436 protein-coding genes, 8 tRNA genes and 3 pseudogenes (1 of these 447 running past the window's edge) are annotated in these 461373 nt (G+C 68.2%); 187 read left to right on the top strand and 260 right to left on the bottom strand.

Going from position 1 to position 461373, the window contains the following annotated elements; all coding sequences use genetic code 11:
* The 12 genes from coaBC to ACIHA7_RS20715 all read right to left on the bottom strand — a co-directional run.
* Positions 1–652, bottom strand: the 5' portion of a protein-coding gene (gene coaBC / locus ACIHA7_RS20770; protein ID WP_397291792.1) for a bifunctional phosphopantothenoylcysteine decarboxylase/phosphopantothenate--cysteine ligase CoaBC. 572 nt of this gene lie to the left of the window's left edge; 652 of the gene's 1224 nt are visible here — the first part of the coding sequence; its start codon is at positions 650–652; the stop codon falls past the left edge of the window.
* A gap of 118 nt (positions 653–770) precedes the next feature.
* Positions 771–1052: a DNA-directed RNA polymerase subunit omega gene (gene rpoZ, locus ACIHA7_RS20765; protein ID WP_397291789.1), complete on the bottom strand. Its 282-nt coding sequence runs from the start codon at positions 1050–1052 to the stop codon at positions 771–773.
* A gap of 27 nt (positions 1053–1079) precedes the next feature.
* Positions 1080–1664 carry a guanylate kinase gene (gene gmk / locus ACIHA7_RS20760; protein WP_107657940.1) on the bottom strand — a complete coding sequence of 195 codons (585 nt, stop codon included), beginning with the start codon at positions 1662–1664 and terminating at the stop codon, positions 1080–1082.
* A gap of 8 nt (positions 1665–1672) precedes the next feature.
* Positions 1673–1993 (bottom strand): integration host factor, actinobacterial type, encoded by a 321-nt coding sequence (gene mihF, locus ACIHA7_RS20755; RefSeq protein ID WP_014986450.1) that lies wholly within the window; start codon positions 1991–1993, stop codon positions 1673–1675.
* Positions 1994–2596: 603 nt separating this feature from the next.
* Positions 2597–3421, bottom strand: a complete 825-nt coding sequence (gene pyrF, locus ACIHA7_RS20750; RefSeq protein ID WP_397291784.1) for an orotidine-5'-phosphate decarboxylase — start codon at positions 3419–3421, stop codon at positions 2597–2599.
* Between the two features lie 82 nt (positions 3422–3503).
* A complete protein-coding gene (gene carB / locus ACIHA7_RS20745) occupies positions 3504–6830 on the bottom strand; it encodes a carbamoyl-phosphate synthase large subunit (RefSeq protein WP_397291780.1) in 3327 nt (1108 codons plus the stop codon).
* Complete coding sequence (carA, locus tag ACIHA7_RS20740) at positions 6830–7975, bottom strand: glutamine-hydrolyzing carbamoyl-phosphate synthase small subunit (RefSeq protein ID WP_397291776.1); 1146 nt, start codon at positions 7973–7975, stop codon at positions 6830–6832. The genes carB and carA overlap by 1 nt, the downstream gene beginning before the upstream one ends.
* 23 nt (positions 7976–7998) lie before the next feature.
* Positions 7999–8520: a transporter gene (locus tag ACIHA7_RS20735; protein ID WP_397291771.1), complete on the bottom strand. Its 522-nt coding sequence runs from the start codon at positions 8518–8520 to the stop codon at positions 7999–8001.
* Positions 8521–9831 carry a dihydroorotase gene (locus tag ACIHA7_RS20730; RefSeq protein WP_397291767.1) on the bottom strand — a complete coding sequence of 437 codons (1311 nt, stop codon included), beginning with the start codon at positions 9829–9831 and terminating at the stop codon, positions 8521–8523. It abuts the gene before it with no gap.
* Entirely contained in the window at positions 9828–10787 is a 960-nt protein-coding gene (locus ACIHA7_RS20725; RefSeq protein WP_397291763.1) for an aspartate carbamoyltransferase catalytic subunit, read from the bottom strand. The genes ACIHA7_RS20730 and ACIHA7_RS20725 overlap by 4 nt, the downstream gene beginning before the upstream one ends.
* A 46-nt stretch (positions 10788–10833) precedes the next feature.
* The gene (pyrR, locus tag ACIHA7_RS20720; RefSeq protein WP_397291759.1) at positions 10834–11466 is read right to left on the bottom strand and encodes a bifunctional pyr operon transcriptional regulator/uracil phosphoribosyltransferase PyrR; all 633 of its coding nucleotides are present in this window, start codon (positions 11464–11466) and stop codon (positions 10834–10836) included.
* 146 nt (positions 11467–11612) lie between these two features.
* Positions 11613–12452 carry an SAM-dependent methyltransferase gene (locus ACIHA7_RS20715; RefSeq protein ID WP_397291755.1) on the bottom strand — a complete coding sequence of 280 codons (840 nt, stop codon included), beginning with the start codon at positions 12450–12452 and terminating at the stop codon, positions 11613–11615.
* Between the two features lie 133 nt (positions 12453–12585).
* On the opposite strand from ACIHA7_RS20715, the gene ACIHA7_RS20710 reads away from it, so the two are divergent.
* Together ACIHA7_RS20710 and ACIHA7_RS20705 are read left to right on the top strand one after the other, a co-directional pair.
* Positions 12586–13212 carry an alpha-ketoglutarate-dependent dioxygenase AlkB gene (locus tag ACIHA7_RS20710; protein ID WP_397291751.1) on the top strand — a complete coding sequence of 209 codons (627 nt, stop codon included), beginning with the start codon at positions 12586–12588 and terminating at the stop codon, positions 13210–13212.
* A gap of 48 nt (positions 13213–13260) precedes the next feature.
* Positions 13261–13710, top strand: a complete 450-nt coding sequence (locus ACIHA7_RS20705; protein WP_397291747.1) for an SgcJ/EcaC family oxidoreductase — start codon at positions 13261–13263, stop codon at positions 13708–13710.
* A 131-nt stretch (positions 13711–13841) separates the two neighbouring features.
* On the opposite strand, the gene ACIHA7_RS20700 is transcribed toward ACIHA7_RS20705, so the two are convergent.
* On the bottom strand, positions 13842–14510 hold the full coding sequence (locus ACIHA7_RS20700) for a hypothetical protein (protein ID WP_397291743.1): 669 nt from the start codon (positions 14508–14510) through the stop codon (positions 13842–13844).
* A 156-nt stretch (positions 14511–14666) separates the two neighbouring features.
* Here ACIHA7_RS20700 and ACIHA7_RS20695 point away from each other — a divergent pair, with 156 nt between their 5' ends.
* Positions 14667–15380: an HD domain-containing protein gene (locus ACIHA7_RS20695; RefSeq protein WP_397291740.1), complete on the top strand. Its 714-nt coding sequence runs from the start codon at positions 14667–14669 to the stop codon at positions 15378–15380.
* A gap of 83 nt (positions 15381–15463) precedes the next feature.
* On the top strand, positions 15464–16285 hold the full coding sequence (locus ACIHA7_RS20690) for a lysostaphin resistance A-like protein (protein WP_397291736.1): 822 nt from the start codon (positions 15464–15466) through the stop codon (positions 16283–16285).
* Between the two features lie 45 nt (positions 16286–16330).
* Here the strand turns inward: ACIHA7_RS20690 and ACIHA7_RS20685 are convergent, their stop codons facing one another.
* Positions 16331–16906, bottom strand: coding sequence for a TetR/AcrR family transcriptional regulator (locus tag ACIHA7_RS20685; protein ID WP_397291732.1), 576 nt, complete (start codon positions 16904–16906; stop codon positions 16331–16333).
* Between the two features lie 85 nt (positions 16907–16991).
* Between ACIHA7_RS20685 and ACIHA7_RS20680 the strand changes: the two genes are divergently transcribed.
* Entirely contained in the window at positions 16992–17972 is a 981-nt protein-coding gene (locus ACIHA7_RS20680; RefSeq protein ID WP_397291727.1) for a zinc-binding alcohol dehydrogenase family protein, read from the top strand.
* A gap of 633 nt (positions 17973–18605) precedes the next feature.
* Here the strand turns inward: ACIHA7_RS20680 and ACIHA7_RS20675 are convergent.
* Both ACIHA7_RS20675 and ACIHA7_RS20670 read right to left on the bottom strand, forming a co-directional pair.
* Positions 18606–19841, bottom strand: coding sequence for an FAD-dependent oxidoreductase (locus ACIHA7_RS20675; RefSeq protein WP_397291723.1), 1236 nt, complete (start codon positions 19839–19841; stop codon positions 18606–18608).
* A gap of 109 nt (positions 19842–19950) precedes the next feature.
* Positions 19951–20511, bottom strand: a complete 561-nt coding sequence (locus ACIHA7_RS20670) for a DUF4334 domain-containing protein (protein ID WP_397291720.1) — start codon at positions 20509–20511, stop codon at positions 19951–19953.
* A 198-nt stretch (positions 20512–20709) separates the two neighbouring features.
* On the opposite strand from ACIHA7_RS20670, the gene ACIHA7_RS20665 reads away from it, so the two are divergent.
* Complete coding sequence (locus tag ACIHA7_RS20665) at positions 20710–21777, top strand: hypothetical protein (RefSeq protein WP_397291716.1); 1068 nt, start codon at positions 20710–20712, stop codon at positions 21775–21777.
* Between the two features lie 26 nt (positions 21778–21803).
* Here the strand turns inward: ACIHA7_RS20665 and ACIHA7_RS20660 are convergent, their stop codons facing one another.
* A complete protein-coding gene (locus ACIHA7_RS20660; protein ID WP_397291713.1) occupies positions 21804–27557 on the bottom strand; it encodes a TIR domain-containing protein in 5754 nt (1917 codons plus the stop codon).
* Positions 27558–27584: 27 nt separating this feature from the next.
* Here ACIHA7_RS20660 and ACIHA7_RS20655 point away from each other — a divergent pair, with 27 nt between their 5' ends.
* Positions 27585–28853, top strand: coding sequence for an SLC13 family permease (locus ACIHA7_RS20655; protein WP_397291708.1), 1269 nt, complete (start codon positions 27585–27587; stop codon positions 28851–28853).
* Positions 28854–28859: 6 nt separating this feature from the next.
* On the opposite strand, the gene ACIHA7_RS20650 is transcribed toward ACIHA7_RS20655, so the two are convergent.
* The 7 genes from ACIHA7_RS20650 to ACIHA7_RS20620 form a co-directional block, all read right to left on the bottom strand.
* Complete coding sequence (locus ACIHA7_RS20650) at positions 28860–29714, bottom strand: inositol monophosphatase family protein (protein WP_397291705.1); 855 nt, start codon at positions 29712–29714, stop codon at positions 28860–28862.
* Positions 29714–30400 (bottom strand): hypothetical protein, encoded by a 687-nt coding sequence (locus ACIHA7_RS20645; protein ID WP_397291701.1) that lies wholly within the window; start codon positions 30398–30400, stop codon positions 29714–29716. The genes ACIHA7_RS20650 and ACIHA7_RS20645 overlap by 1 nt, the downstream gene beginning before the upstream one ends.
* Complete coding sequence (locus ACIHA7_RS20640) at positions 30400–31290, bottom strand: hypothetical protein (protein WP_397291697.1); 891 nt, start codon at positions 31288–31290, stop codon at positions 30400–30402. The genes ACIHA7_RS20645 and ACIHA7_RS20640 overlap by 1 nt, the downstream gene beginning before the upstream one ends.
* A gap of 453 nt (positions 31291–31743) precedes the next feature.
* Entirely contained in the window at positions 31744–32007 is a 264-nt protein-coding gene (locus tag ACIHA7_RS20635; protein WP_397291694.1) for a YciI family protein, read from the bottom strand.
* Positions 32004–32510, bottom strand: a complete 507-nt coding sequence (gene nusB / locus ACIHA7_RS20630; protein WP_397291690.1) for a transcription antitermination factor NusB — start codon at positions 32508–32510, stop codon at positions 32004–32006. The genes ACIHA7_RS20635 and nusB overlap by 4 nt, the downstream gene beginning before the upstream one ends.
* Positions 32511–32540: 30 nt before the next feature.
* Positions 32541–33104: an elongation factor P gene (gene efp / locus ACIHA7_RS20625; RefSeq protein WP_135232061.1), complete on the bottom strand. Its 564-nt coding sequence runs from the start codon at positions 33102–33104 to the stop codon at positions 32541–32543.
* 47 nt (positions 33105–33151) lie between these two features.
* A complete protein-coding gene (locus ACIHA7_RS20620) occupies positions 33152–34279 on the bottom strand; it encodes a M24 family metallopeptidase (RefSeq protein WP_397291688.1) in 1128 nt (375 codons plus the stop codon).
* A gap of 141 nt (positions 34280–34420) precedes the next feature.
* Between ACIHA7_RS20620 and ACIHA7_RS20615 the strand changes: the two genes are divergently transcribed.
* The 4 genes and pseudogenes from ACIHA7_RS20615 to aroB all read left to right on the top strand — a co-directional run bounded on the left by ACIHA7_RS20615 (position 34421) and on the right by aroB (position 39061).
* Positions 34421–35266 carry a prepilin peptidase gene (locus tag ACIHA7_RS20615; RefSeq protein ID WP_397291686.1) on the top strand — a complete coding sequence of 282 codons (846 nt, stop codon included), beginning with the start codon at positions 34421–34423 and terminating at the stop codon, positions 35264–35266.
* 377 nt (positions 35267–35643) lie between these two features.
* Complete coding sequence (gene aroC / locus ACIHA7_RS20610) at positions 35644–36855, top strand: chorismate synthase (RefSeq protein WP_397293109.1); 1212 nt, start codon at positions 35644–35646, stop codon at positions 36853–36855.
* A pseudogene (locus tag ACIHA7_RS20605) lies at positions 36852–37370 on the top strand (shikimate kinase); the annotation flags it as partial. The gene aroC and the pseudogene ACIHA7_RS20605, both read left to right, overlap by 4 nt.
* A 572-nt stretch (positions 37371–37942) precedes the next feature.
* Positions 37943–39061: a 3-dehydroquinate synthase gene (gene aroB / locus ACIHA7_RS20600; RefSeq protein ID WP_397291683.1), complete on the top strand. Its 1119-nt coding sequence runs from the start codon at positions 37943–37945 to the stop codon at positions 39059–39061.
* A gap of 871 nt (positions 39062–39932) precedes the next feature.
* On the opposite strand, the gene ACIHA7_RS20595 is transcribed toward aroB, so the two are convergent.
* The 6 genes and pseudogenes from ACIHA7_RS20595 to ACIHA7_RS20570 form a co-directional block, all read right to left on the bottom strand.
* Entirely contained in the window at positions 39933–40391 is a 459-nt protein-coding gene (locus tag ACIHA7_RS20595) for a B-4DMT family transporter (RefSeq protein ID WP_397291680.1), read from the bottom strand.
* 533 nt (positions 40392–40924) lie between these two features.
* Entirely contained in the window at positions 40925–41800 is an 876-nt protein-coding gene (locus tag ACIHA7_RS20590) for a shikimate dehydrogenase (RefSeq protein ID WP_397291678.1), read from the bottom strand.
* Positions 41730–43256 (bottom strand): endolytic transglycosylase MltG, encoded by a 1527-nt coding sequence (gene mltG / locus ACIHA7_RS20585; RefSeq protein ID WP_397291676.1) that lies wholly within the window; start codon positions 43254–43256, stop codon positions 41730–41732. The genes ACIHA7_RS20590 and mltG overlap by 71 nt, the downstream gene beginning before the upstream one ends.
* A pseudogene (gene ruvX / locus ACIHA7_RS20580) lies at positions 43253–43777 on the bottom strand (Holliday junction resolvase RuvX); the annotation flags it as partial. The gene mltG and the pseudogene ruvX, both read right to left, overlap by 4 nt.
* Positions 43778–43924: 147 nt before the next feature.
* Positions 43925–46591 carry an alanine--tRNA ligase gene (gene alaS / locus ACIHA7_RS20575; protein ID WP_397291674.1) on the bottom strand — a complete coding sequence of 889 codons (2667 nt, stop codon included), beginning with the start codon at positions 46589–46591 and terminating at the stop codon, positions 43925–43927.
* A 138-nt stretch (positions 46592–46729) separates the two neighbouring features.
* Positions 46730–48076: a replication-associated recombination protein A gene (locus tag ACIHA7_RS20570; protein WP_397291672.1), complete on the bottom strand. Its 1347-nt coding sequence runs from the start codon at positions 48074–48076 to the stop codon at positions 46730–46732.
* A gap of 98 nt (positions 48077–48174) precedes the next feature.
* Here ACIHA7_RS20570 and ACIHA7_RS20565 point away from each other — a divergent pair, with 98 nt between their 5' ends.
* The 3 genes from ACIHA7_RS20565 (at position 48175) to ACIHA7_RS20555 (ending at position 51198) form a co-directional block, all read left to right on the top strand.
* Positions 48175–49824 (top strand): alkaline phosphatase D family protein, encoded by a 1650-nt coding sequence (locus ACIHA7_RS20565; protein ID WP_397291669.1) that lies wholly within the window; start codon positions 48175–48177, stop codon positions 49822–49824.
* Between the two features lie 326 nt (positions 49825–50150).
* Positions 50151–50390 (top strand): hypothetical protein, encoded by a 240-nt coding sequence (locus ACIHA7_RS20560; protein WP_397291666.1) that lies wholly within the window; start codon positions 50151–50153, stop codon positions 50388–50390.
* Positions 50391–50436: 46 nt separating this feature from the next.
* A complete protein-coding gene (locus ACIHA7_RS20555; RefSeq protein ID WP_397291663.1) occupies positions 50437–51198 on the top strand; it encodes an alpha/beta fold hydrolase in 762 nt (253 codons plus the stop codon).
* Between the two features lie 20 nt (positions 51199–51218).
* Here ACIHA7_RS20555 and ACIHA7_RS20550 read toward each other — a convergent pair whose 3' ends face one another.
* Positions 51219–51527 (bottom strand): hypothetical protein, encoded by a 309-nt coding sequence (locus ACIHA7_RS20550; protein WP_397291660.1) that lies wholly within the window; start codon positions 51525–51527, stop codon positions 51219–51221.
* A 305-nt stretch (positions 51528–51832) separates the two neighbouring features.
* Positions 51833–53002, bottom strand: a complete 1170-nt coding sequence (locus ACIHA7_RS20545) for a phosphotransferase family protein (RefSeq protein ID WP_397291657.1) — start codon at positions 53000–53002, stop codon at positions 51833–51835.
* A gap of 572 nt (positions 53003–53574) precedes the next feature.
* Between ACIHA7_RS20545 and ACIHA7_RS20540 the strand changes: the two genes are divergently transcribed.
* On the top strand, positions 53575–54462 hold the full coding sequence (locus ACIHA7_RS20540) for a hypothetical protein (RefSeq protein ID WP_397291655.1): 888 nt from the start codon (positions 53575–53577) through the stop codon (positions 54460–54462).
* Positions 54463–54678: 216 nt separating this feature from the next.
* Here the strand turns inward: ACIHA7_RS20540 and ACIHA7_RS20535 are convergent, their stop codons facing one another.
* Both ACIHA7_RS20535 and aspS read right to left on the bottom strand, forming a co-directional pair.
* On the bottom strand, positions 54679–55647 hold the full coding sequence (locus tag ACIHA7_RS20535; RefSeq protein WP_397291653.1) for a DUF389 domain-containing protein: 969 nt from the start codon (positions 55645–55647) through the stop codon (positions 54679–54681).
* A gap of 73 nt (positions 55648–55720) precedes the next feature.
* On the bottom strand, positions 55721–57526 hold the full coding sequence (aspS, locus tag ACIHA7_RS20530; protein WP_397291651.1) for an aspartate--tRNA ligase: 1806 nt from the start codon (positions 57524–57526) through the stop codon (positions 55721–55723).
* Positions 57527–57910: 384 nt separating this feature from the next.
* Between aspS and ACIHA7_RS20525 the strand changes: the two genes are divergently transcribed.
* Both ACIHA7_RS20525 and ACIHA7_RS20520 read left to right on the top strand, forming a co-directional pair.
* On the top strand, positions 57911–58834 hold the full coding sequence (locus ACIHA7_RS20525; protein ID WP_397291649.1) for a neutral zinc metallopeptidase: 924 nt from the start codon (positions 57911–57913) through the stop codon (positions 58832–58834).
* 114 nt (positions 58835–58948) lie between these two features.
* Entirely contained in the window at positions 58949–59482 is a 534-nt protein-coding gene (locus ACIHA7_RS20520) for a hypothetical protein (RefSeq protein ID WP_397291647.1), read from the top strand.
* Between the two features lie 95 nt (positions 59483–59577).
* On the opposite strand, the gene ACIHA7_RS20515 is transcribed toward ACIHA7_RS20520, so the two are convergent.
* Positions 59578–61227, bottom strand: a complete 1650-nt coding sequence (locus ACIHA7_RS20515; protein ID WP_397291645.1) for a hypothetical protein — start codon at positions 61225–61227, stop codon at positions 59578–59580.
* Positions 61224–61700 (bottom strand): type VII secretion target, encoded by a 477-nt coding sequence (locus ACIHA7_RS20510; protein ID WP_397291643.1) that lies wholly within the window; start codon positions 61698–61700, stop codon positions 61224–61226. The genes ACIHA7_RS20515 and ACIHA7_RS20510 overlap by 4 nt, the downstream gene beginning before the upstream one ends.
* Before the next feature lie 64 nt (positions 61701–61764).
* Here ACIHA7_RS20510 and ACIHA7_RS20505 point away from each other — a divergent pair, with 64 nt between their 5' ends.
* The 3 genes from ACIHA7_RS20505 to ACIHA7_RS20495 all read left to right on the top strand — a co-directional run bounded on the left by ACIHA7_RS20505 (position 61765) and on the right by ACIHA7_RS20495 (position 64190).
* Positions 61765–62766, top strand: a complete 1002-nt coding sequence (locus tag ACIHA7_RS20505) for an NAD-dependent epimerase/dehydratase family protein (RefSeq protein WP_397291641.1) — start codon at positions 61765–61767, stop codon at positions 62764–62766.
* A 107-nt stretch (positions 62767–62873) separates the two neighbouring features.
* Complete coding sequence (locus ACIHA7_RS20500; RefSeq protein WP_397291639.1) at positions 62874–63608, top strand: VOC family protein; 735 nt, start codon at positions 62874–62876, stop codon at positions 63606–63608.
* 9 nt (positions 63609–63617) lie between these two features.
* Positions 63618–64190, top strand: coding sequence for a PadR family transcriptional regulator (locus ACIHA7_RS20495; protein ID WP_397291637.1), 573 nt, complete (start codon positions 63618–63620; stop codon positions 64188–64190).
* Positions 64191–64205: 15 nt separating this feature from the next.
* Here the strand turns inward: ACIHA7_RS20495 and ACIHA7_RS20490 are convergent, their stop codons facing one another.
* Positions 64206–64592 carry a VOC family protein gene (locus ACIHA7_RS20490; protein ID WP_397291635.1) on the bottom strand — a complete coding sequence of 129 codons (387 nt, stop codon included), beginning with the start codon at positions 64590–64592 and terminating at the stop codon, positions 64206–64208.
* A 259-nt stretch (positions 64593–64851) separates the two neighbouring features.
* Here ACIHA7_RS20490 and ACIHA7_RS20485 point away from each other — a divergent pair, with 259 nt between their 5' ends.
* From ACIHA7_RS20485 to ACIHA7_RS20460, 6 genes are all read left to right on the top strand, one after another.
* Entirely contained in the window at positions 64852–66102 is a 1251-nt protein-coding gene (locus ACIHA7_RS20485) for an erythromycin esterase family protein (protein ID WP_397291633.1), read from the top strand.
* Positions 66103–66297: 195 nt separating this feature from the next.
* Entirely contained in the window at positions 66298–67608 is a 1311-nt protein-coding gene (gene secY / locus ACIHA7_RS20480; RefSeq protein WP_397291631.1) for a preprotein translocase subunit SecY, read from the top strand.
* A 42-nt stretch (positions 67609–67650) separates the two neighbouring features.
* A complete protein-coding gene (locus tag ACIHA7_RS20475) occupies positions 67651–68466 on the top strand; it encodes a LuxR C-terminal-related transcriptional regulator (RefSeq protein WP_397291629.1) in 816 nt (271 codons plus the stop codon).
* Positions 68467–68675: 209 nt separating this feature from the next.
* Positions 68676–69692 (top strand): Rv2578c family radical SAM protein, encoded by a 1017-nt coding sequence (locus ACIHA7_RS20470; protein WP_397291627.1) that lies wholly within the window; start codon positions 68676–68678, stop codon positions 69690–69692.
* A 133-nt stretch (positions 69693–69825) separates the two neighbouring features.
* Positions 69826–71778 (top strand): 2-oxoacid:acceptor oxidoreductase subunit alpha, encoded by a 1953-nt coding sequence (locus ACIHA7_RS20465; RefSeq protein WP_397291625.1) that lies wholly within the window; start codon positions 69826–69828, stop codon positions 71776–71778.
* Positions 71775–72854, top strand: a complete 1080-nt coding sequence (locus ACIHA7_RS20460) for a 2-oxoacid:ferredoxin oxidoreductase subunit beta (RefSeq protein WP_397291623.1) — start codon at positions 71775–71777, stop codon at positions 72852–72854. Before ACIHA7_RS20465 ends, ACIHA7_RS20460 begins: the two co-directional genes overlap by 4 nt.
* 79 nt (positions 72855–72933) lie before the next feature.
* Here the strand turns inward: ACIHA7_RS20460 and ACIHA7_RS20455 are convergent, their stop codons facing one another.
* On the bottom strand, positions 72934–73944 hold the full coding sequence (locus ACIHA7_RS20455) for a malate dehydrogenase (protein ID WP_397291621.1): 1011 nt from the start codon (positions 73942–73944) through the stop codon (positions 72934–72936).
* Positions 73945–74042: 98 nt separating this feature from the next.
* On the opposite strand from ACIHA7_RS20455, the gene ACIHA7_RS20450 reads away from it, so the two are divergent.
* Positions 74043–74360: a hypothetical protein gene (locus tag ACIHA7_RS20450; protein ID WP_397291619.1), complete on the top strand. Its 318-nt coding sequence runs from the start codon at positions 74043–74045 to the stop codon at positions 74358–74360.
* A 5-nt stretch (positions 74361–74365) separates the two neighbouring features.
* Here ACIHA7_RS20450 and ACIHA7_RS20445 read toward each other — a convergent pair whose 3' ends face one another.
* The gene (locus ACIHA7_RS20445) at positions 74366–75013 is read right to left on the bottom strand and encodes a hypothetical protein (protein ID WP_397291617.1); all 648 of its coding nucleotides are present in this window, start codon (positions 75011–75013) and stop codon (positions 74366–74368) included.
* 148 nt (positions 75014–75161) lie between these two features.
* Positions 75162–76439 carry a histidine--tRNA ligase gene (hisS, locus tag ACIHA7_RS20440; protein ID WP_397291615.1) on the bottom strand — a complete coding sequence of 426 codons (1278 nt, stop codon included), beginning with the start codon at positions 76437–76439 and terminating at the stop codon, positions 75162–75164.
* 196 nt (positions 76440–76635) lie between these two features.
* Between hisS and ACIHA7_RS20435 the strand changes: the two genes are divergently transcribed.
* Both ACIHA7_RS20435 and ACIHA7_RS20430 read left to right on the top strand, forming a co-directional pair.
* Positions 76636–77514, top strand: a complete 879-nt coding sequence (locus ACIHA7_RS20435) for a peptidylprolyl isomerase (RefSeq protein ID WP_397291613.1) — start codon at positions 76636–76638, stop codon at positions 77512–77514.
* 402 nt (positions 77515–77916) lie between these two features.
* A complete protein-coding gene (locus tag ACIHA7_RS20430; protein WP_397291611.1) occupies positions 77917–78468 on the top strand; it encodes a hypothetical protein in 552 nt (183 codons plus the stop codon).
* Positions 78469–78520: 52 nt separating this feature from the next.
* Here ACIHA7_RS20430 and ACIHA7_RS20425 read toward each other — a convergent pair whose 3' ends face one another.
* The 18 genes from ACIHA7_RS20425 to ACIHA7_RS20340 all read right to left on the bottom strand — a co-directional run bounded on the left by ACIHA7_RS20425 (position 78521) and on the right by ACIHA7_RS20340 (position 99445).
* Positions 78521–78907, bottom strand: coding sequence for a DUF4913 domain-containing protein (locus ACIHA7_RS20425; RefSeq protein WP_397291609.1), 387 nt, complete (start codon positions 78905–78907; stop codon positions 78521–78523).
* Positions 78908–78965: 58 nt separating this feature from the next.
* Positions 78966–80801 carry a type IV secretory system conjugative DNA transfer family protein gene (locus tag ACIHA7_RS20420; protein ID WP_397291607.1) on the bottom strand — a complete coding sequence of 612 codons (1836 nt, stop codon included), beginning with the start codon at positions 80799–80801 and terminating at the stop codon, positions 78966–78968.
* Positions 80802–80839: 38 nt separating this feature from the next.
* Positions 80840–81367 carry a hypothetical protein gene (locus ACIHA7_RS20415; RefSeq protein ID WP_397291605.1) on the bottom strand — a complete coding sequence of 176 codons (528 nt, stop codon included), beginning with the start codon at positions 81365–81367 and terminating at the stop codon, positions 80840–80842.
* A gap of 140 nt (positions 81368–81507) precedes the next feature.
* Positions 81508–83139, bottom strand: a complete 1632-nt coding sequence (locus ACIHA7_RS20410; protein ID WP_397293108.1) for a peptidoglycan DD-metalloendopeptidase family protein — start codon at positions 83137–83139, stop codon at positions 81508–81510.
* Between the two features lie 190 nt (positions 83140–83329).
* Entirely contained in the window at positions 83330–83638 is a 309-nt protein-coding gene (locus tag ACIHA7_RS20405) for a transposase (protein WP_397291603.1), read from the bottom strand.
* A gap of 55 nt (positions 83639–83693) precedes the next feature.
* Positions 83694–86126: a hypothetical protein gene (locus tag ACIHA7_RS20400; RefSeq protein ID WP_397291601.1), complete on the bottom strand. Its 2433-nt coding sequence runs from the start codon at positions 86124–86126 to the stop codon at positions 83694–83696.
* A 7-nt stretch (positions 86127–86133) separates the two neighbouring features.
* Positions 86134–87630, bottom strand: coding sequence for an SCO6880 family protein (locus ACIHA7_RS20395; protein ID WP_397291599.1), 1497 nt, complete (start codon positions 87628–87630; stop codon positions 86134–86136).
* Positions 87627–89099, bottom strand: coding sequence for a hypothetical protein (locus ACIHA7_RS20390; protein WP_135232099.1), 1473 nt, complete (start codon positions 89097–89099; stop codon positions 87627–87629). The genes ACIHA7_RS20395 and ACIHA7_RS20390 overlap by 4 nt, the downstream gene beginning before the upstream one ends.
* Positions 89100–89164: 65 nt before the next feature.
* Positions 89165–89983: a hypothetical protein gene (locus tag ACIHA7_RS20385; protein ID WP_107658005.1), complete on the bottom strand. Its 819-nt coding sequence runs from the start codon at positions 89981–89983 to the stop codon at positions 89165–89167.
* Positions 89980–90591 (bottom strand): hypothetical protein, encoded by a 612-nt coding sequence (locus tag ACIHA7_RS20380; protein ID WP_397291597.1) that lies wholly within the window; start codon positions 90589–90591, stop codon positions 89980–89982. The genes ACIHA7_RS20385 and ACIHA7_RS20380 overlap by 4 nt, the downstream gene beginning before the upstream one ends.
* The gene (locus ACIHA7_RS20375; RefSeq protein ID WP_397291595.1) at positions 90588–90872 is read right to left on the bottom strand and encodes a hypothetical protein; all 285 of its coding nucleotides are present in this window, start codon (positions 90870–90872) and stop codon (positions 90588–90590) included. The genes ACIHA7_RS20380 and ACIHA7_RS20375 overlap by 4 nt, the downstream gene beginning before the upstream one ends.
* The gene (locus tag ACIHA7_RS20370; RefSeq protein ID WP_107658008.1) at positions 90872–91168 is read right to left on the bottom strand and encodes a hypothetical protein; all 297 of its coding nucleotides are present in this window, start codon (positions 91166–91168) and stop codon (positions 90872–90874) included. The genes ACIHA7_RS20375 and ACIHA7_RS20370 overlap by 1 nt, the downstream gene beginning before the upstream one ends.
* 51 nt (positions 91169–91219) lie before the next feature.
* Positions 91220–91885 carry a hypothetical protein gene (locus ACIHA7_RS20365; protein ID WP_135232103.1) on the bottom strand — a complete coding sequence of 222 codons (666 nt, stop codon included), beginning with the start codon at positions 91883–91885 and terminating at the stop codon, positions 91220–91222.
* A complete protein-coding gene (locus ACIHA7_RS20360) occupies positions 91882–92760 on the bottom strand; it encodes a MinD/ParA family protein (protein ID WP_397291592.1) in 879 nt (292 codons plus the stop codon). Before ACIHA7_RS20360 ends, ACIHA7_RS20365 begins: the two co-directional genes overlap by 4 nt.
* Before the next feature lie 16 nt (positions 92761–92776).
* On the bottom strand, positions 92777–93736 hold the full coding sequence (locus tag ACIHA7_RS20355; protein WP_397291590.1) for a hypothetical protein: 960 nt from the start codon (positions 93734–93736) through the stop codon (positions 92777–92779).
* Positions 93737–93793: 57 nt separating this feature from the next.
* Positions 93794–95422, bottom strand: coding sequence for a cutinase family protein (locus ACIHA7_RS20350; protein WP_397291588.1), 1629 nt, complete (start codon positions 95420–95422; stop codon positions 93794–93796).
* 377 nt (positions 95423–95799) lie between these two features.
* The gene (locus tag ACIHA7_RS20345; protein ID WP_397291586.1) at positions 95800–98205 is read right to left on the bottom strand and encodes a RelA/SpoT family protein; all 2406 of its coding nucleotides are present in this window, start codon (positions 98203–98205) and stop codon (positions 95800–95802) included.
* Positions 98206–98551: 346 nt separating this feature from the next.
* Positions 98552–99445 carry an alkaline phosphatase family protein gene (locus tag ACIHA7_RS20340; RefSeq protein WP_397291584.1) on the bottom strand — a complete coding sequence of 298 codons (894 nt, stop codon included), beginning with the start codon at positions 99443–99445 and terminating at the stop codon, positions 98552–98554.
* A gap of 323 nt (positions 99446–99768) precedes the next feature.
* Here ACIHA7_RS20340 and ACIHA7_RS20335 point away from each other — a divergent pair, with 323 nt between their 5' ends.
* The 3 genes from ACIHA7_RS20335 (at position 99769) to ACIHA7_RS20325 (ending at position 101871) form a co-directional block, all read left to right on the top strand.
* Positions 99769–100536 carry a metallophosphoesterase gene (locus ACIHA7_RS20335; protein ID WP_397291582.1) on the top strand — a complete coding sequence of 256 codons (768 nt, stop codon included), beginning with the start codon at positions 99769–99771 and terminating at the stop codon, positions 100534–100536.
* Between the two features lie 32 nt (positions 100537–100568).
* Positions 100569–100901, top strand: a complete 333-nt coding sequence (locus ACIHA7_RS20330) for a YnfA family protein (protein ID WP_397291580.1) — start codon at positions 100569–100571, stop codon at positions 100899–100901.
* Between the two features lie 115 nt (positions 100902–101016).
* Positions 101017–101871 carry an isocitrate lyase/phosphoenolpyruvate mutase family protein gene (locus tag ACIHA7_RS20325; protein WP_397291578.1) on the top strand — a complete coding sequence of 285 codons (855 nt, stop codon included), beginning with the start codon at positions 101017–101019 and terminating at the stop codon, positions 101869–101871.
* Positions 101872–101875: 4 nt separating this feature from the next.
* Here ACIHA7_RS20325 and ACIHA7_RS20320 read toward each other — a convergent pair whose 3' ends face one another.
* From ACIHA7_RS20320 to ACIHA7_RS20310, 3 genes are all read right to left on the bottom strand, one after another.
* A complete protein-coding gene (locus tag ACIHA7_RS20320) occupies positions 101876–102502 on the bottom strand; it encodes an NUDIX hydrolase (RefSeq protein ID WP_397291576.1) in 627 nt (208 codons plus the stop codon).
* Between the two features lie 227 nt (positions 102503–102729).
* Positions 102730–103986 (bottom strand): adenylosuccinate synthetase, encoded by a 1257-nt coding sequence (locus ACIHA7_RS20315; protein WP_397291574.1) that lies wholly within the window; start codon positions 103984–103986, stop codon positions 102730–102732.
* Positions 103987–103994: 8 nt separating this feature from the next.
* Positions 103995–104942: a hypothetical protein gene (locus ACIHA7_RS20310; RefSeq protein ID WP_397291572.1), complete on the bottom strand. Its 948-nt coding sequence runs from the start codon at positions 104940–104942 to the stop codon at positions 103995–103997.
* A 37-nt stretch (positions 104943–104979) separates the two neighbouring features.
* Between ACIHA7_RS20310 and ACIHA7_RS20305 the strand changes: the two genes are divergently transcribed.
* Both ACIHA7_RS20305 and ACIHA7_RS20300 read left to right on the top strand, forming a co-directional pair.
* Positions 104980–105432, top strand: a complete 453-nt coding sequence (locus tag ACIHA7_RS20305) for a RidA family protein (RefSeq protein ID WP_397291570.1) — start codon at positions 104980–104982, stop codon at positions 105430–105432.
* A 249-nt stretch (positions 105433–105681) separates the two neighbouring features.
* Entirely contained in the window at positions 105682–106161 is a 480-nt protein-coding gene (locus ACIHA7_RS20300) for a YbaK/EbsC family protein (RefSeq protein ID WP_397291568.1), read from the top strand.
* Positions 106162–106172: 11 nt separating this feature from the next.
* On the opposite strand, the gene ACIHA7_RS20295 is transcribed toward ACIHA7_RS20300, so the two are convergent.
* Entirely contained in the window at positions 106173–106673 is a 501-nt protein-coding gene (locus tag ACIHA7_RS20295) for a winged helix-turn-helix transcriptional regulator (protein ID WP_397291566.1), read from the bottom strand.
* A 65-nt stretch (positions 106674–106738) separates the two neighbouring features.
* Here ACIHA7_RS20295 and ACIHA7_RS20290 point away from each other — a divergent pair, with 65 nt between their 5' ends.
* Both ACIHA7_RS20290 and ACIHA7_RS20285 read left to right on the top strand, forming a co-directional pair.
* Positions 106739–107176 carry a nuclear transport factor 2 family protein gene (locus tag ACIHA7_RS20290; protein ID WP_397291564.1) on the top strand — a complete coding sequence of 146 codons (438 nt, stop codon included), beginning with the start codon at positions 106739–106741 and terminating at the stop codon, positions 107174–107176.
* Between the two features lie 9 nt (positions 107177–107185).
* On the top strand, positions 107186–107542 hold the full coding sequence (locus tag ACIHA7_RS20285; protein ID WP_397291562.1) for an MmcQ/YjbR family DNA-binding protein: 357 nt from the start codon (positions 107186–107188) through the stop codon (positions 107540–107542).
* 72 nt (positions 107543–107614) lie between these two features.
* Here the strand turns inward: ACIHA7_RS20285 and ACIHA7_RS20280 are convergent, their stop codons facing one another.
* The 3 genes from ACIHA7_RS20280 to ACIHA7_RS20270 all read right to left on the bottom strand — a co-directional run bounded on the left by ACIHA7_RS20280 (position 107615) and on the right by ACIHA7_RS20270 (position 111654).
* A complete protein-coding gene (locus tag ACIHA7_RS20280) occupies positions 107615–109204 on the bottom strand; it encodes an ABC-F family ATP-binding cassette domain-containing protein (protein WP_397291560.1) in 1590 nt (529 codons plus the stop codon).
* Between the two features lie 189 nt (positions 109205–109393).
* A complete protein-coding gene (locus ACIHA7_RS20275; RefSeq protein ID WP_397291558.1) occupies positions 109394–109996 on the bottom strand; it encodes a DUF4291 domain-containing protein in 603 nt (200 codons plus the stop codon).
* Between the two features lie 230 nt (positions 109997–110226).
* Positions 110227–111654, bottom strand: coding sequence for an MFS transporter (locus tag ACIHA7_RS20270; RefSeq protein WP_397291556.1), 1428 nt, complete (start codon positions 111652–111654; stop codon positions 110227–110229).
* Between the two features lie 83 nt (positions 111655–111737).
* On the opposite strand from ACIHA7_RS20270, the gene ACIHA7_RS20265 reads away from it, so the two are divergent.
* The gene (locus ACIHA7_RS20265) at positions 111738–112421 is read left to right on the top strand and encodes a TetR/AcrR family transcriptional regulator (RefSeq protein ID WP_397291554.1); all 684 of its coding nucleotides are present in this window, start codon (positions 111738–111740) and stop codon (positions 112419–112421) included.
* A gap of 5 nt (positions 112422–112426) precedes the next feature.
* Here ACIHA7_RS20265 and ACIHA7_RS20260 read toward each other — a convergent pair whose 3' ends face one another.
* From ACIHA7_RS20260 to yajC, 5 genes are all read right to left on the bottom strand, one after another.
* Entirely contained in the window at positions 112427–112999 is a 573-nt protein-coding gene (locus ACIHA7_RS20260) for an adenine phosphoribosyltransferase (protein ID WP_397291552.1), read from the bottom strand.
* 72 nt (positions 113000–113071) lie between these two features.
* The gene (locus ACIHA7_RS20255) at positions 113072–114790 is read right to left on the bottom strand and encodes an ABC transporter substrate-binding protein (protein WP_397291550.1); all 1719 of its coding nucleotides are present in this window, start codon (positions 114788–114790) and stop codon (positions 113072–113074) included.
* Between the two features lie 17 nt (positions 114791–114807).
* The gene (gene secF, locus ACIHA7_RS20250) at positions 114808–116031 is read right to left on the bottom strand and encodes a protein translocase subunit SecF (RefSeq protein ID WP_397291548.1); all 1224 of its coding nucleotides are present in this window, start codon (positions 116029–116031) and stop codon (positions 114808–114810) included.
* A gap of 7 nt (positions 116032–116038) precedes the next feature.
* Positions 116039–117745 (bottom strand): protein translocase subunit SecD, encoded by a 1707-nt coding sequence (secD, locus tag ACIHA7_RS20245; RefSeq protein WP_397291546.1) that lies wholly within the window; start codon positions 117743–117745, stop codon positions 116039–116041.
* A gap of 132 nt (positions 117746–117877) precedes the next feature.
* On the bottom strand, positions 117878–118243 hold the full coding sequence (yajC, locus tag ACIHA7_RS20240; protein ID WP_397291544.1) for a preprotein translocase subunit YajC: 366 nt from the start codon (positions 118241–118243) through the stop codon (positions 117878–117880).
* 360 nt (positions 118244–118603) lie between these two features.
* Here yajC and ACIHA7_RS20235 point away from each other — a divergent pair, with 360 nt between their 5' ends.
* Complete coding sequence (locus ACIHA7_RS20235) at positions 118604–119947, top strand: hypothetical protein (protein WP_397291542.1); 1344 nt, start codon at positions 118604–118606, stop codon at positions 119945–119947.
* A gap of 57 nt (positions 119948–120004) precedes the next feature.
* Here the strand turns inward: ACIHA7_RS20235 and ACIHA7_RS20230 are convergent, their stop codons facing one another.
* On the bottom strand, positions 120005–121495 hold the full coding sequence (locus ACIHA7_RS20230) for a flavin-containing monooxygenase (RefSeq protein WP_397291540.1): 1491 nt from the start codon (positions 121493–121495) through the stop codon (positions 120005–120007).
* A gap of 36 nt (positions 121496–121531) precedes the next feature.
* On the opposite strand from ACIHA7_RS20230, the gene ACIHA7_RS20225 reads away from it, so the two are divergent.
* Both ACIHA7_RS20225 and ACIHA7_RS20220 read left to right on the top strand, forming a co-directional pair.
* Entirely contained in the window at positions 121532–122197 is a 666-nt protein-coding gene (locus ACIHA7_RS20225; protein WP_397291538.1) for a TetR/AcrR family transcriptional regulator, read from the top strand.
* 149 nt (positions 122198–122346) lie between these two features.
* A complete protein-coding gene (locus ACIHA7_RS20220; protein ID WP_397291536.1) occupies positions 122347–122946 on the top strand; it encodes a DivIVA domain-containing protein in 600 nt (199 codons plus the stop codon).
* Positions 122947–122985: 39 nt separating this feature from the next.
* Here the strand turns inward: ACIHA7_RS20220 and ruvB are convergent, their stop codons facing one another.
* The 5 genes from ruvB to ACIHA7_RS20195 all read right to left on the bottom strand — a co-directional run bounded on the left by ruvB (position 122986) and on the right by ACIHA7_RS20195 (position 126944).
* A complete protein-coding gene (ruvB, locus tag ACIHA7_RS20215) occupies positions 122986–124065 on the bottom strand; it encodes a Holliday junction branch migration DNA helicase RuvB (protein WP_397291534.1) in 1080 nt (359 codons plus the stop codon).
* 6 nt (positions 124066–124071) lie between these two features.
* On the bottom strand, positions 124072–124674 hold the full coding sequence (gene ruvA / locus ACIHA7_RS20210) for a Holliday junction branch migration protein RuvA (protein WP_397291532.1): 603 nt from the start codon (positions 124672–124674) through the stop codon (positions 124072–124074).
* Positions 124671–125240 carry a crossover junction endodeoxyribonuclease RuvC gene (gene ruvC, locus ACIHA7_RS20205; RefSeq protein ID WP_397293107.1) on the bottom strand — a complete coding sequence of 190 codons (570 nt, stop codon included), beginning with the start codon at positions 125238–125240 and terminating at the stop codon, positions 124671–124673. Before ruvC ends, ruvA begins: the two co-directional genes overlap by 4 nt.
* 166 nt (positions 125241–125406) lie before the next feature.
* Positions 125407–125835 carry an acyl-CoA thioesterase gene (locus ACIHA7_RS20200; protein WP_397291530.1) on the bottom strand — a complete coding sequence of 143 codons (429 nt, stop codon included), beginning with the start codon at positions 125833–125835 and terminating at the stop codon, positions 125407–125409.
* Between the two features lie 146 nt (positions 125836–125981).
* Entirely contained in the window at positions 125982–126944 is a 963-nt protein-coding gene (locus ACIHA7_RS20195) for a GlxA family transcriptional regulator (protein WP_397291528.1), read from the bottom strand.
* A gap of 70 nt (positions 126945–127014) precedes the next feature.
* On the opposite strand from ACIHA7_RS20195, the gene ACIHA7_RS20190 reads away from it, so the two are divergent.
* From ACIHA7_RS20190 to ACIHA7_RS20175, 4 genes are all read left to right on the top strand, one after another.
* Positions 127015–127968 (top strand): NADP-dependent oxidoreductase, encoded by a 954-nt coding sequence (locus tag ACIHA7_RS20190; RefSeq protein ID WP_397291526.1) that lies wholly within the window; start codon positions 127015–127017, stop codon positions 127966–127968.
* A gap of 73 nt (positions 127969–128041) precedes the next feature.
* Positions 128042–128248 (top strand): DUF5988 family protein, encoded by a 207-nt coding sequence (locus tag ACIHA7_RS20185; RefSeq protein ID WP_040736649.1) that lies wholly within the window; start codon positions 128042–128044, stop codon positions 128246–128248.
* Positions 128249–128363: 115 nt separating this feature from the next.
* Positions 128364–128726 carry a metalloregulator ArsR/SmtB family transcription factor gene (locus ACIHA7_RS20180; protein ID WP_397291524.1) on the top strand — a complete coding sequence of 121 codons (363 nt, stop codon included), beginning with the start codon at positions 128364–128366 and terminating at the stop codon, positions 128724–128726.
* The gene (locus ACIHA7_RS20175; protein WP_397291522.1) at positions 128723–129217 is read left to right on the top strand and encodes an SRPBCC family protein; all 495 of its coding nucleotides are present in this window, start codon (positions 128723–128725) and stop codon (positions 129215–129217) included. Before ACIHA7_RS20180 ends, ACIHA7_RS20175 begins: the two co-directional genes overlap by 4 nt.
* A 67-nt stretch (positions 129218–129284) precedes the next feature.
* Here ACIHA7_RS20175 and ACIHA7_RS20170 read toward each other — a convergent pair whose 3' ends face one another.
* Together ACIHA7_RS20170 and pdxT are read right to left on the bottom strand one after the other, a co-directional pair.
* On the bottom strand, positions 129285–130037 hold the full coding sequence (locus ACIHA7_RS20170) for a YebC/PmpR family DNA-binding transcriptional regulator (RefSeq protein WP_397291520.1): 753 nt from the start codon (positions 130035–130037) through the stop codon (positions 129285–129287).
* Positions 130038–130153: 116 nt separating this feature from the next.
* A complete protein-coding gene (gene pdxT, locus ACIHA7_RS20165) occupies positions 130154–130801 on the bottom strand; it encodes a pyridoxal 5'-phosphate synthase glutaminase subunit PdxT (protein WP_397291518.1) in 648 nt (215 codons plus the stop codon).
* Positions 130802–131020: 219 nt separating this feature from the next.
* Here pdxT and ACIHA7_RS20160 point away from each other — a divergent pair, with 219 nt between their 5' ends.
* Entirely contained in the window at positions 131021–132712 is a 1692-nt protein-coding gene (locus ACIHA7_RS20160; RefSeq protein ID WP_397293106.1) for an APC family permease, read from the top strand.
* Positions 132713–132890: 178 nt separating this feature from the next.
* Here ACIHA7_RS20160 and ACIHA7_RS20155 read toward each other — a convergent pair whose 3' ends face one another.
* Positions 132891–133709 carry an acyl-CoA thioesterase II gene (locus ACIHA7_RS20155; protein WP_147138440.1) on the bottom strand — a complete coding sequence of 273 codons (819 nt, stop codon included), beginning with the start codon at positions 133707–133709 and terminating at the stop codon, positions 132891–132893.
* Between the two features lie 169 nt (positions 133710–133878).
* Between ACIHA7_RS20155 and ACIHA7_RS20150 the strand changes: the two genes are divergently transcribed.
* Complete coding sequence (locus ACIHA7_RS20150; RefSeq protein ID WP_397291515.1) at positions 133879–134475, top strand: hypothetical protein; 597 nt, start codon at positions 133879–133881, stop codon at positions 134473–134475.
* 192 nt (positions 134476–134667) lie between these two features.
* Here the strand turns inward: ACIHA7_RS20150 and ACIHA7_RS20145 are convergent, their stop codons facing one another.
* The 15 genes from ACIHA7_RS20145 to ACIHA7_RS20075 form a co-directional block, all read right to left on the bottom strand.
* Entirely contained in the window at positions 134668–135159 is a 492-nt protein-coding gene (locus ACIHA7_RS20145; RefSeq protein ID WP_397291514.1) for a hypothetical protein, read from the bottom strand.
* 227 nt (positions 135160–135386) lie between these two features.
* The gene (gene pdxS, locus ACIHA7_RS20140) at positions 135387–136289 is read right to left on the bottom strand and encodes a pyridoxal 5'-phosphate synthase lyase subunit PdxS (RefSeq protein ID WP_199856798.1); all 903 of its coding nucleotides are present in this window, start codon (positions 136287–136289) and stop codon (positions 135387–135389) included.
* Positions 136290–136759: 470 nt separating this feature from the next.
* Positions 136760–137803 (bottom strand): NUDIX domain-containing protein, encoded by a 1044-nt coding sequence (locus tag ACIHA7_RS20135; RefSeq protein WP_397293105.1) that lies wholly within the window; start codon positions 137801–137803, stop codon positions 136760–136762.
* Positions 137803–138927 carry a glycosyltransferase family 4 protein gene (locus tag ACIHA7_RS20130; protein ID WP_397291511.1) on the bottom strand — a complete coding sequence of 375 codons (1125 nt, stop codon included), beginning with the start codon at positions 138925–138927 and terminating at the stop codon, positions 137803–137805. Before ACIHA7_RS20130 ends, ACIHA7_RS20135 begins: the two co-directional genes overlap by 1 nt.
* Positions 138924–139916, bottom strand: coding sequence for a phosphatidylinositol mannoside acyltransferase (locus ACIHA7_RS20125; protein ID WP_397293104.1), 993 nt, complete (start codon positions 139914–139916; stop codon positions 138924–138926). The genes ACIHA7_RS20130 and ACIHA7_RS20125 overlap by 4 nt, the downstream gene beginning before the upstream one ends.
* A 46-nt stretch (positions 139917–139962) precedes the next feature.
* A complete protein-coding gene (gene pgsA, locus ACIHA7_RS20120) occupies positions 139963–140715 on the bottom strand; it encodes a phosphatidylinositol phosphate synthase (RefSeq protein WP_397291509.1) in 753 nt (250 codons plus the stop codon).
* An 83-nt stretch (positions 140716–140798) separates the two neighbouring features.
* Entirely contained in the window at positions 140799–141386 is a 588-nt protein-coding gene (locus ACIHA7_RS20115) for an HIT family protein (protein ID WP_397291507.1), read from the bottom strand.
* Complete coding sequence (gene thrS, locus ACIHA7_RS20110) at positions 141383–143434, bottom strand: threonine--tRNA ligase (protein WP_397291505.1); 2052 nt, start codon at positions 143432–143434, stop codon at positions 141383–141385. Before thrS ends, ACIHA7_RS20115 begins: the two co-directional genes overlap by 4 nt.
* Positions 143435–143699: 265 nt before the next feature.
* On the bottom strand, positions 143700–144314 hold the full coding sequence (locus ACIHA7_RS20105) for a (2Fe-2S)-binding protein (RefSeq protein WP_397291503.1): 615 nt from the start codon (positions 144312–144314) through the stop codon (positions 143700–143702).
* A complete protein-coding gene (locus ACIHA7_RS20100) occupies positions 144311–144736 on the bottom strand; it encodes a TIGR02611 family protein (protein ID WP_397291501.1) in 426 nt (141 codons plus the stop codon). Before ACIHA7_RS20100 ends, ACIHA7_RS20105 begins: the two co-directional genes overlap by 4 nt.
* A gap of 91 nt (positions 144737–144827) precedes the next feature.
* Positions 144828–147083 (bottom strand): SulP family inorganic anion transporter, encoded by a 2256-nt coding sequence (locus ACIHA7_RS20095; protein WP_397291499.1) that lies wholly within the window; start codon positions 147081–147083, stop codon positions 144828–144830.
* 724 nt (positions 147084–147807) lie between these two features.
* Positions 147808–148884 carry an SDR family oxidoreductase gene (locus tag ACIHA7_RS20090; protein WP_397291497.1) on the bottom strand — a complete coding sequence of 359 codons (1077 nt, stop codon included), beginning with the start codon at positions 148882–148884 and terminating at the stop codon, positions 147808–147810.
* Positions 148884–150269, bottom strand: coding sequence for a condensation domain-containing protein (locus ACIHA7_RS20085; RefSeq protein ID WP_397291495.1), 1386 nt, complete (start codon positions 150267–150269; stop codon positions 148884–148886). Before ACIHA7_RS20085 ends, ACIHA7_RS20090 begins: the two co-directional genes overlap by 1 nt.
* A complete protein-coding gene (locus ACIHA7_RS20080; protein WP_397291493.1) occupies positions 150266–151471 on the bottom strand; it encodes a M20 family metallopeptidase in 1206 nt (401 codons plus the stop codon). The genes ACIHA7_RS20085 and ACIHA7_RS20080 overlap by 4 nt, the downstream gene beginning before the upstream one ends.
* A gap of 55 nt (positions 151472–151526) precedes the next feature.
* On the bottom strand, positions 151527–152351 hold the full coding sequence (locus tag ACIHA7_RS20075; RefSeq protein WP_397291491.1) for a class I SAM-dependent methyltransferase: 825 nt from the start codon (positions 152349–152351) through the stop codon (positions 151527–151529).
* Between the two features lie 243 nt (positions 152352–152594).
* On the opposite strand from ACIHA7_RS20075, the gene ACIHA7_RS20070 reads away from it, so the two are divergent.
* The 7 genes from ACIHA7_RS20070 (at position 152595) to ACIHA7_RS20040 (ending at position 160472) form a co-directional block, all read left to right on the top strand.
* Positions 152595–153794: a phosphonoacetaldehyde reductase gene (locus ACIHA7_RS20070; RefSeq protein ID WP_397291489.1), complete on the top strand. Its 1200-nt coding sequence runs from the start codon at positions 152595–152597 to the stop codon at positions 153792–153794.
* Positions 153784–155094 carry a histidine kinase gene (locus ACIHA7_RS20065; protein ID WP_397291487.1) on the top strand — a complete coding sequence of 437 codons (1311 nt, stop codon included), beginning with the start codon at positions 153784–153786 and terminating at the stop codon, positions 155092–155094. The genes ACIHA7_RS20070 and ACIHA7_RS20065 overlap by 11 nt, the downstream gene beginning before the upstream one ends.
* 18 nt (positions 155095–155112) lie before the next feature.
* The gene (locus tag ACIHA7_RS20060; RefSeq protein ID WP_397291485.1) at positions 155113–156123 is read left to right on the top strand and encodes a C-terminal binding protein; all 1011 of its coding nucleotides are present in this window, start codon (positions 155113–155115) and stop codon (positions 156121–156123) included.
* A 71-nt stretch (positions 156124–156194) separates the two neighbouring features.
* A complete protein-coding gene (locus ACIHA7_RS20055) occupies positions 156195–157067 on the top strand; it encodes an isocitrate lyase/phosphoenolpyruvate mutase family protein (protein ID WP_397291483.1) in 873 nt (290 codons plus the stop codon).
* Positions 157064–158236, top strand: coding sequence for a phosphonopyruvate decarboxylase (gene aepY / locus ACIHA7_RS20050; protein ID WP_397291480.1), 1173 nt, complete (start codon positions 157064–157066; stop codon positions 158234–158236). The genes ACIHA7_RS20055 and aepY overlap by 4 nt, the downstream gene beginning before the upstream one ends.
* Positions 158226–159617, top strand: coding sequence for an aldehyde dehydrogenase family protein (locus ACIHA7_RS20045; RefSeq protein ID WP_397291478.1), 1392 nt, complete (start codon positions 158226–158228; stop codon positions 159615–159617). Before aepY ends, ACIHA7_RS20045 begins: the two co-directional genes overlap by 11 nt.
* Positions 159618–159671: 54 nt before the next feature.
* Positions 159672–160472: an SDR family NAD(P)-dependent oxidoreductase gene (locus ACIHA7_RS20040; RefSeq protein WP_397291476.1), complete on the top strand. Its 801-nt coding sequence runs from the start codon at positions 159672–159674 to the stop codon at positions 160470–160472.
* Here ACIHA7_RS20040 and ACIHA7_RS20035 read toward each other — a convergent pair.
* The 9 genes from ACIHA7_RS20035 to ACIHA7_RS19995 form a co-directional block, all read right to left on the bottom strand.
* The gene (locus ACIHA7_RS20035) at positions 160454–160681 is read right to left on the bottom strand and encodes a phosphopantetheine-binding protein (protein ID WP_397291474.1); all 228 of its coding nucleotides are present in this window, start codon (positions 160679–160681) and stop codon (positions 160454–160456) included. The genes ACIHA7_RS20040 and ACIHA7_RS20035 overlap by 19 nt on opposite strands.
* 1 nt (position 160682) lies before the next feature.
* Positions 160683–162101 (bottom strand): class I adenylate-forming enzyme family protein, encoded by a 1419-nt coding sequence (locus ACIHA7_RS20030; RefSeq protein WP_397291472.1) that lies wholly within the window; start codon positions 162099–162101, stop codon positions 160683–160685.
* 9 nt (positions 162102–162110) lie between these two features.
* The gene (locus tag ACIHA7_RS20025) at positions 162111–163439 is read right to left on the bottom strand and encodes an aminotransferase class III-fold pyridoxal phosphate-dependent enzyme (RefSeq protein WP_397291470.1); all 1329 of its coding nucleotides are present in this window, start codon (positions 163437–163439) and stop codon (positions 162111–162113) included.
* 46 nt (positions 163440–163485) lie between these two features.
* Complete coding sequence (locus ACIHA7_RS20020) at positions 163486–164238, bottom strand: ABC transporter permease (protein WP_397291468.1); 753 nt, start codon at positions 164236–164238, stop codon at positions 163486–163488.
* Entirely contained in the window at positions 164235–165185 is a 951-nt protein-coding gene (locus ACIHA7_RS20015) for an ABC transporter ATP-binding protein (protein WP_397291466.1), read from the bottom strand. The genes ACIHA7_RS20020 and ACIHA7_RS20015 overlap by 4 nt, the downstream gene beginning before the upstream one ends.
* Positions 165176–166321 (bottom strand): serine hydrolase domain-containing protein, encoded by a 1146-nt coding sequence (locus ACIHA7_RS20010; protein WP_397291464.1) that lies wholly within the window; start codon positions 166319–166321, stop codon positions 165176–165178. The genes ACIHA7_RS20015 and ACIHA7_RS20010 overlap by 10 nt, the downstream gene beginning before the upstream one ends.
* A gap of 57 nt (positions 166322–166378) precedes the next feature.
* Positions 166379–167218: a pantoate--beta-alanine ligase gene (gene panC, locus ACIHA7_RS20005; protein ID WP_397291462.1), complete on the bottom strand. Its 840-nt coding sequence runs from the start codon at positions 167216–167218 to the stop codon at positions 166379–166381.
* Positions 167219–167480: 262 nt separating this feature from the next.
* Positions 167481–168218 carry a hypothetical protein gene (locus ACIHA7_RS20000; RefSeq protein ID WP_397291460.1) on the bottom strand — a complete coding sequence of 246 codons (738 nt, stop codon included), beginning with the start codon at positions 168216–168218 and terminating at the stop codon, positions 167481–167483.
* Positions 168219–169196: 978 nt separating this feature from the next.
* Positions 169197–169268 (bottom strand) — tRNA-Val (locus ACIHA7_RS19995).
* 358 nt (positions 169269–169626) lie between these two features.
* Here ACIHA7_RS19995 and ACIHA7_RS19990 point away from each other — a divergent pair.
* From ACIHA7_RS19990 to ACIHA7_RS19965, 6 genes are all read left to right on the top strand, one after another.
* Positions 169627–169698: transfer RNA gene (locus ACIHA7_RS19990), tRNA-Gly, on the top strand.
* Positions 169699–169746: 48 nt separating this feature from the next.
* Positions 169747–169817, top strand: a tRNA-Cys gene (locus ACIHA7_RS19985).
* Between the two features lies 1 nt (position 169818).
* Positions 169819–169893 (top strand) — tRNA-Val (locus ACIHA7_RS19980).
* 105 nt (positions 169894–169998) lie between these two features.
* Positions 169999–170499, top strand: coding sequence for an NUDIX hydrolase (locus tag ACIHA7_RS19975; protein ID WP_397291458.1), 501 nt, complete (start codon positions 169999–170001; stop codon positions 170497–170499).
* Between the two features lie 752 nt (positions 170500–171251).
* Complete coding sequence (locus ACIHA7_RS19970; protein ID WP_397291456.1) at positions 171252–171575, top strand: hypothetical protein; 324 nt, start codon at positions 171252–171254, stop codon at positions 171573–171575.
* A 396-nt stretch (positions 171576–171971) separates the two neighbouring features.
* Positions 171972–172232: a hypothetical protein gene (locus tag ACIHA7_RS19965; RefSeq protein WP_397291454.1), complete on the top strand. Its 261-nt coding sequence runs from the start codon at positions 171972–171974 to the stop codon at positions 172230–172232.
* 3 nt (positions 172233–172235) lie between these two features.
* Here the strand turns inward: ACIHA7_RS19965 and gyrB are convergent, their stop codons facing one another.
* Together gyrB and ACIHA7_RS19955 are read right to left on the bottom strand one after the other, a co-directional pair.
* Entirely contained in the window at positions 172236–174266 is a 2031-nt protein-coding gene (gyrB, locus tag ACIHA7_RS19960; protein WP_397291452.1) for a DNA topoisomerase (ATP-hydrolyzing) subunit B, read from the bottom strand.
* 495 nt (positions 174267–174761) lie between these two features.
* Positions 174762–175532, bottom strand: a complete 771-nt coding sequence (locus tag ACIHA7_RS19955) for a glucose 1-dehydrogenase (protein ID WP_397291450.1) — start codon at positions 175530–175532, stop codon at positions 174762–174764.
* 86 nt (positions 175533–175618) lie between these two features.
* Between ACIHA7_RS19955 and ACIHA7_RS19950 the strand changes: the two genes are divergently transcribed.
* Both ACIHA7_RS19950 and ACIHA7_RS19945 read left to right on the top strand, forming a co-directional pair.
* The gene (locus ACIHA7_RS19950) at positions 175619–175951 is read left to right on the top strand and encodes an ArsR/SmtB family transcription factor (RefSeq protein WP_397291448.1); all 333 of its coding nucleotides are present in this window, start codon (positions 175619–175621) and stop codon (positions 175949–175951) included.
* Positions 175952–176217: 266 nt separating this feature from the next.
* The gene (locus ACIHA7_RS19945; RefSeq protein ID WP_397291446.1) at positions 176218–177447 is read left to right on the top strand and encodes a sigma factor-like helix-turn-helix DNA-binding protein; all 1230 of its coding nucleotides are present in this window, start codon (positions 176218–176220) and stop codon (positions 177445–177447) included.
* Here ACIHA7_RS19945 and ACIHA7_RS19940 read toward each other — a convergent pair.
* A complete protein-coding gene (locus ACIHA7_RS19940; protein WP_397291444.1) occupies positions 177413–178360 on the bottom strand; it encodes a hypothetical protein in 948 nt (315 codons plus the stop codon). The genes ACIHA7_RS19945 and ACIHA7_RS19940 overlap by 35 nt on opposite strands.
* A 619-nt stretch (positions 178361–178979) precedes the next feature.
* On the opposite strand from ACIHA7_RS19940, the gene ACIHA7_RS19935 reads away from it, so the two are divergent.
* The gene (locus tag ACIHA7_RS19935) at positions 178980–180116 is read left to right on the top strand and encodes a hypothetical protein (RefSeq protein ID WP_397291442.1); all 1137 of its coding nucleotides are present in this window, start codon (positions 178980–178982) and stop codon (positions 180114–180116) included.
* Here the strand turns inward: ACIHA7_RS19935 and ACIHA7_RS19930 are convergent.
* From ACIHA7_RS19930 to ACIHA7_RS19920, 3 genes are all read right to left on the bottom strand, one after another.
* Positions 180083–181021, bottom strand: coding sequence for a LysR family transcriptional regulator (locus tag ACIHA7_RS19930; protein ID WP_397291440.1), 939 nt, complete (start codon positions 181019–181021; stop codon positions 180083–180085). The two genes, ACIHA7_RS19935 and ACIHA7_RS19930, sit on opposite strands and share 34 nt — an antisense overlap.
* A gap of 829 nt (positions 181022–181850) precedes the next feature.
* Positions 181851–183752, bottom strand: a complete 1902-nt coding sequence (locus ACIHA7_RS19925) for an NAD(P)-binding domain-containing protein (RefSeq protein WP_397291438.1) — start codon at positions 183750–183752, stop codon at positions 181851–181853.
* A 59-nt stretch (positions 183753–183811) separates the two neighbouring features.
* Positions 183812–183976 (bottom strand): hypothetical protein, encoded by a 165-nt coding sequence (locus ACIHA7_RS19920; protein WP_397291436.1) that lies wholly within the window; start codon positions 183974–183976, stop codon positions 183812–183814.
* A gap of 241 nt (positions 183977–184217) precedes the next feature.
* Here ACIHA7_RS19920 and ACIHA7_RS19915 point away from each other — a divergent pair, with 241 nt between their 5' ends.
* Entirely contained in the window at positions 184218–185432 is a 1215-nt protein-coding gene (locus ACIHA7_RS19915) for an MFS transporter (RefSeq protein WP_397291434.1), read from the top strand.
* Complete coding sequence (locus ACIHA7_RS19910; RefSeq protein WP_397291432.1) at positions 185429–185968, top strand: GNAT family N-acetyltransferase; 540 nt, start codon at positions 185429–185431, stop codon at positions 185966–185968. The genes ACIHA7_RS19915 and ACIHA7_RS19910 overlap by 4 nt, the downstream gene beginning before the upstream one ends.
* Here the strand turns inward: ACIHA7_RS19910 and ACIHA7_RS19905 are convergent.
* Complete coding sequence (locus ACIHA7_RS19905; protein WP_397291430.1) at positions 185965–186720, bottom strand: alpha/beta fold hydrolase; 756 nt, start codon at positions 186718–186720, stop codon at positions 185965–185967. The genes ACIHA7_RS19910 and ACIHA7_RS19905 overlap by 4 nt on opposite strands.
* Positions 186721–186818: 98 nt before the next feature.
* Here ACIHA7_RS19905 and ACIHA7_RS19900 point away from each other — a divergent pair, with 98 nt between their 5' ends.
* The 3 genes from ACIHA7_RS19900 (at position 186819) to ACIHA7_RS19890 (ending at position 189066) form a co-directional block, all read left to right on the top strand.
* Positions 186819–187703: an ABC transporter ATP-binding protein gene (locus ACIHA7_RS19900; RefSeq protein ID WP_397291428.1), complete on the top strand. Its 885-nt coding sequence runs from the start codon at positions 186819–186821 to the stop codon at positions 187701–187703.
* 28 nt (positions 187704–187731) lie between these two features.
* Positions 187732–188511: an ABC transporter permease subunit gene (locus ACIHA7_RS19895; RefSeq protein WP_397291426.1), complete on the top strand. Its 780-nt coding sequence runs from the start codon at positions 187732–187734 to the stop codon at positions 188509–188511.
* Between the two features lie 75 nt (positions 188512–188586).
* Complete coding sequence (locus ACIHA7_RS19890; RefSeq protein ID WP_397291424.1) at positions 188587–189066, top strand: GbsR/MarR family transcriptional regulator; 480 nt, start codon at positions 188587–188589, stop codon at positions 189064–189066.
* Position 189067: 1 nt separating this feature from the next.
* Here the strand turns inward: ACIHA7_RS19890 and ACIHA7_RS19885 are convergent, their stop codons facing one another.
* Positions 189068–189856, bottom strand: coding sequence for a tyrosine-protein phosphatase (locus ACIHA7_RS19885; RefSeq protein WP_397291422.1), 789 nt, complete (start codon positions 189854–189856; stop codon positions 189068–189070).
* Positions 189857–189933: 77 nt separating this feature from the next.
* Complete coding sequence (gene zapE, locus ACIHA7_RS19880; RefSeq protein ID WP_397291420.1) at positions 189934–190980, bottom strand: cell division protein ZapE; 1047 nt, start codon at positions 190978–190980, stop codon at positions 189934–189936.
* A gap of 35 nt (positions 190981–191015) precedes the next feature.
* Here zapE and ACIHA7_RS19875 point away from each other — a divergent pair, with 35 nt between their 5' ends.
* From ACIHA7_RS19875 to msrB, 4 genes are all read left to right on the top strand, one after another.
* Entirely contained in the window at positions 191016–191777 is a 762-nt protein-coding gene (locus ACIHA7_RS19875) for a pyrimidine reductase family protein (RefSeq protein ID WP_397293103.1), read from the top strand.
* A 32-nt stretch (positions 191778–191809) separates the two neighbouring features.
* Entirely contained in the window at positions 191810–193366 is a 1557-nt protein-coding gene (locus tag ACIHA7_RS19870) for an alpha/beta hydrolase (RefSeq protein WP_397291418.1), read from the top strand.
* Positions 193367–193449: 83 nt separating this feature from the next.
* A complete protein-coding gene (locus ACIHA7_RS19865) occupies positions 193450–194763 on the top strand; it encodes a glycosyltransferase family 87 protein (protein ID WP_397291416.1) in 1314 nt (437 codons plus the stop codon).
* Complete coding sequence (msrB, locus tag ACIHA7_RS19860) at positions 194763–195206, top strand: peptide-methionine (R)-S-oxide reductase MsrB (RefSeq protein ID WP_107658092.1); 444 nt, start codon at positions 194763–194765, stop codon at positions 195204–195206. Before ACIHA7_RS19865 ends, msrB begins: the two co-directional genes overlap by 1 nt.
* A 95-nt stretch (positions 195207–195301) precedes the next feature.
* On the opposite strand, the gene ACIHA7_RS19855 is transcribed toward msrB, so the two are convergent.
* The 6 genes from ACIHA7_RS19855 to hemE form a co-directional block, all read right to left on the bottom strand.
* The gene (locus ACIHA7_RS19855) at positions 195302–195727 is read right to left on the bottom strand and encodes a type II toxin-antitoxin system VapC family toxin (RefSeq protein WP_397291414.1); all 426 of its coding nucleotides are present in this window, start codon (positions 195725–195727) and stop codon (positions 195302–195304) included.
* Positions 195715–195948, bottom strand: coding sequence for a CopG family transcriptional regulator (locus ACIHA7_RS19850; RefSeq protein ID WP_397291412.1), 234 nt, complete (start codon positions 195946–195948; stop codon positions 195715–195717). Before ACIHA7_RS19850 ends, ACIHA7_RS19855 begins: the two co-directional genes overlap by 13 nt.
* A gap of 41 nt (positions 195949–195989) precedes the next feature.
* On the bottom strand, positions 195990–196685 hold the full coding sequence (gene hemQ, locus ACIHA7_RS19845; protein WP_397291410.1) for a hydrogen peroxide-dependent heme synthase: 696 nt from the start codon (positions 196683–196685) through the stop codon (positions 195990–195992).
* A 542-nt stretch (positions 196686–197227) separates the two neighbouring features.
* Positions 197228–198574 carry a protoporphyrinogen oxidase gene (locus ACIHA7_RS19840; protein WP_397291408.1) on the bottom strand — a complete coding sequence of 449 codons (1347 nt, stop codon included), beginning with the start codon at positions 198572–198574 and terminating at the stop codon, positions 197228–197230.
* A 520-nt stretch (positions 198575–199094) separates the two neighbouring features.
* Positions 199095–199403 (bottom strand): uridine kinase, encoded by a 309-nt coding sequence (locus tag ACIHA7_RS19835; RefSeq protein ID WP_397291406.1) that lies wholly within the window; start codon positions 199401–199403, stop codon positions 199095–199097.
* Complete coding sequence (gene hemE / locus ACIHA7_RS19830) at positions 199403–200458, bottom strand: uroporphyrinogen decarboxylase (protein WP_397291404.1); 1056 nt, start codon at positions 200456–200458, stop codon at positions 199403–199405. Before hemE ends, ACIHA7_RS19835 begins: the two co-directional genes overlap by 1 nt.
* Before the next feature lie 222 nt (positions 200459–200680).
* Between hemE and ACIHA7_RS19825 the strand changes: the two genes are divergently transcribed.
* Both ACIHA7_RS19825 and ACIHA7_RS19820 read left to right on the top strand, forming a co-directional pair.
* The gene (locus ACIHA7_RS19825) at positions 200681–201319 is read left to right on the top strand and encodes a DUF3000 domain-containing protein (protein WP_135232185.1); all 639 of its coding nucleotides are present in this window, start codon (positions 200681–200683) and stop codon (positions 201317–201319) included.
* 114 nt (positions 201320–201433) lie between these two features.
* Positions 201434–202726 (top strand): HRDC domain-containing protein, encoded by a 1293-nt coding sequence (locus ACIHA7_RS19820; RefSeq protein WP_397291401.1) that lies wholly within the window; start codon positions 201434–201436, stop codon positions 202724–202726.
* On the opposite strand, the gene ACIHA7_RS19815 is transcribed toward ACIHA7_RS19820, so the two are convergent.
* On the bottom strand, positions 202698–203105 hold the full coding sequence (locus tag ACIHA7_RS19815) for an SRPBCC family protein (RefSeq protein ID WP_397291399.1): 408 nt from the start codon (positions 203103–203105) through the stop codon (positions 202698–202700). The genes ACIHA7_RS19820 and ACIHA7_RS19815 overlap by 29 nt on opposite strands.
* Positions 203106–203194: 89 nt before the next feature.
* On the opposite strand from ACIHA7_RS19815, the gene ACIHA7_RS19810 reads away from it, so the two are divergent.
* On the top strand, positions 203195–203773 hold the full coding sequence (locus ACIHA7_RS19810; RefSeq protein WP_397291397.1) for a CGNR zinc finger domain-containing protein: 579 nt from the start codon (positions 203195–203197) through the stop codon (positions 203771–203773).
* Positions 203774–203809: 36 nt separating this feature from the next.
* Here ACIHA7_RS19810 and dxs read toward each other — a convergent pair whose 3' ends face one another.
* A complete protein-coding gene (gene dxs, locus ACIHA7_RS19805) occupies positions 203810–205738 on the bottom strand; it encodes a 1-deoxy-D-xylulose-5-phosphate synthase (RefSeq protein WP_397291395.1) in 1929 nt (642 codons plus the stop codon).
* A gap of 167 nt (positions 205739–205905) precedes the next feature.
* Here dxs and glsA point away from each other — a divergent pair, with 167 nt between their 5' ends.
* Both glsA and ACIHA7_RS19795 read left to right on the top strand, forming a co-directional pair.
* Positions 205906–207771 carry a glutaminase A gene (gene glsA, locus ACIHA7_RS19800; RefSeq protein WP_397291393.1) on the top strand — a complete coding sequence of 622 codons (1866 nt, stop codon included), beginning with the start codon at positions 205906–205908 and terminating at the stop codon, positions 207769–207771.
* 122 nt (positions 207772–207893) lie between these two features.
* Entirely contained in the window at positions 207894–208574 is a 681-nt protein-coding gene (locus ACIHA7_RS19795; protein WP_397291391.1) for an SIMPL domain-containing protein, read from the top strand.
* A gap of 7 nt (positions 208575–208581) precedes the next feature.
* Here the strand turns inward: ACIHA7_RS19795 and ACIHA7_RS19790 are convergent, their stop codons facing one another.
* The gene (locus ACIHA7_RS19790; RefSeq protein ID WP_397291389.1) at positions 208582–208878 is read right to left on the bottom strand and encodes a DUF1330 domain-containing protein; all 297 of its coding nucleotides are present in this window, start codon (positions 208876–208878) and stop codon (positions 208582–208584) included.
* 154 nt (positions 208879–209032) lie between these two features.
* Between ACIHA7_RS19790 and ACIHA7_RS19785 the strand changes: the two genes are divergently transcribed.
* Both ACIHA7_RS19785 and ACIHA7_RS19780 read left to right on the top strand, forming a co-directional pair.
* Entirely contained in the window at positions 209033–209782 is a 750-nt protein-coding gene (locus ACIHA7_RS19785; protein WP_397291387.1) for a lysostaphin resistance A-like protein, read from the top strand.
* Positions 209783–209946: 164 nt separating this feature from the next.
* A complete protein-coding gene (locus ACIHA7_RS19780) occupies positions 209947–210750 on the top strand; it encodes an enoyl-CoA hydratase (protein ID WP_397291385.1) in 804 nt (267 codons plus the stop codon).
* A gap of 133 nt (positions 210751–210883) precedes the next feature.
* Here ACIHA7_RS19780 and ACIHA7_RS19775 read toward each other — a convergent pair whose 3' ends face one another.
* Together ACIHA7_RS19775 and ACIHA7_RS19770 are read right to left on the bottom strand one after the other, a co-directional pair.
* Positions 210884–212683, bottom strand: a complete 1800-nt coding sequence (locus ACIHA7_RS19775) for a TRAM domain-containing protein (RefSeq protein ID WP_397291383.1) — start codon at positions 212681–212683, stop codon at positions 210884–210886.
* A 40-nt stretch (positions 212684–212723) separates the two neighbouring features.
* Positions 212724–214712 carry an APC family permease gene (locus tag ACIHA7_RS19770; protein WP_397291381.1) on the bottom strand — a complete coding sequence of 663 codons (1989 nt, stop codon included), beginning with the start codon at positions 214710–214712 and terminating at the stop codon, positions 212724–212726.
* 160 nt (positions 214713–214872) lie between these two features.
* Here ACIHA7_RS19770 and ACIHA7_RS19765 point away from each other — a divergent pair, with 160 nt between their 5' ends.
* Both ACIHA7_RS19765 and ACIHA7_RS19760 read left to right on the top strand, forming a co-directional pair.
* Positions 214873–215538 carry a potassium channel family protein gene (locus ACIHA7_RS19765; RefSeq protein WP_397291379.1) on the top strand — a complete coding sequence of 222 codons (666 nt, stop codon included), beginning with the start codon at positions 214873–214875 and terminating at the stop codon, positions 215536–215538.
* A 2-nt stretch (positions 215539–215540) separates the two neighbouring features.
* Positions 215541–216212 (top strand): potassium channel family protein, encoded by a 672-nt coding sequence (locus ACIHA7_RS19760; RefSeq protein ID WP_397291377.1) that lies wholly within the window; start codon positions 215541–215543, stop codon positions 216210–216212.
* Positions 216213–216248: 36 nt separating this feature from the next.
* On the opposite strand, the gene ACIHA7_RS19755 is transcribed toward ACIHA7_RS19760, so the two are convergent.
* The 3 genes from ACIHA7_RS19755 to ACIHA7_RS19745 form a co-directional block, all read right to left on the bottom strand.
* A complete protein-coding gene (locus ACIHA7_RS19755) occupies positions 216249–216872 on the bottom strand; it encodes a sigma-70 family RNA polymerase sigma factor (RefSeq protein ID WP_397291375.1) in 624 nt (207 codons plus the stop codon).
* Positions 216873–217043: 171 nt separating this feature from the next.
* On the bottom strand, positions 217044–217721 hold the full coding sequence (locus ACIHA7_RS19750; protein WP_397291373.1) for a DUF3159 domain-containing protein: 678 nt from the start codon (positions 217719–217721) through the stop codon (positions 217044–217046).
* A 30-nt stretch (positions 217722–217751) separates the two neighbouring features.
* Positions 217752–218129: an OB-fold nucleic acid binding domain-containing protein gene (locus ACIHA7_RS19745; protein ID WP_107658110.1), complete on the bottom strand. Its 378-nt coding sequence runs from the start codon at positions 218127–218129 to the stop codon at positions 217752–217754.
* A gap of 126 nt (positions 218130–218255) precedes the next feature.
* On the opposite strand from ACIHA7_RS19745, the gene ACIHA7_RS19740 reads away from it, so the two are divergent.
* Positions 218256–218969 (top strand): alpha/beta fold hydrolase, encoded by a 714-nt coding sequence (locus ACIHA7_RS19740; protein WP_397291371.1) that lies wholly within the window; start codon positions 218256–218258, stop codon positions 218967–218969.
* Here ACIHA7_RS19740 and ACIHA7_RS19735 read toward each other — a convergent pair whose 3' ends face one another.
* Both ACIHA7_RS19735 and dut read right to left on the bottom strand, forming a co-directional pair.
* Positions 218970–219803, bottom strand: coding sequence for a DUF3710 domain-containing protein (locus ACIHA7_RS19735; protein ID WP_397293102.1), 834 nt, complete (start codon positions 219801–219803; stop codon positions 218970–218972).
* Positions 219804–219808: 5 nt separating this feature from the next.
* Positions 219809–220273, bottom strand: a complete 465-nt coding sequence (gene dut / locus ACIHA7_RS19730; RefSeq protein ID WP_397293101.1) for a dUTP diphosphatase — start codon at positions 220271–220273, stop codon at positions 219809–219811.
* Between the two features lie 180 nt (positions 220274–220453).
* On the opposite strand from dut, the gene ACIHA7_RS19725 reads away from it, so the two are divergent.
* Positions 220454–220939: a DUF3093 domain-containing protein gene (locus ACIHA7_RS19725; RefSeq protein ID WP_397293100.1), complete on the top strand. Its 486-nt coding sequence runs from the start codon at positions 220454–220456 to the stop codon at positions 220937–220939.
* Positions 220940–220954: 15 nt separating this feature from the next.
* On the opposite strand, the gene ACIHA7_RS19720 is transcribed toward ACIHA7_RS19725, so the two are convergent.
* Entirely contained in the window at positions 220955–221257 is a 303-nt protein-coding gene (locus ACIHA7_RS19720; protein WP_107658115.1) for a DUF4193 domain-containing protein, read from the bottom strand.
* A 375-nt stretch (positions 221258–221632) separates the two neighbouring features.
* Between ACIHA7_RS19720 and cei the strand changes: the two genes are divergently transcribed.
* Positions 221633–222307 (top strand): envelope integrity protein Cei, encoded by a 675-nt coding sequence (cei, locus tag ACIHA7_RS19715; protein ID WP_397291369.1) that lies wholly within the window; start codon positions 221633–221635, stop codon positions 222305–222307.
* 153 nt (positions 222308–222460) lie between these two features.
* Here cei and ACIHA7_RS19710 read toward each other — a convergent pair whose 3' ends face one another.
* Positions 222461–223381 carry an inositol monophosphatase family protein gene (locus tag ACIHA7_RS19710; RefSeq protein WP_397291367.1) on the bottom strand — a complete coding sequence of 307 codons (921 nt, stop codon included), beginning with the start codon at positions 223379–223381 and terminating at the stop codon, positions 222461–222463.
* Between the two features lie 171 nt (positions 223382–223552).
* Between ACIHA7_RS19710 and ppgK the strand changes: the two genes are divergently transcribed.
* Together ppgK and ACIHA7_RS19700 are read left to right on the top strand one after the other, a co-directional pair.
* Complete coding sequence (ppgK, locus tag ACIHA7_RS19705; RefSeq protein ID WP_397291365.1) at positions 223553–224311, top strand: polyphosphate--glucose phosphotransferase; 759 nt, start codon at positions 223553–223555, stop codon at positions 224309–224311.
* Between the two features lie 234 nt (positions 224312–224545).
* Positions 224546–225919, top strand: coding sequence for an RNA polymerase sigma factor (locus tag ACIHA7_RS19700; RefSeq protein WP_397291363.1), 1374 nt, complete (start codon positions 224546–224548; stop codon positions 225917–225919).
* Positions 225920–226022: 103 nt separating this feature from the next.
* Here the strand turns inward: ACIHA7_RS19700 and ACIHA7_RS19695 are convergent, their stop codons facing one another.
* On the bottom strand, positions 226023–226643 hold the full coding sequence (locus tag ACIHA7_RS19695; protein WP_397291361.1) for a TetR/AcrR family transcriptional regulator: 621 nt from the start codon (positions 226641–226643) through the stop codon (positions 226023–226025).
* A gap of 147 nt (positions 226644–226790) precedes the next feature.
* Between ACIHA7_RS19695 and ACIHA7_RS19690 the strand changes: the two genes are divergently transcribed.
* Positions 226791–227735 carry a metal-dependent hydrolase gene (locus ACIHA7_RS19690; RefSeq protein WP_397291358.1) on the top strand — a complete coding sequence of 315 codons (945 nt, stop codon included), beginning with the start codon at positions 226791–226793 and terminating at the stop codon, positions 227733–227735.
* Positions 227735–228895 (top strand): hypothetical protein, encoded by a 1161-nt coding sequence (locus tag ACIHA7_RS19685; RefSeq protein ID WP_397291355.1) that lies wholly within the window; start codon positions 227735–227737, stop codon positions 228893–228895. The genes ACIHA7_RS19690 and ACIHA7_RS19685 overlap by 1 nt, the downstream gene beginning before the upstream one ends.
* Before the next feature lie 197 nt (positions 228896–229092).
* Here ACIHA7_RS19685 and eutC read toward each other — a convergent pair whose 3' ends face one another.
* Genes eutC through eat form a run of 3 tightly spaced genes read right to left on the bottom strand, consistent with a single transcriptional unit; the run spans position 229093 to position 232792 of the window.
* Complete coding sequence (gene eutC / locus ACIHA7_RS19680; RefSeq protein ID WP_397291353.1) at positions 229093–229965, bottom strand: ethanolamine ammonia-lyase subunit EutC; 873 nt, start codon at positions 229963–229965, stop codon at positions 229093–229095.
* Positions 229965–231374 (bottom strand): ethanolamine ammonia-lyase subunit EutB, encoded by a 1410-nt coding sequence (locus ACIHA7_RS19675; protein ID WP_397291351.1) that lies wholly within the window; start codon positions 231372–231374, stop codon positions 229965–229967. Before ACIHA7_RS19675 ends, eutC begins: the two co-directional genes overlap by 1 nt.
* Entirely contained in the window at positions 231371–232792 is a 1422-nt protein-coding gene (gene eat / locus ACIHA7_RS19670) for an ethanolamine permease (protein ID WP_397291349.1), read from the bottom strand. Before eat ends, ACIHA7_RS19675 begins: the two co-directional genes overlap by 4 nt.
* Positions 232793–232965: 173 nt before the next feature.
* Here eat and ACIHA7_RS19665 point away from each other — a divergent pair, with 173 nt between their 5' ends.
* Positions 232966–233733 (top strand): rhomboid-like protein, encoded by a 768-nt coding sequence (locus ACIHA7_RS19665; RefSeq protein WP_397291347.1) that lies wholly within the window; start codon positions 232966–232968, stop codon positions 233731–233733.
* Here ACIHA7_RS19665 and ACIHA7_RS19660 read toward each other — a convergent pair.
* Together ACIHA7_RS19660 and ACIHA7_RS19655 are read right to left on the bottom strand one after the other, a co-directional pair.
* Positions 233723–234907, bottom strand: coding sequence for a cation:proton antiporter (locus tag ACIHA7_RS19660; protein ID WP_397291345.1), 1185 nt, complete (start codon positions 234905–234907; stop codon positions 233723–233725). The genes ACIHA7_RS19665 and ACIHA7_RS19660 overlap by 11 nt on opposite strands.
* Positions 234908–234912: 5 nt before the next feature.
* Positions 234913–235395, bottom strand: coding sequence for a cation:proton antiporter regulatory subunit (locus ACIHA7_RS19655; RefSeq protein WP_397291343.1), 483 nt, complete (start codon positions 235393–235395; stop codon positions 234913–234915).
* A gap of 92 nt (positions 235396–235487) precedes the next feature.
* On the opposite strand from ACIHA7_RS19655, the gene ACIHA7_RS19650 reads away from it, so the two are divergent.
* Both ACIHA7_RS19650 and ACIHA7_RS19645 read left to right on the top strand, forming a co-directional pair.
* Entirely contained in the window at positions 235488–236678 is a 1191-nt protein-coding gene (locus tag ACIHA7_RS19650) for a sensor histidine kinase (protein ID WP_397291341.1), read from the top strand.
* Positions 236675–237322, top strand: a complete 648-nt coding sequence (locus tag ACIHA7_RS19645) for a response regulator (RefSeq protein WP_397291339.1) — start codon at positions 236675–236677, stop codon at positions 237320–237322. The genes ACIHA7_RS19650 and ACIHA7_RS19645 overlap by 4 nt, the downstream gene beginning before the upstream one ends.
* 31 nt (positions 237323–237353) lie before the next feature.
* Here ACIHA7_RS19645 and ACIHA7_RS19640 read toward each other — a convergent pair whose 3' ends face one another.
* On the bottom strand, positions 237354–237713 hold the full coding sequence (locus ACIHA7_RS19640) for a DUF952 domain-containing protein (protein ID WP_397291337.1): 360 nt from the start codon (positions 237711–237713) through the stop codon (positions 237354–237356).
* 272 nt (positions 237714–237985) lie between these two features.
* On the opposite strand from ACIHA7_RS19640, the gene ACIHA7_RS19635 reads away from it, so the two are divergent.
* Positions 237986–238180: a hypothetical protein gene (locus tag ACIHA7_RS19635; RefSeq protein WP_029903635.1), complete on the top strand. Its 195-nt coding sequence runs from the start codon at positions 237986–237988 to the stop codon at positions 238178–238180.
* A gap of 48 nt (positions 238181–238228) precedes the next feature.
* Here the strand turns inward: ACIHA7_RS19635 and ACIHA7_RS19630 are convergent, their stop codons facing one another.
* On the bottom strand, positions 238229–239026 hold the full coding sequence (locus ACIHA7_RS19630; protein ID WP_397291335.1) for a TetR/AcrR family transcriptional regulator C-terminal domain-containing protein: 798 nt from the start codon (positions 239024–239026) through the stop codon (positions 238229–238231).
* 118 nt (positions 239027–239144) lie between these two features.
* On the opposite strand from ACIHA7_RS19630, the gene ACIHA7_RS19625 reads away from it, so the two are divergent.
* Both ACIHA7_RS19625 and ACIHA7_RS19620 read left to right on the top strand, forming a co-directional pair.
* Positions 239145–240938 (top strand): DEAD/DEAH box helicase, encoded by a 1794-nt coding sequence (locus ACIHA7_RS19625; protein ID WP_397293099.1) that lies wholly within the window; start codon positions 239145–239147, stop codon positions 240936–240938.
* A complete protein-coding gene (locus ACIHA7_RS19620; protein ID WP_397291333.1) occupies positions 240938–241495 on the top strand; it encodes a hypothetical protein in 558 nt (185 codons plus the stop codon). Before ACIHA7_RS19625 ends, ACIHA7_RS19620 begins: the two co-directional genes overlap by 1 nt.
* Before the next feature lie 247 nt (positions 241496–241742).
* Here the strand turns inward: ACIHA7_RS19620 and ACIHA7_RS19615 are convergent, their stop codons facing one another.
* Positions 241743–242312 (bottom strand): class I SAM-dependent methyltransferase, encoded by a 570-nt coding sequence (locus tag ACIHA7_RS19615; protein ID WP_397291331.1) that lies wholly within the window; start codon positions 242310–242312, stop codon positions 241743–241745.
* A gap of 55 nt (positions 242313–242367) precedes the next feature.
* Here ACIHA7_RS19615 and ACIHA7_RS19610 point away from each other — a divergent pair, with 55 nt between their 5' ends.
* Complete coding sequence (locus tag ACIHA7_RS19610; RefSeq protein WP_397291329.1) at positions 242368–243135, top strand: AraC family transcriptional regulator; 768 nt, start codon at positions 242368–242370, stop codon at positions 243133–243135.
* A gap of 47 nt (positions 243136–243182) precedes the next feature.
* On the opposite strand, the gene ACIHA7_RS19605 is transcribed toward ACIHA7_RS19610, so the two are convergent.
* Positions 243183–243923, bottom strand: a complete 741-nt coding sequence (locus ACIHA7_RS19605) for an SDR family NAD(P)-dependent oxidoreductase (RefSeq protein ID WP_397291327.1) — start codon at positions 243921–243923, stop codon at positions 243183–243185.
* 105 nt (positions 243924–244028) lie between these two features.
* On the opposite strand from ACIHA7_RS19605, the gene ACIHA7_RS19600 reads away from it, so the two are divergent.
* Positions 244029–244637 carry a TetR/AcrR family transcriptional regulator gene (locus tag ACIHA7_RS19600; protein WP_397291325.1) on the top strand — a complete coding sequence of 203 codons (609 nt, stop codon included), beginning with the start codon at positions 244029–244031 and terminating at the stop codon, positions 244635–244637.
* 33 nt (positions 244638–244670) lie between these two features.
* On the opposite strand, the gene ACIHA7_RS19595 is transcribed toward ACIHA7_RS19600, so the two are convergent.
* Positions 244671–246359, bottom strand: coding sequence for a DEAD/DEAH box helicase (locus ACIHA7_RS19595; RefSeq protein WP_397293098.1), 1689 nt, complete (start codon positions 246357–246359; stop codon positions 244671–244673).
* A gap of 281 nt (positions 246360–246640) precedes the next feature.
* On the opposite strand from ACIHA7_RS19595, the gene ACIHA7_RS19590 reads away from it, so the two are divergent.
* Complete coding sequence (locus ACIHA7_RS19590) at positions 246641–247810, top strand: YihY/virulence factor BrkB family protein (RefSeq protein WP_397291323.1); 1170 nt, start codon at positions 246641–246643, stop codon at positions 247808–247810.
* On the opposite strand, the gene ACIHA7_RS19585 is transcribed toward ACIHA7_RS19590, so the two are convergent.
* On the bottom strand, positions 247783–248028 hold the full coding sequence (locus tag ACIHA7_RS19585; RefSeq protein WP_107660717.1) for a DUF3039 domain-containing protein: 246 nt from the start codon (positions 248026–248028) through the stop codon (positions 247783–247785). The genes ACIHA7_RS19590 and ACIHA7_RS19585 overlap by 28 nt on opposite strands.
* Positions 248029–248190: 162 nt before the next feature.
* Here ACIHA7_RS19585 and ACIHA7_RS19580 point away from each other — a divergent pair, with 162 nt between their 5' ends.
* Positions 248191–248535 (top strand): DUF3099 domain-containing protein, encoded by a 345-nt coding sequence (locus ACIHA7_RS19580; RefSeq protein WP_397293097.1) that lies wholly within the window; start codon positions 248191–248193, stop codon positions 248533–248535.
* Between the two features lie 210 nt (positions 248536–248745).
* On the opposite strand, the gene ACIHA7_RS19575 is transcribed toward ACIHA7_RS19580, so the two are convergent.
* Both ACIHA7_RS19575 and ACIHA7_RS19570 read right to left on the bottom strand, forming a co-directional pair.
* Entirely contained in the window at positions 248746–250383 is a 1638-nt protein-coding gene (locus ACIHA7_RS19575; RefSeq protein WP_397291321.1) for a flavin monoamine oxidase family protein, read from the bottom strand.
* Positions 250384–250722: 339 nt separating this feature from the next.
* A complete protein-coding gene (locus tag ACIHA7_RS19570) occupies positions 250723–252000 on the bottom strand; it encodes an MFS transporter (RefSeq protein WP_397293096.1) in 1278 nt (425 codons plus the stop codon).
* A 159-nt stretch (positions 252001–252159) separates the two neighbouring features.
* Here ACIHA7_RS19570 and ACIHA7_RS19565 point away from each other — a divergent pair, with 159 nt between their 5' ends.
* From ACIHA7_RS19565 to ACIHA7_RS19555, 3 genes are all read left to right on the top strand, one after another.
* Positions 252160–252900: a VOC family protein gene (locus tag ACIHA7_RS19565; RefSeq protein WP_397291319.1), complete on the top strand. Its 741-nt coding sequence runs from the start codon at positions 252160–252162 to the stop codon at positions 252898–252900.
* Between the two features lie 56 nt (positions 252901–252956).
* Entirely contained in the window at positions 252957–254477 is a 1521-nt protein-coding gene (locus tag ACIHA7_RS19560) for a methyltransferase (protein ID WP_397291318.1), read from the top strand.
* Positions 254478–254669: 192 nt separating this feature from the next.
* Positions 254670–255638 carry a sigma-70 family RNA polymerase sigma factor gene (locus ACIHA7_RS19555; protein WP_040736879.1) on the top strand — a complete coding sequence of 323 codons (969 nt, stop codon included), beginning with the start codon at positions 254670–254672 and terminating at the stop codon, positions 255636–255638.
* A gap of 365 nt (positions 255639–256003) precedes the next feature.
* On the opposite strand, the gene ACIHA7_RS19550 is transcribed toward ACIHA7_RS19555, so the two are convergent.
* Positions 256004–258676 (bottom strand): GNAT family N-acetyltransferase, encoded by a 2673-nt coding sequence (locus ACIHA7_RS19550; RefSeq protein WP_397291315.1) that lies wholly within the window; start codon positions 258674–258676, stop codon positions 256004–256006.
* A complete protein-coding gene (locus ACIHA7_RS19545) occupies positions 258669–259937 on the bottom strand; it encodes an acetoin utilization protein AcuC (protein ID WP_397291313.1) in 1269 nt (422 codons plus the stop codon). Before ACIHA7_RS19545 ends, ACIHA7_RS19550 begins: the two co-directional genes overlap by 8 nt.
* A gap of 198 nt (positions 259938–260135) precedes the next feature.
* Here ACIHA7_RS19545 and ACIHA7_RS19540 point away from each other — a divergent pair, with 198 nt between their 5' ends.
* Both ACIHA7_RS19540 and galE read left to right on the top strand, forming a co-directional pair.
* Positions 260136–260822, top strand: a complete 687-nt coding sequence (locus ACIHA7_RS19540) for an iron dependent repressor, metal binding and dimerization domain protein (RefSeq protein WP_397291311.1) — start codon at positions 260136–260138, stop codon at positions 260820–260822.
* 3 nt (positions 260823–260825) lie between these two features.
* Positions 260826–261806 carry a UDP-glucose 4-epimerase GalE gene (gene galE / locus ACIHA7_RS19535; protein ID WP_397291309.1) on the top strand — a complete coding sequence of 327 codons (981 nt, stop codon included), beginning with the start codon at positions 260826–260828 and terminating at the stop codon, positions 261804–261806.
* Between the two features lie 106 nt (positions 261807–261912).
* On the opposite strand, the gene ACIHA7_RS19530 is transcribed toward galE, so the two are convergent.
* Both ACIHA7_RS19530 and ACIHA7_RS19525 read right to left on the bottom strand, forming a co-directional pair.
* Positions 261913–263385, bottom strand: coding sequence for a DUF4192 domain-containing protein (locus tag ACIHA7_RS19530; RefSeq protein ID WP_397291307.1), 1473 nt, complete (start codon positions 263383–263385; stop codon positions 261913–261915).
* A gap of 816 nt (positions 263386–264201) precedes the next feature.
* A complete protein-coding gene (locus ACIHA7_RS19525) occupies positions 264202–264912 on the bottom strand; it encodes a sensor domain-containing protein (protein WP_397291305.1) in 711 nt (236 codons plus the stop codon).
* Between the two features lie 247 nt (positions 264913–265159).
* Between ACIHA7_RS19525 and ACIHA7_RS19520 the strand changes: the two genes are divergently transcribed.
* The 4 genes from ACIHA7_RS19520 (at position 265160) to speD (ending at position 271129) form a co-directional block, all read left to right on the top strand.
* Entirely contained in the window at positions 265160–266113 is a 954-nt protein-coding gene (locus ACIHA7_RS19520; protein WP_397291303.1) for a PAC2 family protein, read from the top strand.
* A gap of 35 nt (positions 266114–266148) precedes the next feature.
* Positions 266149–268647: a DEAD/DEAH box helicase gene (locus tag ACIHA7_RS19515; RefSeq protein ID WP_397291301.1), complete on the top strand. Its 2499-nt coding sequence runs from the start codon at positions 266149–266151 to the stop codon at positions 268645–268647.
* A gap of 171 nt (positions 268648–268818) precedes the next feature.
* On the top strand, positions 268819–269919 hold the full coding sequence (locus ACIHA7_RS19510; RefSeq protein ID WP_397291299.1) for a type III PLP-dependent enzyme: 1101 nt from the start codon (positions 268819–268821) through the stop codon (positions 269917–269919).
* A gap of 7 nt (positions 269920–269926) precedes the next feature.
* A complete protein-coding gene (gene speD, locus ACIHA7_RS19505; RefSeq protein WP_397291297.1) occupies positions 269927–271129 on the top strand; it encodes an adenosylmethionine decarboxylase in 1203 nt (400 codons plus the stop codon).
* Positions 271130–271188: 59 nt separating this feature from the next.
* On the opposite strand, the gene ACIHA7_RS19500 is transcribed toward speD, so the two are convergent.
* The 3 genes from ACIHA7_RS19500 to ACIHA7_RS19490 all read right to left on the bottom strand — a co-directional run bounded on the left by ACIHA7_RS19500 (position 271189) and on the right by ACIHA7_RS19490 (position 272813).
* Entirely contained in the window at positions 271189–271389 is a 201-nt protein-coding gene (locus tag ACIHA7_RS19500; RefSeq protein WP_397291295.1) for a 4-oxalocrotonate tautomerase family protein, read from the bottom strand.
* Positions 271389–272123 (bottom strand): SDR family NAD(P)-dependent oxidoreductase, encoded by a 735-nt coding sequence (locus ACIHA7_RS19495; protein WP_397291293.1) that lies wholly within the window; start codon positions 272121–272123, stop codon positions 271389–271391. The genes ACIHA7_RS19500 and ACIHA7_RS19495 overlap by 1 nt, the downstream gene beginning before the upstream one ends.
* Positions 272124–272222: 99 nt before the next feature.
* Positions 272223–272813, bottom strand: a complete 591-nt coding sequence (locus ACIHA7_RS19490) for a TetR family transcriptional regulator C-terminal domain-containing protein (RefSeq protein ID WP_397291291.1) — start codon at positions 272811–272813, stop codon at positions 272223–272225.
* Between the two features lie 444 nt (positions 272814–273257).
* Between ACIHA7_RS19490 and ACIHA7_RS19485 the strand changes: the two genes are divergently transcribed.
* Positions 273258–273899 (top strand): endonuclease domain-containing protein, encoded by a 642-nt coding sequence (locus tag ACIHA7_RS19485; RefSeq protein ID WP_397291289.1) that lies wholly within the window; start codon positions 273258–273260, stop codon positions 273897–273899.
* Positions 273900–273984: 85 nt separating this feature from the next.
* Here ACIHA7_RS19485 and ACIHA7_RS19480 read toward each other — a convergent pair whose 3' ends face one another.
* Both ACIHA7_RS19480 and ACIHA7_RS19475 read right to left on the bottom strand, forming a co-directional pair.
* The gene (locus ACIHA7_RS19480) at positions 273985–274431 is read right to left on the bottom strand and encodes a gamma-glutamylcyclotransferase family protein (RefSeq protein WP_397291287.1); all 447 of its coding nucleotides are present in this window, start codon (positions 274429–274431) and stop codon (positions 273985–273987) included.
* 116 nt (positions 274432–274547) lie between these two features.
* Entirely contained in the window at positions 274548–275456 is a 909-nt protein-coding gene (locus ACIHA7_RS19475) for a hydrogen peroxide-inducible genes activator (protein ID WP_397291285.1), read from the bottom strand.
* Between the two features lie 123 nt (positions 275457–275579).
* On the opposite strand from ACIHA7_RS19475, the gene ACIHA7_RS19470 reads away from it, so the two are divergent.
* The 3 genes from ACIHA7_RS19470 (at position 275580) to ACIHA7_RS19460 (ending at position 277614) form a co-directional block, all read left to right on the top strand.
* Positions 275580–276167 carry a peroxiredoxin gene (locus ACIHA7_RS19470; RefSeq protein WP_107658151.1) on the top strand — a complete coding sequence of 196 codons (588 nt, stop codon included), beginning with the start codon at positions 275580–275582 and terminating at the stop codon, positions 276165–276167.
* Between the two features lie 85 nt (positions 276168–276252).
* Positions 276253–276792 (top strand): carboxymuconolactone decarboxylase family protein, encoded by a 540-nt coding sequence (locus tag ACIHA7_RS19465; RefSeq protein ID WP_397291283.1) that lies wholly within the window; start codon positions 276253–276255, stop codon positions 276790–276792.
* Between the two features lie 147 nt (positions 276793–276939).
* A complete protein-coding gene (locus tag ACIHA7_RS19460) occupies positions 276940–277614 on the top strand; it encodes a PhzF family phenazine biosynthesis protein (protein ID WP_397291281.1) in 675 nt (224 codons plus the stop codon).
* Between the two features lie 370 nt (positions 277615–277984).
* Here the strand turns inward: ACIHA7_RS19460 and ACIHA7_RS19455 are convergent, their stop codons facing one another.
* From ACIHA7_RS19455 to ACIHA7_RS19440, 4 genes are all read right to left on the bottom strand, one after another.
* Positions 277985–278713, bottom strand: coding sequence for an anti-sigma factor domain-containing protein (locus ACIHA7_RS19455; protein WP_397291279.1), 729 nt, complete (start codon positions 278711–278713; stop codon positions 277985–277987).
* Positions 278706–279299 (bottom strand): ECF RNA polymerase sigma factor SigK, encoded by a 594-nt coding sequence (sigK, locus tag ACIHA7_RS19450; protein ID WP_397291277.1) that lies wholly within the window; start codon positions 279297–279299, stop codon positions 278706–278708. The genes ACIHA7_RS19455 and sigK overlap by 8 nt, the downstream gene beginning before the upstream one ends.
* 235 nt (positions 279300–279534) lie before the next feature.
* A complete protein-coding gene (locus ACIHA7_RS19445; protein WP_397291275.1) occupies positions 279535–280263 on the bottom strand; it encodes a DUF5134 domain-containing protein in 729 nt (242 codons plus the stop codon).
* A 100-nt stretch (positions 280264–280363) separates the two neighbouring features.
* The gene (locus ACIHA7_RS19440) at positions 280364–281401 is read right to left on the bottom strand and encodes an AraC family transcriptional regulator ligand-binding domain-containing protein (RefSeq protein ID WP_397291273.1); all 1038 of its coding nucleotides are present in this window, start codon (positions 281399–281401) and stop codon (positions 280364–280366) included.
* A 293-nt stretch (positions 281402–281694) separates the two neighbouring features.
* Between ACIHA7_RS19440 and ACIHA7_RS19435 the strand changes: the two genes are divergently transcribed.
* Positions 281695–282417 (top strand): SDR family NAD(P)-dependent oxidoreductase, encoded by a 723-nt coding sequence (locus ACIHA7_RS19435; RefSeq protein WP_397291271.1) that lies wholly within the window; start codon positions 281695–281697, stop codon positions 282415–282417.
* 3 nt (positions 282418–282420) lie between these two features.
* Here the strand turns inward: ACIHA7_RS19435 and ACIHA7_RS19430 are convergent, their stop codons facing one another.
* A complete protein-coding gene (locus ACIHA7_RS19430) occupies positions 282421–284052 on the bottom strand; it encodes an acyl-CoA synthetase (protein ID WP_397293095.1) in 1632 nt (543 codons plus the stop codon).
* 118 nt (positions 284053–284170) lie between these two features.
* Between ACIHA7_RS19430 and ACIHA7_RS19425 the strand changes: the two genes are divergently transcribed.
* The gene (locus ACIHA7_RS19425) at positions 284171–284686 is read left to right on the top strand and encodes a GNAT family N-acetyltransferase (RefSeq protein ID WP_397291269.1); all 516 of its coding nucleotides are present in this window, start codon (positions 284171–284173) and stop codon (positions 284684–284686) included.
* 44 nt (positions 284687–284730) lie between these two features.
* On the opposite strand, the gene ACIHA7_RS19420 is transcribed toward ACIHA7_RS19425, so the two are convergent.
* On the bottom strand, positions 284731–285954 hold the full coding sequence (locus ACIHA7_RS19420) for an aspartate aminotransferase family protein (RefSeq protein WP_397291267.1): 1224 nt from the start codon (positions 285952–285954) through the stop codon (positions 284731–284733).
* A gap of 159 nt (positions 285955–286113) precedes the next feature.
* Positions 286114–286740 carry a Pr6Pr family membrane protein gene (locus ACIHA7_RS19415; protein WP_397291265.1) on the bottom strand — a complete coding sequence of 209 codons (627 nt, stop codon included), beginning with the start codon at positions 286738–286740 and terminating at the stop codon, positions 286114–286116.
* Between the two features lie 127 nt (positions 286741–286867).
* Here ACIHA7_RS19415 and hrpA point away from each other — a divergent pair, with 127 nt between their 5' ends.
* Entirely contained in the window at positions 286868–291010 is a 4143-nt protein-coding gene (hrpA, locus tag ACIHA7_RS19410; protein WP_397291263.1) for an ATP-dependent RNA helicase HrpA, read from the top strand.
* Positions 291011–291025: 15 nt separating this feature from the next.
* Here hrpA and nrdR read toward each other — a convergent pair whose 3' ends face one another.
* The 3 genes from nrdR to ACIHA7_RS19395 all read right to left on the bottom strand — a co-directional run bounded on the left by nrdR (position 291026) and on the right by ACIHA7_RS19395 (position 293859).
* The gene (gene nrdR / locus ACIHA7_RS19405) at positions 291026–291496 is read right to left on the bottom strand and encodes a transcriptional regulator NrdR (RefSeq protein WP_040736946.1); all 471 of its coding nucleotides are present in this window, start codon (positions 291494–291496) and stop codon (positions 291026–291028) included.
* A gap of 264 nt (positions 291497–291760) precedes the next feature.
* Positions 291761–293017: a hypothetical protein gene (locus ACIHA7_RS19400; RefSeq protein WP_397291260.1), complete on the bottom strand. Its 1257-nt coding sequence runs from the start codon at positions 293015–293017 to the stop codon at positions 291761–291763.
* 302 nt (positions 293018–293319) lie between these two features.
* A complete protein-coding gene (locus tag ACIHA7_RS19395; protein ID WP_397291258.1) occupies positions 293320–293859 on the bottom strand; it encodes a hypothetical protein in 540 nt (179 codons plus the stop codon).
* Positions 293860–294252: 393 nt separating this feature from the next.
* On the opposite strand from ACIHA7_RS19395, the gene lexA reads away from it, so the two are divergent.
* The 3 genes from lexA to ACIHA7_RS19380 all read left to right on the top strand — a co-directional run bounded on the left by lexA (position 294253) and on the right by ACIHA7_RS19380 (position 297537).
* Positions 294253–294909 carry a transcriptional repressor LexA gene (gene lexA, locus ACIHA7_RS19390; protein WP_397291256.1) on the top strand — a complete coding sequence of 219 codons (657 nt, stop codon included), beginning with the start codon at positions 294253–294255 and terminating at the stop codon, positions 294907–294909.
* 148 nt (positions 294910–295057) lie between these two features.
* Entirely contained in the window at positions 295058–297052 is a 1995-nt protein-coding gene (locus ACIHA7_RS19385) for an ArnT family glycosyltransferase (protein WP_397291254.1), read from the top strand.
* A gap of 74 nt (positions 297053–297126) precedes the next feature.
* Complete coding sequence (locus ACIHA7_RS19380) at positions 297127–297537, top strand: YybH family protein (RefSeq protein ID WP_397291252.1); 411 nt, start codon at positions 297127–297129, stop codon at positions 297535–297537.
* A 62-nt stretch (positions 297538–297599) separates the two neighbouring features.
* Here ACIHA7_RS19380 and ACIHA7_RS19375 read toward each other — a convergent pair whose 3' ends face one another.
* Positions 297600–298247, bottom strand: a complete 648-nt coding sequence (locus ACIHA7_RS19375) for a TetR/AcrR family transcriptional regulator C-terminal domain-containing protein (RefSeq protein WP_397291250.1) — start codon at positions 298245–298247, stop codon at positions 297600–297602.
* 92 nt (positions 298248–298339) lie between these two features.
* Here ACIHA7_RS19375 and ACIHA7_RS19370 point away from each other — a divergent pair, with 92 nt between their 5' ends.
* Both ACIHA7_RS19370 and ACIHA7_RS19365 read left to right on the top strand, forming a co-directional pair.
* Positions 298340–299821, top strand: coding sequence for an FAD-dependent monooxygenase (locus tag ACIHA7_RS19370; protein WP_397291248.1), 1482 nt, complete (start codon positions 298340–298342; stop codon positions 299819–299821).
* 147 nt (positions 299822–299968) lie between these two features.
* Entirely contained in the window at positions 299969–300562 is a 594-nt protein-coding gene (locus ACIHA7_RS19365) for a hypothetical protein (RefSeq protein ID WP_397291246.1), read from the top strand.
* A gap of 1 nt (position 300563) precedes the next feature.
* Here ACIHA7_RS19365 and ACIHA7_RS19360 read toward each other — a convergent pair whose 3' ends face one another.
* Positions 300564–300746 carry a YegP family protein gene (locus ACIHA7_RS19360; protein WP_397291244.1) on the bottom strand — a complete coding sequence of 61 codons (183 nt, stop codon included), beginning with the start codon at positions 300744–300746 and terminating at the stop codon, positions 300564–300566.
* 142 nt (positions 300747–300888) lie between these two features.
* The gene (locus tag ACIHA7_RS19355) at positions 300889–301239 is read right to left on the bottom strand and encodes an ArsR/SmtB family transcription factor (protein ID WP_397293094.1); all 351 of its coding nucleotides are present in this window, start codon (positions 301237–301239) and stop codon (positions 300889–300891) included.
* Between the two features lie 136 nt (positions 301240–301375).
* Between ACIHA7_RS19355 and ACIHA7_RS19350 the strand changes: the two are divergent.
* The 4 genes and pseudogenes from ACIHA7_RS19350 to ACIHA7_RS19335 form a co-directional block, all read left to right on the top strand.
* Positions 301376–302026 (top strand): annotated as a pseudogene (locus ACIHA7_RS19350) (energy-coupling factor ABC transporter permease); the annotation flags it as partial.
* A gap of 45 nt (positions 302027–302071) precedes the next feature.
* Positions 302072–302440, top strand: a complete 369-nt coding sequence (locus tag ACIHA7_RS19345) for a PDGLE domain-containing protein (protein ID WP_397293093.1) — start codon at positions 302072–302074, stop codon at positions 302438–302440.
* A complete protein-coding gene (gene cbiQ / locus ACIHA7_RS19340; protein ID WP_397291242.1) occupies positions 302441–303202 on the top strand; it encodes a cobalt ECF transporter T component CbiQ in 762 nt (253 codons plus the stop codon).
* A 37-nt stretch (positions 303203–303239) separates the two neighbouring features.
* Positions 303240–303959 (top strand): energy-coupling factor ABC transporter ATP-binding protein, encoded by a 720-nt coding sequence (locus ACIHA7_RS19335; protein ID WP_397291240.1) that lies wholly within the window; start codon positions 303240–303242, stop codon positions 303957–303959.
* A gap of 87 nt (positions 303960–304046) precedes the next feature.
* On the opposite strand, the gene ACIHA7_RS19330 is transcribed toward ACIHA7_RS19335, so the two are convergent.
* Both ACIHA7_RS19330 and ACIHA7_RS19325 read right to left on the bottom strand, forming a co-directional pair.
* Positions 304047–304238 (bottom strand): DUF3072 domain-containing protein, encoded by a 192-nt coding sequence (locus tag ACIHA7_RS19330; RefSeq protein ID WP_186818769.1) that lies wholly within the window; start codon positions 304236–304238, stop codon positions 304047–304049.
* Positions 304239–304367: 129 nt separating this feature from the next.
* Positions 304368–305513, bottom strand: coding sequence for an acyl-CoA dehydrogenase family protein (locus ACIHA7_RS19325; RefSeq protein WP_397291238.1), 1146 nt, complete (start codon positions 305511–305513; stop codon positions 304368–304370).
* 257 nt (positions 305514–305770) lie between these two features.
* Here ACIHA7_RS19325 and ACIHA7_RS19320 point away from each other — a divergent pair, with 257 nt between their 5' ends.
* Positions 305771–307771, top strand: coding sequence for an ArnT family glycosyltransferase (locus tag ACIHA7_RS19320; protein ID WP_397291236.1), 2001 nt, complete (start codon positions 305771–305773; stop codon positions 307769–307771).
* A 35-nt stretch (positions 307772–307806) separates the two neighbouring features.
* Here ACIHA7_RS19320 and ACIHA7_RS19315 read toward each other — a convergent pair whose 3' ends face one another.
* From ACIHA7_RS19315 to ACIHA7_RS19290, 6 genes are all read right to left on the bottom strand, one after another.
* Positions 307807–308712 (bottom strand): lysophospholipid acyltransferase family protein, encoded by a 906-nt coding sequence (locus ACIHA7_RS19315; protein WP_397291234.1) that lies wholly within the window; start codon positions 308710–308712, stop codon positions 307807–307809.
* A 491-nt stretch (positions 308713–309203) separates the two neighbouring features.
* Complete coding sequence (gene hflX / locus ACIHA7_RS19310; RefSeq protein WP_397293092.1) at positions 309204–310661, bottom strand: GTPase HflX; 1458 nt, start codon at positions 310659–310661, stop codon at positions 309204–309206.
* 231 nt (positions 310662–310892) lie between these two features.
* Entirely contained in the window at positions 310893–311789 is an 897-nt protein-coding gene (gene dapF, locus ACIHA7_RS19305) for a diaminopimelate epimerase (RefSeq protein ID WP_397293091.1), read from the bottom strand.
* Between the two features lie 33 nt (positions 311790–311822).
* Positions 311823–312659 carry a TrmH family RNA methyltransferase gene (locus ACIHA7_RS19300; RefSeq protein WP_397291232.1) on the bottom strand — a complete coding sequence of 279 codons (837 nt, stop codon included), beginning with the start codon at positions 312657–312659 and terminating at the stop codon, positions 311823–311825.
* The gene (gene miaA / locus ACIHA7_RS19295) at positions 312656–313588 is read right to left on the bottom strand and encodes a tRNA (adenosine(37)-N6)-dimethylallyltransferase MiaA (protein ID WP_397291230.1); all 933 of its coding nucleotides are present in this window, start codon (positions 313586–313588) and stop codon (positions 312656–312658) included. The genes ACIHA7_RS19300 and miaA overlap by 4 nt, the downstream gene beginning before the upstream one ends.
* A gap of 67 nt (positions 313589–313655) precedes the next feature.
* On the bottom strand, positions 313656–314411 hold the full coding sequence (locus tag ACIHA7_RS19290; RefSeq protein ID WP_397291228.1) for a hypothetical protein: 756 nt from the start codon (positions 314409–314411) through the stop codon (positions 313656–313658).
* 253 nt (positions 314412–314664) lie between these two features.
* Between ACIHA7_RS19290 and ACIHA7_RS19285 the strand changes: the two genes are divergently transcribed.
* Positions 314665–316026: a DUF349 domain-containing protein gene (locus ACIHA7_RS19285; protein ID WP_397291226.1), complete on the top strand. Its 1362-nt coding sequence runs from the start codon at positions 314665–314667 to the stop codon at positions 316024–316026.
* Positions 316027–316095: 69 nt separating this feature from the next.
* Here the strand turns inward: ACIHA7_RS19285 and ACIHA7_RS19280 are convergent, their stop codons facing one another.
* The gene (locus ACIHA7_RS19280; RefSeq protein WP_397291223.1) at positions 316096–316671 is read right to left on the bottom strand and encodes a hypothetical protein; all 576 of its coding nucleotides are present in this window, start codon (positions 316669–316671) and stop codon (positions 316096–316098) included.
* Positions 316672–316980: 309 nt separating this feature from the next.
* The gene (gene miaB, locus ACIHA7_RS19275) at positions 316981–318540 is read right to left on the bottom strand and encodes a tRNA (N6-isopentenyl adenosine(37)-C2)-methylthiotransferase MiaB (RefSeq protein ID WP_397291221.1); all 1560 of its coding nucleotides are present in this window, start codon (positions 318538–318540) and stop codon (positions 316981–316983) included.
* 371 nt (positions 318541–318911) lie between these two features.
* Between miaB and ACIHA7_RS19270 the strand changes: the two genes are divergently transcribed.
* From ACIHA7_RS19270 to ACIHA7_RS19250, 5 genes are all read left to right on the top strand, one after another.
* Entirely contained in the window at positions 318912–319640 is a 729-nt protein-coding gene (locus ACIHA7_RS19270; RefSeq protein ID WP_397293090.1) for an amino acid ABC transporter ATP-binding protein, read from the top strand.
* Positions 319641–319732: 92 nt separating this feature from the next.
* Entirely contained in the window at positions 319733–320569 is an 837-nt protein-coding gene (locus tag ACIHA7_RS19265; protein ID WP_135232266.1) for a glutamate ABC transporter substrate-binding protein, read from the top strand.
* A gap of 94 nt (positions 320570–320663) precedes the next feature.
* Positions 320664–321344: an amino acid ABC transporter permease gene (locus ACIHA7_RS19260; protein ID WP_397291218.1), complete on the top strand. Its 681-nt coding sequence runs from the start codon at positions 320664–320666 to the stop codon at positions 321342–321344.
* Positions 321341–322231: an amino acid ABC transporter permease gene (locus ACIHA7_RS19255; protein WP_397291215.1), complete on the top strand. Its 891-nt coding sequence runs from the start codon at positions 321341–321343 to the stop codon at positions 322229–322231. The genes ACIHA7_RS19260 and ACIHA7_RS19255 overlap by 4 nt, the downstream gene beginning before the upstream one ends.
* A gap of 133 nt (positions 322232–322364) precedes the next feature.
* Positions 322365–324620 carry a M20/M25/M40 family metallo-hydrolase gene (locus ACIHA7_RS19250; protein WP_397291213.1) on the top strand — a complete coding sequence of 752 codons (2256 nt, stop codon included), beginning with the start codon at positions 322365–322367 and terminating at the stop codon, positions 324618–324620.
* Here ACIHA7_RS19250 and ACIHA7_RS19245 read toward each other — a convergent pair.
* Positions 324615–325469: a helix-turn-helix domain-containing protein gene (locus ACIHA7_RS19245; protein WP_397291210.1), complete on the bottom strand. Its 855-nt coding sequence runs from the start codon at positions 325467–325469 to the stop codon at positions 324615–324617. The genes ACIHA7_RS19250 and ACIHA7_RS19245 overlap by 6 nt on opposite strands.
* Positions 325450–325968 carry a DUF6879 family protein gene (locus ACIHA7_RS19240; protein WP_397291208.1) on the bottom strand — a complete coding sequence of 173 codons (519 nt, stop codon included), beginning with the start codon at positions 325966–325968 and terminating at the stop codon, positions 325450–325452. Before ACIHA7_RS19240 ends, ACIHA7_RS19245 begins: the two co-directional genes overlap by 20 nt.
* A gap of 550 nt (positions 325969–326518) precedes the next feature.
* Here ACIHA7_RS19240 and ACIHA7_RS19235 point away from each other — a divergent pair.
* Positions 326519–326848 (top strand): hypothetical protein, encoded by a 330-nt coding sequence (locus ACIHA7_RS19235; RefSeq protein ID WP_397291206.1) that lies wholly within the window; start codon positions 326519–326521, stop codon positions 326846–326848.
* Between the two features lie 63 nt (positions 326849–326911).
* Here ACIHA7_RS19235 and recX read toward each other — a convergent pair whose 3' ends face one another.
* The 3 genes from recX to ACIHA7_RS19220 form a co-directional block, all read right to left on the bottom strand.
* On the bottom strand, positions 326912–327466 hold the full coding sequence (gene recX / locus ACIHA7_RS19230; protein ID WP_397291204.1) for a recombination regulator RecX: 555 nt from the start codon (positions 327464–327466) through the stop codon (positions 326912–326914).
* Positions 327467–327809: 343 nt separating this feature from the next.
* Entirely contained in the window at positions 327810–328853 is a 1044-nt protein-coding gene (gene recA, locus ACIHA7_RS19225; protein ID WP_378725856.1) for a recombinase RecA, read from the bottom strand.
* Between the two features lie 286 nt (positions 328854–329139).
* Positions 329140–330189: an Lrp/AsnC family transcriptional regulator gene (locus tag ACIHA7_RS19220; RefSeq protein WP_397291201.1), complete on the bottom strand. Its 1050-nt coding sequence runs from the start codon at positions 330187–330189 to the stop codon at positions 329140–329142.
* Between the two features lie 98 nt (positions 330190–330287).
* On the opposite strand from ACIHA7_RS19220, the gene ACIHA7_RS19215 reads away from it, so the two are divergent.
* A complete protein-coding gene (locus tag ACIHA7_RS19215; protein ID WP_397291199.1) occupies positions 330288–331694 on the top strand; it encodes an MFS transporter in 1407 nt (468 codons plus the stop codon).
* A 109-nt stretch (positions 331695–331803) separates the two neighbouring features.
* Here the strand turns inward: ACIHA7_RS19215 and ACIHA7_RS19210 are convergent, their stop codons facing one another.
* The 3 genes from ACIHA7_RS19210 to ACIHA7_RS19200 all read right to left on the bottom strand — a co-directional run bounded on the left by ACIHA7_RS19210 (position 331804) and on the right by ACIHA7_RS19200 (position 333700).
* Positions 331804–332253, bottom strand: coding sequence for a nuclear transport factor 2 family protein (locus ACIHA7_RS19210; protein WP_397291197.1), 450 nt, complete (start codon positions 332251–332253; stop codon positions 331804–331806).
* A gap of 28 nt (positions 332254–332281) precedes the next feature.
* On the bottom strand, positions 332282–333169 hold the full coding sequence (locus ACIHA7_RS19205) for a pyridoxamine 5'-phosphate oxidase family protein (protein ID WP_397291194.1): 888 nt from the start codon (positions 333167–333169) through the stop codon (positions 332282–332284).
* A gap of 69 nt (positions 333170–333238) precedes the next feature.
* On the bottom strand, positions 333239–333700 hold the full coding sequence (locus ACIHA7_RS19200) for a VOC family protein (protein WP_397291192.1): 462 nt from the start codon (positions 333698–333700) through the stop codon (positions 333239–333241).
* A 153-nt stretch (positions 333701–333853) separates the two neighbouring features.
* Between ACIHA7_RS19200 and ACIHA7_RS19195 the strand changes: the two genes are divergently transcribed.
* A complete protein-coding gene (locus ACIHA7_RS19195) occupies positions 333854–334372 on the top strand; it encodes a CGNR zinc finger domain-containing protein (RefSeq protein ID WP_397291190.1) in 519 nt (172 codons plus the stop codon).
* Positions 334373–334375: 3 nt separating this feature from the next.
* On the opposite strand, the gene ACIHA7_RS19190 is transcribed toward ACIHA7_RS19195, so the two are convergent.
* From ACIHA7_RS19190 to ACIHA7_RS19180, 3 genes are all read right to left on the bottom strand, one after another.
* A complete protein-coding gene (locus ACIHA7_RS19190; protein WP_397291188.1) occupies positions 334376–335620 on the bottom strand; it encodes a phosphotransferase in 1245 nt (414 codons plus the stop codon).
* On the bottom strand, positions 335617–335808 hold the full coding sequence (locus ACIHA7_RS19185; RefSeq protein WP_397291186.1) for a DUF3046 domain-containing protein: 192 nt from the start codon (positions 335806–335808) through the stop codon (positions 335617–335619). The genes ACIHA7_RS19190 and ACIHA7_RS19185 overlap by 4 nt, the downstream gene beginning before the upstream one ends.
* Before the next feature lie 109 nt (positions 335809–335917).
* Complete coding sequence (locus tag ACIHA7_RS19180; RefSeq protein ID WP_397291183.1) at positions 335918–337081, bottom strand: glycosyltransferase; 1164 nt, start codon at positions 337079–337081, stop codon at positions 335918–335920.
* A gap of 131 nt (positions 337082–337212) precedes the next feature.
* Between ACIHA7_RS19180 and ACIHA7_RS19175 the strand changes: the two genes are divergently transcribed.
* Complete coding sequence (locus ACIHA7_RS19175) at positions 337213–337836, top strand: HD domain-containing protein (protein ID WP_397291181.1); 624 nt, start codon at positions 337213–337215, stop codon at positions 337834–337836.
* Here the strand turns inward: ACIHA7_RS19175 and ACIHA7_RS19170 are convergent.
* The 3 genes from ACIHA7_RS19170 to ACIHA7_RS19160 form a co-directional block, all read right to left on the bottom strand.
* Positions 337818–338525: a PIG-L deacetylase family protein gene (locus ACIHA7_RS19170; RefSeq protein ID WP_397291179.1), complete on the bottom strand. Its 708-nt coding sequence runs from the start codon at positions 338523–338525 to the stop codon at positions 337818–337820. The two genes, ACIHA7_RS19175 and ACIHA7_RS19170, sit on opposite strands and share 19 nt — an antisense overlap.
* Positions 338526–338731: 206 nt before the next feature.
* Positions 338732–338905, bottom strand: a complete 174-nt coding sequence (locus ACIHA7_RS19165; protein ID WP_167768782.1) for a hypothetical protein — start codon at positions 338903–338905, stop codon at positions 338732–338734.
* Between the two features lie 161 nt (positions 338906–339066).
* Positions 339067–339984 carry a LysR substrate-binding domain-containing protein gene (locus tag ACIHA7_RS19160; RefSeq protein WP_397291176.1) on the bottom strand — a complete coding sequence of 306 codons (918 nt, stop codon included), beginning with the start codon at positions 339982–339984 and terminating at the stop codon, positions 339067–339069.
* Positions 339985–340078: 94 nt separating this feature from the next.
* On the opposite strand from ACIHA7_RS19160, the gene ACIHA7_RS19155 reads away from it, so the two are divergent.
* Both ACIHA7_RS19155 and ACIHA7_RS19150 read left to right on the top strand, forming a co-directional pair.
* Entirely contained in the window at positions 340079–340582 is a 504-nt protein-coding gene (locus ACIHA7_RS19155) for a cupin domain-containing protein (protein ID WP_397291173.1), read from the top strand.
* The gene (locus ACIHA7_RS19150) at positions 340579–341487 is read left to right on the top strand and encodes a BTAD domain-containing putative transcriptional regulator (RefSeq protein ID WP_397291170.1); all 909 of its coding nucleotides are present in this window, start codon (positions 340579–340581) and stop codon (positions 341485–341487) included. The genes ACIHA7_RS19155 and ACIHA7_RS19150 overlap by 4 nt, the downstream gene beginning before the upstream one ends.
* Before the next feature lie 80 nt (positions 341488–341567).
* Here the strand turns inward: ACIHA7_RS19150 and ACIHA7_RS19145 are convergent, their stop codons facing one another.
* From ACIHA7_RS19145 to ACIHA7_RS19135, 3 genes are read right to left on the bottom strand one after another with little or no spacing between them, the layout of a single operon-like run.
* Positions 341568–342317, bottom strand: coding sequence for a PRC and DUF2382 domain-containing protein (locus tag ACIHA7_RS19145; RefSeq protein ID WP_397291168.1), 750 nt, complete (start codon positions 342315–342317; stop codon positions 341568–341570).
* 37 nt (positions 342318–342354) lie between these two features.
* On the bottom strand, positions 342355–343293 hold the full coding sequence (locus ACIHA7_RS19140) for a response regulator (RefSeq protein WP_397291166.1): 939 nt from the start codon (positions 343291–343293) through the stop codon (positions 342355–342357).
* The gene (locus ACIHA7_RS19135) at positions 343290–343616 is read right to left on the bottom strand and encodes a sensor histidine kinase (RefSeq protein WP_397291163.1); all 327 of its coding nucleotides are present in this window, start codon (positions 343614–343616) and stop codon (positions 343290–343292) included. The genes ACIHA7_RS19140 and ACIHA7_RS19135 overlap by 4 nt, the downstream gene beginning before the upstream one ends.
* Positions 343617–343645: 29 nt before the next feature.
* Here ACIHA7_RS19135 and ACIHA7_RS19130 point away from each other — a divergent pair, with 29 nt between their 5' ends.
* The 5 genes from ACIHA7_RS19130 to ACIHA7_RS19110 all read left to right on the top strand — a co-directional run bounded on the left by ACIHA7_RS19130 (position 343646) and on the right by ACIHA7_RS19110 (position 346578).
* Complete coding sequence (locus tag ACIHA7_RS19130) at positions 343646–344044, top strand: hypothetical protein (protein ID WP_397291161.1); 399 nt, start codon at positions 343646–343648, stop codon at positions 344042–344044.
* Complete coding sequence (locus tag ACIHA7_RS19125) at positions 344041–344682, top strand: DedA family protein (protein WP_397291158.1); 642 nt, start codon at positions 344041–344043, stop codon at positions 344680–344682. Before ACIHA7_RS19130 ends, ACIHA7_RS19125 begins: the two co-directional genes overlap by 4 nt.
* Positions 344672–345358, top strand: coding sequence for an HAD-IA family hydrolase (locus ACIHA7_RS19120; RefSeq protein WP_397291156.1), 687 nt, complete (start codon positions 344672–344674; stop codon positions 345356–345358). The genes ACIHA7_RS19125 and ACIHA7_RS19120 overlap by 11 nt, the downstream gene beginning before the upstream one ends.
* A 112-nt stretch (positions 345359–345470) precedes the next feature.
* Positions 345471–345665 carry a hypothetical protein gene (locus ACIHA7_RS19115; protein ID WP_107658206.1) on the top strand — a complete coding sequence of 65 codons (195 nt, stop codon included), beginning with the start codon at positions 345471–345473 and terminating at the stop codon, positions 345663–345665.
* Positions 345666–345867: 202 nt separating this feature from the next.
* The gene (locus tag ACIHA7_RS19110; protein WP_397291153.1) at positions 345868–346578 is read left to right on the top strand and encodes a hypothetical protein; all 711 of its coding nucleotides are present in this window, start codon (positions 345868–345870) and stop codon (positions 346576–346578) included.
* Between the two features lie 13 nt (positions 346579–346591).
* Here the strand turns inward: ACIHA7_RS19110 and ACIHA7_RS19105 are convergent, their stop codons facing one another.
* From ACIHA7_RS19105 to pgsA (ACIHA7_RS19085), 5 genes are all read right to left on the bottom strand, one after another.
* Positions 346592–347467 carry a hypothetical protein gene (locus tag ACIHA7_RS19105; RefSeq protein ID WP_135232294.1) on the bottom strand — a complete coding sequence of 292 codons (876 nt, stop codon included), beginning with the start codon at positions 347465–347467 and terminating at the stop codon, positions 346592–346594.
* Between the two features lie 136 nt (positions 347468–347603).
* Entirely contained in the window at positions 347604–348434 is an 831-nt protein-coding gene (gene pspA, locus ACIHA7_RS19100; protein ID WP_107658210.1) for a phage shock protein PspA, read from the bottom strand.
* A 200-nt stretch (positions 348435–348634) separates the two neighbouring features.
* Positions 348635–349120, bottom strand: a complete 486-nt coding sequence (locus ACIHA7_RS19095; protein WP_397291149.1) for a helix-turn-helix domain-containing protein — start codon at positions 349118–349120, stop codon at positions 348635–348637.
* 115 nt (positions 349121–349235) lie between these two features.
* Positions 349236–349775, bottom strand: coding sequence for a CinA family protein (locus ACIHA7_RS19090; protein ID WP_397291147.1), 540 nt, complete (start codon positions 349773–349775; stop codon positions 349236–349238).
* Entirely contained in the window at positions 349772–350431 is a 660-nt protein-coding gene (gene pgsA / locus ACIHA7_RS19085) for a CDP-diacylglycerol--glycerol-3-phosphate 3-phosphatidyltransferase (protein WP_397291144.1), read from the bottom strand. Before pgsA (ACIHA7_RS19085) ends, ACIHA7_RS19090 begins: the two co-directional genes overlap by 4 nt.
* 217 nt (positions 350432–350648) lie before the next feature.
* On the opposite strand from pgsA (ACIHA7_RS19085), the gene ACIHA7_RS19080 reads away from it, so the two are divergent.
* The 3 genes from ACIHA7_RS19080 (at position 350649) to ACIHA7_RS19070 (ending at position 352223) form a co-directional block, all read left to right on the top strand.
* A complete protein-coding gene (locus tag ACIHA7_RS19080; protein WP_397291142.1) occupies positions 350649–351215 on the top strand; it encodes an amino-acid N-acetyltransferase in 567 nt (188 codons plus the stop codon).
* Between the two features lie 28 nt (positions 351216–351243).
* Positions 351244–351528, top strand: a complete 285-nt coding sequence (locus ACIHA7_RS19075) for a YciI family protein (protein WP_397291140.1) — start codon at positions 351244–351246, stop codon at positions 351526–351528.
* A gap of 149 nt (positions 351529–351677) precedes the next feature.
* Positions 351678–352223 (top strand): hypothetical protein, encoded by a 546-nt coding sequence (locus tag ACIHA7_RS19070; protein ID WP_397291138.1) that lies wholly within the window; start codon positions 351678–351680, stop codon positions 352221–352223.
* 3 nt (positions 352224–352226) lie between these two features.
* Here ACIHA7_RS19070 and ACIHA7_RS19065 read toward each other — a convergent pair whose 3' ends face one another.
* Positions 352227–353210 carry a TerC family protein gene (locus tag ACIHA7_RS19065; protein WP_397291135.1) on the bottom strand — a complete coding sequence of 328 codons (984 nt, stop codon included), beginning with the start codon at positions 353208–353210 and terminating at the stop codon, positions 352227–352229.
* A 133-nt stretch (positions 353211–353343) separates the two neighbouring features.
* Between ACIHA7_RS19065 and ACIHA7_RS19060 the strand changes: the two genes are divergently transcribed.
* The 13 genes from ACIHA7_RS19060 to ACIHA7_RS19000 all read left to right on the top strand — a co-directional run bounded on the left by ACIHA7_RS19060 (position 353344) and on the right by ACIHA7_RS19000 (position 363323).
* Entirely contained in the window at positions 353344–354168 is an 825-nt protein-coding gene (locus ACIHA7_RS19060) for a class I SAM-dependent methyltransferase (RefSeq protein ID WP_397291132.1), read from the top strand.
* Positions 354169–354267: 99 nt separating this feature from the next.
* Positions 354268–354888, top strand: a complete 621-nt coding sequence (locus tag ACIHA7_RS19055) for a hypothetical protein (RefSeq protein ID WP_397291130.1) — start codon at positions 354268–354270, stop codon at positions 354886–354888.
* 356 nt (positions 354889–355244) lie between these two features.
* Positions 355245–355316, top strand: a tRNA-Arg gene (locus tag ACIHA7_RS19050).
* Between the two features lie 10 nt (positions 355317–355326).
* Positions 355327–355403: transfer RNA gene (locus tag ACIHA7_RS19045), tRNA-Leu, on the top strand.
* 18 nt (positions 355404–355421) lie between these two features.
* Positions 355422–355497 (top strand) — tRNA-Arg (locus tag ACIHA7_RS19040).
* A 284-nt stretch (positions 355498–355781) separates the two neighbouring features.
* Positions 355782–356183 (top strand): hypothetical protein, encoded by a 402-nt coding sequence (locus ACIHA7_RS19035; RefSeq protein ID WP_397291127.1) that lies wholly within the window; start codon positions 355782–355784, stop codon positions 356181–356183.
* Between the two features lie 79 nt (positions 356184–356262).
* A complete protein-coding gene (locus ACIHA7_RS19030) occupies positions 356263–356898 on the top strand; it encodes a 2OG-Fe(II) oxygenase (RefSeq protein WP_397291124.1) in 636 nt (211 codons plus the stop codon).
* Positions 356895–358403 carry a hypothetical protein gene (locus tag ACIHA7_RS19025; RefSeq protein WP_397291122.1) on the top strand — a complete coding sequence of 503 codons (1509 nt, stop codon included), beginning with the start codon at positions 356895–356897 and terminating at the stop codon, positions 358401–358403. The genes ACIHA7_RS19030 and ACIHA7_RS19025 overlap by 4 nt, the downstream gene beginning before the upstream one ends.
* A 697-nt stretch (positions 358404–359100) precedes the next feature.
* A complete protein-coding gene (fabG, locus tag ACIHA7_RS19020) occupies positions 359101–359859 on the top strand; it encodes a 3-oxoacyl-ACP reductase FabG (protein ID WP_397291120.1) in 759 nt (252 codons plus the stop codon).
* 21 nt (positions 359860–359880) lie between these two features.
* The gene (locus ACIHA7_RS19015; RefSeq protein ID WP_397291117.1) at positions 359881–360333 is read left to right on the top strand and encodes a MaoC family dehydratase; all 453 of its coding nucleotides are present in this window, start codon (positions 359881–359883) and stop codon (positions 360331–360333) included.
* A gap of 19 nt (positions 360334–360352) precedes the next feature.
* Entirely contained in the window at positions 360353–361576 is a 1224-nt protein-coding gene (locus ACIHA7_RS19010; RefSeq protein ID WP_397291115.1) for an acyl-CoA dehydrogenase family protein, read from the top strand.
* Positions 361577–361617: 41 nt separating this feature from the next.
* The gene (locus tag ACIHA7_RS19005; protein ID WP_397291112.1) at positions 361618–362619 is read left to right on the top strand and encodes an NADP-dependent oxidoreductase; all 1002 of its coding nucleotides are present in this window, start codon (positions 361618–361620) and stop codon (positions 362617–362619) included.
* A gap of 95 nt (positions 362620–362714) precedes the next feature.
* Positions 362715–363323 (top strand): TetR family transcriptional regulator, encoded by a 609-nt coding sequence (locus tag ACIHA7_RS19000; RefSeq protein ID WP_397291110.1) that lies wholly within the window; start codon positions 362715–362717, stop codon positions 363321–363323.
* 79 nt (positions 363324–363402) lie between these two features.
* Here ACIHA7_RS19000 and ACIHA7_RS18995 read toward each other — a convergent pair whose 3' ends face one another.
* Together ACIHA7_RS18995 and ACIHA7_RS18990 are read right to left on the bottom strand one after the other, a co-directional pair.
* A complete protein-coding gene (locus ACIHA7_RS18995) occupies positions 363403–365979 on the bottom strand; it encodes a DNA translocase FtsK (protein ID WP_397291108.1) in 2577 nt (858 codons plus the stop codon).
* A 269-nt stretch (positions 365980–366248) separates the two neighbouring features.
* The gene (locus ACIHA7_RS18990; RefSeq protein WP_397291105.1) at positions 366249–366872 is read right to left on the bottom strand and encodes a TIGR03085 family metal-binding protein; all 624 of its coding nucleotides are present in this window, start codon (positions 366870–366872) and stop codon (positions 366249–366251) included.
* A gap of 158 nt (positions 366873–367030) precedes the next feature.
* Between ACIHA7_RS18990 and ACIHA7_RS18985 the strand changes: the two genes are divergently transcribed.
* A complete protein-coding gene (locus tag ACIHA7_RS18985) occupies positions 367031–367435 on the top strand; it encodes a DUF4189 domain-containing protein (RefSeq protein WP_387716258.1) in 405 nt (134 codons plus the stop codon).
* Positions 367436–367464: 29 nt separating this feature from the next.
* A complete protein-coding gene (locus ACIHA7_RS18980; protein ID WP_397291103.1) occupies positions 367465–368025 on the top strand; it encodes a hypothetical protein in 561 nt (186 codons plus the stop codon).
* A gap of 75 nt (positions 368026–368100) precedes the next feature.
* Here the strand turns inward: ACIHA7_RS18980 and ACIHA7_RS18975 are convergent, their stop codons facing one another.
* Complete coding sequence (locus ACIHA7_RS18975; protein ID WP_397291101.1) at positions 368101–370224, bottom strand: ribonuclease J; 2124 nt, start codon at positions 370222–370224, stop codon at positions 368101–368103.
* 172 nt (positions 370225–370396) lie between these two features.
* The gene (dapA, locus tag ACIHA7_RS18970) at positions 370397–371311 is read right to left on the bottom strand and encodes a 4-hydroxy-tetrahydrodipicolinate synthase (RefSeq protein ID WP_397291098.1); all 915 of its coding nucleotides are present in this window, start codon (positions 371309–371311) and stop codon (positions 370397–370399) included.
* A 208-nt stretch (positions 371312–371519) separates the two neighbouring features.
* Between dapA and ACIHA7_RS18965 the strand changes: the two genes are divergently transcribed.
* The gene (locus ACIHA7_RS18965; protein ID WP_107658252.1) at positions 371520–371963 is read left to right on the top strand and encodes a hypothetical protein; all 444 of its coding nucleotides are present in this window, start codon (positions 371520–371522) and stop codon (positions 371961–371963) included.
* A gap of 21 nt (positions 371964–371984) precedes the next feature.
* On the opposite strand, the gene ACIHA7_RS18960 is transcribed toward ACIHA7_RS18965, so the two are convergent.
* From ACIHA7_RS18960 to dapB, 7 genes are all read right to left on the bottom strand, one after another.
* Positions 371985–373184 carry a winged helix-turn-helix domain-containing protein gene (locus ACIHA7_RS18960; RefSeq protein WP_397291095.1) on the bottom strand — a complete coding sequence of 400 codons (1200 nt, stop codon included), beginning with the start codon at positions 373182–373184 and terminating at the stop codon, positions 371985–371987.
* An 86-nt stretch (positions 373185–373270) separates the two neighbouring features.
* On the bottom strand, positions 373271–374290 hold the full coding sequence (locus tag ACIHA7_RS18955) for a hypothetical protein (RefSeq protein ID WP_397291093.1): 1020 nt from the start codon (positions 374288–374290) through the stop codon (positions 373271–373273).
* Positions 374283–375479 carry a sensor histidine kinase gene (locus ACIHA7_RS18950; protein ID WP_397291091.1) on the bottom strand — a complete coding sequence of 399 codons (1197 nt, stop codon included), beginning with the start codon at positions 375477–375479 and terminating at the stop codon, positions 374283–374285. Before ACIHA7_RS18950 ends, ACIHA7_RS18955 begins: the two co-directional genes overlap by 8 nt.
* Positions 375480–375588: 109 nt before the next feature.
* Positions 375589–376275, bottom strand: coding sequence for a response regulator (locus ACIHA7_RS18945; protein ID WP_107658256.1), 687 nt, complete (start codon positions 376273–376275; stop codon positions 375589–375591).
* Between the two features lie 165 nt (positions 376276–376440).
* Positions 376441–376896: a flavodoxin family protein gene (locus tag ACIHA7_RS18940; RefSeq protein WP_397291088.1), complete on the bottom strand. Its 456-nt coding sequence runs from the start codon at positions 376894–376896 to the stop codon at positions 376441–376443.
* Between the two features lie 372 nt (positions 376897–377268).
* On the bottom strand, positions 377269–377778 hold the full coding sequence (locus tag ACIHA7_RS18935) for a hypothetical protein (RefSeq protein ID WP_397291086.1): 510 nt from the start codon (positions 377776–377778) through the stop codon (positions 377269–377271).
* Between the two features lie 37 nt (positions 377779–377815).
* The gene (dapB, locus tag ACIHA7_RS18930; protein WP_397291084.1) at positions 377816–378562 is read right to left on the bottom strand and encodes a 4-hydroxy-tetrahydrodipicolinate reductase; all 747 of its coding nucleotides are present in this window, start codon (positions 378560–378562) and stop codon (positions 377816–377818) included.
* Between the two features lie 134 nt (positions 378563–378696).
* Here dapB and ACIHA7_RS18925 point away from each other — a divergent pair, with 134 nt between their 5' ends.
* A complete protein-coding gene (locus ACIHA7_RS18925) occupies positions 378697–379494 on the top strand; it encodes an alpha/beta fold hydrolase (RefSeq protein ID WP_397291082.1) in 798 nt (265 codons plus the stop codon).
* 23 nt (positions 379495–379517) lie between these two features.
* Here ACIHA7_RS18925 and ACIHA7_RS18920 read toward each other — a convergent pair whose 3' ends face one another.
* The 4 genes from ACIHA7_RS18920 to ACIHA7_RS18905 form a co-directional block, all read right to left on the bottom strand.
* The gene (locus ACIHA7_RS18920) at positions 379518–379964 is read right to left on the bottom strand and encodes a type II toxin-antitoxin system VapC family toxin (RefSeq protein WP_397291080.1); all 447 of its coding nucleotides are present in this window, start codon (positions 379962–379964) and stop codon (positions 379518–379520) included.
* On the bottom strand, positions 379961–380242 hold the full coding sequence (locus ACIHA7_RS18915) for a type II toxin-antitoxin system Phd/YefM family antitoxin (RefSeq protein ID WP_397291078.1): 282 nt from the start codon (positions 380240–380242) through the stop codon (positions 379961–379963). The genes ACIHA7_RS18920 and ACIHA7_RS18915 overlap by 4 nt, the downstream gene beginning before the upstream one ends.
* Before the next feature lie 172 nt (positions 380243–380414).
* On the bottom strand, positions 380415–381527 hold the full coding sequence (locus ACIHA7_RS18910; protein ID WP_397291076.1) for an alcohol dehydrogenase catalytic domain-containing protein: 1113 nt from the start codon (positions 381525–381527) through the stop codon (positions 380415–380417).
* 44 nt (positions 381528–381571) lie between these two features.
* Positions 381572–382822: a DUF418 domain-containing protein gene (locus ACIHA7_RS18905; protein ID WP_397291074.1), complete on the bottom strand. Its 1251-nt coding sequence runs from the start codon at positions 382820–382822 to the stop codon at positions 381572–381574.
* 176 nt (positions 382823–382998) lie between these two features.
* Here ACIHA7_RS18905 and ACIHA7_RS18900 point away from each other — a divergent pair, with 176 nt between their 5' ends.
* The 3 genes from ACIHA7_RS18900 to ACIHA7_RS18890 all read left to right on the top strand — a co-directional run bounded on the left by ACIHA7_RS18900 (position 382999) and on the right by ACIHA7_RS18890 (position 385346).
* On the top strand, positions 382999–383667 hold the full coding sequence (locus ACIHA7_RS18900) for a response regulator (RefSeq protein WP_397291072.1): 669 nt from the start codon (positions 382999–383001) through the stop codon (positions 383665–383667).
* Entirely contained in the window at positions 383664–384746 is a 1083-nt protein-coding gene (locus tag ACIHA7_RS18895) for a sensor histidine kinase (protein WP_397291070.1), read from the top strand. Before ACIHA7_RS18900 ends, ACIHA7_RS18895 begins: the two co-directional genes overlap by 4 nt.
* 204 nt (positions 384747–384950) lie before the next feature.
* A complete protein-coding gene (locus tag ACIHA7_RS18890; RefSeq protein ID WP_107660748.1) occupies positions 384951–385346 on the top strand; it encodes a VOC family protein in 396 nt (131 codons plus the stop codon).
* A gap of 52 nt (positions 385347–385398) precedes the next feature.
* Here ACIHA7_RS18890 and ACIHA7_RS18885 read toward each other — a convergent pair whose 3' ends face one another.
* On the bottom strand, positions 385399–386802 hold the full coding sequence (locus ACIHA7_RS18885; protein WP_397291068.1) for a pentapeptide repeat-containing protein: 1404 nt from the start codon (positions 386800–386802) through the stop codon (positions 385399–385401).
* A 229-nt stretch (positions 386803–387031) separates the two neighbouring features.
* Between ACIHA7_RS18885 and ACIHA7_RS18880 the strand changes: the two genes are divergently transcribed.
* Together ACIHA7_RS18880 and ACIHA7_RS18875 are read left to right on the top strand one after the other, a co-directional pair.
* Positions 387032–387439, top strand: coding sequence for a hypothetical protein (locus ACIHA7_RS18880; protein WP_397291066.1), 408 nt, complete (start codon positions 387032–387034; stop codon positions 387437–387439).
* 93 nt (positions 387440–387532) lie between these two features.
* The gene (locus ACIHA7_RS18875) at positions 387533–389005 is read left to right on the top strand and encodes an SDR family oxidoreductase (protein ID WP_397291064.1); all 1473 of its coding nucleotides are present in this window, start codon (positions 387533–387535) and stop codon (positions 389003–389005) included.
* A 14-nt stretch (positions 389006–389019) separates the two neighbouring features.
* On the opposite strand, the gene ACIHA7_RS18870 is transcribed toward ACIHA7_RS18875, so the two are convergent.
* A complete protein-coding gene (locus ACIHA7_RS18870) occupies positions 389020–390024 on the bottom strand; it encodes an alpha/beta hydrolase family protein (protein WP_397293089.1) in 1005 nt (334 codons plus the stop codon).
* Between the two features lie 440 nt (positions 390025–390464).
* Between ACIHA7_RS18870 and ACIHA7_RS18865 the strand changes: the two genes are divergently transcribed.
* Entirely contained in the window at positions 390465–391355 is an 891-nt protein-coding gene (locus ACIHA7_RS18865) for a PaaX family transcriptional regulator C-terminal domain-containing protein (RefSeq protein ID WP_397293088.1), read from the top strand.
* On the opposite strand, the gene ACIHA7_RS18860 is transcribed toward ACIHA7_RS18865, so the two are convergent.
* Positions 391309–391764 carry a hypothetical protein gene (locus ACIHA7_RS18860; RefSeq protein ID WP_397291062.1) on the bottom strand — a complete coding sequence of 152 codons (456 nt, stop codon included), beginning with the start codon at positions 391762–391764 and terminating at the stop codon, positions 391309–391311. The genes ACIHA7_RS18865 and ACIHA7_RS18860 overlap by 47 nt on opposite strands.
* A 56-nt stretch (positions 391765–391820) precedes the next feature.
* Here ACIHA7_RS18860 and ACIHA7_RS18855 point away from each other — a divergent pair, with 56 nt between their 5' ends.
* Together ACIHA7_RS18855 and ACIHA7_RS18850 are read left to right on the top strand one after the other, a co-directional pair.
* The gene (locus ACIHA7_RS18855) at positions 391821–393020 is read left to right on the top strand and encodes a saccharopine dehydrogenase family protein (protein WP_397291059.1); all 1200 of its coding nucleotides are present in this window, start codon (positions 391821–391823) and stop codon (positions 393018–393020) included.
* Between the two features lie 96 nt (positions 393021–393116).
* The gene (locus ACIHA7_RS18850) at positions 393117–394052 is read left to right on the top strand and encodes an FAD-dependent oxidoreductase (protein WP_397291057.1); all 936 of its coding nucleotides are present in this window, start codon (positions 393117–393119) and stop codon (positions 394050–394052) included.
* A gap of 83 nt (positions 394053–394135) precedes the next feature.
* Here ACIHA7_RS18850 and ACIHA7_RS18845 read toward each other — a convergent pair whose 3' ends face one another.
* Positions 394136–395053, bottom strand: coding sequence for a VC0807 family protein (locus ACIHA7_RS18845; protein WP_397291055.1), 918 nt, complete (start codon positions 395051–395053; stop codon positions 394136–394138).
* An 86-nt stretch (positions 395054–395139) separates the two neighbouring features.
* Between ACIHA7_RS18845 and ACIHA7_RS18840 the strand changes: the two genes are divergently transcribed.
* Positions 395140–395634 (top strand): MarR family winged helix-turn-helix transcriptional regulator, encoded by a 495-nt coding sequence (locus ACIHA7_RS18840; RefSeq protein WP_397291052.1) that lies wholly within the window; start codon positions 395140–395142, stop codon positions 395632–395634.
* A gap of 89 nt (positions 395635–395723) precedes the next feature.
* Here ACIHA7_RS18840 and ACIHA7_RS18835 read toward each other — a convergent pair.
* Together ACIHA7_RS18835 and ACIHA7_RS18830 are read right to left on the bottom strand one after the other, a co-directional pair.
* Positions 395724–395795: transfer RNA gene (locus ACIHA7_RS18835), tRNA-Gly, on the bottom strand.
* 73 nt (positions 395796–395868) lie between these two features.
* Positions 395869–397086, bottom strand: coding sequence for an MFS transporter (locus ACIHA7_RS18830; protein ID WP_397291050.1), 1218 nt, complete (start codon positions 397084–397086; stop codon positions 395869–395871).
* Between the two features lie 93 nt (positions 397087–397179).
* Here ACIHA7_RS18830 and ACIHA7_RS18825 point away from each other — a divergent pair, with 93 nt between their 5' ends.
* Together ACIHA7_RS18825 and ACIHA7_RS18820 are read left to right on the top strand one after the other, a co-directional pair.
* On the top strand, positions 397180–397509 hold the full coding sequence (locus ACIHA7_RS18825; RefSeq protein WP_397291047.1) for an ArsR/SmtB family transcription factor: 330 nt from the start codon (positions 397180–397182) through the stop codon (positions 397507–397509).
* A 62-nt stretch (positions 397510–397571) separates the two neighbouring features.
* Positions 397572–399068 (top strand): adenylate/guanylate cyclase domain-containing protein, encoded by a 1497-nt coding sequence (locus ACIHA7_RS18820; protein WP_397291046.1) that lies wholly within the window; start codon positions 397572–397574, stop codon positions 399066–399068.
* Positions 399069–399074: 6 nt separating this feature from the next.
* Here ACIHA7_RS18820 and ACIHA7_RS18815 read toward each other — a convergent pair whose 3' ends face one another.
* From ACIHA7_RS18815 to ACIHA7_RS18800, 4 genes are all read right to left on the bottom strand, one after another.
* Positions 399075–400370 carry a M16 family metallopeptidase gene (locus ACIHA7_RS18815; RefSeq protein WP_397291044.1) on the bottom strand — a complete coding sequence of 432 codons (1296 nt, stop codon included), beginning with the start codon at positions 400368–400370 and terminating at the stop codon, positions 399075–399077.
* A gap of 86 nt (positions 400371–400456) precedes the next feature.
* A complete protein-coding gene (locus ACIHA7_RS18810) occupies positions 400457–402736 on the bottom strand; it encodes a polyribonucleotide nucleotidyltransferase (protein ID WP_397291042.1) in 2280 nt (759 codons plus the stop codon).
* 375 nt (positions 402737–403111) lie between these two features.
* On the bottom strand, positions 403112–403381 hold the full coding sequence (rpsO, locus tag ACIHA7_RS18805) for a 30S ribosomal protein S15 (RefSeq protein WP_014986888.1): 270 nt from the start codon (positions 403379–403381) through the stop codon (positions 403112–403114).
* A 155-nt stretch (positions 403382–403536) separates the two neighbouring features.
* Positions 403537–404508, bottom strand: coding sequence for a bifunctional riboflavin kinase/FAD synthetase (locus tag ACIHA7_RS18800; protein ID WP_135232331.1), 972 nt, complete (start codon positions 404506–404508; stop codon positions 403537–403539).
* A 247-nt stretch (positions 404509–404755) separates the two neighbouring features.
* Between ACIHA7_RS18800 and ACIHA7_RS18795 the strand changes: the two genes are divergently transcribed.
* Positions 404756–405424 carry a metal-dependent transcriptional regulator gene (locus ACIHA7_RS18795; protein ID WP_397293087.1) on the top strand — a complete coding sequence of 223 codons (669 nt, stop codon included), beginning with the start codon at positions 404756–404758 and terminating at the stop codon, positions 405422–405424.
* A 43-nt stretch (positions 405425–405467) separates the two neighbouring features.
* Here ACIHA7_RS18795 and ACIHA7_RS18790 read toward each other — a convergent pair whose 3' ends face one another.
* Positions 405468–406244 (bottom strand): hypothetical protein, encoded by a 777-nt coding sequence (locus ACIHA7_RS18790; RefSeq protein ID WP_397291039.1) that lies wholly within the window; start codon positions 406242–406244, stop codon positions 405468–405470.
* Positions 406245–406549: 305 nt separating this feature from the next.
* Entirely contained in the window at positions 406550–406960 is a 411-nt protein-coding gene (locus ACIHA7_RS18785; protein WP_397291037.1) for a DUF4345 domain-containing protein, read from the bottom strand.
* Positions 406961–407088: 128 nt separating this feature from the next.
* Between ACIHA7_RS18785 and ACIHA7_RS18780 the strand changes: the two genes are divergently transcribed.
* Positions 407089–407682 carry a TetR/AcrR family transcriptional regulator gene (locus tag ACIHA7_RS18780; RefSeq protein ID WP_397291035.1) on the top strand — a complete coding sequence of 198 codons (594 nt, stop codon included), beginning with the start codon at positions 407089–407091 and terminating at the stop codon, positions 407680–407682.
* A 95-nt stretch (positions 407683–407777) separates the two neighbouring features.
* Here ACIHA7_RS18780 and truB read toward each other — a convergent pair whose 3' ends face one another.
* From truB to rimP, 11 genes are all read right to left on the bottom strand, one after another.
* A complete protein-coding gene (gene truB / locus ACIHA7_RS18775; RefSeq protein WP_397291033.1) occupies positions 407778–408683 on the bottom strand; it encodes a tRNA pseudouridine(55) synthase TruB in 906 nt (301 codons plus the stop codon).
* On the bottom strand, positions 408683–409351 hold the full coding sequence (gene npt / locus ACIHA7_RS18770) for a 4'-phosphopantetheinyl transferase Npt (RefSeq protein ID WP_397291030.1): 669 nt from the start codon (positions 409349–409351) through the stop codon (positions 408683–408685). Before npt ends, truB begins: the two co-directional genes overlap by 1 nt.
* 126 nt (positions 409352–409477) lie before the next feature.
* On the bottom strand, positions 409478–410434 hold the full coding sequence (locus ACIHA7_RS18765; protein ID WP_397291028.1) for a metallophosphoesterase family protein: 957 nt from the start codon (positions 410432–410434) through the stop codon (positions 409478–409480).
* A gap of 99 nt (positions 410435–410533) precedes the next feature.
* The gene (locus ACIHA7_RS18760) at positions 410534–411958 is read right to left on the bottom strand and encodes an MATE family efflux transporter (RefSeq protein ID WP_397293086.1); all 1425 of its coding nucleotides are present in this window, start codon (positions 411956–411958) and stop codon (positions 410534–410536) included.
* 87 nt (positions 411959–412045) lie between these two features.
* A complete protein-coding gene (locus ACIHA7_RS18755) occupies positions 412046–413047 on the bottom strand; it encodes a bifunctional oligoribonuclease/PAP phosphatase NrnA (RefSeq protein WP_397291026.1) in 1002 nt (333 codons plus the stop codon).
* Positions 413048–413060: 13 nt separating this feature from the next.
* Positions 413061–413504: a 30S ribosome-binding factor RbfA gene (gene rbfA / locus ACIHA7_RS18750; protein WP_107658279.1), complete on the bottom strand. Its 444-nt coding sequence runs from the start codon at positions 413502–413504 to the stop codon at positions 413061–413063.
* Positions 413505–413558: 54 nt separating this feature from the next.
* Entirely contained in the window at positions 413559–413849 is a 291-nt protein-coding gene (locus ACIHA7_RS18745; protein WP_107660755.1) for a DUF503 domain-containing protein, read from the bottom strand.
* 96 nt (positions 413850–413945) lie between these two features.
* Positions 413946–416984: a translation initiation factor IF-2 gene (gene infB, locus ACIHA7_RS18740; RefSeq protein ID WP_397291023.1), complete on the bottom strand. Its 3039-nt coding sequence runs from the start codon at positions 416982–416984 to the stop codon at positions 413946–413948.
* Positions 416985–417094: 110 nt separating this feature from the next.
* Positions 417095–417454, bottom strand: a complete 360-nt coding sequence (locus ACIHA7_RS18735) for a YlxR family protein (RefSeq protein WP_397293085.1) — start codon at positions 417452–417454, stop codon at positions 417095–417097.
* 68 nt (positions 417455–417522) lie between these two features.
* Complete coding sequence (nusA, locus tag ACIHA7_RS18730) at positions 417523–418554, bottom strand: transcription termination factor NusA (RefSeq protein WP_107658281.1); 1032 nt, start codon at positions 418552–418554, stop codon at positions 417523–417525.
* On the bottom strand, positions 418551–419225 hold the full coding sequence (gene rimP / locus ACIHA7_RS18725; RefSeq protein WP_397291021.1) for a ribosome maturation factor RimP: 675 nt from the start codon (positions 419223–419225) through the stop codon (positions 418551–418553). Before rimP ends, nusA begins: the two co-directional genes overlap by 4 nt.
* 309 nt (positions 419226–419534) lie before the next feature.
* Here rimP and ACIHA7_RS18720 point away from each other — a divergent pair, with 309 nt between their 5' ends.
* Both ACIHA7_RS18720 and ACIHA7_RS18715 read left to right on the top strand, forming a co-directional pair.
* Positions 419535–420059, top strand: coding sequence for a hypothetical protein (locus ACIHA7_RS18720; RefSeq protein WP_397293084.1), 525 nt, complete (start codon positions 419535–419537; stop codon positions 420057–420059).
* Complete coding sequence (locus ACIHA7_RS18715) at positions 420056–420490, top strand: ferritin-like domain-containing protein (protein ID WP_397291019.1); 435 nt, start codon at positions 420056–420058, stop codon at positions 420488–420490. The genes ACIHA7_RS18720 and ACIHA7_RS18715 overlap by 4 nt, the downstream gene beginning before the upstream one ends.
* Positions 420491–420635: 145 nt before the next feature.
* Here the strand turns inward: ACIHA7_RS18715 and ACIHA7_RS18710 are convergent, their stop codons facing one another.
* Entirely contained in the window at positions 420636–422387 is a 1752-nt protein-coding gene (locus ACIHA7_RS18710; RefSeq protein ID WP_397291016.1) for an acyl-CoA dehydrogenase family protein, read from the bottom strand.
* A 187-nt stretch (positions 422388–422574) separates the two neighbouring features.
* Positions 422575–424332 carry a proline--tRNA ligase gene (locus ACIHA7_RS18705; RefSeq protein WP_397291014.1) on the bottom strand — a complete coding sequence of 586 codons (1758 nt, stop codon included), beginning with the start codon at positions 424330–424332 and terminating at the stop codon, positions 422575–422577.
* A 58-nt stretch (positions 424333–424390) separates the two neighbouring features.
* Here ACIHA7_RS18705 and yaaA point away from each other — a divergent pair, with 58 nt between their 5' ends.
* Positions 424391–425134: a peroxide stress protein YaaA gene (yaaA, locus tag ACIHA7_RS18700; protein ID WP_397291012.1), complete on the top strand. Its 744-nt coding sequence runs from the start codon at positions 424391–424393 to the stop codon at positions 425132–425134.
* Positions 425135–425345: 211 nt separating this feature from the next.
* Here the strand turns inward: yaaA and ACIHA7_RS18695 are convergent, their stop codons facing one another.
* Positions 425346–425981 carry a metal-dependent phosphohydrolase gene (locus ACIHA7_RS18695; RefSeq protein WP_397291010.1) on the bottom strand — a complete coding sequence of 212 codons (636 nt, stop codon included), beginning with the start codon at positions 425979–425981 and terminating at the stop codon, positions 425346–425348.
* A gap of 213 nt (positions 425982–426194) precedes the next feature.
* Here ACIHA7_RS18695 and ACIHA7_RS18690 point away from each other — a divergent pair, with 213 nt between their 5' ends.
* Positions 426195–426926, top strand: a complete 732-nt coding sequence (locus ACIHA7_RS18690) for a hypothetical protein (RefSeq protein WP_397291008.1) — start codon at positions 426195–426197, stop codon at positions 426924–426926.
* A gap of 426 nt (positions 426927–427352) precedes the next feature.
* Here ACIHA7_RS18690 and ACIHA7_RS18685 read toward each other — a convergent pair whose 3' ends face one another.
* From ACIHA7_RS18685 to ACIHA7_RS18665, 5 genes are all read right to left on the bottom strand, one after another.
* Positions 427353–428309, bottom strand: coding sequence for an EamA family transporter (locus tag ACIHA7_RS18685; protein WP_397291006.1), 957 nt, complete (start codon positions 428307–428309; stop codon positions 427353–427355).
* Complete coding sequence (locus ACIHA7_RS18680) at positions 428282–429331, bottom strand: iron-containing redox enzyme family protein (RefSeq protein WP_397291004.1); 1050 nt, start codon at positions 429329–429331, stop codon at positions 428282–428284. The genes ACIHA7_RS18685 and ACIHA7_RS18680 overlap by 28 nt, the downstream gene beginning before the upstream one ends.
* On the bottom strand, positions 429318–430367 hold the full coding sequence (locus ACIHA7_RS18675) for a hypothetical protein (protein WP_397291002.1): 1050 nt from the start codon (positions 430365–430367) through the stop codon (positions 429318–429320). The genes ACIHA7_RS18680 and ACIHA7_RS18675 overlap by 14 nt, the downstream gene beginning before the upstream one ends.
* 553 nt (positions 430368–430920) lie before the next feature.
* Complete coding sequence (locus ACIHA7_RS18670; protein WP_397291000.1) at positions 430921–431604, bottom strand: NADPH-dependent F420 reductase; 684 nt, start codon at positions 431602–431604, stop codon at positions 430921–430923.
* Between the two features lie 86 nt (positions 431605–431690).
* Positions 431691–433283, bottom strand: a complete 1593-nt coding sequence (locus tag ACIHA7_RS18665; RefSeq protein ID WP_397290998.1) for a PucR family transcriptional regulator ligand-binding domain-containing protein — start codon at positions 433281–433283, stop codon at positions 431691–431693.
* A 136-nt stretch (positions 433284–433419) separates the two neighbouring features.
* Between ACIHA7_RS18665 and ACIHA7_RS18660 the strand changes: the two genes are divergently transcribed.
* The 3 genes from ACIHA7_RS18660 (at position 433420) to ACIHA7_RS18650 (ending at position 436844) form a co-directional block, all read left to right on the top strand.
* Positions 433420–434910, top strand: coding sequence for a CoA-acylating methylmalonate-semialdehyde dehydrogenase (locus tag ACIHA7_RS18660; RefSeq protein ID WP_397290996.1), 1491 nt, complete (start codon positions 433420–433422; stop codon positions 434908–434910).
* A 68-nt stretch (positions 434911–434978) separates the two neighbouring features.
* Positions 434979–436346, top strand: coding sequence for an aspartate aminotransferase family protein (locus ACIHA7_RS18655; protein WP_397290994.1), 1368 nt, complete (start codon positions 434979–434981; stop codon positions 436344–436346).
* 57 nt (positions 436347–436403) lie between these two features.
* A complete protein-coding gene (locus ACIHA7_RS18650) occupies positions 436404–436844 on the top strand; it encodes a PPOX class F420-dependent oxidoreductase (RefSeq protein ID WP_397290992.1) in 441 nt (146 codons plus the stop codon).
* A 31-nt stretch (positions 436845–436875) separates the two neighbouring features.
* Here ACIHA7_RS18650 and ACIHA7_RS18645 read toward each other — a convergent pair whose 3' ends face one another.
* Both ACIHA7_RS18645 and cobA read right to left on the bottom strand, forming a co-directional pair.
* Complete coding sequence (locus ACIHA7_RS18645) at positions 436876–438324, bottom strand: MFS transporter (RefSeq protein ID WP_397293083.1); 1449 nt, start codon at positions 438322–438324, stop codon at positions 436876–436878.
* 59 nt (positions 438325–438383) lie between these two features.
* Positions 438384–439589, bottom strand: a complete 1206-nt coding sequence (gene cobA / locus ACIHA7_RS18640; protein ID WP_397293082.1) for a uroporphyrinogen-III C-methyltransferase — start codon at positions 439587–439589, stop codon at positions 438384–438386.
* A gap of 224 nt (positions 439590–439813) precedes the next feature.
* Here cobA and ACIHA7_RS18635 point away from each other — a divergent pair, with 224 nt between their 5' ends.
* Both ACIHA7_RS18635 and ACIHA7_RS18630 read left to right on the top strand, forming a co-directional pair.
* Entirely contained in the window at positions 439814–440782 is a 969-nt protein-coding gene (locus ACIHA7_RS18635) for a hypothetical protein (protein ID WP_397290990.1), read from the top strand.
* Between the two features lie 89 nt (positions 440783–440871).
* Positions 440872–442257: a purine-cytosine permease family protein gene (locus tag ACIHA7_RS18630; RefSeq protein WP_397290988.1), complete on the top strand. Its 1386-nt coding sequence runs from the start codon at positions 440872–440874 to the stop codon at positions 442255–442257.
* A 13-nt stretch (positions 442258–442270) separates the two neighbouring features.
* Here the strand turns inward: ACIHA7_RS18630 and ACIHA7_RS18625 are convergent, their stop codons facing one another.
* Positions 442271–443797 (bottom strand): PucR family transcriptional regulator ligand-binding domain-containing protein, encoded by a 1527-nt coding sequence (locus ACIHA7_RS18625; RefSeq protein ID WP_397290986.1) that lies wholly within the window; start codon positions 443795–443797, stop codon positions 442271–442273.
* 111 nt (positions 443798–443908) lie between these two features.
* Here ACIHA7_RS18625 and ACIHA7_RS18620 point away from each other — a divergent pair, with 111 nt between their 5' ends.
* Both ACIHA7_RS18620 and ACIHA7_RS18615 read left to right on the top strand, forming a co-directional pair.
* Positions 443909–444355, top strand: coding sequence for a nucleoside deaminase (locus ACIHA7_RS18620; protein WP_397293081.1), 447 nt, complete (start codon positions 443909–443911; stop codon positions 444353–444355).
* A gap of 46 nt (positions 444356–444401) precedes the next feature.
* A complete protein-coding gene (locus ACIHA7_RS18615; protein WP_397290984.1) occupies positions 444402–445361 on the top strand; it encodes an isopenicillin N synthase family dioxygenase in 960 nt (319 codons plus the stop codon).
* Between the two features lie 8 nt (positions 445362–445369).
* On the opposite strand, the gene ACIHA7_RS18610 is transcribed toward ACIHA7_RS18615, so the two are convergent.
* Complete coding sequence (locus ACIHA7_RS18610) at positions 445370–446665, bottom strand: DoxX family protein (RefSeq protein WP_397290982.1); 1296 nt, start codon at positions 446663–446665, stop codon at positions 445370–445372.
* A 408-nt stretch (positions 446666–447073) separates the two neighbouring features.
* Here ACIHA7_RS18610 and ACIHA7_RS18605 point away from each other — a divergent pair, with 408 nt between their 5' ends.
* Both ACIHA7_RS18605 and ACIHA7_RS18600 read left to right on the top strand, forming a co-directional pair.
* A complete protein-coding gene (locus tag ACIHA7_RS18605) occupies positions 447074–448204 on the top strand; it encodes a phosphotransferase family protein (RefSeq protein ID WP_397290980.1) in 1131 nt (376 codons plus the stop codon).
* A gap of 8 nt (positions 448205–448212) precedes the next feature.
* Positions 448213–449310, top strand: a complete 1098-nt coding sequence (locus ACIHA7_RS18600) for a hypothetical protein (protein ID WP_397290978.1) — start codon at positions 448213–448215, stop codon at positions 449308–449310.
* Between the two features lies 1 nt (position 449311).
* On the opposite strand, the gene ACIHA7_RS18595 is transcribed toward ACIHA7_RS18600, so the two are convergent.
* The 7 genes from ACIHA7_RS18595 to mqo form a co-directional block, all read right to left on the bottom strand.
* A complete protein-coding gene (locus ACIHA7_RS18595) occupies positions 449312–449704 on the bottom strand; it encodes a VOC family protein (RefSeq protein ID WP_397290976.1) in 393 nt (130 codons plus the stop codon).
* Positions 449705–449772: 68 nt separating this feature from the next.
* Positions 449773–450138 carry a cobalamin biosynthesis protein gene (locus ACIHA7_RS18590; RefSeq protein WP_397290974.1) on the bottom strand — a complete coding sequence of 122 codons (366 nt, stop codon included), beginning with the start codon at positions 450136–450138 and terminating at the stop codon, positions 449773–449775.
* A 263-nt stretch (positions 450139–450401) separates the two neighbouring features.
* Positions 450402–451910, bottom strand: coding sequence for a cobyrinate a,c-diamide synthase (locus ACIHA7_RS18585; RefSeq protein ID WP_397293080.1), 1509 nt, complete (start codon positions 451908–451910; stop codon positions 450402–450404).
* A gap of 118 nt (positions 451911–452028) precedes the next feature.
* Positions 452029–452643, bottom strand: coding sequence for a cob(I)yrinic acid a,c-diamide adenosyltransferase (gene cobO, locus ACIHA7_RS18580; RefSeq protein ID WP_397290972.1), 615 nt, complete (start codon positions 452641–452643; stop codon positions 452029–452031).
* Between the two features lie 32 nt (positions 452644–452675).
* Positions 452676–454790, bottom strand: a complete 2115-nt coding sequence (locus ACIHA7_RS18575; RefSeq protein WP_397290970.1) for a VWA domain-containing protein — start codon at positions 454788–454790, stop codon at positions 452676–452678.
* 146 nt (positions 454791–454936) lie between these two features.
* Positions 454937–455386, bottom strand: coding sequence for a GNAT family N-acetyltransferase (locus tag ACIHA7_RS18570; protein WP_397290968.1), 450 nt, complete (start codon positions 455384–455386; stop codon positions 454937–454939).
* A gap of 18 nt (positions 455387–455404) precedes the next feature.
* Positions 455405–456934 (bottom strand): malate dehydrogenase (quinone), encoded by a 1530-nt coding sequence (mqo, locus tag ACIHA7_RS18565; protein ID WP_397290966.1) that lies wholly within the window; start codon positions 456932–456934, stop codon positions 455405–455407.
* Between the two features lie 198 nt (positions 456935–457132).
* On the opposite strand from mqo, the gene ACIHA7_RS18560 reads away from it, so the two are divergent.
* Complete coding sequence (locus tag ACIHA7_RS18560; protein WP_397290964.1) at positions 457133–458203, top strand: alpha/beta hydrolase; 1071 nt, start codon at positions 457133–457135, stop codon at positions 458201–458203.
* Here the strand turns inward: ACIHA7_RS18560 and ACIHA7_RS18555 are convergent.
* The 4 genes from ACIHA7_RS18555 to ACIHA7_RS18540 all read right to left on the bottom strand — a co-directional run bounded on the left by ACIHA7_RS18555 (position 458183) and on the right by ACIHA7_RS18540 (position 461131).
* The gene (locus tag ACIHA7_RS18555) at positions 458183–458746 is read right to left on the bottom strand and encodes an alpha/beta hydrolase (protein ID WP_397290962.1); all 564 of its coding nucleotides are present in this window, start codon (positions 458744–458746) and stop codon (positions 458183–458185) included. The two genes, ACIHA7_RS18560 and ACIHA7_RS18555, sit on opposite strands and share 21 nt — an antisense overlap.
* Positions 458747–458793: 47 nt before the next feature.
* Positions 458794–459186: a PIN domain-containing protein gene (locus ACIHA7_RS18550; protein WP_397290960.1), complete on the bottom strand. Its 393-nt coding sequence runs from the start codon at positions 459184–459186 to the stop codon at positions 458794–458796.
* Positions 459183–459479 (bottom strand): AbrB/MazE/SpoVT family DNA-binding domain-containing protein, encoded by a 297-nt coding sequence (locus tag ACIHA7_RS18545; protein WP_397290958.1) that lies wholly within the window; start codon positions 459477–459479, stop codon positions 459183–459185. Before ACIHA7_RS18545 ends, ACIHA7_RS18550 begins: the two co-directional genes overlap by 4 nt.
* Before the next feature lie 95 nt (positions 459480–459574).
* The gene (locus ACIHA7_RS18540) at positions 459575–461131 is read right to left on the bottom strand and encodes a cobyric acid synthase (protein ID WP_397290956.1); all 1557 of its coding nucleotides are present in this window, start codon (positions 461129–461131) and stop codon (positions 459575–459577) included.
* Positions 461132–461373: the final 242 nt, after the last annotated feature.

Raw genomic sequence — 461373 nt, 5'->3', positions numbered from 1 at the left:
CATAGCCCTGCTTGCCCGAGCTGCGGTTACCGAGGAAACGCACCGGATCCAGCGGTTCCCTGGTGCCGCCCGCGGTGATGACCACCCGGCGTCCTTCCAGGTCGCGCGGGATGGCGTCGGCGCGTTCGAGCAGCAGCGTGGTGAGCCCGAAGATCTCCTCTGGCTCGGGCAGCCTGCCCGGACCGGTGTCGGCGCCGGTGAGCCTGCCCGCCGCGGGTTCCATGACGATCGCACCGTGCGCGCGCAGCGTCGCGACATTGGCGACGGTCGCCGGATGCTCCCACATCTCGGTGTGCATCGCGGGCGCGAACACGATCGGACATCGGGCCGTCAGCAGCGTGGCGGTGAGCAGGTCGTCGGCGCGACCCGCGGCCGCGCGCGCCATCAGGTCGGCGGTCGCCGGGGCGATGACCACGAGGTCCGCCTCCTGGCCCAGCCGAACGTGCGGCACCTCCGGCACATCGGTGAACACATCGGTGTGCACCGGATTACCGGAGAGCGCCTCGAAGGTTGCCTTACCGACGAACTGCAGCGCCGACTCGGTGGGGATCACCCTGACCTTGTGCCCGGTCTCGGTGAACCGCCGGACAAGCGCGCAGGCCTTGTACGCGGCGATCCCTCCGCCGACGCCGACGACGATCCGTGTGGTCACTACGCCTCCGGCCTAATTGAATTCACAGCTCCAGCTCGCTGACGCTCGCCTCCGCCGTGCCTTCGGCGGCTGTGTTGTCGGTTCACTCGCTGCGCTCGTTTCACTGCGAGCAGCTCGGCTACTCGCCTTCGACGTGCTCGAGCAGGTCGGAGTGGATCTCGCGCATCGCGACCGAGAGGGGCTTCTCCTGCAGGCCGGGCTCGACCAGCGGGCCGACGTATTCGAGGATGCCGTCGCCGAGCTGGTTGTAGTAGTCGTTGATCTGACGCGCCCGCTTGGCCGCGTAGATGACCAGGGCGTACTTGGACGACGTGCGCTCCAGCAGCTCATCGATCGGGGGGTTGGTCAGGCCGATCGGGGTGTCGTATGCGGGAACGGTCTTGGTGTCCGTACTGCTCACTAGGGGGGCTCCTGCGCGTTGGAAGGGTTACGAACTCGAATTTGTGCTAACGAACAACGATACCAACTGCTCACAGGCGGTGGTCACCTCGTCGTTCACGATGACGATGTCGAACTCGTCACAGGCCGCCAATTCGGTCCTGGCGGTTTCCAGCCTGCGCTCGATCACCTCGGGTGATTCGGTGCCGCGCGAGGTGAGCCGGGATACCAATTCCTCCCAGCTGGGCGGGGCGAGGAAGGCGAGCGTGGCTTCGGGAATCGCTTTGCGTACCGCGCGTGCGCCTTCGAGGTCGACCTCGACCAGTACGGGCAGACCCTCCGCGAGGGCGGCCCGTACCGGCGCGGCCGGGGTGCCCGAACGTTGCAAACCACCGTGTATATCCGCCCACTCGAGGAGTTCGCCCGCCGCGATCATGGCGTCGAACTCTTCCCTGGACACGAATCGATAGTCGAGACCGTCGACTTCCCCGGGCCTAGGGGCCCGAGTCGTTGCCGACACACTGAAGATCAGGTGCGGCAGTCGCTCGCGGACACAACGGACCACGGTCGACTTTCCGACGGCCGAGGGGCCGACCAGTACAACCAGCCGACCCTTCCGCGTTTGTTCGACCACCCTCGTTGTCAGGCGTCGAAGTCGAACCGGGCGAGCAGCGCCTTGCGCTGCCGATCGCCGAGTCCGCGCAGACGCCGGGTGGGGGCGATCTCCAGTTCGCTCATGATTTCCGCTGCCTTGACCTTGCCCACCTTCGGCAAGGCCTCCAGCAGCGCCGACACCTTCATCTTGCCGAGAATCTCATCGGATTCGGCATCGGTGAGGACCTGCTTCAGGTTGGTGCCGCCTCGCTTCAGGCGCTCCTTGAGCTCCGCCCGAGCGCGGCGAGCGGCAGCCGCCTTCTCCAAAGCAGCGGCGCGCTGCTCGTCAGTCAGCTGGGGAAGGGCCACGGTTCCTCCGTCTCATCGTTCATTGCATCAACTCCTGCCGGTAACCCGGCAGTCTCAGCGACCGTACCCACGACCTCCGCCGATTGCGAACCCACCCCCCAGGTCAGCGCATGATTCCGGATGCCGTAGACGCGAGAGCAGCACGTTCCGCACCGTTCCTCTGTCGCTGCGCAGATCGTACCGCCGAAATCACGAAATGCCTCGTCAGCAGGGGGTTTTCACGATTGACACAGGTTAGCGGAAGGGTTGCTATGACGTGACATGTGGCGCCAGCAAACCTGCGCCCAGCCGACCAGGAACTTTCTCGGAAATGCCCGCGTGTCGCGTTGTCTATCAGCGTGTCGTGGGCCACAGACAGGTCGAATGACCGATTCGGCCCCACCGCAGCGCCGATCGATTGTCGATCCGCTCGACCGGGTTGTCGAGAGGTACGTCGAGAAATCGCCCCGCTGGGGTGATTCAGGCCCGCCAGCTCATCGGGGCACCATCGGGGCGGGAAACGGGCGTAGCGGGGCACGCAGGCCCCGCTACGGGCCATATGCACACGTGCACATGAGCCAGGAAAAGCGGCGAGACCGGCGCGGATGCACCGGTCTCGCTGGGTTATTTCCGCAGAAACGCGAACGCGTCCTGCAGTTCGGTCAATCTGGCGCGTAAGGCCGGAACCGACGGACCGTCGCGCAACACCTCCCGCGAGACGGCGGGCACCGCGGCCGCCAGCATCCCCTCCGAGACCAGGTCGCGAATGGTTTCCGGGCCGCCGCCCTGGGCACCGACACCGGGCATCAGGATCGGCCCGTTCAACGCGGACAGGTCCGGCGCCTCGGTCAACGTCGCACCGATCACGACGCCGACGGACCCGAATTCCGCGCCCTTGTTACGCGCGGCGGCCTCGTCGACCATCGTCTGGGCGATGGTGCGGCCATCCCCCGCGACGATTCGCTGTAGCTGCGCCCCTTCGGGATTCGAGGTGGCGGCCAGCACGAAGACGCCGCGGCCGTTGGCCTCGGCCAGGTCCAAAGCCGGTGCCAGCGACCCGAATCCGAGATACGGCGAGACCGTCACCGCGTCCGACCCGAGCGGACCGTCGGCGAGCCAGGCCCGCGCGTAGGCGTCCATGGTCGAGCCGATGTCGCCGCGCTTGGCGTCGGCGAGCACCAGTGTGCCCGAGGCGCGCAGCACCTCGATCGTGCGCTCCAGCACCGCGATTCCGGCCGAGCCGTAGGTCTCGAAGAACGCGACCTGCGGCTTCACCAGTGCGACGCAGCCGTCGAAGGCTTCGACGCAGATCTCAGCGAACTTCTCCAGTCCGTCCGCGTCGGCGCCGAGGCCCCAGGACTCCAGCAGGCCGGGGTGCGGGTCGATGCCGACGCACACGGGGCCGAATTGCCCCATGGCGTGCTGCAATCGGTCACCGAAGGTCCGCACCGCGCCCACTCCGTCCTGTTCTGCCCGTGTCGAGCCCTGCTCTGTCCGATTCGAGCCGGGCTCTGTCCAATTCGAGCCCTGCTCAGCCACGCAGCACCGAGTGCAGTTCCTGCAGCGAACGCACCCCGATCCCGCCGTTGATGCTCGCCTCGATGCCCTGCACCGCGGCGGCCGCGCCCTGCACCGTGGTGATGCACGGGATGTTCACACCGACCGCGGCGCTACGGATCTCGTAGCCGTCCACGCGCGGCCCCGAGTTGCCGTAGGGCGTGTTGAACACCATGTCGATCTCGCCGTCCCTGATCATCTCGACGATCGTCGGCTGCGGCGCGTCGGTGTCGGCGCCCACGGTCTCCGGGTCCGAGTGCTTGCGCACCCGTTCGCACGGAATACCGTTGCGGCGCAACATCTCCGCCGTGCCCTCGGTGGCCAGGATGCGGAACCCGAGGTCGTTGAGGCGCTTGACCGGGAAGACCATCGCGCGCTTGTCCCGATTGGCGATCGAGACGAACACGGTGCCCTCGGTGGGCAGCGAACCGTAGGCGGCGGTCTGGCTCTTGGCGAAGGCGGTGCCGAAGTCGGCGTCGATGCCCATCACCTCGCCGGTGGACTTCATCTCCGGGGAGAGCAGCGAATCCACGCCGGTGCCGTCGGCCTTGCGGAACCGGTGGAACGGCAGCACGGCCTCCTTCACCGCCACCGGAGCGTCGAGCGGAACGTGCCCGCCGTCGCCCTCGCCGGGCAGCATGCCTTCCTTGCGCAGCTCGGCGATGGTGGCGCCGAGCGCGATCCGCGCGGCCGCCTTGGCCAGCGGCACCGCGGTGGCCTTGGACACGAACGGAACCGTGCGGCTGGCCCGTGGATTCGCCTCGAGCACGTAGAGCACGTCGTCCTTGAGCGCGTACTGCACGTTCAGCAGGCCCTTGACGCCGATGCCCTTGGCCAGCGCGACCGTCGAGCGGCGCACCGCCTCGATGTCGCTGCGACCCAGGGTGATCGGGGGCAGCGCGCAGGCGGAGTCGCCGGAGTGGATGCCCGCCTCTTCGATGTGTTCCATCACACCGCCGAGGTAGACCTCCTCGCCGTCGCACAGTGCGTCGACGTCGATCTCGATGGCGTCTTCGAGGAACCGGTCGACCAGCACCGGATGCTCGGGGCTGAGCTCGGTGGCCCGAGAGATGTAGCCCTCCAAGGAGTTCTCGTCGTAGACGATCTCCATGCCGCGCCCGCCGAGCACGTAGGACGGGCGAACCAGCACCGGGTAGCCGATGCTCGCGGCGATCTTCTTGGCCTGCGCGAAGGTGGTCGCGGTGCCGTACTTCGGCGCGGGCAGTCCGGCCGCGACCAGCACGTCACCGAATTCGCCACGGTCCTCGGCCAGGTCGATGGCGGCGGCGCTGGTGCCGACCACCGGGACGCCCGCGTCGGTGAGCCGCTGCGCGAGGCCGAGCGGTGTCTGCCCGCCCAGCTGCACGATGACGCCCGTGACCTGCCCGGACTCGGATTCCGCGTGGCACACCTCGAGCACGTCCTCGAAGGTGAGCGGCTCGAAGTAGAGCCGGTCGGCGGTGTCGTAGTCGGTCGAGACGGTCTCCGGGTTGCAGTTGACCATCACCGTCTCGTACCCGGCCTGCGACAGCGTCTGCGCCGCGTGCACACAGGAGTAGTCGAACTCGATGCCCTGGCCGATCCGGTTGGGCCCGGAGCCGAGGATGATCACCTTGTCGCGCTCCCGCTGCGGCGCCACCTCGGACTCCGCGGCGGGATCGAGCTCGTAGGTCGAGTAGTGATACGGCGTCTTGGCCTCGAACTCGGCGGCGCAGGTGTCGACCGTCTTGAACACCGGACGGACGCCGAGCCGGTGCCGCAGCGCGCGAACGCCGGTCTCCCCCGCCAACTCCGGGCGCAGCGCGGCGATCTGACCGTCGGACAGGCCGTGGTGCTTGGCCCGGCGCAGCAAGGTCTCGTCGAGCACGGGCGCGTCCATGATCTCCTGGCGCAACTCGACCAGGCCGGCCACCTCGGCGACGAACCACGGGTCGACACCCGAAGCGGCAGCGACGTCTTCGATGCTCGCGCCGAGCCGCAGCGCGCGCTCGACCTGGTAGATACGGCCCTCGACCGGGGTGCGCAGGTCTGCCAGGACGGCGTCGACGTCAGTCCACTTGCCGTCTTCCTGAGTCCAGAAGCCCGCGGCCTTGGTCTCCAGCGAGCGCAGCACCTTGCCGAGCGCCTCGGCGAAGTTGCGGCCCAACGACATTGCCTCGCCGACCGACTTCATGGTGGTGGTCAGCGTCGGGTCGGCACCAGGGAACTTCTCGAACGCGAACCGCGGCGCCTTGACGACCACGTAGTCCAGGGTCGGCTCGAAGCAGGCCGGGGTTTCCTTGGTGATGTCGTTGACGATCTCGTCGAGGGTGTAACCGATGGCAAGCTTGGCGGCGATCTTGGCGATCGGGAATCCCGTTGCCTTGGAGGCCAATGCGGACGAGCGCGAGACGCGCGGGTTCATCTCGATGACGATCAGGCGGCCGTCGGCCGGGTCCACCGCGAACTGGATGTTGCAGCCGCCGGTGTCCACGCCGACCTCGCGCAGGATCGCGATGCCGAGGTCACGCATCTTCTGGTACTCGCGGTCGGTGAGCGTCATGGCCGGGGCCACGGTCATCGAGTCGCCGGTGTGCACGCCCATCGGGTCGACGTTCTCGATGGAGCAGACCACCACGACATTGTCGCGGCTGTCGCGCATCAGCTCGAGCTCGAACTCCTTCCAGCCCAGGATGGATTCCTCGATGAGCACGTTCGCGGTCGGCGAGGCGGCCAGGCCGCCACCGGCGATGCGATCGAGATCCTCGTCGTTGTAGGCCATTCCGGAGCCGAGGCCACCCATGGTGAACGAAGGCCGCACCACCACCGGGAATCCCAGCTCGGCGACCGTCTCGCGCACCTCGTCCATCGTGTAACACACACGGGAGCGGGCACTTTCGCCGCCGACCTTGGCGACGATGTCCTTGAACTTCTGCCGGTCCTCACCGCGCTGGATGGCGTCGAAGTCGGCGCCGATCATCTCGACGTTGTACTTGTCCAGCACACCGTTCTCGTGCAGCGCGACCGCGGTGTTCAGCGCGGTCTGGCCGCCGAGGGTGGCCAGGATGGCGTCGGGACGCTCCTTGGCGATGACCTTCTCGACGAACTCGGCCGTGATCGGCTCCACGTAGGTGGCGTCGGCGAACTCGGGGTCGGTCATGATGGTCGCCGGGTTGGAGTTCACCAGTGAAACCCGCAGGCCCTCGGCCCGCAGCACCCGGCACGCCTGGGTGCCGGAGTAGTCGAACTCGCAGGCCTGGCCGATGACGATCGGCCCGGAGCCGATCACCAGGATGTGCTTCAGATCGGTGCGGCGTGGCATCAGGCCCCTTCCATGAGACCGGCGAAGCGGTCGAAGAGATAAGCAGCGTCGTGGGGTCCGGCGGCGGCCTCCGGGTGGTACTGCACCGAGAACGCGCGGCCGTCGATCAAGCGCACGCCCTCGACGGTGCCGTCGTTGGCGCAGACGTGGCTGACCTCGGCGCGGCCGAACGGGGTGTCGAATTGTTCGCCCTGCTCGCCTTCCAGCGCGAAGCCGTGGTTCTGCGCGGTGATCGCGATGCGACCGGTCCCGTGCTCGATCACCGGGATGTTGACGCCGCGGTGGCCGAACTTCATCTTGTAGGTGTCGCGGCCGAGCGCGCGGCCGAGGATCTGGTTACCGAAGCAGATGCCGAACAGCGGCACGCCGCGCTCCAGCACGCCCCTGGTCAGCGCGACCGCGCCGTCCTGGGTGGCCGGGTCGCCCGGTCCGTTGGAGAGGAAGACCCCGTTCGGCTTCAGGTCGAGGATCTGCTCGATCGAGGCGTTCGACGGCACCACGTGCACCCGCATGCCGCGCTCGGCGAACATCCGCGGGGTGTTGGTCTTGATGCCGAGATCGACGGCGACCACGGTGAATCGGGGCTCGCCGGTCGGCTCGATGGTGTACACCGAGTCGGTGCTCACCTCCTCGGCCAGGTCGGCGCCGAGCATGGACGGCTGGCCGGTGACCCGGCCGAGCAGCTCGTCGGTGTCGGCGAGGGCGGCGCCGGAGAAGATGCCCGCCTTCATCGAGCCGCGGGTGCGCAGGTGCCGCACCAGCGCGCGGGTGTCGATGCCCGCGATGCCGACGATGTCCTGGCGTTGCATCGCCTCGGGCAGCGTGGTGGTGGCGCGCCAGTTGGAGGCGCGGCGCGCGGGGTCGCGCACCACGTAGCCTGCGACCCAGATCTTGCCGGACTCGTCGTCCTCGTCGTTCCAGCCGGTGTTGCCGATCTGCGGTGCCGCGGCGACCACGATCTGGCGGTGGTAGCTGGGGTCGGTGAGGGTCTCCTGGTACCCGGTCATCGCGGTGCAGAACACCGCCTCACCGAGCGTCTCGCCCACGGCGCCGTAGGCCGAGCCGCGGAATACCCGGCCGTCCTCCAGCACCAGAGCAGCGTCTTGTCCTGTCGCCCGACCCGTCACCCGACCTCCACCCCCCATGGAATCGCTGCGCGATACTGCGGTCATATTTCGTCGTCTCCCGTCGTAGTGCTGGTCTGGTCCGCCTGCAGGCCACGCGTCCAAGCCGGGTACACCGACTTGTCGTCACCGCGGAAACCGGTATCTATCTCCGTTCCGGTGGGCAGCTTCCAGCGAACTACCAGCACACCATCTTCTGTCATCACTTTGCCCGCATGCCCGCGCTCGGTGCGCACCGCGGTGATGGATTCCTGCGGTATCCAGATCACCGTCGCGCCGTCCCGCTCGAGCAGAATTCCTCGTTCGAACCGGGTGAGTTCGGCCGTGGCCCGGAAACCCAAGTCGCCAACCGCGATCCGGTCCTGCCAGCTGGGCGCCATGGTGCTGCCCAGATACAGTCCGGTGGTCGGCTCGAGCAGTTGGGCGCCGAGGTCGGCGGGCACGGCGGGCAGTTCGCCGATGCTGCTCACCTGGCGTGCGGCCCGGTTCTGCCAGCCCCGATACATCAACCAGATGCACAGGGCGAACAGCGCGGCAAGCCCGATTACCCACAGTGTTCTCTCCACTTACGGACCTCCTCGGTTACCCACCGCTTTGCCATCGCGGGCGGTTACCCGGCCCCGGAGCAACGTCGTAGTCACTCGAGCCGGGAACGTCATGTCCTCGAACGGCGTGTTGTTCGAGATGCTGGCGAGCTCCTTGGCGCGCACCGTCCAGCTGGCCTCGGGGTCGACCAGCGTCAGGTTCGCGGGCTCACCGACCTCGATCGGCCTGCCGTGCTCGTCGAGCCCGACGATCGCGGCGGGCTGCTCGCTCATCACCCTGGCGACACCGCGCCAGTCCAGCAGGCCGGGCTGCACCATGGTCTGCACGATGATGGACAGCGCGGTCTCCAGGCCGAGCATGCCGGGGCGGGCGGCGGCGAACTCGCAGCACTTGTCCTGCTCGGCGTGCGGGGCGTGGTCGGTGGCGACGCAGTCGATGACGCCGTCGGCCAGCGCCTGGCGCAGCGCGGCGGCGTCGGAGGCCTCGCGCAGCGGCGGGTTGACCTTGTTGACCGCGTCGTAGGTCTCCAGGCGCGAATCGTCGAGCAGCAGGTGGTGCGGGGTGACCTCGGCGGTGATCGAGATGCCTTGCGCCTTGGCCCATTTCACCAGCTCGACGGTGCCGGCGGTGGAGGCGTGGCAGATGTGCACGCGCGCACCGGCATCGCGGGCCAGCAGCGCGTCGCGCGCCACGATCGACTCCTCGGCGGCGCGCGGCCAGCCGGCCAGGCCGAGGCGCGCCGCGGTGGGGCCCTCGTGCGCGATCGCGCCGACAGTGAGTCGCGGCTCCTCCGCGTGCTGAGCGATCAGTACCCCGAGGGTGTTCGCGTATTCCAGCGCACGGCGCATGAGCAGCGGGTCGTAGACGCAGTGGCCGTCGTCGGAGAACATCCGCACCGCGCCGACACCGGCGGCCATGGTGCCCATCTCGGCGAGCTGCTTGCCTTCGAGGCCCACGGTGACCGCGCCCACCGGGTACACGTCGACCAGGCCGACCTCTTGCCCGCGCCGCCACACGTGGTCGGTGACGACCACCGAGTCGGCCACCGGGTTGGTGTTCGCCATCGCGAACACCGCCGTGTAACCGCCCAACGCGGCTGCGGCGGAACCGGATTCGATGGTTTCGGTGTCCTCGCGGCCTGGCTCGCGCAGGTGCGTGTGCAGATCGACGAAGCCGGGCAGCAGGATCTGGCCGCTGGCGTCGATGACCTCCACGTCGTCGTCTGCGGTGAGATCGGTACCGATCTCCCGGATCACGCCGTCGGCCACCAGCACGTCGACCGGCTCACCCTCGCCGTATACCAAGGCGCCCTTGATCAACAGCTCCGTCATGCCACCGCCTCCTGCGTACCGACCAGCAGCCGGAACAGGACGGCCATGCGCATGTGTACTCCGTTCGTCACCTGTTGCAAGATCGCGGCCTGCGCCGAATCGGCCACCGGCGAGGCGATTTCCATGCCGCGCAGCATCGGGCCGGGATGCAGGACCGTCGCGTGCTCGTCCAGCAGCGCGAGCCTGCGTTCGGACAGTCCGTAATTGATCGAGTATTCGCGGGCCGACGGGAAGAAGCCGCCGTTCATCCGCTCGGCCTGCACGCGCAGCATGAGAACCGCGTCGGCGCCGGGCAATTCGGCGTCCAGCGAGTGCGCGATCCTGGCGGGCCAAGCGTCCACGCCCACCGGAAGCAGGGTGCGCGGGGCGACCAGCACCACCTCCGCACCGAGGGTGGCCAGCAGGAAGACGTTCGAGCGGGCCACCCGGCTGTGCAGGATGTCACCGACGATGACGACCCGCTTGCCCGCGATATCGCCGAGCCGCTGGCGCAGGGTCAGCGCGTCGAGCAACGCCTGGGTGGGGTGCTCGTGCGTGCCGTCGCCCGCGTTGATGATGGCCGGGCCGGAGGTGCGGCCGGACTGCACCGCCCAGGCGTCCATCCAGCGCGCGATCTGGTGTGCGGCACCGGAAGCCGGATGCCGCACGATCAGCGCGTCGGCGCCCGCGGCGTGCAGGGTGAGCGCGGTGTCGCGCAACGATTCACCCTTGGAGACCGACGAGCTGCTCGCGCTGACATTGATCACGTCTGCGCTCATCCACTTGCCCGCGACCTCGAACGACACCCGGGTGCGGGTGGAGTTCTCGTAGAACACCGTCATCACGGTGCGGCCGCGCAGGGTCGGCAGCTTGTGTACCTCGCGGCCGAGCAGCGCCTGCTCGAAACGTTCGGCCTCGTCCAGCAACTCCGTCGCGGTGGCGCGATCCAGATCGCTGACAGTCAACAAATGCCTCACGACCGCACCTCGCCGACACTCGGTTCCGTCGTCCAGCAGCATGTGCTCACGCTTCCGCCTCCTGGCGCAGATAAACGCCGTCGCGGCCGTCGTGTTCGGTGAGCAGGACCGAGATGTCTTCCGAGCGCGAGGTCGGCACGTTCTTGCCCACGTAGTCGGCCCGGATCGGGAGTTCGCGGTGGCCGCGGTCGATGAGCACCGCGAGTTGCACGGCGCGCGGGCGGCCGAGGTCGCGCAGCCCGTCCAGGGCGGAGCGCACGGTGCGGCCGGAGAAGAGGACGTCGTCGATCAGCACGACCAGCGCGTCTTCGATGCCGCCCTCCGGGACCGAGGTGCGCTCCAGCGGCCGGTGCGGCCGGGTACGCAGGTCGTCGCGGTAGAGGGTGATGTCGAGCGAGCCGAGGGCCGGGCGGACGCCGGAGAACTCCTCGATCTTGTCGGTGAGCCGCGCGGCCAGCGAGGTGCCCCTGGTGGGGATGCCGATGAGCACGACGCGTGGCGCGCCTTGTTCGCCCGCGTCCAGCGCGGTCTTCTCGATGATCTGATGCGCGATACGCGCGATGGTCCTGCTCACATCGGAAGCCGACAACAGCTCCCGCCCCGCCTCCACCCCCTCGGGGGTGTGTCGCTGCGATGCCTCGGCAGCGCCGGACTTGGCAGCCCGTTCGGGCACGGCCATGCCGACCTCCTTCCCCGCCTCACCGGACGGTCCGTTAAAGGATGTCTTACGGCAAGCAGCGTAACAGCGCCCGAAACCCGGCTTTCACCAGGTGTAGCGCGGTGTGAGCGGTGCCACGACCGCGCTGTGAGCGGGGCCACGCCCGATCACCCGCGCACCGCGATTATCAAACCGACACCAGGGTTGTCGAGTGGACGGCCCAGCGGCGCGACGAGCTCGGCCCAGCTGCGGAAGGTGGTGTGCCAGCCGCGGTCCGCGAGCCATTCCGCGGCGTCGGGTCCCAAGCCCGCGAGCCTGCCCTCTTCCTCCTGCCCGGCACGGACGAGTCGGCGGAGTTCGCTGTACTGGGCGGGGTTTTCGTCGACCGCGAACCGCAGAACGTCGAAACGGCTTGTCGGAGCGGAGAGTTCGGTCAGCTTTTCGGCGAGCCGCAGCGCATCCGCGCGGGACAGGTATCCGAGCACCCCTTCGTCGACCCAGTGCGTCGGGACGTCCGGCTGAAAACCGTTCATGCGCAGCGCTTCAGCCCAGTCACCTCGCAGATCGGCGGCGACCACCCTGCGGTCACAAGTCGGTGCGACACCCGCCAGGACCGGCTCCTTGAACGCGAACAGCTCCGGCAAATCGACCTCGAAGAAGCGAATGCCGGCCGGCAACCCCATTCGGAATGCGCGCGTATCCAATCCGGCGCCGAGCACGACGACCTGCCGGCAACCCTGCGCCACCGCTTCGGTCACCTGGTCGTCGATCAGCCGGACAGTAATCGTCCGGCCATCGAAGAACGTGTCGGCCACCGCTTCCAGCTGAGCCCAGCGCCGCGCGCCGTCCTCGGTCGCGGCGAAACCGTGGCGCGCGGCCGCGACGAAGTCCCGCGCGAGCGGATCGTCGTACAGCCGGTCCGGCCGGTCCGATTCCCGCACCCGGATGACCGCGACTCCTATCGCGGTCATCGCGACCCCCGCCATCGGCGCTTCCGGTCCACTCATCGCCTACTCCCCTTCGTGTTCACGTGCCGCCCGGCTCAGTTAAGCGAACGGTGCGCGGCCGCGCTCGAATATCTCGACCGCCGCGTCCGAATTTCGCTAGCACATATGTTCGATTCGGGGTAGATTCGCTGGCATGTCGACACCGCTGCAGGGATCACTGCTCGACGGGTTCGGTGATACCGAATTCGGGTCGCTTCGCGCCGCGCGGCGCACGGTGCTGGACCGCGGCGCCTGGGTGGACGTGCTGCCCGGGTGGCTGTTGGGCGCCGACGCACTGTTCGACCGGCTGGTCGATGATGTGCCATGGAAGGCCGAACGGCGGCCGATGTACGACCGCGTGGTGGATGTGCCGCGGTTGCTGAAGTTCTACGAGGAGCACGAGCCGCTGCCCGATCCGGCGCTGGCCGACGCGCGACAGGCATTGAGCGAGCACTATCGGCGCGAACTCGGCGAGCCGTTCCGCACGGCCGGGTTGTGCTACTACCGCGACGGGCAGGACAGCGTCGCCTGGCACGGCGACAACTTCGGCCGCGGCGCGACCCAGGACACCATGGTCGCGATCGTGTCGATCGGCGCGCCGCGCGCACTGCTGCTGCGCCCGCGCGGGGGCGGCGAGAGCATTCGTTACCAGGTGGGGCACGGCGATCTGCTGGTGATGGGCGGCTCCTGCCAGCGCACCTGGGAGCACGCCGTGCCGAAGACACGGAAGCCGACCGGCCCGCGGATCAGCATCCAGTTCCGCACCCGCGGTGTGCGCTGAGACGGTGCGCCTTGACATGAACCAATGTTGAGGTTGGAGGCTGACCCCATGAGCACGGAGACCTTTCAACCGCCCACCGTCGGCGACACGACCGTCGACCACACCGCCGATATCGCGGCCATCGAGCAGATCATCGGGAATGTCGAGACCGCGTACAACACCAACGACGCCGACCTGATGACCGCCGACTTCACCGCGAACGCCACTGTTGTCAACGCGGTAGGCGCACTGATGACTGGGCGCGACGCGCTCCTCGAGGCGAATCGTCGCGGGCTGGCAGGTTTCCTGAAGGACCAGTACGTCCGCTACGAGATCACCGACATCACTTTTCTGCGCCCCGACGTGGCACTCGCGCACAAGGTGGCGCGGGCGACCACCGCCGACGGCCAGCTGATCGATATCGACCACGCGATGATCGCGCTCTACGTCCTGGTCAAAGAGGAAGGGCGCTGGTGGACAGCGGCCAGGCAGAACACCCTGATCCCCAAGGCCGACTGACCACCACCCAACGGCGCAGCGCCGCAACAGCACCGAGGGGTGCGGCGCTGCGCCGAATCCGCACCCGCTCACGGGACCCGCACCGGCTACGGACGCCCGCAGCGGGTGCCGATCCCGAGAACAGGTGCAGCCTAGTTCGATGCGGGTTCGGGAAGGCGGGAGCGGCGTAGGGCTGCGGCGTGGGACCAGATGGCGCGTTCGTCGTCCTCGGTGATGGGTCCGCAGTGGTCGGCTCCGAGGACGTCGATGCGGGCGCGACGGGCGGTGGTCACGCGACTGCGATAGTCGCGAAAGATCTGCACCTCACCGTTGTTCTCCGGGTAATCCAGATAGTGATAGTCCATGCCGTAATAGGCATAGGTGCCCAGCGTCGCGAGACATTGCGCCAGTTCACGCAATTGGTCGGGCGCGCCGAAAAGAGTGACCAAGCCGCCGATTCGATCCACCCGCAGCCAGCCCGTGGGCTGCGGCACATGGCGATCGAATCGTTCGCCCACATCCTTCGCCCGCCACGCCCGCATCTCCTCGACGGCCCCGTTCAACCCGAAGGTCTGCCAGCGCACGGTGCCTTCGGAGCGTTCACGGAACGGCAGCCGGCGCCGCAGCGCCACCGCCGCCGCCCTGGTGAAGACGGTCAACTCCGACGGCACGAACACGATCGGATCCGACGGCGCCCCGTCGAACGGATTCGAGTCCAGCTGCGCCGGATCGAGTACGACGAGGGTGCCTGGCCTGCGCTGATACGCCAGCCCCCACACCAACCGCGCGAGCACCCGCGCACCGCGCCAGTCGGTCAGCACGTGCCAGGTGTCGTGAAAACGGTTGGTGGCGAAGCGGAAGTCGCCGTTTACCTCCGGTTCCTGCCTCGCGTTCCATTCAGGACACCACGGCGCTACCGGCGCCGGCAACGGATTTTTACCGCGACGCCGAGCGCGATGCGCCGTTAGATTGGCAGCATGAGCAATCCTGGGGCGGGGGTCTTGGCCGTGATGCCGCTGCACACGATCAGCGAGGTCTACGGCGAGGCCGGGCTGCGCGAACGATTACTGCTGGAGATCGCGGACCTGCCGGACGCCGACCGGCTCGCCGACGCGCTCGAACTGGCCACCGAACTCCACCGCGACGACCGCTACGGGCGCGAACCGTATCTCAATCATCTACTGCGCGTGGCCATTCGGATCATCAGTCACTATCGGGTCCGCGACGGCGACCTGGTCGCGGCGGGCCTGCTGCACGATGCCGTCGAGGATCACCCGGTGGAGCTGGCCGGCGACCGGCCTGGACCGGCCACCGCGGCCGCCCTCGCCGAACTCGCCGACCGCTTCGGCGAGCGGGTGGCCGAGCTGGTCGCGGCGGTCACCAATCCCGAACCGGACCCGTCGATCGACCGGCACCTGCAATACCGCGAACATGTCGCCGCCAATCTCGAGCAGGCCCCCTGGGCCAGGATCATCAAGCTCTCCGACTTCACCGACAACGGGGTGGGCATCCTGTACGCGACCGAGCCGGCCATGCACAAGCTCGCCGCCAAATACCGTCCACTGACCGCCGTCTACCGCGACCTCGTCACCCGAGCGGACACGCCCTTGGCCGACGATGTGAAGCAGCACATCCTCGGCCAACTCGACAGTGCGGACGAACGTTTCGAGGCCATCCTCGCTCCCGAGTGACGTCGACAACGCGTCTCGTTCTTTCGGATGACATCCGGTCCGCTGGGTCGGCACGGTAGTCCGCCGATGGCATCGTGAGGCGTATGCGACTCCGACAGCGCGGCGGCCTCCTCCTGCTAGCGGGACTCTCGGTGTACATCGCCGCGGTGGTGACGCTGATCGCGACGGGGCACACCATGCTGCGTGTCTCGGCCACCGACGACGACACCGTGGCGTTGTGGATGACCGTCCTGACGGCAGCCTGCGGGCTCGCGGTCGCCTGGCTGGTGCCGCCGAAGCGACGCGACGACATCCTGTTACCGACCGCCGATCCCCGTGCGGTCCAACGCCAGGCGTGGTGGCTGCTCGCTCTCGGTCTGACTTTCGCGGTCGGCTTCTACCTCTCCTCCGGCGGCGATCTGTGGTTCGTCGGGTTGAAACTGCTTCTGCTGGTGGCTGTTCCGCTGTTGTTCCGGTTGGCGGCGGGCCGCGAGTGGTATCGGGCCGACACGCAAGGCCGCTGGCTGCGCCCGATGCCCGCGGTACTGGCCTTCCTGGCCTTGTTCACCTTGTTCGGGCGGCCCTACTCCGGTGCGCCACCGGATCTCGTCGCCGTGCTCGCCGTGTTCGTCCTGAACGCGCTGCTGGAGGAGATCTTCTACCGGGTCTGGCTGCAGACCAGGCTGGAGGCCACCGTCGGACGCTGGCCCGCCATCGTGGTCACCTCGCTGATATTCGCCGCCTGGCACGTGAAGATCCACGGCGGCAACGGTTTCGGCATCGACCTCGCCGCCACCTTCGTCCACATCGGCGGCTACGGCCTCTTCCTCGGCTACCTGTGGTCGCGGTACCGGAATCCCTGGTTGCTGTTCCTGGTGCACGGCATCATCAATCTGCCGATCGCGATGATGGCCGCAATGCTTTAGCGCACACCATGTTTCGGGGTCGCCGGGTTTCAGGGTGAGCTTGTTTCAAGGTCGGCGCAGCACCGACTCGACCAGTTCGCGCACGGCGCCGAGCAGCCGGTCGGTCTCACCGGAGCGGACCATGGTCGGCACCAGTTCGCCGCCGATCGCGGCGAGCAGCAACCTGCCGACCACCTGGGCATCGAGGTCGGGGCGAGCTTCCTGCAGTAGCGCGGTGATGTGGTTGTCCCAGAACGCGTGGAACTCCCCGGTGCGCGGGTGCGGTGGCACGGTGCGATAGGCGACCATCAGCTCCGAATTCTCGATCACCAGACGCGTCATCGCGTCGAAGTAGGCGAGCAGTCGTGCGTCGGCGGGCGCGCCGGGGCCCAGGGGCGGCGGCCCGCCGGTGATCGCGTCCATCAACGTGAGCGCGCTCTCGGCGACCATCTCGTGCAGCAGCCCCGCGCGATTGCCGAACCGGTGAAAAATGGTGCCCTTCCCCACCCCGGCCGCGGCGGCGACCCGGTCCATGGTGATCGCCTCGGCGCCGTGTTCGGCCAGCAGCGCGGTCGTCGCGTCGAGAATCGCACGCCGATTGCGCGCGGCGTCGGCCCGTTCCTTCGGACGCCGGTCGGTCATCACACCCGCTTTCATTGACAAACTTGACCGCCGGTCCATATCGTTGCGAAGTAACTGGACCGATAGTCAACTTATGGAGTTCATGATGAAGGCAATCGTAATGACGGGGGCCGGTGGGCCCGAGGTATTGGTCCTCGAGGAGGTTGCGGTGCCGCAGGCCGGTGCGGGTGAGGTCGTCATCCGCGCCGAGGCCATCCCGGTCCTGTTCCCGGAGACCAAGCTGCGCTCCGGGGAGTTCCCGCTCGGCGTCGAGCCGCCGCTGGCGTTCGGATTCCAGGCAGCCGGTGTGGTGACCGAAGTAGGGCCGGACGTAGATTCCGCACTGATCGGCCGCCGCGTGACAGTGGCCACCAAGGGCTTCGGTGCCTACGCCGAATTCGTCAGCGCACCAAGCGATTCCGTGACAACGATCCCCGACGGCCTGTCCTCGGTGGACGCGGCGGCAGTGCTGATGAGCGGGTCGGTGGCGCTGCCACTGCTGGAAACCTCCCGGCTCACTGGCGCCGAGACGGTGCTGATCGAAGCCGCCGCAACAGGTATCGGCAGCTACCTTACCCAGCTCGCCAAGGAGTACGGCGCCGCCCGCGTCATCGCCACGGCGGGCGGGCCCGCGAAGATCGAACAGGCCCGCAAGCTCGGCGCCGACGAGGTGATCGATCACAATGACCCCGCATGGCCGGCCCAACTACGCGAAACCCTCGGCGGCGCAACGCTCGACGTGGTCTTCGACTCGATCGGCGGCGGCACCGCCCGCGACCTCCTCGACCTCATGACGCCGCTACACGGCCGCATGCTCAGCTACGGCTGGCTCTCCGGCGCCCCCGCCCAGCTGAGCGCCGCCGACCTGATCACCCGCGGCCTGACCCTGACCGGTTGCGCGGGCCCCGCCTGGCTGACCCGAGTCGCCGCCGCGCACACCGCAACCCTGAACCGAGCCGCCGCAGGAGGTCTGGACCCGCTGGTCGACACAGTGCTGCCGCTGGACCAAGCCGCACACGCGCATCAGCTGATAGAAAGCCGCACACCACTCGGCAGGGTCATCCTCCGCCCCGACCACACGTCATAGCCAGGACTAAGCCTTGCTGCGCAATACTTTTCGGCGCAGATGAAGTTGCCAACGGCTCGTGCGCACGACGGACAGGGCCATCCCGCTGCCATACGCCAAGCCACAGAAATGGACTGCCGCGCAACCCTTCTCGGAACACACGAAGCTACCAACGGCTCGTGCGCACGACGGGCAAGGTCATCCTGCATCCCGGCCACACGTCAAGCCACAGTTAATGGCCTGCTGCGCGACACTTCTCGGCGCACACGAAGTTGCCAACGGCTCGTGCGCACGACGGACAGGGCCATCCCGCGGCCATACGTCAAGCCACAGATAATGGCCTGCTGCGCGACACTTCTCGGCGCACATGAAGTTGCCGACGGCTCGTGCGCACGACGGGCAGGAACTGCGCGGCGAACCCGCGCTGTTCGGAACCGCAGCGAACCAGAGGTACGAAGCAGCGCCGTCCAGCTCGCGCCGCGCACCATTCGGCGGGCCTGTCGAAGTTTCGCGCACACAGGGATCACCTAGGCGCGGCGAGTCAGTGAAACCTGCGCGCCAAGTCAGCGAAAACCCGCGCGCCAGACCAGTGAAGACCCGCGCGCCAGGCCAGTGAAGACCCGCGCGCCAAGTCAGTGAAGACCCGCACGCCAGTCAGCTGGGGGCGCGGCGGGCGAAGTCGGGGGCGTGCTCGGGGAGAATTCCGCGGGCTACCAGGAACGCTGGAATGCTGCGCACCACGGGGATTCGGCGCAGCACGCGGACCGGCAGCGGGGCCTGCGGGGCGTTGGCGATATTGATGCCGCCTTCGAGCGCGGGACGGAGCACCCGTGCGTGCAGAACCCGTTGCATGCCTTGGGTTACCACGGTCGGCAGGGTGCGGCGGCGCTGCACCTTGGCCAGGTCCCTGGTGCTCACGTTTTTCGAGAGCAGCGGCGCGGCAAGGATTCTCGCGGCCGCGACGGCGTCCTGGACGGCCAGGTTGATGCCGACACCACCGACCGGGGACATGGCGTGCGCGGCATCCCCGATGAACAGCAGTCCCCCGGTGTACCAGGTGGTCAGCCGGTCGAGCCGGACGTCGAGCAGTTTCACCTCGTCCCAGCTGGTGAGCGCGTCGACCCGGTCGCGCAACCAGGGCACCGCGTCGGCCATCGTGCGCATGATCTCCTCGACCGGGCCGCGCCGCGCTACCGCGTCGGTGCCCTTGGCGATGAGGGTGGCGCACTGCCAGTAGTCGCCGCGGTCGAGCAGGACCGCGACGCGGTGCGCGGTGACGATCGGTACCGCACCCGCGGGGTCGGTCTCGTTGCGCGGCAGCCGGAACCACCACACGTCCATCGGCGTCGACCAAACCCGCGACGCCAGCCCCGCGGCGGCGCGCAGCACCGAACCGCGCCCGTCGCAGGCGACGGTGAGGTCGGCTCGGATCTCCCCGGTGCCACCGTCGGTGGTCCGGTAGCCGACGCCGGCGACCTTACCGTCCGACCAGATCAGTTCGGTGGCTTCGGTATTCATCCGCAGCCGGAAGGTCGGCTCCTGCTGGGCGGCGCGGGCCAGCAAGTCGAGCAGGTCCCACTGCGGCACCATGGCGATGTACTTGTGCTTGCCGGGCAGATCGCGCAGCGAGGCGAAGGTCTGCAACCCGGAGGCGGTGGCCAGCTGTATCTGTTCCAGTTTGCGCGAGGGCAGTTTCGCGAACTCCGCGCCGAGCCCGAGCTCGTCGAGCAGGTCGAGGGTGGTGGGGTGCACGGTATCGCCGCGGAAGTCGCGCAGGAAGTCCTTGTGCTTCTCCAGGACGGTCACCTCGACGCCGGCCCGCGCGAGCAGCAGTCCGAGGATCATCCCGGCCGGTCCCCCGCCGACCACCAGGCAGGTCGTGTGTTCCATCGACTGTCCCTCCCCGGTCAGTGCCGCAAGGTATCGCCTGTACCGAAAATGCTACTGGCTGCTGCTGCCAGGCGGGCCGAGATGCGCTGTCGCGGATCGAAACTCATTGTCAGGGCGTGGCTTCCTGCCGCAGGATGAAGAAGTACGGCTCGGCCAACCCGCGCATATCCATCACGCCGAGCAGCGTGTGCGCGTCGACCCGCCGGAAGTGATCAATGATCGGCAGGTGGTCGTAGATCATCGCCGCACTGAGCACACCGCGATACGCCACATTCCGCAGACGCGCTGTCGGCCGGTGCGTTTGGAACGCGAACCGAAGGTAGCCGAGCATCTTCCGGCCTGCCCGCACACCCGCCATCGGCACGCGCCCCGCGAGCCCGAGCGGCACCCGCCGTGGATCCACCGGAAAGACCACGCCGTCGGCGGCGAACAGCAGCGGATGCACGGTATCCGCGTCATCGAACTGCTTGCCGTACCACCCCGAAGCGACAAGCACACCGGCGAACGGATGCCCGGTGTCCAGTTCGTCGCCCCGCCAGCGTCCGGTGGTGATCTCGGTAAACGGCACAGCGGGCAGGCGGTCGAAGAACGCCGAGGCCTGCTCGGGGGTGCAGCGATGAGCGCGCAGTGCCGCCAGCTCGGCCGCCGCCGTTGCGTTCGTGTCGGCCATGTCCGATCTCCTCACTGTTGCGATGATGCAACGCCAACTCTATCTCTCTGTCTGAGCTGCCCCGGTGCGCAGGGCGCAACAGGACTGGTCCGTCGGGTTTATCCGTTGTGCCGCTGCACGAATCACCGGGCACAGCGACTGGCAGACGATTACGCTGAGGTCGTCTGTCGGGGCCCGCGGGGTGGAAAGAGAGCGCAGATGGGGCGTTTTTCAGCGCAGCTGCGAACCGATCTCGAGTGGATCAAATCCAATGCGGAAAGCGTGGTCGCGGTGGCGCTAGCCGTGACCATGAGCGTGTTGGGCCTCGTCGACGTGATCCCCACCGATCTGGTCAGCAAGGTCATTCCGCTCACGCTCGGTGTGGTCGCCTATGCGATGCTGCGGGACCGGTGGCGTCAGGAATCGGTGAACACGGAGATCCGGCAGACGATCACCGAGGTCGCGGGCACGCTGCGCGATCTCCATGATCGGGTCGCCACGCTGACACCCGTCGAAGGCGTGCTGGAACGCACCCAGCGCACGCTCGACGACCTGGCCGCCGTGCGCTTCGCCGTCGGCGCCGAGGTCTCGGAGGCCCTTGCCAAGGCGCGGCAAGGCACCGAACGCTGGACGTTCAAGGGCGGCACCGGCGCGCACACCCGCGTGGTGACGCTGCCGGACTGCCTCAAACAGGCCCATCACGACGGCCGGGATTTCCACGCGCGCATCGAGATTCTCGATCCCACGGATCTCGATGTCTGCCAACGCTATGCGGCGCTGTATCGGACGCTGGCCGAAGGCGAGAACGACGACGCGCTCACCTGGACCGGCAAGGGCACGCAAATCGAGTTGTACGCAACGATTCTCGCGGTCTGCTGGTACAAACAGCGGCTGCGCCAATTCCTCGACATCGAGATCGCGCTCACCTCGAGTGTGTCGATGTTTCGCTGGGACATGTCCTCGCGCTATCTGATCGTCACCCAACGCGGGCCGCGTTTTCCGGCGATGATCGTGCAACGCGGCCAGCCCTATTACGACTCGTGGCGGACCGAGTTGCAGACCAGCTTCCACGAATGCCGCCGCGTGCCCATCGAACGGGCGCCCCGGGTTCCGCTCGATCAGGAGCCGACCGTCGCGGAGGTACGGACGCTGTTCGAGGTCCTCGGTCTGGACATCCCCGACGACTACGACGACGCCGACGTCCAGGTGATCATCGAAAAGGCACTGCGCGACAGCAATCCGTTCCTGCGCGGCGCCGGGGACAACCTGGCGCGCGGCGTCGCCTAGCCGATAACACTCGGAACGGCGAACACTCAGAACGGCGCGTCCAACGGTATCTGCCCGACCTCGGGAAGATACGGATCCAGCTCGCCCGATTCGAACCGCGCCATGCCGATCACATACCAGAACTGACCCGCGGTATTGCCTTCGAACTTGTACCGCCCGTCCGGGGCGAGCGCCGCCCAGCCCTCGGACAGCCCGAGCAGTTCCGCGCGAATGGTCGGCGATGTCTCCGGGTCCGGGTAGTCGCCGCCCGGCACGGTCCACAGAATCGTGTTGCCGTCGTCGCCCCCGCTGGCCAGCAGCCGCCCGGACGGATGAAAGGCCAGCGACCACACCTGCCGCTTGTGCCCCTCCATGGTGTGCAGATGGCGCCCGGTTGCCATGTCCCACAGGCGAACCACCAGATCTTCACCACCGGTGGCCAGGATGCCGCTCTGCGGGTCGACCGCGGCCGCCCACACCCGGCCGGTGTGCCGGGTGAGCTCGTGCAGGCAGGCCCCGGAGTCGGCATCCCAGATGCGCACCGTCTTGTCCCACGAGACGCTGGCCACGCGATCACCGTGCAGGACCACCGCGTAGACCCGATCGCGGTGCCCGTGCAACTCGCGCAGCAGCCTGCCGGATTCGACGTCCCACAGCCGCACCACCGCGTCGTCGCAGCCGGTCGCCATGGTGGCGCCCTCGGCGTCGAAGGCGATGGACCGCACCCGCCCGTGGTGCTGCGAGCACACCATGTGTAGCGCGCCGGTGGTCCGCGACCAGATGATCACCGTGTCGTCGTCGTTCGCGGTGGCCACGTACTGATCGGTGGGGTCGAAGGCGATCGCCCAGACCGGCGCGGCCTCGACATTGATGTGCCGCTGGAACTGGCCGGTGTCGAGATTGAGCAGGCTCAACCGCCCGTCGTTGCCGACCACCCCGAGCTGCTGCGGCTGCACCGGACTGAACAGCGCCGTTTCGAAGGTGATCAGCCGGTCCTCGCTGCCGACCAGGCGCCGGATCTGCTTGGCCGACACCGGATCCCACAACCGCACCACGCCGTCGTTGCCGCCTGCCGCGAGCAGCGTGCCGTCCGCGTTGAACGTCACCGACCTGACCTGCCTGCCGTGCCCGGTCAGCACGTGCCTCGACCCACCGGTCACGGGATCCCAGAGCCGCGTGGTGAATTGGTCGTCGGTGACCGCGAGCTGCCCGCCGTCCGGCCGGAAGGCGAACGGCCAGATCGAGCCGGTGTGCGCGGTGATCCGGTGCCGTAGTTCGGCGGTCGCGCTGTCGCGCAGCGTGAGCAGGCCCGCGCTGTCCCCGGCGGCGAGCAGGTCGCCGGTCGGATCGAAGACCACCCAGTAGATGGCCGCGTTGTGATCAGACGGCGCGTGCCGCACCTCTCCGGTCTCGACGTCCCAGATGCGCAGTCCCCCATCGGTATCCCCGCTGGCCAGCAATGGCAACCGAGGATGAAAGGCCAACGTGTACACCCGTCCGGTGTGGCCGGGCAGCTCACGAATCAAGGTGCAGCGCACCGGGTCCCAGAGCGCGACCAGGCCACGGACATCGCCGACCGCGAGCAGATCGCCCGCCGGATTGAAGGCGACCCGGAATACCGAACCCGGCGCGCCGACGAAGGTGCCGCGCTCCCGTCCGGTCTCGGCATCCCAGAGCCGGACCACCCCGTCGCGGTATGCGGCGGCGACCACCCCGTCGTGAAAAGCCAAGCTGTAGATCAGCTCTCGGCTACCGTCCGCGGGAACGCACTCGTGCCGCAGGTCACCGCCGGGCAGCGACCACAGCCGCAGCATGCCCTCGGCGTCGCCGGTTGCCAGCAGATCACCCGCCCGGCTCAGCATGACCGGCCACGGCCATTGGCTGTGGCCGTGCAGGGTTCGGCGCAGCTCCCCGGTCGTCACGTCCCAGAGCCCGACGGTGCCGTCGCTGGACCCGCTGATCAGTACCGCGTCGGTGTAGGCGACGGCGAACGAGCGATTGCGATGCCCCTGCAACGTGCGCAACGGCAGCCCGGTCTCGGAGTCGCAGATCAGCACGCCGCCGTCATCGCTGCCGATGGCCAGGGTACCGCCGTCCGGGCTGTAGGCGACCGGCTGCGGCAACCGGCCGTGCCTGGCATGGAATCCGTGCCGGACACCGATGGCCGCGGGGGCGAATTCGGTCCTGGCCTCCGAGCCCGGCACCAGGGCGGCGCCGCGCAGCTCGGTGCCCGCCGGGGTGCCGACGACATCGAGCAGCGCCGCGCGGTTCCAGCGACTGCCGTTCGCGCGAGATCCGGTCAGGTCCGTGCGGGCCAGCCGCGCCCTGGTGAGATCGGCGTCGGTGAGGTCGGCGCCGACCAGGCTCGCCTCGTCCAGGCGGGCGCCGACCAGCCGGGCACCGCGCAGGATGGCCCGGTCCAGGTTCACCCCGACCAACCGGGCGCCGGACAGATCCGCGCCGGTCAGGTCGACCTGCTGCATGTCGCGGTAGGACAGGTCCTCGCCGGCCAGCACCGCGCCGCGCAGGTCGGCGGTTGGCGCGGTCCGCAGCCGGGTGGTCAACCGGATCGCGTTGGTGCGGGACACCTCGTCGGCGGCCGGATCGTCGAGCACGCCGTCGGCCCAGGTGCGCGCGAACCGGATATCGGCCAGATCGCACAGGAAGTCGATGGACAGCTGGGACAGCGGCGCGTGCGCGAGCTGCGGCGGGGCGGCTACGCCCGCGGCGAACTGTTCGGCGATGTGGTTGGCGACCAGCCACTCCGGCACCGACGAGTGGATGAAGCCGAACAGATTGTCCTCGGTCCGCACCAGCAGGCTGCCGGACCCGATGGCGTGCGTCGATTGCTGCACCGACATCCGGTTCGCGCCGGTCATCTCCACCAGATGCTGTGCCACCTCGGTCAATTCGGACAACCGCAGATACGGTTCGCCGGTCTCCCAGATGCGCAACGCGAATTCGGTGACGGCGAGCCACAGTTCGTGCAGGCCGAGGCCGGGCAGCGAGCCCGCGGTCGCGGCGGTGCGATCGGCCTCGTAGGACAACCAGGATTCGAGGATCTCCCGATACAGTCCGGCCGCGCCGACCGTCTGCTGTGCGCCCGCCGCGGCCCGCAGTCGCCGTTCGTCCAGATCGGCGATGAAGCTGAGCATGCGCGGGTTCTGGGCCAGGCCGAGCAGGTCCTGGATGCCGGTGATCAGCCGCATCCTGGCGTCGGCGCGCTGCACGTCGCCGCCGTAGCGGTTGGTGAGGAAGGCGTGCACCTGCGCGGGCGCGAACTCCTCGATGTCGAGGATCTGCCGGTCCTGCAGCAGCCCGACCCGCTCCCCCAGCGCGGTCAGCACCTGCGCACGGGACTCGAAGTGCTGCGTGCGGCTCGCCACAATGATCTTCGCCTTGCCCACCGCGGCTTGCAGCAGGGTCTCCAGATGGTCGGCGGCGAACTCGTAGCTGATCCGGGTGACGAGTTCGTCGAAGCCGTCGAACAGCAGCACCACCCGGCCCTCACGGAGCATATAACGCAACGCTTTCAGATCGATCCGGTCCTCGCCGTGATTGGCCAGGTGCGCGGCGACCAGCGCGTCCACCGAATGCGTTTTGTCGAGGGTGCGCAGGTCGATCAGGATCGGGATCAGCGCGGGCATGGTCTCGGTGATGCGACGGGCCACCTCGTGCAGCGCGAAGGTCTTGCCGCGGCCGAAATCGCCGAGCACCAGGACGAATCGGCCATGATCGACGGCGACCAGGCGCAGCAGTTCGGCGACGAGATCATCGTGCACCGGTTGCTCGCCGTGTTCGAGCAGCCGGAACCGTTGCGGCACATAAAGATCCGGCGGGTAGCGGCGGTCGGTGCGCAACCGCTCCACCTGCTTGGCCAGGTACTCGTCCAGGTCCAGCAGGCCCTGGAATTCGGTGAAACTGCGCACCCGGAGGCCATGGCTGGCGGCTTCGTCGCGCAGCGAACGCGGCGGCGGGGCACCGCGATAGACGAGTTCGGAGCCGTATTCCGGGTCGTGGCCGAGGAATTCCTCGACCACCCGCCTGGTCATGTCGCCGACGTGCACGCCGACGCGCCACTGCGCGGTGACCTCGTCGCGCTGATGAGTGAGCAGCAGGTGCGGCGGGTCGGTCTCGACGCGGCGGATCTTGGCCTCCGGATACCGGGTTTCGCAGACCTCGATCACCCGCTCCAGCAGCCGACCGTGCGGATCGACCACGGCAGGGGCGTCCTGGGCGGCGGGCTCGGTGAGCTCATCCGGGCCGGTGAGCTCTGCCGGTGTGTCCGAGGCCAGGGCCGCAACGGCATTCGTCCATGGCTCGGCCAAGCGAGCGGTGGGTTGCGCTGGATCGCTTGCGGTCGCGGAGAAACGGGCCAGGCCGTCGTGCGTCAGCAGGATGATCTCGTCGCGGCCCGCCGCGGCCGAGGGAATGACGGGCAGCGTGCCGCCCAGCCGATCCAGGTGTGGCCCACCAGGACCGGGGCCGTGCAGCAGCAGGTTCAGCCGGCCGCCGAGCAGCCGCGACAAGGTGTCCGCGTCGCGCAGCAGTGCGGGATCGCGCGGCGAGGCGGCCGGGCCGGGCAGCGGGTCGTGCCGGACCACGCCGAGACGCAGCCAGCCGCTCTCCTCGAACTGCCGCAGGCGCTCGGCGAACCAGGCCGCCTGGGGTTCGCCGATGCTCCCGTAGTCGTCGTCGGGCAGGTGGGTCGCGGCCATGGTCGAGTTCAAACCGGCGACCACCACCCGTAATTCGGGAATCGGGAACAGCGTCCACGGCTGGCCGACGTCGAACACCAGATGGTCCAGGCCCTGATACAGCTCGGCGAACAACCGGGCGTACTGCTCGAGTTTCGGAAAGTACGGCGGCTGCGGTTTGCGGTCGCGCGCTTCGCAGTTCAGAAAGTAGGCGTGGCAGGCCACCTTGGAGACATCGTGATTGCCCGGCACCACGATCAGCCGGTCCGGTTCGAGTCCGAGCAGCACCCGCAACCCGGTCAGGAAGGTGAGGGCCTCGTCGACCTCGCGCGGGCGGCCGGATTCGGTCACATCGCCGGTCACCACGATCAGGTCCGGTTTCGGCACACCCTGGCCGACCAGCTGGGTGACGTTCGCGTAGATGCGCGACTGGAGTTCGCGGGCGGTGCTCGGCTCGTCGGAGGCGAACAGGCCGCGGCCGAAGCGGGGACCCGCCACGTGCAGCACGCTTACTCCGGCACGGTGCTCGTCGCGGTGCATGCCGCCCGGAAAGGCCGGGGCCGCAACGGGAGTGCGCCTGCTCATCGGGGACTCGACGGTGCCTGCCGGGTCCTCCTCGCCGTAGCGGTCCGGTAGCGCGCCGACACCGAGCTCGTTCGGGAAGCGGGGCTCGACGTGCGGTTTGCCGCGGCCGGCGAGCAGGTGCCGCACCCGCTCCAGCAGAATGCGACGGGCCTGCTCGTCGGTCGGCACATCCACCAGGTCGATGTAGGTGATGGTGGCGAGCAGCCCCTCCAGCACGCAGTCGGCGACGCGGATCGGCAGCAGCTTGCCGGGGTCGGTGCGGAACGCGGCCTGCCATTCCATTGTCCCGTACCGCGATTGGAGGTAGTTCTCGGAGAGCACCGCGAGCACGACGGTCGAGTCGCGCACGCCGCGGTCCATGAAGTCGATGAAGTTGGTGCCGGGCACGAAGTCCCAGGCCTGGATCAGGGTGCGATATCCGGCGCTCTCCAACTGCCAGGCCAGCCAGGTCGCCCACCGTTCGTCCGCCGGGGAATAGCTGATGAAGAAGTCCCGCGCCCGCCCACCCTGCTGTGTCACGCACCCAGTATGGCCCAGGCCAATAGCATGGCAGTTGTGCCCGAACAGGTCGACTCCTCCGAACGGAACCCTCCGGCGAACGCCACGGCGTCGGCCGAACGCCTGCACTGGGGTCTGAGCATGCTGGACTGGGTCCGGGTCGGGCTGCTGCTCGCCGGGCTGTTGTGCGTGCTCACCGGGCTGCTGCCGCGCGAGGAGGCCGCGGACAACATGCGCAGGATCGGCCCGCTGCTGCTGTTTCTCGGCAGCGTGATCGTGCTGGCCGAACTCACCCGCCAGGCCAAGGTGTTCGACGTGATCGCGCACCGGCTGGCCATTCTCGGGCGGGGCTACTATCCGGCGCTGTTCGTGCTGTGCGTGCTGTTCGCCGCGGCCACCACGACGCTGCTGAACCTCGATACGACGGCCGTGCTGATCACCCCGGTCATGCTCGCGCTGGCCGCGCCGGCGCGCATCCCACCGCTCCCACTGGCCATGACCACCATCTGGCTCGCCAACACGGCCAGCCTGCTGCTGCCGGTCTCCAATCTGACCAATCTGCTCGCCGCCGACCGGGTCGCGCTGACGGCGACCGAGTTCGCCACGAAAATGTGGGCGCCCCAGCTGGTTTCGCTCGCCGCGACGATGCTGTGCCTCTGGGTGTGGTACTGGCGGCGCGGACGCCGCGACAACGACCGCTACCTGCCGCCCGAGCCGGTCCGCCCGGCGAACGCGAAGGAACGGGTGTTGATGTACACCACGGCGGGCGCCTGCCTGCTGTTCATCGTCGCTATCCCGTTCGTCGGCCATCGCATCGGCATCGCCGCGACCATCGCGGCCGCCATCGCGGTGCTCGCCTTCGCCGTCTTCGACCGCTCGTCGCTGCGCTGGGCGCTGTTCCCTTGGCGGCTACTGGTTTTCGTCGTCGGGCTGTTTCTGGTGGTGCCCACCCTCGGGCGCCTCGGCCTGTCCGATCTGATGCACATGTTGATCGGGTCCGACTCGGGCGCGGCCGGGGCCTTCCGGGCGGCGGGCGCGGGCGCGACGCTGTCGAACATCGCCAATAATCTGCCCGCCTACACCGCGGGCGAGGCGGTCGTGCCGCCGGAGAACCACAATCAACTGCTGGCCTTGCTCATCGGCACCAATATCGGCCCGATCGTCACCCCGTGGGCATCCCTGGCGACGCTGCTCTGCCTGGAATTCTGTCGCACGCACAACGTTCGGGTCCCCATGCTGCGCTTCGTGCTGACCGGACTCGGGCTCGCCGTCGTCGGCACCACCGGCGCGGTCGCGGCACTGCTCGTCTTCGGATAGGCGTGGTCAGTCGGGTAGGCCGGTGACGGTGACCTCCGCTGCGGACTTCACCAGCAGCGTCAGTTCGGGGATCATCTCGGCGCTGCCCGCGATGAAATCCACCTCGCCGACGGGCAATTCGAGACGCTCGTCGAGGGTGATGCCGTCGAAGTCCGTGAGGTGCATGCCGGATTCGCGGGCGAGCAGCGCGCCGGCGGGGAGGTCGACGAGGCCCGCGCGGTAGCCGACGAAACCGTCGATGTCACCGTTGCTCAGCATGACCCAGCACAGCAGCGGGGACCAGAGCTGGATCAGGCGGCGCGAAGCCGACTCCAAAGTGAGGCGCAAGGCGCGGGCGGTCGGGTCGGCGCGGGTGACCGGGTAGCCCTGGAGCCACGCGAGCACGGGGGCGGCCGCGGGACGGTGCGCCGGATGCCACAGCGGGCCGTTCGGGCCGAAGGCGCCGCGGCCGCGCACGGCGGTCCAGGTGTGGTCGGCGATCGGCTCGTGCACCACCCCGAGCACCGGTGTTCCGTTGTGGCACAGCGCGATCCCGACCGTGCAGACCGGCAGGCCGATGGTGATGTTGTTGGTGCCGTCCAGCGGGTCGACGACCCAGCACCAGGCGTCGTCGGCGCTGTCAAGAACGCCGGACTCCTCGGCAAGGATGCGATGGTCGGGAAAGGCGCGGCGGAGACGGCCCAGGATGATCTGCTCCGCACGTAGATCCAGGTCGGTGACCACGTCGCCGGTCGCGTCCTTGGTGTGCACGGTGAGCGCGCCGAGCAGCCCGGCCCGGATCGCGTGGCCCGCCTCGACCGCCGCCGCGACGGCCACCTCGGCCGCGACGTCGAGCAGGGTGTCCGGGAGTACCTGGTTCATTACGTCGCCCGCTCGCATCGGTTCTCCAATTGCTTCCGTAGCGGCTGATCCCGCAGGTGGGCCAGCACGGTGTGCGCCGCGCGCCGGGTCTCGGCCGGGGTGCACAGCGTCCGGTGCACCCAGTGGTCGCTGGTAGCGATCGTACCGAGCGACAGGTCCGGCCGGTCGCGATTGTCCTCGCCGAGCACGACCGTCGCCGCCTCGCCGTGCACATCGGACACGTGGAACGCACCGTTCGGAAGGGTGTATACCTCGCCCGTATGGAAGTATTCGCGGGAACGGGTCCGGTAGCTGACCAGCCGCTGGGTCGCCCGCACCAGGTCGCCGTCGGCGGTGCTCTGAATCTGGAACAGGCGATGCGTTGGCCGGGCCGGCGCACCGATGATTTCGATGATCTCATTGCCGACGGTGCCGTACAGCACGGTGCTGAGCAGGTCCCAGCTGTGCGCGTGCACCTTGGAGGTGGTCGAGTCGTCGTGCACCCCTTCGGTCCAGACGTGCACGCAGATGCCGAGACCGCCGCCGCGCCACGCCGGAAAACACAAGAACCCCAACGGATGCCGGACCGCGACCAGATCCGAACTACCGTCGACGACACCCGCGAGCACGTCGCGGGCCCAGCGGCGCACCGCGGCGCCGGTGGCATCGGAACCGATCAACGTGCGGACGCGGGCATATTCGTTCACTAATACGGGTTCCTCGGCTGGAGCGCGCGACGCACGATGTCGGCGACGTCGCGATCGGTGAAAGCGGCCGGAAGTTCCATCGAGAGTAACTGGAACAGATTGCGGACCTGGTCGACAGTCGGCTCGTCGGACAGCGGCAATTCCTCGCTGCGGCTCAGCGGGACCTGCTTGGTCTGCTTGAAGCTGGCGACCAGTTCGCGGTTGAAATCGCGGTAATACGGTTTGTCCCGCTCGAACATCAGCGCGGGCGTGTTCGGATTGTCCTGGGTGACGATCACGCAGCTCGATGACAGATCCCAGCGGAACGTCGTCATCACCGTCGACAGTCCGACGTCGATGGTCAAGAAGGTGAACCGCTGCCGGTACCAGCAGGCGGCCAGCACGGTGGCGAAGGCCTCCTTGCGGGTGCGTTCGGTGGTCCACGACTCGCCGGTGCGATCGGCCTCGGGCGACAACGACGAACGGAACTGGGCGTAGGTCTTGCACAGCGCTTCGTTGGTCGGGTCCAGAATCTCCAATTGCACACGCAGCGGGCGTTGTTCGCGCCGCGCGTTCTCCACGCACTCGCGCAGCGTCACCGCGCGGATGTAGGTTCCGGTGCCGCCCTTGAAGATCCACTGCTCGGTGCCGCGCCTGGCGAGCGTGTGCGCGTGCCCGATCTCCGGGCCGTAGAGCAGCTGCACCGAATTCGCGTCGCGCACAGCCTGAGCCGACAGGTGCCGATCGCGCAGCAGGGTGGTCGCCAGCAACGCGAGCACCAGCAGCACCGCCGCGTTGACGTTGTCCACGCTGATCACGTCGAGAACCGCGAGCAGGCCGACCACCACGGCGAGCACCAACGCGACCACACCGTCGACGTTGTTACGCAACCAGATCAGCAACCGCGCCATGCGGCCCTCCCCTCTATTCCCCCCAGGATAGAGGTAGCCGTCGACCCGCCGCGAAGGAAAGCGGAAGTGGTGCGCGCCGACGGCTCGGCAGGCGCACGCTCACGCGGGCGCGAGTCCGCTCGAAAGCGTTGCGCGCGCGGCGGACTGCGGCCGGCTGCCGACGGAGAGTGCTCCAGCCCACATCCGACCCCCTTGACCTCGAGTGCGGTTGAGGAAACAGGATGGGAACCGGTCGTCGAGCCTCCCCTCGGCGACAGCAGGCCCGGATGCCTCGGCATCCCACTCCCGCCGGTCCCGTACACCCCCGGCGGGAGTGCAAGGGGCTCACCGGAACGTGCACGCCCGTCGGAGCGGCACCCGAAATGCGACAGCCGCACCCTTCTCCGATGGCAACGCATAGCGAATCGCAAGCGACTCGATAGGCGTTCAGCCAGAAGGTGTGCGGCTGGGGCGTCAGTTGGGGGTGGTTGGTTCCCACTCGTGGACGGTCACCGTCGATGAGCCGGTGGTGTGCACCGGGTCGGCGAACGCGAGTTCCTTTGCGGCGTCGAGGCTTTCGGCGGTGACGAAGTACGCCCCGCCGGTGCCGTCGGTGAAGCGGGCGCTCTCCACCAGGTGACCGCGCTCGCTCAGCTGCTTCAGGAAGAGCTTGTGCGGCTCGATCACGGCCGGGTCGAAGCGCGGCGTGCGCATCGCCAGGACCAGGTACTTCTTCACGCCTCGGCCTCGGGGCGCGGAGCACGGGTTGCGGCGGCCGCGGCACGCACCTGCGGCGCGACCAGCACGACCTGGCCGAGCACACCGTTCACGAACGACGGCGAGTCGTCGGTGGACAGCTCCTTGGCCAGCTCGACCGCCTCGTCCACCGCGACGACCGGCGGAACATCGTTGGCGTGGAACAACTCCCACACCGCGATCCGCAGGATGGCGCGGTCGACGGCGGGCAGCCGGGACAGCTCCCAGTCCTTGAGGTAGGACTCGATGGTGCCGTCCACCCGGTCGAGGTCGTCGGCGACGCCCTCGACCAGCGTGTGCGTGTAGGCGTGCACCGGCGCGACCGCCTGGTCGCGGGCGGACAGCTCGACCCGCTCGTCGAGCAGGTCGGCCGGGTCCACGTCGCGTGCCTCTGCCTCGAAGAGCAGATCAACGGCCCGGCGGCGGGCTTTGTGCCGCGTGCCGAGCTTCTTGAACGACTTTTTGTCTAACGGCTGTTCAGCCACAGTCACCATTATCCTGACGCCGGCGGGCGATCAGGCGTTGACTCGGCCGAGGTAGCTGCCATCACGCGAGTCGATGCGCAGCTTGTCGCCGGTGTTGATGAACAGCGGGACCTGCACCTCGGCGCCGGTCTCCAGCGTGGCGGGCTTGGTGCCGCCGGTGGAGCGGTCGCCCTGCAGGCCGATGTCGGTGTGCTGGACCTCGAGCTCGACGGTGACCGGAAGCTCGACATACAGCGGCGCACCCTCGTGCGTGGCGACCTGCACGGTCATGTTCTCCAGCAGGAAGCGCGCACCGGGGCCGATGGTCGCCTCGGCGATGGAGATCTGGTCGAAGGTGTCGCCGTCCATGAAGACGTAGTCCGAACCGTCGTGGTACAGGTAGGTCATGTCGCGGCGGTCTACCGTCGCCGTCTCCACCTTGACGCCCGCGTTGAAGGTCTTGTCGACGACCTTGCCGGACAGCACGTTCTTCAGCTTGGTCCGCACGAAGGCGGGACCCTTGCCCGGCTTGACGTGCTGGAATTCGACGATCTGCTGGAGCTGACCGTCGATCTTCAGCACAAGGCCGTTCTTGAAGTCGCTGGTGTCCGCCACTGTCCTCGGATCTCCTCATTCGTAAACAACATGGTGGTCGACCGACGTCAATCGACGACGGTCAGGTCTTTGCTGGTGTTGGTGAGCAACTCCGGGCCCCCTTCGCGCACCACGAGCGTGTCCTCGATCCGGACCCCGCCGCGGCCGGGAAAGTACACACCGGGTTCGACGGTCACCGCCACGCCAGCAAGAAGTGTACCGGTTCCGTTTTTCGCGATGCCCGGCGCTTCGTGGATCTGCAATCCCACCCCGTGCCCGAGGCCGTGCACGAACAGCTTGCCGTGTCCGGCCGCCTCGATCACCGCGCGCGAGGCCGCGTCCACGTCGGCGACCTTCGCGCCAGGGCGCAGTGCTTCGCGCCCCGCCCGCTGCGCGGCCTCGACCAGCTCGTACACCTCGCGTTGCCAATCGCTGGGAGCGCCGAGCACGAAGGTGCGGGTCATGTCCGAGTGGTAGCCGCCGACCGTCGCGCCGAAGTCGAGTTTGACGAAATCACCGGCGGCCAGCACCGCCTCGGTCGGCCGATGATGCGGGACAGCCGAGTTCACGCCGGTCGCGACGATGGTCTCGAACGACACCGCGTCGGCGCCGTGCTCGTACATGGCCCACTCCAGGTCCCTGGCGACCTGCCGTTCGGTGCGGCCGGGGCGCAGCAGGCCGCGCTCCAGCAGCGTGGCCAGCCCGGCGTCGCCCACCGCGCAGGCCGCGCGGAGTTGGGCCACCTCGTAGGCGTCCTTCACCATGCGCAGCTGCTCGACCAGGCCGGGCGTGGCGACGAAATCCAGGCCGGTGCGTTGCTCGACGAAGCCGCGATGTTGCTCGACGGTGACGATGTGGCTCTCGTAGCCGACCCGGCCGAGCTGCCACTCCCCGGCCAGCTCGATGATCCGCCGGGCGGTCGCCCTGGCGATCTCGGCGCGCAGATCCGGGACCTGCTCGGCGACCTGGGTGCGATAACGGCCGTCGGTGCCGATCACCGTGCGCTCCTCGGCATTGCGCATATCCCAGGAGTGCACGAGCAGCGCCGCGTTGGATCCGGTGAACCCGGTCAGGTATCTGAGGTTCACCAGATCGGTGACCAGCAGAGCGTCGACCCCGTTCTCCACCAGCAGGCTCCGCAGCGCGCCACGCCGCGCGGCGTAGTCGGGCGCCTGGCCCACGTGATCAGCACACATGGTTCAACGCTACCGCCGCAACGCCGTATCGCCCGCATACAACACGTGCTCCGGCTGCCGCGAGTGCGCTGACCTCGTGCGGAAGATCATGCCTGCGATCGCGGATGCCGTTGGTACCCGGCGATTTCCGAACCGGACGGGATGGGGATCGATCGTTGTCCACATGTCGGAAAGCTATCCACATTCGGGTCGAGCGGGGTTGTCACGCGCCACGATCGGACGAGAGTGGACGGCATGCCGAACGTTGCCTTCGCCGCCCTCCTCGCGTGGTGTGTTGTGTTGAGCGTCATCGATTTTCGGCAGCGCAGATTGCCGAATTCGCTGACCGGAGGGGGTGCCGTCGCGGTGTTCGGATATGCCTTGTCCACAACTCAATGCACAGCCGCGGTGCTGGGTGCCGTGCTGCTCGCGGTGCCGTATCTGCTGGTGCATCTGGCGCTCCCCGCGGCATTCGGCGCCGGAGATGTGAAGCTTGCCGTCGGGTTGGGTGCGGCGGCGGCGCTCGGTGGTGGGCAAGCGTGGGTTCAGGCGGCGGTGGCCGCACCGTTGCTCACGGGGTGCGCGGGGATTGCCGCGGTCGGTCTGCGCCGGGTCGGTCACTCCGCAGACCCGCCTCGCCGAACCAGCCCTTCTACCGGCCCCTCCCGCCGAACCAGCCCTGCCACCGGCTCCTCCCGCCGAATCAGCCCTGCCACTGACCCCTCCTGCCGAATTAGCCCCGCCACTGGCCCCTCTCGCCAGATTCGCGAGCCCACTGGCTCCTCCCACCAAATCCGCGAGCCCGCCGGCCCCTCCAGCCGAATCGGTGATTCCGCCGGTCGATCGGTGTCGGGCCGGACCTCGCCGGTCCCCTCGGGTGTGCCGCCGCGCGCAGACCCAATCGCCAAGCGGGGGTTTGAAAGACCCAGCGGAATCGCGGTACCGCACGGGCCCGCCATGTGCATAGCTACGGTGTGTGCGCTGGCCATCGCGAGCGGCGGCGGATGACGATGCGTAGCGCGGCGGGCATGGCTGTCAGTGAGCGTCGGGTGCGGCGACCTGCGGCAGGCAAAGCTTCTCGCCGGCATCGAACGGTGCCGAGGGCGGCGGGGTACCGCATCTCACGACGGCCGATTGAGCTGGATTGCGGCGGGCAACGGCCTCTCGCGAGTCTGGATTGCGGCGGGCAACGGCGTCTCGCGAGTGCCGAATGGCGCACAGGGCGGCAGGCGCGACGTCGGTGGATTGCGGTGTCGGGCCTCGGGGACTCGGGTCCGCTCGACAACGCCTCACCGGGTGCGGGGGTGGTGCGTGCGCCGAACGTGCCCGTCATCACTGCGGGCCGCGTGCCGGAGCAGGCGCGCCGACATGGGAAGATGGAGCACGTGTTGCGCTGGATAACTGCCGGAGAATCCCACGGTCCCGCTCTCGTCGCCATCCTCGAGGGGATGGTGGCCGGTGTCGAGGTCACGTCCGACGAGATCTCCGCGCAGTTGGCGCGCCGCAGGCTCGGGTACGGCCGCGGCGCCAGGATGAAGTTCGAGGCCGACAAGGTGACCGTCGTCGGCGGTGTCCGGCACGGCCGCACGATGGGCGGACCGGTCGCCATCGAGATCGCCAACTCCGAGTGGCCCAAGTGGACGACGGTCATGTCCGCCGACCCGGTCGACCCGGACGAGCTCGCCGAACTGGCCCGCAACGCCCCGCTCACCCGGCCGCGCCCCGGCCACGCCGACTACTCCGGCATGCTCAAGTACGACTTCGACGACGCGCGCAACGTGCTGGAGCGCGCCAGCGCCAGGGAGACCGCGGCGCGCGTCGCGGCGGGCACCGTGGCGCGAAACTTCCTGCGGCAGGCCTTCGGCGTCGAGGTGATCTCGCACGTCGTCTCGATCGGCACCGCCCAGAACACCACCGGTGTCGTCCCGGCCGCCGCCGACCTCGCCGCCATCGACGAGAGCCCGGTGCGCGCGTTCGACAAGGACGCCGAGGCCGCGATGATCGCCGAGATCGAGGCGGCCAAGAAGGACGGCGACACCCTCGGTGGCGTCGTCGAGGTGGTCGTCGAGGGGCTTCCGGTCGGACTCGGCTCGTTCACCAGCGGCGAGAACCGGCTCGATTCGCGGCTCGCCGCCGCGCTCATGGGCATTCAGGCCATCAAGGGCGTCGAGGTCGGCGACGGTTTCGAGACCGCGCGCCGGCGCGGCAGCCAGGCGCACGACGAGATGCGGCCCGGCAGCGACGGCGTGCTGCGCTCGACGAACCGGGCAGGCGGCCTGGAGGGCGGCATGACCAACGGCGAAGCACTGCGCGTGCGCGCCGCGATGAAGCCGATCTCCACCGTGCCGCGCGCCCTGGCCACCGTCGACATGACCACCGGCGCGGAAGCCGTCGCCATCCACCAGCGCTCGGACGTGTGCGCCGTGCCCGCCGCGGGCGTCGTCGCCGAGTCCATGGTCGCGCTGGTCGTCGCGCAGGCCGCGCTGGAGAAGTTCGGCGGCGACTCGCTCGGCGAGACCCTGGAGAACATCACCAGCTACGTCAAGCGGATCAGCGCCCGCCCGCACAACGCGCCCGCTGACACCAGCACGCCATGATCGTGCAGACCGATCCGCGCGCACCGCGCGTGGTGCTGGTCGGACCGCCGGGCGCGGGGAAAACGACGATCGGCCGCAAGCTCGCCAAGGAACTCGGCGTCGAGCTCTACGACACCGACGCGGGCATCGAACGCGAGACCGGGCGCACCATTCCGGAGATCTTCGCCACCGACGGCGAGCCCGAGTTCCGCCGGATCGAGGAGCGGGTGGTGCGCCGCGCCATCCTCGCCGAGCGCGGTGTCGTCTCGCTCGGCGGCGGCGCCGTGCTGTCCAAGGACACCAGGGCGCTGCTGCGCAATCGCACCGTCGTCTATCTGGAAATCAGTGTCGGCGAGGGACTCCGGCGCACCGGCGCGAGCACCAACCGACCGTTGCTCAACGGTGCCGACCCCGCCGCCAAGTACCGCGAACTGATGCGCAAGCGGCGCCCGCTCTACCGCGAGGTGGCCACGGTTCGGGTGCGTACCGACGGCCGCAGCCCGGGGCGCGTCGTCAAAATGGTGCTCGCCAAACTCGGTTTCGAATCGGTCACCCCGGACACCGGAGTGGAGGCCGACTGTCCGGACCTCACCGACACCACGACCGCGCTGCCCCCCGCCTCTGGCGAGGACACCGCAACGCCGCAGGGCAGCAGTCGATCTCGGGCCCGACGCCGCGCACGCGCGCGTGCCGCCGCGCGCCGGGCAGCCGCCACCCGGGAGGCATCCGGCGAGCAGGAGACATCCGCCGCGGCGGAGACATCCACTACGAACGCGGGACGGAGCTGGCGCACGCGGCGAGGTGGTGGCGAGTCCGCCACGACGTCGGGTGCGAACGCCCCGGCGGCCGCCGCAGACTCCGGCTCGGTTGCGAACGGCCCGGTGACAACCGAGGCCCCCGCGGCGAAGTCCACCGGCACGACCGGAAGAGGCTGGCGCGCTCGCCGGTCGGCCGCAGCGGAGGCCGACGCGACAGCACCGGCGAACGGCACGGAAGACGCAGGCCAAAGCAAGTCGTCGAGCGGGCGGGCCAGACGAGCCCGGGCGCGGCGGGCTCGCGTCCGCGCGCGCAAACACCAGGAAGCATCAACAGAATCGGAGCAGCAGACGTGAGTGAGCCGAATCGTCTCGAAGTTCGTACCGCGGACCCGTATCCGGTGATCATCGGCCGTGGGCTGCTCGGGGAGCTCGTCGAGGCGGTCAACGGCGCGACGAAAGGCGTGCGGTCGGTGGCGATCTTCCATCAGCCGCCGCTCGCCGAGACCGCAGAGGCGGTGCGCAAGGCGTTGGCCGACACCGGCATCGACGCCCATCGCGTCGAAATCCCGGACGCCGAGGCAGGCAAGGAACTCGCCGTCGCCGGCTTCTGCTGGGAGGTGCTCGGGCGGATCGGTCTGACCCGCAACGACGTCGTGGTGAGCCTCGGTGGCGGCGCCGCCACCGATCTGGCCGGCTTCGTGGCCGCCACCTGGATGCGCGGCGTGCAGATCGTGCACGTGCCGACCACGCTGCTGGCCATGGTCGACGCGGCCGTCGGCGGCAAGACCGGCATCAACACCGAGGCGGGCAAGAACCTCGTCGGCTGCTTCCACGAACCGGCCGCCGTGCTCGTCGACCTGGCCACCCTGGAAACCGTGCCGCGCAATGAGATCGTGGCGGGCATGGCCGAGATCATCAAGGCCGGCTTCATCGCCGACCCGGTGATTCTCGAACTGGTCGAACGCGACCCCGAGGCCGCGCTCGACCCCACCGGTGACGTGCTGCCCGAGCTGATCCGGCGCGCGATCCAGGTGAAGGCCGACGTGGTCGCCGCCGATCTCAAGGAGGCCAGCCTCCGCGAGATCCTCAACTACGGCCACACCCTCGGCCACGCGATCGAGCGCCGCGAACGCTACCGCTGGCGGCACGGGGCCGCCGTCTCCGTCGGCTTGGTCTTCGCCGCCGAGCTCGGCCGCCTCGCAGGCCGGCTCGACGACGCCACCGCCGATCGCCACCGCGCCGTCCTGGAGAGCGTCGGCCTGCCGACCACCTACGACGCCGACGCCCTCCCCCAACTCCTCGACACCATGCAGACCGACAAGAAAACCCGCTCCGGCGTGCTGCGTTTCGTCGTCCTCGACGGTCTGGCCAAGCCCGGCCGCCTGGAAGGCCCCGACCCCACCCTCCTCGCCGCCGCCTACTCCGCCATCGCTCGCGAAGGCACCCCGAGCAGCGGCGTCCTCCTGTAACCCGCCATCGCACAACAGAAACGGCGCCTCCCACGGAGTGCGCCGTTCTGTTTGCCTCGGAGCCTCTCCTCGAGCACGGTCAGCAAGCTACTGACCCCAGACGGCACAAGCCGGACGTTAGAAAGTCTCGTACCTCGCGTGAGCGGGTCTACTCGCTGAGGGCGAAGTTCGCAGGGGACACTAGGGGCGCGGAATCCACAGGTCGTACCGGTTACTACCGTCGGTGCGCATGGCGCATACCCCATGTGGAGACCAGTTCGGCGCGTCCTTCATGCAAACCACCCTCGAAACGTCCGACGCCGTTTCTACACATACGTAGTTCCACCTCGGCTGGACCGACGCACAGCGGCCGGCCTCCGCGGCCGCCTGTCCGGCAAACACGACTGTGGACGCAGCGAGTGTCATTGCCGCGGCAACCCCAATTCGAACCAACATGCCAATGTCCCCTCCCGTTGAAATTCATTGGACAGCAAGAGAATACCGCCGATCGGGGAACCATCGAGGGCGCGATTCGGCAGGTTGGCAGTGCCACGGTTGAGCGTTGGCAGCCCTGTCACCATTGCAGTGCAATGACCGCAGCGGCGGTCGTTTCATCACAAGATCGCCGCCCCGCCGACTAGGGCTGCAGGTCATGCGGGCTGCGAGTCGGCGCAGGGGTCAAGCCCGAGCGTAGGTCGAGCTGGGCGCAGGCCAGCCCCGGCGCGGCTCGGCGCGCGGGCACAGGTCAGACCAGATGTGGGTCCCAGATCTGGGTCGGGCAGGCTCGGCGCGCGAGCCGAGCACTGGACGGGCGGGCGGAGGTCGCGCCGACGTGGGGGTGGCGTGCCGGTCGGGCGAGAGCGGGCCAGGGCGAGTTTGTTCGCGCCGCGGGTCAGGCGGGGGTGGGTGCGGGGGTGGACTGTTTGTTGTGTGCGCGGTCCGCGAGGATGCGGCCGAGGCCGACGCCGATGAGGGCGGGGATGAAGATGAGCAGGACGATGAACGCGGAGCCTGCGGTGAGTTCGAAGAGGATGCCGTTGTCGCCGAGGTCGAACTTGGGCAGCCAGTCGAGCAGCCAGGCGCCGAGGCCGCTGCCGAGACCACCGGCCACCGCTGCCTTCAACCAGAGCAGGGTCAGGTCGGTGCCGCGTTCGGGATCGGGCTGGGCCGACCGGTCCTTGCGTCCGTCGAGCAATCCCCAGTACAGAACGACCGCGACGAGCAGGAACAGGCCGAACATCCGCATCCACACCCCGTGGGTCGGCCAGTTCACCATCGCGAACCCGAGCGCGGCACGCAGGAAAACCACCAGCGCGCCGAGCACGATGGCCCGCAACACCCAAGCATTCATGCGCACCACCATAACCCTGCCCATCGCCGAACCAAACTAGAACCGGTATCAGTTTTTGCGGAAAGGTGCTCCGACCGACAACAGAGTCGACTGCCCCGACTCCAGCAACAGAACTACGCCGACGTCTCACGTCCGTCGCGCCAAGTCTGTAGCGCACCCGTCGCCGACAGCGACCACCCGAACAACGCGAAATCCAGGGCACCCCGCCTAGCGCAATACCCAATCAGCGCCACCACGTCCTCCACACAATTCCATCCGCGAGCGGGGCGAGACGGCGGCCCCACCCGCAATTCGACGCCACCATGTCGCCCTCGACACGATGGCCATCTCCGGACGAGACACGATGGCAGCGCGGTCCCGATTGGGTGAGGAGGCCAACGGTGCGTCGCACCACCGAGCATTCCGCCAACGCCGACCGGTTCAGGCCTAACTCGGCGACACCCGCCGCACCCCTGCCGACACATCAGCCCCGTACAGCCGAACTCGCCAGCATCGCAGCTACTCGCCACCGACGTGCGCCTACACCAGTCGGCTCAGGCCGAACTCTCCAGCGCCGCAGCCATTTCCGCGCGCGGAGCTTTACGCCCGGTAAACAACTCGACCTGCCCATACGCCTGGTTCAACAGCATCTGCAACCCACTGACCACCGTATGCCCAGCCCGTGTTACCGCCTCAGCCAGCGGCGTCGGCCACGGGTTGTAGATCGCGTCGAGCACTACGGGAGCTTTCGCCACCGCCTCAGCGACCACCGCGGCGGCCTCAGCCGGAATCGTGCTCACCACCACGCTCGCGCGCTCGCACAGTCCGACGAGCGCATCCGGATCGAACGCGGTCACCGCCGCATTCATGCCGAGCCGCTCCGCGAGATCCAACGCGCTGCTTGCCCGCCCGGCATCCCGCGCGATCACCGTCACCGTTTTCGCACCGAGTTCGGACAACGCGAGCAGCGCGGGCCGCGCGGTACCACCGGCACCGAGCACCACCGCCTCATCCAAACCCGCGACTCCACCTCCGCGCAGCGCACCGAGCACACCGTCCACATCGGTGCAGTCGGCCAACCAGCCACCGTCGCGCCGGACGAGCGTGTTGGCCGAACCGACCAGCACCGCCCGCTCGGTGCGCTCGGCGGCGTAGGCCAGCGCGGCCTCCTTGCCCGGCATGGTCACCGAAAGCCCGATCCATTCGGGCCCGAGCCCGTCGACCAGTCCGGGCAACTGCTCGGCGGTGCACTCGATGCGTTCGTAGCTCCAGTCGAGCCCGAGCGCGCGGTACGCGGCCAGATGCAACTGCGGCGAACGGGAGTGCGTGATGGGCTTCCCCAGCACCGCCGCTTTGCGTTCAGCGACCACTGTCGAGGATTCCGCTCGCCTGTGCCTGCCGGATGTAGCGCTGATGCTGGGTGTAGTCATCGGTGAACAGGGTGGTGCCCTGCTTGTCGACCGTCACGAAGTACAACCACGGCCCGGGTTCCGGATTCTCCATGGCGCGCAACGCGTTCAGCGACGGCGCGGCGATCGGTGTCGCGGGCAGGCCGGACATCGCGTAGGTGTTCCACGGCGTTTCCTGGGCGCGGTCCGCGTCGGTGGTCTGCACCTCGGTGCGGTCGAGCGCGTAGTTCACCGTCGAGTCGAACTGCAGCATCTGCGGAACGCGCAGCCGGTTGACGATCACCCGCGCGACCTTGCCCATGTCCTGCGGCTTGGCCTCGCGTTCGACGAGCGACGCGGCGATCAGCGTCTGGTACGGCGTCAGCTTGGTCTCGCCGCCGGACTGCAACAGGCCGGTGGATTCATAGGCCTTGGCGCTGGCGGTGACGACCTGCCGCAGCATCTGCTCCGGCGTGCCGCTCGGGTCGAAATCCAGCGTGCCCGCGGCGATCAGGCCTTCCAGCTGCCTGGTCCGGTCCGGGCAGTTCTGCACGCCCTGCACGGCCCAGGCGGGCACGCCGAGCGCGGCCAGGTCGACGCTCGAACCGGCGGCCTGGAGTTGTTCGTAGGTCGCGCACTTCTGGTTGGTGCCGGTGCCGATGCAGCTGGCCTCCGCCATCATCCGGTAGATGCCGTCGGTGCGCCTGCCCGAACCCACCTCGAACTGGTCGTGCAGCAGTCGCCCCTCGGGGATGACGAGGTTGCCGACCCTGGCCTGCTTACCGGTCAACGCGGACACCGCCTGCACGGCGGGGCTGCGGCTCGGGATCGCGTAGAAGCCAGGCTGCACCGAGTTCATGTTCGTATTGCGCACGGCCGCTTCGATGAACGCGCCGGTGCTGGCGACGATGCCCTTCTCCTTCATGCTGGCCGCGATCTGCTGCGAGGTGTCGCCGTCGTGCACCTGCACCACGACCAACGGCCCGACCGGTCCCGCGAAATCCTCGGGCGGACCGAGCTTCTCGATCAGCTTCATGCCCGCGAACACCGCGGCACCGGCGAACAGCAGCACGAAGACGCCTGCGAACAGCCACATGGTGCGCCTGCGCCGCTTGCGCTCCTGCGCCTTGCGGGAGGCCGCACGCGAGCGTTTGCCGCGCTGCGCGCTCCGCGACCGCCTGCTGCCCTCTTCTGGCTCGTCGTCCTCGTGCCGAGCCGCTTCCCGGCGGCCGACGCGCTTACGCGGCGGGCGTTCCGCGTCGGCCCGCGGGCGTGGCGCGGGCTCGGGCGGGTCCATGTCGTCGGTGTAGCGCGGGATGACGGTGGTGTCGTCCTCGTAGTCGTCCCAGTCGTCCCGCTCTCGGCCGACCACTCGGTCCGTTTTGCCGCGCGAGTCTCTGCTGTTCTGCCCGCCCCAGGCTCGGTCGTCACGCCGGTAACGCCGATCAGCTTCGCGCTGTCGGTACCGTTCCTCGGCCCGTGCCCATCGATCCGTCATGCGTCGTCCTCGGACGACGCGTGTCGCACCGCTTCAACCGACCTCAACACCGCACTCCGTTCGTCCAACCATCCTTGCAGGATCGAGACGGCCGCCGCCTGATCGATCACTTGCCGCTGGCCACGCGCGCGAACTCCACTGTCCCGCAATGCACGTGCAGCTGACACCGTAGTCAAACGTTCGTCGGAAAGTCGTATAGGCACCGGCGACACGGCGGCCCGCAACTGCTCGGCGAATGCGGTGGCAATGGTAGCGGCAGCACCCTTCTCCCCGCGCAATGTTCGAGGGAGACCCACGATGACTTCGACGGCCTCGTATTCCCGCACAATTTCAGCAATTCTCGCGATATCGGGGGCAGGCCCGGCCGAGCGCTTGTTCGGCTTCGCACGCGGCACGGTCTCCACGGGCGTGGCGAGGACACCGTCGGGGTCGCTCGACGCGACGCCGATGCGGACACTGCCGACATCGACGGCAATTCGCCGGCCGCGACCCGGGTCGGTGTCTGGATGGGGTCGGGGGGGGGGGGGGGGGGGCCGGCCCCCCCCCGGGGGGGGGGGGGGGGGGGGGGGGCGGCCCGCCCCCCCCCCCCCCCCCCCGCCCGGGATGGTCGGGGTCGGACACGTCACGTGCCCGACCACCACCTCCCGCGGAATCACTCGGCGAGGCCATCACCCGGCCAGTTCGGCCACCCGAGCGCGGACCGCGGCGAGGCCGGTGGGAATCCCCGACGGGTCGGATCCGGCGCCCTGCGCCATCTCCGGCTTCCCACCACCGCGCCCCGCGATGCTCGGGCCGAAGGCGCCGACCAGGTCACCGGCCTTGAAGCCGAGATCCTGAGCACCCTTGTTGACGGTCACCACGAACGGCACCTTGCCGTCGGCGTTGCCGAGCAACACCACCACGGCGGGTTGCGTGCCGAACCGGCCGCGGATATCGGTGGCCAGCGTGCGCAGATCGCCCGCGGGGACACCCTCGGGCGCCGCGACGGCGACCAGCAGCACGCCACCGATCCGCTCGGCCTCCTCGACGAACTTGCTCGCCGAGGACAGCACAGCGGCCATCTTGGTGCGCTCGAGTTCCTTCTCGGCCACCTTGAGCCGCTCCACCAGCTGCTCGACCCGCGCGGGCACCTCTTCCGAGGGCACCTTCAGCGAGGACGCCACACCGGCCAGCAGCGCGCGCTCCTTGGCCAGGTACTTGTAGGAGTCGAGGCCGACGAAGGCCTCCACGCGGCGGATGCCGGAACCGACCGACGACTCGCCGAGCACGGTGATCGGGCCGATCTGCGAGGAGTGCTGCACATGCGTACCACCGCACAGCTCCATCGAGAACGGGCCGCCGATCTCCACCACGCGCACCTCGTCGCCGTAGTTCTCGCCGAACAGCGCCATCGCGCCCATCTGCTTGGCCTTGGCCAGGTCGGTCACGAAGGTGTTGACCGGGAAGTCCGCACCGACCGCGTCGTTGGACACGGCCTCGATATCGGCCTTCTGGCTCTCCGACAGCTGCCCCTGCCAGTTGAAGTCGAAGCGCAGGTAGCCCGGCTTGTTCAGCGAACCCGCCTGCACCGCGTTCGGGCCGAGGATCTGCCGCAGCGCGGCATGCACCATGTGCGTGCCGGAGTGGCCCTGGGTGGCGCCGCGACGCCACGCCGGATCCGCCTGCGCGAGAACGACATCGCCCTCGGTGATCTGCCCCTGCTCGACGGTGGTCTTGTGCACCCACAGCTTCTTGGCGATCTTCTGCACGTCGTTGACGCGCAGTTTCACACCCGACGCCGTGATGGAGCCGCGGTCGGCGATCTGGCCGCCGGCCTCGGCGTAGAGCGGGCTGCGGTCGAGGATCACCTCGACGTCCTGGCCCGCCGTGGCCACCGGCACCCGCACGCCGTCGGCGATCAGGGCGAGCACGTTCGCCTCGGAGGTCAGCTCGTCGAAGCCGGTGAACTCGGTGGCGCCGCGGTCGACCAGCTCCTTGTAGACGGTCAGGTCGGCGTGGCCGTGCTTGCGTTTGCGCGCGTCTTCCTTGGCGTTGGCCACCTGCTGGGCCATCAGCTCACGGAAACCGTTCTCGTCCACCGTCAGCCCGGCCTCGGCCGCCATCTCCAGCGTCAGCTCGATCGGGAAGCCGTAGGTGTCGTGCAGCTTGAAGGCGTCCGATCCGGGAATCGTGTTGCCGCCCTTGGCCTGCACCGCGCTCGCAGTGTTGTCGAACAGCGCGGAGCCGGTGTTCAACGTCTTGAGGAAGGCCGTCTCCTCGCCGACGGCGACGGTCTCGATGCGCTGGAAATCGGTGGCCAGTTCCGGGTACGACGGCGCCATCAGGTCGCTGACGACCTTCATGAACTCCGCCATCACCGGCTTCTCCGCGCCGAGCAGTCGCGCCGAGCGCACGATCCGGCGCAGCAGCCTGCGCAGGACGTAGCCGCGCCCGTCGTTGCCCGGGTTCACACCGTCGGCGATCAGCATGGCGCTGGAACGGGTGTGGTCGGCGATCACCCGGAAGCGGCGATCGTTCTCGTGCTCGACGCCGTAGGAACGGCCGGTGAGCTCCTCGGCCTTGTCGATGATCGGGCGAAGCAGGTCGGTCTCGTAGACGTTCTCCACGCCCTGCAACAGCATGGCGACACGCTCGACGCCCATGCCGGTGTCGATGTTCTTCTTCGGCAGCGAACCGATCGGCGGGTGGCCCTCCTTCGGGCTCAGTTCACCGCGAACGTCCTGCATGAACACGAGATTCCAGATCTCGAGGTAGCGGTCCTCGTCGGCGACCGGGCCGCCGTCGCGGCCGTACTCGGGGCCGCGATCGAAGTAGATCTCCGAGCACGGGCCGCCGGGACCTGGCACGCCCATGTCCCAGTAGTTGTCCTTGCCGTCGCGGAACTGGATCCGCTCCTCGGGAATGCCCGCGACCCGACGCCAGATCTCGGCCGCCTCCGGATCGGATTCGTACGCGGTCACCCAGATCCGCTCGGGATCGAAGCCGAAACCGCCGTCCTCCTGCGACTTGCTGATCAACTCCCAGGCGAGGCGGATCGCCTCTTCCTTGAAGTAGTCACCGAAGGAGAAGTTGCCCGCCATCTGGAAGAAGGTGTTGTGCCGCGTGGTGACGCCGACCTCTTCGATGTCACCGGTGCGCACACACTTCTGCACGCTCGTCGCGCGCGGGTACGGCGGAGCCTCCTGGCCCAGGAAGTACGGCTTGAACTGGACCATGCCTGCGTTGACGAACAGCAGGTTCGGGTCGGCCAAGATCAACGAGGCACTCGGCACCTCGGTATGGCCGGCACGGACGAAATGGTCCAGGAAGCGCCGTCGAATCTCGTGGGTCTGCACAGATATCCAGCCTACCGGTGCGGTGCACGTGGTTTTTCATCGAGTCGGGTGCTGTGCGCGAGCCCGCAACCTTGCGGCGATTCGGTCGATTGTCCGACCGAGCTGTCGGGGTGTGGTCCTGTCGGCTGGGCGTCGCGCCTACTTTCCGCGGATGATCCGGCGCAGCTTCTCCACCCGCGGGCCGACCTCGCGCTCGTTGCCGTGGTCGGTGGGTTGGTAATAGTCGACGCCGACCAGCTCGTCCGGCGGGTACTGCTGGGCGAGCACGCCGTCGCGGTTGTCGTGCGGGTATTTGTAGCCCTTGGCGTTGCCGAGTTTCGCCGCGCCCGCGTAGTGCCCGTCGCGCAGGTGCGGCGGTACCGCACCCGCTTTGCCAGCAGCCACGTCGGCCATGGCGGCGCCGAGCGCGGCGATCACGGCACCGGATTTGGGCGCGCTGGCCAGGTGAATCGTGGCCTGAGCCAAGGCGAGGCGGGCCTCCGGCAAACCGACCAGCTGGACGACCTGTGCGGCCGCGGTGGCGGTTTGCAAGGCGGTGGGGTCGGCCATGCCGATGTCCTCGCTGGCATGGATCATCAGCCTGCGCGCGATGAAGCGCGGGTCCTCCCCCGCCGTGAGCATTCGCGCGAGGTAGTGCAGTGCCGCGTCGACGTCGGAGCCGCGGATGGACTTGATGAAGGCGCTGATCACGTCGTAGTGCTGGTCGCCTGCCCGGTCGTAGCGGACGGCGGCCTTGTCCACGCTGGCCTCGACGAGCTCGACGCCGACGGTGCCGTCGAGCGAGGACTCGGCCGAGGCTTCCAGCGCGGTGAGCGCGCGGCGGGCGTCGCCACCCGCGATGCGGACGATGTGGTCGAGTGCCTCGTCGGACACCGTGAACTGGTCGTCCAAGCCGCGTTTGTCGTGGATCGCCCGCAGCAGTACCTGACGGATGTCGTCCTCGGTGAGCGACTGCAGCTGCAGAACCAACGAGCGCGACAGCAGCGGCGACACCACCGAGAACGACGGATTCTCCGTGGTCGCGCCGACGAGCAGCACGATCCGGTTCTCCACCGCGGCGAGCAGCGCGTCCTGCTGTGTCTTGGAGAAGCGATGCACCTCATCGATGAACAGGACGGTCTGCTCACCGGCCGACAGCCTGCGCCGCGCCACATCGATGACCGCCCGCACCTCCTTCACTCCCGCCGACAAGGCGGACAGCGCCTCGAACCGGCGACCGGTCGAATGCGAGATGAGCGACGCCAACGTCGTCTTACCCGTGCCAGGCGGACCGTACAACAGCACCGACGCCGCCCCCGACCCCTCGACCAACCGCCGCAGCGGCGACCCTGGCCCGAGCAAATGCTGCTGCCCGACCACCTCGTCCAACGACGCGGGCCGCATCCGCACCGCAAGCGGTGCACCGGCGTCACGGCGCACCACATTGTCGATGCTGTGCTCCGCGGGCACACCGTCGCCGGGCACGTCGAACAAGCCATCGGTCACATCCGGCAACGTTACCGAGGTCCACCGACAAGGAGATCTGGGCGGTGTGCGGCGAGCCGATTTGCGTGTCGCCCGGACATCGGATGTGATCAATACTCGTGGCTGAAAACACGGTCGTTTCAGATTCTCCGTTCGGGCCCTTCACGCGGCGCACCCTGCTGAAAGGTGGCGCGGCGGCCACCGCGACGGCGCTGCTGAGCGCGGCTCCGGCGCGGGCGGCGAGCGCGGTGTTCCGGCACGGTGTCGCCTCCGGCGATCCGTTGCCGAACGGGGTGATCCTGTGGACCCGCGTCACCGTGTCCGACGACGCGGTGCCCGGTTCGGGGGTGGGCGAATCGACAAGTGTGCGTTGGGAAATCGCTGAGGACGAGAGCTTCGGCACCGTCACGGCGTCCGGAAACGTCACGGCCGCAGCGGCTTCCGATCACACCGTGAAGGTCGATGCCGCGGGCCTCGCCCCGGGCCGCGAGTACTTCTACCGCTTCACCGCCCTCGGTGAGACGTCGCCGATCGGCCGCACCCGGACCGCCCCGGCGCTCGACGACGCACCGGAGCGCCTCCGCCTCGGGATCGTCTCCTGTGCGAACTGGGAGGCCGGATACTTCGGCGCCTACCGGCATCTCGCCGCCCGCACCGATCTCGACGCCATCGTGCACCTCGGCGACTACCTCTACGAGTACGGCCGCGGCAAGTACGGCGGACGCAATGGCACTGTGCGGCCACATGATCCGGCGAACGAGATCGTCAGCCTGGCCGACTATCGAATCCGCCACGCGCAGTACAAGACCGATCCCGATCTGCTGGAGTTGCACGCCCGCCAGCCGTTCATCTGCACCTGGGACGACCACGAATCCGCCGACAACTCGTGGTCCGGCGGCGCCAACAACCACAATCCGGCCACCCAGGGCGACTGGCAGGACCGCCGGGCGGCGTCCGCGCAGGCCTATCTGGAGTGGATGCCGGTGCGCGCGCAGGGTTCCGGCGCACAGGTGCAGATCTACCGCAGGCTCCGCTTCGGCACGCTCGCCGAACTGTCCATGCTGGACCTGCGCAGCTATCGCGACCAGGAGGCGAAGCCCGGCGCGGGCTGGCGCGAGGCGGACAACCCCGCGCGCACCATCACCGGCAAGGCCCAAATGGACTGGCTCACCGCGGGTTTGACGTCCGCACCGGTGCGCTGGAAGCTGGTCGGCAACTCGGTGATGATCGCCCCGCTCGTCTTCCCGCCGCTCGAACCGGCCACCACCGCCGCGATCACCAGCACCCTCGGACTCCCGCAGTCCGGCCTCACCGTCAACGGCGACCAGTGGGACGGCTACACCGCCGACCGCCAGCACCTGTTCCGCGCGATCACCGAACAGCAGATCTCCGACGTGGTGTTCCTGACCGGCGACATCCACACCTCCTGGGCCGCCGACCTTCCCGTCGACGCGGCCAACTACCCGGCAGGCGCCACCGCGGGCGTCGAGTTCGTCGTCCCCTCGGTCACCTCGACCAGCATCGGCGACCTGCTGAAACTCAACTCGGCCCCCATCGCGGACTCGATCAGGAGCGTCAACCGCCACCTGCACTACGCCGAACTGGACTCGCACGGCTACGGCGTCCTCGAGGTAATCCCGGAGCAGACTCAAATGGACTGGTTCTACCTCCTCGACGTGACCGACCCGAACTCCGCTGTGCGCCACGGAACTTCGCTGGCCGTCCGATCCGGTGGCCGCCTCGAACCACGCTCCGTGCCGGCCGGCTGAGCGCGACACCCGGTTCACGACAGCCCCGGTCGAATAAAACACCACGGAAACGGCTCGAAGACCGCCCGAAGGACGACGCGGAGTAGGTCTTTGGTAGGACGACATTCGTGTCGACGGCGCCGTACGGTTCGGCCCGAGAGCAGTTCGACCCACACCGGGTCAAGGACGCTCGCCGGAATTCATTCGAACCAGGAGCAACAATGCGAAACCGAAAGTACAGGCTCGCCGTCGGCATCGGTTCCACGCTCGGCCTCGTTGCTATGACGGTGGCCTTGGGCGGCGGCACAGCGAATGCACGGCCGGAGAACTGTCAGATCGATCGAACGTTGACCAGTGCGTCCGCCGTTTGTCACGCCGGCACCGGCGCCCACACCGTCGAAATCGATTGTTTCGGCTTGTTCGTCAAGCCGGCGGGACTTTTCCCGGAGTTCGGCCGCTACACCGCATTCGGCTATCCGTTCACCCAGATCGGCCAGCGGTCCGAGGCCAGTTGTCAGGCAGGCAGCACCATCAATTTCGGCGTTGTCACCGATGCGCGCATCCGCGAGACGTTTCCCGGGTCCTGAGGTCTCGATCGATCCGCTCGTAACAGTCGAGGAAAGAAAACCAACGATGCCGATCGCACGTAGCCACGGATACAAGATCGCCTTCGAGGTCATCGGTGATGGACCACCGCTGGTGCTGCACCCCGGGATGTTTCAGATCGGCGCGCACTGGACCGAGGCCGGATACACCTCCGCTCTGGCGGCAACCCACACGGTGATCACCGTGGATCCACTAGGTCTCGGCAATAGTGACGGGCCGCGAGAGCCGGCCGACTACGCGCTGGAGCGGCGGATCGACTACGTGACCGCGGTGCTGGACGAGGTCGGCGCCGATCGGGCCGCGTACTGGGGTTATTCGCTCGGCGCGTTGACCGGATTCGCCATCGCCGTGCACGCCCCCGAGCGTCTAGCCTGCCCCGTCGCGGGCGCTTTCGACCCGATCGACGGATGTGGTTCTGCCCTCGCTCTGCTGCGCAACCAATTGGGTCTGCCCGAGGACGCGGATGTGTACCCGCTGATCGTGCAGGGATCGATCGCCGATCCCGCGCTGGCCGCGGTGATCGAGGCGGCCGATCCCGCGGCGTTGCGCGCGAACTACGCGGCTTTCGCCACCGAGCCGGGCCTGCACGACCGCTTGGCCGAGTCGCCTGTGCCGATGCTCTTGTACGCGGGCACCGACGACATCTGGCACCAGCCGATGCGAACCTTTGCCGAGCAGACCGGCACGCAGTTCTTCTCGATACCCGACCACGATCACATCACCGCGTGGCGCAACGCGACCGAGGTGCTGCCACGCGTTCGGCCGTTCCTCGTCGGCGATCCGGGCTGACCCGCCCAGCGGTTCCGGGGTTACTCGCCCCCGCCTCCCCCACCACCGCCGCCGCCTCCGCAGCCACCACCGCCGTCGCCGCCACTGCAGCCACCGCCGATGCCGATGCCGGCACCGCCGGCGGCCCAGCCGCGGGAGCCTTTCCTGCCGCGCCGCCGATTTCGGCCGCCGCCGGGGAACTGCCCGCTCAGCTGGGTGCCCGCCTGTTGGGCGCGGGTCAAAGGATTACCGCCGTCGGCACGGTGCGCGTTGCGGCGGCGGATGACCAGGATTGCGAGCACGGCGGCAAGGATGGCCAGCACGGCAATCGCGGAGAGCAGGTAACCCATGTTGGCCCCCTAGATTATCTTCCGACGCTTGAAGTCGGACTCTCACGCATTGTGCCACTTTCTATCGGCCCATCGGTAGCGTCAATTTTCGGGGGCCACCCGCGCAATTCGTTGCAGTACCAATCCGATTCAGTGATGCTGCCACTCATCGGCTCCACCGCCACACCAAAACCCACCACAGGCTCTCACCTCGAACCCCAAGTCGCACTTGACGTAAGTTCTGCGCTCTCGACGCACGCTGCAACCTCAGTCAAGAGCACGGAAACCACGTCACGTCGGCGGCACGGGACGGTGGGTACGTTCTGCTACTCGGACCAGCGTTCTTCGAGCATTGCGGAGACGTCTTCGGCGAAGTCGCCGATGATGTCGTCGCCGGTGCAGCGGGCGTCTTCGGCGAGTGCGGCCCAGCGATTGATCAGGGCTTCCGACCGCGGCACGGACATGCCGTGTTCTCGCGCGGCGGCGATGCGGGCGTGGTCGGCGGGGAGGAACCAGTAGGTGGACAGCCAGACCCAGATGAGCCGGGCTTCGAGGATGCGCTCGGACATCAGCTCGTCGTCGGCGAGCGCAGGCCACACGCCGACCACTTCGGAGCGCCACGCTTCAACCATCTGCCTGGCGCGTTCCCTGGACAGTTCGAAGTCGCAGAGGCAGCCGGGGAACGACACCAGCGCGTAGGCGATATCGAGGGTGGCGTCGCGGAAACCGCCCCACTCGTAGTCGAGGAAGCGTGCGCCTTCCTCGTTGAGAATCACGTTGTCGGGGCACAGATCCGACGGACTGAACGCGCGGAACCGCCCGGCGGAGAACAGTCGGTTGCCGCGCACGATCCGTTCGGCGATCTCGCCGGGCACCTCGATGCCGAGTTCGCGCTGCAGCAGGCCGGGCACCTCGGCGATCGCGGACTCGGCCTGCTGGGCAATGCCGTCCACGCGATGCACCACGTCGACGCGGCGCAGCAGGGCGACGAAATCGGCTTCGCGACCGACGGTGGCGGCGTGCATGCGGCCGAGCGCCTGCGCGAACGCCATCATTCCGTTCCTGGTCGCCGGTTCGGCGCCGGACCGCAACATCTGGGTGAGCAGCGAATTCTCGCCCAGGTCACTGAGGATCAGCAAACGCTCAGGCAAACTGTGCGCGATCAGGTACGCGCCCGGTCGCTGTTCGCGACTCAGGGCGGTGGTGAACTGGTACGACACCGCTTCGCGGAGGAACGCGGAGTCGATGCTCGCGACTCCGGGCGCGAGACCACCCGTGGTGCGGTCCCGCGAGTGTCCGCGAACCTGCTTGACGATGAGGGTTCGCGGCAGCGAGTAGGGGTTTTCCGCTACACGCACACGGAGAACCGTCGTTCTACCACTACCGCTGAGTTCGATCGGATCGCTCAGCTTTACCGGAGCACCCATTCGCTTTGTGAGCAACTGTTGCGCTGCGGACACGACTTCGGCGGCGCGTTCGGCCAATAGTGCGGTCATCGCCCTTCAAGTTACTCGCATCAGGTCACTTCTAGCGAGCGGATACACAACCTTTCCGCGTCGTTCGGCGTGTCTCTCTCGAGGTTACGGGACGAGCGGCCGTTGCTTGACACGATTGCACCCGTCAGGTTTTCTCATCGTCAACTGCTCTGCGCCACACCGCAAACCAGTTGAGTGGAAAGGTCTATGGCATGACCGGCACACCGCCTCCCCCGCCCCACGCATCAGCTGGCGACCCTCCCGAGCACGGAGACGACGAACGCCACGCGACGCCGCAGCGCCAGCACGAGAGTCACCCACCGCAGCCGCCGGGCACGAGCACCGAGCACGGCAAGCACGAGATGGCGGGGGCGGCCGGGTACCCGCAGTTCGAAGGTCCGGGCGCCGCGCAGTACGGCAGCGAACCTGTGGAGCCACCACCGCCGGTAGCACCGCCGCAGCAATCAGCACACCCTGAGCAAACGGCTCAGCCGAGTTACGGTCCGCCGGGGACCGGCCCCGGAGCGACACCCGCGGGTGCCACGCCACCTCCGGGCACCGAGCCGCCGGGATCAATGCCGTCCCAAGGAAACATGCCACCGGGAGCGACGCCGCAGCAGGGGACGATGCCACCCGGTTCGATGCCCCCGCAAGGGAACGTGCCGCCGGGATCGCCGGGCACCATGCCACCCGGATCGATGCCGCAACAGGGCACCATGCCGCCGGGATCGATGCCGCCACAAGGGAACGTGCCGTCCTACGGTGCGCCACCACAAGGCGACATGCAACAGCCGGGCATGATGTCCCCGGCGGGAAACCCACCCATTTACGGCTACCAGCAGGCCGCGGTTTCCACCCCCGGCACCCTCGATGTGGGACAGGCACTCAGTTACGGCTGGGAACGGTTCCGCTCGAATCCAGGGCCGTGGATGGGAGTGATCGCATGCGGCCTGGTCATCTATCTCGGCTTCGTGCTGGTCGTGCAGCTCACCGACCCGACGACGCTCCTGCCGGTCCTGCTGATCTTCCTCGCGGTACTCGCCGCCGTCTGGTTGCTGCAGGCCGCGATGGTGCGCGGGGCGCTCTATGAAACCGACGGCTACAAACCGCATTTCGGTTCGTACTTCCGTTTCGTGAACGCAGGCAATGTGCTGATCACCGCCCTGCTGGCGTTCATCCTGACGGTCATCGGTTCAGCGCTGTGCCTCGTTCCCGGACTCATCGCCGGCATCTTGTGCATGTTCTCCCTGCACTTCGTCGTCGACCAGAACGAGGGGCCGTTCGAGGCGATCAAGTCCAGCGCCACGCTGGTGGTCACCAACATCTGGCCGGTCCTACTGCTCGCCCTTTCTGTCCTGTTCGTCACCTTCGTGGGTGTTCTACTGTGCGGTCTCGGCCTACTCGTCGCGGGCCCTGTGGCGGTCATGGCAGTCACCTACGCCTACCGAACCCTCACCGCAGGCACCGTCTCCCCCCTTTAACCAGCCCACGTCGATGTAAGCCGCACGCTTTTCTGCAAAGCCGCGCACCCTTGAGCCGCACACCCTTTCGGTAGGCCGCACACGACCTGTACTGGGTGTGCCGCTGACAAAAAGGGTGTGCGGCTGACGAAGCACCCGTGCGCCGCAGGCCGGCCGGCGGAAGCACAACCACCGCCACACCGCCAGATCGGCCGGTCCAGTTACGGGCCTGTAGTCCTACTTCTCAACCAACGAGCGCATTCCGACCCAACGCTTGAAACGCCCCACCGGACCGGATTCCTTGCCCGCACGCGGCCGCAGCGCAAGCACGATCACACCGGCCGTGACGACGCCCGCCAGGTTCACCGCGAGCTGGCCCGCGGACATGAACGCCGCATTCCACTCCCCCAAAGTGGCTGCGACGACAGCGAATCCGGCAGCGGGGACGGTGGTCACCGAGATGAACACCCCGATCAGTGCCGCCGATTTCGACGTGACCAGCGACAGCATGCCCGCCGCCCCGGCCAGCAACGCAACGACCAGGGAGAACGGTCCGACCTCATAGATGAAGTCGACGTTGGGCAGGCTCTCCACACCGTTCAGCTTGATCCAGCCGAACTGTTCCCACAGCAACGTGGCGAACAGCGTGATCAGCATCGCCACCGGGAACCCGATCGCCAACGCGATCGCGGATCGCCGCGCCAGCCGAAAGTCCCTGCGCACCATGCCGACCGCGAACGCGGCCAGCGGACCGAACTCCGGCCCGACCACCATCGCCCCGACGATGGTCACCGGGGAATCGGTGGCCACACCTACCGCGGCGAGCAGGCATGCGATGGTAAGGAACGCGAGGAACGTCGAGTTGAGCGTCGACTCCTCTTTCGTCTGCGCAAGCAGTTCTTCCCACACCACCGCATCGGTCGGGTCGCCCGGCGCCGCCTTGACCGCCCGGTCCCCCGCCTCAGACAACACGGTCTCGACCGGCCCGAGGGTGATGCCGCCGGATTCGGGGATGCCGAGGGCGGTCAGCTCGGCCAACACCTCGTTGCCCGCCTCGCGCGCGACGTCGGCCTGTATCAGGTCGCCTGCGGGTTCCACCGCGACGCCGCGAGCCAGGGTCACATGGGTGGCCCCTGGGTTCGCGGCGAGCACGGCCAGCACCTTGTCGGTGGTGTCCGACGGGCTGATCATGCGCAGGTGCAGCAACGGATCCCCTCGTGGTCAGCGTCGCCCGGCGGGTCGACGGATCGAAACTGTCCAGAAGGTACCGTTCCCACCGTTATTCGGCGGGTTGGCCCGCCTTCGCGTCGGCCTTGTCGCCCTTCGCCGCGGGCTTGGCGTCCAGCCCCGCCTCCTTGCGCTGCTGCTCGGTGATCGGCGCGGGCGCGTCGGTCAGCGGGTCGACGCCGCCGCCGGTCTTCGGGAACGCGATCACCTCACGGATCGAGTCGAGCCCGGCGAGCAGCGCGACGATGCGGTCCCAGCCGAACGCGATGCCGCCGTGCGGCGGTGCGCCGAAGGCGAAGGCGTCCAACAGGAATCCGAACTTCTCCTGCGCCTCCTCCTGGCTGATGCCCATCACCTTGAAGACGCGCTCCTGCACATCGCGGCGGTGGATACGGATGCTGCCGCCGCCGATTTCGTTGCCGTTGCAGACGATGTCGTAGGCGTAGGCGAGCGCGGAACCCGGGTCGGTGTCGAAGGTGTCGACCGATTCCGGCTTCGGCGAGGTGAACGCGTGATGCACCGCCGTCCAAGCCGAATGACCGAGCGCCACATCGCCGCTCGCGGTGGCCTCGGCGGCGGGCTCGAACATCGGCGCGTCCACGATCCAGACGAACGCCCACGCGTTCTCGTCGATCAGCCCGACCTTGCGGGCGATCTCGCCGCGTGCGGCGCCGAGCAGCGCGCGCTGCGCCTTGGCCGGGCCCGCCGCGAAGAACACGCAGTCGCCGGGCACCGCGCCGACGTGCTTGGCCAGCCCGTCGCGCTCCGCGTCGCTCAGGTTCTTGGCGACCGGACCGCCGAGCGTGCCGTCCTCGTTGATCAGCACATAGGCCAAGCCTTTGGCGCCGCGCTGCTTCGCCCACTCCTGCCAGGCGTCGAGCTGACGTCGCGGCTGGCTGGCGCCGCCCGGCATGACGACCGCGCCGACGTACGGCGCCTGGAACACCCGGAACGGCGTGTCCTTGAAGTACTCGGCGCATTCGGTGATCTCGATGCCGAAACGCAGGTCGGGCTTGTCGGAACCGAAGCGCCGCATGGCTTCCGCGTAGGTCATGTGCGGAATCGGGGTCGGGATCTCGTAGCCGATCAGCTTCCACAGCCCGGCCAGGATCTGCTCGGCGAGCAGGATCACATCGTCCTGGCGCACGAAGCTCATCTCGATGTCGAGCTGCGTGAACTCGGGCTGACGGTCGGCGCGGAAGTCCTCGTCGCGGTAGCAGCGCGCGATCTGGTAGTAGCGCTCGATGCCGCCGACCATCAGCAGCTGCTTGAACAGCTGCGGGCTCTGCGGCAGCGCGTAGAAGCTGCCCGGCTGCAGGCGCGCGGGCACCAGGAAGTCGCGGGCGCCCTCCGGGGTGGAGCGGGTCAGTGTCGGCGTCTCGACCTCGACGAACTCGTGGTTCGCCAGCACGGCGCGGGCGGCGGCATTCGCCTTGGACCGCAGCCGGATCGCGTGCGCCGGACCTTCGCGGCGCAGGTCCAGGTAGCGGTACTTCAGCCGGGCCTCTTCACCGGGCTGCTCGTCGAGCTGGAACGGCAGCGGCGCGCTCTCGTTGAGTACCTCGAGCTCGGTGACGTTCACCTCGATGGTGCCGGTCGGCAGCTCCGGGTTCTCGTTGCCGTCCGGGCGCAGCTCCACCACGCCGGTGACGCGCACGCAGTATTCGGCACGGAGCCGGTGTGCCTGCTCGGCTGGTTCGCCCTCGCGGAACACCGCCTGCGACACCCCCGACGCGTCGCGCAGATCGATGAAGATCACGCCACCGTGGTCACGCCGCCTGGCCACCCATCCGGTGAGGGTCACGGTCTGACCGGCATGCTCGCTTCGCAGCGAACCAGCCAAGTGGGTGCGCAGCACAAGGTTCCTTTCGACGACTTCGCACCGGCAGGCAATGGCCAGGTGCGCTAGTCATCGTAGCCAGCCAGGACGCTGAGCCGAAAACCGATATCCGCGCTGTTCACCTGACGCGCGGTGGCCACTGCCATTTTCAGGCTGCCAACTATTCCTGACGATTTCCTGCGCCATCCGATACGAGCTATTCCGCCACGCTCGCGGCAGCCCCTCGCCGCCTCTGTTTCCATCGCGACATCCTCGCGCCGCACAGGGTTGAACCGCCCGGAACGTGGCATCCCGGGACCGTGGCGAAACACGTCCGCCGGGTGGAATCAGACCCCGCCCCGCTTGTGTCAAGCTTTAGACCACGCGGCGCCCGTGCAGGCGACAACACAGAGAGCGACGACGATGACCTTCAACGAGGGCATGCAGATCGACCCGGACCGGGTTTCGGTAGGTGGCGGACCGGGCAGGGGCGGCAAAATCGCGCTGGGGGGTGGTGCGGGCGGACTGATCGTGCTGGTGCTGGCACTGCTGCTCGGCGGCGATCCAGGTTCGCTGATCGGCGATCTCACCGGCGCCCAGGACTCTCAGGTGGCACCGGCGCCCGGTGGCTTGCCGGAACGCTGCACCGACGGAGCGAGCGCCAACAAATACGTCGACTGCCGGGTGGCGCTCACCATCCAGAGTCTGGACTCGGTGTGGGCGCCGGAACTGCCGAAGCAGACCGGCCAGCGTTATGTGGAGCCGAAGGTCCGGATGTTCTCCGGTGCCATCAGCACCGGATGCGGCAATGCGACCAGCGCGGTCGGCCCGTTCTATTGCCCGGCCGATCAGAGCGCCTACTTCGACGTCAGCTTCTTCCAGGAGCTTACCGATCGCTTCGGCGCCAGCGGCGGGCCGCTCGCCCAGGAATACGTGGTGGCGCACGAGATCGGCCATCACCTCCAGAATCAGCTCGGCGATATCGACCGCGCCCAACGGGATCCGCAGGGCGCGAACTCCGCCGCCGTGCGCACCGAGCTGCAGGCCGACTGCTACGCCGGTCTCTGGGCGCACTTCGCGGACAAGACCCCGGCGCCGGGCAGCAACCAGCCATTCCTGAAGCCGCTGTCGGACAACGACATCCGCGACGCGCTCTCGGCCGCGTCGGCCGTCGGCGACGACCGGATCCAGCAGGCGTCCCGGGGACGGGTGAATCCGGAGGCGTGGACGCACGGATCGTCGGAGCAGCGGCAGAAGTGGTTCCTCACCGGATACAAGACCGGCCAGGTCAAGGCCTGCGACACCTACTCCGCGCCGAGTGTGGACAATCCGCCGGCACTGCGCTGACCGGTCGGATTGCCCAACACGCCAACCGCATTCGCCACGCGCGGATTTGACGCTCCGCTGACATCCCTGTGCGATGTCAGCGGAGCGTTGTCATCGACACGGAGGTTGCGAACTATGCGCCGAACGAAAGCCGCACTGCTGGTCGCCATGCTGGCGCTCGCGATCAGCACCGGAACCGCGGCAGCCGACCCGCCCGACCAGCCGGCGGCGCACGGTCCCGTCTCCGCTCCGCTCGCGCTGCTCACCCTCACCACCATCCCGAACGGCTGGCAGACCCGCATCGACCTCCGTCCCCAGCTCGAGGTGTCCGGTGACGGGCGAGCCGTGAAAATGCCCGATGCCGTTGCCGCGGAACGACATCCGGACAGCCCGCCGCAGAAGGTCAACGGCCACATCCCGCCCGAGGCCCTCACCGCCGCCCTGGCCGAAACCCGAGCCCTCGCCGCCGTCGACTTCGGCATGCCGACCATCACCGATCAAGGCAGCCAAATCATCGACCTGATGCCGCAGGCACCCGAGGAAGACGCCCACCTCGTCGTCTACGCCCCCGACTCCACCGAAGGCCTTGCCCCAGAACAACAAGCCGCCCGCAAACGCTTCGCCGACCTCTACCGCAAACTCCTCGACGCCTTCGTCCCCAGCCCCTGACCCCACCCTCGGCCGAGCGCCTATTCCCAACAGCAGGAAGCCCGGCCCGAGCAAACGTCTGCTGCTCGAGCCGGGCTACCCCGAACGATGTCTTCCTAGAACTGATCCTGCTCGTAGTCGGAGCTGATGATCTCATCGGAGTGCGTCGCGCCGATGACATCCGGGGTGGATTCACCGAGCGGACCGGTGAGGTCGTCGTTACCGGTGGCACTCTGGTAGGGCTGCACATTGCGCGAGTGCTCGTCGTCGTTGCGCTGCCCACCTGCAGCGCCGGGAGCGCCCATGAAACCGCTGCCCGCACCGGCGGTGGTGGTGCTCGGTGTGCCGGTCGAGGTCGGACCGAAACCGGTGGCGGGGACGCCGCTGATCGGGCGGATCGGCGACATGCTGGTGCCGGGCAAGGCGGTGGCCTTGGGCATCGACGGGGTGCCGGTGCTCGGCCGACTGCTCGGACTGCCGGTGCCGGTACGGCTCGACGGGCTGCCCGGTACGCCGACCGGAGTGCCGTGGTTGGTCGTGCTCGGGCTGTTGGTGCTGGTCACCGATGAGGGCGAGGTGGTGGTCGGGGCGCCGGTGGACGAGTTCAAGCCTGCGGCCTGGGTTGCGGTGTCCGACGCGGTGGACTTGGCCTGCTCCAGGATCGGCTGGCCGACGTTCTGGGCCAGCGCCTGCGCGATCTCCTGTGGGGCCGGTCCGCCGCCGGGGGCGACCAGCTGCTGCACCATGCCGCTCAGCTCGCCCGTCTTCCCGGCGAGGTCGCCGCGGGTGGCGTTGACGATGCCGACGGCTTGACCGAGATGCTCGGTCGCCGACGCCATCAGTGTGGCCTGGGCGGGCGGGGTCAGAATCACCGGCGCCATCGCGGTCGCCTGGGTGGCGAACGACGAAGCGACGGTGAGCAATTGCGCGTTCCCCTGCTGCACCACCGCGGCGGCCCGCTGGGTGAGCTCGGAGATGTCGATGCCGCGCTTGCTGGTTTCCTGGCCTTCGGTGTTGGCCTGCTGGCTGGCGGCCTGCGCGTTGCGGGCGGCCTGGCTCTGCCACAGTTGCTCGACGGTGGTCATGCTGCCCTTGCCGACCTGCATGGCCATATCGATGACCTTGGAGGACTGGCTCAGGATGGCGGTCGGGTCGAGCGCGCCGATGACGCCGGTGCCGAAGCTGCCGAGCAGGTCGAGGATCGGCTTCATCAGCAGGTCGACGCCGGGCAGCGCGGGCACCGCGACGCCCTGCATGAGCGCGGCGACCGGGTCGGCGGGCAGGGCGGGCAGCGAGGTCGGGACCGCGGCGCCGGCCTGGCTCACCGCGGCGGCGGCCGCGCTGGGCGCCGAGCCGAGTGCGCCGTTCAGCACGCCGGTTGCCTGGTCGAGCGCCTGCGTCACCGGAGCGGACACGTGCTGCAACGCGGCTTGGGTGTCACCGAGCAGGGCCGAGACATCGGACGGCACGCCGACGATGCTTTGCGCGTCCGGCGTGGGATTGCCGTTCATGCCCGGCAGGCCTGCCGGGGTGGCGAGCGCGTTGTTCTGCTCGTCGCTGATCCGCTTGGACAGCACGAACTCCGGCGACTCGATCGGCGGCATGTCGTCGGGCACCTGGCCGAGCGGCACGTCGAGCACGGCCTGGGCGGCCGAGTTCTGCGTCGCCTCGAACACGGCCTGCTGGCTGATGGCCACGTTCTGATCGGCGGCGTGCGCTATCGCGTGCTCCTCCGGTGCGATCACCCCCGTGTCGAGTGGCTTCATACCGCGCCGCCGATCTGGTTGCCGATGGCGTTGAGCGCGGCCGAGCTGGACCAGTCGGTCGCGTCGTAGGCCGCGGCGGCGCTGAACGCCGACTCGGAGAGCTTGGAATACTTGGCGGACAGATCGTTGATGTCCTTCGCCTGCAGCACCTGCGCCGCGGCGAACATCGCCAGATAGTCGACCCCGATCAAGCCGAACACCGGCACGAGTGCCGAGACGTTCTTGACCGCGTCGAAATTACCTGCCCCCGCAAGATCACCGGCGATGCCCGCGTTCGTGGCGGCGAACGCCCGGACCGCGTCGGTCTCTACCGAGAGATCACTCATCGAGTTGCCCCCCAAATCGTCGTGCACATCAGTGTCGTGAACTTCTTCGTCGTCACCGTCTGCCCATGCCGAACGGCATCGGCCGCTACGGTTGGGCTCAATATAGCGGACGGTACCGGCAACTTTCGAGCCCATCGCGACGTTCACAAGGGGAATAGGAAGGAAACTGGAACGTGTTGCAAATTAGAACAAGTTCTATATTCTCGATGCCATGAAGGTCGCAGTGACCGGCGCAGCCGGCTACCTTGGCACGAATCTGCTCCGCCTGCTGGTCGCGCGCGGCCATGAGGTCACGGCCATCGATCGGGTGGTGCCACCGACGGCGGGCGAGCCGAACGTCACCTGGGTCAGCGGGAACGTGCTGGATCCGGCGTCGATGCGGGAGACGCTGCACGGCGCCGAGGTCGTCTATCACCTGGTCGCGGTGGTCACCCTGGCCGAGAAGAACGACCTGGCCTGGAAGGTGAACACCGAGGGCGTCCGGGTGGTCGCCGAGGCCGCGCTCGCGGCCGGCGCGCGCCGCATGGTGCACACCAGCTCCATCCACGCGTTCAACCAGTACACCTGCGGCGGACGGATCGACGAGAGCGCGCCACGCTCCACCGATCCCACCCTCCCCGTCTACGACCGCTCCAAGTGGACAGGCGAGGTCGCGCTGCGCAAGGTGATCGACCAGGGCCTGGACGCGGTGCTCTGCAACCCCACGGGCGTGTTCGGCCCCCTCGACTACAGCAAGCCACTGTCGCGCATCAACCGCACGCTGCGCGACGCGGCGCAGGGCCGCATTCCGGCGATGATCGGCGGCGGCTTCGACCTGGTCGACGTGCGCGACGTGGCGCAGGGCTTGGTGCTGGCCGCCGAGCGCGGCCGCACCGGCGAGAACTACCTGCTCGGCGGCGAGATGATCTCGATGCTCGACCTGTGTCGCCTCGCCGCGACCCACGGCGGCAAGCGCGGCCCACGATTCGCCATCTCCCCCAAGCTCGTCGGCGCGGCGATTCCGCTGCTCGCGCCGATCGGCAAGGCCTTCAAATCCGACATCGTCTCGAAAGCCGCACTGGGCGCGCTGATCTCGGCCCCCGTCGTGGACCACGGCAAGGCCGAACGCGAACTCGGCTACCGACCGCGCTCGACCGACGAGACGGTGCGCGACCTCGTCGCCTTCTTCGCCGACCCGACCCCGCTGGCACCGGACACTCGACAGATCGCCTGATCAACGGCACCCGGACCGACTAGTCAAGCTTGCTTAGTCGCTCTCCGGGTGCTACTTTTTCAGCAGCTAGCCAAATTTGGCTAGTTCTCTGAAAGAGGGTATTCTCAATGGCCGGCGAAGTGACGGTGCCGATACTGCCGTGCAATTCGATCGATGACGTCGCCGAGTTCTACCGGATGCTCGGCTTCGAACAGACCTACCGCCAGACCCGCCCGAACCCGAGCCTGGTCATGCGACGGGAAGATATCCACCTGCACTTCGGCGCGATCTCCGGCTTCGAACCGGCCGATTCCTACGGTTCGTGCGTGGTGCTTGTCCCCGATATCGGCGCGCTGTTCGCCGCTTTCGCCGAGGGGATGCGCGCGGTACACGGCAAGCTACTGATCTCGGGAATACCGCGGATGACGCGCCCACGCAAGCGCAAGAACGCCGACAACCTCACCGGATTCCTGGTGGTCGATCCTGGCGGGAACTGGATTCGCTTCCACCCCAAGGCCGCAACGCCGGAACAGCCGGTCGGCGCGAGCAGGGGCAGGCTGCGCAAGACGCTGGACAACGCGGTCGTCATGGCCGATTCGCACGGCGACAATGCCCAGGCCGCAAAGATTCTCGACGGCACCCTCGCGCGTGAGCAGCACACCGCGACACCGGTCGACCTCGTCGACGCACTGACCTACCGAGCCGAATTGGCAGTCCGGATGGGCGATCCCGACTTGGCAGGGCGGCTACTCGACCGCAGCCGGACGATACCGTTGACCGACGCCGACCGCGGCACCCTCGCCGATGCCCTGGCCAACGCCGATGAGCTGCAATGCATTCTGCGCTCCCCCGGCACCGACTGAAAGGAACCCATGTCCGCGGTTCGCCTGCTCGTTCTCGGCGCTGTCCGGCGCCGGGACCGCGCGCACGGGTATCAAGTACGCGCTGACCTGGAATCCTGGGGTGCCCACGAATGGGCCGGCGTGAAGTCCGGCTCCGTTTATCACGCGCTCAAAGCCATGACCGGCGAAGGACTGCTGATCGCGCACGAAATCACGCCGAGCACCACGGGTGGGCCGCCGCGCATCGAATACGAGGTCACCGACGCGGGCGACCAGGCCTACTTCGCGCTGCTGCGCACCGCTCTCTCACAGCGGGATCCGCGAATGGACATGCTCGCCGCCGCCGTCGGTCTCATCGATGATCTCCCCCGCGCCGAAGCCATCGCCCTGCTGCGGCAACGCGCCGAGGCGATGGAGCAGTGGCGGACGAGCGTCACCAGCGAACTGCCGCCCGGCACCGATCTGGACACCTGGGGGCCGGTCGGCGAAGTACTCGGACTGTGGTTGCACACCGCAGACAGCCGCGCCGAGTGGACCCTTCGACTCATCCGCCGCCTCGAAGCGGGCGCGTTCGATATGGCAGACGACAAAACTCGGCAGTGAGCGAGACCGGTGCGCTCAGGGGCAACGGGTGGCGAGAACGCAGAACTCGTTTCCTTCCGGATCGGCCAGGGTCACCCAACTCACGTCACCTTGGCCGACGTCCGCGTACCGAGCACCCAAGTCCAGCAAGCGGCGCACCTCTTCGTCCTGATCCCGGTCGGTCGGGTTGACATCGATGTGCAGCCGGTTCTTGATCGTCTTGCCCTCCGGCACGCGCGCGAACCCCAACGTCGGCGGCACCGGACCGGGACGATCCCTCCCTTCCGGCACCGAAGGGGAACCGATGGTGACGAACCCATCCTCTTCGTCCAGCACCTGGTAACCGAGGACCGCACACCAGAACTGAGCGAGACTCACGGGATCGGCACAGTCGATCGCGAGCTCGGTGAACTTACTGGCCATCTCAGGACCTTTCAGTGGATAACGGCTGCGCCCCACTCAACCCTGCACCGAACAGTTCGGCCACTCGATTTTCGCTCGGCGATGATCCGTGCAGTGCCGACCGATACGTCCAGCGACGTACCCGAGGAGTCGCTTCCTGAAGGACGCGCATCCGACCGCCGACCGCGATCGTGGAGATGCAGCGAAAGGGAAGTCGATGCATCGACACGAACGTAATTGGCGGCGGCGGTTGGGACTTGTCGCCGTGGGGATCGGGACCGTGGTGCTCGCCGGCACGCCGACGGCCACCGGGCATCCGGAGCAGTCCGTGCCCGACTGGATCGGACACCATGCCCTCCCACTCGACCACATCGACCCCGCCGGATCGCTCGAAGACCTTATCCCCTTTCGTCATTCGATCGGCGACGCACAGATCGTGGGGCTCGGCGAGTCGACTCATGGTGCGGCGGAAGAGCTCACGCTCAAGCACCGCACAGTGCGTCTGCTGGTCGAAGAGCTGGGGTTTCGTTCCCTCGCTGTGGAAGATCAGTGGACAACGGGGCTTCAGGTCAACGACTACATCCGCACGGGCACAGGCGATTTGAGCGTGATCGTCGACCAGCTCGGCGGGCAGTGGCAGACGCGGGAGGTGGCCGACGTGCTGCAGTGGCTGCGCGACTTCAACATCGGGCGCGCCGACAAGGTGCAGTTCTTCGGCGTCGAGTACTACCTGACGGGCCCGGCGGCCTATGACGCGGTCGACGCCTACGTCGCCGGGGCCGCACCAGAGCATCTCGCCGAGCTCCGCGATCACCTCGAGGCGATCCGACCCACCACACCGACAGACGACTACGTCCGCTGGTACCAAGGCGTTCCGGACAAACAGCCCTATGTCGACCATGCGCGCCGCGTTCATGACCTGATCGCCGACGTGCCACACGAGCCCGAGTCCAGAACCCATGAACTGGCGCTACAGCATGCGCGCCAGATCGTCTCGTTCTACGAGCATTACCGCCTGCCCTTTGCCGACAGCCTCGGGTACCGGGAGGCCCACGCGGCCCAAAACCTCAGGTGGTGGCGTGAATTCACCGGTGACAAGGTCGCGTATTGGGCGGCGAGCGCGCACACCGCCAACGCTCCTGAACTACGAATCACTGTCCCGCCCGGCCCCGACCTGCGCTTCCCGAGCGCGGGATCGTATCTGCGCCAGTGGTACGGCCACCAGTACTTGTCGATCGGCTTCACCTTCGACCACGGTGCCGTCAGCGTCGGACCCGACGAAACCGCTGTCATGCCACCGCCCGCCGCGGGCTGGTTCGAACAGCCCTTCGGCAAGGTGCAGCTCGACCAGTTCGTCCTGGATCTGCGTCGGCCCGCACCCATTTCGGTGCGACGCTGGCTCGCGGCTCCCGTGCGAACGCGGGGCCTGGCCCATGCTGGCCCCGGCTCGTACATGGACGGCGGCAGCCTGGCTCAGTGGTTCGACATGATCGTCCACCGCCAAGAGATCAGCCCCGCCGAACCGCGCTGACCTCCGCCGAGCGGCTGCGGCCGATGCACCGCAGCACGCACGCTGCCTGACTCCCCCAGTCGGGTGAGCTCGAAATCGGTCTCCCGGCCGACGTTTATGGGCACCGACTTTCCATACCGTCGAGGAGCCCCGCCGAGCCGATCCCGTAACGCGTGGATCCACTCGGCTTCTCAGCGTCGCCCCTCAGGAGCTACTGTGCTTTCCGCCTTCATGTCGGCTGCCCGAACCCCGGAACTCCGGCGGAAGGTGTGCTGGACGCTCGGACTGCTGGCGTTGTTTCGGCTCGGCGCGATAGTGCCTTCTCCCGGCGTAAATTTCGCGGCGGTGCGCAGTTGTATCGAACTGAACTCGGGTGGGGAATCCGCAGGCATTTACCAGCTGATCAACCTGTTCTCCGGCGGCTCGATGCTGCAGCTCTCGGTTTTCGCGGTCGGCGTCATGCCTTACATCACCGCGAGCATCATCACGCAGCTGCTGACCGTCGTGATCCCACGCTTCGAGGAGTTGCGGCAGGAAGGGCAGTCGGGCCAAGCCAAACTCACGCAGTACACCCGCTATTTGGCGATGGCGCTGGCATTACTGCAAGCCACGACGCTGGTTGCGTTGGCCGCGCGGGGGCAACTGCTGCGCGGCTGTGCCGACGACATCTTTGTCGACAGTTCGCTGTTCGCGATGCTCACCGCGGTGCTCGTGATGACGGCGGGGGCGGCGCTGGTCATGTGGTTCGGTGAGTTGATCACCGAGCGCGGTTTCGGCAACGGTATGTCGCTGCTGATCCTCGCTGGCATCGCCTCGCAGATTCCCGCTCAGGGCGGGTCGATCCTGGAGAGCCGGGGCGGAATCGTCTTCGCCGGTGTCTGTCTCGCGGTAGCCGCGCTGATCGTCGGCGTGGTCTTCATCGAGCAGGGGCAACGCCGGATTCCGGTGCAATACGCCAAGCGGGTGGTGGGCCGGAAGATGTACGGCGGTTCCGCGACGTACCTGCCGCTGAAGGTGAACCAGGCCGGTGTCATCCCGGTCATCTTCGCCTCGTCGCTGCTCTTCCTACCGAACTTGGTCGCGCAGTTCATGCAGGGGAACTCCAGCCCCGTAGCGGCGTTCATCCAGAAGTATCTGGCCGACACCGATCATCCCGTCCACGTAACCGGCTATTTCGCGCTGATCGTTTTCTTCTCCTACTTCTACGTCGCGATCACCGTCAACCCGCAGGAGCGTGCGGCGGAGATGAAGAAATTCGGCGGCTTCATCCCCGGCTACCGGCCCGGCAAACCGACCGCCGACCATCTGAGTCATGTCCTCAATCGGATCACCCTGCCCGGATCCCTGTATCTCGGCGCCGTCGCGGTGCTGCCGAACCTGGTGCTCGGTTTCGGTACGTCCGGTTCGGCGTCGATGCTGGCCTTCGGCGGCACCTCCACGCTGATCATGGTCAGCGTCGCCCTGGACACGGTCAAACAGCTCGAAAGCCAGGTGCTGAACAGGAATTACCAAGGGTTTCTGCGATGACATGCTGGGCATCGGCGGCTGATGAGCCTACGGTCTGAAACCATGGCTGCGAACCGCTCGACCCATCCGCTGCTGCGCGTGGTGTCCACGCTCATTCTCGCGATCACCGCGATGACGCTGTCGGTCGCTACCGCGCACGCGGACCCGCGGCCGACCAATTACTCGGTGGACCTGCGGCCGGACCGATCGACGGGTGACGCCGACCCCGCTCGCGGGCCGGCCATCTCGGTGCTACTGGCCGACGGTCAGCTGCTGTTTCGGCTGGGTATGCAGGCCGCGATCGCAGGCCAACCGGATATGGCCTGCGTCGCGGAGGTCAGTGACGGCCGCGCCGCCGTTCGGGAGATCCAACGCCTGCGCCCGGACGTGGCCTTCATCGATCTCGACCTGCCCGGCTTGACCGACGCCGGGCCGATCGACGCCGCTACCACCAGAATCCTCGCCCTCGCCACCGAGCACACCGACGAAAACCTCTATCGCGCATTACAACTCGGTGCGACAGGGTTCCTCGCGCGATCCGCGCCCGTCGACGACCTGCTCGCCGCCGTCCGCACTGCGGTGCACGGCGCCGCCCTGATCGACCCGGTGCTGACCAGGCAGCTGATCACTCGCCTGTCCGCAGGCAGCGAACCGTTCCCGGCCACCCCGGAGGTCGAAACCCTCACGCCGCGGGAACATCAGGTCCTTCGGTTCATCGCGAAGGGGTACACCAACCCCGAGATAGCCCGCGCCCTCGGCATCGGCGGACAAACCGTCAAAACCCATGTCTCGCACGTGCTCACCAAACTCGGCGTCCGTGACCGCATCCACGCCGCGGTCTACGCGCACACCCGCCGGATCGGGCCGATCGAGACATAGCGGCCGATAGGCTGGCGGGGGGTTCGGCTGCTGGAGTCGAATGGCACGAGTTAGGCCGACCCATCCAGCATCATCGATGCGCGAGGCCGGGAAATCACGGCGCACTTCGACGCCGACCGAATGCAGATAGCGCAGGTCGTGCGGCCGCCGTCGTGACCGGCGCGCGGTAGCAGATTGCACTCCAGGCGAACATATGTTCGACTGGAGTGGTGCGGTGGCAAAGCCAGACCTTGGGCGCCGACGACGGCGCGCTGCCCGGGCTCACCCGGGCCGGGTTGACGCGCACCGTGCAGACCCCGGAGTTCGAGGGCATCACCTTCCATGAAGTGCTGTGTAAAAGCGCGCTGAACAAAGTGCCGGAGAGTTCCAACCTGCCGTTCCAGTGGACGATCAACCCCATGCGCGGTTGTTCGCACGCCTGCCGCTACTGCTTCGCCCGTCCGACACACGAGTATCTGGACCTGGACGCCGGCCGGGATTTCGATTCCCAGATCGTGGTGAAGACGAATATCGCCGCGGTGTTGCGCAAGGAGTTGGGCCGCCGCTCCTGGCATCGGCAGCCGGTGGCGCTGGGCACCAACACCGACCCGTACCAGCGGGCCGAGGGCCGATACCGGTTGATGCCCGGCATCATTCGCGCACTCACCGACTCGGGCACGCCGTTCTCCATCCTCACCAAGGGCACCCTGCTGCGCCGGGACCTCCCGCTGCTCACCCTGGCCGCGCGCGAGGTGCGGGTGAGCGTGGCGGTGTCGATCGCGATCTTCGATCTGGACCTGCACCGCAGCCTGGAAACCGGCACCCCGGCGCCGAAGGCCAGGCTGGAGCTCGTGCGCGCGCTCAGCGAGGCGGGCTTCGACGTGAATGTCATGGTGGCGCCGGTGATTCCGTGCCTCACCGACAGCAAGGCGCACCTGGACGAGCTGTTCGGCGCGATCGCCGACGCGGGCGCACGCTCGGCCGTCGCCTTCCCGATGCACCTGCGCGGCAGCACCCGCGGCTGGTTCCTCGACTGGCTCGCCGAGCATCATCCGGCGCTGGTCCGGCGCTACCGTCAGCTCTACGGCCGTGGCGCCTATGTGACGCCCGAGTACTCGACCTGGCTGCGCGAGCGAGTCGACCCACTCCTGAAACGACACGCGCTGAAGCCGGAAAAACGGGCCGAACCGGAGACACAGCCGCAAAGTCCGCACGCCACAGACCCGCAGCTGGCATTGTTCGGCTGAAGCCGCGCGCGATCGACCACCGGTACCCCGCAACGCAATACCCGGGAACCTCACATATCGGGCGGACGTACCGAGCGGTGCGGAGTAGTTTGGCGATGGCACCCTCTCATCGACGAGGAAGTGAAGCAGGCAGATGGTTTCGCACCACAACGATGTCGGCCCAGCCCAAAATGCCGCCGACGCAGCGAAATTGGAAAAGGTGGTCATTCGGTTCGCCGGTGACTCCGGCGACGGCATGCAGCTGACCGGCGATCGTTTCACGCACGAAGCGGCCGCGTTCGGCAACGACCTCGCCACCCAACCCAACTTCCCCGCCGAGATCAGAGCGCCCCAGGGCACGCTACCTGGCGTTTCGTCGTTCCAGATTCAGATCGCCGACTACGACATCCTTACCGCGGGCGATCAACCCGACGTACTCGTCGCGATGAATCCGGCAGCGCTGAAGGCGAATCTGGAGGATCTGCCGCGCGGCGCCACCGTCATCGTGAATACCGACGAGTTCACCAAGCGCAACCTCACCAAGGTCGGCTACCCCGCCGACCCGCTGGACGACGGCACGCTCGCGGACTTCGTGCTGCACCGCGTCCCGATGACCTCGCTCACCCTCGGCGCCACCGAATCCACCGGCGTCGGTAAGAAGGACGGCCAGCGCGCGAAAAACATGTTCGCGCTCGGGCTGCTGTCCTGGATGTACGGGCGGCCGATCGGCGGCACCGAGAAGTTCATGCGGGAGAAGTTCGCGGCCAAGCCCGACATCGCCGAGGCCAACGTGCTGGCGTTCCGGGCAGGCTGGAACTACGGCGAGACCACCGAAAGTTTCGCGACCACCTATCAAATCGCGCCCGCGAAACTGCCGCCCGGCACGTATCGCCAGATCACCGGCAATACCGCGCTCGCGTACGGATTGGTCGCCGCGGGTCAGCTCGCCGGGCTGCCCGTTTTCCTCGGCACCTACCCGATCACCCCCGCCTCGGACATCCTGCACGAGCTGAGCAAGCACAAGAACTTCGGCGTCACCACCTTCCAGGCCGAGGACGAGATCGCGGGAATCGGTGCGGCACTGGGCGCTTCGCTCGGCGGCGCGCTGGGTGTCACCAGCACCTCCGGCCCCGGGCTCGCGCTCAAGAGCGAGACCATCGGCCTCGCGGTGATGACCGAGCTGCCGCTGCTGGTGATCGATGTGCAGCGCGGCGGGCCGTCCACCGGCCTGCCGACCAAGACCGAGCAGGCCGATCTGCTGCAGGCGCTGTACGGGCGCAACGGCGAATCACCGGTCGCCGTGCTCGCGCCGCGCTCCCCCGCCGACTGCTTCGCCACCGCGGTCGAGGCGGCCAGGATCGCGCTCACCTATCGCACACCGGTGCTGCTGCTGTCCGACGGTTCGATCGCGAATGGTTCGGAGCCGTGGTCGATTCCGCAGGTCACCGACCTGGCGCCGATCGAAACCGGGTTCGAGCCGGAAGGCGACGACGCCGACCCGTTCCAGCCCTACGCCCGCGACCCGGAAACCCTGGCCCGGCCGCTCGCCGTCCCGGGCACCAAGGGTCGCGCGCACCGGATCGGCGGGCTGGAGAAGGCCGACGGCAGCGGCAACATCTCCTACGATCCGGCCAATCACGAACTGATGGTTCGGTTGCGGCAGGCCAAGATCGACGGCATCAGCGTGCCCGATCTCGAGGTCGAAGATCCGGATGGGCGGGCCGAACTGCTGCTCATCGGCTGGGGTAGCTCCTACGGGCCGATCGGTGAGGCCTGTCGCCGCGCGCGCCGGCGCGGCGTGCCGGTCGCGCAGGCGCACCTGCGTCATCTGAACCCGTTGCCCGGCAACGTCGGTGCCGTGCTGCGGCGCTACCGCACGGTGGTCGCACCGGAAATGAACGGCGGCCAGCTCGCGTTGCTCCTGCGTGGGAAGTACCTGGTCGATGTGCAGCCGTGGACGAAAATCGCGGGCACCGCGTTCTCCGCGCAGGAACTCGTCGGCGTGATCGACGCCGCGTTGGACGGCTCGATCGAGGAGATGGAACAGGACAAGGCCTTCGCCGCCAGAGCGCGGGCCACGTACGTCAGCACTGGGGGTAACGAATGACCATCGTGGAAACCTCGCTTGTCGGCACAGATCTCGGCTTGACCGGACTGTCCGGGGTACCCGCCGCGGCGGGTCCGCAGAAGGTGAAGGACTTCACCACCGATCAGGAGGTGCGCTGGTGCCCCGGCTGCGGTGACTACGTGATCCTCGCGACCGTGCGCGGATTCCTCGCCGAACTCGGATTGCGCAGGGAGAACCTGATGTTCGTCTCCGGGATCGGCTGCTCGAGCCGCTTCCCGTATTACCTCGAGGCGTACGGCATCCACTCCATCCACGGCCGCGCGCCCGCCATCGCCACCGGGCTCGCCGTGACCCGCCCCGACCTGTCGGTCTGGGTGGTGACCGGCGACGGTGACGCGCTGTCCATCGGCGGTAACCATCTCATCCACGCACTGCGCCGCAACGTCAACATGACGATCCTGTTGTTCAACAACCGGATCTACGGACTCACCAAGGGGCAGTACTCGCCGACCTCGGAACAAGGCAAGGTCACCAAGTCGACCCCCATGGGTTCGGTGGACCACCCCTTCAACACGCTGTCGATCGCGCTCGGCGCCGAAGCCACCTTCGCTGCCCGCGCCCTGGACTCCGATCGCGCGGGACTCACCGAGGTGCTGCGCGCCGCCGCCGAGCACCGCGGCACCTCGTTCGTCGAGATCCTGCAGGACTGCCCCATTTTCAACGACGGGTCGTTCGACGCCCTGCGCCGCGACAATGCCGCCGCACACCTGGTCCCGCTGCACCACGGCGAGCCCATCCGCTTCGGTGCCGACAATGAATTCGCCGTCATCCGAAGCGGTTTCGGGCTAGAGGTAACCCGCACCGACGCTGTCGCCGAATCCGACATCGTCGTACACGACGCCTACACCGACAACCCGGAATACGCCTACGCCCTCTCCCGCCTCTCCGACCAAGCGCTCGACCACGTCGTCACCGGCGTGTTCCGTAGCGTCAGCCGCCCCACGTACGACGACGGAGTGCGCGCACAGACGGCGCTGGCGCGGGAACGCAAACCGGTCGACCAGGACTCGCTGCAGTCGCTGCTCAGCGGTCCCGAAACCTGGACGGTCAGCTAGGGCCTGTCGCAAAGTCCGGCCGGATGCCTCCGGGCTGGATGGGACTTTGCGACAGGCCCTAGGTCAGGCTGTTCCGCTGTCAGGGGCGCTTGGCGAAGCCCAGGTCGATCACGGCGTCGCGCTCCTGGGTGAGTTCGGCGACGCTGGCGTCGATTCGGGTGCGGGCGAAGTCGTCGATGGGTAGGTCGGGGACGATCGTGTAGGTGCCGTCGGTGCAGGTGACGGGGAACGAGCTGATGAGGCCCTCGGGGACGCCGTAGGAACCGTCGGAGGGGACCGCCATGGAGACCCAGTCGCCGTCGGCGGTGCCGCGCACCCAGTCGTGGATGTGGTCGAGGGCGGCGCTGGCCGCGCTGGCGGCCGAGGAGGCGCCGCGGGCCTGGATGATGGCGGTGCCGCGCTGCTGCACGGTGGGGATGAAGTCGTCGGTCAACCAGGCCGGATCGTCGATGCGGTCGAGGGCGGGGCGGCCGTCGATGGTGGCGTGCGCGAGGTCCGGGAATTGGGTCGCGGAGTGGTTGCCCCAGATGGCGACTCGGGCGATGTCGGCGGCGGGCGCGCCGGTCTTCTTGGCCAGCTGTGCGATCGCGCGGTTGTGGTCGAGGCGGGTCATCGCGGTGAAGCGGGCGGCGGGGACGTCGGGTGCGTTGCTCATCGCGATGAACGCGTTGGTGTTCGCGGGATTGCCGACCACGAGCACCTTGACGTCGTCGGCGGCACTCGCGTTGATCGCGGCGCCCTGCTCGGTGAAAATGGTGCCGTTGGCGGCCAGCAGATCCGAGCGTTCCATCCCGGCCGTGCGCGGCCGCGCCCCCACCAGCACCGCGACGTTGGCGCCCGAAAATCCTTCCCACGGATCATCACTGATGTCGATGGACTCCAGCAGCGGAAACGCCCCGTCCTCCAACTCCATCGCCACGCCCTCCAGCGAAGCCACCGCCGCCGGAATCTCCAACAGCCGCAACCGCACCGGCGTATCCGCACCGAGCATCGCCCCGGACGCGATCCGGAACAACAACCCGTACGCGATCTGCCCGGCCCCGCCGGTCACGGCAACGGTCACGGGCGCGGTCCGGCCGCCGGCGCTCACGACCGAGTCTCGCTCACGCTCGGCTCGGTCGTGCGCACCCGCACACCGGACCGTCGGTTCGCTCGTAGACGCTCGCTCACAGCAAACTCCTAGTAGTTGTGCGGACTCTCGATTTTCACCCTAACGACTCCCCCTCCCCGGAAAACCGCACGGTGAGCAACGAGACAGTCGTTCCTGTTCCCGCCATCCCCTTCCCCGCCCGTTGCCGCTGTTTCGAGCACTCCGCAGCACGGGCCGCCGAAGCGCGCGACAAGCGCGAGAATCTCGACTGCCATGACGGCTCCGACCGCAGGCCCGAACCGCGAGGATGGGACCGCCCGCGGATCAGCGGCTGCACACTAATTCGTCTGATGCGCACGGAACTGCCGCCGATCTCGCACTCCGTGAAGAACCTGCGCGATCGGGCGCTCGACTGAAAAGCTCAGGTCAGCGCGGCGACTTCTCGGTCGGTGAGAACTACCGGCGAGACGGCGTCTTTGACCCGCGCCATCTGAACGGCGCGGTACAGGGGTCGCTCGGCTAACCTCGCGTCGCGCGCTTCGGCGCGTAGCTGGTGTACCAGCAGCGCGGAAACGGCCACGGCAGCGGCTAGTTGGCTGGTCGCCAGCGCGTCGGCCAGGCGGCGCAGACCTAGGAGATGCAGTTCGCGGCCGCTGCCTGCGTCGGTATACATGGCCAGGGGGACGATTTGGGAGATCTCCCCTGCGGTCACGCGCAAGACGATACGGCTGAGGCGCGCGGGGAAGATCAGTACCTCGACGCCGGTCGCGGCGGACACCTCGATCCGCCGTTCACCGAATAGTCGGCGAGCGTGGATCATGGTGCCGGACATCCACATTCGACGCCGACGCAGGGCGAAAGCGTAGCCGACGGTCGGTGCGCCGACGACAAGTCCGATGGTCGCCGCGATCGGCCAGCTGACCACGGTCGCGGCCAGTAGTGCGGAGCCGATGCCGATGCCCGCCGCGGCCAGCGCCAGCCTGCGCAGCATCGGCGCGTACATCTCGGGTGCGACGAGGTCCAGCCCGACGGGTGGATCCGGGTGCTGCTCACCAGAATTCGACGACACAGGCCCACCTCTCCGCGACTCCGCGCCACGTCGTGCGCGCAGTCACGTTACCCCCGCACCCCCACTCCGGTGCCCCCTTCCGCGACGTTGCCACCGTTCCATACCCCACCGTGACATGCCGCGGGCACGGCGACGACGCCGAGACGACCTAGCCGGACACGTCCAGCGCTTCGCGAATCGCGACAATCACCTCACCGATCGGAATCTGACGCTGCTCCCCGGTCGCCATATCCTTCAACCCGATCGTCTCCTCGGTGAGGTCGCGATCCCCGAGCACCAGGGTGAACTTCGCACCGGATCGATCGGCCGCTTTCATCGCGCCCTTGACCCCGCGCCCACCGTAGGCGAGGTCCACGCCGATCCCAGCCGCACGCAGCTGCGCGGCCAGCACCACCAACCGCTGTTTGGCGGCCTCGCCGAGCGGCACGCCGAAGACCTCGCAGCGCGCGGGATCGCCTGCGGTCTTGCCTTCGGCTTGCAGAGCAAGCACCGTACGGTCCACCCCGAGCCCGAATCCGATGCCGGACAACGGTTGTCCACCGAGCTGCGCCATCAGTCCGTCGTAGCGCCCGCCGCCACCGATGCCGGATTGCGCGCCGAGTCCGTCGTGCACGAACTCGAAGGTGGTCTTGGTGTAGTAGTCGAGCCCGCGCACCATCCGCGGATTCACCACGTACGGCACGCCGAGTGCGTCCAGGTAGCCGAGCACCTGCTCGAAGTGCGTCTTGGCGGACTCGGAGAGGTGGTCGATCATCAGCGGCGCGTCGGCGGTCATCGCGCGCACCTCCGGCCGCTTGTCGTCGAGCACGCGCAGCGGGTTGAGCTGTGCGCGCCGCTTGGTCTCCTCGTCGAGCGGCAGGCCGAACAGGAACTCCTGCAACAGTTCCCGATACTGCGGACGGCAGGTTTCGTCGCCGAGCGAGGTGAGCTCCAGCCGGAAACCGTCCAGTCCGAGCCCGCGGAAGCCCGCGTCGGCGACTGCGATCACCTCGGCGTCGAGCGCGGGGTCGTCGACGCCGATCGCCTCGATGCCGACCTGCTGTAGCTGGCGGTAACGACCGGCCTGTGGTCGCTCGTAACGGAAGAACGGCCCGTTGTAGACCAACTTCACCGGCAGCTGCCCGCGGTCGAGCCCGTGCTCGATGACGGCCCGCATCACACCCGCGGTCCCCTCGGGGCGCAGCGTGACGCTGCGGTCGCCGCGGTCGGGGAAGGTGTACATCTCTTTACTGACCACATCGGTCGACTCGCCGACGCCGCGGGCGAACAGCCCGGTGTCCTCGAAGACCGGCAGCTCGATATGTCCGTAGCCGGCCAGCCGGGCGGCGCGGATCAGCCCGTCGCGCACCGCGACGAATTCGGCCGAGCCGGGCGGGACGTAGTCCGGTACCCCCTTCGGGGCGGAGAAGCTGCTGGTCTTGGTCACGATGGTCCAGTTTCCACCACCACGCCCCCGCAAGTCCAACCGGTTACGCCGACCTCCCGATCCGCACCCGTTCGTGCCCGTTATGCGCGATTCCGGCCACCTGTGAGGCGCACCGCACTCGGGAAGTGTCGGGCAGTCTCAGGAATAAATGGCAGACTCTCATGCCGTAACAACCGGACACGGGAGGAACGTGGTAGTGCCGAGCAACGAACAGCGGCGAGCAGCGGCGAAACGTAAGTTGGAGCGCCAGCTCGCCAACCGGGCCGAGCGCGCACGCAGGCGCAAGCAACTCACGATCGCCGGGTCGGTGCTCGGTGTTGTCGTCGTGGTCGCCGCGGTAACCGGGGTGTACTTCCTGACCAAGAGCGACGACAGCAGCAACGAGGCCAAGGACGCGACCCAGTCCAGCAGCGCGCCGTCGGCGGCCGCACCGCCACCGGCGGTGGCCAAGCCCGCGCTGGTCAACTGCGTCTACAAGGACAGCCAGAAACCGGCGGACAAGCCGGCCACCAAGCCGGTGAAGGCGGAGGGCATCCCCACCACCGGCAACGACGCGAAGGTCAGCGTCAGCATGGAGACCAACCAGGGTCCCATCGGCCTGACCCTGAACAACGCCGAATCGCCCTGCACGGTGAACAGTTTCGTCAGCCTGGCGTCGCAGAACTTCTTCGACGGCACCAACTGCCACCGGATGACTTCGGGCGAGGGCCTGAAGGTGCTGCAGTGCGGCGACCCGACCGGCAGCGGCATGGGCGGGCCCGGCTACGAATTCGACAACGAGTACCCGACGGATCAGCTCGATGCCAACGATCCGATGGCCGCGCAGAAGCCGATCGCGTACAAGCGTGGCGTGCTCGCCATGGCCAACGCGGGCCCTGGCACCAATGGCAGCCAGTTCTTCATCGTCTACGGCGATTCGCAGCTGCCGCCGAACTACACCATTTTCGGCACGGTGGACGAGAACAGCATGGGCACCCTGGACAAGATCGCCAAGGGCGGCCAGGACGACTCCAACGGTCCCGGCGACGGCAAGCCGAGCCAGCCGGTCACCATCGAGTCGGTCCGCGTCGACTGACATCGGGAAACCCGTTCGGGCCCTGCACTTGCACGAGTGCGGGGCCCGACACGTGTCGCGGCGAGGAAGGCGACCCTGATACTTCGGTAAGGGTTAGCTCAGGCCGGAGATACTCCGGCGAGTTCGCGAGCCTGTCGGAATTGTGCGATATATGCTGTTAAGCGGCACGGCCGTACGGTTGAGTCGCGGCTTTCTCGGGTAACCTCGAAAGAAGGAGTTCCCGTAGCGTAGTAACCCCTTCACCTGGGCGACCCCCGAGCAAGGGCGCGCGACGACACGGAGTTCTCCCGGTGTCCAAGTTTGCAGCCGGGGCATCCTCCACGGACTACAGTTCGCGTGGCGGTGCCCAGACAAAGCACCACAACAACCATAATGTGATCACTGCAGCATCGGGGAGCAGCCATGTCCGAGGAACTGGACGACATCGGCCGCGAGACAGCGGCCATGATGAGGACTATGTTGCAGCTTGCGACACTGGTCGCACTGCGGACCCGCGAGCGTGGTCAAAAAGAAGCCGAAGCGCGCGTCAAGGTGACCGAGGCTCGCATGAAAGAGGCCCGCGAGATGCAGATCCGCGAGGCCCGCGACTCGAAGGCCAAAGACCCGCGCAACACCGAGCTCGCCAGGATGATCGAGAAGCCGATCCCCGAGCGCGGTGTCTCGCTGGAGAAGGATCGCTTCACGGCGCAGGCCGAGGCCACCCGCATGGCGGGCATCGCCGCCGCCGCGCACGCCAAGCCCGCCGTGCAGTACGACTCGCCCGAACGCCGCATGGCGATCGCCGCGCATCTGGCGAAGATGGGCGTCGCGCCCGAACTCGCCGCGGTACGGATGCTGATCGAAGTAGGCCAGGCCCAGCCCCCCATCGAGGCGGTACGCACTCGCCCCGAAGAGGCGCCCGCGGTCACCAGGGCCAGGGAACAGGAATCCCGCGGCCTGGAACGCACCAGGTAGACAACCGAGAAAACGCCCGCTTATCAAGCGGGCGTTTCTTTTTCGCTGCACACTACATCCGGAAATCACCGATCGTCGGATCACCGAACATGCCGTGCTGCGGCGACTTCAGCGGCAACGGGCTGAGCATGTCCTTGTGCCCGTTACGCACACTGCAGTACTTGAACGGCCCCTTCGGGTCGAACAGCTTCGACATGTGCGGATCGGCGTGATCGAGGAACCACACGCTCAACCCCGTTGCCCCGTCGAGCCGGAAGTGCTCCCAGGCCCGCCACATCGCGTCCAGGCGGGCGATCGCCTCGGCGTGCTGCCACCACTCCGGGCACCACACCGTGTCGCTGAGATCGGTGACCTGACGCCGGTACACCAGACTCAGATAGTTCTCCACGAACTCGACAACGCTCGCGTAGATCATCGGCTGCTGCTGCTGTTCGGTCACGGCCGCGCCTCACTGGCGCGCGTGGTAGCCGATGGTGCTGCGTCCGAGGCTCGCTCGCTCACAGTGGCCTGACCTCCTCGACCTTCCCGAATTCCGGCGGCGGCGTGCCCTTGCTGAGCGACGGCGTACCCGGAATCAGATCGGTGATCTCCGTCTTTCGCTGCGGATCATGATGTGAGATGGACTGCTTCACCTCGGCAGCGTACTCGCCCTCCCACCACGGAACCGTACGAACCAGTACCGGCGGCGCGCCGGACGGGAAGACGATCACCCGGCCGCGAGGCAGCTGGGCCAGCGCCTGCACGCTGAACGTCTTCGACGACCCGAGCGAACGCGAATAGCTCTTGCCGCCTTTGGATTCCGACACCGAGGCGGACACCACCTCGTAGTCGCCGATCGCCTCGGAACGCTCGCGCAGGAAGTTCGTATCGTCTACCCCGCTTCCCAGCACCTTGATGTTCGCGGCGGCCCACAGCGCGTTCATGCCCGGCTCACCCCAGCAGCGCACGCCCTGCGCCCACGACTGCAGCACGGTCATCACCACGATGCCGCGCGAGCCGAAGTGGCTGTACTGCTTGGGCAGATCCTTCCAGCGCACCACGTTCGCGGCCTCGTCGAGCACCGCGAGCAGCGGAATGGCCAGCCGGCCACCACCGGACTGCGACGCCTTGCGCATGGCCACGTCGATCACGGCCTCGGTGAGCGCGCTCACCAGCGGCGCCGCCGAGCCACGGCCCTCCAGCGAGAGGCTGTAGAGGGTGCCGTTGCGTTCGATGAACTCGAGCTCGTCGAACTCCCTGCGGTCGCCGCCGCGGGTGATCCACGGGTGCACGTTGGACAGCTTGAGGCAGCGGATCATCTTCTTCGCGGTGCCGAAAATGCCACTGCGCGTGCGGGCGTCGGTGTTGTACTGCGACGACAGACCCGACGCGGTGTAGTGATGGCGGGCCGCGCGCAACAGCTCGATGGGCTCGGTGTCCTGCGGGTTGGTCACCCATTCCCACACCTGCACGATCGGCCTGCTGCCGTTGCGGTCGCCGACGGCCGCGGCCAGGAACAGTCCGGCGAGCAGATCCTCGGCCTCGGGGTCGAAGAACGCGTCGGTCTTGGCGTCGGAGCCGTCGTCACCGTCGGCGAAGTGCCCGGCCAGCCGCGCCGCCCGCATTTCGCAGCCCTCGCGGCGCGCGTCCACCCAGGCCAGCGGATCCCAGAACCAGCTGGGCTCCTCCCCTGCCACACCCTGCGGGTCGAACACGAATGTGGGACTTCCCTTGGCCTCGCGCACATCTCGGGTCGCGTCCACCACGTCGCGCTTGTTGGAGGTGGCCAGCACCGGCCCGATCGCGGTGAGGATCGCCGGGATCACCCGTGAGGTCGACTTGCCCTGCCGCGGGCCCCAGATGTCGAGGTGCAGATCCTCGTAGGAGCCGTACAGCATCTGGCCGTCGGCGATCCCGATGCCGATCGGCACGCCGGGCACGTCCTCGGTGCCGAGGCGCACGCCGAGCTGCTGGGCCTTCTCCCGCACACCCTTCGCGGTGAGGTGGGCGATGGCGCCGCCCTGGCCCATCACACCGGCCTTCTCGTCGACCGGCAGCACACCGATGGACCTGCGCTTCTTGAGCTGCCTGCGGATGAGCACCCAGGCCAGCACCGCCGCGACCACGATCAGCACGATCACCGTCGACGCCCGCGGCCACCGCAGGTCGCCCCTGATCAGGTCCGCGACGATGGCAATCGGATTGATCGGGATCGACTGCGTCGGGAACGACAGCATGTTGCCCAGATGCAGCGACAGCCAGAGCGTTCCGAGGATCGCGAACCCGGCGTATAGCAAAATGAGGGTTGCGTCCGGCCCGATCGCGGCCGGATCTTTGACCGGCTTCTTCGCCATGGCTGCCTCCTCTTTCTGTGCGGGAAATGTCTTGGGGTTCAGCGGAACGCGTCGAGCCGCCAGCCTTCGGGCGTGCGCACCACGGTGGCGATGACCGTCGCGGGCGGCAGCGTCTCCTTGCGGCCGTTCGGGTAGACGACGGTCTGCTCGATGCCGATCTTGAACTGCTGCATGTTCGGGTCGCCGCCGCTGGGCGGTTTCTCGCCGGAGGCGAAGGTGAACGCCCCGACGCGCGCCTTCGCGGCGGCCCAGTCCGCCCACTGCAGCGTGGTCCGCGGCGTCTCCAGGCCGGTTGGTGAGCCGTCCAGCATGCGAACCAGGCTGGGACCCAACCACTTCCGGGCCCGCGTCAGCGACGTGCCCTGGGCTTCGGTGGCGGGTTGCCAGGTGTAGATCTCCTGCAGCGCGGCCACCGCGACGCCGTCGGGCGTGACCGGGTCGGGTGCGGGCACCCCTTCGAGCAACCGGGTCGTTGACGTAGCCGGGGGCGCGCCACCGGATCCGGTGTCCGCGCCGTCTCCGCGACCACAGGCCGCGCCCAGCATCGCGACGCTCACCACCAGCATCACCACCAGTTTCGCGCGTACCTGTGCCGTGTTCGATGTGCGGCGGGGCCCGTCGTTCCCGCCGCTGTTATTCCAGGCTAACCGCATCGACCGACAGTTCGGCAGTCCCGAGGTCGCGTGTTCGGATTCGTTGCCCGCGATCACAACACCCTCCTCGCCCGGCTGTCCCCCGGCACCTGCACCTCGCCGACACCGCCGCCGCCACGCGTGCCGGGCACCGCCTGGATCATCCGCCCGTTTCCGGAGTAGATGCCCACCTGGGCGGGCCCGCGCAGGCCGAACGAGCTGAACACCAGATCCCCCTCCTGAATCTTGCTCATCGGCACCTCGACGCCCGCCTCCCACTGCTGTTCCGCGGTGCGCGGCAACGTCACCGAGCCGGACGAGGCCGCGAACACCGCGGCCGCCGTCAAACCGGGGCCGTCCAGTCCGCCGCCGCTCGGCCCCTGCGGGCCACCGCCACCCCACACGTAGGGCGTGCCGAGCCAGTCGTGCGCGGCCTCGACGATCTGACTGCCGCCGCCGCCCTCCTCGGGTGCGAACCGGCCGAGCGCGCCCGGCGCGCGGTACTGCGCCTCCATCGCGAGAATGTTCGCCACGTACGGCTGGGTCTCGGACAGGTGCGCCGCCACCCGATTCGGCATGCCGCCGGACGCGAGGACCGCGCCTTCGCCGGCGTTGTACGCGGCCAGCGACAGGGCGGTGATGTCGCCCTGCACCTTGCCCTCGGCCTGCCACTGCGTGATCTTGTTGGCAATGGCGCACATATAACGGCCCTGCCCGATGATCGCGTCACCGTCGTCCCACACGCTGGCGCTGCCGTTGCCGTCGGCGTCGATCACATAGGGCTGACCGTCATCGGGGTTCACGCTGACCGCGGTGGTCGGCAGGAACTGCGCCAGGCCCTGCGCGCCCGCGGGCGAGGTGGCGCCGCGACGGAAGCCGGACTCCTGCTTGCCCTGCGCGGCCAGCAGCGACGGGGTGATCTGCGGGCAGATCGAACCCGCACGGCGATACCAGATTTCGAGTTCCGGCGGCACCTTGCCCGCCGCGAGCGCGCCGCCCGCGCTGCCGAACCCACGGGTGCAGCGCGGATCGTTGGAGAAGGCCTGCGCGCCACCGACATCCGGCGTCGGCGCGCCGTCCAGCCAAGGCAGCGGGTCGATCTGGCGGCCGCCGGTGAACCGGCCGCCGGGCACGATCTCGAAATGCAGATGCGGGCCGCTGGATTCGCCTGCGGAGCCGACCTGGGCGATCGGCTGGCCCGCGCGCACCGTGTCACCGACGCGCACGTGCACGCCGGAGTCCCACATGTGGCCGTAGACGGCGGAGTAGGCGCGGCCGTTGGTGTCGATCGAGTCGACGACGATCCAGTTGCCGAAACCCGATGCGGGCCCGGCGGCTACCACCCGGCCGTCGGACACCGAGTAGATGGTGGTGCCGTCGGTGGCGGCCATGTCGATGCCGAGGTGCTTGCCGCCGCGCGCGCCGAAAACGTCGGACACCGTGAAGGTTCCGCTGGCCAGCGGCAGGGTGCGCCGGATCGGCCCGGCACCGGCGGCCAGCGACGGCGCGCCCGAGCTGGTCGGGTTCTGCGTTCCCGACGGCGGCGCCGCGGCGGCCGGATTCGCCGCTGTTCCAGAAGGATTCGCGCGCGGATCACCCGGCGGGTGGCCGCCCAGCGGCGGCAGGTTCGATTGGGTGCCGAGGATCAACGCGCCCTCGCACGGGTCGTCGACCGAGGGCAGCACGATGACCACCACGAGGGTCATCAGCGCGAGCACCGCGCCGAGCGCGCCCCACAGCAGCCCCTTCCCGGTCACCGCGGCCTCGCCGGGCCCGGCCCTCCACGCCGCCCCGTCACCACGCCGGACACAGTGCGGGCCGAGCGCATCGGCCATCTCGGCCGAAGCTGACCTTCGGTCCGGCAGTGGAGGTACAAGCCTGCGGTCGGCTCGAAGTTCACTGCCCGCGCCGGGATTCGTTGAGGGTGTCGGCGAGGGTGCGGTTCATCTCCGCGGCGGCCGCCAATTGTTGTTGCAGCAGCGCCACTTTCCGGCGCAGCGCGGACGCGTCCAAGCGCTCCAGGCTCGGGCCCTCGGCCGCGCGCACCCAGTTGCGCACCGAGTTGGTGTGCACACCGATCTGCTCGGCGACCACGCGGCAGGCTTCCGACTCGCTGCGCATCTGCCCGGTGAGCGCGATGACCTGCTGGACAGCGGCCTGACGCACCTCGGGCGACACCCGGCGATAGGAGCGGTGTGGCATCATCCGACGCACCTCCCGTTCGGCAGGTGCATCGGTAAACCGGATCTCGGCTGATCTGTCATGCGGCGCTCCCGCTCGGCGAATCCGTCCCTCGGGCAGTCGATTCGGTGAATTCGCTGAACCGCTGGTTGGTGTCGTGAATGCCGCTCTCCTTCTCCGAGAGCGTGAACTCCATGTGGAACGGAATGCCGGGGCGCCGATCCTCGCCGATCTTCAGCAGGAACTTGCCGGTGCCCGGCGGCGACGGCCGCTGCTGGCCCGGTTTGAGGGCCTCACCGGTCAACGCCTGCGGCGCCGACCAGCCGGTCACCATCTGTTCCTCGGCGGAGGTGAACGGCACGATGCTGTCCAGCCGCTTGACCTCCTCGCCGGGCAGCGCGCCGAAGATCTTGGCGCGCGCGCGTTCCAGGAAGCCGAGCGCCTTGGCGATGGCGGCTTCCGAACCGAGGGCCTGCAGATCCTTGATGGTGTGACTGATCATGATCAGCGAGGTGGCGATGCCGCGCTGCAGACGGGTGAGCTCGTCGACCCGGTCGACCATGAAGTCGCCGAGGCCGAGCACCTGCCACAGCTCGTCCATCACGACCTGGAAGTAACGCTGCGGCCCGAGGTCGGCGTCGGAGAGCACGTGCGCGGCCTCGACCGAGGCGAAGCCGTCGGCCCAACAGGCCAGCATCACCGCGGCTTTGAGCTTCTTGTCACCGGTCGGGATGTGCGAGACGTCGATGCAGACCGCGACCGCACTGGTGTCGATCGGTACCGAGGTCTGGCCGTTGAAGATCGCGCCGAATGGACCCTGGGTGAGCGCGCGCAACGAGCGACGCAGGTTCTTGATCGCGTTCTGATACTCGGTGGGGTCGTCGGCGCCCGCGTCGAGCATCAACTCCTCGCCGCCCGCGACGATCACCTCGAGCAGGTGCTCCATGATCGGCGGCTGGTCCGGGGTGTAGCCACTGCCCGGCTGGTAGAGGATGCGCAGCGCGGTGGCGATGAGCGTCTCTTCGAAGTCGCGCACCCTGGCGCCGCGGACCAGCTCGACCAGACCCGCGATGAGGGTCACCTGGCGCGCCCGCAGATCCTGCAACACCTGAATCTGTAAGGCGGGGTGGTCGTCCAGGCGCGGCACCACCGCGCCGAGCACGCCGGCGGCCAGCGGATTGAGCTTGCCGTGGCCGTAGCCGAGGTCGATCACCTGGCCGCCGACCAGCTCCACCATCTTGCGGTAGTCCGGCTTGACGTCGGCCAGGATCAGCGGCGTGATGCCCTGGGCGATACCGCCGAGCACGATCCGGCGCACCAGCGACGACTTACCGAAGCCGTTGAGACCGAGCACGAAAAGGCTTGGCGCGGTGATGAAGCTGCCGCGCATGAACCAGTTCATCGGGTCGAAGCAGACCGGTGCGCCGGTGTGCAGGTGCGAGCCGAGCGGCGTGCCGATCAGCGGCGCACCGGCGCCGACCGACCACGGCCACAGGCCGGCGACCTGCGCGGTGGTGGCCCGATACTCGACCGGGCGGCCGACCACGTTCATCCGGCCGCCGCCCTCACCGGCGTAGCCGCGATCGGTGAGTTGGGCGGTGCTGCGGTCGAATCCGTCCTCGAAGACCTGCTCGGCGCGCGCGGCGTAGTTGCGGCGCCGGATGTCGTCGGTGCGAATCCGGAACTGCGCGAAGGCGGCCCGCAGACCGGTCTGCTCGCGGACGATCATCTCCAGCTTGGCGCGGGTCTGCTCGTCGAGCAGCGGCGGGCCGGAGTTCTTGCGCCGGTCGGCCTTGGCCTTGGCGCGCAGCGCCGCCTTGTCCATCACCGGCGTGCCCATGGCACGGTCGGCGGTGTAGTCGGTCTTGCCGGGACGCTGGGGATTACGCGAGGCCCGCGAGCCGTTGCGGTCTCGCACCCCCCGCTCCGGCCTGCCGTTGCGCGCCGGCTTCTGTGCGCGGGGATCCGCCTTCTGGCCGCGCTGCTCCGAACGCGCTGGACGCGCGGCTCGCTCGCCCGCACCATCCCTGCTCCGGGCGGGTCGCTCGACGGCACCGTCGCGGGCGCGGGCACTGCGGGCCGCGTCGCCGCGCGCTCGGTCCGAACTGCGCTCGCCCCTGCCGTTTTCCGAGCGCGCCCGATCGCTGTCCGGCCGCGCCCAGTCACTGTCCGCGCGGGACCGTTCAGCACGCGACCCGTCCGCGTGCGCGCTCTCGGCCCGTGCCCGTCGCTCGGCCGCCGCCCTGGCGCGCTCGCGCTCGGACTGCTCGTCGAGTCCCGACCGGTCGTCGCTCACCCGCGCCGCACCCCTGCCGAATCGGCGCGGCCGGTCCGGCATCTCCTCGATGCCGGAGCGTTCGCGCACGCCGGGGCGGCGCCTGCGCTCGGCCGGTGGACGCTGGGCCGGTAGGCGCTCGCCCCACTCGTCCTGCTCGACCTCGTCGCGCCGCTTACCGCGACGGGACGCGGGCTCGTCGCGGTGCCGTACGGGTGGCTCGTGGTCACGTGCCATGAATCGATCACCCCGCCAGTGCCTTCGGAATAGTCGCGTGCTCCGGCAGGATCACCCCGCAACCGAGCGAGGCCGCGAAGGCCGCCGCCTGGTAGCGGTAGCACCGCCGGATCTTCAACCGCGCCTGCGTCGACAGGTCGCGCGTGATGGCTTCGATACGCGGCAGGTCGCCGCGCAGGGGCTCGGTGATGGTCACCAACGCCCCGAAGCGGGTCACACCGTGACCCCTGGCCTGCTCCTCACGGGCCTGCTGGGTGGCGCCAACCCGCAGGGTCGCGGCCGCGGAGACCACGCCACGTTCGCTCTGCTGGGCCACCAGCGCGTTCTTGAAATCGTCGTCGACGATCTCGGCGGCGTCGGCGGCCGAGTGCGGCCGGTACACGATCGCGATGCGCTTGCGCGGCACTTCGGGATTGGGCGCGAGCAGCCGTTGCAGCACCCGCTCGTCGACCGCGCCCTCCGGCGCCGCGTCCATCTCCCAGGTGACCGAGCGGCCACCGTCGTGCACCAGGTGGTCCCACTTCTCGTCGTGCGAAACCGGGCCGGCGTCCGCCCAATCCAGGCCGTGGCCGTTGGGTTCGCTTGCGGCGACCTCCAAGTCCGCCTGCGAGGCCGGGTCGTAGCTGCGCCGGATGAACGAGATCACCTCGTCGGCCGACATCGGCTGGGCGCGCACGCCGGCCTCGGCGAGGGCCGCGCAGATGCCGGGCAGGCGACGGCCGATCTCGACCGCCTCCTCGGCGGGGTTCTTGCGGCGCTCGGCGGTGGTGGCCTTGAAGGTGATCGCGACCCGGGGCAGCAGCTGCACCCGCTCCTGCGGCAGCTCGGTGGCGAGCTCGTACATCACCTGCTGGGCCAGCTCCGGCGCGTCCGGCCGGGTGATCGTGGAAACCTCGGTGAGCAACCGGTTTCCGGTCTCCGGCACGGTGTCGATGACCGGCACCACCGCGACGATGTCGCTGGTCTGGCCGACCGAGGCGAGGAAGGTCCCCCACGCCGACACCCAGCGGTCGATCACCGGCTGGTCGACCGCCTCATGGCCTTGCGGCCAGGCCCGCAGCACCACCGTGTACTGCGCGAACTGCGGCAGGTGGATCATGCCGAAGCTGTAACCGCCCGCGTCGATGCCCTCGTACAGCTTCGACGGCGCGAGCAGACCCGGCAGTCGGGTGACGCCACCCGGGATCCGGGAGAACCGGCCACCCCGGTACACGTGCTCGCCGCGCTTGCGCGAGCGCATCCAGTTGAACATCATCAATCCCGTCTCGTAGCCCGAGCGGCCCCCCGTCCGCCACACCAGTGGAACCATCACCACGACGCCGGTGACACCGACGATCAGACCCCATTTGAAGCCGCCGACCATCGCGGTGATCAGTGCGGTGATCACCACCACGAAGCCGATCACGGTCTCTTCCCAGCGCAGGCCGAAAAGGCCTGCGCTGCGGGGCTTCTGCCACAGCCCGTACGAGCGACGCTCGTAGGTATCGTTCGTCGTCATCGTCATCGCGGAATGGTGCTCCTCCCGAGGTCGGGCGAGCGATTCGCCCAACGGTCACCGGCCACATCACCCATCGCCTGATCCGCACGGTTCAGGCTGCTCGTCGCGGCGCGGGCCGCGCCGATCCGGCCCGCCGCACGCGTAGCACCGGACGGTACTCCCGCCGCGCCGCCGGGCCCGGAGGCGCGCGGTGCCGCACCGCCGGCAGGACCACCACCACCGCGTGGCGGGGTCGGGCGTGGCGCGCCGCTGCCGCGGCCGCCCGCGCCACCCGGCGGGCGCGGACCCGTGCCGCTGCCGCCGACGTAGCCCGGTGTGCCCGAGGCCGCAGTGCCTTTGACGCCAACGGCTTTGGTGCCCATGGCGCCAAGCGCCCCGGCGGCGAGCAGGGTGCCGCCGGTCGCGGTGAGGCCGGAGCCGCCGCTGCCGACGATCGCGACCGCGGGCGTGACCAGCCGCATCAGCGCGGGCAGCACGAACGCGACGCTGCACAGCAGCACGATGGCGACCAGCATGCGTTGCGCCTGTTCACCATCCGGCAGATTGTTCACCGGGGTCAGCGAATCCACATGTCCCGCAGTGGTGAACGCGATCATGTAGACGATCGCGGCCACCGGTTTCCAGAGCATGAACGCGATGATCCAGCCGATCAGCTTCTGGTAGGACTGTTTTCCGACATTCATCCCGGACGCGGCCGCCGCCAACGGCAGCACACCGGCGGCGATGATCAGCAGCCCCTGCCGGACGATGGCGAGCACGATCTGCGCGAGCGCGCCGAGCAGGCCGACGACCGCGATGATCAGCACCAAGCCCGGCGAGAAGGCCTGCAGTTTACTGGTTTTCACCATCAGCTCGGCCAGGTCCTTGGCGTTGCCGTTGGTCGAGTCGTTGATGATCCACTCGGAGAAGCGATCCGAGGCCTGGGTGCCCGCGACGATCACCGCGCCGAGCATCCAGGAGCTGAACACCACCCTGGCGAACATGCGGAACGACTCGGCGGCCTCGTTCATCGTTGCCCCGCGTCTGGCCTCGGCCAGGCGGGCGCCGGACAGGATCACCGAGGCTATCAAGAGCAATATCTGGGCTTGATAGGTGTAGTCGTTGATCTTGGTGAACAACGAACCCGAGTCGCTGGCCGCCTCGTTGGGCACCTTCATCCAGAAGGTCAACGCCAGGATGATGGCCTCGCCGAGACCCTTCATCAGCGAGTCGACCACCTTGCCGAAGGTCGAGTCCCACGCCTTGTCCTTGACCGCGGTGGCCGCCTGGCCCGGATGCGAGGCGGCGTTGCCCGCCTTGCACGCGGCGGAGGCGGCGTCGCCGAGCGAGATGCCGGGCAGGCCGACGTTGTCGAGGGTGTCGTGGATCTCGTTGCACGTCTCGTCGAAGCCGTACTGCTGTCCATAGGCCACGGTCGGCGTCGCCATCATCACCGTGAAGATGACCGCGAAGATCGTGAGTATCCGCCTCACCATTGTGTGCACCCCTCGCTGCTCCGCAGGACGGCCATCAATTTGTTGTCGAGCCTTTCCGATCGTGCTCACCATTTCGTCCACCCGCCCAGCGATTCGATGTACTCGGTTTGTGCGGAGTTCGACGTCGAGGGCTTGAGTCGCCAGTCACCGGCGTCCCAGACCATGACCAGGCGGATCGCCGCCCATAACTGTTTGCCGTCGACCACCGGCCCGCGCGAGGCGAGCCGGACGATGGCCAGGTCGTCGGCGTAGTCATCGACCTTGAACGCGTCCGAGGCGATGAAGTATTTGGTGACCCGCTCGGGCTGCTGTTCGGGCAGCCGGTCGCTGGCGAGCGCCTTGTCGTACGCGGCGATCTGCTGTGCGGAGACGCGCACCTGGGTGACGTACAGATCGCGGTCGGCCGGACGGGCATTGAGCCGGTAGGTGATCTGCGCCGCGGCCAGCACCGCGCCCTGCGGCGTGTGCGAATAGCCAACGGCCAGACCGTCTTCGATCCGGGTCGGCCCATCCGAGGTGGAGAACGGCACGGAGGCGCCGTACACCCGTTGCCAGCCGCGCGGCCCGGTGGTGCCTTCGGGCGCCTGGGTCAGCCAGTCGCTGTCGGACGGCTTGCGCTGCCGGGTGGGGTCCTGCGGAAGTGGTTGCCCGGCAGGGTTGTTCGGCACATCGACGCGCCTGCCGAGGATGTCGACCTCCGGGGCGGCGAAGCCGGTGCCGCCCGCGGTCTCGGCGGGCGCCGGCGTGCTGCCCGCGGCGCTGCCGCCGTCGTCGCGGCTGATGTAGACGACGATTCCCGCGATCACGATGAGCGCCAGCACGGCGGCGGACGCGACGGCACCGAAGGAGACGCGATCGCGCGCGTAAGACTCCTTCTCTGTCACTGTGGTGCCTCCAATTTCACTGTGCCATCAGGTATTACATCGATCGGATCGATCGGTCTCGCGGTCGAGCCCGGGTCGGGCAGCCGTAACCGCCAGTCCTGGCCGACCCATTCGACGGTGGTGTGGTTCACCGCCTTCGATCGGTCGGAGTACTCGGTGTGCACGTCGACGGTGCTGCGCTGGTCGGTGTATCCGGTGATCCGGTAGCCGAGCACCCGCGGCGCGTAGTCGGGGGTGGCCGGACCGGTGATGGACAGCTGGATCCGGTTGATCGCCCACTCGTCCTTCGCCGGTCCCGGAACCACTTCCTGCGCAGCCACTTTCGCCCACTGGCTGTCGGTGGCCACGGCCAGCCGCACGGCATGGTGGATCGCGGCGACGCCCGCACCGCGCGGCGAATGCTCGAAACCCGTTGCGGCGCCGTCGGCCACCGACTTCGGGCCCTGCTCGGTGTGCGGCAGCGGCACGCCTTGGAACGGCTGCCACCGCACGCCTGTCGGCGCCGCCGACAGGTCGGGCCCGGTCGGCTCGTCGCCGCCGCCGCAACCGACCGCCGCGATCAGCAAGACCGCGCCTGCCGCCCCCACGGTCCCCCTGCACCTGGTCATGTCGGTAGGAACGCCAGCGCGATCCCCGACGCTGTGCTCGCCACTATCGCCCCGAGCAGGCTCATCAGCACCCCGTGCGAGGCGTCGTTCATCGCGAGGTCGCTGCGGAAGGCCAACCACAGCTTGCCCGCGGAGACGATCATCCACGCCAGACACACCAGCAGCACGAACCACAGCAGCCAATTGATCAGCTGCATCAGCGGTTCCAGTACCTCGGAGGGCATCTGTTTGTAGGCCAGCAGCTCGGCTGCCGACGCGCGCACGGTAGATATTCCGGACATCAGGTTCCAATAACGGCGTTCATGATGGTGCCGGCGCTGGTCGCGACGACGCCGCCGATCATGGCGCCCGCCACCATCTTCGGTGATTCGAGCCCGCCGCCGGTCCACTTCTCCCACGCGAACTTGCCGCCCGCGTAGATGATGCCGGTGATCCCGGACAACAGCACGAACCAGGTGAGATAACGCACCAGCTGCAGGATCTTCTCCGATCCGGGGGGCGCCTCGGGCGTCGGGTTACCGACCTGCGCGAGTACGGTGCCGTACGTGTCCTGCACGGCGAGGAGAATCATGCTCATCGGGTGCCTTTCTCGAAAGTAGTGGGGTAGTCGCCGATTCGATGCGTACGTTCACTGATCGGGTGGCTTTCTGGCCCGGTCGCGCGCCGGATCGTCGAGTGCTGCCTCCTCCAGTGCCGTTCGAGCCGCCGCGACGATGTCGGCGCCCAGCTCCCTGACATCGAGCGGTACCTCCTCCAGCGGGTCGATCTTGCGTTTCTTCGGTGGCAGTGGGTCACCGGGTGCCCACACCGGCAGTTTCTCCGGTTCCACCAGCGTCCATTCCTCATACCACGGGACCTGCCACAGCTGGCCGGCCAGCGAGCCGACCACGTCGCGGTAGCGGCGGATCTCGGCGGGCAACCGACCTGGGCGCGCGGCGACGGTGATCAGCCCGAGCACCTCGCAGGACCCGGCGAAACCCGAATGATGTTGGCGCAGTAGATCATGCGCGCGGGTGAGGCCCGCGATGGTCTCTCTGGCCACCAGGACGACGAAGGGCGACTCGCGGTCGAAGACGCCGGGCCAGCGGCGGCCCGAATCCGCCGCTGGCGCAAGCACATGCGCGAGGCTACTGGCTCCGGCACCGCCGTGCACACCAAGCAGCCAGACCAGCGGGGCCCGGCCGACGCCGGGGACCGGACGGTCCCAGATCGGTGCGCGCCGCGACTCCGGCGGGGCGACGACCCCGGCCGGTGCGGATTCGGTGTGACGGCGAAATTTCATGGCGGCGGTCATGATGCCACCCCGGTCAGCAGGCGCCCATAGGCCCGGCGCGTCTCGGTGGCCAACGACGCGTGGCGGACCAGCTCGCCTCTGGCCAGGTGCGGATCGTACGGTATTTCCCTGATGTCGCGGACCCAGCCGGACAGGTGCTCGCGCAAATGCTCGGCAACGCGCGACTCGGTGCCGGGATGCTGGTGTGAGACAACGATTGTGGTGTCGCCGACGATGCCGCCGCCCTGCCCCTCGGTCGAGTCGCCGAACTGGTCGTCGAGCCATTCCAGGGTGACCCGGAGCCGGTTCGCGGCATCGGCGCGAGCCGGAATGGCAAGCACCAGAGCAACATCCGCGTCATCGAGCAGGGGGCGCAGCTGCCGCCCGGCAATCGGGTTGCCGCCGTCGTAGACCGCGGTGAAGCCCGCGTCGTACACCGCCCGCGCCACCGTGAGGTAGGTCGCCCGCCTGCGCAGCGGCGCGGAGTCGCGCCACAGCAGGCCGATGCCCGAGGTCGCCCGGGACAGGCACTCCTTCAACGGGGCCGGCTCGTCGTCGCCGCGCCCGTACAGCCAGGACTGCAGGCTGATCGGGTGCAGGTGCTCGTCCGCGCCGCGCAGCGCGAGGTCGCTGCCCGCCGCGGTCGCGTCCACGGCCACCGTCGGGGTGCCCGCCATGCCGAGCTCGCCCGCGATGCCCAACGCCGTGGTGGTGGTGCCCGCACCACCGCAACCACCGACCACCAGGATGGGGCGTTGCAAAGGTTGTTCCGCACCGGAACCGCCGCCCTTGCCGCGCCGCAACCGCACCACCGGAGCCTTGGAGCGCACGGGCCGACCCGACGGTTCACCCTGGTCGGGTGCTTCGTCGAGCCAGCGGCTCCAGTCCTCTCCCATCGCTTCCTGCTCTCCTCTATCCGGCCGCGATACCCGTGATCAGGGTGCGACCGTCGATCACCGCGGTGGTGACCGTCTGCTTGTTGTACGTGGCGGGCACGCCGCCGGGGCGGTACTCGGTGACCTCCACCGAGTACCGGTTGTCCGAGATGGTCACGATCCGCACGCAGTGCGCGGTGCCCGCCGGGATCGTGTCGATGCCGCGCTGGATGGTCGGCGCGGGCGATACCGCGGCGTCCGGGGCGACGACCTCCCTGACCCGCTCGCCGGAGCGCTCCACGTAGTACGCGTACTGGAACGCCAGGATGGCGTCGGGACCCGAAGTGGTGCCGCCCTTTTCGGCCGCGCGCACGATCGCCGCGGCGCGCTCGGTCGGGCAGGCGCCGGACGGGCGGCGGGTGTTCACCCCGGCCTGCGAACGGCCGCGCAGGCTGTCGGTGCTCACGCCGGCCTGGGCGCTGCCCATGGTGAACTGCACCGAGGCCGACGAGGTGGGCAGTCGCGGCGTCGCGGCGCGGTTGGTGGACGAGTTCAGCAGGAACAGCACGCCGGCGGCGGCCGCGCCGAGCAGCAGCACCGCGATGACCAGCACCACGAACACGCGGCTGCGGCGCGACCGCCGCGCGCGCGCCTCCAGACGCAAGGCGCTGGACGAGCGCGGTCGCGGCTCGTCCAGGTGGTCGTCGTAGTCATCGTCGTCGTCGGGCCAGGGGAACCGCACCAGATCCGCGTCGCGCGGGGTGTAGTCGTCGTCCGGCCCGGGCGCCCGGCCTACCCAGTCCGACCAGCCGCCGGTGAATTCGCTGCGCTGCGCGCGCAGGTCGTCGGGGACCTCGGGCTCGCGGATGTAGTGCGGATATCGGGCGGGGCCGTCCTCGTCCAGGTGCTCCGAGCTCGGTTCGCCGGGCGGCACCGGCGCCGTCTCCGGCTCGAGCGCGGCGTACCACCGGGACAGCTCTTTGTACGACTTCAACATTCCCCCGTTCCCGCTGAGCGAGGCGCATAGTTCCGCATCGTCGGACCCTCTCGGCGATCAGTTCGTAGAGAACGGGTAGATGTGGGCGGTGCCGGGTCGAACGGTGGGCGGAATCGACGTCGCGCCGCCGGATGAGGCGCCGTCGGCTCCTGTCCCGAACGGAAATTGTCCCGTACCGGACGAATTCGGCGTAGTCGACGCGCCGGACGGCTCGCCGAAGAATCCCGGGGGCTGCCTGTCCGCTCCACCCTGTGGCCTGCTGTTCATCCCGAATTCACCGGCGATATCGCGGGCTACGGCGGCGAGCCAGTCGGCCACGAAACCGGTGGGCGTGTCGCCGTTGGCGGCCACCGTCGCGGTGTTGTACGCGCCGTGCCGCTGCACCGTGTCCCAGTACCGCACCCAGGTAGCCGTGTTGAGCAGTTCGCTGTTGTCGGTGATGTTCTGCACGACCGCGTCGAACGCCTGATGGACCAATCGGACGCCGGTGGTCGGCGGGACCAGTTGAGTCACCGCGCCGACCAACTTCGCGCCGAGCGCGAGCAGGGCGGCGGGCGGGTTCGACAGGCCCGCGGTGGCCAGTTCGGCGATGGTCGTCGGGTTGAGCACCGTCTTGACCACCGTGACGACCGCGTTCAGTCCGATCATGCCGACCTTCAGCAGCGCCTGTAGCGCGCCGGGGAGGTCGAGCGGGGTACGCGGGTCGGCGGCGTCGGCCAGCCGCTCGGAGATCGACTTCTTGGGCGAGATGGCCAGCGTGGCGAGCGAGTTGCCCTGCACGTCCTCGTTGACCACCTTGGTGGCGGTCTTGATCGAGGTGTACGCCAGCGCCTGGGCGATGGACACCAGCGAGGCGATCGGATCGCCGCCGCTGAGCTTGGCCTGGCCGACGACGTTGGTGACCGCCTTCAGGATCGGTGCGCCCTGCGGTGCGTCGCAGGCAAGGTCGCCCGCCGCACAGAAACTCGCCACGCGACCGGTGAGCGCGCCGAAGTTGGCCGCCCGGTCCCGATCGGGCCCGATGCCACCGCCCGCGGCGGGCGGCTGCGGCAGCGCGGCGATGGCGGCGAGCTGATCGCCCGCGGTGCCGGGAGCCGGATCCGGTGACGCCTTGCCGGGCGAGCCGGGGAACAGCGCGGCCCCCGGGTTACGGGTCGGGTCGGCGAACAGCGCCACCGCCGCGACCTTCTCGGCCGGGAGTATCCCCTGCCCCCGGCCGATCTCCTGGGCGAACATCGAGGCCACGTGTGCGCCTTGCGAATAGCCGACCACCGCGAACCTCGTGTCCGCGCACCGGTCGGCGACGGCCTTGGCCATGGTGCGCAGCCGGGCCAGCCCGCCGGTCACCGATTCGGCGTAGGGCATCGCGCTACCGCCGGTCACCCCGCCGAAGCCGGATTCGTATGGCACATAGGCCCGGTCGACCAGCCCGGTTCCGTTGGCCTTGGCCAGCATCGGACGGAAGACGGTGGACAGCATGCCCGTATCGGTGGAAGGTGCGGCATCCGGTGACGATTCGCCTGTGCCCTGAATTCCTAAGGCGTACAATGCCGGACACGCGCTGAGCGCGATATCGGTCGAAGGGCCTGCGGGATTCGGTGGACCGGCCACGGCGGTGCCCGCCGTAGCCACGGTCACGGCGAGTGCTGTCAGCACCACCGCGAGTCTTGCCGAATAATTTGTCATAGCGATCCGCAATCAATCCGTGTTGCCGCAGTTACCCTCAACGCCATGAAACGCAATAGACCGTAACAGATTCCGGCTATTGCTGCGGCATCGCCGAAAACTTTCCGCGAACTGCCGAAACGGGTTTCACACATTCCCGCGTGCCGGGCAACCTCCTCCGGCAACTTTCCGACGGTCTGAAAATGAGAGCAACCGACCGGCGATCCACCGGTCACGCGAATTCCCCACCGGGACTCCATGTTCCGTTCGCCCGATGGCTTCAGCATTCGTGCAGGTATCTCCCGCTTCGCTGGCCGTTCGCCGGAAGGTTGCCAGGCGCACGACAATTGACACGTCAAGGGGAGCTGACCGCGTAGGGGTATTCGCTAGGGGGTAATTCAGGCAGCCGAGGTGACGCGGTAGACGTCGTAGACGCCTTCCACATTCCGGACCACATTCAGCAGGTGTCCGAGGTGCTTCGGGTCGCCCATCTCGAAGGTGAACTTGCTGATCGCAACCCGGTCGCCGTGCGTGGCGACCGACGCGGACAGAATGTTCACCTTCTCGTCGGCCAGCACCTTCGTCACGTCGGACAGCAGTCGGGTGCGGTCGAGCGCCTCGATCTGGATGGCGACCAGGAACACCGAGGACGGCGACGGCGCCCAGGACACCTCGATGATGCGCTCGGCTTGATCCCGCAGCGACCCGGCATTGGTGCAGTCGGTGCGGTGCACGCTCACCGCACCGCCGCGGGTCACGAAGCCCATGATCTCGTCACCCGGCACCGGCGTACAGCACTTGGCCAGCTTGGCGACGGTGCCCGACGCGCCGGGGATCAGCACGCCCGCGTCGCCGGTGGTCCGCTGCCTGCTCGGCGTGGTCGACGGCGTGGACCGCTCGGCCAGCTCGTTCTCCACGTCACCGATGCCGCCCAGCTGCGCCATCAGTCGCTGCACCACGTGGTGCGCCGAGACCTGATGCTCACCGACCGCGGTGTAGAGGGTGGAGATATCGGTGTAGTGCAGTTCGTGCGCGACCGCGGTCATCGCGTCGACGCTCATCAGCCGCTGCAACGGCAGACCGACGCGGCGGACCTCCTTGGAGATCTGCTCCTTGCCGTTCTCCAGCGCCTCCTCGCGGCGCTCCTTGGCGAACCACTGCCGGATCTTGGCCTTGGCACGCGGCGACACCACGAAGTTCTGCCAGTCGCGGCTCGGCCCTGCGTTCTGCGCCTTCGAGGTGAACACCTCGACGACCTCGCCGTTCTCCAGCTGCCGTTCCAGCGCGACCAGGCGACCGTTCACCCTGGCTCCGATGCACTTGTGCCCGACCTCGGTGTGCACCGCGTAGGCGAAGTCGACCGGAGTCGACTTCTGCGGCAACGTGATCACGTCACCCTTCGGGGTGAACACGAAGATCTCCGGCGACTTCAGGTCGAAGCGCAGCGACTCCAGGAACTCCGCCGGGTCGGCCGCCTCGCGCTGCCAGTCGAGCAGCTGCCGCATCCACGCCATGTCGTCGACCTCGGTCGAGTCGTTGGAGTGCTTGCCGCGGGTCTCCTTGTAGCGCCAGTGCGCGGCGATGCCGAACTCGGCGGTGCGGTGCATGTCCTGGGTGCGGATCTGCACCTCCAGCGGCTTGCCGTCCGGGCCGACGACCGTGGTGTGCAGCGACTGGTAGACGCCGTAACGCGGCTGGGCGATGTAGTCCTTGAACCGGCCCGCCATCGGCTGCCACAGCGAGTGCACGACGCCGACCGCCGCGTAACAGTCGCGCACCTCGTCACAGAGGATGCGGATGCCGACCAGGTCGTGGATGTCGTCGAAGTCCTTACCCTTGACGATCATCTTCTGATAGATCGACCAGTAGTGCTTGGGCCGACCCTCGACGATCGCGTTGATCCGCGACGCCGCAAGGGTATTCACGATCTCGGCGCGCACCTTCGCCAGATAGGTGTCGCGCGACGGCGCGCGGTCGGCGACCAGCCGCACGATCTCGTCGTACTTCTTCGGGTGCAGGATCGCGAACGCGAGGTCCTCCAGCTCCCACTTGACCGTCGCCATGCCGAGCCGATGGGCAAGGGGCGCAATGACTTCGAGGGTCTCCTTGGCCTTCTTCGCCTGCTTCTCCGGCGGCAGGAAGCGCATGGTGCGCATGTTGTGCAGCCGGTCGGCGACCTTGATCACCAGCACACGCGGGTCGCGCGCCATCGCGATGATCATTTTGCGGATCGTCTCGGCCTCCGCGGCCGCGCCGAGATTGACCTTGTCCAGCTTGGTGACGCCGTCGACCAGGTGCGCGACCTCGGCGCCGAAGTCCAGGGTGAGCTGCTCGAGCGAGTAGCCGGTGTCCTCGACGGTGTCGTGCAGCAGCGCGGCCACCAGCGTGGTGGTGTCCATGCCGAGCTCGGCCAGGATGTTGGCCACCGCGAGCGGGTGGGTGATGTACGGGTCGCCGGACTTGCGGAACTGATGCTTGTGCCGCTCGTCGGCCACGTCGAACGCGCGCTGCAGCAGCGTCAGGTTCGCCTTCGGATACAGCTCGCGGTGCACGCTGGCCAGCGGCTCCAGCACTGGCTTCACCGCCGCGATGCCGCGCTGACCGGTCATCCGGCGGGCGAGCCTGGCCCGCACCCGGCGCGATGCCGAGGTCGGCACGGCGGCCGTGGCGCCCGGCTGGCGTGGCGGGGTCGGCGGCGTGGCGGGTGTACCGGACTTCGGCTGTTCTCCCCCGGTGGCGGCACCGTTCGACTGCGGGGCGCCTGCCGATTGCCCGACATTCGCCTCGCCCACGTGCTGAGTCATGCCACCACCTCTCAGTGCCCAACTCGCAGCGCTGCCGGTCCCTGGCGTGGATACGCAGGCTGCCGCCTCCGGGCCGCGCGTTCGCGCCGCGCGCCTCGATCGGACCACCCTATCCGACCGCTGCAACCGCCCAGACCACCAACTTTAGTCCCGGCGGCGCAGTGGCGTCGGGCACGAGGGTTACGGCGGGCGCTGGGCCGGTTGCCCGGCCGGGGTGACGTTGCGTCAGCCGTGGACTCTGCGGAGTACCGGAAAGCGTGACATATCAGCCATCGATCCGGCGGGAGTTGCGACCGAATCGCCGCCTACGGCCGGTCCGGGCGAACCCGCCGGATGGACTTCGGGCCTAGCGAATGGTCGACGCGTCGGCGGGCTCGCGGCTGATCATCGACCGGCCGTCGAAATCGGGGCTCGGCGCGACGTGTAGCAGGTCGACGACGGTGGGGGTGATGTCGACCAAGGTGTAACGGGAAGTGGTGTCCCCCGCGGCGAAGTCGGGGCCGCGCGCGATGACGAAATTGGTTGTCTCGTCCGGGGATTGGCCGCCGTGCCCGCCCTTGGGCAGGTGGCCGTGGTCGGCGGTGACCAGGATGGTCCAGCGTTCGGCCGGGTTGGCGGCGGCACGGGCGTCCACCGCCGCGGCGATGCGACCGACCTGCTCGTCGACGCGGCGCACCGCGTCGCGGTACGCGCCGGAGGCGGCGCCGTCGCGGTGACCTGCGTGATCAACCTGGTCGAGGTGCGTGAAGAGGAGGTCGGGGGCGAACTTCTGGATCGCGCCGACCACGGCGGTGGTGGTGGCCGCGTCGGTCTCGGACTCGTCGGGGTCGTCCGGGACCGGCGGGGTGGAGACGACCACGTCGGCGCGCGGGCTCCCGCTGCCCGCCATGGTGGCGATCTGGTCCCAGGTGGCGATGGAGTGGGTCTTGCGGGCCGGATCGGCGCGTTCAAGTTGCGTGAACACCGTCGGGTACTTCGTGAAGGGCGCCGCGGTGAAGTTGTTGTCCTTGATGCCGTGTTTGCGGTCCCACACCCCGGTGAGCACGGTGGCCCAGGACGGGCCGGAGATGGTGATGTGCGGGGCGATCGAGGACCGGCTCAGCAGACCTTCGGCGCTGAGCCGCAACAGGTTCGGCGCACGCACCTGCAACGCCTTGTCGTACATCAGGCCGTCGAGACCGATCACGACGACCTTGTCCACCCGGGCGTCGGCGTGCGCGCCACCTGCGGTACCGGTCATGGCGGCGGCGGTAACAGCGAGAGCGACAAGCGCTTTCGACCACCGGGACCGATCGGCGACGCCCTCATCGCGCCGCCATCCGGTGCCACCCGACCGATGATTCGCTCGCTCGTCGCGCTCGCTCATAGTCCGAACCATGCGGGGTTGGCCTGGCCCGCCGATAGGCTCCCGGCGCACTGTTCATGGACGTTTCATCGGTCGCCGCATCGCCCGTTGCCTCGCTGAACGGGCACTGAACTGCCGATAGCGGGCAGCTATTCCGACAGCTCGCCGGCGGATGGCGGGCCGATGAACGCCAGATTGCGGTTGACACCCTGTCGCGGATGTGGCTGTCTGGCGCCATGCCAGCCGAGGTCGCGCAGCCAGGTATCCGGATCGCCGCCGTCGCGGACACGCACCTGCGGCCTGCCGTGGCCGGGCGATTTCGGCCGGACCTACTGCGGATCGCCGAGCACGCCGATGTGCTGCTGCTGGCGGGCGATCTGACCGACAGTGGCAGCCCGGCCGAGGCCGACCTGCTCTGCGCCGAGATCGCCGAGCTGCCGGTGCCCGTCGTCGCGGTTCTCGGCAACCACGACCACGACCACAGGCTCGGCTTCCGAATCGCCGCGCAGCTCACCGACATCGGCGTACACATGCTTGAAGGCACCGCGATCACGCTGGAGCTGAACGGGATTCGGCTCGGCATCGCGGGCGTGATGGGCGGTAGCGGCGGATTCGCCGACTACCCGGGCGATCCCGAGAACGGCACCGAAGAACATCGTGCCCGGATGCTGCGCGGGCCCGTCGACGCGCTGCGGCTGCACCAGGCCCTGGACACCCTCGACACCGACATCCGGGTCGCCCTGATGCATTTCGCGCCGGTGATCGACACCTTGGCCGGCGAACCGACCAAGTTCTACCCCGGCCTCGGCTGTCACGCCCTCGCCGATGCCGTGGACGCGGGCCGGGCCACGCTCGCCCTGCACGGGCACGCCCATCACGGCACAGAACGCGGTCGTACGGCGGGCGGCGTTCCGGTCCGCAACGTCTCGTACCCGGTGATCGGCCGTCCGTACGTGGTGTACGACCTGGCGACGGTACCGGCCTGACCGGCGTTCCGGCGGTCGGTAGGTTCACCCTCATGACCGTCGTCCGTTCCCTGCTGCTGTTCGCCCTGGCCGCCCTCGCCGAGATCGGCGGCGCGTGGCTGGTCTGGCAGGGCTGGCGGGAGCAGCGCGGCATCCTCTGGATCGCAGCGGGCGTCCTCGCGCTCGGCGCCTACGGTTTCGTCGCGACCTTCCAGCCCGACCCCAACTTCGGCCGCATCCTCGCCGCCTACGGTGGCGTCTTCGTCGCGGGCTCGCTCGCCTGGGGCATGCTCGTGGACAAATTTCACCCCGACCGCTGGGACTACCTCGGCGCGACCATCTGCCTCGTCGGCGTCGCCATCATCATGTACGCGCCACGGCGCTGAACGGCGTTCTGCCGCACCGTCTTTCAAAGCCGGACTGATGTCCGGGACTGTCCGCGCGGTCTCCGGCGTTACCTCCAGCGCGACCGGTCCATCGAACAACTCGCGAGGAGCCCCTGTGGCACAGGACATTCAGCCCATCACCGACAGACAGCGCAACGCGACAGCCGTCTTACGCGCGTTGCACGAGCAAGGGATCTTCGTGCTGCCGAACGCCTGGGATGCGGTCAGCGCCGCGGTGATCGCGCGTGCGGGCGCACCGGCGATCGCGACAACCAGTGCGGGCGTGGCCTGGTCGCTCGGCACCGGTGACGGCCAGCAGCTCACCAGGGACGACACGATCGGCGTCATCCGCAGGATCGCCGCCGCCGTCGACGTGCCGGTGACCGCGGATGTCGAGGGCGGGTACGGGCCCGCGCCCGAGGATGTCGCGGCCACCGTCCGCGCCGCGGTGGCCGCCGGGGCGGTCGGGGTGAACCTGGAGGACTCGACGGCACCCGGTGGGCCGCTGTTCGACACCGCCGCGCAGGCCGATCGACTGCGGGCGGCCCGCGAAGCCGCGCGGCAGGCCGGCCTGCCGGAACTGGTGATCAATGCCAGGACCGATGTGTACCTGTTCGGCATCGGTGCTCCGGAAGGCCGGTTCGACGAGGTACGCACCAGGGCCGCCGCCTACGCCGCGGCCGGTGCGGACAGTCTCTTCGTACCCGGCCTGCTCGATCTGCCGACGCTCGCCGAACTGGTCGCCGCGTCGCCGCTGCCGATCAACGTGATGGCCGGGGCAGGCGCGCCTTCCGTCGCCGAACTCGCGGCGGCGGGCGTACGACGGGTCAGCGTCGGTGCCGCGGTGGCGCAGGCGGCCTACACGCTGGCCGAGACGGCAGCCACCGAACTGCTCGAACACGGCACCTACACGGCGCTGGAGAACGCCCTCGACTTCGGCACGGTCCAAGGATTGCTCCCCCAGCGGTAACGAGCTAAGCGTCTGCCTCGAAGGCCCATACCGCGGCGGGGCGGCCGGTGGCTTTCACGCGGCGGCGTTCGGTGGTGCGGGCCAGGCCAGGGAGGGCGGCGAGGGTGCGGTTGAGGTTGGCGGGGTCGGGTCGGGCGCCCGCGAGGTCCGTCGTGGCCGCCACGGCTCGGGTGGCCGGGAATTCGTCGCCGAGCAGTGCCCGGGTGAAGGGCAGGTCTTTCCACAGGAGTCCGGCGAGCAGACCGCGGGACGCGGCGACGATGCCGTTGTGGTCGAAGGCCAGTTCGGGTATCTCGTCGAAGCCGACCCACTGCGCCGGGCCGTCGTGCGGCCCGGCCACCGCCCACATCGCGATCGACAAGGTCGGTCCGCGCGGGTCGCGATTCGGCTCGTCGAAGGTCACCAGCTGCCCCACCGCACCGATCGCTGCTTCCGGCACACCGAGTTTCGTGTGCACGGCCCGCCGCGCCGCCTCCACCAGCCGCTCCCCGCGGCCGAGCAACACACCCGGCAGCGCCAACCGCCCGGCGAACGGCGCGACCGCGCGCGGCGCGATCCCTACCCGTACCCCCGCGTCGTCGTCCCAGAACCGCAACGTCACCACATCCACCGAAACAACGGATTGCTCCACGCCGCACCATCCTGCCGCACCCGACCATCGGGCCCACCCACCGGCATCCGCGCACTCGGTCGCCGAGCGGGATCGCCGCCGGACATCGGCGGCTGCGGCTCGACCGCTGGGCGTCGACCGCCGAACACCCGCCTGGCAACGGCTGCCGCGGCCGGTGGCGGGTCTGCCGGCAACGGCTGCGGTCTGCCGCGACGTCGCGGGCCGTGGAAGACCGGTCGCCGATGGGATCATGCTGCGGTGACGGCTTCCGCGGTCGGTGTCCGATGGGTTCGGGTGGGGCCGTTCGAGGTCAGGACCACTGGTGTGTCAAGGGTCTGCGCCAGCCAGGGGGCTACGTCTTGCGGCATTTCAGCGAGGGTCGGGTGGGCTGTGACCAGGAGGTCGGTGAGGTGTTGCTGGTGGGCGAGGTCCTGCCAGACGCCGGGTGGCAGGCGATCGAGCACACCTTCGGCGGTGCGGTATCCCGTTGCCGCGTAACGGGTTCCCGGTGTGTCCAGGTGGGTGAGGACTAGTCCGTCGATGCCGCCGGACACCGCGATGGCGTAACGCAGCAGGATCGGGTCGAGGTGGCCGAGGCGGAACTCGCCTTGGTAGCGGCCGGTGATGTTGTGCGGCTCCGGGAAGTCGAGGGTGTGGTCCTCGGTGGGCAGCGGGCCTGCGCCGTGCCGGGTCATGTAGGTGCGGGTAACGCCGAGAACCGCACCGGTGGAACCGATTTCGGCCAGCATGACGCGGGCGTTGCGTGGCTCGACCGTGGACCAGGTGGTGTGCGGGTGGAAACCGCGCCACTCGTCGAGCAGGACACCTTGCGCCCCTTCGAAGACCAGTCGGCCGCGCCGGGCGAAGCGGGCCAGCTGCTCGCCGCCGACGATCCGGACGGCCGCGGCGAACTCCCGATACATGTCGACCAGGGTGTCGATCGGCTCGTAACGGTGGTCGCTCGGCGCGATCAGCGCGCCGTACTGAGCCGCGAGTGCTCGGAGCTTGTCCCGAAGAACCCTGGGGCGCAGGCAATCCGACACGGTCGGAGCGTCGTGTGCCAGCGCGTACCAGGCGGTCTCACCGATGCCACGTCCGCACGAACCGTGCCGCGAGGAACCCCTCGCGTCCTCGCGGGCACGGTTGGCGGCGATGTGGATGGGCGTGGTGAGCAGGGCTCGGCCGTCGATGTGCAGCAGCGCCAACGGATCCGGCACGCCGAGCGCCGCGAGCGTGCGCGCCTCCCCGGCGAGCGCGATGGGTTCGACCAGCACATGCTGCGAAAGCAGCGTCGGCACCCCGGAAAAGGTCCCCGACCCGAACTGCGCGAACGTGTGGTGCCGTCCGTCGGCGATCACGTTGTGCGCCGCCTGCGCACCGCCGTTGAACCGCACGACGGCCGACACGTCGAGCCCCGCCGCCGGGGAGCACAACCAGTCCACGGTCGCGCCCTTGCCCGCGTCACCGAAACCGAGGTCGACTACCACGATGTGTGACCGAAACATGGTGCGCCTCAGCCACGCCCGCTCGGCAGCGCCCGCGTCCGCGGCCCGCTGATCCCCAAGGCCTTGCCGACCGACGCGGCCTCGGCCGCCGACCCGACATCCCGCAGGTCAGCGAGCCCGGCGGCCACATCGACGCGCCCCTCTTCCATTCCGATGGTCAGTGCGATGAGTTCGCAGACCGCGGCGGGATCGTCGAGCTTCAGGAAGTTCTGGCCGAGCAGCCCGCGCCAGTGGTCGGCGATCTCCGGATCGTCGTAGTAACTCGACTGATTCGGCAGGATGTAGTAGACGTGCCAGCGCTCGGCGAGCTCGCGATAGATCGATGCCACCGAAACATCGCGCCGCACACCGTCACCGATGACGCTGCGGATGTGCCGTGACGCCAGCCGTGGCTTGTTCAGCTCGTCGCCGATCAGGAACAGGTAGCCCTTCTTGCGCCGCTTCTCCCATGCGTCGGTGACGATGTGGGTGGCCATGAAATACCCGGCCAGTTCGTAACTCTCGGACTTCTGCCCGCCACCGCCGCCCTCCAGCAGGATGGCACGCAACTGCTCGTCCATCCGGTTGTCGGACTCGAACTGCCCCACCTGCAACGGCACTCGGTCGCAGTCGGCGTCGCCGACGGCGCCGAACAGGATCTGCGGGTCGTCCGCGTATCCCTTGCGTTGCAGCAATCCGTGCAGCTTGCCGAGCTTGCGCTGCATAATCCGCGGCACTCGGCCCATCGAGCCGGTGACGTCGAACAACACCGCGATGGGCAGCGAATTCTCGTGGTCGGCCGAGTCCCGGCATTCCCGCGCGGTGATACCCAGCGGGTCGAGCGTGGGGTGCGCCTGCCAGTCCCCGTACGGCACCCCCTGCATCTCGGCGGTGTATCCGAAGTCGTCGAGCCCACGGCTGGCACGGAAGGTCTTGGCCGCGCGGTAGGCGGTGTCGTCCCAGTTTCCGTATCCCATGTGATCACTTCCTCTCGTGAATCCTGTTTTAGTGTAGATGACTAAAACTACGGCGGTCAAGGAATCCCCTCGGCGAAACCTGTTCCCTGGCAAGATCGGACGCGTGGAGCTCCGACAGCACAACCCCACCGAAGGCATCTATCCGGCCACCGACGACTACGTGCACGCGATGGAGGTCCGAGGTGCCGAACGGCTGCTGTTCGTCTCGGGCACAATGGGTCTCGACGCCGAGGGAAAACCGGGCACGACCCTGACCGAACAGCTCGACCTGATCTGGTCGAACCTGCGCACCATCCTCGCCTCGGCCGACATGACCGTGGACAACATCGTCCGGCTCACCAGCTACCTGCGCGACGCCTCCGACGCCGACGCGAACGCCGCCGCCCGGGTCGCCGCGCTGGGCGGCCGGGCCGTTCCGACCACGGCGATCGTGGCGCAGACCCTGGAGAACGACTGGCTCGTCGAGATCGAGATCGTCGCCGCCGGCTGACCCGCGCAGCGGAATCGCACCGGCATCGACCGTCGGCCGGCTCGGCACCTACGACCGAGGCACCGCTGTGCGGCCTCACCGCCACCGGCCTGAGCGCACAGCCGCGCCCCGCGCCTTCAGCGCGCCCGCCGAAATCGATGACCGCACCCGCCGCCGAAACAGCCGTCGCCGAGCGTCTCCGCTTCGGTGCGCTCAGACGCCACCGAAAATCGAAGGCTCGCAGCGTGACCGCCGTTTAGGATCGCCGCCATGGATGCGATCGCACAGAAGCCGACCGTACTCGCCGTCGAGGCCGCCCTGCGTGCCGCCGGTGTCACCCCGCGAGTACGGGTGCTCCCCGAGACCGCGCCGACCGCGGCCGCGGCGGCCGAGCAACTCGGCTGCCCGGTCGCCGCGATCGCCAACAGTCTCATCTTCGACGCGGAAGGCGCGCCGCTGCTGGTGCTCACCAGTGGTGCCCACCGGGTGGACACCGACAAAATCGCCGCGCACCTGGGTATCGGGAAGCTGTCGCGGGCGAGTACGGAGTTCGTCCGGGTGCATACCGGCCAGGCCATCGGCGGTGTGGCGCCGCTCGGTCATCCGGCGCCGATCAGGACATTGATCGACGAGACGCTGGCCGGCCAGCCGGAGATCTGGGCGGCGGCCGGGCACCCGCACGCCGTCTTCCCGACCACCTTCGACGAGTTGCGCGCGGCCACCGGCGCGGAGGCCGTCGCGGTCAACTGAGGGGCCACCGGTCAGGCGGAGGGCTCCATATAGTCGCCGACGAGCATCGTCCCCGGCCCTCGGCATCCGCCGGGCCCCTCGACGAAACGCACGTTGTCCGCGGTCAGCGGCGCTGCGCATTCCCGGCACACCACCACGCCCGCGGTGACCTTCCCGCAGTCGTCGTGCACGATCAGCGCGGGCGGCCCCTCCGGCCCGGCAACCCAGGTGTCGCCCCACGCGACGAGCATGGTGAGCACCGGATAAAGGTCGCGGCCCTTGTCGGTGAGCAGATACTCGTGTCGAACCGGATTCGACTGGTAGGCGCGCATTTCCACGATGCCGTGCGCCTGCAGCGCGGCCAGCCGGGCGGCGAGCACGTTGGACGCGATGCCGAGATCGCGGCGGATGTCCTCGAACCGGGTCACGCCGACGAACAGGTCGCGCAGGATGAGCGGCGTCCATCGTTCGCCGATCGCGTCGATGGTGCGGGCGATCGAGCAGACGATGTCGGACAGAGCAGCCTTGGACACCCCCTCAGCGTAGTCCGTTGCTTTTCGCAAGCGACTGCGGCTAGGTTCGGGTGATGGACTCGGCGATGGATGAAGCAACGACTACAGACGCGGTGGACAGGTTCCGCGCGGCGACGATAGCCCGCGATTTCGACGCGGTGACGGCGACCCTGACCCCCGACGCCACCTTGATCTCGCCACTGTCCGGGCGATTGGTGTTCCGCGGCGCGGATGATCTGCGCATCCTGCTGACCGCCGCCTACGGCGGTGTCTCCGGCCTGCGATGGACCCAGCAGATCGGGGACGGAGCCCACCGCGTACTGCTCGCGGAAGCCGCCCTCGGACCCTTCCGGTTCACCGAGGCGCTGGTGCTCGAACTCGCCGACGACGGCCGGATCCGCACCTTGAAACCCCACCTGCGTCCGTGGCTCACCCTCACCGCGCTCGCGATATGGCTCGCACCGGGGCTACTCAAGCATCCGGGCGTACTGCGGCGGGCCATGCGCGGAGCATCCGCGCCGTAGACTGCGCGCATGGACCCGTTGACGCGGATCCGCGCGATCTGTCTTGCCCTACCGGAGTGCAGCGAACGACTCAGCCACGGCTGCCCCACCTTCTTCGTGCGCCAGAAGACCTCGTTCGTCAAATACATCGACGGGGGGTACGACGAACCGGGCCCGACCATCTGGTGCCCCGCCCCGGAAGGGGTGCAGGCCGAGTTGGTGGACGCCGAACCCGAGCGCTTCTTCGTTCCGCCGTACGTCGGGCACAGTGGGTGGATCGGTGTCCGGCTCGACATCGACCCGGACTGGGGCGAATTCACCGAGATCATCCACGACGCCTATCGCAAGGTCGCCCCGAGAAAGCTGGTAGCCGAGCTCGACCGGTAGCCGACCGCACACCCCTCACCCAGCGCACATCGGATCACCTGCGCGAAAGATCAAGGGGTGTGCGGCTTTCCGCTATCGGACCAGCGTTTCCACCAGCCCGTCAGCGGTGAGCTCCACCCGCCTGGTGAGCCCGATGTCGTCGAGAAAGCGCGGGTCGTGGCTCACCACGATCAGCGCCCCCTCGAAACTGGCCAGCGCCTGGGTGAGGTGCTCGAGGCTGGGCAGGTCGAGGTTGTTGGTCGGCTCGTCGAGCAGCAACAACTTCGGGGCAGGCTCGGCCAGGAGCAGCATTGCCAGTGCGGCCCTGAGGCGTTCACCACCGGACAGCGCCGAGGCGGCGACATCGGCGTCACCGCCGCGGAACAGGAACCGGGCCAACTGGGCCCGGATCTGCTCCGGCGACGCGTGCGGCGCCGTCGATGCCACGTTCTCGAAGACCGACCGTTGCTCGTCGAAGATGTCGAGGCGTTGCGGCAGCATCCGCCACGGCACCTGCGGGTGGGCCGCCGCGATCCGGCGCAGCAGGGTGGTTTTGCCCACGCCGTTGCGTCCGGTCAAGGCGATCCGCTCCGGGCCGCTGATCCGCAGCGAAACCGTTGGGCCGCAAGCCAACTCCACCGCGTCCAGGTCGATCACGTCCTGGCCGGGGTAGAGCCGGGTGTCGGGGAGATCCACCCGGATTTCCCGGTCGTCCCGCAGCAGCTCCTGTGCGTGCTGGAGCTGGTCCTTGGCCGTCTCCAGCTTGTCGATATGGGTGTTGCGCAACTTGCCCGCCGACACCTGGGCCTGCCGTTTGCGTTCGGCCATAATGATTTTCGGTTCACGCTTGGTGTCCCACATCTTCTGCCCGTACCGCTGCCTGCGATCCAGTTTGATCCGCGTCTCGACGAGTTCGCGGGCCTGCTTGCGCACATCGCTGCGCGCGTCGCGGACCGCGGCCCTGGCCGCTTGCTGCTCGGCCTCGATGATCCGCTCGTACTCGCTGAAGTTGCCGCCGAACATCCGGATGTCGCCGTGGCGCAGCTCGGCGATGGTACTCATCCGCTCCAGCAGCTCGCGGTCGTGACTGACCGTGAGCACGGTGCCGGAGAACTGGCCGACCACCTCGTAAAGCCGTTCGCGGGCAAGCCGATCCAGATTGTTCGTCGGCTCGTCCAGCAGCAGGATCTCCGGCTCGGCCAGCAGTTCGGCCACCAGCCCGAGCAGCGTCGTCTCGCCGCCGGAGAGGGTCTCCAGTCGGCGATCCAGCTGTGCGGGTGAGTCGGCGACGTAGTGCAGTCCGAGCCGGCCGAGTAGCGCGATGGCCCGTTCCTCGACATCCCATTGGTTGCCCACGATGTCGAAGTCGGACTCGTCGCCACCGCCGGATTCGATGCGATGCAACGCTTTCCGGAGCTCGGCGATGCCGAGTACCGCGTCGACCCGTTGCCCCGCGGCGAGACCGAGGTCCTGCCGCAGGTAGCCGAGGTGACCGGTGACCGAGATCGAACCGCGGGCGGGCGTGAGCTCACCGGCGATCAACCGCAGCAGCGTGGACTTACCCGCGCCGTTGCTGCCGACCAGGCCGACATGCCCGGGGCCGAGAACGCCGTCGAGCCCGTCGAACACCGGGGTGCCGTCCGGCCAGGCGAAAGTGAGATCGGAAAATGACAGATTTGCCATGATGACTCCAGAGGTCGCTCAGAATACGCGGCGCGCGACTGCGGACCGCCCGAGTGGCTACCTCATGAAATCAATGGCATGGCTCCGATCAACGGCAATAAGACCCATCTAGATTAACCACACCTGCGCGACGTGTGCCAGTGATATTTGGATCACACCTGCGCACCGGCCTTTTTCGCGCGCGAGGACCTAGTCGGCGCCGATCACGCGAGCGATCTCGGCGGGCAGCGGATAGGGTCGCTCGACCGGCAGCGCGCGGGCGGCCGCGGCGAGTTTCCCGTCGGCCACCAGGCCCTTGATCCGCCGCGCCTCCGCGGTGACGTCACGAATCCCGGTGATCCACCGGTCGACATACAAGCCCACGGCCGGGCCGCCGAGGCCGACCTGCAGCGACCGGTGCGCGAGCGGCCGGTGGTGCAGATCGCGCTCCGGATCCCATTGCACCCGAACGGGACTCGTGCGCAGCCGGTCCATCCACGCCCGCTGATCCGAATACATGTCCGGCACATAGTGACTCAGGCAGGACTGCCATAGTGCCCACTCGAACCCGCTGCGCGTGATCGTCACGGCGAGCACCCGCTCCTGGCCCGGCTTGCTGCCCCAGCCGCACCGATACATCATCCACAGAAACGAGGGCTTGATCCACGTCATCCGCTCCCGGCTGAACGGGGCGACGAAAGTTCCTGCGGCAAGGGCGGCTTCGGCGATCGCCGCGGGATACGCCTGATAGACAACCACGGTCGCCGCATCATAGTCAGCTCTGACCTGCCGCATCGGCGGCGAAACACTCACCGGCAGATCCTGACACTCCGACCGCGACACGCCAACGCTGCCGACACTGTCTCCAGCGAAGCAGGCCACGCCGACCTGTGGGCTCCGCGCATCCGTATCCCCTCCCCCGGCCGGGACGGCGTGAGCGGGTGCGGCGCGCCAGCAACCATCGCCGCACCTCCAGCTCGCACGTCCAGCTAGCAAAAGTATGGGCATATCGGGCGCCCGAGACGAGACCTCAGTTCCGGCGGCTACTCCACCCCGGCCGCCACAGCGGTGTCGATCGGAGCCGCGGCCTTGCCGGTCTTGGGCACGATCAACGCGCCGACGACGGCGCCCGCGGCAAGCAAGCCCGCGGCCAGACGCAGAGACGTCGTGTAACCCTCGGCCAATGCCGCTCTCCCGGTGTCGGTTCCGATGACACCGGCCGCGACCGTCACCAGGATCGCCAACCCGAGCGATCCGCCCAGTTGCCGCACGCTGTTGAGCACGCCGGAGGCGAGCCCGGTCTGCTCGGCCGGCACGCCCGCCACCGCGGCGGTGCCCATCGCGACTACCGACGCACCGATGCCGACACTGGCGACCAGGGACGGGCCGAGCAGCCCGGTCAGGAAGGTCGTCGAGGTGTCGGCGCAGCCGAACCACAGCAGGCCCACGGCGCCGACGAGGCCGCCGACCAGCAGCACCGGCCGCGGACCCCACTGCGGTGTCGCCAGCATCGCCAGCCGCAGTCCGATCACGATGCCGACGCAGAACGGCAGAATCGCCACGCCGGTGAGGGTCGGGCTGTAGCCGAGCACCCGCTGCAAGAGCTGTGCGACGAAGTAGAAGCTGGCGATCTGCCCGGAGGTGAGCATGAATCCGAACAGGGTGGCGCCGACGAGCGAGCGACGGCGCAGGAACTCGAGCGGCACCAGGGGATCCGCCGACTTTGCTTCCACCAGAGCGAAGCCGGCCAGCAGCACCGCACCCACGGCGAACCAGCCGAGCACCCGCGCCGAGCCCCACGCGTGCGTTTCGGTGGAGATCACCGCGAGCACCAACGCCGTCACCCCGAAGGTGACCAGGACCGCGCCGGGCACATCGAGGCGGCCGCGTAGTTGTGGCACCCGGTTGTCGGTGCCGCGCAGCACCGCGACCACCGCCGCCGCGACGAACAGCAGGTTGACCCACATCACCGACCGCCAGCCGAGATGGTCGGTGAGCACACCGCTGAGCACCACTCCCACCGCACCGCCCGCAGCACCGGCACCGCCCCACACCGACATCGCTTTCGTGCGCTCGGGGCCCTCCGGGAACTCGGAGGTGGCCAGCGCCAACGTCATCGGCGCCAGCACCGCCGCGCCGACGCCCTGCAACGCGCGCGCCGCCAGCAGTTCCCAGCCATGTTGCGCGGCACCACCCCAGGCACTGGCAAGTGCGAACACGCCCAGGCTCGCGAGCAGCAGCGTGCGACGGCCGGTGAGGTCGGCCAGCCTGCCGCCGAGCAGCATCAGCCCGGCGAAGGTCAGCAGGAACGCGTTGATCACCCAGCTGAGGCCGGACGGACCGAAGTGCAGCGACTCGTCGATCGCGGGCAAGGCCACGTTGACGATCGAAAGATCAACGGAGACAAGGAACATCACGAGGAACACGACGCCGAGCGTCCATCCCTTACCCGCGCCGGTTCGCTCTGTCACGACAACCTCCATAATTTAGTAACGCGTGTGTTTATTATAGTTAGCACAGCCTTACCTGGGTGTCGAGAGGTTTGATCCGGACAATGAGAGGAGTGACAAGCAACGCGCTCCGCCGCCGCGGCCGCCCCGTCCGGGTGCCGCGCGAAGACGTCGTGGCCGCCACCACCCGAATGCTCGACGACGGCGGCGCCGAGGGCTTCAGCATGCGCAAACTCGCCGACGAACTCGGCGTGAGCACGGCCGCCGTCTACCACCACTTCCCCACCAAAGCGGCACTGATGATCGCCGTCCTGAGCGCCCGCGCCGACCAACTCGACCGGCCGCAGCTACCTCGAGCCCCCCGCGACCGGCTCGTCGCGATCATCACCTATCTGATCGACGTCCTGCACGAAATGCCCTGGGTCGCCGACATTCTCGTCAGCGGTGAATCCTTCGGCCGGGCCGCCATGTGGATCCTCGACGAATTCGTAGACACCGCAACGGCACTCGGCGCCACCGACGACTACGCCGGCTACATGTACAACGCCGTCTGGCGCTTCATCCTCGGCGAGCTGATGATGCGCCGCGCCGAAGCCGAACGCACCGAAGCCACCGCCCAGGGCCACCCCCGCCCCCGCTGGACCGACCAGGCCACCCCCGAGGCCCTGGCCGATTTCCCCACCACAGTCCGAATGCTCCCCAAATGGGACACCATCCGCAACGCCTACCGCACCGAAACCGCGGTAGGCCACCTCATCGACGGCCTGATCGCCGGAATCCCCGCCTGAGGCGATCAGACCTCGACGATGGAGGTCAGGGGGTAGGCACCCTGGTGGTCGCGGCCTTTGAGGAAGGTCAGTTCCAGGACTACGGCGGCGGCGATGACTTCGGCGCCTGCTTGGGCGAAGAGGTCGGCGGCGGCGGCGAGGGTGCCGCCGGTGGCGAGGACGTCGTCGAGGAGCAGGATGCGGCGGCCGCGCAGGTCTACGCCGTCGGCGGGGATTTCCAGGGCGGCGGTGCCGTATTCGAGCTGGTATTCGCGGCGCAGGACCGGCGGCGGGAGTTTGCCTGCCTTGCGGACGGCGAGGACGCCGGTGCCGAGGCTGGCGGCCACGCCTGCACCGATCAGGAAGCCGCGGGCGTCGATGCCCGCGACCAGGTCGGCGTCGGGGGCGCTGGCGGCGAGGCAGTCGATGACGGAGCGGAAGCCTTCGGCGTCGGCGAACACGGGGGTGAGATCCGCGAAGCGGATGCCGGGGGCGGGGAAGTCGTCGCGCCACCGGGTCAACTGCTCGACCGCGCGCGCGGCCCGGCCGGTCCGATCGGCGGCTAACTCATCGGACTCGATCGCCGCGTGCTTACTCATCGACACCTCTCCATCATCACACCAAGGAGCGCGGCCACGGGCGAATACCCGAGGCCGCACCCGCAGCACCTGTCACCGCTTCAACACCCAGCGGTCCATGTTCCAACCCGACCCCGCCTGATTGGGCGCGGCGATCCCGTTCTGCAGACCACCGCCGAACGCGATCGTGCGCGGGGTGGCGAACAAGGGAATGCTCGGCAGCTCCGCCCACAACAGGTTCTCGGCATCGGTCAGCAGCCTCAGCTGTGTGGTCGAGTTGTCGTCGGCCGCAAGCTGATCGGTGATCGAATCGTAGCGGCCGTTACCGAATCGCCCGAAATTGAGCCCGCTACCGGTGCGCAACGCACTGGTGGCCGCGACCCCGGTCAGCGATCCGGCCGGCCCTGGCGCGGCGGCGGTACCGGCCAGGATCGCGTCGACTTTGCCCTCGGTGAGCTGGGACGGCGCGAAATCGGCCGCCCCGGCGTCGACGACGGTGATGCCCGCCGGCTTACAGGCTTCCGTGATCATCGCCACGGTCTGCGCGCGCCGCTCATCGGGGCGCAGATAGCCGATGCGGATGGTCGGATTGTTGGTCCGTGACGCGCCGACGGCCTGGGTCGAGGCCGGCACGTCACCGCCGCCGAACTTGCCTGCCGCACCGGTGACCGAGGCGTAGAACAGCGAATCCTGCTGCACGATATGCCCGTTCAGTGGCCCCGAACCGAGCCCGCTCTTGGGCGCGTCCGGCACCTTGCCGAGCTTGTCGAACAGCGCCTGGCGCGGCACGCACAGCGCGAACGCCCTGCGCATGTCGACCGAGCCGAACACCCCGCCGGTGGCGAGCACCAGCTGCTCGGCGCCCCGCCCGGGCAGGTTCTGCACCCGGAACCCTTCCAGGTTCAGGTCTTTGATCGATCCGGTACCGATGTCGACGACCCCGAGGGCGCTGTCGCCCTCCTTGGACTTCAGGTCGACGTTCTTGGGCCACACCAGGATTCGACCGGTCGCGGGCTTGTTACCCCACCACCGCTCGTTGGCGACCAGCACCAAACCGTCCTTCTCGCTGAAGGACTCGATCCGGTACGGCCCCGACGACGGGAATCGGGTCAGGTCGAGGTTGCCGCCGAAGATCCAGCCGGTGTTCCAGAACTCGGCGATCCGCCCGAGCGCGCTCGGATCGGCGGATTGCAAGGCCGACACCACATTCGGCACGTTCGCCACCCGCGCCGCGACGTGCGCGGGCACCAGCTCGCCCGCGGTGAACAGGCTGCGCCATGCCGAGTAGTGCCGGTCCGGCCGGAACACCACGGTGGCGTCGCGGGAGCCGGGTTGGCAGTCCACCCGTTCGATGTCGGCGTAGCCCGCGGTGCTCGCGGCGTCGAACAGCGGAATCGGGCCCCGGTCACCGGGTTTGGTGAATCGCCCGCTGTGCGACGCCCAGGCGAGCACCAGGTCGTCGCAGGAGGTGGGTACGCCGTCGGAGTACACGCCGTCGGGGTTGAGCCGGTACTGGATGGTCTGGACGTCGCCGGGCACCTCCTTGGCGGTGCCGAAGTCGGTGTCGGCGACCTGCTGCCCCTCGGGTCCGGTGTAGAAGAACCCGGTGAGCACCCTGCTGAACACCGCGGCGGCTCCGCTGCTCGCACCGAGGGTGCTGCCACCGTTGTAGCTGGCGACGGTGGCGTCGACGGCGTAACCGATGGACGGCACCTGGTTCTTGCTCGAGCACCCGGCCGCCAGTCCGGCGGCCAGGGTGCCCGCGGCCACCACGGCGATCAGACGTACCGCTCGGCTGCGTGGCTTGCGCATGAAACCCCCTGCCTGTGTCAGTGCCGCCGCTTCTGCCGTTTTCCGCTCGGGCGCGCGCCCGGGCGGGGCGCCTGCCCCGGTTCCCGCGGCCTGCGCGGTTCGTCGCCGTAGCCACGGCCGGTCGCGGCGGTGGCGCGGCGCTCGGCCTCGTAGCCCGCCCGCGCGCTCGCGGCCCCGGCCCGGCGGGACATGACCTTGTCGGTGTGCTTGGCGACCGGACCCCAGCGTTCCTTGATCGACACCAGCAGCGGTGTCGCGAAGAAGATCGAGGAGTACGTGCCGACCAGCAGACCGACCAGCTGCACCAGCGCGAGGTCCTTGAGCGTGCCGACACCGAGCATCCACACCGCGATGACCATCAGGGCGACGATCGGCAGGATGCCGATGAGGGCGGTGTTGATGGACCGCATCAGGGTCTGGTTCACCGCGAGGTTGGCCTGCTCCCCGTAGGTGCGCCTGCTCAAATGCAGGATGCCCCTGGTGTTCTCCTCGACCTTGTCGAACACGACCACCGAGTCGTAGAGCGAGAAGCCGAGAATGGTCAGGATGCCGATCACCGTCGCCGGGCTCACCTCGAAGCCGACCAGCGAGTACACCCCTGCCGTGACCGCGACGTCGAAGATCAACGCGGCCAGCGCGGCGATCGCCATGTGCGTTTCGAACCGGACGGCGATATAGATGACCACCAACACCAGGAACACCGCCAGCGCGATGAGCGCCTTGCGGGTGATCTGGCTACCCCAGGTCTCGCTGACGTCCGAGGCGCTGATCGCGGCCCGGCTGGGGTTGCCGTCCTTGCCCTTGGGCTGGAACTCGCTGAACAACGCGTTGTTCAGCTTGTCCACCTGGTCCTTGTCCAGCGCCTCGGAGCGGATCAGGATGGTGGCGTTGCCGCCGCTACCGACGGTCTGCACCGAGACGGGATCGGTGCCGATCGCGGAGCGGTAGACGTTCTCAACCTCACTGGTGCTGGCGCCCGCGGCGGGGAACTGGATCCGCGAGCCGCCCTCGAAGTCGATTCCGAAGTTGAAGCCACGGAAGATGATGCTGCCCAACGAGATCAGAATGATCGCGGCGGTGATCAGATACCACATCCGGCGCCTGCCGATGACGTCGATGGCGCCGGTGCCGGTGTAGAGCCGGTTGAAGAAGCCGTGCTTGGGCTGCTCGGACACCGCGGCGAACACGTCCGTGGTCTCGGCCGGGTTCGCGGGGCGCGAGGTGCTCGTGTGATTGGTCATCTCGTTTTCACGCCTTCCCGAGTGCGGCCTGGGCGGCCTTCCGCTCGCGCGCGATCTGCTGGACCGCACCGAGACCGTTCACCGACGGTTTGGCCCAGAAGTTCGTCCGCGAGGCGAGCAACACCAGCGGCGAGGTCATCAGGAACACCACGACGACGTCGAGGATGGTGGTGAGGCCGAGGGTGAACGCGAAGCCCTTCACCTGCCCGACCGCGAGGATGTAGAGCACCGCCGCGGCGATGAAGCTGACCGCGTTGCCGGACAGGATGGTCCGGCGGGCCCGCTGCCAGCCGCGTGGCGCGGCGGAGCGGAAGCTGCGGCCCTCGCGCATCTCGTCCTTGATGCGTTCGAAGAACACCACGAACGAGTCGGCGGTCATGCCGATGCCGATGATCAAACCGGCGATACCGGCCAGGTCGAGGGTGAACCCGATCCATCTGCCGAGCAGCACCATGATGCCGTAGACCGCGAGACCCGAAGCCACCAGCGACAATCCGGTAACGAACCCGAGCATTCGGTAGTAGGCCAGGCAGTAGAGCAACACCACGGCCAAGCCGATCGCACCGGCGAGCAAACCCGCCTTCAGCGAGGACAGGCCGAGCGTCGCCGACACCGTCTCGGCCTCGGAGGTCTGGAACGACAGCGGCAGCGAACCGTACTTCAGCGTGTTCGCCAGTTCCTTGGCGGACGCGGCGGTGAAGTTACCGGAGATCTGGGTGCGGCCGCCCTGCTGCGGGCCCTGCTGCACGACCGGCGCGCTGACCACCTTGGTGTCGAGCACGAACGCGACCCGCTTGTTGACGTACTCGCCGGTGAGCTGGGCCCAGGCGTCGCTACCCGCGGACTTGAACTCCAGGTACACCTCGTGCCGCGCCTGCTGGGTGTTCATGCCCGAGGTGGCGCTCTTGATCTCCTGGCCGTCGATGCGGCTCTTGTCGAGCAGCAGGATCTCCTGGCCGTCGGTGGAGCAGGCGACCAGCGGCAGGTTCGGATCGTCGTTGCCCTGCAACGGATCCGGCTTGCTGCAGTCCAGTGCGGCCATCGCGGCCTGCGCAACGTTCGGGTCGGAGCTCTGCCGGACCGCCTTGGCGTCCTGGATCTCCTTGACCGCCAGTTCCTGTGGCGTGAGATTCGGGTCGGCGGGCGGTTGGGTCGGTGCCTGGGCCGGGAACACCCGCTGCTGCGGGGCCGGGTCCGGCGCGGGGACCTCGCCGGAGGCCGGAGCGCCGACGGACGGCGCCGAGTCGGCGGGCGCGGGCGGCGGTACTTCGCCCGCGGGCGGCGGTACCGCACCCGGTGCCGGTGCGGCAGGCGGCGTCTGACCGCGCTGCGCCGCGGGCACGGCGTTGAGCACCGGACGGATGTACAGCTTGGCGGTGGTCGCCAGTGCGCGCGCCTGCGCCCCGTCGTCACCCGGCACCGTGATCACCAGGTTGTCGCCGTCGATGACGACCTCGGAGCCGGCGACACCGAGACCGTTGACCCGGTTCTCGATGATCTCCTGCGCCTTCTTCAGGCTGTCCTGGTTCGGCTTGCCGCCGTCCGGGGTGCGAGCGGTCAGCGTGACCCGGGTACCACCCTGAAGGTCGATGCCGAGCCGTGGCGTCGAGGATTTGTCACCGGTGAAGAACACCAGCGCATAGATCACGGCCAGCAGCGCGGCGTAGACACCGAGCAGCCGGAGCGGATGCGCCGATCCCTGGGAAGGTGGCACAGTACGTCATCTCCTAGGCGGGAAGTCGAGAGTGAAACAGGCAAGCACACCCCAGCGACGCCGGGTGCGGGCAGTAACGGCGTGAGCGACGGCCCACCGGTCGGCGGGCCGTCGCAAGCACCGAACCGGTGATCAGTCCTTGGTCAACCGGGTCTGGGTCTGCTCGGTGGATTCCTCGATCGCGTCGACTGCGGTCGCGCCGGTCGAGTCGGTGTCGGTCGCGTCGGCGACGGCCTCGGTCTCGGTCTCGACGCGCACCTCGCGGATGGCCGCGCGCAGCCACGTCGTCACGACCTCCTCGGCGATCTCGAGATCGACCGTGGTGTCGTCGAGATCGACGACGGTGCCGTACAGCCCCGACGTGGTGATGACCTGGTCGCCGGCCTTGAGGTTGTCCTGCATCTCCGTGACCTTGGCGGCTTCCCGCTTCTGGCGGCGGACACCGAGGAACATCGGCACGAGCAGGGCTACCAGCAGCAGCGGAAACAGAAGTTCCATCGTCGAAGTCAGTCCCTAGTCTTGTGGGTGGGATGGGTATGTATCCAGACAGTCTGCCAGTTCATGTCTCCGCCGCCACACCGGCACACCTGCTGGGGAGCACCGATGCGCGGATCCGCCATATCGCACCCCGGATTCGGGGCGGCCACCGGCGTCCGAGGAGCCCGGTCGGTTTGCCCGTAAATTCTCCGCCCGGAAACGCATCCGCCGCGAATTGCGTTGGCATACAGTAGAAATCGCAGGGAATTCATCAGCGCAGGACGTCCCGACGGCGTGGCCGGGGAGCCTGATCTACGCACGAACTCATCGATCGTCGAGCCGTGTCTCGGGGCATCCTGTGCGTTCACAAAGGGGAAGATGATGGCTCAGGAAGCCAGAATCGACGTCAAAACGCTGGTACAGAAGGCCGCAGGGGACCTGTCCGCGCCCGAACTGTACGACTTGGCGCGGATCGCCGAATCGGGACCGTGGTTCGGCACCCCGACCGGCAGATCGGCCGAGCCGCCGCGCCCGCCGGACTACGAGTGGCCGCTCGTGTCGCAGCATCCGTACCTGGGGAAATACGGTAAGGGCACGGCATCGGTGCATCTGGCGCACGGGCACGACCGACTGGTCAACCCGATGATCTTCGCCGACGGCTTCAGCTACGGCCCCAGCGATCTCGACGCGCTGTGGCAGTGGTTCAACGAGCCCTACTCCGACGCGGGCGAGCGACTGTTCGACCAGCTGCTCGCCTCGGGTATCGACATCGTGCTGCTCGGCTTCGACTCCCGCCACGACTACCTCCAGGTCAACGCGGGTGTCGCGCGGGCATGCATCGGCAAGGTGATCGCCGAGCGGCAGGGCAACAACCCGCTGATCACCGGCGGTGTGAGCATGGGTGGTCAGGTCACCCGCTACGCGCTGGCCGCGATGGAACGCGACAACGAGGATCATCAGACCGAGACCTATCTGTCCTGGGATTCGCCGCACAACGGGGCGTGGATTCCGCTGATCCTGCAGCAGATGGCCTACTTCTTCGAGTTCTTCGAGGCGCTCACCCCGGGCAAGGCCAGCAAGGCGAGCCTGATCCGCAGCCCGGCGGCCCAGCAGTTGCTGTGGGCGTGGGTCGAGGACGCGCGGTATTCGGGTCCGGTCGCCACCGCGTCACCGCTGCGCGCCCAATTCGTCCAGGAGCTGGCCGATTTGGGTGGATTCCCGCAGCGCCCGGTCCGGCTGGGGGTGGCCAACGGCCGCGGCGACGGGCAGGGCCCCGCACTGCCGCCCGGCGAGGTGGTGTTCGACAAGAAGTTCCTCGGCGGCATCGTCGGCAGCGCCACCGCGCGCTATCAACCCGCCTTCGGCGAGCAGCAGCCGGTCGGCGGCATGCACCTCGGCCTGACCGCGCGCACCTCGACGACCACCGCGGTCGCGCCGTTCGACGGTGCGCCCGGCGGCATGCTCGATTCGTTCGGCCAGGTCGCCACGACCCTCGGGGTCGAGCTGGAGGAGATGAAGCGCTGGAGTTGCTTCGTCCCCTCGGTCAGCGCGGTCGCGCTGGACTTCGACCCGATGACCTGGGAGGTGCAGCTCGACCAGGATCTGCGCAAGGTGACGGCCGAGCAGACCATGCTCACCGAGTTCTGCTGCAACGCAATAAATACCGAGCACTCGGCGGTCACTCCGACGCTGGCGGAGTGGGTGCTGCGCAAGATCGCGAAGTAACGCGGTGAGCCCCGCCGGTGTGGGTCCGGCGGGGCTTGCGTCACCGCGTGCGTCGACTCAGGCGGACTTGCCGTACACGTAGTCGTCGAGCGGGAAGCTGACCGCTTCGCGGTGCGCGGCGAGGGTGCTGGTCGGGCGCAGCAGCGCGGCCTCGCCGTGCGGGTTGAAGTAGTAGCTGCGCGCGGTCGAGCAGTCGCCGCCGTAGAAGACGGAGGTGCCGAGCTTGTCGGTGACCCGGTCCAGGAAGTCCGCGTTCGCCGCCTCGGTCACCTCGAAGGTCTGCTCGCCGCGCCGGAACAGCTCGCCGAACAGCCGCCCCATGTGCTTCATCTGCGCCTCGATGGTGGTGAAGTACGACAGGCCGCTGTAGGAGTACGGGCTGTTGAGGCTGAGGAAGTTCGGGAACTTCGGCACGGTGATGCCCTCGTAGGCCTGGAAACGGTTGTCCCGCCAAAACTTTCCGAGGTTGACGCCGTCGCGGCCGACGATCTCGATGGCCGGGAAGTTCACGTCCCACAGGTTGAAACCGGTGGCCAGGATCAGCGTGTCGATCTCGGTCTTGTTGCCGTCGGCGGTGACGATGCCGTCGGGCTCGATGTGATCGATCGAGTTGGTCTCCAGCCGCACGTGCGGCTGATTGAACGTGCGGAAGTAGGTGTTGGAGAAGGTCGGACGCTTGCAGCCGAAGTCGTAGTGCGGCGTGAGCTGCTTGCGCGTCTGCTTGTCCCGCACCGAGGCCCGCAGGTGCGCCTTGGCGAGCACGCCCGCGGCCTTGTTCAACGGCTTGGCCTGGGTGTAGTGCAGCACGCCGACGACCATGAGCGCCTCGAGCAGGCTGGTATTGAACAGCCGCGCGGCCTTCTGGGTCGCGGGCACCCGGTCGAACAGCTTCTGCACCGGCGCCGGGATGGCGGCGTCGATCTTCGGCACCACCCAGATCGGCGTGCGCTGGAAGACGGTGAGCGCCTGCGCCTTCTTGGCCACCTCGGGCACCAGCTGCACCGCGGTGGCACCGGTCCCGATGATCGCCGCCTTACGGCCGGTGAGGTCGAAGTCGTCCTCCCACGCGGTGGTGTGAATGATCTTGCCCGCGAACGAGTCGATGCCGGGGAACGGCGGGGTGTAGGGCTGGGACAGGAAGCCTGTCGCGGTGAGCAGGTAACGGCCCGTGAGGGTTTCGCCGCCCGCGATCGAGACCACCCAGTGCTGGTGCTCTTCGTCCCAGCGCGCACCGTCGACCACCGTGCCGAAGCGCATGCGGCGGCGCAGGCCGTATTTGTCGGCGACGTGTTTCGCATACTTCTTCAGCTCCGCGCCCGGCGCGAACAGCCGGGTCCAGTACGGGTTCGGCTCGAAGGAGTACGAGTAGGTCACCGAGGCGATGTCGACGGCGAGGCCGGGGTAATGGTTGACGTGCCAGGTACCGCCCAGGTCGTCCTCGCGATCGAGGATGACGTAGTTGCTCAGGCCGAGCCGATCGAGCTCGATGCCCGCCCCCATGCCACCGAATCCCGCTCCGACCACGACAGCGTCGTACTGAGGCGCCACTCCGAACCTCCAAGTATGTGAACCGTTTATCACAGAATGACACATCATTCCGTTTGTGACGACTGTATCATCGGGGTCGTGACGAAGCCATTGACGCGTGCCGAGCGACGCAAAGCCGAGCTACGGCAGGAAATCATCGACACCGCGTTCGTCTGCTTCGCGGAGAAGGGCTATCACGGCACCGGAATCGCCGATATCGCCGGTCATCTCGGCATCGGGCACGGCACCTTCTACCGCTACTTCAGCAATAAGCGCGACATCATCGACCACGTGATCGATGACCTGTCCGCCAAGATCATCGACACCCTCGGCACCGAGAACGCCCCCGACGCCGCCACCACACTGGACGAATACCGCGCGCAAACCGACCGGATCGGCCAGGCGCTCACCCACATCCTGATGGACGACCGCCGGGTCGCGCAGTTGCTGCTCGTGCACGCCCCCGGCATCGACGACGAGCTGACCGCGCGCCTCTACGGCCTGCTCGATATGGCCGACGCGCTCACCGCCGGATACCTGGAGCACGGCGTCGAACACGGTTATCTGCGAGCGGATCTGGACACGGTCAACACCGCCCGGGCGGTCACCGGCATGCTGCTCGCCGGCATCATGCACGGCCTGCGCGACACCGGCGAAAGCTCCATCCAAGGCCTCAACGAGGCCATCCGGCGGCTGCTGATCGACGGTGTCCGCAAGGACTGAGCAAATCGATAAGCCCCCTGACGACGTTCGCGGCGTTAAGGTGAGGGAACTGTTCCGACGCTGTCCGCCAGGGGGCGCTCGTGGTCGCAAGAGACCAGGGAGTACGAAAAATCCACATTCCCACGGACCGGCGTTCCGGGCCTGACAGAATGTCGCCCGTGACCCCCGAGGATGTGAGCCGGATCAGTTTCGCGACACCACCATTCGGGCAGCGTGGTTATCACGCGGACGAAGTGGACGCCTTCCTCGACCTCGTCGCCGCGACCATGGCCGGGCGGGGCGCGCTCGCCGCCGACGATCTACGGCACGTCACCTTCGACGCACCGCGGCCGGGCGGGCGCGGATACCGCGCCGACCAAGTCGACGAGTACCTGGATCGGGTGCGCGTCGAGTTGGAGAACCGGCAGCGCGGGGTCCGGCCCGCGCCTGCCGGGAACGGGCAGTCCATGCTCACCCCGGATGACGTGCAGCGCATGCGGTTCACCGCGTCCCCGGTCGGGCGGCGCGGATACCACGAAGAAGAGGTCGACGCGTTCCTCGATCTGGTCGCGGCGACCCTGGCACACGGCGGGCCGGGCAGTTTGACCGTCGCGGATGTGCGCTCGGTGCGGTTCACCGAGGCGCGGCTCGGCACCCGCGGCTACTCACGCGACGAAGTGGACGCGTTCCTTGACCTGGTGGTGACGGCGTTGCAGCATGCCGAGCACCAGCATCACCGGTGGACGTTGCACCGCGACATCGGCGACTAGGCTCACTACCGCCCGCACGAGACGGCTTGCCGCGCACCGCTATTCGAAGAGGTCCAGGGTGGGTTGCGGGTCGCGGCCGCGCACCTCGATGGAGCCGAAGACCAGGTCGGGTGGCGGCACGAGGCCGAGGTGTTCCCACGCGGCGGCGGTGGCGACGCGCCCGCGCGGGGTGCGGGCGACCATTCCGGCCCGCACCAGGAACGGCTCGCACACCTCCTCGACGGTGGCGGCCTCTTCCCCCACGGCTACCGCGAGGGTGGACACCCCGACCGGGCCGCCGCCGAAACTGCGTACCAGCGCGGCGAGGACCGCACGGTCGAGGCGATCGAGGCCGAGGACGTCGACGTCGTACACCTCCAGCGCCGCCCGCGCGTTGGGCAGCGTGATCACCCCGTCCGCGCGCACCTCCGCGTAGTCGCGGACGCGCCGCAGCAGCCGGTTCGCGATGCGTGGCGTGCCACGGGACCGGCCAGCGATCTCCGCGGCGGCCTCGCGGTCGATCTGCACGCCGAGGATCTGCGCCGACCGCAGCAGGATGAGCAGCAGCTCGTCGGGGTCGTAGAAATCCATGTGCCCGGTGAAGCCGAAGCGGTCACGCAGCGGGCCGGTCAGCGCGCCGGACCGGGTGGTGGCCCCGACCAAGGTGAACGGGGCGATGTCGAGCGGGATCGAGGTGGCGCCCGGCCCCTTGCCGACGACCACGTCGACGCGGAAGTCCTCCATCGCCAGGTAGAGCATCTCCTCGGCCGGGCGGGCGATCCGGTGGATCTCGTCGATGAACAGCACGTCGCCGTCGACCAGGTTGCTGAGCATGGCCGCGAGATCGCCTGCCCGTTCCAGCGCGGGACCGGAGGTGATGCGCAGCGCGGTGCCGAGCTCGCCGGCGATGATCATCGCCATGCTGGTCTTGCCGAGCCCGGGCGGGCCGGACAGCAGCACATGATCCGGGGTGCCGCCGCGCTGTTTGGCGCCGCGCAGCACCAGTGCGAGCTGCTCGCGCACGCGCGGCTGGCCGATGAAGTCGTCGAGCGACTTCGGGCGCAGGCTGGCCTCGATCTCGCCGTCGGACTTCAAATAGCTCGGCGTGACCTGGGATTCGTCTGGTTCTTCGTAATCCATGCGGTACTACCGATTCTTGCCGAGCAGATTGAGGGCGGCTCGCAATCCTACCGAGGTGTCGGCGGCGGGCTGTTCGGCGAGGACCGCGTCGATGGCCTGCTCGGCCTGCTTGGCCGGGAAGCCGAGGCCGGTGAGCGCCTCCACCACCTGCTCGCGCACCGGCGTGCTGACCGGGGTCGGCGTGCCGGGCGGACCGGATTGCACCGGAACGAGATTCACCTTGTCGCGCAGCTCGACCACCATGCGTTCGGCACCGCGCTTGCCGATGCCGGGCACCCGGGTGAGGGCGGCGACATTGCTCTCGGCGAGCGCCTTGCGCAGCGCCTCCGGCTCGAGCACCGCGAGGACCGCCATGGCGAGGCGCGGGCCGACGCCGGACACCGTTTGCAGCAGACCGAACAGGTCACGCGCCTCGGTGTCGGCGAAGCCGTACAGCGTCATCGAGTCCTCGCGGACGATCATCGCGGTGTACAGCCGGGTTTCCTCGCCGCGAGTCAGCGTGGACAGCGTCGCGGGGGTCACGTTGAGCCGGTAACCGATGCCCGCCGCCTCGATCACCGTGTGGTCGAGGGCGATCTCTAGCACCTCACCGCGTACCGACGCGATCACCTCTGTACCGCCTTCCGTTGTTCGGCAAGCCGTTCGGCGTACTTGCGCTGCGCCTCGGCCGCCTGGGCCTCGGCCTTGGCCATCCGCTCGAGCAGCGGCGCCCGCCAACAATGGCAGATGGCCAGCGCGAGCGCATCCGCCGCGTCGGCCGGTTTCGGCGCGACCTGCAGACCGAGTATCCGGGTGACCATGGCGGTGACCTGTGCCTTGTCCGCGGTGCCGTTGCCGGTGACCGAGGCCTTCACCTCGCTGGGTGTGTGGAACGCGACCGGGATGCCGCGGCGCGCGGCCGCGAGCGCGATCACCCCACCCGCCTGCGCGGTACCCATCGCGGTACGCACATTGTGCTGGGCGAAGACGCGTTCGATGGCGACGGCGGCCGGTTGGTGGGTGTCCATCCAGAGTTCGGCGGCGTCGGAGACCTGGAGTAGTCGCTGGGCGAGGTCCATGTCGGGCGGGGTGCGCACCACGTCGACGGCGATCGCGGTCACCTTACGACCGATGCCGCCCTCGACCATGCTGAGGCCGCACCGGGTGAGCCCGGGGTCGACGCCCATCACCCGCACGAAAACCCCTCTCGCAGACACGAACAACTGTTCGAGAGTCTAGCGGAGGCAGGGTCTTTCGCGGTCCAGCGACACGGGTGCGGCGGCGGTCGCCGTGGCGGGCGCACGCACCGCGACCGGGCCGGGCGCGCGCACCGCGGTCAGGATTCGCGACGCTGCCGCCTGCTCAGGACGCCGCCGGGAAGCCGAGCAGTTCCGGCTTCGTCGCGCGAGCCGCCCATTCGCGCGCCGGATCGTTGACGAGTCGGCGCGCTCGAAGATCCAGCAGGCCACTGATATTGGTCACCGTGGCGGCCACCTCGCCGTCCGCACGGGTCAGGATCTGTTCGACGCGGTAGGTCTTTCCGGTCCCCCACAGCCACACGCAGGACACGTCGACCGTGTCGCCGCCGCGCAGCTCGCGCTGGAACTTGATGGTTGTCTCCAGATTGACCGGTCCGAATCCGTCCGCGATCAGCTCGTCGACCGAGATCCCCGCCGCCTGCACGCAGGCGAAACGCGAGTGGTCGGCGAACTGGTGGTAGGCCGCGCCGGTGACATGGAGCTGCGGATCGAGATCGGAGACTCGAACCTCGATGCGAGTACTGAACGACACGACGCCGACTATGCCAGCGCCCACCGACAACTTTCCCTACCCGGATATCAGGTGCGGGATCGCGCGGAGGTCCGGCCATTTCATGATCAACGGGACACGGTGGCGGCGCTACTCGCACTGTGCCGCGACCACGTCATCGTCCGGCGTCAGGCGGGGGCGAGAGTCCGGGCGAAGGTGCGGCGGTAGGCCTGCGGAGACACGCCGATCGCCTCGTGCAGATGCTGGCGCAGCGAGGTGCCGGTGGCGAAGCCGACTTCCCCGGCGATCCGGTCGACCGTCATGTCGGTCGATTCGAGCAGGTGTCTGGCGCGGAACAGGCGCTGTTGGATCAGCCAACGGCCGGGGCTCATGCCGACCTCTTCGCTGAAGCGGCGCGCGAAGGTGCGCTTGCTCATGCTGGCGCGCAGCGCGAATTCGTCCACGGTGAGCGGCAAGTGGAGGTTTTCCAGCGCCCACTGGCGAGCGGCGGCGGTGCCCGCGGAAGTGGCGGGCGGAACGGGCTGCTCGATGTACTGGGCTTGTCCGCCGTCACGCCACGGCGGCACGACGCAGCGCCGGGCCACCGAGTTGGCGACCGCACTGCCGTGATCGCGGCGCACGAGATGCAGGCACACGTCGAGGCCGGCCGCCGCGCCCGCGGAGGTGAGCACGTCATCGTCGTCGACGTACAGCACATCGGGATCGAGCCGGACCCGCGGGAAAGTGCGCCGGAACAGCTCGGCCTGCCGCCAATGCGTGGTCGCGGGCCGACCGTCGAGCAGACCGGCCGCCGCCGCGACGAACGATCCCGCGCAGATCGCCACGAGCCTGGCGCCGGGCCGGATTCGGGCGAGCGCGTCCCGGACCGGCTGCGGCAGCGTGCCGTCGAGGGTCATGCCGATGTCGCAGGCGGGCAGGACCACGGTGTCGGCGGTGTCGAGGATGCCGCTGTCGTGCGCGACGGCGATCGAGTAGTCCGCGCTGGTGCGCACCGGTGCACCGTCGACGGTGCAGGTGCGGATCTCGTATCGGCCGCCGGCACTGCCGAATACCCGGTTCGGGATGCCGAGTTCGAACGGATAGACCCCGTCCAACGCCAGCACCGCCACGCGATGGACCGAAGGTGTCATGGCACGATCATATCGAAGAATGGCAATCGTGCCATTTCCTGACTCGTTCCAGCGGACCAGACTCGACGGCATGACCGATACCGAAACCATGCGCGCGATCAGCCAGCACACCCTCGGCGACCCCGAGGTACTCACCGAAGTACGACTCCCCCGCCCGGTGCCCGGCCCCGGCGAAATCCTGGTCCGGGTGCGCGCGGCCGGACTCAACCCCACCGACTGGAAGCACCGCGCCATCGCCGATCTCTTCCTGCCCGAGCCGCCTTTCGTCCTCGGCTGGGACGTGTCCGGCGAGGTCGCCGCGACCGGCATCGGCGTGACGCTGTTCGAGCCGGGGGACGAGGTGTTCGGCATGCTGCCCTACCCGAACGGCCACGGCGCGCTGGCGGAGTACGTCGTCGGCCCGGCCCGCGCCTTCGCCACCAAGCCCGCGAATCTGGATCACGTGCAGGCCGCGGCGATCCCGCTGGCCGCGCTCACCGCGTGGCAGGCCCTGGTGGACAACGCCGCACTCGAAGCCGGGCAGCGCGTGCTGATCCACGCGGCGGCGGGTGGCGTCGGGCATTTCGCCGTGCAGATCGCCAAGGCTCGCGGCGCGTACGTCATCGGCACGGCCAGCGCACCCAATCACGAGTTCCTGCGCGGTCTCGGCGCGGACGAAGTGCTCGACTATCGCAGCACCGATGTCGCCGAGGCGGTCAGCGGCGTGGACGTGGTGCTGGATTCGATCGATGACGACAACAGCCTGCGTTCCCTGCACACCCTGCGCCAGGGCGGACTCCTGATCACCTTGCGGGCCGCCGGCGCGGCCGATCTCGCGGCGGCAGCCAGGGAGTTGGGCGTGCGCGCGATCCGCATGCTGGTGGAGCACGACCGGGCGGGCATGCTCGCGCTGGCCGGTCTCGCCGAATCCGGGGCGTTGCGCCCGACGATCGCGGGCACCTTCCCGTTGACGGAGGCCGCGAAGGCGCATGCCATGGGCGACACCGGTCGTACCGTCGGCAAACTAGTTGTCACACTGCCCTGACACCGAAGATTTTTCCGCGCGGCGCTTCGGTGAATTTACGAAATCGGGACCGTCACGCTTCTACCATCCGATGATGAGCACTGTTGTGAAGGCTGTCCTCGAGGGCGGGCCGAAAGACATGCCCGCGCGAATCGTCCCGATCACCCCCCCGGGGATCGAATTGAAAGTCCCGTTCAAGGGTGGCTACGAACACTTCAAGGTGACCCGCAAGGAGCAGGACACCCCGGAGGGCCGGTTGCCCGTCTACGAGTGGTCCAGCCGGACCGAACTCGCGGAGTGACGCGCGAATAATCGTCCAGCGCGGCCGGTCGATCATCGACCGGCCGCCTTCCGATGCGGTAGTCGGCGGCGGCCGACTATGGACAAAAGCGTAACCAAGTGGTTACGCTTTCCGGGTGGACGAAGTGGCGAGTGCGATCGCCGATCCGGTGCGCCGGGAGATCCTGACGATGTTGCGCGGGACCCGGCTCACCGCGGGTGAGATCGCAGCAGAGTTCGACATCAGCAGGCCCGCGGTGAGCCGACACCTGCGCGTGCTGCGCGAAAGCGGCCTGGTGCACGACGAACTCATCGGCAGGCAGCGCTACTACGTGCTCGACCCGGCGCCACTGACCGAGGTCGCCGACTGGATCGCCCGCTTCGACACCGCGACCGCCTGGGAACAGCGGCTCGACGCATTGGAAACCGAGGTCTACCGGACGCGCCGCGAACACCGCCGCGCACCGGCCGACCAGCACCCGAAGGAGAACACGGGATGACAACCCGACCCACCGGCCGCCTCGACCGTACCGACGGCAAGCGCGACCTGATCCTCACCAGGACCTTTCGTGCGCCGATCGAGGACGTCTGGGCCAGCGTCACCGAGTCCGACCGCACCGCACGCTGGTTCGGACCGTGGGAGGGCGAAGCAGGCCCCGGCCGAAACATCAAGGTGCAGATGGCGTTAGAAGAGGGCCAGCCCTGGTGCGACGCCACGATCGAGGTGTGCGAACCGCCGCGCCGGGTCGCGATCATCACCAAGGACGACTACGGCACCTGGCATCTGGAGGCGGCGCTCACCGAGACCGACGGCGTCACGGAGCTGGTCTTCACACACCATCTGGACGCCGACGCGAAGATCAGCGAGGTCGGCCCCGGCTGGGAGTACTACCTGGACGCGCTCGTGGCGGCCCACACAGGTGCGGACCGCCACGATTTCGAGGACTACTACCCCTCGATGAAGCAGTACTACGAAACCTTGCAGGACTAGTCCAGTGCCGACGGACCGAGTCCGCCGGTAGACCCGCGCACGGCCGCGGCGCATGCGCGGGTACGCACTAGTCGTCCAGCTGCGCGAGGATCTCGTCGGAGATGTCGACGTTGGTGAAGACGTTCTGCACGTCGTCGCTGTCCTCGAGCGCGTCGACCAACTTGATCACCTTGCGGGCGCCGTCGGCGTCGACCTCGACCGAGACCGACGGCTGGAAGCCGGATTCGGCGGAGTCGTAGTCGATTCCGGCGGCCTGCAGGGCCTTGCGCACCGGGATCAGATCGCTGGGTTCGCTGATGATCTCGAAGGAATCACCGAGGTCGTTGACCTCCTCGGCCCCCGCGTCGAGCACGGCCATCAGGACGTCGTCCTCGGAAAGGCCGTTCTTCTCCAGCGTCACCACGCCCTTGCGGTGGAACAGGTAGGACACCGAACCCGGGTCGGCCATGTTGCCGCCGTTGCGGGTCATCGCGACCCGCACCTCGCCCGCGGCACGGTTGCGGTTGTCGGTGAGGCACTCGATCAACACCGCGACACCGTTGGGGCCGTAGCCCTCGTACATGATGGTCTGCCAGTCGGCGCCGCCGGCTTCTTCACCGCCGCCACGCTTGCGGGCACGCTCGATGTTGTCGTTGGGCACCGACGACTTCTTCGCCTTCTGGATGGCGTCGTAGAGCGTCGGGTTGCCCGCGGGGTCACTGCCACCCGTGCGGGCCGCCACCTCGATGTTCTTGATCAACTTGGCGAAGAGCTTGCCGCGCTTCGCGTCGATCCCCGCCTTCTTGTGCTTGGTGGTGGCCCATTTGGAGTGGCCGCTCATTCCCTACTTCCTTCAGGTCGATGGCACGTGTGGTGATGTGTACCGTACCGGCACGGCCGGAGGGACAACTTCTCCAGCCTACTCGGCCGGTCAGCGCGGTCTGAACGGCGCGTGAACTACGCGTCCCGAACCAGGTCCACGAACATCCGGTGCACCCGCAGATCGCCGGTGACCTCCGGGTGGAACGACGTCGCGACCACCTTGCCCTGCCGCACTGCCACAATGCGGCCGGCGAACGGTCCGTCCGGCACCGTCGCGAGCACCTCGACGCCCGCGCCGACCCGCTCCACCCACGGCGCCCGGATGAACACCGCGCGCATCGGGCCGTCGTCGAGTCCGGCGAAGTCCAGGTCCACCTCGAACGAGTCGACCTGGCGGCCGAAGGCGTTGCGGCGCACCGTCATATCGATGCCGGACAGGTGGTTGGCGTCGGGCCTGGTGTCGAGCACCTCGTCGGCGAGCAGAATCATGCCCGCGCAAGAACCGAAGGCGGGCATGCCATCTCGCAGTCGCGCGCGCAGCGGCTCGAGCAGGTCGAAGACCTCCAGCAGCTTGCTGATGGCGGTCGACTCGCCGCCGGGCAGCACCAGCGCGTCCACCGCGGCCAGTTCCGACGCCCGCCGCACCAGCACCGGTTCGGCGCCGCAGTGCGCGAGGGCCGCGATGTGCTCGCGCACGTCACCTTGCAACGCGAGCACGCCGATAGTGGGGCGAGCCTGCGCGAGATCGGCGGCGGCGGGCGCGGCGACCGGGGAAGCGTTCACGTCGCAGAGTTTACGAGCCGTCGCGGTGTGGGCCTGCTCACGGTCGCCGTCAGGGTTCCGTCAACGCGGCGCCCCGCGGGCCGGGAACGGGTCGACACTCGCAGGGTGATAGCTGTGTTGCCGCGCAAGGTGCCCGCGCCGCGTGGAGAAGGGGAGGCGGCCCCGGCCCGCCGTGGGCTCACCGTGCCGACCGGGTTGGCCGGGCTCTCGCTCGACGCCATGGCGTCGGTGTCCTACGGTCCCGAGGCCATCGTGCTGGTGCTCGCGGCCGCGGGCGGCGCCGGACTCGGCCTGACGCTGCCGGTGACGGTGGCGATCGCCGCGTTGCTCGCCGTGCTGGTCGCCTCGTATCGCCAGGTGATCGCCGCGTTCCCGGACGGCGGTGGGGCGTACGCGGTGGCGAAGACGCACCTGGGGCATCGCACCAGTTTGGCCGCCGCCGCGTCGCTGATCATCGACTACGTGCTGAACGTCGCGGTGTCGATCGCCGCCGGTGTCGCGGCGCTGACCTCGGCGTTCCCGGTGCTGCTTCCGTACACGGTGTGGTTGTGCGTGGCGATTCTCGTCGGCATCACCGCGTTGAATCTGCTTGGCATCACCGAGAGCGCACGGGCGTTCATGGTGCCGACCATCGTCTTCGTTGTCGGTATCGGCACGGTGATCGTGGCGGGGCTGGTGCGGTCCGAGCCCGCCAGCGTCAGCACCGGCGTCGCCACCGTGCTGGACGCGCACACGGTCGGCGTGCTGTTGCTGCTCAAGGCGTTCTCCAGTGGGTGTGCCGCGCTGACCGGGGTGGAGGCGATCGCGAACGCGGTGCCGAGCTTCCAGGCGCCGAAAGTACTGCGCGCCCAACGCGCGGAGGTCGCGCTCGGGGCGCTGCTCGGCGTCATGCTGATCGGGCTCGCGCTGCTGATCGAGAAGTTCGAGGTGCATCCGATCGACGGCACCACGGTGCTCTCGCAGCTGACCGAGGCCGCGCTCGGGCACGGAATCGGCTACTACGTGGTGCAATTCGCGACCGTGGTATTGCTGGCGCTGGCCGCCAACACCTCCTACGGCGGGCTGCCGACGCTCACCAAGATCCTCGCCGACGACAACTGCCTGCCGCACCGGTTCGCGGTGCGCTCGCCGCGTGAGGTGTACCGCTACGGCGTGCTGACCCTGGCCGTCGCGGCGGGTGTGCTGCTGGTCGGCGCCGACGGCAAGATGAACGCACTGGTCCCGCTATTCGCCATCGGGGTGTTCGTCGGGTTCACCATCGCGCAGATCGGCATGGTGCGGCATTGGCTGCTGGCCAGGACGGCGGGCTGGCGGTGGCGACTGGCGCTCAACGGATTCGGCGCGCTGCTCACCTTCGTCGCCGCGATCGTCACCACCGCAATGAAATTCACCGCGGGGGCCTGGTTGATCGTGCTGGTCCTGCCCGCGCTGGTGCTCGGCATGGAACGCATTCGCGGGGCCTACCGCAAGATCGGCGCCTACCGCCGCTCCGATGAGGTGCCGCCGCCACCACGGCCGCGCGACGCCGTCATCGTGGTGCCGGTGTCCGAGGTCTCCGACCTGAGCTGCGAGGCGCTGTCCGCGGCGCTGTCGATCGGCAAAGACGTTGTCGCGGTGCATGTTTGCCTACCCGGCGAATCGGTGAAGGCGTTCACCAAGGCGTGGGAGGCGTGGCACCCGGAGGTGCGGCTGGTGCTGCTCGAAGACAGCGACGCGACGGTCGGCGGCCCGGTCGCGCGTTACGTACGGGAGAACTTCGAGGGTCGCCGCAAGGTGGTCGTCATCGCCGAGGTCGACCCGCCGGTCGGCTGGAACCGCGTGCTACCCAGCCACCGCAGCGACGAGCTCGAACGCGTGCTGCGCCGCATGTCCGACACAGTGGTCTGCCACCTGCGCGTACAGGTGGGCTGAAGCCTGAGTGAATTCAGGCGGCCGCGGTGGTGTGCGTCGGCCACACGCACACCATCGCGGTCGACATTTCGCTCGAGCCGCGCGAATCGCCCTTGCGCGGGCTGACCGCCGACGTTCCCGGACGCCGGGCAGCCGGGCGCGATGGGCGGCGACCGGCTCTGCTCCGGCGCGGTGACGCTCAGTCGCGCAGGTTGCGAATCAGTCCTTCCTGGACGACCGCAGCCACCATCTCACCCGCGCGGTTGAAGATCTTCCCGCCGGTGAGGGCGCGACCGAAGCCCGCCGACGGCGAGGCCTGGTCGTAGAGCAGCCAGTCGTCGGCGCGGAACGGGCGCAGGAACCACATGGCGTGGTCGAGCGAGGCGTTCTGGGTCTGCTCGTCGGGGTGGGTCACCTTCGACGAGCCCAGCAGCGTCATATCGCTCATGTAGGCCAGCGTGCAGACGTGGAACAGCGGGTCGTCGGGCAGCGGATGCCGGTAGCGGAACCACACCTGCTGCTGGGAGACGACGCCGTCGCGGCGGGCGATCTGATCCTGCGGCACGGTCCGGATGTCCCAGTGCTCCCACTCGCGCATCGCCCACAGGCGTTCCGGGCTCATGGTGGTGCTCGCGTCCGGGAGGTCGTCCGGGGCCTGCACCTCGGGCATCACATCCTGATGCTCCGGACCCTCGTCGCCGATGTGGAACGAGGCCGACATGGTGAAGATCGCCTGCCCGTCCTGCACGCCGGTGACCCGGCGGGTGCAGAACGAGCGCCCGTCCCTGATCCGCTCGACGAGATACACCGTCGGCTGGTCCGGGTTGCCCGGCCGCAGAAAGTAGCCGTGCAGCGAATGCACCTGATACCGCGGTTCCACCGTGCGCACCGCTGATACCAGCGCCTGGCCGGCAACCTGTCCGCCGAACGTGCGCGGCAGCTGAGTCTTCGTGGAGGCCCCACGGAAGATGTCACGCTCGAGGCGCTCTATCTCCAGCGCCTCTTCGATTGTCGCCATGGGCTGAGATTAACTCGCCGCGCTGACCGGCTCGTCCTCGGCCGTCCGGCACTCCACTCGCACCGGCCGGCCGACTCGGTTGCCGCCCGCCGCGACGAAGCACCGCGCATGCCAGTGCTCGCGCATGCCGCCGTCGAGTGCCGTGCACAGTGTTTGCTCTGATAGACCGGTGCCACAGTTCGTCCCGATCACCCAGGACGCCCTCGTCGAGCGTCTCGTCGAGCACGTCCGCACCCTGCCGGGCTGCCGGGTCGTCGCGATCGACGGCGCCGACGCCGCCCACCCCACCGAGCTCGCCGACCGGACCGCCGCCGCACTGCGCGACACCGGCAGACCCGCGGCAGCGGTGTCGCTGCACGACTACGTCCGCCCCGCCTCCCTCCGCATGGAGTACGGCCTCGACGAGATCTCCTACCGCACAGCCTGGTTCGACTACGAAGCACTCCGCCGCGAAGTCATCGACGCGCTGCACACCGACGGTCGCTGGCTGCCCGCCCTCTGGAACGAGACCACCGACCGCTCGGCCCGCGCCCCCATCCGATCGGCGCTCCCCGACACCGTCCTGGTCATCGCAGGCCCCCTGCTGCTCGACCACGCCCTTCCCTTCGACGTCACCGTCCACCTGGCCATGTCGGAACCGGCGCTACGTCGCAGCACCCCACCCGAAGACCATTGGACCATCCCCGCCCTCCTCGAAACTCCCACCGCCCCAACCTTCTTCATCCGCTGGGATCACCCGGCCCGCCCGGCTCTCCGTCTCCCCTGACCCCTCGACTCCTTGCTTTCTGTTCCGCGGTTCCCGGCTATCTCCCAGCCCGCATCGATAGTTAGATGCGCATATCCATGTATCGAGATGGCCTATTCCCTACCGAACGCGAATGGCACACGGTTGCAGCGCTTCTCAGCGTATGCCGCAACCATGTGCCACTCGACGGGCGTCAGCCGCCCCTGCGTTCGGTCAGGAGCAGGCCGGGGACTGCAGGTTCAGGGCGGTCAAAGCGTTGCACGCCCAAGCCTTTTGGACCTTCCACTTGCCGTTGTCCAGGACGAAGGGCACGTCGACGGGGTTCTCGGTGCCGTTGAGGGTCAGTTTGCCCTGGGCGCTGACGGAATCGCCGAAGGCGGTCACTCCGGTGATCTCGGTCTTGGCGTTCGCGTCCTGGTACGCCTTGGCGAGGCGGTTGGGCAGGTCCGGATCGGCCTCGATCCCCTGCACGAGGTCCAGCTTCTCGGCACTCGGCACCGCCGGATCGAGCGCCTTCTGCAGCAGTGTGTTCAGCTCCGGAACAGTCGGCGGTGCAGGCTGATTCGCGTTGGCGGCGGCACTGGTCGTGGTGCGGGACGGCTGCGGCGAATCCTTCTTGTCATCGCTGCCGCAGGCCGTCAGGCCCAGTGCGGCCACGACGGCCAAACCGGCAATCGCCATGCGTCCGGTCTTACGAAGGTTCATCTGCTCGTCCTTAACGTTGGGCTGGTACATCGACGGTGATGCGGCACTCCCGACACGGCGGTCGACGGGCATCGAAACGTGAAGTTACCCAGGACAATTGTGAGAACAGTAAGACGGCGGTGTGGCGCGGAGAAGAGTCGCGTCGCCGCGATGCCGCTGACGCACCCGAGCAGGGACTCCGAAGAGCCCCTGCTCGTCAATGTTCACCGAACTCTAAGGCTCGGAAATCACCAACCGCGCTCGGCGAGCCGGTGGTCCACCGGCAGCTCCTCGACATTGATGCCGACCATGGCCTCGCCGAGTCCACGCGAAACCTTCGCGAGCACATCGGGGTCGTCGTGGAAGGTGGTCGCCTTGACGATGGCGGCGGCCCGCTCGGCCGGGTTGCCGGACTTGAAGATGCCGGAGCCGACGAACACGCCCTCGGCGCCGAGCTGCATCATCATCGCGGCGTCGGCGGGGGTGGCGATGCCGCCCGCGGTGAACAGCACGACGGGCAGCTTGCCGGTCTCGGCGACCTCGCGGACCAGCTCGTAGGGCGCCTGCAGCTCCTTGGCGGCGACGAACAGTTCGTCGGCGGGCAGCGAGGACAGCCTGCGGATCTCCTGGCGGATCTTGCGCATGTGCGTGGTGGCGTTGGAGACGTCACCGGTGCCCGCCTCGCCCTTCGAGCGAATCATGGCCGCGCCCTCGGTGATTCGGCGCAGCGCCTCACCCAGGTTGGTGGCGCCGCACACGAACGGCACGGTGAAGTTCCACTTCTCGATGTGGTTGGTGTAGTCGGCGGGGGTCAGCACCTCGGACTCGTCGATGTAGTCGACGCCGAGGCTCTGCAGGATCTGCGCCTCCACGAAGTGGCCGATGCGGGCCTTCGCCATGACCGGGATGGAGACGGCGGCGATGATGCCGTCGATCATGTCGGGGTCGCTCATCCGGGACACGCCGCCCTGCGCACGGATGTCGGCGGGCACCCGCTCCAGCGCCATCACCGCGACCGCGCCGGCGTCTTCGGCGATCTTGGCCTGGTCGGGGGTGACGACGTCCATGATCACCCCGCCCTTGAGCATCTCGGCCATGCCGCGCTTCACGCGGGCGGTGCCGATGGTCTGGGTGGTCTCGGGCGTAGTCACGGCAAACTCCTGGGTCATCTGCGCCAATCGGTCGCAAGGGATGGAATCGACCCAATTCTAGGCGGGCCACCCAGGCCACTTGATAGCCAGTCAGCGATGACTGGCCTTGTCACCTACCAGGGGCTCTGTCCGCCGGTGCGGTGCACTGGACCGCTCGGCGAGACCAGGAAAGGAGGTTTACCGCTGCCGCGGGGCAATTCCGTTGGCCCCGCTATCTTCCGGCGTCGCTCAGAGCGGACCGACGACCAGCAACTGCGCCCAGTACTCGGCGGCGGCGGGCCCGACGAGCGGCAGCAGGAAATCGAACAGCAGGTAGGACATGTACAACAGAACCTCCGCACACCGAGCATTTGCCCCCGCCGACGGCGGGGTTCGCGGCACCGAAGTCCGAGTGCCTTGCAGTAAGCACTACCCAGCCCGCGTCCATCCAGTCGCGACCGTAGCACGATCGTGAAACACATCACAGCGCGTCAGCGGATCGAGCGGACCTCGGGGTCGGTGGTGCTGTCGGCGGCGGCCGCGGCTTCCGGGAGCAGTTGATCCAGGTTGTAGGGGTAGACGGTCTCGCCCGCGCGGTCGAAGGCGACGATATCGGCTGCGGTGCACCATTTGTTGCCGGTGATCGAGCGACGTTCGATGGCCGTGAGGTTCGTCGCCTGCGGCTCGTAGGCGGGCACGCGCAGCGCGAAGAACAGTTCCTCGGAGCGGATCAGGTCGCCGTCGAAGGGGAACACCGCGACGCGGCGCCAGATCGGGCCGCGCAGGCTCTCCGGGTCGGCCTGGTACCCGGTCTCCTCGTAGAGCTCACGGACGGCCGCTTCGCGCAGCGTCTCCTCCGGGTCGACGCCGCCGCCGACGGTGAACCAGAACGACACGTCCGGTGTTTTCGGGTCGTTGCCGCGCATCAGCAGTGTGCGCCCCGCCTCGTCGAACAGCACGATGCGCGCGGCGGTGCGGGTGGTGTCGACGGTGAGCCCGGTGGACGCGGCCGGGGTGGCGCGCTCGGTGATCTCGAAGTAGGTGGGCAGCGGCGCGGTGCCACCGAGGTGCAGGATGCGCACCGAGCGGCGGGTGCGCAGCGCCAGGGTGTCGCGGACCGCGTCGTTGTGGAAGCGGCGCGCGATCAGCACCCGCGCCTCGGCGTCGGCCAGCTCGGCCACCATCTGCGGGCGCAGCTGCTCGATATCGATCGTCGACAGCGCCGCGGAGAGCTGGTTCTCCACCGTCTCCCGATCGGCGCGGCCGGCCCGTTCGGCGCGATCGGCAAGGTGGGCAAGAACTTTGGCTTGATCGACCAGCGCGGGCTCGGCCGCCGGGTCCGCGATCGCCGCCGCGACCGATCTGGCCACCACCGCCCGCCGGGCCAGCGCCGCGTCGAGCGCGTGCCAGGACTGGTCGGAGCGCACGTGCAGCCGGTCGAGCCGGTTGGCGGTGGAGTACGCCCAGATGCCGAGCGCGACAATGACCGCCGCGATCAGCGCGAGGACGAGAACCGTGGTGGCGGAGAACGTGATCATCCGGCGGCCCGCACCCTGGTGTCGCCGATGGTGACCGTCTCGTACACCCGCAGGATCTGCTCGGCCACCACCGGCCAGTCGTACTCGCCGACCACCTGGGTGGCCGTGTGCACCAGGGCCGCCCGGCGGCTGTCGTCGGTGAGCAGGCCGTCGATGGCCCGCGCCAGCGCCGCCGAATCACCCACCGGCACCAGCTCCCCCGCCGTCCCGTCGCGCAGCACCCGGCGGAACGCATCCAATTCGCTCGCCACCACGGCGGTCCCGGCGGCCATCGCCTCGATCAGGATGATGCCGAAGCTCTCGCCGCCGAGATTGGGCGCGACGTAGACGTCCGCGCTGCGCATGGCCGAGGCCTTCTCCGCGTCCGATACCTGACCGAGGAAGCGCAGGTGCCCGGCGAGCGGTCCGGCCTCGCGGCGCAGCCGCTCCTCGTCCCCGCGCCCGACGATGAGAACCTGGAGATCCTGGTGCTTGCGCACCAGCTCGGGCAGCGCACCGAGCAGCACGTCCATCCCCTTGCGTGGTTCGTCATAGCGGCCGAGGAACAGCACGGTCCGGCCCGCGCGCGGATACCCGGGCAGCATCGGCGCCCGCGCGAAGGCGGGGACGTCGACCCCGTTGGGGATCTCCACCGCGTCGGAGCCGAGCGCCTCCACCTGCCAGCGCCGCGCCAGCTCGGAGACGGCGATCCGGCCGCTGATCTTCTCGTGGTACGGCCGCAGCACGCCCTGAAAGGTGCTGAGTATCAACGACTTCGTGGTCGAGGTATGGAAGGTGGCCACGATCGGGCCCTCGGCGATCTTCAGCGCGAGCATCGACAGACTCGGCGCGTTGGGCTCGTGGATGTGCAGCACGTCGAAGTCGTTGCCGTCGATCCAGCGGCGAATCCTGGTGTAGGCCATCGGGCCGAAGGACAGCCGCGCCACCGACCCGTTGTACGGAATCGCCACCGCGCGACCGGCGGACACCACGAAATCGGGCAGCGCGGTCTCCTCCGACGCGGGCGCGAGCACGCTCACCCGATGCCCACGCTCGATGAACACCCTGGCCAGCTCGACCACGTGGGCCTGCACGCCGCCGGGCACGTCGAACGAGTAGGGACAGACCATGCCGATCTTCATGCGGCGCCGTCCGAGCTCGCCGCGGCGTTCGGATCGCCCTGCGCCGCGGCGTTCGGATCGCCCTGCGCCGCGGCGATGCGGCTGCGCCGCGCCTCGGACAGATCGCTCTCCCACATCGGTTGCAGCATGTGCCAATCCGCCGGATGTTCGGCGATGTTCGCCGCGAACCGGTCCGCCAGGGCCTGGGTGGCCGCCGCGACGCCGTTCGAAACATCAATCGGCGCTTCGACTTTCATACCCCACCCCTCCCCGCCGTCGGCGGTGAACCAGGTGTGCACCGGCAGCAGCGCGGCACCGGTCTCGATGGCCAGTTTGGCGGCACCGGCGGGCATCCAGGTGCGCTCGCCGAAGAAGGTGACCGGGACGCCACGCCCGGTCAGGTCGCGCTCCCCCAGCAGGCAGACCGCCTTGTTCTCGCGCAGCCGGTTGGCCAGCTGGCCGAACGGCGGCTGCTCGCCCCCGGTCAGCGGAAACACCTCGAAGCCGAGGCTCGCCCGGTAGGCGACGAACCGCTCGAACAGCGACTCCGGCTTCAACCGCTCCATGACGGTCGCGAAGGTGCCGTGGTTCTGCACGAGCCACACCCCCGCCATATCCCAGTTCCCGGAGTGCGGCAGCACCAGGATCACGCCGCGTCCGGCGGCCAGCCCGGCCTCCAGGTTCGATTTCCCCTCCAGCGCAAGCTGACCGATCGCCACGTGGTCCATCGAGGGCAGCCGGAACGCTTCACGCCAGTACCGCGCGTAGGAGCGCATGCTCGCCGCGATCAGCTCGTCCGGCACGTCCGCAGGGGTACCGCCGATCACTCTGGCGAGGTTGCGCCGCAACTGGTTCGGCGCGCCACCGGCGCGGAACTGCCGATTCGCCTTGCCCGAGATCCGATCGGCGCCCCAGTCGAACAACCGTCGCGCCGTCGTCTCGGGCAACGCCCGCACCAGCCGCCAGCCCGCCGCGTAACCGGCGTCGCTCAACCGCTCCCCGATACTCATGACCATTGCCCCGTTCCCTGCACCACACCGCCACGACAGGGCGGTCTCACGTCGGCAGCTCCGTCGCGTTCGCCGTTCCCGCCGAAGGGTTTTCGGGCCGCGCGGGCTTGTCGGACCGCGCCGGGTCCTGCGAGCCCTCCGGCTCCGCCGGGTGCTGCGCGGGAGTGATCACATCACGTGCGCCCGGCGAACGGCGCACCGCGAGCACCCGCTGGAACACCGTGACGATGCTGAGCACCGCGAGGACCCACATCGCGACATGCACCGCATAGGTGAGCCAGTCGATACCCCAGTACCCGCCGATGCCGGTCAGCCCGGCGCCGACCAGCACGATGATGAGCCGATCCGGCCGCTCGATGAGCCCGCCGTCGGCGGAGAGCCCGCTGGCCTCGGCCCGCGCCTTGGCGTACGAAATCACCTGGGAGGTCACCAGTACCACCAGCGTCGCGGCGAACAGCGGCTTGTGGTTCTCGTGATACACCGCCCACCACGCCAGGCCGGCGAAGATGGCGCCGTCGGCGACCCGGTCGCAGGTGGCGTCGAGCACCGCACCGTATTTCGTGCCGCCGCCGCGCGCCCTGGCCATCGCGCCGTCGAGCATGTCGAACATGACGAACAACCAGATCACCATGGTCCCCCAGAACAGGTGTCCGGTCGGGAACAGGGTGACCGCGGCAGCGATCGACGCGGTGGTGCCGATGACCGTCACCGCATCCGGGGTGAGCCCGGTGCTCACCAGCGCTTTGCCCAGCGGCGCAGTCGCTTTGGCAAACGTATCGCGGCCGAAGAAGCTCAGCACTTCTAGTCGACTTCCTTCTGTGTCCAGCGGGCCACCCGCACCCGGTCGGCTTCGATGAGCAAGGCTGCGCGAGTATGGCTCATCTACGCCTCTTTCCACGCTGCCGACAGCAGCGCCCTCGTCTCCCGGAGCAGCTGCGGCATCACCTTGGCCCCGCCGACCACGGTGATGAAGTTCGCGTCGCCGCCCCAGCGCGGGACGATGTGCTGGTGCAGGTGGTCGGCCAGCGACCCACCGGCCACGCCGCCGAGATTCAGGCCGACGTTGAAGCCGTGCGGCCGCGACACCCGCTTCATCACTCGGATGGCCTGCTGGGTGAACGCCATCAGCTCGGTGCCCTCGGCCAGGGTGAGGTCCTCGAGGTTGGCCACCTTGCGGTACGGCACCACCATCATGTGGCCCGGGTTGTACGGGTACAGGTTGAGCACCGCGTACACCAGTTCACCGCGCGCGATGACCAGACCGTCCTCATCCGACATCTTCGGAATGTCGGTGAACGGATGCCCGGTCGAGGCGGGGTCGGTGGCCGCGGCCTCGGCGATGTAGGACATCCGGTACGGCGTCCACAACCGCTGTAACCGGTCCGGTTCACCCGCGCCGCGGTCCACGATGCTGTGCTGCTCGGCGTCGTTCAGCTCGGTGAACCCGTCCGGGGTCGTGCGCTCGGTCATCCCGCACCCTTGATCTCGAAACCCGCCGCGGTCGGAGAAGCGTTCTCCCGGTTCGCAATCCATTCCACAATGGTGGCGACCGCGTCGGCGACCGGCACCCCGTTCACCTGAGTTCCGTCGCGAAATCGGAAGCTCACCGCGTCGGCGGCGACGTCGCGCTCGCCGGCGAGCAGCATGAACGGCACCTTCTGCGCGGTGTTGTTGAAGATCTTCTTCTGCATCCGGTCGTCGCTGCGGTCCACCTGGGCCCGGATGCCCGCGTCCTGCAGCCGCTCGATCACCCGATCCAGGTGCGGCGCAAAGGTTTCCGCGACCGGGATACCGACGACCTGCACCGGCGACAGCCACGCGGGGAACGCGCCCGCATAGTGCTCGGTGAGCACGCCGAAGAACCGTTCGATCGAGCCGAACAGCGCGCGGTGGATCATCACCGGACGCTGCTTGGTGCCGTCGGAGGCGGTGTACTCCAGGTTGAACCGCTCCGGCAGGTTGAAGTCGAGCTGGATGGTCGACATCTGCCAGGTGCGACCCAGCGCGTCCTTGGCCTGCACGGAGATCTTCGGGCCGTAGAACGCGGCGCCGCCCGGATCGGGCACCAGCTCGAGCCCGGAGGCCGAGGCCACCTTGGACAGGGTCTCGGTGGCCTCCTCCCAGATCTCGTCGGAGCCGACGAATTTCTTCGGGTCCTTGGTGGACAGCTCCAGGTAGAAGTCGTCGAGGCCGTAGTCCTTCAGCAGGCCGAGCACGAACTGCAGGGTGCTGGTGAGCTCGGCGTGCATCTGCTCTTTGGTGCAGTAGATGTGCGCGTCGTCCTGGGTCATGCCGCGCACCCTGGTCAGGCCGTGCACCACGCCGGACTTCTCGTAGCGGTACACCGAGCCGAACTCGAACAGCCGCAACGGCAGTTCCCGGTACGACCGGCCACGCGCCCGGAAGATCAGGTTGTGCATCGGGCAGTTCATCGGCTTGACGTAGTAGTCCTGGCCGGGCTTGCGGACGGTGCCGTCCTCGTTCAGCTCCGCGTCCAGGTGCATCGCCGGGAACATGCCGTCGCGGTACCAGTCCAGGTGACCGGAGACCTCGAACAGGTGCCCCTTGGTGATGTGCGGGGTGTTGACGAACTCGTAGCCCGCCGCCACATGCTGACGCCGCGAGAACTCCTCCATCTCCTTGCGGATGATGCCGCCCTTGGGGTGGAACACCGGCAGGCCGGAGCCGAGCTCGTCCGGAAAACTGAACAGGTCCAGTTCCAGACCGAGCTTGCGGTGGTCGCGGCGCTCGGCCTCGGCCAACAGGTGCAGGTACTCGTCGAGCGCCTCCTGCGACTCCCACGCGGTGCCGTAGACGCGCTGCAGATCCTCGCGGTCCTGATCACCACGCCAGTAGGCGGCCGAGCTGCGGGTGAGCTTGAAGGCCGGGATGAACTTGGTGGTGGGGATGTGCGGGCCGCGGCACAGATCGCCCCAGACGCGTTCGCCGGTGCGCGGATCCAGGTTGTCGTAGATGGTCAGCTCTTTGCCGCCGACCTCCATCACCTCGGGGTCGTCGATGCCGGACTTGTCGCTGATCAGCTCCAGCTTGAACGGCTCCTTGGCAAGCTCGACCCTGGCGTCCTCGACCTCGACCACGCGCCGGGAAAACCGCTGCGCGCCTTTGACGATCTTCTTCATCCGGGATTCCAGCTTCGCCAGATCCTCGGGGGTGAACGGCCGGTCGACCTGGAAGTCGTAGTAGAAGCCGTCCTTGATCGGCGGGCCGATGCCGAGTTTGGCCTCGGGGAACTCCTGCTGCACCGCCTGCGCGAGCACGTGCGCGGCGGAATGCCGGATGACACTGCGGCCGTCCTCGGTGTCGGCGGCGACCGCCTCCACCTCGACGTCGGTGTCCGGGGTCCAGGACAGGTCCTTGAGGCCCTCGGCGTCGCGCACGACGACGATGGTGTCCGGTCCCTTGGTCGGCAGACCAGCCTCGCGCACCGCGGCACCCGCCGTCGTCCCCGCCGGCACCCGGACGCGGGGGGCAGGGGTGGTGCGGGCTGAGGTGGTCACGGCAGTGCTCTCCTTGGAGTTTCTCGGGTGCGGGCAAAATCCCCGCGGTTCAATGCCGGGACATCGAGTGCCCCAGCGCGACCATGCTATCGGCAACCCCCCACCCCCGTGCACATGCTTACCCGCCTCGCCGCGTATTCAGGCCGGATCGAGGGGCGTGCGGGGTCGCGCCGGCCGCCGGCGGTGTGGTGGTGGATGGGTCGGCCGGTACCCGGTGAGCTACCGGTGTTCTTGCGAAATCGGTTGTCGTTTCGGCAAACCAGCGTCAGTTGTCCGCGGCCAGTTGTTTCAAAAGAGACTCTCGCTCGGCGGCCGGGCGTTTGGGGCAGCTGGTGCACATCTCGCAGTTGGGGACTTCGAAGACCAGGCAGCAGGAGATGCGTTTGACGAAGGTGCGGCCGCCGATGTCGACGAAGCGCGGGGTGGGGAGTTTGCCGCCTATCTCGGTGGCCAGGCGGGTGCCCGCGGCCGGGGAGCCCGCGTCGAGGGCTCGGTTGCCGACCGCGTCGGCGACGATCGCCCAGAGGGCCGAGATCCCCGCGCCGGAGACCGCGGCGACCGGGGTGATCACGGCGGCAAGGGTTTCCCGCAGGGCCGCGCCTGGCTCGGTGGGTTCGTCGGGCTCGGGGAGGATGTGGATGCGTTCCACGCCGCCGTCCGGGCGGACCTCGCAGTCGAAGCGGTCCAGCAGCGGTTCGGCGGCCTGCTCGCCGTGTGCGTATGCGCGGGCGATCTGTTCGACGAGCGCGGAGGCGACCATGCACCACCACAGCGTGCCCGCGATCCGGGGCGAGGTGGTGCCCCAGGAGTGCCCCATCTCCGTGATCCTGGCCGCCAGCCACTCCGGCTGCGTCAGTGTCCGCCCGGGGACGGTGTTCACCACTTCAGGGGACTGCGTAACCATTGCGACTCGACTCCGATCCAGCTGCCGACCATCCCGAACGTGCCCAATGCCCACAGTGTCGCGACAACCAATGCGAAGGTAATGGTCGCCGCGAACACTCGCATGGCGGCACCCCGTGCGGAGTACCACGCCATACCCTGCCGGTACTTGTCCCGCAGCCAGCCGAGAGCCCGGTGCGCCCAGGCGAATTCGGTGGCGAGGATGCCCAGTCCGGCGAACACGATCGCCCAGCCGGGTCCGGGGTAGGGAATCGTGACGATCCCGACGGCGAGCACCGCGGTGCCGACCAAGGCGACCCCGATCCGATAGGCGAGGTTCAGCGTAGGTCGCGCGGCAACACGGGCACGGAAGGCGCGCCAACCCGTCTGCGTCGATCTTGTTTCCAACTCGGCGGTCACCTCTCCCAGCGTACGAGAACGCCCGGTCCTGTCCACGCCACGAACGAGCCCGCTCGAACCACGTGGTTCGAGCGGGCTCGACGGTCTCGACTCAGACGAGCTCGGGCGTCGTCACCCGATGCCCCACCTCGTCGTCGATGTGGGCCAGCCCGTGCTCGGTGATCTCGATGACGCGCGCGCTGGCGATGTCGAAGAACAGACCCGACACCGTCACGCCGCGCTCGGCCACGGCCGCGCGCACCGCGGGGTGCCGCTGCAGGTTCTCCAGCTGCACGGCCACGTTCACCATGCTGAGCTGGTCCACCTCGCCGAAGCCTGCCCGCGCCGCGGCGATCGCCACCGGGTGCCCGCGCCGGAATCGGTCCAGGCTCGGGCGGGCGTGCGCGAGCCACTTGTCGATCTCCGGGCCGGCCTGCGCCCCGGAGTGCAGGGCCTTCATGGCGCCGCACGAGGAGTGGCCGCAGACCACGATGGAGCGGACGTTCAGCTCTTCCAACGCGAAGACCAGCGCGGCGTCCACCGACGGGTCGCCGACGGCGGGCACCAGGTTGCCCACGTTGCGCACGGTGAACAGGTCGCCCGGCCCACTGTTGGTGATCATGTTCGGCACGATCCGCGAGTCCGCGCAGGTGAGGAAGAACGAGTCCGGGTCCTGGCTGTCGCGCAGCTCGTCCAGGTGCGGGCGCACGACGTGCGCGTGGCTGCGGTGGTACGCGGCGACACCGGCAGCGATCGGGTCGGGGTGCTCGTCGCGCCGCCACGGGCCGAGGATGTCGGTCCACACCGCGCGCCCGAAGCCGCGCGAGGGCGGGCCCGCCGTCGCGTGCGCCATCCTGGCGCTGCCGATCTCCACGAAATCGACGCTGCCGCCGTTGCTTTCCTGCTGGCGCACCCAGTCCTCGATGGCGTCGAAGGCGGCGTGGTCGAGGAAGTCGACGGTCATCTCGACGGTGACGTCGGCGTCGGCGGGAATCTTCGCGAACTCCGCCGACAGCTTCGGCAGCGCGAGGAAGGTGCAGGAGCCGTCGATGGTGACCATCCAGCGCTGCGAGCCCGGAATCTGCCTGGCGTTGATGGCGACTCGCACCACCCGCCACAGCAGCAGGCCGAAGGCCAGCGCCAGGCCGATCAGCACACCCTCCAGCAGGTTGAGGAACACCACCGACACCACGGTGACGACGTACACGAGCAGGTCGCCGGTGCGCCGGGCCAGTCGAATGTGCGCGATCTTGACCAGCTGCGTGCCGATCACGATCAACAGGCCGGCCAGCGCGGCCTTCGGGATCTGTTGCACCACAGCGGCCAACGCCACCGAGAACAGCAGAATCCAGCAGCCGTGCAGCACCGCCGAGGCCCGGCTGCGCGCGCCCGCCTGCACGTTGGTCGCGCTGCGCACGATCACGCCGGTGACCGGCAGGCCACCCAGCAGGCCGGAGAGGACGTTGGCCGAGCCCTGACCGATGAGCTCACGATCGAAGTTGGTGCGCTGGCCCGAGTGCATCTTGTCCACGGCGACCGCGGACAGCAGGCTTTCCACGCTGGCGATCAAGGCGATGGTGAGGACCATCAGCACCACGGCGGACCAGTCACCGCGCGGCAGCTCGGGCAGGCCGATCGCGTCGAACAGCGAGCCGTTCAACACGATGCGCTCGGCGCCGGTCGGCAGCACCAACGACAGCACGGTCGCCACGAACACCGCGACCAGTGGGCCGGGGACGAGGCGGAGCTTGGCGGGCGCGTATTTCCAGCCGAGCATGATGGCGATCACCACGGCGCCGATGAACGCGTCGCCGCCGTGCAGCGACATCAGCTGCTCGGGCAGCTGGGTGATGTTCTTCCACGCCGAGCTGTGCGACGAACCGCCGAGCAGCACGTGAATCTGTTGCAGCGCAATGGTGATGCCGATACCGGCCAGCATCGCGTGCACCACCACCGGTGCGACGGCGAGCGCGCCACGCGCGATCCTGCTCAGCCCGAACAGGATTTGCAGCACACCGGCCGCGGCGGCGATGAAACAGGTTGTTTTCCAACCGAATTGGTTGATGGACTCGGCCACTACCACGGTGAGGCCCGCGGCCGGGCCACTCACCTGCAGAACGGAGCCGCCCATCAGGCCGACGACGATACCGCCGACCACAGCGGCGATGAGTCCGGCGGCGACGGGCGCGCCGGAGGCGACCGCGATGCCGAGGGACAGCGGCAAGGCGACGAGGAAAACCACGATGGAAGCGGGCACATCGTGCCGGAGGATTGATTGCAGGCGTTCGGACAGGGGTCCGGGACCAGGACCCGAGTCCGCTGGGACCGGCGGGGTGATCGGTGGGGCCAAATCGTTCTCGACAGCCATGACTTTCTCCTTCGCCGAACCCGGCGCGAAGTCCGGGGTCGGTTGACGATCAACATGTCCAGCAGGGGGCACACGACCGCGAACCGGCATCTCGCGGTGAAGCAGGTCTCGACGCACCGATGGGTCGAGATGTAAACCGATGCAAGGCTATGAGTAAAGACTAAGCAAAGCCTGAGAACGGGGCTAACTGTGCGTAAACTCCGTGCTCACCGCGTTATGGCCTGCCTCACATGGGCACAGCGGCGTCGACGGGGCCGTCTCTGGGGTTGTACCGGCGCTGCGGCAACACAGCGGACCTCATCGTCGGATTCCGCGATCCCGTCCACGCGCGCCTCGGGCACCGGGGCCGTGGCGGCATTGCCCGAGCGAGCTCACCGCCGCGGTCGCCGTTGGTGCACTGCCCGTCCCCACACGCGGCGTCCGTGGTGCTGAATCGGTGTCGGTGAACATATTTCTCCTTCGCCGGGCGGTATCCGTCCCGGTTCATCGGTGGAACATGTACTGGCATCGAAGGTGGGCGAAGCTCAACCGCTCGAGAGCGGCGACCCGGTGACGCGAAGGTCTAGTTAATAGTAAAGACTTCGCAAAGCTTGTGGAAAGCTTTCAGCTGGAATCTGCGCAACCGTCATCGAATTGTGATCCAGGTCACCCCGAAACGCAACCCCCGCACGACCGGTGCGGATGCCCCCGAATCGGCCGCTACCAGCGAGGACAATGTCCGGTACTACTTCAGGTACCAGGTGACCAGTCGTTCGACGAGTGCCAGATCGCAGACCTCGTCGGGCACCTGCAGCACCGATTCCAGGTTGCGACGGTCGAATTCGATGCGTTCCAGCAAGTACTTTCCCGTGTAGGCCATGCGGGCAGCTACCGCTCGGTCGAGCGCGGTCAGCTTGCGCTGCTCCCACTCTTCCGGGCGCACCGCATGCAGGGTCATGCCGAGGCCCGCGCCGATCAGCGTGACCGTCTCCGCCGCCGAGACACCGACCCGGTCGGTCAGGTTGACGATCTGCGGCAGGTTGTCGGCCTCGGCCAGGCCGAGCAGCCACTCCACGCACGTATCGATCGGTACGAGGTTGAGGGTCGCACCGTCGGCGACCTGCACGGCCGCGTCGCCGCCAGGGAAGCGCCTGGCTACCCGCCGCATGTTCGACATGAAGTTATAGATGCCGAAGTCCGAGGTGGTGTGGGCGGTTTTGGCGGAGCCGACCACCTGCCCGAGCCGGAAGACGGCGCCTTCGATGCCGTGCTCCCGCAGAAAATCCCGAAAGACCAGTTCCCCAGCGCATTTGGTGGCCTCGTAGACCGTCCGGAACCGGGTGTCGCCGGTGATGGGCAGCCAGGTTTCCGCGGTGGGCGTGTCCGATACCCCGCCGACGTAGGCGGTGCTGATCAGGAAGAAGCGCGAGCCGGGGCGGCTGTACTCGGTGAACAGGCGAAGGGCCCGCTCGGTGCCCTTGGTGTTCACCTCTTGCAGGAGCGCAGGCCGGTTGGGCGAAAGGTCAACGGCCGCAGCGAAATGCCAGAAGTCGCAGGGCTCGGAGAAGATCGTCGCGGCGACGAAATCGTCGATGCCCATATTCTCCTGGGTGAGCTCGCAGTCGAAGGTCTCCAGGTCGCTGACGTCGGGTGGAATGTCGCCGTCGATGATGGACGCCGATTCGAGCGCCCCGAAGACGCGAGTCCGCGCCCCTCGGGCGAGCGCTTTGACCCGGACGCCGCGCTTGAGCAGCTCACAGATCGTGTTGCTGGCCACGTACCCGTTGGCACCGTCCACGACGGCCACTTTCGACTGAACCATCAGACACTCCACAGGGTGCGGTGGAAGCGACGGTCGACGGTGCCGGCCAGTCGCCGCAGCTCGACCTCGGGATGCCGCGCCGCCTCGAGACACACCTCGGCGACGGTGGCGCACATGGCCGACGCCAGTTCGTCGTCCCACAATCGCCGGGCCGCGTTGAACGTCATGGCCAGCGCCTCCTGTGTTCCCTTGATGGTGAGCAGACCGTCGATCGGCAGCACGTTGCCCACCGATGTCCGGTGCAGGGCGTAATCCGCTGCGACACAGCCGGTTCCGAACAGTTCCGCCCCTGCTGCAGTCTTCGGGACATTGAGCATCTGCACCGGGAACAGACCGCTGTTCGGGTCGATCAGTGAGACGGACAGCTCCGGGCACACCTCGAGCACCTCGATGAAGGGGTACCACTGAAATCGGTAGGCCTGCAGGCAGTTCTGCTTGAACGACGCGACGAGTTCGGCGAAGGACAGCTCCGGTGACCACTGGAACTTGATCACGAAAGGATTGAAGAGCATGGCCACTGTCCGATGGAACCGTGGATCCCGGCGACCGTGGCTGAAGGTCGGCATGAGGTAGGCGTCGCTGCCGCCGAGGTGCCCCAGGACGAAGCCGTACGCCGCAGCGAAAACCATGAACGGAGTCGCCCGCAGCGTGCCGGCCAAGCCGCGCACCGCAGCGGTTTCCACGGGAGCCAAGCCACGATCGCCCCGGCTGGTGCGTGCCCCCTCCCCCGCGCCCTTGCCGGATATCTGCAGAACATCGAGGGAGCCGAGGTATTCGGGCCAGAAGTCGCGGGCCTGCGCCGCTTCCGGTGACTCCAGTGCGGCGAGCTCATCCAGGACTATCTGCCCGTAGTCCACCTCTAACGGCTCCGGCTCGGAGGCCAGTCCGCTCGCCGCGCGGTAGTACTGTCCGACATCGCGTTTCAGCACCTCCAGCGACCAGGCGTCGGCCACGCTGTGGTGCACCGTCACCTGGAGCAGCCGTCGCTGCGCGGGCTCGTCCTCGAGCAGCAGCACGCGAACCAACGGTGGACGGGTGAGATCGAAGGGGGCGTTGTTGTGCTCGACCAGCACCTCTTCGATGCCCGGCTCGTCCCGGTTCCCCAATGGTGCGGCCAGCACGGTGGTTTCGGGCGCGCTGGCGGAACCGATGACCTGCTCGGACATGCCACGCCCACGGACCACTGCGGTCCGCAACGCCGCATGCCGTTCGATGCTGTGGGCGATCGCGTCGAACAGTCGGCTCCGGTCGAGCGGCCCGTCGATGGTGAGCCGGAAGGAGATATTGAACGCCGCCGCAGCGCCGCCGGGCCGGATCGATTCCAGGAAGTCGAGCAGATGTTGCCCCGGCGTCAAGGGCAACCTGGTCTCGCCCGGCAGGCTCACGTTCGTGCGCCTTCGTGCAGGAAGCGATGTGCCGCAACCGCATACGTCAGTGCGTACCGTTTCAGGTCATCGACCTCGACGTACTCGTCGGCCATGTGCGCGATCCATTTTCCACCGGGCCCGTACACCACACTCGGGACATTTCCGTAGTGGGTCAGGATGGTGCCGTCGGTGGTCCCCGGCACCGCACCGAGCACGGGGCGCACGCCGTTGACGACCTCGTGCGCGTCGACCAGCGCGGTGACAAGCAGTGTGTCCGAACCTGTTTCGACCCAGGGCCGATCATCGATCACGGTGACCGCCGATCCGATCCCGCGTTCGCGGGCTGCGGTGTCGACGCACTCGCCGATCCGCTTCAGCACCGTCTCGTGGTCAACGCCGGCGACGGTGCGCACGTCCAGGAACAGCGAGCTCGTGCCGGGGATCGTGTTCATCTGATCCGCGGTGCCCGCCTGGATCACCGTCGGGGTGATGGACGGCGACCCGAGCGAGGTCCGGCTGCCGACCTCCTCGATCAGCCGCTCCTCCAGCTCCTCCAGCCCCAGCAGCACCCTGGCCATCGCGGGTAGCGTGTTGCGGCCCTGCCACGGCATCGCGCCGTGGCTCATCACGCCCGTGAAGTCCACCCGGAGCCGGATCGCGCCCTTGGACGTCGGGCACACCTCGTCGCCTTCGGGCTCACAGCAGATCACCCCGTCGACGTCCTGGACGAAGCCCTGCGCCACCGCCGCCTTGGCCCCCGTCATCATGCCCTCTTCGTCGGCCAGCAGCAGCAACCGGACTCGGCCGGGGAACGGGCCGGACAGCTGTAAAGCCCGTGCCCCGTACAGCATTGCCGCGACACCCGCCTTCATGTCGGCGGAGCCACGTCCGTAGAGCTTCCCGTCGCGGATCTCGCCGCCGAAGGGGTCGACGGTCCACTGGTCGGGATCGCCCTCGGTCACCACGTCCATGTGGCCTTCGAAGGCCAGTGTCGGCCCAGGCCCGCCGCCGCCGGTCAATGTCACCACGATGTTGGGCCTGCCGCCTGCGTCGAAAAGCTCTACCGCCCAGTCCCATTCCCGGATCTTCGCGAGCAGGAACTCCGCTACCGCGCGCTCCCCGCGGCCCACCTCTCCCAAAGCATGCGTGCGCACGAGGTGCTGCGTGAACTCGATGAGTTCCGGCTCATTGATTCCGGCATCAAGCGAAGTGATGTCCACGGGGACCCCCAGGCGTCAAGTCTGTCCATGCTACGACGAGGTCGGTGTCCCCGCGCTAGATCGCGTTGCTTCGCTGCGCCTTGATCCACGACATCGCCTGCTGTAGTCCGGCGACCTCACCGTCGCGCAGCACGACGCTCGTTCCGAAGGTGCCGTCGGTGTCGATATGCCCGAGGGGCAACAACTGTCGCCGTATCTCGGCCGACTCCGCCGCGCCAGCGCCGCCGTCGTGCAGCCACTGGTCCAGTGGCCGGAAACTGGTCGTCCGGTGCCCCTCGACCACGTCCAACGAGTTGTCGCGCAGCAGGTCGAGGAGCTGTTGTTCGGTCAGTGTCGTCGCGTGTCCCGGGTCGCGTACGCGCTGTATCCGCTCGAACTGTTCGTGTGCCTCGCCGGCGAGCCCGGTGACGTTGTCCGCGACGACGACGTGACCGCCCGGTCGCACCACGCGCGCCATTTCGGCGACGACGATGTCGGGGCGTCGCACGTGGTGGAGTGCCCGCGTGCACATGACAAGATCGAAAGTGTTGTCGGCGAACGGTAGTTCCTCGACCAGCGCGACGACCAGCTGCACCGCGTCCACCTCGCCGTTCGCGCGCGCCTGCGCCAGCATCCGCGCCGAGGAGTCGACCCCGATGATCTTCGGGCGCACACCGACTTTCGCGGCCACCGCCGCCGCGGCCGCGGTGCCGGTGGCCACATCGAGGGCGCGTTCGAACTCCAGCGGGCGGATCAGCTCGGCGAGCAGTTCGACGTCGAGGCGCCGCGCCTGTCCGCCGGCGTAGGACTCCGCAATTGTCGCGAACCTCAGTTGGTTTCGGGAAACCTGCGCGCGGTAGCCATCGGTCATCTGTCGCACTTCGGCGCCGTCGATGTTCATGCGACTCCCAAGGAACCGGCGGGACGGCGAATGTGATATTCGCCGATATTCACCGGGCCTACGGTACCTTGTATTCACGCAAAAAACCCTGTCCGAGCACCGGGGGGACACCGAGGGGACAGCTTGTTCCGTGGCGGGCACCCGCCGGTCCACGGGCGCTGTCCGACGTGCTGCCGGCGTCCGTTCCGAGGTGCCCTGCGATGGTTGCCGGCTCGTGTTTTCCCGATGGAGGCAGGTGGTTCGATGGACGCCGCCGATGTTCGCGACAGCACCTTGCTGCTGAACTCGCCTCGCACGATCGTCGGCCTGCGCGCTGCCGAGGTCGCCCCCGAAGTCGTTGCCGCCGCGGCAGGTACGGCTCAGGCTCCGCGCGTGCTGCTGATCACGGGCGGCGGCTTCGCGCTGCGTAGCTGGTCCGAGCCGCTGCTGGCGGCACTGCGTTCGTTTCCGCTACACGTGGTGACCCATTCGGGCCTGCCGACTCCCGAGTCCGTCGCGCTGCTGGCGCGCGAGGTGCGCGCCCACCGCGCCGACGTGCTGCTCACGGTCGGTGGCGGCAGCGTCATGGATGCGGGCAAAGCCGCTGCGGCGCTGTCGATCAACGCCGATCCCACGCCCGAGCTGGTGGTACGCGCCTGTGCGCACGAGGCAGGCCGCGAGGACGTTCCACCGATCATCGCCCTGCCCACCACGCCGGGGACGGGAGCCGAAGCCACACCGTTCGCCACGATCTGGCATCGGGACCAGGGCCGTAAGCTCTCCCTGCGCGGCGCCGCCCTGCGACCGGTGACGGCGATTCTCGACCCGGATCTGATCGCCGGGCTGCCCGAGTCCTACTTCGTCAGTTGCCTATTGGACACCCTCGCGCAGGGCTTGGAGGGCGCGTGGTCGATCCGCGCCGACGAGCAGTCCGAATGGCTGGGCGCTACGGCCTGGAACCTGTTGGCCGAGTTACTGGACCGGCCGCACCACGGCCTCGGCGCGGCCGAACGCCACGCCGCGCTACTCGCCGGTCACCTAGCCGGACGTGCCATCGCCATCGCGGGAACCACTGTGTGCCATGCGATGTCGTACCCGTTGACGCTGCGCCACGGGCTCGGTCACGGCCATGCGTGCGGACTCACGCTGGCGGCGGTGCTGCGGTACAACGCCCTCGTCGGCGACGACTGCACCGACCCGCGCGGTGCCCAGCGGGTGCGCGACGCCATCACTCGCGTGGTGCGGGCAGCGGGCGAAAGCACCGTCGAGTCGCTGGCGGGAAAGATCGAGCAGCTCGCGCGCTCGCCCGCACTGCCCCCGCCCCCGGACATCCGCCACGACGCACCTCGAATCGCCACCGAAGCACTCGCTTACGACCGCGCGGGCAACAACCCGCGCCGCGTGGATGTGGCAGCCCTGACTCATCTGTTGGCCGGGACCGCGGAGAGAGACTATGCGCGTTGACAATTACAAGGTCATGCACTGGCAGAACACCAGGAAGATGACGACCGGCCAGACCGCCGACGCCGTCGGACTCGACCACGCACAGCTCGAGAAATTGATGTCGAGCCAGGAGTGGCCGGACGAACTCGCCGCCGCGGTGGCCCGCGCGCTACAGATCTCCCCGGAGCAGTTCGCCGCCAGCGGTCGGTCCGGGCTGACCGTGCTGGTCCGCACCGCGCAGGACCTGCACGACACCCGCCGCCCCATTCAGCGCGACGGCATCCACTTCTACAACTACTACACAATGGCGGCACCGCAGGGCGCGGTCGCGCCGGTCATCCTCGACATCCTGTGTCCGGCAGATCGCCTGCCCGCCTTGAACAATGGGCATTTGGAGCCCGCCATCACCATCAACCTCGGCCCCGGCGACATCCACGGGCGCTGGGGCGAGGAGCTCAGCGAGGCGACCTGGCAGGTGATCAGAGCCAATGCCGGCGCGGACAAGTGGATCGTCGGCGACTCCTACGTCGAGCCGTCGTACTGCCCGCACACCTACTCACTGGCCGGGGCCGCCCCGGCGCGCATCGTGTCCTATACCGGTCAGTCCTCGCTCGCCGGGCTGATGGAAGACGTCAACGATTGGTCGGACCCCGCCGCGCACGCGATGTTCGGCCGGCTCGACGAAGGCCCGGCCCCACGACAGGTCGCTACCCTGCTGCTGGACCGCCGCGGACACACCCTCGCCTCGGCCGCGTCCCTTCTCGGCGCGGCCGAAGCGGAGCTCATCGCGGCGCTCGACGAGGGCGGTATCGAGCTGCTGCGCGCCATGGGAGCGACGCTCGGCTTCGATTACCGACTGCTGATCCGGCCGGCGACCAGGCACGACGCGGTCGGTAAGACCTTCAAGGACATCGAGGAATGCCGCAGGGAGACAAGGGCTTTCAAGGGATACCAGGTGACCTCGACGGCCTCCGCCCCGCACCTGCCCGATCTCACCGGACTCTTCATGCTGGTGTCCGGGCACGGTGCCGAGCTGTGCGAACCGGCCGAGTCCCACTATCTGGTGACCGCAGGCGCGCCCACCCTGCACTGGACCGCTGCCGACGGGCGCGCCGAACACGCGGAGCTGAGCGTCGACGCGTCGGCGTGGGTCGCGCCGTTCGTGACCCATCACTGGTCCGGCGACGGCGCGATGATCAAGCTCGGTTCCGGACGACATCTCGGCTACCTCGATCTGTACGAACTGACCAACACCTACGCCGCGGTGGCCACCCTGCGGCGTGGCCGCCGCGACAACCGCGGCTGGGGTTACGACTCTTGAGCAGCACGGGAGAGAAGTTTGCGCGTCGTCTACACCGATCCCGCCTGGGCGCTGAACGACCTGGGACAGCCGGACCTCGCCAGGGCCGACATCGAACGCGCGGCCTTCGGCGGTGCGATCGACCTACGCCTCGGCCTGTTCGACGGCCGATACGTGGTGCAGGGTCCGGCTTTTCACGACCATGTGCGCGGCGCCGACGCCCTGGTGATCTATCGCTGCCAGGTGACGCAGGAGTTCCTGGAAGCGGTCGGACCGACCTGCCGGGTGATCGCTCGCAGCGGTGTCGGCATCGATAACCTGAACGCTCCGTTGCTCGCCGGCACCGGCATCGTCTCGTTCAACGTGCCCGACTACTGCGTCGACGAGGTCAGCACTCACACGCTGGCCCTGTTGCTCGCGCTGGAACGCAAGGTCTGTACCCAGGATCGCCTCGTCAAGAATCGCCAGTGGCGCATCCACGCGGGCGGGGTGCCGCGCCGGGTGTCGACGTGTACCGCGGGCATCATCGGATTCGGCCGCATCGGCCGGGCGACCGCGCGAAAACTACAGGCGTTCTACCAGAAGGTCATCGCCTACGACCCGTACGTCTCGGCCGACCTGATGGCTGGCTACGGCGTCACCGCCGCCACCGACCTGGCCGAATTGTTCGGCGCCGCGGACGCGGTGGTGATCCACGCGGCGTTGACCGACGAGAGCGACCGGCTCATCGATGCCGAGGCACTGGCCGCGGTCCGGCCGGGCGCGCTGCTCGTCAATACCGCCAGAGGTCGGCTGGTCGACCCGGCCGCCGTGCTCGACACGCTCGAGGCCGGGCGGCTCGGCGGTTTCGCCTCGGACGTGTTCACCCCCGAGGACCCCAACGACGATCCCACCGCGCGCAAGCTGCTGACCCGCGACGACGTGGTCGTCTCCGCGCACCGCGCGTTTCTCTCGCTGGAATCCGAGCGCAGTTGCCGGCGCCGGATCGCCGAGGGAGTCGCCACCGTTCTGGCCGGCGGGCCGCCGCCCGCCGAAGGCAGAGTGACCTGATCCGAGAGGCAGTACCCGTGATAGAGAACCTCCCCCTTCACCCAGGATCATCGGCCGGGGGTGCCGCCGGAGTGCGGTTGCGCAGGCTGCTCGCCGACCCGGCGCCGTCCTTCCTGATGGGCGCGCACGACGGCCTCAGCGCCCGCATCGCCGCCGAGGCCGGATTCGCCGGGCTATGGGCGTCCGGGCTGTGCATGTCGACCGTCCTCGGCGCGCGGGACAGCGACGAGGTGTCCTGGGGTGAACTGCTGGCCCTCGCCGCGCGGGTGGTCGAGTCCGGTGCCATCCCAGTGCTCGTCGACGCCGACACCGGCTACGGCAATTTCAATACCGCGCGACGGGTCGCCGCGCGGGCCGAGCAGATCGGCGCGGCGGGAATCTGCATGGAGGACAAGGTCTTTCCGAAGATGAACTCCTACTTCGGCGACAGCCATCCGCTGGCGCCGATCGGCGACATGTGCACCAAGATCGCGGCCTGCCGGGACAAGGTCGACGCCCAGTTCGTGCTCGTGGCGCGCACCGAGGCGTTGATCGCCGGCGCCGGATTGGGCGAGGCGCTCCGGCGCGCCGAGGCGTACCGCGAAGCGGGGGCCGATGCCATCTTCATCCACTCACGGCAGCGAACCATCGAGGAAATCGCCGAGTTCACCACCGAATGGGGTAATCGGCTGCCGCTGGTGATCGCGCCCACCACCTATCACGAGACACCCCAGGAGAAGTACGCCGAACTCGGTATCGCGGCGGTGATCTGGGCGAATCAGGCGATGCGGGCCACGGTGGTCGCGATGCGGCAGGTCTGCCGGTCGTTGCGGCTCGACGGTGCCGCGGCCGTGGAGCCGACCATCGCCGCGCTCGGGGAGTTGTTCGCGCTCATGGGGTATCAGGATCTGGAAACCGATGAGGAGCATTACATCGAACTGGCCAAGAAGTGGGTGGATTCGTGATCGACGCCGACGAGCTGCTCGGTGGGCTCATGGCCCGCGGCGTGGTGGATGTCGCCGGTGTGCCGTGCTCCTATCTGACCCCGGTGATCAACAGAGTGGCCTCCGGTGTGGCCGCGGGGTATCTGCCCGTGACGCAGGAGGGCGAGGCGGTCGCCATCGCCGCGGGCTGTTGGCTGGCGGGTGCGACGGCGTGTGTGATGGCGCAGAACTCGGGGCTGGGCAATATGGTCAACCCGCTGACGTCGCTCACCCATCCCAGTCGTATTCCGGTTCCGCTGCTCATCAGTTGGCGCGGGGAGCCGGGCTGTCCGGACGAGCCGCAACACGAGCTGATGGGCGCGATAACGCCGGGTCTGTTGGAGCTCATGCGGGTCGGGCATGCGGTGCTACCGTCCGATGCCGCCGAGCTCGACGCGTGTCTGGATACCGGCTGGGCCGAAATGCACCGCGCGCAACAGCCTTTCGCGTTCGTGCTGCGAAACGGTGTGCTGGCCGCTCAGCAGCTCACGGAGCCGCCGCTGCCCGCGCCGGTAGCGCCGACGGTCACCGGCACCCCCAAGGCTCGCGACACCCCAACTCGGATGGCGGCGTTGGAGTCCCTGGTCGGGTCCGTTGCCGACACGACGGCCGTGGTGTCCACCACCGGCAAGACCAGCCGTGAGCTCTACACCCTCGCCGACCGGCCGCAGCACTTCTACCTGGTCGGTGCGATGGGCTCCGCCAGCGCGGTCGGGCTCGGCGTAGCGCGGCACACCCGCCGACCGGTGGTGGTGATCGACGGCGACGGCGCGGCGCTGATGCGGCTCGGCACACTGGCAACGGTGGGCGCGCACGCCGCGCCGAACCTCATTCATGTCTTGCTGGACAACGGAGTTCACGATTCGACCGGCGGGCAGCAGAGCCTGGCGGGACAGGTCGACTTTCCCGCCGTGGCGCGGGCCTGCGGCTACGCGCGCGTGCACGACTGCGCCGACCTGACCGAATTCACCGACGTCATCAAGGTTGCCCAGGTCGAGCCGGGGCCGACGTTCATCTACTTGACGATTCGTCCCGGCTCGATCGCGGAGCTAGGCAGGCCCGCGGTCGGTCCGGCCGAAGTGGCAAGGCGGTTCAGGGCTTTCGTGACCGCATCCGGTGAGATCTCCGAAAGGCACGATCATGTTTCGTAACGGCGCACTCCACCCCGCTACCGATCAGAGCACCGTGCGTAACCCTTGGACCGGGGAGACCGTCGGCTTGGTCGCGCGCGACACCGTGGCCCAGATGGACGAAGCGGTACGGGAACTCCGGGCCGCCTGGCGACCGATGCGGCCGGATCGGCGGGCGGCGGTCCTGAACGCGGCGGCACACCTCATCCGCGAAAGATCCGGGACCCTCGCCGAACTCATCTCCCGGGAGTCCGGCGTATGCATCGCCGAGACGCGCAAGGAAACCGAGCGCGCCGCAACGAATCTCGTCGTCGCGGCGACCGAGGCCGAGCGGCTGCGCGGCGAGAGCATTCCGGTGCCCGGCCATGATCGGTTGGCGCTCACCATCTTCGAGCCGGTCGGGGTGGTCGCGGCGATCACGCCGTTCAATCGGCCGCTCAATCAGGTGGTCGTGAAGGTGGCGCCCGCGGTGGCCGCCGGGTGTGCGGTCGTGCTGAAACCGTCGGAGAAGACACCGCTGACCGCGCTGGCCTTCGCGGAGATCCTGCTGGAAGCGGGTTTGCCGCCCGAACATCTGGTCGTCACCACCGGCGAGCCGGGCACGATCGGTCCGGCGTTGGCCGGTCATTCGGAGATCGACATGGTGACCTTCACCGGCTCGGTGCGCACCGGCCAGGAGGTGGCCAGAGTTGCTGCGGGTAGGAAACTCCTGCTGGAGTTGGGTGGCAACGATCCACTGATCGTCCTGCCCGACGCCGATCTCGGGCTGGCCGTCGAATTGGCGCGCCAAGGCGCGTTCGCCACTGCTGGGCAATCCTGCCGAGGGATCAAGCGAGTGATCGCCGTGGGTGCGATCGCCGACGATCTGGTCGCCGGGCTCGTCGAAGCGGCCCGCCGGAAACGGGCCGGTGATCCACTCGATCCGGCTACCGATGTCGGGCCGCTGATCAGCGCGGACGCCGCGATCGTGGTGGAGCGGCGCATCGCGGATGCGGTCGCGGCGAATGCGAAGCTGCTGTACGGCGGCGATCGGCGCGAATCGCTCATCACCCCCGCAGTCCTCGACCATGTGCCGGCCGACGCCGAGCTGGTGGTCGAGGAGACATTCGGTCCGGTAGCACCGGTGATCAGAGTGGCCGACACGGCGGCGGCGATCGAGGTCGCCAACGGGACCCGGTACGGGTTGCAGGCCGGGGTCGTCACCTCCGATGTGGCCGAGTTCTCCGAGATCGCCGCGGCACTGCGGGTCGGTGCCGTAAACCTCAATGCCGGGCCACATTTCGACTCGCCGCACATTCCCTTCGGCGGCGTGAAGTCCAGCGGGCTCGGGCGCGAAGGGTTGTCCTACTCGATTAGGGAGATGAGCACCGTCAAGACGGTCACGCTGCCCTACCCGCTGTAGCCCCCTCGCCACGCTGACGGCGCCGTTTGTGATGAACAAGTTAGGACGAAACCGATGACCGCCGAGCCTGAAGCCACCGCTGCTGTCGACTATCGATCGCTGTTCCGACTCGACGGGAAACGTGCCCTCGTCATAGGTGCGGGCAGCGGTATCGGCCGTGAATCCGCGCTCGCGCTCGCGGCGCTGGGTGCGGAGGTGATGTGTGCAGACCTCGATTTCGCGCGGGCGGAGGAGACCGCGACGTCGGCTGGTCATCTCGCCACCGCCATGCAGTTGGATGCGCGGGATGCTGCTGCTGTAGAGGCGGCGGCGGGCGAACTCGCTGAGCTGGACGTGTTCGTCTTCACCACCGGACGCAACGTCCGCAAGCGTCTATTCGACTACGCGGCAGAAGAATTCGATGCAGTACTGGACCTGAACCTGCGCGCCGCCTTCCACATGATTCGCGCGTTCGGAAAGGGCATGGTCGCCCGAGGTGGTGGCTCGATCGTGGGTATGTCGTCGATCCGGGCGCTCACCGTGGAGCCTGGGCAGGCCGTCTACGCGGCGTCGAAGGCGGCGCTGGTGCAGCTGATCCGCGGGGCCGCCGCGGAATTCGGTCCGGCCGGAGTGCGGGTGAACGCGGTAGCGCCCGGGGTGGTGCGGACGCCGCTGACCGATCCGATCTTCGAGGTGCCGGAGTGGCAGCAGGCGTACGCGGCCAAGAGCGCGCTCGGCCGGTGGGCGCAGCCGGGTGAAATCGCCGGGGCGGTAGCGTTTTTGGCCTCCGATGCGGCCAGCTTCGTCACCGGATCGATGCTGTGCGTCGATGGTGGTTGGACGGCGGTGGACGGTCGTTACGAGCCGCCGCGCTGAGTCAGTACCGCGGCATCTTCGACAAAGGTGCCCATGTCGGGCGCCTCGAACAGCAGGTTCATCGGGACCGTGACGCCGAATTCCGCACGGAGCGCGGACATCAGCTCGCCGGCCAGGAGCGAGTCGCCGCCGAGTTCGTAGAAGTTCGCGGCGGGTTCGGTGTAGCCGGTGCCGCACACCCGGTCGACGACGGACCATATTCGTTCCACATCAGTCCTTTCGCCGCAGCTTGCCCGACGCTGTCCTGCGCACATCGTCCACGATCTCGATCGTTCGCGGTGTCTGGGCTCTGGTCAGTTCGGCGCGGCAGCTGCGCAACAGCTCGGCTGAGATTTGCGCTGGGTCGCCGCCGTGCAGGCTGACCTCGGCATGGACCACCTCGCCCAGATCCGGATCGGGCACGGCGCGGACGCGGACGTCGCGTACTTCGTCGTGGCGTTCCAGGACCCGCTCGATGTCGCGCGGGAAGACCTTTACGCCGCCGACGTTGATGGCGTCGTCCTTGCGGCCCACCAGCGTCACATAACCTTCGTCATCCATCCACGCGAGATCGCCGACGCTGAAATGTCCGTCTACTTCGGCCAGTTTCGGTCCGGTGCCGAGGTAGCTAGGTTGTCCGGCGTTCTCATCGGTCATGAACAGCTCGCCGGTGGTCCCGGTGGGGACTTCGCGATGGGACTCGTCCAGGATCCGGACCGAGCAGTGCAGCGCACGCCCGACGGATCCGGGATGTCGGAGCCACTCGTCGCCGCGGATGCTGAGGACGCCGATCCGTTCGACACTGCCGTATTCCTCGTACACCTTGGTCGGGTCGACCAACTCCAGCCAGCGGCGTTTCACCGCCTCCGGGCATCGTGCCGCGGTGTGCACGACCAGGCGAAGCGAGGCGAACCAGCAACTGTCCATGCCGCTCGCTTGGCTGAGCGTGGCCATCTGCGCGGGCACGGTCCTGACGACCTCCACCCCTTCGGATACGAGTAGCTCCAGGAACAGCTTCGGGGAAGCGTTGCCCGGGATGATGATCCGATGCCCCAGCGCGAGCCCGTGGTAGAGGGCGCCGAAACCCGCGTGGTAGAGCGGGAGTCCGACGATCTGGGTTTGGCCGTATGCCATGCCCCGATCGCGTTCTTTGCTGCTGAGCGGCCCCTTCTCGTCGTATGCCCATGGCCGGTTTCTGATGACGAGCTTCGGGTCGCCGGTTGTTCCGCCGGAGAGCGATATTGATCTCGGTAGTCCGTCGGCTAGTTCCGAGATTCTCTCTGCCCGTGGGTGATAGGACACCAAGCCGCCGCCTTCGACCACCCAGCCTCGTGGATATCGGTCGACGATGTTCGACTTCATGGTGTCGGTCCATCGGTGGTCCACCGGGAGCACGGCGGCACCGGCTTCCCACAGCGCCAGCGTTGCTACGACGTGACCGATCCCCGGCGGCAAAGAGACTGCGGCGACGTCGCCCGCGCGTAAGCCGTTCTGTCCGAATGCCTCTGCTTGCTCGTGTGTTTTCGACACGAGTTCACGCCAGGTGATCTCCTCGCCGGTGCTGAAGCCGCGCACCTTCACGGCGCAGTCGTGTGGCCGGTCCGCCGCTGTTTTCGCGATGAGCTCGCAGATCGATACCTTGCCTGTCATGGACGCCACTCATCCGTTGCCGACGACGTATTCGTCGGCGATGCACAAGGTTTCGTCCAACAGGGCCATTCCTTCTCGGATCTCCGCTTCCTCGATGATCAGCGGCGGGCACACCAGGATGGTGTTCCAGTGGGTGAGCAGATACAAGCCCTTGCGGAAGGCCGCGGCGGTCAGTCTCGTCATCGGCTCGGCGGCAGCGGCATCCGGGTTGAACGGGACGAGCGGCTGCTTGCTCGCGCGGTCGGTGACGAGTTCTATCCCCCAGAAGCAGCCGCTGCCGCGGATGTCCCCGATCGACGGATGCCGATCGGCCAAGGCGCGCAGCTCTTTCTCGATCAGCGGACCGTGCCGCTCCGCGCGTTCGACGAGCCGCTCCTTCTGATAGACGCCCAACACGGCGACGGCGGCCGCGCAGCCGACGGGATGGGCGCTGTGGGTCAGACCGTACGGGAACACCGAATCCTGCAACCAGCTCGACAGCCGGTCGCTCACCGCGGCGGCCGCCAGCGGTACGTAACCGGCCGTCAAGCCCTTTGCGCACGTAATGATATCGGGTACCACGCCCCACCGGTCGCAGGCGAACCAGCTGCCGGTGCGGCCGAAGCCGGTCATCACCTCGTCGAAGATCAGCAGGATCCCGTGCTCTGTGCAGACGTCGCGGATCGCTTGCAGGTAACCGTCGGGTGGGACGATCACGCCGTTGATCCCGGTGACCGGCTCGAGGATCACCGCTGCCACGTTCTCGGCGCCCTCGTACTGGAGCAGTTCGCGCAGATGCGGTGCACCCGTGCACACCGGGCAGGGCGTGGGATGGCCTGCGGGACAACGATAGGTGTAGGGGTCAAGCATGCGTACGACACCGGGCATGCCGGGCTCGCCGACCCACCGGCGCGGCTCACCGGTCAGCGTGAGCGCCCCCGCCGTGCTGCCGTGGTACGAGCGGTAGCGGGCGATCACCTTGCTCCGGCCGGTGTATGCCCGTGCCAGCCGGATCGCCGCCTCGTTCGCCTCGGTTCCGCTGCACGCGAAGAAGAACGAATTGAGGTCACCCGGTGTGACCTCGGCGAGGCGGTCCGCCAGCTCGCCGACGATCTCGACATCCCACGGGCGGCCGAGCGTGGCCATGGTGGCCACCTGTTTCTGGACCGCCTCCTGCACCTCCGTGCGGCTGTGCCCCAGGTTCGCGTTGACGAGCTGGGAGCCGAAGTCCAGGTAGGACCGTCCGGCGGCGTCGAAGAACCGGCACCCGTCGCCGCCGACAATGCGCGGCGGCGGATCCCCGCCCTGCCTCGACCACGACTGGATGACCCGGCCTTTTGCTGTCGCGGATTCTCCCATTGTGTTGCTCACCTTTCGATTACGGCACTGCGGCGGTTTCCCGCTTTCAGCGAATAGCGACGCGACGCTGGCTGCCCGGATCGAAGGCGAAGGTCGCGATGATCGATAGGACACCGGCCCAGCCGGCGAGCACGAGCAGGTTGGGCCCGATGCTCACCAATCCCCCTTGTTGGGCGAGGACCCGTTGCATGCCGTCCACCGCCCAGTACTGCGGGGTCAGCGGGGCGAGCGGGCGGTCCCAGGCCGGCATCAGCCGGACCGGCACGACGGCGCCGCCCACCGCGCCCATGCCGAGAACGACCAGCTGGCACAGGTTTTGCATGGCGGAGACATTCCGGGTGAGCGAGATCAGGACCAGACCGAGAGCGATGGCGGCCCAGGCGATCGTCAGGATGAGGACGGTCAAGGCGAGCAGTGAGCCGTTGACCGTCGCGCCGAACAGCAACCGGCCGGTGAGGATCAGCAATGCCATCTGCGCTGCGGAGAGCACGAAATACGGGATGGCCAGCTGGATCGCCATCGTCGCTCTGGACAAGCCGCTGGCCTTGACCAAACTCCATGCGCCGGAGGCGTGCTCGCGGTAGTGGGACGTGCCCATGAACATCATCACGTAGAAGCCGAACATCACCGTGAAGCCGGGGACGGTCTGGTCGGCCCCGGTGCCGCCGATGATGCCGGAGAAGGCGTCGCTGAGCAGCGCCTGCATCAATAGTGGTGCGGCGAAGAGGAAGACGAACAGGGTGGGGTCCTGGCGCCAGGTGGCCAGTTCTTTTCGGACGAAGGCCCAGGTGATCGTCATCGCGCCGCCGCTCTCGGCCGCTGCTCGATGATCTGCAGAAAAGCGTTCTCCAGCGAAACAGGTACCGCGCGCACATCTTTGATGGGCAGATCGCTCTCGTCGAGCACCCGCACGAGGGTAGGCAGGATCTCCGGTTGTTGCGCCGCCACTCGAATCCGCCTGCCGTGCAACGTTATCGCGGTAGCCGGTAGAGCATCGCGCAGCAGGGTCAGCACGGCCGCCGCCTGGTCGCTGATGATTTCGCAGTACGGGCTGGCGTACTCCGCCACAAAGCTTTTCACGTCGGTCGTGACGACGAGCGTGCCCTCATCGAGCACACCGATTCGGTCGCAGAGGATCTCGGCTTCCTCGAGGTGGTGGGTCGTGTAGAGGATCGTCGAGCCCTCGCCGCGCAGTTCTCGGAGAACGTGGTGAATGGCTTGGCGGGAGTCGATGTCGACGCCGGTGCTCGGTTCGTCCAAGACCATCAGCGGCGGCGAGTGCACGATGCCCATGCCGATCGACAGCCTGCGGCGCTCGCCACCCGAGAGTTGCGCGCCGCCTCGGTCCGCTATTCGACTGAGGCCGAGCCGCTCCATCACCTCGGCCGCCCTGCGGTGCGCGGTCGGGCGGGGCATGCCGCGGACGATCGCGGCGAAGCGCAGGTTCTGCCATACCGTCATCGCCAGATACACCGTGTTGTCCTGGGGGACATAGCCGATGCGCCTGCGCAGCCGACGACCGTGCCTGCGTACGTCGGTGCCGAACACCTCCACCCGCCCGGCGGTCGGTTTGACGAGTCCGCAGATGATGTCGAGCGCCGTGGACTTTCCGGCGCCGTTGCGACCCAACAGTCCGAAGATCTCGCCGCGACCGACGGACAGGCCTACTCCGTCCAAGGCGACGACCGAGCCATAGGTCTTGCGCAGGCCGTCTACCAGGACGACCGGCTCGTCGGCTACGTCCATGACGCGGCCTGGTGGCTTGCCACGATCGAGCGGACCTGATCCCGGTAGTCGACCGCCCGTCCGTAGCACTGGGTCATCAGGACCGCGCCTGCCCCGGTCGACGTGTTGCGGACGAAGCAGCTCGCTGCGCGGCCCAGCCAACCCGTGGTGTTCGCCTGCGGCGCTGCCCATGTGGGGTCGCTGCTCGGTACGTGCAAGCCGTAGGAGAAGCCGTAGCCCTTTCCCGGAATGTAGTCCGGGCCGCTGCCTGCCAGCTGGCCGATCTGGTCTATGAACAGTTCCCGGGTGATACGGCCGAGTGCGGGGATGGACAGGTGGCCGTCACTGTCAGGGGTGATCGCGCACAGCAGTTTCGTGAAATCGAGAGCGGTGGAGTAGCCGCCTGAGCCGGCCGACAACCAGGCTGGTCTTTCCTGATGTGCGACAAGATTTTTGGGTGTCGCCGGGGCGGCTTCGAGTGGTTGGGCGACGCGTTTCAAATCGTCCGGCTCCACGTGGAAGCCGGTGTCGCGCAATTCGAGTGGGCGGCAGACTCGGTGCTCGATGATCTCGTCGAGTGGGCGGTTGTCCGCGAGTTCGAGGACGCGACCGAGGACATCCATGGCCACGCCGTACTCCCACCGGGTGCCGGGATCCGCGGCGAGGGGCAGGGTCGCTATCTGCTGGACGATTTCGTCCAAGGTTGGTGTGCCGGTTCGGTGTTCGTACTTCTGCAGCAGGGCGTGCTCGTAGTACGGCTTGATGTTGGCCGAGGTGTGGTGTCCGCCGCCGATGCCCGCGGTCTGCCGCATCAGGTCGTGCAGCAGCAGCGGGCGCCGCGGTGGGCGCAGCGCACCGCCGTCCTCGACCCGGATGCCGGCGAAGCAGGGCAGCCACTCGGCGACCGGGTCCGTCAACCGGAGGCGGTCTTCGGCCACCATCGTCAACGTCGCGAGCGCGGTCAAAACCTTCGTCATAGAGTAGATCCGGAAGATGGCGTCCTCGCGCATCGGCAGCGCGTTGTTCGGGTCGAGGTCGCCCACCGCGCACAGGTCGACCAACGACCCCTGGTCGGTCACCGCCACCACGGCCCCCGGTATCCGGCGCGCTGCCACCTCGCCCGATACGGCGTCCAGCAGCTCCGTCATCATGTCCATTCGTCGCCCTCCGCGCCCCCATGTGCATTCGTACTTCAGCGCCGAGCACGCCGTGGGTTAAATCTCCGTGTTGTCGATCAGGCGGGTACTTCCGAGCCAGACGGCCGCGACGAGGCGGCTACTTTTGGTCGCTGCACGAACCGGCTCCAGGGTGTCCCGATCGACCAGCTCCAAGTATTCGACGCGGTCCATGCCCGCCTCGGTCAATAGCCGCCGACCCTCAGCGAGCACATCCGTGACCGAGCCCGGCTCTGCCCGCAACCTCTCGGTGAGCTCCGTCAAGATCCGGAACAGCGATGCGGCCGTTCGCCGTTCGGCGGAGTCGAGGTAGGCGTTCCGCGACGAGAGGGCAAGACCGTCCGGTTCGCGCACGGTAGGCACCGCACGGACCTCGATCGGCAATCCCAGATCGCGGATAACCGCCGTCAACACCACCAACTGCTGGAAGTCCTTCTCCCCCAGGTACACCGCGGTCGGTGCCAGCAGAAGCAGAATCTTCGACATCTCGGTGGTGACACCCGCGAAGTGCGTCGGCCTACCCACCCCACACAGCACGGACGACAGGCCGGGCACCGCGACCGTCAGCCCGAAACCCGGCGGGAACAACTCCTCCGCCGTAGGCAACCAGGCAATATCCGCCTCCGCCTTCGCACAGAGCGCCAGATCCCTATCCTCATCCCGCGGATACGACTCGAAATCCTCATCCGGCCCGAACTGCAACGGATTGACGAAAATCGAAGCCACCACCACGTCATCACGCGCCCTCGCCGCCCGAACGAGCGCAAGATGCCCCTCATGCAACGCACCCATAGTGGGCACATACCCAATGCTCTTCCCCCGACCACGGGGCTCCGCCAAGGCCCGCCGCACTTCCGCGACACTCCGCACAACGATCATTACGTGATTCCCTCAGCGATACGACGCGCGCCCGCCGCGGACGTGTGAAATCCCCCACGCGTGCTGCACACGGCGAATCTTAACAAGGAGTTCGCCGCAAGTTCCCGAATCCGACGTACTCCGAACAGGTTTCGCGCCCCCAACCGTTGCTTAGCCTCGCTACCCGCCGGACGATCGGGGCCGAGACACCGCACTCACGTGCCGGCTCTAACCGACCGACCCACCACCCCAGGCACCGGGCCGAAGGCCGTTCAGATTCGCGCTAGTCGGCGTAGCGAAGCAGCCCCTCGTTCTCCTTTTCCTTGACCGCCGCCGCGTGAAGCTCGAACAGGCGCTTCCGTCGATGCTCGTCAAGACGTAGCTCGTAGGTGAAGTTGATCAGGCTGTGAGCAGAAGGTATGGCCGCCGCGGACATCCAGTCACCGACGCCCGACCGCACGGTTTCCGCCGAGAAGAGCTCCGCCACGCCTCCGACTTCACCCATCAGCGTGGAAATTTCATTCGCTAACGCCGTTCTTGCCGCTTGCCCGGGGCTTGCGGGACCCGACTCACTACGAAGGATTGTCTGGGGGGCGCTTGGCAGCCCGTCGCTCAGCCCGAGCAAGCCACGCGCCATATCCAGTCTTGTCGCCCCGCCGACTTCCTCCTGGTCGCGGCGCAGGCTCGCCGGGCGGCGATCGGTCTTGCTGGTAGCCGACTCGAGCTTCGGAAGCGTACTGAGCCCTCGTTCCTCGTACACACCAGCAGTCCAAAGCTTCGCGGCTTCGGTCGCGACAGCATCTCCGCCCAGCGCTTCGGCGAGTCTTCCCACTATCGCGCGGCTAGGCATCTTGGGACCCGTAAGCGCTTTGTAGACCGCCTGATGCGAGTGACCGATACGGGCACCGAGCTCGGTGGTCGACAGATCACCGTTGTCAACCACAAGGCGCTGCATGTAGACGAAGAACTGATGCCGCGCCCCGGCAGGCACGGCGGGCGGCTTCAGCGGTTTCTTGGCCATCGAGGTGGTCCTTCCACATTCGGCACCTGTACAGCAGGCTTATTTCAACCTCACTGCCATCCAATGCGCCCTAAATATCCCAATGGCACTGTCGCACTTGACCTCTGGCAATACCGTTGAGACGCTTGCACTCTCGCGGACGATCCTATCCGTGCCACCCGCTTGCCTCCACCAAAACAGACCAAAGGTCTGAATAGAAGGGAAGATCTGTCTTGAGCCGCCGTCGGACATCATCACGGGGAAATGGCTGTTCCGTCGACGACGCATCCCCCGTCGCAGGTGGGCCCGGCCCTCAGGTCGACCCGTCACCACCGCTGCCGGACACCGGCCCTACCCCGAAGCCATCGCCGGGCTTGCCGATATGGCTGACGATCGTCGACCTGTTCGTCCTCGGGATGGCGTTGCTGGCGGCCATTCTCTTAGTTGGGCGGTTCGGAGTGACGGCGCCTTTGCTCGGCGCGGTCGCAGCGTTCGTCGCAGCGATTTTGGGGGCATGGCGCATGCGGCGCAGGTGAGCTTCGCTTCGAATCTTCGGACCACCCGATCCAGACAGGACTCGCCTCCCGTGCATAAGCTCTACGGCAATGCCCGTGCCGCGTTTCTCGTCACGCGGCCCGCATCCGCCGGTTCGGGCGACCCAGCGTGATCGCCTGGTCATGCCGCAGCCGCGAACCCGGGGTCTCGCCGCACCAATTCCAGCAGCCGCCCGCCGCCGACCCACGCGCCGACGCTGAGGGCCCGGCCGCCATCGCAGTCGATTGGCACGCCGCGAAACCCTGCCTCTGACCTAACCGCGTGGACTTCGGCAGCTCCCGACTGCGGGCTGGCCGAGGTCCATGCCGCATTCAACCGGAGGTTCTCGTGTAGCGGACGTCCCGTTCCGCCCGCTGGGCACAGTTTTGGATACAGTTGCGGAAATCGGCCAAGCAAACGAAAGAACCCCAGACCTTAATGTGCAGGTCAGGGGTCCTTTTCCGGTGGTCCCAGCTGGTTTCGAACCAGCGACCTTCCGCGTGTGAGGCGGACGCTCTCCCGCTGAGCTATGGGACCTGAACTCATGCCACATGGTGGCGGGCCGGGTGGTGTGTTAGCACCCTCCGAACGAGATGGAACATTAGCATGCGCCACCGGCGGTTCACCAAATCGCCACCCGGACAGGGGTGGAAGGTGGTGTGCGGCAGGTCGTCTCGATGGGGGTGCCGGACGGGCCGCGCTTTCCTGTTCGGCGGGCCGGCAACCCTGTTGAAGCTCGGGGCGAACCTCCCCAACCACACCGGCCACCTCCGCCCCACTGGCAACCTTGCCGATTTCCCCCGTTCTACCAGCGGATTTGTAGCTTTCACCGGGCGTCCGCTAATGTTCTGTCTCGCACCACGGAGGCCACCACAGCCGCCGAGATGCACAGAATGCGGATGTAGCGCAGTGGTAGCGCATCACCTTGCCAAGGTGAGGGTCGCGGGTTCGAATCCCGTCATCCGCTCGGAAGAGGTAGGGCAAGGCAACTTAGTTTCGCCGTCCCCCTTCGCACGGTGGAGTGGCCGAGTGGTGAGGCAACGGCCTGCAAAGCCGTGCACACGGGTTCGATTCCCGTCTCCACCTCGCGCGATTAGCTCAGCGGGAGAGCGCTTCCCTGACACGGAAGAGGTCACTGGTTCAATCCCAGTATCGCGCACCACCGTAGTACCAGGTCAGGCCCCCTTTCGAGGGGGCCTTTCTTGTTCCGTGGACTCTTCGTGAACTGATGACCTTGTGCCGCGCGGACACGCCGTACCCTGACGTGGTGGGCCAGCGCATCGACTACCACGGTGGCGATCCGAACGCACCGACAGCCAGCAGCGTCGTGCCCAGCGCAGGCGCGTTCGTCCGCCACCAGGACACCGTCCTGCTCATTCGCCGATCCGACAACGGCAACTGGGCCATGCCGGGTGGCGCTCATGAACCAGGCGAGTCGCTCAGCCACACTGCGGTTCGGGAAACGTGGGAAGAGACCGGCATCACCATTCGGCTGACGGGCCTGGTCGGCATCTTCACCGATCCCGGCCACGTCATCCACTACACCAGCAATGATGAAGTCCGCCAAGAATTCTCGATCATCTACCGTGCCGAACCGATCGGCGGCGAACCCACGCCCAGCGACGAGAGCACTGATGTCGCATGGGTCCCGATTACCAACATCGACGACCTCACCATCGATCCCAGCCAACGCGTGCGCATCAACTGGGCTCTGACGTCAGCTGAACCCCATATCGACCCCGACACCCCTTTAGTCCAGAGCCGCTAGGACTCGGCCAGGTCGAACAGTCGCCGGGCACCGCGGTTGCGGCCACCCCTGGGTCCATTCCGCTGTCGCTTTCGTCAGGTCGGAAGCGACAGCGGTCAGCTGAGTACGACGGTGCCGGGGCGCTGGCACCGAGGCTAGCGCTGGATGGATCGACGGGTAGGACATTCGGCGAGGCAGGGCGATGGCGGAAGGACAGTGCAGGAGAGGTCGAGAGCCGCCGCTCACGGATGATCTGGCGCTGATCGGGAACTGATTGTTGGGGCATTCCTGGTCAGTACGTTGGTGTGCGAATCGGGTTCTCGAATGGAGTGGTACATGCGTCCTAAGTTGGGGTTCGGGCTGGGAGTTGCTGTCTTGGTCGCTGGCACGGTGGGTGTTTTGGCTCCGGAGGCGGCTGCGCAGGAGTTGGCACCGGGAGACTTCGTGCAAGGGGTTCGTTTGTCGGAATGACACTGATGACACGTATCGGGTGGAGCGGGTTGCCTCGTGCTCGGACTGGGATGAGCGGCGGATGACGGGGCAGGTGCCGGTGCGGGAGCGGATTCGGCCGCATACGGCGGTGACCATCTCGGTGTCGTGCGGGCGGGCGGGGGATTGTCACTGAGGAGGTGTTGTGGATCGACTGTCGGGGCGCGGTGGTCGACAACACTCCGCGGACGGGTTCGGCCGGATAGTCGGTGGGCACGGCGCGGGGACTGTTCCTGCGGCTGGTGTGCTCGCGCTGTGGCCGTGAGATCGAAGAGAATGAGGGGATGTCACGGCCTGAGCTGCACGCGAGACCGGAGTGGCGGTTCACGCGGAACGTGTACTTTCCGGTGGCCGCCCTGGTCGATGATCAGTGGTGGGTGTTGCGGCTCAACAGCTTTCCCGATCACGCATTGTGGACGCTGTTCATCGATGGCGTAGTGCGGTTCGATATTGATGACACGCCGCCGTCGTGGGGGCGGCCGCTCGACCGTTCGGCACCGTTGCTGGAGCCGGAGACCGCCGAGGCGGTCCTGGCCCCAGTGCGGGAGTTCGTCGCATACGGCAGCGAAGTCGGCCGGGCGTGCGACGATCCGTTCTGCTGCGGTTGAGTTCTCGAACGAACTAGTGAAAGAGGGTCAGGGCGCGATGAGTTCACCGGACGAGGCACGGTTCGACGATCCAACACGGCAGCTGGGAGCGGATTTTCGAGCTTTCGGCGCGGCGTACCGGGCTGCGGAGGTGAACAGTCGGCCGGTGCTGTCGGTCTCGCACTCCGGATGGCACCCGGGTGCGCGCAGCGGAGCTCGCACCGCCGGTGGCTCGCTGTTGGCCTACAACGATTCCGGTCAAGCGGGCGAGCTGCTGTTCGAGGCGGGCCCAGAACCCCTCGGCAATATCTGGAGCGACGGGTTTCGGCGTGACTTCAGCCGGCGTCCGTTCTCGATCGCGAATGTGCGGCAGCACGGGTGTCCGGTGCGATAGTCGCCGGTGCCGAAAGACTGGAGATGATCAGCCAAGACGGGACAATCTTCGACGCCGACATTGTTGCCCAAACATTCGGCGTGACAATCGATCTCGATCTGCCGTACGAGCGGCAGATGGGGGAACTTCGGGAAGCGGGCGCGGCGACCGACGACATCCTGGACGTGCTGTTCGGCAGTGACACGGGCGAGCAGCAGCGTGCCACGACGCGCCACCTGACGATCCGGGTGTACGACGGCGACGGCACGGTGCTGCACGAGGGCCCGGTGTTCGAGGACGACTGACACTCAAACGTCGAGGAAGCGGACGTCTTTGGCGTTGTGGGTGATAAAGCTGCGGCGAGCAGCCACGTCTTCGCCCATCAGCACACTGAAGAGTTCATCGGCCGCGGCGGCGTCGTCCAAGGTCACTTGGCGTAGCACCCGGACCGACGGGTCCATGGTGGTCTCCCACAGTTCCTTGGCGTTCATTTCGCCGAGACCCTTGTAGCGCTGGACACCGTCGTCGCGGTTGATTTTCTTGCCTGCGGCGAGCCCCTCGGCCAGCAATGTGTCGCGTTCGCGGTCGGAGTAGGCGAACTCCGGATCGCTGCGCTGCCACTTGAGCTTGTACAGCGGCGGCTGCGCCAGATACACATGCCCCTGCTCGACCAGCGGACGCATGAACCGGAACAACAACGTCAACAGCAACGTCGCGATGTGCTGGCCGTCGACGTCGGCGTCGGCCATCAACACGATCTTGTGATAGCGCAACTTGGCGATATCGAACTCGTCATGGATACCGGTACCGAAGGCGGTGATGATCGACTGGACTTCGTTGTTCTTCAACACCCGATCGATACGGGCCTTCTCGACATTGATGATCTTTCCGCGCAACGGCAGGATCGCCTGATACATCGAGTCACGCCCGGACTTGGCCGAACCACCGGCGGAGTCACCCTCGACGATGTAGATCTCGGACTTGCTCGGATCCTTGGACCGGCAATCGGCCAACTTGCCCGGCAGACCACCGAGATCATTGGCGCTCTTGCGGCGGACGAGTTCGCGCGCCTTACGGGCGGCCGTGCGCGCTTGGGCAGACGAGATGGCTTTGCTGACGATAATTTTGGCGTCGGCGGGATTGGCTTCGAACCAGTAGGTGAGGTGCTCGTTGCAGATGCGCTGGACGAAGTACCTGACCTCGGTGTTGCCGAGTTTCGTCTTCGTTTGCCCCTCGAACTGCGGCTCGACGACCTTCAGACTCACGATGGCGGCCAAGCCCTCGCGGATGTCGTCACCGGTGAGATTGCTGTCCTTCTCCTTGAGCAGCCTTTTGTCCCTGGCGTACTTGTTGACCACCGTGGTCAGCGCCGCACGGAAGCCCTCCTCGTGGGTGCCGCCCTCGTGGGTGTTGATGGTGTTGGCGAAACTGTGCACCGACTCCGAATACCCTGCGTTCCACTGCATCGCGACCTCGAGCTCGTGGCCGGAGCCCTTACCGGTGAACCCGACGACGGAGTTGTGGATCGGCTGCTTGGTCCGGTTGAGGTACCGGACAAAATCTGCCAAACCACCCGGGTAGTGATAGGTCCGCGTTTTCACCTGCTCGGTCGGCACCTCCTCGGCGCCCTTCGGCGCCTCAGCGATCTCGCTGTCCACCTCGTCGGCATCGGTCACCCGCTCGTCGGTGAGGACGATCGTCAGGCCTTGGTTCAGAAACGCCATCTCCTGCATGCGACGGGCGACCGTCTCGAAGTTGAACGTGGTGGTCTCGAAGATCTCGGGATCCGGCCAGAACCTGGTGGTGTTGCCCGTGCGCGTGGTCGGCGCACCGCGCACCAGTTCCTCGGGTTTGGCGCGCAGGTAGTTCTGCGTCCAGTGGTAGCCGTCGCGGTCGATCGCCAACTCGATCCGGGTGGACAGGGCGTTCACCACCGATAGGCCCACGCCGTGCAGGCCGCCGGACACCGCGTAGGTATCGGAGTCGAATTTGCCGCCCGCGTGCAGCCGAGTCATGACGACCTCGACGGTCGGCACCCCCTGTGCGTGCATCTCCACCGGGATCCCGCGGCCGTCGTCGGCCACCTCGACGCCGCCGTCGGCGAGCAGGGTGACCTCGACCCTGGTGGCGTAGCCGGCCATCGCCTCGTCGACGGAGTTGTCGACGATCTCGCGCACCAACTGGTGCAGGCCGCGCTCACCGGTGTCGGCGATGTACATGCCCGGCCGCATGCGAACCGCCTCGAGTCCCTCGAGGACCGTGATGGACGAGGCACCGTAGCCCTTCTTGCGCGATTTCCCCCTGCGCGAGCCGCTTGCCGGGGAGTCTTTGGCAGCCACTGGTCGATCGCCCTCCTTACTTGCCGAGCTCCGGCGCAGCGGCGATCGCACACGGAAGGCCCAGGAGGGTGTCACCGGGGAGGTACGGGTCCTCGCGCGTGCTGCGCGCAACGCGCCGAAGGATTCGCCGCTAGTTACTTCTCCATCCTAGCCATGGATGGACCAGACGTGTGCATTTAACGAGGCTGAGATCGCCGTAGGTCTTTCACAACCCGACCAGTCGATCCCCCCTATTCGCTGTCCACTACCAGACGGCCTACGGGCACGCTAGACGTCAAACAAGGGAAAACGGCCGACTAGCGAAAAAAGGCTCTACATGCCACGCCAACAACCTTGCTCAATGCTCGCAAAAACCACGACAATCCGGACAACGGGAGCGCTCGCATCTCGCCGAACTGAGATCGCGGACCTATGCAAACCGACCAGGCGGTACTCTCGCCTGGTCGGCAACATGAGGCGAGCATCGACAGCGCCTCGCAACCTCTCGGCGCAGACCTAAATCATGGCCGCCGGCGTGGCAGACACCAGTCCCCCATCAATGAGCAGGTCATGCCCGTTGATGTAACCCCCTTCGTCCGACGCCAGGAACGCGACCGCCCCGGCAACCTCTTCGGACGTACCGATGCGGCCCGCGGCGACCGTGGCCCCGAGCGCAGCCTGCACGTCGGCCGACGCCTCGGCATCGAACGCCGGGGTGGCGGTGTAGCCCGGACTCACCGAGTTGACCCGAATTCCCCGGGGCGCCAGCTCGGCCGCCAACGTGCGAGCCAGATTGTGCACGGCCGCTTTGGTCGCGGAGTACAGCGCCGCACCCGGACTACCCCGATGAACCGCGAACGACCCGTTGATCACGATCGCACCGCGATCGGCCAACAGCGGAAGCGTCTTCTGAATGGTGAAGAACGCCGCTTTGAAGTTGATATCGACGACACGGTAGAACTCCGCCTCGGTGACGTCGGCGATCTGCTGGAACGCACCGACGCCCGCGTTGGCGAAGACGACGTCCAGCCGCCCGAACCGGTCCTGGATGGCGGCCGTCAGCGCATCGAGGTCGGCGAGATCCGCGGCGTCGCCGGGCACCGCGAGCACGCGGTCCGCACCGGCCAATTCCCGCACGGCGGCGTCGAGCCGGGCCTGGTCGCGACCGGTGATGACGACTCGGGCACCCTCGTCGAGCAGGCGGCGCGCGGTCGCCAGCCCCATGCCGCTGGTGCCGCCGGTGATGAGGGCGATCTTGTCGTCGAAGCGAGAACTACTAGCGGGCATCGGGCCGACCTTTCAACAGTTGAACTGTTCGAATACTTACGTACAGTTCGACTGTATGTCAACAGTCGAGATATCCTGTCTCCGTGATGACCGCACATCCCGAACGGGATCAGATCCAGTTGGCGAACGTGCTCTCCGCCGTGGGAAACCCGCTGCGGCTGTGCATCGTTCGGGTGCTGGCCGACGGCTGCGAACACACCTGCGGTTCGATCGTGGACGGCGTGCCGAAGTCGAACCTGACCCATCACTACCGAGTGCTGCGCGACGCGGGCATCATCTGGCAGCGCGTCGCCGGGCGGGAAACGCTGCAATCGTTGCGCCGTGCGGACCTCGATGCCCGGTTCCCCGGATTGCTGGACGCCGTGCTCGCCGCGGCACGCAGCGAAACCGAGGACCCGTTCGCCGAAGTCGCGCGCTGAAAGCTCGCTGCCCGCAATCACACTGGTGCGCGGGCGCGTTGAAATGCATGGGCCGTCAGTGACGCAAGCGGCCGACTCGAGGAATACGGGCGGCCGTCGTCAGTGACGGCGGGCCACCTCGGGACAGCGACCTGCGCGGCCACGGCTTTCCTCTGCGGTAGCGGCGAGGGCCGGCCGGCAGCACCCGAGCGTCGTCGGTGCGCCGGAATTGTCGGTGCTCGGCATTAGGCTGAGCCGCATATGAAACCGAGCCCAGGGGGTCCAGCGTGACGGCAAGCCGGGAGGTCGAGGCGCCCGCGGCGGCGGACGGGACGGATCCCGAGCTGCTCGATCTGCAGGACGATATCTCGTTCGAGCTCGAGGAAGTCAACGAGCTGCTCGCCGAATTGATCGCGCTGCAGGCGGACCGCAAGGCCAAGGACGGTGAGATCCTGTCCTACCGGCTCGGTGTCACCGGGGAGCCGCCCGAGACGCTGGCCAAGATCGGCGCCCGCTACGACCTGTCCCGCGACCGTATTCGCCAGCTGCACACGAAGGCCGTCGGACAGCTGATTCGCAACGCCCCACTGAGCGGGCCCCGGACCGCGAGCGTGTTCGCCGAGCGCTATCCGATCGGCGCCCGCGACCAGCAACTGGTGCGTGCACTGCTGGTGGAGACCTACGCCACCGACACCGATATCGCGGCAAACGAGTTGTCGTACTTGAAGTTGCGGCTGGCCGGGCACGCCGCCGAGGACGCCAAACGGATCGCAGGTTTCGTGACGCAGCGGATCGCGGCCTGGCAGAAGAAGACGAACCGGCGGCTGGCCAAACTGCGTGACGCGGAACCGCGTGCGACGAGCCAGCTGAATCCTTGGCTGGGGCAAGTGGATTGGCCGCCCTCGGGAACCCCGGACGCGTTACCGGTAACCTCGGCCCGCACCGTCGACAGCGACGATGACGGGCGCGGACACTTCTACCTGGACAAGGTCGGCCGGGATGTACCGTTCGACTCTGGGTTGGAGGCGCGGCTGCTGTGGATCCTCAACGCCAGCGACCTCGTCGACTCGTTCCAAGAACAACCCGCCGCGATCACCTACGACTCGAGCGGAACGGAACAGCTCTATTACCCGAGCATCGCGGCCCGGCTCACCGACGGCCGGATCGTGCTGATCGATGTCCAGCCGCTCGGACACGTCGCCTTCCACGTCAACCGAACAAAGGCCGCGGCGGGGCGGGCGTACGCGCACAGCAAGGGCTGGGGCTGGCTCATCTGGACCGGCAGCCTGCTCGGCCTTCCCGATCTGCTCGCCCGGAAAACCGATGCGGGCGCCGCGGCCGCGCTCACCGAACTGCTCGAGCACGGGCCGGTACCGTGGTCGGCGATCCGGCAGGTGCGCGCCGAGACCGGCCTCGAGCTCCTCGACTTCGTCGCGCTGGTCTTACGCAACGAATGGCGTTGGGAACGCGGCCCGTTTCAGCTCAGCGCACCACCATCGCGCCCGCCAGGAACGTAACGATCAGCATCATCGCGCAGCAGGTCATCAACTGCCAGTGATTGATGGTCTGCTGCAGGTTCTTGATGGTGGCCCGCAATGAGGTGTCGAGCCGGTGGTGGTCGTCGAGCTTGCGCCGCGCCTGCGCGAGGGCCTCGGCGCGCTCCTGCGCCTCCTGCTCCGCACGCTCCAACCTGGTGGTCAGCTTGATGAGGTGTTTCTGCTTGTCGCGCACGGTTTTCCGGGACAGCGCGAGCGTGGTGCGCTGATTGACCAGCTCCTGACGCTGCCGGGAGATGATCATCGCCTGCGTTTTCGTGTGGTGCTCCCAGTCGGCCACGGTGGCCCAACCTCCTTTCGTCACATCCCGATATCCCCAGACGATGTCGCCGGTGACCCAGCCGTGGATGAACTCACGCAGCTCCAACGGCTCGCGGCGCGGCGCGACCACCGCGCTGTGTGCGGTGTCCAGCACACCGGTCACCGCCTGGTAATCGCATGCGGGCGGGGCGAAATCGGCGATGCCGAGCGCACGCAGATGGTCGACCCAGTAGCCGGGCGGGCACAACCACAGCACCTCCGTGATGCCCGCCGCGCGCAATCGCTCCGTATGTTCCTGCGCGAGAGTTCGTTCCAGCGATCCGCTGCGCACCTCGATCACGTACTCGCGATCGCCCTTGCGCCAATAGATGTCCACGGGCAGCCCAGCCACCCGCTTGTCCACCTCGGCCACCTCGGCGCCATACGCCAGCAACCGGCCGCACACCCAATATTTCAACCGCCGCATATCCCATTGCGCGGCGTCACATTCCGGACACTTACAGCCATACCCGCCGGACTGCGCGCGGGCTCGGCCCGGACCGTCCGTAATACCCAACTCGGCGAGCATCGCCCGGCGCCCGCAGGCGATCTCCGCCCGCTGCTTCGTTCTCACGCGACCACTCCCCTGCCCAAACCACCGCAGGTCTGGCGACCTACGCCATAGATCAAGAGTGCGTCAGACTCGCGAACCTCGCCAGTCCCCTTTACCCCGCGCCCGGGTGCGCCTCATCGGCAGATTTCCGGTCCGAGGCCTGGTGTAGGCTGTGGCACAAGTAATTTCGACGCAGCGGGCGGCCACAACAACACGGATATGTCGGTGGATTGACAGTTGGCGCCATCCTGCGATTTCATCGCGCCACGCGCCGATCTGCGCCACCTCCGGTCTTCGGGCTGCCACCGGGGCCGGAAACCGCATAGGCTACGACCGGGGTGCGCCCGGCTGGTCGCCGATTGGTAAGCAGATCTGTTCCGGACAAACCGGATCGCGCCGACCTCCGCCTGCAACGGCGCAGGACGGCCCGCCTACGCTGCTTCGATCAGAGCCAAGGAGGACCGGTACCGAGCCGGTCTTCGACAACGAGCGCCAGCGAGTGAACCGACAACACGGCGCCCCATGGCGAACGACGAAGCCGAGCGTCAGCGAGGCAGTCGCGAACCACGTATTTCCAACTGGGCGGATAGAATCGTCCGGCCGAGTGCGAGCTGGGCCGATACGGGGAAGTGGGTACTGGATGGAGCACGGTCAAGAGGCCGGCGAGTCGATCGGCGCGATGCTGTCGAGCATCGCGGCGGTTCTCCGAGAGGTCAGCGACAAACTGGACGCCGTGGCGGCTCGGGTCGACGGCGTCGATATCGCCACCGTCGTGCCTGCCGACCACAGCGTCGAGGCGCGGCTGGCGAAGCTCGAGGCGTGGGCTTTCCGTGCCGGGCAGGACATTTCGGGCATCGACGGACGACTGGAGAAGGTCGAAGCCGGCGCCGGACCGTCGCATGCGGTACCGGACAGCGAGCGCGCCGAGCGTCCGCTACCGCGCGCGGCGTCGCGCCGGAACGCCGCGGCCGCCGAGCCGAGCGCCCCCGCGCAGCGCGAATCCCCCGCCACCGTGGCCACTCCCACCATCAGGGAGAGCATCGGCACCTCGCACGAGCTCGCCAAGCCGGTCCGCGACAGCACCCTCGCGGCCAGGGAGAACGCCACGGCGACCAGGGAGAGCGTCTCCCGGCGGTACGAGGGCTCCCCGACCGCCCGCGACACCCCGCCCGCGCGGGATTCGGCGGCGCACGAGGCGAATTCCGTGCCGCAACGCAGTTTCAGCCCACCTCGCGAACCGGCGTTCGAGCCGAGTTCCAGCTCCGCGCAGAACTTCACCACCCCCACACCGCGGGAGCCGAGCCCGGCACCCGCCCAGAACTTCACCGCGCCGACGCCGCGCGAGCCGCTGCCCGCCCGCCAGTCCAGCTTCACCGCGCCGCGCGAACCGGCCGCCTCCTCGTCGTATCAGAACTTCACCACGCCGCAGGAGAATCCGTACGAGAGCATGGTGCCCTCCGCGCCGGACAGCGGCGACTACAGCCGCCCGACGAACGGCTCCGCGCCGGAGGTGAACGGTACCGCGCTCACCGGCGCGCACCGCGCCGAGGAAGACCTGATCCCGGTCGACAACACCCACGTCGACAAGCTGCAGGCGATGCTGGACGAGCTGAAGAAGACCGCGGCGGCCCCGCTGGGACGCTCCGACGTCTTCGGTCCGCCTGCGGGCGACCTGAACTCGACCAGTTATCAGCCCGCGCCCAGCGGTGAAACCGCGCAGCGCAGCAGCGAGACGCCACGCGACTACCGACTGTCGAGCCCGCCGCCGGTTTCCTGATCCTCGGCGTGCGAGCTGGTCAGGATCGCGGCGATCAGGTCGCGTAGCCAGCGATGCCCGCTGTCGGCGGTATTGCGCGGATGCCAGGCCATGCCGATGGCGACCTCGGGTAGCGGCAGCGGAATCTCGAACGCGCACAACCCCAGTGCGGGCAACGCCGACCTGCTCAGTAAGGCCGGTGCCGGGCAGATCAGATCGCTACCGTGCACTGCGAACAACGCGGTGGTCAGATTCGGCACGGTGGCGACCACGCGCCGGGTGCGACCGTGCAACGCCAACCGGTCGTCGATCGAGCCGCGCGCCTGACCGGTTCGCGAAATGCTCAGATGTGCTGCGGCCGCGAACCTTGCCACCGTCACCCGCTCGGTGACCAGCGGATGATCGGCCGCGGCGATCCCGATGATCCGATCGCCGAGCACGCGGCGCACCGTCGTCTCCGGATCGGTGTGGTCGATCACGCCGACCTCGATGTCCACCCGGCCGTCGCGCAATGCGGCGGTGCCCTCGACGGTGTCGGGTAGGAAACGCAACGTCACCCCCGGTGCCTGCGCGCGCACAGCGGCCAGCAGCGGGGCGGCCAGTTCGGTGAGCACCGTGTCGCCCGCCTGCACCGCGAAGTTCCGCTTCAGTGCGGTCGGATCGATCGCACCCCGCGGTGCCAGCAGCGCCCGCCCCTGCTCGACCAGAGTGCTGACCTCATAACGCAATTCCAGTGCACGCGGCGTCGGCACCAGGCGGCGACCGGCCCGCACCAGTAGCGGATCGTCGAGCACCCGCCGCAACCTGGCCAGCGTCCGGCTCATCGCGGGGGCCGAGGTGTGCAGCCGTTCCGCCGCCCGCGTGACACTGCTCGTCTCCAGCAGCGCGTCGAGCGCCACCAGCAGGTTCATGTCCAGGGGCTGCACTCCTGGATTATCACCAGTGGAATCATCGATCACCAACATTGCGTTGCCGATAAGCCACGGCGAGTCGCCTCAGCTCGAGAGAATTTCGACAACGCCACCATCGAGCGTGCGGACTTGCTGTGGTCCTGTCGAAGGAGCTCAAGGGCGAGCAGAATCAGATCGTGGTGCTCGCGAAACCCACGGAGTCGACTGGTGGTTGATGAGGATCGTTCAGCGACCATATGACTCTGCTCGATTTTGTCTCGGCGAAGGTGGTGGGTGCTGCCGACCTCTGGGCATCCGCGCAATGATGACGAACTGTGCTCGTCCTGAGTCCGCCGGACGGGCACGCCGGCGTTCCGGCGCGCGAACTGGCTGTGGTGCTGATTTCGCGATTTCCCGCGGCGAACGATGGCAGGGTTGAAACGCTGAGCTGCACGGCCTTTGCTAGGCCGCCCACCCGATCTGCCGCACGACCATCCTGACAACGGGCATACGCGAGGCGTACGGCTTACACAAAGGGTGCGCCCCGGCAACCCGCACAACCGGGGCCTATGCTCCGCCGTTCGGTTTTCGCGCGCTCGGGTACCGGCGCGGGGCGCGGACTCACGAGCGCGCACAGCCTCGCTGTCTTTCGGCGGGCCGAGATGTGCTTACTTGCCCTGTGAACTGGGCAAGAGGTCAGTGGGCACGCCGGTATCCCGATTGTGTGCCCCAGACCCCCGGCGTTCGGTCGTTCGGCCCCGACGTTCCCACGGGCGGTTTCGCGCGCTCGGATATCGGCGCAGGCGCGGGGTGCGGACTCACGAGCCCGCAGAGCATCGCTACGTTCCGGCGGGCCGAACTGTGCTTAGTTGCCCTGTGAACCGTGCAAGAGGTCGGTGGGCACGCCAGTGCTCAGGTTGTGTGCCCCAGGGACTCCGGCGTTCGGGTCGTACGGCCCCGGCGTTCCCGCGTTCGGGTTGTGCGCCCCTGGTCCTCCCGCGCTCGGACCGTGTGCCCTCGGCGCGCCGACATTCGGGTCGTGCGCCCTTGGCGCTCCGGCATTCGCGTTGCGCGCCCCGGGCATCGCGTTCACGTTGTACGCCCCAGGCGCCGCTGCGTGCGCGTGGTGCGCCTCGGGCACCGCTGCGGTCACGTTCTGCGCCCCAGGCACTTCACCATTCATGTCATGCGCGCCAGGCCCGGTGAAGTTCGGGTCGTGCGCCCGGCCCGGGTCCTGCGCTGCGATGTCGGCGTGCTCCACCACGGAGTACGCGGGTGGCGTGGTCTCCGAAGCGGATTCGTGCCTGGTGTTCAGTCCGCGGTAGGACTCGGGGCGGATAGTGCGGAACCATTGCGCCGCTCGGGTGCGCAGGGGGAGGCGGAACTTCAGGTCGGCGAGCATCTCGTCGACATTGCGGATGGAGAAGGGGGTGATGGCGGTGCCGTGGGCGTGGTGGCCGCGGGTGCGTTCCTCCATCCAGCGCAAGCGGGCGTCGATCTGTTCACTCGCCACGTCACGGTCGGGCAGGTCGAGCTGACCGGCGAGCAGGGCGGCGGTCCAGTGCGCACCGACCTCGGCGTTGAGGGTGCTGATGGCCGACGAGTTGTAGCCGGCGAAGGTGAGATTCGGGACGTCGAGCGGCAGGATCTGGCGGTGCAGCCGGAAATTGCCGTGCTCGTCGGTGAGCCTGCGCTGGACGTACGGCGTCAGGAACGGCACCCGCTGCTGGAATCCGGTGGCACAGACCACGATGTCGGCCGGCACGAGGTGCCCGTTGGACAGCTGCACCGCGGGCGCCTTGCCACCACCGCCGCGCATCTCGGTGATGGTGGTGTCGCGCTGCACCACGATCCGGCCGTTCGCGACCTGCTCGTAGAAGTTCTCGGTGGTGAGGCTGAAGGTGCTCTCGGCGATCTCCTCGAACCGGCCCTCCGGGAGCAGCCCGAGTTCGCGCAGGTTCATGCGCTTGGTCGCGAGCTCCTGGACCAGGTCGAGGTTGCTGACACGGAACGAAACGCCCGGTCCGTCCAGGAAGCGGTCCATCCGGCCGGGTTCCAGGTGGTGGAAGTGGGCCTGCCCCAAGCGGGTCAGCATCATTCGCTCGTAGTCGAGCACGCGGGCCATCTTGCGCGGCATTTTCCACAGCAGCCTGCGCGCCACGACGGTGGTCGAGCCTGCGACGTCGCTCACCGCCTCGGCGATGTCACAGGCGGACTTGCCGTAACCGACGACAACGACGGACTTACCGCGCACCGCTTCGACATCCAGGAACTCCGACACGTGGCCCAGCTGGCCGCCCGCGGCACGGAACAGTTCGATGCCGCGGAAGTCCGGGACGGCGGGCTCGCTGAACACCCCGTTCGCGATGACCAGGTGATCGCAGGAGCTCCGATGTATCCCGCTTTGATCCTTGACCTCGAGCAGCCAGCCACTGTCCACCGGATCGGCGGCGACGACCTCGGTGTTGAGCCGCAGGTGCTCGCGCAGACCGAAGTGGTCCGCGTAAGCCTCCAGATACGCCTGCATCTGCGCACCGTCGAGCACCTTCGGGTAGTCCGAGGGCATCGGGAAGTCGGAGAAGTGATAGGTGTTCTTGGAACTCTGGGTTCGCAGCCCCGGGTACCTGCGGGTCGCACTCCACACGCCACCGACATCGGGCGCACGGTCGAAGATCTCGACCGGAAAACCCTTCTGGATCAGCACTTTCGCGCAGGCAAGACCTGCGATACCCGCACCAACGATCGCGATGCGGTTTCCGCTCGTCATGCGCAGGAGATTACGTCTCTTATGGCGCACAGCAAAGTCGGTTGGCCCAATCGGGTGATTCAACGCGGTGCCGGGACACGTGTCGAATCCACCGGGGCACCGGCCGGGTGCACCGGCAGGTCGAGCAATCCGCGGATCAGAATGCTCTCGCGCCAGCGTAAGTCCCCGTCATCGACGGCCAAGCGCAGCTCGGGGACGTGCCGGACGAGCCGGGTCAGCGCCATGCGGGCCTACCGCCTGGCCGAGCCCACACCCAGGCAGTAGTGGATACCGTGGTCGAAGTCCGCAGGATCGGCGAAATGACGTTCGTCACGATCGGCGGCGGCGAGCGCCACCAAGACGAGTTCGCCTGCAGGCGGTGTCGTTTGCCGCGCTCATCCGGCCGATCGCGATGGCCGATCGCAGCGGCACACGGTCGATTCCATTCACCGCACGGCACCCGGTTCACCCCGCTACCCTGCGCAGATGAGTGCGATCGCGCCCGTCCTGCGAGGCGCCCGGATCGCGAACTCGTTCGCATTCGGCATGCAGGGGTTCTTCTTCGCCGTGGTGCTGACCCAATTGCCGCAGCAGAAGGACAGGTTCGGCCTGACAGACGGGCTGATCGTCGGGTCGGTGGTGCTGGTCTCGCTGCTCGCCGGAGGCGGCAGCGTGGCCGCGGAACGGTTGGCGTTGCGCTGGTCGAGCCGGATCACGCTGCGCATCGGGTTGTTGCTCGTCGCGCTCACCGGCACCGGTATCGCATTCGCACCGAATACGGCGGGGCTGCTGATCGCGCTCGGCTGCTACGGGATTGCGGTCGGCATCGTCGACGCGAGCACCAATATGCAGGCGGTGTTCATTCAGCACGGGTACGGGAAGTTCATCCTGTCGTCGTTCTATGCCGCGTGGAGTGCGGGGTCGATCACCGGCGCGTTGTATGTATCGGCGTGCGAAACGCTGGCGGTGACGCTGCGCGAATCGCTGCTCGGGGCGGCGGGCATCGTGCTCGTCGTCGGGCTGGTGCTCGGGCCTCGCCTGCTGGGACCGCAGGAGGCGGAGGCCGGTCCGGCCGAAGAGGTCGTCGACCCGCCGCCGGTCGCCTTGCGAATGTATCTGCCGTTCGGCATCGCGATGGCGCTGGTGTTCGCCATCGACCTGGCCGTCGGCAACTGGTCGGCGCTGTATCTGACCGACGACCTGCTCGCCAGTTCGGCGACGGCGGCACTGGCGCTGGCCGCTTACCAGGGCACGTCGCTGATCGCGCGGTTGACCGGCGACCTGTTCGTGCGGCGGTTCGGGCCGCGGCGCGTGGTACGGACCGCGGCGGCCATCGGTGTGGTGGGGCTGGCGACTGTGATCGCCGCGCCGAGCCCGATGGTCGCGATCGTGGGATTTCTGATCGCCGGTATCGGCATGCCGGTGATCGCGCCGCTGTGTTTCGGCGAGGCCGGTCAGTTGACCAGCGGTCGCGGCCTGGACGCCCTCATCGCCCGGCTCAATTTGTTCAACTACGCGGGCACTTTGGTGGGTGGCGGGGTGGTCGGGGTGCTGGCGGCGGGCTTCGGGCACCGGATCGGGTTCGTGATCCCTCTGCTGTTCGCAGCGGCGCTGATCGGCCTGGCCCAGGTGTTCCACGACCGGCCGAGCGGGGGTAAACATCCCACCTCTTCGGGTGATCGTGCTCTACTGGATCAATGAGCAACATCCCAGTCATCGTCGACCGGGCCGGTCTGTGGGACGCCGAGGAACTCAGTGATGTTGCGGCGGCAACCTTTCCGCTCGCCTGCCCGCCCGACGCCACCTCCGACGATATCGACATCTTCATCACCGAGGTGCTCTCCGGCGAGCGGTTCGGGGAGTACCTGAGCGATCCGGCGAAGACCGTGCTCAAGGCTGTCGCGGGCGACGACATCGTCGGCTACGCGATGCTCATCGCGGGCGATCCGGCGGATCCGGAGGTCGCTGCCGCGGTGGGTCTGCGGCCGGTGGTGGAGATCAACAAGATGTATGTGGTGCCGGGACACCACGGCAGCGGGGTGTCGACCGCGCTGATGCTCGACTGCCTGGAGCGTGCCCGTGCGGGTGGGTTCGCCGGGATATGGCTCGGTGTCAACCAGGAGAATGCGAAAGCGCAGCGGTTCTACGGCAAGCACGGGTTCACCTCGGTCGGCACCAAGACCAACACCGTCGGCAGCCGGCAGCACGACGACTTCGTGATGCGGCTGGTGTTCTAGCTCTTCACGAAGTCGACCAGCGCCGCGTGGAAGTCCGGCGCGATGACGGCCATCAAATGGTCGCCGGGCACCACCTGCAGCGTTGCGTCGGGCAGCGCGTCGGCGAGGCGTTCGGGTTCCGCGGCGAACGGATCGTTGTCGCCGGCCAGCACCAGCGTCGGCACGGTGACATCGGCCAGGCCATCGATCGGCCTGGCGTCCAGGCCCGTCGCGACCGCCTGGATGGCCTGCCGGTCGGCGTGCACCGCGTCCGCGAGAATCCGGAACATCATGGCGGTCGACGGCGCACCCTCGTTGTGCTCGCTCATCGCGGTCTGCAGGTCGGTGAGCTCGACGACCCGGCGGTCGACGCCGCCGCAGTCGAGCACGCCGGAGCCGACGCCGCCGATGGCCAGCCGCTCGACCCGCTCGTCGGCGGCCGCGACCAGTAGCGAGATGATCGCGCCCATCGAATAGCCCACCTGCACAACCCGATCGAAGCCGAGCTCGTCGTAGAGCGCACGCACGTCGCGCGCCATGAACTCCCACGAGTACTGCGCCGGGTCGTGCGGTTTCGCCGAACGCCCGTGCCCGCGCGCGTCGAGCGAGACCACGGTGCGTCCGGCCGCCTGCAGGGCGCCGACCACGCCGGTGCTCATCCAGTTCGCGTTGGTGTCGGCGACCACCCCGTGTTGCAGCACGACGGGGACGCCCTCGCCCTCCCACACTCGATAGTTGAGCTCCAGGCCGTCCCACGTCTTGAACTTCGTCATGACCGGATCGTAGCCCAATCGACGGTTGACAGTTCTATGTGTTCAGTATTTACTGAACACATCGTTCTTTACAGAACACTCAGCACATAGGAGCAGTCATGACCGCCGCGATCCGCACCGAGGGATTGACCAAGCACTACGGCAAACACGTTGCCATCACCGACCTCGACCTGGAGGTGCAGCCGGGCGAGGTGTTCGGCTTCCTCGGCCCCAACGGCGCGGGCAAGTCCACCACCATCCGCATCCTGCTCGACCTGATCCGACCGACCGCGGGTCGCGTCGAGGTGCTCGGCGTCGATCCCCGGGCCGGCGGCGCGCAGCTACGCAGGCGAATCGGTTATCTGCCTGGCGAATTGACGATCGAGGGCCGCAACACCGCGCGTGAGCTGCTCGGTTTCCTGGCCGATCAGCGTGGCACCGTGCCGGCAGGCCGGATCATCGAGCTCGCCGACCTGCTCGACCTGGACCTGTCCAGGAAGGTCGGCGCCATGTCCAAGGGCAACAAGCAGAAGGTCGGCCTCGTCGCCGCCTTCATGCACCGGCCCGATCTGCTGATCCTGGACGAACCCACCTCGGGCCTGGATCCGCTACTGCAACAACGGTTTCTGGATCTGGTGTCCGAGGCCAAGAACAACGGGCAGACCGTGTTCATGTCCTCGCACGTCCTCAGCGAGGTGCAGCAGACCGCCGATCGGGCCGTCATCATGCGCGCCGGACAGCTGCTCGGCACCGAGAACGTGGACGAACTGCGCAGGCGCGCACCGCGCTCGGTCGAGCTGGTGTTCGGCGCGGAGGTGTTCGCCGACGACTTCGCCGCGCTGCCCGGTGTGCGCGAGCTGAGCGTCGAGGGAAAGACGGTGCGCTGCACCACCGAAGGCGAGGTGGACGAGCTGTTCAAGACGGCGGCCAAGTACCGGCTGGTCAGCGTGCTGTCCACCGAGCCGGACCTCGAACAGATCTTCTTCAGCCTGTACGGGCGCTGAACCTACCTATCGCACAGGAGAACTCGACATGACTCGTTCGGTCTTCACCCAGACACTGCGGGAACAGCGCCGCGGCCTCGTCGGCTGGTCGATCGGTGTAGCCGTCGTCCCGATGATGTACCTGCCGTCCTACCGGTCGTTGCAGGAGCAGGGCTCACTGGATATCAAACAGAACAGGATGTATGAAGCCATGGGCCTGAGCGACTTCGCCAGTGCCACCGGCTATCTCAATGCGACGGTTTTCTCGCTGATGGGCTTGCTGTTGCTGGTGATCTTCGCGGTCACCTTCGCGACCAGGTCGGTGACCCAGGAGGAGAACGGGATGCTGGACCTGCTGCTGTCCCAGCCCATCAGCCGGACAAACCTGCTCGCGCAACGATGCGCCGCACTGGTAATGCAGACCACGGTGGTCACCGCCGTGCTCACGCTGAGCGTTCTTGCCGGAGCCACCGCGGGCACGCTGAACATTCCCGCCGGACACATTCTGGCCGCGAGCGCCGGGCTCGGACTGCTGGCCATCGCGATCGGCACGATCACCCTGCTGATCGGCGCGGTCACCGGAAAACGTTCGTTGACACTGGGACTCGCCGCGCTGGTCGCGGTCGCGGGCTACCTCGCCAACAATCTCGGCGGCATGTTCGACGGCACCGAATGGCTGCGCAGGGTATCGCCGTTCTACTACGCGAACGGTGGTTCGCCGCTGGTAAACGGGTGGAACGGCGTCCATCTGACAGTTCTGCTCGCACTCGCCGCCCTGGCGCTGGTGCTCGCGCTGCGCGCCTTCGAACACCGCGACCTCGCGGTTTGACCGACCCGAACGGGGCGAGCCGACACGGCCCGCCCCGTTTACGCCTATCCGAACCATCGAAGGGATACTCGACCGATGAGTGAGACGGACAACGCCACCACCCCGGAACAGCTGGCTTTCGTGGAGGATTTCGCTCTCGTCCTGGAGCGCATGGGTCTGGTCCGGATGGTCGGACGCGCCGCCGGGTGGCTGCTCGTCTCCGATCCGCCGGAGCAGACGTTCGGCCAGATCGCCGACGCACTGCAAGCCTCCAAAGGCTCCATCTCCAGCGCGCTCAAGACCCTGGTCACCATGCGCTGGGTCGACAAGATATCCAAGCCGGGCGACCGCAAGGACTACTACGCGATCCGCCCCGGCATCCTGCCCGAATTGACCCGCCAGCAGAGCGGCATGTACACCGACCTGACCACCATGACCTCCCGCGGCCTCGCCCTCTTCGACGACCCCGACGGTGACAAGGCGGCCCGCGTCCGCGACATGCACGAATTCTTCGTCTGGATGGGCAAGGAACTACCCGCCCTGATCGACCGCTGGTACGCCGAGCGCCGCTCCTGAATCAGGCGAGCAGCTTGGCTTTCAGTGCGGCGAGGTCGGTGTCGGAGAGTTGCAAGCCCGCGCGCAGGTAGTTGTCGAAGCTGCCGTAGGACTGGTTCACCTGGTCGAAAGCGGCGTCGAGCCAGGACTGTTGGACGCCGTTGATCGGGTCGGCGGGGGTGGTGTTGCGGTACTGGTTGGACAGCAGGTAGTCCTGGTAGACGGTGTCGCGGTCGACGCCGAGCAGGGTGAGCAGGACGGCGGTGGTCCAGCCGGTTCGATCCTTGCCCGCAGTGCAGTGGAACAGCACTGCGCCGTCGGTGGCGATGATGTCGTGCAGCACGGCGGCGAAGGCCTGGTTGGCGCCTGGCGCGGTGATGAACGCGCGGTAGAGGCTGTCGCCGCCGGTCAGTGTGCTGACCAATACCTCGGGCGGGGCCTGGCCGATGACGTCGTCCCAGTTGGCGGTCGCGTCGGCCGGCACCTTGTCCGGTCCGATGGTGCGCTCGTAGACCGTGCGCAGATCGTCTACGACGCGGACCTGACGGCCGGACAGCTCGGCGAGGTCGGCCGGGGTCGCGTTGTTCAGCTGACCGGTGCGGTAGACCAGGCCGGTGCGGACCGTCCGGCCGGTGCCGGTCCGGTATCCGCCGATGTCGCGAGCGTTCTGCACACCCTGCAGGTTCAGCGATCGGTCGAACGCGACCGTAGATGTGGCGGGCGGCTCGGCGAGCGCCGCACCGGTCACCGGGCCGAAGGCGACGGCGAGACCGGCGGCCAGCGCGATCGGGGTACGCAGCGAGCGGGTCATGCGAGTGCTCCTAATCCTCGGTTCCCCCGACGCCCCAGCAAACCAACTGAAATATCCGTTGGTCAAACCGGGCCGTGCTACGCCACGACCTCGAACCGCGACAGCGCGAGCAGCCGCGAAATGGCTCGCAGGTACTTCTTGCGGTAGCCGCCGTCGAGCATCTCCTGCGAGAAGATCTGATCGAGCTTGGCCCCGGACACGGTGACCGGAATGCTCGCGTCGTAGAGCCGGTCGGCCAGCACCACCACGCGCAACGCCACCGCCTGATCGGTCACCGGATGAACGTTCGCGATGAACACCGACGACACCCCGGAGATCAGCGCGCCGAACTTCGACGGGTGCAGCGTGCTCAGGTGCTTCAGCAGCGCGTCGAAGTCGTCGAGCGTGGAACCCGGTGTGGCAGCGGCCCGTTCGGTCAGCACCGCCGACGACGTCGGCTCCGGCGCTGGCGGCAGATCACGGTGCCGGTAGTCCGGACCGTCGACGCGCACCGGCTCGAAGATCGAGCCGAGCTTCTTGATCTCGCGCAGGAAATCCTGTGCGGCGAAACGACCTTCGCCCAGCTGACCAGGCAGCGTATTGGAGGTCGCCGCGATCGAGACGCCCTTCGCGGACAGCTCGGTGAGCAGCCGCGAGACCAGCATGGTGTCGCCCGGATCGTCGAGCTCGAACTCGTCTATGCACAGCACACTGTTCGCCGACAGCCGCTCCACCGCATTGCCGAAGCCAAGGGCGCCAACGAGATTGGTCAGTTCACCGAAGGTGCCGAACGACTTCGGCGCCGGCGCGCTGTGGAAGATGGAGGCGAGCAGGTGGGTCTTGCCGACACCGAAGCCGCCGTCGAGGTACAGCCCCGCGCCGGACACCTGCTTCTTCTTGCCGAACAGGCTCTTCTTGTTCGCGGCCTTGTGGATCTTGGCGACCTCGCCTGCGAACTGCTCGGCCTTGCGCACCGCCGCCGCCTGGCTCGGCTCCTTGGGGTCGGGAATGTAGGACCCGAAGCTGACTTCGTCGAACATCGGCGGGGGCACCATCTGGGCGACGAGCTGGTCGGCCGGAACCTCAGGGTGGCGGTCGACGAGGCGTTCTTGCCCTGAGGAGCGCAGCGAGTCAGCGATTGGCACAGCTGAAGCGTAATGACGTGGTGAGATCTATGTTCATGCAGCGTAGCCACAATGCGATCCAGCTCACAGACCTGCGACCGGACGACCTGGAGCAGTTGTACGCGTACCCGCCCGAGCTCCGCGAGCCCCATGTCCGCGCGAATTTCGTGTCCAGCATCGACGGCGCGGCGACCAGCGACGGACAATCCGCGGGCCTCGGCACGCCTGCCGACAAAACCGTCTTCCTGATGCTGCGCGAACTGGCCGACGTGGTCCTGGTCGGCGCGGGCACGGTCCGCGCCGAGAACTACGGCGGAGCCAGGACCGATCCGCGGCGTCGGCGGGCGCTGCACGAGCGCGGCATCGGCGGTCACCCGGACGGTACGGCGCCGCCGATCGCGGTGGTCACCGCGAGTGCGGCGATCGATGTGGGCGCCCGACTACTCACCGACACGACGGTCCCGCCGTTGATCATCACCACGACCACCGCTCCCGCCGACCGCAAGCGGCAACTGGCCGACGCGGGCGCGGACGTCGTCGAGGCGGGCGACCTCGCGGTGACGCCCAAGGCGTTGCTGCGGGTGCTCGCCGAGCGCGGACTACACCGCGTGCTGTGTGAGGGCGGGCCGCATTTGTTCGGGGAACTGCTGGCCGCCGACGCCGTCGACGAGCTGTGCCTGACCACCGCCCCCCTGCTGGTCGGCGGCACCGCGCGGCGAATTTCGCTGTCCGCGCACGAGTTCGACCGTCCCATGTCCCGCACGCACATTCTGCTCGACGACGACGGCACGATGCTGACCCGATGGGCCCGTGCATGAAACAACTGCCCGAACCTGGCAGGCTGTAGCGCATGCGCTGGACTCGGGCCGTCGTGCTGGCCGCGACACTCTCGATCATGATCGCCGGATGCGGGGCGGGACCCTCCGACCGTCCCGGTGTCGCCGTCGAGCGCGATCGGGTCGGCGGCACCGCCACCACCTCGGCCGCCCCGGCCCCGCCGCCGAGCGCCGAAGTGCCCAAGACCGACCTGCCGTGGAAGGACTGCACCACGCCGACGCTGGACCTGCTCGGCCTCGGCCCCGCTCCGGCGGGCCTGGTGCTGGACTGCGCGGAATACACCACCCCGATCGACGCGGGCGGCAGCGTGCTCGGCAACTTCCGCGCCGCCGCGATGCGCGCCCGGTTGCCCCAGACTCCGGTGGACGCCGCCCCGCTGGTCCTCACCTCGGGCGCGGACCGCTCCTCCACGGCCACCCTCGCCGGGCTCGCCGTCGGCCCCACCAGTGCCGTGCTGGCCGCACGCCCGATCGTCGCGGTGGACCGGCGCGGCATCGGCAGCTCACAGCCGCTGGACTGCCTGCCGCCCGAGGTGCGCAAAGGACTCGCCGACAACGCCCAATTCGGTCCTGGCGCAAATGATCCCGTCGAGGCGGTGGTCGCACTGAGCCAGGACGGCACCATCGCCTGCCGCGACTTCCTGCAGCCCTACGAGGGCACCTTCGACGCACCGCACGCCGCCGACGACATCGAACAACTGCGCAGGCAATGGCAGGTCGAGCACATCGCGCTGCTCGGCACCGGCAACGGCGCGAAGGTCGCGCTCAGCTACGCCCGCAAGTACGGCGATCATCTGGGCAGGCTCGTGCTCGACTCCCCCGAGGCCGTCGGCGCGGACGCCGTCACCAGGGCCGAACAGCAGCTCGAAGGCGCGGAGGCCGCGTTGACCGCCTTCGCGCAGCGGTGCACCGGGGTCAGCTGCTCGCTCGGCGCTGACCCGCGCGCCGCGATCACCGATCTGGTGAACCGCGCCGGTTCCGGTGGGCTGGGCGACATCTCGGCCAACGCGCTACTCACCGCGGTCTCCGGCTTCCTCGGCGGCCCGCGCGCCGATCAGGCCAACCGGGTCCGTGAACTCGCCGACGCGTTGTCCGCGGCCGGGCGCGGTGACCGCGCTGCGCTGGGCACCCTGATCCAGCGGGAGTCGGCGGCCATCGGTGGCGATGGTCAGTTCGTCAACCGCTGCACCGACACTCAGCAACCGCCGACGCCGACCAAGGCCAAGGAACTGATGAGCACCTGGGGTGCGAAGTACCCGGTGTTCGGCAAGAACATGGCGGTCGGGTTGATGGAATGCGCGGCCTGGCCGGTGTCGACCGCGCCCGGAATGCCGGAGAAAATCGGCATTCCGGTGCTGGTGCTCGGCGGTATCGCCGACCCGGTGGTCGGCAATGCCGGGCAGGCGTCGGTCGCCGGAGCGCTCGGCGCGGCCGGGGCGCGGCACGCGGGAGTCACCTGGCAGGGCTGGGGCCACCCGGTGTCCAACCATTCGAGCTGCGCGCAGCGCACCATGGCCGAGTACCTGAAGGACGCGAAGCTGCCCGCCGACGGCACCGCCTGCCCGGCCTGATCGGCGCCGCGAACAGCCCTTCTAGCGGCGCGTCGCACAGGTCCGGACAACCGTCGCAACCTGATCCGGTGTACCGTGCCCCAGTGTTACTTCGACAGCTCGAGCCCCGCACTGCTCGCACCACCGCCGAGGTGATCAAGTTCGCACTCTGGCCCATCGCGGTCATGACTGTGCTGAACCGGGTTTTCATCAAGGCTGTCAATGGTTTCATCACCGACGACTTCCGGCCGGTCTACCAGGCCTCGCTCGACTTCCTCAACGGGCGGCCGGTGTACACGGCGAACTTCGACTCGGTCGATCCGCACTACCTCTACTACCCGAGCGGCACGCTGCTCATCGCGCCGGTGGCGTGGGTGCACGACTACGAGAAGGCCCGCTGGCTGTTCATCCTCCTGAACGCCGCCGCGATCATCCTCGCCTGGTATCTGCTGCTTCGGCTGTTCCGGTTCACCGTGCATTCCGTTGTCGCGCCGGTGTTGCTGCTGGCGATGTTCATGTCGGAGACGGTCACCAACACGCTGGTGTTCACCAACGTCAACGGGTGCATTCTGCTGGCCGAGCTGCTGTTCCTGCATCTGCTGCTCAAACGACGAGACCTGTGGGCGGGGCTCGCACTCGGGTTGAGCCTCGCGGTGAAACCGACGCTGGCGCCGCTGCTACTGATCGCACTGGTCCGCGGGCAGTGGAAGGTGTTCATCACCGCGCTGGGCGTGCCGATCGTGCTCACCGCGATCGCGTGGCCGATGTCGAAGGACCCGGAGAAGTTCCTCAGCCACACCGCGCCGTACCTGTTCGAGACCCGCGACTACTTCAACAGTTCCATCCCCGGCAACGGCGAGTACTACGGGCTGCCGCCGTGGCTGGTCTGGGGCATCCGGGTCGGCATGGGCATCCTGGTCGCCATCTCGCTGTGGTTGCTCTACCGCTACTACCGCGACGACGAGCTGTTCTTCGTGTGCACCGCGTCCGGCGTGCTGCTCACCGCGTCGTTCCTGCTGCTGTCGCTGGGGCAGATGTACTACTCGATGATGCTGTTCCCGTTCCTGATGACGGTGGTGCTGCGCAATTCCGTGCTGCGCAACTGGCCCGCGTGGTTGGCGGTGTTCGGGTTCATGAGTTACGACAAGTGGCTCCTGGACCGGCCCGGCTGGCAATTTTTCGGGCGCGACCTCGAATATCTGCGCATCACCTTCGGGTGGGGTTTGCTACTGATCGTGATCTTCTGCGTGCTCGGTGAGCGGTACCTGGCGGCGAAGCGGGAAGGGCGTCTGGAATTCGGTATCGACCCCACCTGGTTCAAGCCGTTGCCGAGCGGCGCGCACGCCACCACGACCGATTCGCCCAGCTCAGCCAATGGCTCCGCGACGACCGTTGCGAAACCTATTAGCGTGGAGTGATGAGTTCCGAAGCCGATACGTCCCTGCCCGCGCCGCGGATCCAGCTGACGCCGCAGGAATGGCGCGCCAAGCTGAACCCCGAGGAATACGCGGTGCTGCGCGAGGCCGCCACCGAACGCCCCTTCGTCGGTGAATACACCGACACCAAGACCGACGGTGTCTACGAGTGCCGCGCCTGCGGTGCCGAATTGTTCCGCAGCACAGAGAAGTTCGACTCGCACTGCGGGTGGCCGTCGTTCTTCGACCCCGCGAAATCCGAAGCGGTGATCCTGAAATCGGACGACACCCTCGGCATGCACCGGGTCGAAGTGCTGTGCGCGAATTGCCACAGCCACCTCGGCCACGTGTTCGAGGGCGAGGGGTACAACACGCCCACCGACAAGCGCTACTGCATCAACTCCATCTCGCTGCGACTGCACCCCTCGGACAGCGCAGCGGAGTAATCCGCAACCAGCACTGGACCGAAGGGTACGTTTCCCCGCCCCGACCCGCACGCCCCGAAAACCCGGGGCTTGCCGGTCGTTAGCTCGGAATTCCGTCAGGGCAGCAACGTGAAGTGCGGAACGTGAGTAGGCCGGACGACCGAGAAGTGCCGCCGGTCAGTTGTCGCAATGGTTTGCAAGCCGCGCCGCTCTGCGACGGCTATCACTGACGCGTCAGCTGTGCCGAGCGGTAGATCCCGATACTTCGCGACCAGCTCAGCGATGCGCAACCAGTCGGCGGGATGCACCGGCTCCACCGTGAACAGCCCTGCTGCGAAGTCGCCCAGAAACCGCACTTCGGCTTCGGTACCCAAGCGTGTACCGATCAGGTACACGGCTTCGGTGATGACCAAAGTCGGAACTACCAGTGGGCCACGATATGTCTGAAGCAGGTCCAGGCACTCAGCATGATGCGCGTCATCGGCATCGACATAGGCATACAGCGGCCCCGCATCCACTACCAGCGCGGTTATCGGGCCCACTCCTTGCTCAAAATGGCATCGATCTTGCTGGAGATGTCGGACCGACCGCTGCGTGCCGCAGCTGCCGCGCCGAATACACGACGGCCGCCGCTCGAGGAGCCGGTGAGGAATGCGGCGATGGCCTCACGAGTCAATTCGGAGACTGTGACTCCCCGGCGCTCGGCCTCGTGCCGGAGCCTGTCATCCAACTCCTCGGGGAGTTTCACAGTTGTTCGCTTCATGGTATGCCAGCATACCCAAGCATTGGCTCGCCGGCCAGATCTCAGGGCAGGGCGTTGATCAGTTTGTCGAGTTCTACGCGGGGACCGGTGAAGAAGGGGACTTCCTCGCGGACGTGCAGGCGGGCCTCGGTGGCGCGCAGGTCGCGCATCAGGTCGACGATGCGGTGCAGTTCGGGGGCCTCGAAGGCGAGGATCCACTCGTAGTCGCCGAGGGCGAACGAGCTGACGGTGTTGGCGCGCACGTCGGGGTAGCCGCGAGCGGCCTTGCCGTGGTCGGCGAGCATCTTGCGCCGCTCGTCGTCGGGCAGCAGGTACCACTCGTAGGAGCGGACGAACGGGTACACGCAGATGTAGTTGCCGGGGTCCTCGCCGGCCAGGAACGCGGGCACGTGACTCTTGTTGAACTCCGCGGGACGGTGCAGCGCCACATTGCTCCACACCGGGGCGCTGGCCCGACCCAGCTCGGTGGTGCGGCGGAAGTCGGCGTAGGCGGCCTGCAGGTCCTCGACGCGCTCGGCGTGCGTCCAGATCATGAAGTCGGCGTCGGCGCGCATCCCCGCCACGTCATAGACGCCGCGCACCACCACATCCCGATCGGCGAGACCCTCGAAGAACGCCCGCGCCTCCTTGATCGCGGCAGCCCGGTCGTCGCCGAGCACACCCGGCTGCACCTGGAACACCGAGAACATCAGGTAGCGAATAGTCGAGTTGAGTTCCTGATAATCGAGTCGCGCCATGCCCCCATCGTGCCACCCGCAGGATTGCCCCTGCCCTGCGGTCCTGGTCACGTTCGGCCGCTGCGTGACGGTTCGTCAACCGCTGCACCACTACCCCCGCAGCCGCTGCTGATATGACTACCGCGCAGCCCGCCCGCTGGCAGCTCCCGCCGGTAGTGGCCGCACCGCTGATCGCCCGGCGCGCTTCGCTCGCGATAGCGTGCGGCGATGCCGGAGCAGACGCAGGCAACGCTACCGACGGAATGCATCGGACATGCCTCACGAAATAGCTTGCGCGCGTGACGACGTGCCGCGCGACGGATCACCCGAGCGACGCAAGCGGACTACTACCTGAATCGACGCAGACAGCAATGGAGGAGGCATGAGCGATGTAGGCGAGGACACCACGCTCTGCGCGAGACAGCCGCGAGGACAAATCAGGCTGCGGCAGTAGCGATGCGGTAAGCAGCGTTGCCCGAGGACTTCTGGCAGCGCCGCCGACACCGTGCCGATGGCGACGTAGGCGGCGACGCTCGTGCCGGCCGGGCGACCGCGAGGACAAATCAGGTTGCGGCAGTGGCGATGCGGTGGGCGGCGGCGTTTCCTGTGGCGACACAGGCGGGGACGCCTACTCCGTGTAGGTAGGCGCCGGCGAGGGCGAGGCCGTCGAGGGAGGCGACGGACTGTTCGATGGTGGCGATGCGGTCGATGTGGCCTGGGGCGTATTGGGGCAGGCCGACGCGCCAGCGTTGGACGACGGCGGACAGCGGGTTGATGGGGATGCCGGTGACGGTGGCCAAATCCTCGGCGGCGGCGGTAATCAGGTCGGTGTCGGACCAGGACAGGGTCGAGTCGTCGCCGAATTTGCCGAATGAGGCGCGGACCAAGGCGGTTTCGCGTTGAGCGAGGTGGGTCCATTTGCGGCTGGACAGTGTGAACGCTTTGGCGCGCAACGGTTCTCCGGTCGCGACCAGGATGCCCGAGTTCTGTGGGAGGGCGGTTTCGTGTGGGAGGGCAAGTGCGACAACCACAGACGAGGACAGCTCGATGCCTGCGAGCGCGGCGGCGGCGTCCGGTGCGATCGCGCCGAGCAGTCGCGCGGTGATCGGTGCGGGCGTGGCGAGCACGACGCCGTCGACCGCGCCGATCGGGTCGACCACCCAGCCGCGCAACCCGCGGGCGAGCCGGGTGGCCGGTGTCGCGGTGACGAACTTCGCACCGGATCGCGCGGCCAGCGCCTCGAGCAGTACCTGGTAACCGTCGCGGAGCCCACCGAACACCGGCGCGTCCGACGGCGGGGGCAGCGCGACGGACACCGCGTGGGTGAGGCTCGGCGCGCCGTCGTCGAGCGCGGCGGCCAAGGTCGGCAGCGCGGCGCGCACCCCGATCGAACGAGAACTTCCCGCGTACACCCCGCCGAGCAGCGGATCCACGCTGCGCTCCACCACCTGGGCACCGAATCGGTCGGCGATCAAGCGGTACACGTCGACGTCCGCGCCGGGCTCCCAGGCCAGCGGCCGCCGCGGTTCCCCGGCGATCTGCTCGATCGTCGCCGCGTCGACCAGCCCCCGCATCGATTCGGCCGACGCCGGTATCCCCATCAACGTCCGCTCGGGCAGCGCATGCGTCACCCCGCCCGACCACACCAGTGGCCGCAATCCCGCGGGCGTCACCAGCTGCGTCTCCAGCCCGACCTCGCGCAGCAACTCCGGCACCTCGGGCCGTCGCCCGACGAACGCCTCCGCCCCGAGATCCAAAGGCCCCCCGGCTAGTTCACCGGTATAGAGAATCCCGCCCACCCGCTCGGCCCGATCCAGTACCAGAATGTCCGCCGCGGGCCCGAGTAGCATCCGCAAACGATATGCAGCGGTCAACCCGCTGATCCCACCGCCGACCACAGCGATCCTCATAGCCTGACGGTATCCCTCCCCTGCCCGTCGCCCGCGACCGGTCCACCGCCGCAGCGACGACAGTCACACCGGAATTCGCCCACTCCAGCGCGGACCCAACAAACAGTGCGGCTCGCGCACAGAGCAGCAGTCGCACCGATTCTCGGGATCCGCACCGGCCCTGGGGGTAGCTAGCCGGTGCAGATCCCGAGAATCTGTGCGACGTTCCGGATAGTCGTAGTCGGCAACATCAACTGGCCGCGGCGCACCAACGCCACGGGGCGGCCGAGGAGCGCGAACGGCTTGGAGCACGCAGGTGGGTTACGTGCCGCTGATGACGATGTCCGCGTGCGCACGGGTGTTGTCGACGGCGAAGTGTGCGTCTTCGTGGGCATCCACTGCTCCCACAGTGGCAGCGCGGCAGACCCGTCGCGTTCGAGACCGCGCGCCAATCGCAGCGACTGCGGGGTGTCGACCCAGATCGCCAGCGACAAACGCGCACGAACGACAGCGCGGGCGGCGGACACGCCCTCCAGCACCATCACCCGCCCGGCGCGACCTCGTGCCACTCGGCCAACTCGCGCTGCTCCCAGTCGTAGCGCTGATAGCGGCCGACCTCGTCGCGACCTAGCGGTTCGAGCACTTGGCGCTCCAACCGCGGCCACCAGTCCAGTGCGTTGTCCCACGAGGCGAAGCTGTCGGTCGGGACCACGGTTGCGTCGCATGCGCGCGCGAGTTGGGCAGCCAGCGTTGACTTTCCAGCTCCACCAGGGCCGTCGATCGCTACCAGCTTGGTCGAACCGAGGCGCGGCTCGCTCGCCTGCACCCGCGCCACGATCTGCGCGAGCACTACAGTTCGTGCACCAATTCGACGAGCGCGGTCAGCACACCGGGATCGGTATCGGGCAGCACGCCGTGGCCGAGGTTGAAGATATGCCCCGTGGCGCCCAAGGTGATCGCCTCGTCGGCCTCGGCGGCGATGCGTCGCGCTTCGGTTTCGACCGCGGCCGAACCGGCGAAGAGCACGGCGGGGTCGAGGTTGCCCTGCAACGCTTTTCCGGGTCCGACCCGGCGCACCGCGTCGGTGAGCGGCACCCGCCAGTCGACGCCGACCACGTCGGCGCCCGCCTCGCCCATCGCGCCGAGCAGCTCGCCGGTGCCGACACCGAAGTGGATGCGCGGCACACCCGCATCGGCGACCTCGGCGAAGACTCGTTCGGAGTGCGGCAGCACGAAACGCCGGTAGTCGGTGAGCGACAGCGCGCCTGCCCAGGAGTCGAACAGCTGCACCGCGTCCACCCCGGCGGCCAGCTGAGCCCGCAAGAAAGCGATGGTGATGTCGGTGAGCGCGCCGAGCAGCGCATGCCAGGTCTGCGGGTCGGCATACATCATCGACTTGGTGCGTTCGTGGTTCTTGCTCGGTCCGCCCTCGACCAGGTACGACGCCAGCGTGAACGGTGCACCCGCGAACCCGATCAGCGGCGTCGCGCCGAGCGCGTCGACCAGCAGTCGCACCCCGTCGGCGACCGCGCCGACCTCCTCCGGCCGCAACCGCGGCAGCGCGCGCACATCGTCGGCGGTGCGCACCGGCGACGCGATGACCGGCCCGACGCCGGGCACGATGTCGAGGTCGATCCCCGCGGCCTTCAGCGGAACAACGATGTCGGAGAACAGGATCGCCGCGTCAACGCCGTGCCTGCGGATCGGCTGCATGGTGATCTCGCACACCAGCTCCGGATCGAAGCACGACTCGAGCATGCCGACACCCTTGCGCAGCTCGCGATACTCGGGCAACGACCGGCCTGCTTGCCGCATGAACCACACCGGGCGCCGACTCGGCGTCGCCCCGGTGGCGGCGGCCAGGAACGGAGCATCGGTCAGGCGGCGGCGGGTATGAGTACTCATCGTTGCCCATCGTAAAGGGCCGCCATCCTGGCCAGGCCCGCCCCTGCACCCGGCTGCGCGGACCCCCGCGACGAACCGCGTCCACACGCCTCGCACCACCCCGTTCAACGCGACACGCCGATGATCGCGGCGCGCTGAAACACGAAATGGCCTACGGACGCGGCACCGATCCAGCGGCGCGCCTCCGACTGTGCCGGGTGCACTAGGTCTACCGTCCCCTTCGTGACACCGCTCGACTTCCGCGACGGCGCCGCAGCGACCGAGGGACCACATGGCGAGCCAGCTCAATTTCGCGCCGCGGTCGAGGCGATGGGCACCGCAACCGTGCATCCCCGGATCGAGCTGGCGCCGATCCGCCCGCCGCAACGTCTGGCGCCCTACTCGTACGCACTCGGTGCCGAGGTAAAACATCCGGAATCCACTGTGGTGCCGGTCGATTCGGAAGGCGACGCGTTCGGCAGACTGATCCTGCTGCACGATCCGGACGGTGACGACGCCTGGCACGGCACGCTGCGGCTGGTCGCCTACATCCAGGCCGACATCGACGCCGCGCTGGCCGCCGACCCGTTGCTGCCCGAGGTGGCGTGGAGCTGGCTGGTGGACGCGCTGGAGTCGCGATCGGAGCCGTTCACCGCGCTGGGCGGCACCGTGACCTCGACGAGCTCGGTGCGCTACGGCGATATCGCGGGCCCGCCGCGGGCCCATCAGCTGGAGCTGCGTGCCTCCTGGACCGCGATCACCGACGATATGCGCCCGCACGTGGAAGGTTTCTGCGAGGTACTCGCCTACGCGGCCGGACTCCCCCCGGCAGGCATCACCGAGTTGCAGATGCGGTCGGACCTCTCGAAGGACCAGCGGTAGTCGACGGGAAGACCGGCGACCGCCGCGACGTTGACACCGACGAGAGCACCTCCCGACACACGGAAGCCCGATAGGACGACGACCGCCGCGGCACTGCACGTAAAGTTCATCAACATGTCCGTACCCGAAGAATCCGAACCCACCGGCGCGCCACCCCTGCTCGCGCCCGTGGACGGCGTGCCTCCGGTACTGGACACCGCCGCTGAAATCGCCGCCGCTGCCGCGCGTCTCGCCGCGGGCACCGGCCCGCTCGCCGTCGATGCCGAACGTGCTTCGGGTTTCCGATATTCGGCGCGCGCGTACCTGATTCAGCTGCGCCGCGACGGCGCGGGCACCTTCCTCATCGATCCGATTCCGGTCGCCGACTCGCTCACGCCGCTGGCCGACGCGATCAACGACCTCGAGTGGGTATTGCACTCGGCGGACCAGGATCTGCCCGGCCTCGCCGAACTGGGCCTGCGCCCGCAGCGTCTGTTCGATACCGAATTGGGCGGTCGGTTGGCCGGATTCGAACGCGTCGGCCTGGCCGCGATGGTGGAGAACCTGCTTGGGCACGCCCTGCGCAAGGGGCACGGCGCGGCCGACTGGTCCACCAGGCCGCTGCCCGCCGAATGGCTGAACTACGCGGCCTTGGACGTCGAACTGCTGCTGGAGTTGCGCGACGCGGTCGCCGCCGAGCTGGATGCGCAAGGCAAAACCGATTGGGCAGCACAGGAATTCGAGCACGTCAGGACCACCGAACCGGCACCGCCGAAGGCGGACCGGTGGCGGCGCACCTCGGGCATCCACAACCTGCGTCGGGCCAGACAGCTGGCCGTGGTGCGCGAGCTATGGACCACCCGGGACGCACTCGCGCGCGGGCGGGACGTGGCCCCCGCCCGAATCCTGCCCGACGCCGCGATCATCGCGGCCGTCACCGCCGACCCGAAGACCATCGCGCAACTGCGCGCACTGCCGGTGTTCGGCGGCCCGCGGCAGCGGCGCTACTCCCGCGAGTGGCTGGCCGCCATCGACCGCGGCCGGACCATGCCGGACAGCGACCTACCGCCGCTGACCCAGCCGTTCGACGGCCCACCCCCGGTCAACCGCTGGGAACGCCGCGACCCGGCCGCCGCCGCCCGGTTGACCAGCGCGCGGACCGCGATGGGTGAGCTGTCCACCGAGCATGCGATCCCGGTGGAGAACCTGCTCTCCCCCGACCTGGTCCGCCGCCTGTGCTGGGACGGACTCCCCGACTACGACCACGTACCGGACTCCCCCGACGACCTCGCCGCCGCCATCGACGGCTTTCTCAAGTCCGGCGGTGCCAGGCCATGGCAGCGCGAACTGGCCGTGCCGCGGTTGACCGAGGCGCTGACGCCGAAACCCGCCGAGCAGGTCACACCGCCGCCTCCCGCGTCTGTTTGAAGACACGCAGACCCTCGTCCATCCCCGCGCTGAAGGCTTCCGCGAGTTCCGCTGGTAGCACGTCGTGCCGCCACACGAAACGGGTGTGTGCTTCGCCGTGCGGGAAGACCTGCATGGACGCGTTGTCGTGCGCCGGTGTCACGCTGCCGCCGATGATCGAGTACACGAAACGTCGCTCGTCCTCGTCGAGGGTGATGAGCCGTTCGCGCAGCGTGGACCCGTCGGCGAACTCGACCACGCGGATGTCCTGACCGTCGAGCTTGCTCTCGGTGGCGAAACCGGGTGCCATGCGGACCGGTCCGGCGACGAAATCGCGAATGACCGCCCAGATCTGCTCGGCGGGGGCCTCGATGATGAGCTCTCTCTTGACCGATGCCATAGCGACTCCTTGCACGTGCTGGCTAACTGGTGTTATTGGAACGCTAGTTAGCTAACTAGCTACCGTCAATAGGTAGTTAAGATGGCGGTGTGCCAAGGGAAAACGAAGCTGCGGCTGGGCTCGCGCCGATGCACCGCATCGTGGAATTCGTCAACACCCGTCGCGCGGACGGTGACGAGCTCGGCACGCCCGAACAGTTGACGACCTGGCTGCAGACACACGGTCTACTCCCCCTTTCCGCGCAGGCCGACGCCGACGACCGCGAGCGCGCCGCCTGGCTACGGGAAGGTCTGCGCGCACTACTCGCCGAAAACAACGCCGAACCCGTCACCAGCCCGCGCCCCGACGGCCTCGACCCCACGGCCCGAACCCGACTCGCAACGCTGACCGCAGCGCTGCCCCTACGCCTCGACGTAACCAGCGTGCCACCACGCCTGGTCGCCCAACCCCACGAACCGGTCGATCACGCACTGGCCACCCTGCTCGCCGACGTCGCCACCGCAGTAGCCGCAGGCACCTGGCCGCGCCTCAAAGCCTGCCGAGAACCAAGCTGCCGCTGGGCGTTCTATGACCACTCCCGCAACCACGGACGCACCTGGTGCTCAATGAACGTGTGCGGCAACCGAGTCAAAGTTCGCGCCTCACAGCGGCGCCGGGCCGGGGGTTGAGCGCTGGACGGTGCGCGCCGCACCGCCGCTAGGCACTCACCGTGCGGCGAGCCACCCACCGATCCGTCGGGCGATATCGGGCGCGGTCAGCCCGAGCTCCGCATGTACCTCACCCCGCGACGCGTGATCCAAGAATTGCTGTGGCACACCCAGATCGCGGGTCGGGATGTCGAGACCGGAGTTGCGTAGGCGCGCCGACACGGTCGACCCGATGCCACCGTGCAGTCCGCCGTCCTCCACGGTGACCACGAGCCGATAGTTCTCGGCGAGCTTGACCAGCGTGTCGGAGACCGGAAGCACCCACCGGGGGTCGAGTACGGTGACCGAGATCCCTTCGGCCTCCAGCAGATCCGCGGCCTCCAGCGCCGGACCGGCGAAGGAGCCGACGGCTACCAGCAGCACGTCACCGCGCACCGCCTGTACCGATCCGCCACCGTCGAGCGCGGGTTCGTCACCGCTGCGCTCACCGGCGGCCAGCCGAAGCACATCGACGCCGTCGAGTCGTTCGACCGCCGAGATGTCGTCGGCGACACTGCCTTTCGGGAACCTGATCGCGGTGGGTCCGTCGTTGACGGCGAGCGCCTCGGCCAGTTCCTCGCGCAACGTCGCCGCGTCACGCGGGGCGGCCACCCGGATCCCCGGAATGATGCCGAGGACCGACAGGTCCCACATGCCGTTGTGGCTGGCGCCGTCGGGTCCGGTGATGCCGGATCGATCGAGCACGACGGTCACCGGCTGCTTCAACAGCGCGACGTCCATCAGCAACTGGTCGAAGGCACGGTTGAGGAAGGTCGAGTAGATCGCGACCACGGGATGCATGCCGCCGAGGGCGAGCCCGGCCGCCGAGGCCATCGCGTGCTGTTCGGCGATGCCGACGTCGAACATCCGCTCCGGGAACCGCTCCCCGAACCCCGCGAGGCCGGTCGGACCCGGCATGGCCGCGGTGATGGCGACGATGTCGTCGCGTCGTTCGGCCTGTGCGATGAGTTCCTCGGAGAACACCGCCGTCCAGCCGAGCGCCTTCGGTCCGCCCACGGGGACGCCGGTGAGCGGGTCGATCGGATCGCAGGCGTGCATCTGGTCGGCGATGTGGTTCTCGGCGGGCGCGTAGCCACGGCCCTTCTGCGTCACCGCGTGCACCACCACGGGGCCGCCGAAGTCCTTGGCCCGGCGCAGCGCCGCCTCCAGCGCGACGATGTCGTGCCCGTCGACCGGGCCGACGTACTTCATCCCGAGGTCGCTGAACAGCTCCTGCGGGCTCACCGCGTCTTTTATCCCGGCCTTCACCGCGTGCATCATCGAGTACGCGGACTCGCCGACCCGCGGGATGCTCTTCAGGATCCGCTTCCCGGTGTCGAGCGCGTGCTCGTAGGCGGGCTGGGTGCGCAGCGCGGTGAGCCGGTCGGCCAGGCCGCCGATGGTCGGCGCGTAGGAGCGGCCGTTGTCGTTGACGACGATGACCACCGGGCGGTCGGGCGCGCCCGCAATGTTGTTGAGCGCCTCCCAGCACATGCCGCCGGTGAGCGCGCCGTCGCCGACCACGGCGACCACGTGCCGGTCCTGCCCGCTGAGCGCGAACGCTTTGGCCAGGCCGTCCGCGTAGGACAGCGACGCGGAGGCGTGTGACGACTCCACCCAGTCGTGCTCGCTCTCGGCGCGGCTCGGGTAGCCGGACAGGCCGCCCCGCTTGCGTAGCGAGTCGAACTCGTTCTTACGGCCGGTCAGGATCTTGTGCACGTAGGCCTGGTGGCCGGTGTCGAAGATCAACGGATCGGCAGGCGAGTCGAAGATCCGGTGCAGGGCGATGGTCAGTTCGACCACGCCGAGGTTCGGGCCGAGGTGCCCACCGGTCGCGGCCACCTTCTGCACGAGGAACTCGCGGATCTCCTCCGCCAGCTCACGCAGTTGCGGCGCGGTGAGCGGACGCAAATCTTCGGGCGTGTCGACCCGGGAAAGCACTCCCACCTGAACTCGCTCCCTCCGGATAGCGCATCTGATCCGATCAGTCTACGGAGCGGCGGGGAGTGCCCTCGTACGAGAACCGAACTGCCCCACCTTGCCACGACCACCACCAGCCGACATCGAACCGAAATGTGAGCCTCGGCATACGGTACTCGGCCTAGAGTGATCGTGTGGCCGAGGCCGGAGAGGCGATCGAGCGGACAATCGAACCGGGCGTCGTGTCCAGGATCGTCAACGACGTCTACCAGCTGTGCCGACCCGACGATTCCGGCGCGCTGGCCGACTATATTCCTGAACTGGCTGCCGCGCAGCCGGATTCGTTCGCACTGTGTCTGGCCACCGCCGACGGGCGGGTCTACGGCACCGGCGACCTGGATACCTCGTTCACCATCCAGTCCATCTCCAAGCCGTTCACCTACGCGCTGGCGCTCGCCGATCGCGGCACCGCGTTCGTGGACGAGCGCATCGATGTGGAGCCGTCCGGGGAGGCGTTCAACGAGATCAGCTTGGATCCGGTGACCGAGCGGCCGCGCAACCCGATGATCAATGCGGGCGCGATCACCGCCGCGGCACTGATCACCGGAGCCGACCCGGTCGAGCGTTTCGCACGCATCCAGCACTGTTTTTCGCGCTTCGCCGGACGCGAGCTGAGCATGAACGAGGCGGTGTACGCGTCCGAAGCGCGCACCGGGTTCCGCAACCGCGCCATCGGCTACATGTTGCGCTCGTTCGGCATCATCGACTCCGACCCGGACGAGGCGGTCGACCGGTACTTCCGGCAGTGCTCCATCGACGTGACCTGCCGTGATCTGGCGTTGATGGCGGCGACGCTGGCCAACAACGGGCGCAATCCGGTGACCGGTGAACGCGCGCTGTCGGCGGCGCTGACCGAACGGGTGCTCAGCGTGATGACCACCTGCGGCATGTACAACGCGGCGGGCGACTGGGTGACCACCGTCGGGATGCCCGCCAAGAGCGGGGTCGGCGGCGGCATCGTCGCGGTGCTGCCCGGGCAGATCGGCATCGCCGTCTACTCCCCTCGACTGGACGCGCACGGCAACAGCGTGCGCGGCGTCGCGGCCTGCCGGGAGCTGTCGAAGCGGCTGGAACTGCACTTTCTGCACGTGACGCGGGCGGCGCGGACCGCGATCCGGGCAGGCTACTCGGTGGCCGAGGTGCCGTCGCGGCTGCGCAGGACGACCGACGAGATCGCCGTGCTTGCCGAGCACGGGCATCGGGCGCGGGTCTACGAGCTGCACGGTGACCTGTTGTTCGCTGGCGCGGAGAGTGCGGTGCGGACCATCGAGGAGCAGGCCGCTGAGCTCGCGGCGCTGGTGGTCGATCTGCGCCGGGTCGGTGAGGTGAGCTCGATCGCGGTGCGGATGCTCGACAGTTTGGAGGCCGAGCTCGCGGCCGTCGGCGTGCGGGTGGCGCTGGTCGACCCCGATGCCAAGCTCGGGCACCTGGTGTCGAGTCTGGACCCGGACGATCCGCGCGGGCGGGTGTTCATCGACCGCGACACCGCGACCGAATGGTGTGAGGACATCGTGCTCGAGCAGCATCGGCCCGCCGACGAACCGGTGTGCACGTCGATCACCATCGAGGACCATTCGGCGCTCGCCGCGCTCGAACCCGACGATCGGGCCCGGTTGGCCAAGGAGTTCGAGGTGCACACCTATGCGCGCGGCGAGGTGATCGCGCAACGTGGGAGTGAACGGTCGGGGTTGTATCTGATCCTGGAAGGGCGCGTGCGCATCACCTTCGAGGGCAGTGATGCGCGCACGCATCGGCTGGTGAGTTTGTCGGCGGGGATGTCGTTCGGGGAGATTCCGATGCTGGTCGGGACGCCGTTCGTGAACGAGGCGCGGGCGGAGACGGGCGTGCGGGTCGCGGTGCTCGGTCCCGCGCGGTTCGATCAGCTCACCTCGCAGGCGCCGCAGTTGAAGCTCGCGCTGCTGGAGCGGTTGGCGGCGGGGGCGTACGCGCAGATGGATGCGGCGGTGCGGGCGATCGCGGTGCGCGGGGGTGATTATTGAGCCGGTTGTGCGAGACGCGACAACTATCCGCGGCGGGGACGATTGCCGGCTCTGCGCCGTTGACCAGAGGAAGGCTGTTGACCAGCTGAAGCGAGACCGACCCGTCGACAGAGGAGCATGCCGTGAACACGAAGTCCGAGTCCGCCGGTCCGGGCACCGTCACGATTTTCGGCAGCGGCACCGCCCGCGCCACCCCCGATTTGATGCGGGTCACGATTTCTGTCGAATGCCGGGCGAGCAAGGTCGCGCTCGCGTACAGCAAGGCGGGTGATCGGGTCGCCGCCGTCACCCATTCGCTGCGCTCCGACGGTGTCGCGAGCAAGGACATCGCGACCAGCGGGTTGTCCGTGCACACCGAAACCGTGTGGACCGAGGGCCAAGGCAATCGGATCACCGGATATCTCGCGAGCACCTCGCTGACCATCTCGCTGCGCAATCTCGGTGAGGACGCCGACCCGGGGCCCGCGACGATCATCGCCAACGCCGTCGACGCGGGCGGCGACGATGTGCGGCTCGGCGGGTTGAATCTCACGTTCGCCGACCAGGAATCGCTGCTCGTCGAGGCGCGCGACGCGGCGTGGGAGAACGCCGTCGCCAAGGCGGAGCAGTTCGCGCGGCGGGCAGGGCGCACGCTCGGCGCGGTGCTCGAGATCACGGAAAACACTTCCTCCGCACCGCCTTCCATGCCGCGGATCAAGGCCATGGCGGTGTCGATGGACGCCTACGGTGCCGCGCCGGTGCCGGTCGAGTTGGGTGAGAGTGAGATCTCGGCGGGGATTCGCGTTACCTGGCAGCTGGATTGACCGTCGTTCAGCGGTGACCGAGACCCCTGACCAGCAGGCTCACGGTGTCGGCGCCGGCGTGCCTGTCCTTCGAAATCTCCAGGTACTCCGGCGATTGCGCCCAGGCATGGAACGCGGACTCGTCGGGGAACGACATCAGCACCACCTTTTCCCGGTCGGTGCTGCCCTCGATGAGCTGCGGTGACTCGTCGGCGGCGAGCAGCGTGCCGGAGTAGCGGGTGAAGATGTCGAGGAAACGCGCCTGGTACCGGTCGTAGGCGGCCCGATCGGTGAACTTCAGTTGCGCGATCACATACACGGTCATGGCTGTGACTGTAAGGCTCGAGGAACTTTCGGCATCGATGGAACCGGGCGGGCACCCACCGCGTCCGAGTAGGTAAGGCAGCACGCCGTCCGGGCCGTGGCTCGACGGCGCCGGGCTGCGGTCCGGATTGTGGCTGCACACCGGTGCCGCGACGATGATGCTGTCCCCCGCGCTGGGTGTGCTCGCGGTGTGGTGGTATCGGCGGCTCTCCTGGTCGGCGCTGGTGGCGCAGAACGGGTTACGGCTCGGCCCGCGACCGCGGCGTACCGTGTGGTTGCTGGTGCTCGCCTGGTTCGGGACGCCGCTGATCCTGTGGTTCGCCTTCGGACTGAGCGCGCTGTTCGACGTGTACGTCTTCGAATTCTCGCGACCGGAGATCATCGCCGCCGTCATCGTCGAGGCGGTCACCGTCGCCACCCTCAGCACGCTGCCGTTCGCGCTCGGCGAAGAACTCGGCTGGCGCGGCTGGCTGATGCCGCAGCTCACCGGTCGCCTCGGACTCTTCGGCGGAATTGTTGCCACCGGCGTGATCTGGGCCTTGTGGCACGCGCCGCTGACCCTGCTCGGCTACAACTATCCGAACCTCGGCGCTTGGGCCGCCGTCGCGTTCATCGGATTCTGTGTGCCGTTCGGCGCCATCCTCGGATGGCTGCGGATGCGCACCGGAAGTATCTGGCCCTGCGCCGTCGCACACGCCGCGTTCAACGGAAGTGCCATGGTGTTCGGTTTATTCGGCTCGACTACGTATGAAGCGAACCCACTGTGGGCCGGATACGGATTCGTCGGCTGGGGTGTACTCACGGTGCTCGCCATAGTGTTGTTCACCTGTTTCCCAGTCCGTCCGGCGGCGGTCCGCACACGACTCTTTGCGCTACCGGCACATTCGCGACCGTCACTCGGATAGGCCAGCGCGCACCGTGCTCGATGCCAGGTTTCGGACAATCGGGAACCCATTCGCTCCGACGCATTGACTAACCAGCTTGCGGCACCGCCTTCCTCGCGGAGATCAGGTGGGCACCACTTATATTGAGATGTCGGTGACAGTTTTGTTGCCGGTTAGGGGTTCGTATGTCGTTCGTGCTCATCGACACACCGCGACCGCACGTCGCGCTGGTCACGCTCAATCGCCCGGATCGCATGAACGCCATGGCCTTCGATGTGATGATCCCGTTGCGCGAGGCGCTGGAAGAGGTCAGCGCCGACAATGACATTCGGGTTGTCGTGCTCACCGGCGCGGGCCAGGGGTTCTGCTCCGGCGCCGATCTGCAGAGCGCGGGCACGGTGCCGAATGTCGAGGGCCTCACCGTCACCAGCGTCGCGCGCCGCTCGATGGACCTGCTCAACGACGTGATGATCACCCTGCGGCGGATGAATCAACCCGTGATCGGCGCGATCAACGGTGCCGCCATCGGTGGCGGATTCTGTCTCAGCGTCGCCACCGACATCCGAATCGCCGCCGAGGCAGCCTACTTTCGCGCGGCGGGGATCAACAACGGCTTGACCTCCACCGAACTCGGCATCAGCTACCTGCTGCCGCGCGCCATCGGCGCCTCCCGCGCCTTCGAGATCATGCTGTCCGGCCGCGACGTCGACGCCGCCGAAGCCGAACGCATCGGCCTGGTCTCCCGCACCGTCCCCGCCGCCGAACTCCTGGAAACCTGCTACCAGCTCGCCGACCGCATCATCAGCTTCAGCCGCGTCGGCACCGAACTCACCAAACGCATGCTCTGGAGCGGCATGGAAGCAGGCAGCTTCGAATCGCATATGCAGCACGAAGGAATGGCCCAACTCTACGTCCGCCTGACCACCACCAACTTCGACGAAGCCATCCGCGCCCGCAAAGCCCGCCGCCCCCCGGTCTACGACGACTGAGCCCGGGGACCGCCACCCCACAGCGCTCGCCCGCAGCTATGCCCGAGACAGCGAACACGCCGTGCCGGGCTGGACGTGGTGACGGGGCTACTTCTGTCTGCCACCGTGTCCCGGTCGATGACAGACCCCAGTGTCACTGGGGAGTTGGGCGTTCCAGGAGGGCTATGCACTCGACGTGGTGGGTGCCGGGGAAGGCGTCGAAGGCGCGTAGGTCGGTGAGGTGGTAGCCAGCCGCTTGGTAGAGGCCTAGGTCGCGGGCGAAAGCGGCTGGGTCGCAGCCGATGTGAATGATGCGGAGCGGGCCGGTGGTGGTGATGGCGGTGATGACATCCTTGCCCGCGCCGGCTCGTGGGGGGTCGAGGACGATGACGTCGGGGGATGCGCCGTCGACGCGTTCGGCGACCCAGCGTTCTACCCGTTGGGCGTGCAGGTCGACCCAGGGCAGGTCGCGCAGTGCGGCGGTGCCGTCGGCGACCGCGGGGCGGGCCGACTCGACCGCGAGGACCGCGCCGGTCTGGCCTACCTGCTCGGCCAGCCGGGCGGCGAAAACACCGGCGCCGCTGTACAAATCCCAGGCCGAGCCGCCGGGACGCAACCCGGACCATTCGGCAACGAGATCCGAATAGCACTGTGCCGCACCGTGATGCGCCTGCCAGAAGCCCGTTGCTGAGACCTCCCACCTGCGCTCCGCGACGTACTCGACCGCTCGCCCGGTTCCGGAGATCAACCACTCCTCGCGCGCCGCGTGCGTAGCCGCCCGCCGCGCCGACGCACTGCGCCGCTCCCCGGCCTGCGGTGTCTCCCATCGCCCGTCCGCGTCGTACCGTTGCGCACCACGCTCGTCCGCGGCTCGCGCTGCCTCGCGACGGCGCCGCCCACTCCCACGCTCCCCGCCGAAGTCGTTCGGGTCAGCGACATTACGGCCGCCGGACGCATCGTCGTGACTGTCGCCGCCGGAGTCCGGCCGACTCCCGCGCCGCGCGTCACCCGCGCTCCAGACACCACCGATCTCACCCGGGCGACGACGGCGACCGGTGACACCCGGCACATCCTCGCTACCCGGCTTGCCGCCCGGGCGGCGACGGTTGTCCCGCTCGACTCCGCCGCGCGCATCAGCACGCCCGCCGTCGGCTCGGTCGTCGCGGCCGCTCGGATTGCCGCTGTGAGACTTCCGCCCACGCTCGTCGTCCCCACGCGCGTTACCGGGTTCGGCACCGGGTCGTCGGCGATCACCGCGTTCGCTGCGCCCACGGCGGTCGCGTCCGCGCCCACGGCGTTCCTCACCGGGTTCGGCCCGCTGCCAGCCACCGGAGCGCGACCCCTCGACCGCGGGCGCCAACTCGATGATGTGCCGCACCCCGTCACCGTCGACGGCTATCACCAAATCCGCACCGGGCGTCCACAATCGGTCCGCCACCCCGTCGAGCGCCCCCGAAACCGGTTGGGGACACCGCAGATCCGTGATCACCTCGGTGCTGCGGTATCGATGAACTCCGGCCCGCCCCTCGGCATCAACGGCCAACCGGATCCGGGTGCGCCACCCGCCGGTGGCGTCCCCGGCCCCGGCGATCGGCTCGACAACAACCTCCCGCTCGATCCCCGCCAGCCTGCGCAGCTGTTCGGCGACCACCGAAGCCTTCAGCGCCCGTTGGGCTTTCGGGGTGGCATAGGAGAAGTCGCAGCAGCCGGCACCACCCGGCCCGGAGACGGGGCAGGTAGCGGGAACGCGGTCCGCGGACGGTTCGAGGATCTCGATCGCGTCGGCGCGGCAGAACGACCCGCCGCGATCCTCAGTGACGCGCGCGAGCACGAGTTCACCCGGCAGCCCGTGCCGCACGAACACCACCCGGCCTTCGTGCCTGCCCACGCAGAACCCGCCGTGTCCGGGCGGTCCGAGCCGGACCTCGAACGTCGTGTCGCGCCAATCAGTCATGCCAACGCCTCGTCTGCACTCGTTTCCCGAAAGGCAACTCTCATGTGCGGTCGTCGTAACCGCGGCGCACCGCACCGGGCGCGTTCACCATGCCCGGCGTCCGCGCGCGCGTCGACGAGGTCAGCTGCCACGGCACGCTGGTCACCATCACCCCTGGCTCGAAGAGCAGGCGGCCCTTGAGTCGCAGCGCACTCTGGTTGTGCAGTATCTGTTCCCACCAGTGCCCCACCACATATTCGGGGATGAACACGGTCACCACGTCGCGTGGCGAATCCTTGCGCACCCGTTTCACATAGTCGAGCACGGGCTTGGTGATTTCCCGGTAGGGCGACTCGATCACCTTGAGCGGCACGGTGACGTCGCTCTTCTCCCATTCGCGCACGAGCGCCCTGGTGTCGGCCTCGTCGACGTTCACGGTGATCGCTTCCAGCGTGTCCGGCCGGGTGGCGCGGGCGTAGGCCAGCGCGCGCCGCGTCGGCAGATGCAGCTTGGACACCAGCACGATCGAGTGTGAACGGCTGGGCAGCACGCCGTCCCACTCCTGCTCGTCCAGCTCGCGCGACACCGAATCGTAGTGCCTGCGAATCATTTTCATCACGATGAAGATCGCGACCATGGTGGCGATGGCGATGTAGGCGCCCGCGAAGAATTTGGTGATGAGCACGATGATCAGCACGGTGCCGGTGGCGCTGAGGCCGATCGCGTTGATCACCCTGGACCGCTTCATCCGCGACCGCTGCGCCGGATCGGTCTCGGTGCGCAGCAAGCGGGTCCAGTGCCGCAGCATGCCGGTCTGGCTGAGCACGAAGGAGACGAACACTCCGACGATGTACAGCTGGATCAGCTTGGTGACCTCGGCGCCGAACAGCACCACGAACGCGATCGCCGCACCGGAGAGGAACAGGATGCCGTTGCTGAACGCCAGCCGGTCGCCGCGGGTGTGCAACTGCCGGGGCAGGTAGCGGTCCTGCGCCAGAATCGAGCCGAGCACCGGGAAGCCGTTGAAGGCGGTGTTCGCGGCGAGCACGAGAATCAGCGCGGTCACCGTGGTGATGAAGAAGAACCCGATCGGGAACCCGTGGAACACCGTCTCGGCGAGCTGGGCGATCAAGGTCTTCTGGTGATAGTCGGCGGGCGCGCCGATCAGATCGTCGGTGTCGTGCGCGTACACGACACCGATCTTCTGGGCCAGGATGATGATGCCCATCAGCAAGACGATCGCGAAGGTGCCGAGCATCAGCAGCGTGGTGGCGGCGTTGCGCGACTTCGGCTTACGGAACGCGGGCACACCATTGCTGATCGCCTCGACACCGGTCAGCGCGGCACAGCCGGAGGAGAACGAGCGGGCGATCAAAAAGGCGAAGGCGAGTCCGTAGAGATGCTCGTCCTCCGCCTTCAGCCCGAAACCGGCCGATTCCGCCTGTAGATCGTCGCCGAGGAAGAAGATGCGGATCAGTCCCCAGCCGAGCATGACGAACATGCCGACGATGAACGCGTAGGTCGGGATGGCGAAGGTGGTGCCCGACTCGCGGATGCCGCGCAGGTTGATCGCGGTGAGTACGGCGATCGCGACCACGGCGAACAGCACCTTGTGCGTGGCGACGAACGGGATCGCCGAGCCGATGTTGGACGCGGCCGAGGAGATCGAGACGGCCACCGTGAGCACATAGTCGACCAGCAGCGCGCTACCGACCGTCAGACCGGCATTGGGGCCGAGGTTCGTCGTCGCAACCTCGTAGTCACCGCCGCCGGACGGGTAGGCGTGCACGTTTTGCCGATAGCTTGCTACGACCACCGCCATGACGAACGCGACGGCCAAACCGACCCAGGGCGCGTAGAGGTAGGCGGAGATGCCCGCGGCGGAAAGCACGAGGAAGATTTCCTCCGGCGCGTAGGCGACCGAGGACATGGCATCGGAGGCGAACACCGGGAGGGCGATGCGCTTCGGCAGCAGGGTATGGCCAAGCGAATCACTACGGAAAGGCCTGCCCAGCAGCATTCGTTTCGCTGCCGTCGTCAACTTGGACACTGGAGCGAGCATAGGCCCCCCGATGGGTGCTCGCGCGCGTGGCTCGCAGGTTTGGGCGCGAGGCGGAGGGGGAACGTGGCCGATGGAATGATTCGGCGGGTACCGTTCGATCGAACGATAAGCAGACCGAACGCTTGGTTCCAGGAACGAGGTTGCACGGGTGTACGTAGTGATCATGGGCTGTGGGCGCGTCGGGTCGGCGCTGGCCCGCGCCCTGGTCCGGGTCGGCCATGAGGTCACCGTGATCGATCGGGACCCGGCCGCCTTCCTGCGCCTCGGCCAGGACTTCACCGGCGAGCGGGTCACCGGTGTCGGTTTCGATCGAGATGTGTTGGTGCGGGCCGGAATCGAGCGAGCCGACGCGTTCGCCGCGGTGTCCTCCGGTGACAACTCCAACATCATCTCCGCGCGGGTGGCGCGCGAGATGTTCGGCATCGAGCGTGTGGTCGCCCGGATCTACGATGCGAAGCGGGCCGCGGTCTACGAGCGGCTCGGCATCCCGACCATCGCCACGGTGCCGTGGACCACCGACCGCTTCCTGCGCACCCTCATCGGGGACAGCAGCACCACTACATGGCGCGACCCGACGGGAACGGTAGCTGTGACGCAGCTGACGCTGCACGAGGACTGGTATGGCCGCACGGTGCGCGACCTGGAACGCGACGTCAAGGTGCGGGTCGCGTTCATCATCCGATTCGGCCAGGGCCTGCTGCCCGACAGCAAGACCATCGTGCAGGCCGACGACGTCGTCTACGTCGCCGCGACCTCCGGGTCCGTGGGTGAGGCCATCGCGTTGGCAGGCAAGCCCCCCGTGAGCGAGGACTGAACATGAAAGTGGCCATCGCCGGAGCGGGCGCCGTCGGCCGATCCATCGCCAGGGAACTGCTGCGCGGTGGACACGACGTCATGCTGCTGGAGCGTCAACTCGACCACATCGAGCCTGCGGCGATCCCGGACGCGGTCTGGGTGCACGCCGACGCGTGCGAGCTCGCTTTGCTCGAGGACGCGGGGCTGGAAACGTATGAGGTGGTCATCGCGGCCACCGGCGACGACAAGGCCAATCTGGTGCACAGCCTGCTCGCCAAGACCGAGTTCGGCGTGCGGCGGGTGGTCGCGCGGGTGAACGATCCGCGCAACGAGTGGCTCTTCGACGAGTCGTGGGGCGTCGACGTCGCGGTGTCCACACCGCGCCTGCTCGCCTCGCTGGTGGAAGAGGCGGTCACCGTGGGTGATCTGGTGCGCCTGATGACGTTGCGGCAGGGTCAGGCCAATCTGGTCGAGATCACCCTGCCCGGCGACACCGCGCTGGCCGGCAAGCCGGTGCGCACGCTCACCCTGCCGCGCGACGCCGCCCTGGTGACGATTCTGCGCGGCGGCCGGGTGATCGTGCCGCAGCCCGACGATCCGTTCGAGGGCGACGACGAGCTGCTGTTCGTGACCTCGGTGGAGGCCGAAGAGGACCTGCGGGTCGAACTGGCCAACCACGGCATCAAGCCTTGACTCCCCGACAGGGCTGATGCACGGCCGCTTCGACAGCTAGGCGGCCTTCAGTTCCGCACGCAGCTTGTTCAGCGCGCGGTGCTGCATCACCCGGACCACGCCGGGGCTGGTGCCGATCGCCTCCGCGGTCTGCGCCGCCGACCAGCCGAGCACGATGCGCATGACCAGCACCTCGCGGTGTGCCGGCGCCAGGATCTTCATCAGCTCCTTGGTGGCCGCGCGCCGTTCGGAGGCCAGCGCCCACTCCTCGGGTCCGGCCTCGTTCGACGGCGTGTCCGGCAGCTCGGCCATCGGGTAGGTGGGGTGCTGCTGGGAGCGGCGGAACGCGTCGGCGACCTTGTTCGCGGCGATGCCGTAGACGAAGGCGAGGAACGACTTGCCCTGATCGCGGTAGCGCGGGATGGCGTTCACCGTGGCGATCAGGATCTCCTGCACCACGTCGTCGGCGGTGACCTGCAGGTGGGCCGTATTGCCAAGGCGCGCACCGCAATACCGGCGCACCAGTGGATGGACGATCCGGACGATCTCGGTGATGGCGGCGCGGTCACCGGCCGCCGCGGCGCCGATCAGCGCATCCAGTTCGGCTGCCACCCTGCGGCTCTCCGACAGGGCCGGAGTGCGGTTGTTCGACAATGCTGCGGTGTTGTGCTCGGTAGCCACGTCCGAGTCCTTTCCGACGATCGTGCGTTGTTTTTTCCTACGCAACGATCGTCTGACGAACTCGGACCGCCAGCCAGACACCCCAGGGTGGGTAACCCCCCACCTCGGCGGGGATTTACCCACCCCTGATGGTTTTCGCGGGAAAGATCCGCGAGGTTAACGCTTTACGCGTCAGACCGCGGGCGCGGTCTTGGTGGGCAGGTGCCCGGCGCGACGCACCGCCCACACCGTGACCGCCAGCGCGACCGCGGTCAGCGGCCAGCCCATCGCGATCCGCGCGAACGCGAGCCAGCCGGTGCGGTCGGTGTCGTAGAGCTGCGACTGCACCAGGTAGCGGGCGCCGAAGACCACCATCCAAGCGGCGGTCGCGAAGTAGTAGAGGCGCTGCACGCGCTGATCGGAGCGCCAGTCGGTGCCGTGGCCGTTCAGCACGCCCCAGATGACGCCGACCAGCGGCCAGCGCACCAGCATCGACACCAGGAACACGCCCGCGTAGACCAGGCTGGTGTAGATGCCGAACAGGAAGAAGCCCTTGGCCTCCCCCATCCGGTAGGCGATGAACGCGCAGATGCCGACGCCGAGGAAGCCGGAGACGGCGGGCTGCAGGGGGCTGCGCCGGAACAGGCGCCAGACCAGGATGAGCGCGGCCACCCCGAGGGCGGCCCAGATCGCCGCGGTCAGCCCGGCGAAACTGTTCACGGGGACGAACACGACGACGGGAACGGTCGACGAGATCAGGCCGCTGAAACCACCCAACTGCTCGAGCAACGTCTGCTCCGCGGCGGCCTCAGCAGGGTCGAGAGCCACTGGCGGCTCGATCTGTTCGGTCGTGGGGGTCGGTTCGCCCATGGGGGCGTTGTCGTTGCTCGATGGCATACGTCAGCTGTTCCCGCGCAGTTCGTAGTAGGGGTTGTAGATCACCTTGCGGCCGTCTCGATCGCCGACGCGGCCGCGAACCAAGATACGTCGGCCCGGTTCGATACCGGGGATGCGCCGACGGCCGATCCACACCAGGGTGATGGCGTCGGTCCCGTCGAAGAACTCCGCTTGCACCGCAGCGCCGGCGGACTTCGGACACGCTTCGACACTGCGCAGCCTACCGAGCATCGTGGCCTCGTCGCCGCGGCGACACTCCGATGCGCGGCACGCTCCTGAGGCCTCCGATTTCTCGGCAAGTTCCTCGGCGTCCAACTGGTCGAGATCCTCGGTCAGTCTGCGGCCCAGACGTCGAAAATACCCTGAGGCAGCGGATGACATTTCGCACGCTCTCCTGCATAGAGCAGACAGTGTGGATCGCACACCATCGTGGATTCAGCACGACCGGCTGTGGACGTACACCCGCCACTGTAGATGCACCAGGGCACCCCCGCTACGCTCGGACCGGTGTTCGACTCCCCACACTCCGTGTCGGCCGCCCACGCCGTCGTGGCGCTGCCCGGCACCGGATCCGACGCCGATTTCGCCCGCCGCGCCTTCGAGCCCGCCTGCGAAGCGCGCCGTCTAGCCGTGGTCGCCGTCGAGCCCGATCCCATGGGCGTGGTCGCGAGTTATCGCGCGGCGCTCGACGCGGCGGCCGCGGCGGGACCGATTGCTGTGGCGGGAATCTCGTTGGGCGCCGCGGTCGCGATCGAGTGGGCGGCCGAGCATCCGGACCTGGTGGTCGGGGTGGTCGCGGCGCTGCCCGCGTGGACCGGGCCGGACACCGCCGCCTGCCCCGCGACCATGAGCGCGGGGGCGACCGCCGCGCAGCTGCGCGCCGACGGGTTGGACGCGGTGGTCGAGCGGATGCGCGCGAGCAGTCCGCGCTGGCTGGCCGACGCGCTCACGCGGTCGTGGCGCGCGCAGTGGCCGAATCTGCCTGCGGCACTGGAGGAAGCGGCCGACTACAAGTGGCCGGGCACCGAGCGGCTCGGCACCCTCGAGGTGCCGGTCGCGGTGGTCACGGCGGTGGACGATCCGGTGCATCCGTTCGCGATCGCCGAGGAGTGGGCAGCGCTGATCCCGCGCTCCGCGATCCACCGGATCACGCTGGCCGAGCTCGGCGCGGATCCGGCGATCCTCGGGCACACGGGATTCGCCGCGCTGGCGCGCAGTTAGCTAGTTCAGGCCGAGCTGCTGCATGGCCGAACCGTCGGCACCACGGCGCGGACCCTCCGGCATGCGCGGCGGCACGCCCGCCTGCGGGCCCGCCGCGGCCTGCGCCGCCGCCTGCTGTTGCTGGGCGTCGATCTGCGCCTGGTGCGCCGCGGCCAGCTGCTCGGCCAGTTCCTGCGGCAGCACCACCGGTAGTGGCTCGCGCACCGGCAGCGGTTCGTCGCCGCGCCGGATCACCGTCTCGCGCAGGATCGCCCGCGCCGCCGCGACCAGCGGACTGCCGTCGTTCGACGCGCCCGACGGACCCGCCGCGACCAGCCGAACCATCCAGCGCGGCCCGTCGACGCCGATGAACCGCAGGTCGGCCCCCTCGGTGACGGCGAGCAGCTCACGACCCCACGGACCGGTCTCCACCGCGACCCGAGCGCCGTCGTTGCGCAGCGAATCGGCGAGATCGGCGGCCACGGTGCGCCACTGCCCCGCCGACTTCGGCGCCGCGTACGCGGCGACGGTGAGCCTGCCGTGCTCGGTGGCCAGGTGCACCGCCTGCGGCGTGCCGTCGGGGGTCATCTCGACCTGCAACTGCCCGCCCTGCGGCACCGGCAGGATCACCGAGCCGAGGTCGAGTCGCTGGTCGGTGACCTTCTCCAGCAGATCCGCCACGTCGCTGTAGTCGTACGGCCCCGAACCCTCGGCGCCCGCGCCCTGATAACCCCCGGTGACCACCGGGTGTTCGTCGGTGTCGTAATCGTCTTCGTCATAGGCGAAGTCGTCGTTGTCGTAGTCGTCGGCCGGATACCGGTCGTCGTCGGACGATCTCTTCTTCTTTCCGAACAGTCCCATTACGCCTCCTTCACGGTGGCCTGGCTCGCGCTGGTCAAACTCGCGTGACCGCCACTGGAGCCGTGACCGCCCGCCCCGCGCGTGGTCTCGTCCAGCGAGTCGACCTCCAGGAAGTCGACCAGTTCCACGCGCTGCACCAGCAGCTGCGCGATCCGGTCGCCCCGGCGCAACTCGATGGGCGTGCGCGGGTCGTGATTGATCAGGCACACCTTGATCTCGCCCCGGTAGCCGGCATCGACCGTGCCTGGGGTGTTCACCACCGACAGCCCGGTTTTGGCCGCCAGGCCCGAGCGCGGGTGGATCAGGCCGACCGTGCCGACCGGTAGCGCCACCGCGATGCCGGTGCCGACCAGCACCCGCTCCCCCGGTTCCAGGATGACGTCTTCGGTGGTGCACAGGTCCACACCGGCGTCGCCGTCATGGGCGCGCACGGGCATGGGGATGCCGGGATCCAGCCGCAGCATAGGTATCGGTGAAAGGGCGGTCACGACTCCGCCTCGCTAGCGCTCGGCTCCGCCGTAACCGCAGGTGCTGTATCCATGGTTCGCTCGCTTCGCTCCCTCACGTTGGTCGAGCCTACGCGTCAACCGGTAACCACCGTGAATTAGTGTTGACTCGTGTCGGACCAGCCCAATCCAGTGACGATGGACGAGAAACAGCAGACCCCGCAGCCGTACCGCGAGCGCCTCTGGGTGCCGCTGTGGTGGTGGCCGGTGGCCTTCGCCATCACGGGCCTGCTTGCCGCCGAAATCCACATGGGCGCACCAGGATTGCGGGCCTGGCTGCCCTATGTGCTGTTGTTCCCGATACCGGTCTGGGTGCTGCTGTGGCTGAGCCGCCACCGCGTCGAGGTCGCGCCGGACGCGTCGGGCACGCTGGAGCTGCGCGCCGACCGCGCCCACCTGCCCGTGAATTTCGTCGCCCGTGCGGCCGTCGTCGCCCGCACGGCGAAGAGCGCGGCGCTGGGTCGCCAGCTCGACCCCGCCGCCTATGTGCAGCATCGGCCGTGGATCGGGCCGATGGTGTTGCTCGTGCTCGACGACCCGGACGATCCGACGCCGTACTGGCTGGTCAGTACGCGTCGACCGGAACAGGTCCTTGCCGCGCTGGGCCTGCCCAGCGCGGGCTGATCACCATGAACTAGCTCAAGCGGCGCAGTCCATGCAGATCAGCTGACCACCCTTCTCGCTGGCCAGCCTGCTCCGGTGGTGCACGAGGAAGCAGCTGGAACAGGTGAACTCGTCGGCCTGCTTCGGGATCACCCGAACGCTCAGCACTTCCTCGGACAGGTCCGCGCCGGGAAGCTCGAACGACTCCGCGGTATCGGATTCGTCGATATCCACGACGGCGGACTGTGCCTCGTTACGACGAGCCTTCAGCTCCTCCAGCGAATCTTCCGACACATCGTCGGTTTCGGTACGCCTCGGTGCGTCATAGTCGGTTGCCATGTCGTCTTCCCCTCGTCCTTACTTCATATATCCCGGACCGGCTGGTTCACACCGATTCCTGCTGGAACCGCCATGACTCGCACCGCCCCGCCGGTGGTGCACGTCACACGTACACCGGTCACCCATCAGGTCGGATCGAGCTGATCCACTCCGGATAGCGCTCGGTAAACGCAGGACACGCCCTACTTGTTCCCGCGACCGACCACCAATTTCACCACCGGCGATTCGATCTGGGCCGCCAGACAATAGCGGACCCCAGCGCAAAAGTCGCAATCAAAACACAGACGATTCGAAACCGACGGGTAATCGACACCATCCGTCGAACTCGCCGAGACCTTGTGGAGCGGGGGCGTGACCTTTTCGTAGAGTGTGCTGGTGGTTTCACTGATCACCGAAGGCCGCCCCGTGGATTCCCAGGGCAGGCCCTTCCTCCGACGGCGCCCGCAGCCATGGCTCATCATGCTCGGCATCATCGCGCTGATCTGCACGATTGTGTGGGTCAAGGCGTTGACGACGACCGAGCAGGACAGCAGCGCGATGGCCTGCAACTCGCCGAGCCCGGCCACCGAGCCGGGCGCCCAGCCCGCGACGCTCGGCCAGCGCGTCGGCGCGGGCAGGCTACAAGATGTGGAACCCGCGCCGCTGGCGGCGAGCAAGGTGCGCGTGCTCAACGCAAACAACCAGCGTGGCCAGGCCGCGCACGTCGCGGCGCAGTTCGGTGACCTCGGGTTCGCCAGCGCGCCGGGCACGCAGTTCGGTAACGACACGGTCTACGTCAACGGCGATCTCGAATGCACCGGCCAGATCCGGTTCGGCGTGAACGGCCGCCCGGCCGCCGCGTCGGTGCAGCTGGTCGTGCCGTGCGCCGAGCTGATCGAGGATCAGCGCGCTGACGACACGGTCGACATGGTGCTCGGCTCGCTGTTCCGCGACATCCGGCCCAGCAACGACGCCGAGGAGGTGCTGCGCTCGCTGAAGAACCCCGCACCGGGCGGCGCCCCCTCGATCGATATCGAACTCCTCGACGCCGCCCGGCAAGCGCGGTGTTAGCTCCCCCCCTCTCCGCGTATTCAGGCCAGACCCAGGCGGCAATGCGGTCACGTCGGCGACCAGCGGTCGGTCGGCTGGATCGTCAGCCCGTCCCCGATGAGTTACCCATGTGCCTGCGAGATCAGTCGTCTTGCGGGCACATGGGCTGACGCGTCAGCGGTCGGGGAGCGGTTCGGTAGCGCCTACCCGCTCGAGTAGCGCGACCAATTCATAGGCGATGCCGGGGGCGGCGGCGACCACCAGGTCGCCCGCCTCGCCGGGGGCGGTGGCGGGAGGCAACGTGAGCTGGGCGCCCGCCTCGGCGGCGATCAACGCGCCCGCGCCCCAGTCCCAGGCGTTGAGGCCGTGTTCGAAGTACGCGTCCACCCGGCCCGCGGCGACGTGGCACAGGTCGAGCGCGGCCGCGCCGAAGCGGCGAATGTCGCGCACCTGCGGCAGGATCTCCGCGATCAGCCGGGCCTGCGCGGCCCTGCGGTGCTTGCCGTAGGCGAAACCGGTGGCCACCAACGACATCGACACCGTCTCGACCGGTGTGCAGCGCAGATGTTCCACCGCGCCCTCGGCGTCGACCCTGATCGCACCGAGGCCGAGCCCGGCGCTGTAGGTATCGCGCCGTGCCACGTCCACCACGGCACCCGCGACCGGCCGCCCGCCGCGCATCGCGGCCACCGACACCGCGTAGCCGGGGATGCCGTACAGGAAGTTGACGGTGCCGTCGATCGGGTCGACGACCCAGTGCACGACGTCGGCGGCCGAGTCGGCGAGGCTGCCGCCGCCCTCCTCGCCGAGGATGGGATCGCCGGGGCGTTGCTCGGCGAGCAGGCCGCGGATCAGTTCTTCGGTCTCGGTGTCCACGATGGTCACCGGATCGGTCGGGTGGCCCTTGGCCTGCACCGCACCCTCGGCGGGGCCGGCCTGCCCGAAGACCTCGGGGCGGCGGGCGCGGACGTGCGCCGCGGCGGTTTCGGCGAGGTCGACCGCGACTCTGCGCAGTTCGGCCTCGTCGCCGCGGGCGACGATGATCTCGGAGGTGTAGTCGGACACTGGCGATGAGGTTTCCGGCACGCCCCCCATCGGATCACAGATCCTCGGGAACGCGCAGCATCGATCGCGCATTACTCTTGTCGTGCACGACACAACGCCGTCGTCGGGCACACCACCGCAGCGCGCTCGCGACACCGGGGTGAAGCCATGTGCTGCGGTGTTGTGCTCCACACCGGCCAGCACAGGAACGAGGGGTTAGCCATGTCCGCTCGGGGGCACGCATTCGGCATCGATATCGGCGGCAGCGGCGTCAAGGGCGGCGCGGTCGACCTGGCCACCGGCGAACTGGTGCACGACCGGATCAAGATCGCGACACCGCAGCCGTCCACCCCGCAGGCCGTCGCCGAGGCGGTGGCAAAGCTGGTCGCGCAGGCCGATTGGGACGGCCCGGTCGGCATCACGCTGCCCTCGGTCGTGCTCGACGGTGTCGCCCGCACCGCCGCCAACATCGACAAGACGTGGGTGGGCACCGACGCGCGCTCGCTGTTCGCCAAGGCGCTGGACGGCCGCGAGGTCACCGTGCTCAACGACGCGGACGCGGCGGGTCTGGCCGAGGACCGCTACGGCGCGGCAAAGGATTTCGACGGCCTCGTGCTGTTGCTGACCTTCGGCACCGGCATCGGCTCGGCCCTGCTGTACCAGGGCACCCTGGTGGCCAACAGCGAACTCGGCCACCTCGAGATCGGCGGCATGGAGACCGAGCACCGCGCCGCCGCCTCGATCAAGGATCGTGACGGGCTGACCTTCGAGCAGTGGGCCGCCGAGGTGAGCACGGTGCTGATCGGGCTGGAGAACCTGTTCTGGCCGAAGGTGTTCGTCGCGGGCGGCGGTATCAGCCGCGACGCCGATCTCTGGATTCCGTTGCTCACCAACCGAACCCAGGTGATTCCGGCGCATCTGCGGAACACCGCGGGCATCGTCGGCGCGGCGATGGCGATCGACGCCGGGATCGCGCCGTAGTGGCGCGCGGCTCGGCTGCCGGAGCGGGACAATCGTGCGACAATGCGAATAACGCGCCCGCGCCGATGGCGGCATCGTGCCGAAGGTACCCTGGTTAGATCGTTACAATGGAACGTGCCCCGGCGGTAAGCCGGTGAAACCCGACCGGCTTTTCGCCGGTGAAACCCGACAGACCGCTCCGCCGGAAGACCACTCTGGCGTGACGCCGCACGAGACCGTCACGAAAGGGCGTACGTGGTAGCCACGAATACCCGTCAGACCGCCGATTCGGCCGAGGCCGATTCCGCAGATGTAACCGAAGCCCGGCCGGTTCGTAAGGCGGCTGCCGCGAAGAAGGCTCCGGCCAAGAAGGCCGCAGCCAAGAAGGCGCCTGCGAAGAAGGCGCCCGCCAAGGCGACCAAGGGAGCCGCCAAGAAGGCGGGCCCCAAGAAGGTCGGCGCCGACGGCGAGCCCGGTGCCGATGAGGCGATCGAGGACGAGGCGATCGAGATCGAGGACCTCGGCGATCTCGAGGTCTCCGAGGACGATCTCACCGAAGAGGCCGAGGACCTGGTCGTCGAGGAAGTCGCGGAAGCCGCCGAGGAGGAGGTCGAGCCGACCGCCGCCGACAAGGCCTCGGGCGATTTCGTCTGGGACGAAGAGGAATCCGAGGCGCTACGGCAGGCCCGCAAGGACGCCGAGCTCACCGCGTCGGCCGACTCGGTGCGTGCCTACCTCAAGCAGATCGGCAAGGTCGCGCTCCTCAACGCCGAAGAGGAGGTCGAGCTCGCCAAGCGCATCGAGGCCGGCCTCTACGCGGCGGAGAAGGTGCGCGAGTTCACCGAGCAGGGCGAGAAGCTGCCGGTCGCGATGCGTCGCGACTACACCTGGATCGTCCGCGACGGTAACCGCGCCAAGAACCATCTGCTCGAGGCCAACCTGCGCCTGGTCGTCTCGCTGGCCAAGCGCTACACCGGCCGCGGCATGGCGTTCCTCGATCTGATCCAGGAGGGCAACCTGGGTCTGATCCGTGCCGTCGAGAAGTTCGACTACACCAAGGGCTACAAGTTCTCCACGTACGCCACCTGGTGGATCCGGCAGGCCATCACCCGCGCCATGGCCGACCAGGCCCGCACCATCCGCATCCCGGTGCACATGGTCGAGGTCATCAACAAGCTCGGCCGCATCCAGCGCGAGCTGCTCCAGGACCTGGGCCGTGAGCCCACCCCGGAGGAGCTGGCCAAGGAAATGGACATCACGCCGGAGAAGGTGCTGGAGATCCAGCAGTACGCGCGTGAGCCCATCTCGCTGGACCAGACCATCGGCGACGAGGGCGACAGCCAGCTCGGTGACTTCATCGAGGACTCCGAAGCCGTTGTCGCCGTGGACGCGGTGAGCTTCACGCTGCTGCAGGATCAGTTGCAGTCGGTGCTGGAGACGCTGTCCGAGCGCGAGGCGGGCGTGGTCCGGCTGCGCTTCGGCCTCACCGACGGCCAGCCGCGCACGCTCGACGAGATCGGCCAGGTGTACGGGGTCACCCGCGAACGCATCCGGCAGATCGAGTCCAAGACCATGAGCAAGCTGCGCCACCCGAGCCGCTCGCAGGTTTTGCGCGACTACCTCGACTGATCTCGATCGACCTTTGGGCCGCTGAGCTTTTCGCTCAGCGGCCCATTGTCGTTTCCGCGCTCGGAACGCGCCGTGAGTTCCGGGCAGTACCGCGCGCTGCCGGTCAGCGGTGCCGCGCGTACTCGCGTTGTGCGGCGATCGCGGTCCCCATCCAGCGATGGAGGTAGGCGCGCAGTTGCGCCTCGGTGCGGGGCGGATTGCCCGGGGACACGAAGAACGAGTGCATGGTGCGCAGCACGAACTCGACCAGCTCCAGCAGCGCCGGGTCGTCGTAGCCGTGCCGCTCCCAGTCGACGTCGAAGCGCCGGATCATCGACATGCCAAAGGCTTTGGCCTGTTCGGAGGTGAGGCTGTCGGGGTCGAGGTTGGAGTAGGGGTTCGACAGCAGGATCCCTAGGTGCGGTGTGCGGCGTACCTCGACCAGCGTGTAGATCACACCCTCGGTCATCGCTTCGACCGGATCGTCCAGCCCCGCCACGTGGGCGGTCAGCCGGTCCAGGAACCCGTCGACCGAGGCGATCGCCGCGGCGGTCATCAACGCCCCGGCGCTGGGGAAGTACCGGTACACGGTCTGCCGGATGACGCCGAGCGCCTCGGCCACGTCGGCGATGCTGATCGCGGCGCCGGTGGTGCCGATCAGCTCGACCGCGGCGGCGACGATACGGCGATGTGCCTCTTCGTCGTTCGCCGGCGGACTCCCGCCCCATCCGCGTCTACGCGCCACCGGCGGACGTTATCACAGGGCTCGTGCCGCGATCGTTGGCGAATCCCGGCAAGTGAACATACATATTGACAACCATTTGTATGATTGTCTCATCGCGCTGGCCGGGCGCGACGTTCGATCGACTATTTCCGAGGCGAGGTACGCGCTGTGACCCACTTGCAACCCAGAAAGATGGACTTCGGCTTCGAGGACGCCGACGTCCCGTTCCTGTGGAACCCGCGGAATCCGGCGTGGTCGAGCATGTCCAACGCGGTCTCGTTCCTGGCCGTCGGCTTCGAGAAGATGATCGTCAAGCTGATCATGCAGTTGAAGCCGACCTTCACCGATCCGGAGGTGGCGGCCGAGGCCATCGCGTTCATGCGCCAAGAGGGCCATCATTCGACCGCCCACCGCCAGCACGTCAAGGCGCTGATCAAGCGGTACCCGGGCTTGCAGAACACTCTCGACGCGGTGATCGGCGAGTTCGACCTGCTCACCGAGGCCACCTCGCGCGAGTACCGCCTCGCCTACACCGCCGATCTGGAGGCCACCTTCACGCCGGTGTTCAAGCTGATGCTCGACAACGAGGACACGCTGTTCCGCCCGGGCGACGACCGGGTCGCATCGCTGTTCATCTGGCACTTCGTCGAGGAGGTCGAGCACCGGAGCTCGGCGATGATTCTCTTCAATGCCCTTGTGGGCGACGAGCTTTACCGGATGCGGATGGCGCCGTCGATCTTCGCGCATGTGCTGAAGGTGATCCGGATCGCGTGTGCCGGGTTCAACCAGCACGTCCCGCTCGCGGATCGGCAGGTCGACGCACTGTCGATGTTCGCCAGGCATCGCGCCAAGCAGCGGGCGCTGGTGTATTTCGCGCCGTACCTGACCAAGGGGCCGATGCCGCGCGCGTTCGACGGGCTGCCGCGCCGGGCACAGCTCACGGCGCTCGCCGGTGTGATCCGCAGTCAACTGCCGAATCACGATCCGGCGCACGAGAAGTTGCCGGAGCTCGCCGGGCGCTGGTTCGAACGCTATGACGCGGGCTACGACTGCACGCGCTGGTACACCGCCGAGGTGCGCCCGGACGCCATGGCCGCGGCGGAGGCCAACTGATGGCCGACCTGTGCACACCCACCTTCGCCGATCTCGCGACGCGACTCGGCTTCTCGTGCGCCGAGACCGGCGGGCTCGTCGAGTTCCGCAATCCCGCCGCGCTGGAAAACTGGACGTTGCCGGTGCTAGAGCTGACCATCGTGCTCGGGTCGGTGCTCGCGCTGATCTATGCGACCGTCCGGCTGCGCAGGCACGGGGACCCCACCAACCTCGTGCTGTGGTTCGGTGCGACCGCGTATCTTTTCGTCATCGAGCCGCCGCTGTACTTCCCGACGGCGTTCGGCATCGCCGAGCAGGTCGATACGATGTTCGCGCACAACGTATTCACGGTGGACTTCCTGTGGGGGCGGTTGCCCCTGTACATCATCGCGATCTATCCGTTGATGGCCACGCTCGCGTACGAAATCGTGCGGATGCTGGGCATTTTCCGGCGCTACGGTGTGTTCCTCGGCGCGGCCTGTGTGGGTTTCGTGCACCACGCCTTCTACGAGATCTTCGACCACCTCGGCCCACAGCTGCGCTGGTGGGAGTGGTCGGTGGACAACCCGCTCAACCAGCCGATGTTCGATGCGGTACCGCTGCCGAGCGTGGTCGTCTTCGCGGCGCTGTGGCCGATGTCGCTGGCGTGGTGTGTGCAGTTCTTCGTCGACCGCCAGATCGAGGCGGGCAAACAGTTCAGCGGGCCGCAGTTGGTGGGGCGCACCGTGCTGATCGGACTGCTCGCTTCGGTCGGCACCTTCGTGCTGCCGCTGCCCGCGACGGTGTTCGGGATGGGGAGTGACGCGGTACGCGGGTTCCTCTATGCGGCAGAGCTTTTCGTACTGTCGGTGGTGGCGGTCGTGCTGCTGGTCCGGCAGTGGTCCGCGCTGCGTTCCGGTGCGTCGACACCGCCCGGGTACCGCAATGGATTGGTTCAGGGGTATGCGCTGGTGTACCTGGGCGTGCTGGCGGTGCTGTGGGTCGCCGCGCTACCCGACTATTTCGGCGCAGTCGACGGACTCACCGGCAACGGCGACCCCATCGGCAATCTCTGGTACACGATCGTGTGCTTCGCGATCGCTATCGTCACCGTGGTCGCCACTTTCACCGTGCCACAAAGCAAGTCACGCGATGGCGAAGCATCGGCGACGGCCGAACCCAGTGCGACGAACGCGACGTAGGCCGCACAGCGCGCCGGCGGAGGACCGTCGCGCACATGCTCCCGACGCGTGCATTGCTGACGCAGCGATGTGTGCTGCACGCCAGTTGATAGGCGCACGTCCTCTGACGCGCGGAATTGGTGCGCGTCCGGCAGAGATGTGCGCGGCACACCGGCTGGTAGCACACGGTCGCTGGGCTAGATGCGGGAGCGCGCCGTTCACACCTCGATCGAGAGCACCTCGCCGTCGGTGAGCGCGGCGCGTGAGGTGTCCTTGAGGTCGACGCCCGAGCGACCGAGGCGGCGGGCGCCGGATATCAAGCCCGCCACCACCTTTGCCGCCTGGGTGTAGCCGAGGCCCTCCGGTGGGTGGATGTTCGAGACGCAGTTGCGGTCGGCGTCGGTGCGGCCCGGGCGGGGCAGGTGGGTGAGGTAGATGCCGAGGCTGTCGGCGACCGAGACGCCGGGGCGCTCGCCGATCAGCACCACGACCGTCGCGACACCCATCGCCTCGGCGATGTGGTCGCCGAGCGCGACCCGGGCCTGGGTCGCGATGGCCGGTGGGGCGATCGAGTAGTGCGGCGAGAGTTCCGTGATCAGCGCGGCCAGGGTCGCGGGTCCGTGGTCGGTGAGTGCGCGCGGAGAGAGCCCGTCCGCCAGCACGAACCCGACGTCGGCACCGCTGTGTCGGACGACGGACAGCGCGGAACCGCATGCAGGATCAGGGGATTCGGCGGGTAGTCGGCCGAGGTCCGGTCTGCGCAGGTACTCCGCGCGATCACCTGCGCGACTGCGCACGTGCGCGGGTTCGCCCACCCCCAGCGCGGCGACCCGCTCCCCCAGCGCACCCACGTCCAACGGCAGGTGCACCGCGTCCCGTGCCGCCGCGTGCGCCGCACGGAATTCCAGCACCCGCGCGGTGGGCAGTGCGTCACCGGTCCGACCCAGGCCGATCCGGGATTGGGTGCTGCGCCGGAGTTCCTGCCAGAACAGGTGCTCCGCAGTGCTTTCCGAGCGTACGTGCGGTATCGACTCCGCTTCATCCAGTGAGGCAACGACTTCCAGTTTGACCCGCACATCCCGTCGCTTCATCAGGCACCCGCCAAGGCGCGCAGTGGCGAGGCGAGCGGCGCCACCGGGAGCACCCGGCCCGCCGCATCGATCATGCCGAGCCCGGCCAGCCAGGACTCGAATTCCGGTGCGGGGCGAAGGTTCAGGACGCGGCGGGCGTACAACGCGTCGTGGAAGCTGAGGCTCTGGTAACCGAGCATGATGTCGTCGGCGCCGGGGACGGCGATCACGAAGGCGCAGCCCGCCGCGCCGAGGAGCGTGAGCAGGGTGTCCATGTCGTCCTGGTCGGCTTCGGCGTGGTTGGTGTAGCAGACGTCGACGCCCATCGGGAGGCCGAGCAGCTTGCCGCAGAAGTGGTCCTCCAGTCCGGCGCGGATGATCTGTTTGCCGTCGTAGAGGTATTCCGGGCCGATGAAGCCGACGACGGTGTTGACCAGCAGCGGGTCCAGGTCGCGGGCCACCGCGTAGGCGCGCGCCTCCAGGGTCTGCTGGTCGACGGGCTTGCCGCCGGTGCCCAGGTGCGCCCCCGCCGACAGCGCCGAGCCCTGACCGGTCTCCAGGTACATGACGTTGTCACCGACGGTGCCGCGGCGCAGCGACCTGCCCGCCTCGTTGCCCTCGCGCAGCAGCGCGATGTTCACGCCGAAACCGGCATTGGCGCCCTCGGTGCCCGCGATCGACTGGAACACCAGATCGACCGGCGCGCCCGCCTCGATCAGGTCGATGGTCGTGGTCACATGCGAGAGCACGCAGGATTGCGTGGGGATGTCGAAGCGCACCCGCACCTCGTCGAGCAGGTGCAGCAGTTCGGCCGTGGCCTGCGGTGAGTCGGTGGCCGGATTGATGCCGATCACCGCGTCCCCGCAGCCAAGCAGCAGCCCGTCCAGCGTGGCGGCGGCGATGCCGCGCGGGTCGTCGGTGGGATGGTTCGGCTGCAACCGGGTGGCCAGCGTGCCGGACAGTCCGACGGTGGTCCGGAAACCGGCGGTGACCTCGACGGCACGCGCGACCGCGATCAGATCCTGATTGCGCATGATCTTGCTGACCGCGGCCACCATCTCCGGGGTCAGGCCAGGCGCCACCGCACGCAGCGTCGCCGCGGCACCCGCACCGGCCGCGACGGCGAGCAGCCAGTCCCGCAGCCCGCCCACGGTGAGGTGCGAAATCGGTTGGAACGCACCACGATCGTGGGTATCGATGATCAGCCGGGTGACCTCGTCGGTCTCGTACGGCACCACCGGCTCGTCGAGGAATTCGGTCAACGGCACCTCCGCCAGCGCCCATTGAGCTGCGGCCCGCTCGGCGTCCGAATCCGCTGCGCAGCCCGCCAGTTCGTCACCACTGCGCAGCGGGGTGGCCTTGGCGAGCAACTCGACCAGACCGTCGAAGGTGTAGGTCACTCCGCGGAGATGCTGGGTGTAGCAAGTCATTCGAGTTTCCCCTCCGCCTCGGCCAGCAGCGCGAACTCCTCGTCCGGTGAGTGGGCCACCAGCCGGTGCCTGCTGTACAGGCCGAAGTAGGCCAGGAAGGCGCAGAACGCGACGAGTGTCCAAGCTGCGGCCACCGGGTCGACCAGGAAGGTGGCGATCACCGCGGCACCGGCGATCACGAGCGCGAAGGCGGTGGTCGCCACGCCACCGGGCGTCCGGTACGGGCGCGCCATGTTCGGTTCGCGGACCCGGAGCACGATGTGGCTGACCATCATCAGCACGTAGCTGAGCGCGGCGCCGAACACGGCCATGTTCAGCAGCATCGCGCCCTTACCGGTCAGCGACAGCGCGAACCCGACCACGCCGGGCACGATCAGCGCCAGCAACGGCGCCTTGCGCGCGTTGGTCACCGACAGGCTCGTCGGCAGGTAACCGGCCCGCGACAGCGCGAACGTCTGCCGGGAGTAGGCGTAGACGATGGAGAAGAAGCTGGCCACCAGCCCGGCCAGGCCGATGTAGTTCACCAGTTTCGCGGCACCGCCGTCGCCGAGCGCCTCGACCAGCGGATTGCCGGACGTCGAAATCGCTTGCGCACCAAGAGCTCCGGTTGCCAGGAACAACACGGCGGCACCGGTGACGATCAGCACGAGCATCGCGCTGATGATCCCCTTCGGCACGTTCTTCGCCGGCTCCCGCGCCTCCTCGGCGGCCAGCGGCACCCCTTCGACGGCCAGGAAGAACCAGATGGCGAACGGCACCGCCGCCCAGATCCCGAACACGCCGAACGGCAGGAACGACGAGCTGCCCACCGCATTCGGGTCCGCCGGGATGTCGGTCAGGTTTCCAGCGTCGAACAGACCCCACGCCGACACCGCGAACACCGCGAGCCCGAGCAGCGCGATGGCGGTGATCACGAACATCGCCTTGAGCGCCTCCCCCGCCCCGGTCAGGTGCACCCCGATGAACAGCGCGTACACCGCCAGATACACCCACCAGCCGTCGGTGATCCCGAACAGGTTCAGCGATTCGACATAGCCGCCGATGAACGTGGCGATGGCCGCGGGCGCGATCGCGTACTCGAGCAATACCGCTGTGCCCGTGGCGAATCCGCCCCACGGTCCGAGCGCCCGCCTGGCGAAGGTGTAGCCGCCGCCCGCCGCGGGCAGCGCCGCCGACAGCTCGGCCATGCCGAGGACCATCGCCAGGTACATGCCCGCGATCAGGACGGTCGCGATGAGCAGTCCACCGAAGCCGCCCTCGGCGATGCCGCTGTTCCAGCCCGCGTAGTCGCCGGAGATCACGTAGCTCACGCCGAGCCCGGCGAGCAGCACCCAGCCCGCCGAGCCCGTGCGCAATGTCCGCTTGGCCAGATACTCCGCGCCTGCGGTACCGGTCACCTTCGCGTCCTCGATCGTCATAGGTGCTACGCACTCCTCGTCCACATACCGTTTGGTCGGTGGACCAATTCTTGGGAGCGATTGTTGCCCGGGTGTGAAACGACGTTACGGACGCGGTGTCGCCGCCGGTGACGCCGCGCACACCCCGGGCGGGTCGCGCGGCCGCATCCTCCGGCGCACGGCACACTTGCCGAGTGGACGCCTGCGCCCCGGTCCGGTTTCGATCACCCTGGACCCAGACCATCGATCTGCGGACCGAAGCACGCATCGCACGCGACTGGCTGCGCCGCCCCGGCCTGGCGCACCGGGTGCTGCCCGCGCTCCGCGAGCATCTCGGCGCCGCCCCGGCCAGCACCGCCTACGCCTTCACCGTCTTCGTCACCTGGTGGACCTTGCGCGGCGTCGGCGACTCGGTCGAGCGCCGGTTGATCTTCTCCGCGTCGACCAACCTCTACAACATGCGGCACAACCCGGTGCAGGTGCTGGTCGCCTCGGCGTTCTGGACCGACGGCGGCTTCCCATGGAGCACCCTGGCCGGCTTCCTGATCGTGATGGCCTACGCGGAGCGCTGGCTCGGCACCACCCGCTGGATCGTGCTGTTCGCCACCGGGCACATCGGCGCGACGCTGCTCACCGTCACCGGCATCTCGCATGCCATCGATCGCGGCGTCATCCCACTGAAGGTGGCCGTAGCCGCGGATGTCGGCACCAGCTACGGCTTTTCGGCGGTGCTCGCCGCGATGGCCTTCCGATTCCGCGGGCTGGTCCGGCTGCTCTGGGCGGGCACGCTCATCGCGATACTCGTCGCCGCGCTGTGGATCGGCCCGACCTTCACCGACTACGGCCACCTGTGCGCGTGCGCGATCGGCCTCGTCGTCGGCCGGATCGCCACCGTGCTCGGCCGCTGGTTCGAGAAACGCAGCGCGGCCAAACAGGAACCCGCGGCGGCGGTCACGGAGTAATGGGAGCGGGCCGCACCCGGCGCTGCACGAACCCGACGACCGGCTCGACGACCCGCGCCGCGATCGGGCCGAGCACCGCCATCAGCAGCACGTAAGCCGAGGCGAGCGCCGCGAGCTGCCCATCGACCCCGCCCATGGTCACCGCCAATCCCGCGATGACGATGGAGAATTCGCCGCGCGCGACCAACGCCGCGCCGGTCCGCGCCCGGCCCATCGGGCGGATGCCCTGCCTGCTGGCCGCCCACCAGCCGGTGGCCATCTTGGTCAGCATAGTGACCACCGCGAGCGCCACCGCCCAGCCGAGCACCGGCGGAATGGCGCGTGGGTCGGTGGTCAGCCCGAAAGCCACGAAGAAGATCGCCGCGAACAGATCCCGCAGTGGCTCCAGGAGTTTCGCGGCTTCGTGCGCGGTCGAGCCGGAGATGGCGATGCCGAGCAGGAACGCCCCGACCGCCGCGGACACGTTGAGCGCCGAGGCGACACCGGCCACCAGCAGCGCCGCGCCGAGCAGCTTCAGCAGGAACACCTCGTTGTCCGAGCTGTCCACGATGGCCGACACGTATCGGCCGTACCGCATCGCGACCACCAGCACGACCGTGATCGCGGTGAGCGCGATGGCGAGCGACTTCGCGCCGCTGGCGAAGCTCAGCCCGGCCAGAATGGTGGTGAGGATGGGCAGGTAGACCGCCATCGCCAGGTCCTCGAACACCAGGATCGACAGGATCACCGGTGTCTCGCGGTTACCGAGGCGCCCGAGGTCGTTGAGCACCTTCGCGACGATGCCCGAGGACGAGATGTAGGTGACGCCACCCATGGTGATCGCACCGACCGCGCCCCAACCGAGCAGCAGCGCGACGATCACACCGGGCGTCGCGTTCGCCACGATATCGACCAGGCCGGCCGCCCAGGATCGGCGCAGGCCGGTCATCAATTCGGGTGCGGTGTACTCCAGGCCGAGCAGCAGCAAGAGCAGCACCACGCCGATCTCGCCTGCTACGTGGCCGAATTCGTTGGCGGCGCTGAGCGAGATGAAGCCACCTTCGCCGAACGCGAGGCCGCCGATCAGATAGAGCGGAATGGGGGACATCCCGAAGCGACCTGCCAACCGCCCGAACGTGCCGAGGGCAAACAGAATCGCTCCGAGCTCGATCAGGGCGAGCGCGGTTTCAGTCACTGGTTTCAGCCGTGGGTGAGAATCTTCGCGGCGGCATCTAGGCCGTCCGGGGTACCGACGACGACGAGCACATCGCCTGAGGTGAAGGTGAAATCGGGTCCAGGCGAGGGGTGTAGCTGCCCGGCGCGCATGGCCGCGACGATCGACACCTTGGTGCGGGTGCGCATCGCGGTCTCGCCGAGGGTGCGTCCCGAATACGGCGAGTCGTCGCCGATCGGCAGCTGCCGGGTGGTGATGCCGGGCAGGTCGCTGTGTTCGTCGTTGAGTTTGGAGACCAGTTGCGGCGCGCCGAGCAGGTTGGCAAGCACGGCCGCTTCGTCGGTGCTCAGCGGGATCTGCGCGGCACAGGCGTCGGGGTCTTCCAGCTTGGAAACTATGAGGTCGATGTCACCGTCGCGGTGCGCGACCACGCCGATCCGGCGGCCGGAGCGCACCTCGAAGTCTTTTCGGACTCCTATCCCGGGTAGGGCGGTCACGTCGACATTCACGGCTACAGATTAGACCGATGTCCGATTCGCGCGACGGCGCGGTCATCACTTCGGCGGATGGCGCCTGGTCAGGGCTGTGCTGAGATGGAAGCGTGCAGTGGTGGTGGCGGATTCCCGGGACGGCGCGTGACGCGCTGGGCGCGCTGCTCGCGTTCGCCGGTGGCGCCGGCATGTACCTGGTGAATCTGTACACCCTGACCGAGCACGGGGTCGATGTGCCGCTGCCGACGCGCCTGGCGATACTCGCCTCGCTGTGCCTGTTGACGATGTGCCGCCGCCGCACGCCGCTGACCGCGATGATCGTCGGGCTGGTGCCGTTGGCGATCGACATGTACCTGGGCCCGACCATGCCGGTGTGGCTCCTCTACGGCGACCTGATCTACGCGGCCGTACTGTATTCGGCGCGGCGGCCCGCTCGTATCACGGTGGTGGGTTGGTCCACGTTCTCGCTGGTGGTGCTGATCCTGACGCTGGTCCGCACCGGCGACCTGCGTGCGGTCTCGATCGCCCTCGTCGTCGTGTTCGCCTTCATCGCCACGCCGCTGTGGTGGGCGAACTCGGTGCGCACGCACAAGGAGGTGGCCGAGGCCGAACGGGCCCGCGCCCAAGCGCTGACCCTGGTCGCCGAGCTCGACCGGCGCGCCGCCATCGCCGACGAGCGCACCACCATGGCCCGCGACCTGCACGACGTGATCGCCGGGCACCTGTCGGCCATCGCCATCCAGTCCGAGGCGGCGCTCGGCGTGCTGGCCCGGCGGGAGGCGGACTCGCCGGTCACCGGCATTCTGGGGTCGATCCGGACCAACAGCGTCAGTGCCCTGCAGGAGATGCGCACCATGATCGGCCTGCTGCGCAACGACACCGTGGACGAGGTGGCCGCGCCACGCAGGCTCGCCCAACTGCCCAACCTGGTCGAGGCCGCCCGAGCCGCGGGCATCACGGTGCGGGTGCGCGACACCCTCGACGACACCGACCTGCCGAGCGCGGTCGACCAGGCCGCGTACCGCATCGTTCAGGAGGCTTTGACCAACGCCATGAAACACGCACCGGGACAAGGGGTCGACATCGAGGTGGGCGCGCAGGAGGGGATGCTGCGGGTGGCGGTGCGTAATCCGCTGGCGGTGGCCGCCTTACGACCCACCGACAACGGTGAACCGCATCGCGGCCTGATCAACATGCGCGAGCGGGCCGCCGCGCTCGGCGGAAACTTCACGGCCGGACCGGATTCCGACGGCTGGCTGGTGCTGGCCCAGCTACCGCTGACCACGGTGGGCGCCGTATGACCATTCGAGTGGTGATCGCCGACGACCACGCCGCGATCCGCGCGGGTCTGCGGATGATCCTGGACGCCGAGGAGGACATCGAGGTGGTCGGCGAGGCCGCCGACGGGGATGTCGCGGTCGCGCAGGCCAAGGCGCTGCGCCCGCACGTGGTGCTGATGGACGTGCGCATGCCGGGCGTGGACGGGATCACCGCGACCGAACGGGTCACCGCCGACGGACTGGCCAAGGTACTGATCCTCACCACGTTCGATCTGGACGAGTACGTCTTCCGCACCCTGCGGGCGGGGGCCTCGGGTTTCGTGCTGAAGTCGGCGTCGGGGCAGTCGCTGATCGACGCGGTCCGCACCGTCGCAGCCGGGGACGGGGTTCTCGCCCCCGAGGTCACGCGCGCGGTGATCACCGCCTTCGCCAAGACGAATACCGATGCGGCCGAACCGGAACCGAGCGGGTTCGCCGATCTCACCGAACGCGAACGCGAGGTGCTCGACTGCTTGGGCGACGGGCTGTCCAACGCGCAGATCGCAGGTCGCTTGTTCATCGGCGAAACGACGGTGAAGACGCACGTGTCCCGGGTGCTGACGAAACTCGGTGTGCGGTCGCGGGTTCAGGCGGCGATCCTGGCGCGGGAGATCCGCGGCGGTTAGGTTGACGGCCGAACGGCGGCGCCGAACTACCTCACTTGGCCAGTGGCGCGAACACGCCGTCCTGATCGGGGCGGAACTCCTCGACCGCGATCACCGCGCCCGTCGGCAGTGGCCCGTACAGGTGCGGGAAGAGCATCGACTCCGGGTCGGTCGGCACGCCCGGTTCCCATTTGACCGGCGCGCCGAGACGCGCCGGATCCAGGCGCAGCAGCACCAGGTCGCGGCGCCCGGCGAAAAGCCGGTTGGCGGGCAGATGGGCCTGCTGCGGCGCGGACAGGTGGATGAAGCCCACCTCGTCGAGCGAGGGCGCGCGGTACTCACCGGTTTGCCGAGCGGAAAGCCATTCGCCCAAAGTGCATATGTGAACAAGCGTGTGAGTGTCGTGGGTCACGGGTAATCTCCCGGTAGACAACTGGATCGGCCTGTTCGAGGTGGTGACCACACTGAGTTCGTAACGTGACCTGGCATGTTCGCCCGTAGCGAAATCCCAGGTCGTGTTATAGAAAACACACAGAATCACTCACGGGAACAAAGCCCCCGTCCCGAACGTCTGACAGAGTAGTCATACCACTGCTGGGAAGTAGCGGTAGCGAGCCCGCGGAGTGACCACGGGCCCCACACCAGGCAAACGGTCTGTGAACCGGGAGCCAGGACGGAGGAGTCATGCCAGGAACCCTGACTAGCACCCCACTGACCGCGGTCGATCGTTGCGACCGCTGCGGGGCGGCAGCACGAGTGCGCGCCGTTCTGCCCGCAGGTGGCGAGTTGCTCTTCTGCCAGCACCACGCGAACGAACACATGGATCGACTGCGTGAGTTGGAAGCCGTGATCGACACGGAGTCCGCTCCCGCCCTCTGATCAACTCCTCGCGTCCTGAGACAACAACATCCGACAACAGAAAACCGTTTACCGCAGCGGGCGATCCACGGATCGCCCGCTGTCGGTGTGTTCGGGGGCCTCGAGGTCCCCGAGGATCCCGTCCAGCAGCCGGTCGAGCCCGTAGGCGAAGGCGCCGTCCGGGTCGGCAGGGGCCTGATAGAGCTCGCCGACCGCCGCGCCGACCCTGGCGGAGAGCGGAAACGAACTGGACGGCATGGCCTCGGCCAGCAAAGGGCCGTGCACGTCCCACCACTGGGCGTCGGTCATCACCCGGGTGTCGCGCTGCGCGGCCACCGCGACACGCCCGTTGCCCGTGGCGAATTCGGACAAAATGGCGATCACACGATCCATCTCGACATCCGACAGGCTGATGCCCTCGATGGCGGCCAGCTGACGCTCGTAGCGGCGCATGCGACCGGGGCCGATCACCTGACGCCACGGCGATACTTCCAGCAGCCACGGGTGGGCGATCAGCTCAGCGCGCACCTGGCGGGCCAGGGCGGCCAGCCGCGCACGCACCGGCAGCTCCGCCGGGATCGGCGCGTCCTCGTCGGCGACGGCGTCGACCATCAAGACGGTCAGCGCGTCCTTGCTGGGGACGTAGGTGTACAGGCTCATCGGCCGTAGGCCCAGCTCCGCCGCGACGGCGCGAATGGACACCTTCGCGTACCCATCCCGGTCGGCGAGGGCCACCGCGGCCTCGACCACCGCGTCCACACTCACCGCAGGCTTCGGGCCGCGCGCATTGGGGCGCGGCGGGAGTTCGTGCCGCCACAGCAGACTCACCAGTTGTTTTGCCTGCTCGACGGCGGATTCGTCGGCCACGGGACTCCTCGGAACAAACTCGGTACTCTGTACGTTGTTCAGATACTTCGTACACCATACGCCGATAAAGGGGTTCGCTCTGCCCAGCACACAGGCCACCTACCTGCCCGACCGCCACATGTTCGCGCTGTGGACATGGACCGGGCAGCACACCGGGCCCGCGCCCGCCGCACTCGGCGATCGGGAGACCCTCGCCCTCGCCGTGCCGACCGGTTACGACGGGGCGATCGAGGTCGCCGAAGTCGACTGCGCGCTGGTCGATCCCGCGACGTTCGCGACCGTGGATCTCGCGGACGCGGGGGCATCGGTCGAGATCTGGCGTGCGACGCTGCATGCCGAGGCTGCGCGACAGCCCGACGTCGAGTTACCCATAGCGGCCCACGCGGTGCCCAATGCGGCGGGCACCTCCATCGTGTCCGCCGAGCGCGCGGTGCGCGTGGTACGCGAGACGCAAGCAGTGGCAACCGAGTTGCGTTCGGGGCTGAAGGCCGATCTGCGGCCCTATCAGGTGCGCGGGGTCAGTTGGCTGCGGGAAACGACCGCAGCGCACGGAGGGGCCGTGCTGGCCGACGAGATGGGGCTCGGAAAGACGGTGCAGACCATCGGCTTTCTGCTCGGGCGGGCGGCGGGTGGACCGCAGCTCGTCGTGTGCCCCACCTCGCTGGTGGGCAACTGGGCGCACGAGATCGATCGGTTCGCGCCGGGGCTGCGCGTAGTGGTGTGGCGCGGCGGTGACATCGACGCCGCCGCCGGGACCATCGTGGTGGCGGGATATCCCACGGTGCGGCTGCACGGCCAGTGGCTCGGCGAGCACCGCTGGGCGACGGCGGTTTTCGACGAGGCGCAGGCGCTGAAGAATCCGAGCACGCAGCTGGCCAAGGCCGCGCGGGCGCTCGACGCCGAGGTGCGCGTCGCGCTGACCGGTACGCCGGTGGAGAACCATCTCGAGGAGCTGTGGGCGCTGCTGAACCTGGTGACGCCCAGGCTGTTCGGGCACAAGACGCAGTTCCGGCGCCGCTTCGTCCGGCCGATCCAGGAGGGCTCGACGGCCGCGGCGGCGCGACTACAGGACGCCATCGAACCCGTCGTCCTCGCCCGCAAGAAGGCGCAGGTGGCCGCGTCACTACCGGCGAAGATCCACACCGACCTCCTCTGCGACCTCACCACCGAACAGGAAGACCTCTACGACAAACTGCTCGATCGGGCCATCGATGACGGATTCGGCGCAGGCGTCGAGCGACAGAGCCGAGTGCTCGCGGCACTGACCGCGCTCAAACAGGTCTGCAATCATCCCGGGCTGGTCACCGGCGAGCTCACCGAGCTGGCCGGCCGCTCCGGAAAGCTGGATTTGTGCACCGACATCCTGGCCAACAACCTCGAATTGGGCGCGCCCACCCTGATTTTCACCCAGTATCGGCAGACCGGTGAACTGCTGGTCCGGCATCTGGCCGAACAGTTCGGCGTCGCGGCGCCGTTCTTCCACGGCGGCCTGAACCAGGCCGAGCGCGCCGCCATCGTGGCCGGCTTCCAAGCCGAGGACGGTCCGCCGGTGCTCGTGCTCAGCCTGCGCGCGGCGGGCACGGGACTCACGCTGACCCGCGCCGCCGACGTCATCCACTTCGACCGCTGGTGGAACCCGGCGGTGGAGGCGCAGGCGTCCGACCGTGCGCATCGCATCGGGCAGACCCGCACGGTCACCGTCACCACGCTCACCTCGACCACCTCGGTCGAGGAGCACATCGCCCGCATGCACGACCGCAAGTCCGCGCTCTCGGACCTCGACTCGGCCGGTATCGCCGCACTGGCCCGCCTCGACGACGATCAGCTGGTCGAGATCCTGCGGCGCCGAAGAAGCTGCATCGCGCAGCGATTCGGTGAGGGGTGGCGGTCGGGCGACGGGAGGGCGAACTGATGCCGGACAACGAATTCGGTTACACCAAGTGGGGGATGGACTGGGTGCGGCTCGCCGAACCGATCCGGCAGACCCGCCCCGAGCCGCTACTCCCCCGAGCCCGCAGCATCGCCCGCAACCACGGCGTGCAGGCCACGATCGAGGGCCGCGTGGTGCGTGCCACCATTCACCGTGGCGGCGAGGCGTCGGTGATCCACCTGGAGGTGGCGCCGCTGACCCGCACGGCGATCACCGCGATCGGGGAGGTCGTGCCGGACACCACCGTGCTCACCGACGAGATGCATCGCGCGGTGGTCGACGCGGGGTGCACAGTGGCTCCGGTGCTGGCCGGTACCGACTGCTCGTGCAAGGCGAGGTCGGCGCGTTGTCTGCATGTGCTGGCCGCGTTCTACGACATGGCTCGTCGAGTGGATGAGAACCCGCGTCTCGCGCTCGAGATTCAGGGGTACTTCCAAGCCGCACAGGATGATTCGCCTGCGCCGATGGAAGTGCCGCGATGGGTGCCCATCAACACGTTCGACCCCGCCGACTACTTCGGAGACCTTGCCCGCACCTGAGACCACCACTCTGGTATCGACCTCATCGGCCACTCCGACGGTGGACAGCGGCCGACGAAGAACTCGAACTTACGATCTGTCGGCGATCGCGCGGAACATGTTGGTGCCGAAGAGCTTCCGCAAAGCCCACGTCCGGTGAGCAGCGCCGGGCACGGCGACAACCGTGCCCAGCTATCGTCACCCGGCGATACACGGGGCTCACGAATCCACCCGCCTGATGGGACGCGCGGACGCCTGTGGGTGTGCCTCAGGCGGTGCGACGGGCGCGGAAACGGAAACTTGTTGCGCCGGTTTCGATGTCGACGTCGGTGAAGCCGATCCGAGTCAGCCGGTCGGCGGCGTGTTCCGGCGGGACGGGGACGCACGTGTCGCCCACGTGCATCAACCGGAAGAGGCGGCTGTCGAGGCCGTCGCTCCCCGCGAACACGCCGCCGGGGCGCAGCACGCGGAGCGCGTCGGCGAACAGGGCGTCTTGCAGGGCGGGGGACGGCACGTGGTGCAGCATGGTGAAGCACACGACCGAGTCGAATTGTGCTGGCGGAAAAGGCATGTCGGTGCCGTCCCCGTCCACCACCGTCATCACCGATCCGTGCCGTCGGCGCAACCGGGCGGCCAGGTCGGGGTCGATCTCGACGCCGGTGAGCGTGCCCGCACGGTCGAGCAACGCGCGCACGTTCGCGCCGTAGCCGGGGCCGATCTCCAGGGCGGAGCCGCCGAGGTCGAGACCGTCCAGCGCCCACGGCACGATCCGCGTCGCGCTGGCCCGTGCCCAGAACGACGACCGGCAGCAGAGTCGGTGAAAGAGGTTCATCGCCATGCTCATGACGCTAGGAGCAGGCGAGCGTGACCGCGACGAGCTACGGTGACACATTGTGTCGCGAAACGGCTATTCCTCGTTCCACCCCGTCCCGCCTGGTGCGACAGCGATGGTCCTCGGCGCCGGGGTGCTGCCCGCCGGATACTGGTTCGACACCCACGAGCATCCGCAGCACCAGATTGCTTGGGCCGCACGGGGAGTCATCGCGGTTGAGGTCGGCGACGACCGCTGGGTGCTGCCGCCGACCCGGGCACTGTGGATTCCCGGCGGCGTCCGGCACCGGACGGGCAGCGCCGACGGGGCCGAGATGCGCGGCATCTACGTCGAACCCGACCGCTGCCCGGTCACCTTCACCGCGCCGACGATGGTCCGGGTCACCCGGCTGCTGCACGAGCTGTTCGACCACCTGGGTGCCCCCGGCACCGGCTCCGCGCGCCGCGAACGCGCGGAGGCAGTGGTTTTCGACCTCGTCGAACCGGTCGACGTGATTCCCATCGGCGCCCACTCCCCCACCGACCCCCGCGCCAGGCAGGTGGCCGACGCCCTGGCGGCCGACCCCACCGACCACCGCACCCTCGCCGAGTTCGCCGCCGCCGTCGCCACCAGCCCGCGCACCCTGGCCCGCCTGTTCGTCGCCGAGACCGGAATCAGCTTCGGCCAGTGGCGAACCCAGATCCGCCTCGCCGCCTCCCTCCCCCTCCTGGCGGCTGAGCTCCCCATCGCCCGCATCGCGGGCCGCGTCGGCTACGCCACCCCCAGCGCCTACGTCGCCGCGTTCCGGCGAGCGGTGGGCGTCTCACCGGGCAAGTACTTCGCGGGATAGCAGGGACGACGGCGGGACACCATGGGTAGCTCTCCGAGGCAGGAGCGCTAGGCGTTCGTTCCGCCGTCGACCGTGAAGATCGCGCCGGTGATGCTGCGCCCCGTCTCGCCCGCGAGGAACGCGACCATCGCCGCCATGTCCGCCGGCTGCGCGAAACGGCCGAGCGACGACAGCTCGACCTGCGTGTCGTAGTGGCCGCCGTCGAGCGGGTTCATGTCTGTCACAGTCGATCCCGGCTGGAGCAGGTTCACCGTGATGTCACGCGGTCCCAGTTCGCGCGCGAGCGCCTTGGTGAATCCGTTCAGCGCCGACTTGCTCAGGTTGTAGAGCGAGAGCCCTGCGAAGGGGGCGTGCTCGGACAGGTTGGTGCCGACGCTGATGATCCGGCCGCCGCCGGTCATGTGCGCCACCGCCGCCTGCGCGCCGACGAACGCGGCCCGCGCGTGGATGTTCAGCGCGCGGTCGATCTCCTCGACGGTGAACTCCTCGAACGGCTTGGCCGGGAAGATGCCCGCGTTGTTCACCAGGATGTCCAGCCTGCCCAGCTCGGCCGCGGTCCGATTCACCGCGCTCACCACGGCACCGGCGTCGGCGCTGTCGGCACGGATCGCCAGCGCGCGGCGGCCGAGCGATTCGATAGCCGCGGCTACGGATTTCGCCGGCACCTCGGCGTTCTGATAGGTGAACGCCACATCGGCGCCGTCGGCGGCCAGCTTCCGTGCGATCGCCGCGCCGATTCCTCGGCTACCGCCCGTCACCAGTGCCACCTTGCCCGCGAGATCAGTCATCGTTCCTCCGCCAATTTCTGTGTCGATCAGTACATAAATAGCTAAGCCCACCGGCCACCGCGGCGTCAAGGGGTATATTTAGCGATCGACACAGAAAGGACGACCATGGCCGACCGGGGACGACCGCGCGCGTTCGACCGCACCGAGGTCCTGCGCCGCGCCATGGAGGTGTTCTGGGAGCACGGCTACGAGGGCGCGTCGATGAGCGACCTCACCACCGCGATGGGTATCAACTCCCCGAGCCTGTACGCCGCGTTCGGCTGTAAGGAGGCCCTGTTCCGGGAAGCCGTCAGCCTGTACGGACAGACCGACGGCGGATACACCGACCGGGCACTACGGGAGGAGCCGACCGCGCGGGCCGCCATCGATGCGATGCTGCGGGACAACGCGATCGCCTACACCGTCGAGGACAAACCGCACGGCTGCATGGTGGTACTCGCGGGCTCCACCTACACCACGCGCAGCGAGAGTGTCCGCGACTTCCTGATCGAAAAGCGCAGGGAGACCACCGAAGAGATTCGGCAGCGGATGGATCGCGGCGTCGCGGAGGGCGATCTGCCCGAAGGTACCAACACCTCCGCGCTGGCCCATTTCTATGCCACGGTGCTCTACGGTCTGTCGATTCAAGCCCGCGACGGGGCCTCGCTCGCGGAACTGACGCAGTCGATCGACTGCGCGATGGCCGCCTGGCCGGCGGGTACTACGGCTACCTGATCCGCGCCCGGTAGCAACGGGCAGCCGACGGGGCTACATCCTGCGCAACGCCGCGATCCGCTCCACCAACTGATCCGCCGACGCCAATGCCGTTGGCGGCCCACCACATTCGCGGCGTAGCTCCCCATGGATCACGCCGTGCGGTTTGTTGGTGCGGTGATGATGCATGGCGACCAAGCTGTTGAGTTCGCGCCGCAGCTCACCCAACCGGTCCGCCGTCGCGACCCGCTCCGCCGCACTCGCGACCTGCGGGCCCGGATCGGGGGCCGACGCCGACTCGCCACGGTCGGCGATCTGGCGCGACTGGCGTTCGCGCAGCAGCGCGCGCATCTGGTCGGCGTCGAGCAGGCCGGGGATGCCGAGGTAGTCGGCCTCCTCGTCGCTGCCCGCGAAAGTGGCGGTGCCGAAGGAGGATCCGTCGTAGATCACCTGGTCGAGCTCGGCGTCCGCGGCGAGCGCGACGAAGGACTTCTCCTCCTCGCCCGGCTCGTCCTGCTGCTTGTTCGCATCGATCAGCAGCTCGTCGTCCAGGCCGTCCTTCTCCCGGTGCGGCTTGCCGATCACGTGGTCGCGCTGCAACTCCAGCTGCGCGGCCAGATCTAACAGCACCGGCACCGACGGCAGGAACACGCTCGCGGTCTCGCCCGGCCTGCGGGCACGCACGAAGCGGCCGATGGCCTGGGCGAAGTACAGCGGCGTCGAGGCGCTGGTCGCGTACACACCGACGGCGAGGCGTGGCACGTCCACGCCCTCGGACACCATGCGTACCGCGACCATCCACGGCTCGGTGCTCGCGCCGAACGAGGCGATCCGGTCCGAGGAGGTCGGCTCGTCGGAGAGCACCAGCGCGGGCTTCGTGCCCGAGATGTGTTCCAGCAGTTCGGCGTAGTCGCGGGCGCGGTCCTGGTCGGTGGCGATCACCAGGCCGCCCGCGTCGGGCATGCCGGTGCTGCGCAGCTGACGCAGCCGCATGTCGGCGGCGCGCAGCACGGCCGAGATCCAGTCACCCGCCGGGTCGAGCGCGGTGCGCCAGGCGCGGGCGGTCTGTTCGGCGTTCAGCGGCTCGCCGAGGCGGGCGGTGTATTCCTCGCCCGCACTGTCACGCCAGTGCGCCTCGCCGGAGTAGGCGAGGAACACCACGGGCCGGACCACGCCGTCGGCGAGCGCCTCGGAGTACCCGTAGGCGTGGTCGGCGCGCGAGCGCGGGAAACCGGACTCGTCGGGTTCGTAGGTGATGAACGGGATCTGGCTGTCGTCGCTGCGGAACGGGGTTCCGGTGAGCGCCAGCCTGCGGGTCGCGTCGCCGAACGCCTCGGCCGTCGCGTCACCCCAGCTCTTCGCGTCACCCGCGTGGTGGATCTCGTCGAGAATGACCAGGGTCCTGCGGTTTTCGGTGCGCACCCGATGCCGGGACGGGTGCGAAGCGACCTGGGCATAGGTGACGACGACACCGTGGTAATCGCCGGACGTGCCGCCCGTCGCGTTGGAGAACCGCGAGTCCAGCTGGATCCCCGCGCGGGCCGCGGACTGCGCCCACTGGTGCTTGAGATGCTCGGTAGGGGCGACGACGGTGATCTGGTCGACGGTGCGGTCGGCCAGCAGTTCGGCGGCGACCCGCAGCGCGAAGGTGGTCTTACCGGCGCCCGGCGTGGCCACCGCGAGGAAGTCGCGTGGCTTGGACGACAGGTACTTGGTCAGGGCCCGGCGCTGCCACGCACGCAGCGATCCGCCGCCCGATGTACCGGAGCTGTTCGGCGTCCCCGAGGCCTCGGGTCTAACCGAATCGCCCGGCGTCTCCGCTTTTCCCGCCACAGCGGCGCCACCCGACCCAGTCACGCAGTCGACCCTACTGGCCCGGCCCGGCGTGTTGCCAAACCGACGCGGCGTGGGCGATGGGCATCACATGTTCAACTACCGACACGCCGGAATTCACCCGTTGCCCGACGACACGTCGCCCCCGGAATCCGATGCGCACACCACTCGTGCGCGATGCTTGAGGGACGATGCCCGAGGAAAACGCCCTGCCGAACGAGCCACTGCGGACCGACATACCGTCGCTCAGCGGTGGCCTCGCCGCGCGCAAGCTCAGCTCGGCGCAACGGGTGACCATCCGACTGCGCCGGGCCCGCAGGAACACCGGCAGGCTGGCGGTACGGGTGGCGGTGAAGGCCTGGGACGACTCGATCTTCGCCAAATCCGCGGCCGCCGCGTTCTGGCAGACGTTGTCGCTGGCGCCGCTGCTGCTCGGGGTGCTCGGCAGCCTCGGTTACGTCGGCACCTGGTTCGGCCCGGACACCGTGCAGATCGTGGAGTCGAAGATCATCGCGTTCAGCCGGGACCTGTTCAGCTCCAGCGTGGTGACGGATCTGATCGAGCCGACCGTCGAGGACGTGCTCGGCAAGGGGCGCGGCGCGGTCGTCTCGGTGGGTTTCGTGCTGTCGCTGTGGGCCGGGTCGTCGGCGATGGCGACGTTCGTGGACGCGATCGTCGAGGCGCACGGTCAGCAGGACCTGCGACACCCGGTGTGGCAGCGGATCTTCGCGCTGCTGCTGTATGTCGCGTTCCTGGTGGCCTCGGTGTTCATCCTGCCGCTGGTGGCGCTCGGGCCGACGATCATCGGGCGGGTACTGCCGGAGCCGTGGCGGGTGACCGGGCTGCAACTGCTGGACTTCTTCTACTACCCCGGTGTCGGGTTGTTGCTGATCATCGTGCTGACCACGCTGTACAAGCTGGCGCTGCACACCTCGCTGCCCTGGCATCGCATGTTCGCCGGTGCGTTGGTCGCGGCGGTCTTCTTCATCGCGGCCAGTGAGGTGTTGCGCCGGTATCTGTCCTGGGTGACCAAGACCGGTGTGAGTTACGGCGCACTGGCCACGCCGATCGCATTTCTGCTCTTCACGTACTTTCTCGGGTTCGCCATCATCCTCGGCGCGGAGTTCAACGCCGCCGTGCAGGAGTTCTGGCCCGCGCGCACGACCCGGATGGAGCAGGTGCGCGAGTGGATCACCAATCAGCTCACCGGGGACTCGTCCGACGACGATCCGAAGACAGAAACCACTGAGACGGCGGAGAAGCCTCCGCCGTCACCTGTCGACACACCCGAGCAACCGGGCGCGACGTCCACGCAGACGCCGCCCCCGCAACCTCACTCGCCCTTTTTCAGCCCGTCGTAGACCTTCTTGCAGTCCGGGCAGACCGGCGAACCGGGCTTGGGCGACCGCGTCACCGGAAAGACCTCACCGCACAGGGCGACGACATGGGTGCCCATGACGGCGCTCTCCGCGATCCGGTCCTTCTTGACGTAGTGGAAGAACTTGGGGGTGTCGTCGCTCGTCGACTCGTCGGTGGTCGAATCGGGGCGAACCATGGTGTCGGTGCTCACGGATTCCATGATGCCGCATCCGCGCAAACAGTGACCGATCACGGTCCAGTGTCCGGCTGACCACACTGTGTGCACTGGGGCTCCGACAGTGGAAGACTCGAAGACATGCAGCAGCACGGCGACTCCCCCGACGCCGGCGACATCGGCCGTGGTGAGCGTCCGGACGTGACGATGCCGCCGAAATCCTCCGGCTACTTCCCCGGTACCGACGACAAGCATCCGGTGCTGATCACCGAGGCCCAGCCCTCGCTGGAAGACCAGCATCGCGCACGCGTACGCCGCTACACCATCATCATGGCGTTCCGCATCCCCTGCCTGGTGCTGGCCGCCATCGCCTACAGCACCTTCAGCAGCGCGCTGCTGTCGATCCTCATCATCGCGGTCTCCATCCCGCTGCCCTGGATCGCCGTCCTCATCGCCAACGACCGCCCACCGCGCCGCAAAGATGAACCGAGCCGCTGGGACGAGCGGCGCACCGCGCTGGAAGCGCGCCCGCACAACGCCATCGACAGCTGATCGCGGCCATCGGGTTGTAGACCCGCCGCCATGCCCACCAGTGAACACGGCAGCGCCCGATGGGGACACCACGGCGTCGAATATCGAGCAGAGCCGTTGCTAGGTCCCATTCTCGACTGCCGTCCGCGTGCCGCAAGATATAGCGACGTATCCGTCGCTGCCTGAGATCTGGACGTAGCGCTTTGTTGCGATGGCCGGCAGCCGGCCTTGTCAGGTGGTGACGCCGAGGTCGGTGCAGGCGCGGGCGGCGCTTTCGAGTGCGCCTTCGATCCAGGCTCGGCCTCGGGTGGAGGTGGCGTCGCCCGCGAAGACGACCCGCCCGTCCATTTCGGGGGTGCGGGTGTCGGGGCCGATCTCGACCGACTGCCCGGGCAGATAGATCGCCGCTTCGCCGTTGGCCCAGCGGTCCGTGGCCCAGGAGTGGGAGGCGTAGCCACCGGTCCACGCGGTGCGGACGGCGGGCCCGTGCACCTCGGCCAGGTGATCGAGGCATTCGGCCGCGCGTTCGGCCGGGAGCAGACCGTCCCAGGCATGCGCGTCGTCGGCCCAGGTGTAGGAGGCGATGACGACGCCACCGTCGCCGGTGGGGTGGGAGGGGTACACCGTCAGTCGTGGTGGGGCGTCGGTGACGTCGATGCCGCCGTGCCCGGCCCACCAGCGGGTGGAGAACTCGAGGAAGGTCTTGGTGGCGGCGTCGTGATGCAGTTCCGCGATCGCGCGTTGCTTACCGTAGGACAGGGCGGGTCGGAAGCCGACGTACCGCAGCAGGGAATACGGTGCCGCGACCACGATCCGATCGGCCTCGACGGTGGCGTTGTCGGCGCCGCAGAGCAGCCGCAGCCGCCGATCACGTCCATCGACCCCGTTCACCACGGAGTTCGTGATGATCTCCGCCCCAGCGGCTTTCGCGGCGGCGGCCAACTCGACGATCAATCGGTCGGTGCCGCCGACGATTTCGACCAGCTCGGTGCCGGGAGCGAGGTTGGTGGCGGTCATCAGGTTGTGGGTCAGACTCAAACCCATTCGGGCGGTGATGCCCTCGATGGAGCCGAGATGATCGATGCTCGACTCCGAAAGGCCCTGGGCGAGTAGCCAATCCCGCAGCGACATCTCGTCGTAGCGAGCCAGGAAGTCGGTCCACGCCTCGACATCGCTGTCCCGGTGCACGCCCGTGCGCGACAACACCTGATCCAGCAGCGCCCGGCCGTGCATCGATCCGGCGCCGAACACCGCGGCGATCGGTGCCGGATCGGTGGTGTACTCGGCCCGGGTCATCGAGACGCCACCGGCGCTGACCAGTCGATGCGGATGGGTCATGTGAAAGGGGCGGGTCGGGACATTCAGCCGGGCCAGCACCCCCGTGGTGACGGTGTGTGTGGTGGGGATGCGCATCGCACCGGCCTCGCCGTGACCACCGGTGGCCGTAAACGGTTCCCGCAGCGTCCGGATCCGGCCGCCCAGCCGGTCCGACCCCTCGAACACCCGCACCCGATGCCCCGCCCGCGCCATGATCCACGCCGCGGCCAAACCGGCGGCCCCGGCACCCACCACGACCACATCCTGCAGGCTGTCAGTGCGTCTCGGGCCCGCGCCGGCAAGCAACTCGCGGTGGAGTGCCCGAACGTCACGACCGGACTCGTCCACACCCACGATGTCACGGGCGACCAGCCGGGCCCGATCCCGCCGAGACGGTGAGATATCCGCGCTCCCAGCGTCGGGCCGCACCGCAGCACGGCCGGAGAAATGCCCGGAAGCGACCGCACCACCCGCCGCACCCAACACCAGCCCGGCGGCACCGGCAGCGGTGTAACGCAACAGATCTCGCCGACAAACGGTGTTCTCGCGCACGATCCAGCTCCTTTGCTGCGATCCGGTCCACACCACCGGATCGGCCGCACGAGCCGATCCGCGCCCCTCGGGTCACCGAGCCACCCTCAGCGCACACACTGTGCCACACGCCACCGCCCCAACTCGGTCACCCGAGGTGTGTCGCCACCAACCAGTCCCATGCCCCGCCTCGACTACCGCCCAAGGTCGACTCCCCACAGCCCCCGCGCGCAACCGCAGGTCACCGGCCGATATCGAGAGAGCACCCCATCAACTGCTACCGGCGGCATCCGCCGAGTAGGGCCGCTACCGAGTCGCGTTCACGCGCTGCATCGGTGGTGGGGACGTGGCGGCGACGTGTCAGGACTTGCGGCGGATGAAGGCGGACATCACAGCGGCGGTGGCGCAGAGGGCGCCGGCCAAGTACCAGGCCAGGTCGTAGCTGCCTTGGACGTCGCGGATGACGCCTGCGCCGGTGGCGGCGATGGCGGAGCCGATCTGGTGGGAGGCGAAGACCCAGCCGAAGGCGACGGGGCCGTCGTTGCCGAACAGTTCACGGCACAGCATGACGGTCGGTGGGACGGTGGCCACCCAGTCGAGGCCGTAGAAGATGATGAAGACCCAGAGGCTCGGCTGGGTGTGCGGGCCCAGCAGCGACGACAGGATCAGCAGGGACAGTCCGCGCAGCACGTAGTAGCCGACCAGCAGGTAGCGCGGATCGATGCGGTCGGTCAGCCAGCCGGAGGCGATGGTGCCCGCCACATCGAAGATACCGACCACGGCTAGCAGGCTAGCCGCAGCAGTCGGCGGCATGCCATGGTCGTGCGCGGCACTGACGAAATGGGTGCCGACGAGTCCGTTGGTCGACGCACCGCAGACCGCGAAACCACCTGCCAGCAGCCAGAATCCGGGCGTGCGTGCGATCTTGGCGAGCACCGTGAGGGCCCGGGACGCGCCGACCGCGGCCGGTGTGCGGACGCCGACCACACTGCCGGGCTCCGCGCCATACGCGGTGACCCCGACGTCACTCGGGTAGTCCCTGATGAACAGCAACACCAGCGGCACGACGGCCAGCGCCGTCCCGGCGACGATCAGCGACGGCAGCCGCCAGCCGTGCTCGTGCGCCAGCATCGACACCAGCGGCAGGAACACCAGCTGACCGGTCGCACCCGCCGCGGTGAGCACCCCGGTGACCAGTCCGCGCTGCCGCACGAACCAGCGGCCGGTGATGGTCGCCACGAACGGCATCGACATCGACCCGACCCCGACACCCACCAGCAGGCCCCAGGTCAACATCAGGTGCCACGGCTGGGTCATGAACACGGTGAACCCCGCGCCTGCCGCGACGAGCACCAGCGCGCCCGACACCACCTTGCGGATGCCGAACCGGTCCATCAGCGCCGCCGCGAACGGCGAAATCAACCCGTACAGCAGCAGATTCAGCGAGACCGCCGCGCCGATCGTGCCGTGCGACCAGCCGAACTCCGCGTGCAGCGGATCCATCAGCACACTGGGCACCGAGCGGAACGCGGCCGCACCGAGCAGCGCGACGAATCCGACTCCCGCCACGAGCCACGCCGGATGCGGACCGCGCCGGGCAACGGTGTCGTGCAACGGGACTGGCGGTGGTGTCTGCAGCTCGGTCACCCGCTGAGCCTGCCGGAAAACCGCCCGCGCAACGAGCGGCCGGAAGGCCACAAATCACCAAGATCGTGCCAGGACCGGCGACACGCCAATCTGCTCGACACCGCGCGTCGCTTTCCCTATGGTGGCTGCGGGTACAAGACAGGAGTCAACATGATTCGGTGGATCTGGGCTTTCCTGGACCGCCCCGCACAGCGATTCGACGACTGCGCGAAGTTCTGGGCCACGGTCACCGGCACCGAACTGTCCGCCCGCCGGGGCGAGCACGACGAATTCCTCACGCTGCTCCCCGATCCCGCGCTCTTCGCGGCCGCGGGGGTGAAGATGCAGGCGGTGACCGGTCTCGGCGGCGTCCATCTCGATCTCGACGTCGACCACATCCCGACGGCCGTGCGCAGCGCGCTCGACCTCGGCGCCGAGCTGGTTGCGAATCACCCGGACTACGCCGTCCTGCGCTCCCCCGGCGGCCAAACCTTCTGCCTCACCCCGAGCCGCCGCGGCCGGGGCACCCCCGCCCCCGCCACGACGGCACCCGACGGCACCCTCAGCCGCCTCGACCAGGTGTGCCTGGACATCGGCCCCGCCGACCATGCCGCCGAAACGGAGTTCTGGAAGTCGTTGACCGGCTGGACCTTCCGGCAAGGCAGCCGACCGGAGTTCGCCGATCTGCGCGCAGAGGAACCCCTCCCCATCCACCTGCTACTCCAGCGCCTCGACGACGACCGCCCCACCAGCGCCCACATCGACCTGTCCTCCTCGGACATCGAGGCCACCGCCCACTGGCACGAAACCCTCGGCGCCACAGTCGTAGACCGCTACGAACGCTGGATAGTCATGAACGACCCCGCAGGCGCCGTCTACTGCGTCACGGCTCGGGACCCGCGGGGCGGCTGAACCGTCGAGCGCACCACCCGCCGAGCCCGCTGATCGGGCGGTGGCAGAGTACCGATGTGCCTACGAACCGATCGACGACCACCGGATCCCTGCTCACCGCACTGTGCCCGGATTTGCGGACGGCGCTGACCAGGGTCGGCTACGACGCCGACACCCTGCTGGCGGTACTCGGCGAGGACGTGCACGCGGCGCTGGGCCGATCGGAACCGGTCCCGGTACGCCGAGCCGCACGCGAAGCCGGCGAGCTGGGCACGCTCATCCGGTTGCTGCTACTCGGCGACGCACTGCCCGAACGTGACGTCGCGGCCGCGCTGCTGCCGGTGGACATCGACCGCGCGGTGGCGGCGGGGCTGCTCGACCGTGCCGGCGACACCGTCCGCGCGGCACTGGATCTGCGCCCGCTCGACGCCGGCGCGGGCACCCGCTGGATCCTGTCCGACCTCGACGACTCGATGCGCAGGCGCACGCTCACCGAAGACCACGTGCTCGGTGTCGGCCACGCCTCCCTCTCGCTGTTGCGCGCCACCCCGACCCGCAAGATCGGCTCGGTACTCGACCTCGGCACCGGCTGTGGTGTGCAGGCCGTGCACGCCGCCTCCTACGCGAACCGGGTGACCGCCACCGACGTGAACGCCCGCGCGCTGTGGCTCGCCGAAGCCACCGCCGCACTCAACGGACTCGACATCGAGCTCCTCGAGGGCTCCTGGTTCGAGCCGGTCGCGGGGCGCCGCTTCGACCAGGTGGTGGCGAACCCGCCGTTCGTCGTCGGCCCCGCCAGGATCGAGCACACCTACCGCGATTCCGGGCTCGCCCTCGACGGCGCCAGCGAACTGGTGATCGGACAGGCGGCGGACCTGCTCACCCCCGGCGGCACCGCCGCGATGCTGGCGGCCTGGGTGCATGTGGACGGCGAGGACTGGCGGCACCGGGTGTCGTCGTGGCTGCCCGCGCACGGCGTCGACGCCTGGGTGGTGCAGCGCGACGTCGCCGACCCCGCCCTCTATGTCGGCACCTGGCTGCGCGACGCGGGCCTCGACCCACGCGACCCGGCCGCGCAGGCGCGCGCCGAGCAGTGGCTCGACGCGTTCACCGCCGCCGACGTCGAGGGCATCGGCTTCGGCTTCGTCTATCTGCGCGCCATCGACGCCCCGACCGAGTTGCTCGCCGAGGACCTCACGCACGGCTTCGACGACCCGCTCGGCGACGAGGCGACCCGCTATTTCGAGCGTTCGGCCTGGCTGCGTGCCGTCGCCGGCGACGAAAAACTGGCCTGGACTTCACGTTTCGTAGTGGACCCGGCGACCGCGCTGGAACGCGTCGCGCTGCCCGGCCCGGACGGCTGGACCGAGCAGGTCGCGCGGGTGCACCGCGGCGACGGGCCGCGCTGGCAGCACGAGGTGGACGAGACAACCATCTCGCTGCTGGCGGGAATGCGCGCGGACGGCCTCCCGTTATACGAACTGATCGAACTGCTGGCGGTTGCCCACGGGTCCGCCGAAGTGACCACCGAGTTCGCGGCCGACGCGTTGGCCGTGGTGGCCGGGCTGGTCCGGCACGGATTGGTGCGGCCGGTGTAAATCCGGCGATCGCGGGTAGGTCGGTGCAGGCACCGGACAGCAGGCGTTCCACCACTGGGAGCTTCTCAGGAACTTCTCAGACGAGAGTGAGGAAAACCGCACGTCAAAGCGGTTTATCTGAGCCACGACGGGGAACTTTATCTCTGTCGGGTCCGTTGTTCGGAGTGAGACACCACCGACAGGAGGCAAGTCATGACAAGCCCCGCCACCACTCGTGTGCGCATCAGCGATTCGGACCTCGACGCCCAGAGCCCCGCAGCCGATTTGGTACGCGTGTACCTGAACGGGATCGGCCGCACTGCCCTGCTCACGGCCGCCGACGAGGTCGAATTGGCCAAGCGTATCGAGGCGGGCCTCTACGCCCAGCACCTGCTGGAGACCGGCAAACGCCTGTCGGCCACCCGCAAGCGTGATCTGGCCCTCATCGTTCGCGAAGGCCAGGCCGCACGGTCGCACCTGTTGGAAGCCAACCTCCGCCTCGTGGTCTCCCTCGCCAAGCGCTACACCGGCCGCGGCATGCCGCTCCTCGATCTCATCCAGGAAGGCAACCTGGGCCTGATCCGCGCGATGGAGAAGTTCGACTACGCCAAGGGCTTCAAGTTCTCCACCTATGCCACCTGGTGGATCCGCCAGGCCATCACCCGTGGCATGGCCGACCAGAGCCGCACCATCCGGCTGCCTGTCCACCTGGTCGAGCAGGTGAACAAGCTGGCCAGGATCAAGCGCGAACTGCACCAGCAGCTCGGCCGCGAGGCCACCGACGCGGAACTGGCCAACGAGTCCGGCATCCCGGTCGAGAAGATCTCCGATCTGCTCGACCACAGCCGCGACCCGGTCAGCCTGGACATGCCGGTCGGCAACGACGAAGAGGCCCCGCTCGGCGACTTCATCGAAGACTCCGAGGCCACCTCGGCCGAGTCCGCGGTGATCGCCGGCCTGCTGCACCACGACGTGCGCAGCGTCCTTGCCACCCTCGACGAGCGCGAGCAGCAGGTCATCCGCCTGCGCTTCGGCCTGGACGACGGCCAGCCGCGCACCCTCGACCAGATCGGCAAGCTCTTCGGGCTCTCCCGCGAGCGCGTCCGTCAGATCGAGCGCGAGGTCATGTCGAAGCTGCGCAAGGGCGAGCGGGCCGACCGACTCCGCGCCTACGCCAGCTGACCCCCGTGCCGGACCACTCCGGCACCATATCGACGCCGGGCTCCCCCCGAGACCAGCCCGGCGTCCGGACCCGGTGACCCTTGGGGTCACCTGCCAACGCCGGCCGGTGCCGCGTATCTCCGCCCCCTCCGGGATAGCGCGAGCCGGTCGGCGTGAATTGTGCCGGGTCGTCCAATTCCGCGACGGCCCAATGACTCCCGGCAGCAGCTCAGCTGCTGGATGCGTCACCCCTTCCCGATAACGCGCCGCCAGCGCGGCGAAGGCCCGCGGGCTCCCGAGGCATACGTGGGCTCCCCAGGCAGATCCGGGTACGTCCGTCCGCCGTCGGCATCCAGGACATTGACAATGCCGTAGCCGGCCGGGGGTCAGCCGAGGCGGCGGGGTCCCGTGTCGAAACGGCTTGGTTCGGGGCCGATTCGGCCGCGGGCGTAGAGGATTTCGGCGGAGTTGGTGGAGGCCAGGACGGGGTCGAAGGAGAGTTCGCGCATGTGCGGGAGGTCGTCGAAGAGGGCTGAGATGCGTTGGGCGAGTTCGGCAAGGGCGGCCTTGTCGACGCGGGGGCTGGCGGGGGTGCCGGAGAGCAGGGGGGCTGCCCGCGGGGCGTCGATCAGGGCCGTCGCCTCGTCGGCGGTGAGGGGTAGGGCTCGGTAGGCGCGGTCGCCGAGGAGTTCGATGATCAGGCCGGAGAGGCCGAACTCGATGACCGAGCCGAAGGACGGGTCGTCCTGGACACGCAGGACGCAGCCGACGCCCTTGGTGGCCATCTTCTGGATGTGCAGCACCGGGTCGCCGCACAGTTCGACCAGGTCCGCGTAGGCCTGTCGCACCGCTTCCTGGCGCCACAGGTCCAACCGGACACCGGTGAGATCCGGTCGGCGGCGCCACATTTCGCCGGTCGCCTTCGCCGCGACCGGGTAGCCGAGTTCTTCGGCCGCGGCGACCGCCTCATCGGCGCTGCGCACCTCGCGGAACTCCACCACCGAAATGCCGTAGCAGCCGAGCAGCTCGACGGTCTCCAGGTCGGTGAGCCGGCGGCCGCCGGACTCGGCCATCCACTGCGCCACCAGCGTGCGTGCGCGTTCGGTGTCGATCCCGTCCGGGCGCATCACCTGCGACACCGGCCGGGTTCGCCACTCCGCGTAGCGCCGGACCCGAGCCAGTGCCCGTGCGGCGCGCTCCGGGTCGGGATAGGACGGAATCGATCCGCGTACCGCCGTCGCGCCCGCGCCGCGGACCGCCAGGAGATGCGGAATGCCTTGTTCGGCAATGAATGTCGTGAGAATCGGTTTGCCCGAGTCGGGGACCGCCGCCGCGGCCGCGCGGACGGCGTCGGCGAAACCGGCCATCGGCAGCGGGACCGGCGGCGCGAAAACCACGAGCACCGAGTCGATGTCCGTCGATCGCAGCGCCGCCACCGTCGCGTCGAGGTAGGCACCGGGAGTCGCCTGGGGTCCCAGGTTCACCGGGTCGCCGACGGTCAGCCCCTCGCTCTGCGCGGCATCGACGGCAAGCCAGTTCAGCGCCGCGCTGTTGCCGACCACCGCCAACCGGGAACCGCCGGGCAGCGGCTGATAACCGAGCAGCGCGGCGCAGTCGAACAACTCCGAGATGGAGTCGACCTGCACGATGCCCGCCTGCGCGAACAGGTCTCGCACGATCGAGCGGTCCATGTCGCCCGCCGGTTGGGCGGCGTGGCGGCCGCTGCTCACCGCGACGATCGGCTTCGTCCTGGCCACCCGGCGCGCGATCCTGGAGAACTTGCGCGGGTTACCGAAACTCTCCAGGTAGAGCAGGACGACATCGGTATCCGGGTCGGTGTCCCAGTATTGGAGCAGGTCGTTGCCGGACACGTCGGCGCGGTCACCGGCCGACACGAACGTCGACAGCCCCAGGTTCCTGGCCGCGGCCTCCCCGAGGATGGCCGCTCCCAACGGCCCGGACTGACAGAAGAACCCGATCCGCCCGCGGCTGGGCAGCACCGACGCCAGCGTCGCGTTGAGCGCAACCTCGGGGTCGGTGTTCACGATGCCGAGCGCGCTCGGGCCGACCACCCGCATCCCGTGTCCCCGTGCGGCGGCGACCAATTCCCGCTCGGCCGTCCCACCGGCCACCCCGGTCGTGTCGAAGCCCGCGGTGAGCACGACCAGCCCCTTGACGCCCTTGGCCATACAGTCGTCGAGCACCGAGCCGATCGCCTCCGGCGGCACCGCGACCACCGCGAGGTCGACCTCGTCGGGGATTTCCCGCACCGTCGCGTAGGCGCGCACGCCGCGCACCGCACGCCGATTCGGATTCACCGGGAAAATCGGCCCTTGGAACACCCCGGACAGCAGGTTGTTCAGCACCGCGCCACCCACCCGGCCGGTGCTCGGCGTCGCGCCGATCACCGCCACCGATCGTGGGGTGAGCAGATTCCCCACGCTGCGCGCCTCGGACGCCCGCTCGCGCGAATCCCGCACGGAGAGCAGGGCTTCGGTGGGGTCGATGGCGAACTCCAGGTGCAGCACCGACCCGTCCCTGCTGCGCTCCACCTGATAGCCCGCGTCCCGGAAGACCGTCACCATGGTGGTGTTCTCCGCGAGCACCTCGGCGACGAAGGTCTCGATCTTGTTCTCCGCGGCGGCACCGGCCAAGTGCTCCAACAGGATCGAGCCGAGCCCGCGCCCCTGATGCGCGTCGGCCACCACGAACGCGACCTCCGCGGACCGCCGCCCGTCCCGGTTCAGCAGCTCGTACCGCCCCACCGCGACGATCGCGGTACCGAGCACCAGCACCAAGCCGACGCGGTCGTGATAGTCGACGTGGGTGGTCCGGTACAGGTCCTTCGGCGAGATCCGCGGGTACGGCCCGAAATAGCGCAGATACCTGGTCCGATCCGACAGTGCGGCGTGGAACTCCTGCATCGCGTCGGCGTCGTCCGGCGTGATCGGTCGCAGCCGGACCACGCCGCCGTCGGAGGCGAGCACGTCGGCGAACCAGTGCTGCGGCGGCGGAGGCGGGACCGCCGGTGTGTCCGGAGTGTCTACGGGGTCAGTCACGAGGGTCCTCCGGGTCGAGGCCGAGCAGTCCGAAACTCGCTCGGCGGGTGGCCAGCACGGCCGTGTCGATGGCGCGTTGGGCGCGGTCGAAACGCGCGTCCCCAGTCTCCCCCGTGCCGCCGGGGCCATCCCACGGGCGGTAGGCGATGTCGCCGCCGTCACCCATGGTGCGCGGCGGCTCCACCTTCGGCGCCGCCGCGCGGACCTGATCGATCCACTGCTGGGGAATCTCGGTCTCCGGTGCGATGGTGCGGTCCAGCGCGGTAGCCAGCAGGTGCGTCCAGGCCCGCGGCACCACCCGGACCAGCCCGTAGCCGCCGCCTCCGACGGCGAGCCAGCGCCCTTCGGCGTGTTGGTCGGCCAGGTCGCGCATGGCGCGGAAGGCGGCGCGCTGGCCGTCCACGGTGAGTTCCAGATCGGCGAGCGGGTCCTCGCGATGGGTGTCCACCCCGCATTGGCTGACCACGATCTGCGGCCGGAACGCCGCGACCGCACCGGGCACCACCGCGTGAAAACCGCGCAACCACTGGGCGTCTCGGGTGCCGGGCAGCATCGGCAGATTGATCGCGCTCCCCTCGGCCGCGCCGGTGCCCGTCTCCTCCGGCCAGCCGGTGTTCGGCCAGAGGGTGGCCGGGTGCTGGTGCAGCGAGACGGTGAGCACCCGCGGGTCGGCGTAGAACGCGCGCTGGACACCGTCACCGTGGTGCACGTCGACGTCGAGATAGACGATGCGGTCGAAGCCGTGGTCCAACAGCCAGGAGATGGCCACCGCCGCATCGTTGTACACGCAGAACCCGGACGCCGAGTCCGCCATCGCGTGGTGCATGCCACCGCCGATGCTCACCGCACGCCTGGTCCGGCCCTCGGCGATCTCCCTGGCCGCGGCCAGGGTGCCGCCGACGATCACCGACGCCGCCTGGTGCATGCCGGGGAAGACCGGGTTGTCCGGCGAACCAAGACCGTACGGCGGGGCCTGTGGCGATCCGGCGGGCGCGGTGGCGTGCTCGACCGCGTCGATGTACTCGGCGGTGTGGATGCGCAACAAGTCGGCTCGATCGGCCGCGGCGGGTGCCAATAACTCGACACCGTCGAGTAATCCGAGACTTTCGGCGAGCGCCATGGTGAACTTCAGGCGCGCAGGTTTCATCGGATGCTGCGGAGTCCAGGTGTAGTCGAGAAACCGGTCGGTCCACACGACAGTTCCTGGGCTGCGCTGTTCGCCGGGTGGCGCCGGACGTTCGCCGCGCGGTGCAGTGGCCATGCTCGCAACGCTACGCGGGAAGGTACGCACCCTGTCGAACGTTGGTATGCAGTAGAAATACAGATAAGTGCGATCGCGGCGGCTAGCCGTGCGCCGAACGGAATCCCGCATTGCCGCCGACCATGCGGCGCGACGCCGTCCGGCGCAGGGCCGTGTCGGTGTGCGTAGGTAGAATTCGTGCCGACGAAGGGGTAACTGGTGAAAGATCTGGTCGACACCACGGAGATGTATCTCCGTACCATCTACGACCTCGAGGAGGAGGGCGTGGTGCCCCTGCGTGCTCGCATCGCCGAGCGCCTCGAACAGAGCGGACCGACGGTGAGCCAAACCGTCGCTCGGATGGAGCGCGACGGTTTGCTGCTGGTCGCCGGAGACCGGCATCTCGAGCTGACCGAGAAGGGCCGCAGCATGGCGGTCGCCGTGATGCGCAAGCACCGGCTCGCCGAACGACTGCTCGTCGACATCATCGGCCTGGACTGGCAGAACGTGCACGCCGAGGCGTGCCGCTGGGAACACGTGATGAGCGAGGACGTCGAACGGCGTCTGGTCGAGGTGCTCAACCACCCGACCACCTCCCCCTACGGCAACCCGATCCCCGGCCTGGACGAGCTGGGCATCGCGCCGCCGGCCTCCGCCGAGGAATCCCTGGTTCGCCTCTCGGATCTGCCGCAGGGCCAGGTGCACGCCGTCGTCGTGCGCAGGCTGGCCGAGCACATCCAGACCGACCCCGAGGTCATCGGGCAGCTGCGTGAGGCGGGTGTGGTGCCCGACGCGCGCGTGACCGTCGAGAACAAGCCCGGCGCGGTGGTCATCACCGTGCCCGGCCACGACGGGTTCGAGCTGTCCGACGAGATGGCGCACGCCGTCCAGGTCAAGCTGGTCTGACGCGTGAAACTTCTGGTCACCGGCGGTGCCGGGTACGTCGGCGGCGTCTGCGCGCAGGTGCTGCTCGAAGCGGGTCATGAGGTCGTCGTCGTCGACGACCTGTCCACCGGCAACGCCGAGGGCGTCCCGTCTGCCGCCCGCTTCGTCGAGGGCGATATCGCGCAGGCCGCGACCGCCCTGCTCGGGGCTGAAACCTTCGACGGCGTCCTGCATTTCGCGGCGCAATCGCTGGTCGGCGAGTCGGTACAGCAGCCGGAGAAGTACTGGCACGGCAATGCGGTGAAGACCTTCGAACTGCTGGAGGCGATGCGCAAGGCGGGCACGCCACGCCTGGTGTTCTCCTCCACCGCCGCCGTCTACGGCGAACCGGAACAGGTGCCGATCACCGAGGACGCGCCGACCCGGCCGACCAACCCGTACGGTGCGTCGAAGCTCGCCATCGATCACGCCATCACCTCCTACTCGATCGCGCACGGACTGGCGGCGACCAGCCTGCGCTACTTCAACGTCGCCGGCGCCTACGGTGGCCTCGGCGAAAACCGCGTGGTGGAGACACATCTCATTCCGCTGGTGCTACAGGTCGCGCTCGGGCACCGCAAGGCGATCTCCGTCTTCGGCACCGACTGGCCGACCCCGGACGGCACTGCCGTGCGCGACTACATCCACATCCGCGACCTCGCCGAGGCTCACCTGCTGGCCCTGGCCAGCTCCGAGCCGGGCACCCACCGCATCTACAACCTCGGTAGCGGCACCGGATTCTCGGTCCGCGAAGTGATTTCGGCGTGCGAACGCGTCACGGGCCTGCCCATCGCCGCCCAGGACGCCCCTCGGCGCCCTGGCGACCCGGCGACCCTCATCGCCTCCAGCGATCGGGCCATCGCCGACCTCGGCTGGCACCCGCGACACAACGACCTGGACGAGATCGTCGCCGACGCCTGGGATTTCCTCCAGTCGCTCGGCCCCCGCGCACACAGCGCTCGCTGAGCACCCGAGTCCCGCATCGACCGGGGCAGCACGGCCAGCCACCGCCGCCACGCTGCCCCGGTCGTCTGCTTCGTACCCCGCAGGCACACAACGGGTTCGAAGCAGTTCATGGGAGCGGCGAGCCCAGATCGATACCGAGGTCCGCGGCGGTGTCGTACCCGCTGCGCGCCAGCCGACGCAGTTGGTCGGGGCGCATGCCGAGGTGCAACGATGTCTCCAGCAGTGTCGCCAGCGGGTGGTCTGGATCGGCGTCCAACGCGGCGTCCAGTGCGATGCCTGCCAGCGGTCCGTCGCCGCGCACATAGGCGCTGTACCCGAGCAGTGCCGCCGCTTCGGCGCGATCGCGGCCGGTCAACGCGCGGGTCAGCGCCGCCCACAGACCTTCGGCGGCGACGGCGTGATCGCCGACGGCCAAGGCGAACATGGTGTCGCGGACCGCTCGATCCCGCAGGGCGGCGGCGAGTTCCGCGATTTCGGGCACCATGAGCTGCCCGCCGGACTCGGTGTTCGCGATCTGCCACAGCACATAGTCGAGCGCTTCCCTGCTGTAGGAGCTCGGATCGCCGCGCCGCACCGCCCGCGCATACCGATCGCGCGCCACCGCGACCGCACTGTCCAGCAGCGCCGCCACCTGATCTTGCAGCTCGACGTCCTCCGCGACCATCGCCGTCAGTTCCGCTCTGGAGCCGCGCACGTGCTTGCCGTCGAGCACGTTCGACAGCGCGACCACCGAGGTCGCCGGATCCGGCAGCGCCCCACGCCGATCCGGGCCGAGCAAGCTCCACCAGCCTTCGTCGGCCTCGATCGCACGCACCACCCAGGCGCCGGCCAGCGCGATATCGTGCGCGGCGAGTCGCCGGTCGAGCGCGTCGATCAGCACCTCGAATCGTCCGGTGCCGCACTGCTCCCCGATCTCCGAGCGGTGCTCCGTCGGTTCCACGGCGCGATCGTCGACCACCACCGCCAGCACCTCGGCCACGTCGTCGTGCGCACAGATCTGCATCACGCACTTCGCCACCATCCCGGCCCGCAGCCTGCGCCGCCCACCGTCCTGGTCCAGATCGAACCGCACCACCGCGTCGACGATCGCCCCGCCGCCGCGCCCCGGTGCGGACCGCAGCACCAGCACGACCAGCGACCGCTCCGGCGGAAACCCGATCATCGCGGGCACCGCCGCGATCAACTCCCCCGGCTCGTCCACGTGCACAGCGCTATCCGGCTCGTCCACATCGAACGGCGGCGCCTGATCGGCGCACACCACCATCCGCCCGTGCTCGGCCAGCTCGAACACGTCGCCCTCGGCCAGCTCACCGAACCCGGCATCCAGCGAAGCGCCGATCCGCTCGATCTCCGCATCGAACAGGGGCGCGCCCGTCTGATCGAAATCCGCAGTGGGCACAACATCTTCCGCCCGTACCGGATCGCCCCGGTGCACCGTGTCGCCTATCCCGTCGAAATCCACGTCGAGCGCAGCCGCACCGGTCAGGTCGATATCAGCGCTGAGCACGGCATCGTCCACCCGCACAGCGTCTTCCGGCCACGCGGCGTCCTCCGAGCCCATGGAACCTTCAGATCGCACGCCGCCCTCCGAGCGCACACCGCCCTCCGAGCGCACACCGCCCTCCGAGCGCACACCGCCCTTCGAGCGCACACCGCCTTCAGATCGCACGCCGCCTTCAGATCGCACATCGCCTTCCGAGCGCACGCCGCCTTCCGAGCGCACATCGCCTTCAGATCGCACGCCGCCTTCAGATCGCACATCGCCTTCCGAGCGCACATCGCCTTCAGATCGCACAGAGCCTTCCGAGCGCACATCGCCTTCCGAGCGCGCAGTGGTCCCCGCCTGCGTAGTGGCACGGACTCGCTCGATGGCCTCCTCCAGCACGGTCGCCACATCCGGGTCTGTCTCGGAGCTGGGCACGACATCGTCCAGTCGTACGGTGTCGTCGGACTGCCTGCCATCGTCGAGAGAACCGTCGGACGGACCGCTGACGACGGAATGCTCGCTACCGTCGATTCGCCTGTCATCGTCCGCCCGCTGCGTCCCTTCGGCCCTCGTCTCACCTCCGGGCCGAAGAAACCTGCACGATCGCATCGCCGCAGCGAGGCTCACCGGTGCTCGGGAACCGGATGTGCCGCGCAGCAACGACGGACGCGCACAGAACAGCTCATCGCCGGCAGGTCCGGTGTCGCCGTGCCGGGAATCGGCCTGTGCCGCAGCACGACCGGTGGGTTGGGGGTTCGAGGGAGTGGTCATGGCGTCGAGACTGCCCGCGACCCGCGCCGAGCCCGCCGCGCCGACCTGCCGATTCAGCCACCCTGGGGAATTCCACCGCGCTGTGGACAACTCGAGCGCGGCAACCCGGCAGCGCTGATCGACAGTCAGCGAGAACTGCTACCGTGCCGCGCCGGCCACCCGCCGCACGGCGGTGGAGAACAGCTCGTCCACCGCCGTCACATCCGGCTCGGCACCGGAAAAAGACATGTAGGTCACAGTGATTCGCACATCGTCGACCTGCCCGACCGCCGTCCGCATCGTCTCGGTCAACCCGGCGCCGCCGACATCCGGTGTCACCGTCCGCCGCAACGCCAACGCATCGTCCGCGTCGATCGACGGCGCGGGCACGAGCTCGGTCGTCACGGTCGTCAGCGCCCCACCGCGGCTGACCCGCACCGACGCACACTGTTTCAGCTGGCTGCGCAGCGCGGCGAGCGGCTGCTCGGTCCGCGTCAGTTCCACCGTGAGGGTGGCCCGGCTGGCATCGTCGGTACCGACGGCGATCTCGGTCTTGTTCGCCCCGAACACCTGCTGCGGTGGCGTGCATTCCTGCGGCTGCACCCGCGCGCCCCGCCCCGCTCCGGTCAGATCCCCGGCCGCCTGCGCCGCCGCTTCGGGCGGCAGCACCACCGCCGGATACCTGGCCGGAAACTGCGCGGGTTCGACCAGCAGGCTCGACAGCGCGGCACCCACCCGCCGCGTCACCTCCGTCTGCTCGACCGCGACCGGATGACCGGCCACCGTCGCCCCACACCCGGCGAGCAACCCCGCACACGCCGCGGCCATGGCGAGGCTCACCCCTCTGCGTGCCGAATTCGCCACAGTCACCCGGCCCACTGTGCCAAACTCCCGGTGCCCACCCGCCTCGCCACGCCGCCGTACCGGGAATGCGCGGGGCGCCGATGCTGTTGGCTCGTCGTATGGGTCGGTGTCCCGCCCGTGCGCGGTGATGGTCACCGGCATGGGGGACAATGGACATGGTCCCCGTCTCGGACGCCGCTCGTCTCGCACGACTCAGGTGTCGAACGCCCGAGCAGCAGCCGTGCCGGCGGACCCGCGCAGGAAGGAGTACGCGATGGACCACGAGTCGCGAATGTACGAACTGGAGTTCCCAGCTCCGCAGCTGTCGTCCGACGATGGCGCGGGTCCGGTCCTGGTGCACGGACTGGAAGGTTTCACCGATGCCGGGCATGCGGTGCGGCTGGCCACCACGCACCTGCGCGAGAGCCTCGAGAGTGAACTGGTCGCCTCGTTCGACGTGGACGAGCTGCTCGACTACCGCTCGCGGCGCCCGCTCATGACGTTCAAGACCGACCACTTCTCCGAGTACGCCGAGCCCGAGCTCAACCTCTGGGCGCTGCGTGACACGGCGGGTACCCCGTTCCTGCTGCTCGCGGGCATCGAGCCGGACCTGCGCTGGGAGAAGTTCACCACCGCGGTGCGCCTGCTCGCCGAACAGCTCGGTGTGCGGCGCAGCATCGGCCTCAGCGCCATCCCGATGGCGATCCCGCACACCCGCCCGCTCGGCGTGACCGCGCACTCCTCGGACCGCGACCTCATCCCCGAGCATCAGCGCTGGCCCGGCGAGTTACAGGTGCCCGGCAGCGCGTCCTCGCTGCTGGAGTATCGGATGGCCCAGCACGGTCACGAGTCGGTCGGCTTCTCCGTGCATGTGCCGCACTACCTCGCGCAGACCGCCTACCCCGAGGCCGCACAGACCCTGCTGGAGAACGTCGCCGACAACGCGGGCCTCGACATCCCGCTCGCCGCACTGGGCGAGGCGGCGGCCAGGGTGCGTGAACAGGTCAACGAGCACATCGCCGGAAACTCCGAGGTGGAGACCGTCGTGCACGCGCTGGAACGCCAGTACGACAGCTTCGTCAGCGCTCAGGAACGCCAGTCGAGCCTGCTCGTCGGTGACGGCGAACTCCCCAGCGGCGACGAACTCGGCGCCGAATTCGAGCGCTTCCTCGCCGAGCAAGGCGGCTACGAGGGTGGGGACGGCCCCGAACCGGGCGAGCAGCGGTAGCAAGCCCGTATGCGGCAGCCCGTAGGGTGTTCGGAGTGGATCTGACCGAGCTGCTGGAGATACCGGGAACCGACGCCGACGCGCTGTACGAGTCCTTCGGGGCGTGGGCAGCCGAGCAGGGCACCCCGCTGTATCCGGCGCAGGACGAGGCGCTATTGGAGTTGGCGTCGGGATCCAATGTCATCCTCGCGACGCCGACGGGTTCGGGGAAGTCCCTGGTCGCGGTCGGCGCTCACCTCATCGCGCTGACCCAGGGGAAACGCACCTACTACACCGCGCCGATCAAAGCGCTGGTCAGCGAGAAGTTCTTCGCCCTGTGTGAGGTTTTCGGCGCCGAACGCGTCGGCATGGTCACCGGCGACGCCGCGGTCAACGCCGACGCACCGATCATCTGCGCCACCGCGGAGATCCTGGCGAACCTCGCCCTACGCGAAGGTTCGGCGGCCGACGTCGGCCAGGTCGTGATGGACGAATTCCACTTCTACGCCGACCCCGACCGCGGCTGGGCCTGGCAGGTCCCGCTGCTGGAACTCCCCCGCGCCCAGTTCCTGCTGATGTCGGCCACCCTCGGCGAGGTCGACTTCTTCGCCGAGGACATGCGGCGCCGCACCGGACGGCCGTCGGCGATCGTCGCAGGCACCGAACGTCCGGTGCCGCTGACCTTCTCGTACGCGCGCACCCCCATCACCGAGACCCTGGAAGAACTCGTCACCACCCATCAGGCCCCGGTCTACGTGGTGCACTTCACCCAGGCCGCCGCCTTGGAACGGGCCCAGGCGCTGACGAGCGTGAATTTCGCCACCCGTGCCGAAAAGGACGCGATCGCCACCGCCCTGGGTGAGTTCCGTTTCGCCTCCGGCTTCGGCAAGACGCTGTCGCGGCTGATCCGCCACGGTATCGGCGTGCACCACGCGGGCATGCTGCCGAAATACCGCCGCCTCGTCGAACGACTGGCCCAAGAGGGTCTGCTGAAAGTGGTCTGCGGCACCGACACCCTCGGCGTAGGCATCAACGTCCCCATCCGCACCGTGCTGCTCACCGGCCTGACCAAGTACGACGGCGTGCGCACCCGCAGGCTGAAAGCCCGTGAGTTCCACCAGATCTCGGGCCGGGCGGGCCGCGCGGGCTACGACACCATGGGCACGGTCGTCGTGCAGGCCCCGGAGCACGAGGTGGAGAACACCCGCATGCTCGCGAAGGCGGGCGACGACCCGAAGAAGCAGCGAAAGGTGGTGCGTCGCAAGCCACCCGAGGGTTTCGTCTCCTGGAGCGAGGAGACATTCGACCGCCTCGTCGCCGCCCAGCCGGAGCCGATGGTCTCCCGTTTCACTGTGACGAACTCCATGCTGCTCAACGTGATTGCCCGGCCGGGCAACTGCTTCGACGCCATGCGCCACCTGCTCGAGGACAATCACGAGCCGCGCCCGGCCCAGCGCAGACACATCCTGCGCGCCATCCGCCTCTACCGCGCGCTGCGCGACGCCGGGGTGGTCCAGCAGCTCGACGAACCCGACGCGCAGGGCCGCCGCGCCCGCCTCACCGTCGACCTGCAACGCGACTTCGCCCTCGACCAGCCGCTGTCGCCGTTCGCGCTGGCCGCCTTCGAGCTCCTCGACAAAGACGCGCCCACCTATACCCTCGATGTGGTGTCCCTCATCGAATCGACCCTGGAGGATCCGCGCCAGCTGCTGATGGCTCAGCAGCACAAGGCGCGTGGCGTGGCGATCAATGAGATGAAGGCCGACGGCATCGAGTACGACGAGCGGATGGAGCTGCTCGAAGAGGTCACCTGGCCCAAACCCCTCGCCGAGCTGATCGAGCCCGCCTTCGAGACCTACCGCGCCGGCCATCCATGGGTGTCCGAGTTCGCGCCGTCACCCAAGTCGGTGGTTCGCGACATGATCGAACGGTCGATGACCTTCGCCGAGCTGATCTCGTATTACGAACTGGCTCGCTCCGAGGGCGTGGTGCTGCGCTATCTCGCCGATGCTTACCGCGCGCTGCGCCGCACCGTGCCCGATGCCGCGCGCACCGAGGAACTCGACGACATCACCGAGTGGCTCGGCGAGCTGATCCGCCAGGTCGACTCCAGCCTGCTCGACGAGTGGGAGCAGCTCACCAACCCCGGCGCGGAGATCGACGCCGACCAGCTCGCCTTCGGCGCCGAGACGGTGCGCCCCATCTCCGCCAACGAGCGCGCGTTCCGGGTGATGATCCGCAACGCCATGTTCCGCCGGGTCGAGCTGGCCGCGCTGCGCCGCTGGGACGCGCTGGCCGACATGGGTATCGGACCGGATTGGGAGGCCGAGCTGGCCCCGTACTTCGCCGAGTACGAGCGCATCGGCACCGGCCAGGACGCACGCGGACCGCAACTGTTCCAGATCGAACGAAGACCCGGTTTCTGGCAGGTGCGCCAGGTCCTCGACGACCCGGCGGGCGACCACGGCTGGTCGATCGTCGGTGTGGTGGACCTGGCCGAGTCCGATGCCGCCGGTGAGGTCGTCTTCGACGAAATCACGGTGTCCGCCGGCTGACCACGCACCGCCGCCCCACCCGATATCTACAGAATCCATACAGGTCACCGCCCTCTTCGCGCCCGTATTCTGGTGCCGTCCGGGGGTGCGGCCGACGCGAGGTTTGACGGATTCGTTTCTGGGTAGGGGCCGCTGATACTCTCTCCGCTGCTGCCAAGCGAAAGATCAACTATGCCCGAATCACCGTTCCTTGTCATCTATCCCGAGCGAGTGCGCGAGAACTACAGCGCACTCCATGCCGCCATGCCCGCGGCAAGGATTCGCTTCGCGGTCAAGGCAAGCCCGGTGCCGGAGATCATTCGAGCACTCGACGAGGAAGGCGCCGAGTTCGATGTCGCCAGCATCGGCGAGATCGAGCTGTGCCTGGCGCTGGGTGTCGAACCGGACACACTCTGCTACGGCAATCCGATCAAGAAGGCCGCCGACATCGCCCGCGCCTACGCGCTGGGTGTGCGCCGGTACGCCTTCGACACCGAGGACGATCTGCTGCGCATCGTCGAGCACGCGCCTGGCTCCGAGGTCGAATGCCGCTTCCTGGCTTCGGCGCCGGAGTCGCGCACGCCGTTCGGCGCCAAGTTCGGCTGCACGCCGGGCGAGGCGTTCCGGCTGCTGGTGCGGGCGCGCGATCTGGGATTGATCGTCGGCGGGCCGTACTTCCACGTCGGGTCCCAGCAGCTCGATCCGGACGCGTGGCGGATCGGCATCGAGCAGGCGGGCCGGATCGTGGAAGCCTTGGCCGACAAGGACATTCACGTCCGATCGGTGAATATCGGTGGCGGACTGCCGATCGCGTACGCCGACCCGGCGCCCGCGCTGCCCGAGATCGCGGCGGTGGTCGACGCCGCCGTGACCGAATTCCTGCCCGAGACCGCCGGATTGGTGGTCGAACCCGGCCGCGCGCTGGTCGGTTCCGCGGGCATCATCCACGCCGAGGTCGTCGGCGTGCGCGTCGCGCCGGACGGGCGACGCTGGGTGTATCTCGACATCGGCCGCTACAACGGAATGGCCGAGACCGAGAACGAGTACATCGCCTATCGGTTCCTCACCGATCGGGACGGTGACCCCGTCGACGAGGCGGTGGTGGCCGGTCCGACCTGCGACGGAGACGATGTACTGTATCAACGCACGCGAGTCCTCCTACCGACCACGTTGCGAGCCGGTGATCGCATCCAGATCCTCGACACCGGCGCCTATACCGCGAGCTATTCGTCGGTGTCCTTCAATGGTTTTCCGCCCCTGACGGTTCATGTCTCGGGCGCTGAGCGAGAGTGAGTTTGCCATGACGGCGGATTTCACCGGCTGGCATGTGCTGGCCGAGTTCGGTGGTGTCGACGCGACCCTCTGCGACGACCTCGAACGCCTCGAATCGGCGTTGCGTGAGTCTTTGATCGCGGCGGGCGTCACCATCTGCGATGTCGTACACAAGAAGTTCGATCCGCAGGGGGTGACTGTCCTCGCGCTGTTGTCGGAGTCTCACGCCTCGATTCACACCTATCCAGAGTCCGGCGACATCTTTGTCGACGTCTTCACCTGCGGCAGTATCGGCGCCGGCGCGTCGAAGGCCGTCGAACTGTTGCGAGACAAGTTGTCTCCCAAGGATGTTCGCATGCAGGTCATCCGCCGCGGGCACGGCTCGCAGCGGATCGAGGAGCCGGTGGGCGCGGGTTTGACCCGCATCTGGGACCTGCACGAGGTGATCGTTGACACCCGTACCCCGTTCCAGCACATGGTGATCGCGCGCACCGAGCAGGGCATCAGCCTGTTCTCCGACGACGATCGCCAGTCCACGGAGTTCTCCCAGCTGACCTACCACGAGGCGATGATGGTTCCGGCCTTCGCGCTCGCCGAGAAGCTGGACAAGGTGCTCATCATCGGCTCCGGTGAGGGCGTGGCCAGTCAGATGTCGGTCGCCGCGGGCGCGACACTGGTCGACCACGTCGACATCGATCAGCTCGAGGTCGAGCTGTGCGCCGAGCACCTGCCCTACGGCTACACCAGCGCCGACCTGGCCGCCGCCGTCAAGGGCGAAGGCCCGATCAAGGTGCACTACGCCGACGGCTGGGACTTCCTCGCCAAGGCCGCCGAGGCGGGCACCCGCTACGACGTCATCGTGATCGACCTGCCCGACGAGCGGGTCGAGGACGCGCAGCACAACCGCCTCTACGAGTCGGAGTTCCTGTCCCGATGTCGGGCCCTGCTCGCCCCCGGCGGCGTGCTGAGCGCGCAGGCCGGTTGCGCGACCATGTGGCGCAACGAAACATTGAAGCGGTCCTGGAATCGGTTCCACGAACAGTTCGGCACCGTCGTGCAGTACGGCAGCGACGAGCACGAGTGGACGTTCCTGTTCGGCACGAACGAGCAGCTGGCCGACCCGGTTCAGGCCATGACCGACCGTCTGCCCACCCTGCCCTACCGGCCCGAGACCGTCGACGCGCGAGCACTCGTGCGCGGCGCGATCGAACCCCACGCCCTGCGCGTGTAGCACCCTCCGAACGCACCGGCCCCTACGCGAAACCGCGTGGGGGCCGGTGTGTTCGATGGTCAAGAGCGGTTGCGGTATTCCTCGACGTTCAGGCCGCCTACGCCCCAGTTGGTCAGGTCCACCTCATCGATGACCACGAAGGTGGTTGCCGGGTCCTTGTCGAGGACGTTGTGGAGCAGGTCGGTGACGCCTTCGATCAAGCGCGCCTTCTGCTCTCGGGTGACGCCCTCGTCGGTGACCTTGATGTTCACGTAGGGCATCAGGCCGGCCTTCCGGAGAGGTAACCGCCGTCGACGGGCAGGATGTGGCCGGTGGTGAACTCGGCGTCGGCGAGATAGCGGACGGCCGCGGTGGTTTCGGATACCTCGCCGATGCGGTTCAGCAAAGCCAGTCGGCTGGAAGCGGTTTCGTCGCCCGCGCCGAACAGTGGGGTGCGGATGACGCCGGGGGCTACGGCGTTGACGCGGATGCCGTCGGCCGCGAGTTCCGCGGCGAGGCTGATGGTCAGCGCGTGCACACCGCCCTTGCTGACGAGCGCCGCGGAGGCAGGCAGTCCGGCTAGGGCGTGGTCGACCAGCACCGTGCCGATGTTCACGATGCTGCCGCCGGTCGCCTGCCGCTTCAGCTGACGCACCACCGCCTGCGTGGTGAAGTACGTGCCCTTCAAGTTGCCGTTCACGAAGCTGTCGAGTTCCTCCTCGGTGACGTCGACGAATGGTGTGGCGCCGAAGATGCCCGCGCTGTTCACCAGCACCTGCACTTCGCCGAACCGTTCGACGGCAGTGCGCACCAGCTCGGAACCCGTTGCGGGAGAGCCGATATCACCGGCGAAGGCGGCGATCTGTTCGGGTGCGCCGAGCTCCGCGGCCACCTCGGCGAGCTTGGCCGGGTCGCGGCCATTGAGCACCACGTTGTCCCCGCCTGCCACGAAGGCACGGGCGATATCGCGCCCGATCCCGCTGGAGGATCCGGTCACGATCACCGTTTTCGTCATGTTCTCCTTCTTCCTTTATACGACCGGTCGTCTTGGAATGCGTATGCACAACGACCCGTAGGGACAGCCCCGAGTGACAACGTCTATGAATGCCCTAGTTCAGGGCCGGAAATAGTCGTCCAGCAGACGGTCCAGGCACTTCTGCAGCGGTTCCAGCGTCCGATCGATCTTCATCCGAATCACCGCCCCCTCCCACGATTCCAGCAGCAGGTCAGCCAGATCGGTCGCGTCGATATCGCCCCGAATCATCCCCAGCCCCTGCGCTTCGCGTAGCTGCTCGGCCACCCGATCCCGCCACGCCCCCCACGCCTTCGACAACGACTCCCGAAGCAGCTCACTACCTTCCAACTCCCCACCCAAGTTCGCGATCAAGCACCCCCCGGTGAAGTCCGCCTCGACGAAATCCGCCATCAGCCGCCCGAAAAACGCCCGCAACCCGCTCACCGGATCCGCCGCCGCCCCGAACGCCGCACTCAAATTCCGCTGCACACACAGCGAATGGTGCTCGATCACCGCCCGCCCGAAACTCTCTTTGCTGTCGAAGTAGTTATAAAACGACCCCTTAGGCACCCCCACCTTGTCCAAAACCTGCTTGATCCCGGTCCCGTGATACCCACTGGCCAAGAACCCAGCAGCCCCCTCCTCCACCAGAAGCTGCCGGGTATCCCCACTCCGTCGCGGTCGCGCCATGCCACGAAATATACGACCGGTCGTCTACAAACGCAACTCATCCAGCTGGACAAGTGATCACGGGGAATTGATGCAGGCAACGGTCGAGAGCTCACCGACACCAGTTCCCCCTCGATCAATCCTGTCGGTGGAGAGGGGGATAGTGCGGGCATGGGGGTCTTGGATGAGCCGTTTACGGGGTCGTGGGCTAGGGCGGCGGGAGTGGTGACGCGATGGGAACTTCAGCACAACTTCGTGCGTGTGTTCCCCGATGTCTACATGCCCAAGGGGTGCACGCTCGACGCGCAGGGGCGCGCACGCGCCGCAGCGCACTGGGCGAAGGGCACGGGTGTGCTGATCGGATACTCGGCGGCCGCCTTGCATGGCACTCGCTGGCTGGATCCGGACCATCCTGCGGAGATCGCACGGGCGGGACACTGTAAGCCACCCTGCGGAATTCGCGCTGTGCGCACCATCATCGAGCCGGCCGAATGCTGCGAAGTCGACGGATTCCGGGTGACGACACCCGCTCGCACCGCGTTCGACCTCGGCCGACGGCTGCCCCGCGATCAAGCCGTACCGATCCTGGACGCACTGTGCTCGGCCACCGGCCTGAATCCACGGGAAGTCGCGGACTTGATCCGCGACCATCCCGGAGTGCGCGGAGTCGCGCGTCTGTCGAACATTCTCCCGCTGATCGATGCAGGTGCCGAATCACCTCAGGAATCGCGTACCAGACTCCTTCTGATCGACGATGGATTAGCCGCACCCACAACCCAACTCGTGGTCCGCGACGGCCGCGGCACGTTCATCGCCCGTGTCGATATGGGGTGGGAAAAGTGGTGCGTCGCCGTCGAATACGACGGCGCCCACCATTGGACGAACCCAGCTCAGCGCACAAAGGACATCGACAGGTTCGCTTCCCTGGAATCACTGGGCTGGCGGGTGGTCCGCGTCAACGCAACCCTCCTCCACCACCGCCCCCACATAGTCCTCGACCGAGTCCGCACCGCCCTTCACCATCAAGGCTGGACGAACGATCAGGAGGAACTGGTGTCGGCGCGCTCTCGCGATTTACCTACACCAGTTCCCCCTCGCCGAGGGTGAAGGAGCGCACTTGGCGAGGGGCACGGGTAGATCGTGTACAGGCTTGGTGTGTATGGGCGGTTTGGGTGTGGTTCGGGTGGGCCTGCTATCGGTTGCGGCGCCATTCGGCGCAATGGACCGTGAACTGGGTCAGGTAAGTGGTGGCGAAGTCCTGCGAACGCCAATCATCCTGTGCGACGGCGGACGTCCATACGTAAGTCCAGATCGGGTGGGTGGAGTCGGCCAACTGGATGGGGCGGAGGTCGTATTCGTCGTCTTCGAAAGCGTCGAGGATCTCCCACTCTGCTGGGGTGAGGCCGCTGAGGATGGTGCCGTGGGCGAGGCCGTTCGGTGCTGGGACCAGGCCGGGATAGAGGCGGTCGGTGAGGGTGGCGACTCGCCAGCCTGGGGCGGTGGCGGGTTGTCGCTGGGGGACGCGACCGATCAGGACCTCCAGGATCTCTGGAAATTGGAGCGTCCCGTAGACGAACAACGCGTGGCGCTGTCCGGCGTGCTGAGCAAGCCGACCGGCAGGTGATGGTGACGAGTCCATCCGCATCCCTCTCACATCCGCGGCCTCCGGCTCACTCGGCGCGCCGATCGTAGGTCGCGGGCGCCTCGTAGCGTCGGCCAGGTTCGAAACCGGCTGCCGCCGAACATCTTCGACCGCTACGTCGGCCGTATCGTCCGAATGATGGCGGCAAGGTATTCATAGTCTTCCGCGCGGGCGGTCGACGTGCGATAGGCGAGACCGATGGTGCGCCCGGGGGCGGGGGTGGCGAAGTGGGCGGTGCCGAGGGTTCCGCGGGCGGTTTCGGAGGCGACGGCCATCTCCGGGATGAGGGTGACGCCGAGACCGCCTGCGACACACTGCACTACGGTCGCCAACGAGGCGGCGCGAGTGTCGCCGACGGCGGCCGGATGGACTTCGGCGGAGCGGCACAGGTCGAGGGTCTGGTCGCGCAGGCAGTGCCCCTCGTCGAGCAGCAGCAGGGGTAGCGAGTCGAGGACCGTAGGGGCGAGGTCGGTGCGACCAGAGAGCTCGTGGCCGCGCGGTGTCACCAGCACGAATTCCTCGGTGTACAACGGGATCTCGATCAACCCGGGAATGTCGGTCGGCAGCGCGAGCAGTGCGACGTCGAGCACGCCGGTGCGTAGCCCGTCCAGCAGCCGCGCGGTCTGGTCCTCGATCACCTGCGGATGCAACGCGGGCAGTTTCTTCTGCAACTCGGGAAGGAGGGCGGGCAGCACATATGGGGCAATCGTCGGAATGATGCCCATCCGCAGCGTGCCGCCGAGACCGTCGCCGGTCGCCGACGCGACGAAACGATCCGCCGCCTCGAGCGTCGCCATCGCCTTGGGCAGCAACCGCATGCCCGCGGCGGTGACGAGCACCCGCCGCGTACTGCGCTCGATCAGCTGCAGTCCGAGCCCGTGTTCAAGTGCCGCGAGCGCCTGCGATAGCGTGGGCTGGCTCACACTGAGCCGCGCTGCGGCAGTGCCGAAATGGCGATATTCCGCGACCGCCACGAACGCACGCAGCTGTGACAGGGTCGGCTGATAAGTCTGATCGGTCACGGCTATCAGTGTAGTGCGACTGATCACCTTTACCTTTCATCGGCCCGTCGGGCAAGATCGAAAGGGAGCTTTTCTGCTTTTCTGCACAGTGCTAGCAAACCCACCAGAACGAGGAGATTAGGCATGGCCTTGCTGACCATCGGCGACCAATTCCCGGCATACAACCTCACCGCTGTCATCGGTGGTGATCTGTCCAAGGTCGACGCTCAGCAGCCTGACGATTACTTCACCCAGATCACCAGCGACGATCACGCGGGCAAATGGCGGATCGTCTTCTTCTGGCCCAAGGACTTCACCTTCGTCTGCCCGACCGAGATCGCCGCCTTCGGCAAGCTCAACGAGGAGTTCGCCGACCGCGACGCGCAGGTGCTCGGCGCCTCGGTCGACAACGAGTTCGTGCACTTCCAGTGGCGCGCCCAGCACGAGGACCTGAAGACCCTGCCGTTCCCGATCCTGTCCGACCTCAAGCGCGAATTGGCCGCTGCCACCGGCGTTCTCAACGCCGACGGCGTCGCCGACCGGGCCACCTTCATCGTCGACCCGAACAACGAGGTGCAGTTCGTCTCGGTCACCGCGGGTTCGGTCGGCCGCAATGTCGACGAGGTGCTGCGGGTGCTCGACGCACTGCAGTCCGACGAGCTGTGCGCCTGCAACTGGAAGAAGGGCGACCCGACCATCAACGCTGGTGAACTGCTCGCCGCCAGCGTCTGAGTCGAGCAACACGCACGATCCATGTACGACATCCATGCACTGTTCCCCGTGCGCGCGGGGATGATTCGAACCGAGGAAGCAACGTATGAGCATTGAGAACCTGAAGAACTCCCTCCCCGAGTACGCCAAGGACCTCAAGCTCAATCTGTCCTCGCTGGCCCGCACCACGGTGCTGAACGAGCAGCAGCTGTGGGGCACGCTGCTGGCGTCGGCGGCCGCGACCCAATCGGCGACCACGCTGCGTGAGATCGCCGAGGAGGCCGCGGATGTGCTGTCCGAGCAGGCGTACAACGCCGCACTCGGCGCCGCCTCGATCATGGGCATGAACAATGTGTTCTACCGGGGCAAGGCGTTCCTCGGTGGCCGCTACGACGACCTGCGGGCCGGCCTGCGCATGCAGATCATCGGTACCCCGGGGGTCGACAAGGCGGACTTCGAGCTGTGGTCGTTCGCGGTCTCGTCGATCAACGGCTGCCAGCATTGCCTGGAGGCGCACGAGCACACGCTGCGTGAGGCGGGCGTGTCCCGTGAGGTGATCTTCGAGTCGCTGCGCGCGGCCGCGATCGTCGCCGGCGTCGGCCAGGCTGTGCAGTCCACCGAAACGCTTGCCGCCGCCACGGTCTGAGCACGCGATCCGAGGCCGCCGAGGGTTCAACCACTGAACCCTCGGCGGCCTCTTTCGTCCCCGGCTGACCTGCGGCGACAGCTCACGAGCGGCCGGTGTGGTCCACGCGACAGCTCCGCGTCGGACAGGACTAGTAGGGTCGAAACCATGGGCACACATGTTGACGTGGTGCGGGTGTTCACCGACGCCGCCGGACGATTCGGCAACGAACTGGGCATCGCGCGAGCAGCGGACGTGGCCGAGAACGATCGCCAAGCACTCGCGGCGAAGGCGGGCTACAGCGAGACCGTCGTGGTCGAGGACCCGGTCGACGAGGTGGCGCGGGTGCGGATCTACACCCCGACCGTAGAGCTTCCGTTCGCCGGGCACCCCTCGGTCGGCACCGCGTGGTGGTTCGCGGAACGCGGCGTGCCCGTCCGCCGGCTGAGCGTGCCCGCGGGCCCGGTCGCGGTGGAGCTGACCGAGGGCCTCACCTGGATCACGGCCCGCGGCGAGTGGGCGCCCGACTTCACCTTTCACCAGATCGCCGATCTCGACGAACTGGCGAACCTGCGCCCCGACGACTTCACCGGCGGCCCGCACTATTTCTGGGCCTGGACCGACGAGCACCGCGGCACGCTCCGCTCACGAATGTTCGCCCCCACCTTCGGCATTGCCGAGGACGAGGCCACCGGCGCCGCGGCCGTCGCCATCACCGCGCTGCTGCGCCGCGGCCTGGTCATCACCCAGGGCAAGGGCTCCCAGCTGTTCACCGCCTGGGACTCCGACGGGTGGGTACGCCTCGGTGGCCGGGTAGTCGCCGACCAGCCCGTGGAGATCTGACCGCACAGCAAACCACAAACGGACAGCGGGCCGTAATCGTTGCGGCACAGCGCGACAGGTCGCCCGACGGAGAACCCGGTAGCCGTTGGCACCGGATCCGCACTGCGGCGCACTGGCCCGCACAGCTCGACGCGAGGTGCGCCGCTCGGCGGCTGCCGCCCCTGGTTCCCCTGATCGTGGAGCACTGTCGGCGACTCTGGCACCCGTTGTTCAGCGTGCGCCGAGGCTGCCGAGCACAACCGCGCGGCTCGGTCACCTACAGTGGACACCGCGACCTCCGGTCCGCGCCACTGTCGGCCCTGACCTCGCGGAGCGCGCTGCGACTCGAATCGGTTGCTACACAGCCGTACACAGGTCGCTGCGGACGCCCTCAGGCCAACGGCACACCCGCGACCGGCGGGCTGGTCGGCGCCACCGATCCGCCGACGGGCTCGACACTCACCGCCAGCGTCTCCCCAGGGTCGAAGGTCGTCACGAACGGCCGTGCCGTGGAAGGCAATTCGATGAGCACCCCCGCCGAACGCGGCCTCGTCCGTTCACCGGCGGGCACCAGCCACACCTGATACACCCGCCCCGAGGGTGGCTCGGCGACTCCGGTGAACGCGACGACCGCGAGTCGCTGCTGAGCGGAGAACTCCACCATGACCGTGCCGCCGCCGACGACCGGTTTGGTGAGCGTGCGCGAGTCCGGCTGCCGGTGTATCCGCTCCGCGGTCGATACCCCGTCGGGCGGGCTACCGATCCGGTCGGCGATAACGCTGCCGCCGATCACCAGGCAGGCCGCCGCGGCCACCGGCGCCACCCAGCGCATGCGCCGCCGCCACGTCGAGGAAGCCTCGGCCCGCCCGTCGGCGGGCAGTGCCGCCAGAATCCGTGCCTCGAGTTCCGGTGGCGGGGCTTGCGCGTCGAGCGCGGCCACCTGCGCCATCACCTCGCGCAACCGCCGCACCGTTTCCGAGAATTCTTGCCGCACAGCGGGATCAGCGGCCGCCAACCGCTCTTCGATGCGCCGGCGTTCGATCTCGCCGACGGCGTCCAGGGCGCACGGATACGCCAGATCGAGCAGCTCCGCGTCCGATCGCGGCGGATGGTCAGCCATCGGCGCATTCTCCGGACAAGCAGCTCTCCAGTCTCTTCAGCCCGTCACGAATGCGGGTCTTGACGGTCGGCAGCGGCACCGACAGATGGTCCGCGACTTCACGGTACGTCCGCCCGGTGTAGTAGGCGAGCGTGATCGCCTCGCGCTGCGTCGGGGTGAGCGCGGCGAGGCAGCCGAGGATCTCCAGTTCGTCCATGCGCTGCGTCACCGACTCCGCGACGACATCGTGGTCGCGACCGCCGTGCGAGTGCGCGTAGGCCGATTCTCGGACCGCGCAGGCGGCTTCGGCGCGCACCCGGTCGACCGCGCGCCGGTGCGCGAGCATCATGAGCCAGCCGATCGGACTGGCCAGTGCCGCGTCGTAGCGCTCGGCGGTCGACCACACCTGCAGGTACACCTCCTGGCTGATCTCCTCCGCTGCGGCCCGGCTGCGCAGGATGCGGGTGGCGAGCCCGAACACCCGCGGGCTGGTGAGCCGGTAGAACTCGGTGAACGCGGCGCGGTCGCCATCGCCGATCGCGTCGAGCAGTGTGACGAGGCTGCGGCCGGGCAGCGCCGAACGTTGTCGGTCGACCGCAGTGGGCATGGGGTAGCCACATAACAAGTGAGCGTCGTGCTCGTCCAGCACGACAACACCGCCCCGGTGTGCCATGGAGTGAACGCGCTCGTCACCCGTGCCCGCCCCTCCCCCACACCCCGGCCTGTCGGGTGCGTACCGCACATCGGCACCTGATTCGTTCGCTACCTCATCGATGACCGAATCTGCCCGCATAGACAGGGGTTCGGTATGGGATGGCGCGTGGATTGGTCCGCGGCACCGGTCAACTCGAAACTGCCGCGATGAGCATGTAGGCGGTACCGAGATCCATCACGACGTGCGGCACCGCCGCCGAGCGTTGCCGCGGGCCGGTCAGCGCCGCGACACACCCACCTGAACGCAGCAGAATGCCCAGGTGGCCCGGCGTGTCGGCGAGGGGGCGGCGGACCGCGAGGGTGACCAGTAGCGCGTCCGCGGCGAACAGTGCGGCGAGCCCGAGCGCCGGAATCACGGCGGGTCCGCCTGCGTGGCCCGGCGCCGCGTGTCCGGACATGGCGTACAGCATGGCGGCGGCGGTTACCGTGTGGTAACCCAGGGGCACCAGCCGGTCCATCGGGGTCGCGCGAGGCGCGCTGCGCCACTCCAGGATTCGGCTCGTCAGCAGGATGGCGAAGACCACGGTCATCGCGGTGAGCACCCCGCGCACGGCGACCGGACTCGCGCCCGCCGGAAACACCAGCATCGCGAGCATCACCAAGCACATGATCAGGTGCGCGGCGTCGGATTCGTGATACCCAACGGTCGGTACGGAATTTGCCGACCGAGCCGAATCGCGGTGCCGCCGGTCACGTTCGGCCACCGGACCGAGAACAGCGCCCGCGGCAGCTCCACCCGCGACGAGCGGCGCGGGCGCAGCCAACCGCCCGAGCACGATCGCCACCGCAAGCAGAAACGCCGCCACCACCGACCACCGCAACGCGGCGTACTCCTGCACGAACTGAGCCACATCCACCACCCCTCCTACGGCGACCGTGGACCTGCCCATTCCATGGTCGCACCCAGGATCGATCAGGGTGCCCTTTTAGCGTGGCGGCCCCCGACCGCAACGACTTTCAGCGCGGCACGGACTGCCGGTACCGGTCGACCGTCGAGCGAGCGAACCGCCCCGGCGAAACCCCGCGCCACTGCTTGAACGCGTTCGAAAAGCTCGGCGCGCCCGAATATCCCATCCGATACGCGACATCCTCGACGGTCAACCCGGTGGCGAGCAGCTCCTCGGCGAGGGTGCCGAAGGTTTCGGCACAGAGCTGCCGATAGGAGGTGCCTTCCTCGGCCAGCCGACGGCGCATCGTGCGCAGGCTCATGTGCAGCCCGGCCGCGACGTCCTCCTGGCTGAGCCTGCTGTTCATCCGGTGCATCAGCATTTCTCGTACCGTGCCCGCGACGCCCTGGCGCAGGCCGCGACGTTGCAGCAGGTCGTCGCATTGCTCTTCGAACAGCTGCGCGGTGAGCGGACTGGCCTGCGGCATCGGCTCATCGATACCGCTGGCATCGAACACCGCGAGCTGCAGTTCCGCGGATTCACTGCTCGGAATCTCGAAACTGTCGAACAGCGGCGCCAGCCGCGGGCGCAGCCCGCCCGCGATCTCGACGCGCACCACCGGCGGCGGCACGCCGAACACCATGAACCAGTTGGTCAGCAGCGCCGACACGTCGCGTTCGGCCAGAAACGCGCGCAGCTCGCCGGGCAGGTCGCGGTCGTCGCCGTAGAGCAGGATCTCGTCGTCGCGGTAGATGTGCCAGGCGCGGGCGAACGAGGTCATCAGGCTGAAGTAGCGCATGGCGACGTCGATGGCCTGCCGCATCGTCGGGCTGCTGAGCACCGCCAAGGCGAGTACGCCGTGCGTGGTGAGGTGGGTGCGAGTGCCCGCCTCGACGCCGAGCCCCGGCGGATCGTCCAGCAGCGTAACGAGATTGCCGACGATGGCGAGTTCCTGCGCCGCGGTGATCTCCCCACCGGGTGTTTTCAGCAGCCGAGGATCGACATCCGTGCCGCGTAGGCACTGTTCCTGAGTGAGCCCGTGATCGTCCCCGAGTTCGACGAGGATCGCCGCGTTTGTTACCGACCGCCGCCACTCCCATGAGGCCACGTGTCCATGGTTGCCTGTCGTGGCCGATTTGCGCAAGGTTTCTGGCCGGAGATCGTATGTTCCGCTCTCCCAATGCGGTTGGGCCGCTCCAGCAAACCGGCCGACCGGTTCGCCCCTGGCCACTTTCCGCAAGGTACCTGACCGATGTCGCGATGGACAGCAAACCGGTAGACCGGCTGGCGATCGACCCTATTCGCCCTGGCCGGATTGCGCAAAGCGCTGACCCGATATCGCATGGAGTGCGCTGCAGCGACCCTCTAGCGTTGTCAGCAGACGAAGGCAGGCGAGAACATATGTCCCGGAAGACGCTCACTGGCAAACGGATCGCGATCACCGGGGGCGCGCACGGCATCGGCCGCGAGACAGCGTCGGCGTTCCTGGCCGAGGGGGCCGACATCGTGATCGGCGACGTGGACGTCGGCGCGGTGCGGGCGGTCGCCGATCAACTCGGCAGAGCCTGCCACGGCACCGTCGTCGGACTGGCCCTCGACGTCACCGACAGCGCCCGCTTCGGCAGCTTCCTCACCTACGCCGAACGCCGGCTCGGCGGCCTCGATGTCCTGGTGAACGCCGCCGATGTGATGCCGACGGGCCCCTTCCTCGCGGAGTCGGAAGCCGAATCGGACCGGCAGATCGATATCAATCTGCGCGCGGTGATCATCGGAACCCGGCTCGCCGCAGAACGATTCGCCGGCCAAGGACACGGCCAGATCGTGAACATCGGCACGGTGGGCGGGGTGACCGCCGCGCTGGGCGTCGCCGTGTACTGCGCGACCAAGCGCGGCGTCGTCGGCCTCGGCGCGGCCCTGGACCAGGAACTTTCGGGCAAGGGCGTCACCGTCAGCACTGTCGCCTCCGGGTCGCTGGGTGACCCAGCCGCCGTCGCCGACGCCGTGGTCGACTGCGTCGCGCACGGGCGAGGCGGCCTGATCAGCGTGCCACCCACCAGCTTGCTGCGCGCCGCGTTCCGGCCGCGGGGACCGGTGCGCCGCGTGTTCATCCGCGACGGCCGGTAGCGATCAGAGTTCGCGCAGAACGCGTTTGAGCACCTTCCCGGTGGGGTTGCGCGGCAGTTCATCGATGAACACGACATCACGCGGCACCTTGAACCGCGCCAGATGCGCCTTGACGTACTCGCGCACCTCGTCCTCGTCGAGCGAATGTCCTTCGCGCACCACGATCACCGCGCGCAGCCGCTGCCCGTACCGATCGTCGGGCACGCCGAAGGCACTCACCTCGGCCACGGCCGGGTGCGCGGCCAGCAGTTCCTCGACTTCACCGGGGAAGACGTTCTCGCCGCCGGAGACGATCATGTCGTCGTCCCGCCCGTCGATGAAAAGCCTTCCCGCACTGTCGAAATGGCCGACGTCGCCGGTGGACATCAGGTCACCGACCCGCAGCTTGTCGCCGCCGCCGGTGTACCCCTCGAACTGGAAGCCGTTGCCGACGAAGATCCGGCCGGTCTGCCCAGCAGGCAGCCGCGCGCCGTCCTCGTCGAGGATGCGCACCGTCGCGCTCGGTACCGGGCGGCCCACACAGCCCGGCTCGACGGCGAGGTCGGCGGGGGTGGCGATGGTCGCGTAGGCCACTTCGGTGGAGCCGTACATGTTGTAGACCACCGGACCGAAGGCCTCGGTCACCCTGGTACACAGGTCGGCACCGAGCTGCGAGCCCGCGACGAAGATGATGCGCAGCGCCGAGAAGTCGTGTCCGGCACGGGCTTGCGGGCCGAGATCGACCAATCGCTGCAACATCACCGGTACCGCGACCAAGGCGGTGGCGCGATACCGGTGCAGGCTGTCCAGCACCGCCTGCGGGTCGAAGCGGCGGCGGATCACCAGCGTCGAGCCGAAGCCGAGCGCGATGAACAGGTGCGCGAAGCCCAGCGTATGGAACAGCGGCGCCGGGCATTCGGTGATCTCGCGAGCGCGGAACGGCACCTTGTCCAGGATCGCGGCGAGCGGGGCCAGCGAGGTCGGTTCGCCGCGCGGGGCGCCCTTCGGGGTGCCGGTCGTTCCGCTGGTCAGCAGGATGACCTTCGCGGTGGTGGTGGCGCGCCGCGGGGTGGATCGGGCCGCGCCCGCGATCAGATTGTCCAGGGTGTCCACGCCGGGCCGGTCGGCCCAGGCGCGGTAGCGGCCGCGCGGTGGGGTGAGGTCGCCGAGCATGTCGGTGTACTCCTCGTCGAAAACCAGGAGGTCGATGCCCTCCCTGTCCACCACCGCACGCAGTTGCGGCCCCGCGAAATCGGTGTTCAGCAGCACGATTCGGGCACCACACTTGGCCGCGGCGAACACCGCGTAGTGGAAGCCGCGATGGTTGCGGGCCAGGATCGCGACGCCCTCGCCGTCGCGCAGGCCGCGGGCGCGCCAGGCGTTGGCCAGCGCGCTGGTGCGCTCGTCGAGTTCGCGGAAGGTGATCGAGCCCAGTTCGTCGATCAGGGCGGCCCGGTCCCGGTAGCGCAAGGCCGCGACGGAGACGAGTCCGCCGAGCATCCCGGACCGGACAACGGCCGCACCCATCTGGGCGAGCCGGTCGGGCCGCTCCAGGGTGACCAATCCGGCGCGGACAGCCAATGCGGCGTAATAGGTTTCGTCGGCGACCCGGCGGGCAGCGCCCGCGGCCAGCGTGGTGACCTTGGCGAGCTTCATCATTCGGACCCCTTGGCCGGACAGCGCGGTCCGTCTAGCAAGTGCGGGCGAGTGCCCTCTCAGTAAAGCGTGTCCGATCGGGATCCGTCGAGTGCACGCCGCCAGGCATGATGGACAAATGTCTAGCAACACCGACCAGTCTGCTCTCGCGGGCGCTGCTACCGGTTCGATGCCCGGCCTCCGCATCGTCGTCGACGACCTGTCCGGGCCGGAGATCGCGGCCCTGCTCACCGAGCACCTGACCGACATGGCCGCCCACTCCCCCGCCGAGAGCATGCACGCCCTCGACCTGGACGCGCTGCGCCGCCCGGAGATCACCTTCTGGAGCGGATGGGACGGCGACACCCTGGCCGGCTGCGCGGCCCTCAAACAGCTCGACGCCGAGCACGCCGAGATCAAGTCCATGCGCACCGCCGCGACGCACCAGCGTCGCGGCATCGCCTCGATCATGGTGCGCCACCTGCTCGCCGAGGCCACCACCCGCGGATACCGGCGGGTCAGCCTGGAAACCGGTGCGCCCGAATTCTTCGTCCCGGCCCAGAAGCTTTATGCCGCGCATGGTTTCGAGTTCTGCGGGCCGTTCGGTGATTACGAACTCGACCCGTTCAGCGTCTTCATGACCCGGACACTCTGAGGCTTGTTCTCCCGCACACCGATTCGCATGCGGGAGAACAGCACTCAGCCGAGGGCGCGGGTGAAGCCCTCGACCAGCTCGTCGACCTGAGCATCGGTCATCACGAACGACGGCGAGATCTGCATCGCGCCCTGCCCGGCCGCACGGCTGGAAACACCATGCGCACGAAGAGTTTTCACCATCGGCAACCCCTCGGCGGGATCGGCCAGCTGAACGGCGGCCACGGCACCCAGCCCACTACGCACCTCGGCGACGCGCGGATGCGCGGCCAGCGGGGCGAGCTTCTCGTGCAGGGTCGCTTCCAGGCGAGCCGACTCGTCGAGCAGGTTCTCGCGCTCGATGATGTCCAGGTTGGCCAGCGCGGCCGCGGCGGCGCCCGCGTGCCCGCCGTAGGTGTAGCCGTGCCGCCACCAGACGCCGCCCGCGAAGAACGGCTCGGCGATGTGCGGTGCGATGAACACCGCACCCATCGGGACGTAGCCGGAGGTGAGGCCCTTGGCGGTGGTCATCAGGTCCGGCTGCAGGTCGAAGCGCGACGAGGCGAACCAGGAGCCGCCGATCCGGCCGAAGCCGGTGACGACCTCGTCGGTGACGAACAGGATGTCGTTGTCGCGGCAGATGCGGCGCACCTCGGCGAGGTAACCCGCCGGCGGCAGGTAGATGCCGCCCGCGCCGATGACGGGTTCGCAGAAGAAGGCGGCGATGCGTTCGGCGCCGATCTCCTCGATCAACGCGAGCAGCGACTTGGCGTCGTCCCACTCGACGGTGCGCGCGTCGGCCATCAGCTCGCCGTAGTTCTCGCGGTTGGCCGGGATGCCGGCCAGCGCGGTGCCCCCGACATGCATGCCGTGATAGGCCTTGGTGCGCCCCACCACGATCGTCTTGTCCGGCCTGCCGAGCTCGTGCCAGTAGCGGCGGGCGAGCTTGGCCGCGGTGTCCACCGAGTCCGACCCGCCGGAGGTGAAGAAGATCTTGCTCCCCGGCACCGGCGCCATCGCGGACAACCGCTCGGCGAGTTCCTGGGTGGCCGGTTCGGTGAAGTCGCCGAAGTTGGAGTAATGCGCGACCCGGCGCAGCTGCGCGGCGACCGCGTCGGCGATCTCGCCGCGGCCGTGGCCGACGTTGGTGAACCAGAGCCCGGCCGTCGCGTCCAGGTAGCGGTTGTCGTCGGCGTCGTAGATGTAGGCGCCCTCGCCACGGGCGACGACGAACGCGCCGTCCCGCTCGACCGCACCCATGTCGGCAAATCCATGCCATAGCGAGTTCATGTGTCCACCTTTACCGGAGGGAGGTGTCGCCCTCCGAATCGTGCCGGGCACCGTCGAGGTCGTTCGAGCCGACGGCAACCCGGTCAACCAGGGAAAATCCGCTACCAGTGCACCCCGACCCTATGGCCATTACCACGTTGGACCGCGACCATGCCCGATTCATGGTGTGCGAAGACGCGCTCGTCCGCCGACGGCGGCTATCGCGATGGCGAGCAGGGTGAAGACGCCGAGCAAAACGATCAGGCCGATCGTCAGCGAGATGTAGCCCTGCTGCCGGGGGTCGAGGAACGGGTACGGGTACCAGTCGACGATCGGACCGCGAATCAGCGTGTAGACGCCATAGACCACCGGGTAGATCAGCCACAGCAAGATCAGCCGCGGCGTAAGGGCGAGCCGCTCGCGGGCCGGGACGAGCACCCAGTCGGCGACCAGCACGATGGGCAGCACGCGATGCAGGATGTCGTTGATCCAGCGATCGGTGAGCATCACGTCGATATTGGCCAGCAGCACCGCGTAGACCACGCCGGTGATGAGCAGATACAGCGCGCTCGCCCCGCGCAGCACCTCCCAGCGGCGGCCCTGCGGGTCACGCAGGCCGCCGATCAGCAACACCAGCATGCCGAGCACATTCGATTGAATGGTGAAGAAACTGAAGTAGTTTCCCGTGGAGAACGCGGCCTCGTGCAGATTGCGCAGCGGGATCCAGGCCAGCGCGACGGCGGCGAGCACACCGAAGGCGATCCGCAGCCCGCGATATATCCCAGCCGTGCCCGAATCGGCGTCCATGACCCGATCCTCGCATATCAAGCCCGGTTTACGCGCTGGATCCGGCCAGCCCGCACACTGTCGGCAACCCGGCGGCACCGCCTGACGGAAATACCAGTTGCCGCCCTTCGCTACGCTTATGAATGCAATGACCAGGACAGCTGACACCGGACCCCGCGAGCTCCGCACCCGCCTGGCGAATCTCTCCCTCCGCGACGAATACCGGCTGCGCCGCCGGCTCGACCGGGCGCGCGGCGGCGACCTCGGCGAGGTCGAGGCCGAGATCGCCGCGGCCGAGCTCCGCGTCGACGCGCGCCGCGCCGCCGTGCCGGAGATCCGTTACCCCGAGCAACTGCCGGTCACCCAGCGCCGCGAGGACATCGCCGCGGCCATCGCCGCGCATCAGGTGGTGATCGTGGCCGGCGAGACCGGTTCCGGCAAGACCACCCAGATCCCCAAGATCTGCCTGGAGCTCGGGCGCGGCATCCGCGGCACCATCGGCCACACCCAGCCGCGCAGGCTGGCCGCGCGCACCGTCGCCGAGCGCATCGCCGAAGAACTCGGCACCGAGCTGGGCGACGTCGTCGGTTACACGGTGCGTTTCACCGATCACGCCTCCGACCGCACGCTGATCAAGCTGATGACCGACGGCATCCTGCTCGCCGAGATCCAGCGCGACCGGCTGCTGCGCCGCTACGACACGATCATCATCGACGAGGCGCACGAACGCAGCCTCAATATCGACTTCCTGCTCGGCTACCTCAAGCAGTTGCTGCCGCGCCGACCCGACCTGAAGGTGATCATCACCTCCGCGACCATCGACCCGGAGCTGTTCGCTCGGCATTTCGCCGATGAGAAGGGCGCTCCCGCACCGATTGTCGAGGTGTCCGGCCGGTCCTATCCGGTGGAGCTGCGCTATCGCCCGCTGTCGCTGGAACTGCCCGGCGCCGACGACGAAGACGACGAGGACACCCGGGTGGTCGACCGCGACCCCGTGGACGCGATCGGCGAGGCGGTAACCGAACTGTTCGCCGAGGGCGACGGGGACGTGCTGGTGTTCCTCTCCGGCGAACGCGAAATCCGGGATACCGCAGACGCTTTGCGTGATTTGAAGCTGCCGCGCACCGAGATCCTGCCGCTCTACGCGCGGCTGTCCACCGCCGAACAGCACCGGGTGTTCGCGCCGCACCCCGGCCGCCGCGTGGTGCTGGCCACCAATGTCGCGGAGACCTCGCTCACCGTCCCCGGCATCCGGTACGTGATCGACCCCGGCACCGCCCGCATCTCGCGCTACTCGATGCGCACCAAGGTGCAGCGACTGCCGATCGAACCGGTCTCCCAGGCGTCGGCCCGCCAGCGCGCAGGCCGCTGCGGCCGCGTCGCCGACGGCATCTGCATCCGGCTGTACTCCGAGGACGATTTCGAGTCCCGGCCCGCGTTCACCGAACCGGAGATCCTGCGCACCAACCTGGCCGCCGTCATCCTGCAGATGACCGCGCTCGGACTCGGCGATATCGAGAACTTCCCGTTCGTGGAGGCGCCGGACAAACGAGCCATCCGAGACGGCATCGCGCTGCTGGAGGAACTCGGCGCGCTGGGGCGGCGCAGCTCTGCCTCGAAGGACACGGTTGAAACCCGCACTGATGACTATGGATTGACGCTCACCCCGATCGGGCGCGACATGGCGCAGTTGCCGGTGGATCCGCGGATGGCGCGGATGCTGGTGCAGGCGCACGGCAACGGCTGCCTGGCCGAGGTGCTGATCATCGTTGCGGCACTGTCGATTCAGGACGTTCGCGAGCGGCCCGCCGACAATCAGCAGGCCGCCGACCTCAAGCATGCGCGCTTCGTCGTCGAAGGCTCGGATTTCCTGGCCTACCTGCGACTGTGGGACTACCTGACCGAGCAACGGAAGTCGTTGTCGTCCAACCAGTTCCGGCGGATGTGCCGGGAGGAGTTCCTGCATTACCTGCGCATCAGGGAGTGGCAGGATCTGCACGGGCAGTTGCGCACCATCACGAAGGGGCTCGGGTGGTCGGCCGACTCGACGGAGCGCTCCGAGGAGGCAGGTGAACCTGCCGCGCAGGCGGCGGGCAACGCGCGACGCGGGCGAGCCCGAGGCAAGGGCGGCAAGACCGATTCCGCCGCCGGCGGCGGTCAGCGGGGGGCGAAGCAGGGACGGCGCGGCGGGGCGCCGCAGGCTGCCGGTGGTTCGTCGCTCGACTCCGATGACATGCCGTGGGATTCCACCGGCATCCATCAGGCGCTGCTGGCGGGCATGCTGTCCCATATCGGGCTGCGCGAGGCCGAAACGCGCGAGTTCCTCGGCGCGCGCAACGCGAAGTTCATGATCTTCCCCGGCTCCTCGCTCGCGAAGAAACCGCCGCGCTGGGTGATGGCCGCGGAGCTGGTCGAGACGTCGCGGCTGTGGGGGCGGATGGCCGCCAAGGTGGAGCCGGAGTGGGCCGAGCGGCTCGCGGGCGATCTGGTGAAACGCACCTACTCCGAGCCGCATTGGTCGGCCAAGCGCGGTGCGGCCAGTGCCTACGAGCGCGTCACGCTCTACGGCATTCCGCTGGTGACCGGCAGACAGGTGGACTACGGCCGGATCGATCCGGAGCTGTCGCGCGAGCTGTTCATCAGGCACGCGCTGGTGCAGGGCGAATGGCAGACCCGGCACGAGTTCTTCCACCGCAACCGTGAATTGATCGACGATGTCGCCGATCTGGAGCACCGCGCCCGCCGCCGCGACATCCTGGTCGACGACGAGGTGCTGTTCGAGTTCTACGACAAGCGTCTACCCGCCGACATCGTTTCCGTGCGGCATTTCGACAGCTGGTGGAAGTCCGCCCGCCGCAAAGACCCGGCCCTGCTGGACTTCTCGACCTCGACCGTCGTCAACGCGGGCACCGCTGCCCTGGACCCGGCCGCCTTCCCCGACGCCTGGCGGCAGGGCGAGCTCAGTTTTCCGCTGACTTATCAGTTCGAGCCGGGAAACGAGGAAGACGGTGTCACCGTGCGGATCCCGGTCGAGCAACTGGCGCACGTGCGTGCCGTCGGCTTCGACTGGCTGGTGCCGGGCATGCGCGATGAGCTGGCCGCGGCACTGATCAAGACACTGCCGAAGGCATTGCGGCGCAGCGTGGTTCCGGCACCGGATTTCGCGGCGCGGGCCCTGGCCGCACTCACTCCGCGCGCGGAACCGTTGCGCATCGGGTTGGCGCGGGAGCTGTCGCGGCTCGGCGCGGTCACCATCGATCCGACCGACTTCGACATCGCCGCGCTGCCGGATCATCTGCGGATGACCTTCGCCGCCGTCGACAGCGCGGGCACGGTGCTGGCCCGCGGCAAGAGTCTGCCCGCGCTGAAAACCCAGCTGGCCGAACAGGTTGCCGCCTCGGTTGCGCGCGCTACGGCCGGTGCCGAGCGAGCTCCGGCCGCGGCGTGGACCTCGGAGTCGCTTGGCACGGTCGAGCCGACCGTGCGCCGGGAGGTCGCCGGACAGACCGTCACCGGTTATCCCGCGCTGGTGCCCGAGGGCGACGGCGTGGCGGTTCGGGTACTCAGCTCCCCCGGCGCGCAAGCCGCCGCGATGCGGGCGGGTACCCGCGCGCTCGTCCTGAAGGCGCTGCCGACCTCCGTGCGCACCGTCACCTCGAGTCTGCGACCGACGGATCGCCTTGCGCTGAGCCAGAATCCGTACGGCTCGCTGGAGGCGCTGGTCGAGGACTGCCGGGCCGCGGCCGCCGACGAGCTCATCGCCGCCGCGGGCGGACCGGTACACAATCCGGATGACTTCGCGGCCCTGGTGGCCACGATCCGCCCCGACTTCGTCACCGCGGTGGCCCGACTCGTCCGCCTGGTGGTGCCGATTCTGGCTGAGGCCCACCGGGTTTCGGTGGCGCTGGCGCAGACCACCGAACGCGACATCGCCGACGACGTCCGCGACCAACTCGACAACCTGGTCTTCCCCGGCTTCATCTCCGAATGGGGCAGCGAACGGCTCCGCGAACTTCCCCGCTATTTGCAAGCAGCCGTCGTCCGGCTGGCGGCGCTACCTGGCTCCGCGGTCCGCGACCGGCAGGGCATGATCGAGCTGGACCGCGCCCTCACCGCCTACGACCGGCTGGTCAACTCGTTGCCGGAGAACCGGCGCCACGCATCGGCCGTCACCGAGATCTGGTGGATGATCGAGGAGTTCCGGATCAGCCTGTTCGCCCAGAAGCTCGGCACGCCATACCCGGTGTCCGCCAAGCGCATCGAGAAAGCGATCGCCGCCATCCGCCGGTAGTCGAGGCGGCTGTTGCTATTCAGCGGGTACCGCGGCCGCTTCGCGGGCGCTGCGCATCTCCTGGATCTCGCGTTCGAAATCCGCTGCGGAGGTGAAGGATCGGTAGACGGAGGCGAAGCGGAGGTAGGCGACCTCGTCCAGGTCGCGCAGCGGGCCGAGGATGGCCAGACCGACCTCGTGGCTGGGCACCTCGGGAGAACCCTTGGCGCGCACCGCGTCTTCGACCTTCTGCGCCAGCAGGTTCAGTGCGTCGTCGTCGACTTCACGTCCCTGGCAGGCGCGGCGGACGCCGCGGATGACCTTTTCCCTGCTGAACGGTTCGGTGACGCCGCTGCGTTTGACCACGGACAGGATCGCGGTTTCCACCGTGCTGAACCGCCGCCCACAGTGCGGGCACGCGCGGCGGCGGCGGATGGCCGCGCCTTCGTCGGCCTCGCGCGAGTCCACCACCCGGGAGTCGGGGTGTCGGCAGTACGGGCAATGCATCCGGGGGATCCTTCGTCGATGCGCGTGCTCGCGGCCGGCCCGGCAACCGATCGGGGTGACCGTCCCGGCGAGCACGTGTACAGGGGCCTAGACCCCGGCACCAGGTAATCCTCAGGCGATATGCGGAATACCTGCATAGCACTTCGAGGATACCTGTCCGGGTACCCGGGATGTCTCACTCACCCTGTACCCACCGGCATTGTCCGCGGGATCGCCGGTCCACTCCCCCGCTGATCGTCTCCACGCAGCCGTCGGGCGTCGCGCCTATTCGACGATCTGCCACTGCGAGGTCAGGTCGGCGATCAGTTCGGGCAGGCGCGGGACGAGGCGGCCGCGGGCCAGCTTGTTCCAGAACGACTCGCCGAGCACGACGGGGGCGAGTGCGGGATCGAGTTCCATGTCGATGTGCCGTGGGACGAGGTCACCGGTGATGTAGGTCCAGCGAGTGTCGCGGTCGGCCCAGTTGAAGTCGGGCAGCGAGGTGCGCAGGGCGAGCGTGCGGCCGCCGAGGGTCGCGCGGACGGTGGCCGGGGCGAACACGCCCGGGGCGCGGACACCGGGCACGGCGGGTTTGCCCGCGATGGTGCTCACGTAGGTGAGGACCCGGCCGATCGGGGCGCGGCCCGCGGCGGTCGCGTCCCACTGGTCGGCGATCACCTTGTTCTGTTCGCGGTCGGTCATCCGGATCAGTGCGTCGATATTGCCTTCTCGGGTGCCCTGGGCGATGGATTGCCATGCGGTGTAGATGTCGTCGTCGAGCACGCCCGCCTCGTACATCTCGTCGATGCCACGCAGGCCGAGCGCGATGTAGGCCTCGTGCATCGGGACCAGGTCGGTGAAGATGTGCTTCTGCATGATCATCAGCCGGGTCTGGTACCAGGTGACGTCGTCGGCGGTGAGCCGCGAGCCCTCGGTGGCGAGCAGCCGAATGTCGGCGGGCAGTTCGCGCACCAATTCTGGTGGCGTGCGGCGCAACAGGTCGGCGACGGCGTCGCCGAGTTGGTGGATGCCGGGCACGTCGAGCACCCCGCCGACATCGCTCATGTCGAAGAAGCCGGAGGCGAACGATCCGCCCGCGATGCCGGCCAGGGCGGTCCAGTAGAACTGCGGGTGCTGCGTGGTGAGCCGCAGGTAGTTGACGTACACCTGATTGAAGGTGCGTTCGTTGGCCCGGACGCCGCGGGCCGGATCCCAGGCCGCGAGGTCGATGGCGGCGTTGCGGGTCGCGACGACCAGCCAGTACTGGTGCAGCAGTGTCGCGTACCGACGCGGGGAGACGCCGTCGGCGCGCGCCGCGTCGACCGCGGCGGACAGGGTCGATTCGTCCAGCGGCAGCGCCGGATTCAGTCCGCCGCCGCCCGCGCCGTCTCCGTTGACGGCGGGTAGGTCGAGGTACGCCGCGTAGGCGGGCGCCGCGTGGGCGGCCGGGACGGTGGCGGCCCCGAAGACGAGGCAGAGGGCGATCCCGAGGGTTCGGGCGAGTAGCCGGGTGGAGCGTCCGGCGGTGGCGAGATGCGTCATTGCTAGATGTCCCGAACTCGTGCGTAGGCGACGGCCGCGTCTGGCAAAGGGCTTTGCCAGATCACGTGTTCAGCACACTAACAACATGTTCTAGTTGATGATCAACAAGTTCGGTCACTCTGCGACCGTGGTCGAGGGGCAGCTATACCGCGTCGGCCGTCACTACGGCGACAACGACGAGCCGGTCCGATCACCCGCGTAGCGCCGTCGGACATGCCGACCGAGCTCGTCCACGGTTGAATTGCCGGCCGATCTCGTCAACAGGTGAATCTCGTCAACAGGTGACATGTCAGCCGATCTCGTCAACGGGTGCTGACACCTTGGGGCAGCACGCTTCCGGGCACGGCATCCACGACCACCGACTGCCCGTCGACCACAGCGGGCACCGTGCCCGGACCGGTGTCGCCACCCCAATCCCCCGCCCGCACGTGCGCCAGCGTGATCAACGCGGCCACCACGAGCGCACTCAACAGCGCGGCCACCGCGAGCACGGCGAAGCCGACCTGCGCCTGCTCCACCAGCTCGCCCGGGCGAGCGCCGCGGGCCTGGCGCACCGGCGAGTTCCGGGTACCGCGGTCGTATACGACGACTCTCCCACCGGGCCGCGCGCCACGCGGGCGCCGATCCACGGTCGACCGATGCACGGAATCCACTGCGCGCGTACGCAATGTGCCCCGGTGTACGCGCGGGACCGTCGCGAAGGCGAGATCGATCTCGGCCGAATCGGTGTCGCGCGAGTCGACCGCACGCGTGTCGATGTCGCGACCATCGTCGACACGCCGTGCGAGATCCGTGCCCGGCGCGCCGATCGCCGTGTTGATGTCGCTGATCGCAGTGCTCATCGGACAAACCTCCGTGGTGGGTGCTCCGTCTGTGTTCGAGCTGGGATGTTCGAGCTTGGCGGACCGGTGGGGCTGCTCGGTACCGCTGTTCAGTGCCGCTTTTCGATGCATTGTTCGCTCAGGTGTTCGAAGAACTGATGTTCGATTTCTACCACGTGCCACCGACAATGTCAGCAGGAAACGCCCGACACTCCTCGAACAGATGTTTGAAACATCGGCCCGACCGGACTAGATTCGAAAGACGAAATTCCAGACAGGCCATGCAGGGATAGGCCGGGCGGCGGATCAGCCCGGATACAGCACGGAAGGGCGGTTGCGGTGAGGCACACAGACGACACGGGCGTAGAGAGCGAAGGCAGCGCCGACACGGCGGTTACCGGGGCGGATCTCACCGTGCGTCAACGCAAAGTGCTGGAGGTGATCCGGTCGTCGGTGAGCGAGCGCGGCTACCCGCCGAGCATCCGGGAGATCGGCGACGCCGTCGGGCTGACGTCCACCTCCTCGGTGGCTCATCAGCTGCGGGCACTGGAGCGCAAGGGCTTTCTGCGTCGCGATCCGAATCGCCCACGCGCCGTCGATGTGCGCGGCCTCGACGAGGTGGGGCGCGCGGTGACCACCCTGCACGCCGCCGCCGTCGACGAATCCGACACCGGCGCAGCCGATCCGACCAGGCCGACGCCGACGTTCGTGCCGGTGCTCGGCCGAATCGCCGCCGGTGGACCGATTCTGGCCGAGCAGGCCGTGGAGGACGTGTTCCCGCTGCCCCGCGAGCTGGTCGGCGAGGGCTCGCTGTTCCTGCTGAAGGTCGTCGGTCAATCGATGATCGACGCGGCGATCTGCGACGGCGACTGGGTGGTGGTGCGGCAGCAGAACGTCGCCGACAACGGTGACATCGTCGCCGCCATGATCGACGGCGAAGCCACCGTGAAGACGTTCAAGCGCACCGGCAAGGATGTCTGGCTGATGCCGCACAACCCGGTGTTCGAACCGATTCCCGGCAACGACGCACAGGTACTCGGCAAGGTCGTCACGGTCATCCGCAAGATCTAGCCGGCGGTCGATACCCGAACGGCCGCACGGTCATCCGTGCGGCCGTTCGCGTCTAATACCGCCCGCACGGCGGATCCGCCACGTCGTTCACAGCACATTGCCAGCGAGCGCCCAGCCCCCTCACCGCTGCGGGGGTCATGCTCCTGCGGTGACCGCGATCAGCGTCGAACCGACCGTGCCCGATGCCACCGACACCGCGGCGGGCCTACCCCCGGCTCGCCGCTGGGAGCGGGCGGGGCTCGCCGCGCTGCTGATCGGCACGGCGGTCGCGTATCTCTGGCACATCACCGTCAACGGCATGGGCAACAATTTCTACGCCGCCGCGACCTGGGCCGGCTCCCGGAGCTGGCGGGCGCTGCTGTTCGGCTCGCTCGACCCAGGCAACTTCATCACCGTCGACAAGCCTCCGGTCTCCCAGTGGGTGATGGGGCTGTCCGGGCAGCTGTTCGGATTCAGCAGTGCCAGCATGCTGGTTCCGCAGGCGTTGATGGCGGTCGGCGCGGTCTGGTTGCTGTACTCCGCGCTCGCCCGCGCGACCGGCAGCCGAGGCACCGGGTTGCTCGCCGGTGCGGTGCTGGCGGTAACCCCGGTAGTGGCGTTGATGTTCCGGTTCAACAATCCCGATGCCGTGATGGTGTTGCTGATGACCGCGGGCGCCTACTGCACGATCAGGGCGCTGGAGCGGGCGAGCGCACGCTGGCTGGCACTGGCCGGTGTCGCCCTCGGTTTCGCGTTCCTGGCCAAGATGCTCGAAGGGCTGATGGTGCTGCCCGCGCTGGGGGTCGCCTATCTCCTTGTCGCGCCCACTACGCTGCGTAATCGGTTGTGGCACTTGACCGGTGCCGCCGTCGCGTTGATCGTGTCGTCCGGCTGGTATGTGCTGCTTACCATGCTGTGGCCCGCCTCCTCGCGGCCGTATCTCGCTGGATCGACGAACAACACGTTCATGGATCTGGTACTCGGCTACAACGGATTCGCTCGCTTCCTCGGACGCAATCACCAGGGTGGCAACCATATCGAGCTGCCGCCCGGCTACGAGATGCCGCACGACCTCGGGGCAGGCTTCGGCGGCTCCGGCGGCGCGGGGCCGTCGAGGCTGTTCACCGGTGAGATCGGCTTCGAGATCTCCTGGCTGCTGCCCGCGGCGCTGCTGGCCTTCGGGATAGTGCTGGCGTCGCGATGGCGGGCGCCGCGCACCGATCCGATCCGCGGCGCGGCAGTCGTTTTCGGACTCTGGCTGGTCATCGATGGCATCGCGTTCACCACCATGCGAGGCGGCATGCACGCGTACTACACCCTGGCCATCGGGCCTGCCGTCGCGGCGACCTTCGCGCTCGGTGTCCACGAAGCGTGGCGGCGGCGCGCCGAGGCTTTCGGCCGAATTGCCGCTGCCGCAGTAGTTCTGACCACGGCGGGGTGGTCTTTCGTTCTGCTGCAACGCAACTCCGAGTGGCTGCCCTGGTTGCGATGGACCCTACTCACCATTGCAGCGCTCGCCACCCTTGGGCTGCTGGCCGCCGCCTTCCCGGCCGTCTCGCATCGGCCGCGCGCCCGGACCACCTCGGTGCTCGTGATCGTGGGCGTGCTGGCCGGGCTCGGCGGATCCACCGCCTACGCGGCCGCCACGCTGCCGCGAGCGCACGTGGGCGGCGGCCCGACCGTCGGCCCCGCAGAACCCGAAAACTCCGGCCCCGCAGGCGAAGTGCGCCGTGCCGTCACCGCATTTCTCGACGGATCGACCGAACCGCAGGTCGTCGAACTGCTTCGAAACACCGCGACCACCTGGTCGGCCGCCGTCGATCGATCCTCGATCGCCGCGAACCTCGAGCTGGCCAGCCGCACCCCCGTGATCGCCATCGGCGGCTTCACCTCCGACGACCCGGTGCCCACCCTCCCCGACTTCGAGCACCTCGTCAGCACCCACCAGGTCACGTACTACCTCGCGCAAGAGGTGCAGTTGCCCGACGCCTGGAGAGTCGCCGATCAACCGGGCATCAGCCCGGAATCGGGCCAGCCACACACCGACAACGGTCGGTGGCGACCATCCGGTAACAAGGACATCGCGGAGTGGGTTGCCGCTCACTACACCCCGGTCCATTTCGGCAATGTCGCCGTCTACGACCTGACGGCGACGCCGCACTGACGGGACATCAGCAGCGGCAACTGCGCCCCGTTCGTACATGAAGCTACGGCGGCGCGACATATACTAGGTGAGTCATGACGACTGATCATGATGCGGCACTTGCCGATTCCGCTCCGAACCCCGCGCTGGCACAGCACATCGCCCAGTGGGTCGAGCTGTTCAACGCACGGGACCTCACCGGGCTCGCCGGGCTCTATGAACCGGACAGCATTGTAGTCCCCCGGCCTGGGCACCCCGCCGCCGGGCAGCATCGAGCCGCTGCGCTCGCTCACCTCGCGGGCATGGGCTTGCCCATGAGAGCCGCTCTGCGCCTGGCGTATACGGCAGGCGACATCGCCCTGCTCTTAGTCGACTGGTCCATGCAAGGCACCATGCCGGACGGTCACGAGATCACCCTGCACGGCACAGCCACCGACGTCGCACGCCGGGGCGCCGACGGCCGATGGCGTTATGTCATCGACAATCCCGCCGGTATCGCCACCTGACACAACGACTTTCGCGGCACGGGCGATCTCGTTGCCGGTGACCGACCTGCCGCCGGACCGAATCAGGTTGCTTCGGCCGGCCGGGTCGCGGCGACCCCGGCGAGGATGACGCGCAGGCCATGGTCGAACTCGGCGTCGGGGTCGGCGGTGAACAGCTCGTCGACCAGCGCGGTGGTCAGGGGGTATCGGGTTGCGTCGATGAGGTTTTCGAGGCGCTCGGGGCGGTAGGGGTTGTCGTCGTACTCGGCGCCGGCTCGTGCCTGCTCTTCGATGACGAAGCCGACGGTGTAGTGCAGCAGGATCGGGAAGACGCGGACCGACTGCGCCATCGCGAAGCCCGCGTCCTCCAGCGTGCGCAGCGTCAATTCCACTGTGCGCCACATTGCTTCGTCGTTGACGTAGGTGCCCGCGAGCACCTTCGCGCCGTCCCGGTAGCGCAGCATCGACCGGCGCAGCCTGGTGGCGAGACCGATGGTCCAGTCCTGCCAGTCCTCGCCGCGCCGCGGCGCCTCCAAACCGTCGACGGCGGCGACGAAGACGGTGCGTGCCATCGCGTCGAGTAGTTCGCGCTTGTTCTTGACGTGCCAGTAGAGCGCGGGGGCCTGCACGTCGAGTGCGGCAGCCACCTTGCGCATGGTCAAACCGTCGAGGCCGACGTCGTCGAGCAGGTTCAGCGCCGCCTGGGCGATGACCTGGGTATCGAGCTTCACAGCCGCCTCCTGTTCCGAACCGGTTGACAGCTTAACAATGTTCGTGTCTCCTTAACAGCGTTAAAGAGTTTAACATTGTTAAGGAGAAGGTCATGGAGACGACCCAGGTAGTTGTCGCTGGTGGCGGACCTACCGGACTGATGCTGGCCGCTGAACTCCGCCTGGCCGGCGTGGACGTGGTGCTGCTGGACGGCCTCCCGGAACGCACCGGCGAATCACGCTCCGGCGGTATCCACGCGCGGACCATGGAGATCCTCGACCAGCGCGACCTGCTCGACGCTCTGCTACCGCAGGGACGCATCATGCAGGCCGGTCACTTCGGCGCGCTCCCGTTGGATTTCAGCGACTTCGACACGCGCTACCCGTACATGCTCGCTGTGCTGCAATCCGTGGTCGAGCGCGAACTCGACCGGCACGCAACAGAACTGGGCGCGCCGGTACGGTGGGGTTCGCCGGTCGTCGGATTCCAGCAGGACGCGACGGGGATCGATGTCGAAGTCGGCGGACCCGACGGCACCCATCGGATTCGGGCCGAGTACCTGGTCGGTTGCGACGGCGGGCGCAGCGCGGTCCGTAAGCTCGCAGGCATCGACTTCGTCGGCACCGACGCGACGATGACCGGAATGCTGGCCGACGTCGAGCTGGCCGAGCCGCCTTCGCAACAGTTCTTCGGACACCGTCGCGGTGGCGGCGATTTCTCCGCAGTCCAGTTCGAGCCCGGCTGGTATCGGCTGGTCGTGCAGCGGCACGACGTCGTCATGCCGCGCGGATCGACCCTGACGTTCGAGGACTTCCGGGCCAATTTCACCGAGATCGCGGGCACCGACTTCGGCATGCACAGTCCGCGGTGGGTGACGCACTACGGTGACGCGTCCAGGCAGGCGACGCGCTACCGCGACGGGCGCGTGTTCCTGGCCGGCGATGCCGCGCACATCCACTACCCCGCGGGCGGCCAAGGCCAGAACCTGGGAGCCCAGGATGCGGTCAATCTCGGCTGGAAGTTGGCGATCGCCCTGCACCGCAACGGATCAGACGATGTGCTCGACACCTACGAGTCCGAACGGCATCCGGTCGGTGCCCGCGTACTGAACAACACCAGGGCGCAGACGGCGATCCAGCGACCCGGCGCGCACACCGAGGCGCTGCGGGCCGTGCTGGGCGACCTGATCGGCATGGACGCGGTGCGGCAGCGGCTCGGACTCATGATCACCGCTCTCGACATCCGCTACGACGTCAAGGGTGATCATCCGCTGGCCGGGCGGCGGGTGCCCGACGGTGACCTCACCATCGGCGCTGGCACCAGCCGGGTATGCGAAGTGCTGCGCTCGGGGCGACCGACCCTGTTGCGCCTCAACGGAAATCAGGAACCGTCGGCAGCGGGATGGCTGGACCGGGTCGACGTGGTCGACGCCCGCACCAGCGCCACGCACTGGACCATCCCCGGGGTAGGCGAGATCGCTGTCCCTGCCGCCATACTCATCCGACCCGACGGTTACGCGGCCTGGGGCAGCGTCGAACCCGGCACCGACGGCCTCGCCGAAGCACTGACCACCTGGTTCGGCCCAGCGGCCTGAGTCGTCGGCGAGCGGGACATCACGGAGTGCCGACTCGATGTTCATTCCCTGCTGTCCCGATCGCAGCCGATGACCAGAGTTCGAGCTGCACGACCGAGCGCCCGCTGTTGCATCTCACGGCAGGCGCAGTGGCGGCGTCTTCCTCTTGTGAGCAGGCAACTGAGACTGTCCGGAAGCCACGCCGCGCGCTCGGCTGAGCCGTCCCGGCGGACGGACGAGACGCTGCGCGGCGACGGCCGCCCCTCGCCGAGGCTGCGAAATCTGATGCCCACCGGCGCGGCTCCCCCACCGCACACCGAGGCGGAACTGGCGCGGCTGCTGGCGACGGTGCGGCAAGGCCTGCGCCACGGCACGACCGTCACCATCGGACACAGCCGAGACGCCGACTCCGCCGACGCGGCGGATGCGTTCGCCGCGGCGTGGCGCGAGTACGGCCACGTGACGGCCGTCGTCGACTGGCCTGAGGACGCCGCGTCCTGGCTGCGGCAGGCGCGGCGGCTCACCGCGGGGGCGCCCGACGGCTGGGTGATCGCGGCCAGCGCCGAAGGCTTCGCCCAATTGAGCAGAAGACTCGTGTACTCCACGGACTGGACCGCGCGACGCACGTTCGCCTTCGGGTCGCTGGCTGATCCGAGGTGCGTCGCGCTGGCCGGAGTCGGGGTCCTCGACGGACTACGCGGCGCGACCAGCGACGGGAAGGGCTGGGTGGTCCGCGGCGAGGTCGTGCTCGGCGCCGACTGACCTACTCGGTCTGGTCGTCGATTATCGCGACCGAGGCGTTCTTCTTGACCGACTCGATGCCGTTCTTGGCCGCGGCCTTGCTCTCGTAGGCCTGACTCGCGGCGATGACCTCGCCGTTGGGTGCCTTCAGTCGCCAGCGGGTCTTGGAGGCCTTGTCCGTGTACAACTCGAATTTGGCTGCCATGGTTGCTCTTCTTTCGCTCGACCGGATATCTCCTGTCTATCAGCGGAGTAACCGTCCAGCGTTTTCTCAATCATCGCAGGCCGTCAGCGCCGATAGCTGCCTAGTTGCCATATCCGACAAGGAGGCACTCACTCGCGCGAGATCAGGTGGTAGCCGTCTCCTTCTCCCGCGGTTGCTCCGCGTGGGTCGCGCCGATCCAGTGCAGCAGGTCGTGGATGGTGTCGTCGGCGAGGCGGTAGCGGACGATGCGGCCGTGTTTGGCGGCGGCGACCCAACCCTGTTGGCGGAGTAGGCGTAAGGCGTGCGAGACGGCGGTGCCCGACATACCGACGGCGGCGGCGAGATCGCTGACGCTGATGTCCGGGGCGTGGTGCAGGCACACCAACAGCCGGAGCCGGTTCGCGTCGGACAACAGCTCGAAACGGCCTGCCCAACGCTCGATGCCTGCGATAGCCAAACCCGATGCGGCACGGTCGGCGTGATCGGGATCCAGCGGAATGCTCACTGCCACACGTCTACTCTGCCGTTCCTGGGCGAATACGACCAGCGCTTGCGCACATCGGAACATATGTTCAGTTGAACAGGTATCGCGGGTATCGTCTCGAGGAGTGAGCAGTACAACCCAAGCCATGCACATGAGCGACGGCATCGTCGACGCGCCGACCTCGTTGATCTTCGCGGTGATCGCGGTCGCGGGCCTCGGCTTCGCGGCGTGGCGCGCCCGCGCCGAGCTGGACGAGCGGGCCGCACCGATGGCCGGTCTGGTGGCCGCATTCATCTTCGCCGTGCAGATGGTGAACTTTCCGATCCTGCCGGGAGTGAGCGGGCATCTGCTCGGCGGCGCGCTGGCCGCGATTCTGGTCGGCCCCTACGTCGGGGCACTGTGTGTCGCGATCGTGCTTGTCGTGCAAGCACTTCTGTTCGCCGACGGCGGACTGACCGCGCTCGGCACGAACATCACGAACATGGCGTTGATCGGGGTCGCGGTCGGCTATACGGTCGCCCGCCTCCTGCAGCCGGTGCTGTCCCGGCGGCGTGCCGACGCGGGGATCGGCATCGTCGGATTCGTCGCGGCACTCGTCGGCACCCTCAGCGCCGCTTCGGGTTTCGTCGTCGAGTACCTGATCGGCGGCGCGGCGGGCTCGACCGTCGGTGCGGTCACCGGCTACATGCTGATCACCCACGCGCTGATCGGCATCGGGGAAGGGATCATCACCGCGATCACCCTCGTCGCCGTGGTCAACGCCCGGCCCGACCTCGTCTACCTGTTGCGGGTCACCGGTCAACGCCGGACCGCCGCAACACCTTTGCGACCCAGGCTCTCGGTGCCGGGGTTCCTGTTGTCGTTCGCCGCGGTGGCCGTGCTCGTCGCGGGTCTGCTGTCCTATGTGGCGAGTTCGCAGCCGGATGGGCTGGACGCGACCACGCAGCGCGGCTGCACCGTGGTCCAGGTCGACGGCGCCGAGGAGCTACAGGGCGACTGCATCGCCAAGAACGCGCGTGACCATCACCTCGCGAGTTCACCGCTGGCCGACTACACGATCGATGGTGACGACAACTTGACCGGCCTCGCAGGCATCCTCGGGGTCGCGGCGGCGTTCGCGGCGCTGTTCGCGGTGGTGCAGCTGATCCGGACCGGACGGCGCAAAGATCGCGCCGCGTCCGCCAGTGGTACCGAGGCGGAGTCTTCGTAGGTGACGATCTCCGGTCACCGGCTATACCTGCCGGGACATTCGCCCGCACATCGCGCACCGGCCGAGGTGAAGATCGTCTGCGCGGTGCTCGCGGTCTTCGCCGTCGTAGCTACTCCGCGTGAATTGCTCTGGCCTTTCGGCTGTTACGCACTCGGCTTGGTCGCGCTGTGGCGGTGGACAGGCGTCCCGTTGCGCTGGATCGCACCGCGGTTGCTCATCGAACTCCCCTTCGTCGTGCTCGCGGTCCTGCTGCCGTTCGCGGCGGGCGAGCCGAGGACGACGTTTCTCGGACTGTCACTGTCGACGACCGGGCTGTACGCCGCTTGGGGCATCGTCGCGAAAGGGACCATCGGCGTGGGAGTGTCGCTGACATTGGCCGCGACGACCACCGTGCGGGAATTGCCGGCCGGCCTGTCCAGGCTCCGCGTGCCGGGCATGATCGTCACCATCGTGGTGTTGATGCTCCGATACGTCGACCTGCTGTTGGAGGAGGCCGGACGGATGCGGTTGGCGCGCATTTCTCGCGGCGACGACCCGCGAACCCTGCGCCAAGCAGGAGCGACCGCACGCGGTGCAGGCACCTTGTTCCTGCGCTCCTATGAACGCGGGGAACGCGTCCATCTGGCGATGCTGTCCCGCGGATTCAACGGTGCCGTACCGGATTTCGGCACTCAGCCCGCGACACGAACGCAATGGGTGCTCGGCTGCCTACCCGCTGCCGCTGCGGCCTGCGTCTGCCTGACGGCGTGGGTTCTGCGATGACCGCTGCCGCAAACCAGCTGACCGCGTCGGTGATTTGATGACCGAATCGACAACGCCCGCAGTACGTCTGGTAAATCTGACGTTCGCCTACCCGGACGGCACCGGCGCCCTGCACGGCGTGCATCTCGACATCGCCCCGGGCGAACGGGTCGCCGTCCTCGGCCCCAACGGCGCCGGTAAATCCACCCTGATGCTGCACCTGAACGGCGTGCTCACGCCGGCTTCCGGCGAGGTACGGATCGGTGGAATCCTGCTGGACCGCAGCACGGTTCGCGCCATTCGCCAACGCGTCGGCCTGGTCTTCCAGGATCCCGACGACCAGCTGTTCATGCCGACCGTCGCACAAGATGTCGCCTTCGGACCGGCCAATTTCGGTGTCCGCGGCGACCAGCTCACCGAGAATGTCCGCAACGCCCTCGCCGCGGTCGGCATGTCGGATCGCGCCGAGCGCTCCCCCACCCAGCTCTCGGTCGGCGAGCGCCGCCGCGCCGCCCTGGCCACCGTGCTGGCCTGTCAGCCGGACGTGCTCGTCCTCGACGAACCCGCCGCCAACCTCGACCCGGTAGCCCGGCGTGAGCTGGCCGACGTACTGACCACCCTGCCGACCACCATCCTGATGGTCACCCACGATCTCCCCTACGCCCAGCGCATCTGTGATCGTGTGGTGATCCTCGACGCGGGACGCATCGTCGCCGACGGCCCCACCGACGAAATCCTGGACGACGCAGCGCTGCTGGCCGCACATCGCTTGAGCTGATGCCCCGGCAGCGGACGCACAAAGACCGAGCGCCCGCCTCGATCCGACCGTGGAACCGAAACCGCCCGTGCGCCGACCCGGACGAGCTCAGGCGCCGCGACCAGTACGCTGCTGGAGCTCATCGATCAGCTCCGACGCCTGCGCTTTGGTCAACCCCTCCGGCACCTCCTCGCCCGCCTCCTGGGCCAGGGTCTGCAGGTAGGACTGCTGTGGTCCGGTCATCGGCTCGTCGCCGGTGGTCCACTGCTCGGGGTCCTTCTCCGGATTCGGCTGCACCATCATCGCTCCTCACACTCGACAGAACGCATGTTCGACCCCTACATACCCGGATCATCGCCCCTCAACCACCGCGGCCGCGCGGCAGTCACCTGACCCGGTATGTGGTGCAACCGAAGGGAGACCTCCGTCTCAGGACAGCTTCAGCGACCGCCCGATGATTTCCTTCATGATCTCGGTGGTGCCGCCGTAGATCGTCTGCACGCGAGCGTCCATGTACGCCTTCGCGATCGGGTACTCCTTCATGTACCCGTAGCCGCCGTGCAGCTGCAGGCAGCGGTCGATGAGCTCGACCTGCTCCTCGGTGCTCCACCACTTGGCCATGGCGGCGTCCTCGACCGAGAGCCTGCCGTTGTTGAGGTCCTCGATGAACCGGTCGACCAGCACGCGGACCGCCGTGGTCTTGGTGGCCAGTTCGGCGAGGACGAAGCGGGTGTTCTGGAAGGTGCCGATGGGCTTGCCGAACGCCTTGCGGTCGCGCACGTACTGGATGGTCATGTCCAGGCACGCCTCCATGGCGGCCGCGGCCATCACAGCGATGGAGAGGCGCTCCTGCGGGAGGTTCTGCATCAGGTGGATGAAGCCGGCGCCCTCCTGACCGAGCAGGTTGGCGGCGGGCACCCGGACGTCGGTGAAGCTCAGTTCCGCGGTGTCCTGCGCCTTGAGGCCGAGCTTGTCCAGGTTGCGGCCGCGCTCGAAGCCGGGCATGCCGCGCTCGACGACGAGCAGGCTGAAGCCCATCGCGCCCTTCTCGGGGTCGGTCTGCGCGACCACGATGACGATGTCGGCGTTGATGCCGTTGGTGATGAAGGTCTTCGCGCCGTTGAGCACCCAGTCGTCACCGTCGCGGACCGCGCGGGTCTTGATGCCTTGCAGGTCGGAGCCGGTGCCCGGCTCGGTCATCGCGATCGCGGTGATGATCTCGCCGGAGCAGAAGCCGGGCAGCCAGCGCTGCTTCTGCTCCTCGTTGGCCAGTTCCAGCAGGTACGGCGCGATCACGTCGTTGTGCAGGGCGAAGCCGAGACCGGAGTACTGGCCGCGCACCGACTCCTCGGCCACGATCGCGTTGTAGCGGAAGTCCTTGACCCCGCCGCCGCCGTACTCCTCCGGCATGGCCATGCCGAGGAAGCCCTGCTTGCCCGCCTCGAGCCAGACCGCGCGGTCGACGATCCCCTGCTCTTCCCACTCCGCGTGGTGCGGCGCGACGTGCTGATCGAGAAACTTGCGGAACGACTCCCGGAACAAATCGTGCTCGGGTTCGAACAGTGTGCGCTCCACACCAACCTCCTAGGGACAACACCCGGCCGGTCCACACCGACCCGTCGTTGCCTAATACGGTACCCGGAACGAGAATCTCAGTTCACTTCTGGGGCAGAATCGCGAAGTGACCAGGCGTGAAGACGTGGCGTGCGGAAGAAGACCGAGATTCTCGACAAACCGGGGCGGGCACGGCAGTGTCCGCAACCACAGAGTTCCGACACGGTGTTAACCCGCTGTCCAACTCTTGGTGAACATCAGCATGCGACGGTTGGCCCATGGCGGCGACCCTCATCGCGACGGCACCGACCGGTTCCGTTGCCACATCCTCCAGTCCGACAGCCCTGCCCCCGGTGCGCCCGGTGGAGCGTCTCGGGCTGGCGGGGCTACTGCTCGGGACCGCGATCGCGTACCTGTGGCACATCACCGTGAACGGTATGGGCAACAACTTCTACGCGGGCGCCACCTGGGCAGGCTCACGCAACTGGAAGGCACTGCTGTTCGGGTCGCTCGATCCGAGCAACTTCATCACGGTGGACAAGCCGCCGGTGTCGCAGTGGGTGATGGGGCTGTCCGGGCAGCTGTTCGGGTTCAGCAGTGCGAGCATGCTCGTTCCGCAGGCGTTGATGGCGGTCGCCGCGGTCTGGTTGCTGTACGCGGCGGTGGCGCGGGCGACCGGCAGCCGGGGCGCCGGGCTGCTCGCCGGGGTGGTGCTGGCGGCAACGCCGGTGGTGGCGTTGATGTTTCGGTTCAACAATCCGGATGCGGTGCTGGTGCTGCTGATGACGGCGGGCGGCTACTGCACGATCAGGGCACTGGAGCGGGCGAACGGGCGCTGGCTGATGCTGGCCGGTGTCGCGCTGGGGATCGCGTTCTTGACGAAGTTACTCGAAGGATTGATGGTGCTGCCCGCGCTGGGGATCGCCTACCTCATGGTTGCGCCTACCGCAGTGCGGAATCGGTTGTGGCACTTGGTCGGTGCTACGGCAGCGTTGGTTGTTTCCGCCGGTTGGTACGTACTGCTGACCGTGCTGTGGCCCGCCTCGTCGCGGCCTTATCTGGCGGGGTCCACGGACAACACATTCATGGATGCGGTCCTCGGCTACAACGGATTCGGGCGCTTCCTGGGTGACACCCCGGCGTCGGGTCAGATCGCGCTGCCGGCGGGCTATCGAACACCGCCCGGACTGTTGCAGAGCTTCAATGATTTCGGAGCACCCGGCGTCGGCCGACTGTTCCTGGGCGAGAGCGGGTTCGAGATCTCGTGGCTGGTTCCCGCGGCACTGCTGGCGTTCGTGGCGGTGCTGGTCTCGCGGTGGCGTGCGCCGCGCACTGACCTGCCCCGTGGCGCCGCAGTGGGTTTCGGGCTGTGGCTGATCAGCATGGGTGGCGCCTTCAGTGCGATGAAGGCTATCGAGCACTCCTATTACACGGTGACGCTCGCGCCCGCCGCCGCCGGATTGGTCGCGGTCGGCACGCACGAACTGTGGCGACGGCGCGAAGAGCTGTTCGGCAGGCTCGGTGCCGCCGCGTTGGTATTGGCCATGGGCTTGTGGTCTTTTGTTGTGCTGCAGCGCAATTCGGAATGGCTGCCCTGGTTGCGCTGGACCGTCGCGGGAACGGCAGTGGTTGCGGCGCTCGGGCTGCTGGTGACCGCGATCCCGGTTACCGCAGGCTGGCGGTCCGCGCGGGCCAGAGCGACCGCACTATTGGTGATCGTCGGCGTGTTCGCCGGGCTCGGTGGGTCGACCGCCTATGCGGCGGCCACCCTGCCGCAGGCCCACGTCGGACGCAGTCCCGTCGTCGGCCCCGCGAAGCCCGTCGAGACCGGGATCGAGGCGCTCATCCATCGGCAGACGCAGAACTTCGCCGACGGTGGCGCGTTCACCAACCCGCAGCTCGTCACGATGCTGATGAGCACAACGACGAAATGGTCGGCCGCGGTCGACCGCGGTTCGATCGCCGCCGCGCTGGAATTGGCCAGCCGCACCCCGGTGATCGCCATCGGCGGGTTCGCGGCAGCGGACCCGGTACCAACGCTAGAGGAGTTCCAGCAGATCGTGGCCGACCACCAATTGACCTACTACCTGGTGCAGGAGATGCAGCTACCCGCGTCCTGGAAAGTCGGCGGACAGCCCGGCGCCGCCGCACCGTCCGCGCCCGAGAAGCCGTGGCAGGTAACCGGAAAGCCGGAGATCGCGACCTGGGTGAGTCACCACTACACCGCAACGCACATCGGCAACATCGCGATCTACGACCTGACGCCGCACCCGAATTAGCCTGCCGTTCGGCTACACCCGATGCCGCGCGACGATCAGCGCTGCAGCCAATCCCGCACGCGGCCGAGCAGGGTGCGGCCCGAGTCGCGTTCGCGTTCGGTGAAGAGGAACTTCAGCTCCTCCTCCAGGGATTTGCGGACTACGTCGCGCAACTCCCGTGCGGCCGTGGCGATGTCGTCGGCGTCGCGCCAGGGGGCCGGGTCGATCGGGGTGCCCGCGGCGAAGTAGAAGCGTTCGGGGCGCGGCAGGACGGTCGGGCCGAGGCCGCGCAGTAGCGGGGGCGTCAGTTCGGGGTTGATGCCGAGGGCTTCGACGGTCCAGCGCAGCGGGCGCAGCAGCGGGTGGTCGCCGTCGATCACGATGTCGTAGGCGTCGTCGACCCCGATCATCGCGATCGGCACGATCGGCACGCCCGCTTCGATCGCCATCCGGGCGAAGCCGGTGCGGCCCTCCCATTTGAGCATGTACTTCTCGTTCTTGCGGCGCACCGCTTCCCGGCCGCCGCCGGGGAAGACGATCACGGCCTCGCCGCGCTGCAACAGCGCGAGGCAGTTGCCCCGGGTGCCGCGAACCGCGCCGTAGCGGTGCAGGAAGTGCCGCACGCCGGGGACCGCGATCAGCACGTGTTCGGCGAGCCCGCGGATCAGCCGACCACGGCGGCGCAGCACCTCGGGCAGCAGCAGCGGTGCGTCGATGCCGCCCATCAGGTTGTGGTTGCCGACGAGCAGCACGGGGCCCTCGGTCGGGATGTTGTCGAGTCCGTAGAACCGCGGACTCGTCCACGCCCGCAACGGCGCTAGCAGCCCCTCGATTACCCGCAGATCGCTGTCGCTCAGCGAAACCGCCAACGGAGCCCCGTCACTGAGCGCAGGCTTGTCCAGGACCAGCGCTCCGGACGCGCCTTCCGCGGAACCAACCGAATCCGAACGGTCGTGCGACATACATCCCTCCTGATGCCGCCCCGAACGATACCGTAACGAATTCCACTGTGCCGCATCACATGTGAGCGCGAACACAGTCCACTCGGTCTGCTATGAACTCCGGCGCACCCTCCCCGGGCGCCAAAACCACCGCCAGCCTGCCACGCAGCCCCCACTCCCCGACCCAAGAGTTTGCTGACAATTCGTGCGCAACCACATAACGGTCCCAAATCAGCGTGGCTCGAATGCGCCAACCACCACGTATGCGCATGCCAGTTGGCCCGCCGACACGCACAGCGCGCCCAGCCTTCGACCAGCACCCACCGCTTCTCCTGCCGCGCAGAAACCGCCAGCAGTCACCGCCTGTCTCGGCTACGAACGGCACGGGAATGCACCTGACAGTCGGCCGGGAGCAGACCAAGGGTCACCGACGGGACCATGTGTGGAACGACGGTCCGCGCCACACATGGCTGCTTGCCTTCTGCGGCGCCTTCGTCTAGACCCGCGCGGGACTACTCCCCGACGTGCCCGTTGGTTTCCGGGGCGGCCGCGCCGCCGGCGTTGGCGAACTCGGAGAGAGCGGCGGCCAGAGAGTGGGGGACGCGGGCGTGGACTCGGGTGCCGCCCTCCTCGTGAGTGGAGTCGAGGATGCGGCCGTCGGCGTGGATGCGGGCGAGGAGGTCGCCGCGGCTATAGGGGACCACGACGCTGACCTCGACGTCGAGGCCGCCGAGCACTTCGGCCAGGCGATCGCGCAGGGTGTCGATGCCGAGACCGGTGTGTGCGGAGACGAAGGCGGCGTCGGGCAACTGGCCGCGCAGGCGGGTGAGCGCCATCGGGTCGAGTGCGTCGATCTTGTTGACCACCAGCAGTTCCGGCGGGGCCGGGGTGCCCTGCTCCTTGATCACGTCGGTGATCACCTCGCGGACCGCCTTGATCTGTTCGGCGGGCAGCGCGTCGGAACCGTCGACGACGTGCAGCAGCAGGTCGGCGCCGGTCACCTCCTCCAGCGTCGACCGGAACGCCTCGACCAGCTGGGTCGGCAGGTGCCGGACGAAACCGACGGTGTCGGTGAACACGACCTCGCGGCCGTCGTCGAGGTCGGCGCGGCGGGTGGTCGGATCCAGGGTGGCGAACAGCGCGTCCTGCACCAGCAGCCCGGCGCCGGTGAGCGCGTTCATCAGGCTGGACTTGCCCGCGTTGGTGTAGCCGACGATCGCCACCGACGGGATGCCGCTGGAGTTACGGCGGGCTCGCATGGTGTCGCGCGCGGTCTTCATCTCCCGGATCTCGCGGCGCAGCTTGGCCATGCGCTCACGGATGCGCCGTCGATCGGTCTCGATCTTGGTCTCACCGGGGCCACGCAGACCGACACCGCCGCCGTTGCCACCCGCACGACCACCGGCCTGCCGGGACATGGACTCACCCCAGCCGCGCAGTCGCGGCAGCATGTACTCCATCTGGGCTAGCGCGACCTGCGCCTTGCCCTCGCGGGAGGTGGCGTGCTGGGCGAAGATGTCCAGGATCAGCGCGGTCCGGTCGATCACCTTGACCTTGACGACCTTCTCCAGCGCGGTCAGCTGCGCGGGAGTCAGTTCACCGTCGCAGATCACGGTGTCGGCGCCGGTCTCCAGCACCACCGCACGCAGCTCGTCGGCCTTACCTGAGCCGATGTAGGTGGCCGGGTCCGGCTTGTCCCTGCGCTGGATGAGCCCTTCGAGTACTTCGGAGCCCGCGGTCTCGGCGAGCGCGGCCAGTTCGGTCATGCTCGCGTCGGCCTGCGCCGCGCTACCCGTGGTCCACACGCCGACCAGTACGACCCGTTCCAGGCGCAGCTGCCGGTACTCGACCTCGGTGATGTCGGTGAGTTCGGTGGACAGCCCGGCGACTCGGCGCAGCGAACTGCGCTCGTCGAGCTGCATCTCGCCCACGGTGGGGTCGGCGGCGGTCCAGCCGCCGGACCGCTTCATCCGCGCGGCGTGCTCGGCGACCACATCGCCGGTCTCGGCCTCGTCGGCCGACGCGTCGGTTGCGGCATCGTCGAGCTGGATGTCGTCATCGGCCGTCTCGGTGAAGTCGTCGGCCGGAGTGAATTCATAAACTTTGGATTTCGTCATACAAGACCCATGATCCCACGATGCACCGACATGGCGCATTCGGATATTCGGCACAGCGTGTTGGCACCGATCGCCTGCCGCGGGTCAGAGGTGCTGCCACCAACCCTCGGCGATCGTCCCCGAGGCCACCAGCACCGACGGGCCACGCAGCCAGGCACCACCGCCGGCGAACCCGACCGTGACCTCACCGCCGGGGACCCGAACGCGAACCTCCCCCGTATCCGAGGCGAGCTGGAATCCCTCCCGAACCAGCGCCGCCGCCGCAGCCGCGACGGTGCCTGTTCCGCAGGACCGTGTTTCGCCGACGCCGCGTTCGTACACCCGCATATCGACCGAGCGCTCGGCGTCCAGCGCGGTCAAGATCTCCACGTTGACGCCGTGCGGAAACAGATCCGGGTCGTAGCCGGGCGGCACCGTGAGATCCAGCTTGGCCAGACCATCTGCGGACAGCTCGGGGTCGACACACGCCAGATGCGGATTCCCGACGTCGATGCCGATGCCGGGGAACCCCCAGCCCGCGACGGTCGCGGTCGATTCACCGAGTTCCCGAACCGGCCCCATGTCGACGGTGACCATGTCCACCGTGACGTCCCCGTCGACCTCGGTGGCGGAATGCACCACGACCGGACGGCCGCCCGCGCGACTACCGACCACGAATTCCCGGCTGGCCTCCAAGCCCGAGGCCACCAGATAGTGCGCGAACACCCGCACACCGTTCCCGCACATCTCGGCGATCGAGCCGTCGGCATTGCGGTAGTCCATGAACCAATCCGCTGCACCCACCCCAGCGGGCAGCTCGTCGAGCACACCCGCCACACGCAACGCATCGGCTCGCGCCACCCGCAGCACACCGTCGGCACCCAAACCGCGCTGACGATCGCACAGTGCGCCGACCCGCTCGGCGGTCAGCTCCAGGCGAACGTCGAGGTCCGGCAGCACCACGAAATCGTTCTGGGTGCCGTGCCCCTTGGTGAACTCGATATCCGACACGTGCGTGCTCTCCCTACCTTGTCGTCACTTGGCAAACGTCCGGCGCTGCCGGGAAATTTCGTACAGCGCCACGGCGGCCGCCGAGGGCGCGCCGAGCGAGCTGGCGGTGCCGCCCATCGGAATGTGCACCATGTCGTCGCAGGCATCCTGCCAGGCGGCGCTCATCCCGGTGGTCTCGTTGCCGACGACGAGGATGGTGGCCTCGGTGAAGTCGTAGTCGTAGGCCGCGCGCGGCCCGTGCTCGTCGGTGCCGACGATCCGGGTCGGGATGCCGCGGCGCACCTGCCTGTCCCGGAACTCGAGAACCTGCGCGGCGCCGGCCGCGCGCAGCACCGGCATCGCGAACAGCGAGCCGGTGGACGCGCGCACGGCCTGCGGGTCGTACTGGTCGGCGCCGTGCCCGGTGACGATCACCCCGCTGGCGCCGAACGCGTCGGCCGACCGGATCAGCGTGCCGAGGTTGCCCGGCGAGTTCGGCCGGTCGAACACCACCACCACGGGTGCGTCCTCGCCGGGCTCCCCCGGTTCGAAGGTGTCCAGCTCCTGCTGGCGCGACACCGCGACGGCCACCAATTCCGGGATGCCGCCGACCTTTTCGCCGAGCTCGGCCATCAATTCCGGGACCAGGCCGACCTGTGGGACGTCGCTGGTGTCCAGTAGCTGCCTGGCCCAGCTGGACAGATCCGGGGTGCCGAGGCGGTAGAGCAGCGTCTCCAGCGGCCAGTCGTTGGCGACGGCCTGGGTGATCGGGCGCACGCCCTGCACCAGGAAGCGCCCGTCGCGGTGGCGTTTGGTCCGGTTGTTCAGGTAGGCCTGCCACACCTGGACCGAGGCATTGCGGGTGCTCACACGTCGGGTCACTGCGGAGTCCGTTCTTTCTCGTCGAGCAGAGCGAGCGCGGTCGCCACCAGATCGGCGGCGGCACCGTCCACCCAGCGCACCCGTGGGTCCCGCCGGAACCACGAGCGCTGCCGCCGAACATAGCGCCGGGTGCCGATCAGAGTGCGTTCTCGCGCGTGCGTCAAGTCGTATTCGTTGTCGAGGTACGCCAGGACTTGTGCGTAGCCGATGGCGCGCCGGGCGGTGACGCCCTCGCGCAGGCCATGGTCGATCAGCGCGCGTACTTCGTCGACCAGCCCGGCGGCGAACATCAACTCGGTCCGGCGTTCGATCCGCTCGTCCAGCTCGGCGGTCTCGCGGTCGACACCGATGATCACCGTGCCCCAGCGCGGCCTGCCGATCTCGGGTGCGGACGCGGCGAACGGCTGACCGGTGAGCTCGACCACCTCGAGTGCGCGCACCATGCGGCGGCCGTCGGTGGGCAGAATGGTGGCCGCCGCGGCGGGATCGGCCTGCCGCAACGCCGCGTGCACGGCGGCGACACCGCCCTCGGCGAGCACCGCCTCCCAGCGGGCCCGCACCGCCGGGTCGGTGGCCGGGAACTCCCACTTGTCCAGCAGCGCTTGCACATACATCATCGAGCCGCCGACGATGACCGGGACGCGACCGCGCGCCATGATCGCGGCCACGTCCGCGCTCGCCGCGGCCTGATAGGCGGCGACGGTCGCGGTTTCGGTCACGTCGAGCACATCGAGCTGGTGATGCGGGATGTCGCGCCGCTCGGCGACGGTGAGTTTCGCGGTGCCGACATCCATGCCGCGGTAGAGCTGCATCGCGTCGATGTTGACGATCTCGCCGCCGAGCCGTTCGGCCAGGTCGAGGCCGAGGTTCGACTTGCCGGTGGCGGTGGGGCCGACCACGGCGATCGGGGTGATGTCGGTATCGGTCACCACAGCACCCCAGCGACGCGTGGCTCGGCTGCACCGCTTCCCACGGGGCTCTGTCCATCACGAGCGCTCATGCGGACACCGTCCCGGCGGGTCGCCACAGACTCACCTGATATCCGACCCCGAACGGCGCGTCGCTGTACAGCGTCTCGACCATGGGATCAGTCTCGAACAACCCGGCCAGCATCTGATAGGCGGCCCGCCCGGACAGCACCAATTCCGCGCACAGCGCCGGATCCAGCGAGCGCAACGCACCCCGGTCCCCCGCGGCCAACGCGCGATCGAGTTCGTCCTGCACGGCGGCGGCCCGCTCGTCGAGGTAGCCGGGAGCCTGCAACGACAACGTCGCGGCACCGTCGGCCACCACGAGCACGCCGTGCTGCCCGGCGGAACCATTCAGCTCCGCCCGCAACTTCGCCCCGAGCTCGACGCAGCGGTGTTCCGGGGTATCGGCGGCGACGATCCGTACTTCCGCCTCGGCGGCCGGTGCCACCTGCTCCCGCAACCACCCAGCGATCAACACCGGCAGCGGAAGCTGAGCATCCGGTTCAGCCGCGGCGGTCGCGGAGAGCGCGACCCGGACGTCCGCGCCGAAGCCGCGAAACGTGCCGACCGTTTCCGGACCGAACACCTGGTCGGCGGCGCCGGTACCGAGCACTGTCCAGCGGTCTGACACCCGGGCGAGCGCGGTCGCGGCGGCGAGCACGGCGGCCCGCAGCACCGCCCGTGGATCCCCCGCATGACCGGGAACCGCGCTTGTCACACCACCGCAGAGCTCGGGCACCAAGATCGGCGGCGACGGGACCAGGGCGGCAATCGGGAACACGGGCTAACCGTAACCGTTGTGCGGGACACCGATACGCACCGCGGGTACCGCCCAGCTTCGAGTGTCTCTGCCGCAAAGCTGGCCGAGATTGCTACTGTTCGAGGAGCTACAACCCAGGTCATCAGGGGTTGCCATCCCTGTGATTGCGCCGAGTGAGGGCATGGGTTCATGGTCACAAGAGCTCGGACCGGGTTCAATGGGATGAGCTAGGGCGTAACCAGGCAGCCGTGACGCGCGGCAGGGACGAGGAGCTATGACCGACAGCAACGGAACCGCGAAAGCCAGCCCCGGCGCGATGCCGCGCTCTTCCGGTGCCCCGAAACCCGGCGGCTCGGTCCAGCCTCCCAAGCCGCACGCGACGCCGGGCCAGGCGCAGCACCCGCATCCCGTCGTGCCCACCGTCTCCGACCCCAGCGCCTGGGGCCGGGTCGACGAGGACGGCACCGCCTGGGTGAAGACCGCCGAGGGCGAACGTCAGGTCGGCTCCTGGCAGGCCGGTGACGCCGCGGAGGGGCTTGCCCACTTCGGCCGCCGCTTCGACGACCTGGCCACCGAGGTCGCGCTGCTGGAGGCGCGCCTTGCCGCCGGCGCGGATGCCCGCAAGACCAAGGCCGCCGCCGTAGCCCTAGCCGAATCGCTGCCCACCGCCGCCGTGATCGGCGATATCGACGGGCTGGCCAAGCGGCTCGCGGCGATCGCCGAACACTCCGAAGAGGCGGCCGCGCACGCCAAGGAGGAGAAGGACCGGGCGCGCCACGAGCACACCGAGCGCAAGGAAGCGCTGTGCGCCGAGGCCGAGAAGATCGCCGCCGAATCCACCCAGTGGAAGGCCGCGGGCGACCGGCTGCGCGAGATCCTCGACGAGTGGAAGTCGATCCGCGGGGTGGACCGCAAGGTCGACGACGCGCTGTGGAAGCGCTATTCCAAGGCCCGTGAGGCGTTCAACCGCAGGCGCGGCGCGCACTTCGCCGAGCTCGATCGGGAACGCGCGTCGGCTAAGACCCGCAAGGAAGAGCTGTGCGTGCGCGCCGAGGAGCTGTCCGGCTCGACCGACTGGGTCGGCACCGCGGGCATCTTCCGTGACCTGCTCGCCGAGTGGAAGGCCGCGGGCCGTGCGCCGCGCGAAGCCGACGAGGCCCTGTGGCGGCGCTTCAAGAGCGCGCAGGACGTGTTCTTCGCCGCCCGCAACGCCGCCGTCACCGAACGCGACGCCGAGTTCGACCAGAACGCGGCCGCCAAGGAAGAACTGCTGCAGGCCTACGAGCACATCGACCCGGCCAACGGCTTGGAAGCCGCCCGCGCCGCGCTGCGCGAGTTGCAGGACAAGTGGGACGCCATCGGCAAGGTGCCGCGCGAACGCATTCAGGAACTGGAAGGCAAGCTGCGCGCCATCGAGAAGCGGGTCCGCGACGCGGTCGACGCGCAGTGGCGCCGCACCGACCCGGAGGCGATGGCCCGCGCGGCCCAATTCCGGGAGCGGGTGGCGCAATTCGAGGAGCAGGCCGCCAAGGCCCAGGCCGCGGGCAAGGCGCGCGACGCGGAGAAGGCCCTCGAGCAAGCCAAGCAGTGGCGTGAATGGGCCGAAGCCGCCGAAGGCGCGGTCACCAACCTCTAGGTCGAGCTACGACTAAGAGAGGGCCGTCGGCATCGCGCTGACGGCCCTCTTGTCGTTATCCGAGTTCGATTACTCCCCGGTGAGACGGCGGCGGTCGCGTTCCTCGGCAGCGGCCGAGGCATTGCGGCGCTGCTCTTCGGCGGCCAGCTGCACGGCGGTGCGGCTCCAGACCACGCGAACCCAGTGGAAGGTCAGCACGATCGCGGCGATGGTGCCGAGGATCAGACCGATGGCGGGGCCGGCGCCGTGATAGTTGCCGATGCCGGGCGTCTGCCGGTGCCAGATGGAGAAGACGCCGAACACGCTGGTGATGGCGGTGCCCGCGACGGCGATCCAGGCGAGGAACCAGCGGCGCGTCATCAGCGCCAGCATCGAGAAACCGATGCCGAAGACCACGAGGAACCAGACGAAGATCCGCGACGGCAGGCCGATGTGCTCCAGCTGGGCAGCGTTGGTGCCGAGCAGCACGTCGAAACCGCGGGCGCCGCCCGCGTGCGGCAGCACCAGCGAGAACAGGAGCACGAACACCGCGCCGGCGACCACCATGGCGCGCACACCGGGGTCGATCTCCCCGGCGATGCGTCGCTCCACCGCGTCCAGTTCGTCGCGGAACTGCTCGAAGTTGCTGCTCTCGACCGAGTTCACTGAACCCTCGTTTCGTTCGGCTTGTTCGTGGTTCGCTGCACTGCCCGCGTCCACTGTGCCAGCATCGGGTTCGCTCGCCTCAGCCGACCCACTACCGCCGGTAGTAGGTTCCGCGCGCGCAGGTCGCTCGCCGCGTCCGGGCACCGGCTCCGCGCCACCCGCTACGCCACTTTCGTCGCCGGTCTTGTCGTTCACGCCGCCCCTTCGCTGACATTCCGTGCCGCCGCGCACGGTGCGCGACGGTGCCTGACTCGCTCGCTGTCGCGCACATCGTGTCCGGTGTGGCTATCACCGAGCAATCCGACTGGGCTACGACCCGCAGCCGGTCGAACAGCCCACGGCCGCAACCGGTTCCGGCGCGGGTGCGCCGATGCGGGGCAGTCCGAGGCCGACGCCGATGGGTTCGGTCTTCGGCGTCACGCCGCGTTCGTGCGCGTCACCGGCCGCGGTGCGCCGGTGCGACTTGATCGGCGCGTCGGCGATCAGGTGATGCGGCGCCGCCTCGGTGATGTCGACGGTCACGATATCGCCGGGTCGGATCGACTCGGGGGTACCGCCCGGCCGGAAATGCACCAGCCTGCCGTCGCGCGCCCGGCCGCTCATCCGCGCGGTGGCGGCGTTCTTCTTGCCCGCCCCGTCGGCGACGAGCAGCTCGACCTCGGTGCCGATGAGCGCCCGGTTCGCGTCGAGCGAGACTTCCTCCTGCAACGCGATGAGCCGCTCATAACGTTCCTGCACAACGGCTTTCGGCAGCTGATCGGGCAGGTCGGCGGCGGGGGTGCCAGGCCGCTTGGAGTACTGGAAGGTGAACGCGCTGGTGAAGCGGGCCTGCCGGACCACGTCCAGGGTCTCCTGGAAGTCCTCCTCGGTCTCCCCGGGGAACCCGACGATGATGTCGGTGGTGATCGCCGCGTGCGGCATCGCGGCCCGCACCTTCTCGATGATCCCCAGGTAACGGGTCTTGCGGTAGGAGCGGCGCATGGCCTTGAGCACCTTGTCCGAGCCGGACTGCAGCGGCATGTGCAGCTGCGGGCAGATGTTCGGGGTCTCGGCCATCGCCTCGATGACGTCGTCGGTAAACTCGGCCGGGTGCGGGGAGGTGAAGCGCACGCGCTCCAAGCCGTCGATGCTGCCGCACGCGCGCAACAGCTTGGCAAACGCGCCGCGGTCGCGCGCTTCGTCCGGGTCGGCGAACGAGGCGCCGTAGGAGTTCACGTTCTGCCCGAGCAGCGTCACCTCGAGCACGCCCTGGTCGACCAGCGCCTGCACCTCGGCGAGTACGTCACCGGGGCGGCGGTCGACCTCTTTGCCGCGCAGCGCGGGCACGATGCAGAACGTGCAGGTGTTGTTGCACCCCACCGAGATCGACACCCAGCCCGCGTACGCCGACTCGCGCTTGGCGGGCAGGCTCGACGGGAACGCCTCCAGCGACTCCAGGATCTCCACCTGCGCCTCGGCGTTGTGCCTGGCCCGCTCCAGCAGCACCGGCAGCGAGCCGATGTTGTGCGTGCCGAACACCACGTCCACCCACGGCGCTTTGCGCACTACGGTGCCGCGGTCCTTCTGCGCCAGGCAGCCGCCGACGGCGATCTGCATGCCGGGCTGGTCGGCCTTGATCGAGGCCAGGTGGCCGAGGGTGCCGTAGAGCTTGTTGTCGGCGTTCTCGCGCACCGCGCAGGTGTTGAGCACGACGAGGTCGGCCGTCGCCCCCGGCGCGGCCTTCACGTACCCCGCGTCCTCCAGCAGCCCGGACAGGCGCTCGGAGTCGTGCACGTTCATCTGGCAGCCGAAGGTGCGGACCTCGTAGCTGCGCAGGCCCTCTGTGGGCGGTTGGGCGGGTGCCAACACTGCCTGTCCGATCGAATCCACGCGTCCAGGGTACGGGCAGGCCCGAATCGGACGACGTTCGGGCGACCCAAATTTCGGGGGCATCGGCACATTTTTTAACGGCACGTTTTTTGCTGGCACGGTCGCTCGGGGCCTAACGGCGCTAACACCTTCTGATCAGGCACGCTACGCCTCCCACCGCCCCTACTCGGGGCCCGAAGATCCCTACTCGGACGAACCGGGCACCCGGGTTAACACGGCGTGTCGCCCCGGCGTGGCGGAACGGTGTGTCGCCGAAACTCGGGCAAATCCGGATTTTGCCTTTAAGGTCTTGGACCATGACCGACGACGCCGCCGCGCCCGATACGACCGGGAACGCTTCAACCGGGGACGCCAGCGCCGCCAGCGTGCCGATGATCTCGATGCGCAACGTGCAAAAGCACTTCGGTGAACTGCACGTACTGCGCGATATCGACCTGGAAGTCCCCAAAGGACAGGTAGTCATTGTTCTCGGGCCTTCGGGTTCCGGGAAGTCGACGCTGTGCCGCACCATCAACCGCCTCGAACCCATCGACTCCGGAGACATCGCCATCGACGGTGTCCCGCTCCCTGCCGAAGGCCGCGGCCTCGCCGCGCTACGCGCCGACGTCGGCATGGTTTTCCAATCGTTCAACCTGTTCGCGCACAAGACGATCGTCGAGAACGTGATGCTCGCGCCGATCAAGGTCCGCAAGATCAAGAAAGAAGCGGCGCGCAAGCACGCCATGGAACTGCTCGACCGGGTCGGCATCGCCAACCAGGCCGACAAGTACCCGGCCCAGCTGTCCGGTGGACAGCAGCAGCGCGTCGCCATCGCCCGCGCCCTGGCGATGAGCCCGAAGGTAATGCTGTTCGACGAGCCGACCTCCGCGCTGGACCCCGAAATGGTCCAGGAGGTGCTCGACGTGATGGTCTCGCTGGCCAAGGACGGGATGACCATGCTGGTCGTCACCCACGAGATGGGCTTCGCCCGTCGCGCGGGTAACCGCGTCCTGTTCATGGCCGACGGCCAGGTGGTCGAGGACGCCGAACCCGAGGTGTTCTTCACCGCGCCGAAGTCCGACCGTGCCAAGGACTTCCTCGGCAAGATTCTGACCCACTGAAACGTAGAGAACGACCGCTGGCCCGTGCCGAACAGATGGACGGCCTAGTCCAAACGTCCACGGCCAGCAAACCCATGAGAGAAGGAAACTCGATGAGGATCAACCGTGCCCTGCGACTCGGTGTCGGTGCGATCGCACTGACACTCGCCGCCGCGACCGCCACCGCGTGTGGCGGCGGTGAGACCAAGTCCGCCCTGGATAACGCCAAGGACGGCAAGCTCACCATCGGCATCAAGTTCGACCAGCCCGGCCTCGGCCTGCGCAACAAGGACGGCTCCTACAGCGGCTTCGACGTCGAGATCGGCAAGCTGGTCGCGGAGAAGCTCGGCGTGAAGGCCGACGGCATCACCTGGAAGGAATCGCCGTCCGGCCAGCGCGAGACGCTGATCGAGAACGGTCAGGTCGACTACATCGTGGCCACCTACTCGATCAACGACGCCCGCAAGCAGAAGGTCGACTTCGGCGGCCCGTACTACATCGCGGGCCAGTCGCTGCTGGTGCGCGCCGACAACACCGACATCACCGGACCGGACAGCCTCAAGGGCAAGAAGGTCTGCTCGGTGAAGGGCTCCACGCCCGCGCAGAACATCGAGAAGAACTTCAAGGACACCCAGCTGCAGACCAACGACACCTACTCGCTGTGCCTCGAGGGCCTGCGCGCGGGTTCGTGGGACGCGGTGACCACCGATGACATCATCCTGGCCGGTTACGCCGCCCAGAGCACCGGTGCATTCAAGGTCGTCGGCAAGCCGTTCACCACGGAGAACTACGGCATCGGCCTGAAGAAGGGCGACAAGGAGCTGCGCGACAAGGTGAACGACGCGATCGAGGCGATCATCGCCGACGGTTCCTGGAAGAAGGCGTTCGACTCGACCGTCGGTATCTCCGGGTACCAGGCGCCGGAGCCGCCGAAGGTCAACCGGTACTGAGTTCTTCCCGCGCACGGGTGGCCTGACCGCGCGGTTGGGCCACCCGCCGCACATCCCCTGAAAATCGAGACCCGATGGGAGGGACACGTTCGCCGTGTTCGACCTGATCTCGAGGTATGACGATCAAATCCTCGACGCCTTCTGGGTGACCATCAAACTGACCGTTCTGTCCGCGGTCGGTGCGCTGATCCTGGGCACTTTCGTCGCCGCGCTGCGCGTGTCCCCAGTACCGATCGCCCGTGCGGTCGGCACCGCCTACGTCACCATTTTCCGTAATACTCCGCTCACCCTGATCATCATCTTCATGTCGCTCGGCCTGTACACCACAATGGGCTGGAAACTTGCCGGTGATGGACCGAACTCCGTTGCGGACAACAACTTCCGCTACGCCATCCTCGGATTCAGCATCTACACCGGCGCTTTCGTCTGTGAGTCGCTGCGGTCCGGCATCAATACCGTGGCGATGGGGCAGTCGGAGGCGGGCCGCTCCCTCGGCCTGACCTTCGCCCAGAACCTGCGATTGATCGTGCTGCCACAGGCCTTCCGGGCGGTCATCGCCCCGATGGGCAGCGTGCTGATCGCACTGACCAAGAACACCACCATCGCCTCCGCCATCGGCGTAGTCGAAGCCGCCACCCTGATGGCGAACATCAACGAGAACGAGGCAGCGGTGGTTGCCGTGGGTGCCATCTTCGCGCTCGGCTTCGTCATCCTGACCCTGCCGACCGGGCTGCTCTTCGGCTGGCTCGCCAAACGATTCGAGGTGGCCCGATGACCACTGCGCCTTCGGTTCTCTTCGATGCGCCCGGCCCCAAAGGTCGTATCCGGCACCACATCTACTCGGTTGTCGTCGTCGCCGCCGTCGCGGCATTCCTCTGGGTGCTCTACAGCGGCTTCGCCGACAAGGGTCAGTTCACGGCGGAGAAGTGGAAGCCGTTCGTCGACCTCGAGGTCTGGGAGACCTACCTGCTCCCAGGCCTGAAGGGCACGGTCGTCGCCGCACTGCTCTCGATCGTGTTCGCTCTGCTGATCGGCATGATCTTCGGCATCCTGCGGCTGTCCGAGCATCGCATCGTGCGCTGGGTGGCCGGCGCGGTCGTCGAGGTCTCGCGGGCCATCCCCGTGCTGATCTTGATGATCTTCCTGTTCGCCCTGTTCTCGCAGAACAAGGTGTTCAAGGTCGACGACCTGGCGCTGGCCGCCGTGGTGATCGCACTGACCGTCTACAACGGATCGGTCATCGCCGAGATCGTCCGCGCGGGCATCCTTTCGCTGCCCAAGGGACAGACCGAGGCGGCGGTCGCGCTCGGCATGCGCAAGAACCAGCTGATGCGGTTGATCCTGCTGCCGCAGGCGATCACCGCCATGCTGCCCGCGCTGGTCTCGCAGATGGTTGTCGCGCTGAAGGACTCGGCGCTCGGCTACCAGATCACCTACACCGAGATCGTGCGCTCCGGCCAGCAACTCGGTGCGGCAGAACAGAACACGGTGCCTTCGCTGATCGTGATCGCCATCGTCATGATCGTCCTGAACAGCGCGTTGACCATCTTCGCGACCAAGCTGGAGAAGAAGTTGCGCTCCCGCAAGAAGGGCAAGGCGGTCGTCACGGCCGACTCGATCATCACCGATGCCGCGCCCGGGATGGATCTCACCAAGAAGTAACTGTTCGAACGCAACGCGATACGGCGGTGCGCTGGATGCGGTAACCCGCTCCGGTGCACCGCCGTTCGCGTTCCGGGTTACCGCGGGGTGGTGCGCAGCCACCTAGTCGGATAGGCCGACTACCATCGCGTTCGTGCGAGTAGGGCTGCGGATTTCTGGATTGCTGGCGTTTGCTGTCCTGCTCGCCGTGGTGGTGCTGACGGCGTGGGAGCAGCAGCCGCGGGAGCATCGGCCTGCGTCGGCGCCCGCGGATGTCTTCAGTGCTGAGCGGGCGTTTCGGGTGGTCGAGGAGATCGCGCGACGGCCGCATCCGAGCGGCACGGCCGAGCACGCTCGGGTGCGCGACCATCTCGTGGCGGAACTGCGGAATCTCGGGTTGGAGACCGAACTCCGAGAAGGGGTCGGCAAGTATCCGACCGCGCTCCAGCGCGACGTGCTCGGAATGGGGCGGGTCGCCAATATCGTTGCCCGGCTGCCCGGCACGAACTCGACGGGAACCGTTTTCCTGACGGCGCACTACGATTCCGTCGCCTCGGGGCCCGGCGCGAACGATGACGGGGTCGGCGTGGCGGCGGTGCTGGAGGATGTTCGCGCGTTGCGCGCGAGTGGCGCCGCATTGCGCAACGACGTGGTGGTGCTGCTGACCGATGCCGAGGAGATCGGCCTGCTCGGCGCGGAGGCGTTCGTCACCGCGGGCCAGGACGGTCGCGACACCGGCGTGGTGATCAATCACGAGGCGCGCGGTGCGGGCGGCCCGGTGTTGTTGTGGCGCACCACCCATCCCGACGGGGCGCTGATCCGCGCCGTTCAGCGGGTCGCGCCTGCTCCGAATACCGACTCACTGTCCACCACGCTGGCCGGTGCGCAGACCTCGAGCAATACCGACTTCGCCGCCTTCGAGCCGGGCGGACTACGGGTGCTGGACTGGGCCTTCGCCGGTCGCAGCGCCTACTACCACAGCCCCGTCGACGATCCGGCCCACGTGGATCTGGCGACGGTGCAGCAGATGGGCGACAACAGCCTCGCGCTGGCCCGGGAGTTCGGCGACAAGGACCTCACCGCCACCGACGACACCGATCGCGCGTTCTTCCAGCTGCCGTTCGGCGTGCTGGTGGTGCTGCCGTTCTGGGTGATCATCGCGTTCGCCGTGGCCACCGTCCTCGCCGTCGCCTGGCTCTGCAGGCACCTCCGGCGGGGCGAGGAGACCAGTCTGCGACGGATATTCGGGGCCGCCGCAACGATTTTGGTCGCGGCGCCGCTCGCGACCGGCGCGGTGTACGGGCTGTGGGAAGTGGTGAAGATCGTTCGGCCGGAGTACCGCCCACTGTTCGTCGACCCGTACCGGCCCGAGTTCTATTACGTGGCGATTCTCGTGCTCTCCGTCGCGGTACTTGCCCTCTGGTACGTGATAGCGCGGCGGCTGTTCGGTGCCGTGGCCGCCGCGGCCGGACTGCTGTGCTGCCTGGCCATACTCGCGCTGGCGCTCGCGATCCTCGCCCCCGCGACCGCGCACGTATTGGTTGTGCCGACCTTCGCCGCATCGGTAGGGGTGGCGGTGACCGGCGCATTACCGCAGCGGTGGCGGTTGCCGGTCTTGACCGTCTGTCTGGTGCCCGCGGCGATATTCCTCGGCAGCGCAACGTGGCCCGTGCTGCAAACCGGCATCACGACGGCCCCGTTCCTGGTCGCGCCCGCGGTGGTGCTGCTCGGTGGTCTGCTCATGCTGACCCTCACTGAGAGCTGGCCCGACCGGCACGGCTGGGTGATCCCGTCGACCGCGGCCGTGCTCGCCGTCGCCCTGGCGGCCGCGGGCCTGGCGGTGGACCGCTTCGATGACACCCATCCGATGTCGTCCCAGCTCGTCTACGCGCTCGACGCCGACCGGAACGAGGCGCGCTGGCTGTCCCGCGAATCCCCCGATCGTTGGACCCGCGATCTCGTCGACACCACCGCACCCGGCGAGCGGTTCGCCCGGCTCTGGCCCACCGTCGTCGCGAGCGGCCCGGCACCGGCCGAGTCGCTCTCCCCGCCGACCGCCGAAATCCTGTCCGATACCACCGAATCGGGACAACGCACGGTCCACCTGCGCTTGCGCTCCACCCGCGGTGCCACCAGCATCGCCCTGCGGTACGACACCACGCCCATGTCGATGCGGGTCGCCGGCCGCGAGGTGAGTCCGCTACCGAAGACAGGCTTCCAGTTCCACGCACCCGGCCCCGACGGCGTCGACGTGCACCTGGTCGTGCCCGCCGGTCCCCTGCCGCTGCAGCTGGTCGACTACACGTGGCTCCCCGACTCGGGCCTCCAGTCCTACCGAAAGCCCCCGAACGACATCTACTTCCGGCAGGACAGCGTCGGCGCCGTCTTCGTCACCATCCCTGGGCTATGAGTCCAACTCGCTGAGCACCTGCAAGATGAGACCGCGCGCGTCCCGACCATAGACGGCCGCGCCTTTGAGCACCTCGAACATGCGCGCGTAGAGGGCGCACTCAGCGGGTTGGGTGACTTGAATACCGGCGGTCGGTGTCTCGAGCGCGACCATGGCGTCGTCGAATATCCAGAATCCGGTGGAGCCGACGGCTTCCCGTTCGGTCATCAGCGGGATGATGCCGAGCGAGATGTTGGGCATCGACATCAGCTCCAGCAGTCGGCCCAGTTGCCCCGCTTGCACGTCCGCCGTGCCGAACCAGGTGCGTAGCGCCTGCTCCTCGAGCACGGCCACGAATCTCTTTCCGCCACGGTGCAGTACGCGCTGGCGTTCCATCCGCACCGCCACCGCCTCGTCGAGGTCGTTGGGTGTGTCGAGAAAGCGGATCCAGAACGACAGCATGGCGGCGGTGTACTCCGCGGTCTGGAACAGACCGGGGATGACGTTGTGCTCGTAGATCCGGAATACCTTCGTCGCTTGGTAGCGCTCGGGTGTGTGGGCACCGAGGACGCGCTTCATGCCCGCCCGGCTCTGCCGCCGGTATTCGAGGTAGGCCGAGTCGACCGCGCGCAGCGTCGCGACCAAGTCGAGCTCCTGATCGACGGCGGCGCAGACTCGGCACCAGGCCCGGATGTCCCGATCGGTCGGGAACTGAACGCCGTTCTCTATCTTGGACACCCGGGTGAAGTGCTGGCCGGTCTCCGCGCCCAGCTGCCGGATGGTGATCCCCGCGGCTTTGCGGATTTCCCGCAGCCGATTGCCGAGCGCCCGTCGGGCCTCCTGCGCGGAACTAGCTGGGCCGGTAGTCACGGTGCGGTATGGACAGCCGCCAGACGGCCTCGAAGGCGGTGCGGCAGAGCTGAATATCGTGCGGATCGCGCGAGGTGACCTGGTCGGTGGCCACGCCGCTGCCCGCGTAGTGGAGGAAGATCACGAGTCGGTTGTCGAGCAGGTAGAAGTCGTTGCCGGGGATGGCCACCGAGGACATCAGTCGCCGAGGCACCCAGCGGATATCCTCGCCGGCCTCCACCATCGGGGCCGCGATGCTGTTGGACCAGCGCTGGTACTCGCTCAGTGGTTCCGACACGATTCTGGCCCGGCGGACCGAGCGGCCTGCGGCCACATGGTCGCGGACCGTATCGCACCAGCCTTGTAGCCAGGCCAGATCATCGAGCTCCCCGGCTGCCCACTGTGCGAGGTGTGGTAGCTCGGCCGTCGTTCGATAGGTATCCCGCGTCTCCAAATGCACTGACTCGACAACGAACTCGCCTAGTAGCCGCTCGAACTCTTCATAGACTATCGATGCCACGGTCTCCCTTCCTGAAGAACTGAATCATCCTGTCGGGGATCTCCACACAGGTCTCACCCTGCGGGATGTTCATGTGGGCAAGAGCCTCGGGGTCGGTTACTACCCATCCCTGCACAATCCACGAATCTCGGTCGGTGCGATACACCGTGGGCGAACCGTTCGGATTCGAGCCCGGATCTTCGCCGATAAAAGTCAGACGCATCGTTGACCCCTTGTCATGGGATGTTGCGAACTGTTGCCCCGAGCCCGTCGATTGTCCCGCTCCGCGTGACCGGGGGTCAAGCGCCGGTCAGCGGGTGAATACGCGTGTGGTGCAGTGAAATCCGACCGGAGGTTCGTTTCTCCCACCGGCACCGATCGCAAAGCCCGCAACTTTTCGCAACATGCTATCGCTGTGGCACTGGCCACTTCTAACCTCGGATGTTGCACGCATGATCAGCCACCTACGAGAGGGCAACTGGGGATGTGGGGACGGCCTACCGCGATCGGCTATCTGCGCCGCGATGTGTCGGGAGTGTCGCAGGTGTGGGACGAGACGCAGATTCGCAGCGTGGCAAGGAGACTCGGGTACGAGCTGGCCAAGATCGTGGTGTTCGGCCCGCAGACCGGCAATCCGGTGGCGCAGTTGCTCGACACCATCGAACGGGTGGGCGCGGACGCCGTGGTGATGCCGACCCTGCACCATCTGGCGGACGAGCTGGACGCGGTGGTGCGGGTGTGCGACGTGATCACGGTGCATCCGGAGAACACCTACGCCCGGTGGGCGCTGCCGTCGAACAGGTGGCCGGCGCCCGCAACCGATGACATTGCGGCAAGGGGGCTTACTGATGGCCGGAGGCCCGAGCGATCGCACCATGACGGTTTCGGACGCCCGGAGTGAGGTCGAAGCTCGACTTCGGGTGTCCTGGCCGAACCCGACACAGAGGACGGCTCGTCGCCACGACTAGTCCTGGTCGGTGCCGATGTCCTCGGTATCGAACTCCGCTTGGGCCAGTTCGGCTTTGACGACGGTGAAGGCGGTGGCTTGGTTGTAGCCGCGGCGGGCGAGCATGCCGACGAGGCGGCGGATCGTCTTGTCGCGGTCGAGACCGGACGGGATGCTGCGGAGTTTGCGGCGGACGAGTTCGCGGGCGCGGGATTCTTCGTCGTCGGAGCTGATGGCGTCCAGGGCGGGGGCGGCGTCTTCCTGGGTCACGCCTTTGCGCCGGAGTTCCAGGGCCAGCGCTTGTTTGCCCTTGCCGGAGTAGATGTGCCGGGCGTGTACCCACTGTTCGGCGAAGGCGGCGTCGTCGATGAGCCCGACCTCGGTGAGCCGGTCGAGGGCGCGGTCGGTGATCTCCGGGGCGTAGCCCTTGGTCGCCAGGCGCTGCGCGAGTTCGGCGCGGCTGCGGGCGCGGACGGCGAGCAGGCGAAGACACGCCTCTTTCGCCTGCTCAACCGTCCCGCCTGGCGGGTCCAGCTCCGAAGAGCGGGTACCCCGCTCGGATCCGGCCGCCACCGGATCCGCCCATCGGCCTTCGGCATGTTCGGAATCAGCCGAGTGGGAGTCTGTGCGCCGGGACGATTTTCGTCGTCCGCGGCCGGACCCAGCCGAACGCGCCCGCTGCGGATCGGACGCGCTCGGCCGAGTTCCCATAGTGTCCGATTCGGCCGAACCACCTTCAGCCGACCGGACTCGTCCGGGGTCCTGTTCGCCGGGCCGAGATCCAGCAGGATCGGTGGCGGCACCGGAGGCGGACAGGAGTTCGTGAAGTCGGCGCCGCATCTCCTGCACCGGCTCGGACCGCGACTCATCGGGCGCGGTCCGGCGCGGTTGGGGCGAGCGTCGACCGTTCATCGGATCAGAAATCGGCGGGGACCTCGGTGCCCGCGTCCGCGGTCACGTCGGCGCCGATGCCGAGCTTCTCCTTGATCTTCTTCTCGATCTCGTCGCGGATGTCGGTGTTCTCCAGCAGGAACTTGCGGGCGTTCTCCTTGCCCTGGCCGAGCTGGTCGCCCTCGTAGGTGTACCAGGAGCCGGACTTGCGCACGAAGCCGTGCTCGACACCCATGTCGATGAGCGAGCCCTCCTTGGAGATGCCCTGGCCGTAGAGAATGTCGAACTCGGCCTGCTTGAACGGCGGGCTGACCTTGTTCTTCACGACCTTCACCCGGGTACGGTTGCCGACCGCGTCGGTGCCGTCCTTGAGCGTCTCGATGCGGCGCACGTCGAGGCGGACCGAGGCGTAGAACTTCAACGCCTTACCGCCCGTGGTGGTCTCGGGCGAACCGAACATCACGCCGATCTTCTCGCGCAACTGGTTGATGAAGATGGCGGTGGTGTTGGAGTTGCTCAGCGCACCGGTCATCTTGCGCAGCGCCTGGCTCATCAGCCGGGCCTGCAGACCGACGTGGCTGTCGCCCATCTCGCCCTCGATCTCGGCGCGCGGCACCAGCGCGGCCACCGAGTCGATGACGATGATGTCGATGGCGCCGGAGCGCACCAGCATGTCCGCGATCTCCAGCGCCTGCTCACCGGTGTCGGGCTGCGAGACGAGCAGCGCGTCGGTATCGACACCCAGCTTCTTCGCGTAATCCGGGTCGAGCGCGTGCTCGGCGTCGATGAACGCGGCGACACCGCCCGCGGCCTGCGCATTGGCCACCGCGTGCAGCGCGACGGTGGTCTTACCCGAGGATTCCGGGCCGTAGACCTCGACGATGCGGCCACGCGGCAGGCCGCCGATGCCGAGCGCGACGTCCAACGAGATGGACCCGGTCGGGATCACCGCGAGGGGCTGACGTACCTCGTCACCGAGACGCATGACCGCGCCCTTACCGAAGTTCTTCTCGACCTGAGCAAGCGCGAGTTCGAGAGCCTTGTCGCGGTCGTACGCCTGTGGTGCCATGTCTTGATCCCCTTTTCGACGGGTAAGTCTCGTTCTGTGGTTGGCGCCAACATTAGAGGGCGGCACCGACAGGTTCTGGCGCCAAGATTAGACGAACAGATGTTCGAGTCAAGCGACGCGCCCGGGAACACGCGATCGGACTTCCGTTCGACTTCGCCGCGCCACCTCCGGCGAGTATTCCTGCCGGATCGCGGTGCCGTTCCCGGGCGGCGGTGCGGTGCCGAGTCAGGTTAGCCGGTCCGCGGTGAGCTACCGGGCTAGTGGCGAAAGCGGGGCGCGACCTGGGTCAACGCACCAGGGAGACCCGGTCGCTGGTGAGCAGGGTCTGCGCTTGCTTGAGCACGCGCAGAGCTGGGGTTACCTCGAGATCGTTGATGCCGTCCAGCGCGCCGAGGCGTTCGGTGATGTAGCGGTAGAGGTGGGGCGTGTCGCGGCAGATCACCGACGCCATCATGTTGGTCGGGCCGGTGGTCGCCGCCACGAACACGACCTCAGGGTGGGTCGCCATCGCGCGGCCCACCGCGTCCAGAGCGGCCGGGCGGACCCGTAGCCACAGGGCCGCCCGCGCGGTGTAGCCCATCCGCTCGACGGCGAAGTCGAGGTCGAAATACAGCACGCCGGATTGCGCGAGCTCGCTCATGCGGCGCGCGACTCTCGGTGCGGTCCAACCGGTTTCGGCCGCGATCTGGGCGTACGGCGCGCGGCCGTCCCGGCCGAGCAGCGCGAGCATCGCCTCGTCCTCGCGGGTCAGATCCGGCGGGGTATCCGGTCCGGTGCGCTCCGCGTCGGCGCGGCGCAGGCCCACCGCGCAGCCTGCCCGCTGCACGCCCAACTCGCGTAGTTGCCGGTCGCTGAACAGGTGGCTGTCGCGTGGCCACTCCTCGTCGGCCGGGAACCGGTGCATCACCTCGTGCGCGGTCACCTCGCGCACCTGACTTGCCTGCGGCAGCGTGTGCAGCAGCAGTGCGTCTCGTCGCTCGACGGAGCGTGGCCTGCTCACGCAGGTCACCTCGGAGCCGGTGGACAGCAGCGTGACCCAGCTCAAATCCGGGAACCTGGCCAATGATTCGGCCAGCCGCAGTGCCTTGTCGGGTGTCGATTTGATCCGCAGCACCCAGCGCGCGTGCCCCAGCGGGACGGCGTTCACCTGACCCGAGACGTGCATGATGCCGCGCTCGCGCAACGCGCGGTAGCGGCGCGCCACGGTCTGCTCGGAGACCTCGAGGACGGCGCCGAGCTTGGCGAACGGGATCCGCGCGTCGTGCACCAGCGCGTGCAGGATCTGCCGATCGAGAACGTCCAGTGCGGCGGATTCGGTGGATACATCGTGCTGCATCGGAGGAATCTAACGCAGCGCACCGTCCGGCTAGGGAGTTGCGTTCGATTGCCGCAACCTTGGCGTCGATATCGTTCGAATCCGCCACGGAGGCCCCTGTGAAGAAATGGCTCCCCCTGTTCGCCGCGTGCCTCGGCACGCTGATGCTGCTCATCGACGTCACCATCGTGAACGTCGCGCTGCCCGACATCGCGGCCGATCTGCAGGCCGGACTGTCCAGCCTGCAGTGGGTCGTGGACGGCTACGCGCTGGCCTTGGCCGCGCTGCTGCTCGTCCTCGGTTCACTCGCCGACCGGCTCGGCGCGAAACGCGCCTACCTCGCCGGACTCGTCCTGTTCGCCCTCGCCTCGCTCGGCTGCGGAATCGCCGACACGGCGTCGAATCTCATTGCGGCGCGGGTACTTCAGGGCATCGGCGGCGCGGCCATGTTCGCCACCACCCTGTCGCTGCTGCACTCGACCTACCTCGGCCGGGACCGCGGCATCGCGTTCGGCGTCTGGGGCGCGGTGACCGGTGCGGCGGCGGGCATCGGGGTGGTGCTCGGCGGCGTGCTCACCGACGCACTGTCGTGGCGGTGGATCTTCCTGGTCAACCTGCCGATCGCGGTGCTGGCAATCGCCTTGACCGCCATCGTGTTTCCGGCGTCGGTACGTCGGACGGACCGCAGGATCGACGTGCCGGGCATGCTGTCCTTCGCCACCGCGGCGACCGCGCTCACCTATGGGGTCATTCGGGGCGGTGAGCACGGCTGGTCGGACGGTCGCGCGGTGGCCACACTGGTCCTCGGTGTAGTCGCGGTCGCAGTGTTCGCCGTGGTCGAATCACGCAGCACCGCACCGATGTTCCCGCTGTCTCTGCTGCGCAACCGCGACTTCGGCGCGACGCTGCTCGGCGCGAGCGGGCAAACGTTCGCCGCGTTCGCCAGCACTCCCCTGGTCTCGCTCTGGCTCCAACAGCAATTGCGGATGTCGCCGCTGCACGCGGGCCTGGCATTGCTACCGATGGCCGCCACCGCATTCCTGGTCGCCGCGGTGTTCGGCCGCTTCATGCACGACGTCGCCCCGAAGTGGACCATCGGCGCGGGACTCGTCGTCGTCGGCATCGGCACCGGACTGCTCACCGTGATCGATGCCGGATCATCCTGGGCAGCACTGATTCCCGGATTCGTCGTGCTCGGCGCCGGCGTCGGCATCAACGCGCCCGCGCTCGTGTCGGTGGGTATGGCCGCCGTATCACCGCAGCAGGCGGGCACGGCGGCAGGCGCGGTGAACACCGCCCGGCAACTCGGACTCGCACTCGGAGTCGCGGTACTCGGCACCGTATTCCGAGCAGCCTCCGGCCCAGACCAACCGATAACCCTGCCGCACTTCGTATCCGGACTGGACGCAGCCTTCACCGTCGCCGCAGCTGTAGGCATCGTCTTCGGACTGCTCGCCTTCACGTTGTTCCACCGCCAACGCCCCACGGTCGAGTCCGCCCCGGCCGAACACAAAGTCGCTGCCTAAACTCCCTCCCTGATCCGCACCCCCTCTCGGACCTGCACATCAGCGGCCCAGAGTGGGGTGCGGATCTCGTCCACACCCATGCGCTTCGGACAAGAGGGCTGGTGGCGGGTTACTGCTGCGGGAGGATCGACTCGTCACCCGAGGGTCGTGGGCCGAAAATGCGGCGGTCCGATTCGGCGATGCGGACGTCGTTGATGCTGGCTTCGCGGCGGGACATCAGGCCGTCGGAGGCGAACTCCCACTGTTCGTTGCCGTAGCTGCGCCACCAGTGGCCGGCTTCGTCGTGCCATTCGTATTGGAAGCGCACCGCGATGCGATTTCCTTCGAACGCCCAGAGGTCTTTGCGCAGTGCGTAACCGTTTTCCGAAGCCCACTTGCGGGTGAGGAAATCGATGATCGCGGGGCGACCGGTGAAGAACTCGTCGCGGTTTCGCCACACCGAGTCCTCGGTGTACGCGGCGGCGACTCGTTCGGGATCGCGGGTGTTCCAGGCATTTTCGGCGGCGAGCACCTTGACCTTGGCGGATTCCAGATCGAACGGCGGCACTGGGGGTCGCACGAACGTCTCCTCTCTGTGAACGGGTGTGTCAGGGGTTGACGGGGGACAGCTCGGGCGGACCCCAGCGCAGCGGACCCGCGCCGGGGCGTTCGATGACTTCGGTGATGGTGAAGTCGATCGAGCACTGCGCGCCTGCGGCGAAAGTCTCCGGTGCCCAAGTCAATTCGGCGGTACCGGTGAGTTGCAGGGTGCCGCCGGTGGCCCAGTCCGGGACGAGGATGCCGCAGCGCGGGTTCACCTGGATGTTCCCGAGCGTCATGAACATCGAGTTGCCGCGGTAGTCGGGCCAGCGCAGCCGGGTCGGCGAGAGCACCTCGAGGAAACCGGGGTTGCCACCGCGATGGGAGGCGTCGGCATTCCCCTCGGTGTCGGCGGTGGCGACGAAGAAGGCGTCGGCCGCCGTGATCATCGCCTGTTGACGGGCGCCGAGTTCGGTGCCGTGCCGCGGCGGTGGCGGCTCGGCCTCCGGCCGATAGGACTCGAGCTGCCTGCGGGTGATGTATTTCGGGCAGTTCGAATAGACCTGGTCGGTGACGATCCGCAAGCCGTCGCCCACGGCCGTCGCCGTGCCGTTGACACGCATCCGCCTGCGCCGCTGGGGTTGCAGGGCGATCATGCCGATGGGCACTGTCCGAGTCAGCGCCTCCCGCAACGAATCTCCCACGGCGGGCCGTGCGTCGACGACGATGGTGCCCGCGTCGACCGCGTGCACGAACCCCGGCGGCCCGGCCAGTTCACTGGCCCACAACCGCCCGGTGTCGTCGGCGGCACCGACCACCACCATCGGCTGCTCGGCCAGGAAAGACGCGGCGACGGCCGGAATGTCGGCCCGGATCATCCGGCCGACCCGGTCGGCGACCGCCGCTTGCCCCATGCGCTGCTGTACGGCGAGTTCGCCGGAGTGGAAGGGCGCCATGGCATTACTCCTGTCGCGGACATCGCTGCGGCGGACCTGCGCCGCCGCAGCGTTCAACAAGGCTGCGGCTCAGAAGAATCCACAGGTCGGGGCCGCGCCGCTGGGCGCGGGCGCGGACTCGGCACCGGTCGGCGCGTAGACCTCGAGCCGGATGCCGTCGGGATCGGCGAAGAAGATGCCGCCGGACGCCACGCCCTCACCGTGCGCCACGACGCCGTCGTGCACGATCGGCACCGACTGCTCGCGCAGCGTCGCTTCGACCGCCCGCACCTGGTCGATGGTGTCCACCTGGAACGAAAGGTGGTGTAGGCCCGGCTTTTCCACCGAGAAAGAACCCGCGCTCTGCTGCCACAACGTCAGCGTGAGCTTGCCCCCCGTCCCGAGAAATGCCCACTTCCGTGCACCGTCGGTGCTCGCCGCGAGCTGCTCGAAACCCAGTGCGCGGCGGTAGAACTCGACCGAACGATCCAGATCGGACACGTTCAGTCCGATGTGCCCGGTAACGAGCTGGGGTGCGGCAACCGTGGTCATGCAAATCCTCCTCAATCGGTTAAACCGTCTATATCGGTTTAACTGGTTAGAGAGTAGCGACGGCCGCACCGCGTCGTCAACCTGTAAAATGTTTTTAACCGGTTAGAGAGGCCGGACGCCTCGCCCGCCGGAAGGAGGTCGATACCCTCAGTCATGCACGATCCACGCCCCCACCTCGGCGAACCGCTGGCACTAGACCTGCTGGACACGCGGTGGAACGAGAACGGACACCCGCAGGACCTGCTCACCGATGTGACAGGTCTGGGTATCTGGCTGGCCTCGGCCGGACTGAGCGATCGTGCGCGCACCGACCAGGCGACCCTCGACGCACTCCTGACAGCGCGTACCGCCATCTACGACGTCGTGCAGAGCGCCGCCCACACCGCACTGAACGACGTGCTCGAGCACGGCCGGATCCGGCGCACGCTCACCGACGCGGGCCCCGCCGACGTCATCGACGTCCCCGACCCCAGCTGGCTACCCGCCTGGCTGGCGGCCGACAACCTGCTGCACCTGCTCGCCGAAGCACCGGACCGCATCCGTCAGTGCGCCCACCCCGACTGCGTGCTGTTCTTCTACGACACCTCGAAGAACGGCACCCGCCGCTGGCATTCGATGGCGACGTGCGGCAACCGCACCAAAGCGGCCCGCCACTACGCGAAAAAGGCTTGAGCCTCAGAACAATTCGTCGAGCAGACGGTAGTACTCCAGGCGACTGTGATCCGGCTCGCCGAGGCCGTACGCGGCGAAGAAGGCGGCCACCTCGGCCTCGCCGAAGTCGTCACGCAGATCGCGTACGGCGAGCGCCAGGTCGCGGTATCGATCCGCCACGCCGAGCGCACCGACGTCCAGCAGGATCGCGCCCTCGAGCACGTTGGGCGGCGTGAAATCGCCGTGTGCCACCACCAAGTCCTCGCGCTCGGGCCGCTCGGCGAGCAGCCGGGCGAGGACGTCTTCGGCGGCCAGTCCGGCGTTCTCGGCATCGAAATTGTCGAGATCGACCAGGCCCTCGACGACGTGCCGACGCGCCTGCGCCAGCACCGCGTCGAGCCGTCCGTCGAAGGGACACTCGGCGATCGGAATGTCGTGCAGCCTGCGCAGCAACGCCCCCATGACCGCGCCCACCGACGACGCACCCGTGCCCGCGTCGGTCCGCGCGGCCAGGCTCGCGGCGCGTGCGTCGGCCAGCACCAGCACGTCACCGTCGAACACCACGGTCTCGGGCAGCCGAATCCCTCGGTCGCGCAGCCAGTTCAGTCGCTCGTGTTCGGCGACGGCCTTCGGTCCCCGCTTGACCCAGTAGGTTTCGTTGACGAACGCGACACCGCCGCTCTGCCCTTCGTGCTCCACCGACCAGGTCGCATCCGGACCGAGCAGTGCGGCGACCTTCGGCGGCAAGGGAATCGGCAGCGCGGGCAGCCTTTCCAGCGCGACCCGGGTGGATTCGATCAGTTCGGGATCGCCCTCGGCCGTCCGCAAGTCGAACGCCTCGCGCAGCAGCGCGTGCGCCTCGGTCAGCTGCCCCTGTTCGGCCAGCGCCTTACCGAGGTGTTGCACGGCGAACGACAGCACCTCCGGCGCGGCCACCCGCGCGTGTTCGACGGCCCGGCGATACAGCGTCTCGGCGGTACCGGCGTCGCCGTGATAGCGGTAGACGTCGCCGAGGTTGATCCACACCGAGATCCGGCGCTCCTCGGTGTCCACCAGCTCCAGCGCCCGATCCAGCAGATCGAGGGCCTCGTCGTAGCGGCCGAGCAGCATCGCTTCGATCCCGGTCTGCCGGAAGCCGGCGACGTCGGTGGGGCGCGCCTTCGCCAGCCGCGCCGCCAGCCGTTGCGGATCCACCGGGATCATCCGCTCGCGCTCGTCGAACCGGTAGAGCGGTTCCTCCTGCTCCATCGCCCGACCCGGCGTGCTCACCAGCGTCCCCGCGGCACGTCGAACTCCTTGCAGAGCGCCCGCCACACATCGCGCGGATCGACCCCCGCTTCGATGGCATCGGCGCCCGTCCGCCCCAGCGACGGGATCACGTGATCGGCCAGCAGGGCATCGCCCCGCGCCGACCCGAATTCGGTATGCAACAGCTCCTGGAACTCCGTCAATCGCACCGTGCCCAAGATACTCGCGTGGCCCCGCGACCCTCACCTGCCCTGTTACTCGCGGACTGTGGCCACGCGAAGCGGTCGTGGCCGCGCCGGGTCGACCGCGACGACGGCGCTATCCCGTGCGCACCGAGTCGAGGACCCGGTGGCACAGCTCGATCGGATCGGCGACATCCATGGCGCCGGCCGCAGCTTGTTTCGCGGCGGCGGCGAAGCGAGGAGTGGTCAGGATTTCCAGCACCGCGGCGCGGACGGCGGTCGCGGACAGTGGCCGGACGAGCAGCGAACTTCCTTGGCGGACAGCACGATTGGCGAGTTCCCATTGGTCGCCGCCGCCGGGAACGGTAACAATGGGCACGCCGGCGGACAGAGACTTCGCCAGCAGGCCGTGCCCGCCGCCGCCAACGACTACCGAAGCGTGCGTGAGGAGTTCGTCCTGGCGCCCCAAACCGGCGGTAGCCCAAGGCGGTAGGTCGGCGGGCGGGGTGTCGAGCATCGAGATCGCCACGCGGACATCGGCCCCCGCGAGGGCTTCGAGCACCGTCTCGACCATGCCTGCGACGCCGGTGTGCGCGGTGGACGGGGCGACCAGTACCAACCGTGCGTCCCCGGGCGGCGGCGACAAGATCGCGTCGGTGGGTTCCCAGAAGAGAGGGCCGATGACGTGGGCATTGTCCGGCCAGTCGGGGCGCGGCACCTCGAGCGCGGGCAGCGTGGCGATCAGCCTGGCGGCGGGACCCGGGTCGGTGGCGGGCAGGCCGACCCCCTCGCGGGCCTGTTCGCGCTGACGCAGACCGTTGCGGATGTCACGAGCGGTCATGGTGCGCAGCACACCGTCGCGCATCCGGCCACGCAGCCCTGCACCGGGAGCCAGGCCACTTCCGATGGGCGGCAAGGCTTTCGACGGCAGGTAGAGCGGGTGCGGGGACAACTCGACCCAGGGCACGCCGAGCCGCTCCGCGGCCATCCCGCCGCCCGCGGTGAGCACGTCGGAGACGACGAGTTCGGGCAGCATGGCGCCGAGGTCGGGCAGGATCTCGGTGGAGATGTGCGCTGCGCGCTGGTGGATGCGCTGGCCGGCGTCGGTGTCGTCGTCGGCCGGGCGCGGGGCGAGCCCCTTCAACCGGCGCACGCCGATACCGGCATCGCGGGCGGCGTCGAACCAGCGCGGGCCGGTGAACAGCACCGGCTCGTCACCGGCGGCCAGGAAACGCAAGCACAACGCGATGGCGGGAAAGGCATGCCCCGGATCGGGCCCCGCGACTACGGCTACTCGCATTCGCATAGCCTGCCACACGCCGTTACGGCTCGACAGCAGCCACGTGCCGCGTCTTCACCTGCTCGACAGCAGAACTTCACGTGACCCGGGACGCGAGCGGCGTTATGGTCTAGACCAATAGCAGTCGGTGAGTGGGAGCGATCGTGCGGGTGTCCACGGTGGACGAATTGATGGTGCTGCTGGCGAACGGCGCGGACGTCTGGGACATGCCGGACCGCAGCGGCGATCCGGTCGACATCCTCGACCACGACCGGCAGTGCGCGGAACTGCTGCGTCAGCGTTATCCGCTGGACGAGGAGTTGCAGGTCGCCGGGCTGGTACACGACATCGGCCACCAGCTGGTCCCCGGCGACGACGCGGGCCACGGCCGACACGGCGCGGCGGCGATCCGCGCACTGCTCGGCGCCCGCGTCGCGCGGCTGGTCGAGTTGCACGTCGTCGCGAAACGCTATCTGGCGGCGACGGATTCAGCGCACACCGCGGGCCTGTCCCCCTCCAGTCAACGCACGCTGCTGGCCCAGGGCGGTCCGATGAATGCCGCGGAGATCGCCGAGTTCCGCGCCGACCCGGATTTCGAGGCCGCCCTCGCGCTGCGGCGCGCCGATGACGCGGGCAAGGTGGTCGGCCTGACCGTCGCGTCCCTCGACTCCTGGCTTCCCGTCATCAGACGCGTTGCGGCTGAACAACATCCGTTCGACCGCGATCCAACGGAAGCAGAGCCGACATCGACGCTGAGTCAGCCGCCGAAGGTGTAGAGCTCGAAGCCGACGGCGCGGTCGGCGGGAAAGCCCTCGATCGGGCCGGTTGCCCGGTCGACGATGGCACGCACCTGGTCCGCGACCGGTTCCGTACTGAGCACCTCCAGGTAGCGACGGTGCTCGGCCAGTGACGCCTCGGCCTGCTCGATGTGCGCGGTGACGTCGACGGCGTGCGTTGCCTTCGGCCCCATCACCGCCGCCCAACGCGCCGACCACGGCGCATCGGTGAGCTCCGGGAAAATCCACTCGTTACCCGCGTCGGCGATGGCGTCCAGTGCCGCGCGGCCGACGGCGCGATGGTCCGCGCTGTTGGCGAACCCGGGAGCCCAGGTGTCGCCGAAGTTGAAGAGCACCACCAGCTCCGGCTGGTGACGGCGGATCGCGGCAGCCAGGTCACGACGCAGTTGGATGGTCTCCTCGACCCGCCCGTCGGGGTAGCCGAGGAACTCCACCTGATGTACGCCAACGGCTTTCGCGGCGGCGATCTCCTCGGCCTCGCGCAGCGGCCCGCACTCCGCGGGCGGCAGTCCGGCGATCCCGGCCTCGCCACTGGTGACCAGGGCATAGCGAATGTCCTTGCCCTGCCCCGTCCAGCGCGCCACTGCCGCGGCCGCACCGTATTCGATGTCATCGGGGTGCGCGACGATGACGAGCCCGCGCTGCCAATCCTCGAAAAGTTGCTCCACTGTTCCGCCTCTCCGCGTATTCAGGCCAGACTAAGAGGGGCCGCTCGCTTTCCCCTCATCGGGGAGCGCACGGCCCCTGGCCGGACGGGTTCGCGACTTCGCTCGCGCCTCCTGGTGGCATCCCGGCCACACCTGGATCCGTCCGACTGCCGCCCACCCGGCTTCGCAGCGCTTCCCGGCGCGCAGAAGCCGTCTGCGGGCGGGAGCTACAACTTGCTGACCGAGGAGTTGTCCGAGCCCGACACCGCCTTGTACAGCAGGTACAGCCCGAACACGATGGCGCTGATCACCAGGATCGGGAACAACCCCTTGATCAACGCACCGATGATGGCCAGCGCGATCCAGACGACCGCGACGATACCGATGATCTTCCACAACATGTGCCAGCCTCCGAGGGTCTCCGCGAACCGCTCTCCGACGATCCGACATGGTCCACTCTGGCAGCTGCGTGACGATAAATCACCAGGTCAACACCGATATCCGGGTGAAGATCAGGGTTCACCCTGACTGCGGGCCAGCCGCAGGTAGCACCCCCGGCGGATCAGCGTGTCTCGCTCGTCGCGCCCTCGGCGACCAGCTCGGCGCTCACCTTCCGTGCGATCCGGACGAACGCCGTCACCAGCGGCCGGTCGTCGCCCGCGCGGCACGCGACGGCCAGCACCGCGGGTGCCACCTCGTGCAGTGGCCGAGCGACGACACCCGACCACGGGAAGAACCGGGACACCGAGGCGACCGAGACCGCGACGGCCTGGCCACTGCCCACCGCGGCCAGCAGATCCTCCAGCGTGGTCACCTCGGCGCCGATGAGCGGCGGGCCGTCGCGGTACTCGGCCAGCGTCATGAAGTCGCGCGAGGCGAGATCCCGGTTGTCGGTCCACCAGGCGAACGGCTGGACGGCCAGGTCCGCGGGCAAGACCGCGGTGCCTGCGGCGAGCGGATGGTCGGCGGGCAGCAGGGCGATCCGGTCCTCCGCGAGCAGCGGCGTCGCGTCCAGGCCGTCCGGCGCGGGCAGCCAGATCAGCCCGACATCCGAGGTGCCCGCCAGCACACCCGCACTCGGATCGTCGAACTCGACCTTGCCGACGGTCAGTGCGACGTGCGGATAATCGGTCGCGAAGGCGCGCAGTACCCGCGGCGCGATGTCCAGGCCGGTCGCCACCCGGATGCCGATGATCAACTCGGCGCGCTGGCCGGACTCGGTGTCGCGGGTATCGGCGATCGCCGCGCCGAGGGTGTCCAAGATGTCGGGCACCCTGGCCAGCAGGGTCCGACCGGCGTCGGTGAGCGTCACCTGACGACTGTTGCGTTGGAAAAGCGTTGCGCCGATCCGTGTTTCGAGTTGCTTGATCTGGTTGCTCAGCGCCTGCTGGCTCAGATGTAAACGAGCCGCCGCCCGGGTGAAGTTCAGCTCGGTGGCCAGTACGTGGAACGCGCGCAGGTGCCGGAATTCCACATCCACAACTGTCGATTGTAGATCCGACAGCGGATCGGTGTTTCCGTTCTCGGTCCGGCGGATCGAGTATGGAACGAGTCACCCATCGAGGAGCCGTACCTTGCCGGAACAACACCGTCACGAGCTCGGGCAACACCAGCCGATCGCGGAGTGGGCGTTCGGGTGCCTGGTGATCTGGCATCAACTGGCCGAGACCACGGGCGGGGTGCTGTCGCTTGCGGAGGTCGTGGTGGCGAAAGGTGATGAGCCGCCGGTCCATCTGCATTCGCGCGAAGACGAACTGTGCTTCGTGCTGGAAGGCGAACTCACCGTGCACCGCGGACTGGCCCGCATCCACGCCGGCCCCGGCACCTCGGTGTGGTTGCCACGCGGCATCCCGCATGGTTTCGCGGTGCACACCGCCACGGCGCGGGTGCTGCACCACTACACACCCGCCGGTGTCGAAAAGGCGCATCGCGCGTTCGGCACCGCGGCCACCGAACTCGCGTTGCCGCCCAACGGCTTTCGCCGTCCACCGGGCGCGGCGGTCGAAGCGGAGTTCGCGCGGTACGGGGTCACAGTCCTGGGCCCGGCGCTCGCGCATCGGCGAGGAGCGCGAGAATGACTGCGGCACAGGACATCACCGGTGCCGCGCCGCTGCCTGACGCGGGACACGCCCAGGTCCGCGTGCTGGGGCCGGTGTTGGTCACCGACGAGTCGCGGACGATCGGGGTGGACCGGCCGCTGGAGCGGGCGGTGCTGGTTCGGCTCGCGCTCGCGGGTGGGATTGCGGTGCCCGATCGGCGACTCGCCGCCGACCTGTGGGGCGACGGGGAGATCTCGCGACCGGTCGAGCGACTACGGGTTGTCGTGTCGCGGTTGCGGACTGCGCTGGGCGAGCACGGCGCGACGGTATTGCGCACCCCGGCGGGTTATCGCACGACGATGGTCGCCGGTGATCTGCTGGCCGCCGAAGCCATAGCGGATCGGCTGCATGTCGCGCGGCGGGCGGGGCGGTACGCCGAGGTCGGTGCGGCCGCCGACGCGGCACTGCGGCTGTGGCGCGGGCCTGCCCTGGCCGATCTGCTGTGGGCGCCGTACGCCGCGGCGGAGGCGGAAAGGTTGGCGCAGTGGCGACTGGAATTGACCGTTGCCGGGCTGGATGCCGCGCTGCGGCTTGGCTCCGGGCTCGAATACCTCAGGGAGATGGGCATTTTGGCGGGCGAGCATCCGCTGCACGAGCCGCTGGCCCGGTTGCACGCGCTAGCGCTCTACCGTGCGGGCAGGCAGGTCGACGCGCTCGATCGCCTGCGCCGTCTACGGCTGAACCTCGCCGAGCAGTTCGGCGCCGCTCTCGCGCCGGAAACCGTCGAGCTCGAGGTTCGCATTCTCCGGCACGATCCTACGCTGCAGCCGCGTCGATTCGCCGAAAGATCAAGCGCACCAACATATTCGACCCAGCGGATTATCCGATACCGCGACGTCACGACGGCCGCACATCGATTCCGTCGCCTGAAGCCGGGTTGCTGACCAGCCGACAGACAGATATCTGGGTGAGGATCAGGTTCGCCCCGATCCTCACCCAGTGATATCTATCGGTGAACCGATGCTCACCTACGACCCGGGTTGCGGCGATCGTTCTCCACACCCTCGGTCTCGATCCGCTCCTTGCGCACCGTGTCGGAGACGGTCTGCTCGTCCTGCACCTCGTCGACGGCGAGGCGGACCCGCTCGACCGGCACGGCTTCCTTCTGCACCGTCACGCGCTCCTCGTGCAGCGTGACCTCGGCCTCCTGCTCGCCGATGTCGGCGCGGCCCATCTGCGACCGGTCGGTGATCGGCTCGCGCTCGATCCGGACCTCTTCGTGGGTGGTCGGCACGGTGACGGACTGCTCCTCGGTCACCACGTACTTGTGCAGACGTGCGTGGCCGACCTCCTCGTTCTGCTTGTTGACCGCCAGGCGCTCCTCGGAGCGCACCATCCCCTTGTCATCGGGGCGGCGACCGCCGCGCATCTGCTGCTTGCCGCCCAGATCCATGCCGGCCCGGTTCGGGTCGATGTGGTAGTGGTCGAACAGCTCGCGCTCGGCTTCGGGGCTGATCAGACCGTCGTGCTCGAGATGCGGCGCGGTCTTCACCTCCTCCTTCTCGACGCGCACCTGCAGTGCTTCCGGGTTGTGCCGCAGCTGGGCGCCCGCCAGCGGGACCAGCGAGTCGCCGCTGAACATCCCGGTGGTCACCGAGACCCAGGTCGGTGCGCCGGAGGTGTTGTCGACGTAGATCCGCTTGACCTTGCCGATCTTGTCGCCTTCCGGGTCGTACACAGCGCTTCCGATGAGTTCTTCCAGCATTCCGGTCATGATGTGATTCCTCCGCGTTACTTTTGATGGAAGTGATTCAGGCACTTGCCTTGTGATCGGACTGGTCGAGATCCTCGGCGATTCGCTGCGCTTGCCGCGAGCGTCGGACCGGATCATCGACGTTGCCCCAGGCCAGATATCTGCTGACATCCAGCCGTTGCGTGTCCTGGTCGATCGCGGATTTTCGGTAGGCAATATCAAGCATCAGTCTGCTCCTGCCCTTGTAGTGAATGTTCCCGATTCCCGAGATGGAATCCGGCCGATCAGCTACATAAAGGCAACTACCCGGCACCCTCCACACCAAACACCTCGCCGGTGAAATCGGGCCGCAACCGGGGGTTGTGTCACGGGCGAACAGTGCGGCCTGGACCCGGTTGGTGACTTCGAGGGCGGTGAGAATCCGGCTGACGTGTGCCTTCACCGTGCTCTCGCGCATGCCGAGGGCGGCGGCGATGTCGGCGTTGGTCGCGCCTTCGGCGAGCAGGGCGAGCACCTCGCGCTCGCGCGGGGTCAGCCGGTCGAGGCGCTGCTGGGCCGCGGCGGCGCGTGGGCGGGCGGTGTGGTGGTAGCGGTCGATGAGCCGACGGGCGGCGGCGGGGTGCAGCATCGCCGAACCCGCCGCGACCAGATGGACCGCGCGCAGGATCTCGGCCGGGTCGGTGTCCTTCAGCAGAAACCCGTCGGCGCCCGCGGCGAGTGCGTTGTAGACGTATTCGTCGAGGTCGAAGGTGGTCAGTGTGATGATCTTCGGCGGATGCGGCAGGGCGCGCAGCCGGGTGATCGCGGTGATGCCGTCCATCCTGGGCATGCGCACGTCCATCAGGACAACATCGATGCGGTGCGCGGTCGCCTGCTCGATCGCCCGGAGCCCCTCGGCGGCCTGCGCGACCACCTCGATTCCGGGATCCGCACCGAGCAGGTCGGACAGACCGAGGCGGACAAGGGCGTCGTCGTCGACGATCATGGCTCGGATCACGAGGCGGTTCCGTTCTGTGTGGGACGGGGCAGGGCAGCCAGGACGCGCCAGACGCCCGCACCCGCCGGGCCCGCCTCGAAGTGCCCGCCGAGGGCGGCGACGCGTTCCCGCAGACCGACCAGCCCGAAGCCGGACGAGATGGCTGAATGCTCTTGCGCACCAGCGGCATTGGTTATCTCGACGGTAGTCGCCAGGTCGGTGTACCCCACCCGGATGACGACCGACGCATCGCCCGCGTGCTTGCGGGCGTTGCTGAGCGCTTCCCGCACGATGCGGTACACGGCGAGGCGGTGGGCGAGCGGGGCCTGTTCCGGGTCGCCCACGATGCCCGACTCGACATCCTGCCCGGCGCGTGCACGTCCACGAAAGTTTCATCGAACAGCTCGACACCGGCGGCCGATACGACGTGATCGTCTCCGGACTGCCGTTCACCAACTTCACACCCACCGAGGTCGAACGGATCATGAACCGATACTTCGAGCTCTTGCACCCCGGTGCGACGCTGACCTTCTTCACCTATCGCGGCACCCGCGTAGCTCGATCGATGGTGTCCTCGCGCACCGAGGCGGCACGGCACCGTCTCGTCGATGACGTGCTGCACCGCTACCGCGACCGATACGGCGATGAGCGCGTGCATGTTTGGGGCAATCTGCCGCCCGCCGACGTCTGGCGCTTCCGGGCTCCCGCAGCAGGGGCATCCCGCGCATCGGTCGCCCTCAGCTGTAGCGAAATAACGAGGCACACAACATGACTGAGCTCGCGGATCTGTTGCACCAAATCCCCGCCGTGGCCGCCTACGGCATCGTGGCGGCAGCCGTGCTCGCCGAATCAGTGCTCTTGATAGGCGCTTTCATACCGACTCTCACACTCATGGTGACCGCCGGGGCGCTGGCGGGCGCCGGACAGCTCGACCCGGTGGTGCTGCTCTGCGTAGCCGCCCTCTCCGTCGTGGCAGGCGACGCGCTGGGACATCGCACCGGACGGCTGCTCGGTGATCGACTGCGGACGAATCGGCTCGAGCGGCGCATACCGGAGGCGGCGTGGCGGCGGACCGAACAGGTGATGGCTCGGCGCGGTAGCCAGGCGGTCGCGCTCGGTCGATTCCTGCCGGTGATCCGCACGTTGACGCCACACCTGGCGGGTGCGGCGGGGTTGCGGTACCGCCGCATCGCGCCGTACAGCGCGGGTGCGGCCGTAGTGTGGGCAGCGGCGGAAGTAGGGGCCGGATATGCGGCTGCTAGTTCCGCGCAACGCTTGATCCCGGTGGCCGGGCCCGTGCTCGTCGCGGCCGTCGGACTGGTGGCACTGCGCACCTGGGTGCGCGGCTCGCCAGGCTATCGGGTGCTGGAAACGATGACGATCGAACAGGAGCAACCCCTTGCCCATTGATGTGGCTTGTACCGCAGTGCTTTTCGATTGCGACGGCGTGCTCGTCGACTCGGTCGACAGCGGCGAGCGCGCGTGGGCGCGCTGGGCGCGCGAGTACGGTCTCGATCCCGCGGTGGTGCTGCCCGGCATTCACGGTCGCCGGTCGATGGAGACCGTGCGCCTCTTCCTGCCCGAGGACGCGCGAGTGGCCGGGCTGGCCCGGATCGAGGACATCGAGATCGCCGAGGCCACCGATACCGAGGCACTGCCAGGGGCGCGCGAACTGCTGGCAGCGATGCCCGCGGACTGGGCGATCGTCACATCGGCGTCCGCGGCTCTCCTCCGGGCGAGGGTGAGCGCCGCCGGGCTACCCCTGCCGTCCATCGTTATCACCGCGGCGGATGTGCAGGCGGGCAAGCCGGCCCCTGACGGATACTTGCTGGCCGCGCAGCAGCTCGGCCGGCCGATCGAGCGCTGCGTCATCTTCGAGGACAGTGTCACCGGTGTGGCGGCCGCAATCGCGGCCGGACCGCATTGCGTCGTCGGCGTCGGCGAGCGGGCGCTGGATACCCCGGCCGACCTCGTGGTGCGCGATCTCTCGGGTACCAGCCGGACCGAGCACGGTTTACGCTTCGCCGAGGCGTCGATTTTGCGCGCTCCCGGCCGTGACCTCGGTCAGTGTACGGTTGTACTCTGATCTTGCGCGGAGCGTTCCGGATAGCGGCAGTCAGGAAGGGATGGTCGACCTATGTACACATGTTGTTCGGCACACACTTATTCACTCGATCTCACGTGACGGTCGGTGCCTGATGGAAAACGAACTCGCCCAAGAACTCGCGGCCGCCGCCCGCCGCCACGGTGGCGCGATCGCCGGCATCGTCGGCGGTGCCGCCCGCAAAGCCTCCTGGGAGGTGCTCGACCTGGTGGCCGAGGGTCGCGAACTGGTGAACGCCGCGCTGCGCGCCAGGGCCGAAGAATTGCGTCGCCGAGACCAACTGCGCTGAATCCGAGCTGGTAGCGCACCATTCGCCGACGGCGGGAATCCGGCGCGCGGTGAGAACCGCGGCGGATATTCGCTGCAGCGCAGGAAACGGGTGCCTACCTCCCAGGTAAGCATCCCGCGACCGTCCGAGGGTTGCGGGATGCGCAGCGCTGTCAGCTATTCGGTGGATACCCGGACGGCCGTCCAGCGGCGACGATGACGGGATGATCGATCCGTCGCCGCTCGCTCGCCCGCCGGAGTACCCGGGCGTGCGGCGTGCGGTCCTGCCACCGCAGGCCGGCCCCCGCTCCTACCTGGCGACCCAGTACCTCGGCCCGCCATACCCGGCGCCGCGACATGCGGTGCCGCCGCGTCGACCTGCGCGCAACGCCACACCCGCATACCTTTCAGCCCAGTACCTCGGTCCCCCGTACCCCGCACCGAAGTATACGGCGACGCCGCTGAACGGGACCGCCAAGACCGCAGCGGTGTTCGCGCTGCTCGGCACCGTCCCGCACCTGATCGGCGGATCCAGCAATCTGATCTCCGTGGCCGCGCTCGACGCCGACAGCGGCGGACCGACAACCCTGAGCTACACCGGCTGGTACAGCGAATACCTCGTCGGCTCCGGCCTCGCCCAAGTGATCGCCGCCGTTCTGCTCGGGGTAGGAGCGGTGTTCCTGCTGCGCCGCCGTTTCGCCGGACGCGTGCTGATCGCCCTCGGCTGCCTGACCGTGATCGTCCTCGGCGTGCTGTCGTTCTTCGCCATCCGCGCCCGCAACGCGGTGCTGTATCGCGATATGGGCGCGGACAACGTCGACTCCCTGTCCGCGATCGCAGGCGGAATATCCCTAGGACTACTCGTCTTCCCAGTCCTCACCCTGCTACTGGCCTGCGCGAAGTCGACCACCCAGTGGCTCAAGCACCGGACGTAACCGGCAGAGCAGCTCAGAGTTGCCCGGGTCGGGAGATCGGGACCTGCTGGTCGGCGACTTCGGTGAGGGCCTGCGCCCAGCCGTCCAAGCGGTCGGCGGCGTGGCGCAGGTCGGCGACGATGGTGTCGAAATTGTGGCGCATGACCGCGCTTTCGGGGACTGCGAGGATGCGGCCTGCGGCGGCGACCACCTGTTCGTACTCGGTGACGCCGGTGTCGAGGCGGTCGAGGGCGAATTGCAGGTTGCCGGTGAGGGCTACGGAGGCGGGGGAATCGGCGCGGCCCATGGCGCCGAGGGCCTGTTCCATGGCGGTCACGTCGGCGGCGAGCGCGTGCAAGGCGGCGGAGCCGGAGGCCGCGGTCTCGAGCATGTCGGTGAGTTCGTCGTCGGGCAACCGGTTGCCGCGGGCGATCTGGGTGCCGAGTCCGTGCAGAGCGCGTTCGGCGCGGACCAGTTTGGCGATGGGTCCGCGCGCCCGCGACCACAGCGGCGGCTGCTTGCGCGGGACAAAGGTGGGCTGCGGCAGGGGCGACTTGCGCAGTCGCAGGTAGCGCCGGGCGCTCAGTGCGGTGCCGGTGACCAACGCGACCGCGCCGCCGCCGAGCACGACGACGATCCAGGCGGGCGCGGAGATGACCACCAGCCCAACGGCTCCCGCGGTGGTGAGACCGGAGGCGGTGCCGAGTTGGAAGCTGCGGCGGCGGGCGCGGCGGCGACGGCGTAGTTCACGTTCGCGCGGATCGGCCCAGCGGCGCACCGCGACAAGGGCATTCTCGCCGACCTCGCGCAGACTGTCGGGCAGGCTTCCCGGTTGCGGTGCGAGTGCGGCCTGCGCCCGGATGATCGCCGCGTCGCGCTTGCGGCCCGGAAGCGCCTTGTCCCGAGTCATGCCATCTCTCCCACTGGTAGCGCGGATCGGACCAGCACGGTCCCGGCGCGGCCGACGGCCGGCCCGCCGGGTGCCCGTGCTGTGTTCGCCAGTGTTCCAGTGACCACCGACAAAGTCCTCGCCGCGCGTCCGACCGTTACTGCTGTGCGGCCTGGCCCTTGTTCATCTGCGGCTGGGCCGGGTTCGCCTGCGCCGGTGCGGGATTGACGGCAGGCTGGGCCGCGCCACCCGCAGGCAGCTGATCGCCGCGCATCGACGCACGGATCTGCTCGAGCTTGCTGTGCCCGGCCATCTGGATGCTGGCCTGCTGCACTTCCAGCATGCGGCCCTGCACCGTGTTCTGCGCGAGCTCGGCGGAGCCGAGGGCGTTGGCGTAGCGGCGCTCGATCTTTTCGCGCACCGCGTCCAGGCTCGGCGTGGTGCCGGGCGCCGACAGCGTCGAATCCATCTGCTGCAGCGACGCGGAGACCTGCTCCTGCATCTTGGCCTGCTCCAGCTGGCTGAGCAGCTTGGTGCGCTCGGCGACCTTCTGCTGCAACAGCATCGCGTTCTGCTCGACGGCCTTCTTGGCCTGGGTGGCCGCCTGCAGCGACTGGTCGTGCAGCACCTTCAGGTCCTCCACCGACTGCTCGGCGGTGACCAGCTGAGCGGCGAACGCCTCGGCGGCGTTGGTGTACTGGATCGCCTTCTCGGTGTCACCCGCGGCGCTGGCCTGGTCGGCCAGCGTGACCGCCTGGCGTGCGTTGGCGTTGAGCTTCTCGACCTCGTCGAGCTGCCGGTTCAGTTTCATCTCTAGCTGACGCTGGTTGCCGATGACCGACGCGGCCTGCTGCGAGAGGGCCTGATGCTGGCGCTGGGCTTCCTCGATAGCCTGCTGAATCTGGACCTTCGGATCCGCGTGCTCCTCGATCTTCGAATCGAAGAGGGCCATCAGGTATTTCCAGGCCTTGACGAACGGATTAGCCATCGATTGATCCCGCCTCCATCTGACGTGCCGCGCCCTCGACGCGGCTCCGGTGCGCGACCGTCACGCACTCGATATATGCCTATCCTCCACCATGCGGCCGCTGGGCCGGGTATACCCGGCCCAACCGACGCCTAGTCAGAATCTATCCGCTTTCGGCGCCGGTCCGCAGCGTTGCCGCGGCGGCCACCTGTCGCTGGGTGTCACACGCCCTTCACCAGGACCAGCATGTCGGCCTTGGGTGCGGGAATGACGATTCTGGTGTCCATGGCCAGCGGCAGCGGGCGCACGCCCGAACCTGCCACCGACAGGCTGGCACTCGCGGGTGCCAGCGCGGGCTCGGCGGCTGCGGCGGGGGCGGCCGCGGCCGGTGCGGCCTCGGCGGCGGTGGTCTCTTCCGCGTCGACCGGCAGCGGCGCCGCCGCGGCATCCGCCGGAGTACGGGTCGGCAGGCCGTCCGCACCCGCCATGATCGTGCTCACATCCCAGAGCACCCGGGACAGCGGCACATCGAGGGCGGCGCAGATCGCGGCGAGCAACTCACTGGAGGCTTCTTTGCGGCCCCGCTCGACCTCGGAGAGATAGCCCAGGCTCACGCGCGCGGAGGTGGACACCTCACGCAAGGTCCGGTTCTGGGCGAGACGAGCACGCCGCAGACTGTCCCCGATGGCCTCTCGCAGCAGCGTCATCTCGTTCTCCTTCGCTCCCTGTCAGGGGACCCGCGTGACACTCACAAGTGCCACGCACGCCGTTCTTTCTGGCACAACGTCGGACGAGGCCCGGTTGGTTCCCGCCCGACCCAAATCACTCACCTTGCCCAACGGTACCCACGCCTGGTCGTCGGACACATCGCAACAACTCGCGCACCGCGGTGTGCGTCGCGTCGATCCTGATCGTCCACCGGTCGCCGAGGAGTTTCAACCGCATCACCTCGGTGTGCCCCGGCCCGGCGAGTCCGAGGAAGACGGTGCCGACGGGATGTCCGTCCTGTGCGTCGGGGCCGGCCACACCGGTCAGTGCCACTCCCCAGTCTGCCCCGCATCGCGTGCGGGCGCCCACCGCGAGTTGTTCGGCGGTGCTCGCGGCGACCGGGCCTTCGGTCTCCAGCACTTCGTCGCTGACGCCGCCGAGGCTGTGTTTGAGATCTGTGGCGTACACCACGATGCCACCGCGCAGCACCGCGCTGGCACCGGGGACGCCCGCGATGGTCGCCGACAACAGCCCGGCGGTGAGCGACTCGGCGGTCGCGACGGTCTGACCAGCCGTGCGCAGCGCCCGAACCAGATCGGCGACTTGCCCGTTCCCGACCAACGGATCGGCCGGTGTCGAGGGTGCCGCGCTCATGCGCCGCGCGTTCGGCCCGGCCCGCCCGCGAACCACACCCGCATCGCCTGCCCGACGTAGTCCAGGCCGGTGATCACGGTCAGCGCGACGGCCACATACATGAGCACCATGCCCGCATCGACGAGCCAGCCGCCCAACGGCAGCAGCAGGACCGCGATCGCAATCGACTGCATGAGGGTCTTGAGTTTGCCGCCGCGGCCTGCGGGGATCACGCCCCGGCGCACCACGGCCAGACGGAGCAGGGTCACACCGATCTCCCGGCCGCAGATGACCAGGGTGATCCACCAGGCCAGGTCGCCGAGCACGGACAACCCGATCACCGCGGAACCGATCAGCGCCTTGTCCGCGATGGGGTCGGCGAGCTTGCCGAAATCGGTGACCAGACCGTATTTGCGCGCCAATTGCCCGTCGAACCGGTCGGTGATCGCGGCGATGCCGAACAGCGCGGCCGCGACGAGTCGCCAGAGGGTCTCGTGCCCGTCGCCGACGAACAGCGCCACCACGAACAGCGGGACCAGCGCGATCCGCAGCATGGTCAGAATGTTCGCGATATTCATCAGCGGCACCACAGGTTCCGCGTGCGGAGTCACCATGCTCGACGGGATCGGATCGGCCGCGGCCCAGCGTCGCTCGATCTCCTCGGGCTGCGCACTCATCGCCGCACCTCGCCGACGCTCAGCTCCGGCGTGCGCGCGAGCGGCTGCGAGATGGTGCGCCCGCTCACGATAAACACTCCAGACGACGCACATGACCGGCGCCTACCCGGCGCGCGTCATGCCGAACCCGCTGCCCGGCGTGCTGCGGTGAGCGAGACGACTGGATGTGTGGCACACGTTCAGCCTATCGGTAACCCGCCCGACTACTCTGCACCCCATGAACTCTCGGGGACCACTAGGTGGTTCGACCAGCGACGCACATCCGGGCGTGCCTCTGGGCGCGCAGCATTCCGCACTGGTTGTCCGACGCGCGCGAACCTCCGACGTGCCCGAGATCAAGCGCCTCGTCGATGTCTACGCCGGTCGGATACTGCTGGAAAAGAACCTGGTCACGCTGTACGAAGCGGTGCAGGAGTTCTGGGTGGCCGAGCTCGACGGCCGCGTCGTCGGCTGTGGCGCGCTGCATGTGCTGTGGGCCGACCTCGGTGAGGTGCGCACGGTCGCGGTGCACCCGGACGTCAAGGGCAGCGGGGTGGGCCGCCTCATCGTGGAGCAGCTGATCACGGTGGCGCGCGAGCTGGAGCTGCGGCGGGTGTTCGTGCTGACCTTCGAGGTGGATTTTTTCGCCAGGCACGGGTTCGCCGAGATAGACGGCACGCCGGTGACTGCCGAGGTGTACGCGGAGATGTGCCGGTCCTACGACACCGGTGTCGCGGAGTTCCTCGACCTCAGCTACGTCAAGCCCAACACCCTCGGCAATACTCGGATGCTGCTCACGCTCTGACATCCGACGTACAGGAAGCGATCCACCCGTGCCGATCTTCGCCGTTCACTACACCTACTCCGCGGCCACGGTCGCCGACCGGGACACCCACCGGCCCGCGCACCGCGCCTGGCTGGCCGGTCAGCTCGCGGCGGGCAACCTGCTGACCAGCGGGCCGTACCCGGACGGATCCGGTGCGCTGATCCTGTTCCGGGCCGAGGATGCCGGTGCGCTGAACGCGCTGCTCGCCGAGGACCCGTTCGCGCGGGAGCAGCTGATCGATGACGTGCGCGTCGTCGAATGGCTTCCGGTGCTGGGCGCTTTCGCGTCTTGAGTAGATCAGCTACCGATTCCCCGCTCACCGGTGCGGTGGGCGGGGAATCGGGCAACCAGGACAAGTCGTTAGACGAAGTCAGCTAACTTGCGGCGACACACCGTGCGTGATACGGACATACCGCCTGTTCCACACGGCAGACTCGCGCCATGCGCACTTACGTAGCGGTTTTCGCGTCGACGGCTGCCACCGCAGGCCTGTTGTACGCGTACCTGGGTGTACCGGACAAAACGGACCCAGCAACCTCTTCTTCAGCCCGTCCGCTGGCCCGGCCCGGGGTGGCCGACCCGGCGCTGTACCGATCCGTCGACGGCTACTACTTCCAGACGCCGGACCGGCACATCACCTGCGGCATCCTCGATCAGCCGGTCGGTCAGCCCCGGCGCACGGCGGGGTGTCAGGGCGCTACCGGCCCCGCACCGCCGCACATGCAGAAATGCTGGAGCACCGATCCAGCCGCCGCCGCGGTCGCGGTCGGCGAGGACGCCGGATATCTGTGCGTGAACCAGGGTTTCTACACCGGACCCGAGGTGGTGCCCGGTGCGGGCCCCGGCATCGGGCCGGTGCTGCCCGCCGGAGCGACCCTGAGCGCGCACGGAATCACCTGCCGGGCCGAGACTTTCAGCGTCACCTGCAGCAACGACGAAGACGGGCACGGGTTCGAGATCGCCCCGGACAGCAACCGGGTGTTCTGAACGTCAGCGCTTCGCCACACTCGAGCGGGTGCGCGCCAGGCTGGCGACCGTCGCGATGACCAGGATGCCGAGGATGACTCCCAGCGAGAGCCCGGTGGAGATTTCCGGCACACTGACGTGCTCGCCGCCGTTGATGAACGGCAGGGTGTTCTCGTGCAGCGCGTGCAGCACCAGCTTCACGCCGATGAACGCGAGTATGGCCGACAAACCGTAGGACAGGTAGACCAGACGATCGAGGAGTCCACCGATCAGGAAGTACAACTGCCGTAAACCCATGAGCGCGAACGCGTTTGCGGTGAATACCAGGTACGGCTCGCTCGTCAGACCGTAGATCGCCGGGATCGAGTCCAGGGCGAACAGCAGGTCGGCGAAGCCGATCGCCAGCAGCGTGAGCAACAGCGGGGTCACCGCGCGACGTCCGTCGACGCGGGTGATCAGCTTGTCGCCGTCGTAGCTGTCGGTGGTCGGCAGTACCCGTTTGGCCAGCGCGACGATCCGGCTGTCGCGCTTCTCCTCGTGCTCGACCTCGTGACCGCTCTCCTTGATCAGCTTGGCGGCGGTGTAGATCAGGAACAGGCCGAACAGGTAGAACACCCAGCTGAACGCGTTGATCGCGGCCGCGCCGACGGCGATGAATACACCGCGCATCACCAGCGCGATCACGATGCCGATGAGCAGCGCCTTCTGCTGATAGATCCGTGGCACCGCGAAGGTGGACATGATGATCAGGAATACGAACAGGTTGTCCACCGAGAGCGCCTTCTCGGTGACGAAACCGGCGTAGTACTCCCCGGCGAAGGTCGAGCCCCACTGCCAGGCGACGAAACCGCCGAAGGCCAGGGCAATGCCGATGTAGACGGCGGACCAGAAGCCGGATTCCCGGAAGGTGGGCTCGTGCGGGGTGCGCACGTGCGCGAAGAAGTCGAAGACGAACAGGGCGAGGATCACCACGATGGTGATCACCCACTCGAGTGCGGTTACCTGCATGCTGCGTGTCGATCAGTAGCGAGGGTCATGGCGTCCATAATGCCCGATTTGTCCGTTCCGGTCGGCTTGCGGGGTGATTGCTGACCATAATTTCACATGCGTTCAGCGCGGCTGTCATGCCACAGTGGCGACCGTGACCGACGACTACCTGCTCCTCAACAAAGCCAACTGGGACGAGCGCGCACCGGTCCACGCCGCGTCGCGCGATTACGCGGTGGATCGGTTCCTCGCCGAACCGGACTTTCTGAGCGAGGTGGTCCGGTTCGATCGGCCACTGCTCGGCGACATCAGCGGGTTGCGCGCGGTGCACCTGCAATGCCACATCGGCACCGACACGCTCTCGCTGGCCCGGCTCGGTGCCACCATGACCGGACTCGACTTCTCCCCCGCATCCCTCGCCCAGGCTCGGGAACTCGCCGAAAAGGCCGGGGCTCGTATCGATTTCGTCGAGTCCGAGGTCTCCGATGCGGTCACCGCGCTCGGCGGTGCGCAATTCGACCTGGTGTACACCGGAATCGGTGCGCTGTGCTGGCTTCCGAGCATCAGTCGCTGGGCGCAAGCTGTCGCCGGACTGCTGCGGCCCGGCGGACGGCTGTTCATCCGCGATACCCATCCGATGCTGGCGACGATCGACGAAACCCACACGGACCGACTGGTTGTCGGCTACCCGTACTTCGAAACACCGGAGCCGATGGTGTTCTCCGACGGCGGCACTTATGTCGAGACCGATGCCGAGATACAGCAGACGACCACCCACGAGTGGAACCACGGCATCGGCGAGCTGGTGACCGCCGTGCTGAACGCCGGACTCTCGCTCACCGGGCTCACCGAACATCGCAGTGTGCCGTGGCATGCTCTGCCCGGACAGATGACCCTCGGCGCCGGCGGTGAATGGCACCTCACCGAGCATCGGGAGCGACTACCGCTCAGCTTCACGCTGCAGGCCCGCAAGTCCTGATCGCCGACGCCGCCACCTGGGGCGATGAGATCGCTTCGGGTGGAGCGCGACACGGCGCGTCCCGTTCGAAAGCCGGGCGACGCGGTACAGAATGCCGTCATGCAAATCCGAGGAGCTCGTATCGCTGTGGTGCCATGCGCCGTCGCGCTGGCGTTGCTGGCCGGGTGTGGCAACGACGACAAGGGTTCGGGCACACCGACCTCCGCTACGGTCGTGTCGAGTTCGCCCGTGGCGAGCTCGACGGCCGCGCCGACCACCACTACGGCCGCCGCACCGACTTCCTCCGCCACGCGCGCCCCGGCGTCCGGCCCGGTCGACCCGGCCCAGTATCGCCAGCAGATGGGGTACTACTTCCAATCGCCGAGCGGATCGTTCCTCTGCGCGATCCTCGATCAGCCGATGGACGACAACGCTCAGGTCGGCTGCCAGGGGCCCACCACGCCGGCGCCGGCGGAGTTCAAGGAGTGCTGGAGCAAGAATCCGCAGGGCAGCACACTGACCGTCGGCAAGCGCTCGGGCGCACGCTGCCTGAACCAGGGTGTATTCGTCGGCGCGCCGATCGACGGCGGCAGCCGCGGCGGCGGCCGGGTGCTGCCGTACGGCGGGGTACTCACCGTCGGAGCGTTCACCTGCGACTCCGCCGAGAACGGGGTGACCTGCACCAACGACACCACCGGCGCCGGGTTCACGATCGCCCGCGAAGCCAACCGCACCTTCTGACCCGAAAACCGGTTCCCAAGCCGAAATTCGGATGTTAACGTCGGTACCAGAGAACGCACACGACCAGGAAGGCGAAGACATGACCGGGACCCAGCAGCGACGGTGGTCGCGCAGCGGTGCCTGGCAGTCCCCCGCCGACGCCGTGCTATCGACGGTCGCCTATCGACGGCTGACCGTACGGAGCGGCCCCTGACCCGTGTCTTTTACAGACCCGTGAAAAGGGGTCACTCCGCGGCAATCGCCAAGGGGTGACCCCTTTTTCGTGTTTCAGTACACAACTACACAGCGACAACACGGCAGTATGCCCGAGCGGCCGAAGGGCCGTTCGAATCCTCCTGCTGCCACCCGTGTTTCACATCCGTGTAGCTCAGTGGAAGAGCGGCACCCTCCGAAGGTGCAGGTCGGTGGTTCGACTCCACTCACGGATACGAAACCCGATCCCTCGTAGCCCAATCGGTAGAGGCACCGGACCTAGATTCCGGGAGGTGCGAGTTCGAATCTCGCCGAGGGAACCAGCCCGCACCCGCGGGCACGCGCTCGTAGCTCAATGGACAGAGCATCTGGTTACGAACCAGGGGGTTGGAGGTTCGAGTCCTTCCGAGCGCACCACTGAGCAGATCCACAATGGGAGCTTGCGCCCGTTCAGCACTGTCATCTCCGACCCAGATCCAACGGACCAACGAAACCGTTGCCACACTGGGACGGCCTGGCACGCAGGTCGACCGACCTCGAAGTTCTTCCCATCCGGAAGGGCTACGGTTCCGAACAACCGTCTGTATGAGATCGGCGATCGCGGCTTCGGCGCGTCCAGCCGGTGCCGACCCATGCGCATGTCGCAGGGTAACTGTCGATCTCGCGGTTTGCCGTAGTAGGTGTCGTTCGGGACTTTGCCCATGCTGATCAATGTCATTCGAAAGGAACGGAATATGCGTCGGACCGATCTGAATCGTCGAATCGCCGCCTTGGCCGGAGCGGCTGCGGTGGCCTCGGCCGCCGGGATGCTGGTGCCGGGTACCGCTCAGGCCGAGCCGGGAGAGATCACCGTGACTACACCAGAGAATGAAAAAACTACATACACCTTGAAGAACGGCTCACTGCCGTGCACCAAAGCCGAGTCCTTCGGCTACGGCGAGGAGGAGATCACCATTGTCAATGAGACGAAAAAGAAGGTCGAGTACTACAACGGCTCGGACGACTGCACGGGAGACAAGGCCACGGTCGCCCCAGGCAAAACGGCGCGCTTCTACCCCGAGGGCAACTATGAACTGTCGTTTCTGGTTCCGCCGGGAAACTGAGTTCTCATAGCGGTCGGAGTCGGCAGGAAACATGTCGAGATGCCGCCGGTCGAGCGGCGCAAAACGTGCAGGAGTATCAGTGGTTTCTGTGTCATCGGCGTCATTGCCTGCCGAGTCGGTCGCCGGCCCGGCAGGGCCGAAGTCGAATCTGGCCGTGGCGTCGTTGGCCTCGCCGATGTGCCGGTTCCGGGATGTCCTCGGTTGTTCGGCAGCCGACCAGCTCTTGGCGCGATTGACTGAACGCCTGGGCAAGGACAGCGAGATGGAGCTCGCCGACGTGCGGGACTTGGCTGCCGTTGTCGAACCGTTCACGCTTAGAGCCTGTGAATTGCTGGGAGTCGAACCACCGCAACGACCCCGGTTGAGCTTTTCGCTGGTGACCGGAGACGACGAAGGCGAGCCCATATCGGGCGCGACGGCTGGAATCGACGATGAACCGACGCGAGCCGCTTTCGTCTACTGGCTGCACGCCAGGCCACGGCGTTTCGGTGGTGGTCAACTGCGTCTGTACGACCTGACTGTCCGGGAGGGACAGCTGGTCCTCGACGCCGAATATCGGGACTGTCCGGTCGAGCACGACACTGTCGTGTTCTTTCCCTCCTCGTCCGGGTTCGAGCTGCGTCCGGTGACCAGACTCCCGGAGCTGCGACACGTGAACGGAGCCGTCGATGACCGGGCGGGAACGCGTTTCGCAATTCGTGGATGGGTCCGGTGAGCGGAGGATCCGGTGCCTGGGTTCGAACCCCGAAAGGGCCGGTGCCCGAACTCGCTCGTCCGATCTTCACCGTCGGTCTCATCGTCGGTGAACAGCACGTTCCAGCAGTATTCGATACTCTCGGATGCCTGCGCGGAATAGACCGGCTCGAGGTTGTCATCATGGTCGATTCGCTACCGAATCAATCGGTACGCAGCACAGCGCAACAACGAGTGGGTTCCTGTGTGAATCTGCGGTGGTTGCCATGGGAACCCGGAACAGCCGCGCTGAACACACTTTTCGCGCACGCCGCCGCTGAATGGGTCTTGTGTGTGAGGCCGGGAGTGCGTCTGGAAGCCACAGCGCTCGAACACCTGACCCAGTTCGTAGCCGAGCATCCGGACTGCGGCGACTTGCTGCAAGGTCCGCGGAGCGACGACTCCCGGCACCAGGACTCCACCCATATGGATCCGGTGTGGCACCACGGTCGTTTCGGTGTGCCGGTCTATGACGATCGGGCTGGCGCAGCCTCACACGATGCTATCGAGATCGGAATGCAGGATCTCGGATTTTTTGCATGCCGAAAGGATCGCTGGCCGGGCGTACATGCCCGGCTCGGTATGCAAACAGGGCCGGTTGGATATCTCCATAAGAAGTTCCGGGCACAAACGGGCCGTACGCTTTGCCTGTCGTCATTGCGGTGGACCGACACCCTGCACGAACCCGCGGAGCAGCAGTGGACGCCTGAGCAGCTGTTCACTTACCTGCTCTGCTGGGAAGACACTGGCACAGCGGTCGAACCCATTCTCGAGCACTACGCCGAAGGGCAAGATGACGCGTGGGTCGAACACTACCTCGCCCACTGGCAGGCCAGCAGAAATAACCCCTTCGCGGCGTTCGGCACCGCAGTGTGTATCAACGCCGATGACCAACCCGACCGGTGGGCACGGATGACGGCTCGATTCCGTGCCCTGGGCATCGCGGAAACGGTCGAACGGCTGCCCGCGATCCGTACTCCGGACCGCTATCAACTCGGCTGTGCCCTTTCCCACCGCAGCGCCGTGGCCATGGCCCGTGCGCGTGGCCTGGAAAGCATTCTCGTATTCGAAGACGACGCAGTGTTCCTCAACGGTGCGACATGGGTACTGCGCCACAGCGTCGCCGAATTGAGGCAGACACCGTGGCGCCTGTTCTACCTCGGCGGCTTTTATCTGAACAAACCCAACGCCCTCCGCACCGACTGCCCCGTCGCGGGAGCGACTTTCCTGCGACACGCACCAGGTCTCGTCACCACCCACGCCATCGCCTACCACGAGCGCATCTACGACCAAATCCTGAACGAACTCCCCAGCACCCCAGAGGAGATGTACGAGTTCCTCGCCGACTACGACGGCCACGTCGACGTCTACTATGCAGAAAGATTCAACGAAGGCATCTATCGCTGCACACCCACGGTAGCCAGCCAAGAAAATTACATACGCGCAGAGCAGCCGCACCTTCGCGACCAATTCCTGCTCGACCCCTGACAAACTCCGACACCGCAGATACCACGGAGCGTCCGGGCACTGTCGACGCACCTCAGTCCGACAGACCGTGCGGAACCCCTAGAAGCACGGCCGAGGTCAAGCAGCCGGCATACCCCCACGCGGGAGCCAGTTACAAGAGTGCGAAAGGGGATCGACGGGCGCAAAGGCCTGCGTTCCAGCGTCGCTATTTGGTGTTACTGCCCGAATCTTCCACCTCGGGCATATCGACTCCGGGCTTCTGCAGAATCTTGTCCATGTGGCCGGCCGGCCGTGTAGCGGCACTGTCGGTCCCCGGCGATTACGGTGTCGCTGCCGTGCGTCATGGAGGTCATGCGGCAGAACGCGGTGGTGGGTTACGAACCAGGGGGTTGGAGGTTCGAGTCCTCCCGCGCACCACGGTGACCTACCTAGGTATTTCCTGTTCAGCGTGCCAAAGCAGACCATATGTGTTGCGAGTCACATTTCGATCGTCGTCGGATACCTCTTGACCTTCGAGGCCTATGTCACGCATGGTGGCAGGAGGTTAACAAGCGCTTAGTAAGCCGCGTTTCCGCTCGGACGGCTGGCGTACCCGAGGACATCGGTGGCGTTCCCGCTGTCCGACGAGGCGAGCTGGATGACCTGGCATCGTCGGCACACCGACCGGCGGCGCCGGCTTTCGATACGCACGGACAAGCACTGGCGAGGAGAACAACACATGAGCAATGCACAGCGGGTCGCGATTGTCACCGGCGCCGCGCGCGGCATCGGCGCAGCTGTCGCGCGTCGACTGGCCGCCGACGGAATGGCGGTCGCCGTGCTGGATCTGGACGAAACCGCTTGCGGCGCAGTGGTAGCCGAGATCGAGCAGGCCGGTGGGCGGGCCATCGCGGTCGGTGCGGACGTGGCCGACGAGGCGGCGGTGGAGCAGGCGGTGGAACGCGTCGCCAACGCGCTCGGCGCGCCGACCGTGCTGGTCAACAACGCGGGCGTGCTGCGCGACAACCTGCTGTTCAAGATGTCCGCCGACGACTGGGACACCGTCATGAACGTGCATCTGCGGGGTTCGTTCCTGATGTCGCGCGCGGTGCAGCGGCACATGATCGAGCAGAAGTGGGGCCGGATCGTCAGCCTGTCCAGCACTTCCGCGCTCGGCAACCGCGGTCAAGCCAATTACGCTGCGGCCAAGGCCGGTTTGCAGGGGTTCACCAAGACGCTGGCGTTCGAGCTGGGCAAGTTCGGTGTCACCGCGAACGCCGTGGCTCCGGGTTTCATCGAGACGGATATGACCGCGGCCACCGCGGCGCGGATGGGCGTCCCCTTCGAGGATTTCAAGAAGGCGGTGGTGGCGACGATTCCGGTGGCCCGCGCCGGGCAGCCCGAGGACATCGCGCACACCATCTCGTTCCTCGCCAGCGAAGGCGCGGGATTCGTCTCCGGCCAAGTGATCTACGTGGCCGGCGGCCCCAAGAACTGAAGCACCGAAGGAGCGAAGACGATGCGGACATTCGACGGCCTGGACGACCTGGCGAAGGCGGTCGGCACCCATCTCGGTTACAGCGGGTGGCACACCGTCACCCAGGAGCAGATCGATCGTTTCGCGGACGCGACCGGGGATCACCAGTGGATCCACGTCGATCCGGTGCGGGCGGCCGCTGGCCCGTTCGGCACGACGGTGGCGCACGGATACCTCACGTTGTCGCTGCTGCCGATGCTGGCCGGTGAGATCTACCGTGTCGACGGCCTGTCGATGGGGATCAACTACGGCACCAACAAGGTTCGGTTTCCGACGCCCGTTCCGGTCGGCTCCCGGTTGCGGGCCGGCGTCGAACTGGTCTCGCTCACCGCGGCGAAGCTCGGGTATCAGGCGGTGAGCTCGGTGACCGTCGAGATCGAGGGCGTGAGCAAGCCGGCCTGCGTGGCCGAGAGCGTCGCGATCCTGGTGCCGTGACACGAAGCAAGGAGTAGAGATGTTCGAGCTCTCGGACCGGGCCCGCCGATACCGGGACGATCTGCTTGCCTTCATGGACGAGCAGGTCTATCCAGCGGAGCCGATTTTCCACGCGCAGATGGCGGAATCCGCTGACCCGCACTACCATCCGCCGATCCTGGAGGAACTGAAGACCGCGGCCAAGAAGCGCGGTCTGTGGAACCTCTTCCACCCGCATCCGGAGTGGGGTCCCGGCCTGACCAACTCCGAGTACGCGCCGCTGGCCGAGATCATGGGCCGGAGTGCGCATCTGGCGCCGGAGGCGACCAACTGCAGCGCCCCCGACACCGGGAACATGGAGGTGCTGACGCTGTTCGGCACCGAGGAGCACAAGCGGGAGTGGCTGGCGCCGCTGCTGGCCGGCGAGATCCGGTCGGCCTTCGCCATGACCGAGCCCGCGGTCGCGAGTTCGGATGCCACCAATATCCAGTTGCGGATGGACCGCGACGGCGACGACTACGTGCTCAACGGCCGCAAGTGGTGGACATCCAATGCGCTGCACAAGAATTGCCGCGTACTCATCGTCATGGGCAAGACCGACGTCGAGGCGCCGGTGCATCGCCAGCAGAGCATGATGGTGGTCCCGCTCGATACGTCCGGCGTCACCGTGGTGCGCGGGCTGTCGGTGTTCGGCTATCAGGATCGAGAAGGCCACGCGGAGGTGGTGTTCGACAACGTCCGGGTGCCGCGCACCGCGTTGCTGGCCGGCGAGGGCGACGGGTTCATGATCAGCCAGGCGCGGCTCGGCCCCGGCCGCATTCATCACTGCATGCGTGCCGTCGGTATGGCGGAGCGGGCCCTCGATCTGATGATCGATCGAGCGCAGGCTCGCACGACCTTCGGTGCGCCGGTGGCCGACCGGGCCAATATCCAGGACTGGATCGCGGAGGCCCGCATCGAGATCGAGATGACCCGGCTGCTGATCCTGAAGACCGCGTATCTGATGGACACGGTCGGCAACAAGAACGCCCGCACCGAGATCGCCGCCATCAAGGTCGCGGCGCCGCAGATGGCGCTGAAGGTGATCGACCGGGCCATCCAGGTGCACGGCGGCGGTGGCGTCTCCGACGACTTCCCGCTGGCCGGCATGTACGCGCACGTGCGGACGCTGCGGCTGGCCGACGGCCCGGACGAGGTGCACAAGCGCACCATCGCGCAGCGGGAGCTGCGCCGCCGGGATCCGTCCTGGGGACGCAAATCCTGAGCCGCCCCGATGCATTCGACCACTTCTAGAAGGAGTTCGCCATGACGAAAACCCAGCAGGTCCGCCTGGCCGAACGCCCGACCGGGCTGCCCACCGCGGATACCTGGAACCTGACGACGACCGAACTGCCCGACCTCGGGCCGGGCGAGATCCTGGTGAAGGTGAGCTTCATCTCGCTGGATCCGGCAATGCGGGGCTGGCTCAACGACGTTCGCTCGTATCTGCCGCCGGTGGGTATCGGAGAGGTGATGCGCTCACTCGATATCGCCACGGTCGTCGAGTCGACGCACCCGGACTTCGCGGTCGGCGACACGGTCAGCGGCACCTTCGGTGTCACCGAGTACGCCATCAGCAACGGCCGCGGGGTACAGCGGGTAGACCTGACCGCCGCCTCGGGCCCCACCTGGCTGGGCGTGCTCGGAATGCCCGGCATGACAGCCTATTTCGGCTTGCTCGAGGTCGGAAAGCTGCGCGCGGGCGATATCGTGCTGGTGTCGGCGGCCGCGGGTGCGGTCGGCAGCGTGGCTGGGCAGATCGCGAAAGCCAAGGGCGCCACCGTGATCGGTATCGCGGGCGGGCCGGAGAAATGCCGGATGCTCACCGAGGAGCTGGGTTTCGACGCGGCCATCGACTACCGCGCGGGCAATGTGCTGCGCCAGCTGCGCGAAGTGGCCCCGGACGGCATCGACATCTACTTCGACAATGTGGGCGGCGAGATCCTCGATGCCGCACTGGCCAACCTGCGCCGCGGCGCGCGCGTGGTGCTGTGCGGCGCGATCTCGGCCTACAACGAGCAGAAACCGCCGGCGGGCCCGTCACGCTACATGTCGCTGCTGGTTTTCCGAGCGACCATGGCCGGGTTCGTGGTCTTCGACTACGCCGACCGTTACCCCGAAGCCGGTGCGCAATTGGCGCAGTGGCTGGCCGAGGGGCGGATCAAGAGCCGCGAACATGTCGTCGAAGGCGGTGTGGCCCGCTTCGGCGAGACCCTGAACATGCTGTTCACCGGCGCGAACACCGGCAAGCTCGTACTGGCGGTCTGAACCCGCTGCGCCCTGTCCCCCGGTGGCGGGTCAGGGCGCAGCCCCTGGCCAGGCCGTCGGCGGGTGACGGTCCGAATGGATGGGAGACTTGTCACGTGGTCGAATCAGCGGACCGCTCACGCGCGGACGAGACGCGGGCCCGGTTGTTGGACGCCGCCGTGGTCGCCTTCGCCGAACGCGGCTTCCACGGCTCGACGACCCGCGACATCACCTCGATCGCCGGCCTGAGCACGGCGGCGATCTACGTGCACCATCGCTCCAAAGAAGAACTGCTGTATCAGATTTCGCGCGCCGGGCACCTGGACACCCTGGCCCGTATCAGGGCGGCGCTCGCCTCCTCGACGCACCCCCGCGAGCAGCTCATCGCCCTGGTGCGCGACTTCGCGATCCACCACGCCCGTGCCCACACCGTCGCCCGCATCATCAATTACGAGCTCGCCGCGCTCAGCCCCGACCATCAGCGCGAGATCAAGGACATCCGCCGCATCATCGACGCCGAGGTCCGCACCCTGATCGAACGCGGCGTAGCCGAAGGCTGCTTCGACAACCCGAACCCGCACATGGCCGCGGTCGCCATCCTGTCCCTCGGCATCGACCTGGCCCGCTGGTACCGCGACGACGGCGCCTGGACCCCCGAGGACCTCGGTGACTACTACGTCGACCTGGCTTTGCGCATGGTCGGCGCCCGCTACCCAGAACAGTGAGGTCGTCCCCCACCGCGACGGCTCACCCGAATCACTCGGCAGCGCTGATCGACTCGCTGACCCCATGTGACCTCGACGGTCAGTCGGACCCTTCCGGTGCGGGTTCACCTTCACCACCACGGATCGTCCACAGCAGACCCTCCAGCTCATCGGGCTTGATGAGCACATCGCGGGCCTTGGAACCCTCGCTGGGGCCGACGACGCCGCGGGTCTCCATGAGGTCCATCAGGCGACCCGCCTTGGCGAAGCCGACGCGCAGCTTGCGCTGGAGCATCGAGGTGGAGCCGAACTGCGAGGTGACGACCAGTTCCACGGCCTGGATGAACACGTCGAGGTCGTCGCCGATGTCGGGGTCGACGTCCTTCTTCTCGCCCGACTTGGCGGCGGTGACGCCCTCCTGGTATTCGGGCTCGGCCTGGTTCTTGGCGAAGTCGACGACGGCGTGGATCTCTTCGTCGCTGATGAACGCGCCCTGCAGCCGGGTCGGCTTGTTCGCGCCCATCGGCAGGAACAGGCCGTCGCCCATGCCGATCAGCTTCTCGGCGCCGGGCTGGTCCAGGATGACCCGCGAGTCGGTGAGCGAGGAGGTGGCGAAGGCCAATCGGGACGGGACGTTGGTCTTGATCAGGCCGGTGACCACGTCGACGGACGGCCGCTGGGTGGCGAGCACCAGGTGAATGCCCGCGGCACGGGCCTTCTGCGTGATCCGCACGATCGCGTCCTCGACGTCGCGTGGCGCGGTCATCATCAGGTCGGCCAGCTCGTCGACGATGGCGAGGATATACGGATAAGGCCGGTACACCCGTTCGCTGCCGAGCGGCGCGGTGATCGCCCCGGACTTCACCTTCTTGTTGAAGTCGTCGATGTGGCGAACCTTGTTGGCCTGCATGTCCTGGTAGCGCTGCTCCATCTCCTCCACCAGCCAGGCCAGCGCGGCGGCCGCCTTCTTCGGCTGGGTGATGATGGGCGTGATCAGGTGCGGAATGCCTTCGTATGGCGTGAGTTCCACCATCTTGGGGTCGATCAGGATCATCCTGACCTCGTCCGGCGTCGCCCGGTGCAGCAGCGAGACCAGCATCGAGTTCACGAAACTCGACTTACCGGAACCGGTGGAACCGGCCACCAACAGGTGCGGCATCTTGGCCAGGTTCGCCGCCAGATAGTCGCCCTCGATGTTCTTGCCGAGCCCGATCACCAAGGGATGGTGGTCGTTTCGGGTCGAGGGCGCCTTCAATACGTCGGCGAGGCGGACCAGCTCGCGGTCGGAGTTGGGCACCTCGATGCCGACCGCCGACTTGCCGGGGATCGGGGCGAGCAGCCGAACATTCTCCGTGGCAACGGCGTAGGCGATATTGCGGGCCAGCGCGGTGATCTTCTCGACCTTCACGCCCGGCCCGAGCTCCACCTCGTAGCGGGTGACCGTCGGGCCGCGCACGAAACCGGTGACGGCGGCGTCGATCTTGAACTGCACCAGCACCTCGGTGATCGCCTCGATCATCGATTCGTTGGCGGCGCTGCGCTTCTTGGGCGGATCACCGTCGGTCAGCAACGACATCGGCGGCAGGATGTAGTCGCCCTCCACCTCGCGGTCGGCGACGAACTCGAGCTGCTTCGGGGGCGGCGGCGTCTGGTCTTCGACCTTGATCGGGCGCTGCTTCTTCGGCTTCGGTTTGGCCGCAGGCTCTTCGGCGGCGATCGGCTTGGCATCGCGCAAAGGCGGCTCGCCGATCACCTCGGTCACCGCGTCGGGATCGCCGAATTCGTCGGGCGGGTAGTTCTCCACCGGGGTGCGGCCGCGGCGCTTCGCCTTCGCGGAGTGCAGCGGGAACCCGTCCGCGTCGTACTTCGCCGGGTCGTACTCGCCGTATTCGCCTTCGTACGCGCCGTATTCGTCACCGCCGCTGCCGGTGCCGAAGTACTCGCGCAGTCGGGCGGGGACCTCGCGCACCGTGGTGCCGGTCAGCAGCAGCACGCCGAAGACGATGGCCAGCAACAGGATCGGCACCGACAGCCAGGCGGTGAGCCCGTCGGTGAGCGGGCCGCCCACCACGAAGCCGACGAAACCCGCTGCGCGCGAACGCCCGTGCGGGTCGGTCGGCGCACCGGCGATGACGTGCCAGAGGCCGAGGAACGGCAGACCGACCAGCAGACCGCCGAGCACCAGCCGCGGCCGGATCTCCGGGTGCGCCTCGGTGCGCATGAGAACGACCGCGATCCCGGTGGCCACGAACGGCAGCCCGGCCGAGGCCGAGCCGGCCACCGCGCGGATGGCTTCACCGATCCAGTGCCCGACCGGACCGCCCGCGGACAGCCAGACCGCGGCCGCGATCACCGCGCTCAGCGCGATCAACGCCAGCGCGATGCCGTCGCGGCGGTGGCCGTGCTCGATCTCGCCGGCCTTGCTCAGGGTTCGGGTGGTGGCGCCGAGGCCGCGCGCCAGCATGTTCCAGCCGCTGCTGATCCCCCGGCTCACGACGGCGAGCGGCGCGGTGTTCGACCGCCGCTGCACCGGCCTGCGGGCGGGTGGGCGGCGGGTGCGCGGAGTCGCGGTGGTGCGGGGTGTTGCCGAACGGGAACGAGCCGCCGTGGTCCGCCCCCGCGCCGATCCCGCCCGCGCCCGAGTATTCGTCGTGGTGCTGCGGGACTTACCTGCCATGGACCTAGGCTAGCCGCAAACGCCCCTTCCAGACCATCCGCAACACTGGTATCGCAGGTCTCAGGAGTGCCGAACTGTGCGGATGCCCAGGTCGCCGCCGATCGCAGGCGGCGTGATCAATCCCCCGCTCAGGGCCGCTTCCGCGTGTCGCAGACCCGATCGCGCATGCTTCCCACGACCACCAGGCTCCGCATAGTCCGCAGACTGCGATCGGAGGCGCTGCGACTGCGCACTTGCCGGAAGGAGTGGTCCGCGCGGCCGAGCGTGGGTCAAACGGAACGGTCCAACCCCAATACCCTGCGAATATCCTCGGGTTCACCGGTACTTTCGATGAGGACCTCGTCCCGGCCGAACGAGTGCAGCAGTAGCTCCGACGCCTTCCCTTGCAACGTCACCTCGCCGCCCGGCTTCGAACGAACCACCGCCCGTTTGCCGTCCGGCGTCGCCAGCACCACCGTCACCGGCGATTTGCGGTAGGACCGCCGCGCCATCCGGCTGACCAGGGACCAGTACTTGTCCTCGTCGGCCTGCGCGAGCTCGCGCGGCGCCCAGCCCGGGGTGCCGCGGCGCACGTCTTCGTGGTGGACGAACATCTCGGTCAGATTCACGAGCGCGTCGAGCGGGCGCAGCGGCGACCACCACGGCGGCCCGGTCCGGACCTGCTCCAGCAGTTCGGGGAACGGCCGGCGCGCCACTTTCGCCTGCACCCCTTCGAGATACCCGGCCAGCGGCTTCAGCATGATGCCGGGCGAGGCGTCGAACCGTCGCTCGCGAACGATCAAGTGCGCGGCCAACTCTCGCACCGTCCACGTGCCGCAGAGGGTCGGCGCCTCCGGCCCAACGGCCGTCATCGTCTCGACGAGCTGCTGACGTTCCCGCTGCGCGATGCTCACACCCTGAACATACCGACCCGACCGTGCGCAGCGACCTCGGCACACCCCGAGCCGCGCAGGTTTCGCCGATCCCCCAGAAACGAGGCCCCGAATTCTTGGGTAGCGCAATGAGTGTTCGCTATGTACCTTGTCACTCGGTCCATCGGGTCGTGGACCTCATGAACAAGAAGGGCAAATTCCCTGTGAAGAAGTTTGTTACTGGTGCGGCCATTGTGGCCGCCGCTGGTTGCGCGCTGGCTATCAGCGCGCCTACCGCTCAAGCCAAGGCGTACAACTACGGCGCTATCGCGCTGTCCACGTCCACCGGGCTGATCGGCTACTCCTACGACTACCCGGATTCCTCGTCCGCGCAGGCGCGGGCCGTCCGCAGCTGTGGGGCGAGCGACTGCGAGACGGTGGTCTGGTTCGCCAATGGCTGTGGGGCAGTGTCCTACTCCAACCGCACCGGCAACTACAGCTGGGCCTATGCCGCCTCCCGTGGTCGTGCGCAGAGCAAAGCGTTGTCTCTCAACAACTCCGACGCCTACATCGTGCACTGGAACTGCACATCCAACCACGGCTGACGTCCGCGCATCGATTCAGGGGAAACATCGTGAAACACCGCACCTTCCGGACCGCCGTGGCCCTCGCGCTCACCGCCGCCGCGTGCACGCTCACCGCCTGTGCCTCCGGCGACAAGGACTCCTCGTCGCCGAGCACCACCGCCAACGCCGACAACAAGCCCGGTGAACTCCAGGGCGGCAGCGACAAGGGCGAGAAGGAGACCGGCTCCGCGCCGACCACTCCGTCCTCGCCGGTGCTGGCCAAGCCGTCCACCCAGCAGCTGAACGACCGCCTGACCAAGGCGTTCGATCCGAACGTGCCGAACCAGGAGAAGATCAGCTGGATCCAGGCCGCAGAGCAGGATCCCTACCTGGTCGCCAACCTCGTCGACGCCGCCAAGAAGCAGGGCGTGCAGGTCGAGATCACCAAGGTCGGCGAGCCTGCGGACGGCAAGCTCAAGGCCGACGCCAAGGTCACCATCAACGGCACCCCGGTCGACGACGCGTTCGTCTCCTTCGTCTCCGAGGGCGGCGAGTGGAAGGTCGACCACACCTTCGCGTGCAACATCGTCAAGAGCGCGAAGATCGAATCCGCGGCTTGCCAGGAGTGAGTCGGCCCGCCTGACGCGGGTGTACAGCGAAAAGCGCCGGATGCCAAGGGCATCCGGCGCTTTCGCTGTTCGAGATCAGACGCCGATCACGGTCGGCACGATCATCGGGCGACGACGGTAGGTGTCGGCGACCCAGCGGCCGACGACGCGCCGCACGCTCTGCGCGATCCGGTGGATGTCGGTGACACCCTCGGTGGCCAGCCGCAGCAGCTCCGCCTCGACCAGTTCGGCCGCGTCGGTGAGCGCGGTGGGGTCGTCGGAGAACCCGCGACCGCTGACCTCCGGCGCGCTCACGGCCTTGCCGGTGGTCTCGTCGATCGCGACCGTGATCGAGATGAACCCGCCCTCGCCGAGCACCAGGCGGTCCGACAGCGTCGACTCACCGACGTCACCGACCGAGAGCCCGTCGACGTACACGTGCCCGACCGGCACCCGCCCGACGATCGAGGCGATCCCGTCGACCAGATCCACCACGACGCCGTCCTCGGCGAGCATGACCCGGTCCTCCGGCACCCCGGTCGCGATGGCGAGCGCGGCGTTGGCGCGCAGGTGCCGCCATTCGCCGTGCACCGGCATCGCGTTGGTGGGCCGCACCGCGTTGTACAGATACAGCAGTTCGCCGGCGGACGCGTGCCCGGAGACGTGCACCTTGGCGTTCTGCTGGGTGATCACCGTGGCGCCGAGCCTGGCCAGGCCGTTCACCACCGCGAACACCGAGTTCTCGTTGCCGGGGATCAGCGAGGAGGCCAGCACCACGAGATCGTCCTCGCGGATGTTGATCTGCCGGTGATCGCCGCGGGCCATCCTGGACAGCGCCGAGAGCGGCTCGCCCTGCGAACCGGTCGAGATCAGCACCAGCCGGTCGCCGGGCAGCGTCGCGGCCTGGTCGAGGTCGACGACCACGCTCTCCGGCACCGTCAGGTAGCCGAGGTCCTGCGCGATCTGCATGTTGCGCACCATCGAGCGGCCGACGAAGCAGATCCGCCTGCCGTACTTCTGCGCGACGTCGACCACCTGCTGGATGCGGTGCACATGGCTGGCGAAGGAGGCGACGATCACGCGGTTGCGCGCCTTACCGATCACCGTGTCGAGCACGCCGCCGATCTCGCGTTCCGGCGTCACGAAGCCGGGCACCTCGGCATTGGTCGAGTCCACCAGGAACAGGTCGACGCCCTCGTCGCCGAGCCGAGAGAAACCGGCCAGGTCGGTGAGGCGACCATCCAGCGGCAGCTGGTCGAGCTTGATGTCGCCGGTGTGCAGTACGACGCCGGCCGGCGTGCGGATAGCCACGGCGAGCGCGTCCGGGATCGAGTGATTGACGGCGAAGTACTCGCAGTCGAACGGGCCGTGCGTGGTGTGCTGGCCCTCGATGACCTCGATCAGCTTCGGCTGCTGGCGGTGCTCGCGGCACTTCGCCGCGACCAGCGCGAGGGTGAACTTCGAGCCGACGACCGGGATGTCGGAGCGCAGGCGCAGCAGGAACGGCACCGCACCGATGTGATCCTCGTGACCGTGCGTGAGCACCACCGCGACGACGTCGTTGATCCGGTGCTCGATGGGCCGGAAGTCGGGCAGGATCAGGTCGACACCGGGCTGCTGGTCCTCGGGGAACAGCACGCCGCAGTCGACGATGAGCAGCTTGCCGCCGTACTCGAAAACGGTCATGTTGCGGCCGATCTCGCCGATGCCGCCGAGCGCGAAGACGCGCAGGCCGTTCTTGGCGAGCTTCGGCGGCGCGCCCAGGCGATCGTGGGCCAGGGCGGCGGCGCGCGGATCCGGTTGGGGCGCGGACTGTTCGGCGCGGCCACGGCCGGACTGCTGGCGACCACGGCCGGATTTCCTGGCCTGCTGGCTGCTCTGCGGCGCCTCGGCGCGGGCGGGTGCCTTCTTCGCCGGTGCGGACTTCTTGGCCGCGTTCGACTTCCTCGGCTGCGAGGTCTGCCCCGCGGGCCGGTCGGCTTGTGCGCTCACCTCGGTCTGCACGACGACGACCTCTGACTGCACCGTGACGTCCGGCTTGGCAGCGGGGTCGGGCTGCGCGCCCGTGGTGGACGGTGCCGCGGCGGTGGAGGGCGCCGCGGCTTCGGGCTGCGCCGAAGGCTTTTCGGCGCGCGCGGGCTGCTCGATCGGAGCAGGCGGCGGCGGACCCGCGGTGCGGGTCGCGGTACGGCGGGGCCGACGGGCCACTGGTTCTGTCATGCCTGCACCTCGCTGCGGCTAGGTTCCGGCCGGACAAGGGTCGCGGTGCCGAAGATTCGGTCGCCACGCTTCCTCATGGGCACCTCGATGACGCGCATTTCCGTCATGCGTGAGGCGCACGCGCTGGTGATTCGCTCGCTCCGCTGTGTGGTGATTCGCTTGCTCCGCTCTCTCATTCGAGCACCCCGGCTGCCCGTAGATCGGCAGCGAGGAACTCGAGTTGTTCAGGATTAGGCATCAACTGCGGCAACCGCGGCTCGCCCGCGTCGACTCCGAGCAGGCGCAGGCCGCCCTTGCTCATCGCGACACCGCCCAGCCGGAACATCGCGGCGTTCAGCGGCACCAGGCTCGCGTTGATCTCGCGGGCGCGCACCACCTCGCCCGCGGTGTAGGCGGTGTGCAGTGCACGCAGACGCTCGGGCACGAGATGGCCGATGACGCTGATGAATCCGGCCGCGCCGACCGACAACCAGGGCAGGTTGAGGGTGTCGTCGCCGGAGTAGAAGGCCAGATCGGTGTTCGCGATCAGGTCGGCGCCAGCGTTGATATCGCCCTTGGCGTCCTTCACCGCGACGATGCGCGGGTGCTCGGCGAGCCTGCGGATGGTCTCGGTGGCGATCGGCACCACCGAGCGCGGCGGAATGTCGTAGAGGGTGACCGGCAGGTCGGTGGCGTCGGCGACCGCGGTGAAGTGCGCGAGCAAGCCCTCCTGGGAGGGGCGCGAGTAGTACGGCGTCACCACCAGCAGGCCGTGCGCACCCGCGCGCTGCGCGTTGCGGGCCAGCTCGATGGAGTGGGCGGTGTCGTAGGTGCCCGCGCCCGCGATCACGGTGGCGCGATCGCCGACGGCATCGACGACGGCGCGCAGCAGGTCCGCCTTTTCCTGCTCGGTGGTGGTCGGTGACTCGCCGGTGGTGCCGGAGATGGCGAGCAGATCGACGCCGCGGTCGACCAGACGGGCCGCAAGCGCCACCCCGGCATCGACATTGAGCTTGCCGTCGGTACCGAAGGGCGTCACCATCGCGACGCCTACGGTGCCGGACGCACGCAGCTTGGCCTGGTCGGCGGGGCCTCCGTGGTTAGACATGCTGCCGCCTCCGAGCCGCACGCACGCAGCGCGCGCGTGGCGCCGATTCACCGTTCGTCATGGTCAGAAAGGCTACCCGGTCGAGGGAACGCCCTCGACACCGTCGCCACCCAACGGACCGGCCGGTTGACCGGATCGATGCCCACCGGGCGGCGATGATGTCATCCCCGTCCTTGCGTGACATCAAATATGGCGTCATGCTGATGTCATGGATTTGAACAAGTACACCGCCCGCCTGCGCGAGGACCTGATCGCGGCCGCCGCCCTCGGCGACGAAAAGACCCAGGCCACCGCGGCGGCGTTGGCCGCGGCGACGGAGAGTTCGGCCCGGCTGGTGCTACTTGCCGCGCTGTCCGACCTGGCTGCCGAACTCAGCGCTGAGCTGGGCGATCGCACCGTGCAGCTCTCCTTCGACGGCACCGAGGCCAAGGTCGACCTGCGCAAGAAACCGTCCACCGACGACCACCCCACCTTCGAGGAGATGACCGGCGACATCAGCCGGGTCACCCTGCGCCTGGTGGAGCAGATGAAATCCAAGGCCGAGGAGGCCGCCGCGCAGAGCGGACAGTCGCTGAACTCGTGGTTGTCCAGCGCCGTTTCGGGAGCTTTACGGGATCAGATGCGCGGATATGGGCCCAAACGCGACATCTGACACAGAGGCGCACCGCAGCGGCTACAGCAGCGGCGCGAGGTTGCCGCGCGAGCCGATCACGACCTTGTCGAGTTCCAGCCAGTCGGCCATCTCGCGGAGGGCCTCGGTGAGGGCGTGCGCGGTGGCGGGGGTGTCGTAGCCGGGTTCGGCGAAGACGCCGGGGACGGAGAGTCGACCTGCCGCACGTTCGGCGCGCAGGTCGACGCGGCCGACCAGTTCACCGTTCAGCAGGAACGGGAAGACGTAATAGCCGTGCACCCGTTTGGGTTCCGGGGTGTAGATCTCGATGCGGTAGTGGAAGTCGAAGAGGCGTTCGGTGCGGGCGCGGAAGAAGATCAGCGGGTCGAACGGGCACAGCAGGGCCGCACCTTCGACCCGGCGCGGGATAGCTGTGCCCTCGCGTAGGTAGGCCGGTTTGTCCCAGCCTTCGACCTCGACCGGGAGCAGTTCGCCCGCGTCGACCAGGTCGGCGATGGCCGGTTCGGTTTGTTTGCGGTGCAGCCGGTAGTAGTCGCGTAGATCGGTCTCGGTGCCGATGCCGTGTGCGGTGGCCGCGCGGAGCACCAGTTCGCGCACCGCGTCTTCCTCGGAAACCTTGCGCGCCAGGATGTCCGGCGGGATCACGCGTTCGGTCAGGTCGTAGTGCCTGGCGAAGCTGACGCGCTTGTCGACCGACAGCGCACCGGCGGCGAAGAGTTGTTCGCAGATCATCTTGGTATCGCTGAGGTTCCACCAGGAACCCTTGGCGCGCGGCTTGTCCAGTTCGAGATGGCGCTCGACCTCACCGGCGGTGCAGGCACCCACCTCGGTAATCACATCCAGAATGTCTTTGCCCAGGGTGGGATTGCGCTCCACCACCTTGCGCATCCCCGACCAGCGGCCGTGCTCGAACTGCGCCATCCGCCAGCCCATCAGCGGCCAGTCCGCCACCGGAATCAGCGCTGCCTCGTGCGCCCAGTACTCCACCAGCCGCCGCGGCCGCCGCGCGTTGTGGCTCCACGCCGCCTCGTCGAGCAGCGCCCGATCGTAGGCGCCGATCCGGCTGAACACCGGCGCATAATGCGCCCGCACCACCGCCGACACCGAATCCAACTGCAACAGTTGCGTTTTCTCGAGCACCCCGAGCACCGAGCGGCGGGTGGCCCGCACCGGTTTCCGCGCCGCGAACCCCTGCGCCGCCAGCGCCACCCGCCGCGCCACCCCCGCACTAATCTTCCGCATGACCCGAACAATGCCACGCGGGTCCGACAACTTTCCGCTCGCGCGACAGAGGGATACCGCGACTCGCCACCATCGCCCGTTCGAGCCTAGGTGGAGACCTTGATGCTGCCTGCGGCGTCTATTTCGGTGCGGCGGTCCTGATGGGGGGCGTTGGCGAGGACGGTGGCCAGGATGCGGCGGCCCATCGGCAGGACTCGGACGGTGACCGAGCCCGCGTTGGCGGCGTCCAATTCCTTTGTCGCGGCTTCGATCACCTGTTGGCGCACCCAGCGGGGGACGCCGGCGAAGCCGCCGTCGTCGAGCAGGACCACCTCCACGCCGCGGGAGCGGGCGCCGCGGGCGGCGCTGCTGAGCTCGTCGGTGACAAGTTGGGGTGCACGTAGTCCGTCGCGGAGTTCGGCCTCCAGCAGCCTGCACTGTTCGCGTTCGGTGGCGGTGAGCTCGACGCCGTCGGCGATGCGCTCCAGGATGGGCCTGGCCACCTTGTCGAGCCGGGCCAGCTGGCGGTCGCGCTCCCCGTTCTCCGCGGCCATGGTGGCCTCGGCGGCGGCACGCATCGTCGACTCCTCGCGCAGCAGCCGCAGCGACCGCTGGGTAGGACGCATGATCACCGCGAACAGCGAGACACCGGCCACCGTGGAGATCGGCACGATCGATCCGGCGACCACGCCACCGCGCAACCCGTTCACCACGCCGACGGTCGCGATCACCGCCGCGACACCGCCGACGCCGAGCCACGCCGCGCCCAACCGCCCGCGCAGCACGAGGACCGCGAGCACGTAGGACGACGCGAACGCCGTCCACACCTGCTCCGACCACCCGTTGTCGACATCGAACGAGGTGAGCGCGGTCGCCACCGGCCCGGAGGCAGCCACGAAAATCGTTGCGGGCAACGGCAACGGATCGATCGGGACCACCAGCACCAGCACCCCGGCCGCGGCCAGCAGCACCAGGGCGGCCACCGCGGCCAGCAGCGGTGTGTCGCCGAAGTTGCGCACCATATACAGCACGATGGTCGCCTGCAGGATGAGCAGGAACAACCCGGCTGCCGGATCCCGCAGGCCGAGTAGATCGCGCAGCCCGAATTCGGTATCCGTATCAGCCATCGCTACCCCATACCAATGTCACCGTGGTGCCCTCGCCCGGCTGCGACTCCACGAAGCCCGCACCGCCGGCCAACTGACGCATCCGGCCGAGGATGCTCACCGAGATGCCGAGACGATCGGCGGGCACCTGACTCAAATCGAAACCCGCACCGTCATCACGGAATACGACCCGGATACCGCCCGCGCTGATCGTCACCGTGACGGTGCGCTGCACCTCACGGCCCGGCACGGTGGCGTGGCGCAGACTGTTGCGCACCGCCTCGGTGAGCGCGGCGGCGATGGTGCCCGCGGCGTCCACCGGCAGCCGGAGGTCGTCGAAACCGGTCCACCGCCGGGCGGTGAAACGAATCCCGGGATTGACCTCGTGCACGGCCGAACGCAGGAAACCGGTGGCCGACTGCGCGTCGAGCCGATTCGGCTCCACCTCGCCGACCCGGCATTCATCGAGCTGTTCGAGCGTCCTTTCGGCTTGTCTGCGCAGCACCGGCGAGTCGGTGCCCGCCCGGGACGCGTCCAGCAGCGTGGACAGCACCGCATCGTGGATCAGCGCGGCGAAGCGCGCACGCTCGCGATCGCGGGCCGCGGCACCGGCCACGGCCGCCGCGCGCCTGCTCTCGATCGCCGACTCCCGGTCCACCCGGTCCGCGGCCGCCTTGGCGTAGATGGCGCACCACAGGAACAGCGCGCACAAGCCCGCCGCCCGCACGAAGTCGCCGGCCCAGGTCATCACCGGCGTCGCATCCGGCACCACGAGCGACTTGGCGAACGCCGACAGCGCCGCACCGACCACCAGGTAGCTGACCGCGAACAGCGGACGCCACGCCAGCACGGCCGCGAGCACACCGAGGGCGAGCACGCGATACAGCCACACCGAGGCATCCGCGGGCGCCGGATCGGGATACGCGAACGGGATCACGATCATCGCCGCGAGAAAGCTCATCGCCGCCGCACCCGACACCAGCTGGATGAGCTGCCTGCTCGACGCGATCGACACCGCGCCGAGCACCGGGAACAAGCCGAAGGCCAGCACCACCATGAGGATCGTCCAGCCACCGGCGATGAACCGGCTCTGATCGGCGATCTCCGGCAGTTCCACCACCGCGACGATCACACCGGCGATCCCGATCGCCAGCCCGAAGCGGCGCAGAATTCGCTCGGACGCACCCTCGTACGCACTGCGCTTGGGCACCGGAGCCGCTCCCCTGCGCCAACGACTCGGCGCGATGCGGTCGAGTGTCACGGGAGCATTCGAGGTGTCCAGCATGCTGGACGCGATCACGGTTGTGCCTCGCCGGCGCTCATGCGCGTGGATGCCGCTCGGGCACGGGCAGCCAGCCGTCCTCCACTGCCCGCTTGTACAGGTCGGTTTTGGTCGGCGCCGGGCGTCCCGCGTCGGCGTACTTCTGGCGGATACGGCCGAGGTAGTCGTTGACCGTCTGTTCGGACAGACCGGTCAATCGCGCCACCCGAGAGGCCTTCTCGCCGGACGCGTACAGCGTGAGTACCTCTTCCTGGCGCGGGCTCAGGCCCACGTCGGACAACTGCGGGTCGCCGTCGATGGCGGCGGCCCAGTCGGTGGTCACCACCTGTTCACCGGACGCCGCGCGGCGCACGGCCGCGACCACGGTCTGCACGTCCTCGGACTTGCGCACCACACCGAGCACACCGGCCCGCGCGGCGGACCGCACGAGGAACGCGTTGTCCGCGCCGGTGAAGATCAGCACCTCGATGCCGCGGTCGCGCAGTGCGCGCACGTTGTCCTCGGGTGTCGACCCATCGGCCAATCGCAGATCGAGGACGACCAGGTCCAGTTGCGGTAGATCCTGAGCGGCGGCCAATAACTCCGGCACCGTGCCCGCGGTCAGCACCAGGTCGAGATCGGGTTCGGGCGCGAGCATTGCGGCCAGTCCGATCGCTACTGATTCGTGGTCTTCGACCACTCCGATCCGGCGCGGTGCGTTATTGCCCCCTTCGGCCAACGTCACCTGAAATCTCCATTCCCGAGCAAACTCGTCACATCCCCACCGCAACAACGTTCTGCCAGTATGCCGGGCCGAAGCACCGAATGGTCAGACACCAGAAATCGGGGCCGTTCCACATTCCACCTCGGCAGAGATTGTCACTGCCAGCTATTTCGGGGACAAAAACTGTCAGGTACCCATCACGTGTGCGGCAGTGGTTGCGCCCAGCTCCCAACACCGTTGGATGTCGTCCTTGGACGGCGCGCCGGACACGATAACCGGTGCGGCCGCCTGCTCCCAGCCGAGGCCGGTGGTAACGCGTTCGATACCCCGTTCAGCGCCTTCGGTGCCCTCGTTTCCATGCAGATAACAGCCGAACGGACGCCCGCGGGTGGAGTCGAGGCAGGGGTAGTAGAACGTGTCGAACGCATGCTTGAGCGCGCCGGACATGTAGCCGAGGTTCGCCGGGGTGCCGAGCAGAAAACCATTGGCTGCCAGCACATCCGAGGCAGTGACGGACAGTGCCGCGCGCCGCACGACGGTCACGCCCTCGATCTCCGGATCGGTCGCGCCGGACACCACCGCCTCGAACATCGCCTGCATGTGCGGGGACGGCGTGTGATGGATGATCAGCAACTGCGCCACACGAGGATCTTAGTGCGCGCCATGCGGTTCACCGGTGGCACCGGTCGGCGCGGCCCGTCCGGGGCGGGCTGCCAATCTTTGCTCGAATCGGCGCGTCGAGTGGCGCGCGGGTAGCGGTCGAAGTATTTCGTAATCCCGCGTGCTGGCTCGGCTGCTGGTGGACGTCCGGGATGAAACATCCTCGGGTGAGAGAAATTTCACCTGTTCACCGGTCTTGACTCGGACAATTCGGTAAGCGCTACGCCGCGCGGGTAACGCCGAATTCCGCCGGGCCCGCTGAGCCCGACGTCCGCTATGGGACCGAACGCAGCTTCTGGTCGTTGGAATTTCGCGGAGCGGGCGTGCGGATCGGAACTGGGGTGTGGTGCAGGTCTATCGCGCCTGGTCGCGTTCGAGTTTCTCCAGCGCGACCGCGCGGCGCATGGTGGCGCGGGCTCGGGTGCGGTCGCCCGCGTAGTCGTAGGCGCGAGCCAGCCGATAGGAGACGCGCCAGTTGTCGGGGTCGGCTTCCCACTCGGTTTTCACCTGGGCGAACAGCGCGTCGGCGGCGTCGCGTTCGATCCGGCCGGACGGACGGCGGGGCAGGTCGGTGGTGTCCAGTTCGCGCCCCTCCTCGTGGATGCGGCGGGCCAGGTGCTGGTGGGCCAGCGCGGCGCGGACGGTGGCCACGACCACCCAGACGCCGACGAACGGCAGGATGAGCACGCCGATGCCGATGAGGATCGCCGCGACGTCACCGGAGCCGATGAGGCTGAACGAGATTCGGCCGAGCAGCAGGAAGTAGAAGCCCAGCACCAGCACGAGCGCGGCGAGCAGCGCGACGACCTTGACGACTTCCCTGTTCTGTCCGTCTCCGTCGGCGGCGGAGGCCGCGGCGTTCACGCGCGCACCTCGCCTGCGGCGTCGGCCGCGTGCTCGTTCACAGGTCGAGGAAGGGGTCGAGGCCGACGGTCAGGCCGGGGCGGGTGGCGATCTCGCGCACGCCGAGCAGGACGCCGGGTGCGAACGACGACCGGTCGATGGAGTCGTGCCGGATGGTGAGCGTCTCGCCTTGCGTGCCGAACAGCACCTCCTGGTGGGCGACGAGGCCGGCCAGGCGCACCGAGTGCACGCGGACGCCGTCGACGTCGGCGCCGCGGGCGCCGTCCAGTTCGGTGCTGGTGGCGTCGGGGCTGCGGCCGACGCCTGCCTGCTGGCGGGCGGCGGCGATCAGGCCCGCGGTGCGGTAGGCGGTGCCGGACGGCGCGTCGGCCTTGTTCGGATGGTGCAGCTCGATGACCTCGACCGACTCGAAGAACCGGGCGGCTTGTTCGGCGAACCGCATGGACAGCACCGCGCCGATGGCGAAGTTCGGTGCGATCAGCACACCGGTGTCGGGGCGGTCGGCCAGACAGCCGCGTACCTCGTCGAGGCGGGCGGCGTCGAAGCCGGTGGTGCCGACTACCGCGTGGATGCCGTGCTGCACCAGGAACTTCAGGTTCGCCATCACCACGTCCGGGTGCGTGAAGTCGACGACTACCTGCGTGTTCGCCGCGGTGAACGCGTCGAGTGAATCGTCCTTGTCGACGGCGGCGACCAGTTCCAGATCGGCCGCCGCTTCCACGGCCGCACAGATCGCCTGTCCGACTTTGCCGCGCGCTCCGAGCACTCCGACCCGTATGGTCACCGCACCTCCTCTTTCCGCTTTCGTCGGTGTCAGCCTATCGACCGTGCCGCGGCGGCGGTCCGCTGACCTCTGTGATTCACATTGCTATATGCGCATGTTTGCGGCGGGCGCCGCTCTGCCCTACCGTCGCGGTCGTGACTTCGATTCATCAGCGAGCAGCGGATTTCCTACGGACGCACGACAGCAAGAACCTTGGTGTCGGGCAGCATGATTGGCGGTACTACACCGGCGGCGCGGGGGATCCGGTGCTGCTGCTCAGCGGTGGGGCGGGGATCGGTATCAGCTGGCTGGACGTGGCGAGTGCGCTGATTCCGCGGTTCCGGACCATCGCACCCGACTATCCGTCGGGTGTCGGGTCCGTCGCCGAGCTGGTCGACGGCGTGGTCGCGGTGCTCGATGCGGAGGGGGTCGATCGGGCGCATGTGGTCGGCCAGTCGGCGGGTGGCATGTTCGCAGAGCACCTATCGCGCAGGGCGCCGGATCGGGTCCGGTCGCTGACCTTGTCGAGTACCGGGTTGTACGGGCCGGAGGATGTCGACCGGCTGCGGATGCGGGTCGAGACCACTCTGGCGACGCCGTGGCCGGAGACGCAAAAGGCGATTCGCACCGCGTTGCAGAGCACCTGGGCGGACTCCGCGGAGGCCGAGTTCTGGATCGAGCAGGTGGCTGCGGCCACCGACGCGGCGGGTAGCGCGGGTGCCGCCAACTCCTATCGTCTGCTGCTGGAGCTCGCTGAGGGTGTGGACGAGCTCCTGCGCGGCCCCGCCTGGTCCGGGCCCACCTTGATCTTCCGAGCGGACGACGATCCGCTGATCACCACCACCACACCGGACGCCTGCGCGACCTGCACCCCGGCTGCGAATTCCGCACCTTCACCGAGGGTGGCCATTCCCTGCTGCTCAGTCGAACCGCGGATTACACGGCAACGGTGACCGAGTTCCTCACCCGCGCCTAGCTATTCACGCCACGGACACAGCACCTGCACTCCCGTGCCGCGGAAGTCCTTCTCGTTTCGCGTGACGACGGCGAGTCCGTGCGCTTCCGCGGTGGCCGCGATGAGCGCGTCCACCGCATCGACTTGATGACCGGCGCCTTCGGCTCTGGCGCGGATGCGGCCCCACGCCTGCGCGACGCCGAGGTCGATCGGCAGTAGTCGCGCGTCGAATCGGTCGGTGACCTGGTCGGACAGCCACGTGGTCAGGCGAGCCTTGCGGCGCCCGTTGGGCATTCGCTCGACGCCGCGGCGGATCTCCCCGATCGTGATGACGCTCAGGAACATTCGTTCCTCGTCGGCCTCGTGCAGCCATTCGATCAGTCCCGGATCCGGCCGTGGTTTGATCCATTCCGAGACGGCGTTCGTGTCCAGGAGGTAGCCCATCGGCTCGAGCTCGACCGCCCTCACAGGTTCACATCGCGATGCCGCGAATCCGTCCTGTCCCGGGTGACGACCAGCTCCGGATCGCGTAGTGGCGAGTCGGCGAAGAACTCGGCCAGGCTCCCCTGTCGTGCGTTCCGGCGCCGCCATTCGTCGATCGGTACGACAACGGCGACTTCACGTCCGTGCTTGCTGATCACCTGCGGTCCCTCCCGTTCCACCGTGTCGATCAACTCGGACAACCTGGCCTTCGCGTCGGCGAGAGGCCATGCGACATCTGGTCGCTCCGACCGCTTTCGTGCCATCCGATCACCCGTTTCGACCACTTTGACTATTCTGGTCAGTTCAGCGTACCTATCGGGTCGCTGCGACGCCAGACCTGGTGTGAGGCGGTTTTTAAAACACCCCACGTGGTCATGGCGAACGACGTAGGCGGACCCACCGACACGGTGGATCCGCCTACCGAAGGTGTTTTCGTCAGTCGAAAACGATGACCTGCCGCAGGGCATGCCCCGCGGCGAGTTCGTCCATGGCGCGGTTGATCTCCTCGAGGCCGATGTGCGCGGACACCAGACGTTCGACGGGCAGCCTGCCTTCGCGCCACATACGGACATAGGCCGGAATGTCACGGGCGGGAACGGCCGAGCCCAAATAGCTGCCGACGATCGAACGCCCCTGCGCGACAAGGGCAAGCGGCGAAATACTGGCGCGAGCGTCCGGGGCGGGCAGGCCAACGGTCACCGTGGTACCGCCGGGAGCCGTTGCGGCGACAGCGGTTTCGAAGGCACGGATGTTGCCCGCCGCCTCCACCACGATCTCCGCCCGCACACCCAGCTCGGCCACCTGCGCCGGCGTGTACGCCGCAGTGGCGCCCAACTCTGTTGCCAAAGCGAGTTTTTCCGCAACGGTGTCCACGGCGAAGACCTCGTGGCCATCGGCCGCCAACGACACCGCGACCAGCACCGCCGCCATACCGACCCCGCCGAGCCCGACCACCATGATCCGGTCGCCCGGCCCCGGCTTCGCCGAATTCAACAGTGCGCCACCGCCGGTCAGCACCGCACAGCCGAGCACAGCCGCCACCTCGGGCGGCACGTCGTCGTCCACCGGCACCACCGACCTGCGGTCCACCACCGCGTGCGTCGCGAAGGCGGACACCCCCAGGTGATGGTGCACCTCGGCGCCGTCGCGGCGCAGCCGCCGCCCGCCGCCGAGCAGTTCACCCGCGTTGTTGGCGACACTGCCCGGCACGCACGGCGTCCGGCCGTCGGTCGCGCACCCCGCGCATTCGCCGCAGCGCGGCAGGAACGTCATCACCACGCGCTGCCCGATCGCGAGATCGCTGCCGCCGGGACCGATCGCCTCGACCCGCCCCGCCGCCTCGTGGCCCAGCAGCATCGGCACCGGCCGCACCCGATTACCGTCGACCACCGACAGGTCCGAATGGCACAGTCCGGCCGCCTCGATCCGCACCAGCAGCTCCCCCGCCGCCGGCTCGCCGAGCTCCAACTCACCCACACTGATCGGCGCCGACTCGGCGAACGGCACGGGCGCCGCGATCCGCTCCAGGACCGCCCCACGAATCTTCATTCCGCCGACGCTACCGTCCACACTGTCCCAGGCACAGGGGCGAGCTATCGCACCCGCTCGGCGACCCCGGTGGCGCGGTACAGCAACCATTCCAGCGGTCCGCGGTGGAAGAAGCGGGACCAGCAGTACGCGAACATCATGATGATCGCACTCAGTCCGAGCAGCACCGGGAGTGAACCGGCGGGCAGGACCTCGAAGCCCAGCACGGCGATCGCGGCGACGTGGAATACGTAGGCGGTCAATGACATGCTGCCGACCGCGATCAAGGGCGTGGCCACCCGCCGGAACCGCCAGGACCCATCGCAGGCGGCCAGGCAGGCAATGAGCACCGCGAGCGCGACACCGGTGTTCCCGACGATCGACAGGGTGGTTTCGCTGTGCGGCATGGCGCTCAGCTGATACCGCCAGCCCGCCGGATCCTCGGCCATGTCGGACCACCATGGCGCGTACATGATTCCCGGTGCCGCCGTATCGGACGCGAAATACAGTGCCAGCGCGGAACCGCAGTAACCGAGCGACGCCAAGCCGATACCGGTGGCCGCGAGCCGAACCCGAATCACGGTGTCGGCCAGGTCGAGTCGCGCGACCGCCATGCCCGCGATCACGAACGGCAACCAACTGAGCGCCGGGTAGCCGCCGGTCAGCAACAGCCCGACCACGCCGTCATCGCTGCTGCTCGGATCGCCGCGCCCGCTCAACCAGGCGAGCGGATCGAAGCGGGTGACCGCGGCGGTCCACCCGGCGTCCGTGGCGATCACCACTGCCACGATTTGCGGGAGCACCAGCGCGCTCACCGCCGCCACCACGGCCAACGTGCCCGCGCGCAACCGGGTGAACGGCAGCGCCAGCAGGAAGTACAACCCGTAATAGGCCAGGATCACCTCGACCTTGGTCCCCGACGCCGTCAGCGCGGTACCCAGCACCAGCAGGATCACCGCCCGGATCAGTATCTTCACCCGCGCCTGCCGCCCCGCCCGCCCCGTCTTCGGCACCCGGCGCCCGGCGATCAGCAGGATCGAGAACCCCGCCAAGAACGCGAACAACGCCGAAGACCGCCCGTGCGTCACCTCCATGACGAACCCGAGGACGCCACCCCGCTGCGGCTCCGGCCCCACGTGCGCGGCGTACATCCCGAGCACCGCCAACCCCCGTGCGAGATCCACCCCCACCAACCGCACACCGGCCCGGACCTGGTGATCCACCAGCACCGTGCCCGACCGCGCAGCGCCACCGGGCTGCCCTGCCGCATCACCAACCCGCGCAGCAGGCAGTGCTGGAATCACGTTGTGTCCCATCGCTTCAGCGTCGAGGGCTGCGCGCCGGTGCGGTATCCGGCACGCGTCCGGACCATCTCCCCTGGTCGGCGATCTGCCACCCGCCGACCGGCTGGCGCGCCCCCGCCGACCGGCTGCCCGAGCCCCTCCCTGTCGGGTGTGCTCACCGCCCGGATCTAGGCTCACGGGCAGGTGCGGTGCCGGAGGAGGTGTGGCGGGTGATTCGGGTGGTGGTCGTGGATGACGAGGCGCTGGTGCGGTCCGGTTTCGAGATGATTCTGAATGCGGCCGCCGACATCGAGGTGGTGGCGACGGCGACCGGCTCGGCGGCGCTGGCGGCCGTCACGGCGGCGCGACCGGATGTGGTGCTGCTCGATATCCGGATGCCCGACGTCGATGGGCTGACGGTGCTGCGTCGGTTGCGTGCCCTGTCGGAGCCGCCTGCGGTCGCGATGCTGACGACCTTCGACACCGACGATTACATTCTGTCCGCATTGCGTTCCGGCGCAGCGGGTTTCGTCCTCAAAGACACCGAGCCCGAACAACTGGCGCAGCTCACCCGCACCCTCGCCGCGGGCGGTGTGGTGCTGTCGCCGAAGGTCTCGGCCGCGTTGTTGCGCAACGCCGAACCCGCCATCGCCGCCGATATCGACGCGGACGCGGCGCGCGTGCACCGGCTCACCGAACGGGAACAAGCGGTGCTCGTGCTGATCGCCGAGGGGCTGTCGAACGCCGAGATCGGCCAGCGGATCCACCTGAGCGTCGGCACGATCAAGGATCACGTCAGCGCGATCTTCACCAAGTTGCGGGTGAGCAGCCGCGTGCAAGCGGCGCTGCTGGCGCAACGAGCGGGACTGCTGTCGTGAACCGGCTTCCGCCGTGGCTGATCGATCTCGTGCTGGTCGCGATCGCGGTGGCCGACGTCCTCGCCGACGGCGAAGTCACCTCGCGCGCCGAGTTCGCTGCGGCGGCGATCGGCTGCGCGGCCTTGCTGCTGCGCCGCCACCTGCCCCTGCTGGCCTTCGCAGCGACACTGCCCGCGAGCTTGCTGCTCGCGGTTCTCGCCGCACCCGCTATCGCGCTGTACTCGCTGGCCGAGCGCACGACCAACCGCGCGCTCCTGTGTGGCTCCGTGCTCGTCACCTCGATCGCCGTGTCCACGCCGTGGCCGCCCGGCGAGTCCGTCGCCCAGCGGGACATCATCACCACCTTTGCTTACTCGCTGGCCTGGGCGGGTGCCCCGGTGCTGCTCGGCCAACTCGTGCGGACCCGCCGCGATCTGTCCGCCCGGTTGGTCGAGATCGAGGAGGCGCGCGACCACGAACGGCGGCTGCACGCCCAAGCGGTGCTCGCGCGGGAACGCGCGCAGATCGGCCGCGAAATGCACGATGTGGTCGCCCATCAGGTCAGTTTGATCGCCGTGCGCGCGGGCGCGCTCCAGGTCGCGGCCACCGACGCCGACGCGGCCGAGGCGGCGCGCACCATCCGCAGGCTCAGCGTCGATACACTGGATGAGCTCCGCCACATGGTCACCCTGCTGCGCGCCGCGGGCGGCCAGAGCACCGAGCTCACCCCGCAGCCGACCCTCGCGGATCTGCGAAAATTGCTCGACTCCAGCGGTATTCGGGTCGAGCTGCGCGGCGATCTGCCCGACGAGCTCAGCGCGCCCGGCCAGCGCACCGTCTATCGCACGGTGCAGGAGGCGCTCACCAACGTCCGCAAGCACGCACCGGGCGCGACCGCCACCGTCGAGCTCTGGCAGGACGGCGGCCACTTCGGCGTCACGGTCACCAACACCGAGCCGACCCGGCCCGCGGTGCCCTTGCCCAGCTCGCGGCACGGCCTGGTCGGGCTGGCCGAGCGCGCCGAACTTCTCGGTGGCAGTTTCGAATCCGGACCGACCGCGGATCGCGGCTATCGCGTCGCGCTGCGCCTGCCGCGATGAGGTGCGAGGGGGTTGCGGCGCGAGGGGGTTGCGGCGCTGCGAGCTGAGGCGCTGTAGCGCTGGGGCGAAACATGGTCTCTGTCACTGGATACTGGCGAAATCCATGGGATGTTTGCTAGCGTCTTCGACCGTGACGGTGCTCCCGTTGGCCGCCTTGTACCGAGCCCGGGGTCGGGACCGTCACCGCACAAGGAGAAAATTCCACTGTCAGTACAGTTCAATCACACCATTGTCGGTTGCCACGATAGTCGAGTGACCGCCGAATTCTGGGCAGACATTCTGGGCGCGGAGCTCGGGGCCGAGTGGGGTCCGTTCATTCCGCTCCCCCTGGATAATTCGGTCACCTTCGATTTCGCGAATGTGCCACCGCATGTCACCGAAATTCAGCCCCAGCATTACGCATTCCTGATCTCGGAGCCCGAATTCGACGCGGCATACGCCAAGATCCAGCGCTACAAACTGGATCATTGGGCCGACCCGCGCCAGCAGGGTGTCAACGAGATCAATCACAATGACGGCGGCCGCGGCGTCTACTTCCTGGATCCCAACGGCCACTTCATGGAATTGATCACCGTCCCGTACGGCGGCTGGCCCAGCTGAAAGATCCAGGGGCGGCGTCCACCCGGATGCCGCCCCTGCTTCGTCCAGGCCGTCAGTCGCCGGGCTGCTCCGGCGGCCACGGGTTGGGTTTGATATTGGCCGGCTTGCGGGTCGGGATGTCATCCCAGTCGAAGTGGGTGCCGACCCAAGCCTTGGGTCGGTCGAAGGTGACCTCGGTGGCGGTGAAGCGGGCATCGACGAAGGAGATGTCGCCGAAGAAGTCACCCTCGGTGAAATCGACGGAGCGGCCTGCGAACGTGGTGCCCGCGAAGGTGGTCGTGCCGTGGAATTCGGCTCCGCTGAAGTCCGTTTCGCGGGTACCCCGGTTGCGCATGCGGGCGGGAGCGCCGATGCGAGTGTCATCGAATACGACGGCGCTCGCCTCGAACTGGGCGTCGGCGAAGGTGATTCGCGAGCTGGCGATGTCCGCGCCGGTGAAGGCGAGGTGCTGGCCGTCCAGGGTGGCGCGTTCGAACGAGGTGAGCTCGGCGTGGAACTTCGTGTCCTGGAACGAGGTTCGGGCGCCGGTGCAGCGAATGCCGCCGAAGGTGGTGCGCGGGCCGGTGAAGACGGCGTTCTCGAACGACACCGAACCGTCGAACGTCGCGCCGTCGAAGGTGGTGCCGTAACCAGCGCGGTCGGCCTTCTCGGGCCGGGCCGGGCCGAACCGCGCATGCTCGAACAGCACCGGGCCGCCTTCGAAGACCGCGTCGCGGAAGGTGACGTGCGGACCGGCGAAGAGCGCGTGCTCGAACGTGGTGCGGCCGATGAAGACCGCGCGGGCGAACGAGATGTTGCGTCCCCGGAAGATCGCGTACCGGAAGTCGCCGCGTTCGATCACCGCGTTGGTGAAGGTGAACTCGCAGTCGGACCAGGATATCTCGGCCGACCGCTGTAGATGCGCGGCGATCACCTGCACGATGGTGCGGCGCACCTCCCGGTCGTTCTGCCGGAACTGATAGACCCGTTCGACCTTCAGGCCCGACTCGTCCACCGTTTCCGCCTGGGATGCAAGGTGATTCGCACCGGCCACCGGATCGTAGGGCAGGCGGAGGTAACCGCAGAGCACGTCGACACATTGCTGACGCCTGCTCGGCGAGCGGAACTCGTCGGCGACCCCGGCCATCGCGTAGACCCCGGCGATCCGCACCGCCACGTCGGCATCGCCGAGTTGCCGCGCGGCGGCGCCGAACAGGTCGGCGAAGCGTCCGCGTTCGAGGTCGCGCTGCCGCCGATAGGCCACCACGAGCGCGACGGCGCCACCGACTCCGGCCACCACCGCCAGCGCGATCTTGGTCAGCTCCAACTGATTCGGTGTCTCGGCCTCCGCGCCCAGCGCCAGCCAGAGCAGCCACCAGGTGAGCAGCGCGATACCGAGGCCGCAGACGACCGCCACCAGCACCGCAAGCAGTAACGCCTGGCGGTGCAGTCGGTCGCCCAACCGCCCCCATCGCATTAGCGCATGGTAGCCGCATTGCCGCCCGTCGACTACCGGACAAGATCGGCTAACCCTGCGCCCCAAAATCTTTCAAATGTCCTCTATCCATGTGGGGCACATCGTGGAGAGCCGTGCTCGCCCGGTGCCGCTCGGCGACGTCGCACTTGCGACGGCTCGGCGCCCGCGGACACAGGCCCGAGCCGCGTCGCTCGACTGATCGGCCGGACTTCTCGAGTAGTCTGCGGACATGTCCGCTTCCGATTCGCTGGATCCGATCGCCGAGGTCGAGACCGTGCACGCCCTGCTGTCCACCTGGCTGGGGACCGACGCCGAGCCCGATGTGCTGGAACGGTTCGCCGCGACCCAGCACGCCACGTTCTCCATGGTGACCATGCAGGGCACCCGGGTAAGCAGCTCGGAGCTGCTGTCGGGGCTGCGCCGCGCGCGCAACTCCGCGCCCGGACTCGATATCGAGATCTCCGAGGCGGAGGTGCTGCTCAACGAGGGAAACGTGACGGTGGTCCGCTTCATGGAGCGCCACCATCGCGACGGAAAGCACGCCGATCGCTGGTCGACCGCGGTGCTCACCACGGAGGGCAACCCGCCCCGGTACAGCTGGCGGGTACTGCAGGAAACGGCAGCCCCCACCGACTGACACAGCGGCGCTGTCACCCCTGTCCGGTAGACATGGTGTGCGGCACCCAGCGTGCCTCGGACCACCCATCGCACCGCGACTCGGAGGCTGTCCATGAGATGTGTTGTGTTCGGCGCGACCGGCTACATCGGCGGACGACTGGTCCCGGAGCTCTTGGCGGCAGGCCATTCGGTGCGGCTGATGGTGCGCACGCCCGGCAAACTCGACGAGGCCCCGTGGCGCGACGACGTGGAGATCGTCGCCGGTGACGTCACCGACTCGGCGTCGGTCACCGCCGCCCTGGAGAACCAGGAGATTCTGTACTACCTGGTGCACTCGTTGACCCAGCGCGACTTCGTCGACATCGATCGCCGGGCGGCCCGCGTCGTGGCGAGCGCGGCCGCCACGGCCGGACTGTCCAGGATCGTGTATCTGGGCGGCATCATTCCGCAGGGCGAGCAGCTGTCACCGCACCTGTCGTCGCGGGCGGAGGTCGGTGAGATCCTGCTCGGCTCGGGCGTGCCCACCGTCGAGTTCCGGGCCGCGGTGATCATCGGGTCCGGGTCGGCGAGCTTCGAAATGCTGCGGTATCTGTCCGAACGGCTGCCCGCCATGATCACGCCGCGCTGGGTACACAACCGCATCCAGCCGATCGCGATCCGCGATGTGCTCTACTACCTCACCCACGCGGGCACGCTCGGCCCCGAGGTGAACCGTTCGTTCGACATCGGCGGCCCCGACGTCCTGACCTACCTCGACATGCTCCGCAGATACGCGGTGATCGCCAAGCTGCCGCGGCGCGCGGTGGTCCCGGTGCCGGTGTTGACACCCTGGCTGTCGGCGCAGTGGGTCAACCTGGTCACGCCGGTGCCGCGCGCGATCGCCGTGCCGTTGATCGAGTCACTGGTGCACGAGGTCGTCTGTGGCGACCACGACATCGCCGACCACATCCCGGACCCACCGGACGGCCTGACCGGATTCGAGCGCGCGGTGGAACTCGCGCTGGCCCGGATCCGCGACTTCGATGTGCCGACCCGCTGGTCCGACGCCGATACGCCCGGCGCGCCGTCGGACCCGCTGCCCAGCGACCCGGATTGGTCCGGCGGGACCCTCTACCAGGATGTCCGCGAGCGGCACACCGACGCCGACCCTGCCACCGTCTGGCAGGTCATCGAGTCCATCGGCGGTGAGCACGGGTGGTATTCGTTCCCGCTGGCCTGGTCGGTGCGCGGCTGGATCGACCGGATCGCCGGCGGTGCCGGGCTGCGGCGCGGGCGGCGCGATCCGCACCGGTTGCGGGCGGGGGAAGCGCTGGACTGGTGGCGCGTCGAACACATCGAACGGCCGCGGCTGCTCCGGCTGCGTGCCGAGATGCGAGTGCCGGGTGATGCCTGGCTGGAACTGTCGGCGGAGCCGGATGCCGGGGGCGGGACGATGTATCGGCAGCGCGCCATCTTCGAGCCGCGTGGGTTGTCCGGGCATGCGTATTGGAAGGCGATCTCGCCGTTCCACGAGATCGTGTTCGGGGGGATGGTTCGCAATATCACCGGGGCTGCCGAAGCGACCGAGCGCACAGCTGGTTCGTGATCGCGGAATCGTGATCACCGGGCTCGGTCGACGTCCTGCACGAAGCGGCACTGATCGTCCAGAAAGCCGGTCGCGAACAGTGATCGGGGTGCGGCGATGGCGAAAAAGACCGTCTTGACCGTGCTGTCCTCGATGTCCTTGCGCACCAAGGAATGGGTGGCGTTGCGGTAGTGCTCGATACGCAGCAGGTCGGCGGGGAGCAGTTGACGGTAGCGGGCTTCGGTGTCGGCGACGTCGACGTTGATGTCGTAGTCGGCCAGCACGAGTAGCACGGGGATGCGGACGGCGGCGAGGTCGGTGGAGGCGTCGGCGGTGTAGTTCTGCTGAATGAACCGCCAGCGCTGTGGCGTCATGTCCGAGGTGACGGCGCCTGCCGCACGGGCTTGTTCGAAGGTCGCGCCTTCGCGCAACAGCCGACGGGTGCGTTCGCTGTCGGCGATCGCGGCGTCGATCCGCGCCGGGCCTGCGTGCTCGACGGTCAGCGTGGCAATCGTGTGGTAGCGGCCTTGTTGGAGCCAGTTGACGGCGGGCGAAACCGCGATCATGAACTGCAGCCCCGGATCTCGCGCGGCGACCGCGGGCAGCACCCAACCCGCTTGGCTCGCACCCCACAGGCCGATCCGGGCCGGATCGATCTCCGCACGCGTTCTGGCCCAGGCAATCGCGTCGAGAGTCTCGGTGGTCCGGTCCGCCATGGTCTGGTTCAGCCAGTCACCGGGCGCCCCCGCCACGCCCGGCTTGTCCCAGGACAGCGACGCATACCCCGCCCGCGCCAACGACTCCCAGATCGGACGGTAGAACGTGTCGTGCGTCGCGTCGACCGGCCCGTCACCGTGGACGAAAACCACCAACCCGAACGGCGCCGTACCCTCCTCGGGCAGCGCGAGCACACCATTCAGCGGCTGTGCGCTGCCGGGAATCGTCACGCGTTGTTCGCGCAGGTCATAGCTGTTCTGATACAGCACCCAGCCACCGGCTGTGCCGATCGATACCAGAACCACGGTGAGCGACAACAGTATTCGGCGACGCCACGGAACCGATTGGGCGCGCGATGTTCCGGGTTCCGCGCGCGAGGTGCCGGGTTGGACGCGCGACGTGCCGGGCACAGCGCGCGAGGTACCAGGTTCGGCACGCGACGCCTCGGAGTCGGCACCAGACACCCCACGCACACCACGCGACGGGCCCGATCCGGCACTCGATGGCCCAGGCTCAACGCGCGACGCATCGGATTCGCCACCCGGCACTCCGCGCCCACCGTGCAACGCGCCCGATTCGACGCGCGACGCATCGGATTCGGTACCCGACACTCCGCGCCCACCACGCGATGTCCCAGGTTCGGCACGAGGGGCTCCGGGCTCGGCGCGCGATCCTTCCGAGGACATATCGACTCCAATCGTTCGTTCTGAAAACCATCGTTTGTATGCTGAGCGCATCAGTATCGACCGGGCCGAGAGGGCGGATGGTGGAGACGCACAGCGTAGAGGTGACGACGCGGACTCTCGTGGAGAGCATGGTCCGGGAGGATTCCACCATCGACGCCGGCGCGCTGTACACGGTCGCGAACGCGCTCGGCATGACCGATCAGCAGGTCCGGCTGTGCGTGCGCCGCCTGGTCGCGGACGGGCAGTTCACCCAGGAGGGGCGGGGGCGCAAGGCAATTCTGCGTGCCACCGCGGCGACGGCGAGCGCGCTCGCGCCCGACGTGGAGTTCGTGCGCTACATGTTCGCGCAGGATCGCGGCGAGGCCGCCTGGGACGGGCTGTGGCATCTGGCCGCCTTCGCCATTCCCGAGACCGCCCGCTCGGCCCGAGATGCCATGCGCGACGGCATCGTTCGGCTCGGGGGCGCTCCGATCCAGGGCGGACTGTATGTGAGCCCGAACGCGTGGGAGCCACATTTGGACGCACTCGCCGCCGAACTCGACGTCACCGACCACCTCACCACATTCACCACGACCGACCTTCGTGTCGGGCATACCGAGGCACCGCGCCGCATCGCGGCACGACTGTGGCCGCTGGACGAGATCGCCGCGCGCCATCGCCGACTTATGGACTTCGCGCGGCGCACGTTGCGCCGGTTGCGTACCGCTCCGTTGTCCGACAACGAATTGCTGACTGTGACCATCGAACTGGCCGCCGAGTTCACTCGCGCGATGGAACCCGATCCCCTGCTGCCGCCACAATTGCTGCCGCAACCGTGGGCTGGGACCAAGGCCCGCGGCGTGGTCGCCGAGTGCTGGGCCCTGTTGCTCGCGGCCGAGACGTCCACGCCGCCAAAACTTTTCCGGGCTTACGCCGATGCCGTCAGCGGCATCGCGGAACATGCTGACCCCCAAAGTATTTCGCAGTAATTGACACAGCCAGTGCGAGTGCCGACGCCACGGCGGTCAGCACGGTTGTCGCGAACCAGAATCGCGTCCACGTCGGCGGCACCGGCGTGCGCAGCACCAGCAACGCCGAGTAGAGCACCGCACCTCGGCGCAGCCTGCGCTCGCCACGGATCTGGTGCCGGAGCGCGGTCGCACCCGCCCATGCTCGCGGGCCTACCACGCCTCGCCAGGTGCGCAGCGTCGAGAACCACATCGCGACGAGCAGTCCCAAGCCGAGCAGCTGAACCCAGTCGGGGAGCTCCACCTCGGGCCCACTGAGCGGCAGCGCGACCGATGCGAAAGCAAGGCCACCCACCGCCTCCAGCAGGATCAGCCGCCGCACCGGCCCGATCGGCGGTTCACACAGCACCCGCACCGCATAATCGTTCATGTTACCGTCGATCGTAGACGCAATGAACGATATTGCGTAGTCGAAGGAGGATGGGCATGCGGGTGCTGGCGTTGGGCGGGGCGGGCGCGATGGGGTCGGTGGCGGTGCGGACCGCGGCAGGGCTGCCCGGCGTGCGGGAGATCGTCGTGGCCGACCGCGATGTGGCCGCGGCGCGCGCGGTCGTCGGCCGATTGTCGGGTTCGGGCGCCGAATTGCGGGCCCGACAGGTCGACGTGACCGATCGCGCAACGCTCTACGGCGCCCTCGGCGAGGTCGATGTCGTACTGAATACCGTTGGCCCGTATTACCGTTTCGGTCTGACGGTACTGCGGGCGGCGATCGAGACCGGGACGCACTACCTCGACATCTGCGACGACTGGGAACCCACGATGCAGATGCTCGAATACGACGGCGATGCGCGCGCCGCGGGCGTCTGCGCGATCGTCGGGATCGGTGCGAGTCCCGGCGTGAGCAATATGCTGGCGGCCCGCGCCGCTCGCGAACTCGACCATGTCGAGGATGTCTACACCGCCTGGCCGGTGGATGTGCCCGGCGCAGGCAATTCGGATGGCCTCGAGCTCACGGGTCCGGACGGGTTACCGACCGCGGCGGCCGTGCACTGGATGCAACAGATCAGCGGGGCGATCACGGTGGTCCGGGCCGGGCAGCTGGTACCGGAACCGCCGCTACAGCCGGTGCCGTTGACACTGCCCGGAGGGCGCACCGGCACGGCATACACCGTCGGCCATCCCGAACCGGTCACCCTGCACTGGACTCTGCAACCGACAGGACGCGTGGCGAACCTGATGATCGTCACGCCCGGCACCGCAGCCTTCCTGGACGTGCTGCGTACCGACATCGACAGGGGCGCGCTCACCAACGAGACCGCGGCCGCCGAGTTGGCCGCGCCCACCCTGTGGCGTGGCCTGCGCTCGATGGCGCGGTCCTGGCGCTTCGCCGCACCGGGGAACCTGCCGCCGTTCTTCGCGGTGGCGACCGGCAGCAAAGACGGTGTGCCGCTGACGATCCTGGCCCATATGGGCTCCGCGTTGATCGACAATATGGCGGAAGCTACGGGAATCCCGTTGGCGCTCGGGCTTTCTCAGCTCGTCGACGGTCTGGCGACGCGTCCGGGGGTGCATCCACCCGAGGCGATCCTCGCGGCAGACCGGTTCTTCGACGACCTCGGCACACATACCTGCGAGGTCGTCGTCGAACAGGCACCGCTCCCCGCCGCAGTCGCGTCGAGCGGGTGACGACCCATCGACGCCGCGTAGCCGAATACCGCACTGGTACCTGCACGTTCCCGCTTTCCGAGCCGCAGGCGCCGGTTCGTGAGTACGGTCGCGAGCATGGCGAATGATGTGTTGGTACTGGGGGCCGGAGTCATCGGATCGACCACCGCGGTGTGCCTGGCAGAGCAGGGCCATCGGGTCCGGGTGTGGGCGGAACTGCCGCCGGAGCGAACAACCTCCGCCGTGGCCAGCGGATTGTGGGGACCCGGTGCCACAGCACGCGATCTGGCGTGGAGCCGCGTCACGTTCGCCGAGTTCTCCCGGCTGGCGGACGATCCGGCATCCGGCCTGCATTTCGAACGCGGACTTCAGGTTTCGCGGTTCTGGTCCGAACCGCCCTCCTGGGTCAGCGAGCTGGTCGATCTGGAGATGTGCGCCCCCGGCGAGCTGCCCGACGGCATGTTGATGGGGTTCCGGAGCACGGCCCCGCTGATCGATCTGCCGCGCTACCTGCGCTACCTGACCGGGCGGCTGGCGGCGCAGAACGTCACGATCGAGCAGCGGACGGTGCGCGATCTCGCCGAGGCCGCGGCCGCCGCACCGGTCGTGGTGAATTGCACCGGCGTGGCGGCGGCCGCACTCGCCGGCGACGACGCCATGCAGCCGGTCCGCGGACAGCACGTGATCGTCCGCAACCCCGGCATCACCGACTTCTACGTCGAGCTCGGCGCGCCCACCGAGTGGGCCGGATTCTTCCCGCACGGCGACCGCCTGATCCTCGGCGGCGTGCGCCAACGCGGCCAGTGGAGCCTCGACCCGGACCCCGAGGTGGCCGAGCAGATCCTGCGCCGCTGCATCGCCGTCGAACCGAAACTCGCCGCCGCGGAGGTGATCGGTCACGAGGTCGGCCTGCGCCCTGGTCGCGCCGAAGCCAGGCTCGAGGAGGAACGCATCGGTGAGTCCAGGGTCGTGCACAACTACGGGCACGACGGATGGGGCGTCAGCCTCTCGTGGGGCAGCGCCCACGAAGTCGCACGGATGCTCACCGACTGATCCGGCCGTCGCCGTCGACCGGCACCGGTCGCGACAACGCCGCGGACGCAGCACGGTGCGTCGCCACCGTCGGCGTTCGGCGTTCAGGTGTGGCCCGCGTCGAGATCGACGGGCTGAACCTGCGCTGACGGTGGGTTCACCGTGCGTATCCCGCTGTCCTGCGCCATTTCCGCATCGAGTAAGTGCTCGGCGCGGGGCACGACGAAGGTGCGGTTGAGGAAGAGCCACAGCCCGATCAAGCCGATGAGCGGTAGGCCGGACAGGAGTGACGACTCGGCCACGTCACTCGGCGGGTAGCTGTAGATCACGATGACGCGCAGTACCGCGTCTATCAGCAGCACCGCCCCCAGCGTTGCCGTGACGAATCGGTATATCGAGCGGAATCGCTGCGATTTCAGCCAGGTTCGGCCGAATCCTTCCGCGCGCAACGGATCCCCCTTGGCGGCAACGGGTTCGAGTGCGTCACGCATGAACGGATGCTCCGTCCACGTGGTCGCGAGAATGACGAGCCCGCCGACGGCGAGGTAGAACGAACTGCGCGCCAGCACGAAACGTGCGTCGCCGCTGATCGAGGTCAGGACGACACCGGCCACGACTTCGGCGAGGACCAGCACGGCAAAGCCGTCGATCCGATGAGCATCGTTGCGCCGCAGCCGGGTTCGCAGTAGGTCACCGATGACGATCAGCGCCGCAACGACGGCGGCCGCCACCATGCCGACGGTGTCACCCAGTCCGCCGCCGTAGCACCCGACAAGCGTCGCAGTGGGCACCGCGGCCATCAGGACGGCCGGTCGCCAGCGGAATTCACCGGGGCGAATACCCCCGCCGACGGCTTTGGCCGCCAGCAGCGTGCCACCGAGGAACAGCCGGAGCGCGGCGGGCAAGCCGGTCGGCGCGAGCAGGACGAAAACGACCGTCGGTAGCAGCAGATCGATTGCCAGATCGACGAGCCGTACGGCAAGTCCGCCGACCTGCCGTCGCCTTTCCCGCATGACGTCCATGGATCTTCACCCCGTTCCCTTCAAGTATCTCAGTCGGTAATTCTCTTAGTTCCTAAGATAGTTAGAAGCTAAGCTATATTGGTGGGATGACGCAAGAGGTAGCCGACGAAGAGGCTGCGGACCCGACCCTGCTCGGACGCGAGTTCGCGTCGGCGATGGTGAACTTTCATGCCGCCACCGGCAAGTTGCTCGGACTCAGCGCGATCGAGCGCAAGTGCATGGACACCCTGCGCACGCTGGGACCGGTGACGGCGGGCACCATCGCGGAGCACACGGGGTTGACCTCCGGCGCGGTCACCGGCTTGGTGGATCGACTGGAGAGGGCCGGTTATGCGAAGCGAGTCCGTGATCCGCGCGACAGACGCAAGGTTCTCGTGGAGCTGGTGCCCAACGAGCGGGTCGACGCGTTGCTGTCGGCGGTTTTCGGGCCGTTCGGTGCGGAGATGGCCGCATTGGGGTCTAGGTATTCACCGACGGAGTTGCGGGCGATCAACGATTGGATACGCAGAACCACCGACATTCTGGTAGCCAACACCCGCCGTATCTCCGATCCCGATTTCCAGCACAGAGTGTCGGACTGACCGGGTTGCCCAGGGGCCGCGCAGCCGAAAACGCTGGCCCCCACTCGAAGGCGAAAGCCCCGGTCGACTGGCGACCGGGGCTGCACGAGAGCGGATGACGGGATTTGAACCCGCGACCCTCACCTTGGCAAGGTGATGCGCTACCACTGCGCTACATCCGCGTTCGCATCTCGAATACTCGGTGATGCGAGATGGAACTTTAGCCGATGCGCGGCGGAAAATGCCAATCCGCGATCATGCGGCCGGTTCGGCGGCCGCGGGTGTGCGGCGCAGCCCGAGTCCGGCGGCGGTCAGGCAGGCCAGCGAAACGACCACGACGAACCAGGGGAACACCGCGCTCAGGCTCCAGGTGGTGGCGGCCCAGCCGGCCAGGATGGTCGGCAACGCCATGGCGGTGTAGGCGAGCAGGTAGTACGCCGACATGGTTTCGCCCCGCTTGTGTTGCGGCACAACCTCGGACAGGTGGCGCAGCGATCCGCCGAAGCCGAGCCCGAAAGTGGCGCCGAGCAATACACCGGCCAGCAGCACAACCACCCAGTTACCGGTGTGCAGCGCGGGCACGGTGAGCAGCAACGCCACCGCCATCCCGGTGTCGCCGCCGATGGCCGCGCGGCGGGCCGGAATCCTGGTCGCGAACAACTGTGAGGTGGCACCCGCCAGCGCGGTCGACGCGACCACCGCGCCGCCGAAAACCAAGTTGTGGATGCCGGTTTCGGCCGAGGCGAGCGACGGGTACAGCGACAGCAGCACGCCGAGCACCGACCAGGCCGCCATCACGCCGAGCGCGGAGAACCAGAAATCGCCGCGGATCTCCGGCGGCACAGCCGGTTTCGCGATCCGGATCCGGCCCGGGATGCGGCCGGTGTGTGGCTCCTCCAGCGCGATGACGCCGACGCCGATGAGCAGGCAGATGACGGTGATGACGACGTACGGCAGGCGCAGCGGGTGCGGCGCGTACTGCGCGAGCAGGGCCGAGCCCAGGATCGCCACGGCCATACCGACATTGAACGCCACACCGGTGAGCTGACCGGAGCGCGCGCCGTGCTTGGGCCGCAGATCCAGCAGGGCCGCCGCACCGGCGACCACCGTCGCGCCGACCGCGAACCCGTGCAACGCGCGGGCCACCAACAGCATCGCGACATTGTCCGCCAGGAGGAAGACCGCGAGTCCGGCGATCATCGTCACAAAAGCTCCGAGCAGCACCGGCTTACGGCCGACCACGTCCGAGATCTTGCCGGACACCAGGACCGCGCCCAGCGCCGCGAACGCGTAGACGGCGAACACGAAGGTCGTCGTCAGCGGGGAGAAGTGCCACTCCTGCTGGTACATGCCGTACAGCGGGGCAGGCACCCCGGAGACCCCGAGCGCAACCCCGCCCGCGGCCAGCACCAGACCGTAGGCCCAGCGCTGTGACGTCTGCTCGTCAGCGGTGGACACCACTGTCGCTGTCATCGAAACTCCGATCGGGTAGGTTTGATGATGATCGAACCGCGTACGACACTACAGCTGGTATGACGATCATCAAACCATGGAGTGAGGTAGATCATGACCGAAGCTAAGGAAGCGGCAGTCGAGGCCACACCGGTGGCGCCGCTGTCCACCGTGCTCGGCGCGATACAGGACCCCATCCGACTGGAAATGGTGCGGCGACTGAGCAATGCGGGCACCGCGGTCCGCTGCAACGAGCTCTACGACATGATCAACAAGTCGACCGCGACTCACCACTTCAAGATCCTGCGCGAGGCAGGCGTCATCGAACGCGTGATCGTCGACGGACAGATCTGGCAGCGGCTACGCACCCGCGACCTCGAGACCGCCCTGCCCGGCGTGGTCTCCGCGGTCGTCGAAGCCGCCAACCGAGCCGGTCACTCCTGAGCACCCGCCGTCCGGTGCGCGCATCCCCCGCAACCGGGAAGCGATGGAGCATCCTCGAGCAGGTGGCACGCACCATCGACATCGCGTTCGGCATCAGGACGCTGCGGCTGCTGCCCGTGCTCGGCTGTCTCGTCGGCGTGGGCAGCGGGCTGCTGACGATCCTGTTCGTCCCAATGCCGTTCGGCAGGCTGTGCGTGATAGCCGTCAGTTCGCTGCTCGTCTACGGCGGCGACGCGGCACTGTGGGTGGGCCCGACGCGGGCCCGGTTGCGCGTCCTCGACACCTGGTCACGCACGCATACCCGGGCCGACGCCGCCGCCGCGTGGCGAGCGGTCGCAGATCTACCGTTCGCGCCGCTGCGCCGGCGGTTCAGCTACCCGCTGGTCATCGCGCTCATCGTGGCGTGGAACAGCTTCGGCGTCCGGCTGGTCGGGCTGCCGCCGCAGGCTTTTCTGCTGTTCTTCCCCGGGTCGTTGTTGACGTGGCTGTACTGGCTTTTGGTGCGTTTCTACCTCACCGAGGTGCTGATCCGCCCGGTGCTGGCCGAGATCAGTGCCGAACTGCCGAACGGTGCTGTCGTCCCGGTGGCTCGCCTCACGTTGAGCCGACGGCTGTTACTCGCGGTGCCTGGGCCGCTGGTGATCGTCGGCACCGTGGTGGCCGGCCTGGTAGGTCCGCACACCATCGTGACCATCGCAGTCGGCGTCGGGGCCTCCGCGCTGGTCGCCGCCGCCATAATCAGTTGGCCGATGGTGCTGCTGGCCAACTCGATGACCGCGCCGATGGCGCATCTGCGCGCCGCGGCCGAACGCATCGGCACCGGCGATCTGACCGTGCGGGTTCCGATCGTCTCGGTCGACGAGGTCGGCGTGCTCGCGCACGCGTTCAACACCATGACCGACGGGCTGCGCGAACGCGAACGGATCCGCATGGCGTTCGGAACATATCTGGATCCCGCTGTCGCAGAACACATTCTGCGTGGCGGCCCCGCGCTGGCGGGCGCCGAGCTGGAAGTGACGGCGTTGTTCCTCGATGTGCGCGGGTTCACCGGTTATGCCGAACAACGCCCGGCGCGGGAGGTGGTGGCTTCGCTCAACGACCTGTTCGAACTGGTGGTGCCGATCGTGCGCCGCTACGAAGGGCACGTCGACAAATTCGTCGGAGACGGGCTGCTCGCCGTCTTCGGCGCGCCGCTGCCGCGGCCCGATCATGCCGACCGAGCCTTGGCCGCCGCCCTGGACGTCGCGGCGGCCGTGCGGCGCGCTCCCGGGCAGGAACTGCAGATCGGGATCGGACTGAACTCCGGCCAGGTGATCGCCGGAAATATCGGCGGCGCAGGGCGATTCGACTACAGCGTGATCGGTGACGCGGTCAATGTCGCGGCGCGCGTCGAGGCGGCGACCCGGGAGACCGGCGACACCGTTCTACTGAGCGAACACACCCGCCGATTGCTGCACGCCGAGCCCGACGAGCTGATCGCACGGCCAGGGATCGCATTGAAAGGCAAGACCGCGCCCGTGACGCTGTATGCGCCGACGAACTTCAGCAGCGCGGACTGACGGCGATCAGCCTTCGACCAATCTGCGTACCGCGGCAGGCAATTCGCGGGTGCGCTTGTACGGCCCCGCGACCGAGGCGGCAAACGGACGTCCCAGCAGCGTGCTGGCGATGGCCGAGACTTCGTCGGTGGTGACCGCGTCGATCCGCGCCAACGTCTCCGACACGCTCCGATGGTTGCCGTAGCTGAGTTCGCTGCGCCCGATGCGATTCATCCGGGACGCGGAGTCCTCCAGTCCCAGCACGAGACCGCCACGCAGCGAACCCTTGGCCCTGGCACACTCGGCGTCCGTGATGCCGTTGGCGGCAACCTCTTCGAGCACGCCGCGCGCCAACGTCGCTACCTTGCCGAGATTCTCCGGCTGACAGCCGATGTACACCGAGAACGCGCCGGTATCGGCGAAGGTGTCCACGCTGGAGTACACCGAGTACGCCAGCCCGCGCTCCTCCCGGATCCGCTGGAACAGCCGGGAACTCAGTCCACCGCCGACCACCGTGTTGAGCACCGACAGCGGCCAGCGCCGCTCCCCCTCGTGCCGCCCGAAGGCACGCACCCCGAACGCCAGGTGCGCCTGCTCGCTGTCGCGGTGGCTCCAGTGCAGTTCGGGATCGCCGGCCGGCCGAAACCGGCCCTCGCGACGCTTGGCGGGCGTGGCCGCCGGGTCGAGCCGATTCTCGAACGCGCGGTGCACCAACTCCACCGTGTGCTCGTGTTCGACGTTGCCCGCGACCGCGACGACCATCCGGTCCGGCCGGTAGCGCCGCAGGTGGAAGCCGCGCAGCTGCCCGGCGTGCATCGCCTCGATGGATTCGATGGAGCCGATCACCGGCCGCCCGATCGGATGGTCACCGAACAGCGCGGACAGGAACGCGTCGCCGACCAGGTCCTCCGGGTCGTCGTCGCGCATGGCGATCTCTTCGAGCACCACCTGCCGCTCCAGGTCGACATCCTCGGCGCGGCAGAGCCCGTTGAGCACCACGTCGGAGACCATGTCCACGGCCAGCGGCAGATCCTCGTCGAGCACGTGCGCGTAATAGCAGGTCTGCTCTTTCGCGGTGAACGCGTTGAGCTCACCGCCGACGGCGTCCATCGCCTGCGCGATGTCCAGCGCCGTTCGCGTAGGCGTCGCCTTGAACAGCAGGTGTTCCAGGAAGTGGGCCGCACCGGCGACGGTGGGGCCCTCGTCGCGCGAGCCGACGCCCACCCAGACGCCGATCGAGGCCGAACGCACGCCCGGCACATGTTCGGTCACCACGCGCAGTCCGCCGGGGAGCACGGTGCGGTGTACGCCGGGGTCGGTCATGTTGGCTCGCAGCTCCAGTGACGAACCCCCCTGCTCGCGTCGGAGCAGAGGGGCTGTCGTCTTCTTCGTCGTCACAAAGACAAGTACTACTCGGTCGCTGCCGCGCCCGCATCAACGGTGTCGGCTTCGGCCGGCTCTTCGGCGTTCTCCTCGACCGGGACCAGCGAGATCTTGCCGCGGTTGTCGATATCGGCGATCTCGACGCGCAGCTTGTCGCCGACGTTCACCACATCTTCGACCTTGGCGACGCGCTTGCCGTTGCCGAGCTTGGAGATGTGCACCAGGCCGTCGCGGCCGGGCAGCAGCGAGACGAACGCGCCGAAGGCGGTGGTCTTGACGACCGTGCCGAGGAAGCGCTCGCCGACCTTCGGCAGCTGCGGGTTCGCGATGGCGTTGATCTGGTCGATCGCCGCCTGCGCCGCCGGGCCGCTGGTCGCACCGACGTACACCGTGCCGTCGTCCTCGATGGAGATGTTGGCGCCGGTCTCCTCGGTGATCTGGTTGATCACCTTGCCCTTGGGCCCGATCACCTCGCCGATCTTGTCGACCGGGATCTTGATCGCGGTGACGCGCGGCGCGTACTGGCTCATCTCGTCCGGGGTGTCGATGGCCTCGGCCATGACCTCCAGGATGGCGGTGCGCGCGTCGTGCGCCTGGCTCAGCGCACCGGCGAGCACCTGCGAGGGGATGCCGTCGAGCTTGGTGTCGAGCTGCAGCGCGGTGACGAAGTCACGGGTGCCCGCGACCTTGAAGTCCATGTCGCCGAAGGCATCCTCGGCGCCGAGGATGTCGGTCAGCGCGACGTAGCGCACCTCGTCCTCGCCCTTGTCGTTCTTGACCGTGTCCGACACCAGGCCCATCGCGATACCGGCGACCGGCGCCTTCAGCGGCACACCGGCGTTCAGCAGCGACAGGGTCGAGGCGCAGACCGAGCCCATCGAGGTGGAGCCGTTGGAGGACAACGCCTCCGACACCTGACGGATGGCGTACGGGAACTCTTCCTGGCTCGGCAGCACCGGCATCAGGGCCCGCTCCGCGAGCGCGCCGTGGCCGATCTCGCGACGCTTCGGCGAGCCGACGCGGCCGGTCTCACCGGTCGAGTACGGCGGGAAGTTGTAGTGGTGCATGTAGCGCTTGCTGGTCTCCGGGCCGAGCGAGTCGACCTGCTGGGCCATCTTCACCATGTCGAGGGTGGTGACGCCGAGGATCTGCGTCTCGCCACGCTCGAACAGCGCCGAACCGTGCGCCCGCGGCACCACGGCGACCTCGGCCGACAGCGCGCGGATATCCGCGAGACCACGGCCGTCGATGCGGAAACCGTCGGTCAGGATGCGCTGGCGCACCAGCTTCTTGGTGACCGAGCGGAACGCGGCACCCAGCTCCTTCTCGCGACCGGCGAAATCATCGCCGAGGCGGGAGAGCACGTCGAGCTTGATCTCGTCGATCTTCGCTTCGCGCTCCTGCTTGTCGGCGATCGAGAGCGCCTCGCTCAGCTCACGCTTGGCGGTGCCGTCGACGGCCTCGTAGACATCGGTCTCGTACGGCGGGAACAGCGGGAACTCACCGGTCGGCTTGGCGGCCAGCTCGGCGAGGTCGGCCTGCGCCTTGCAGAGGCGGGCGATGAACGGCTTGGCGGCCTCGAGGCCCTCGGCCACCACGGCCTCGGTCGGCGCCTGCGCGCCACCCTCGATCAGCGCGATGACCTTGTCGGTGGCCTCGGCCTCGACCATCATGATCGCGACGTCACCGGACTCGACCACGCGGCCCGCGACGACCATGTCGAACACGGCGCCCTCGAGCTGCTCCACGGTCGGGAACGCGACCCACTGTCCGTCGATCAGCGCGACGCGCACGCCGCCGACCGGGCCGGAGAACGGCAGACCGGCGATCTGGGTGGACGCGGATGCGGCGTTGATCGCCACCACGTCGTACAGATCGTTGGGGTCCAGGCTCATGATCGTGACGACGACCTGGATCTCGTTGCGCAGACCGTCTACGAACGACGGGCGCAGCGGACGGTCGATCAGGCGGCAGGTCAGGATCGCGTCGGTGGACGGACGGCCCTCGCGACGGAAGAACGAGCCGGGGATGCGGCCCGCGGCGTACATGCGCTCTTCGACGTCGACCGTCAGCGGGAAGAAGTCGAACTGGTCTTTCGGGTGCTTGCCCGCGGCGGTGGCGGACAGCAGCATGGTCTCGTCGTCCAGGTACGCGACGACCGAGCCTGCGGCCTGCCGAGCCAGCCTGCCGGTCTCGAAGCGGATGGTGCGGGTGCCGTAGCTGCCGTTGTCGATCAGCGCGACGGACTCGAACACACCGGGCTCGACCTCTACGGCCGAGGACTTGCGTTCAGTTGTTTCGGACATTCTCTTCTCTCAACCTCTCGTCTTCGCCGGATCGAGCGCCCAACGGCGCGATCCGGCTCTTCGTCAGCCATACCTGGTACGGACGCGCGGCAACCATCCTGGCCGCGGCGCGCACACCCGGCCGAATCCCCTTGGATCACGGCGACGCGGAGGCGGTCATCGATCGAAGCCCGCCGGCGGTATATCCCCTGCCGGGAGGCCACTACCGAAGACCGACGCCACGCAGGCGGGTGCATACGGCTGTGCAATGTTGTCGTGTATCGGACCGCCTATGCCAAAGCGGTCGCCCACATACACGAATAGCCAACGGGGAGATTGTACGTCTCCCCGTTGGCCGGGTCTCCGGCTACCTCGGGTAGCCGACGTGTGGAGCGATCAGCGGCGCAGGCCGAGACGCTCGATCAGCGAACGGTAGCGCTGGATGTCGTTGGCGGCCAGGTACTTCGAGAGCCGACGACGACGACCGATCAGCGCGAGCAGGCCGTGCCGGGTGTGGTGATCGTGCTTGTGCACCTTCAGGTGCTCGGTGAGGTCGGAGATCCGCTTGGACAGCAGCGCGATCTGGGCCTCCGGCGAGCCGGTGTCCTTCTCGTGCAGGCCGTATTCCTTGAGAATCGCCGACTTCTGCTCGGTGGTCAGAGCCATGAGGCATCCACTCCCTATTTCAGTCCCGCGCTCGAATGTCCGGTTACCCGGGATGGGCGCCACCGCGGACCGCAGCAAACCCGAGGATCTACCTTACCGGATCGGATTCGCTGGGCCGAATCGGGAGGCGATCACCGCCTGCGCGGGCGCCGCAACTACCGATCGTCCACGGCGGCGAGGATCTTGCGGGCCTTCTCCACGTCGCGCTGCATGTGCTCGATGAGCTCGTCCACCGAGTTGAACTTGCGCTGGCCACGCACGTGGTCGACGAAATCGACCGCGACGTGCTGGCCGTAGAGGTCGGCCTCGCCGTCGAGCACGTAGGCCTCGACGGTGCGGGCCCGGCCGGAGAAGGTGGGGTTGGTGCCGACCGAGATGGCGGCCATCGCCCGCTCGCCCGGGGTGACGGTGCCGATGGTCGGGCCGGGACCGAGCACGGTGAACCAGCCCGCGTACACGCCGTCGGCCGGGATCGCGGCGTGCATCGGCGGCGCGACGTTCGCGGTCGGGAAGCCGAGCTGGCGCCCGCGACCGTCGCCGTGCACCACCACCCCCTCGACCCGATGCGGACGGCCGAGCGCCTCGGCCGCGGCGGCCATGTCGCCCGCGTCGACGCAGGCGCGAATGTAGGTGGAGGAGAAGGTGACCGCGTGCTCGCCGAGCAGCTTGACGCCGTCGACCTCGAAGCCCCAGCGACGACCGAGCTCACGCATGGTTTCGATGGTGCCCGCGGCCTTCTTGCCGAAGGTGAAGTTGTCGCCGACCACGACCTCGGCCACGTGCAACCGCTCGACCAGCAGGTCGTGCACGTAACGCGCCGGCGTCAGCTTCATGAACGTTTGCGTGAAAGGCATCACGCAGAACACGTCGATGCCCAATTCCTCGGCCAACTCCGCCCGACGGGTCAGCGTGGTCAGCTGCGCCGGGTGCGAACCGGGGCGCACCACTTCCATCGGATGCGGATCGAACGTCATCAGCACCGCCGGGACACCGCGCGCGGCCGCCGATTTCACAGCTCGGCTGATCAGCTGTGCGTGACCGCGGTGCACACCGTCGAACACACCGATCGTGAGCACACACCGACCCCAGTCCGCGGGCACGTCGTCCAGACCTCGCCATCTCTGCACAGTCGGCAGCTTATATCGCGCAGCTGAACGGGGTTCGACCGAAGCCCGGGTGTAGCACTGTATGTCACGCGACGCTTCCGGTGGCGTGTACGCGTGGTGAATCCCGAGTTTCCCCGTGCGGCGAGCTGTGTCAATCGGCGGGCATGTGCTTAAGCTCGGGTATGTGCCCGGTAAACGAGACATCGCCACCCGCCGTGAGCTAGCCGACGCTGCCGCGCCGACCCCAGCCCCCGGCGCCACCGCGACCATCGCGCCGGTGCTCTCCTCGGTCGCCCAGGACTACCTCAAGGTGATCTGGACCGCACAGGAGTGGTCCCAGGAGAAGGTGTCGACCAAGCTGCTCGCCGAGCGCATCGGGGTGTCCGCGTCCACCGTCTCCGAGGCCGTGCGCAAGCTCGCCGACCAAGGACTGGTCGAGCACGCCCGCTACGGTTCGATCACCCTCACCGAGGGCGGGCGCCGGGCCGCGATCGCCATGGTGCGCAGGCACCGGCTGATCGAGACGTTCCTGGTCAACGAACTCGGCTACGGCTGGGACGAGGTGCACGACGAAGCCGAGGTGTTGGAGCACGCCGTCTCCGAACTGCTCATGGCCCGCATCGACGCCAAACTCGGCTACCCCGACCGTGATCCGCACGGCGACCCCATCCCCTCGGTCGACGGTGCCGTGCCTACCCCACCGGCCCGTCAGCTCAGCGACTTCCGCGCGGGCGAGTCCGGCCGGGTGGCGCGCATCTCCGACTCGGACCCGGACATGCTCCGCTACTTCGACTCCGTCGGCATCGCGCTGGACACCGCCATCACCGTGCTGGAACGCCGGGACTTCGCAGGCACCATAGCGATTCGGATCGGCACCGCCGAAACACCCACCGATCTCGGCAGTCCCGCTGCCGAAGCCATCTGGCTCACCGCCTAGTCGTCCACGGGGATACGCCGTCCTGTCCCGCTCGCGGGGGTGCTCAGCAGTTGAAGTACTCCTTCAGGCGAGTGGGGACACCATCGGCGGAAGCCTTTGCCCAGCAGACGTTGTGCGGGAAGTAGACGTAGGTGGCCCAGCCGTCGGGGGTGCGGCGGACGATGCGCATGCTGTCGCCGGGGACGTCCCAGGCGATGACCGCCCAGGTGCCGTCGCATTCGGTGACGGTGGCGTTGTGGCTGCCCAGTTCGCCGATGTCGTCGAGTTCGTGCACGATCGTTTGCGCGGCGCACGGGGCGGGCAGGTCGGGCTCCTGGAAGCGCAGTTCGCCTGCGGCGAGCTCACCGTCGCGCACGAGGAAAAGGCTGTGCATGCCCTCGGGGACCGGCGTCGTGCCGGGCGGCGGGGTGCCCATGCCGAAGTGGTAGCAGCCGATCGGGACGGAGAAGGTGGCGGCGCCGTTGCCGTCGGTGACGGCGTCTCGGCGGAGCACTTCGGTGCCGCCGAGGGGGATGTCGCGCTTCGCCGGGTCGCAGGGCTGAATCAAGCTGAGGTTGACCGGCACGTTCGGGACCGGCGTGCCGGAGAGGGTGCGCGTCCGGATCACCACGGTGCCGGAGCCCTGCGGCGGATTGCCGGGCTGCGGCGGCACGATTTGGGTGGGTGCGGTGGTGGGGACACTCGGCGCGGAAGTCGGGACGGTCGTCGACCGATCTCGCGACGGTGTCGATGGCTCGTCACCGCCCCCACCACAGGCCGCCGCCAGCACCGCCACCGCGATGACCGCTAACCCCTGCTGCACCATCCTGCGGACAACCATCGCCCTCACCTCCCGATCAGGCCATCAGATACTCGACCTATCGCCGTAACCCACCCCATGGTTACCCAGGTAAATCCCCATACCCCGCAATTGGCTCGAAATCGTCGCCGTGCCCATCGAGTGGCACATCGTTGTGACCCGTTCTCGCGCAGTGGTTGAGACCCGTTCTCGCACTTTGCCGCAGCCCCGTGTCACCATAACCGCCGATCGTGCGGGGAGCCGGTGGCCTGCACGAGGGGAGCACGGCCAACCAGGCCACCCAGCATGCGTACCGGTCCCGGTCGGCGACGCCGGTGCGGGTCCGATCAGGGGTAGGCGGGGGCGGATGGGCTTGTGGCGGAGCGGTTTTCGTCTGCGGTGGCCAGCCACCAAAAGATCGGGGGCAGGACTACTTCGATGGCGGTGAGCACGATCTGGAACCAGTGCGGCCAGCCGTAGACGGCCACGGAGACGGCGCGGCCGACGGCACCGAGCAGGAAAATGCCTGCCAGCCAGCGGATCACGGTCGAGGGGATCGGGAATTCGCGGGCCGCCCAGATCCAAGCTGCGCCGTAACCGACGAAGATCGCGCCGAAGAAGCGGCTCTGACTGTCGGCGGTGACGCCGGAGTCGCCCATGTCGGGGATGCCGTCGATGCCGAGTGCGATGTGGAAGAAGCCGATCGCCACGCAGGCGACCCCCATGACCATGGATAGCCATTTCAGTGTTGCAGCCATGTTTTCTCCCCGGAGTGTGCGAATACCGCTGTTGTGCAGTAGGTCCCGCCAACCATCCGCTAGTAGATGGTTGTCTACTAAGAGACCCTACGACGCCTAGTAGACATACGTCAACTAAGCTTTTCCGGATGAGTACTCGCCGCCGCCTCTCCCCCGACGAGCGCCGCAAGGTGCTGCTGGAAGCCGGCGCGCGGCTGTTCGCCGAACGCGCCTACGACGCGGTGCTGATGGAAGACGTCGCGACCGCCGCCGGCGTATCGCGCGCACTGCTCTACCGCCACTTCCCCAGCAAGCGGGACCTGTTCGCGGGTGTCTACGAAGAAGCGGCCGATCAGCTGCTGGTCGCGACGACGTTCGACGCCGAGAGACCCCTCGCCGAGCAACTCGCCGCGGGGCTGGACACACACTTCGACTACTTCGAAGCCAACGCGCACAGCGTGCTCGCGGCCAACCGCGTGCTCGCGGGCGATCCCACCATTCAGGCGATCATCGCGGGCGAACTCGGCGAACTACGCCACCGGCTGCTGGACGTGCTTGGTGTCGAGGGCACCACCCGCACCCAGGTGTCCTCGATCCTGATGAGCTGGTTGACCTTCGTCCGCATCCTCACCGTGGAGTGGCTGGAGAACAAGCACCTCTCCCGCGCGGAGTTGCTCGACATCAGCGTCGGCGCGCTCCTCGGCGCCTTGCAGCCGATTCTCGGGGAGGAGAACCCGGCCTGAGCCACCACTTTTCGTGCACGAAGCCACGAATTCGACCGGATCGCGAGAAAAGTGTCCGCTCAGACCGGGAGCCGTGGTTACCGGCCGTCGGCGGCCTACAGGTTGGACGGGCGAACAACCATGACCGATGCCGCGCGCTTGCCGCTTTCCTGGAGCAGGGCGATCGCGCGACCCTCCTGATCGATGGCGGCGTAGACGCCGGGCAGACCGATCGGGTCCAGCCAGCGGCCGTTGCGCAGGTCGTTGGCTTGGGTATCGTCGATCTCCCGGTGCGGGAAGGCGGTTCGGACCGCCTCGTCCATGTCGAGGCTGAGCAGGGAGCCCTCGGATTCGGCGGCGGTGGCCAATTCGTCCAGGGTGCGGGCGTGTTCGAGAGTGAACGGGCCGACTCTGGTGCGGCGCAACGCCGTCAGGTGGCCGCCGACGCCGAGCGCGGCGCCGAGGTCACGGGCCAGGGCGCGCACGTAGGTGCCGGAGGAGCATTCGACGAGCACGTCCAAGTCGACGAACGCACCGTCCTGGATGTCGCGGCGGGCGAGGATGTCGAAGCGGGACACGGTGACCGGGCGGGCGGCCAGTTGCACGTCTTCGCCGGCGCGGTGCCTGGCATAGGCGCGTTCGCCGTCCACTTTGATCGCGCTGACGGTGGCGGGCACCTGTTCGATGTCGCCGGTGAGTTTCGCTGTGTGCGCGGCGATATCGGTGTCGGTGAGGTGCAGGGCCGGGGTGGTCGAGAGCACCTCGCCCTCGGCGTCGTCGGTGGTGGTGGCCTGGCCGAGGCGGATGGTCGCGGTGTACGCCTTGGTGGTCAGGGTGAGCAGGCCGAGCAGTTTGGTGGCGCGTTCCACGCCGAGCACCAGCACCCCGGTCGCCATCGGGTCCAGGGTGCCCGCATGGCCGATCTTCTTGGTGCGCAGCAGCTTCCGGCACTTCGCGACGACGTCGTGGCTGGTCCAGCCGCCATCCTTGTCGACGATCAGCAGTCCGCCGAGACCGTTCATCAGTCGAGCACGATCGCGGTGAGGATGAACCCGTCGGCGATGAGCCAGCGGCCGTCGAACGAAAGCAGCGGCACCCCACCGTCGTTCGTCTGCCCCGGCACCAGCAGCTTGCTGTGGAAGGTGCCCTGGCCGGAAGTGCCTGAGCTGTCCTGGATCTCGAAGGTGATGTGCGCTTCCTCGAAGCCGAGCCAGCGCGAGGTCAACGGCCACCACGCCTTGTAGGTCGCTTCCTTCGCACAGAACAGCAGCCGGTCCAGGTGCAACGCGGAACCGGCGGACTTCAACCACTCCCGCTCCGGCGGCAGGCTCACCGAGTCCAGCACGCCCTCGGGCAGCGTCGCATGCGGCTCGGCGTCGATCCCGATCGACCGGAACCGCATCTTGTGCGCCAACGCGGCGGCCCGATACCCGTCGCAGTGGGTGAGACTGCCGACGATGCCGCGCGGCCAGACCGGCGCACCCCGCTCCCCCTTGCCGATCGCCACCTGCGGCTCACCGAGCTCCGCCAGCGCCAACCGCGCGCAATACCTGGCCCCGATGAAGTCCCGCCGCCGCTTCTCCACCGCCTTCGCGATGAGATGCTCCTCGGCCGGATGCGCCTTCAGGTCCTCCGGATACTCCAGCAGCTCAGCCGACGCCACACCCGCCGGCAATATGTTCTCGATCATTGCCGTCGAGCCTAGACGAGGCGCAGCGCGCTCCCACAACACGTCCCGAGACCCGCCGAGGTCACCGGCGACCTGCGGCGACCTCGGCGGACCGGACTCCAGCTCAGTGATATCCGGCGTCAGCGCTCAGACGCCGCGGCGGCGTTCGGCTTTGGCGCGCATCTCCGCGGCGGCGGCTTCCATCTCGGGGGTGACCTTGAAGTGGCCGCCCCAGTCGTTCAGCGAGCCGGGCGGGTACACGGGCGCCGGAAGGATCTGCCGGAGCAGGCGTTCGGGGAGGCCGCGGCGTTGCCACTCGCGGGGGTAGCCGAGGGACACCTCTTCGAAGCGGACGCCGTCGTAGTGCGAGGTGCGCGGGATGTGCAGGTGGCCGTAGACCGAGCAGACCACGTTGTAACGGGTGTGCCAGTCGGCGGTCAGCTCGGTGCCGCACCAGAGCGCGAACTCGGGGTAGAACAGCACGTCGGTGGGCTGACGGACCATCGGGAAGTGGTTGATCAGGACCAGCGGCGTGCCCTCGGGCAGCGCGTCCAGCTTGCGCTTGGTGAACTGCACGCGGGCGTGGCACCACGCGTCGCGCGTCAGGTAGGGGTCCGGGGAGAGCAGGTATTCGTCGGTGGCCACCACATTGCGGTCCCGCGCGATGGCGAGCCCTTCGGCCTTGGTGGTGGCGCCTTTCGGCAGGAACGAGTAGTCGTACAGCAGGAACAGCGGCGCCAGCGTCACCGGCCCGCCGTACTGTTCCGCGCCAGCACCCTCCCACACCGGGAACGGATCCTCCGGGGTCAGCACGTCGAGGTCTCGGCAGATCGACACCAGATAGTCGTAGCGAGCGACGCCGGTCATCTGCACCGGGTCTTTCGCCGTCGTCCACAGCTCGTGGTTGCCGGGCACCCAGATCACCTTGGCGAACCGGCCGCGCAGCAACTCCAGCGCCCACCGGATGTCGTCGGTCTTCTCGCCCACGTCCCCGGCCACGATCAGCCAGTCCTCCGGCGAGTCGGCGTGGATCTGCTCGACTACCGGCCGATTCCCCTGGTGTCCGACATGAATGTCGCTCACCGCCATCAACTTGGGTATCACCACACCTACCTTGGCACACCTCGACCGTCGCGCGCCCGTCACCCCGCCGCCACGAGCTCGCACGGTCGCGGACCAGAAGGAGAACGCCGCAGGTCGCGCCTACACCTGTTGCCGGGGGATTTCAGCGCCGGTCTGCGCCCACCGTCCGGACCAGGCCCGCCACGACACCGCGACCAACCGCAGCACCATGAAGGCGACCAGTCCGGACCAGATTCCGGCGATACCCCAGTCGAAGACCAGGGATAGCCAGATGGCGGGCAGGAAGCCGAGAATGGCGGCGGCGAGGGTGCTGGTACGCAGGTAGGCGGCGTCGCCCGCGCCGAGCAGGACGCCGTCCAGGGCGAAGACGATGCCTGCCACGGGGATGATGCAGACGAAGAACCACCAGGCGACCTGGGTGCGGTCAAGGACGTCGGGGTCGTCGGTGAACAGCTTCGGGATGAGTGTGGCGCCTGCGGCGAAGCAGGCGGCCAGGGCGAGGGCGAAGATCTCGGACCAGCGGGTGACCCTGGCGGCCAGACCGCGGGCACCGCGCGCGTCGCCCGCGCCGAGGGCCGCGCCGACCAGGGTCTGGGCGGCGATGGCGAGCGAATCCAGGGTCAGGGCAAGGAAATTCCAGAGTTGCAGCACCAACTGGTGGGCGGCGACCGAGGCGGCGCCGAAACGGGCCGCTACGGCGGCGGCGGAGACGAAGCACGCTTGGAAGGCGAGGCTGCGGGCGATCAGATCACGGCCGAGGACCAGCTGCGCGCGCATCACCGACCAGTGCGGAACGAGCGAGACACGCTCCCGAACAAGGGCATTCAGAAACAGCCCGGCCATCACCAGCTGCCCGGCAACGTTGGCGACGGCTGACCCGGGCAGCTCCCACCGCGGCGCCCCGAACCATCCGTGCACAAGCACCGGACACAGCACCGCCGAAACACCCAACCCGGCAACAACATAGACGAGCGGCCGCCGAGTCTCCTGCACCCCGCGCAACCACCCGTTGCCCGCCATGGAGATCAAAATCAGCGGCACCCCGAACAGCGCGACCCGCACCCACATCAACGCCTCGTCCGCGATGTCGCCACCGCCGGAGATCGCATTGGTCAGCGGCACCGCGAAAACCTGCACCAGCACAAGAATCAGCGCACCGACCACGATCGCCAGCCACGTCGCCTGCACGCCCTCGGCCACCGCGCCACGCTCATCCCCCGCGCCGTGCCTGCGGGCCGCCCGCGCCGTCGTCCCGTACGACAGGAACGTCAACTGCGAACTCACCTGCGCCAGAATCAATCCCCCGACCGCGAGTCCGGCCAACGCCAGTGCCCCGAGCCGCCCGACCACGGCAAGGTCGAACAGCAGGTACAGCGGCTCGGCCACCAACACTCCCAGTGTCGGCAGCGCCAGCCCGAGAATGCGCCGCGGACCCACCCCGGCCGCCGCATCCGCCGCCGTGGCAACGCTCCCGGCGACGTCTGACGCGGCAACGAGCGCAGGGTCGTCGGTTCCGCCGGAGACCTCCGCACCGCCCGAGTTCATCGAACCCACGAAACCTCCCCGTCGCCGCCTACGATCCTGCCCACGCGAGACTCTGCCACGAGGCACCGACAAACGACCGCGCCGGACTCACCCGAGGGCAGCCAGCAACCCCGCAACCAGATCGTCCGGATTTCCATAGGCCGTGTACCCGGCGGCAAATCGATGGCCACCACCACCGAGCGCGGTCGCGATCTCGGCGACGTCCACCCCGTCGTCCGCTCCCGGCCGACTGTCCCTGGCCCGCAACGACACGGTCCACCGATCGGCGACGCTGCTGGATTGCTTGAACACCGCGGCGATTCCCGCCTCCGAGGTGGTGCGGACGATGTCGATGACGCTCTCCGCCTCCTCGGAGCTGACCCCGGCGATGTCTTCGCGCCGCACGACCGCGTAGACCAGCCCGATACCGCCGTGCACCCCCGGCTCGAGCCGCGCGGTACTCAGCACCCGCGACAGCATGGTCAACCAGCCGAACGGATGCGTGTCCAGCAAGACCCTGGCGATCTCGGCACTGTCGATGCCGGTGGCGAGCAGCCGCTCGGCCAACTCGTGCGTACCGGGCCGAACCCACCGAAACGAGCCGGTGTCGGTCACCAGACCGGCGTACAGGCAGTGCGCCACTTCGGCATCGATCGGCACGCCCCACGCATCGAGCAGCCGCACGATCAAACTGGTCGTCGACTCCGCCCCGGCGTCGATCACGTTGATCGAGCCGAACCGGGTGTTGGATCGATGATGGTCGAGCACCAAAGTCTTTGTGGCCCCGGCCATTCGATCCGCCAGCGCGCCGAGCCGCCCGGCACTGCCGCAGTCGACCGCAACCAGCAGATCGACCTCGGCGGGTACGTCGGCAGGGGCCACTAAATGATGTACCCCGGGCAACGACCGCATCGACTCCGGCAGCTGGGCGGGTTCGGCGAACGACACCCACACCGGGATCCCGCGCCGATGCAGTACCAGCGCCAGCGCGAGACCACTGCCGACGGTGTCGGCGTCCGGCTGCACATGGCAGAGGATGGTGACCGAGCGGGCGGCGTTCAACGCCTCGACGGCAGATTCGAGGTCGACCGCGTCCCGCATCGTCGTCATCGTCTACCGCATGTCACTCTGCGTCGTCGCGTTCGACCTTGTACGGGTCGGCGTCGCCGGCGTGCCTGGCGTTGGCCGCCACTTTCGCCACCTCTTCGTCCGCGGCCTTGGCCCTGGCCAGCAGCTCTTCCATGTCCTTGGCGACCTCGGGCACCTTGTCGAGCACGAACGCCAGGGTCGGCGTGAACTTCACGCCGGTGCCCGCGCCCACCTTCGAGCGCAGCACCCCCTTGGCTTTCTCCAGGCCCGCCGCGGCGCCCTGGTAGTCCGGTTCGGTGTCCAAGGTTTCGCCGAGGACCGTGTAGTACACCGTCGCCTCGCGCAGATCGCCGGTGACCTTGGCATCGGTAATGGTCACGAAACCCAGCCGCGGATCCTTGATCTCATATTCGATCGCGGTCGCCACGATCGAGGAAATCCGCTTGGCGAGTCGGCGTGCCCTGGCTTGATCCACCATGGCTGAACCTTCCTCACTCTGTCTATTGTCGGTGGAACCAACGGTCCACCGTTATCAGTCTTCCGGCCCGAAGATCCTGCGGCGTACTGCCAGCAACTGTAACTCCGGACGTGCCGCGACATGCCGCTCACAGCGGTCGAGTACCTCGGTCAGGTGATCCATACCGGAACTGACCAGGGCAACCCCCAGCAATGATCGGCGATAGCGGTCTTGCTCCCCGCCCTCGGCGGCGCTCACGCCGAAGCGCTGCAACTCGGCCAGAATCGGCCGGATCACGGAACGCTTCTCTTTCAATGAGTGCACGTCGCCGAGGAGAAGGTCGAACTCGAGTGCCCCCAGGAACACCTACACACCTCTTTGTGTCGACAGGACACGAGCTTCGAGCAGCTCGATCGCGCGTCACGCCGAGCGGGTAGCCCGGCGTGACGCGCGGTCGGGAACTCAGTCGCGCGGCTTCTCGCGCAGCTCGTAGGCCTGGATGATGTCGCCTTCCTTGATGTCGTTGTAGGTCAGCGTCAAACCGCATTCGAAGCCCTCACGGACCTCGGTGACGTCGTCCTTTTCCCGCTTCAAGGAGGAGATCGTGACCGTTTCGGCGATCACCACGTTGTCCCGGAGCAAGCGCGCCTTGGCGTTGCGCTTGACCGAACCCTCGAGCACCATGCAGCCGGCGATGTTGCCGACCTTCGACGAACGGAAGATCGCGCGGATCTCGGCGCGGCCCAGGTCGACCTCTTCGTAGATCGGCTTGAGCATGCCCTTGAGGGCCTTCTCGATCTCGTCGATGGCCTGGTAGATCACCGAGTAGTACCGGATGTCCACGCCTTCGCGGTTCGCCAGCTCGGTCGCCTTGCCCTCGGCCCGGACGTTGAACCCGATGATGATCGCGTTCGACGCCGACGCCAGGTTGACGTTGGTCTCGGTGACACCACCGACACCGCGGTCGATGACCCGCAGGCGAACCTCGTCGTCGATCTGGATACCGAGCAGCGCCTCTTCGAGGGCCTCGACGGTACCGGAGTTGTCGCCCTTGAGGATCAGGTTGAGCTCCGAAGTCTCCTTCAGTGCGGCATCCAGATCTTCCAGGCTGATCCGCTTGCGGCTGCGTGCGGCCAGCGCATTGCGCTTGCGCGCATTGCGGCGGTCGGCGATCTGGCGAGCGATCCGGTCCTCGTCGACCACGAGCAGGTTGTCACCGGCACCCGGCACCGACGTGAAGCCGATGACCTGAACCGGCCGCGACGGCAGCGCCGCGGTGACATCCTCGCCGTGCTCGTCGACCATGCGACGGACGCGACCGTAGGCGTCGCCCGCCACGATCGAGTCGCCGACGTGCAGCGTGCCGCGCTGGATGAGCACGGTCGCCACCGGGCCACGGCCACGGTCGAGGTGCGCCTCGATGGCGACACCCTGCGCGTCCATGTCCGGGTTGGCCCGCAGGTCCAGCGCCGCGTCCGCGGTCAACAGCACCGCTTCCAGCAGCGCGTCGATGTTGGTGCCCTGCTTGGCGGAGATGTCGACGAACATGGTGTCGCCACCGTATTCCTCGGCAACCAGGTTGTATTCGGTCAGCTGCTGCCGGATCTTGTCCGGGTTCGCGCCTTCCTTATCAATCTTGTTGACCGCCACCACGATCGGCACGTCGGCCGCCTGCGCGTGGTTGATCGCCTCCACCGTCTGCGGCATGACGCCGTCGTCGGCGGCGACCACCAGGATCGCGATATCGGTGGCCTTCGCACCACGGGCACGCATGGCGGTGAACGCCTCGTGACCCGGGGTGTCGATGAAGGTGATGAGGCGGTCGTTCTCGCCCAGATGAGTCAGCACCTGGTAGGCGCCGATGTGCTGGGTGATGCCACCGGCCTCGCCCTCACGGACGTTGGCCTTACGGATCGTGTCGAGCAGTCGAGTCTTACCGTGGTCGACGTGACCCATCACGGTCACCACCGGCGGACGCTGTTCGAGATCGTCTTCGCCGCCCGCGTCTTCGCCGTAGGTCAGGTCGAACGACTCCAGCAGCTCGCGGTCCTCGTCCTCCGGGCTGACCACGTGCACGACGTAGTTCATCTCGCTGCCGAGCAGCTCGAGGGTCTCGTCGTTCACCGACTGGGTCGCGGTGACCATTTCGCCGAGGTTGAACAAGGCTTGGACCAAGGCAGCGGGGTTCGCGTCGATCTTCTCCGCGAAGTCCGAGAGCGAGGCGCCACGGGCGAGACGGATGATCTCGCCGTTGCCGCGGGGCAGGCGAACGCCGCCGATGGCGGGCGCTTGCATGCTCTCGTACTCGGCGCGCTTCGCCCGCTTCGACTTACGGCCACGACGCGGCGCACCACCGGGGCGACCGAACGCACCGGCCGCACCGCCACGACCACCGGGACCACCCGGACGACCGCCGCCGCCACCACCGGGGCGACCACGGAAACCACCGGGAGCGCCACCGGCACCGGGCGCACCCGTGCCTGCACCCGCGCCACCACCGGGAGCGCCGCCGCCGCGGTAGCCACCGCCACCGCCGCCACCGGGACGACCTGCGCCGCCACCGCCGCCGGGACGGCCGCCGGGGCCACCCGGACGACCGGCGCCGGGCCCACCGGCACCACCCGGACGTGCCGCACGAGACGGCATCGCACCGGGGTTGGGACGAGGAGGCATCGAGCCGGGGCTCGGACGCGGGCCACCGGGACGGGGACCACCCTGACCGGGCGCCGGACGCGGGCCACCCTGCGCCGGGGTGCCCGGCCGCGGGCTGCCCTGGGCCGGACCCGGACGGGGACCGCCCTGCGCCGGACCCGGACGCGGGCCACCCTGACCGGGCGCCGGACGCGGCGCGGGCCGCTCGGGAGCCGACGAATACGGATTGTTGCCGACGCGCGGGGTCTTCGGACCCGGACGCGGACCCGAGCCACCGGGGCGCGGGGCACCCTGTGCCGGCGCACCGGGACGTTGCTGCTGCTGACCAGGGCGCGCCGCGTTCGGCGTCGGGCGCGGCCCGGCCGGTGCGGGCGCCGAGCTCGCGGTTGCCTCGGTGGACGCCGCGGCGGCGGGAGCCGCCGGTGCGGATTCCTGAGCGGCGGCGGGCCTGGCCGCGGGGGACGGCGTCGGACGCGCGGCGGGGCCCGGCTTCACGGCCGGTCCCTCGCTGGTCCGCGGGGCACTGGCCTCACGGACGGTGTCCTGAGCCGCTGCGGCCGGAGCGGGCGCGGGAGCCGGCGGACGGGGACCCGGACGCGGGCCACCTCCTGCGGGCTTCGCGGCCGGACGGGCCGACGAGGACGGGCCGGGGCGTGATCCCGGCTTGTTGCCGTTCGCGGGGGCTGATTTCGTTGCGAACGACTCACGCAGCCGACGCGCGACGGGAGCTTCCACCGTCGAGGACGCCGACTTCACGAACTCGCCCTGCTCCTTGAGCGTTGCGAGTAGTTCCTTGCTTGTGACACCGAGCTCTTTAGCCAACTCGTGCACGCGGGCCTTGCCTGCCACTGCTCTCCTCACTGAGAGGTCGAGCAGGTGCTCCCGTTGTTCAGGGACGGGGCCCGCACGACCTCGGGTTATCTCCGATGGACGTTCATCGTTGGTGCTTCACGGTGTGCTCATGAGTGCTCGTGCCTGTTCTCGAGGTACTTCTCCAGGGCTGAGATATCCAGATTTCCGGACACTCTTAGTGCTCTGCCGAATGCTCGGCGCCGTTCTGCCGCGGTCAGACAAGCCGAGACGGGGTGCAACCAGGCACCCCGTCCGGGAAGTCTGCGCCGCGGATCAGGAACAATCGCGACGGAGTGGGCACCGTTTCCGGTATCCGATTCCCGTGCCACGATCCGCAACAGATCGGCGGCCAACTCGCGCTTCCGGCATCCGATACAGGTCCGAACCGGTTGCGCGTGCTGAACCTGTGTCCACTCTACCGCCGACCCGGTCGGATCAACGAACCGCTCCCCCGCGGAAGTTACCAACATGTCATCCCGACGGTCCGATCCCCGACCCGTACTGTCCAACGGACGGTGCGCCGCGTCGGTTCCGGTCAACTGCGGTGTGCCTCGGTCCGCACCGAGCCGCCGCCCATGTCAGGGGCGGCGTCGCTGCGGATATCGATCCGCCAGCCGGTCAGCCGGGCGGCCAGACGGGCGTTCTGCCCCTCCTTGCCGATGGCCAGCGAGAGCTGGAAATCGGGCACGACCACTCGCGCGGCGCGCGCCTCGGGATCGACAATGGTGACCGACACCACTTTCGACGGCGAGAGCGCATTGCCGACGAACGTGGCCGGATCCTCGGCGTAATCGATGATGTCGATCTTCTCGCCGGCCAGCTCGCTCATCACGTTGCGCACGCGCTGCCCCATCGGCCCGATGCAGGCGCCCTTGGCGTTGACCCCGGACACGGTGCTGCGCACCGCGATCTTGGAGCGGTGCCCGGCCTCGCGCGCCACCGCGACGATTTCGACAGAGCCGTCGGCGATCTCGGGCACCTCGAGCGCGAACAGCCGCCGCACCAGATTCGGATGCGTGCGCGACAGGGTGATCTGCGGGCCACGCGGGCCACGCGAGACGCCGACGACGTAACACTTGATCCGGTCGCCGTGCTCGTAGGTCTCCCCCGGCACCTGCTCGGCGGGCGGGATCAGGCCCTCCGCGCCGTGCAACTCGCTGCCGATGCGCACCACGATGGTGCCGCGGGCGTTGGCTCGCGCGTCGCGCTGCACCACGCCGCCGACGATGTCGCCCTCGTGCGTGGAGAACTCGCCGAAGGACTTCTCGTTCTCGGCGTCACGCAGCCGCTGCAGCACCACCTGGCGCGCGGTGGTCGCCGCGATCCGGCCGAAACCCTCTGGGGTGTCGTCCCATTCGGAGACCATGTTGCCGTCGGCGTCCAGCTCGCGCGCCATCACCCGGACCGTTCCGGTCTTCTGGTTGATGTCGATGCGCGCGTTGGGCTGATGGCCCTCGGTGTGCCGGTAAGCGGTGAGCAGCGCCGACTCGATCGCGGAGATCACGGTCTCGATCGAGATCCCCTTGTCGGCGACGATCGCGCGCAGGGCTTCGATTTCGATGTTCATTCCACGATCCCTTCGGTCGGCGAATCGGACGCTGGTGCTGATTCGGGTAGTAATGGTGTTGATCCTCGAACATCCGCGGCGTCGACCGCCGGCACATCATCTTCCTGACCGGGTATCGGGCGACCGGGGACCACGCCGCCGGCGAGCTCCATCTCCCTGGCGCCCGGCTTGGCGAACTCGACCTGCACCACCGCCTCGGCGATGTCGGCGACCGGGATCCGCACCCGGTGTGGTTTGTGTTTGCCGCCGAGTACCAGGGCCACTGTATCGCCGCTGAGCTCGCCGACCCTGGCCTCGAACTTCGCCGAGCCACCCGGCTCGGGGGCCTGCGCGCCATCGCGCAGGTGGATGCGCACCTTGCGCCCGCGCGCGCGACGCCAGTGCCGGTCCGCGGTGAGCGGGCGGTCCACGCCCGGTGTGGTCACTTCCAACAGATACGGGGTTTCCCTGAAATCGCCTGCCTCGTCCAGCAACTCCGAGACTTCGGTGCTGAGAGCGGCGATGGTATCCAGATCGGAAGGGCCGTCGCTGTCGACGATCACCTTCAGTCGAGCCTGCGCGTCCGCATGCTTGCCGGTCGTCGAAATATCGACGCCCTCGAGGTCGAATCCTCGGCGTTCGACGAGTCCAGCTATCAGCTGGCTCAGCCTTTCCTCGGTCGGCATCGGCATATGGGGCGGCTCCTGGTTCAGTTGTGACGGCGGTCGGAATTTCTTCTACCGAGGGTCTAGCGTAACGCGCCCAGAGAGTGTAAAGGACCATCGGGCAGGCACTACGCGCGCCACGACGCGGGTGCGCGGCGGCGGCAGCGAAGCGTAACCGCACGGACCCGCGGCGGCCGTAGCTCGAACAGCGATGCCTGGTCCGGTCGCCCCTCGCGAATCTGGCACGATGGTGCCGTGCCTATCCGCCTTCCCGCGCAGCCGAGCGCTGCGCGCACCTCCGGCATCCCGTCCGACCGGCACGATTCCCGGTTCACCATGGGCCGCCGCAGCATGTTACGGCTTGCCGGCGGCGGCACGGCCGGCGTGCTCGCGCTCGGCGCGGCCGCGGGCTGCGGTACCGAGGACAAGGTGTACGAGCCGGATCCGCTTGCCGCCCAAGAGGTTCTGGCCAGGGCCGACGCCGCGGCAGCGACCGCGGCCATCGCGCTGGCGCCGCAGCGGCACGGTGCGCTGACCGCGATCGCGGCCGAAAGGACCGCGCACGCAGACGCTTTGCAGACCGAGATCGATCGGGTGATCGGCGTCTACGGCGACGGCACCAAACCGGTCCACCGCACCCGCACGAACGGTCCCGGCCAGTCCGCGGACCCGGCCGCGGTGGGGTCCGGCACGGCCGTGCCGCCGACCACGCCGCCGACCGTGGACGCGCTACGCGCCCAGCTCACCAAGTCACGACAGTCGGCCGCCGAACTGGCGCGCACCCAGTCCGGTTATCGGGCCGGGCTGCTCGCCTCGATCAGCGCGGCCTGTGCGGCGCAGGCGGGGGTGTTGCTGGCATGACCGAAGCCGAACGCCGAGCCCTGCTCGACGCGCTGAACGCCGAGTACGGCGCGGTGTACGCCTACGGCGTGATCGCCGCGTACGCCTCCGCCGAACGCGGCCGACTGGTTGCCGAGACCACCGCGGCCCACCGGGCGCGGCGAGACAGCACCATCGACGCCCTCACGGCGGGCGGTGCCACCGTGCCACCGCCGAGTGCCGCCTATACGGTCCCGTTCGCCGTCGACGACCCGATTCCGGCCGCTCGGCTGGCGGCGACGGTCGAAACCGACACCGCCGTCGCCTGGCGCTCGGTGGTCGAGCGCGCCGACTCCGAGCCCGTGCGCAGGCTCGGCATTGATGCGCTCACCGAATGCGCGGTGCGCCTTGCCACTTGGCAGGCGATCCTGGGTACCAACCCGCCGACGGTGGCCTTCCCCGGCAAAGTCTGACCGCCGCACCGGTCGAACCCACTGCGACCGAACGCAAAAGCACTGCGCTGCGGTGGCGGCACGGGCGAGTGTGCAGCTGGTCGTGGGCGCTGAGCAAAAGGCCGGTCCCGCGGTTCGCGGGACCGGCCTGTTCGGAATCGTCGGCCTACGGGCGCATCTCGTACGCGCCGTCGTAGGACGCCACCTCGGCCCAGACCCGGTCGAAGCGGGCCCGGTCGGCTACCGGCGGGCGCAAAGCCGAAGCGGCCCAACCCTGTTGGTCGGGGGTGGCCGACGGCTTGCCGTAGAGGGTGGTGGCGTAGGTGTTGAAGTCGCGGATCTGGAAGTCGAAGATCTGGTCGAGCAGATCGCGGTCCAGGCCGGTGATGGCGGCCTGCTCCAGGATCAGCTGGCCGTAGACCACCAGGGAGAACAGGTGGCCGATGGTCAGCATGAAGTCCAGGTCCTTCTGCTGATCGTCGCTCGGCGCGGCGGTGGTCAGCAGCGTGCGCAGCGCCTGGGCCTGCTCGAAGAAGCGGCCGACGTTGGGGATGTCGGCGTGCTTGGTATATGCGGGGGTCCAGTCGGCGAACTGCACCTTGCCCGCGCCGCGGGCCGGGCCCTGACGCCAGAAGAACTCGTCGTCGGCGGCGTCCTGGCGGGTGCCGATCTCCGGGTAATCCTTCGGGTTGAACAGGTAGTTCGGCATGAACTTCAGGATCTGCCCGACGTTCACGTGCACGGTGCCCTCCAGCCGGGGCAGCGTGTTGATCAGGCGCGCCACCTCGGCGAAGTAGGTGTTCTTCTCGAACCCCTTGGCGGCGAGCACATCGAGCAGCAGCGTCATCACGGTCTCACCCTCGGAAGTCACCTTGGACTTCGTCATCGGGTTGAACAGCAGGTAGCGCCGGTCCTCCAGGCTCGCGCTGCGGAAGTAGTCGACGGCGCGGTCGCTGAACAGCTTCATCGCGACGATGCGGGCGTAGGCGTCGACGAAATTCGTTCGCACATGCGGGAACTCGGTGACCGGGTTGCCGTAGAGGATGCGGTTGTTGGCGTGCGTGATCGCCTCGTAGAAGGAGTGCTCGACCATGCCGATGCCGCCGTGGCAGAGGTTGAACTTGCCCACGTTGACGGTGTTCAGCGCCGCCGAGAACGCCTCGGGCCCGGTGTGCAGGATGTCCTGCGCGCGCACCGGGTAGTTCTCCAGACGGAACGTGCTGACGTACATCTGCTGGTGCACGACGTTGCCGAGCAGCCGGTAGTTCTCGTGCCGACTGTCCGCGGCGAACCACACGTAGCCGTCCGCGCCCTCGACGTCCGCGCGACGCGAGAACACCGAAACCATGCTCGCCACATTGCCGTTGCCGATGTAGTACTTCTCACCGTTGGCCCGGAACAGGATGCCCGCCTCGGCGTCGGCACTGCCCGGCGCGCTCGGGGTCAGCACCAGGTCGGTGTTGTAGATGTCGGCGCCGTGCTCGCGCTCGGACAGCCCGAACGCCATCACCTGGCCCTCGGCCAGGTCGGCGGCCGCCCGCTGCTTGGCTTCCTCGTTGTCGCTCTGCCAGATCGGGCCGAGGCCGAGGATGGTCACCTGCTCGGCGTACCAGTACGCGAGGCCGTAGAAACCGAAGATCTCCGACAGCGCCGCGTTGCGGGCCGCATCCCAGCGCCGGTTCTCGTCGCCGTCGGCATAGGCGGCCGGCGTCAGGAAGGTGGCGAACAGCTTCTCCTTCGCGACGAAGTCCAGGAACTCCGCCGTCCACACCGCGTCCGCGTCGTCGGCGAGCAGCTGGCGCTTACCCCGCCCCTCGAACCACTCGATCGTCGCCCGCAACAGCCGCCGAGTCTCGGCATCGAACTGCTTCGGGTCATAAGTGGCCGGGTTGAACAACAACGCATCGGTGCTCGTCATGCCGTTAACTTACCAGCGGGTAACAGCACGCCGGAGCAGGTCCGCCCAACGTCACACCGCAAATCCCGCCTACGCTCCCGTAGGTCGCCGCCGCCACGCTCCGACATCCGTCCGGCCCCGCCGCGGCATAACAACAAGCGCGGCCCCGATGGACGTCCATCGGGGCCGCGCAGGTCGAGGTAATGGGTCAGCCGCGCACCCTGGCGACTACCGCGGCGACGGCGGAGTCGGCGGGGAGATCTTCGGCTTCGCCGGTGAAGCGGTCGCGGAGTTCGACCTTTCCTTCGGCCCAGCCGCGGCCGACGACGAGGACGAGCGGCATGCCGAGCAGTTCGGCGTCCTTGAACTTGACGCCGGGGGACGCGGTGCGGTCGTCGAAGAGAACATCGAGACCTTGGGCGTTGAGTCCGGCCACTACTTCTTCGGCGCCGGCGCGGGCCGCCTCGTCCTTGTTCGCGATGACGACGTGGACGTCGTACGGCGCGATCTCGGCGGGCCAGCGCAGGCCCTTCTCGTCGTGCTGCTGTTCGGCGATCACCGCGACCATGCGGGAGACGCCGACGCCGTAGGAGCCCATGGTCAGACGCACCGGCTTGCCGTTCTCGCCGAGCACGTCGACGTCGAAGGCGTTGGTGTACTTCTGGCCGAGCTGGAAGATGTGGCCGATCTCGATGCCGCGCGACGCGACGAGGGGGCCGCGGCCGTCGGGCGACGGGTCGCCGTCGCGGACCTCGGCGGCCTCGATGGTGCCGTCCGGGGTGAAGTCGCGGCCCGCGACGAGGCCGACGACGTGCTTGCCCGGCGCGTCGGCCCCGGTGATCCAGGCGGTGCCGGTGACAACGCGGGGATCGACCAGGTAGCGAACGCCGTTGGCCTGCAACGCCTTCGGCCCGATGTACCCCTTCACCAGGAACGGGTTGGCGGCGAAGTCGGCCTCGGTGAGCAGCTCGACCTCGGCGGGCTCGACGGACGCGCCGAGGCGCTTGTCGTCGACCTCGCGGTCGCCGGGGATGCCGACGCCGACGATCTCGGTCTTGCCGTCCGGGTGGCGCAGCTTGACCATGATGTTCTTCAGGGTGTCGGCCGCGGTGACCGGGCGGCCGAGCTGCTCGGCGATCCCGGCGCCGTTGGCCCAGTCGACGAGCGTCGCGATGGTGGGGGTGTCCGGGGTGTCGTGCACGACCGCCTCGGGCTGTCCCTCGATCGGCAGCGGCTCGGGCGCGGGCGTGACCACCGCCTCGACGTTCGCCGCGTAACCGGATTCGACACAGCGCACGTACGTGTCCTCGCCGACCGGGCTGTCGGCCAGGAACTCCTCGGACGCGCTGCCGCCCATCGCGCCGGAGGTGGCCGCCACGATGACGTACTTGACCTGCAGCCGGTCGAAGATCCGCTGGTAGGTCTCGCGGTGCGCGTCGTAGCTGGCCTTGAGGCCGTCCTCGTCCAGGTCGAACGAGTAGGAGTCCTTCATGATGAACTCGCGCCCGCGCAGGATGCCCGCGCGCGGGCGCTCCTCGTCGCGGTACTTGTTCTGGATCTGGTACAGGGTGACCGGCAGGTCCTTGTAGGAGTTGTATTCGCCCTTCACCGTGAGCGCGAACAGCTCCTCGTGCGTCGGGCCGAGCAGGTAGTCCGCGCCCTTGCGGTCCTGCAGACGGAACAGACTGTCGCCGTACTCGGTCCACCGGTTGGTGGTCTCGTACGGGTCGCGCGGCAGCAGCGCGGGCAGCGAGATCTCCTGGGCGCCCATCGCGTCCATCTCCTCGCGCACCACGTTCTCGACCCGGCGCAGCACTCGCAGGCCCAGCGGCAGCCAGGAGTAGACGCCCGGCGCGACGCGTCGCACGTATCCGGCGCGGACGAGCAGTTTGTGGCTGGGCACCTCGGCGTCGGCGGGATCGTCGCGCAGGGTACGCAGGAAAAGGCGAGAGAGGCGGGTGATCACGGATGCACAGGGTAGTCGCTGGCGCGACGCTGCTCGCAACGCATTACCGTAATCGCTCGTGCTGGTGCTGCTGCCTCCCTCCGAAACCAAGTCCGACGGTGGTACTGACGTGCCCCTCGACCTGGCCGCGCTGTCGATGCCGCAGCTCACAGCGGTGCGCGAGCGGCTCGTCGACGCGGTGACGAAGCTGGCCACCGACCCGGACGCCGCGCGCACCGCGCTCGGCCTCGGCAAGGGGGCTGACAGCGAGATCGCCCGCAACGCGGCCCTGCGCACCTCCCCCACCCGTCCCGCGCTGGAGCGCTACACCGGCGTGCTCTACGACGCGCTCGACGCACGCTCGTTCGGCAAACCGCAGCGGGCCAAGGCGTACGCGCGGCTCGGCATCGGCTCGGCGCTGTTCGGCGCGGTGCGCGCGAGCGACCCGATCCCCGCCTACCGGCTCTCCGGCGGCTCGAAACTGCCCGGCCTGCCCACTCTTTCGGCGGTGTGGCGCGACTCCCTCGCCGACGCCCTGCTCGCCGAGGCCAACGGTGATCTGGTCGTCGACCTGCGCTCCGGCACTTATCAACAGCTCGGCCGTGTCCCCGGCGCGGTCACCGCCAATGTGCTCACCGAGCACCCCGACGGCAGCCGCACCGTGGTGAGCCACTTCAACAAGCACCACAAGGGCTTGCTCGCCCGCGCCCTGGTGCTGACCCGCGCCGAACCCACCGACGTGCGCGGCCTCGCCCGCGTGGCGAGCAAAGCGGGGCTGCGCACCGAAGTCGCCTCGCCGACAGAGCTTTTGATCATCACCTGAGCGAAACACAAAGGGCGTCTCGCACCTGTTCGTGCCGCACTGTGGCACGTGGCGTCAGCGGCCACACACGACTTCCGTGCGTGCGGCCCCGGTGCCGACTCACCGGCGAGCCGCCTCCGATAACACTCGCGCGAGGCAGCGTAGTCAGACCCGCCGCGCACGACCGCGACTCAACCGACGGGGCGCAGGCCAGGGTTGGTTGCCGCCCGCTTCATCCCGTCGATGCCGTCAGCTGAGCCAGTTCCCGTTCGAGGTTGGCCCGCGCGGCAGTCTCGAATCGCGCTCGCGCCGTGGGTGTCCGGAACAACCTCGGCTGCCCGGCCAGCCCCTGGAGCACCGCCGCGCGCCCGGCCCGGAACAACTCGTCGGGCACGTGTTGGTACTCCGCCCGCACCGCCGCCGTATACGCGACGTACCCCTGTTCGCCAGCCGCCAGCACCGCGAGGTCGGCGTCGCAGAGCACGCCGCCGTTCCGGTCGTCTTCGGCCGGATCGTGAGTCTTGGTCAGCCGCACCAACCTGGCCACCTCGCGGGTGAGTTCCGGTGCGGCACCGATGGATTCGAGTATCTTCTCGGAAAGCACGGCACTCCGCTCTTCATTGTCCGCGCGATCGACCGCGTAGATCGCGTCATGAAAGAACGCCGCGTACCGGACCGCGTCGACGTCGTCGGCATCCTCGGCCAGCTCATCGATGACACCGAGCATCGCGGCCAGGTGATCCACCGTGTGATACCGCCGATGAGCTTCCTGATATCGGCCGATCAGCTCGACCCCCACCGCCTCGGCCTCCGGTCCGGCCAGCTCCACCCACCGCGCGAGCAGGTCCGTCTCCGTCGATGTCCCCATCGGCACAGTCTGACGAACCGGGTAGCCGCCGACAATGCCTCGACCCCTGTGGTTTACGGCACGTCCCGGATCGACCGCGGAAAATGAGGTGCGGCGACCGGCCGCGTGTCCGTACCGTGGCACAGGAGCTCGGGGTTTCCGAAACGGGAGGATTCGGTTACCCCGGGCCGAATGTCGGTGCACCGCGCGGGATCGCGCGGCGGGGAGGTAGAGATGACGAAGCTGAATCAGATCATTGCGGTCGAGAAGGGCATCAAGAGCGGCGCGCTGCGCGAGCTGGCCGAGGCCCACGGGTCACTGCAGAAGGCACCGCTGCTGGCCGGTATCGCGCGCACCTACCAGCCGAAAGACGAAGAGGGCGAGCAGATCCCGTCGGAGTCCACCCGGGTGCAGGTGAAGTCCGAGGAGGTGCTGCGCCAGACCGCGGCGACGCTGACCCGCCTGTTCGACGTCACCGCGACCAAGGACTGGGCGAACACCGAGGCCAAGGCCGATGTGACGGTCGAGGGCGAGGTGCTGCTGCGCGACGTGCCGGTCTCCTACCTGCTGTTCCTGGAGAAGCAGCTGGCCGAGCTGCACACCTTCGTGCGCAAGCTGCCGGTGCTCGACGCGGCCGAGGTGTGGTCGTTCGACGACTCCTCCGACACCTGGCGCACCGACCCGGTGCGCACCCTGCGCACCAAGAAGGTGCCGCGTAACCACGTGAAGGCGGAGGCGACCGAGAAGCACCCGGCCCAGGTGGAGGTGTACTACGAGGACATCACCGTCGGCTACTGGACGATGGTGCGCTTCTCCGGGGCCCTGCCGGCCCGCCGGGTCAACGAGCTGGCCGTGCGGGTCGAGAAGCTGCAGCGGGCAGTGCAGTTCGCCCGTGAGGCGGCCAACGGGACCGAGGTCACCGATCGCAAGACCGGTGACGCGATCTTCGGCTACCTCTTCCGCTGAACCGCTCGGGGCCGCTATCGGCCCCGAGCCCACAGACTCCCCCGCCGCGTGCGGGGGAAGCGCAAGGAGCGCAAACTCAATCTGAAGCTAAAGCTGAATTACACGGCGTCAGTAGGGGTTCGAGTCCCCTCCCGGGCATCCAGGTCCGGGTAGCCCAACCGGTAGAGGCAACCGTGCTCAATCTCAGACTCTCGCTCCAGCACGAGTATTCGCTGCCGAACACCGCGAGACGAGGAAAGGACACGCACGCGACGAGGTGCCGGTTCAACTCCGGCCCTCCGCGCCCATGCGGAGGTGGTCCAACCGTAGGACACGTCGTGAATCTGAGTCTCATCCGATCCCACTATCGCGGTGTGCGAATTGGGCGGCATTGAATGGAACCCGGGAGCAGGCTACGCTCCCGGGTTCCCCAATATCCGGCGCTCGCTACTCGCCCTGCACCGGTGCCGCCGGCCTGCGTTTCGCGAGCTCGACCACGTTGTCCGGTGCGTCGGGTACCGGTATGTCGAGCGACTCCCGGCGATCGATGGCGTACTGCAACGCCAACGCACCGAATACCACTGCGGCGCCGAGGATCTGGTGCAGGTGGAGCACGTCACCGCGCACCCCGATGCCGAGCGCCACCGCCACCAGCGGCATCAGATAGAAGGCGAGCCCGGCCTGCAACGGCCCCACCGCGCCGATCAGCCAGTAGTTGAGCAGAAACGCCACCGCCGTCCCGACACCCATGGCGATCAGTGAACTCAGCACCGCGGCACCGGGATCCATCGGTTCGAGCAGCTGCGGCGCGGTGACCACCAGCATCAGCACGCCGGCGACGATCGCCTGACTCGCCGCCAGCGCGACCTTCGAATAGCCGAGCGTGCTGATCAGATGCTTCGCGTACGCATAGGCGATGGCGTAGCAGACGGCACCGCCGAGACACGCGAGCTGCCCGGTCAACGACGAGCGCGACTCCTCGCCCCACGGCGCCATCAGCACGATGATCCCGCCGAAACCCAGCACCGAGGCGACCACCTCGCCGCGACTGCCCTGCTGCCGCAGCAGCAGCCAGACCACCGGCAGTGACGCCAACGGCGTCACGCTGTTGTAGATGCCCGCCATGCTCACCGACACGTTCTGCTGACCCCAGGCGAACAGCATCCAGGGCAGGGCCTGCCCGAGGATCCCCATCAGCAGCAGCCGCGCCCAGATACCCCAGCCGCGCGGCAGGTGCCGCCGCATCGCCACACACACCCCGAGCAGGATGGCCCCACCCAGCCACAGTCGTGCCGCCACGATCTGTGCCGGGTTCGAGCCACCCAACGCCACATCGACCAACAGGAAGTTGGAACCCCAGATAGCCGCCAGTGCGATCAGTGCAAGGCGGCTAGCGGCGAGCACGTCATCGCCCTTCCCGTCGCCACTGGATACGTGTCGGTGAATATGCGCAGCCCGCCGTCGGCGTACCAGGTCATGATCTGACTATCCAGCCGGGCGCGCAGCTCGATGATGTCGACGACCGCCTTGGCGCATTCGTTGAGTTCCTCGGTGCCGACGAAGGAGAATTCGGCGAGCAGGTCGAGGGTGACGGCCTCGTGCTCCTCGTCCTCGTTCACGCCGGAGTGCGCGGCGATCGGCTTGGAGAATTCCTCCGACAGATCGTGTTCCCGGCAGCGCGCGAGGAACAGTTCGAGGAAGTCCGGTTCCGGCTCCTCCATCGGGAACAGCGTGCTGATGATGCCGAGCGGGAACTGGTAGGCGTGCACGCCCATGGTCGCCATGATGGCCATGGTCGCGGGCAGCGGCTGCATCCGCAGCAGCTGATCGCGGGTGATGCCGACCGCCTTCAACGACCTTTCCAGCATGCGGTCGTGGTTGCGTTCGGCTTGGTAGAAGGCCATGAACTGCTGCCAGACCTCGATGCCGATATCGTCGCGCGCCAGCAGCGGCGCGAGCGCGCGCGGGCACAAATGCGTGACATGCCAGTATTCGATGGCATAGCCGATGATCTGTTCCCTGGTCAGCTTTCCGGAGACCAGCGCATCGCTGAACGGGCTGTTGATGGTCGCCCGCGCCGCATCGGCCGCGCGCTTCAGGTGGGCGTAAGCGCCGACACCGGTCGTTCCGGCGGACGGATCGACCACGTCCGAGTCGGCCAGCATGCCTTGTTCGTCGAGCGCTTCGAGCACCGCGTCGAACTCTTCCCGGCTGCCGGGGAATTCGGCGGCCAGATCGTCGGCCGACCGGGCACCGGAGGCCAAGGCCAGGAAGAACTTACGCGATTCGTCGGCGCGGCCTTCCAGGTATTCGAGCTCGATCCAGTGCTTGTCCGCCAGGTACGACAGACGGATGCCATCGGCGGTCTCGGTCCGCTCGACCTCGCGGCGCAAGGTCGGCCGCCGCAGCATTTCATGACCGGCCATTTTCGACTCCTGCGGTGGTAGTGACGGGTGACGAGCCGATCGTGCGCACCAGCGGCCGATCGGGATCGCCGTAATATTCGAGAATTCCGTTGAAGAACTCGGCGTAGGCCTCGACGAACAGGTGTGCCTTACCGATCAGGCGGGCCTCGGTGCCGACGGGAAGTGGCGGCAGCGCCGCGAAGAACTCCCGGCTCACGCTGCCGTGATCGTGGCCCGCGTTCACCTTCGCGTGCTGGCGCAGCGGTTCGACGAAGTGGGTGGCGATGCCTGCGGCGGCAGCGGCGCGCAGGAACGAGTCGTAGTACGCCCCTTCGCTTTCGGCCTTCTCCAAGCGCCCTTCGAGGATGCCGATGGTGGCGATGAAGAACAGCGGATCGGTGCGCGCCCACCAGGACAGCAATTTGATCAGGGCGGAGGTGGTGGACAACGGCCGGGCGGACACCAGGTCCTGGCGACTGATCCCCAAGCCTTCGAAGGCGCGCACCACGATGTCGTCGTGGCGGTGCTCCTCGTGATAGAAGTCGTTGGCCATGGAGCGGATCGCGTCACTGCTCGGATACGACAGGATCGCGGAATCGAATTCGCTTTCCCGCGAGAGGAAATACCAGTTCTCCAGGCCGAATCCGTAATACACGTTCGGCTCGACCTGCTCGGGGTGGTCGAGTATCGCGCGCCAGAACGGGCCGTCGAAGATCAGTTCTTCCAGCAGCTTGTTCACCACGTGTTCGACACCGCTGAGCACCGCCATCGGCGATTCGGCCTCGGGTATCGACCGGTCGGCGAGCAGGCCCGCGATCTGCGCGGGCAGCAGGATCGTCGTGAGCTTGTCCGGCGCGACGCCGGTCTTCGCCGAGATCTCCGACAGCGAAGCGGAGCCGTCGGTCGAGCGCAATACCGCGCCGAGCTGCTCGGCGGTGATGTCGTCTTCCGGCTCGACCTCGAATGTCACCTCCCCACTGCGCAATTCGAGAGTGTTGGCAGAGGTGTCCGACACCTCTGCCAAGAGCTGGGGCTTGCCCGGGATTGTTCGAGTCACCGCGCCGTCGACCTTTCGTGCCAGGAATTCAAGGGACGGGTGGGGCGCCCCGTTCGGGCCGCCCCATCCTTACTCAGCTGCGAACTCAGAGGTGAACTGCAGTCAGAGCAACAACCTTCGAAGTGCGACGAATTTTCATGACATAACCTCCCCTCGGGAATCCTGCGCCCGGTGCCAACCACTGGGTGGGCTGACGCCGAGCGGTTGCTGAATTGTCCGATGATCGGACGAGCCAAGAATAACAGGACCGGTCCGCTTTCGAGGTCAATTCTATTGGCACACTTGATAATTAGCGTTTAACCCCCTTTCTGGGGGGATGACAACTTGCAAAGTGTCAGTAACGCAAGCTCGCCGCCACCACAACGGCGCGGAGTGTGCAATCGGCATAGCAGAAGACACCGAGGTAATTGAGCGATCACTTACTTCGGGAAGGCGAGTTCCGCTGCGCCGCAACATATCCAAAAGAAGACATGACATCGAATAGCAAGCAGACCGACATATCGAGCCCGGGAGTGCGATGCGCTACCGGGTTCGAGGTAGTCGGTTCTGCTACCTAACGGCCATGCTGAGCGGCGGCCAGCAGAGCGCGAATCTTCGCGGCGTCGGCGGGCGCGGCGGCGTTCTCCCAGAACGGAAGCCCCGTCGCGTACGCGTCGGTGTACACCGGGGTATCCGGCTGGAAGCGCCAGCTCTCACTGAGCGGGCCGGCATCGACCGTGTCGTATCCGAGCACGTCGAGCAGTTGGGCCGCAGCGGCTTTCGCGTCCGCGTCGTCGCCCGCGATCGGCAATGCCGTGCGATCCGGCGAGCCTGCCGGGCGAGCCAGCGCCGCGAGGTGCAGGAAGTAGATGTTGTTGAACGCCTTGACGACCCGCGAGGTCGGCAGCTGCTTCTGCAACAGCTCGCTCGTCGTCATGGCCCCGTCTGCCAGCTCGGGGAAGGTCCCGTCCCGGTCCGGGTAGTAATTGGCGGCGTCGAGCACGACCTTGCCCGCCAGTGGCGCCACCGGCACCTGCTGGTAATTGCGCAGCGGCACGGCCACCACCACGATGTCCCCCGCCGCGCCCGCCTCCTCGGCGGTCGCCGCCCGCGCCCGCGGGCCGAGTTCGGCGACGAGCTCGGCCAGGGTCTGCGGATCACGCGAGTTGCTGAGTACCACGTCCAACCCCGCGGCGATCGCGAGCCGCGCCACCGTGCTACCGATGTTCCCGCTGCCGATCAATCCAAGGGTGCTCATACCGCCTGGAACACCGCCTGGACCTGCGATGTTCCCGCCGCATGCCCATTACGGCGGCGAAGCGTGAGCGATGTCACGCGCAGTGCTCACGGCACGTCGGCGTTGGCGGTGAGATCGCGGATGAGCAGCGCCGCGTGCAGCGATGTGCGCGACTCCCCGTCCTCGAGATCGACGGCGAGGATCCGCTCGATCCTGGCCAGCCGGTCGTACAGGGTGGGCCTGCTGATATTGAGCCTGCGCGCGAGTTCGGTCTTGTTGCCCGCCAGGTCGAGGAACTGGCGCAGCGTGCGGGTCAGGTCGGCGGTGTGCCGAATGTCGTAGCGCAGCAACGCACTCAGCTCCGTTTCGGCGAAGCGCTGGACGCCGGGTTCGTTGCGGATCAGCGAGAGCAGTCCGCGCAGCCGCACATCACCGCTGCGATAGAACGACCGCGAGGACTGCAGCGAGAGCGCCACTTCCGCGACGTGTGCGGCATGCGGCAGCTCGTGCGCGGTGTCGAGCAGCGAATCCGACTCCGCGCCGACGCCGATCACCACCCGCTCGACGCCGTCGACCCGGCGCACCTCGCCGATGATCGCGGTGCAGGCGGCGGTGAGGCTGTCGTCGAGTGCGCCGGTGCGCGGCAGCGCCAGAATCATGCCGACCCGGTCACCCTGGTCGGCGGCGGTGAGCGCGGTCAGCTTCGCCAACCCGAGACCGTGCGTGACCGCATCCAGAATGCCCGCCGCCCGCCGTTGCCTGGCCACCGGATCGGTCTCCGCGACGGCGGCGATGTAGATGGCCAGCGGCACATAGGCCGCGCGCCGGGCCAGGCCGAGCGCGGCGGCTCGCGCCACCGCGTCCCGCTCGTCGAGCACCCGGCCGTTGACCATGTCGTCGATCAGACCGGTCTGCGCCTGCCGGTGCAGGCCGAAGCGGTCCTTCTCGATCATTCGGTGCAGGGTGAGCGTCTGGGCGGCCCGCTCCAGCACCATCCTGGCGCGGGCGGTCGGCACGTCGCCGGACGGCAGGATCAACCGTCCCCACCGCTGGGTGTGCGGGCCGACGGCCACCGCGTCCCAGCCGTCGGGCAGCAGCCGTGAGGTGGTCTCCCAGTTGTCCAGCAGCGTCGAGGTGGACGCGTGCCTGGCGGTGAGGGTGAGCACCCGGTGCGCCAGGTCCTCCAGCACCACCGACGAATCGAGCATCTCCGCAGCGGTTTTCACGATCTCGGCGAGCGAGGCGCGGCGCACACTCAGGTCGGTGAAGGTCTCGTGCACGGTGCGCGCGAATTCGAGCTCGGCGTACTGTTCGGCCACGATGACCCGGTGCACCGCCTCGGTGATCTCGACGAACCGGGTCACCTTGTGCAGCACGATCAACGGCAGGCCGAGCGCGTCGGCGGTCGCGGCGACGACCGGCGCGAGTTCGGGCACGTAGCCGCCGAGCTCGATGACCAGCCCCGCCACCCCGGCGGCGGCCAGCGCGGTCAGGTAGCCGACCGTCGCGATGTCGCCGTGGCGCATGGCCTGCCCGGTGGTGAGGATCAGTTCCCCGCCGACGAGCAGCTGCGCCACGTCGGCCACGTCGCTCACGTGCACCCAGCGCACCGGCCGGTCCAGCGAGCCACCCGCCACGACCTGGGGATCCCCGGCGCGCACCGCGGGCATCGCCAGCACATCGGCCACGGAGGGAAGCACCGACGAATCGTAATACGAAATCGGAAATCACGTACAGATCGTCGGTACGCCGAGGATCCTTGATGCCGCAGAGTAGTACCCAGGGGGCGTCCATCCGCCGACGCACCGCGACGCTCACGGATCGAATCGAGGAGAAATGCAGACAATCGCGCACTGGCTCGACGGCAAGGCTTTCGCAGGCACCAGCGAGGCGACCGCGCCGGTGACCAATCCGGCGACCGGGGTGGCGACCGGACAGGTCGCGCTCGCGAACGTCGCGGACACCCGCGCGGCGATCGACTCCGCGGCGGACGCCTTCCCGGCCTGGCGGGACACCTCGCTGGCCCGGCGCACCCAGATCCTGTTCCGGTTCCGCGAGCTGCTGAACGAGGGCAAGGAAGAGCTCGCGAAGCTGATCACCGCCGAGCACGGCAAGGTGCTCGCCGACGCCATGGGCGAGGTGAGCCGCGGCCTCGAGGTCGTCGAATTCGCCTGTGGTGTACCGCATTTGCTGAAGGGCGGCTACACCGAGAACGCGTCGACCAAGGTGGACATCTTCTCCATCCGGCAGCCGCTGGGTCCGGTGGCCGTCATCTCGCCGTTCAACTTCCCGGCGATGGTGCCGATGTGGTTCTTCCCGCTGGCCATCGCCGCGGGTAACACCGTGGTGCTCAAGCCGAGCGAGAAGGACCCGTCGGCGTCGCTGTGGCTGGCCCGGCTGTGGGAGGAAGCGGGTTTGCCCGCAGGCGTTTTCAATGTGGTGCAGGGCGACAAGGTCGCGGTCGACGAGTTGCTGGACAACCCCGCCATCAAGGCGGTGTCGTTCGTCGGCTCCACGCCGATCGCGCAGTACGTCTACCAGCGCGGCACGGCGGCGGGTAAGCGGGTGCAGGCGCTGGGCGGCGCGAAGAACCACATGGTGGTGCTGCCGGACGCCGATCTGGATCTGGCCGCCGACGCCGCGGTGAACGCCGGATTCGGTTCCGCCGGTGAGCGATGCATGGCGATCAGCGTGGTCGTCGCGGTCGGCACCGCGGGCGACGAGCTGGTCGGCAAGATCACCGAGCGGGCCACCACCATCAAGACCGGTGACGGCACCCGCGACGCCGACATGGGCCCGCTGGTCACCCGCGCACACCGCGACCGGGTCGCCGAGTACATCGCGGCGGGCGAATCCGCCGGCGCCACCGTCGTTCTCGACGGACGCGGGATCGCCGCCGACGGCGCGGCGGACGGATTCTGGCTCGGCCCGACGATTCTCGATCACGTCGGCACCGACATGAGCGTCTACACCGACGAGATCTTCGGCCCCGTCCTCTCGGTGGTGCGGGTGGACACCTACGACGACGCCCTCGCGCTGATCAACGCCAACCCCTACGGCAACGGCACCGCCATCTTCACCAACGACGGCGGCGCGGCCCGGCGCTTCCACAACGAGGTGGAGGTCGGCATGGTCGGCATCAACGTGCCGATCCCGGTTCCCATGTCCTACTACAGCTTCGGCGGCTGGAAGAACTCGCTGTTCGGCGACTCGCACGCGCACGGCGCGGACGGCGTGCACTTCTTCACCCGTGGCAAGGCGGTCACCACGCGCTGGCTCGATCCGAGCCACGGCGGGCTGAATCTCGGGTTCCCCGAGAACAAATAGCGACAGCCTCGCGCACAAGTAGCCGCACCACCCAGCCGACAACACCAGCGACGCAGGAGAACTCGCCGATGACCCTCCCGAACGGATTGACACCGGAGACCGCCCGTGCGGCGGCCGAACGCGCCTACGAGCTCGATCGCCGCCACGTCTTCCACTCCTGGTCCGCCCAGGCGCACCTCGACCCGATGACGATCAGCGCCGCCCAGGGCTGCTACGTCTGGGACGGCGAGGGTAACCGGCTGCTCGACTTCTCCTCCCAGATGGTGAACACCAACATCGGCCATCAACACCCGAGAGTCGTTGCGGCGGTGCAGGAGCAGGCGGCCAAGCTGTGCACCGTCGCACCGTCGCACGTCAACGACGCGCGCTCGGAGGCGGCCAGGCTGATCGCCGAGCGGACTCCCGGGGAACTGAACAAGATCTTCTTCACCAATGGCGGCGCGGAGGCCGTCGAGCACGCGGTGCGGATGGCCAGGCTGCACACCGGCCGCTACAAGGTGCTGACCCGCTACCGCTCGTACCACGGCGGTACGGAGACCGCGATCAATCTGACCGGTGACCCGCGGCGCTGGCCCAACGATCACGGGAACAGCGGGGTGGTGCACTTTTTCGGTCCGTTCCTGTACCGCACGCAGTTCCACGCCACGAACGAGACCGAGGAGGCCGAGCGCGCGCTGGCACATCTCGAACAGACCATCGTGTTCGAGGGACCGAGCACCATCGCCGCCGTCGTGCTCGAATCCATCCCCGGCACAGCGGGAATCATGGTTCCGCCGCCCGGGTACCTGGCCGGCGTCCGGGCACTGTGCGACAAGTACGGCATCGTCTTCATCGCCGACGAGGTGATGTCGGGGTTCGGCCGCACCGGAAAGTGGTTCGCGATAGAGCATTCCGAGGGCGTCGTCCCCGACCTGCTGACCTTCGCCAAGGGCGTGAACTCCGGGTACGTGCCGCTGGGCGGGGTGGCGATCAGCCCGGCCGTCGCCGCGACCTTCGACGACCGGCCCTATCCCGGCGGCCTCACCTACTCGGGTCATCCGCTGGCCACCGCCGCCGCGGTCGCCACGATCAACGCGATGGCCGACGAACACCTCGTCGAGAACGCCGCCGAGATCGGCGACCGGGTGCTCGGCCCCGGCCTGCGCGAGCTCGCCGAGCGCCACCCCAGCATCGGCGAGGTGCGCGGCACCGGGGTGTTCTGGGCGCTGGAACTCGTCCGCGACCGGGCCACCCGCGAGCCGCTCGCGCCCTACGGTGCGACGAGTCCGGCGATGACCGAGGTCGTCGCCGCGTGCCGGGCCGCCGGTCTGCTGATGTTCGTCAACTTCAACCGGCTGCACGTGGTGCCGCCGTGCATTGTCGCCGAGGCCGAGGCCAAGGAGGGCCTGGCCATCCTCGACCGTGCGCTGACCGTCGCCGACCAGCACACTTCCTGACGACGACGGCCGGGGCCCGCGCGGGCGGGTCCCAGTCGGCGCCGGGCCGGAATGTCTGTGGCGCACCGAGCGTTCCAGCTGTGCGTGACCGATACGGCTGAGCTTTCCGAAGATCTGAAGAAGCATCTGGACGAGTCGAAGGTGTTCGCGACCGTGGCGACGGTCGGGCCCAACGGGCAACCGCACCTGACCGTCATCTGGCTGAAGCGCGACGGCGACGACCTGCTGTTCTCCACCACCACCGATCGCCAGCAGGGCAAGAACCTGGCGCGCGACCCACGGGTCACCGTCATGATCAACCCGCCGGAGAATCCGTACGCCTACGCGGAGGTGCGCGGCACCGCGACGCTCACCCCGGATCCGGACAAGACGCTGCCGGACGAGCTGTCACTGAAGTACACCGGTCAGAAGTACCTGGACTTCAACCCGGCCTCGGTCAACGACGGCCCGCGCGTGATCGTCCGCGTGACGCCGCGCAAGGTCGTTGGCCGCCTCTGACCGCTGCGACGACACCACCGGCCCGGCAGGCTCACGCCTGCTGGGCCTCTTCCTGCGCATGCTGCGCCTGCGCGAGCTGCTGCGGCGTGAACCGCAGCGTCAGCGCGATGAGCCCGGCCACGAACGCGACGATCGCGCACACGAACAGCACCAGCGTGTAACCACTGCCCAGCGCGGCGACCTCGGTCGCGTTCATCTCGGTCACCTTGCCGGTGCGGCCACCGAGCGACAGCGTGCGCGAGGCCGCGATCGGGCTGAGCAGGCCGATGGCCACCGGCGTCGCCAGGTTCATGAACATCTGCCCGACCGCGGACAGCGGCCCGATGTTCTCGGCGGACACCCCGACCAGCACACACAGCGGCGCGAGCACCATCGCCATGCCGACGCCGAAGCCGATCACGATCAGCAGCGGCAGCAGGGTGGTCAGGTACTGCACGTCGCCGTCGAGCGTCGCGCCGAACAGCAGGCCGATCCCGAGCACCGTCGCCGCCCCGGCCAGCAGCCAGCGCGGCGCGACGAACATCGCCGCCTTGGAGGCCAGCGCACCGCCGATGCCGATGCCGATGGTGAACGGGATCGCCGCGACCCCCGCTTGCAGCGGGCTGTAGCCGATCACGTTCTGCAGGAATTGCGCGACGAAGAACGTCATCGCGCCGAGGACGCCACCGGCCAGGAAGATCAGCAGGAAGGTCGCCACCCGGTCGCGGCTGTCGAACAGCGACCACGGCAGCAGCGGGTCGGCGATCCGGCGCTCCATCAGCACGAAGACCACGAGCAGCACCGCGCCGCCGATCAGGGCGCCGATGATGGCCGGGTGATCCCAGCCCATTTCGGGCCCCTCGGTCGCGCCGAACACGATGGCGGCGCAGGCGAGCGTGCCGAGCACCGCGCCGCGCACGTCCAGCGGCGACCGATGATGGGCGGTGTCGGCGAGCTTGTACACCGCGCCGAGAATGATGAGCGCGCCGATCGGCACGTTGATCAGGAAGATCCAGCGCCACGACACCTGGGTCAGCGCACCGCCGACGACCAGGCCACCCACCGAGCCGATGCCGACCATCGAGCCGACGATCGCGATCGCCTGGTTACGCGCCTTGCCCGGCGCGAAAGTCGTTGCCACCAGCGCGAATGCGGTCGGCGCCGCGATCGCCGCGCCCGCGCCCTGGATCGCACGGGCGGCCAGCAGCATGCCCTCGTTCTGCGCCAATCCGCACAACAGCGAGGCGAAGGTGAACAGCCCGACGCCGATGATCAGCATCCGCTTGCGCCCGAACGCGTCGCCGAGCCGGCCGCCGAGCAGCATCAGCCCCGCGAAGGTGAGGCCGTAGGAGGTGACCGTCCACGCGCTGCCCGCGCTGGACAGGCCCATTTCTTCCTGCAGCCGGGGCAAAGCGAAGATCACCACGGTGCCGTCGAGCACCACCATGAGCTGCAGCCCGCTCAGCACGAGGATGGCGAGTCCGAAGGCCCGCTGCGTCATCGGATACTGCGTTTTCGCAGCGGGATTCTGGAGCACAGTGAGCCACTGTAATTGATGGTCTATCGGCTTCCGGTCGCGTCGTCCGCCGAGAATCCCGCCGTGGGGCCGATCACCACGATCGCGGGCGGGCGGATGCCCTCCTCGCGCACCCTGGCAGCGACGGTGCCGAGGTCCGCGCGCAGCACGCGCTGAGTGCGCATCGTGCCCTCCTGGATCACGGTCGCCGGGGTGGTCGCGGGGCGGCCGCCCGCGATGAGCACCGTGGCGAACTGCTCGATCCGTTCGACAGCCATCATCAGCACGAGGGTGCCGCGCAGCCTGGCCAGTGCGGGCCAGTCGACCAGCGAGTCCGGGTGGTCCGGAGCGACATGGCCGCTGACCACCACGAATTCGTGGGTGACCCCGCGATGCGTCACCGGGATACCGGCGGCCGCGGGGACCGAGATGGGGCTGGTGATGCCGGGGACGACGGTCACCGGGATGCCCGCGTCGACGCAGGCCTCTAGTTCTTCGAAGCCGCGACCGAAGACGTACGGGTCGCCGCCCTTGAGCCGGACCACGAACTTGCCCGCCTTGGCACCCTCGATCAGTGCGGCATTGATCGCCTCCTGGGCCATCGCGCGACCGTAGGGGATCTTGGCCGCGTCGATCACCTCGACGTCGGGGCCGAGTTCGGCAAGCAGTTCCGGCGGGGCGAGCCGGTCGGCGACCACCAGGTTCGCCCGGCCGAGCAGCCTGCGCCCGCGCACCGTGATCAGGTCCGGGTCGCCCGGCCCGCCGCCGACCAGCGCGACGCCGGGCGTGATCGGTGTCGAATCATCGGTCACCACACCGGATTGCAGCGCCTCGAGCAGCGCGTTGCGCACCGCGGCCGAGCGCCGGTGCTGGCCGCCGGCCAGCACGCCGAGGGTCATGCCGTCGTAGCGGGCGGTCGCCGGGGTGACCGCGGTGCCGAGGCGCGCGTTGTCGGCGCGCACGCAGAAGATCCGCCGCCGGGTGGCCTCTTCGACGACCGCGGCGTTGGTCGCCGGTTCGTCGGTGCAGGCGATCGCGTACCAGGCGCCGTCCAGGTCGCCGTCGGCGTAGGGCCGCAGCGTGACGGTGAGTTGCCCGGAGGTCGCCATGCCCTCGACCGCCGGGGTGACCTCGCGGCTGATCACGTGCACGTCCGCGCCGGAGGCGATCAGCAGGCCGAGCCTGCGCTGGGCCACCGTGCCGCCACCGACCACGACGACGCGGCGGCCGTCGAGATCGAGCCCGACCAGGTAGTTCGGATCGCCCTCATGGGGCGAGGCGGTCTCGGATACCGCCTGGTCGGCGGTGTGGTCTGACGTGTTCGGCACAGTTTTCGAGCCTACGGCCTGCGTCCGAAGTGACGGCAATCGACTCGGCCACCGCCGGTAACGGGCCGCGCGAGCGCGGGGCGACCAGCGGAAAACGGCCGAAACCGGGTCGGCCGCGCCTGCTGATCATTCCTATACTCGGCCGCATGAACCGCTGGAGTCGGGCCGTGCACGTGGTGGTGGCGTCGGTGGCGCTGACTTGGGTGCCTGCGGCCGGTGCGGCGCACGCCGATCCGGCGCCCTATGTGCCGACGCAGGGAGTCGAGTCGAAGTACTTCCAGCCGGGCCCCGCCGCGGTCACCGAGTGGGTCGGATTCGGTTGTTGCGACACCACCGGGGCGAAGTTCGATGTGTGGTATCCGACCGAGCTGGGGCCAGGTCGGCATCCGATTGTGTTGTGGGGCAACGGCACCAAGGCGGTGCCGAGTCAATATGCCTACCTGCTGCGGCATCTGGCGTCGTGGGGCTTTGTGGTGGTCGCCACCGAGAACCAGAACACCGGGTCCGGGGTCGACATCCGGAAGTCGTTGGAGTTCTTGCTGGCGCAGGCCGTAGATCCGGCGAGCGTGTTCTTCGGGAAGCTGGACTTGACCGCCGTCGGCGCGATGGGACATTCGCAGGGCGCCTCGGGAGTGCTGAACGCCCTGCGTGATGCGGGCGGGGCGATCAAGACCGCCGTGCCGATGGAGATTCCCGCGCAGCACTTCTGCTCCACACCGGAGACCTGCGCCGACACCCGCTCGCTGACAACGGGTTCGGTGTTCTTGGTGAACGGATCGTCCGACGCTCTCGTCTCCCCGTCACATCAGCTGGTGCCGTGGCAGGTCGAGGGGCTGCAGTCGAATCAGGCGTACTACGAGGCGACTCCGGCGCACCTGCCGAAGATGTGGGGCACGCTCGTCGGCCCGAATCACAACGACGTGCAGGGACAGCCGGACTGTGCTTCCGCGTCGGATCCGTGCACGGACGGGGTGTACGGCTACCTCGGCTACCCGACGGCCTGGCTGATGGCGCAGCTGCGCGCGGATGCCGCCGCCCACGCTGCCTTCCGCACGGGCGGCGGTGAGTTTTTCGCCCCCTCGCCGAATTGGCGCCATCAGGTCGGCACCGGCTGAGCCGGACGGGCGAACTGTCCACCCGGTGCTGCCGACTGACGTACGGATCGTCGGTTGCCGACCCGGCCGGCACCGACGAGTGTTCATGCATGGCTTTGACCGATGACCCGCCGCTGGCCTCCGGGTACGCCGACCGCGTCATCGCGGTCGAGCCGGGCGGCAACGAGTACATCCCCGACGACGCCCGGCACGGCAAGCCGCGTCAGCTGTTCTGGACCTGGATGTCGCCGAATCTGGAGTTCGCCACCATCTTCATCGGCGTGCTGTCGGTCACCGCGTTCGGCATGAATTTCTGGCAGGCAACGCTGGGCCTCGCCGTGGGTGTCGGGCTCGCCGCGGCGGCGCATTACGTGCTGTCGGGGCGTGGTCCCGCGCACGGCGTGCCGCAGATGGTGCTCGGTCGCTCGGCATTCGGGTATCGCGGCAACGCACTGCCCGCCGCGTTCATGTCGATCATGTGCGGGGTCGGCTGGTTCGCCACCAACAGTGTGAGCGGAGCGTGGGCGTTGAGCACGCTGACCGGCCTGCCGAAGCTCACGGCGCTGGCCATGATCGTGGTGGCGCAGACCGGATTCGCCGTGTTCGGCCACAACCTGGTGCACGCCTTCGAGCGGTTCGTGTTCCCGGTTCTCGCGGTGGTTTTCGTCGCGGTGACCATCGCGATCTTCAGCAAGGCCGAGCTCGGCGGGGGCGCGCCGTCGGGTGGGGTCGGCGGGATCGGCGGTTTCCTGCTGACGGTCGGTACCGCCTTCGGCTATGCGGGCGGTTGGAATCCGTACGCGGCGGACTACTCCCGCTACCTGCCCAAGGGCGTGTCGCGGGTCGCCACGGGCGGATACGCGGCGGCCGGGTTGTTCGTCTCGTGCCTGTGGCTGTCGGCGCTCGGGGCGGCCTCGGCGACCATTGTCGCTGCGGCGCAGGGCAGTCCGACGGACGTGTTCACCGCGCAGCTGCCCGACGTGCTGGCGAAGCTGACGCTGCTGGCCATCGCGCTCGGCGCGGTCGCGGCGAACGCGTTGAACGTGTATTCGGGCGCAATGGCGTTCGTGACGATCGGCGTCGAACTGCCGGTCCGTACCCAGCGCGCCGTGGTCTCGATCTGCTTCGGTGCCATCGGGTTCCTGGTCGCCTGGTGGGCGCTGCCCGACGCGGCCGCCAGCTACGAGGCGTTCTTGCTGATCGTCGCGTACTGGATCGGGCCGTGGCTCGGCGTGATGTTCGTCGATCAGTACCTGCGTCGTGGACGCGAGATCGATAACCTGCTCTACAACCGCGCGTACACCAATTGGCCTGGCTTGGCGGCATTTCTGTTCGGGCTGGCGCTCTCGGTGCTGCTGTTCTCGCATCAGGCGAAGTTCACCGGCTACCTCGTCCGGGAAGTCCCCGAGCTGGGTGACATCACTTTCTTCGTCGGCTTTCTGCTCTCCGCCACCGCCTATCTCCTCATGGCTCGGCGGCGCACCAGTCCCGCCTGAAGGCTGGATGCGCTCAGGTGAGCCGGTGGGCACAGAGAGCGAGCAGCAGGGTGCCGGTGAGGGCGGGGGCCGCCGGGTCGTAGCCGAGCAGGTCGCGGATGCGTTCCAGTCGCTGATACAGGGATTGGCGGCCGATGTGCAGGGCGGTGGCGCAGCGGGTGGCGCTGCCGCCGTGGCGCAGATAGACCTCCAGGGTGCGAGCCAAGTTGCTGTGATGCGTTGTGTCCCAGTCGATCAGCGGAGCGATCGTAGTGGTGATCAAACGGCTTCGCTGCGCCGCGGGCAGCGATTCGACGGCGAGCTCGGTAGCCAGTTCGCGACAGGTGGCGATGGGGCTGCCCGCCAGCCGGTCACGCCGATGACGGGTCGCCAAGCGCAGCGCGGACCGGGCGGCCGCCAACGACCCGTTGAGTGCGGCGGAGGTGAACTCGCAGGGATCACCGACCACCAACGTCACACCCTCGACAGCGTTCGTCGCGAAGGCGTTGCGCAGCAACCGAACCACCGCGTCGACCGGATCGGCGGTCGCGGGGTCCATGGCGAACACCCCGTAGCTGGTGGCATGCACCTCGGCCGCCAGCGCGGGTCTGCCGAGTTCTTTTGCCGCGGTGTCGATCAGTCGCGTCGCGATGCGGGTCTCGGGTGCGTCGGCCGCCACCGGTACCAGCGTCCTACCCGCCAACGCGGGCACCCCCGCCGCCGCGGCCCGTACCTTCAGATCGGCCTGACGAATCGTCTTACCGTCCAGCAAATCCGCGAGCAACGTGGCCGCGGCGAGCTGCGGACGCCCGGTGGGACTGCCCGAATTCGCCAGTGCGAGGCCGAGACTCGGCGCGGATTGGTCGAGAACCGTGGCGAGGGTGGCACGGTCGAGTACCGAGCCTGGGCCTGCGGTGAGCGTTCCCCAAGTGTTCTCCCTGGCCCGGATAGTCGCGGTAGCCGCCGCGGACTCGACTGCCGCCCAAGCCGATCGGTCGTCATCGACGCCGTGCGCGGCGATCAACGCACCGCTGCCGCTCGTCACGATCAGCGCGCAACCGGTCACCTCCCCGATCCGGCCGAGCAGCTGCGCGAGGCCATTGCCCGCGGCCAACTCGCCGACCAGGTCCCGGCCCAGCTCGTTGAGCAGCCGCAATGAACGCACCTCCCGCGACACGATCTCGGTATTGGCGGCGCGGCACAGGTCGATGAACGGCACCACGGCGCGCAACGCGATCAACGGCAGGCTGTGGCGCGAGGCCTCGGCCACCATGTCCGGCGGCACGGCATCGAAGGTCCGGCCGAGCTCGACGGCCACCCCGGCTACCCCACGCCCGGCGATCTCACCCAGATAGTGGCGCCGCGTGCCCGCATCAACCCCGGCCAGACCGAGCCCGGTGGTGAGCAGCAGCTCTCCCCCGGACAGCAGTGGGCTGATCTCGTAGATCTCGCTCGAATGCACCCAGCGCACCGTCCGCCCGAGGGCACTGTGACCTGCCAAAACGTGGGGTTCAGCGGCAGCGAACTGGTCGTCGAGCAATTCGCGGACGGTGGGCAACATGTGGTCATCCTGTCATCCGTGCCCACGACATGGGCGGACGAACTGTACGTTGCGGTCCGAGGCCTTCCCTTGGAGGCTTGACCCATGACGCAGGCGACACCGGCACGACAACTGCTCGAGGTGGCATACGACGAGGCGCAGCGCGGGCTCGCCGAGGGCGGCATCCCGATCGGCGCGGCACTGTTCGCGGCCGACGGCACGCTGCTCGGCCGCGGCCACAATCGCCGGGTCCAGTCCGGCGATCCGAGCATCCACGCCGAGACCGACGCCTTCCGCGCCGCGGGCCGCCGCCGCGACTACGGGTCGACGATCATGGTGACCACCCTGTCGCCGTGCTGGTATTGCAGCGGACTGGTCCGCCAGTTCGGCATCGGCGCGGTGATCATCGGCGAATCCCAGACCTTCCACGGCGGCCACGACTGGCTGGCCGAGAACGGCGTGACCGTGACCGTGCTCGAGGACGAGCGGTGCGTCCAGATGATGACCGACTTCATCGTCGACCATCCGGCCCTCTGGCACGAAGACATCGGCGTCGCAACGGAAGTCGAGGCACCATGAGCCTCGGGCGCAGGGCTGCACGGCACTCCAGCAGAAGTGAGACGACATGAACGCGATCGCATCGATCGACCTGTCCCGCTGGCGCGCCGGCGGTCCGGCGGCGGCCGAGATCGAGCACGAGGTGGACGAGGGCCTGCGGCGCGCCGGGTTTCTGCTGGTCTACGGCCACGGCGTGCCCGAGGGGTTGGCCGGTGACGTGCGCGCCGCCGCCCGGCGGTTCTTCGCACTGCCGGAGGCGGTGAAGGAGAGGTACGCCGTCACCGTCGGCGGGCGTGGCTGGATCGGTCCGGGCAAGGAGGCCAACGGTTATGCCGAGGGCACCCGAACGCCGCCGGATCTGAAGGAGACCTTCGCCGTGGGTGCCGACACCCCGACCGGCGACCGAGCCGTCGACGACGTCTGGTTCCTGCCCAATGTCTGGCCCGACGAAGTGCGCGAGTTGCGCGAGTTGGTGACCGCGTACACCGCTGCCGTACGCACGCTGTCCGACGAACTGCTCGCCCTGTTCGCGGCGGCACTTCACCTGCCCGCCAACCCATTTCAGAACCTGGCCGGCCGCCCGACCTGGACCTGCAACATCAACCACTACCCGCCGTTGACCGCGGTCGGCGCACCCGAGCCCGGTCAGTTCCGGATCGGCCCGCACACCGACTTCGGCACCGTCACCGTGCTGGACCGGGAGCCCGGCGCGGGCGGACTCCAGGTGTACACCGAGGCGGAAGGCTGGGCCGACGCACCGTACGATCCCGCTGCCCTGACGGTGAACATCGGTGACCTGCTTGCCTATTGGAGCGGCGAACGCTGGCCGTCCGGCCGCCACCGGGTGCTGCCGCCGCAGGCCACAGCGCCCGAGGAAGACCTGGTGTCGCTGATCTACTTCTACGAACTCGACCACGACGCCGTCGTCACCCCGCTGGCACCACCGATCGGACGGGTCGGCGGCCTGCCGCCCGTCGTCTCCGCGGAGTTCCTGCGCGTGCGCCTCGACGCCATCACGATCGGCTGAGCGGCCGGTCAGAAAGCGGGATAGTCCTGGACCCATTTGAACCCGGTGCTGCGCAACCGGAATGAGTCGAGGTCCACCTGCTCGAGCGACAACGTCACCGGATGGCCGTCGAGCATGCCGTCCAGTCGCAGCCGATCCGGCGCCTCCTGAGTGAAGGTGAAGGAGGCGAGCTGAGTCGGCGCGGCCTCCGCCCGCACCCCGGGATTCGCGCCGGGCGACGCCGAGAGGGTGAGGGTGTGCGCTGCGCTGTCCACCGCGCCGACAACGGGGACCAGGCTTTCGTCCATCTTCTGATACGCCATTCCGGTGACGTCGACAACTAGCCGCTGCCAACGGTTCTGCTCCGTCGTCAGCGGCGGGACGACCTGACCGTCCCTGCTGAACTCCGACACCGTCCAGATCCCGTACAGCTCGGGCTTCGGGGAGCCACCGCCCCCCTCGTTCCAGAACCGCACACCCTCCTGGATACCGCCGGCCAGCACCCACAGACCGAGCACGACCTGCAGGCCGACCGCGAACCACCGAACGCGTCGCGACCGGAACGGCTCCGGTTGCCGGGCGGGCTCCGACCACCGCTGCAGCACAAGGACATTCGCCAATCGGCGGGCCTGCGGCGCCAGCAACACCAGCGAGATCAGCAAAAGGTGACCCGACAGGATCTTCACCGGCACATCGAAGCTCATGTTCAGGATGAACACCTGAAGCATGCTCACCAGGCTCACCAGCGCCCCCAGTGTCGCGGTTCTCGGCACGAAGAGCAGCAGCCCGCCGAGCACCTCCGCGGCACCGAGCAGAATTTCGTACGGCTGCGAACTGCCGACCTGGAACCAGAGCACCGACATCGGCGTGAAATCGCCGTACCGGGAGATCAGCGCCGCCAATGGCGGCTCCGGCATCTGGGTAGGAATCACCTTTGCCATTCCGTACCACAGCATCTGCCCACCGAGGCACAACCGCATGGCGAGCAGGAACCAGGCGTTGAGCCGGTGGTAGTTCGGACGGCGTCGGTCCAGCACGCTCCACACCGCGGCGGTGCCGAGGGCGACGACCAGGATGCAGAACAGGAAGACCCAGATAATGGCCTGGTCACCGCTGCCCGAATCCAGGCGTAGCTCGACCTCGGCACCGAAGACATGGCGGCCGACCCACTCCCAGATCGGACTCAACGGATGGATGAACCCGAGGATCGCCAGCTCGGGAAGCTTGTCTTTGAGCAGCCCGCTGTACACGAACAGGAACTGCGGAAATATCAGGCAGAACAGGGTGAAATAGCCGAAGCAGAAGCGGAAAACAAAGCGGGTCAACGGATTCCATCTCGAATCCTGGGCCTGCACTTCCGCCGCTTCCCTCGTATCCGCCCCGTCTGCGTGCTCCGCACCGACAGCATTCACAACGAACCCCTCACTCCGAACCCTCTGCGTGAGCGAACGGTATCGAGGTACTCAGGGTGCGGACATCCAGGAAATCCCTGGTCTTCCCCTCGGTAATCAGTCGTACGTGCCAGCCACACCGAGCCGGTCGGGCCAGCCCGACCGCAGGGCGATCCGCGCATGTCAAGGCCCGGTTCCAGCCAGTGAGCGGGTTCGGTGGCCTGGCTCGTTTCCGCCCCACCGGCCGACTGGAACGCGTTACTGTCGCCTATCGCGGCGGACCGCCGCCGAGGTGGGCTGTGCCGAGGCACGCCCGCGCGTCATGGCGTCAGGAGGACAACGATGGCCGAAGATCCGGATCCCGCCGAGCGGCAGCAGCTCACCGTGAGCGAGCGCGATCTCGACGTGCTCGCCGGGGACCTGGCGCGCTGGCTGGATTCGAAGGTCAGCGCCGATCACCCGCCGAAGGTCGCCAACCTGTCGCGGCCGCAGTCGGGTGGAATGTCGAGCACCACCATTCTTTTCGACGCGGAATGGAGCGTGGACGGACGCCACGAGAGCGGGTCGTTCGTCGCCAGGATGGCGCCGGAGACCGGGTCGTTCCCGGTGTTCGAGACCTACGATCTGGCCACCCAATACCAGGTAATGGCCGGTGTCGCCGAGGCCACCGACGTGCCGGTGCCCGCGCTGTGCTGGCTGGAGGAAGACGAGACTCCGCTCGGCACACCGTTTTTCGTGATGAAACGGGTCGACGGCCGAGTGCCGACCGACAATCCGCCGTACGTGTTCGTCGGCTGGCTTTTCGACGCCACCCCCGAGGAGCGCGCGCAGCTCACCGCGAACACCGTCGCGGTGATCGCGAAGGTGCACGCCATCGCGGATCCGGCCCAGCGATTCCCGGCCCTGCGCGGGCCCGGCCAGTCGCTACGCAGGCATGTCGAAGCCCAGAAGGCTTGGTACCGCTGGGCTTTGGCCGATGACGGCTTCGAGATTCCGCTGCTGGAGCGAGCTTTCGCGTGGCTCGACGAGCACTGGCCCGCCGACCCGGGACCCGACGTCCTCAGCTGGGGTGACGCCCGGCCCGGCAACATCATCTACCGCGGCTTCGAGCCCGCGGCGGTGTTGGACTGGGAGATGGCCGCGTTGGGTCCCCGCGAACTCGATGTCGCCTGGGTGATCTTCATCCACCGGTTCTTCCAGGACATCGCCACCCGATTCGATCAGCCCGGCCTGCCGGACTTCCTGCGCCGCGCCGATGTCGTCGCGAAATACGAAGAGCTGACCGGGCATACGGTGCGCGACCTGGACTGGTACCTGGTCTACGCCGCGCTGCGGCACGGCATCGTGATGGCCAGGGTCAAGCGCAGGATGATCCATTTCGGCGAGGACACCGACACCCCGGACCGCGACGACTACGTGATGCACCGAGCGAGCCTGGAGCGGCTGCTCGACGGAACCTACGAGTGGGATTGAGGGCAGCCATGCCAGTTCCTTTGGACGAGTACCCGATTCATCAGACCGGACTGTCACTGGCCAGGGTCGCCAGTAGCGACCGGAACTTCTACGACCGCAGCTATTTCAACGGTCACGACCGCGACGGCGGCACCTTCTTCATCACCGGGTTCGGCGTGTACCCGAACCTCGGGGTGACCGACGCCTACGCCGCCGTCCGGCGCGGCGATATCCAGCGGACTGTCCGCTTCTCCGACGCGCTCGGCGATCGCAGCCTGGAACAGCGCGTCGGTGGCTACCGCATCGAGGTGCTCGAGCCGCTGCACCGGATCCGGGTGATCTGCGAGCACGACGACCTGTCCTTCGACCTCACTTGGGAGGGCGCCTTCCCCACCGTGCAGGAGCAGCCGCACCTGATCCTGTCGGGCAACCGGCCGATCATCGACGCGACCCGCTTCGCGCAGGTGGGCTCGTGGGCGGGGACGCTGCACGTCGACGGGGACGACATCACCGTCGACCCGGCGGTGTGGACCGGCACCAGGGACCGGTCCTGGGGCATCCGGCCGGTCGGCGAGAGCGAGCCCGCGGGCCGGGCGGCCGCCGAGCCGTCCGGCGGCTTCTGGTGGATGTATGTGCCGCTGCGGTTCGACGATTTCGCGGTCGTGATCATCGTGCAGCAGGAGCCCGACGGGACGCGCACGTTGAACGATGCCGTGCGGATCTGGCCGGACGGGCGCACCGAACAGCTCGGCTGGCCGCGCATCTCCATCGATTACCGTTCCGGCACAAGGCTTCCCGTCGGCGCGCTGCTCGAGATGAGCACGCCGGACGGCAAGCCGTTGGAGATCGAGGTGACCACCGGCACCCATGTGCCGCTGCACGTGGGTTGCGGCTACGGTGGCGATCCCGACTGGCAGCACGGGCAGTGGAAAGGCCGGGACTGGTCGTTGTCCAGTCGGTACGACCTCACCGACCCGGCCATCGTCGCCCGCGCGCCGTACGGCGTCATCGACCATGTGGCCCATGCTCGGTGCGGCGACGCCGAGGGGTGGGGGTTGTTCGAACACGCCACCTTCGGCCGCCACGATCCCAGCGGTTTCGCCGACTGGGGCGCGGTGGCTCCGTAGGTCAGAACGCGGGTCGCGCCAGGTCAGGGCGCTTGAGGTAGTCGGTCAAACCGATCACGTTGCCCCACGGATCGGCCACCTCCACGCTCCACCCGGTCGCGACTTCGAAGGGCGCGGTGAGCATGTCGACTCCGCGTCCTTCGAGTTCCGCCGCGGCGGCCCGCGCGTCCGGCACCTCCAGCCAGATGCGGATGGCGGGCGGCGACCCGTGCCCCGCGGCGGGATCCACCATCGCCATGATCCCCGGCGTCTCCGCCGCGACCCCGAACAACGCGATCCCCCGCTCCGGCACCGTGAACCGCACCGAAAGCCCGAGCCCGTTCGCGTAGAACTCCAGCGCCGCAGCCAGATTCCCTACCGGAACCAGCACATTGTCGATCCCTCGGATATCCACCCCGCCATGAAACCACGCGGGAGGCACAAGGTCATCCGGTTCGCTCACCCCAGTCGCGTGCCGGACGATCAGCCCGGAGCACGTTGCGCCACAGCGATAGTCAACCCGGCGACGATGCGTTTAGTGATCACCAGCGTGCCGTGCCCAGCCGCAAGGATGGCGGCCGCCTCGGCAACACTGCCCGTACCGACGGCAGCAGCCGTGCGCGAGTCCGGGTTCGGCACAGCAACGTCGGCCAGCTCGGCAGCGGCGTACCCCTGAATCGGCACTCCGAGCTCGGCAGCCGCGTCACGCAGACCCGGCTCATCCATCCGGCGATCGATGGTCGCCAAACAACTGATCTCGTTGTCGCCCAGCGTCTTCCGCACCGCCTCGACTATCGAGTCAGCGGGCGTACCGGACCGCAGACCGAGCCCAACGGCGAGCTCAACCACCTGACACCCGCACCATGGCGAACAATCGCCCGGAGGCAGGCCTGCCGGGCGCGGCACAACCCAGTCCAGTGAGCACCTGCCCAGCGGGCATCCAAGAGCCGACCCCGGCGGGCACAACAGCATCAGCGAGCCCGGCGCACTCGGCGGAGCACACTCCAACGGGCACAGCGCAGCCATGTCGAGCGCCCGCAGCACAGCCGAGTCCGGTGGGCACAGCGCAACCGCGATGCGCACTGCTGCCCCATCTCGGCACACGCCGCCGCTCAGCGGCCCGCACGAGCACCTGCGTACTCGGCGGCTGCGGTGACGAAACTGCTGGTAGCTCCAGGGTTTCCGGCTGGGTGAGTGTGCAGGTAGGAGGCGTGGACCTGGTGGACGAGCGCCCCTTCCCTGACGCGGGCGCCGTCGCTGCCGTGCCAGCCCCAGGCCGGGGTGTCCGAGCCTGCCGCGATCAGGCGGGTCCGGTGGAATTCGTGGCCGCGGACGCGTTCCCCGGCGCGCCACAGCGGCGAATCCACCAGCGCGACCGCGTCGCGGTAGCCGAGGGTCAGGCGCGGGCCGAACTCGGCGTCGGCGTCGATGACTCCGGCCATCGGGTGTCCGTCGAGGGAGCGGGTCAGGTAGAGCAAGCCCGCGCATTCCGCGTGTACGGGCATGCCGCGCTTGGCCTGCGCCGCCACCGCGGTCAGCAGCGGGGTGTTGGCCGCCAGCGCTGCCGCGTGCTCCTCCGGGAATCCGCCGGGCAACACCAAACCGGCTGTGCTGCTCGGTAGTTCGTCGCGCAGCGGGTCGAACACCACCACCCGTGCCCCGGCGGCCAGCAGCAGTTCGCGGTGTTCGGCATAGCCGAAGGTGAAGGCAGGACCGCCTGCCATCGCGATCAACGGACCGGACCCCGCTGCGACGACAGCGCCATCGTGCGCCGACCGGCCTGGTCCGCGTGATACGCCAGGCCCCACAGCGGCGACGGCTCCATCGTGCGCCGGCCGGTTCGAAGCAGGTAAGACGTCGGCGGCCACTGCAGCTGAGGCTGTCGCCGGATCCCAGGCCGGACCAGCCGCGGTCGAATGGGCCAGCGCGGCGATGGCGTGCAGATCCACATGTGCGGCAACCAAATCCGTCATCGCCGATACCGCGGCGGTGGCGGCCGCACCATGCTCGACCGCGGGGATCAGGCCGAGATGCCGGGACGGCACCTCCAACTCGGTCATCCGCGGGAGCGAGCCGAGCACCGGCAGCCCGACCCGATCGCAGGCCGCACGCAGCACCTCGTCATGCCGTGCGCTGCCGACACGGTTGAGAATCACCCCACCGAGCCGAATACCGCTGTCGAACGTCGCGAAGCCGTGCAGCAATGCGGCCAGACTCTGGCTGTGCCCCCTGGCGTCCACCACCAGCACGACCGGCGCGCCGAGCAACCCGGCGACCTGCGCGGTGGATCCCTCGGCGACCGGTCCGGCGTGATTCGCGTCGATGCGGCCGTCGAACAGTCCCATCACGCCCTCGACCACCGCGAGATCGCACTCCCGTGCACCGTGCCGATACAGCGGCACCACCCGTTCCGCGCCGACGAGCACCGGATCCAGATTGCGCCCCGGCCGCCCCGCCGCCAGCCCGTGGTACCCGGGATCGATGTAATCCGGCCCCACCTTGAAGGGCGCCACCCGATGACCGACCCGCCGCAGCGCACCGATCAAACCCGTTGCCACCGTGGTCTTCCCACTCCCCGACGCGGGCGCGGCGATCACCACCGCGGGCACACCCCCACTCATCGGCACCACCGCCGCACGGCCACGCGAGCCGACGAGCAGCAGCCGCACCACCGCTCGGGATCCGCACCCGCTCCGGAGGCCCAGAGGGCGTGCGAGTCCCGAGAATCGGTGCGGGAGATCACCATTCGATGCCGCGCTGGCCTTTGCGGCCCGCGTCCATGGGGTGCTTGAGCTTGGTCATCTCGGTGACGAGGTCGGCGGCGTCGATGAGCGCCTGAGGAGCATCGCGACCGGTGATCACCACGTGCTGGTTGCCGGGGCGGTTGGTGAGGGTGTCGACGACCTCATCGATGTCGACCCAGCCCCATTTGAGCGGGTAGGTGAATTCATCGAGAACGTAGAAGCGGTGCTGTTCGGCCTTCAGACGGCGGGCGATCTCCTGCCAGCCTGCGAGCGCGGCGGCGGCGTGGTCCTCGTCGCTGCCCTGCTTGCGCGTCCAGGACCAGCCTTCACCCATCTTGTGCCACTCGACCGCGCCACCGGCACCGGTCTCGTCGTGCAGCGTGCCGAGGGTGCGAAAAGCGGCCTCCTCCCCCACCTTCCACTTGGCGCTCTTCACGAACTGGAACACCGCGACGTCGAAACCCTGGTTCCAGGCCCGCAGCGCCATCCCGAAGGCGGCCGTCGACTTTCCCTTGCCCGGCCCCGTATGCACCGCGAGCACCGGCTGATTCCGCCGCTGCCGTGTGGTGAGCCCGTCGTCGGGCACGGTCTCCGGAACACCCTTGGGCATGCACTCTCCTTGCTAGTTCGATCCCCTGCGGCTCAAGCGGCGCGGGCACCAGGGCGTCCGGACCCCGCACGCACCACGTCGGCGACCGAATCCCCGGTCAGCTCAGCCAGTCTCAGATATCCGCCACGCAGTTCCCGCGCCAGCTCGGCGGCCAGGCCGAGCCGGATCATGCCGCGCTCGCAGTCGACCACGATCGAGGTGACCGCGTCGTTCGCCAACAGCGCGGCGGCGGCGCGGGCGCGCGGCACCGGATCGACGCCACCGGTGGCGCGACCGTCGGTGAGCAGCACCAGCATCGGGCGCCTGCGCGGGTCACGGACACGTTCCCGCCGCACGATCTCGCGAGCCTTCAGCAGTCCCGCGGCGAGCGGAGTTTTACCGCCGGTGCGCATGCCGGACAGGCGGCGCACCGCGATATCGACCGAAGACGTCGGCGGCAGTACCAGTTCGGCGTCCTGCCCGCGCACGGTGATCACGGCGACCTTGTCCCGGCGCTGGTAGGCGTCGCGCAACAGCGCGACCACGGCACCGGTGACGGCGGAGAGCCGATCCCTGGCCGCCATCGAGCCGGACGCGTCGACCACGAACACGACCAGATTGCCTTCGCGCCCTTCGCGATACGCGCCACGCAGGTCCTCGGCGACCAGCTGCAGCGGACCGTCGCCGCGGCCACGCGAGCGCTGATGCGGCGCGGCGGCGAAGATGGTGCCGAGCAGGTGCAGCCCGGTGCCGGTATCGGTGCTGGGCCGCACGACGCGGCCGTGGCGGGACTCGGCCCTGGAGCGGCGACCGGGAGCACCTTCGCCGATGCCGGGCACCTCCCAGCGCGGCGGCGTCGCGGCGGCGGAAACCGGTGCGCCACTTCGGCCTTCACGGGCGCCGGGCCGCTGCCCACCGCCGGGGCCGTCGGGATCGTCGGGATCGTCACCGCTCGGGTTCGGCTCGTCCGTCCGTGACCGCGGATCGCCAGGGTTCGGCTCGTCGTCTCTGCGCGACTCAGGATCGTCGCCGCGCTGGTTCTGCTGGTCGTCGGCTCGGTCGTTGTCTGCCGACTGGTTCGCGTCCGAGTCCTGCGCCTGCCTGTGGTTCGACGGGTCCGCATCGTTCGCGTCCTCGGGTGCCCGACTCTCATCGAATTCCGCTGCGTCCCCGTCGGACCGAGCCGAGCGATCCACTTCCGCAGCGGCATCGCGCATCGCGTCGTCGAGCTGATCCTCGCTGATGCCCGGCTCGTCGAACGGATCGCGCCGACGCCGGTGCGGCAGCGCGAGTTCCGCGGCGACCCGCACATCGTCCTCGGTGACCGCGTCCGCGCCGCGCCAGGCGGCGTGCGCCGTCGCGGTCCGGGCGACCACCAGGTCGGCCCGCATGCCGTCGACGTCGAATGCGGCGCACAGCGCGGCGATTCGGCGCAGCTCGCCATCGTCGAGCCGCACCTGGGCGACCCGGTCCCGCGCGCCGAGGATGCGCTCGGCCACCGCCCGGTCGGCGGCGGCGTAGCTCTCGGCGAACCCGGCCGGATCGGCCTCGTAGTCCAGTCTCCGCCGCACCACCGCCATCCGCACGTCCACGTTGCGCGAAGCCGCCACATCGACGGTGAGCCCGAACCGGTCGAGCAGCTGCGGGCGCAGCTCGCCCTCTTCCGGATTCATGGTGCCGACGAGCACGAAGCGCGCCGGATGCGAATGCGAGACACCGTCGCGTTCGATGTGCACCCGGCCCATCGCGGCGGCGTCGAGCAGGACGTCGACCAGATGGTCGTGCAGCAGGTTGACCTCGTCGACGTAGAGCACGCCGTGATGCGCGGCGGCCAGCAGTCCGGGCCGGAACGCCTGCTCGCCGTCGCGCAGCACCCGCTCCAGGTCCAGCGAGCCGACCACGCGGTCCTCGGTGGCGCCGACGGGCAGCTCCACCAGCCGCGCGGGCCGTGCACCGGTCTCGTCCACCACCGGGGGCAGCAGTTGCGCCAGCGCGCGCACCACGGTCGACTTCGCGGTGCCCTTCTCGCCGCGCACCAGCACGCCGCCGATGCCGGGGTGCACCGCACACAGGATCAGCGCCAGTTGCAGCTGCTCCTGGCCGACCACGGCGGAGAACGGAAAACCCGCCTCACCCTCGGTGCCCGGACGCGTCCGCGATCCGGTCAACGAGTGAGGCGACACAGTTTCGGCATGGGACAAGGACACGCCCCAACTCTATGCGCGCGACGCGCACCCGCCGACGCGGCCCTACGCATACCGAACCGCCCTCGTCGCGGCGGGCGACGAGGGCGGCGGGCAGGCCGGCGGGGCGCTCACCCCTTGCGCATCGGAATGTGCAGTACCCCGTCCTCGTCGAACTCCTCGCCGTCGGGCTTGAACCCGTGCTTGGCGTACATGTCGACGAGATAGGACTGCGCGTTCAACCGCACGGTCGCCTCGCCGGCCTCGGCGAGCGCGGCCTGCAGCAGGCGCGTGGTGTAGCCGTGGCCGCGAGCCGGGACGACGGTGCACAGACGCCCGATGCGGAAGGACTTCACGCCGTCGTGGTGCTCCTCGAGCAGCCGCAAGGTGGCGATCACCTCGCCCTCGTCATCGAGCCAGAAGTGCCGGGTCTCCGGCAGCAGATCCAGCCCGTCCAACTCGGGGTACGCGCATTTCTGCTCGACGACAAAGACTTCGACGCGAAGTTTCAACAGCTGATAGAGGGTGGCGGTGTCGAGATCCAACGCCCATGACCGTTTGAGAACAACCGTTGACATCATCGCCTGTTGCTATCACACCTAGCGGCTGGCCGCGACCCCCGCATGCCTCGGCGTGTTATCTGTGCCACTCGTCAGGTTCAGGGTCTTGGACGTCCAGTCCCATACTTCGTGGAACAACGCCTGGTCCTCGGACAGTTTGACGCCCAGTGAGGGAATCATCTCCTTGAGCTTCGGCGTCCACTGCGCGTACTCGGTGGGGAAGCAGCGCTGCATGACGTCGAGCATCGCGGTGACGCCGGTCGACGCGCCCGGGGAAGCGCCGAGCAGACCGGCGATGGTGCCGTCGGCCGCGGCGACCACGGCGGTGCCGAACTCGAGCACGCCGCCCGCGCCCTTGCGCCGGATCACCTGCACGCGCTGGCCCGCGGTGATCAGCTCCCAGTCCCGGCCGTCGGCGCGCGGGATGAACTCCGAGAGCGTGTCGACCTTGCCCGCCTGCGACTTGAGCAGCTCACTGACCAGGTACTTGGTCAGGCCGAGCTCGGTGACGCCGACGCCGAGCAGCGAGAACAGGTTGTTCGGCTTCACCGACTTGAACAGGTCGGTGAGCTTGCCGTCCTTGAGGAACTTCGGCGTCCAGCCCGCGTACGGGCCGAACAGCAGGCCAGGCGTGCCCTTGATGACGCGAGTGTCCAAGTGCGGCACCGACATCGGCGGCGCGCCGACGGCGGCCTTGCCATACACCTTGGCCTCGTGCTGCTGGATGAGCTCGGGGTTGGTGCAGCGGAAGAACTGCCCGCTGACCGGGAAGCCACCGAAGCCGTCGATCTCCTTGATGCCGGACTTCTGCAGCAGCGGCAGCGCGCCGCCGCCCGCGCCGACGAAGACGAATTTGCTGATGAGCGTGCGGGTTTCGCGGGTGCGCAGGTTGCGCACCTTGACCAGCCATGACCCGTCGGACTGCTTGGACAGGTCGCGCACCTCGTGGCCGAAGGCCAGGTCCGCGCCGCTGGCGCCGAGGTAGGCGAGCAGCTCCTGGGTGAGCGCGCCGAAGTCGATGTCGGTGCCGCCGTCGGTCCAGTTCAGCGCGACCGGGTCGGAGAAGTCGCGGCCGCGCGCCATCAGCGGCAGCCTGCGCGCGAACTCGTCCGGGCTGTCGATGTACTCCATGCCCTCGAACAACGGATGCCGCGACAGCGCCTCGTAGCGCTTGCGCAGGTAGTCGACGTTGTCCGCGCCGTGCACGAAGCTCACGTGCGGGATCGGGTTGATGAACCGGGACGGGTCGCCGAGGATGTTGTTCTCCACGGCGTAGGACCAGAACTGGCGCGACACCTGGAACCGCTCGTTGATGTCGATGGCCTTGGTGATGTCCACCGAGCCGTCGGCGTTCTGCGGGCTGTAGTTCAGTTCGCACAGGGCCGAGTGGCCGGTGCCCGCGTTGTTCCACGGGTCGCTGCTCTCCGCCGCCGCGGCGTCGAGCCGCTCGAACAGGGAGATCGACCAGTCGGGCTGCAGTTGGCGCAGCAGCGCACCGAGAGTGGCACTCATGATGCCGGCGCCGATGAGTACAACATCGGTCTTTTCAGTCATGGCAGCGTTCGGCACGGCTAGATCGACTTCCTTGTCCTTCTCGCGGGCCCACCGGGCGGGTGGACCTGCCTGGGCACGGTGCTTGCGGTTCTTGCCTCGGTCCGTGAACCATGGCGGGAGCTAGGTTACCCGCCGTTCACCTAGCTTCAATTGTGCACCTCACCACGTCGATCCCCCGCGCCGAAACCGCGGAATGTGACTTAGATTGTGTATGTGACAAAGGAAACTTCACTTGCCGCTACGAAAACCGACACCAAGCACGGTGCGCAGTGGAAAGCCGATGTCCTAGGCGAGAAGTACCAGCAGCGCACGCTTTCTTTCGGGCCTGATCCCGACGGTGAAGGCGAGGCAGTGGCCACGCTGGTCCGCTATCTACCCGGCGACGATGTCGAACCGACCGCCGGCGCCGTGCTGTATGTGCACGGCTTTACCGACTACTTCTTTCAAGAGCATCTCGCGGAACATTTCGCGACGCTCGGATACCACTTCTACGCGCTGGACCTTCGTAAGTGCGGGCGATCACTGCGCGACGGGCAGACGCCGCATTATGTGACCGATCTCGCACTGTATGACGACGAGTTGAACGAGGCATTGCGAATCGTGCGGGAGGAGACCGGCGCTCCGGTCGTGCTGAACGCGCACTCGACCGGCGGCTTGATCTTGCCGCTGTGGCTGGATCGGCTCAATCGGACGCGCGGGACGGCCGCGGCCGGGGTCTCCGGTCTGGTGCTCAACAGCCCGTGGTTCGATCTGCAGGGACCCTCGTACTACCGGACCGTCGGGACGCCGATCATCAAGGCGCTCGGCCGTTTTCGGAAGATGTTCGAGCTTCCGGGCGGCAAGATCAGCACCTACGGTGACAGCCTGCATCACAGCGTCGCGGGCGAGTGGGATTACAACCTGGACTGGAAACCGTTGCACGGCTTCCCCGTTCGGTTCGGCTGGCTGCGCGCCATCCGCAACGGGCACGCGCAACTGCACGCCGGACTCGACATCGGGGTGCCGTCGCTGATCCTGCGCTCCCGGATGACGAAGTTCGCCCGCCGGTACGGCCCGGCGGTCGACGTGGCCGATGCGGTGTTGGACGTCAAGCAGATTCAGCGTTGGTCGGGCTGCCTCGGTGACCGCACCAACATCGTGCCGATCGACGGCGCCAAGCACGACGTGTTCCTGTCCGCCGCCGAACCGCTCGCCCATGCCTTCGCCGAACTCGACAGCTGGCTGGAGTGGCTGGCCGTGTACCAGGCCAAGTCCGGCAACGGCTCACCAGGTGCTGGTGCGTAGCACGATCTCGGTGGCCAATTCCTGGTCGGCCTCGGTCGCCACATCGGTGACGTCGACGTCGACCACGCGGAACTCGCCGTAGACGAAACGCCCCGAGGCGTCGGCGACCGAGCGCGGCAGGTTCTTGGTGACCAGCACCGTGGTCGGCAACTCCACCGGACGGACCGTGGCGTCGGCGACGGAGCCGTCCGGCCCCGGAGCCGCCGGATGGCCGCGATCGGCCACCACGAGGCTGATGAAGCGGCCGAATCCGGCCGCGCACGCCCGCCACGCCAGGTCGGCGCCCGCGCCACGGGCGGCGACGTTGGCCCAAGGCACGCCGATCTGATCCAGAATCGCGGTGACGCCCGCGGCATCGAGGCCCTCGATCGACTCCAGCACCACCGTGCGCAGATCCGAATTGTGCAGTCGGGCACACACCTGGTCGTAGACGTCCGCCGGGTCACCGAGGTCGGGCAGCAGCAGCACGCTGTGCCGAGATTCCGGGCCGTCTACCCGCACGGTCCAGGTCCCGTCACCGACCGTGATCTGCCGAGATTTCATGCCGAATGACGCTACACGGGTCAGCTGAACGAAGCCCTATCTTCGCGTCAGGCCAGTAGCCGCATACCCGCGCGTTCCCCGGCGTCGTGGTCGAAGGTGACGGTGAGATCGCAGCCCGCCTCCTGGCCGAGTTGCCGGATCAGCGCGTCGGCGAAGTCCGCGCCTTCGGCGGCCTGCCGCAGCGCCTGGCGCACCGTATCGGCGCGCTCGACGACGATCTCGGTCGAGTCGAGCAGGCCGAGCAGCACGTCGGTCACCGCCTCGGGATCCTGTTTGTAGCCACGGCGCAGTACCCAGTGGATCTCGGCGAGCACGATCATCGTCACATAACCAGGGCGGCTCTCGCTGAGGCCGTCGATCACCTGATTGGCGCGCGCGGACTGCTCCGGATCGTCCTGGGTGAGGTAGCGGATCAGCACATTGGCGTCCAGACCGATCATTTCTGCTTGCCTTCCACGACATTGCCGGTGATCGCCTCGTTCATCTCCGCGAGGCCGATGGGCGAGCCGGACCAGCCGACTATCCCCTTGAGCGACTTGATGGTTCGGGTCTCGGGCACCAGTTCGTAGGTGCCGTTGGCGGTGGGAACGAAGGCGACCCGGACGCCCGCGCGCAAACCCATGGCGACTCTGACGTCGATCGGGATGGTGATCTGCCCCTTGCTGGTCACCGTTGCGGACACGACGTTTCCCGCCTTACCGGTGGACTTCTTGTCTGCTGCCACGTCACTCACCGACCCGTGCTTCTCCCGCGCCCATCGACCCGCGCCTTACCCGGAGCCGAATTCCTTACTGAAAGGTAAGGGGCGATGTTCGTCACGTCAACAGTTCAGCTACCCAGGGTCGCGGCGCTGGGGAGCAACTGGGTTGCCAGCGTCGGTAGATCGGCGGGCGCACCGTCGCTGAGCAGGCGGTCGAGTTGATCCAGATCGAGGTGTTGCTCGATCAAATCGGCGAGCAGATCGAGTTGCGCCGAGCGCACGGCGGCCACGGAAACATCGTCGGCGACAACGAAACCGGCGCGTCCGGCCGCCGTTGCCACCGAACGCAGCCAGGCGCGGCGGAAGTCGTCCGATTCCAGCAGGCCGTGCAGATGGGTGCCCCAGAGCGCACCGCGCACACTGCCTTCCGCACTTCCGTCGAGGTCGAGCCAGGCCGGGTCGCCGCTGGCGGCCACCCGGCCGTGGTGAATCTCATAGCCGTGCACCGGGATTCCCGCGGTGTCGGCGGTAGCCCCGTGGCCGGTGCTGTGGCGCAGCACCTTCGGATCGGCGAACTCGATCGACAGGTCCAACAGGCCCAAGCCGTCGACCTGCCCCCGGCCCGACTCCACCGGATCGATGATGTGCTTGCCCAGCATCTGATAGCCGCCGCAGATGCCCAGGATCGGGCCGCCCGCCGCCGCGCGTGCGCGTAGGGCCTCGGCGATTCCGGTGCGCCGCAACCACTCCAGGTCCGACACGGTGGCCTTGCTGCCGGGCAGCACCACCAGGTCGGCCCCGGCCAGCCGGGACGGTTCGCTCGCCCAGCGCACGGAAACCCCCGGCTCGCAGGCCAAGGCCTCGATATCGGTGGAGTTGGAGATGCGCGGTAGGCGGATGGCGGCGACGGTCAGCCACTCGGCACCGACCGGCGGGCGTGGCCGGCCGACCGGTGCGTCCGCGACGGTGCCGAGCGAGTCCTCGGCATCGATCCACAGGTCCTCGACGTACGGGAGCACGCCGAGCGTGGGGCGGCCGGTCAGCTCGGCCAACCGGTCCAGGCCGGGGCGCAGCAGCTCGACGTCGCCGCGGAACTTGTTGATCACGAAACCGGAGATCAGTTGCTGGTCTTCGGGTTCCAAGATGGCGACGGTGCCGAACAGGTGCGCCAGCACGCCGCCGCGATCGATGTCCCCGACCAGCAGCACCGGCAGCCGGGCGGGCCGGGCGAGCCCCATGTTCGCCAGATCCGTTGCCCGCAAATTGATCTCGGCGGGCGATCCGGCGCCCTCACAGATCACCACGTCGAATTCGGCGCGCAGCGAAGCGAGTTCGGCGGCGACCACCTCGCGCAGCTCCTGCCGGTGCCGGAAGTAGTCTCGCGCGCCGACCGTGCCGACCGCCTTACCCCGCACCACCAGCTGCGAGCGCCGATCGCTGCCGGGCTTGAGCAGTACCGGGTTGAACCGCACACTCGGCGCGAGCCCGCACGCCTGCGCCTGCAACGCCTGCGCCCGCCCGATCTCGCCGCCGTCGAGGGTGACCACGGAGTTGTTGGACATGTTCTGCGCCTTGAACGGCGCGACCCGCACGCCGCGCCGCGCCAGCATCCGGCAGATGCCCGCCACCACAACGCTTTTGCCCGCGTCCGAGGTGGTCCCCGCGACGAGCAGGGCACCGTTCACGGCAGGGTGCGGATTTCCGCGCCGGTATCGGGACTGTGCTTACCCTTCCTCACGGGAGGGTGAGGATTTCTGCGCCGGTGTCGGTGACGACCAGACGGCGCAAGCCTCGAACCGGGCTGTGTCCCATCCTTCCTCACGGCAGGGTAAGGATTTCTGCGCCGGTGTCGGTGACGACCAGACGGCGCAAGCCTCGAACCGGGCTGTGTCCCATCCTTCCTCACGGCAGGGTAAGGATTTCTGCG

Origin of the sequence: Nocardia sp. NPDC052316 (assembly GCF_044547795.1) — a bacterium.
Classification (GTDB): Bacteria; Actinomycetota; Actinomycetes; order Mycobacteriales; family Mycobacteriaceae; genus Nocardia.
Note: the sequence above shows the minus strand (reverse complement) of the source record. Positions and strands in the feature narration are given on the sequence as shown.

Coding starts and splice junctions, on each gene's coding strand:
- ACIHA7_RS20305 (WP_397291570.1), top strand. CDS start 104,980: ATGACTAAAACTACGGCGGTCAAGGAATCCCCTCGGCGAAACCTGTTC.
- ACIHA7_RS19090 (WP_397291147.1), bottom strand. CDS start 349,775: ATGAGCGCGGCACCCTCGACACCGGCCGATCCGTTGGTCGGGAACGGG.
- ACIHA7_RS20655 (WP_397291708.1), top strand. CDS start 27,585: ATGGCAGTTGTGCCCGAACAGGTCGACTCCTCCGAACGGAACCCTCCG.
- ACIHA7_RS19095 (WP_397291149.1), bottom strand. CDS start 349,120: ATGACGCTGCTGCGAGAGGCCATCGGGGACAGTCTGCGGCGTGCTCGT.
- ACIHA7_RS18790 (WP_397291039.1), bottom strand. CDS start 406,244: ATGGTTGTCCGCAGGATGGTGCAGCAGGGGTTAGCGGTCATCGCGGTG.
- mltG (WP_397291676.1), bottom strand. CDS start 43,256: ATGACGGATCGATGGGCACGGGCCGAGGAACGGTACCGACAGCGCGAA.
- ACIHA7_RS19950 (WP_397291448.1), top strand. CDS start 175,619: ATGACCGCACATCCCGAACGGGATCAGATCCAGTTGGCGAACGTGCTC.
- rpsO (WP_014986888.1), bottom strand. CDS start 403,381: ATGGCTCTGACCACCGAGCAGAAGTCGGCGATTCTCAAGGAATACGGC.
- ACIHA7_RS19915 (WP_397291434.1), top strand. CDS start 184,218: ATGAGTGCGATCGCGCCCGTCCTGCGAGGCGCCCGGATCGCGAACTCG.
- ACIHA7_RS19815 (WP_397291399.1), bottom strand. CDS start 203,105: ATGGCATCGGTCAAGAGAGAGCTCATCATCGAGGCCCCCGCCGAGCAG.
- ACIHA7_RS19065 (WP_397291135.1), bottom strand. CDS start 353,210: ATGCAGGTAACCGCACTCGAGTGGGTGATCACCATCGTGGTGATCCTC.
- nrdR (WP_040736946.1), bottom strand. CDS start 291,496: ATGCATTGCCCGTACTGCCGACACCCCGACTCCCGGGTGGTGGACTCG.
- ACIHA7_RS19675 (WP_397291351.1), bottom strand. CDS start 231,374: ATGACTTGCTACACCCAGCATCTCCGCGGAGTGACCTACACCTTCGAC.
- ACIHA7_RS19885 (WP_397291422.1), bottom strand. CDS start 189,856: ATGACCCGCTCGCTGCGTACCCCGATCGCGCTGGCCGCCGGTCTCGCC.
- ACIHA7_RS19320 (WP_397291236.1), top strand. CDS start 305,771: ATGGCGGCGACCCTCATCGCGACGGCACCGACCGGTTCCGTTGCCACA.
- ACIHA7_RS19710 (WP_397291367.1), bottom strand. CDS start 223,381: ATGGGGGGCGTGCCGGAAACCTCATCGCCAGTGTCCGACTACACCTCC.
- ACIHA7_RS20650 (WP_397291705.1), bottom strand. CDS start 29,714: ATGAACCAGGTACTCCCGGACACCCTGCTCGACGTCGCGGCCGAGGTG.
- ACIHA7_RS18875 (WP_397291064.1), top strand. CDS start 387,533: ATGAGATGTGTTGTGTTCGGCGCGACCGGCTACATCGGCGGACGACTG.
- ACIHA7_RS18910 (WP_397291076.1), bottom strand. CDS start 381,527: ATGAAGATTCGTGGGGCGGTCCTGGAGCGGATCGCGGCGCCCGTGCCG.
- dut (WP_397293101.1), bottom strand. CDS start 220,273: ATGCTGCGGCTGGATCCCGGCATCCCCATGCCCGTGCGCGCCCATGAC.
- ACIHA7_RS20680 (WP_397291727.1), top strand. CDS start 16,992: ATGAAGGCAATCGTAATGACGGGGGCCGGTGGGCCCGAGGTATTGGTC.
- ACIHA7_RS19725 (WP_397293100.1), top strand. CDS start 220,454: ATGGACGAGAAACAGCAGACCCCGCAGCCGTACCGCGAGCGCCTCTGG.
- ACIHA7_RS19415 (WP_397291265.1), bottom strand. CDS start 286,740: ATGGACGCCGATTCGGGCACGGCTGGGATATATCGCGGGCTGCGGATC.
- ACIHA7_RS20350 (WP_397291588.1), bottom strand. CDS start 95,422: ATGACAAATTATTCGGCAAGACTCGCGGTGGTGCTGACAGCACTCGCC.
- ACIHA7_RS20335 (WP_397291582.1), top strand. CDS start 99,769: ATGTGGCTGTCTGGCGCCATGCCAGCCGAGGTCGCGCAGCCAGGTATC.
- ACIHA7_RS18995 (WP_397291108.1), bottom strand. CDS start 365,979: ATGGCAGGTAAGTCCCGCAGCACCACGACGAATACTCGGGCGCGGGCG.
- ACIHA7_RS20235 (WP_397291542.1), top strand. CDS start 118,604: ATGGCTCAGGAAGCCAGAATCGACGTCAAAACGCTGGTACAGAAGGCC.
- ACIHA7_RS19890 (WP_397291424.1), top strand. CDS start 188,587: ATGAGTGAGACGGACAACGCCACCACCCCGGAACAGCTGGCTTTCGTG.
- ACIHA7_RS20390 (WP_135232099.1), bottom strand. CDS start 89,099: ATGGTGAGGCGGATACTCACGATCTTCGCGGTCATCTTCACGGTGATG.
- ACIHA7_RS20430 (WP_397291611.1), top strand. CDS start 77,917: ATGTCCGAGGAACTGGACGACATCGGCCGCGAGACAGCGGCCATGATG.
- ACIHA7_RS18840 (WP_397291052.1), top strand. CDS start 395,140: ATGACGCAAGAGGTAGCCGACGAAGAGGCTGCGGACCCGACCCTGCTC.
- ACIHA7_RS20705 (WP_397291747.1), top strand. CDS start 13,261: ATGAGCACGGAGACCTTTCAACCGCCCACCGTCGGCGACACGACCGTC.
- ACIHA7_RS20405 (WP_397291603.1), bottom strand. CDS start 83,638: ATGATGCCACACCGCTCCTATCGCCGGGTGTCGCCCGAGGTGCGTCAG.
- secF (WP_397291548.1), bottom strand. CDS start 116,031: ATGACCAATCACACGAGCACCTCGCGCCCCGCGAACCCGGCCGAGACC.
- ACIHA7_RS19200 (WP_397291192.1), bottom strand. CDS start 333,700: ATGACCACGGTTGCCGCACCCCAGCTCGTTACCGGGCACATCGGACTG.
- ACIHA7_RS20545 (WP_397291657.1), bottom strand. CDS start 53,002: ATGACCGCACTATTGGCCGAACGCGCCGCCGAAGTCGTGTCCGCAGCG.
- eat (WP_397291349.1), bottom strand. CDS start 232,792: ATGACGATCGAGGACGCGAAGGTGACCGGTACCGCAGGCGCGGAGTAT.
- ACIHA7_RS20280 (WP_397291560.1), bottom strand. CDS start 109,204: ATGGCAAATCTGTCATTTTCCGATCTCACTTTCGCCTGGCCGGACGGC.
- ACIHA7_RS20460 (WP_397291623.1), top strand. CDS start 71,775: ATGACCATCGTGGAAACCTCGCTTGTCGGCACAGATCTCGGCTTGACC.
- ACIHA7_RS20380 (WP_397291597.1), bottom strand. CDS start 90,591: ATGACCAGGTGCAGGGGGACCGTGGGGGCGGCAGGCGCGGTCTTGCTG.
- ACIHA7_RS19750 (WP_397291373.1), bottom strand. CDS start 217,721: ATGGGCGAACCGACCCCCACGACCGAACAGATCGAGCCGCCAGTGGCT.
- ACIHA7_RS20465 (WP_397291625.1), top strand. CDS start 69,826: ATGGTTTCGCACCACAACGATGTCGGCCCAGCCCAAAATGCCGCCGAC.
- ACIHA7_RS20290 (WP_397291564.1), top strand. CDS start 106,739: ATGGATGAAGCAACGACTACAGACGCGGTGGACAGGTTCCGCGCGGCG.
- ACIHA7_RS19150 (WP_397291170.1), top strand. CDS start 340,579: ATGACTGCGGCACAGGACATCACCGGTGCCGCGCCGCTGCCTGACGCG.
- ACIHA7_RS20300 (WP_397291568.1), top strand. CDS start 105,682: ATGGATGCGATCGCACAGAAGCCGACCGTACTCGCCGTCGAGGCCGCC.
- ACIHA7_RS19565 (WP_397291319.1), top strand. CDS start 252,160: ATGATTCGGTGGATCTGGGCTTTCCTGGACCGCCCCGCACAGCGATTC.
- ACIHA7_RS19105 (WP_135232294.1), bottom strand. CDS start 347,467: ATGACTCGGGACAAGGCGCTTCCGGGCCGCAAGCGCGACGCGGCGATC.
- ACIHA7_RS19585 (WP_107660717.1), bottom strand. CDS start 248,028: ATGGAATCCGTGAGCACCGACACCATGGTTCGCCCCGATTCGACCACC.
- hflX (WP_397293092.1), bottom strand. CDS start 310,661: ATGAAGCGGTCCGGCGGCTGGACCGCCGCCGACCCCACCGTGGGCGAG.
- ACIHA7_RS20115 (WP_397291507.1), bottom strand. CDS start 141,386: ATGACCGAGCGCACGACCCCGGACGGGTTCACCGAGCTGAACGACGCC.
- ACIHA7_RS19285 (WP_397291226.1), top strand. CDS start 314,665: ATGACCGACAGCAACGGAACCGCGAAAGCCAGCCCCGGCGCGATGCCG.
- msrB (WP_107658092.1), top strand. CDS start 194,763: ATGAGTTCCGAAGCCGATACGTCCCTGCCCGCGCCGCGGATCCAGCTG.
- ACIHA7_RS19875 (WP_397293103.1), top strand. CDS start 191,016: ATGCAGCGTAGCCACAATGCGATCCAGCTCACAGACCTGCGACCGGAC.
- ACIHA7_RS19265 (WP_135232266.1), top strand. CDS start 319,733: ATGAGGATCAACCGTGCCCTGCGACTCGGTGTCGGTGCGATCGCACTG.
- ACIHA7_RS20285 (WP_397291562.1), top strand. CDS start 107,186: ATGGACCCGTTGACGCGGATCCGCGCGATCTGTCTTGCCCTACCGGAG.
- ACIHA7_RS19255 (WP_397291215.1), top strand. CDS start 321,341: ATGACCACTGCGCCTTCGGTTCTCTTCGATGCGCCCGGCCCCAAAGGT.
- ACIHA7_RS19005 (WP_397291112.1), top strand. CDS start 361,618: ATGACGAAAACCCAGCAGGTCCGCCTGGCCGAACGCCCGACCGGGCTG.
- ACIHA7_RS18915 (WP_397291078.1), bottom strand. CDS start 380,242: ATGGCACGAAAGCGGTCGGAGCGACCAGATGTCGCATGGCCTCTCGCC.
- ACIHA7_RS18600 (WP_397290978.1), top strand. CDS start 448,213: ATGCCAGTTCCTTTGGACGAGTACCCGATTCATCAGACCGGACTGTCA.
- ACIHA7_RS19380 (WP_397291252.1), top strand. CDS start 297,127: ATGACGACTGATCATGATGCGGCACTTGCCGATTCCGCTCCGAACCCC.
- ACIHA7_RS19590 (WP_397291323.1), top strand. CDS start 246,641: ATGCCCGAGGAAAACGCCCTGCCGAACGAGCCACTGCGGACCGACATA.
- ACIHA7_RS19490 (WP_397291291.1), bottom strand. CDS start 272,813: ATGGCGCGACCGCGACGGAGTGGGGATACCCGGCAGCTTCTGGTGGAG.
- ACIHA7_RS20715 (WP_397291755.1), bottom strand. CDS start 12,452: ATGAGTGGACCGGAAGCGCCGATGGCGGGGGTCGCGATGACCGCGATA.
- ACIHA7_RS20260 (WP_397291552.1), bottom strand. CDS start 112,999: ATGAGTAAGCACGCGGCGATCGAGTCCGATGAGTTAGCCGCCGATCGG.
- ACIHA7_RS19625 (WP_397293099.1), top strand. CDS start 239,145: ATGTTCGCGCTGTGGACATGGACCGGGCAGCACACCGGGCCCGCGCCC.
- nusA (WP_107658281.1), bottom strand. CDS start 418,554: ATGAACATCGAAATCGAAGCCCTGCGCGCGATCGTCGCCGACAAGGGG.
- ACIHA7_RS19335 (WP_397291240.1), top strand. CDS start 303,240: ATGACCGAATCGACAACGCCCGCAGTACGTCTGGTAAATCTGACGTTC.
- ACIHA7_RS20020 (WP_397291468.1), bottom strand. CDS start 164,238: ATGACGATCACCTGGGCCTTCGTCCGAAAAGAACTGGCCACCTGGCGC.
- ACIHA7_RS19620 (WP_397291333.1), top strand. CDS start 240,938: ATGCCGGACAACGAATTCGGTTACACCAAGTGGGGGATGGACTGGGTG.
- ACIHA7_RS20505 (WP_397291641.1), top strand. CDS start 61,765: ATGAAGGTCGCAGTGACCGGCGCAGCCGGCTACCTTGGCACGAATCTG.
- ACIHA7_RS19780 (WP_397291385.1), top strand. CDS start 209,947: ATGTCGTTCGTGCTCATCGACACACCGCGACCGCACGTCGCGCTGGTC.
- npt (WP_397291030.1), bottom strand. CDS start 409,351: ATGATCGAGAACATATTGCCGGCGGGTGTGGCGTCGGCTGAGCTGCTG.
- ACIHA7_RS18955 (WP_397291093.1), bottom strand. CDS start 374,290: ATGGCTGATACGGATACCGAATTCGGGCTGCGCGATCTACTCGGCCTG.
- ACIHA7_RS20065 (WP_397291487.1), top strand. CDS start 153,784: ATGCGCGTTGACAATTACAAGGTCATGCACTGGCAGAACACCAGGAAG.
- ACIHA7_RS20030 (WP_397291472.1), bottom strand. CDS start 162,101: ATGACAGGCAAGGTATCGATCTGCGAGCTCATCGCGAAAACAGCGGCG.
- pspA (WP_107658210.1), bottom strand. CDS start 348,434: ATGGCTAATCCGTTCGTCAAGGCCTGGAAATACCTGATGGCCCTCTTC.
- ACIHA7_RS20475 (WP_397291629.1), top strand. CDS start 67,651: ATGGCTGCGAACCGCTCGACCCATCCGCTGCTGCGCGTGGTGTCCACG.
- ACIHA7_RS20045 (WP_397291478.1), top strand. CDS start 158,226: ATGTTTCGTAACGGCGCACTCCACCCCGCTACCGATCAGAGCACCGTG.
- ACIHA7_RS19165 (WP_167768782.1), bottom strand. CDS start 338,905: ATGTTGTGGAAGATCATCGGTATCGTCGCGGTCGTCTGGATCGCGCTG.
- ACIHA7_RS19370 (WP_397291248.1), top strand. CDS start 298,340: ATGGAGACGACCCAGGTAGTTGTCGCTGGTGGCGGACCTACCGGACTG.
- ACIHA7_RS19910 (WP_397291432.1), top strand. CDS start 185,429: ATGAGCAACATCCCAGTCATCGTCGACCGGGCCGGTCTGTGGGACGCC.
- ACIHA7_RS20695 (WP_397291740.1), top strand. CDS start 14,667: ATGAGCAATCCTGGGGCGGGGGTCTTGGCCGTGATGCCGCTGCACACG.
- ACIHA7_RS20310 (WP_397291572.1), bottom strand. CDS start 104,942: ATGGGATACGGAAACTGGGACGACACCGCCTACCGCGCGGCCAAGACC.
- ACIHA7_RS18710 (WP_397291016.1), bottom strand. CDS start 422,387: ATGACGAGCACCGATGCGTTGTTGTTCAACCCGGCCACTTATGACCCG.
- ACIHA7_RS18880 (WP_397291066.1), top strand. CDS start 387,032: ATGTCCGCTTCCGATTCGCTGGATCCGATCGCCGAGGTCGAGACCGTG.
- ACIHA7_RS19955 (WP_397291450.1), bottom strand. CDS start 175,532: ATGCCCGCTAGTAGTTCTCGCTTCGACGACAAGATCGCCCTCATCACC.
- ACIHA7_RS19330 (WP_186818769.1), bottom strand. CDS start 304,238: ATGGTGCAGCCGAATCCGGAGAAGGACCCCGAGCAGTGGACCACCGGC.
- ACIHA7_RS19465 (WP_397291283.1), top strand. CDS start 276,253: ATGAGCATTGAGAACCTGAAGAACTCCCTCCCCGAGTACGCCAAGGAC.
- sigK (WP_397291277.1), bottom strand. CDS start 279,299: ATGCCCACTGCGGTCGACCGACAACGTTCGGCGCTGCCCGGCCGCAGC.
- ACIHA7_RS20595 (WP_397291680.1), bottom strand. CDS start 40,391: ATGAATGCTTGGGTGTTGCGGGCCATCGTGCTCGGCGCGCTGGTGGTT.
- ACIHA7_RS19850 (WP_397291412.1), bottom strand. CDS start 195,948: ATGAAGCGAACAACTGTGAAACTCCCCGAGGAGTTGGATGACAGGCTC.
- ACIHA7_RS19745 (WP_107658110.1), bottom strand. CDS start 218,129: ATGTCATCCGCTGCCTCAGGGTATTTTCGACGTCTGGGCCGCAGACTG.
- ACIHA7_RS18905 (WP_397291074.1), bottom strand. CDS start 382,822: ATGGGACACAACGTGATTCCAGCACTGCCTGCTGCGCGGGTTGGTGAT.
- ACIHA7_RS19180 (WP_397291183.1), bottom strand. CDS start 337,081: ATGCGAGTAGCCGTAGTCGCGGGGCCCGATCCGGGGCATGCCTTTCCC.
- ACIHA7_RS20640 (WP_397291697.1), bottom strand. CDS start 31,290: ATGGCGCGGTTGCTGATCTGGTTGCGTAACAACGTCGACGGTGTGGTC.
- ACIHA7_RS18720 (WP_397293084.1), top strand. CDS start 419,535: ATGGGCCGCCGCAGCATGTTACGGCTTGCCGGCGGCGGCACGGCCGGC.
- ACIHA7_RS19070 (WP_397291138.1), top strand. CDS start 351,678: ATGCGCACTTACGTAGCGGTTTTCGCGTCGACGGCTGCCACCGCAGGC.
- panC (WP_397291462.1), bottom strand. CDS start 167,218: ATGATCGTTGTGCGGAGTGTCGCGGAAGTGCGGCGGGCCTTGGCGGAG.
- ACIHA7_RS19965 (WP_397291454.1), top strand. CDS start 171,972: ATGATCAGCCAAGACGGGACAATCTTCGACGCCGACATTGTTGCCCAA.
- ACIHA7_RS20540 (WP_397291655.1), top strand. CDS start 53,575: ATGCCACCGGGAGCGACGCCGCAGCAGGGGACGATGCCACCCGGTTCG.
- ACIHA7_RS19790 (WP_397291389.1), bottom strand. CDS start 208,878: ATGACCGTGTATGTGATCGCGCAACTGAAGTTCACCGATCGGGCCGCC.
- ACIHA7_RS19015 (WP_397291117.1), top strand. CDS start 359,881: ATGCGGACATTCGACGGCCTGGACGACCTGGCGAAGGCGGTCGGCACC.
- ACIHA7_RS20370 (WP_107658008.1), bottom strand. CDS start 91,168: ATGAGCATGATTCTCCTCGCCGTGCAGGACACGTACGGCACCGTACTC.
- ACIHA7_RS20190 (WP_397291526.1), top strand. CDS start 127,015: ATGACCGATACCGAAACCATGCGCGCGATCAGCCAGCACACCCTCGGC.
- ACIHA7_RS19110 (WP_397291153.1), top strand. CDS start 345,868: ATGATCGATCCGTCGCCGCTCGCTCGCCCGCCGGAGTACCCGGGCGTG.
- ACIHA7_RS18825 (WP_397291047.1), top strand. CDS start 397,180: ATGACCGAAGCTAAGGAAGCGGCAGTCGAGGCCACACCGGTGGCGCCG.
- ACIHA7_RS18810 (WP_397291042.1), bottom strand. CDS start 402,736: ATGTCCGAAACAACTGAACGCAAGTCCTCGGCCGTAGAGGTCGAGCCC.
- ACIHA7_RS20340 (WP_397291584.1), bottom strand. CDS start 99,445: ATGACCGGTACCGCAGGTGGCGCGCACGCCGACGCCCGGGTGGACAAG.
- pgsA (WP_397291144.1), bottom strand. CDS start 350,431: ATGAGTGCGCAGCCCGAGGAGATCGAGCGACGCTGGGCCGCGGCCGAT.
- ACIHA7_RS19615 (WP_397291331.1), bottom strand. CDS start 242,312: ATGGCGATGAACCTCTTTCACCGACTCTGCTGCCGGTCGTCGTTCTGG.
- ACIHA7_RS19270 (WP_397293090.1), top strand. CDS start 318,912: ATGATCTCGATGCGCAACGTGCAAAAGCACTTCGGTGAACTGCACGTA.
- ACIHA7_RS19080 (WP_397291142.1), top strand. CDS start 350,649: ATGAACTCTCGGGGACCACTAGGTGGTTCGACCAGCGACGCACATCCG.
- ACIHA7_RS18715 (WP_397291019.1), top strand. CDS start 420,056: ATGACCGAAGCCGAACGCCGAGCCCTGCTCGACGCGCTGAACGCCGAG.
- dapA (WP_397291098.1), bottom strand. CDS start 371,311: ATGTCTAACCACGGAGGCCCCGCCGACCAGGCCAAGCTGCGTGCGTCC.
- ACIHA7_RS19935 (WP_397291442.1), top strand. CDS start 178,980: ATGGAGCACGGTCAAGAGGCCGGCGAGTCGATCGGCGCGATGCTGTCG.
- ACIHA7_RS18660 (WP_397290996.1), top strand. CDS start 433,420: ATGCAGACAATCGCGCACTGGCTCGACGGCAAGGCTTTCGCAGGCACC.
- ACIHA7_RS19895 (WP_397291426.1), top strand. CDS start 187,732: ATGACTCGTTCGGTCTTCACCCAGACACTGCGGGAACAGCGCCGCGGC.
- rimP (WP_397291021.1), bottom strand. CDS start 419,225: ATGCCGATGCCGACCGAGGAAAGGCTGAGCCAGCTGATAGCTGGACTC.
- ACIHA7_RS19685 (WP_397291355.1), top strand. CDS start 227,735: ATGGCCGACCTGTGCACACCCACCTTCGCCGATCTCGCGACGCGACTC.
- ACIHA7_RS20015 (WP_397291466.1), bottom strand. CDS start 165,185: ATGGACGTAGCCGACGAGCCGGTCGTCCTGGTAGACGGCCTGCGCAAG.
- ACIHA7_RS18785 (WP_397291037.1), bottom strand. CDS start 406,960: ATGGCTGCAACACTGAAATGGCTATCCATGGTCATGGGGGTCGCCTGC.
- ACIHA7_RS18695 (WP_397291010.1), bottom strand. CDS start 425,981: ATGGGGACATCGACGGAGACGGACCTGCTCGCGCGGTGGGTGGAGCTG.
- ACIHA7_RS20515 (WP_397291645.1), bottom strand. CDS start 61,227: ATGAAGCCACTCGACACGGGGGTGATCGCACCGGAGGAGCACGCGATA.
- ACIHA7_RS19420 (WP_397291267.1), bottom strand. CDS start 285,954: ATGAACTCGCTATGGCATGGATTTGCCGACATGGGTGCGGTCGAGCGG.
- ACIHA7_RS19555 (WP_040736879.1), top strand. CDS start 254,670: ATGACAAGCCCCGCCACCACTCGTGTGCGCATCAGCGATTCGGACCTC.
- ACIHA7_RS18885 (WP_397291068.1), bottom strand. CDS start 386,802: ATGCGATGGGGGCGGTTGGGCGACCGACTGCACCGCCAGGCGTTACTG.
- ACIHA7_RS18960 (WP_397291095.1), bottom strand. CDS start 373,184: ATGCGGAAGATTAGTGCGGGGGTGGCGCGGCGGGTGGCGCTGGCGGCG.
- ACIHA7_RS18630 (WP_397290988.1), top strand. CDS start 440,872: ATGGCTTTGACCGATGACCCGCCGCTGGCCTCCGGGTACGCCGACCGC.
- recA (WP_378725856.1), bottom strand. CDS start 328,853: ATGGCACCACAGGCGTACGACCGCGACAAGGCTCTCGAACTCGCGCTT.
- ACIHA7_RS19395 (WP_397291258.1), bottom strand. CDS start 293,859: ATGAGCACTGCGATCAGCGACATCAACACGGCGATCGGCGCGCCGGGC.
- ACIHA7_RS20095 (WP_397291499.1), bottom strand. CDS start 147,083: ATGGCTGTCGAGAACGATTTGGCCCCACCGATCACCCCGCCGGTCCCA.
- ACIHA7_RS19425 (WP_397291269.1), top strand. CDS start 284,171: ATGTCTAGCAACACCGACCAGTCTGCTCTCGCGGGCGCTGCTACCGGT.
- ACIHA7_RS20345 (WP_397291586.1), bottom strand. CDS start 98,205: ATGACTCAGCACGTGGGCGAGGCGAATGTCGGGCAATCGGCAGGCGCC.
- ACIHA7_RS20360 (WP_397291592.1), bottom strand. CDS start 92,760: ATGGGAGAGGACTGGAGCCGCTGGCTCGACGAAGCACCCGACCAGGGT.
- ACIHA7_RS18850 (WP_397291057.1), top strand. CDS start 393,117: ATGGCGAATGATGTGTTGGTACTGGGGGCCGGAGTCATCGGATCGACC.
- yajC (WP_397291544.1), bottom strand. CDS start 118,243: ATGGAACTTCTGTTTCCGCTGCTGCTGGTAGCCCTGCTCGTGCCGATG.
- ACIHA7_RS20615 (WP_397291686.1), top strand. CDS start 34,421: ATGGGGATCGATCGTTGTCCACATGTCGGAAAGCTATCCACATTCGGG.
- ACIHA7_RS19820 (WP_397291401.1), top strand. CDS start 201,434: ATGTCCGTACCCGAAGAATCCGAACCCACCGGCGCGCCACCCCTGCTC.
- ACIHA7_RS20520 (WP_397291647.1), top strand. CDS start 58,949: ATGCGCCGAACGAAAGCCGCACTGCTGGTCGCCATGCTGGCGCTCGCG.
- ACIHA7_RS19145 (WP_397291168.1), bottom strand. CDS start 342,317: ATGACCGGAATGCTGGAAGAACTCATCGGAAGCGCTGTGTACGACCCG.
- ACIHA7_RS18755 (WP_397291026.1), bottom strand. CDS start 413,047: ATGACGACGATGCGGGACGCGGTCGACCTCGAATCTGCCGTCGAGGCG.
- ACIHA7_RS20415 (WP_397291605.1), bottom strand. CDS start 81,367: ATGCTGGTGGTGAGCGTCGCGATGCTGGGCGCGGCCTGTGGTCGCGGA.
- cobO (WP_397290972.1), bottom strand. CDS start 452,643: ATGCCCAAGGGTGTTCCGGAGACCGTGCCCGACGACGGGCTCACCACA.
- ACIHA7_RS20400 (WP_397291601.1), bottom strand. CDS start 86,126: ATGGCACGTGACCACGAGCCACCCGTACGGCACCGCGACGAGCCCGCG.
- ACIHA7_RS18655 (WP_397290994.1), top strand. CDS start 434,979: ATGACCCTCCCGAACGGATTGACACCGGAGACCGCCCGTGCGGCGGCC.
- ACIHA7_RS19430 (WP_397293095.1), bottom strand. CDS start 284,052: ATGAAGCTCGCCAAGGTCACCACGCTGGCCGCGGGCGCTGCCCGCCGG.
- ACIHA7_RS20590 (WP_397291678.1), bottom strand. CDS start 41,800: ATGACTACACCCAGCATCAGCGCTACATCCGGCAGGCACAGGCGAGCG.
- ruvB (WP_397291534.1), bottom strand. CDS start 124,065: ATGGATTACGAAGAACCAGACGAATCCCAGGTCACGCCGAGCTATTTG.
- ACIHA7_RS20710 (WP_397291751.1), top strand. CDS start 12,586: ATGTCGACACCGCTGCAGGGATCACTGCTCGACGGGTTCGGTGATACC.
- ACIHA7_RS18605 (WP_397290980.1), top strand. CDS start 447,074: ATGGCCGAAGATCCGGATCCCGCCGAGCGGCAGCAGCTCACCGTGAGC.
- ppgK (WP_397291365.1), top strand. CDS start 223,553: ATGTCCGCTCGGGGGCACGCATTCGGCATCGATATCGGCGGCAGCGGC.
- ACIHA7_RS20550 (WP_397291660.1), bottom strand. CDS start 51,527: ATGGGTTACCTGCTCTCCGCGATTGCCGTGCTGGCCATCCTTGCCGCC.
- ACIHA7_RS19520 (WP_397291303.1), top strand. CDS start 265,160: ATGGACCACGAGTCGCGAATGTACGAACTGGAGTTCCCAGCTCCGCAG.
- ACIHA7_RS20330 (WP_397291580.1), top strand. CDS start 100,569: ATGACCGTCGTCCGTTCCCTGCTGCTGTTCGCCCTGGCCGCCCTCGCC.
- ACIHA7_RS20500 (WP_397291639.1), top strand. CDS start 62,874: ATGGCCGGCGAAGTGACGGTGCCGATACTGCCGTGCAATTCGATCGAT.
- ACIHA7_RS20040 (WP_397291476.1), top strand. CDS start 159,672: ATGACCGCCGAGCCTGAAGCCACCGCTGCTGTCGACTATCGATCGCTG.
- ACIHA7_RS18855 (WP_397291059.1), top strand. CDS start 391,821: ATGCGGGTGCTGGCGTTGGGCGGGGCGGGCGCGATGGGGTCGGTGGCG.
- rbfA (WP_107658279.1), bottom strand. CDS start 413,504: ATGGTGGATCAAGCCAGGGCACGCCGACTCGCCAAGCGGATTTCCTCG.
- ACIHA7_RS20155 (WP_147138440.1), bottom strand. CDS start 133,709: ATGGCGACAATCGAAGAGGCGCTGGAGATAGAGCGCCTCGAGCGTGAC.
- ACIHA7_RS18555 (WP_397290962.1), bottom strand. CDS start 458,746: ATGAAATCTCGGCAGATCACGGTCGGTGACGGGACCTGGACCGTGCGG.
- ACIHA7_RS20225 (WP_397291538.1), top strand. CDS start 121,532: ATGACACATCATTCCGTTTGTGACGACTGTATCATCGGGGTCGTGACG.
- ACIHA7_RS20555 (WP_397291663.1), top strand. CDS start 50,437: ATGCCGATCGCACGTAGCCACGGATACAAGATCGCCTTCGAGGTCATC.
- ACIHA7_RS18985 (WP_387716258.1), top strand. CDS start 367,031: ATGAACAAGAAGGGCAAATTCCCTGTGAAGAAGTTTGTTACTGGTGCG.
- ACIHA7_RS19970 (WP_397291456.1), top strand. CDS start 171,252: ATGTCACGGCCTGAGCTGCACGCGAGACCGGAGTGGCGGTTCACGCGG.
- ACIHA7_RS18615 (WP_397290984.1), top strand. CDS start 444,402: ATGAACGCGATCGCATCGATCGACCTGTCCCGCTGGCGCGCCGGCGGT.
- ACIHA7_RS19500 (WP_397291295.1), bottom strand. CDS start 271,389: ATGCCCTACGTGAACATCAAGGTCACCGACGAGGGCGTCACCCGAGAG.
- ACIHA7_RS19580 (WP_397293097.1), top strand. CDS start 248,191: ATGCCGCCGAAATCCTCCGGCTACTTCCCCGGTACCGACGACAAGCAT.
- ACIHA7_RS19220 (WP_397291201.1), bottom strand. CDS start 330,189: ATGCAGCACGATGTATCCACCGAATCCGCCGCACTGGACGTTCTCGAT.
- ACIHA7_RS19495 (WP_397291293.1), bottom strand. CDS start 272,123: ATGACGAAAACGGTGATCGTGACCGGATCCTCCAGCGGGATCGGGCGC.
- ACIHA7_RS20620 (WP_397291688.1), bottom strand. CDS start 34,279: ATGTGTGCTGATCACGTGGGCCAGGCGCCCGACTACGCCGCGCGGCGT.
- speD (WP_397291297.1), top strand. CDS start 269,927: ATGACGGCGGATTTCACCGGCTGGCATGTGCTGGCCGAGTTCGGTGGT.
- ACIHA7_RS18625 (WP_397290986.1), bottom strand. CDS start 443,797: ATGTTGCCCACCGTCCGCGAATTGCTCGACGACCAGTTCGCTGCCGCT.
- ACIHA7_RS18845 (WP_397291055.1), bottom strand. CDS start 395,053: ATGGACGTCATGCGGGAAAGGCGACGGCAGGTCGGCGGACTTGCCGTA.
- ACIHA7_RS19775 (WP_397291383.1), bottom strand. CDS start 212,683: ATGACTGATTGGCGCGACACGACGTTCGAGGTCCGGCTCGGACCGCCC.
- ACIHA7_RS19600 (WP_397291325.1), top strand. CDS start 244,029: ATGGCCGACCGGGGACGACCGCGCGCGTTCGACCGCACCGAGGTCCTG.
- ACIHA7_RS18585 (WP_397293080.1), bottom strand. CDS start 451,910: ATGAGTGGGGGTGTGCCCGCGGTGGTGATCGCCGCGCCCGCGTCGGGG.
- ACIHA7_RS19055 (WP_397291130.1), top strand. CDS start 354,268: ATGCAAATCCGAGGAGCTCGTATCGCTGTGGTGCCATGCGCCGTCGCG.
- ACIHA7_RS18680 (WP_397291004.1), bottom strand. CDS start 429,331: ATGGCCGGTCATGAAATGCTGCGGCGGCCGACCTTGCGCCGCGAGGTC.
- ACIHA7_RS19760 (WP_397291377.1), top strand. CDS start 215,541: ATGAAAGTGGCCATCGCCGGAGCGGGCGCCGTCGGCCGATCCATCGCC.
- ACIHA7_RS20675 (WP_397291723.1), bottom strand. CDS start 19,841: ATGGAACACACGACCTGCCTGGTGGTCGGCGGGGGACCGGCCGGGATG.
- ACIHA7_RS19125 (WP_397291158.1), top strand. CDS start 344,041: ATGACTGAGCTCGCGGATCTGTTGCACCAAATCCCCGCCGTGGCCGCC.
- ACIHA7_RS18815 (WP_397291044.1), bottom strand. CDS start 400,370: ATGACCGACCCCGGCGTACACCGCACCGTGCTCCCCGGCGGACTGCGC.
- ACIHA7_RS20220 (WP_397291536.1), top strand. CDS start 122,347: ATGTCGCCCGTGACCCCCGAGGATGTGAGCCGGATCAGTTTCGCGACA.
- ACIHA7_RS19010 (WP_397291115.1), top strand. CDS start 360,353: ATGTTCGAGCTCTCGGACCGGGCCCGCCGATACCGGGACGATCTGCTT.
- ACIHA7_RS19195 (WP_397291190.1), top strand. CDS start 333,854: ATGCACGATCCACGCCCCCACCTCGGCGAACCGCTGGCACTAGACCTG.
- ACIHA7_RS18550 (WP_397290960.1), bottom strand. CDS start 459,186: ATGATCGGTCTGGACGCCAATGTGCTGATCCGCTACCTCACCCAGGAC.
- carB (WP_397291780.1), bottom strand. CDS start 6,830: ATGCCACGCCGCACCGATCTGAAGCACATCCTGGTGATCGGCTCCGGG.
- ACIHA7_RS20160 (WP_397293106.1), top strand. CDS start 131,021: ATGGCGTCGGTGTCCTACGGTCCCGAGGCCATCGTGCTGGTGCTCGCG.
- ACIHA7_RS20000 (WP_397291460.1), bottom strand. CDS start 168,218: ATGGCCAAGAAACCGCTGAAGCCGCCCGCCGTGCCTGCCGGGGCGCGG.
- ACIHA7_RS18975 (WP_397291101.1), bottom strand. CDS start 370,224: ATGACAGAACCAGTGGCCCGTCGGCCCCGCCGTACCGCGACCCGCACC.
- ACIHA7_RS20490 (WP_397291635.1), bottom strand. CDS start 64,592: ATGGCCAGTAAGTTCACCGAGCTCGCGATCGACTGTGCCGATCCCGTG.
- ACIHA7_RS20185 (WP_040736649.1), top strand. CDS start 128,042: ATGAGCACTGTTGTGAAGGCTGTCCTCGAGGGCGGGCCGAAAGACATG.
- ACIHA7_RS20365 (WP_135232103.1), bottom strand. CDS start 91,885: ATGACCGCCGCCATGAAATTTCGCCGTCACACCGAATCCGCACCGGCC.
- ACIHA7_RS19510 (WP_397291299.1), top strand. CDS start 268,819: ATGCCCGAATCACCGTTCCTTGTCATCTATCCCGAGCGAGTGCGCGAG.
- hemQ (WP_397291410.1), bottom strand. CDS start 196,685: ATGGCGCGACTCGATTATCAGGAACTCAACTCGACTATTCGCTACCTG.
- ACIHA7_RS18865 (WP_397293088.1), top strand. CDS start 390,465: ATGGTGGAGACGCACAGCGTAGAGGTGACGACGCGGACTCTCGTGGAG.
- ACIHA7_RS20730 (WP_397291767.1), bottom strand. CDS start 9,831: ATGACGGAGCTGTTGATCAAGGGCGCCTTGGTATACGGCGAGGGTGAG.
- ACIHA7_RS20070 (WP_397291489.1), top strand. CDS start 152,595: ATGGACGCCGCCGATGTTCGCGACAGCACCTTGCTGCTGAACTCGCCT.
- ACIHA7_RS20315 (WP_397291574.1), bottom strand. CDS start 103,986: ATGTTTCGGTCACACATCGTGGTAGTCGACCTCGGTTTCGGTGACGCG.
- ACIHA7_RS18830 (WP_397291050.1), bottom strand. CDS start 397,086: ATGACAGCGACAGTGGTGTCCACCGCTGACGAGCAGACGTCACAGCGC.
- ACIHA7_RS19360 (WP_397291244.1), bottom strand. CDS start 300,746: ATGGCAGCCAAATTCGAGTTGTACACGGACAAGGCCTCCAAGACCCGC.
- ACIHA7_RS20525 (WP_397291649.1), top strand. CDS start 57,911: ATGACCTTCAACGAGGGCATGCAGATCGACCCGGACCGGGTTTCGGTA.
- ACIHA7_RS20170 (WP_397291520.1), bottom strand. CDS start 130,037: ATGAGCGGCCACTCCAAATGGGCCACCACCAAGCACAAGAAGGCGGGG.
- ACIHA7_RS19925 (WP_397291438.1), bottom strand. CDS start 183,752: ATGACGAGCGGAAACCGCATCGCGATCGTTGGTGCGGGTATCGCAGGT.
- hrpA (WP_397291263.1), top strand. CDS start 286,868: ATGACCAGGACAGCTGACACCGGACCCCGCGAGCTCCGCACCCGCCTG.
- carA (WP_397291776.1), bottom strand. CDS start 7,975: ATGGGGGGTGGAGGTCGGGTGACGGGTCGGGCGACAGGACAAGACGCT.
- ACIHA7_RS19455 (WP_397291279.1), bottom strand. CDS start 278,713: ATGGCTGACCATCCGCCGCGATCGGACGCGGAGCTGCTCGATCTGGCG.
- ACIHA7_RS19870 (WP_397291418.1), top strand. CDS start 191,810: ATGCGCTGGACTCGGGCCGTCGTGCTGGCCGCGACACTCTCGATCATG.
- ACIHA7_RS19460 (WP_397291281.1), top strand. CDS start 276,940: ATGGGCACACATGTTGACGTGGTGCGGGTGTTCACCGACGCCGCCGGA.
- ACIHA7_RS19115 (WP_107658206.1), top strand. CDS start 345,471: ATGGAAAACGAACTCGCCCAAGAACTCGCGGCCGCCGCCCGCCGCCAC.
- ACIHA7_RS20025 (WP_397291470.1), bottom strand. CDS start 163,439: ATGGGAGAATCCGCGACAGCAAAAGGCCGGGTCATCCAGTCGTGGTCG.
- ACIHA7_RS19605 (WP_397291327.1), bottom strand. CDS start 243,923: ATGACTGATCTCGCGGGCAAGGTGGCACTGGTGACGGGCGGTAGCCGA.
- ACIHA7_RS20495 (WP_397291637.1), top strand. CDS start 63,618: ATGTCCGCGGTTCGCCTGCTCGTTCTCGGCGCTGTCCGGCGCCGGGAC.
- ACIHA7_RS19315 (WP_397291234.1), bottom strand. CDS start 308,712: ATGTCGCACGACCGTTCGGATTCGGTTGGTTCCGCGGAAGGCGCGTCC.
- ACIHA7_RS19645 (WP_397291339.1), top strand. CDS start 236,675: ATGACCATTCGAGTGGTGATCGCCGACGACCACGCCGCGATCCGCGCG.
- truB (WP_397291033.1), bottom strand. CDS start 408,683: ATGAACGGTCTCGGCGGACTGCTGATCGTCGACAAGGATGGCGGCTGG.
- ACIHA7_RS19900 (WP_397291428.1), top strand. CDS start 186,819: ATGACCGCCGCGATCCGCACCGAGGGATTGACCAAGCACTACGGCAAA.
- ACIHA7_RS18645 (WP_397293083.1), bottom strand. CDS start 438,324: ATGACGCAGCGGGCCTTCGGACTCGCCATCCTCGTGCTGAGCGGGCTG.
- fabG (WP_397291120.1), top strand. CDS start 359,101: ATGAGCAATGCACAGCGGGTCGCGATTGTCACCGGCGCCGCGCGCGGC.
- ACIHA7_RS19400 (WP_397291260.1), bottom strand. CDS start 293,017: ATGACGCATCTCGCCACCGCCGGACGCTCCACCCGGCTACTCGCCCGA.
- ACIHA7_RS18690 (WP_397291008.1), top strand. CDS start 426,195: ATGACGAAGCTGAATCAGATCATTGCGGTCGAGAAGGGCATCAAGAGC.
- ACIHA7_RS20265 (WP_397291554.1), top strand. CDS start 111,738: ATGAGAGGAGTGACAAGCAACGCGCTCCGCCGCCGCGGCCGCCCCGTC.
- ACIHA7_RS19435 (WP_397291271.1), top strand. CDS start 281,695: ATGTCCCGGAAGACGCTCACTGGCAAACGGATCGCGATCACCGGGGGC.
- ACIHA7_RS20665 (WP_397291716.1), top strand. CDS start 20,710: ATGGGGCGTTTTTCAGCGCAGCTGCGAACCGATCTCGAGTGGATCAAA.
- eutC (WP_397291353.1), bottom strand. CDS start 229,965: ATGAAGCGACGGGATGTGCGGGTCAAACTGGAAGTCGTTGCCTCACTG.
- ACIHA7_RS20130 (WP_397291511.1), bottom strand. CDS start 138,927: ATGAAGATCGGCATGGTCTGTCCCTACTCGTTCGACGTGCCCGGCGGC.
- ACIHA7_RS20255 (WP_397291550.1), bottom strand. CDS start 114,790: ATGCGCAAGCCACGCAGCCGAGCGGTACGTCTGATCGCCGTGGTGGCC.
- hemE (WP_397291404.1), bottom strand. CDS start 200,458: ATGAGTACTCATACCCGCCGCCGCCTGACCGATGCTCCGTTCCTGGCC.
- ACIHA7_RS19635 (WP_029903635.1), top strand. CDS start 237,986: ATGCCAGGAACCCTGACTAGCACCCCACTGACCGCGGTCGATCGTTGC.
- ACIHA7_RS20685 (WP_397291732.1), bottom strand. CDS start 16,906: ATGACCGACCGGCGTCCGAAGGAACGGGCCGACGCCGCGCGCAATCGG.
- ACIHA7_RS20410 (WP_397293108.1), bottom strand. CDS start 83,139: ATGACCCTCGTGGTGGTCATCGTGCTGCCCTCGGTCGACGACCCGTGC.
- ACIHA7_RS19905 (WP_397291430.1), bottom strand. CDS start 186,720: ATGACGAAGTTCAAGACGTGGGACGGCCTGGAGCTCAACTATCGAGTG.
- ACIHA7_RS20125 (WP_397293104.1), bottom strand. CDS start 139,916: ATGAGTATCGGGGAGCGGTTGAGCGACGCCGGTTACGCGGCGGGCTGG.
- ACIHA7_RS20420 (WP_397291607.1), bottom strand. CDS start 80,801: ATGGCGAAGAAGCCGGTCAAAGATCCGGCCGCGATCGGGCCGGACGCA.
- ACIHA7_RS19720 (WP_107658115.1), bottom strand. CDS start 221,257: ATGGCAACCGACTATGACGCACCGAGGCGTACCGAAACCGACGATGTG.
- ACIHA7_RS18635 (WP_397290990.1), top strand. CDS start 439,814: ATGAACCGCTGGAGTCGGGCCGTGCACGTGGTGGTGGCGTCGGTGGCG.
- ACIHA7_RS18670 (WP_397291000.1), bottom strand. CDS start 431,604: ATGAGCACCCTTGGATTGATCGGCAGCGGGAACATCGGTAGCACGGTG.
- ACIHA7_RS18965 (WP_107658252.1), top strand. CDS start 371,520: ATGGATTTGAACAAGTACACCGCCCGCCTGCGCGAGGACCTGATCGCG.
- ACIHA7_RS19840 (WP_397291408.1), bottom strand. CDS start 198,574: ATGAGGATCGCTGTGGTCGGCGGTGGGATCAGCGGGTTGACCGCTGCA.
- ACIHA7_RS19480 (WP_397291287.1), bottom strand. CDS start 274,431: ATGGACTCGTCACCATCACCTGCCGGTCGGCTTGCTCAGCACGCCGGA.
- ACIHA7_RS19205 (WP_397291194.1), bottom strand. CDS start 333,169: ATGGCGCCCTTCCACTCCGGCGAACTCGCCGTACAGCAGCGCATGGGG.
- ACIHA7_RS18570 (WP_397290968.1), bottom strand. CDS start 455,386: ATGATGTCAACGGTTGTTCTCAAACGGTCATGGGCGTTGGATCTCGAC.
- ACIHA7_RS18780 (WP_397291035.1), top strand. CDS start 407,089: ATGAGTACTCGCCGCCGCCTCTCCCCCGACGAGCGCCGCAAGGTGCTG.
- ACIHA7_RS19035 (WP_397291127.1), top strand. CDS start 355,782: ATGCTGATCAATGTCATTCGAAAGGAACGGAATATGCGTCGGACCGAT.
- ACIHA7_RS20010 (WP_397291464.1), bottom strand. CDS start 166,321: ATGGACATGATGACGGAGCTGCTGGACGCCGTATCGGGCGAGGTGGCA.
- ACIHA7_RS20375 (WP_397291595.1), bottom strand. CDS start 90,872: ATGTCCGGAATATCTACCGTGCGCGCGTCGGCAGCCGAGCTGCTGGCC.
- ACIHA7_RS20395 (WP_397291599.1), bottom strand. CDS start 87,630: ATGACGATGACGACGAACGATACCTACGAGCGTCGCTCGTACGGGCTG.
- ACIHA7_RS20175 (WP_397291522.1), top strand. CDS start 128,723: ATGACAACCCGACCCACCGGCCGCCTCGACCGTACCGACGGCAAGCGC.
- ACIHA7_RS19920 (WP_397291436.1), bottom strand. CDS start 183,976: ATGGCGCTGACCCGGCTCGTCCGGCACGTCCCCGAGCTGCGCTTGGCC.
- ACIHA7_RS20195 (WP_397291528.1), bottom strand. CDS start 126,944: ATGACACCTTCGGTCCATCGCGTGGCGGTGCTGGCGTTGGACGGGGTC.
- ACIHA7_RS18860 (WP_397291062.1), bottom strand. CDS start 391,764: ATGAACGATTATGCGGTGCGGGTGCTGTGTGAACCGCCGATCGGGCCG.
- ACIHA7_RS19470 (WP_107658151.1), top strand. CDS start 275,580: ATGGCCTTGCTGACCATCGGCGACCAATTCCCGGCATACAACCTCACC.
- ACIHA7_RS19545 (WP_397291313.1), bottom strand. CDS start 259,937: ATGGCCACTGCACCGCGCGGCGAACGTCCGGCGCCACCCGGCGAACAG.
- ACIHA7_RS20090 (WP_397291497.1), bottom strand. CDS start 148,884: ATGGTTCAGTCGAAAGTGGCCGTCGTGGACGGTGCCAACGGGTACGTG.
- ACIHA7_RS20075 (WP_397291491.1), bottom strand. CDS start 152,351: ATGAACATCGACGGCGCCGAAGTGCGACAGATGACCGATGGCTACCGC.
- ACIHA7_RS20670 (WP_397291720.1), bottom strand. CDS start 20,511: ATGGCCGACACGAACGCAACGGCGGCGGCCGAGCTGGCGGCACTGCGC.
- ACIHA7_RS20355 (WP_397291590.1), bottom strand. CDS start 93,736: ATGTTGAAGTCGTACAAAGAGCTGTCCCGGTGGTACGCCGCGCTCGAG.
- ACIHA7_RS19785 (WP_397291387.1), top strand. CDS start 209,033: ATGATGCTGTCCCCCGCGCTGGGTGTGCTCGCGGTGTGGTGGTATCGG.
- ACIHA7_RS20145 (WP_397291514.1), bottom strand. CDS start 135,159: ATGAACCTTCGTAAGACCGGACGCATGGCGATTGCCGGTTTGGCCGTC.
- pyrR (WP_397291759.1), bottom strand. CDS start 11,466: ATGGCCGTGCCCGAACGGGCTGCCAAGTCCGGCGCTGCCGAGGCATCG.
- ACIHA7_RS18760 (WP_397293086.1), bottom strand. CDS start 411,958: ATGAACTCGGGCGGTGCGGAGGTCTCCGGCGGAACCGACGACCCTGCG.
- ACIHA7_RS20690 (WP_397291736.1), top strand. CDS start 15,464: ATGCGACTCCGACAGCGCGGCGGCCTCCTCCTGCTAGCGGGACTCTCG.